The sequence below is a fragment of the Klebsiella sp. V115_8 genome, from assembly GCF_029967715.1.
In the GTDB taxonomy this organism is placed as follows: domain Bacteria; phylum Pseudomonadota; class Gammaproteobacteria; order Enterobacterales; family Enterobacteriaceae; genus Klebsiella; species Klebsiella quasipneumoniae.
In genome coordinates this window covers 1-348,474 of the sequence record NZ_JASCAR010000022.1, presented here as the reverse complement: position 1 = coordinate 348,474, position 348,474 = coordinate 1, and the positions used below count along the sequence as shown (strand labels likewise).

297 protein-coding genes, 1 tRNA gene, 5 pseudogenes, 1 riboswitch and 1 other annotated feature are annotated in these 348,474 nt (G+C 57.1%); of the genes and pseudogenes, 166 read left to right on the top strand and 137 right to left on the bottom strand.

Annotation, left to right across the window (positions count from 1 at the left end):
* Positions 1-307 precede the first annotated feature (307 nt).
* The gene (locus QLG03_RS07605) at positions 308-1,891 is read right to left on the bottom strand and encodes a TerC family protein (RefSeq protein WP_085551316.1); all 1,584 of its coding nucleotides are present in this window, start codon (positions 1,889-1,891) and stop codon (positions 308-310) included.
* A gap of 758 nt (positions 1,892-2,649) precedes the next feature.
* Between QLG03_RS07605 and galF the strand changes: the two are divergent.
* The 20 genes and pseudogenes from galF to ugd all read left to right on the top strand — a co-directional run bounded on the left by galF (position 2,650) and on the right by ugd (position 29,293).
* Positions 2,650-3,578, top strand: a pseudogene (galF, locus tag QLG03_RS07600) (GalU regulator GalF).
* 360 nt (positions 3,579-3,938) lie between these two features.
* Positions 3,939-4,568, top strand: coding sequence for a phosphatase PAP2 family protein (locus tag QLG03_RS07595; RefSeq protein WP_110243202.1), 630 nt, complete (start codon positions 3,939-3,941; stop codon positions 4,566-4,568).
* 946 nt (positions 4,569-5,514) lie between these two features.
* On the top strand, positions 5,515-6,948 hold the full coding sequence (locus QLG03_RS07590; RefSeq protein WP_044524149.1) for a capsule assembly Wzi family protein: 1,434 nt from the start codon (positions 5,515-5,517) through the stop codon (positions 6,946-6,948).
* Positions 6,949-7,093: 145 nt separating this feature from the next.
* A complete protein-coding gene (locus QLG03_RS07585; protein WP_044524148.1) occupies positions 7,094-8,227 on the top strand; it encodes a polysaccharide export protein in 1,134 nt (377 codons plus the stop codon).
* Between the two features lie 5 nt (positions 8,228-8,232).
* The gene (locus QLG03_RS07580) at positions 8,233-8,667 is read left to right on the top strand and encodes a protein tyrosine phosphatase (protein WP_072013427.1); all 435 of its coding nucleotides are present in this window, start codon (positions 8,233-8,235) and stop codon (positions 8,665-8,667) included.
* 14 nt (positions 8,668-8,681) lie between these two features.
* Positions 8,682-10,841 carry a polysaccharide biosynthesis tyrosine autokinase gene (locus tag QLG03_RS07575; RefSeq protein ID WP_044524147.1) on the top strand — a complete coding sequence of 720 codons (2,160 nt, stop codon included), beginning with the start codon at positions 8,682-8,684 and terminating at the stop codon, positions 10,839-10,841.
* Between the two features lie 45 nt (positions 10,842-10,886).
* Positions 10,887-12,098, top strand: a complete 1,212-nt coding sequence (locus QLG03_RS07570; RefSeq protein WP_044524146.1) for a hypothetical protein — start codon at positions 10,887-10,889, stop codon at positions 12,096-12,098.
* 17 nt (positions 12,099-12,115) lie between these two features.
* On the top strand, positions 12,116-13,378 hold the full coding sequence (locus QLG03_RS07565; protein WP_115660914.1) for a family 1 glycosylhydrolase: 1,263 nt from the start codon (positions 12,116-12,118) through the stop codon (positions 13,376-13,378).
* 12 nt (positions 13,379-13,390) lie between these two features.
* Positions 13,391-14,554, top strand: coding sequence for a glycosyltransferase family 4 protein (locus tag QLG03_RS07560; protein ID WP_077255381.1), 1,164 nt, complete (start codon positions 13,391-13,393; stop codon positions 14,552-14,554).
* Positions 14,551-15,672, top strand: coding sequence for a glycosyltransferase (locus QLG03_RS07555; RefSeq protein WP_255989121.1), 1,122 nt, complete (start codon positions 14,551-14,553; stop codon positions 15,670-15,672). Before QLG03_RS07560 ends, QLG03_RS07555 begins: the two co-directional genes overlap by 4 nt.
* A gap of 29 nt (positions 15,673-15,701) precedes the next feature.
* A complete protein-coding gene (locus tag QLG03_RS07550; protein ID WP_072013426.1) occupies positions 15,702-16,886 on the top strand; it encodes a glycosyltransferase in 1,185 nt (394 codons plus the stop codon).
* A 68-nt stretch (positions 16,887-16,954) separates the two neighbouring features.
* Positions 16,955-18,424, top strand: a complete 1,470-nt coding sequence (locus QLG03_RS07545) for a hypothetical protein (RefSeq protein ID WP_130952852.1) — start codon at positions 16,955-16,957, stop codon at positions 18,422-18,424.
* A gap of 16 nt (positions 18,425-18,440) precedes the next feature.
* A complete protein-coding gene (locus tag QLG03_RS07540; protein ID WP_102004031.1) occupies positions 18,441-19,421 on the top strand; it encodes a polysaccharide pyruvyl transferase family protein in 981 nt (326 codons plus the stop codon).
* A gap of 172 nt (positions 19,422-19,593) precedes the next feature.
* The gene (locus tag QLG03_RS07535; RefSeq protein WP_044524139.1) at positions 19,594-20,748 is read left to right on the top strand and encodes a glycosyltransferase family 4 protein; all 1,155 of its coding nucleotides are present in this window, start codon (positions 19,594-19,596) and stop codon (positions 20,746-20,748) included.
* A gap of 77 nt (positions 20,749-20,825) precedes the next feature.
* Positions 20,826-22,223, top strand: a complete 1,398-nt coding sequence (wcaJ, locus tag QLG03_RS07530; RefSeq protein WP_044524137.1) for an undecaprenyl-phosphate glucose phosphotransferase — start codon at positions 20,826-20,828, stop codon at positions 22,221-22,223.
* Between the two features lie 73 nt (positions 22,224-22,296).
* On the top strand, positions 22,297-23,379 hold the full coding sequence (locus QLG03_RS07525; protein WP_255989131.1) for an acyltransferase: 1,083 nt from the start codon (positions 22,297-22,299) through the stop codon (positions 23,377-23,379).
* Between the two features lie 142 nt (positions 23,380-23,521).
* On the top strand, positions 23,522-24,928 hold the full coding sequence (gene gndA / locus QLG03_RS07520) for an NADP-dependent phosphogluconate dehydrogenase (protein ID WP_255989134.1): 1,407 nt from the start codon (positions 23,522-23,524) through the stop codon (positions 24,926-24,928).
* 225 nt (positions 24,929-25,153) lie between these two features.
* Positions 25,154-26,569, top strand: a complete 1,416-nt coding sequence (locus tag QLG03_RS07515; protein WP_064154354.1) for a mannose-1-phosphate guanylyltransferase/mannose-6-phosphate isomerase — start codon at positions 25,154-25,156, stop codon at positions 26,567-26,569.
* Between the two features lie 23 nt (positions 26,570-26,592).
* Positions 26,593-27,963 carry an O9 family phosphomannomutase RfbK gene (gene rfbK / locus QLG03_RS07510; RefSeq protein WP_080820820.1) on the top strand — a complete coding sequence of 457 codons (1,371 nt, stop codon included), beginning with the start codon at positions 26,593-26,595 and terminating at the stop codon, positions 27,961-27,963.
* 163 nt (positions 27,964-28,126) lie between these two features.
* Positions 28,127-29,293: a UDP-glucose 6-dehydrogenase gene (gene ugd / locus QLG03_RS07505; RefSeq protein WP_255989142.1), complete on the top strand. Its 1,167-nt coding sequence runs from the start codon at positions 28,127-28,129 to the stop codon at positions 29,291-29,293.
* Between the two features lie 422 nt (positions 29,294-29,715).
* Here ugd and QLG03_RS07500 read toward each other — a convergent pair whose 3' ends face one another.
* Together QLG03_RS07500 and QLG03_RS07495 are read right to left on the bottom strand one after the other, a co-directional pair.
* Positions 29,716-29,838: a small membrane protein gene (locus QLG03_RS07500; protein WP_000429184.1), complete on the bottom strand. Its 123-nt coding sequence runs from the start codon at positions 29,836-29,838 to the stop codon at positions 29,716-29,718.
* 399 nt (positions 29,839-30,237) lie between these two features.
* Entirely contained in the window at positions 30,238-31,242 is a 1,005-nt protein-coding gene (locus QLG03_RS07495; RefSeq protein WP_023290365.1) for an NAD-dependent epimerase, read from the bottom strand.
* A 1,076-nt stretch (positions 31,243-32,318) separates the two neighbouring features.
* Here QLG03_RS07495 and QLG03_RS07490 point away from each other — a divergent pair.
* From QLG03_RS07490 to wbdC, 8 genes are read left to right on the top strand one after another with little or no spacing between them, the layout of a single operon-like run.
* Positions 32,319-33,734 (top strand): mannose-1-phosphate guanylyltransferase/mannose-6-phosphate isomerase, encoded by a 1,416-nt coding sequence (locus QLG03_RS07490; RefSeq protein WP_064154354.1) that lies wholly within the window; start codon positions 32,319-32,321, stop codon positions 33,732-33,734.
* Between the two features lie 23 nt (positions 33,735-33,757).
* On the top strand, positions 33,758-35,140 hold the full coding sequence (gene rfbK / locus QLG03_RS07485; protein WP_049014738.1) for an O9 family phosphomannomutase RfbK: 1,383 nt from the start codon (positions 33,758-33,760) through the stop codon (positions 35,138-35,140).
* A gap of 5 nt (positions 35,141-35,145) precedes the next feature.
* Complete coding sequence (wzm, locus tag QLG03_RS07480; RefSeq protein WP_032453448.1) at positions 35,146-35,931, top strand: O9 family O-antigen export ABC transporter permease subunit; 786 nt, start codon at positions 35,146-35,148, stop codon at positions 35,929-35,931.
* Between the two features lie 2 nt (positions 35,932-35,933).
* The gene (wzt, locus tag QLG03_RS07475; RefSeq protein ID WP_004203600.1) at positions 35,934-37,229 is read left to right on the top strand and encodes an O9 family O-antigen export ABC transporter ATP-binding subunit; all 1,296 of its coding nucleotides are present in this window, start codon (positions 35,934-35,936) and stop codon (positions 37,227-37,229) included.
* 19 nt (positions 37,230-37,248) lie between these two features.
* The gene (locus tag QLG03_RS07470; protein ID WP_255989148.1) at positions 37,249-39,375 is read left to right on the top strand and encodes a methyltransferase domain-containing protein; all 2,127 of its coding nucleotides are present in this window, start codon (positions 37,249-37,251) and stop codon (positions 39,373-39,375) included.
* 10 nt (positions 39,376-39,385) lie between these two features.
* Positions 39,386-41,908: a polymannosyl GlcNAc-diphospho-ditrans,octacis-undecaprenol 2,3-alpha-mannosylpolymerase WbdA gene (gene wbdA / locus QLG03_RS07465; protein WP_049014735.1), complete on the top strand. Its 2,523-nt coding sequence runs from the start codon at positions 39,386-39,388 to the stop codon at positions 41,906-41,908.
* Positions 41,909-41,954: 46 nt separating this feature from the next.
* Positions 41,955-43,100, top strand: coding sequence for a glycosyltransferase family 1 protein (locus QLG03_RS07460; RefSeq protein WP_147733340.1), 1,146 nt, complete (start codon positions 41,955-41,957; stop codon positions 43,098-43,100).
* Between the two features lie 9 nt (positions 43,101-43,109).
* Entirely contained in the window at positions 43,110-44,225 is a 1,116-nt protein-coding gene (wbdC, locus tag QLG03_RS07455; RefSeq protein WP_147733339.1) for an N-acetyl-alpha-D-glucosaminyl-diphospho-ditrans,octacis-undecaprenol 3-alpha-mannosyltransferase WbdC, read from the top strand.
* Between the two features lie 38 nt (positions 44,226-44,263).
* Here the strand turns inward: wbdC and hisIE are convergent, their stop codons facing one another.
* The 9 genes from hisIE to hisL all read right to left on the bottom strand — a co-directional run bounded on the left by hisIE (position 44,264) and on the right by hisL (position 51,500).
* Complete coding sequence (hisIE, locus tag QLG03_RS07450) at positions 44,264-44,860, bottom strand: bifunctional phosphoribosyl-AMP cyclohydrolase/phosphoribosyl-ATP diphosphatase HisIE (RefSeq protein ID WP_023290360.1); 597 nt, start codon at positions 44,858-44,860, stop codon at positions 44,264-44,266.
* Complete coding sequence (gene hisF / locus QLG03_RS07445) at positions 44,854-45,630, bottom strand: imidazole glycerol phosphate synthase subunit HisF (RefSeq protein ID WP_110237420.1); 777 nt, start codon at positions 45,628-45,630, stop codon at positions 44,854-44,856. Before hisF ends, hisIE begins: the two co-directional genes overlap by 7 nt.
* Positions 45,612-46,349 carry a 1-(5-phosphoribosyl)-5-[(5-phosphoribosylamino)methylideneamino]imidazole-4-carboxamide isomerase gene (hisA, locus tag QLG03_RS07440; protein WP_032453443.1) on the bottom strand — a complete coding sequence of 246 codons (738 nt, stop codon included), beginning with the start codon at positions 46,347-46,349 and terminating at the stop codon, positions 45,612-45,614. The genes hisF and hisA overlap by 19 nt, the downstream gene beginning before the upstream one ends.
* Positions 46,349-46,939 (bottom strand): imidazole glycerol phosphate synthase subunit HisH, encoded by a 591-nt coding sequence (hisH, locus tag QLG03_RS07435; protein ID WP_002912227.1) that lies wholly within the window; start codon positions 46,937-46,939, stop codon positions 46,349-46,351. The genes hisA and hisH overlap by 1 nt, the downstream gene beginning before the upstream one ends.
* Positions 46,939-48,006: a bifunctional histidinol-phosphatase/imidazoleglycerol-phosphate dehydratase HisB gene (hisB, locus tag QLG03_RS07430; RefSeq protein ID WP_017899706.1), complete on the bottom strand. Its 1,068-nt coding sequence runs from the start codon at positions 48,004-48,006 to the stop codon at positions 46,939-46,941. Before hisB ends, hisH begins: the two co-directional genes overlap by 1 nt.
* Positions 48,003-49,064, bottom strand: a complete 1,062-nt coding sequence (hisC, locus tag QLG03_RS07425) for a histidinol-phosphate transaminase (RefSeq protein WP_102006444.1) — start codon at positions 49,062-49,064, stop codon at positions 48,003-48,005. Before hisC ends, hisB begins: the two co-directional genes overlap by 4 nt.
* Positions 49,061-50,365, bottom strand: a complete 1,305-nt coding sequence (gene hisD / locus QLG03_RS07420) for a histidinol dehydrogenase (protein ID WP_255989156.1) — start codon at positions 50,363-50,365, stop codon at positions 49,061-49,063. The genes hisC and hisD overlap by 4 nt, the downstream gene beginning before the upstream one ends.
* 39 nt (positions 50,366-50,404) lie before the next feature.
* On the bottom strand, positions 50,405-51,304 hold the full coding sequence (gene hisG, locus QLG03_RS07415; protein WP_023290356.1) for an ATP phosphoribosyltransferase: 900 nt from the start codon (positions 51,302-51,304) through the stop codon (positions 50,405-50,407).
* A gap of 47 nt (positions 51,305-51,351) precedes the next feature.
* Positions 51,352-51,474, bottom strand: a sequence feature (His leader region).
* A complete protein-coding gene (gene hisL / locus QLG03_RS07410) occupies positions 51,450-51,500 on the bottom strand; it encodes a his operon leader peptide (RefSeq protein ID WP_004899375.1) in 51 nt (16 codons plus the stop codon). It overlaps the preceding feature by 25 nt.
* 176 nt (positions 51,501-51,676) lie before the next feature.
* On the opposite strand from hisL, the gene QLG03_RS07405 reads away from it, so the two are divergent.
* From QLG03_RS07405 to plaP, 3 genes are all read left to right on the top strand, one after another.
* Positions 51,677-52,501 carry an SDR family oxidoreductase gene (locus QLG03_RS07405; RefSeq protein WP_023290355.1) on the top strand — a complete coding sequence of 275 codons (825 nt, stop codon included), beginning with the start codon at positions 51,677-51,679 and terminating at the stop codon, positions 52,499-52,501.
* A gap of 38 nt (positions 52,502-52,539) precedes the next feature.
* Entirely contained in the window at positions 52,540-53,430 is an 891-nt protein-coding gene (locus QLG03_RS07400) for a LysR family transcriptional regulator (protein ID WP_255989159.1), read from the top strand.
* A gap of 288 nt (positions 53,431-53,718) precedes the next feature.
* Positions 53,719-55,077 (top strand): putrescine/proton symporter PlaP, encoded by a 1,359-nt coding sequence (plaP, locus tag QLG03_RS07395; RefSeq protein ID WP_004203583.1) that lies wholly within the window; start codon positions 53,719-53,721, stop codon positions 55,075-55,077.
* Between the two features lie 1,056 nt (positions 55,078-56,133).
* Here the strand turns inward: plaP and QLG03_RS07390 are convergent.
* Together QLG03_RS07390 and bioA are read right to left on the bottom strand one after the other, a co-directional pair.
* Positions 56,134-56,610 (bottom strand): kinase inhibitor, encoded by a 477-nt coding sequence (locus tag QLG03_RS07390; RefSeq protein ID WP_002895575.1) that lies wholly within the window; start codon positions 56,608-56,610, stop codon positions 56,134-56,136.
* A gap of 70 nt (positions 56,611-56,680) precedes the next feature.
* Positions 56,681-57,970 (bottom strand): adenosylmethionine--8-amino-7-oxononanoate transaminase, encoded by a 1,290-nt coding sequence (gene bioA, locus QLG03_RS07385; RefSeq protein WP_255988514.1) that lies wholly within the window; start codon positions 57,968-57,970, stop codon positions 56,681-56,683.
* 212 nt (positions 57,971-58,182) lie between these two features.
* Here bioA and bioB point away from each other — a divergent pair, with 212 nt between their 5' ends.
* From bioB to bioD, 4 genes are read left to right on the top strand one after another with little or no spacing between them, the layout of a single operon-like run.
* Complete coding sequence (gene bioB / locus QLG03_RS07380; protein ID WP_048297099.1) at positions 58,183-59,223, top strand: biotin synthase BioB; 1,041 nt, start codon at positions 58,183-58,185, stop codon at positions 59,221-59,223.
* Entirely contained in the window at positions 59,220-60,377 is a 1,158-nt protein-coding gene (bioF, locus tag QLG03_RS07375; RefSeq protein WP_241508920.1) for an 8-amino-7-oxononanoate synthase, read from the top strand. The genes bioB and bioF overlap by 4 nt, the downstream gene beginning before the upstream one ends.
* Entirely contained in the window at positions 60,361-61,116 is a 756-nt protein-coding gene (bioC, locus tag QLG03_RS07370) for a malonyl-ACP O-methyltransferase BioC (RefSeq protein ID WP_048297102.1), read from the top strand. Before bioF ends, bioC begins: the two co-directional genes overlap by 17 nt.
* The gene (gene bioD, locus QLG03_RS07365) at positions 61,109-61,831 is read left to right on the top strand and encodes a dethiobiotin synthase (RefSeq protein WP_023288916.1); all 723 of its coding nucleotides are present in this window, start codon (positions 61,109-61,111) and stop codon (positions 61,829-61,831) included. Before bioC ends, bioD begins: the two co-directional genes overlap by 8 nt.
* Here the strand turns inward: bioD and QLG03_RS07360 are convergent.
* Positions 61,773-62,495, bottom strand: coding sequence for an ATP-binding cassette domain-containing protein (locus QLG03_RS07360; RefSeq protein ID WP_152843062.1), 723 nt, complete (start codon positions 62,493-62,495; stop codon positions 61,773-61,775). The genes bioD and QLG03_RS07360 overlap by 59 nt on opposite strands.
* Before the next feature lie 86 nt (positions 62,496-62,581).
* A complete protein-coding gene (locus QLG03_RS07355; RefSeq protein WP_032428688.1) occupies positions 62,582-62,794 on the bottom strand; it encodes a hypothetical protein in 213 nt (70 codons plus the stop codon).
* A gap of 410 nt (positions 62,795-63,204) precedes the next feature.
* Between QLG03_RS07355 and uvrB the strand changes: the two genes are divergently transcribed.
* Positions 63,205-65,226 (top strand): excinuclease ABC subunit UvrB, encoded by a 2,022-nt coding sequence (gene uvrB / locus QLG03_RS07350; protein ID WP_004886127.1) that lies wholly within the window; start codon positions 63,205-63,207, stop codon positions 65,224-65,226.
* A 253-nt stretch (positions 65,227-65,479) separates the two neighbouring features.
* Here uvrB and pmrB read toward each other — a convergent pair whose 3' ends face one another.
* From pmrB to yvcK, 4 genes are all read right to left on the bottom strand, one after another.
* Positions 65,480-66,577, bottom strand: a complete 1,098-nt coding sequence (gene pmrB / locus QLG03_RS07345; RefSeq protein ID WP_023288917.1) for a two-component system sensor histidine kinase PmrB — start codon at positions 66,575-66,577, stop codon at positions 65,480-65,482.
* Positions 66,578-66,580: 3 nt separating this feature from the next.
* Positions 66,581-67,252, bottom strand: a complete 672-nt coding sequence (gene pmrA, locus QLG03_RS07340) for a two-component system response regulator PmrA (protein ID WP_023288918.1) — start codon at positions 67,250-67,252, stop codon at positions 66,581-66,583.
* A complete protein-coding gene (eptA, locus tag QLG03_RS07335) occupies positions 67,252-68,892 on the bottom strand; it encodes a phosphoethanolamine transferase EptA (protein WP_101977954.1) in 1,641 nt (546 codons plus the stop codon). Before eptA ends, pmrA begins: the two co-directional genes overlap by 1 nt.
* 103 nt (positions 68,893-68,995) lie before the next feature.
* Positions 68,996-69,901, bottom strand: a complete 906-nt coding sequence (yvcK, locus tag QLG03_RS07330) for a uridine diphosphate-N-acetylglucosamine-binding protein YvcK (RefSeq protein WP_023288920.1) — start codon at positions 69,899-69,901, stop codon at positions 68,996-68,998.
* Positions 69,902-70,109: 208 nt separating this feature from the next.
* Positions 70,110-70,248: riboswitch (molybdenum cofactor riboswitch) on the top strand.
* On the opposite strand from yvcK, the gene moaA reads away from it, so the two are divergent.
* The 6 genes from moaA to QLG03_RS07300 all read left to right on the top strand — a co-directional run bounded on the left by moaA (position 70,236) and on the right by QLG03_RS07300 (position 73,698).
* Entirely contained in the window at positions 70,236-71,225 is a 990-nt protein-coding gene (gene moaA, locus QLG03_RS07325; RefSeq protein WP_017900173.1) for a GTP 3',8-cyclase MoaA, read from the top strand. (Overlaps the previous riboswitch by 13 nt.)
* A gap of 23 nt (positions 71,226-71,248) precedes the next feature.
* A complete protein-coding gene (gene moaB, locus QLG03_RS07320) occupies positions 71,249-71,761 on the top strand; it encodes a molybdenum cofactor biosynthesis protein B (RefSeq protein ID WP_023288921.1) in 513 nt (170 codons plus the stop codon).
* Positions 71,762-71,764: 3 nt separating this feature from the next.
* Complete coding sequence (gene moaC / locus QLG03_RS07315) at positions 71,765-72,253, top strand: cyclic pyranopterin monophosphate synthase MoaC (protein WP_004886142.1); 489 nt, start codon at positions 71,765-71,767, stop codon at positions 72,251-72,253.
* Complete coding sequence (gene moaD, locus QLG03_RS07310) at positions 72,246-72,494, top strand: molybdopterin synthase sulfur carrier subunit (protein WP_023288922.1); 249 nt, start codon at positions 72,246-72,248, stop codon at positions 72,492-72,494. The genes moaC and moaD overlap by 8 nt, the downstream gene beginning before the upstream one ends.
* A gap of 1 nt (position 72,495) precedes the next feature.
* Positions 72,496-72,948, top strand: a complete 453-nt coding sequence (gene moaE, locus QLG03_RS07305) for a molybdopterin synthase catalytic subunit MoaE (RefSeq protein ID WP_023288923.1) — start codon at positions 72,496-72,498, stop codon at positions 72,946-72,948.
* Positions 72,949-72,993: 45 nt separating this feature from the next.
* Positions 72,994-73,698, top strand: coding sequence for a Bax inhibitor-1/YccA family protein (locus tag QLG03_RS07300; protein WP_032455204.1), 705 nt, complete (start codon positions 72,994-72,996; stop codon positions 73,696-73,698).
* A 791-nt stretch (positions 73,699-74,489) separates the two neighbouring features.
* Here the strand turns inward: QLG03_RS07300 and QLG03_RS07295 are convergent.
* From QLG03_RS07295 to QLG03_RS07285, 3 genes are read right to left on the bottom strand one after another with little or no spacing between them, the layout of a single operon-like run.
* Positions 74,490-75,455 carry a lysylphosphatidylglycerol synthase domain-containing protein gene (locus tag QLG03_RS07295; protein WP_023288925.1) on the bottom strand — a complete coding sequence of 322 codons (966 nt, stop codon included), beginning with the start codon at positions 75,453-75,455 and terminating at the stop codon, positions 74,490-74,492.
* Positions 75,452-76,696 carry a cardiolipin synthase ClsB gene (gene clsB, locus QLG03_RS07290; protein ID WP_282473614.1) on the bottom strand — a complete coding sequence of 415 codons (1,245 nt, stop codon included), beginning with the start codon at positions 76,694-76,696 and terminating at the stop codon, positions 75,452-75,454. The genes QLG03_RS07295 and clsB overlap by 4 nt, the downstream gene beginning before the upstream one ends.
* A complete protein-coding gene (locus QLG03_RS07285; RefSeq protein WP_023288927.1) occupies positions 76,693-77,454 on the bottom strand; it encodes an endonuclease/exonuclease/phosphatase family protein in 762 nt (253 codons plus the stop codon). Before QLG03_RS07285 ends, clsB begins: the two co-directional genes overlap by 4 nt.
* Positions 77,455-77,585: 131 nt before the next feature.
* Here QLG03_RS07285 and QLG03_RS07280 point away from each other — a divergent pair, with 131 nt between their 5' ends.
* The gene (locus QLG03_RS07280) at positions 77,586-77,996 is read left to right on the top strand and encodes a YbhQ family protein (RefSeq protein ID WP_012542390.1); all 411 of its coding nucleotides are present in this window, start codon (positions 77,586-77,588) and stop codon (positions 77,994-77,996) included.
* Here QLG03_RS07280 and QLG03_RS07275 read toward each other — a convergent pair.
* The 6 genes from QLG03_RS07275 to QLG03_RS07250 form a co-directional block, all read right to left on the bottom strand.
* Positions 77,958-79,064 (bottom strand): ABC transporter permease, encoded by a 1,107-nt coding sequence (locus QLG03_RS07275; RefSeq protein WP_023288928.1) that lies wholly within the window; start codon positions 79,062-79,064, stop codon positions 77,958-77,960. The genes QLG03_RS07280 and QLG03_RS07275 overlap by 39 nt on opposite strands.
* A gap of 129 nt (positions 79,065-79,193) precedes the next feature.
* The gene (locus QLG03_RS07270) at positions 79,194-80,327 is read right to left on the bottom strand and encodes an ABC transporter permease (RefSeq protein ID WP_023288929.1); all 1,134 of its coding nucleotides are present in this window, start codon (positions 80,325-80,327) and stop codon (positions 79,194-79,196) included.
* Positions 80,317-82,056, bottom strand: coding sequence for an ATP-binding cassette domain-containing protein (locus QLG03_RS07265; RefSeq protein ID WP_023288930.1), 1,740 nt, complete (start codon positions 82,054-82,056; stop codon positions 80,317-80,319). Before QLG03_RS07265 ends, QLG03_RS07270 begins: the two co-directional genes overlap by 11 nt.
* Entirely contained in the window at positions 82,049-83,044 is a 996-nt protein-coding gene (hlyD, locus tag QLG03_RS07260) for a secretion protein HlyD (protein WP_023288931.1), read from the bottom strand. Before hlyD ends, QLG03_RS07265 begins: the two co-directional genes overlap by 8 nt.
* Positions 83,044-83,703, bottom strand: a complete 660-nt coding sequence (gene cecR / locus QLG03_RS07255; RefSeq protein ID WP_255988179.1) for a transcriptional regulator CecR — start codon at positions 83,701-83,703, stop codon at positions 83,044-83,046. The genes hlyD and cecR overlap by 1 nt, the downstream gene beginning before the upstream one ends.
* Before the next feature lie 73 nt (positions 83,704-83,776).
* Positions 83,777-84,700: a LysR substrate-binding domain-containing protein gene (locus QLG03_RS07250; protein WP_044521808.1), complete on the bottom strand. Its 924-nt coding sequence runs from the start codon at positions 84,698-84,700 to the stop codon at positions 83,777-83,779.
* On the opposite strand from QLG03_RS07250, the gene QLG03_RS07245 reads away from it, so the two are divergent.
* The 8 genes from QLG03_RS07245 (at position 84,692) to ybiB (ending at position 94,015) form a co-directional block, all read left to right on the top strand.
* A complete protein-coding gene (locus QLG03_RS07245) occupies positions 84,692-84,829 on the top strand; it encodes a hypothetical protein (protein ID WP_032428692.1) in 138 nt (45 codons plus the stop codon). The genes QLG03_RS07250 and QLG03_RS07245 overlap by 9 nt on opposite strands.
* Before the next feature lie 288 nt (positions 84,830-85,117).
* Entirely contained in the window at positions 85,118-86,452 is a 1,335-nt protein-coding gene (locus QLG03_RS07240) for an MFS transporter (protein ID WP_048297113.1), read from the top strand.
* Between the two features lie 50 nt (positions 86,453-86,502).
* Positions 86,503-87,252, top strand: a complete 750-nt coding sequence (locus QLG03_RS07235) for a glucose 1-dehydrogenase (protein ID WP_072421942.1) — start codon at positions 86,503-86,505, stop codon at positions 87,250-87,252.
* Positions 87,253-87,265: 13 nt separating this feature from the next.
* Positions 87,266-88,111 (top strand): transketolase, encoded by an 846-nt coding sequence (locus QLG03_RS07230; RefSeq protein WP_048334488.1) that lies wholly within the window; start codon positions 87,266-87,268, stop codon positions 88,109-88,111.
* Positions 88,111-89,103: a transketolase family protein gene (locus QLG03_RS07225; RefSeq protein ID WP_032455214.1), complete on the top strand. Its 993-nt coding sequence runs from the start codon at positions 88,111-88,113 to the stop codon at positions 89,101-89,103. Before QLG03_RS07230 ends, QLG03_RS07225 begins: the two co-directional genes overlap by 1 nt.
* Positions 89,104-89,318: 215 nt before the next feature.
* Positions 89,319-90,668 (top strand): ATP-dependent RNA helicase RhlE, encoded by a 1,350-nt coding sequence (rhlE, locus tag QLG03_RS07220; RefSeq protein WP_023288938.1) that lies wholly within the window; start codon positions 89,319-89,321, stop codon positions 90,666-90,668.
* 192 nt (positions 90,669-90,860) lie between these two features.
* On the top strand, positions 90,861-93,017 hold the full coding sequence (gene dinG / locus QLG03_RS07215; RefSeq protein ID WP_255988175.1) for an ATP-dependent DNA helicase DinG: 2,157 nt from the start codon (positions 90,861-90,863) through the stop codon (positions 93,015-93,017).
* A gap of 29 nt (positions 93,018-93,046) precedes the next feature.
* A complete protein-coding gene (gene ybiB / locus QLG03_RS07210) occupies positions 93,047-94,015 on the top strand; it encodes a DNA-binding protein YbiB (RefSeq protein WP_032455217.1) in 969 nt (322 codons plus the stop codon).
* Positions 94,016-94,124: 109 nt separating this feature from the next.
* Here the strand turns inward: ybiB and ybiJ are convergent, their stop codons facing one another.
* The 4 genes from ybiJ to QLG03_RS07190 form a co-directional block, all read right to left on the bottom strand.
* On the bottom strand, positions 94,125-94,385 hold the full coding sequence (gene ybiJ, locus QLG03_RS07205; RefSeq protein ID WP_004176772.1) for a DUF1471 family protein YbiJ: 261 nt from the start codon (positions 94,383-94,385) through the stop codon (positions 94,125-94,127).
* A gap of 285 nt (positions 94,386-94,670) precedes the next feature.
* Positions 94,671-94,937, bottom strand: a complete 267-nt coding sequence (locus QLG03_RS07200) for a DksA/TraR family C4-type zinc finger protein (protein ID WP_023288941.1) — start codon at positions 94,935-94,937, stop codon at positions 94,671-94,673.
* A 21-nt stretch (positions 94,938-94,958) separates the two neighbouring features.
* A complete protein-coding gene (locus QLG03_RS07195) occupies positions 94,959-95,219 on the bottom strand; it encodes a DUF1471 domain-containing protein (RefSeq protein ID WP_255988172.1) in 261 nt (86 codons plus the stop codon).
* 141 nt (positions 95,220-95,360) lie between these two features.
* Positions 95,361-95,975, bottom strand: a complete 615-nt coding sequence (locus tag QLG03_RS07190; protein ID WP_023288943.1) for a flavin reductase family protein — start codon at positions 95,973-95,975, stop codon at positions 95,361-95,363.
* A 96-nt stretch (positions 95,976-96,071) separates the two neighbouring features.
* Here QLG03_RS07190 and rlmF point away from each other — a divergent pair, with 96 nt between their 5' ends.
* On the top strand, positions 96,072-96,986 hold the full coding sequence (rlmF, locus tag QLG03_RS07185; RefSeq protein ID WP_044521825.1) for a 23S rRNA (adenine(1618)-N(6))-methyltransferase RlmF: 915 nt from the start codon (positions 96,072-96,074) through the stop codon (positions 96,984-96,986).
* Here the strand turns inward: rlmF and ybiO are convergent, their stop codons facing one another.
* The 6 genes from ybiO to rhtA all read right to left on the bottom strand — a co-directional run bounded on the left by ybiO (position 96,987) and on the right by rhtA (position 103,588).
* Positions 96,987-99,182, bottom strand: a complete 2,196-nt coding sequence (ybiO, locus tag QLG03_RS07180) for a mechanosensitive channel protein (protein ID WP_255988169.1) — start codon at positions 99,180-99,182, stop codon at positions 96,987-96,989.
* A 110-nt stretch (positions 99,183-99,292) separates the two neighbouring features.
* Positions 99,293-100,015, bottom strand: a complete 723-nt coding sequence (glnQ, locus tag QLG03_RS07175; protein ID WP_004212183.1) for a glutamine ABC transporter ATP-binding protein GlnQ — start codon at positions 100,013-100,015, stop codon at positions 99,293-99,295.
* Positions 100,012-100,671, bottom strand: coding sequence for a glutamine ABC transporter permease GlnP (glnP, locus tag QLG03_RS07170; RefSeq protein WP_002895837.1), 660 nt, complete (start codon positions 100,669-100,671; stop codon positions 100,012-100,014). The genes glnQ and glnP overlap by 4 nt, the downstream gene beginning before the upstream one ends.
* A 125-nt stretch (positions 100,672-100,796) precedes the next feature.
* Complete coding sequence (gene glnH / locus QLG03_RS07165) at positions 100,797-101,543, bottom strand: glutamine ABC transporter substrate-binding protein GlnH (RefSeq protein ID WP_004886198.1); 747 nt, start codon at positions 101,541-101,543, stop codon at positions 100,797-100,799.
* Positions 101,544-101,959: 416 nt separating this feature from the next.
* Positions 101,960-102,463 carry a DNA starvation/stationary phase protection protein Dps gene (gene dps, locus QLG03_RS07160; protein WP_004886200.1) on the bottom strand — a complete coding sequence of 168 codons (504 nt, stop codon included), beginning with the start codon at positions 102,461-102,463 and terminating at the stop codon, positions 101,960-101,962.
* Between the two features lie 237 nt (positions 102,464-102,700).
* Entirely contained in the window at positions 102,701-103,588 is an 888-nt protein-coding gene (gene rhtA / locus QLG03_RS07155) for a threonine/homoserine exporter RhtA (protein ID WP_023288946.1), read from the bottom strand.
* Positions 103,589-103,939: 351 nt separating this feature from the next.
* On the opposite strand from rhtA, the gene ompX reads away from it, so the two are divergent.
* Entirely contained in the window at positions 103,940-104,452 is a 513-nt protein-coding gene (gene ompX, locus QLG03_RS07150; RefSeq protein ID WP_004886207.1) for an outer membrane protein OmpX, read from the top strand.
* A 96-nt stretch (positions 104,453-104,548) separates the two neighbouring features.
* Here the strand turns inward: ompX and QLG03_RS07145 are convergent, their stop codons facing one another.
* Positions 104,549-106,129 carry a phosphoethanolamine transferase gene (locus QLG03_RS07145; protein ID WP_048334498.1) on the bottom strand — a complete coding sequence of 527 codons (1,581 nt, stop codon included), beginning with the start codon at positions 106,127-106,129 and terminating at the stop codon, positions 104,549-104,551.
* A gap of 268 nt (positions 106,130-106,397) precedes the next feature.
* A complete protein-coding gene (gene mntS / locus QLG03_RS07140; RefSeq protein ID WP_023288948.1) occupies positions 106,398-106,523 on the bottom strand; it encodes a manganase accumulation protein MntS in 126 nt (41 codons plus the stop codon).
* Between the two features lie 185 nt (positions 106,524-106,708).
* Here mntS and mntR point away from each other — a divergent pair, with 185 nt between their 5' ends.
* From mntR to QLG03_RS07120, 4 genes are all read left to right on the top strand, one after another.
* Positions 106,709-107,182 carry a manganese-binding transcriptional regulator MntR gene (mntR, locus tag QLG03_RS07135; RefSeq protein WP_004886216.1) on the top strand — a complete coding sequence of 158 codons (474 nt, stop codon included), beginning with the start codon at positions 106,709-106,711 and terminating at the stop codon, positions 107,180-107,182.
* The gene (locus QLG03_RS07130) at positions 107,179-108,291 is read left to right on the top strand and encodes an anion transporter (protein WP_048297121.1); all 1,113 of its coding nucleotides are present in this window, start codon (positions 107,179-107,181) and stop codon (positions 108,289-108,291) included. The genes mntR and QLG03_RS07130 overlap by 4 nt, the downstream gene beginning before the upstream one ends.
* 170 nt (positions 108,292-108,461) lie before the next feature.
* Positions 108,462-109,838: a glycoside hydrolase family 1 protein gene (locus QLG03_RS07125; RefSeq protein WP_255988165.1), complete on the top strand. Its 1,377-nt coding sequence runs from the start codon at positions 108,462-108,464 to the stop codon at positions 109,836-109,838.
* Between the two features lie 68 nt (positions 109,839-109,906).
* Positions 109,907-110,623, top strand: coding sequence for a GntR family transcriptional regulator (locus tag QLG03_RS07120; RefSeq protein WP_044521840.1), 717 nt, complete (start codon positions 109,907-109,909; stop codon positions 110,621-110,623).
* Between the two features lie 147 nt (positions 110,624-110,770).
* On the opposite strand, the gene ldtB is transcribed toward QLG03_RS07120, so the two are convergent.
* Both ldtB and QLG03_RS07110 read right to left on the bottom strand, forming a co-directional pair.
* A complete protein-coding gene (gene ldtB / locus QLG03_RS07115) occupies positions 110,771-111,685 on the bottom strand; it encodes a L,D-transpeptidase (protein ID WP_032428696.1) in 915 nt (304 codons plus the stop codon).
* A gap of 177 nt (positions 111,686-111,862) precedes the next feature.
* Positions 111,863-112,778 (bottom strand): annotated as a pseudogene (locus QLG03_RS07110) (tyrosine-protein phosphatase).
* Between the two features lie 48 nt (positions 112,779-112,826).
* Here QLG03_RS07110 and QLG03_RS07105 point away from each other — a divergent pair.
* Positions 112,827-114,419 (top strand): ABC-F family ATPase, encoded by a 1,593-nt coding sequence (locus tag QLG03_RS07105; protein WP_023288955.1) that lies wholly within the window; start codon positions 112,827-112,829, stop codon positions 114,417-114,419.
* A gap of 375 nt (positions 114,420-114,794) precedes the next feature.
* Here the strand turns inward: QLG03_RS07105 and QLG03_RS07100 are convergent, their stop codons facing one another.
* Both QLG03_RS07100 and QLG03_RS07095 read right to left on the bottom strand, forming a co-directional pair.
* Positions 114,795-117,158, bottom strand: a complete 2,364-nt coding sequence (locus QLG03_RS07100) for a glycoside hydrolase family 31 protein (RefSeq protein ID WP_255988162.1) — start codon at positions 117,156-117,158, stop codon at positions 114,795-114,797.
* A 15-nt stretch (positions 117,159-117,173) separates the two neighbouring features.
* Positions 117,174-118,475, bottom strand: a complete 1,302-nt coding sequence (locus QLG03_RS07095) for an MFS transporter (RefSeq protein WP_255988160.1) — start codon at positions 118,473-118,475, stop codon at positions 117,174-117,176.
* A gap of 300 nt (positions 118,476-118,775) precedes the next feature.
* Here QLG03_RS07095 and QLG03_RS07090 point away from each other — a divergent pair, with 300 nt between their 5' ends.
* Positions 118,776-119,849 (top strand): LacI family DNA-binding transcriptional regulator, encoded by a 1,074-nt coding sequence (locus tag QLG03_RS07090; protein ID WP_255988159.1) that lies wholly within the window; start codon positions 118,776-118,778, stop codon positions 119,847-119,849.
* On the opposite strand, the gene QLG03_RS07085 is transcribed toward QLG03_RS07090, so the two are convergent.
* From QLG03_RS07085 to moeA, 6 genes are all read right to left on the bottom strand, one after another.
* Positions 119,846-121,111 (bottom strand): DUF1479 domain-containing protein, encoded by a 1,266-nt coding sequence (locus QLG03_RS07085; RefSeq protein ID WP_017900150.1) that lies wholly within the window; start codon positions 121,109-121,111, stop codon positions 119,846-119,848. The genes QLG03_RS07090 and QLG03_RS07085 overlap by 4 nt on opposite strands.
* A 140-nt stretch (positions 121,112-121,251) precedes the next feature.
* On the bottom strand, positions 121,252-122,067 hold the full coding sequence (locus QLG03_RS07080) for a Cof-type HAD-IIB family hydrolase (RefSeq protein WP_023288961.1): 816 nt from the start codon (positions 122,065-122,067) through the stop codon (positions 121,252-121,254).
* Between the two features lie 179 nt (positions 122,068-122,246).
* Positions 122,247-124,679, bottom strand: a complete 2,433-nt coding sequence (locus QLG03_RS07075; RefSeq protein ID WP_048334507.1) for a formate C-acetyltransferase/glycerol dehydratase family glycyl radical enzyme — start codon at positions 124,677-124,679, stop codon at positions 122,247-122,249.
* Between the two features lie 5 nt (positions 124,680-124,684).
* Positions 124,685-125,584 carry a glycyl-radical enzyme activating protein gene (locus tag QLG03_RS07070; RefSeq protein ID WP_023288963.1) on the bottom strand — a complete coding sequence of 300 codons (900 nt, stop codon included), beginning with the start codon at positions 125,582-125,584 and terminating at the stop codon, positions 124,685-124,687.
* A 156-nt stretch (positions 125,585-125,740) separates the two neighbouring features.
* Positions 125,741-126,496 carry a molybdopterin-synthase adenylyltransferase MoeB gene (gene moeB / locus QLG03_RS07065; RefSeq protein ID WP_023288964.1) on the bottom strand — a complete coding sequence of 252 codons (756 nt, stop codon included), beginning with the start codon at positions 126,494-126,496 and terminating at the stop codon, positions 125,741-125,743.
* Positions 126,496-127,731 carry a molybdopterin molybdotransferase MoeA gene (moeA, locus tag QLG03_RS07060; protein ID WP_044521861.1) on the bottom strand — a complete coding sequence of 412 codons (1,236 nt, stop codon included), beginning with the start codon at positions 127,729-127,731 and terminating at the stop codon, positions 126,496-126,498. The genes moeB and moeA overlap by 1 nt, the downstream gene beginning before the upstream one ends.
* Positions 127,732-127,966: 235 nt before the next feature.
* Between moeA and iaaA the strand changes: the two genes are divergently transcribed.
* From iaaA to gsiD, 5 genes are all read left to right on the top strand, one after another.
* On the top strand, positions 127,967-128,908 hold the full coding sequence (gene iaaA, locus QLG03_RS07055; protein WP_023288966.1) for a beta-aspartyl-peptidase: 942 nt from the start codon (positions 127,967-127,969) through the stop codon (positions 128,906-128,908).
* A gap of 16 nt (positions 128,909-128,924) precedes the next feature.
* Entirely contained in the window at positions 128,925-130,784 is a 1,860-nt protein-coding gene (gene gsiA / locus QLG03_RS07050) for a glutathione ABC transporter ATP-binding protein GsiA (RefSeq protein WP_023288967.1), read from the top strand.
* A 32-nt stretch (positions 130,785-130,816) separates the two neighbouring features.
* Complete coding sequence (gene gsiB / locus QLG03_RS07045) at positions 130,817-132,358, top strand: glutathione ABC transporter substrate-binding protein GsiB (RefSeq protein WP_023288968.1); 1,542 nt, start codon at positions 130,817-130,819, stop codon at positions 132,356-132,358.
* A gap of 72 nt (positions 132,359-132,430) precedes the next feature.
* Positions 132,431-133,351 (top strand): glutathione ABC transporter permease GsiC, encoded by a 921-nt coding sequence (gene gsiC, locus QLG03_RS07040; protein WP_132134493.1) that lies wholly within the window; start codon positions 132,431-132,433, stop codon positions 133,349-133,351.
* Between the two features lies 1 nt (position 133,352).
* Positions 133,353-134,264 (top strand): glutathione ABC transporter permease GsiD, encoded by a 912-nt coding sequence (gene gsiD / locus QLG03_RS07035; protein ID WP_023288969.1) that lies wholly within the window; start codon positions 133,353-133,355, stop codon positions 134,262-134,264.
* Between the two features lie 521 nt (positions 134,265-134,785).
* Here the strand turns inward: gsiD and rimO are convergent.
* The gene (gene rimO, locus QLG03_RS07030; RefSeq protein ID WP_023288970.1) at positions 134,786-136,111 is read right to left on the bottom strand and encodes a 30S ribosomal protein S12 methylthiotransferase RimO; all 1,326 of its coding nucleotides are present in this window, start codon (positions 136,109-136,111) and stop codon (positions 134,786-134,788) included.
* Between the two features lie 235 nt (positions 136,112-136,346).
* Positions 136,347-137,588 carry an oligosaccharide MFS transporter gene (locus QLG03_RS07025; RefSeq protein WP_110238042.1) on the bottom strand — a complete coding sequence of 414 codons (1,242 nt, stop codon included), beginning with the start codon at positions 137,586-137,588 and terminating at the stop codon, positions 136,347-136,349.
* A 371-nt stretch (positions 137,589-137,959) separates the two neighbouring features.
* On the opposite strand from QLG03_RS07025, the gene bssR reads away from it, so the two are divergent.
* Positions 137,960-138,343 carry a biofilm formation regulator BssR gene (bssR, locus tag QLG03_RS07020; protein ID WP_065881878.1) on the top strand — a complete coding sequence of 128 codons (384 nt, stop codon included), beginning with the start codon at positions 137,960-137,962 and terminating at the stop codon, positions 138,341-138,343.
* A 115-nt stretch (positions 138,344-138,458) separates the two neighbouring features.
* The gene (locus QLG03_RS07015) at positions 138,459-139,568 is read left to right on the top strand and encodes a PQQ-dependent sugar dehydrogenase (RefSeq protein WP_255988150.1); all 1,110 of its coding nucleotides are present in this window, start codon (positions 138,459-138,461) and stop codon (positions 139,566-139,568) included.
* 2 nt (positions 139,569-139,570) lie between these two features.
* Here QLG03_RS07015 and QLG03_RS07010 read toward each other — a convergent pair whose 3' ends face one another.
* Positions 139,571-140,197: a glutathione S-transferase family protein gene (locus QLG03_RS07010; RefSeq protein WP_032455238.1), complete on the bottom strand. Its 627-nt coding sequence runs from the start codon at positions 140,195-140,197 to the stop codon at positions 139,571-139,573.
* A gap of 255 nt (positions 140,198-140,452) precedes the next feature.
* On the opposite strand from QLG03_RS07010, the gene dacC reads away from it, so the two are divergent.
* The gene (gene dacC, locus QLG03_RS07005) at positions 140,453-141,655 is read left to right on the top strand and encodes a serine-type D-Ala-D-Ala carboxypeptidase (protein ID WP_004201290.1); all 1,203 of its coding nucleotides are present in this window, start codon (positions 140,453-140,455) and stop codon (positions 141,653-141,655) included.
* A 53-nt stretch (positions 141,656-141,708) separates the two neighbouring features.
* Here the strand turns inward: dacC and deoR are convergent, their stop codons facing one another.
* On the bottom strand, positions 141,709-142,467 hold the full coding sequence (gene deoR, locus QLG03_RS07000; RefSeq protein ID WP_023288975.1) for a DNA-binding transcriptional repressor DeoR: 759 nt from the start codon (positions 142,465-142,467) through the stop codon (positions 141,709-141,711).
* A gap of 102 nt (positions 142,468-142,569) precedes the next feature.
* Positions 142,570-143,163, bottom strand: a complete 594-nt coding sequence (gene ybjG / locus QLG03_RS06995; protein ID WP_023288976.1) for an undecaprenyl-diphosphate phosphatase — start codon at positions 143,161-143,163, stop codon at positions 142,570-142,572.
* 326 nt (positions 143,164-143,489) lie between these two features.
* Between ybjG and kdeA the strand changes: the two genes are divergently transcribed.
* Complete coding sequence (gene kdeA, locus QLG03_RS06990) at positions 143,490-144,722, top strand: multidrug efflux MFS transporter KdeA (RefSeq protein ID WP_004201293.1); 1,233 nt, start codon at positions 143,490-143,492, stop codon at positions 144,720-144,722.
* Between the two features lie 38 nt (positions 144,723-144,760).
* Here the strand turns inward: kdeA and QLG03_RS06985 are convergent, their stop codons facing one another.
* Both QLG03_RS06985 and QLG03_RS06980 read right to left on the bottom strand, forming a co-directional pair.
* On the bottom strand, positions 144,761-145,573 hold the full coding sequence (locus QLG03_RS06985; RefSeq protein ID WP_023288977.1) for a Cof-type HAD-IIB family hydrolase: 813 nt from the start codon (positions 145,571-145,573) through the stop codon (positions 144,761-144,763).
* Positions 145,573-146,775 carry an MFS transporter gene (locus QLG03_RS06980; RefSeq protein ID WP_044521889.1) on the bottom strand — a complete coding sequence of 401 codons (1,203 nt, stop codon included), beginning with the start codon at positions 146,773-146,775 and terminating at the stop codon, positions 145,573-145,575. The genes QLG03_RS06985 and QLG03_RS06980 overlap by 1 nt, the downstream gene beginning before the upstream one ends.
* Before the next feature lie 82 nt (positions 146,776-146,857).
* Here QLG03_RS06980 and QLG03_RS06975 point away from each other — a divergent pair, with 82 nt between their 5' ends.
* A complete protein-coding gene (locus tag QLG03_RS06975) occupies positions 146,858-147,421 on the top strand; it encodes a TetR family transcriptional regulator (protein ID WP_023288979.1) in 564 nt (187 codons plus the stop codon).
* A 178-nt stretch (positions 147,422-147,599) separates the two neighbouring features.
* On the opposite strand, the gene QLG03_RS06970 is transcribed toward QLG03_RS06975, so the two are convergent.
* Positions 147,600-149,285 carry an aspartate:alanine antiporter gene (locus tag QLG03_RS06970; RefSeq protein ID WP_004179131.1) on the bottom strand — a complete coding sequence of 562 codons (1,686 nt, stop codon included), beginning with the start codon at positions 149,283-149,285 and terminating at the stop codon, positions 147,600-147,602.
* Between the two features lie 267 nt (positions 149,286-149,552).
* Between QLG03_RS06970 and ybjM the strand changes: the two genes are divergently transcribed.
* Positions 149,553-149,936, top strand: a complete 384-nt coding sequence (ybjM, locus tag QLG03_RS06965; protein WP_002896351.1) for an inner membrane protein YbjM — start codon at positions 149,553-149,555, stop codon at positions 149,934-149,936.
* A 6-nt stretch (positions 149,937-149,942) separates the two neighbouring features.
* On the opposite strand, the gene QLG03_RS06960 is transcribed toward ybjM, so the two are convergent.
* Positions 149,943-150,206, bottom strand: a complete 264-nt coding sequence (locus QLG03_RS06960) for a GrxA family glutaredoxin (protein ID WP_002896352.1) — start codon at positions 150,204-150,206, stop codon at positions 149,943-149,945.
* Positions 150,207-150,408: 202 nt separating this feature from the next.
* Here QLG03_RS06960 and QLG03_RS06955 point away from each other — a divergent pair, with 202 nt between their 5' ends.
* The 12 genes from QLG03_RS06955 to QLG03_RS06900 all read left to right on the top strand — a co-directional run bounded on the left by QLG03_RS06955 (position 150,409) and on the right by QLG03_RS06900 (position 161,528).
* The gene (locus tag QLG03_RS06955) at positions 150,409-150,696 is read left to right on the top strand and encodes a YbjC family protein (RefSeq protein ID WP_004201326.1); all 288 of its coding nucleotides are present in this window, start codon (positions 150,409-150,411) and stop codon (positions 150,694-150,696) included.
* Entirely contained in the window at positions 150,680-151,402 is a 723-nt protein-coding gene (nfsA, locus tag QLG03_RS06950) for an oxygen-insensitive NADPH nitroreductase (protein ID WP_218798692.1), read from the top strand. Before QLG03_RS06955 ends, nfsA begins: the two co-directional genes overlap by 17 nt.
* 114 nt (positions 151,403-151,516) lie before the next feature.
* Positions 151,517-152,419, top strand: coding sequence for a 30S ribosomal protein S6--L-glutamate ligase (gene rimK, locus QLG03_RS06945; protein ID WP_023288981.1), 903 nt, complete (start codon positions 151,517-151,519; stop codon positions 152,417-152,419).
* Positions 152,420-152,507: 88 nt separating this feature from the next.
* Entirely contained in the window at positions 152,508-152,987 is a 480-nt protein-coding gene (locus QLG03_RS06940; protein WP_002896365.1) for a YbjN domain-containing protein, read from the top strand.
* A 348-nt stretch (positions 152,988-153,335) separates the two neighbouring features.
* Positions 153,336-154,448 carry a spermidine/putrescine ABC transporter substrate-binding protein PotF gene (gene potF, locus QLG03_RS06935; RefSeq protein WP_023288982.1) on the top strand — a complete coding sequence of 371 codons (1,113 nt, stop codon included), beginning with the start codon at positions 153,336-153,338 and terminating at the stop codon, positions 154,446-154,448.
* A 161-nt stretch (positions 154,449-154,609) separates the two neighbouring features.
* Entirely contained in the window at positions 154,610-155,743 is a 1,134-nt protein-coding gene (gene potG, locus QLG03_RS06930; RefSeq protein WP_044521950.1) for a putrescine ABC transporter ATP-binding subunit PotG, read from the top strand.
* Positions 155,744-155,753: 10 nt separating this feature from the next.
* Positions 155,754-156,707, top strand: a complete 954-nt coding sequence (gene potH, locus QLG03_RS06925; RefSeq protein ID WP_004201331.1) for a putrescine ABC transporter permease PotH — start codon at positions 155,754-155,756, stop codon at positions 156,705-156,707.
* The gene (gene potI, locus QLG03_RS06920) at positions 156,704-157,549 is read left to right on the top strand and encodes a putrescine ABC transporter permease PotI (protein WP_023288984.1); all 846 of its coding nucleotides are present in this window, start codon (positions 156,704-156,706) and stop codon (positions 157,547-157,549) included. Before potH ends, potI begins: the two co-directional genes overlap by 4 nt.
* Positions 157,550-157,606: 57 nt before the next feature.
* Entirely contained in the window at positions 157,607-158,095 is a 489-nt protein-coding gene (locus QLG03_RS06915) for a YbjO family protein (RefSeq protein ID WP_110238038.1), read from the top strand.
* Positions 158,096-158,136: 41 nt separating this feature from the next.
* On the top strand, positions 158,137-159,264 hold the full coding sequence (gene rlmC / locus QLG03_RS06910; protein WP_032455246.1) for a 23S rRNA (uracil(747)-C(5))-methyltransferase RlmC: 1,128 nt from the start codon (positions 158,137-158,139) through the stop codon (positions 159,262-159,264).
* 78 nt (positions 159,265-159,342) lie between these two features.
* Positions 159,343-160,059, top strand: coding sequence for a response regulator transcription factor (locus QLG03_RS06905; protein WP_023288987.1), 717 nt, complete (start codon positions 159,343-159,345; stop codon positions 160,057-160,059).
* The gene (locus tag QLG03_RS06900) at positions 160,056-161,528 is read left to right on the top strand and encodes an ATP-binding protein (RefSeq protein WP_023288988.1); all 1,473 of its coding nucleotides are present in this window, start codon (positions 160,056-160,058) and stop codon (positions 161,526-161,528) included. The genes QLG03_RS06905 and QLG03_RS06900 overlap by 4 nt, the downstream gene beginning before the upstream one ends.
* 77 nt (positions 161,529-161,605) lie before the next feature.
* Here QLG03_RS06900 and artJ read toward each other — a convergent pair whose 3' ends face one another.
* The 7 genes from artJ to yahO all read right to left on the bottom strand — a co-directional run bounded on the left by artJ (position 161,606) and on the right by yahO (position 166,661).
* A complete protein-coding gene (gene artJ / locus QLG03_RS06895) occupies positions 161,606-162,337 on the bottom strand; it encodes an arginine ABC transporter substrate-binding protein ArtJ (protein ID WP_004201336.1) in 732 nt (243 codons plus the stop codon).
* 183 nt (positions 162,338-162,520) lie between these two features.
* Positions 162,521-163,189 carry an arginine ABC transporter permease ArtM gene (artM, locus tag QLG03_RS06890; RefSeq protein WP_004201338.1) on the bottom strand — a complete coding sequence of 223 codons (669 nt, stop codon included), beginning with the start codon at positions 163,187-163,189 and terminating at the stop codon, positions 162,521-162,523.
* Positions 163,189-163,905: an arginine ABC transporter permease ArtQ gene (artQ, locus tag QLG03_RS06885; RefSeq protein ID WP_023288989.1), complete on the bottom strand. Its 717-nt coding sequence runs from the start codon at positions 163,903-163,905 to the stop codon at positions 163,189-163,191. The genes artM and artQ overlap by 1 nt, the downstream gene beginning before the upstream one ends.
* A gap of 6 nt (positions 163,906-163,911) precedes the next feature.
* Complete coding sequence (gene artI, locus QLG03_RS06880) at positions 163,912-164,643, bottom strand: arginine ABC transporter substrate-binding protein ArtI (protein ID WP_002896390.1); 732 nt, start codon at positions 164,641-164,643, stop codon at positions 163,912-163,914.
* A gap of 20 nt (positions 164,644-164,663) precedes the next feature.
* The gene (gene artP / locus QLG03_RS06875; protein WP_032428704.1) at positions 164,664-165,392 is read right to left on the bottom strand and encodes an arginine ABC transporter ATP-binding protein ArtP; all 729 of its coding nucleotides are present in this window, start codon (positions 165,390-165,392) and stop codon (positions 164,664-164,666) included.
* Positions 165,393-165,618: 226 nt separating this feature from the next.
* Positions 165,619-166,134 carry a lipoprotein gene (locus QLG03_RS06870; RefSeq protein ID WP_023288991.1) on the bottom strand — a complete coding sequence of 172 codons (516 nt, stop codon included), beginning with the start codon at positions 166,132-166,134 and terminating at the stop codon, positions 165,619-165,621.
* Between the two features lie 254 nt (positions 166,135-166,388).
* Complete coding sequence (yahO, locus tag QLG03_RS06865) at positions 166,389-166,661, bottom strand: DUF1471 family periplasmic protein YahO (protein WP_023288992.1); 273 nt, start codon at positions 166,659-166,661, stop codon at positions 166,389-166,391.
* Between the two features lie 361 nt (positions 166,662-167,022).
* Here yahO and QLG03_RS06860 point away from each other — a divergent pair, with 361 nt between their 5' ends.
* Both QLG03_RS06860 and QLG03_RS06855 read left to right on the top strand, forming a co-directional pair.
* Entirely contained in the window at positions 167,023-168,162 is a 1,140-nt protein-coding gene (locus QLG03_RS06860) for a GGDEF domain-containing protein (RefSeq protein ID WP_023288993.1), read from the top strand.
* Between the two features lie 31 nt (positions 168,163-168,193).
* Complete coding sequence (locus tag QLG03_RS06855) at positions 168,194-169,024, top strand: N-acetylmuramoyl-L-alanine amidase (RefSeq protein ID WP_064158123.1); 831 nt, start codon at positions 168,194-168,196, stop codon at positions 169,022-169,024.
* On the opposite strand, the gene QLG03_RS06850 is transcribed toward QLG03_RS06855, so the two are convergent.
* The 4 genes from QLG03_RS06850 to poxB all read right to left on the bottom strand — a co-directional run bounded on the left by QLG03_RS06850 (position 169,021) and on the right by poxB (position 174,333).
* Positions 169,021-170,034, bottom strand: a complete 1,014-nt coding sequence (locus QLG03_RS06850) for an NAD(P)-dependent oxidoreductase (protein WP_065881864.1) — start codon at positions 170,032-170,034, stop codon at positions 169,021-169,023. The genes QLG03_RS06855 and QLG03_RS06850 overlap by 4 nt on opposite strands.
* Before the next feature lie 87 nt (positions 170,035-170,121).
* Positions 170,122-171,564, bottom strand: coding sequence for an SDR family oxidoreductase (locus QLG03_RS06845; protein WP_243816967.1), 1,443 nt, complete (start codon positions 171,562-171,564; stop codon positions 170,122-170,124).
* Positions 171,565-171,574: 10 nt separating this feature from the next.
* Positions 171,575-172,576 (bottom strand): low-specificity L-threonine aldolase, encoded by a 1,002-nt coding sequence (gene ltaE / locus QLG03_RS06840; protein WP_101989826.1) that lies wholly within the window; start codon positions 172,574-172,576, stop codon positions 171,575-171,577.
* Positions 172,577-172,614: 38 nt separating this feature from the next.
* Positions 172,615-174,333: a ubiquinone-dependent pyruvate dehydrogenase gene (poxB, locus tag QLG03_RS06835; RefSeq protein WP_023288997.1), complete on the bottom strand. Its 1,719-nt coding sequence runs from the start codon at positions 174,331-174,333 to the stop codon at positions 172,615-172,617.
* 151 nt (positions 174,334-174,484) lie between these two features.
* On the opposite strand from poxB, the gene QLG03_RS06830 reads away from it, so the two are divergent.
* Positions 174,485-174,919, top strand: a complete 435-nt coding sequence (locus QLG03_RS06830) for a DoxX family protein (protein WP_032455253.1) — start codon at positions 174,485-174,487, stop codon at positions 174,917-174,919.
* Positions 174,920-175,005: 86 nt separating this feature from the next.
* On the opposite strand, the gene hcr is transcribed toward QLG03_RS06830, so the two are convergent.
* The 4 genes from hcr to aqpZ all read right to left on the bottom strand — a co-directional run bounded on the left by hcr (position 175,006) and on the right by aqpZ (position 179,491).
* Entirely contained in the window at positions 175,006-175,974 is a 969-nt protein-coding gene (gene hcr / locus QLG03_RS06825) for an NADH oxidoreductase (RefSeq protein ID WP_255988127.1), read from the bottom strand.
* Between the two features lie 10 nt (positions 175,975-175,984).
* On the bottom strand, positions 175,985-177,637 hold the full coding sequence (gene hcp, locus QLG03_RS06820) for a hydroxylamine reductase (RefSeq protein ID WP_255988125.1): 1,653 nt from the start codon (positions 177,635-177,637) through the stop codon (positions 175,985-175,987).
* Between the two features lie 143 nt (positions 177,638-177,780).
* Positions 177,781-178,680, bottom strand: a complete 900-nt coding sequence (locus tag QLG03_RS06815) for a lysine exporter LysO family protein (protein ID WP_048334579.1) — start codon at positions 178,678-178,680, stop codon at positions 177,781-177,783.
* Positions 178,681-178,795: 115 nt separating this feature from the next.
* The gene (aqpZ, locus tag QLG03_RS06810; RefSeq protein WP_004201355.1) at positions 178,796-179,491 is read right to left on the bottom strand and encodes an aquaporin Z; all 696 of its coding nucleotides are present in this window, start codon (positions 179,489-179,491) and stop codon (positions 178,796-178,798) included.
* Positions 179,492-179,909: 418 nt separating this feature from the next.
* Between aqpZ and QLG03_RS06805 the strand changes: the two genes are divergently transcribed.
* From QLG03_RS06805 to macB, 3 genes are all read left to right on the top strand, one after another.
* Positions 179,910-181,568 (top strand): ATP-dependent endonuclease, encoded by a 1,659-nt coding sequence (locus QLG03_RS06805; protein WP_023289003.1) that lies wholly within the window; start codon positions 179,910-179,912, stop codon positions 181,566-181,568.
* A gap of 146 nt (positions 181,569-181,714) precedes the next feature.
* Positions 181,715-182,830, top strand: a complete 1,116-nt coding sequence (macA, locus tag QLG03_RS06800; protein ID WP_255988123.1) for a macrolide transporter subunit MacA — start codon at positions 181,715-181,717, stop codon at positions 182,828-182,830.
* The gene (gene macB, locus QLG03_RS06795) at positions 182,827-184,767 is read left to right on the top strand and encodes a macrolide ABC transporter ATP-binding protein/permease MacB (protein ID WP_044521907.1); all 1,941 of its coding nucleotides are present in this window, start codon (positions 182,827-182,829) and stop codon (positions 184,765-184,767) included. Before macA ends, macB begins: the two co-directional genes overlap by 4 nt.
* Before the next feature lie 76 nt (positions 184,768-184,843).
* Here the strand turns inward: macB and cspD are convergent, their stop codons facing one another.
* Complete coding sequence (gene cspD, locus QLG03_RS06790) at positions 184,844-185,065, bottom strand: cold shock-like protein CspD (protein WP_002896516.1); 222 nt, start codon at positions 185,063-185,065, stop codon at positions 184,844-184,846.
* A gap of 325 nt (positions 185,066-185,390) precedes the next feature.
* Between cspD and clpS the strand changes: the two genes are divergently transcribed.
* Both clpS and clpA read left to right on the top strand, forming a co-directional pair.
* Complete coding sequence (clpS, locus tag QLG03_RS06785; protein WP_002896520.1) at positions 185,391-185,708, top strand: ATP-dependent Clp protease adapter ClpS; 318 nt, start codon at positions 185,391-185,393, stop codon at positions 185,706-185,708.
* A gap of 30 nt (positions 185,709-185,738) precedes the next feature.
* Complete coding sequence (clpA, locus tag QLG03_RS06780; RefSeq protein WP_032455257.1) at positions 185,739-188,018, top strand: ATP-dependent Clp protease ATP-binding subunit ClpA; 2,280 nt, start codon at positions 185,739-185,741, stop codon at positions 188,016-188,018.
* Between the two features lie 122 nt (positions 188,019-188,140).
* Here clpA and infA read toward each other — a convergent pair whose 3' ends face one another.
* The 5 genes from infA to trxB all read right to left on the bottom strand — a co-directional run bounded on the left by infA (position 188,141) and on the right by trxB (position 194,025).
* Complete coding sequence (gene infA, locus QLG03_RS06775) at positions 188,141-188,359, bottom strand: translation initiation factor IF-1 (protein ID WP_001040187.1); 219 nt, start codon at positions 188,357-188,359, stop codon at positions 188,141-188,143.
* 353 nt (positions 188,360-188,712) lie between these two features.
* Entirely contained in the window at positions 188,713-189,414 is a 702-nt protein-coding gene (aat, locus tag QLG03_RS06770; protein WP_023289006.1) for a leucyl/phenylalanyl-tRNA--protein transferase, read from the bottom strand.
* 39 nt (positions 189,415-189,453) lie between these two features.
* A complete protein-coding gene (gene cydC / locus QLG03_RS06765) occupies positions 189,454-191,175 on the bottom strand; it encodes a cysteine/glutathione ABC transporter ATP-binding protein/permease CydC (RefSeq protein WP_023289007.1) in 1,722 nt (573 codons plus the stop codon).
* A complete protein-coding gene (gene cydD, locus QLG03_RS06760; RefSeq protein WP_044521908.1) occupies positions 191,176-192,942 on the bottom strand; it encodes a cysteine/glutathione ABC transporter permease/ATP-binding protein CydD in 1,767 nt (588 codons plus the stop codon).
* Between the two features lie 114 nt (positions 192,943-193,056).
* Positions 193,057-194,025 (bottom strand): thioredoxin-disulfide reductase, encoded by a 969-nt coding sequence (gene trxB, locus QLG03_RS06755; RefSeq protein ID WP_002898019.1) that lies wholly within the window; start codon positions 194,023-194,025, stop codon positions 193,057-193,059.
* 532 nt (positions 194,026-194,557) lie between these two features.
* Between trxB and lrp the strand changes: the two genes are divergently transcribed.
* From lrp to QLG03_RS06710, 9 genes are all read left to right on the top strand, one after another.
* Complete coding sequence (gene lrp / locus QLG03_RS06750; RefSeq protein ID WP_000228469.1) at positions 194,558-195,052, top strand: leucine-responsive transcriptional regulator Lrp; 495 nt, start codon at positions 194,558-194,560, stop codon at positions 195,050-195,052.
* Positions 195,053-195,187: 135 nt separating this feature from the next.
* Positions 195,188-199,468, top strand: a complete 4,281-nt coding sequence (gene ftsK / locus QLG03_RS06745) for a DNA translocase FtsK (RefSeq protein ID WP_255988115.1) — start codon at positions 195,188-195,190, stop codon at positions 199,466-199,468.
* A gap of 122 nt (positions 199,469-199,590) precedes the next feature.
* Complete coding sequence (gene lolA / locus QLG03_RS06740; protein ID WP_004201368.1) at positions 199,591-200,202, top strand: outer membrane lipoprotein chaperone LolA; 612 nt, start codon at positions 199,591-199,593, stop codon at positions 200,200-200,202.
* An 8-nt stretch (positions 200,203-200,210) separates the two neighbouring features.
* The gene (rarA, locus tag QLG03_RS06735; protein WP_032455263.1) at positions 200,211-201,554 is read left to right on the top strand and encodes a replication-associated recombination protein RarA; all 1,344 of its coding nucleotides are present in this window, start codon (positions 200,211-200,213) and stop codon (positions 201,552-201,554) included.
* 91 nt (positions 201,555-201,645) lie between these two features.
* Positions 201,646-202,938, top strand: coding sequence for a serine--tRNA ligase (gene serS, locus QLG03_RS06730; protein WP_004201371.1), 1,293 nt, complete (start codon positions 201,646-201,648; stop codon positions 202,936-202,938).
* A gap of 198 nt (positions 202,939-203,136) precedes the next feature.
* Positions 203,137-205,575, top strand: coding sequence for a dimethylsulfoxide reductase subunit A (gene dmsA / locus QLG03_RS06725; protein WP_044521912.1), 2,439 nt, complete (start codon positions 203,137-203,139; stop codon positions 205,573-205,575).
* Positions 205,576-205,585: 10 nt separating this feature from the next.
* Positions 205,586-206,203 carry a DMSO/selenate family reductase complex B subunit gene (locus QLG03_RS06720; protein ID WP_180265787.1) on the top strand — a complete coding sequence of 206 codons (618 nt, stop codon included), beginning with the start codon at positions 205,586-205,588 and terminating at the stop codon, positions 206,201-206,203.
* Between the two features lies 1 nt (position 206,204).
* A complete protein-coding gene (locus tag QLG03_RS06715) occupies positions 206,205-207,068 on the top strand; it encodes a dimethyl sulfoxide reductase anchor subunit family protein (protein ID WP_048297152.1) in 864 nt (287 codons plus the stop codon).
* A gap of 274 nt (positions 207,069-207,342) precedes the next feature.
* On the top strand, positions 207,343-208,491 hold the full coding sequence (locus QLG03_RS06710) for an MFS transporter (RefSeq protein WP_008805851.1): 1,149 nt from the start codon (positions 207,343-207,345) through the stop codon (positions 208,489-208,491).
* 153 nt (positions 208,492-208,644) lie between these two features.
* Here the strand turns inward: QLG03_RS06710 and pflA are convergent, their stop codons facing one another.
* The 4 genes from pflA to ycaO all read right to left on the bottom strand — a co-directional run bounded on the left by pflA (position 208,645) and on the right by ycaO (position 214,914).
* Positions 208,645-209,385 (bottom strand): pyruvate formate lyase 1-activating protein, encoded by a 741-nt coding sequence (gene pflA, locus QLG03_RS06705; RefSeq protein ID WP_002898145.1) that lies wholly within the window; start codon positions 209,383-209,385, stop codon positions 208,645-208,647.
* Between the two features lie 191 nt (positions 209,386-209,576).
* A complete protein-coding gene (gene pflB, locus QLG03_RS06700) occupies positions 209,577-211,859 on the bottom strand; it encodes a formate C-acetyltransferase (RefSeq protein ID WP_023289014.1) in 2,283 nt (760 codons plus the stop codon).
* Between the two features lie 51 nt (positions 211,860-211,910).
* On the bottom strand, positions 211,911-212,768 hold the full coding sequence (focA, locus tag QLG03_RS06695) for a formate transporter FocA (protein WP_023289015.1): 858 nt from the start codon (positions 212,766-212,768) through the stop codon (positions 211,911-211,913).
* A gap of 385 nt (positions 212,769-213,153) precedes the next feature.
* Entirely contained in the window at positions 213,154-214,914 is a 1,761-nt protein-coding gene (gene ycaO / locus QLG03_RS06690; RefSeq protein WP_044521954.1) for a 30S ribosomal protein S12 methylthiotransferase accessory factor YcaO, read from the bottom strand.
* A 115-nt stretch (positions 214,915-215,029) separates the two neighbouring features.
* On the opposite strand from ycaO, the gene QLG03_RS06685 reads away from it, so the two are divergent.
* The 14 genes from QLG03_RS06685 to QLG03_RS06620 all read left to right on the top strand — a co-directional run bounded on the left by QLG03_RS06685 (position 215,030) and on the right by QLG03_RS06620 (position 230,905).
* Positions 215,030-215,722 carry a DUF421 domain-containing protein gene (locus tag QLG03_RS06685; protein ID WP_023289017.1) on the top strand — a complete coding sequence of 231 codons (693 nt, stop codon included), beginning with the start codon at positions 215,030-215,032 and terminating at the stop codon, positions 215,720-215,722.
* A 188-nt stretch (positions 215,723-215,910) separates the two neighbouring features.
* Positions 215,911-216,999, top strand: coding sequence for a 3-phosphoserine/phosphohydroxythreonine transaminase (gene serC / locus QLG03_RS06680; protein WP_048334596.1), 1,089 nt, complete (start codon positions 215,911-215,913; stop codon positions 216,997-216,999).
* A gap of 73 nt (positions 217,000-217,072) precedes the next feature.
* Positions 217,073-218,356 (top strand): 3-phosphoshikimate 1-carboxyvinyltransferase, encoded by a 1,284-nt coding sequence (aroA, locus tag QLG03_RS06675; protein WP_044521915.1) that lies wholly within the window; start codon positions 217,073-217,075, stop codon positions 218,354-218,356.
* Between the two features lie 147 nt (positions 218,357-218,503).
* Positions 218,504-219,271 (top strand): M48 family metallopeptidase, encoded by a 768-nt coding sequence (locus tag QLG03_RS06670; protein ID WP_233673175.1) that lies wholly within the window; start codon positions 218,504-218,506, stop codon positions 219,269-219,271.
* Positions 219,272-219,442: 171 nt separating this feature from the next.
* A complete protein-coding gene (gene cmk / locus QLG03_RS06665) occupies positions 219,443-220,126 on the top strand; it encodes a (d)CMP kinase (RefSeq protein WP_023289021.1) in 684 nt (227 codons plus the stop codon).
* Between the two features lie 133 nt (positions 220,127-220,259).
* Complete coding sequence (rpsA, locus tag QLG03_RS06660; protein ID WP_002898162.1) at positions 220,260-221,933, top strand: 30S ribosomal protein S1; 1,674 nt, start codon at positions 220,260-220,262, stop codon at positions 221,931-221,933.
* Positions 221,934-222,084: 151 nt separating this feature from the next.
* Positions 222,085-222,372 carry an integration host factor subunit beta gene (gene ihfB / locus QLG03_RS06655; RefSeq protein ID WP_002898165.1) on the top strand — a complete coding sequence of 96 codons (288 nt, stop codon included), beginning with the start codon at positions 222,085-222,087 and terminating at the stop codon, positions 222,370-222,372.
* A gap of 202 nt (positions 222,373-222,574) precedes the next feature.
* Positions 222,575-224,839, top strand: coding sequence for a ComEC family protein (locus QLG03_RS06650; protein WP_255988112.1), 2,265 nt, complete (start codon positions 222,575-222,577; stop codon positions 224,837-224,839).
* Positions 224,840-224,875: 36 nt separating this feature from the next.
* Positions 224,876-226,624, top strand: a complete 1,749-nt coding sequence (gene msbA, locus QLG03_RS06645; protein WP_004201387.1) for a lipid A ABC transporter ATP-binding protein/permease MsbA — start codon at positions 224,876-224,878, stop codon at positions 226,622-226,624.
* Positions 226,621-227,601 (top strand): tetraacyldisaccharide 4'-kinase, encoded by a 981-nt coding sequence (gene lpxK, locus QLG03_RS06640; protein WP_110238030.1) that lies wholly within the window; start codon positions 226,621-226,623, stop codon positions 227,599-227,601. Before msbA ends, lpxK begins: the two co-directional genes overlap by 4 nt.
* A 54-nt stretch (positions 227,602-227,655) precedes the next feature.
* Positions 227,656-228,885: a winged helix-turn-helix domain-containing protein gene (locus QLG03_RS06635; RefSeq protein ID WP_086076268.1), complete on the top strand. Its 1,230-nt coding sequence runs from the start codon at positions 227,656-227,658 to the stop codon at positions 228,883-228,885.
* A gap of 63 nt (positions 228,886-228,948) precedes the next feature.
* Entirely contained in the window at positions 228,949-229,131 is a 183-nt protein-coding gene (gene ycaR, locus QLG03_RS06630; RefSeq protein WP_004201390.1) for a protein YcaR, read from the top strand.
* A complete protein-coding gene (gene kdsB, locus QLG03_RS06625) occupies positions 229,128-229,874 on the top strand; it encodes a 3-deoxy-manno-octulosonate cytidylyltransferase (RefSeq protein WP_023289025.1) in 747 nt (248 codons plus the stop codon). Before ycaR ends, kdsB begins: the two co-directional genes overlap by 4 nt.
* 137 nt (positions 229,875-230,011) lie before the next feature.
* Positions 230,012-230,905 (top strand): YcbJ family phosphotransferase, encoded by an 894-nt coding sequence (locus QLG03_RS06620; protein ID WP_255988111.1) that lies wholly within the window; start codon positions 230,012-230,014, stop codon positions 230,903-230,905.
* Here the strand turns inward: QLG03_RS06620 and elyC are convergent.
* Entirely contained in the window at positions 230,882-231,661 is a 780-nt protein-coding gene (gene elyC / locus QLG03_RS06615) for an envelope biogenesis factor ElyC (RefSeq protein WP_023289026.1), read from the bottom strand. The genes QLG03_RS06620 and elyC overlap by 24 nt on opposite strands.
* Before the next feature lie 121 nt (positions 231,662-231,782).
* Here elyC and cmoM point away from each other — a divergent pair, with 121 nt between their 5' ends.
* From cmoM to QLG03_RS06580, 7 genes are all read left to right on the top strand, one after another.
* On the top strand, positions 231,783-232,583 hold the full coding sequence (gene cmoM, locus QLG03_RS06610) for a tRNA uridine 5-oxyacetic acid(34) methyltransferase CmoM (RefSeq protein ID WP_017899447.1): 801 nt from the start codon (positions 231,783-231,785) through the stop codon (positions 232,581-232,583).
* On the top strand, positions 232,580-233,902 hold the full coding sequence (gene mukF, locus QLG03_RS06605) for a chromosome partition protein MukF (RefSeq protein WP_002898189.1): 1,323 nt from the start codon (positions 232,580-232,582) through the stop codon (positions 233,900-233,902). The genes cmoM and mukF overlap by 4 nt, the downstream gene beginning before the upstream one ends.
* The gene (mukE, locus tag QLG03_RS06600) at positions 233,883-234,587 is read left to right on the top strand and encodes a chromosome partition protein MukE (RefSeq protein ID WP_004150840.1); all 705 of its coding nucleotides are present in this window, start codon (positions 233,883-233,885) and stop codon (positions 234,585-234,587) included. Before mukF ends, mukE begins: the two co-directional genes overlap by 20 nt.
* On the top strand, positions 234,587-239,035 hold the full coding sequence (gene mukB / locus QLG03_RS06595) for a chromosome partition protein MukB (RefSeq protein ID WP_023289028.1): 4,449 nt from the start codon (positions 234,587-234,589) through the stop codon (positions 239,033-239,035). Before mukE ends, mukB begins: the two co-directional genes overlap by 1 nt.
* Positions 239,036-239,236: 201 nt before the next feature.
* Positions 239,237-241,027: a L,D-transpeptidase gene (gene ldtD, locus QLG03_RS06590; RefSeq protein ID WP_044521923.1), complete on the top strand. Its 1,791-nt coding sequence runs from the start codon at positions 239,237-239,239 to the stop codon at positions 241,025-241,027.
* Between the two features lie 303 nt (positions 241,028-241,330).
* Entirely contained in the window at positions 241,331-241,882 is a 552-nt protein-coding gene (locus tag QLG03_RS06585; RefSeq protein ID WP_004201403.1) for a YcbK family protein, read from the top strand.
* Positions 241,883-241,895: 13 nt separating this feature from the next.
* Positions 241,896-242,543: an MBL fold metallo-hydrolase gene (locus QLG03_RS06580; RefSeq protein ID WP_023289031.1), complete on the top strand. Its 648-nt coding sequence runs from the start codon at positions 241,896-241,898 to the stop codon at positions 242,541-242,543.
* 66 nt (positions 242,544-242,609) lie between these two features.
* On the opposite strand, the gene QLG03_RS06575 is transcribed toward QLG03_RS06580, so the two are convergent.
* The 4 genes from QLG03_RS06575 to QLG03_RS06560 all read right to left on the bottom strand — a co-directional run bounded on the left by QLG03_RS06575 (position 242,610) and on the right by QLG03_RS06560 (position 247,700).
* Positions 242,610-243,800 (bottom strand): amino acid aminotransferase, encoded by a 1,191-nt coding sequence (locus QLG03_RS06575; protein WP_255988108.1) that lies wholly within the window; start codon positions 243,798-243,800, stop codon positions 242,610-242,612.
* A gap of 187 nt (positions 243,801-243,987) precedes the next feature.
* Positions 243,988-245,070 carry a porin OmpK35 gene (gene ompK35, locus QLG03_RS06570; RefSeq protein ID WP_004201406.1) on the bottom strand — a complete coding sequence of 361 codons (1,083 nt, stop codon included), beginning with the start codon at positions 245,068-245,070 and terminating at the stop codon, positions 243,988-243,990.
* Between the two features lie 591 nt (positions 245,071-245,661).
* On the bottom strand, positions 245,662-247,062 hold the full coding sequence (asnS, locus tag QLG03_RS06565; RefSeq protein ID WP_282473613.1) for an asparagine--tRNA ligase: 1,401 nt from the start codon (positions 247,060-247,062) through the stop codon (positions 245,662-245,664).
* A 176-nt stretch (positions 247,063-247,238) separates the two neighbouring features.
* Positions 247,239-247,700, bottom strand: a complete 462-nt coding sequence (locus QLG03_RS06560) for an Lrp/AsnC family transcriptional regulator (RefSeq protein WP_002898209.1) — start codon at positions 247,698-247,700, stop codon at positions 247,239-247,241.
* Between the two features lie 311 nt (positions 247,701-248,011).
* Here QLG03_RS06560 and dpaL point away from each other — a divergent pair, with 311 nt between their 5' ends.
* The 4 genes from dpaL (at position 248,012) to QLG03_RS06540 (ending at position 253,083) form a co-directional block, all read left to right on the top strand.
* Positions 248,012-249,223 carry a diaminopropionate ammonia-lyase gene (dpaL, locus tag QLG03_RS06555; RefSeq protein ID WP_182962127.1) on the top strand — a complete coding sequence of 404 codons (1,212 nt, stop codon included), beginning with the start codon at positions 248,012-248,014 and terminating at the stop codon, positions 249,221-249,223.
* A 122-nt stretch (positions 249,224-249,345) separates the two neighbouring features.
* Entirely contained in the window at positions 249,346-250,635 is a 1,290-nt protein-coding gene (locus QLG03_RS06550) for an aromatic amino acid transport family protein (RefSeq protein WP_023289034.1), read from the top strand.
* Positions 250,636-250,659: 24 nt separating this feature from the next.
* Positions 250,660-251,898, top strand: coding sequence for a Zn-dependent hydrolase (locus QLG03_RS06545; protein ID WP_044521929.1), 1,239 nt, complete (start codon positions 250,660-250,662; stop codon positions 251,896-251,898).
* Positions 251,899-251,916: 18 nt separating this feature from the next.
* Positions 251,917-253,083 (top strand): M20 aminoacylase family protein, encoded by a 1,167-nt coding sequence (locus tag QLG03_RS06540; protein WP_282473612.1) that lies wholly within the window; start codon positions 251,917-251,919, stop codon positions 253,081-253,083.
* Positions 253,084-253,125: 42 nt separating this feature from the next.
* On the opposite strand, the gene pncB is transcribed toward QLG03_RS06540, so the two are convergent.
* Positions 253,126-254,328 carry a nicotinate phosphoribosyltransferase gene (pncB, locus tag QLG03_RS06535; protein WP_032428717.1) on the bottom strand — a complete coding sequence of 401 codons (1,203 nt, stop codon included), beginning with the start codon at positions 254,326-254,328 and terminating at the stop codon, positions 253,126-253,128.
* A gap of 326 nt (positions 254,329-254,654) precedes the next feature.
* Between pncB and pepN the strand changes: the two genes are divergently transcribed.
* Positions 254,655-257,270, top strand: coding sequence for an aminopeptidase N (gene pepN / locus QLG03_RS06530; protein ID WP_023289038.1), 2,616 nt, complete (start codon positions 254,655-254,657; stop codon positions 257,268-257,270).
* 97 nt (positions 257,271-257,367) lie between these two features.
* Here pepN and ssuB read toward each other — a convergent pair whose 3' ends face one another.
* From ssuB to ssuE, 5 genes and pseudogenes are all read right to left on the bottom strand, one after another.
* Positions 257,368-258,141 carry an aliphatic sulfonates ABC transporter ATP-binding protein gene (ssuB, locus tag QLG03_RS06525; RefSeq protein ID WP_255988102.1) on the bottom strand — a complete coding sequence of 258 codons (774 nt, stop codon included), beginning with the start codon at positions 258,139-258,141 and terminating at the stop codon, positions 257,368-257,370.
* Complete coding sequence (gene ssuC, locus QLG03_RS06520) at positions 258,138-258,929, bottom strand: aliphatic sulfonate ABC transporter permease SsuC (protein ID WP_004201413.1); 792 nt, start codon at positions 258,927-258,929, stop codon at positions 258,138-258,140. The genes ssuB and ssuC overlap by 4 nt, the downstream gene beginning before the upstream one ends.
* 10 nt (positions 258,930-258,939) lie before the next feature.
* Positions 258,940-260,085, bottom strand: a complete 1,146-nt coding sequence (gene ssuD, locus QLG03_RS06515) for an FMNH2-dependent alkanesulfonate monooxygenase (protein ID WP_023289041.1) — start codon at positions 260,083-260,085, stop codon at positions 258,940-258,942.
* Positions 260,045-261,044, bottom strand: a pseudogene (locus QLG03_RS06510) (sulfonate ABC transporter substrate-binding protein). The gene ssuD and the pseudogene QLG03_RS06510 overlap by 41 nt, the downstream one beginning before the upstream one ends.
* On the bottom strand, positions 261,037-261,612 hold the full coding sequence (ssuE, locus tag QLG03_RS06505) for an NADPH-dependent FMN reductase (protein WP_004201416.1): 576 nt from the start codon (positions 261,610-261,612) through the stop codon (positions 261,037-261,039). The pseudogene QLG03_RS06510 and the gene ssuE overlap by 8 nt, the downstream one beginning before the upstream one ends.
* Positions 261,613-261,860: 248 nt before the next feature.
* Here ssuE and pyrD point away from each other — a divergent pair, with 248 nt between their 5' ends.
* Positions 261,861-262,871: a quinone-dependent dihydroorotate dehydrogenase gene (gene pyrD, locus QLG03_RS06500; RefSeq protein ID WP_004201417.1), complete on the top strand. Its 1,011-nt coding sequence runs from the start codon at positions 261,861-261,863 to the stop codon at positions 262,869-262,871.
* 169 nt (positions 262,872-263,040) lie between these two features.
* On the top strand, positions 263,041-263,583 hold the full coding sequence (gene zapC / locus QLG03_RS06495) for a cell division protein ZapC (protein WP_023289043.1): 543 nt from the start codon (positions 263,041-263,043) through the stop codon (positions 263,581-263,583).
* Here zapC and QLG03_RS06490 read toward each other — a convergent pair.
* Positions 263,580-264,689, bottom strand: a complete 1,110-nt coding sequence (locus QLG03_RS06490) for a YcbX family protein (protein WP_274578564.1) — start codon at positions 264,687-264,689, stop codon at positions 263,580-263,582. The genes zapC and QLG03_RS06490 overlap by 4 nt on opposite strands.
* A 99-nt stretch (positions 264,690-264,788) precedes the next feature.
* Here QLG03_RS06490 and rlmKL point away from each other — a divergent pair, with 99 nt between their 5' ends.
* From rlmKL to rmf, 6 genes are all read left to right on the top strand, one after another.
* A complete protein-coding gene (rlmKL, locus tag QLG03_RS06485; RefSeq protein ID WP_255988097.1) occupies positions 264,789-266,894 on the top strand; it encodes a bifunctional 23S rRNA (guanine(2069)-N(7))-methyltransferase RlmK/23S rRNA (guanine(2445)-N(2))-methyltransferase RlmL in 2,106 nt (701 codons plus the stop codon).
* Between the two features lie 12 nt (positions 266,895-266,906).
* Positions 266,907-268,814, top strand: a complete 1,908-nt coding sequence (locus tag QLG03_RS06480) for an ABC transporter ATP-binding protein (RefSeq protein WP_023289046.1) — start codon at positions 266,907-266,909, stop codon at positions 268,812-268,814.
* A 14-nt stretch (positions 268,815-268,828) separates the two neighbouring features.
* Positions 268,829-270,097: a membrane integrity-associated transporter subunit PqiA gene (gene pqiA, locus QLG03_RS06475; RefSeq protein ID WP_101990755.1), complete on the top strand. Its 1,269-nt coding sequence runs from the start codon at positions 268,829-268,831 to the stop codon at positions 270,095-270,097.
* Positions 270,087-271,724 (top strand): intermembrane transport protein PqiB, encoded by a 1,638-nt coding sequence (pqiB, locus tag QLG03_RS06470; RefSeq protein ID WP_032455284.1) that lies wholly within the window; start codon positions 270,087-270,089, stop codon positions 271,722-271,724. Before pqiA ends, pqiB begins: the two co-directional genes overlap by 11 nt.
* On the top strand, positions 271,724-272,287 hold the full coding sequence (gene pqiC, locus QLG03_RS06465; protein WP_032455285.1) for a membrane integrity-associated transporter subunit PqiC: 564 nt from the start codon (positions 271,724-271,726) through the stop codon (positions 272,285-272,287). Before pqiB ends, pqiC begins: the two co-directional genes overlap by 1 nt.
* A 252-nt stretch (positions 272,288-272,539) precedes the next feature.
* Entirely contained in the window at positions 272,540-272,707 is a 168-nt protein-coding gene (rmf, locus tag QLG03_RS06460; protein ID WP_002898396.1) for a ribosome modulation factor, read from the top strand.
* A gap of 68 nt (positions 272,708-272,775) precedes the next feature.
* Here the strand turns inward: rmf and fabA are convergent, their stop codons facing one another.
* Both fabA and QLG03_RS06450 read right to left on the bottom strand, forming a co-directional pair.
* Complete coding sequence (gene fabA, locus QLG03_RS06455; protein WP_004201428.1) at positions 272,776-273,294, bottom strand: bifunctional 3-hydroxydecanoyl-ACP dehydratase/trans-2-decenoyl-ACP isomerase; 519 nt, start codon at positions 273,292-273,294, stop codon at positions 272,776-272,778.
* Between the two features lie 69 nt (positions 273,295-273,363).
* A complete protein-coding gene (locus QLG03_RS06450) occupies positions 273,364-275,121 on the bottom strand; it encodes a Lon protease family protein (RefSeq protein WP_110238023.1) in 1,758 nt (585 codons plus the stop codon).
* 185 nt (positions 275,122-275,306) lie between these two features.
* On the opposite strand from QLG03_RS06450, the gene matP reads away from it, so the two are divergent.
* Positions 275,307-275,759, top strand: coding sequence for a macrodomain Ter protein MatP (gene matP, locus QLG03_RS06445; RefSeq protein WP_002898404.1), 453 nt, complete (start codon positions 275,307-275,309; stop codon positions 275,757-275,759).
* Between the two features lie 146 nt (positions 275,760-275,905).
* On the opposite strand, the gene ompA is transcribed toward matP, so the two are convergent.
* A complete protein-coding gene (gene ompA / locus QLG03_RS06440) occupies positions 275,906-276,976 on the bottom strand; it encodes a porin OmpA (RefSeq protein WP_023289051.1) in 1,071 nt (356 codons plus the stop codon).
* Between the two features lie 352 nt (positions 276,977-277,328).
* A complete protein-coding gene (sulA, locus tag QLG03_RS06435) occupies positions 277,329-277,838 on the bottom strand; it encodes an SOS-induced cell division inhibitor SulA (protein ID WP_023289052.1) in 510 nt (169 codons plus the stop codon).
* 25 nt (positions 277,839-277,863) lie between these two features.
* Between sulA and QLG03_RS06430 the strand changes: the two genes are divergently transcribed.
* Complete coding sequence (locus QLG03_RS06430; protein ID WP_158238131.1) at positions 277,864-278,169, top strand: hypothetical protein; 306 nt, start codon at positions 277,864-277,866, stop codon at positions 278,167-278,169.
* A gap of 17 nt (positions 278,170-278,186) precedes the next feature.
* On the top strand, positions 278,187-278,783 hold the full coding sequence (locus QLG03_RS06425) for a TfoX/Sxy family DNA transformation protein (RefSeq protein WP_023289053.1): 597 nt from the start codon (positions 278,187-278,189) through the stop codon (positions 278,781-278,783).
* Between the two features lie 10 nt (positions 278,784-278,793).
* Here the strand turns inward: QLG03_RS06425 and yccS are convergent, their stop codons facing one another.
* Positions 278,794-280,929, bottom strand: a complete 2,136-nt coding sequence (yccS, locus tag QLG03_RS06420; RefSeq protein WP_072413620.1) for a YccS family putative transporter — start codon at positions 280,927-280,929, stop codon at positions 278,794-278,796.
* Positions 280,930-280,946: 17 nt separating this feature from the next.
* The gene (locus QLG03_RS06415) at positions 280,947-281,393 is read right to left on the bottom strand and encodes a YccF domain-containing protein (RefSeq protein ID WP_004201437.1); all 447 of its coding nucleotides are present in this window, start codon (positions 281,391-281,393) and stop codon (positions 280,947-280,949) included.
* Positions 281,394-281,517: 124 nt separating this feature from the next.
* Here QLG03_RS06415 and helD point away from each other — a divergent pair, with 124 nt between their 5' ends.
* Positions 281,518-283,572, top strand: coding sequence for a DNA helicase IV (helD, locus tag QLG03_RS06410; protein ID WP_117135764.1), 2,055 nt, complete (start codon positions 281,518-281,520; stop codon positions 283,570-283,572).
* Between the two features lie 11 nt (positions 283,573-283,583).
* Here helD and mgsA read toward each other — a convergent pair whose 3' ends face one another.
* On the bottom strand, positions 283,584-284,042 hold the full coding sequence (gene mgsA, locus QLG03_RS06405) for a methylglyoxal synthase (RefSeq protein ID WP_023289056.1): 459 nt from the start codon (positions 284,040-284,042) through the stop codon (positions 283,584-283,586).
* A 154-nt stretch (positions 284,043-284,196) separates the two neighbouring features.
* Between mgsA and QLG03_RS06400 the strand changes: the two genes are divergently transcribed.
* Positions 284,197-284,610, top strand: coding sequence for a CoA-binding protein (locus QLG03_RS06400; RefSeq protein ID WP_023289057.1), 414 nt, complete (start codon positions 284,197-284,199; stop codon positions 284,608-284,610).
* Between the two features lie 28 nt (positions 284,611-284,638).
* Here the strand turns inward: QLG03_RS06400 and hspQ are convergent, their stop codons facing one another.
* Positions 284,639-284,956 (bottom strand): heat shock protein HspQ, encoded by a 318-nt coding sequence (hspQ, locus tag QLG03_RS06395; RefSeq protein ID WP_023289058.1) that lies wholly within the window; start codon positions 284,954-284,956, stop codon positions 284,639-284,641.
* A 59-nt stretch (positions 284,957-285,015) separates the two neighbouring features.
* Positions 285,016-286,218 (bottom strand): 23S rRNA (cytosine(1962)-C(5))-methyltransferase RlmI, encoded by a 1,203-nt coding sequence (rlmI, locus tag QLG03_RS06390; RefSeq protein WP_023289059.1) that lies wholly within the window; start codon positions 286,216-286,218, stop codon positions 285,016-285,018.
* 190 nt (positions 286,219-286,408) lie between these two features.
* Here rlmI and QLG03_RS06385 point away from each other — a divergent pair, with 190 nt between their 5' ends.
* From QLG03_RS06385 to yccX, 3 genes are read left to right on the top strand one after another with little or no spacing between them, the layout of a single operon-like run.
* Complete coding sequence (locus QLG03_RS06385) at positions 286,409-286,963, top strand: YbhB/YbcL family Raf kinase inhibitor-like protein (RefSeq protein WP_086075744.1); 555 nt, start codon at positions 286,409-286,411, stop codon at positions 286,961-286,963.
* A gap of 17 nt (positions 286,964-286,980) precedes the next feature.
* Positions 286,981-287,769: an AraC family transcriptional regulator gene (locus QLG03_RS06380; protein WP_023289061.1), complete on the top strand. Its 789-nt coding sequence runs from the start codon at positions 286,981-286,983 to the stop codon at positions 287,767-287,769.
* Positions 287,770-287,817: 48 nt separating this feature from the next.
* The gene (yccX, locus tag QLG03_RS06375) at positions 287,818-288,099 is read left to right on the top strand and encodes an acylphosphatase (RefSeq protein ID WP_004201446.1); all 282 of its coding nucleotides are present in this window, start codon (positions 287,818-287,820) and stop codon (positions 288,097-288,099) included.
* On the opposite strand, the gene tusE is transcribed toward yccX, so the two are convergent.
* Together tusE and yccA are read right to left on the bottom strand one after the other, a co-directional pair.
* On the bottom strand, positions 288,096-288,425 hold the full coding sequence (tusE, locus tag QLG03_RS06370) for a sulfurtransferase TusE (RefSeq protein ID WP_050532900.1): 330 nt from the start codon (positions 288,423-288,425) through the stop codon (positions 288,096-288,098). The two genes, yccX and tusE, sit on opposite strands and share 4 nt — an antisense overlap.
* 87 nt (positions 288,426-288,512) lie before the next feature.
* A complete protein-coding gene (gene yccA, locus QLG03_RS06365; protein WP_002898458.1) occupies positions 288,513-289,172 on the bottom strand; it encodes an FtsH protease modulator YccA in 660 nt (219 codons plus the stop codon).
* A gap of 268 nt (positions 289,173-289,440) precedes the next feature.
* On the opposite strand from yccA, the gene QLG03_RS06360 reads away from it, so the two are divergent.
* From QLG03_RS06360 to QLG03_RS06345, 4 genes are all read left to right on the top strand, one after another.
* On the top strand, positions 289,441-291,093 hold the full coding sequence (locus tag QLG03_RS06360) for an ABC transporter substrate-binding protein (protein ID WP_255988091.1): 1,653 nt from the start codon (positions 289,441-289,443) through the stop codon (positions 291,091-291,093).
* Between the two features lie 119 nt (positions 291,094-291,212).
* Positions 291,213-291,300 (top strand) — tRNA-Ser (locus tag QLG03_RS06355).
* Between the two features lie 322 nt (positions 291,301-291,622).
* Positions 291,623-294,049 carry a glycogen/starch/alpha-glucan phosphorylase gene (locus QLG03_RS06350; protein ID WP_255988089.1) on the top strand — a complete coding sequence of 809 codons (2,427 nt, stop codon included), beginning with the start codon at positions 291,623-291,625 and terminating at the stop codon, positions 294,047-294,049.
* A gap of 63 nt (positions 294,050-294,112) precedes the next feature.
* A complete protein-coding gene (locus QLG03_RS06345; protein ID WP_237902127.1) occupies positions 294,113-294,454 on the top strand; it encodes an STAS domain-containing protein in 342 nt (113 codons plus the stop codon).
* Positions 294,455-294,497: 43 nt separating this feature from the next.
* On the opposite strand, the pseudogene QLG03_RS06340 reads toward QLG03_RS06345, so the two are convergent.
* Both QLG03_RS06340 and QLG03_RS06335 read right to left on the bottom strand, forming a co-directional pair.
* Positions 294,498-295,259, bottom strand: a pseudogene (locus QLG03_RS06340) (EAL domain-containing protein); the annotation flags it as partial.
* Between the two features lie 159 nt (positions 295,260-295,418).
* Positions 295,419-296,033, bottom strand: a pseudogene (locus QLG03_RS06335) (CSS-motif domain-containing protein); the annotation flags it as partial.
* A 402-nt stretch (positions 296,034-296,435) separates the two neighbouring features.
* Here QLG03_RS06335 and QLG03_RS06330 point away from each other — a divergent pair.
* The 4 genes from QLG03_RS06330 to QLG03_RS06315 all read left to right on the top strand — a co-directional run bounded on the left by QLG03_RS06330 (position 296,436) and on the right by QLG03_RS06315 (position 301,222).
* A complete protein-coding gene (locus tag QLG03_RS06330; protein WP_032455292.1) occupies positions 296,436-297,452 on the top strand; it encodes an iron ABC transporter substrate-binding protein in 1,017 nt (338 codons plus the stop codon).
* Positions 297,453-297,473: 21 nt separating this feature from the next.
* Positions 297,474-299,048: an iron ABC transporter permease gene (locus QLG03_RS06325; protein WP_048297191.1), complete on the top strand. Its 1,575-nt coding sequence runs from the start codon at positions 297,474-297,476 to the stop codon at positions 299,046-299,048.
* A gap of 1 nt (position 299,049) precedes the next feature.
* Entirely contained in the window at positions 299,050-300,078 is a 1,029-nt protein-coding gene (locus tag QLG03_RS06320; protein WP_023289069.1) for an ABC transporter ATP-binding protein, read from the top strand.
* Between the two features lie 244 nt (positions 300,079-300,322).
* Positions 300,323-301,222 (top strand): GGDEF domain-containing protein, encoded by a 900-nt coding sequence (locus QLG03_RS06315; RefSeq protein WP_255988083.1) that lies wholly within the window; start codon positions 300,323-300,325, stop codon positions 301,220-301,222.
* A gap of 17 nt (positions 301,223-301,239) precedes the next feature.
* On the opposite strand, the gene QLG03_RS06310 is transcribed toward QLG03_RS06315, so the two are convergent.
* Positions 301,240-302,073, bottom strand: a complete 834-nt coding sequence (locus QLG03_RS06310) for an AraC family transcriptional regulator (protein ID WP_255988081.1) — start codon at positions 302,071-302,073, stop codon at positions 301,240-301,242.
* Positions 302,074-302,334: 261 nt separating this feature from the next.
* Between QLG03_RS06310 and QLG03_RS06305 the strand changes: the two genes are divergently transcribed.
* Positions 302,335-303,102, top strand: coding sequence for a phytanoyl-CoA dioxygenase family protein (locus QLG03_RS06305; RefSeq protein ID WP_049014883.1), 768 nt, complete (start codon positions 302,335-302,337; stop codon positions 303,100-303,102).
* Between the two features lie 13 nt (positions 303,103-303,115).
* On the opposite strand, the gene QLG03_RS06300 is transcribed toward QLG03_RS06305, so the two are convergent.
* The 5 genes from QLG03_RS06300 to QLG03_RS06280 are packed head-to-tail and all read right to left on the bottom strand — an operon-like array spanning position 303,116 to position 308,079.
* Positions 303,116-303,457, bottom strand: coding sequence for a PTS fructose-like transporter subunit IIB (locus QLG03_RS06300; RefSeq protein ID WP_023289073.1), 342 nt, complete (start codon positions 303,455-303,457; stop codon positions 303,116-303,118).
* 15 nt (positions 303,458-303,472) lie between these two features.
* Positions 303,473-304,348, bottom strand: coding sequence for a [formate-C-acetyltransferase]-activating enzyme (locus QLG03_RS06295; RefSeq protein ID WP_064158250.1), 876 nt, complete (start codon positions 304,346-304,348; stop codon positions 303,473-303,475).
* On the bottom strand, positions 304,314-306,611 hold the full coding sequence (locus tag QLG03_RS06290) for a formate C-acetyltransferase (RefSeq protein WP_044521987.1): 2,298 nt from the start codon (positions 306,609-306,611) through the stop codon (positions 304,314-304,316). Before QLG03_RS06290 ends, QLG03_RS06295 begins: the two co-directional genes overlap by 35 nt.
* Before the next feature lie 50 nt (positions 306,612-306,661).
* The gene (locus tag QLG03_RS06285; RefSeq protein ID WP_023289076.1) at positions 306,662-306,982 is read right to left on the bottom strand and encodes a PTS fructose-like transporter subunit IIB; all 321 of its coding nucleotides are present in this window, start codon (positions 306,980-306,982) and stop codon (positions 306,662-306,664) included.
* Positions 306,983-307,002: 20 nt separating this feature from the next.
* Positions 307,003-308,079 (bottom strand): PTS fructose transporter subunit EIIC, encoded by a 1,077-nt coding sequence (locus QLG03_RS06280; RefSeq protein WP_023289077.1) that lies wholly within the window; start codon positions 308,077-308,079, stop codon positions 307,003-307,005.
* A 309-nt stretch (positions 308,080-308,388) separates the two neighbouring features.
* On the opposite strand from QLG03_RS06280, the gene ptsP reads away from it, so the two are divergent.
* Positions 308,389-310,890, top strand: a complete 2,502-nt coding sequence (ptsP, locus tag QLG03_RS06275; protein WP_255988077.1) for a phosphoenolpyruvate--protein phosphotransferase — start codon at positions 308,389-308,391, stop codon at positions 310,888-310,890.
* Between the two features lie 374 nt (positions 310,891-311,264).
* Here ptsP and QLG03_RS06270 read toward each other — a convergent pair whose 3' ends face one another.
* On the bottom strand, positions 311,265-312,350 hold the full coding sequence (locus tag QLG03_RS06270) for a tartrate dehydrogenase (RefSeq protein ID WP_048334639.1): 1,086 nt from the start codon (positions 312,348-312,350) through the stop codon (positions 311,265-311,267).
* 82 nt (positions 312,351-312,432) lie between these two features.
* Between QLG03_RS06270 and QLG03_RS06265 the strand changes: the two genes are divergently transcribed.
* Positions 312,433-313,395 (top strand): LysR substrate-binding domain-containing protein, encoded by a 963-nt coding sequence (locus QLG03_RS06265; protein WP_072096457.1) that lies wholly within the window; start codon positions 312,433-312,435, stop codon positions 313,393-313,395.
* Here the strand turns inward: QLG03_RS06265 and QLG03_RS06260 are convergent.
* The 4 genes from QLG03_RS06260 to puuD form a co-directional block, all read right to left on the bottom strand.
* Positions 313,392-314,672, bottom strand: a complete 1,281-nt coding sequence (locus QLG03_RS06260; protein WP_049014899.1) for an FAD-binding oxidoreductase — start codon at positions 314,670-314,672, stop codon at positions 313,392-313,394. The two genes, QLG03_RS06265 and QLG03_RS06260, sit on opposite strands and share 4 nt — an antisense overlap.
* 2 nt (positions 314,673-314,674) lie before the next feature.
* Complete coding sequence (gene puuC / locus QLG03_RS06255) at positions 314,675-316,162, bottom strand: aldehyde dehydrogenase PuuC (protein WP_032455303.1); 1,488 nt, start codon at positions 316,160-316,162, stop codon at positions 314,675-314,677.
* Between the two features lie 320 nt (positions 316,163-316,482).
* On the bottom strand, positions 316,483-317,040 hold the full coding sequence (gene puuR, locus QLG03_RS06250) for an HTH-type transcriptional regulator PuuR (RefSeq protein ID WP_002898590.1): 558 nt from the start codon (positions 317,038-317,040) through the stop codon (positions 316,483-316,485).
* 25 nt (positions 317,041-317,065) lie between these two features.
* Positions 317,066-317,818 (bottom strand): gamma-glutamyl-gamma-aminobutyrate hydrolase, encoded by a 753-nt coding sequence (puuD, locus tag QLG03_RS06245; RefSeq protein ID WP_072199196.1) that lies wholly within the window; start codon positions 317,816-317,818, stop codon positions 317,066-317,068.
* A gap of 225 nt (positions 317,819-318,043) precedes the next feature.
* Here puuD and QLG03_RS06240 point away from each other — a divergent pair, with 225 nt between their 5' ends.
* Both QLG03_RS06240 and QLG03_RS06235 read left to right on the top strand, forming a co-directional pair.
* The gene (locus QLG03_RS06240) at positions 318,044-319,465 is read left to right on the top strand and encodes a glutamine synthetase family protein (RefSeq protein ID WP_002898595.1); all 1,422 of its coding nucleotides are present in this window, start codon (positions 318,044-318,046) and stop codon (positions 319,463-319,465) included.
* Between the two features lie 353 nt (positions 319,466-319,818).
* The gene (locus QLG03_RS06235; RefSeq protein ID WP_023289089.1) at positions 319,819-321,210 is read left to right on the top strand and encodes an APC family permease; all 1,392 of its coding nucleotides are present in this window, start codon (positions 319,819-319,821) and stop codon (positions 321,208-321,210) included.
* 118 nt (positions 321,211-321,328) lie between these two features.
* Here QLG03_RS06235 and QLG03_RS06230 read toward each other — a convergent pair whose 3' ends face one another.
* A complete protein-coding gene (locus tag QLG03_RS06230; protein WP_002898600.1) occupies positions 321,329-321,451 on the bottom strand; it encodes a small membrane protein in 123 nt (40 codons plus the stop codon).
* Between the two features lie 255 nt (positions 321,452-321,706).
* Between QLG03_RS06230 and QLG03_RS06225 the strand changes: the two genes are divergently transcribed.
* Positions 321,707-321,928 carry a hypothetical protein gene (locus tag QLG03_RS06225; RefSeq protein ID WP_023289090.1) on the top strand — a complete coding sequence of 74 codons (222 nt, stop codon included), beginning with the start codon at positions 321,707-321,709 and terminating at the stop codon, positions 321,926-321,928.
* Position 321,929: 1 nt separating this feature from the next.
* Here the strand turns inward: QLG03_RS06225 and QLG03_RS06220 are convergent, their stop codons facing one another.
* Together QLG03_RS06220 and QLG03_RS06215 are read right to left on the bottom strand one after the other, a co-directional pair.
* Complete coding sequence (locus QLG03_RS06220; RefSeq protein WP_255988072.1) at positions 321,930-322,718, bottom strand: SDR family oxidoreductase; 789 nt, start codon at positions 322,716-322,718, stop codon at positions 321,930-321,932.
* 115 nt (positions 322,719-322,833) lie between these two features.
* A complete protein-coding gene (locus tag QLG03_RS06215; RefSeq protein ID WP_023289093.1) occupies positions 322,834-323,283 on the bottom strand; it encodes a helix-turn-helix domain-containing protein in 450 nt (149 codons plus the stop codon).
* 152 nt (positions 323,284-323,435) lie between these two features.
* Between QLG03_RS06215 and agp the strand changes: the two genes are divergently transcribed.
* Positions 323,436-324,683, top strand: a complete 1,248-nt coding sequence (agp, locus tag QLG03_RS06210; RefSeq protein WP_048334649.1) for a bifunctional glucose-1-phosphatase/inositol phosphatase — start codon at positions 323,436-323,438, stop codon at positions 324,681-324,683.
* 67 nt (positions 324,684-324,750) lie between these two features.
* Here the strand turns inward: agp and QLG03_RS06205 are convergent, their stop codons facing one another.
* The 3 genes from QLG03_RS06205 to QLG03_RS25305 all read right to left on the bottom strand — a co-directional run bounded on the left by QLG03_RS06205 (position 324,751) and on the right by QLG03_RS25305 (position 325,943).
* Positions 324,751-324,978 (bottom strand): YccJ family protein, encoded by a 228-nt coding sequence (locus QLG03_RS06205; RefSeq protein ID WP_008805934.1) that lies wholly within the window; start codon positions 324,976-324,978, stop codon positions 324,751-324,753.
* A gap of 20 nt (positions 324,979-324,998) precedes the next feature.
* The gene (wrbA, locus tag QLG03_RS06200; protein WP_002898704.1) at positions 324,999-325,595 is read right to left on the bottom strand and encodes an NAD(P)H:quinone oxidoreductase; all 597 of its coding nucleotides are present in this window, start codon (positions 325,593-325,595) and stop codon (positions 324,999-325,001) included.
* A gap of 216 nt (positions 325,596-325,811) precedes the next feature.
* Positions 325,812-325,943: a hypothetical protein gene (locus QLG03_RS25305; RefSeq protein ID WP_048334651.1), complete on the bottom strand. Its 132-nt coding sequence runs from the start codon at positions 325,941-325,943 to the stop codon at positions 325,812-325,814.
* An 87-nt stretch (positions 325,944-326,030) separates the two neighbouring features.
* Here QLG03_RS25305 and QLG03_RS06195 point away from each other — a divergent pair, with 87 nt between their 5' ends.
* Both QLG03_RS06195 and QLG03_RS06190 read left to right on the top strand, forming a co-directional pair.
* Complete coding sequence (locus tag QLG03_RS06195; RefSeq protein WP_002898708.1) at positions 326,031-326,204, top strand: general stress protein; 174 nt, start codon at positions 326,031-326,033, stop codon at positions 326,202-326,204.
* A 163-nt stretch (positions 326,205-326,367) separates the two neighbouring features.
* Positions 326,368-327,306, top strand: coding sequence for a DMT family transporter (locus QLG03_RS06190; RefSeq protein ID WP_044522006.1), 939 nt, complete (start codon positions 326,368-326,370; stop codon positions 327,304-327,306).
* Positions 327,307-327,986: 680 nt separating this feature from the next.
* Here the strand turns inward: QLG03_RS06190 and rutG are convergent.
* From rutG to rutA, 7 genes are read right to left on the bottom strand one after another with little or no spacing between them, the layout of a single operon-like run.
* Positions 327,987-329,309 (bottom strand): pyrimidine utilization transport protein G, encoded by a 1,323-nt coding sequence (rutG, locus tag QLG03_RS06185; protein WP_008805937.1) that lies wholly within the window; start codon positions 329,307-329,309, stop codon positions 327,987-327,989.
* A 21-nt stretch (positions 329,310-329,330) separates the two neighbouring features.
* Complete coding sequence (rutF, locus tag QLG03_RS06180) at positions 329,331-329,825, bottom strand: NADH-dependent FMN reductase RutF (RefSeq protein WP_255988068.1); 495 nt, start codon at positions 329,823-329,825, stop codon at positions 329,331-329,333.
* Between the two features lie 10 nt (positions 329,826-329,835).
* Positions 329,836-330,426 carry a malonic semialdehyde reductase gene (locus QLG03_RS06175; protein WP_017901103.1) on the bottom strand — a complete coding sequence of 197 codons (591 nt, stop codon included), beginning with the start codon at positions 330,424-330,426 and terminating at the stop codon, positions 329,836-329,838.
* Positions 330,423-331,226, bottom strand: coding sequence for a pyrimidine utilization protein D (gene rutD, locus QLG03_RS06170; RefSeq protein WP_044522016.1), 804 nt, complete (start codon positions 331,224-331,226; stop codon positions 330,423-330,425). Before rutD ends, QLG03_RS06175 begins: the two co-directional genes overlap by 4 nt.
* Complete coding sequence (gene rutC / locus QLG03_RS06165) at positions 331,223-331,615, bottom strand: pyrimidine utilization protein C (RefSeq protein ID WP_032455320.1); 393 nt, start codon at positions 331,613-331,615, stop codon at positions 331,223-331,225. The genes rutD and rutC overlap by 4 nt, the downstream gene beginning before the upstream one ends.
* Positions 331,608-332,318: a pyrimidine utilization protein B gene (gene rutB / locus QLG03_RS06160; protein ID WP_023289100.1), complete on the bottom strand. Its 711-nt coding sequence runs from the start codon at positions 332,316-332,318 to the stop codon at positions 331,608-331,610. The genes rutC and rutB overlap by 8 nt, the downstream gene beginning before the upstream one ends.
* On the bottom strand, positions 332,318-333,409 hold the full coding sequence (gene rutA / locus QLG03_RS06155) for a pyrimidine utilization protein A (protein WP_004204507.1): 1,092 nt from the start codon (positions 333,407-333,409) through the stop codon (positions 332,318-332,320). Before rutA ends, rutB begins: the two co-directional genes overlap by 1 nt.
* A gap of 284 nt (positions 333,410-333,693) precedes the next feature.
* Here rutA and rutR point away from each other — a divergent pair, with 284 nt between their 5' ends.
* Positions 333,694-334,332 (top strand): HTH-type transcriptional regulator RutR, encoded by a 639-nt coding sequence (gene rutR, locus QLG03_RS06150; RefSeq protein WP_004204508.1) that lies wholly within the window; start codon positions 333,694-333,696, stop codon positions 334,330-334,332.
* Here rutR and QLG03_RS06145 read toward each other — a convergent pair.
* Positions 334,329-334,724, bottom strand: a complete 396-nt coding sequence (locus QLG03_RS06145; protein ID WP_023289101.1) for a lysozyme inhibitor LprI family protein — start codon at positions 334,722-334,724, stop codon at positions 334,329-334,331. The two genes, rutR and QLG03_RS06145, sit on opposite strands and share 4 nt — an antisense overlap.
* A 129-nt stretch (positions 334,725-334,853) precedes the next feature.
* Complete coding sequence (gene putA, locus QLG03_RS06140; protein ID WP_023289102.1) at positions 334,854-338,816, bottom strand: trifunctional transcriptional regulator/proline dehydrogenase/L-glutamate gamma-semialdehyde dehydrogenase; 3,963 nt, start codon at positions 338,814-338,816, stop codon at positions 334,854-334,856.
* A gap of 421 nt (positions 338,817-339,237) precedes the next feature.
* Here putA and putP point away from each other — a divergent pair, with 421 nt between their 5' ends.
* Both putP and QLG03_RS06130 read left to right on the top strand, forming a co-directional pair.
* Positions 339,238-340,746 (top strand): sodium/proline symporter PutP, encoded by a 1,509-nt coding sequence (putP, locus tag QLG03_RS06135; protein WP_023289103.1) that lies wholly within the window; start codon positions 339,238-339,240, stop codon positions 340,744-340,746.
* 134 nt (positions 340,747-340,880) lie between these two features.
* Positions 340,881-341,315: a DUF3574 domain-containing protein gene (locus QLG03_RS06130; RefSeq protein WP_032452416.1), complete on the top strand. Its 435-nt coding sequence runs from the start codon at positions 340,881-340,883 to the stop codon at positions 341,313-341,315.
* 31 nt (positions 341,316-341,346) lie between these two features.
* Here QLG03_RS06130 and QLG03_RS06125 read toward each other — a convergent pair whose 3' ends face one another.
* Complete coding sequence (locus tag QLG03_RS06125) at positions 341,347-342,531, bottom strand: nucleoside transporter C-terminal domain-containing protein (protein WP_002898911.1); 1,185 nt, start codon at positions 342,529-342,531, stop codon at positions 341,347-341,349.
* A gap of 270 nt (positions 342,532-342,801) precedes the next feature.
* Between QLG03_RS06125 and efeU the strand changes: the two genes are divergently transcribed.
* The 5 genes from efeU to QLG03_RS06100 all read left to right on the top strand — a co-directional run bounded on the left by efeU (position 342,802) and on the right by QLG03_RS06100 (position 348,274).
* Positions 342,802-343,632 carry an iron uptake transporter permease EfeU gene (gene efeU, locus QLG03_RS06120; RefSeq protein ID WP_032452417.1) on the top strand — a complete coding sequence of 277 codons (831 nt, stop codon included), beginning with the start codon at positions 342,802-342,804 and terminating at the stop codon, positions 343,630-343,632.
* Positions 343,633-343,683: 51 nt separating this feature from the next.
* A complete protein-coding gene (gene efeO, locus QLG03_RS06115) occupies positions 343,684-344,811 on the top strand; it encodes an iron uptake system protein EfeO (RefSeq protein ID WP_255988063.1) in 1,128 nt (375 codons plus the stop codon).
* A 4-nt stretch (positions 344,812-344,815) separates the two neighbouring features.
* Positions 344,816-346,099: an iron uptake transporter deferrochelatase/peroxidase subunit gene (gene efeB / locus QLG03_RS06110; RefSeq protein WP_023289108.1), complete on the top strand. Its 1,284-nt coding sequence runs from the start codon at positions 344,816-344,818 to the stop codon at positions 346,097-346,099.
* Between the two features lie 504 nt (positions 346,100-346,603).
* A complete protein-coding gene (gene phoH, locus QLG03_RS06105; RefSeq protein ID WP_002898923.1) occupies positions 346,604-347,392 on the top strand; it encodes a phosphate starvation-inducible protein PhoH in 789 nt (262 codons plus the stop codon).
* 237 nt (positions 347,393-347,629) lie between these two features.
* The gene (locus QLG03_RS06100; RefSeq protein ID WP_023289109.1) at positions 347,630-348,274 is read left to right on the top strand and encodes a DsbA family protein; all 645 of its coding nucleotides are present in this window, start codon (positions 347,630-347,632) and stop codon (positions 348,272-348,274) included.
* Positions 348,275-348,474: the final 200 nt, after the last annotated feature.

The window sequence follows — 348,474 nt, the reverse complement described above, 5'->3', positions numbered from 1 at the left end:
GGGTTGTGCGGCAGGGGTAATCCCCCGGTTTGCGTCGCCATCCCGTAGGCCTGATAAGCGAAGCGCCATCAGGCAGTATGGCGGCGGTAGAGCATCAATTCCCTGTGATGTGAGCATGTCGTCAAAGTATGATGTCACGTGGATGCCGGGCGGCGGCTACGCCTGACCCGGCCTGGGTTGTGCGGCAGGGGTAATTCCCCGGTTTGCGTCGCTATCCTGTAGGCCTGATAAGCGAAGCGCCATCAGGCATGGGTTTGATTAGCCGTCCCACCGCCCGGGATACCCCGGGCCGTTTTATGCCTGACGATTACACCTCATAATCCAGCTCATCCTGCTTTGCCGGCGGAACGATCTGCACCTTTTGCACCCGATGGCTGTCGACCTGCAGCGTACGCAGGGTATAACCGTCAATCTCAAGGGTTTCTCCCACCTGCGGCACATGCTGCAGATACTCCATCAGCAGACCGGCAACAGTGTGGTACTCACGTTTATCATCCAGCGGCAGGGGAACATACTGCACCAGATCTTCCAGCGGCATATGGCCGTTAACCGTCCACGAACCGTCCGGATGGTGCTGAATATCGTGCCGGGCGTCGATCTCCTCCACCTCGTTGGGCAGATTACCGGCAATGGTCTCCATCACGTCGCTGAGGGTCACAATCCCCTCGACGGAGCCAAACTCATCCACCACAAAGGCAAAATGGGTGCGGGCCTGACGAAACTGCTCAAGGGCTGAGAGGAGCGGTAACCCCTCCGGAAAGACCAGCGGCTGGCGCACCAGCGCCTGCAGATCCAGCGGCTCCTGGCGCAGGGACTGCTGGAGCAGGTCGATAACATGCACCACCCCCAGCAGGTCTTCATTATCCTTTCCGCCGGTGACCACCAGGCGGGTGTGCTGATTTTTTTCCACCAGGCTGCGGATCTCTTCCTCCGGCGCGCTGAGGTCGATGCGCTCGATATCATGGCGGGAGGTCATAATACTGCTGACGCTGCGCTGATTCAGGTTCAGCACCCGCTCAATCATCAGCCGTTCCTGCGGATTAAACAACGGATGATGGTCCTGATCGGCGACCAGCGACGCCGTGTCAGCATCCAGTTCAGCTTTTTCTTTCTGCCCGCTCAAAAGATTCATTACCGCCTCGGTAGTGCGCTGACGCAGCGTCATATTGGCGGAGAGAAAGCGACGGCGGTTAAACAGCGCCAGCTGGTTAAGGGCTTCAATCATCACCGAGAAGCCAATTGCCGCATATAAATAGCCTTTCGGAATAATAAAGCTGAAGCCTTCAGCAATCAGGCTGAAGCCGATCATCAGCAGGAAGCTCAGACAGAGGATCACGATGGTCGGGTGGCTGTTAACGAAGCGCGTCAGCGCCTTGCTGGCCATCAGCATCAGGCTGATAGCGATGATCACGGCGGCCATCATCACCGCCAGGTGGTCGACCATCCCGACCGCGGTGATCACCGAGTCGAGCGAGAAGATGGCGTCGAGCACCACGATCTGCGCCACCACGGCCCAGAATTTGGCCCCTCTGCGCTGGGTGGGATTATCGCTGTCTTTTCCCTCCAGCCGCTCATTAAGCTCGACGGTTGCTTTAAACAGCAGGAACAAGCCGCCGAACAGCATAATTAAATCGCGGGCGCTGAAGCTGAAGTCGTGAAAAACAATCAGCGGTTTGGTCAGGGTGACGAGCCAGGAGATAGAGGCCAGCAGCAGGAGACGCATCACCATCGCCAGCATCAGGCCAGTGATCCGCGCGCGGTCGCGCTGGGCGGGCGGGAGCTTCTCAGCGAGGATAGCGATAAAGACCAGGTTATCGATACCTAACACCAGTTCGATAACGACCAGCGTGACGAGACCTGCCCAGATTGACGGATCGGCAATCCATTCCATATGTATTAAAACCTGTACGACTGCGGTATGTGTTACCCCGATCATGGATAAGATGGGTATAAAATGCAATAACGACTCGGATAGCGCCCTGCCATGGGTGGATATATTTCCAGCAGATTAAGCGAACCGATAAGAATTATGTTCCGGTAAAGAACAGTGAAAAAATAACACCATGGCGGTTGCCCTGGAATAAGCGGGCCAATATCAGAACGTCTGCCGCTGCGCTTCCGCCAGGGCGCAAAAGCGGCGCTGTGCCACCGCTCGTCGCAGCGAGAGGTGATGCCCACGCCATGGGGGAAGAGCGAAATTCCTCGCAAATTCGGCATAATTCAGCTCATAAAGGGGGCGCAGTATAGGGCGGCTCCGGGTTTTATTCCGCCGATTATGTCTTGTATAGCGAACTGTCCAGCGGTAAGTTCTGAAATATATTGCCTGGATAAATTTATTATCTATACCTATTCTTTGCGGGCATAAGTGCGGCGCGGCAGCGCTGGCGCCTTGCCGCGCCCGGGGGACGGGGTTCGCGGCCACTTTGCACGGCGCAGAGAAACACACCGCTGAATAACCTGATCGAGGATAAGATTATTCTCACTTCTAACTGTTGGTAAAAGGGAGTTATGTGTATTCTTTTACGTGACAGTGAATTTAAGAATTTGGCGGGCAGATGCCCGGGCAGTATCCGTGTATTATCAGTTTCAATAGATTTGTGACATGTACAATTTTGCAAAACCGCGTGTTTTGCAACCAAACAGGTGAAGATGAATATGGCGAATTTGAAAGCGGTTATTCCGGTCGCAGGACTAGGCATGCATATGCTGCCGGCCACTAAGGCAATTCCAAAGGAGATGCTGCCGATCGTTGATAAGCCAATGATTCAGTACATTGTTGACGAAATCGTCGCCGCCGGGATCAAAGAGATTGTTCTGGTGACGCACTCCTCGAAGAACGCGGTGGAAAACCACTTTGATACCTCCTACGAGCTGGAAGCCCTGCTTGAGCAACGCGTGAAGCGCCAGCTGTTGGCGGAAGTCCAGGCCATTTGTCCGCCGGGCGTAACCATCATGAACGTGCGCCAGGCGCAGCCGCTGGGTCTGGGCCACTCCATTCTCTGCGCCCGCCCGGTCGTCGGGGATAACCCGTTTGTTGTGGTGCTGCCGGATATCATTCTCGATGGCGGTACTGCGGACCCGCTGCGCTATAACCTCGCCGCCATGGTCGCCCGCTTTAACGAGACCGGCCGCAGCCAGGTGCTGGCGAAACGCATGCCAGGGGATCTCTCCGAATACTCCGTGATCCAGACCAAAGAGCCGATGGTGGCGGAAGGGCAGGTCGCACGTATCGTCGAGTTTATTGAAAAACCGGACGAACCGCAGACACTGGACTCCGACCTGATGGCGGTGGGCCGCTACGTACTGTCGGCAGATATCTGGGCCGAACTGGAGCGCACCGAGCCGGGCGCCTGGGGGCGTATCCAGCTGACCGACGCCATTGCCGAGCTGGCGAAGAAGCAGTCCGTCGACGCGATGCTGATGACTGGCGAAAGCTATGACTGCGGTAAGAAAATGGGCTATATGCAGGCCTTCGTCACCTACGGAATGCGTAACCTGAAAGAGGGCGCCAAATTCCGCGAAAGCATCAAAAAACTGCTGGCCTGAACGCCAGCCTGAGACTGAGCGGCAGGCTCTGAACATCGGTCCTGCCGCTCATAACGTTATGCAGAATTTATTCATAACGTGAATGTTATAACGATTGTAAAGAAACGTATGGCTTCGGAGACTTCTGGTAGTTTGTCTCTGGCCTCTGTGGTGCAATGGTCGGAGTAGCGGCAATAATGCTTTATGAATAGTCACTTAGTGCGACAATTCCTAAAATGCAGGGAAAGCGGTCAACGTCAGCCAAAAATAAAACTTGACTGCGATCATGTTTCCGCTTTAAACATCTCACTTGCATGCATAAAAATGTGAAATGAATTGGCATGCGAGCTGGTACAGACATTATGGATAATCCCTGAGCACGGCAGTGGACATCATCGAAGGATCACAGGTATATGAACTGGCAACTCATCTCATTTTTTGGCGATAGCACCGTTTTGCTGCCCAGCGCAGCGGCGCTGTTTATTGTCCTGATGCTGCGTAAAACGTCGCGGTTGCTGGCGTGGCAGTGGAGTTTGCTGTTCGGCATCACCGGCGCCATCGTCTGCGCCTCCAAACTGGCCTTTATGGGCTGGGGACTGGGTATTCGCGAGCTGGATTATACCGGCTTCAGCGGCCACTCAGCGCTCTCCGCGGCCTTCTGGCCTATCTTCTTGTGGCTGCTCAGCGCTCGTTTTACGGCGGGTGTGCAAAAAGCAGCGGTCGCCACAGGCTATGTTTTAGCCGCAGTGGTGGGGTATTCACGGCTGGTCATCCATGCACATTCCGTCTCGGAAGTGATCGCCGGCCTGCTGCTGGGTGCTACCGGCAGCGCACTATTCTTACTACTACAAAAGCGCACTACTCATTCCGAATATATGTATATTCCCTGGGGAGGACTTGCATGTTTGGTGATGGTTCCGCTTATCCTGTTACATAGCGGCAGTAAAGCGCCGACTCAGTCGCTGCTGGGGCAGATCGCCACTACAATTGGTCCGTTGGACAAGCCCTTTACCCGCAACGATCTGCACAAGCAGGCTTGGTAATTGCCATTTGTTTTACAGGGGAAATTAAGTTTTCGCTGGTTAATTAGTCAAATAAGAAAATAATCTACTATATGCCGGGCAATTGATAATTCATATTTATGAAATAATGAAGTGCTACTACATTGATATTGCATATTTGTCTGGATATAGCCGTGATCAGACGTTTCTTAAATGCGCTGAGCCAGGAGCTGGAGCATGTCTACTGAATATTCCGTTACCAGGAAACTATTAGAAATTGTAGTTGACTTAGACGCCATCATCTGATTTTTGAATGACGCAACCTTAACATAAAAGATCTTGTTTTACAGATGGTTAGCTTCAATCTTGATAGGTTTGCAACAACGGGGCACTGTCTGGCCGTTTAACTTAGTGAATAATCTTAAGTGTTGATCTCTTATTTTTGCCAATAAAAGGGCAGGCGGTATTAATTGGCAGATATTCGGTAACAAGACTCCCAATTGTGACCGAAATCCCGTAAACTTAACGCCGCAAAAAATAAAGGCCTGACCAATTATTCATCCACAGGTCGATAAAATAAGTCGTTCAGGTAGTCAGTGCGCTGGTAGCTGTTAAGCCAGGGGCGGTAGCGTAGCTGAATCCACCAACTGCAACACAAAACACCTTTCTTGAACAACTATAAAAATCGACGCACGCTGGGTGATTAACACCATAGGATATCCCAGATATCCGCATAAATGGGTCAGGAGCGGCTGCTAAAATCGCCTGTATACCAACTTTCCCGTCTCATCGATAGCCTGTACGGTAAAATTCGCCTACATTGTGAGCTGGGTGGATGTGATAATGGTTACGAGCAGCTTAGGGTAACTGTACTTGCCTCGCCGGTGTTGCACAGTGAAGTCAGCTGGTGCCGCGAGCGCTTTCTATCTTGCTATTCCCCTCATTCTCATTGAGATACGACAGCGGGGCTGAAAATGGATCTTGTACAATGATAAAAATTGCGCGCATTGCCGTGACGCTGGGTTTACTTTCCTCACTGGGAGCCCAGGCTTTCGCGGCCGGGTTAGTGGTAAATGATAACGATCTGCGTAACGACCTTGCCTGGCTTTCCGATCGCGGGGTCATCCATCTGAGCCTGTCGACCTGGCCGCTGAGTCAGGAAGAGATCGCCCGGGCGCTAAAAAAGGCCAAACCGTCCTATTCTTCTGAGCAAGTGGTTCTGGCTCGTATCAACCAGAGACTGTCTGCTTTAAAAGCCGATTTCCGGGTCACCGGCTACACTTCGACCGACCAGCCGGGTACCCCGCAGGGGTTTGGTCAGACGCAGCCGGCAGATAACTCGTTAGGTTTGGCGTTCAATAACAGCGGCGAGTGGTGGGATGTCCACCTCCAGGGCAACGTTGAAGGGGGAGAGCGGATCAGTAACGGATCACGCTTCAACGCCAACGGCGCCTATGGCGCGGTGAAGTTCTGGAACCAGTGGCTCTCCTTTGGCCAGGTACCGCAGTGGTGGGGGCCGGGCTATGAAGGCAGCCTAATTCGTGGGGATGCCATGCGGCCGATGACCGGCTTCCTGATGCAGCGAGCAGAGCAGGCGGCGCCAGAGACCTGGTGGTTACGCTGGATAGGCCCATGGCAGTACCAGATCTCTGCCAGCCAAATGAATCAGTACACTGCTGTCCCACACACTAAAATTATCGGCGGTCGTTTCACCTTTACGCCGTTCCAGTCATTGGAATTAGGTGCATCGCGGATAATGCAGTGGGGAGGGGAAGGGCGACCGCAATCCCTTAGCAGCTTCTGGGATGGTTTTACTGGGCAGGATAATACCGGTACCGATAATGAGCCGGGGAACCAGCTGGCCGGATTTGATTTTAAATTTAAACTCGAACCAACTCTCGGCTGGCCGGTCAGTTTCTACGGGCAAATGATCGGTGAAGATGAGGCTGGTTACCTGCCATCGGCAAATATGTTCCTCGGCGGGATTGAAGGGCACCACGGCTGGGGAAAAGATGCCGTAAACTGGTACCTGGAAGCGCATGATACGCGTACAAATATGAGCCGGACCAATTACAGCTATACCCACCACATCTATAAAGACGGTTACTACCAACAAGGGTATCCGCTGGGTGATGCGATGGGGGGGGATGGTCAATTGTTCGCTGGCAAGGTTGAACTGATTACTGAGGATAACCAACGCTGGAGCACACGTCTGGTTTATGCCAAAGTCAATCCTAAAGAGCAAACAATTAACAAAGCATTTCCTCATTCTGACACGCTTAAAGGTGTTCAGCTTGGTTGGAGTGGAGACGTTTATCAGTCGGTACGTCTGAATACCTCCCTGTGGTACACCAACGCTAACAACAGTGACAGCGACGACGTTGGGGCCAGTGCAGGGATAGAGATACCGTTTAGTTTATAAGGCTGAATGCTGAAAACAGGGGAGAGGGAGTGGTAGCGCTGCAGGATGCAGTCAGCTTTTTTCTCTCCATAAGCCGGCACGGAAGCAACGGCGATGACAGCTGCTCAGGAATTGGCAAATCTTGTTTTACTGATGATGTGACATTATGAAGAAAAAACTTGTTAGATTTTCGGCATTAGCGTTGGCAATTGGGTTTTTATCGGGTTGTACCATTATTCCAGGACAAGGATTAAATAGCCTGCGTAAGAATGTGGTTGAGCTTCCGGACAGTGACTACGATCTGGATAAACTGGTCAATGTGTATCCTATGACTCCGGGGCTGATCGATCAGCTTCGTCCAGAGACCGTTCTTGCTCGTCCAAACCCACAATTGGATAATTTACTGCGCAGTTATGAATATCGCATTGGTGTTGGCGATGTATTGATGGTTACTGTTTGGGATCACCCGGAGCTGACAACGCCTGCAGGGCAATACCGTAGCGCCAGCGACACTGGTAACTGGGTCAACTCCGATGGCACCATTTTCTACCCATATATCGGTAAGGTGCAGGTGGCGGGGAAAACACTGAGCCAGGTACGCCAGGATATCGCAAGCCGGTTGACCACCTATATTGAAAGTCCGCAGGTGGATGTAAGCGTTGCCGCGTTTCGGTCCCAGAAAGTATACGTTACAGGAGAGGTTGCAAAATCAGGACAGCAGCCTATTACCAACATCCCATTAACTGTGATGGATGCGATTAATGCTGCAGGTGGTCTCGCTCCTGATGCCGACTGGAGAAATGTTGTATTAACGCATAACGGAAAAGACACTAAAGTCTCATTGTATGCATTAATGCAAAAAGGGGATTTAAGCGAGAATCATTTACTTTACCCTGGGGATATACTTTTCGTACCACGTAATGATGATCTTAAAGTATTTGTTATGGGCGAGGTTGGTAAACAAAGTACATTGAAAATGGATCGCAGCGGAATGACTGTTGCTGAAGCTTTGGGAAATGCTGAAGGTATTTCTCAAGAAATGAGTGATGCAACTGGTATATTTGTGATTCGACAATTGAAAGATGATAAACAAGGTAAAATTGCTAATATCTATCAATTAAATGCACAAGATGCATCTGCCATGGTTCTAGGAACAGAGTTCCAATTACAACCATATGATATTGTATATGTAACAACTGCACCTATCGTTAGGTGGAATCGCGTGATTTCGCAATTGGTTCCAACAATTACCGGAGTTCATGATATTACTGAAACTGGAAAATTTATTAGGACTTGGTGATATATATGTTTGAATCTATATTGGTGGTTTGTACAGGAAATATTTGTCGTTCGCCGATAGCAGAAAGACTTTTAAGAAATCATTTGCCATTAAAAAAAGTTGACTCTGCTGGTACTGGCGCTCTTGTCGGGCACGAAGCAGATGAAACAGCAGCTTTGATCTGCGAAAAAAATGGCTTTACATTAGATGGGCATAAAGGACAGCAATTTACATCGTCTCTTGCTAGGAAATATGATCTTATTCTCGTAATGGAAAAAGAACATATCGAGAAAATTTCTGAAATTGCACCCGAAGCAAGAGGTAAGACAATGTTACTAGGATATTGGATTGGGCAGAAGGAGATCCCTGATCCATATCGTAAAAGTTATGAAGCATTTGAATCTGTCTTTGGAACTATCAATCACGCTTGTAAAAGCTGGATTGATAAACTGAATAAATGATCAGGATATAAAGTATGGGATCCGAGGTAAAGAAGAATAATCTATTCTCTGACACAGATGAACTCAATATTGGGCGTCTGATTGGAGAACTAATCGATCATACGAAAATCATTATAGCTATAGTATCTTTTACAACGCTTCTGGCTGTGATGTACGTATTTTTTTCCACTCCTATATACCAAGCTAGTTCGTTGATCCAAGTGGAACAAAAGCAGGGAAATAGTATATTAAATAGTCTAAGTCAAGTGCTACCCGATACAGCACCTCAATCAGCTCCAGAAATTTCATTATTACAGTCAAGAATGATACTTGGTAAAACTGTTGATGATTTGAATCTGCAGTTAATTGTAAAAAGGAAATATTTTCCACTTTTTGGAAAGGGATGGGCGCGGCTAACAGGCGGAAATGAAGGGAAAATTTCTGTCAGTAATTTGAATTTTTTGAACCAAAGCGATGATCCAAATATAATTTCAGTTACAGTATTGTCTGAAAGTGCTTTTAGAGTCGAAGGTGAGGGGTTTGAATATGAAGGTCACGTCGGCAAGCCTTTAAATAACAACAATATTCAGTTATTGATTTCTGGAATTGAAGCAGAACCTGGTTCTGTATTTGACGTCCAAAAGGTATCAAAACTAGAAGCGATAAATAATTTGTCAAAAGCTTTTGCTGTGAATGAGCAAGGCAAAGATACAGGTATGTTAAGTCTAACTTTGATTGGTGAAAACCCTAAGTTAATCACTGATATACTTGATAAAATTAGTGATAATTATCTACGCCAAAATATTGATAGGCAGGCTGCTCAAGATGCAAAAAGCTTAGATTTTCTTAATCGCCAATTACCGATTGTAAGAGAAGACCTTGATTCTGCTGAAGATAAGTTAAATGCTTATAGAAGGCAAAAAGATTCAGTGGATTTGTCTTTGGAAGCTAAGTCTGTATTAGATCAAATAGTCAATGTTGATAATCAGCTTAATGAATTGACTTTCAAAGAAGCAGAGATCTCACAACTTTATAAGAAAGAGCATCCAACTTATAAAGCGCTACTTGAGAAACGAAATACCTTAGAAAAAGAAAAAGGGCGTCTGAACAAACAGGTTTCAGCAATGCCATCTACTCAACAAGAGATATTAAAGCTCAGTAGGGATGTGGAATCTGGTCGTGCTGTCTATATGCAGTTATTAAATAGGCAACAAGAATTAAGCATTGCCAAGTCGAGTGCAATCGGTAACGTAAGAATTATTGACCAAGCTGTAACAGAACCAAAACCGGTACAACCTAGAAAATTATTAGGGATTTTAATTGGTATATTGTCCGGTGCGTTCTTATCAGTTGCATTAATAATTCTTAAAATCTCATTGCGCAGAGGCATAGAATCTCCAGAAGATTTAGAGAACATCGGTATTAATGTTTATGCTAATGTGCCTGTTTCTGAATGGTTGAATAAAAAATCTTTCAAAAATACAACATCTATTGATGGAAATTCGAAAAATACACTTTTATCATTAACTAATCCCGCTGATATATCTATTGAAGCTATACGCGGATTAAGAACAAGTTTACATTTTGCAATGATGGAAGCACAAAATAAAGTGCTAATGATTACTGGTGCAAGTCCGAACGCAGGTAAAACATTTATAAGTTCTAACCTTTCAGCGATTATTGCTAATTCAGGAAAGAAAGTTTTATATATTGATGCCGACATGCGTAAAGGGTACGTGCATAAGGTATTCGGTATTTCAATTAATAATGGTCTTTCTGATTATTTATCTGGGAAAAGTACAAAAGAAGATGTTGTAAAGAAAATTGATGAAGCTGGTTTTGACTTTATATCTAGAGGCCAGATCCCACCTAATCCTGCAGAATTATTGATGCATCCACGGATGCAAGAATTGTTGACATGGGCCGATCGCTTTTATGATCTAATAATCATTGACACACCACCGGTGTTAGCAGTAACGGACCCGGTAATTGTCGGTTCATATGCGGGTACTACATTATTAGTCGCACGATTTGAAGAGAATACCGCTAAAGAAATTGAAGTAAGTATACGCCGGCTTGAACAAAGTAATGTAAAAGTTAAAGGATGTGTACTAAATGGAGTGGTAAGAAGAGCAAGTAGCCAATATGGGTATGGTTATAACCACTATGGTTATTCATATACTGAAAAAAATTAATTGTTTTAATTATAAGGCCGGCTTTTTAGCCGGCTAAGAAATCATATGATAAAATTCAAAATTAAAATAGATGAGTTAGTCTGGTTTACCTTTCATTTATTTATATTTGTTAAAGCTTTTACGGGGCCATTGACACTTTATCTTGCATATATCCGATTCGCACCTATAGCTTTGATGATATTATTAGTAGGCTATAAATTATGTATAATAATTCCTAAGAAATTAAGTTATATATTACTAATGGTCTTTCTATCAATCTATGTTCTAATTGGTATAAATAACAATTCATTAGTTAGTTCTGTTTTCGGTATTTATATTTTTATTCCATTTTTATTCGCGTTTTTGTATTCAACAGAATTGTATCAAAGGATATTTGTAAATAATTTTAAGTTCAATTTGTTTTATTTCCTTAGTTGTGCAATAGGTATTTTTTATGTAAATCAATTTGGGGCAGAATGGATAGGTGCGGAACAGGAGATAGCTGGGGTTACGAAAGTTGTTTCGCGTGATTGGATCTCCGATGGAATGATGCGAAACCCTGGATTTACGGGGACATCGGTTAGTTCCGCTACGTTAGTAATTATCACTTGTACATTTTTGGGATATACGCTTCTTGAAAAAAGAAGGTTTATCAGTCTGTTAGTGATTTTTGCAGTTTCTGCATATTTGATATACCTAACAACAACTAAGACAACGATGGTAACGTTAGGTTTTGTGTTTATTTTGATATTTTGTTCATCGTTTATAACAAAATATATTGTGAAAACAATCTTTTTATTCCTGACGTTGTTCTCATATTATTGCATGTTCAATATTAGTAACGTATCAACGGGGATGTTGACAAATACAATGCTAATAAGAATGTATCAAACATGGCCAAATGCAATGTTGTTACTTGAAACACCTCTGCAATATTTTTTCGGGAAAGGCTTTGGTTCAATAGGCGTTCCAACATATTACTTCACGCCAGCATTGGCAAATTCAGCCGATAATATGTATGTATATTTGTATGTCATATTTGGTGTATTTAGTATTTTGTTCTCATTCTTTTTTATAATGAAGTTTTTAAGCTTTGGATTAACCCTGTCAAAATCGACAAAACAATTCTTAATAATATCGTTAGTTATTTTAACAGGTGGTATAACTTCTAATCTCTTTGAAGCATCTTTTTATTCAGTATATGGTGGTGTTATTATAGGCATGATAGTTTCTGAAAAAAAAGAACGAGATATTAAGTTAAATCCTAACTATCAATAATATACTTAGGAGGTGTTATGAAAAAAAGAAAAACATTAATCTCATTAATTTATTGTTTCGCTTTTTTTTATACAAATGCTTTTGCAAGTGAACAAACAATTGGTATTGGAATCCATGCAAATAAGTATGACTTAGAAAATGACAATCTTCTTCAGCTTATAAAAAAAAGTGGTTTTGACTCATTTAGACAGGATTTAACGTGGGATTCTGTAGAAAGAACTAAAGGTGTATATGCCATACCGCCAAAGCTCAAACTAGTTGATGAAATAATTCGTGAAGCGAAAAAATATAATATATCCCCTCTGGTTATTCTTGACTATGGAAATAAAAATTACAATAACGGTGGGTATCCTACTAATGAACAAGACATTGCAGCTTTTGCCAAATATGCAAAATGGGTCGCCTCAAATTATAAGGGGCAGGTCAAGTATTATGAGATTTGGAATGAATGGACGGTTGGAACTGGAATGAAAGGGAAGGGGGAGATACCTCCACCGCAAATATATTTAGAGTTGGTAAAGAAAACAAGTCAGGCGATTAAATCTGTAGATCCTTCTGCAATCATACTCGCTGGGTCATTTAATCCTCTAAGTCCGACAGGAAGACGCTTAAATATATCTGATAGTGATTGGTTCATGATTCTTATAAACGAGGGCATATTAAATTATATCGATGGTATTTCAATACATCCATATTCATTTCTAAATGCAAATAAGAAATTAAGAAATCCTGAATATAATATTAATAAAATTGATCAATTTTATAACAAAATTAAAGACCAAAATATTAAAAAGGTTCCTCTTTATATTACAGAGATCGGAATTCCAACACACGCTGGTCTAGGTGGAGTAGATCCAGTTGAAGCCGCTGATTACGTTGTTAAATATTCCTTATTGGCTAAAAGTAAAAGCTATATAAAAGGTATATGGTGGTATGATTTAAGCAACGATGGTGGGGATATGAAAAACCAAGAGCATAACTTTGGTTTCTATGATTCTAATTTCAATCCAAAACCAGCAGCGAAGGCATTTATAAATTTACAAAAATTTTTAAACAATAAAAGAATTGACAAAATATCGACAACTAACACTAACAACGCACAGCAATTTAACATAGAAGTAAAAGATTCACTAACACAAAAAGATTATACAATTCATTGGAATGAAAAACAGCTTGAGCAAAATGGACGAATACCATATTTAGCAATAAAAAAACTTAGTACACAGAATTCAGAAAATTTTGATCAAAATAATTTAAGTCGAGACGTTTCTGTAAAATAAAATGGTATATTTATGAAAAATCTCTATATAGTGGTGCGTTCTATATCCTTCGGAAAAGGTGTTGGGGGTATGGAAAAAGCTGCTGAACAGCATATTTATGAAATGCACAGTAAAGGATACTGTATTCATCTAGTAGCACCTAAGACAAGAGTTGTGGGTAATATACCATCATTTATAAAGCATATTGATGTTCCATGGCCAATTTGGGATAAATATAAAGTACTCATGACTATGGGGGCTGCATACTATATCTGGTGTAAGAAGGTAGCTAAAAAATTAGTTGTATATAGTAATAATATTGATATTATACACTTTCATGGGGCATCGGCTGGCGTTTTAGCTTCGCTAAACACAGAGCTTATTAAAAATAAGGCTACGATTGTTAATCCACATGGTATGGAAGAATTTGGCACAGGTTCCATTCTACGTATAATTAATCGTGGATTCACTAAACATTTACTGCGCAAGGCCTATTTAGCAGATACCGTTATAGCCACGGATAAAAAGTTGGTTGAAATAGTTAGAAAAAATTTAAACACAGAAAAAATAACTGTAATTCCAAACACTATTGACATAAATACTTTAAGACGGTTAGTAAAGGAAAAAAAACAAGCGACGGATTATAAAATAGTGAGTGTTGGGAGAATTGAATATAACAAAGGCTATGATATTCTTGCTGAAGCACTTGCTAATTTAACGAAAAAAGAGTGGTCTAAAATTAAATTTTCTTGGGATCACTATGGGCGTGGAAAAAATAAAATTGATATTGAAAATTTTTGTAGAAAAAACAACGTCAAACTTAATATCATTTCCGCAGCATCTGATGAAGAAGTACAAACTGCAATAGCATGTTCCAGTTTGTTTGTTCAACCCTCCCGCTATGAGGGCAGCAGTTTAACGACATTAGAAGCGATGACGCATGGTGCTCTTATAGTTGCAATGCCTGTTGGTGGTATACCTGATAAAATTTTCGATAAATATACAGGTTTTTTATGTAAAGAAGTTAGTAGCCTTGCTTTAGAGAAGAGTTTGATAGAAGCAATGGAATCAGAAGAACCAGAAGTGATCCGGAAAAACGCTAGGCACTATGTAGAAGAGAATTTTGACATCCATATTTCAACTGAAAAATATGATTGTATATATAAAAAATTTTTAGCTGAAAAGGAAATCAAATGATTTTTTACTGTGAGGCAAGAATCTTTAGTGGGCAAGAACGCATGTATTTAATTGCTGCATGTGCAATGTCTTATGCCGAAAAGTCCATTATCATTATTAATGAATCAAACTTTATTGCAATAGATTATTGTAAAGAAAATGGAAACTTCTCAGAAATTATTACCATCAAAGATTTCGATCCAAAATTTTCATCATTATATGTTTGGTTTCGATGGAAAAGAATATATTCATTTATTAAACTGCTTAAAGCCAAACACCCTGTTTATAAGACTCTATGCGTATCTCAAGGTAGAATTGAATCTGGGAACATAGCTATAATAGCTGCAAGGTTATTAAGAAAAAAAATTATCTCTTACATTCCTATGGTCCATTACCATTTTCAAATGGAGCAAAGGAGCATATCCACGATAATCAAAGATATGTTATGTGTTCCTCTTTATAAATTACCTAATTCTTTTATTACTATAAGCAATGCCGTTGCTAAAGATCTTAAGAAGAAGACTTCTGCAAATGTGCTAGTAGTTGAAAATTTCATTGATAAGAAGAATTATCAAAAAATTGACAACCCGCCCCCTTCATTTAATGAAAAAAATGTTATTAAAATAGTATTGCCAGGCAGGTTATTAAACAAACAAAAAGGTCAATTAGATTTCGTTGAAGCTATTAATTATCTTAAAAACGAAAATTTCAAAGATATTGTTTGTTATATTGTTGGTGAAGGTCCGGACAAGAAAATCATTAATGAACACATTAAACAATATAAACTTAGTGAGACAATTCACCTATTAGGCAACCGTAACGACCTAGTAAGTATTATGGATGGATGTGATTTAGTAGTACTACCTTCAAGATTTGAAGGTGTTCCTCTCGTATTGCTAGAAGCAGCTCTACTACAAAAACATATTATTGCATCTGACATAGTTGGCTTTAATGATTATTTGCATTCTGGATGTTTATTTAAACCATCGAACCCTATAAGTTTAGCAAATAAAATCAAAGAATATATTAAATCTGATGGTAAATCCACATGCTATAAAGCAACTTTGGGTAATGTGTTAATGCGTGATGAAAATCAGTTTAAAAATGATTTTATCACCGCTTTGAAAAAATTATCTTAATAAAACTTACAAGCTAAAAAGGGTTACTAATGGAAAACAAAGATATCGTATTATTATCTACTGCCGACTGGGATAATCCTTTCTGGACAAACAAACAACATGTTGCGGTAGAATTATCCAGACTTGGCTATAAAGTATTTTATATTGATTCCCTTGGTCTTAGAGCTCCTTCGCTTAATAAAAAAGATTTAACTCGAGCAATAAAACGAATATTCAAGATGTTTAAAGCTCCACGCCATGTACGAGAAAATCTATGGGTTTGGTCGCCAGTAACTCTCCCATGGAATAAGTATAAACTAATCAGGGGTTTTAATAGACTATATTTGAAAGGGATGATAGGTTTTTGGACAAAGTATCTTAAATTCAGAGATAAGGTTTTATGGACGTATAATCCACTTACTAAAAGACTACTTAATTTAAAAGATTATAGTTATGTTGTTTATCATTGCGTTGATGAGATTAAGGCTCAACCAGGAATGCCGGTTTCAATTTTAGAAGAATCAGAAAATGAGTTAATAGTTAATTCTGATATAGTATTTGTCACTGCCCCGAAGTTATATGAATCTCGTAAGTTATTAAACGACAACACCTATTATCACTCAAACGTAGCTGATTTTAATCATTTCAATACGAGCATTACTGAAGGTTACGAGAGACCAAAAGATTTGAAAAATATTGAAGGACCGATTCTTGGATTTATCGGTGCAATTAGTAGTTATAAAGTTAATTTCGAATTACTATCTTCGCTGGCAAAAAACAGACCACAATATCATATTGTACTAATAGGTTTGGTTGGAGAGGGTGATCCTAATACAAGTGTTTCAATTTTAGAAAATCATAAGAATATTCACCTCTTAGGACCAAAGGAATATGATGAGTTGCCATCATATCTGAAGTATTTTGATGTTGCACTTTTACCTAATATGATTAATTCTTACACAGATAACATGTTTCCAATGAAGTTTTTTGAGTATCTTGCAGCAGGTAGAAAAGTTGTATCAGTTAATTTAAAGGCTATTCAAGAATTTAAGGACTATGTTTATATTAGTACCACGAATGAAGAATTTATAGAAAGTGTTGATAAAGCTTTAGACGGTGATGCTATTCCATTAGAGAAAAGATTAGAACTAGCTCGACAATATACATATCAATCGAGAACAAAAAAAATGCTAGATTTAATTGAGAATAACGATAATTCTATTTATAAAGGATAAATAAATTGTCGACAGATAAAAATAAACGTATAGCAAAAAACACTATAATGCTATACTCGCGGATGATCATGATTATGATCGTTTCGCTATATACATCAAGAATTTTACTACAAGCTTTAGGTGTTAAAGATCTAGGTATATATAGTATTATCGCAGGAGTAATTGTACTTTTTGGGTTTATTCAAAATGTTACTACTCTCGCAACTCAAAGATTTCTATCAATGGGATTGGGGCGAAACGATTATGTTTGGACAAACAGAGCATTTAATACAAGTGTCGTAGTGCATTTTGGTATAGCAATTATTATTTTATTTTTAGGTGAAACAATTGGCCTTTGGTTTGTAAATTCACATTTAAGTATTCCTTCTGATCGGGTAAAAGATGTAGCATGGATTTTCCATTTCTCACTTTTAGCTCTATCTGTACAAATATTACAAACACCTTTTATTGCGTCAATAATAGCCTGTGAAAGGATGGAGGTTTATGCAAAGATTGGTGTATTGGATGCTTTTCAACGATGGTTCATTGTTTTTCTTTTAGGAGCATTTAGTTTTAATGACAATTTAAAGGCATATGCTGTTCTAGTATTATGTGGGTATTTGTTTATTTTTCTTTGTTATTTTTTATTTTGCATTATTAAGTTCGAAATATGCAAAATGGATTTGAAAGTTGATAAAAAAATACTTATTGAGATGTTTTCGTTTTCCGGTTGGACACTTCTCGGTTCAATTAGTGTTGTTGCATTGTCTCAAGGAATTGCGATATTAGTAAATATATTCTTTGGTGTTGTTGCTAATGCATCTCTTGGTTTATCAGATCAAGTATTGGCTGCTATTAATAGAGTTACTGGAAATTTTCAAACTGCATTTAATCCTCAGATAATTAAATCTTATGCTGCGGGTGATTTATCTTATCTTAATAAATTACTCACACAAGCAAGCAAATTATCGTTTGGACTTGTTTTACTTGCAGTAGTTCCATTATTCACGGACACCCATTTTATTTTATCAATTTGGTTGAATACTGTACCCGAGTATTTAGTTTCACTTGTAAAAATTGTAGTGTTATATGTCTTGATTGATTGTCTTTCTGGACCTTTTGTAACAGTAATCTACGCTGTTGGAAAACTAAAACGTTATCAAATAACAATTAGTTGTATCATTCTTCTCAATTTACTTTTTGCAGTTGTTTTGGTATATAGCCGATTGCCATTATATGTTGTCGTATTTGCTCGTGTAAGCTCTACTTTATTATTATTATTCTATCGGATGAAAATTGTAAGTGGTGTAATAGATTATGACATAAGAGGGTATATATTAAATGTTTTGATAAAGTTATTCATCGTTGCAACCGTTTCTTTTATAAGTGCTTATTGGATTGATATATTCCTTCCCGAAACATATATTGGACTATTGGCTTTAACTTTACTATCAAGTTTGTTTGTTTTGATTCTTTTTTACTTTTTTGTATTATCAAAAGATGAGAAAAACTTTTGCAATCAGAAAGGTAAGAAAATTTACAGTAAGATATTTAATTGATTTTTAAGGTGAGAACATGAGTAAGTATGGTGTTATCGTTTATGAGGGTGGGAAATTTGAAGAGCAAAATCTCCTTAACCTGGGTGACTATGTTCAAAGTACAGCGGCTAAACAATTTCTACCTTCAGTAGATCATTACATCACGCGTGAAGGAATGCATCAATACAACGATGAAACTGTAAAGATGATAATGAATGCGTGGTATATGGCCAATCCAGAGAACTTTCCCCCATCAACAAAAATAGAACCATTATATGTATCAGTGCATCTGAATTCTTCAATAGTAGACAGAATTTTTAGACCAGAAGTTATTGAACATTTTAAAAAGCATGAACCAATTGGTTGTAGAGATAATCATACTAGAGATCTACTATTAGCTAAAGGAATTGATGCCTACTATTCAGGATGTATGACTTTAACACTTGGCCATTCATATAAACGTACAAAAATTACCGATGAAGTAATTTTTGTCGATATCATGCATGACTCATTATCAATGAAGCAGTTAATCAAACAACCACTTCGTTTAGGAAAAAGAATCCTTAATGGAAGGATTAAAGAGCTTGCGATCAAAAGAGATATTCTCCAAAAATATTTTGAAGAGGATGTTTTAGACAATGCTGTCTATATTGATCAAATGGTTCCTTATATTTCTGCTGAAGTTGGATTCCAAAAAGCTGACGCTTATTTGAAACGATTATCTGCTGCACGCTTTGTTGTAACATCGAGAATCCATACTGCCCTGCCTTGTTTGGCAATGGGCACACCAGTTATTTTTGTTAATGGTGGATTCAAAACTAAAGTTGATAATTGTAGATTTGATGGACTATTTGATTTCTTTAACCGTATCGATGTTGAAGCATCTGGTAAATCTCATTGTAACTTCAATTTCGATGGAAATAAAATTGGTATGAATACTACTCTTACCAATAAAGATTTACATGTCCCATATGCTAATGATCTAATTGAGAAGTGTCTCTCCTTTGTTAAGGATTGAATATAACCTTATATAATGCTGCCGGCTACTAGCCGGCAAAATAAATTATTAAGCATATCGATGAAATTAATTTTTAAAAAAGAACATTTTATTAAACAAACAATAGCAATGGTTTACCAAAAGTAATTTTAACTTTGACGATTGTACTAAGTAAAATTTTAAGGGATAAATTATGTCGCAGGATATTAATGTTGGTATTGTAGCTGATTGGCTAGTAACATATGCTGGCGCAGAGCGAGTTATTAAAGAATTCATTGAACTCTTTCCAAGTTCTGAATTATACGCTCTTGTCGAATATCTTTCAGATGAAGATAGAATTTTTTTTCAAGGAAAAAAAGCTACCACTAGCTTCGTCCAAAATTTACCCTTTGCAAAAAAGAAATATCAAAAATATTTACCATTCATGCCTTTTGCGGTAGAGCAATTAGATGTGACCAAGCATAATGTTGTTATTTCTAGTAGTCATGCCGTTGCAAAAGGTGTATTGACGGGACCAGATCAGTTGCATATTAGTTACGTACACTCGCCAATTAGATATGCTTGGGATATGCAATTTCAGTATCTTAAAGAGTCTGGTCTTGATAAAGGTATCAAAGGATTGTTAGCTAAATGGATTCTTCATAATATCCGCATGTGGGATTATCGAACTTCTAATGGTGTAGATCATTTTATTGCTAACTCTCATTTTATTGCCCGTCGTATCATGAAGGTATATGGAAGGCAAGCTGATGTAATTTATCCTCCTGTTGATGTTCATCGTTTTGAGTTAGTAGAGCAGAAAGAAGATTTTTATCTCACAGCATCGCGATTAGTTCCTTACAAAAGAATCGACTTGATTGTTGAGGCATTTAGCAAAATGCCCAATAAGAAATTAGTTGTTATTGGTGATGGTAGTGAAATGATAAAAATAAAAAATAAAGCTAAAGGTAACGTGGAGATATTAGGATATCAGCCGAATAGTGTCATGGAGGATTATATGAAAAAAGCGAAAGCTTTTGTTTTTGCTGCAGAAGAGGATTTTGGAATTACTCCAGTTGAAGCTCAAGCATGTGGTACTCCTGTAATTGCTTTTGGTAAAGGCGGTTCACTGGAAACGGTCAGGCCATATGGTGTAGCTCAAGCAACCGGTTTCTTTTTTGAACAACAAACAATAAGTTCTTTGATCAATGCCGTAAATAGTTTCGAAGAAAATTCTCATAATATTAACCCTAGTGATTGTCGAAACAACGCCTTAAAATTTTCTGCAGAAAGATTTCGCGAAGAATTTAATTCTTATGTATCAACAAAATGGTTGGATTTTAATATCTCAAAAAGTATTGAGTATTAATTATGTTGTTTTTATCAACTGTAACATACGTTTGTATTTATTGTTGTTAGTCAGTTGTGAATATGAGTAAAATACATATGATAACATTTTCCCATCGTGTTCGTGCGAATGCTAATGCATCAATAATCTCTTTAGTGCAAAGGTTTTCTGATATTGCTATTATTTTTTTAGGTTTGTATACAACTTGCTTGTTTTATAATTTCAATATTTCTTATAAAGCAAATTTAATCGGTCTAACGGCTCTTGTTGTATTTCAAATGATCGGCGGAATTACTGATTTCTATCGCTCATGGAGAGGTGTGAAGATCTCTGCCGAACTTATTATGATAATCAAAAACTGGACACTAAGTATAATACTTACATCTGGATTAATTTCACTTTTCCCAGATTTCGATATTAGTGTGAAAGTGTTTATATTTTGGTATTTCTTTGTTGTGTTGGGTTTCATTTTTTGCCGTACTTTTATACGTCTTGGTGCTGGAGTGTTACGCAAGTTAGGTTACAATACACGGCGAGTTGCTGTCGTCGGCTCTTCCCCTGCTGCTATTAGTTTACTTCAGAGTTTTTTAGAGGAACCGTGGTTAGGGTTCGTTGTTAAAGGTATTTATGATGATAAGCCACAGATCGAATATGGTAATGTACCTTATGGTGGTTCGTTGTCTACATTAATAGCCCAAGCTAGGGCAGGTGAAATTGATCGTATATATATTGCACTGAGTATGAAAGATGAGCAAATTATAAAAGATCTTGTGTCAAAACTTACAGATACTACCTGTTCAGTGTTACTTATACCGGATGTGTTTACGTTTAATATTTTGCAATCTCGAACTGAAGAAATCAATGGCGTACCTGTAGTACCTCTTTTTGATACGCCATTGAGCGGTATTAATATGTTGTTTAAGAGGTTAGAAGACATTGTTGTCTCTAGTATTATTTTAGTACTAATTTCTCCTGTGCTTATTGGTATTGCTTTAGCAGTAAAATTTTCTTCACCTGGTCCAATTATTTTTCGCCAAATACGATATGGTATGGATGGTAAACCTATTAAGGTTTGGAAATTCCGTTCGATGACTGTTATGGAAAATGACGATAAAGTAATACAAGCTACAAAAAATGATGTACGAGTGACAAAGGTTGGACGTTTCCTTAGAAGTACCTCACTAGATGAGTTACCTCAGTTTTTTAATGTATTATTTGGTCAGATGTCTGTTGTTGGCCCACGCCCGCATGCTGTTTCTCATAATGAACAATATAGATCTCTTATTCAAGGTTATATGCTTCGACATAAGGTTAAACCGGGTATTACTGGTTTAGCTCAAATCAACGGTTGGCGTGGAGAGACAGATACATTAGAGAAAATGGAGAAGCGAATTGAATACGATTTGCTATACATTCGTGGTTGGAGTATATGGCTAGATTTGAAAATTATTTTCCTTACTATCTTCAAAGGCTTTATCAATAAGTCAGCTTATTAAGTAATATCTACCTTAACCTGCTATGTATTCTAAGTCTTACATGATGTTTTATAATATTTAAATTGAGGTCTAAATGGCTAATGATATTGGCTTTAACAAAAACTCTAGAATCCAAACACTGCGCGGTATAGCTGCGCTTTCAGTTGTTGTGGATCATACATTAACTCAATTTAATATATATTACCATCTTGAAGGAATAACCGGGGGAATATTACGTAATTTGCAGGGGGTTGGCACTATAGGTGTTTATGTGTTCTTTATTGTTAGTGGATATATAATGTCCTTAACGACTTTTAATAAAACATGGGATAAAAAAGCTTCTTCTGTTTTTTTAAAGAAAAGAATTATTCGTATCTATCCTATTTATTGGTTCTGGCTGACATTACTTCTCGTTGCTTGGTTTGCAGGCTTTGCTTTGAAACAACATCATTATTCCTTTGAGAAAATAGTTTCATCTTATTTGCTTTTACCATATTCCGATGAAGAACCCAGCAAAATAAACCCAGTCCTTGGCCAAGGGTGGACTCTTATATATGAAATGTTTTTTTATATTTTCTTTTCTATTTTGATTTTAATGAATATACCTAAGCGCAAGGTGTTAATTGTTTCCTTTTTGTTTTTTTCTTTAATAATAGTACTAGGCAAAGGTTCGATAACAGGAATTCCATATATCGATTTTTTTATATCATCAAAGTTATTTTATTTTTTTGTTTTCGGTATTTTTATTTATAATTATTGCGATAAGATTATTAATCTATTCTCTTCTGTTATTTCTGTGTGTTTAAGTTTATTAACTTGCTTTGTATTGTTTTTTGTTATCGCTTTGGGTGCTGTGCCCGAAGAGTTTAGTAAAGTGGCAATGGTCTTTTTTGCAATTATTTTCTTTCTTGTATGGTTTTCCAAAGGCTCATGCAATAAGTACTTAGTTATTTTAGGTGACTCCTCTTACTCTCTATATCTATGCCATACTTTTATTGTTATGGGATTTGGTGTTGTTTGTAAGAAATTTGACCTTTCAATGCTAATGCTTTCTATAATAGGAACGTTAACTATCATTTTATCGGTCATTGTAGGGTTATTTAGTTACTTCTTACTTGAAAAGAAATTACATGCATTATTTATTCAAAAAAAAACTACAGCTAACAATGCCTTCTAAAGGCTTGTTTTAATAAAGGCTATTTTGCTTGTCTTTGTTACGCACCATTTTACCCTATGCACATAAGCACCATTGCGCTAATATGAACATCAAAATTAAGCTGCGAGTATGTCGCAGTGACCACACCTGACAGGAGTATGTAATGTCCAAGCAACAGATCGGGGTTGTCGGTATGGCTGTGATGGGGCGTAACCTTGCGCTGAACATCGAAAGCCGTGGTTATACCGTCTCCGTTTTCAACCGCTCCCGTGAAAAGACCGAAGAAGTGATTGCCGAAAATCCAGGCAAGAAACTTGTTCCTTACTACACAGTACAAGAGTTTGTTGAATCCCTTGAAACACCACGTCGTATCCTGTTGATGGTGAAGGCCGGGGCTGGCACCGACAGCGCCATCGATTCCCTGAAGCCTTACCTCGATAAAGGCGACATCATCATTGATGGCGGCAACACCTTCTTCCAGGACACCATCCGTCGTAACCGTGAGTTGTCTGCCGACGGTTTTAACTTTATCGGTACCGGTGTTTCCGGTGGTGAAGAGGGGGCTCTGAAAGGGCCTTCCATCATGCCTGGTGGGCAGAAAGAAGCCTATGAGCTGGTTGCTCCGATTCTGAAGCAGATTGCTGCGGTTGCTGAAGACGGTGAGCCGTGTGTGACCTATATCGGTGCTGACGGTGCTGGTCATTATGTGAAGATGGTTCATAACGGCATCGAGTATGGTGACATGCAGTTGATTGCTGAAGCTTATGCGCTGTTGAAAGGCGGTCTGGCACTTTCCAACGAAGAGCTGGCGCAAACCTTCACCGAATGGAACGAAGGTGAGCTAAGCAGCTACCTGATCGACATTACCAAAGATATCTTCACCAAGAAGGATGAAGAGGGTAAATACCTCGTCGATGTCATTCTTGATGAAGCAGCAAACAAAGGTACCGGTAAGTGGACCAGCCAGAGTTCACTTGATCTCGGCGAACCTCTGTCTCTGATCACCGAGTCCGTATTTGCTCGTTACATCTCTTCACTTAAAGACCAGCGTGTAGCCGCTTCGAAAGTGCTGAGTGGACCCCAGGCTCAGCCAGCTGGTGATAAAGCGGAATTTATCGAAAAAGTGCGTCGTGCGTTATATCTCGGTAAAATCGTTTCCTATGCCCAGGGCTTCTCACAGCTGCGTGCTGCTTCTGATGAATACAACTGGGATCTGAACTACGGTGAGATCGCTAAGATTTTCCGCGCTGGCTGCATCATTCGTGCGCAGTTCCTGCAGAAGATCACTGATGCTTATGCGCAAAACGCTGGCATTGCTAACCTGTTGCTGGCCCCGTACTTCAAACAGATCGCTGATGACTATCAGCAGGCGCTGCGTGATGTCGTTGCTTATGCCGTGCAGAATGGTATTCCGGTACCGACGTTCTCTGCAGCAATTGCCTACTACGACAGCTACCGTTCCGCAGTTTTGCCAGCTAACCTGATTCAGGCTCAGCGTGATTACTTTGGTGCGCACACCTATAAGCGTACAGATAAAGACGGTGTGTTCCACACAGAGTGGTTGGAATAATTTTCTTCACACAGTCAGGCCATTTGGCCTGACTGTTTTAATTTTATATTTAATGTTGCAACCTGACCTTAAGCATTTCCTTTCTAAAAATATTTCTAATATCTAATTTTTAACCTTTTTAAGAATTTGCCATATTTATTATCTTGTACGCCTATATTAGTCTGCTTCTGGCCTCAGTGATTTACTGGGTGTTAAATAACAGGGTTTTAATTAAAGGATATTAATATGTTACTTCCTGTGATAATGGCTGGCGGTACCGGCAGTCGTCTCTGGCCGATGTCTCGCGAGCTTTACCCGAAACAGTTCCTCCGGCTGTACGGGCAGAACTCCATGCTGCAGGAAACCATCACCCGACTCTCGGGCCTTGAAATCCATGAACCGATGGTCATCTGTAACGAAGAGCACCGCTTCCTGGTGGCCGAACAGCTGCGCCAGCTCAACAGGCTGTCCAACAACATTATTCTTGAGCCGGTCGGGCGCAACACCGCCCCGGCCATTGCTCTGGCGGCCCTTCAGGCCACCCGTCACGGTGACGACCCGCTGATGCTGGTTCTCGCCGCCGACCATATCATCAATAACCAGCCGGTCTTCCACGACGCTATCCGCGTCGCCGAGCAGTATGCCGATGAAGGCCACCTGGTCACCTTCGGTATCGTGCCGAACGCCCCGGAAACCGGCTACGGCTACATCCAGCGCGGCGTGGCCCTCACCGACAGCGCCCACACCCCGTACCAGGTGGCCCGCTTCGTGGAGAAGCCGGACCGCGAGCGCGCTGAGGCCTACCTCGCCTCCGGGGAGTACTACTGGAACAGCGGCATGTTTATGTTCCGCGCCAAAAAATACCTCTCCGAGCTGGCCAAATTCCGCCCGGATATCCTCGAAGCCTGCCAGGCCGCGGTCAATGCCGCCGACAACGGCAGCGACTTCATCAGCATCCCGCATGACATTTTCTGCGAGTGCCCGGACGAGTCCGTGGACTACGCGGTGATGGAGAAAACCGCCGACGCCGTGGTGGTCGGTCTCGATGCCGACTGGAGCGACGTCGGCTCCTGGTCCGCCCTGTGGGAGGTCAGCCCGAAAGATGAGCAGGGCAACGTCCTCAGCGGCGACGCGTGGGTGCACAACAGCGAAAACTGCTACATCAACAGCGACGAGAAGCTGGTGGCGGCCATCGGCGTGGAGAATCTGGTGATTGTCAGCACCAAGGACGCCGTGCTGGTGATGAACCGCGAACGTTCCCAGGACGTGAAGAAGGCGGTCGAGTTCCTCAAGCAGAACCAGCGCAGCGAGTACAAGCGCCACCGCGAGATTTACCGTCCCTGGGGCCGCTGCGACGTGGTGGTCCAGACCCCGCGCTTCAACGTCAACCGTATCACCGTGAAACCGGGAGGCGCCTTCTCGATGCAGATGCACCACCACCGCGCCGAGCACTGGGTCATTCTCGCCGGCACCGGCCAGGTGACGGTCAACGGCAAGCAGTTCCTGCTGACCGAGAACCAGTCCACCTTTATTCCGATTGGCGCCGAGCACAGCCTGGAAAACCCGGGCCGCATTCCGCTGGAAGTGCTGGAGATCCAGTCGGGGTCGTACCTCGGCGAGGACGACATTATTCGTATTAAAGACCAGTATGGTCGTTGCTAATTTTTTTCGGGACAAAACGCAGAATGACACAGTTAACATGCTTTAAGGCTTATGACATCCGTGGTGAACTGGGCGAGGAGCTGAACGAGGACATCGCCTACCGTATCGGCCGCGCCTACGGCGAATTTCTGAAACCCGGGAAGATAGTGGTGGGGGGCGATGTGCGCCTCACCAGCGAGTCGCTGAAGCTGGCGCTGGCCCGCGGGCTGATGGACGCCGGCACCGACGTGCTGGATATCGGCCTGAGCGGCACCGAAGAGATTTACTTCGCCACTTTCCACCTCGGGGTGGACGGCGGTATCGAGGTGACGGCGAGCCACAACCCGATGAACTACAACGGCATGAAGCTGGTGCGCGAGAACGCGAAGCCCATCAGCGGCGATACCGGCCTGCGTGACATCCAGCGCCTGGCGGAGGAAAACCAGTTCCCGCCGGTGGACCCGGCGCGTCGCGGGACCCTGCGCCAGATTTCGGTGCTGAAGGAGTACGTCGACCACCTGATGGGCTACGTGGACCTGGCGAACTTCACCCGTCCGCTGAAGCTGGTGGTGAACTCCGGCAACGGGGCGGCGGGGCACGTGATTGATGAGGTGGAGAAACGCTTCGCGGCGGCCGGGGCGCCGGTGACCTTTATCAAGGTGCATCATCAGCCGGACGGCCATTTCCCGAACGGTATCCCGAACCCGCTGCTGCCGGAGTGCCGCCAGGACACCGCCGACGCGGTGCGTGCGCATCAGGCGGACATGGGTATCGCCTTTGACGGCGACTTCGACCGCTGCTTCCTGTTCGATGACGAGGCGTCGTTTATCGAGGGGTACTACATTGTCGGCCTGCTGGCGGAAGCGTTCCTGCAGAAGCAGCCGGGGGCGAAAATCATTCACGACCCGCGCCTGACGTGGAACACGGTGGACATCGTGACCCGCAGCGGCGGGCAGCCGGTGATGTCGAAGACCGGGCATGCGTTCATCAAGGAGCGGATGCGCCAGGAAGACGCCATCTACGGCGGGGAGATGAGCGCGCACCATTACTTCCGTGACTTCGCCTACTGCGACAGCGGGATGATCCCGTGGCTGCTGGTGGCGGAGCTGCTGTGCCTGAAGAACAGCTCGCTGAAATCGCTGGTGGAGGACCGCCAGGCGGCGTTCCCGGCGTCGGGGGAGATCAACCGCAAGCTGGGTAATGCGGCGGAGGCGATCGCCCGTATCCGGGCGCAGTATGAGCCGGCGGCCGCACACATCGACACAACGGACGGTATCAGTATTGAATACCCTGAGTGGCGCTTTAACCTGCGCACATCCAACACGGAGCCGGTGGTGCGCCTGAACGTGGAGTCCAGAGCGGATACGGCGTTGATGAATGCAAAAACCGAAGAGATTTTAGCTCTTCTCAAGTAATGCATTATCCATAATGGAAGCCATAGGGTCAGATTTTAATCGTATTATTGACCTTATGGCTTATTCTTGACATCCCACTGGTCAAAGCGTAAAACCGCCCACAGCATTATTTAATTTCGTGGCTATCCGCCATTACCCAGTTAACTGATTAAAGTGTAATCGAATGAAAATTACTATTTCCGGTACAGGTTATGTTGGTTTATCGAACGGTATCCTGATTGCGCAAAACCACGAAGTGGTGGCCCTGGATATCGTACAGGCCAAAGTGGATATGCTTAACCAGAAGATCTCTCCGATTGTCGATAAAGAGATCCAGGAATATCTGGCAGAAAAACCGTTAAACTTCCGTGCTACCACGGATAAGCAAGACGCATACCGTAATGCCGACTACGTGATCATTGCGACGCCGACCGATTACGATCCCAAAACTAACTACTTCAACACCTCTACGGTGGAAGCGGTTATTCGCGATGTCACCGAGATCAACCCGAATGCGGTGATGATCATTAAATCGACCATCCCGGTGGGTTTCACCCGCGACATCAAAGAACGTTTAGGGATTGATAATGTCATTTTCTCTCCTGAGTTCCTGCGTGAAGGCCGTGCGCTGTACGACAACCTGCACCCGTCGCGTATTGTCATCGGTGAGCGCTCTGCGCGTGCCGAACGTTTCGCAGACCTGCTGAAAGAAGGTGCGATCAAGCAGGATATCCCGACCCTGTTTACCGACTCCACCGAAGCGGAAGCGATCAAACTGTTCGCTAACACCTATCTGGCGCTGCGCGTTGCCTATTTCAACGAGCTCGACAGCTATGCTGAAAGCCAGGGGCTGAACAGCAAGCAGATTATCGAAGGGGTATGCCTGGATCCGCGTATCGGCAACCACTACAACAACCCGTCCTTTGGCTACGGCGGCTACTGTCTGCCGAAAGACACCAAGCAGCTGCTGGCGAACTACGAATCGGTCCCGAACAACATCATCGCGGCTATCGTCGATGCCAACCGTACCCGTAAAGACTTTATCGCGGATTCTATTCTCGCCCGCAAGCCGAAAGTGGTGGGTGTGTATCGCCTGATCATGAAGAGCGGGTCAGACAACTTCCGTGCCTCTTCTATTCAGGGCATCATGAAGCGCATCAAGGCGAAAGGTATCCCGGTTATTATCTATGAACCGGTGATGCAGGAAGATGAGTTCTTCAACTCCCGCGTCGTGCGCAACCTGGATGCCTTCAAACAAGAGGCGGATGTGATCATTTCTAACCGTATGGCGGAAGAGTTGGCGGATGTCGCGGATAAGGTTTATACCCGCGATCTGTTTGGTAACGATTAATTCTGCCTGTCTGACACTGGCGGCTCCCCGCCGCCAGTATGCTTCTTTATCTCCCCGCTATATCCCTCACTGCGCGTATTTCTCGCACATTCAGATTAACCTCAATAAATTGTGATGGACATTACGATCCTGCTCAAAACCCGTTGCGGGTTGAAAACAGGTCCGATAAGTTAAACTTACCTTGTGAAGAGCTACCGTCACTGTGATGTAGATGCCGGAGATAAGCGCCGGGAGGTAAAACGAAGCCTGCAACGCAGGCTTTTGTTATTTATGCCCTGGGGAAATATGAGGAACAGGGCGCGAGTAACGTTATTTTTTCTTGCCTTAAGGCCACGCCAAAACGCAGAATGAACGGTCATTCTGTCATATCATTTTTTTATCTCTTAATATTATCTTAATCTAAATGCAATATGGAGCGAGTCTTACCACTTGCGTTTATTAAACGTCAGTTTTGTTTTCTTTCTGTCTTTCAGATATGAAATTAAAAAGAAAACAGACACAGCAAGTAGTATGGCAGCGACCACTAAGAAAAATAGGTTTTCCATAATATCTACCACAGCTTTTTGTTGGTTGAATCATTAGCATGTTAAGCAACACGTCAGCCAGGAAGCGCTGAATTGCGATCTCTAACATATCCTGTTCTTAAGAAAATTCCTACAGAAAGTAATGTCTTTTATTTATCAGGAGAAAATGCTGAAGGAGCCATTAAAAATAGTATTGAAAAGAGTGACAGCAGGGGACCAGGCTTAAAGTTGTTGGCTTTTTCGCTGGCGGGCAGATGAAACTGGTTTCAGCACCGTCGTTAAAACCAGTAAAAATTATTCTTTAGCACAAAAAAGTATAGCCTGTGCCAGGCTCGGGTAAAGAAATGAATGATAAAGGAAGACAATACGGGATGCTTATCCGTTGCCGCAATCAGCGGATTGCGGCAGGGCAGAGACAGGTTAGATCTGATAGTAATCCTTATACCACTCCACGAAGTTCTTCACGCCTTCCTTCACTGACGTCTGTGGCTTAAAGCCCACCAGGTCATACAGCGGCTGGGTGTCTGCGCTGGTGTCCAGCACATCGCCCGGCTGAATCGGCATCATATTCTTCTTCGCTTCCATCCCCAGGGCTTCTTCCAGGGCGGTGATATAATCCATCAGTTCCACCGGCGAGCTGTTGCCAATGTTATAGACCCGGTACGGCGCCGAGCTGGTGGCCGGGGAACCATTCTCAACGGTCCAGTCGGCATTGGCCTGCGGGATCACATCCTGAACGCGCACCACCGCCTCGACGATATCGTCGATATAGGTGAAATCGCGCTTCATCTTGCCGTAGTTGTAAACGTCGATACTTTTCCCTGCCAGCATCGCTTTCGTGAACTTGAACAGCGCCATATCCGGGCGGCCCCACGGACCATAGACCGTAAAGAAGCGCAGCCCGGTGGTCGGGATGCCGTACAGATGGGAATAGGTATGCGCCATCAGCTCATTGGCTTTCTTGGTGGCGGCGTACAGGGAAACCGGATGATCGACGGAATCCTCCGTGGAGAACGGCATTTTGCGGTTAAGGCCGTAAACCGAACTGGAGGAGGCGTATACCAGGTGTTTCACTTTGGTATGGCGGCAGCCTTCCAGAATATTCAGGTACCCCATCAGGTTTGCGTCGGCGTAGGCATACGGGTTTTCCAGCGAATAGCGCACGCCGGCCTGGGCCGCCAGGTGGATCACGCGGTCAAACTGTTCTGCGGCGAACAGCGTCGCCATACCCTCACGGTCGGCAAGATCCAGCTGCTGGAAATGGAATGCCGGAGAGGACAGGCGATCCAGACGGGCCTGCTTCAGGCTGACGTCATAGTAGTCGTTCATGTTGTCGATCCCGACAACGTCATGCCCTTCATTCAGCAGGCGCTGCGCGATATGAAAGCCGATAAAACCTGCGGCACCAGTGACCAAAAACTTCATATTTTTCCTCCGGGGTGTGGATATCCCGTTCTACATAACGGCCGATTTTACACTGGCTTGCGGCTGGGATCACTTGCTTTGCCGCGTCTTATCCGCCAGGCGTGAAGTGAAGGGCGCTTTTTTCTGGCAAAATCGTGGTGGCAAAGGCTGATAAATAACAACGTTTCTCATTTGACTGTTAGCTGTCGAATAATAACCTTATGACCTGTCAGCGGTTTAGCGATTCATGGTGCAATCATAAAGGTCGCCAATCCCCCCGGTATGGCGTAATTTTGTTTAAAGTTATATTTTCGTCAGCGGATGATTTAGCAAATGGGCAAAATCTTTGTAGTGTTTCCCCTGGTTTTTTGATGAATATCAATGGATTAGATTGGTTTTGTTTGTTTAGTGAATGTTTATAATGTGTATTATTTGAGTAATCCATTAATCAGTAGGCTTTTTTATTTTTATTCCCCGCGACCAGCGCTATAATCTGCGGACGATTTTCTTTGTGGAATGTGCAGTGTAGAGCATGAGTCGTTTATCCCTCCTGTCGGAACAAAGCGCCGTCGCCATGTGCAAAGGGCCATCAAGCCTGGCCGCGCGTTGTCTCCCTGGTGGCGAAAGCGATGTCTCTTCTTATCTTTCCCCGCATCGTGGACGCTCCTTTCTGGCGCTTGCTGACACCGGCAGGCCGCCCGTTTCCCTTTCGTCGGTGGCGGAAAGCGCACGCGTGATACCCTGCGTAAATGAGAAAGTCCTGATGGTTAACCCGGCGGCAAATGCGGAAAGTGTGGGGCATTTCGCGGCCAGGTGAGGACAGATGCATATTAAAAGCAGAGATATGTCCCAGGACATATCTCTGCTTTTAGGTTTTCAGGACACCCGTTCCGTCAGGCTGGTTTTTCAGGCTGCTGAGTGAACGTTCTGCCGACAGCCTGAAGCGAAAGAGGGTGGCGTTTAGCCTGAAGCACGGGAGCAGTACGCATTTTGGTTGCGACAGCCAATGGCGGTAGCGTGCCTGAAAAAGGCCATTCCACCCGACGGTCGATTGATTGATAGTAAAATAAAGCAATTATTTATTTAAGGATTTCATTATGTTACTTCCTGTAATTATGGCTGGTGGTACCGGCAGTCGTCTCTGGCCGATGTCTCGCGAGCTTTACCCGAAACAGTTCCTCCGGCTGTACGGGCAGAACTCCATGCTGCAGGAAACCATCACCCGACTCTCGGGCCTTGAAATCCATGAACCGATGGTCATCTGTAACGAAGAGCACCGCTTCCTGGTGGCCGAACAGCTGCGCCAGCTCAACAGGCTGTCCAACAACATTATTCTTGAGCCGGTCGGGCGCAACACCGCCCCGGCCATTGCTCTGGCGGCCCTTCAGGCCACCCGTCACGGTGACGACCCGCTGATGCTGGTTCTCGCCGCCGACCATATCATCAATAACCAGCCGGTCTTCCACGACGCTATCCGCGTCGCCGAGCAGTATGCCGATGAAGGCCACCTGGTCACCTTCGGTATCGTGCCGAACGCCCCGGAAACCGGCTACGGCTACATCCAGCGCGGCGTGGCCCTCACCGACAGCGCCCACACCCCGTACCAGGTGGCCCGCTTCGTGGAGAAGCCGGACCGCGAGCGCGCTGAGGCCTACCTCGCCTCCGGGGAGTACTACTGGAACAGCGGCATGTTTATGTTCCGCGCCAAAAAATACCTCTCCGAGCTGGCCAAATTCCGCCCGGATATCCTCGAAGCCTGCCAGGCCGCGGTCAATGCCGCCGACAACGGCAGCGACTTCATCAGCATCCCGCATGACATTTTCTGCGAGTGCCCGGACGAGTCCGTGGACTACGCGGTGATGGAGAAAACCGCCGACGCCGTGGTGGTCGGTCTCGATGCCGACTGGAGCGACGTCGGCTCCTGGTCCGCCCTGTGGGAGGTCAGCCCGAAAGATGAGCAGGGCAACGTCCTCAGCGGCGACGCGTGGGTGCACAACAGCGAAAACTGCTACATCAACAGCGACGAGAAGCTGGTGGCGGCCATCGGCGTGGAGAATCTGGTGATTGTCAGCACCAAGGACGCCGTGCTGGTGATGAACCGCGAACGTTCCCAGGACGTGAAGAAGGCGGTCGAGTTCCTCAAGCAGAACCAGCGCAGCGAGTACAAGCGCCACCGCGAGATTTACCGTCCCTGGGGCCGCTGCGACGTGGTGGTCCAGACCCCGCGCTTCAACGTCAACCGTATCACCGTGAAACCGGGAGGCGCCTTCTCGATGCAGATGCACCACCACCGCGCCGAGCACTGGGTCATTCTCGCCGGCACCGGCCAGGTGACGGTCAACGGCAAGCAGTTCCTGCTGACCGAGAACCAGTCCACCTTTATTCCGATTGGCGCCGAGCACAGCCTGGAAAACCCGGGCCGCATTCCGCTGGAAGTGCTGGAGATCCAGTCGGGGTCGTACCTCGGCGAGGACGACATTATTCGTATTAAAGACCAGTATGGTCGTTGCTAATTTTTTTCGGGACAAAACGCAGAATGACACAGTTAACATGCTTTAAGGCTTATGACATCCGTGGTGAACTGGGCGAGGAGCTGAACGAGGACATCGCCTACCGTATCGGCCGCGCCTACGGCGAATTTCTGAAACCCGGGAAGATAGTGGTGGGGGGCGATGTGCGCCTCACCAGCGAGTCGCTGAAGCTGGCGCTGGCCCGCGGGCTGATGGACGCCGGCACCGACGTGCTGGATATCGGCCTGAGCGGCACCGAAGAGATTTACTTCGCCACTTTCCACCTCGGGGTGGACGGCGGTATCGAGGTGACGGCGAGCCACAACCCGATGAACTACAACGGCATGAAGCTGGTGCGCGAGAACGCGAAGCCCATCAGCGGCGATACCGGCCTGCGTGACATCCAGCGCCTGGCGGAGGAAAACCAGTTCCCGCCGGTGGACCCGGCGCGTCGCGGGACCCTGCGCCAGATTTCGGTGCTGAAGGAGTACGTCGACCACCTGATGGGCTACGTGGACCTGGCGAACTTCACCCGTCCGCTGAAGCTGGTGGTGAACTCCGGCAACGGGGCGGCGGGGCACGTGATTGATGAGGTGGAGAAACGCTTCGCGGCGGCCGGGGCGCCGGTGACCTTTATCAAGGTGCATCATCAGCCGGACGGCCATTTCCCGAACGGTATCCCGAACCCGCTGCTGCCGGAGTGCCGCCAGGACACCGCCGACGCGGTGCGTGCGCATCAGGCGGACATGGGTATCGCCTTTGACGGCGACTTCGACCGCTGCTTCCTGTTCGATGACGAGGCGTCGTTTATCGAGGGGTACTACATTGTCGGCCTGCTGGCGGAAGCGTTCCTGCAGAAGCAGCCGGGGGCGAAAATCATTCACGACCCGCGCCTGACGTGGAACACGGTGGACATCGTGACCCGCAGCGGCGGGCAGCCGGTGATGTCGAAGACCGGGCATGCGTTCATCAAGGAGCGGATGCGCCAGGAAGACGCCATCTACGGCGGGGAGATGAGCGCGCACCATTACTTCCGTGACTTCGCCTACTGCGACAGCGGGATGATCCCGTGGCTGCTGGTGGCGGAGCTGCTGTGCCTGAAGAACAGCTCGCTGAAATCGCTGGTGGAGGACCGCCAGGCGGCGTTCCCGGCGTCGGGGGAGATCAACCGCAAGCTGGGTAATGCGGCGGAGGCGATCGCCCGTATCCGGGCGCAGTATGAGCCGGCGGCCGCACACATCGACACAACGGACGGTATCAGTATTGAATACCCTGAGTGGCGCTTTAACCTGCGCACATCCAACACGGAGCCGGTGGTGCGCCTGAACGTTGAGTCCAGAGCGGATACGGCGTTGATGAACGAGAAAACCGCCGAGCTGCTCAACCTGTTAAAAGAGGAATCGCTTTGAGTCCTATGTTTTCAGCGATCTATCGCTACCGTGGCTTTATTATTGACAGCGTTAAACGGGACTTTCAGTCCCGTTACCAGACCAGCTTTTTAGGCGCGGCATGGCTGATCTTGCAGCCGATCGCCATGATTTCCGTCTATACATTAATCTTTTCTGAATTAATGCGTGCCCGCCTGGCGGGCATGGACGGCCCTTTTGCCTATAGCATCTACCTCTGTTCCGGGGTGTTAACCTGGGGGCTGTTCACGGAAACGCTCAACAATCTGGTCAACGTTTTTTTGACCAACGCCAACATTCTTAAAAAGCTCAGCTTTCCGCGGATCTGTTTACCGATCATCGTCACCGCTTCGGCGTTCATTAACTTTCTGATCATTTTCGGTCTGTTTGTGCTGTTTCTGATCGTCACGGGGAATTTCCCGGGCATGATTTTCTTTGAAATCATTCCGGTGCTGATCGTCCAGATGCTGTTCACCCTGGGCCTGGGGATTATCCTCGGCGTGCTGAACGTTTTTGTCCGCGACATCGGCCAGTTCGTCAATATTCTGCTGCAGTTTTGGTTCTGGTTTACGCCTATTGTTTACGTGTCCAAAACGCTGCCGGAATGGGTTTCAGGCCTGCTGGCCTATAACCCGATGGCGACTATTATCGGTTCCTACCAGAATGTGATGCTCTATCACCAGAGCCCTGACTGGATGGCGCTGCTTCCGGTCACTGTGGTGTCGGTCATTCTGTTTTTATTTGCCTGGCGTTTATTTAAAAAACATGCCGCTGATATTGTGGACGAGATTTAATCATGAGTATCAAAGTTCAGCACGTCGGCAAGGCGTATAAATATTACCCATCCAAATGGAACCGGGTCATCGAGAAACTGCTGCCGGGCGATAAGCCGCGGCACAGCAAAAAATGGGTGTTAAAAGACATCAATTTCAGCATTGAACCCGGTGAAGCAGTTGGTATTGTCGGGGTGAACGGCGCAGGTAAAAGTACGTTGCTGAAGCTGCTGACCGGCACCACCCAGCCCACCAAAGGCAGCATTGAGATCCAGGGGCGCGTCGCCGCGCTGCTGGAGCTGGGCATGGGGTTCCATCCCGACTTTACCGGCCGGCAGAACGTGTATATGTCCGGGCTGATGATGGGCCTGAGCCGGGAAGAGATCGAGCGCTTAATGCCGGAGATCGAAGCCTTTGCGGATATCGGCGACTACATTGAAGAGCCGGTGCGCATCTATTCCAGCGGCATGCAAATGCGCCTGGCGTTCGCCGTGGCCACCGCTTCTCGCCCGGATATTCTGATCGTCGATGAAGCGCTCTCCGTTGGCGACTCCCGCTTTCAGGCGAAGTGCTACGCCCGCATTGCGGACTTCAAAAAGCAGGGCACCACGCTGCTGCTGGTTTCCCACAGCGCCGGGGATATCGTCAAACACTGCGACCGCGCCATCTTCCTCAAAAATGGTGACATTTGCATGGACGGCACCGCCCGTGATGTGACCAACCGTTACCTGGATGAGCTGTTTGGCAAACCTGATAAAGACAGCGCCAAGAAAAGCGAAACTGCTACCTCGTCAGCCAGTGGCGAAAGCCAGATGTCGCTCGATGAGATTGAAGATGTGTACCACACGCGACCAGGCTACCGTCCGGAAGAGTACCGCTGGGGGCAGGGTGGCGCGAAAATCATCGATTACCATATTCAGAGCGCCGGGGTTGATTTTCCGCCCTCGCTGACGGGCAATCAGCAGACCGATTTTCTGATGAAGGTCGTGTTTGAATACGATTTTGATTGCGTGGTGCCAGGCATCCTGATTAAGACCCTCGATGGCTTATTCCTCTACGGAACCAACTCTTTCCTCGCCTCAGAAGGGCGCGAGAATATTTCGGTTTCCCGCGGCGATGTTCGGGTGTTTAAATTTAGCCTTCCGGTGGATTTAAACAGTGGCGATTACCTGCTGTCATTTGGTATCTCTGCCGGCAACCCGCAGACGGATATGACGCCGCTGGACAGACGTTACGACTCCATTATTTTACATGTGACCAAGAGCATGGATTTTTGGGGTGTCATCGATCTTAAGTCGTCCTTTACTAGCTACCAATGACGTTGAGAAAAACGATTCCATGACTAAAAACTTAAACACGCTGGTTAGCGAATTACCTGAGATTTATCAAACTATTTTTGGCCATCCCGAGTGGGATGGCGACGCCGCTCGCGATTGTAATCAACGTCTCGATTTGATTACCGAACAGTACGATAACTTATCCCGCGCGCTGGGCCGCCCGCTTAAAGTTCTCGATCTGGGCTGCGCTCAGGGCTTTTTCAGCCTGAGCCTGGCAAGCAAAGGCGCGACTATCGTTGGTATCGATTTCCAGCAGGAAAATATTAACGTGTGCCGCGCGCTGGCCGAAGAAAACCCCGACTTTGCCGCCGAATTCCGGGTAGGCAGAATTGAAGAGGTGATCGCCGCGCTGGAAGAGGGCGAGTTTGATCTGGCCATTGGCTTAAGCGTGTTTCACCATATTGTTCATCTTCATGGTATCGATGAAGTTAAACGTCTGCTCTCGCGCCTGGCGGATGTCACCCAGGCGGTGATCCTTGAGCTGGCGGTGAAAGAAGAACCGCTCTACTGGGGCGTTTCTCAGCCGGACGATCCGCGCGAACTGATTGAGCAGTGCGCGTTTTATCGCCTGATTGGCGAGTTTGATACCCATTTATCCCCCGTTCCGCGCCCGATGTACCTGGTCAGTAACCACCGGGTGCTGCTCAACGATTTTAATCAGCCGTTCCAGCACTGGCAAAATCAGCCCTATGCCGGGGCCGGCCTGGCGCATAAGCGCAGCCGTCGCTACTTCTTTGGCGAAGATTATGTGTGCAAGTTTTTCTATTACGACATGCCCCACGGCATCCTGACGGCGGAAGAGAGCCAGCGTAATAAACATGAACTGCATAATGAAATAAAGTTCCTGGCGCAACCGCCAGCGGGCTTTGACGCGCCGGCATTACTGGCCCACGGCGAAAACGCCCAGTCTGGCTGGCTGGTGATGGAAAAGCTCCCGGGTAGCTTGCTGAGCGATATGCTGGCGGCCGGGGAAGAGATCGATCGTGAAAAAATCCTTGGCACCTTGCTCCGTTCCTTAGCGGCGCTGGAGAAGCAAGGGTTCTGGCATGACGATGTGCGCCCATGGAACGTGATGGTCGATGCCCGGCAGCATGCCCGTTTAATCGACTTCGGCTCTATCGTCACCACCCCACAGGACTGCAGCTGGCCGACAAACCTTGTCCAGTCGTTTTTCGTGTTTGTGAACGAGCTGTTTGCCGAAAACAAAAACATAAACGGTTTCTGGCGCTCGGCGCCCGTGCATCCGTTCAACCTGCCGCAGCCGTGGTCAAACTGGCTGTATGCGGTCTGGCAGGAGCCGGTTGACAGCTGGAACTTTGCCCTGCTGTTAGCGCTGTTCGACAAAAAAGCGAAACTGCCTTCAGCTGAACAGCAGCGTGGGGCGACGGAGCAGTGGATCATCGCTCAGGAGACGGTGCTGCTGGAGCTCCAGTCCCGGGTGCGCAATGAAAGCGCCGGCTCGGAGGCGATGCGTGGGGAAATCCATGCCCTGGAGCAACAGATCGTTCAGCTGCAGGCGGCACAGGATGCGTTAGTCGAGAAAGCGCAACAGCCAGTGGAAGTCAGCCATGAGCTGAGCTGGCTGACTGAGAATATGGCGCAGTTGACCGCGCTGCTGGAGTCGGCACAAGCGCACGCCCAGGCTGACACTCAGCCCGAGCTGCCGCCGGAAACCGCTGAGCTCCTCCAGCGACTGGAAGCCGCTAACCGGGAGATTCACCATTTACATAACGAAAACCAGCAGCTTCGCCAGGAAATTGAAAAAATCCATCGCAGCCGTTCCTGGAGAATGACCAAGGGTTATCGTTATCTGGGACTGCAGATCCATTTGCTGAGGCAGTATGGTTTCGTGCAGCGTTGTAAACATTTTATTAAACGCGTCCTGCGGTTTGTTTTCTCGTTTATGAGAAAACATCCGAAGGTAAAACATACCGCGGTAAATGGGTTACATAAGCTGGGCCTTTATCAGCCGGCCTACCGTTTGTATCGTCGTATGAATCCGCTACCGCACAGCCAGTATCAGGCTGATGCGCAAATTTTATCGCAGACTGAGCTGCAAGTGATGCATCCGGAGCTTTTACCTCCGGAGGTTTATGAAATTTATCTCAAACTAACGAAAAATAAATAAGGAGATTAACTTGCATATTTTGATTGATGTCCAGGGTTACCAGTCGGAAAGTAAATTCCGCGGTATCGGTCGCAGTACCCTGGCCATGAGCCGCGCCATTATTGAAAATGCCGGCGAGCATCGCGTCAGTATTCTGATCAATGGTATGTATCCCATTGACAATATTAATGATGTAAAAATGGCCTATCGGGACCTGCTGGCGGACGAGGATATGTTCATCTTCTCCGCCGTTGCGCCAACGGCCTATTGCAATATTGATAACCACGGCCGTAGCAAAGCCGCCCAGGCGGCCCGCGATATCGCTATCGCCAATATCGCGCCTGATATTGTCTATGTTATTAGCTTCTTCGAAGGCCATGGGGATAGTTATACCGTGTCCATTCCGGCGGACAATGTGCCGTGGAAGACAGTGTGCGTATGCCACGATCTGATCCCGCTGTTAAATAAAGAGCGTTATCTCGGCGATCCGAATTTCCGCGAGTTTTATATGAACAAGCTGGCGGAGTTTGAGCGGGCGGACGCGATCTTCGCTATTTCGCAGTCGGCGGCCCAGGAAGTGATCGAATATACCGACATCGCCAGCGATCGAGTGCTGAACATCTCCTCGGCGGTGGGGGAAGAGTTTGCGGTTATCGACTATTCCGCCGAGCGTATTCAGTCTTTAAAAGACAAATACAGCCTGCCCGATGAGTTTATTCTGACGCTGGCGATGATCGAGCCGCGGAAAAACATCGAAGCGCTTATTCACGCCTACAGCATGCTGCCTGCCGAATTGCAGCAGCGCTATCCGATGGTGCTGGCGTATAAGGTGCACCCGGAGGATCTGGAGCGGATTCTGCGTCTGGCGGAAAGCTATGGCCTGTCACGCAGCCAGCTTATCTTTACCGGCTTCCTGACCGACGACGATCTGATTGCTCTGTACAACCTGTGCAAACTGTTTGTGTTCCCGTCGCTGCATGAAGGTTTCGGCCTGCCGCCGCTGGAAGCGATGCGCTGCGGGGCGGCGACCTTAGGTTCAAACATTACCAGCCTGCCGGAAGTCATTGGCTGGGAAGATGCCATGTTCAATCCGCATGACGTGCAGGATATTCGCCGGGTGATGGAGAAGGCGCTGACCGATGAGGCGTTTTACCGTGAGCTGAAGGCGCATGCTCTGACGCAGTCGGCCAAATTCTCCTGGGCCAACACCGCCCATCTGGCGATCGATGGTTTCACTCGCCTGCTGCAGTCGTCCAAAGAGGCGCATGCCGGGCAGGTGGAAGGCGTGACCGCCTCGCGCATTCAGACGATGCAGAAAATTGATGCGCTGAGCGAAGTCGACCGTCTGGGTCTGGCGTGGGCGGTTGCGCGCAACGGCTTTAAGCGCCATACCCGCAAGCTGCTGGTGGATATTTCGGTTCTGGCGAAGCATGACGCGAAGACCGGGATCCAGCGCGTCTCGCGCAGTATTCTTAGCGAATTACTGAAATCCGGCGTGCCGGGTTATGAGGTTTCCGCCGTCTACTACACCCCAGGCGAGTGTTATCGCTACGCCAACCAATATCTGTCCAGTAACTTCCCGGGCGAATATGGTGCCGACGAGCCGGTGCTGTTCAGCAAAGATGATATTCTGATCGCCACCGATCTGACCGCGCATCTCTTCCCGGAGGTGGTGACGCAAATTGACAGCATGCGCGCCGCCGGGGCGTTCGCCTGCTTCGTGGTGCATGATATTTTGCCATTACGTCGCCCGGAGTGGAGTATCGAAGGCATTCAGCGTGAATTCCCGATCTGGCTGTCCTGCCTCGCAGAGCATGCCGACCGGCTGATCTGCGTCTCTGCCAGCGTCGCCGAGGATGTGAAAGCGTGGATTGCGGAAAATAGCCATTGGGTGAAACCGAATCCGCTGCTGACCGTCAGCAACTTCCATCTGGGCGCCGACCTCGATGCCAGTGTACCGTCCACTGGTATGCCGGACAATGCACAGGCGCTGTTAGCCACGATGGCCGCAGCCCCGTCATTTATCATGGTTGGCACCATGGAGCCGCGCAAAGGCCACGCCCAGACGCTGGCCGCCTTCGAGGAGCTGTGGCGCGAGGGCAAAGAGTACAACTTGTTTATCGTCGGCAAACAGGGCTGGAACGTTGACAGCTTGTGCGAAAAATTACGCCATCATCCGCAGCTGAACAAAAAGCTGTTCTGGCTGCAGAATATCAGCGACGAGTTTTTGGCCGAGCTATATGCTCGTTCACGCGCGCTGATCTTTGCCTCGCAGGGGGAGGGCTTTGGCCTGCCGTTGATTGAAGCGGCGCAGAAAAAGCTGCCGGTGATTATCCGCGATATCCCGGTGTTTAAAGAGATTGCTCAGGAACATGCCTGGTATTTCTCCGGGGAAGCGCCGGCCGACATCGCGAAGGCCGTCGAAGACTGGTTAGCCCTGTATGAGCAAAACGCGCATCCTCGCTCCGAAAATATCAACTGGTTAACCTGGAAGCAGAGCGCGGAATTTCTCCTGAAAAACCTGCCGATTATCGCGCCAGCCGCGAAGCAATAATCGCTATCAACAGGGCCGCCCCGGTGGCCCTTGTGATGAGTTCGTTATGAAAATTATTTTTGCTACTGAGCCAATTAAATACCCATTAACGGGCATCGGTCGGTATTCCCTGGAGCTGGTTAAGCGGCTGGCGGTCGCTCGCGAAATCGAAGAGCTGAAGCTGTTTCACGGCGCGTCGTTTATCGATCAGATCCCCCAGGTTGAGAATAAAAGCGATACCAAAGCCAGCAATCATGGTCGTCTGTCGGCGTTTCTGCGCCGCCAGCCGCTGCTGATTGAGGCGTATCGTCTGCTGCATCCGCGGCGCCAGGCATGGGCATTGCGCGACTATAAAGATTACATCTTCCATGGTCCCAATTTTTATCTGCCGCATCGACTGGAACGCGCCGTGACCACGTTTCATGACATCTCTATATTTACCTGCCCGGAATATCATCCAAAAGATCGGGTTCGCTATATGGAGAAGTCCCTGCACGAGAGCCTCGATTCGGCGAAGTTGATCCTGACCGTCTCTGACTTCTCGCGCAGTGAAATCATCCGCCTGTTCAACTATCCGGCGGATCGGATCGTCACCACCAAGCTGGCCTGCAGCAGCGACTATATTCCGCGCAGCCCGGCGGAGTGCCTGCCGGTCCTGCAGAAATATCAGCTGGCGTGGCAGGGCTACGCGTTGTATATCGGCACCATGGAGCCGCGTAAGAATATCCGCGGTCTGCTGCAGGCCTATCAGCTGCTGCCGATGGAGACCCGCATGCGCTACCCGCTGATCCTCAGCGGTTATCGCGGCTGGGAAGACGATGTGCTGTGGCAGTTAGTCGAGCGCGGTACGCGGGAAGGGTGGATCCGTTACCTGGGTTATGTCCCGGATGAAGACCTGCCTTATCTGTACGCCGCGGCCAGAACCTTTGTTTATCCCTCCTTCTATGAGGGATTCGGTTTACCTATTCTTGAAGCGATGTCTTGCGGTGTGCCGGTAGTATGTTCCAATGTCACTTCTTTGCCTGAGGTGGTTGGCGATGCCGGCCTCGTTGCCGATCCTAATGATGTAGACGCGATTAGCGCGCATATTTTGCAGAGCCTGCAGGATGATAGCTGGCGGGAAATCGCCACCGCGCGCGGTCTTGCCCAGGCGAAACAGTTTTCGTGGGAGAACTGTACGACCCAGACCATTAACGCCTATAAATTACTCTAAGGGTGTCAGTTGAGAGTTCTACACGTCTATAAGACCTACTATCCCGATACCTACGGCGGTATTGAGCAGGTCATTTATCAGCTCAGTCAGGGCTGCGCCCGCCGGGGAATCGCAGCCGATGTATTTACTTTTAGCCCGGACAAAGAGACAGGACCTGTCGCCTACGAAGACCATCGGGTCATTTATAATAAGCAGCTTTTTGAAATTGCCTCCACGCCGTTTTCGCTGAGAGCGTTAAAGCGTTTTAAGCAGATTAAAGATGATTACGACATCATCAACTACCATTTTCCGTTTCCATTCATGGATATGTTGCATCTCTCGGCGCGGCCTGACGCCAGAACTGTGGTGACCTATCACTCTGATATTGTGAAACAAAAACGGTTGATGAAGCTGTACCAGCCGCTGCAGGAGCGATTCCTCGCCAGCGTAGACTGCATTGTCGCCTCGTCGCCCAACTACGTGGCCTCCAGCCAGACCCTGAAAAAATATCAGGATAAAACCGTGGTGATCCCGTTTGGTCTGGAACAGCACGACGTGCAGCACGATCCGCAGCGGGTGGCGCACTGGCTGGAAACCGTCGGCGATAACTTCTTCCTTTTCGTCGGCGCTTTCCGCTACTACAAAGGGCTGCACATTCTGCTGGATGCCGCCGAGCGTAGCCGGCTGCCGGTGGTGATTGTCGGGGGCGGGCCGCTGGAGGCGGAAGTGCGTCGTGAAGCGCAGCAGCGCGGGCTGAGCAATGTGGTATTTACCGGCATGCTCAACGACGAAGATAAATACATTCTCTTCCAGCTCTGCCGTGGCGTGGTCTTCCCCTCGCATCTGCGCTCCGAGGCGTTTGGCATTACGTTACTGGAAGGCGCGCGCTTCGCCAGGCCGCTGATCTCCTGCGAGATCGGCACCGGGACCTCGTTCATTAACCAGGACAAAGTGAATGGCTGCGTGATCCCGCCGAATGACAGCCAGGCGCTGGTGGAGGCGATGAATGAGCTCTGGCATAACGATGAAACCGCCAGCCGCTATGGCGAAAACTCGCGTCGTCGTTTTGAAGAGATGTTTACTGCCGACCATATGATTGACGCTTACGTCAATCTCTACACTACGCTGCTGGAAAGCAAATCCTGAGGCCAGCTACCCCCGCCGTTGCGGCGGGGGTCAACGCGTTAGTGCCGACTTTTCAGATTATCAATCACTTCCCCGAGATCCAGCCCCTGGTCCTGCAGCAGCACCAGCAGGTGATACATCAGGTCCGACGCCTCATTCTTCAGCTCGAAGCGGTCGTTCACCGTGGCGGCCAGCGCGGTCTCCACGCCTTCTTCCCCCACTTTCTGCGCAATACGTTTGGTGCCGCTGGCGTACAGCTTCGCCGTGTAGGAGCTCTCCGGGTCGGCGTGCTTACGCTCGGCCAGCAGCTGCTCCAGCTGATAGAGGAACAGCCACTGGTGGCCGGCGTCGCCGAAACAGCTGGTGGTGCCTTTGTGGCAGGTCGGCCCGATCGGATTCACCAGCACCAGCAGCGTATCGTTGTCGCAGTCCGGCGTGATGCTCACTACGTTGAGGACATGGCCCGAGGTTTCACCCTTGGTCCACAGCCGCTGTTTGGTGCGTGAGTAAAAGGTGACCTTGCCGGTGGCTTCGGTTTTCTCCAGCGCCTCCTTGTTCATGTAGCCCAGCATCAGCACTTCGCCGGATACGGCGTGCTGTACGATGGCCGGCATCATGCCGTCCGTTTTTTCCCAGTCCAGCTGTTCAGTCAACATACCCTTATCTCCACGCCCTGTGCCGCCAGGTACGCTTTCAGTTCGCCAATATTAATAATCTGTTTGTGGAATACCGAGGCCGCCAGCGCGCCGTCAACGTTGGCGTCGCGGAAGGCTTCAAGGAAGTGTTCCATGGTGCCCGCGCCGCCGGAGGCGATCAGCGGCACATGGCACACTGCGCGAACCTTCGCCAGCTGCTGCAGATCGTAGCCGTTGCGCACCCCGTCCTGGTTCATCATATTGAGGACGATCTCGCCCGCGCCGCGCTTCTGCACTTCCTCCACCCAGTCGAGGGTTTCCCACTGCGTCACCCGGGTGCGGCTCTCGTCGCCGGTGTACTGATTGACGTGATACTTGCCGGTCTCTGCATCAAACCAGGTATCAATCCCCACCACAATGCACTGCACGCCAAAGCGGTCGGCAAGGCGGCTGATCAGCGTCGGGTCGGCGAGGGCAGGGGAGTTAATCGAGATCTTATCGGCGCCGAAGGAGAGGATCTGCGCCGCGTCTTCCAGCGACTTGATCCCGCCCGCCACGCAGAAAGGAATATCGATCACTTCCGCCACCCGCGACACCCAGCTCTTGTCGACCACCCGGCCGTCGCTGGAGGCGGTGATATCATAGAACACCAGCTCGTCGGCGCCTTCGTCGGCATAGCGCTTGGCCAGCGGGACGATGTCGCCGATGATCTCGTGATTACGGAACTGCACGCCTTTCACTACCTGGCCGTCGCGGACGTCGAGGCAGGGGATTATCCGTTTTGCCAGCATTGAATGGCCTCCGTTACGTTGAATTTACCTTCCAGCAGCGCGCGACCGACAATCACGCCGCGCACTCCGGTGCCGCGCAGGGCGGCAATATCATTGAGATCGCCGATGCCGCCGGATGACTGAAACGCCACCTGCGGGTAGCGGGCGCAGACTTCCTCATACAGCGAGACGTTGGAGCCCGCCAGCGTGCCGTCACGGGAGATATCGGTGCACAGCACATGCTGCAGGCCGACCGGCAGATAGCTCTCCACCAGCTCCTCCAGGGTCACGCCGGAGTTTTCCTGCCAGCCGCTGACCGCCACCTGCTTATTGCCGTCGGCGTCGATACGCACGTCGAGCGCCAGCACCAGTCGTTCAGGGCCAAAGCGTTTAAACCAGCCTTTCACTTCCTCCGGGGATTTCACCGCGGTGGAGCCGACCACCACGCGGGCGACGCCGGCGTCAAGCAGGGCCGCGACATCCGCCTCGGTCCGCACGCCGCCGCCGACCTGCACCGGGACGTCAACGCCGGCGACCAGCGATTTCAGCAGCGGGATCTGGCGCTTCGCCGGATCCTTCGCCCCGGTCAGGTCGACCAGGTGCAGGACTTCCGCCCCCTGAGCGGCATAGGACTGCAGACGCGGCAGCGGATCGCTGCCATAGTCGCGCTGCTGGCCGTAATCGCCCTGGTGGAGACGAACGACGGTGCCGTCGATTAAATCTAACGCAGGAATAATCATCACATCTCCAGGAAGTTTTTCAGCAGCTGCGCCCCGGCGCTCCCGGAGCGCTCCGGGTGGAACTGCACGCCAAAGAAGTTATCTTTCTGCACCGCGGCGGTAAACGCCTCGCCGTAATTGCACTGGGCGATGGTGTAAGGATTGACCGGCATGGCGTAGCTGTGGACGAAGTAGAAATACGCGCCTTCTTCAATGCCGCGGAACAGACGATCGCCCGCTTTGGCATACACCCGGTTCCAGCCCATGTGCGGCAGCGGCAGGCCGTGGTCGGTCATCTTCGGCACCTCTTCCTCGATAATGCCCAGCAGATCGACGCCGTTGTTCTCTTCGCTGCGCTTGCCGAGCAGCTGCATGCCCAGGCAGATACCCAGCACCGGCTGGGTACAGGCTTTGATCAGGTCGATCAGCTCGCGGTCGCGCAGCTGATCCATCGCCGCCTGGGCGGTGCCGACGCCGGGAAGAAACAGTTTATCGGCACGCAATACCACCTCCGGATCGCGGCTGACCACCGGCTCATAGCCGTGGCGGCCAATCGCCGATTTCACCGAATTGAGGTTGGCGCACCCGGTATCAAGGATCACCACATTCATTACAGCACCCCTTTGGAAGACGGCAGGGCATCGCCCTGGACGCGGATCGCCTGGCGCAGCGTACGGCCAAAGGCTTTGAACAGGCTCTCCACGCGGTGGTGATCGTTCTTGCCCTTGGTTTTCAGGTGCAGCGTCACCGCCATGGTGTAAGAGAGCGAGCGGAAGAAGTGTTCCACCATCTCGGTGCTCAGATCGCCGACGCGCTGATAGGTGAAGTCCGCCTTATACTCCAGGTGCGGACGGCCGGAGATATCCAGCGCGCAGCGGGCGAGACACTCGTCCATCGGCAGCACGAAGCCGAAGCGGTTGATGCCGCGCTTGTCGCCGAGCGCCAGCTTCAGGGCTTCGCCGAGGGCCAGGCCGGTATCTTCCACCGTGTGGTGATCGTCGATGTACAGATCGCCGCCGACGTTGACCTCCATGCGGAAGCCGCCATGGGTGGCGATTTGGTCGAGCATATGGTCAAAAAAGCCGACGCCGGTGTGGATCTTGCTGCCGCCTTCGCGGTCCAGCCACACTTTCACATCCACCTGGGTCTCTTTGGTGATGCGCTCGACGTGGGCATAGCGGTCGCGGCGGGTCAGCTGCTCGCAGATGGTCGGCCAGTTCAGGGTCTCGCGGTCATAGCGCAGACCGATAATCCCCATGTTATCCGCCAGCTCAAGGTCGGTGGCCCGGTCGCCAATCACGTAGCTGTGGGCTTTATCCAGCACGCCTTCTTCCAGCCACGGCAGTACCAGCTGGGTTTTCGGCTTGCGGCAGGCGCAGTTGTCGCCCGGGAAGTGCGGACAAATCAGCACTTCCTCAAAGTTAACGCCCTGCGAGGCGAAGATCTGCATCATCAGGTTGTGTGGGCCATCAAACGCCTCCTGCGGCAGGCTGTCGGTACCCAGACCGTCCTGGTTGGTGATCATCACCAGCTTATAGCCTTCCTGCTGCAGCTTCAGCAGCGCCGGGATCACCTGCGGCTCGAACGCCAGCTTGTCGAAACGGTCCACCTGGAAATCCACCGGCGGTTCGGAAATCAGGGTGCCGTCACGGTCAATAAAGAGATACTTCTGGGTCATACTTTCTCCGCAGTCAAGGCGTCAATCACGCGCTGGCTCTCGGCACGGGTACCGATAGTGATACGCAAACAGCCGCTCAATGAAGGTTGTTTATTCTGGTCACGTAAGATAATGCCCTGATCCCACAAAGATTTAAACACTGCGCTGGAGGCGGTTATCCGCGCCAGGACGTAGTTGGTCTCGGAATCGAAGACCTGCTCCACGCAGGCGATGCCGCGCAGCTGTTCCACCAGGTAGCGGCGCTCGTCGAGGATCTGCGCCACGCGCTGACGCATCGCGGCGATCCCTTCCGCGCTCAGCGCCTGGGCGGCGATATCGGCCACCGGCGTGGAGAGCGGGTACGGCGCGATCACTTTCAGCAGCACGTTAATCACCTCGGCGTTGGCGAGGGTGAAGCCGCAGCGCAGGCCGGCGAGGGCAAAGGCTTTGGACAGCGTGCGCAGCACCACCAGGTGCGGGTAGTCGCTGAGCCAGCCGGCGAGCGTCGCCTGCGGACAGAATTCAATATAGGCTTCGTCGGCCACCACGATGGCTTTGCCGCGGGTCATCTCCAGCAGGTCGCGCATCGACTGCGGGTCGATAATCTGCCCGGTCGGGTTGTTCGGGCTGCAGACAAACACCACTTTCACGCCGTCCAGCTGCGCCTCGATACCCGGCAGGTCGAGCTGCCAGTCGGCCAGCGTCGGCACGGTGCGGCATTCGACGCCGATGGTCTCGGCGCTGACGCTGTACATGCCGTAGGTGGGCGGGCAGTAGAGCACCGCGTCTTCGCCTGGCTCGCAGAAGGCGCGGATCAGCAGCTCAATGCCTTCGTCGGCGCCGCGGCTGACCAGCACCTGCTCCGGTTTAACCCCGGCGTAGCGGGCGTAGTTCTCAATCACCGCCTTCGGCTGCGGCTCCGGGTAGCGGTTCAGCGTCTGCTCGGTCAGCTGGAAGGCCACGGCGGTGGGGAATTCGTTAGCGTTCAGCCAGACGTCGCCTTTCCCGCCCAGGCGGCGAGCGGATTGATACGGGGTCAGCGCGCGGACGTTGGCGCGGGCTAAATCTTCAATGCTCATGCTTGCTCCTTCAGGGCGGCAACGCGCAGCGTTACGGCGTTTTTGTGGGCGTCAAGGCGCTCGGCGGCGGCCAGAATCTCAATCGTCGAAGCGAGGGCGGCAAAGCCGTCGCGCGACAGCTCCTGCACGGTCATCCGCTTCTGGAAGTCGGCCAGGCCGAGGCTCGAACAGGTGGCGGTATAGCCATAGGTCGGCAGGACGTGGTTGGTGCCCGAGGCGTAGTCGCCCGCGGATTCCGGCGACCAGTCGCCAAGGAAAACTGAACCGGCGCTGGTGATGCTGTCCACCATCTCGCGGGCCTGACGGGTCTGAATGATCAGGTGTTCCGGACCATACTGGTTGGAGATAGCCACGCACTGCGCCAGGTCGCGGGCCACGATGATCCGGCTGGCGGAGAGCGCTGCGCGGGCGGTTTCGGCGCGCGGCAGGGCGGCCAGCTGGCGCTCCACGGCCTCGGCGACGCGGCTGCCCACCCCGGCGTCCGGGGTCAGGAGGATCACCTGCGAGTCCGGGCCGTGTTCCGCCTGGGACAGCAGGTCAGAGGCGACAAAGTCCGGGTTGGCGCCGCTGTCGGCGATCACCAGCACTTCCGACGGGCCGGCCGGCATGTCGATGGCCGCGCCGTCCAGACGCTGGCTGACCTGGCGTTTGGCTTCCGTGACGTAAGCGTTACCCGGGCCAAAGATTTTATCCACCTTCGGCACCGACTCGGTACCGAGGGCGAGGGCGGCGATGGCCTGCGCGCCGCCGACGTTAAAGATGGTTTTCACGCCGCACAGCTGCGCGGCGTAGAGGATCTCATCGGCGATCGGCGGCGGCGAGCAGAGCACCACCTGCTGACAGCCGGCGATGCGCGCCGGCGTCGCCAGCATCAGTACGGTGGAGAACAGCGGCGCCGAGCCGCCCGGAATATACAGCCCGACGGAGGCGATAGGGCGGGTCACCTGCTGGCAGCGCACCCCCGGCAGCGTTTCGACATCCACCGCCTGCAGCTGTTGCGCGTTGTGGAAGGTCTCGATGTTTTGCACCGCCACCGCCATCGCCTGCTTCAGCTCGTCGCTGAGGCGCTCGCCGGCGGCGGCGATCTCCGCCTCGCTCACCTGCAGCGCGGCGACGGTGGTTTTATCAAACTTCGCGCTGTATTCGCGCAGCGCCGCGTCGCCGTTGGCTTTGACGTTATCGAGGATCTCCGCCACCGTTTTACTGATGCTGTCGGAGGCGGAAATCGCCGGGCGCGTTAAGAGTTGTTGCTGTTGGTCTGCGCTACAGCCGTTCCAGTCGATGATTGTGTTGAAGCTCATGATTGTTTTCCCCTGTGTGTCCCGTGACCGGCTGGCCGATTACTCCATCATCTTCTCAATCGGCAGCACCAGAATGGAGCTGGCGCCCAGCGCCTTCAGTTTTTCCATGGTCTCCCAGAACAGGGTTTCGCTGCTGACCATGTGCATCGCCACGCGCTGCTTGTCGCCCGCCAGCGGCAGAATGGTCGGCCGTTCGGCGCCCGGCAGCAGGGCAACCACTTCTTCCAGACGTTCGGTCGGGGCGTGCATCATGATGTATTTCGACTCGCGGGCCTGGATCACGCCCTGAATACGGGTCAGCAGGCGGTCAATCAGCTGCTGTTTGGCGTCGTCCATTTCGCCGTCGCGCTGGATCAGACAGGCTTTGGAGCGGTAGATCACTTCCACTTCGCGCAGGCCGTTGGCTTCCAGGGTGGCGCCGGTGGAGACGAGGTCGCAGATGGCGTCGGCGAGGCCGGCGCGCGGCGCCACTTCCACGGAGCCGTTCAGCAGACAGGATTTAAAGGAGATACCTTTTTGATCGAGGTAACGCTTCAGCAGGTGCGGGTAAGAGGTGGCGATACGTTTGCCGTCCAGCGCCGCCGGGCCGTTCCAGGCTTCATCCACCGGGGTCGCCAGCGACAGGCGGCAGCCGCCGAAGTCCAGACGACGCAGAGTGAAATAGCGCGGGTCTTCGCCCTGGGCGCGGCGGCTGAGCAGCTCTTCTTCCAGCACGTTTTCGCCGATAATGCCGAGGTCGACAACACCGTCCATCACCAGGCCCGGGATATCGTCATCACGCACGCGCAGAATGTCGATTGGCATATTTTCCGCCAGCGCAATCAGACGCTGGGTGTGCAAATTGACTTTAATGCCGCAGCGGCTGAGTAATTCGCGTGAATCTTCGCTTAAACGGCCTGATTTCTGAATAGCTATGCGTAAACGGGTGTTGTCTAACATTGTTCTTTTCCTCTGAATACCTGTCTGAATCTGTCCGAATTTGGTCCAAAAAAAAGCCCCCGGAAGTGAATCTTCCGGGGGCTCTCTGCGCGTTCATGCACCACTGGAAGATCCAAATGTCTTCCAGCACACATCGCCTGAAAGACTAGTCAGGATGATGGTGATGATGGTGGTGTTTAAATTGAACGCGGTTCATAAAAATTCTCTGTGAATGACTATGCATTTGATGTCCTTTAACCTAAACCACTTTCGCCGCAGAAAGCAAGGGCTTTTTTCTATCATTAATTCATTTCACATTGAGCGAAGAAATTGTCAGTTGCCGCTGGCTGGCGTAGCCTGTAATCAGCACAGCGAAAGAGTCAGGAGCCTGGGATGAAAAAGGTCGCGATAGTCGGTTTGGGATGGCTGGGGATGCCGCTGGCGCTGTCGTTGACGGCGCGAGGCTGGCAGGTCACCGGCAGTAAAACCACGCAGGATGGCGTGGAGGCGGCGCGGATGTGCGGGATCGACAGCTATCCGCTGCGCCTGGAGCCGCAGCTGGTCTGTGATACCGAGGACCTCGACGCGCTGATGAACGTCGATGCGCTGGTGATCACGCTGCCGGCCCGGCGGACCGGGGCGGGGGAAGGGTTTTATCTGCAGGCGGTGCAGGAGATCGTCGATACCGCGCTGGCGTACCATATTCCGCGGATCGTCTTCACCAGCTCCACCTCGGTGTATGGCAACGCCAACGGTACGGTGAAAGAGAACTCCCCGCGCCTGCCGCAAACCGCCAGCGGGCAGGTGCTCAAGGAGCTGGAGGACTGGCTGCACAATCTGCCGGGGACCTCGGTGGATATTCTGCGCCTGGCCGGGCTGGTGGGGCCGTCCCGCCATCCGGGGCGTTTTTTCGCCGGCAAGTCGGCGCCGGATGGCCAGCACGTGGTCAACCTGGTGCATTTGCAGGATGTGGTGGCCGCCATCGAACTGCTGCTGCAGGCTCCGAAGGGCGGGCACATCTATAATCTATGTGCGCCCCGCCATCCGGCGCGCGGCCTCTTTTATCCGCAGATGGCCCGCGAGCTGGGGCTGCCGCCGCCGGTCTTCAGCGACAGCCCGGACGGCGGCCAGGGCAAGATTGTGGATGGCAATCGTATCTGCAATGAGCTGGGGTTTGAGTACCAGTACCCCGATCCGCTGGTGATGCCGATGGAGTGATCCGCCAGCGGTGATTCGCATACCGTAAGGGGGTAGCGATGAAACCACTGCTGGATGTCCTCGTGATCCTCGACGCGCTGGAAAAAGAGGGGAGCTTTGCCGCGGCGTCGGCAAAGCTCTTTAAAACGCCCTCGGCGCTGAGCTACACCATTCACCGGCTGGAAAGCGATCTCAATATTCAGCTGCTCGACCGCAGCGGCCACCGCGCGCGCTTTACCCCTACCGGACAGATGCTGCTGGAGAAAGGGCGGGAAGTGTTGCACATCGCCCGCGAACTGGAGATCCGGGCGGTTAAGCTGCAGCAGGGGTGGGAACATACCCTCCGCCTGGCGGTGGACAGCACCTTTCCCATGGCGCAACTCTCGCCGCTGATCGCCGCCTTTTATCAACAGCAGCCGCTCACCCGGCTGCGCTTCACACTGACCCCCTCGCTGCTGGACTGGCGGCCCTTGACGGAAGGGCAGGCCGATCTCCTGCTGGGGGCGCTCGGCGAGCCGCCGCCGCTGAGCGGCTATGATTATCTTCCCCTTGGCGAGCTGGAGCTGCTGCTGGTGGTCTCCCCGCAGCATCCTCTGGCGGCGCGCCGCGCCCCGTTGAGCTGGCGAACCCTGCGGCGTTACCGCGCGGTGGCCACCGGCGAGGGCGGGGCGCTGCTCGCCGATCAGGAGACCCTGACGGTGTGTGACGCCGCGGGGCAGCTGGCGCTGCTGCGCATGGGGCTGGGGTGGGGCTGCCTGCCGCGTTATCAGGTGCAGGGGCTGCTGGAGAGCCGCGAGCTGGTCAGCCTGGCCGTGCGCGGGCTGTCGCCTCGTCAGCGCGCGTGGATCGCCTGGAATGACGCCGCCTGCGGTTTGGCCGGGAAATGGTGGCGCGAATCGCTATTAGCAAATAGTGCTATTTTTACAATTTATCATACGGAAATCGTATAGATATTAGCATCTTAAAAATTATGCTCACGCAATGAACTTCATAACATCTTGTCAACGCCGTTGATATTGTTGCAAAATATGCGGCCTGAAAACCAGAGACTAGCCGACGCTTTTTTTAAAGTGTCGGTTATTTTTTTGGTCGAAAGACACATCATTCAATACCAAGAGGCCGGGCTTCGTACCGGATAGATATTTACTAAAAACCGACAGTCGTTGTCGCTGAGGAATAGAAAGAAATGGGGCAATTTTTTGCTTACGCGCTGGCGTTCACCGTAAAAGGGGATAACTATGTCGCATAACGCTACTCCAAATACCTCTCGCGTGGAATTACGTAAAACACTTACGCTAGTTCCGGTTGTAATGATGGGCCTGGCCTATATGCAGCCGATGACGCTGTTCGATACGTTTGGTATCGTCTCTGGTATGACCGACGGTCACGTGCCGACGGCCTACGCCTTTGCGTTAATCGCTATCCTGTTTACTGCCCTGAGCTATGGCAAGCTGGTACGTCGTTACCCGTCCGCCGGCTCGGCGTATACCTATGCGCAGAAATCCATCAGCCCGACCGTTGGCTTTATGGTGGGTTGGTCCTCGCTGCTCGACTACCTGTTCGCGCCGATGATCAACATTCTGCTGGCGAAAATCTATTTTGAAGCGCTGGTGCCTTCGATTCCGTCGTGGGTGTTTGTTATCGCGCTGGTCGCCTTTATGACCGCCTTTAACCTGCGCAGCATTAAATCCGTGGCCAACTTCAACACCGTGATCGTGGTGCTGCAGGTGGTGCTGATTGCCGTTATCCTCGGCATGGTGATTTATGGCGTGTTTGGCGGCGAAGGCGCCGGTACGCTGGCCAGCAGCCGTCCGTTCTGGTCCGGTGACGCGCACGTGATCCCGATGATTACCGGGGCGACGATCCTGTGCTTCTCGTTTACCGGCTTCGACGGCATCAGCAACCTGTCTGAAGAGACCAAAGATGCAGAGCGCGTCATTCCGCGCGCGATCTTCCTGACCGCGCTGATCGGCGGCCTGATCTTCATCTTTGCCACCTACTTCCTGCAGCTGTACTTCCCGGATATCTCGCGCTTTAAAGATCCGGATGCGTCACAGCCGGAAATTATGCTCTACGTGGCAGGTAAAGCCTTCCAGGTTGGCGCGCTGATCTTCTCCACCATTACCGTACTGGCGTCCGGTATGGCGGCGCACGCTGGCGTGGCGCGTCTGATGTACGTGATGGGCCGTGACGGCGTGTTCCCGAAAAGCTTCTTCGGCTATGTGCACCCGACCTGGCGCACCCCGGCGATGAACATCATCCTGGTCGGCGCTATCGCCCTGCTGGCGATTAACTTCGACCTGGTGATGGCGACGGCGCTGATTAACTTTGGTGCGCTGGTGGCGTTTACCTTCGTTAACCTGTCGGTGATTTCGCAGTTCTGGATCCGTGAGAAACGCAACAAGACGCTGAAAGACCACTTCCAGTATCTGTTCCTGCCGATGTGCGGCGCCCTGACCGTCGGCGCGCTGTGGGTCAACCTGGAAGAGAGCTCGATGATTCTGGGCCTGATCTGGGCCGGTATCGGTCTGGTCTATCTGGCCTGCGTGACCAAAAGCTTCCGCAACCCGGTGCCGCAGTACGAAGACGTGGCGTAAGGCGTAGCGTGATGTGAATGAGAAAAGCCGGAGGGAAACCTCCGGTTTTTTTTCGTCTGCTGTCTGCGTCTGGGGCTGCTTTTTTGCCCGGCGGCGCTGCGCTTGCGCGGGCCTACGGTGATGGTTAACCTTCTGAAATTTAATGGTTATGTAGGTCGGATAAGCGAAGCGCCACCCGGCAACATATTGGGCACGGAGCCTGATGTATTGCCCGGCGGCGGTGGAGACTGTTATCGGTTTACCACGTTTTCAGACTCCGTAGGCCGGGTCAGGCGCAGCCGCCACCCGGCAATATGGTGGCCACGGAAACGATGGCCGGACAGTTCCGTCTCCCTTGGGGAGAGGGCCAGGGTGAGGGGAAGCAACGCCGATTGGTTCTTTATGTTATCTGTGGCTTCAGCGCACATTGCGCTCCCGGTTAATTTTCTGCGTTATGTCTCTTACGGTGCAGGGAGCGCACAGGGGGCGGCCAGTCGCCGCCGCCCCCTGTACCCCCGGGCTCCGGCCAGCAAAATCGCCACTGCGTGGTCCCTTCGACTTATCCCTGCAGGCTTCGGGTCGGGCCGAGGCAGCGTCCGTGCAAAACACGGCCCTCAGCCCGCATCCATGCGGGCTGCCCCGGCCTTCCGGGAACGTCTCAGCGATTTTGAGGCCGTCAGCACCGGCAGTTTCAGCAACAATGGTGAATAAATTAACGACAGGTCGTAAGAACGTAGGCCGGGTAAGGCGCAGCCGCCGCCCGGCAAACTAACCGTGCAACAGGGATGTGTGGGAGGTAATCAATACTTCCCCGGCGGCGCTGTGCTTGCCGGGTCTGCGAGGTGTTGGCCTGGGAGAGGACCCTGTAGGCCGGGTCAGGCGCAGCCGCCACCCGGCACAAAATCGGCTCTGTGCCCGCAGTCCTTGCCCGGTGGCGCTGCGCTTGCCAGGCCTACAGCTATGTGTATCTATTTGATATGTAATAGTTATGTGGTAAAGATGAGTGAAGCGCCACCTGAAAAACACGTGGCGCCGCAGGTAGCCCGGATAAGGCGCAAACCGCTATCCGGGGGAAGATTAACTGAACAGGGCGGTGATGGAGGCGCTGGCGAGGGAATGGAAATGGACGTTAAAGCCGACCATTGCGCCGCTGGCCTCGGCATCCACCTCAATTTTCTCAACGTCCAGGGCGTGGACGGTAAAGATATAGCGGTGGGTCTCGCCCTTCGGCGGCGCCGCGCCGCCGTATCCCGCCTTGCCAAAATCGGTGCGGGTCTGAACGGCCTCTTCCGGGAGCTCCGCCTGACCGGAACCGGCCCCCTGCGGCAGGACACGCGTATCCGCAGGCAGGTTAGCCACCACCCAGTGCCACCAGCCGGAGCCGGTCGGCGCATCCGGATCGTAGCAGGTCACCACAAAGCTTTTGGTTCCTGCGGGCACATCATCCCACATCAGATGCGGCGAAATATTGTCGCCATCGTAGCCCATGCCGTTGAAGACATGACGATTAGGCAGCTTACCGCCGTCCTGGAGATCGTGACTGATCAGTTTCATGCTTCATCCTCATTGATAATGCGCTGATTAACCAGGAAGTGTAGCCTGCACCACGACGCAATTCCGCTATTTATTCGCTAAAAAATGTTTCGTCCTGCACCGCCAGGTTAACGGCGCGGGTCAGGCGGGACAGCTGTTCAGGCGTGATGATATACGGCGGCATCAGGTAGATCAGGTGGCCAAACGGTCGGATCCACACCCCCTGCTCGACGAAAAAGCGCTGCAGGGCAGCCATATTGACCGGGCGACAGGTTTCAACCACGCCAATAGCGCCCAGCACGCGGACGTCGGCGACCAGGGCGGATCCCCGCGCCGGAGCCAGCTCGGTCTGCAGCTGGGCTTCAATCGCCGCCACCTGCCGCTGCCATTCGCCGCTCTCCAGCAGGCGCAGGCTTTCGCTGGCCACCGCGCAGGCCAGCGGGTTGCCCATAAAGGTTGGGCCGTGCATAAAGCAGCCGGCTTCACCGTTGCTGATGGTTTCCGCCACCTCGCGGGTGGTCAGCGCGGCAGAGAGGGTCATGGTGCCGCCGGTCAGCGCCTTGCCCAGACACAGAATATCGGCGGCGATACCGGCGTGCTCGCAGGCGAACAGCTTGCCGGTGCGGCCAAAGCCGGTGGCAATCTCATCGGCGATCAGCAGTATCCCTTCCCGGTCGCACATTTTACGCACCCGCTTCAGCCACTCCGGATGGTACATCCGCATCCCGCCCGCGCCCTGAACGATCGGTTCGAGGATCACCGCGGCGATGTCGTGACGGTGCGCGGCCATCAGGCGGGCAAAGGGCACCATATCCCTTTCATCCCATTCGCCGTCAAAGCGGCTCTGCGGCGCGGGGGCGAACAGGTTATCCGGCAGATAGCCCTGCCACAGGCTGTGCATCGAGTTCTGCGGATCGCAGACCGACATCGCGCCGAAGGTATCGCCGTGATAGCCGTTGCGGAAGGTCAGGAAACGACGACGCGGTTGGCCTTTCGCCTGCCAGTACTGCAGGGCCATTTTCATCGCCACCTCAACCGCTACCGAACCGGAGTCGGCGAGGAAAACGCACTCCAGCGATTCCGGGGTCATTGCCACCAGCTGACGACACAGCGCCACCGCCGAGGGGTGAGTGATCCCGCCGAACATCACGTGCGACATCTGGTCGATTTGCGCTTTCATCGCCGCATTAAGACGCGGGTGATTGTAGCCGTGGATCGCCGCCCACCAGGAGGACATACCGTCAATCAGCTGTTCGCCGCCGGCGAGGGACAGCTCGCAACCGTGGGCGGAAACCACCGGGTAGACCGGCAGGGGGGAAGTCATAGAGGTGTAGGGGTGCCAGATGTGGCGCCGATCGAAGGCGAGATCGTCCAGGGTCATAAGCGACTTGTAAACCATTTTGAAAACATTTAGGTTTACAAGTCTACACTGAACTGACTTACAATGAAACGTACACAAAATATTTCGCGCAGCATCGAGGCGGCAAGCGAGAACATCCCCAGCAGCATAGTTCACTATCTGACTGGGGTGTGCGAGTGCAGCCAACAAAGAGGCTGTGTGAAATAAGAAGTGTACGACCTTTGGAGAGGAAAATGGCTCACCAACCCCGCTGGACAATGTCGCAAGTTACGGAATTATTTAATAAACCGCTGATCGACCTGCTATTCGAAGCGCAGCAAATCCACCGTCAACACTTTGATCCGCGCCAGGTGCAGGTCAGCACCCTGCTGTCGATCAAGACCGGCGCCTGCCCGGAAGATTGTAAATATTGTCCGCAGAGCGCGCGTTATAAAACGGGCCTCGAAACCGAGCGCCTGATGGAGGTCGAGCAGGTTCTGGAGTCCGCCCGTCAGGCAAAAAACGCCGGCTCCACGCGTTTTTGCATGGGAGCGGCGTGGAAAAACCCCAACGATCGCGATATGCCCTATCTGGAGCAGATGGTGAAAGGGGTGAAGGCTCTGGGGCTGGAGTCGTGCATGACGCTCGGCACTCTGACCGACAGCCAGGCGCAGCGCCTGGCCGAGGCGGGCCTCGATTACTACAACCACAACCTTGATACCTCGCCGGAATTTTACGGCAACATCATCACCACCCGCACCTACAAGGAGCGCCTGGATACCCTGGACAAAGTGCGTGACGCCGGGATCAAAGTCTGCTCCGGCGGTATCGTCGGGCTGGGGGAGACCGTGAAAGACCGCGCTGGCCTGCTGCTGCAGTTGGCCAACCTGCCCACGCCGCCGGAAAGCGTGCCCATCAACATGCTGGTAAAAGTCAAAGGTACGCCGCTGGCGGATAACGACGACGTCGACGCTTTCGATTTTATTCGCACTATCGCCATCGCGCGCATCATGATGCCCACCTCTTACGTGCGTCTCTCCGCCGGCCGCGAGCAGATGAACGAGCAGACCCAGGCGATGTGCTTTATGGCCGGGGCGAACTCCATTTTCTACGGCTGCAAGCTGTTGACCACGCCGAACCCGGAAGAGGACAACGATCTGCAGCTGTTCCGCAAGCTGGGGATCAACCCGCAGCAGACGGCGGTGCTGGAAGGCGACAATGAGCAGCAGCAGCGTCTGGAGCAGGCCTTACTCACCCCGGACACTGAGGAATATTACAACGCGGCGGCGCTATGACCTGGCAGCAGCGAATCGATCGGGCGCTGGACGAGCGACGGGCGGCGGATGCCCTTCGCCGCCGCCTGCCGGTGACGCACGGCGCCGGGCGCTGGCTGGAGCGGGAAGGGGAGCGCTGGCTTAACTTCTCCAGTAATGACTATCTCGGCCTGAGCCAGCATCCGGCGATTATCGCCGCCTGGCAGCAGGGGGCGGAACGTTATGGCGTCGGTTCCGGCGGCTCGGGACACGTAAGCGGTTATAGCGAGGCCCACCGCGCGCTGGAAGAGGAACTTGCCGACTGGCTGGGCTACCCGCGCGCATTGCTGTTTATCTCCGGCTTTGCCGCCAATCAGGCGCTGATCGCCGCCCTGGCGGATAAAGAGGATCGGATTGTGGCCGACCGCCTGAGCCACGCCTCCCTGCTCGAGGCGGCCAGTCTGAGCCCGGCGCAGCTACGCCGTTTCGGCCACAACGATCCGCAACAGCTCGCTCAACTGCTGGCTAAGCCGCTGGCGGGCGAACAGTTGGCGGTCACCGAAGGCATTTTCAGCATGGACGGCGACAGCGCGCCGCTGACGGCCATTCACGCCGCGGCGCAGGCCGCCGGGGCGCTATTGCTGGTGGATGACGCCCACGGCGTCGGCGTGGTCGGCGACGAAGGACGCGGGAGCTGCGCCGCGCAGGCGGTGCGCCCTGAGCTGCTGGTGGTTACCTTCGGCAAGGCGTTCGGCGTCAGCGGCGCGGCGGTGCTGTGCGATGACGCGCTGGCCGATTATCTGCTGCAGTTTGCCCGTCATCTGATCTACAGCACCGCGATGCCGCCCGCCCAGGCGGTGGCGCTGAGCGCCGCGCTGCAGGTGATACGCAGCGATGAAGGCCAGCGCCGCCGCGACACCCTGGCCGCCCGTATCCGTCAGTTCCGCGCGGGGATGGGCGAGACGTCGCTGGGTTTGACCGACTCCGTCAGCGCGATCCAGCCGCTGATCGTCGGCGATAACGGGCGGGCGCTGAGCCTGGCCAGCCGTCTGCGCGACGCGGGCTGCTGGGCAACGGCGATCCGTCCACCGACGGTGCCGGTCGGCAGCGCTCGTCTGCGCCTGACCCTGACCGCCGCCCATCAGGCTGAGGACATTAACCGTTTACTGGAGGTGCTGCATGGCCACGGTGAATAAGCAGGCGGTCGCCGCGGCGTTTGGCCGGGCGGCCAGCGGCTATTCGCAACATGATGAACTGCAGCGGCGCAGCGCGGAACTGCTGCTGCGCCAGCTGGCGCGTCGCGATTTTCCCCGGGTGCTGGATGCCGGCTGCGGCCCAGGCAGCATGAGCCGCCGCTGGCGTGAGGCGGGCAGCGTGGTGACCGCGCTGGATCTCTCCCCCGGGATGCTGGCCCAGGCGCAGCGTAACGACGCCGCCCAGCATTACCTGCTGGGCGACATTGAGGCGCTGCCGTTGCCCGATGCCTGCGTCGATCTGGCGTGGAGCAATCTGGCGGTGCAGTGGTGCGACGATCTGCGCGCAGCCCTTGGCGAGCTGTACCGGGTGGTGCGTCCCGGCGGCAGCGTGGCGTTTAGCACGCTGCTGGCCGACTCGCTGCCGGAGCTCAATCAGGCGTGGCAGGCCATCGACGACCGGCCGCATGCCAACCGTTTTCTCAGCGAAGCGGCGGTGCGCGAGGCGCTGAGCGGCCTGCGGGCGTCCGGTGAGGTGCATCAGATTAGCCTGCCGTTCGTCGATGCGCTGAGCGCCATGCGATCGCTGAAGGGCATCGGCGCCACCCATTTGCACCAGGGGCGGGCATCGGCCCCGCTTAGCCGCGGCAAACTGCGCGAGCTACAGCTGGCCTGGCCGCAGCGGCAGGGCGTCTGCCCGCTGACGTATTCTCTTTTTACAGGAGTCATTGAGCGTGACTAAACGTTTTTTTGTCACCGGGACCGACACTGAAGTCGGGAAAACCATCGCCAGCAGCGCCCTGCTGCAGGCGGCGAATCAGCTGGGTTTTCACACCGCCGGCTACAAGCCGGTGGCTTCCGGCAGCGAGCTTACCGCCGCCGGGCTGCGTAATGAAGACGCGCTGGCGCTGCAGCGTCACAGCCGGGTCGCGCTGCGCTATGAGCAGGTTAACCCGTATACCTTCGCCGAGCCGACCTCACCGCATATCATCAGCGCCGACGAAGGACGGCCGATCGCCGCGGCGAGGCTCTCCAGCGGGCTGCGCGAGTTAGAACGCCTCGCCGACTGGGTGCTGGTGGAAGGGGCCGGCGGCTGGTTTACGCCGCTTTCGGAAACCCTGACCTTCGCCGACTGGGCGCAGGCGGAGCAGCTGCCGGTGATTCTGGTGGTGGGCGTCAAGCTCGGCTGCATCAACCACGCGATGCTTACCGCCCAGGCGGTACGCCAGGCGGGGCTGCCGCTCGCGGGGTGGATCGCCAATGACGTGCTGCCGCCGGGCAAGCGCCACGCCGAGTATCTGGCGACGCTGAAAAACCGGCTGGCCGCGCCGTTCCTCGGTGAAATACCGTGGCTTGCCGATATCGCGCAGCGCGACGATCTCGGCCAGTATCTGGACCTCAGGGCGCTGGATCCGGCGTCATCCACTGCGCCAGCAGCGGTTCATCCAGCGCCATAATATCGCCTTCGGCGACGTTACGGCCCCGGTGCAAAACACAGAAACGATCCGCCACCCGGCGGATAAAGGGCAGGTGCTGCTCAGCGAGCAGCACCGTCAGGCCGATATCGCGATTCAACCGCAGCAGCAGATCCGCCAGCTTTTGCAGACAGCGCGGCCCTCTGCCGCGCGAGGGTTCATCAAGGATCAGCAGCCGCGGCTGGACAATCAGCGCCCTGGCCAGCGCCAGCTGGTACTGATCGTCGTCGCTCAGCGAGGCGCCTTTGCGCTGCCGTAGGGCATAGAGTTCGGGAAAATGTGCATAGATTTCGCCGCCGCTGGCGTTAGCCCCGGGTTTCCCGGCCGCGAGGGCAATATGTAGATTCTCTTCCACGCTGAGCTGGGAGAAGATGCGTTTATCCTGCGGCACATAGCCGATACCGATGGCACTGCGCGACTGGGCCGACAGGGGGGTGAGATCCTGCGGCGGGGCGCCAATGTCATGCCAGGTCATCCGGCCGCTGGCCACCGGCAGGTGCCCGGCAATGCAGTTAACCAGGGTGGTTTTTCCCATGCCCTCGCGTCCCAGTACGCCAATGCACTCCCCCGGGCGTAGTTCAAGATCGACATTCCACAGCGAATGCTGGTTGCCGTAAAAGTGATTTACTGCCTGTAAATTCAACATGGACGTTTTCTCCTTATCCTGGCGTCAGGGCGACAGAAAGATGCTGCAAAACTCTTGCCAGGAAAAAGAACGCTCGGAAAAAAACGCTAAACGCCGATACCATCAGGCACAGCCAGCGCCGGGGCTGCACTTTTCCGGTGCCCGACGCTAAAGGGTGGTGCAAAAAGCAGCAAAAATCGAGCGGCTTTAAGCGGATAGTTATCAAAAATAGTTCGATAAAAATTTTTCGCCGCGCGGTTTAGGCCGCCAGACGATTTGCGCCGGGCGGCGGCGGTCTTGGGCTGCAGACAGTTATCCACTATTCCTGTGGATAACCTTGTGTATTAGAGTTAGAAAACCTGCGGTAAGCTAGAGCGTACGCGGCTTGCGGCTGAATTGGCGCGAAAGGCGTCTTTTCTTTAAAGGCATTAAATATCAGCTTGTTAGATAAAATCAATGGGTGTAAGAAAAGCGTCATCTGCTGCCATAAAACTTTCACCCGTCCGCTTGACAAATGTTAAAAGGTAAAAATTTCTGGGGATAACCCTGACGGCCGGAGGATTATTCCGCCCGGCGCGCGTTTTATCCCCCGGTTGCCGGCAAAAAAGGCCATATTGTGGCGCTATCATAATCACGCACTGTTTAAATATCCAGTATATTTTATTGGCAAAAAACGGCCCGAGGGGTAGAATTAAACACCGGCCGCTAAATCTTTTTCAGGTTCTGATTGATGAGTAAATCGTTTGTTCTGCATTCCGCCTTTCGCCCCTCCGGAGACCAACCGGAAGCCATCCGCCGCCTGGAAGAGGGGCTGGAGGATGGGCTCGCGCATCAAACGCTGCTGGGGGTCACCGGCTCCGGTAAAACCTTTACCATCGCCAACGTGATTGCCGATCTGCAGCGGCCGACGATGGTGCTGGCGCCAAACAAAACCCTGGCGGCCCAGCTCTACGGCGAGATGAAAGAATTTTTCCCCGAGAATGCCGTCGAGTATTTCGTCTCCTACTACGATTACTACCAGCCGGAAGCCTACGTCCCCAGCTCAGATACCTTCATTGAGAAGGACGCCTCGGTAAACGAACATATCGAGCAGATGCGCCTGTCGGCCACTAAAGCGCTGCTCGAGCGGCGCGATGTGGTGGTGGTGGCCTCGGTCTCGGCTATCTACGGCCTCGGCGACCCGGACCTGTATCTGAAAATGATGTTGCATCTGACGGTGGGGATGCTGATTGACCAGCGGGCGATCCTGCGCCGCCTGGCCGAGCTGCAGTATACCCGCAACGATCAGGCCTTCCAGCGCGGCACCTTCCGCGTGCGCGGCGAGGTGATCGACGTCTTCCCGGCGGAATCCGACGATATCGCCCTGCGCATTGAGCTGTTTGACGAAGAGGTTGAGCGCCTGTCGCTGTTCGACCCGCTTACCGGCCATGTGGAATCGACGGTGCCGCGCTACACCATTTATCCCAAGACGCACTACGTGACGCCGCGGGAACGCATCGTCCAGGCGATGGAAGAGATTAAGCTGGAGCTGGCGGAGCGGCGCAAGGTGCTGCTGGCCAACAACAAGCTGCTGGAAGAGCAGCGCTTAACCCAGCGCACCCAGTTCGACCTCGAAATGATGAACGAGCTGGGCTACTGCTCGGGCATTGAAAACTACTCGCGCTTCCTCTCCGGGCGCGGGCCCGGCGAGCCGCCGCCCACCCTGTTCGACTACCTGCCGGCAGACGGCCTGCTGGTGATCGACGAATCCCACGTCACGGTGCCGCAGATCGGCGGCATGTACCGCGGCGACCGGGCGCGCAAAGAGACGCTGGTGGAGTACGGCTTCCGCCTGCCGTCGGCGCTGGATAACCGGCCGATGAAGTTTGAAGAATTCGAAGCGCTGGCGCCGCAAACCATCTACGTGTCGGCGACCCCCGGCGCCTACGAGCTGGATAAATCCGGCGGCGAGGTGGTGGATCAGGTGGTGCGTCCGACCGGTCTGCTGGACCCGATCATCGAAGTGCGGCCGGTGGCCACCCAGGTCGACGACCTGCTGTCGGAGATCCGCCTGCGCACGGCCATCAACGAGCGCGTGCTGGTCACCACCCTCACCAAGCGGATGGCGGAAGACTTAACCGAGTACCTTGAGGAGCACGGCGAGCGGGTGCGCTATCTGCACTCGGATATCGACACCGTCGAACGTATGGAGATTATCCGCGACCTGCGTCTTGGCGAGTTTGACGTGCTGGTGGGGATCAACCTGCTGCGTGAGGGGCTGGATATGCCGGAGGTGTCGCTGGTGGCGATCCTCGATGCGGACAAAGAGGGCTTCCTGCGCTCCGAACGCTCGCTGATCCAGACCATCGGCCGCGCGGCGCGCAACGTCAACGGCAAGGCTATTCTGTACGGCGATAAGATCACTCCCTCGATGGCGAAAGCCATCGGCGAGACGGAGCGGCGACGGGAGAAACAGCAGCGCTACAACGAAGAGCATGGCATCGTGCCGCAGGGGCTCAACAAGAAAGTGGTGGATATCCTGCAGCTGGGCCAGAGCCTGGCGAAAACCAAAGCCAAAGGACGCGGTAAAGCGAAGGCCGTCGAGCCTGCCGGGCTCAGCGGCGTGGATATGACGCCAAAAGCGCTGCAGCAGAAAATCCACGAGCTGGAAGGGCAGATGATGCAGCACGCGCAGAACCTCGAGTTCGAAGAGGCGGCGCAAATTCGCGACCAGCTGCATCAGCTGCGTGAACTGTTTATTGCTGCCTCCTGAGTGTTGGCGCATACCGCCGGACGGGGATAGGCGAGGGCGCAGTGAAGGTACGGCGCTGCGCTGACCGTTCCGCAGCCAGATAACCCACGGCGGAGAAGAAAAAAAGGCCGCAAAGCGGCCTTCTTAATGTTTGCTTAATCTCGCCAGGCGACACTATCCTCAACCTGATGAGGATAGTGCCCATGCAAAAAATCAACTTCCGTGAATATCTGGCGGTCGCCACCGCCCTGGTCATTATTGTTGCCTTCTTCCATCAGTGGGTGCTGACGTTCTGACCCGCACGCCGCGGGAATAACACCCACGCGCGGACCCCTGGCCCCGGCTGGCGGTTATGCAAAAAGAACTGGGCGTCATGCAGCTGAGCGATGCGCGTGACGATGCTCAGTCCGAGCCCTATGCCGCCGTAGCGACTGTCCATGCGTACAAAGGCCTTACTGAGTTCGCCGCTTTTCGCCTCATCAATCCCCGGTCCTTCATCTTCCACTGCCATCACCGGCATCAGACCCGCTTTCACCGACACGCGGATCGTCGACCCTTGCGGGCTGTAGCGATGGGCATTCTCCACCAGATTGCGCAGAATGACGCGGATGAGCGTCGCGTCGCCAGAGACGACGGCCTCGCTTTCGACATCCGTCAGCAGCAGCCGTTGCTGGCGCTCGGCCAGCATGGTCTCCAGCTCATCCTGCAGCGGTTTGACCACGTCATCCAGCAACAGCACCTGCTGATAGCTGCCGGCGGAAAAGGACTGACCGACGCGCGCCAGCTGCAGCAGCTGCGAAATGCTGGTGGTCATCTGGTCGAGGCGCTGGATCAGCGGGTCGACGCCCATGCCATGCACTTTCGCCAGCAGCTCAAGGTGCAGCCGCAGCCCGGCCAGCGGGGTGCGCAGCTCGTGCGCCACGTCGGCGGTAAACAGCCGTTCGCGGTCAAGGGTCAGATTGAGGCGGGAAACCAGCTGATTCAGGGCGGTGGTCACCGCCGTCACCTCAGGTACCGATTCGCTGAGCACGATAGGGGTGAGGTTGTCCGGCGTGCGACTCTCCAGCTCGCTTTGCAGACGTGAAAGCGGGCGGGTGATTTTGCGTACCGCCAGCATGCTGATATACAGCGCCAGACCCACGATCAACAGGCTCGGCACCAGCAGGCTGGCGACCGCTTCCCTTACCTCATGCTCCACATGCTTCTGATTGTTGTGCCCTTCGATGGCGCTGGCCACCAGCAACTGGATCTGCTCTTTGCTCTCATGCCATAGCCAGAAGACGCTGATCAGCTGACAGACCACCAGAATGGCGCCGATGGTCAACAGCAGCCGGTGGCGCATGGTCCAGTTTTCGGTTGCAAACAGAGCCATGGTCTATTCCGTCTCGTTGTGGTTAGCCAGCATATAGCCGAAGCCCCTGACGGTGCGGATCCGCGATTTGCCAATCTTATCGCGCAGGTTGTGGATGTGCACTTCCAGGGTATTGGTCGCTGGCTCATTGTCCCAGCTGTAGATATCGTTGTAGAGGATCTCGCGATGTACCGGGCTGCCGGCTTTCATCATCAGTCGCGATAGCAGGGCATACTCCTTCGGCGTCAGATCCAGCGCCGTCTCACCGAGCCACACCTGGCGACGGGTGACGTTGAGGCGCAGGTCGCCGACGCTGATTTCGTTATCGCCCTGATTATTATGCCGACGGAGCAGGGCGCGAATGCGCGCGTTCAGCTCTTCCAGGGCAAAGGGTTTCACCAGATAGTCATCCGCGCCGGTGTCGAGACCGCTAATGCGATCCTCAAGGGTATCGCGGGCGGTGAGGATCAGCACCGGCTGGGTCATTTTCTCCCGTCGCATGCGGGCGAGAAAATGCAGGCCGTCTTCGTCCGGCAGGCCAAGATCGAGCACGATCAGGCTATAGTGATTGCTGGCCAGCGACAGCGCCGCTTCGTGCGCTGTGGAGACGCCGTCGCACACGTATCCTTCACTTTGCATCGCCAGGATTAACCCCTGCAACAGCAGCGCATCGTCTTCAATGACTAAGATTTTCATCAACCAGCCTCTCTACATGGCGTTAAAATATCATCTGCCGCCTGGTACTCGTGGGTGCTGACGCCGAGCAGGCCGAGCAGGGTGGAGAACAGATTATCCTGCGAGTAATTCTCTTTTTTCGCTCGCTGCTGCAGACACTGCGCGGAAATGCCGTAGCGTTGCTGGTAGTCGGCAGAGAGCCACATCACCATCGGCACGTGTTTCTGCGTATCCGGCGCGATAGAGTACGGCAGACCATGCAAATAGACCCCATCTTCCCCTAACGACTCGCCGTGGTCGGAAAGATACACCAGGCTGGTAGTGAATTTGTCCTGTTTCGCCTGCAGGAGTTTTATCGCTTTATCCACCACGTGGTCGACGTACAGGATGGTGTTGTCATACGTATTGGTCAACTGCTCCCGGGTACAGCCCTGGATCTCATTGGTGTCGCAGGTTGGGGTGAATTTTTTGAATTCAGCCGGATAGCGATTGTAGTACGTCGGCCCATGGCTGCCGATGGTATGCAGCACAATAATGCCATCCTGTTGCAGGTTATCGATATAGCTGTCGAGATGATGGAACAGCACGTCATCGTAGCACTCGCCGTCGATGCACTGCCCGGTTAGCTTCAGATCGGTCACGTTCTGGTGCGGTACCCGATCGCAGGCCCCCTTGCAGCCGCCATCGTTGTCGTTCCACAGCACCTGAATGCCGGCGCGCTGCAGAATATCCAGCACCCCTTCCTGATGATGGGCCAGCTCTTCGTCATAGTGCGCGCGCGGCATATTGGAGAACATGCACGGCACCGAGACCGCCGTGGCGGTTCCGCAGGAGGTGGTGTGCGGGAAGTAGATCACCCCGTCCTGTTGCATCAGCGGGTTGGTGTCGCGCGGATATCCGCCCAGCGAGAAGTTGTCCGCCCGGGAAGTTTCGCCCAGCACCACAATCGTCAGGTTCTTACGGGGACCGTTATGCATCACCGGGTTCTGTTTGGCATCTTCGCCAATCTTCACCAGCGGCAGGTTGTCCATGCGATGGTGCGCATACCAGGAGTTCACCGCCACAATGCTGTTGGAGGGGCTCAGGGATTTCACCAGCTCCTTGTTGTTGCGAAACAGCGAGGCATAGTCTTTATAAAAGAGGACGGCAATCAGGACGATCAGCAGCGCGGAGGCCACCATATTCACCAGGCGCCAGGCCACGCCGCGCCATAGCGTGGCCGGTTTACGAATTTTAACCCACCAGGCGACCAGCACCGCCAGCACCCCGGAGAGGCCAAGGACAACGATCATTTCGCCGGAGAGCAGGGCAAAGCTCTCCGCTGGGGTGGTGTCGAGGATGTTGGTGATCATGCTGCGGTCGATCACCACGCCGAAGCTCCAGATGAAGTACTGCGCCGATGCGCTGAGCAGAATAAAAAGGCTAATCACCAGCCGGTCAAGCTTGAGAAACGAGGCGAGGGTGGTGAGGATATTCATCACGCTGAATGCCACCAGCGGCATACTCAGAAACACCAGCGCGGTGTGCAGGTTGTTCACCGGCAGCAGCGTATACGCCTGGCGGTAGAAGGCGAGGTTAAGAAAAAGCCCGATATAGACCGCGAAAATAATCAGATAAGTCGTGCGGCTGACGATCGGCCGACGCAGAGGCAATAACGACATAGTACATACCCACAGGAAGAGATAAGGGTATAGTGCCAGCTCTGTTTTAAGACAACCTTAAGATTTTAAGGTGCGCCGAAAGCCGAGCCTTCGGCGCGCAGGATCAGCCCGGCAGCTGGAGCGCTTTCTCCAGCGCCCCGCGAAGCAGCGCCCGGTCATGGCGATAGGGAACGTCGCTGGCTTCCAGCGGCGTCTGGATCACCAGCCGGTCGTCGATGCCGCTGATATCGGCTTTTGGGCCGGCGATGACTGCATCCACCACCCGCTTGCCCACGTAGCGCTCCATAATCGCGATGCGCTCCGCCAGCGACAGCCTCGCGGCCGGGCTGTGCTCTTTGCCGAGGTTATCAATAAACACCATCGGCGCCGGAGTGCGGCGCAGCGCCTGGGCCATCTCGTCAAGCAGCAGGATCGGCAGCAGGCTGGTATAGAAACTGCCCGGGCCGATGAGGATCAGATCGGCTTCGGCGATGGCCTCTACCGCCTCGCGGGTGGCCGGTACCGGCGGGGTGAGCATCAGCTCCTGCGGCACGCTATCCAGCTGATCGATATTCACTTCACCGTATACTTCATGGCCTTCATGATCGAGCGCCATCAAATCCACCGGTTGTTCCGACATCGGAATAAGAAAAGCGTCCACTTTGAGCAGGTTTCTGATCAAATTGATCGCTTCTAACGGCCGCACGCTGAGGTGATCCAGCGCCTTTAACATCAGATTTCCCAGGTTATGGCCGGAAAGCTCGCCATTGCCGCTAAAACGGTACTCAAACATCGCCGACGCCACGCTCGGCTCGGCGATTAACTGATTGATGCAGTTGCGCATATCGCCCCAGGCAATGCCGCCTTCCGAGCGGCGGATCCGCCCGGTGGATCCCCCGTTGTCGGTGGTGGTCACAATGCCGGTCAGCCGTGAGCCCAGCGAGGAGAGGGAGGACATCACCCGACCCAGACCATGCCCGCCGCCGAGCGCCACCACCCGATCCAGGTCAGCGAATGTACGATTGCGCATAGAAATTCCTTATTTCACATAAACGGCCACACACTACCCGATCTACCCCTAAAAGACGATGGGAGGAGCCCGACAAACTGACCGATATCAAGGCAAAAAGATGATTTATGGCTATTCTGTAACGAAAATGCACGAAGGTAGCGATATATACAAGAATATATAGCGAAATCGCAAATGGCGAAACCGCCTGGAACGCGCTACTATCGGCATAACCTGTTAACACTCTAGCCTCTTCGCCTGTGTCAAAAGATATGGCGGTTTGGCCGCGACGCCCCCGGTTGTCGCCAGGGCGTGGGAAGAAATGACCGCGTCTCCCGTATTTGGAAAGGTGTATATGGCCTCACAGCTTACCGATGCATTCGCGCGTAAGTTTTATTACCTGCGTCTGTCGATTACCGATGTGTGCAATTTCCGTTGCACCTACTGCCTGCCGGATGGCTACAAGCCCGGCGCCGTCAATAACAACGGCTTTCTCAGCGTAGACGAAGTGCGCCGGGTTACGCGCGCTTTCTCCGCGCTGGGCACTGAAAAAGTTCGCCTCACCGGTGGGGAACCCTCCCTGCGCCGTGACTTCACCGAGATCATCGCCGCCGTGCGTGAAAACCCGGCGATCCGTCAGATTGCCGTCACCACCAACGGTTACCGCCTGGCGCGCGATGTCGAACGCTGGCGCGATGCCGGGCTGACGGCGATCAACGTCAGCGTCGATAGCCTCGACGCCCGCCAGTTCCATGCCATCACGGGCCAGGACAAATTCCACCAGGTGATGGACGGGATTGACGCCGCTTTCGCCGCGGGCTTTGACAAGGTGAAGGTGAATACCGTGCTGATGCGCGATGTTAACCATCACCAGCTTGATACCTTCCTCGCGTGGATCCAGCCGCGTCGAATTCAGCTGCGGTTTATTGAGCTGATGGAAACCGGCGAGGGCAGCGACCTGTTCCGTCGTCACCATCTCTCCGGCATGGTGCTGCGCGACGAGCTGCTGCGCCGCGGCTGGATCCACCAGATCCGCCAGCGCAGCGATGGTCCGGCGCAGGTCTTTTGTCATCCGGACTACGCCGGCGAGATCGGCCTCATCATGCCGTACGAAAAAGACTTCTGCGCCACCTGCAACCGTCTGCGCGTCTCCTCCGTCGGCAAACTGCACCTGTGCCTGTTTGGCGAAGGCGGCGTCGACCTGCGCGACCTGATGGCCGATGATCGGCAGCAGGCGGCGCTGGAAGCGCGGATCGCCGAAGCCTTAACCCACAAAAAGCAGACCCATTTCCTGCATCAGGGCAACACCGGCATTACGCAGAACCTGTCCTATATTGGCGGATAATCGTTTTCGAAAGGAGCATTCAGATGAGCCAGGCTAGCGCTGAGTTTATTCCGACCCGTATTGCTATTCTTACCGTTTCCAGTCGTCGCGGCGAAGAGGACGACACTTCCGGCCACTGGCTGCGTGAGGCGGCGCAGGAGGCGGGGCACCATGTCGTCGATAAGGCGATAGTCAAAGAGAACCGCTACGCCATCCGCGCCCAGGTATCGGCGTGGATCGCCAGCGATGAGGTGCAGGTGGTGCTGATCACCGGCGGGACCGGGTTCACCGAAGGGGACCAGGCGCCGGAAGCGCTGCTGCCGCTGTTTGACCGTGAGGTGGAAGGTTTTGGCGAAGTGTTCCGCATGCTGTCGTTCGAAGAGATCGGTACCTCGACGCTGCAGTCCCGGGCGGTGGCCGGCGTCGCCAACCACACGCTGATCTTCGCCATGCCGGGCTCGACGAAAGCCTGTCGCACCGCGTGGGACAACATTATTGCCCCGCAGCTGGATGCCCGCACCCGTCCTTGTAATTTTATTCCTCACCTGAAGAAATAATTTATGTCACAACTGACCCATATTAACGCCGCGGGCGAAGCCCATATGGTGGATGTCTCCGGCAAAGCGGAAACGGTGCGCGAAGCGCGCGCCGAGGCTTATGTCGAGATGCAGGCGACGACCCTGGCGATGATTATCGACGGCAGCCACCATAAAGGCGACGTTTTCGCCACTGCGCGTATCGCCGGGATCCAGGCGGCCAAGCGCACCTGGGAGCTGATCCCGCTGTGCCATCCGCTGATGCTCAGCAAAGTGGAAGTCAATCTGCAGGCGCAGCCGGAACATAACCGGGTGCGCATCGAATCGCTCTGCCGCCTGACCGGCAAAACCGGCGTCGAGATGGAAGCCCTTACCGCCGCCTCGGTTGCCGCGCTGACCATTTACGATATGTGCAAAGCGGTGCAGAAGGATATGGTGATTGGCCCGGTGCGTCTGCTGGCGAAAAGCGGCGGCAAGTCCGGCGATTTTAAGGTGGACGAACGCCATGATTAAGGTTCTGTTTTTTGCCCAGGTGCGCGAGCTGGTGGGTACTGATTCGCTGACTCTCGACGCCAGCGACCTGGCCACCGTTGAGGCTGTGCGTCAGCAGCTTGCCGCTCGCGGCGATCGCTGGGCGCTGGCCCTGGAGGAGGGCAAACTGCTGGCGGCGGTTAACCAGACGCTGACCGCCTTTGACCATCCTGTCGCCAGCGGGGATGAAGTGGCGTTCTTCCCGCCGGTCACCGGAGGCTGACATGACGCAAACTCGTATCGTCGTTAGCCCGGCGCGCTTTAGCGTCGGCGAGGAGTATCCCTGGCTGGCCGAACGCGATGAAGACGGCGCGGTGGTCACCTTCACCGGCAAAGTGCGCAATCACAACCTCGGCGACAGCGTGAAAGCGCTGACCCTCGAGCACTATCCGGGGATGACCGAGAAATCGCTGGCGGAGATCGTCGACCAGGCGCGCGAGCGCTGGCCGCTGGGCCGGGTAACCATTATCCATCGCATCGGCGAAATGTGGCCGGGGGAAGAGATTGTGTTTGTCGGCGTCACCAGCGCCCACCGCGGCAGCGCCTTCGCCGCCGGCGAGTTTATGATGGACTACCTGAAAACCCGCGCGCCGTTCTGGAAACGCGAGGCGACGCCGGAGGGCGAGCGCTGGGTCGACGCTCGCGACAGCGATCGCCAGGCGGCAGAGCGCTGGTAGTGTGATACGCTTACAGAGTGAAACTTTGTTAATCAGGAGAGAGTCATGGACAGATATCCGCGTTCCGATTCAATAGTGCAGGGCCGCAGCGGCCTGCAGACTTATATGGCGCAGGTGTACGGCTGGATGACGGTTGGCTTGCTGCTGACGGCGTTTATCGCGTGGTTTGCGGCTAACACCCCGGCGGTGATGATGTTCGTCTTTTCGAGCAAAATCACCTTCTTCGGGCTGATCATCGCCCAGCTGGCGCTGGTGTTTGTGCTGTCGGGGATGGTACAGCGGCTGAGCGCCGGGATGGCGACCACCCTGTTTATGCTCTATTCGGCGCTCACTGGGCTGACGCTGTCGAGCATTTTTATCGCTTATACCTACTCCTCCATCGCCAGCACCTTTGTGGTCACTGGCGGGATGTTCGGGGCGATGAGCCTTTACGGCTACACCACTAAACGCGACCTGAGCGGCTTCGGCAGCATGCTGTTTATGGGGCTGATTGGCATCGTGCTGGCGTCGCTGGTAAACCTGTGGCTGAAGAGCGAGGCGCTGATGTGGGCCGTGACCTACATTGGGGTGGTGCTGTTTGTCGGCTTGACCGCCTACGACACCCAGAAGCTGAAAAATATCGGCGAGCAGATTGATACCCGCGACAGCGCCACGCTGCGTAAATACTCGATCCTCGGCGCCTTAACGCTGTATCTGGATTTCATCAACCTGTTCCTGATGCTGCTGCGTATTATGGGCAATCGCCGCTAACCTCTTTATATCAAGGGGTTGCATCTCAGAACGCCCGGCAAGCGCAGCGCCGCCGGGCAAGCATTGATTACCTTCCAGGCAACCCTGTTGCGCCGTTTTTTTGCCGGGTGGCGGCTGCGCCTGACCCGGCCTACAGGGTTCGTGCGACCTGTCGTTGATTTACCCACTTGTGCGACTGAAACTGCCGGTGCTGACGGCCTCAAAATCGCTGAGACGTTCCCGGAAGGCCGGGGCAGCCCGCATGGATGCGGGCTGAGGGCCGTGTTTTGCATGGACGCTGCCTCGGCCCGACCCGAAGCCTGCAGGGATAAGTCGAAGGTACCGCGTAGCGGCGATTTTGCTGGCCGGAGCCCGGGGGTACAGGGGGCGGCGGCGCTGGCCGCCCCCTGTGCGCTCCCTGCGCCGTAAGAGACATAGCGCAGAAGACTAGCCGGGAGCGCAAACTACGGTGAAGCCACAGATAACATAAACAACCACACGGCAGTGCTTCCCCTCTCCCGGAAACAGTCCGGCTGGCGTTCAGGCCCATGCAAGCGCAGCGCCGCCGGGCGAGACGCCAGGCGCGGTACCCGTGATGTTTCCGGGTGACGGCTGCGCCTTACCCGGCCTGGAGGACCCTCTCACAGGCTCACACCCCGTAGGCCCGCGCAAGCGCAGCGCCGCCGGGCGAGACGCCAGGCGCGGTACCCGGGATGTTGCCGGGTGACGGCTGCGCCTTACCCGGCCTGGAGGCCCCCCCTCACAGGCTCACACCCCGTAGGCCCGTGCAAGCGCAGCGCCGCCGGGCGATTTCACTCGCGGGCCAGCTTGCGCTGGTTCTTTTGCCGCAGCTTTTTCGCCCGACTCTCCAGCAGCAGATAGGCCACCGTCGCCAGCAGCAGCGGCAGGAAATAATAGAGCGCGCGCCAGGCGAGGAGGGCGGCGATGATCGCCCCCTTCGAAATCTCTTCCCCGGAGAGCATGGCGATAAACACCGCCTCCAGCACGCCAATCCCGGCCGGGATGTGGATAATCACCCCGGCGATACTGCTCACCAGCAGCACTCCCAATACCAGGAAATAGTTAATCTCGCTGCCCAACAGCAGCCAGATGATCGCCCCCATCGCCATCCAGTTCGCCGCCGAGACCCCCATCTGCAGCAGCGCGAATCGCCAGGAGGGCAGCACCAGCCGCTGGCCTTTGATCGTCAGGTGACGGCGTTTGGCGAACGCGCAGCCGAAGAGATAGCACAGCGTGAGAAATAGCATCGCTCCGCCGATAATCCGCAGGGTGGTCTGGCTGATGTACCAGTGCGACGGCAGCTTCACCAGATCCGCCGTAAAGATCACCCCACCGAGCAGGATATAGCCCAGCCAGTTGGTGGTGATGCTTAAGGAAAAAATACGGGTGATGGTGCTATTGTTCAGCCCCAGCCGGGAGTACAGCCGGTAGCGCATGCCGATGCCGCCGACCCAGGTGCTGAGGGTCAGGTTGAAGGCATAGCAGATAAACGACACCAGCATTACCTGGCGTTTCGCCAGCTTGTGTCCGCACCAGGCGCGGCCAAGCAGATCGTAGCAGCCGTAGATCAGATAGCTGACGATGACCAGCGCAATGGCGCTGAACAAGGCCAGCCGATCGTAGCCGCGGATCACCTTCCACACTTCCTGCCAGTCGACCTTCTGCGCGTAAATCACCAGCAGGACGATCACGGCGATAAAAAAGAGCACGGTCAGCACTCTTTTTGCCATCCGCCAGCGCGGGTGCGATTTGCTCATAGTGGATTATCCCTGGTAGGTGACTCGACGCGATCCTGCGTTTCAATCTCCGGCTGCACCGGCGGGCTGACCCTGGCCAGCCGCGGAGTATGGGCCGGCAGCCAGCCGACCCACGCCGGAAAGTGGCGCAGAAAGTGGAAGGCCATCACGCTCACCCCCAGCCGCCACCAGTTGCGTTTCGGCAGCATTGCTTTATCGATCCGCTGGCAATCCCGGGCGATAAGCCCGTTAAGGTTATCGCGCAGCGTCTGGTTAAACACCCGGTCGTGGATGATCAGATTGGCTTCCAGATTCAGCGACAGGCTGAGCGGATCCAGGTTGCTCGACCCGACGGTGGCCCAGTGGTCGTCCACCAGGGCGACTTTGCCATGCAGCGGACGGCGGCGATATTCGTAGATCTGCACGCCGCCTTTGACGAGGTAGTGATAGAGCAGGTGGGCGCCAAATTTCACAATTGGAATATCCGGTTCGCCCTGGACGATCAGCTTCACCCGCACCCCGCGCCGCGCGGCATTGCGCATCGCATGCAGCAGACGATAGCCGGGGAAAAAATAGGCGTTCGCGATTATCACCTCCCGGCGGGCGCTGGTCAGCATCTTCAGGTAGTGGCGTTCGATATCGTCGCGGTGATCCTGATTATCGCGCCAGACGAACAGCGCCTGCGCCTCGCCGGGGGTCTGGTTGATCTCCGGCTGATGGCGACGACGGCGCCACCAGCGGCGGGCGGTTTCGCTGTTGGGCAGATTCTCCAGTTCGAACTGCAGAATATCCAGCACCACCGGCCCCTCGACCTGCACCGCGTAATCCTGCTTCGCCTCCGGGCCATAGTCGCTCATATGTTCAGCGGAGTAGTTGATACCGCCGACAAAGGCGGTGGTGTCGTCGATCACCACGATTTTACGGTGCATGCGACGGAACAGGTTAGTGCGCATTCCCATCAGCTTAGGGCGCGGGTCGTAATAGCGGAAAATCACCCCGGCGGCGGTCAGTTCGCCGACAAACTCATCGCTAAGATCCGGCGAGCCGTAGCCGTCAAGCAGCACTTCCACCTGGATGCCGCGGCGGGCGGCCTTCAGCAGAACCGCGTGCAGCTGTCGGCCGACCTCATCTTCAAACCAGATAAAGGATTCGAGGATCACCCGCCGGCTGGCGCGACCGATGGCCGCAAACAGCGCCGGATAGTACTGGTCGCCGTTCTCCAGTAGCGTAATGCGGTTGCCTTCCTGCCAACGACATTTCACAAATGAATCTCCACGCTAAGGGGTGCATGATCGGACAGATGCCGCCACTGTTTGAGGGCCAGCGCCTTCGGGCGGCTGGCGTGGGCGTTCTTGACGTAAATGCGATCGAGGCGCAGCAGCGGAAAACTGACCGGAAAGGTGCGCGCCGGGCGTCCGCGGGCGCGGGTAAAGATCTCTTCCAGCCCCGCCTGGGCTTTTAACGGCTGGTTAGCCTGCTGACGCCAGTCGTTAAAATCCCCGGCCACCACCACCGGCTCGCCGGCGGGCAGGGTGTTGACCCATTCCGTCAGCATCCCCAGCTGCGCCTGCCGCTGGTCGGCACGCAGTCCGAGATGGACGCAAATGACGTGAATCGTGACGCCGCTCTGAGGCGGCACGATGCGGCAGTACAGCAGGCCGCGTTTCTCCCCGTTGCCGACCGAGATATCGCGATTCTCATAGTATTCAATCGGGAAGCGCGACAGCACGGCATTGCCATGGTGACCTTCCGGATAGACCGCGTTGCGCCCATAGGCGTAGTCGCTCCACATGGTGTCGGCGAGAAATTCGTAATGGGTCGTATCTGGCCAGTTTTCGATATGCAACGGGTGAACTTCGTGAGCGCCCATCACTTCCTGCAGGCAAACTATGTCAGCACTGACGCTGCGAACGGCTTCGCGCAGCTCGGGCAAAATAAAACGCCGATTAAACGCCGTAAAGCCTTTATGGGTGTTAATTGTCAGCACGTTCAACGAAAATCCCGACGTTGGCTCAGCCATAATTCTCCAGTAAATGTCACTTTCCTGAATAAAATAGTGTAGTAGACGTCACAAAAAGATGCGGTGTTACGGAATTTTCCGTAAAGTGCGGTACTCTGAGTAGCAGAGAAAAATCCTTCAGGAGAGAAGCCATGAAGTGGCAACAACGTGTACGCGTCGCAACAGGTCTTAGTTGCTGGCAGATTATGTTGCATCTACTGGTCGTGGCAGTGCTGGTGATGGGATGGATGAGCGGCGCGCTGGTGCGCGTCGGATTAGGGCTGTGCGTCCTCTACAGCGTCACGCTGCTGGCGATGCTGTTTCTGCAGCGTCATCACGAGGCGCGCTGGCGCGATGTGGGAGACTTCCTTGAGGAGCTCACCACCACCTGGTACTTCGGCGCCGCCATGATAGCGCTGTGGCTGCTGTCGCGCGTGCTGCACAACAACCTGCTGCTGGCCCTCGCCGGGCTGGTGATACTGGCAGGCCCGGCGGTGGTCTCGCTGCTGGCGAAAGATAAAAAATTACGCAATCTTTCTTCGGAACATCGCATACGCCGCTGAGCCGGTGGTGGCCGCTATGACCAGTAGCGGCCACAAACTTCCCCACACAATCTCCAGACTCGCATCCTTCAGATAAATTTGCTTGGTGATATCGGTAAAGTGGCGGATCGGGTTTATCCACGTCAGATCCTGCAGCCACTGCGGCATGTTTTCCACCGGTGAAACGTAGCCGGAGAGAAGAATCGCCGGCATCATAAAGACGAATACGCCGATAAACGCCTGCTGCTGCGTGGCGCACAGCGATGAGATCAATAAGCCAAAGCCCACCAGCGATAGACCGTAAATCACCATGGTGAAATAGAACAGCAGCAGCGAGCCGGCAAACGGGATCTGATAGGCCCAGATACCAATCGCCAGCACGATAGTCGCCTGCAGGGTGGCGACGATCAGCGCCGGCACCGCTTTACCAACAAAGATTTGCCAGGTGGCGAGAGGCGAGACCAGCAGCTGATCGAGGGTGCCCTGCTCGCGCTCGCGGGCCACCGACAGCGAGGTGACGATCATCACCCCGATGGTGGTGATCATGGCGATGAGCGACGGCACCACGAACCACTTGTAGTCGAGATTCGGGTTATACCAGTTGCGCACCACCAGTTCGCTATTGTTCGGCTTCGCTTTGTCCTCCAGCAGTTCCTGCTGGTAATTTTTCACGACCTGCTGCAGATAGTTGGCGGCGATTTGCGCGCTGTTGGAGTTGCGCCCGTCGAGCAGGAGCTGCAGCGGGGCGGTTTGATAGTTGTCGAGGTTGCGTGAGAAATCCGCCGGGAAGCGCACCACCAGCAGGGCTTTTTGTTCATCGATGGTCGGCTGGATCGCCTGCGGGCTTTTCAGCAGCAGGACGTGGGTAAAGGCTTTGGCGCGGGCAAAGCGCTGAGTGAGTTCCACCGCGTGGCGACCGCTGTCCTCGTTATAGATGGCGATGGTGGCGTTGGTCACCTCCAGCGTCGCGGCAAAGGGAAACAGCAGCACCTGAATCAGCACGGGCATGATTAAAATCGCCCGCGTCTGCGGTTCGCGCAGCAGCGACTGCAGCTCTTTGCGGATCAATGTCCATAAACGGTGAAACATATTAGCTCCTTTGGCCCATTCAACAACGCCGGGCGGTACTGCGTTCGCCCGGCGTACGGGTTCGGCGAACCGTATAATCGATGTTGGTTAAACCGTAGGCCCGGTCAGCGCAGCGCCACCGGGCAAAACCTAATCCAGACGCCGTTTGGTTTTCAGCCACGTCAGGCCGATAAACATCACCGCCGAAGCAATCAAAAACAGCACATTCACCAGCAGCACCACCGGAATATTGCCCGCCAGAAACAGGCTTTGCAGGGTGTTGACGAAATAGCGCGCCGGGATCACATAGGTCACCGCGCGGATCACCGCCGGCATGCTGTCTATCTGGAAAATAAACCCGGACAGCATTATCGACGGTAAAAAGGCGGCGTTCAGCGCCACCTGCGCGGCGTTAAACTGGTTGCGGGTGATCGTCGAGATCAGCAGTCCCATCCCCAGGGTACTGAGCAAAAACAGACTGGTGATGACAAACAGGATCGGCAGCGAACCGCGATAGGGCACGCCGAGAATAAACACCGACACCAGCATACACAGCAGCATCGCCAGCATGCCGAGGAAGTAATAGGGGATGAGCTTGCACAGCAGCAGTTCAGCGCGGGTGATCTCTGTCGACAGCAGCGCCTCCATGGTGCCGCGCTCCCATTCGCGGGCCACCACCAGCGAGGTCAGTATCGCGCCGACCACGGTCATGATAATGGTGATCGCTCCGGGGATAATAAAGTGCTGGCTGATGGCCGCCGGGTTAAACCAGTAGCGCATCTGCACGTCGATCAGCGGTTCAAAGGTCTCGCCGCGGTCTTCCGCCCGCTGCTGCTGCCAGATCTGCCAGATACCCTCCACGTAGCCCTGGGCGAAGTTAGCGGTATTGGGCTCGCTGCCGTCGGTGATGAGCTGGAGCGGCGCAGTGGCGCCGGGGCGGGCCATCTGGCGGTCGAAGTCCACCGGAATGACCACCATCGCGCGGATGCGACCGGCCTGCATCAGCTCAATTAGCCGCTGGCGATTGTCACTGACGGTGGCGTCGATATAGGGCGAGCCGGTCATGGTATGCACGAAGTCCAGCGCCTCTTCGCTCTGCTGCTCCAGCAGAACCCCCACCCGCAGCTTGCTGGAGTCGAGGTTAATGCCGTAGCCGAAGATAAACAGCAGCAGCAGAGGGATCACCACCGCAATCAGCCAGCTGCTGGGATCGCGGACGATCTGCCGGGTCTCTTTGACGCACAGGGCGCGGACCCGCCGCCAGGAGAGGAGATTACTGCTCATGGCCATTCTCCTTATCCCAACGGTTAATCAGGGTAATAAACGCCTGCTCCATGGTCGGGTCCGTCTGGTTGTCATCCGCCGCCTGGGCCTTCAGCGCGTCCGGGGTGCCGCTGGCGATAAGCTTACCGTGATAGACCAGCCCAATGCGGTCGCAATACTCCGCTTCATCCATAAAGTGAGTGGTGACCATCACCGTCACCCCTTTATCCACCATGCTGTTGATATGCAGCCAAAACTCGCGACGCGTGAGGGGATCGACCCCGGAGGTGGGTTCGTCGAGAAAAAGAATGTCGGGTTCATGCATCAAGGAACAGGCCAGCGCCAGCCGCTGCTTATAGCCGAGCGGCAGCTCGTCGGCGGCGTGGCGGGCGATGCTGTTCAGACCGAAGGCATCGCTCATGCGGGCAATTTTGTCATTTTGCGCCCGACCGCGCAGGCCGTAGACCCCGGAGAAAAAGCGCAGGTTCTGTTCGACGCTGAGGTTGCCGTACAGCGAAAATTTTTGCGCCATATAGCCCAGATGCTGACGCGCCTTGCCGGAGCTGACCTTGAGATCCATCCCCAGCACCAGCGCTTTGCCGGAGGTGGGCACCAGCAGGCCGCACATCATTTTGAAAGTGGTGGATTTCCCTGCGCCGTTGGGGCCGAGCAGGCCGAAGATCTCGCCGCGCTTGACCTGGAAATCGACGTGGTCGGTGGCGGCGAAATCGCCAAATTTTTTAGTCAGCGACTGCGCCTCAATCACCGTTTCGTCTTTGCTGCCGTCAACGCGATGGATAATTGCCCCCAGCGGCGATTCGGCGGTCCCGGCGCCGCCGAGCAGGTCGATAAAGGCGTCTTCAAAGCGCGGCGCGGTGTCGGTCACCTGCAGCGACGGCATATCGTCATGTTGCTGAACCTCATCGATGCGCGCCTCCTTTTTCAGGATCAGACGCACCGATTTGCCCTGAATCACGCCGTCGCTAACCTGCGGCAGCTTCAGCGCCCGCTGCAGCAGGCGGCGGTTGTTCTCCTGCGGGCTGGAGACCAGAAAGCTGCGCCCGGCCATGGTTTGCGTCAGGGCCGTCGGCTCCCCTTGATAGAGCAGTTTACCTTCGTTCATCAGCAGCACATCGCGACACTGCTCGGCTTCATCGAGATAAGAGGTGCTCCACAGGATCAGCATGCCGTCGCCGGCCAGCTCGTGCACCATCTGCCATAGCTCGCGGCGGGAGATCGGGTCGACGCCGACGCCGGGCTCATCCAGCAGCAGCACCTTCGGGTCACCCACCAGGGTACAGGCGAGCCCCAGCTTTTGCTTCATGCCGCCGGAGAGCTTGCCCGCCAGCCGCCCGGTGAACGGGCCAAGGGCGGTGAATTCCAGCAGGCGGTCGAAAATTTTCTTCCGCGCCTCGCCGGTGACGCTGCGTAGATCGGCATACAGGGTGAGGTTTTCCATCACCGTCAGATCTTCATACAGGCCGAACTTCTGCGGCATATAGCCGAGCACCGCGTGCAGAGCGCTGTCGTCTTTTAGCGGATCAAAGCCAATCACCCTGGCGCTGCCCTCATCAGGCTTAAGCAACCCGGCGAGCATCCGCATGAGGGTGGTTTTCCCTGCGCCGTCGGGGCCTACCAGCCCCGTGACGTAGCCGGCGCGGATCGTACAGGTCAGCGGGGCCACCGCTGGCCTGTCCATCCCGGGGAAACGGCGGCTCAGGCCGTTTAAGGCGATGACGGCCTCACTCATGTCCGTTCCCGTTGTCAAAGGAGACGGTCACCGGCATCCCCTGGCGCAGCGCGCCGTCGGCGTCGGTTACCACGATGCGCAGACGGTAGACCAGATCGGTGCGCAGGTCCGGCGTCTCGACAGTCTTCGGCGTGAACTCAGCGCTCGGCGAGACAAAGCCGATTTTGCCGTGATAGGGCTTATCCGGCCGGCTGTCGGTATAGAGCAGCACTGCTTGTCCCGGCTGCGCCTGGCCGAGGTTTTTCTCGTCAACGTAGGCGCGGACCCATACTGGATGGGTCAGGGAGAGGGTTAGCACGGTGCCGCCGGCGTTGAGCATAGTGCCGGGCTCGACGGCGCGGGTCATCAGCGTGCCGTCGGAAGGGGCGGTCAGCACGGTGTCGTGCAGGTCCAGTTTAGCCTGGGCCAGCGCCGCCTGCGCCTGTTCGAGGCTGGCTTTGGCCTGGGCTATCTCCTGCGGACGATTGCCGGCGCGGTATTGACGCAGTTTATCCTGCGCTGACTTCAGCGTTGCCTGCGCCTGGTCGCGCGAGGAGCGGGCATTCTCCAGATCGTTGGCGGAAATGGCGCTGCTGGCGCGTAAACCCAGCTGGCGCTGATAAAAGTTTTGCGCGTAGTCGTAAGCGGCCTGCGCCTGATTCACTGCCGCCGCGGCCTGGGCAATCTCTTCCGAGCGGTAGCCGGCCATCATCAGGTCATACTGCGCCTGGGCGGTGGAGACGTTGGCCTGCGCCTGCAGCAGGGCGTTTTCATAGGGGGCACGGTCAAGCTCGCCGAGGGTTTGCCCCGCGCGGATGCTGTCGCCTTCGTCGACGGTCAGCGAGGCCAGTCTGCCGCCGACGCGAAAGCTCATATTGACGGTGCGGATATCGACATTGCCATACAGAGTCAGCGGCTGCTGCCGGCTGCTCTGGTACCACCACCAGCCGCCGCCCAGCGCGGCGAGAAGAATCACGATCAGCAGAATGACGACGACGGGTTTTTTCATCAGCCCAAACTCCTTTGCGATAACCCATGCAGAATGAAATCGATATGACAGGTAATGACCTCAAAAATCTGTTCGGTTTTTTGCGCGTCAAACTGCGTCCAGCCGGTGCGCAGCAGGATGGTTTCACGCCCGAGACGGAAAGCGAGCACCTCGCCCAGCAGGGCGTGGGTATGGAGGATCATTTGCGTATCACCGGCATCGCGACCCGTCCAGGCGGCGATCAGCCGGGTGAGATAGTGGTGCAGGGGGGCGATCACCTGCTGGTGGATCAGATGGTACGCGGCGGTGGGCGCCAGCTGTTCCCGGGAAATAAATTTGCTCAAGTTGACCGTATCATCCTGGGTCAGCAGCAGGATCATGTTATGGCAGGCGCTGAGGATGAGGGCGCGGATCGCCTGGCGATCCGGCAACTCTCCGGCGAGCAGGGCCTCCGCCGCTTCGGCGTGCGGGCGAAAATTGTCTCCGATAAAATCGGCGATCCACTGGCCGCAGGCGAGATACAGGTCGTCTTTCGAGCCAAAATAGTAGGTGATAGCGGCGATATTCTGCCCGGCCTGGGCGGCGATATCGCGGGTGGTGGCATGCTGGCCGTACTCGCCAAACTGGGCGATAGCGGCCGCGATAAGCTGGCTTTTTGCCTGTTCGCCTTTACTGGTCATCGCGCTCTGAAAAAATTAATCAATCGATTGATTAACTTTAGGCGCCGACTGGCGGTTTGTCCACCAGCCAGGACTAAATATGAAAACCGTCTTCCTGTAGCTCCCCGGCGACCCAGGCGAAGAAGCGCTGGACCTTTTCCTTCTGTTCATTGGCATGGGGAAGGACGAAGTGGTGCGCGCCGACCGGCATACTCCGCTCGTCGGCAAACACCGGCGTCAGCTGCCCCTGACGCACGTGGCCGCCGGCCAGCAGATTGCTTTCCAGGATCACCCCCATCCCCATCCGGGCCGCCTCGATGCTCATGTACGACCGGTCGAAATTAAAGATAAAGTTTTTGTGCCAGCCGCGGACCTTGTGCCACGACAGCCAGTTGCTCCAGTTAATTAAGGTGCTGTCGGAATGGATCAGATCGCAGGCCAGCAGATCTTCCGGGGCGCGAACCGCATGGCGGGCTAAATAAGAGGAGGCGCTGTAGGGCAGGACGCACTCATTTTTAATGGTCCTGACCAGCAGCGTCGGCCACTGCGACAGCCCGTGGCGAATATCGATATCAATATTATCCCGGGAGAACTGAATGCTTTCGTAAGAGCAGGTCAGGCTAATTTTTAGCTCCGGCCATGCCTGACGGAATTTATCCAGCCGCGGCATCAGCCACAGCAGGCCGAAGCTCGGCGCTGAGTGAATGCGTAAATAATCCTGATGAATATCGTTGATCACCTGGCTGGTGGCCTGGCCAATCATATTCAGCGCTCCGGAGACCTCTTTGAGATATTTTTCTCCCACTGCAGTTAACATCACGCCTTTGCTGCTGCGGGAGAACAGTTTTTTTCCCAGCAAGTGCTCCAGACTGGCTATCTGGTGGCTGACCGCCGAGGCGGTAATGTTGAGGTTCTCTGCGGCCAGGTTGAGGCTGCCGGTTGCGGCGACTTCAATAAAAGCCTGGATATTGCGTAAAGAGGGCATCGGCAGATTTTTATTGGGCAGCGGTTGACTCATGGCGGCATCCTGCGCGGGGCGCGAATAAAAGAAAATGGCGAACAGCGTGGCGCAGCCGTGATGAACAGCATAGGGAAAAGCGAAAATAACCTTTTAATTTGTGATGGGCTTAACAATTTATCTCGTTAAAATCGCCCCTCTCAGTAAACGCTAAAATTTGCGGGGAGTCACTAACTCAATTTTTCTCAATCATAATTGAGCTTTTTTGAATACCTTTTCATTTTTGGGTTGTTATATTCCCCTCACAGGCCTGATCACAAACTGCGATGCGCTTGGGTCGCAATAATAAAACACCTAACCACCTGTTTCGCTGTGCGAAAAGACATGTCTCTCTTGTTGCGCCAGGGCGCGTGAAACGCGGCGAACCCAGGCGGCAACCTACGGCGAAGTGGATGAGGTATAAGATGAGGAAACCCTATGTCACGTATAGATACGCTGGTCTGTACTGACGCCAGGAAAACAAAATATCGTTTTGTAGTTTTGACGATGATTTTCCTGGTGTATGCCATCAATTACGCCGACAGAACGAATATCGGCGCGGTACTGCCGTTTATCATTGATGAATTCCATATCAATAATTTTGAGGCCGGAGCGATTGCCAGTATGTTTTTCCTCGGCTATGCGGTCAGCCAGATCCCGGCCGGCTTTTTCATCGCCAGACGCGGCACTCGAGGGCTGGTTTCGCTATCTATTTTCGGCTTCTCCGCTTTTACCTGGCTGATGGGCACGGTGAGCTCCGTATTTGGCCTGAAGCTGGTGCGGCTGGGCTTGGGACTAAGCGAAGGTCCCTGCCCGGTGGGGCTGGCGTCGACGATAAACAACTGGTTTCCGCCGAAAGAGAAAGCCACGGCAACCGGCGTTTACATCGCGGCGACCATGTTTGCCCCGATTATCGTGCCGCCGCTGGCGGTGTGGATTGCGGTGACCTGGGGCTGGCGGTGGGTCTTTTTCTCCTTTGCTATTCCCGGGATCGTAGCAGCGATAGCGTGGTACCTGTTGGTGAAGTCAAAGCCCGCGGAAAGCGGATTCGTATCTCCAAGCGAACTGGCAGAGATTAATGCCGGGCGGGACAGCCATCATAATGACGGTGTACGTGAAAATATATTAATCGCCGATCGCTTCACCTGGCTGGATAAAATTATCCGGGTGAAAAAAATGCCGCCTGTGGATACGGCGAAGGGATTATTTACCTCAAAAAATATTCTCGGAGACTGCCTCGCATATTTTATGATGGTCAGCGTGTTATATGGATTATTAACCTGGATCCCGCTGTATTTAGTGAAAGAGCGCGGTTTCGATGTGATGAGTATGGGGTTCGTGGCCAGTATGCCGTGCATCGGCGGCTTTATTGGCGCGATTGGCGGCGGATGGATTTCGGATAAATTATTAGGCCGTCGGCGTAAACCAACCATGATATTCACAGCGGTATCAACCGTAGTCATGATGTTAATTATGCTGAATATACCGGCAAGCACCCTGGCGGTCTGTATTGGTTTATTCTTTGTCGGTTTCTGTTTGAATATCGGCTGGCCGGCTTTTACCGCCTACGGTATGGCCGTTTCGGACAGCAAAACCTATCCGATCGCCTCTTCCATTATTAATAGCGGCGGCAACCTCGGCGGATTTGTGGCGCCGATGGTGGCCGGTTTCTTACTGGATAAAACGGGGAGCTTTAATTCTGTCTTTACCTATTTTGGTATCTGCGCCGCAATCGGTTTGGTGGTGATTCTTTTCCTCGATGAGCCACAATAACGAAAATAGATCCTGTTAATTAATATGACGTAATGTCATGGAGTGAAACTATGTTATTAAAAGATAAAGTCGCCATTATTACTGGCGCGGCCTCCGCACGCGGTTTGGGTTTTGCGACCGCGAAATTATTCGCCGAAAACGGCGCGAAAGTGGTCATTATCGACCTCAATGGCGAAGCCAGTAAAACCGCCGCGGCGGCGCTGGGCGAAGGCCATCTCGGCCTGGCGGCGAACGTCGCCGACGAAGTGCAGGTGCAGGCGGCCATCGAACAGATTCTGGCGAAATACGGCCGGGTCGATGTGCTGGTCAATAACGCCGGCATCACCCAGCCGCTGAAGCTAATGGACATCAAGCGCGCCAACTATGACGCGGTGCTCGATGTCAGCCTGCGCGGCACGCTGCTGATGTCACAGGCGGTGATCCCCACGATGCGGTCGCAAAAATCCGGCAGCATCGTCTGCATCTCGTCCGTTTCCGCCCAGCGCGGCGGCGGTATCTTCGGCGGTCCGCACTACAGCGCGGCAAAAGCCGGCGTGCTCGGCCTGGCGCGGGCGATGGCGCGCGAGCTTGGCCCGGACAACGTCCGCGTTAACTGCATCACCCCGGGGCTAATTCAGACCGACATTACCGCCGGCAAGCTGACGGACGACATGACGGCCAATATTCTTGCCGGCATTCCGATGAACCGCCTCGGCGACGCGGTGGACATCGCCCGCGCCGCGCTGTTCCTCGGCAGCGACCTCTCTTCCTACTCCACCGGGATCACCCTGGACGTTAACGGCGGCATGTTAATTCACTAAGCGAGGCACAGAGATGAACATCACCGAATCACAAAAAGTCGCCGCGGCGGCGTGGCGTATCCGCCGCTATGCCCTGCAAATGGGGGAAGTTCAGGGGCAGGGCTATATTGGCCAGGCGCTGGGGTATGCCGATGTGCTGGCTACCGCCTTCAGTTACGCCATGACCTATCGCCCGGAAGATCCTGAGTGGGAGGGGCGCGATCGCTTCCTGCTTTCTCATGGCCATTACGCTATCGCTTATTATGCCGCGTTGCTGGAGGCGGGCATTATTCCGGAAGCGGAACTGGAAACCTACGGCTCCGACGACAGCCGCCTGCCGATGTCCGGCATGGCGACCTACACCCCGGGGATGGAGATGTCCGGCGGCTCGCTGGGGCAGGGGCTGTCTATCGCCGTCGGCATGGCGCTCGGCCTGCGGCAGAAACAGAGCAAGGCCTGGGTCTATAACTCGATGTCCGATGGGGAGCTGGATGAAGGTTCGACCTGGGAAGCGGCGATGTCGGCGGCTCACTATGGCCTGACCAACCTGATTAACCTTGTCGACGTCAACAAACAGCAGGCCGACGGCGATTCACGCAAAATCCTCGGCTTTGAGCCGCTGCAGGATAAATGGGCCGCCTTCGGCTGGTACGTGCAGCGCGTAGACGGTAACGATCTGCCGGCGGTGATGGCCGCCTTTGACAACGCGAAAAGTTTTTCCGGCAACCAGCCGCGGGTCATTTTGTGCGACACGCTGATGGGCAAAGGGGTGCCGTTCCTCGAAACCCGCGATAAGAATCATTTTATTCGCGTCGATGCCGACGAATGGCAAAAAGCGATTGCGGTGCTGGACGCTAACAAACCGGAAGGAGTGCTGTAATGAGCCAGAGTAAACCTCGTTTAAAAACGTCGGCGATGATCGCCTCGATTGCCGATGAAGGCCAGGCCACCGTCTCTGCGCCCTTCGGCGTCGCGCTGTCGAAACTCGCGGCGCAGCGCCCGGCGATCGTCGGTATGACAGCGGACCTGTCAAAATATACTGACCTGCATATTTTCGCCCAGGCCTTCCCGGATCGCTTTTTCCAGATGGGAATGGCGGAGCAACTGCTGATGGCGGCGGCGGGAGGCATGGCGAAGGAGGGATTTATTCCCTTCGCCACCACCTATGCCGCCTTTGCGACCCGTCGCGCCTATGATTTTATTCATCAGGTGATCGCTGAAGAGCATCTGAACGTCAAGATTTGCGCGGCGCTACCGGGCCTGACGACCGGCTATGGCCCCAGTCATCAGGCCACCGAAGATCTGGCGATCATGCGTGGTATCCCCGGAATGGTCATCGTCGATCCCTGCGATGCGCTGGAGATTGAGCAGGCGGTACCGGCCATTGCCGATCACCATGGCCCGGTTTATATGCGCCTGCTGCGCGGGAAAGTGCCGCTGGTGCTGGATAAATACGACTATCAGTTCGAACTGGGCAAAGCGAAGCTGCTGGAGGACGGCAACGACGTGTTGATTATCTCCTCCGGGCTAATGACCATGCGCGCGCTGGAGGCGGTTGAAAAGCTGCGGGACGATAATATCAGCGTGGCGGTCCTGCACGTGCCGACCATCAAACCGCTGGATGAACAAGCGATTATTGAACAGGCGTCGAAGCCGGGTCGCCTGGTGGTCACCGCCGAAAACCACACCGCGGTCGGCGGGTTAGGAGAGGCGGTGGCCGCCCTGCTGATGCGCAAAGGGGTTCGCTGCGAGCTGGATACCGTAGGGCTGCCTGACGCGTTCCTGTTAGCCGGCGCGCTGCCGACCCTCCACGATCGCTACGGCATCTCCACCGCGAAGATCGTTGAAAAAATTAAGTATCGTCTGCGTTAACCGCGCTGTGGCGACCCGCCTGGCCGCTGAGCGCCCTCAGCGGCCTTCTTCCCCCCGCCAGCCAGGCGCGGCATTCTTTTGCAGATTTTATGCGGCCTGTCACAAAATCTGCTAGACTGCGCCCCTTCATGGCATTGTGGTTTTTGCCATCTCTTATCGCAATAATCTCCCTGAAAACTACGCCCTTCACCGGGCCGGGGCGGTTCGGAGTTGTTATGTCTTTTGATTCCCTTGGCCTGAATCCCGATATCCTGCGCGCTGTCGCTGAGCAGGGCTACGTTGAGCCGACCCCTATCCAGCAGCAGGCGATCCCGGCGGTACTGCAGGGCCGCGACCTGATGGCCAGCGCCCAGACCGGCACCGGTAAAACGGCGGGCTTTACTCTGCCGCTGCTGCAGCGCCTGATCCAGAACGAGCCGCACGCGAAGGGTCGTCGCCCGGTGCGCGCGCTGATCCTGACCCCGACCCGCGAGCTGGCGGCGCAGGTGGGCGAGAACGTGCGGGATTACAGCAAATATCTGAATGTTCGCTCTCTGGTGGTGTTCGGCGGCGTGAGCATCAACCCGCAGATGATGAAGCTGCGCGGCGGCGTCGATATCCTCGTCGCCACCCCGGGCCGTCTGCTGGACCTGGAACACCAGAACGCCGTCAGCCTCGATAAAGTGGAAATCCTCGTACTGGATGAAGCGGACCGCATGCTGGATATGGGCTTTATCCATGACATCCGCCGCGTACTGGCTAAACTGCCGCCGCGTCGGCAGAACCTGCTGTTCTCGGCGACCTTCTCCGACGAGATCAAAGGCCTGGCTGAGAAACTGCTGCACAACCCGCTGGAAGTGGAAGTGGCGCGTCGCAACACGGCCTCCGAGCAGATCACCCAGCACGTCCATTTTGTTGACAAAAACCGTAAGCGCGAGCTGCTGTCGCAGCTTATCGGCGAAGGCAACTGGCAGCAGGTGCTGGTCTTTACCCGCACCAAGCATGGCGCCAACCACCTCGCGGAGCAGCTCAACAAAGACGGCATCCGCAGCGCGGCGATCCATGGCAACAAGAGCCAGGGGGCGCGTACCCGCGCGCTGGCCGACTTTAAATCCGGCGGCATTCGCGTGCTGGTGGCGACCGATATCGCCGCCCGCGGTCTGGATATCGAAGAGCTGCCGCACGTGGTGAACTACGAGCTGCCGAACGTGCCGGAAGATTATGTCCACCGTATCGGCCGTACCGGTCGCGCGGCGGCCACCGGCGAAGCCTTATCGCTGGTGTGCGTGGATGAGCACAAGCTGCTGCGCGATATCGAGCGCCTGCTGAAGAAAGAGATCCCGCGCATCGCGATTGCCGGCTATGAGCCGGATCCGTCCATTAAAGCCGAACCTATCCAGAACGGTCGCCAGCAGCGCGGCGGCGGTCGTGGTCAGGGACGCGGCGGCCAGGGCCAGGGGCGCAGCGGACAGCCGCGCAGCCAGAGCAGCGCCCCGCGTCGTCAGGACGGCGAGGCGCCGAAAGCGCGCACTCAGGACGGCAAACCGCCGCGCCGCCGTCGCCCGCGTAAACCGGCTGGCGAATAACAGGCTGATGCCCGGACCGCGAGAATGCGGTTAAGCACGGCTCAGGCCCGTCTGTCCGCTACGCGGCGGCGGGCCTTTTTCTTTCCATTACACTATTTGTCGAGCACGCTTCCACACTGAGCAGAAAGCAATACCTCCGGGCGGGCAAAAATGGCACAATAGTGGCTGTTTATACAGTATTCAGGTTTTCTCATGGCTTTGACCGCTGCGCTGAAAGCGCAAATCGCCGCCTGGTATAAGGCGCTTCAGGAACAGATCCCGGACTTTATTCCCCGCCCCCCGCAGCGGCAGATGATCGCTGATGTGGCGAAAACCCTCGCCGGGGATGAGGGCCGGCATCTGGCTATCGAAGCGCCGACCGGCGTGGGTAAAACGCTGTCATATCTGATCCCCGGCATTGCCATCGCCCGTGAGGAACAAAAAACGCTGGTGGTCAGCACCGCCAACGTCGCCCTGCAGGATCAAATCTACAGTAAAGACCTGCCGCTGCTGCGCAAGATTATCCCCGACCTGCGCTTCACCGCCGCCTTTGGTCGCGGACGCTACGTCTGCCCGCGCAATCTGACGGCGCTGGCCAGCACCGAGCCGACGCAGCAGGATCTGCTGGCCTTCCTCGACGACGATCTCACCCCGAACAACCAGGCCGAGCAGAAGCTGTGCGCGACGCTGAAGCAGGATCTCGACAGCTACCGCTGGGACGGGCTGCGCGACCATACCGACAAAGCCATCGACGATGGGCTGTGGAGCCGGCTGAGCACCGATAAGGCCAGCTGCCTGAACCGCAACTGCCACTACTATCGGGAGTGTCCGTTCTTTGTGGCGCGGCGGGAAATTCAGGAGGCGGAAGTGGTGGTGGCCAACCATGCGCTGGTGATGGCGGCGATGGAGAGCGAGGCGGTGCTGCCGGAGCCGAAAAACCTGCTGCTGGTCCTCGATGAAGGTCATCATCTGCCGGACGTCGCCCGCGACGCGCTGGAGATGAGCGCCGAGATCACCGCCCCCTGGTTTCGCCTGCAGCTGGATCTGTTCTGCAAGCTGGTGGCTACCTGCATGGAGCAGTTCCGCCCGAAAACCACGCCACCGCTGGCCAATGCGGAGCGGCTCGCCGGCCATTGCGAAGAGCTGTTCGAGCTGATTGCGTCGTTGAATAATATTCTCAATCTCTATATGCCCACCGGTCAGGAAGCGGAGCATCGCTTCCCGATGGGCGAACTGCCGCAGGAGGTGATGGAGATCTGCCAGCGGCTGGCGAAGCTCACCGAGACGCTGCGCGGGCTGGCGGAGCTGTTCCTTAACGATCTCAGCGAAAAGACCGGCAGCCATGACGTGGTGCGCCTGCATCGGGTGCTGCTGCAGATGAACCGCGCCCTCGGCATGTTTGAAAGCCAAAGCAAGCTGTGGCGTCTGGCGTCGCTGGCGCAGTCCTCTGGCGCGCCGGTGACCAAATGGGCGACGCGGGTGGTGCGCGACGGCCAGATCCACGTCTGGTTCCACTGCGTCGGCATCCGCGTCAGCGATCAGCTTGAACGACTGCTGTGGCGCAGCGTGCCGCATATCGTGGTGACGTCAGCGACGCTGCGCTCTCTAAACAGCTTCTCGCGCCTGCAGGAGATGAGCGGCCTGAAGGAGAAAGCGGGCGACCGCTTCGTGGCGCTGGATTCGCCGTTCAACCACGTAGAGCAGGGGAAAATTATTATTCCTCAAATGCGCTATGAACCGCTGATGGATAACGAAGAGCAGCACATCGCCGAGATGGCGGCCTATTTTCGCCAGCAGGTGGAGAGCAAGAAACATCTCGGGATGCTGGTGCTGTTCGCCAGCGGGCGAGCGATGAATCGCTTCCTGGAGCATGTGACCGATCTGCGCCTGATGCTGCTGGTGCAGGGCGACCAGCCGCGCTACCGGCTGGTGGAGCTGCATCGCAAACGGGTGGAAAGCGGCGAGCGCAGCGTGCTGGTGGGCCTGCAGTCCTTTGCCGAAGGTCTCGATTTAAAAGGCGATCTGTTAAGCCAGGTGCATATCCATAAAATCGCCTTTCCGCCCATCGACAGCCCGGTAGTGATCACCGAAGGCGAATGGCTGAAAAGCCTCAATCGTTATCCCTTCGAGGTACAGAGTTTGCCCAGCGCCTCCTTTAATCTTATTCAGCAGGTGGGGCGTCTGATCCGTAGCCATCACTGCTGGGGAGAGGTGGTGATTTACGATAAGCGTCTGTTGACCAAAAACTACGGCGCGCGTCTACTGAACGCGTTACCTGTTTTTCCCATAGAGCAGCCGGGCGTCCCGGAGGTTATAGTAAAACGTAAAGCAAAACAGACAGCAAAACAGACAGGCCGCAAACGTCGTTGACGCCGGCGCGTGACGCAACAGGGGGAGCCATGGAGTACAGCAAAATTATAAAAGAGGTGGGCCGCGGTAAGAATCATGCCCGCGACCTGGATGAAGAGACCGCCCGTGCGCTCTACGCGCGGATGCTGAACGGCGAGGTGCCGGAGCTGGAGCTGGGGGGAATATTAATCGCCCTGCGCATCAAAGGCGAAGGCGAAGCGGAGATGAAAGGCTTTTACGCCGCGATGCAGCAGCATACTCTGCGCCTGACCCCGCCGGCTGGCAAGCCGATGCCGATCGTTATCCCCAGCTACAACGGCGCGCGCAAGCAGGCGAACCTGACGCCTCTGCTGGCGATGCTCCTGCACAAGCTGGGGTTTCCGGTCGTGGTTCACGGCGTCAGTCACGATCCGACCCGGGTGCTGACCGAGACCATTTTTACCCTGCTGGACATTCCGGCTACCCGGCATGCCGGCCAGGCTCAGGCGCAGCTGGAGGGGCATGAACCGGTATATATCCCGGTGGGCGCCTTCTGCCCGCCGCTGGAGAAACAGCTGGCGATGCGCTGGCGGATGGGCGTGCGCAACAGCGCCCATACGTTGGCCAAACTGGCCACGCCGTTTGGCGAAGGGGAGGCGTTACGTCTCTCCAGCGTATCGCATCCGGAATATGTTCCCAGGGTGGCGAGCTTCTTTCGCGAGACCGGTGGCCGCGCGCTGCTGATGCACGGTACCGAAGGCGAAGTGTACGCCAACCCGCAGCGCTGCCCGCAGATCAGCCTGATCGATGACCAGGGCGTGCGGGCGCTGTGCGACCGTCAGACCGAGGCAGCGGCGGAGGAAGTCATTCTGCCGGCCTCAAAAGATCCCGAAGTGACCGCGCGCTGGATCGAGCGCTGCGTCGCTGGCGTCGAACCGGTACCCCACTCGCTGAAGATCCAGCTTGCCTGCTGTCTGCTGGCCTGCGGGGAGGTCTCAACCCTGGAGCAGGGGCTCAGCCGCGTCAACGACTGCTGGTGATTGGCTCGGCAGAATAAAAAAAAGCCCGTCCGGTGGCTCGGACGGGCAAGGCAAGGGTATTAAAGGTCTTTTCAGGGTTAATTCAGTGGCTTACAGGGTTGAGCTGCGATTATTTATAGATAACCGCGGTACCGCTCAGTTTGTTGTTGGTGTTAGCGGAAGTGATGCTATAGCCGGTTGCGCCAGCGGCTTCGGCTTTAGCAGCCAGTTTCGCTTCCAGACCATCTAACGTGGTTGCGCCTTGCGCAGACACCACGCCGATCTTATTCATGCTTTCAGCCTGAGCGGGGGTAACCGGCTCGGCGGCAAAGGCGCCGAAGGAAAGGGCGGTCAGAGCGATGGCAGCGGCAGCATATTTGATGTTTTTCATAGTTAATCTCTCGCAGGTTGTTCTGTTCAGGGGACGATGTTCCGTCGATGTGATAAGTATCACGCTTTTTTGCGGGAGATAAAATCGAAGGAAATTCACAGTCTTCATCTAATTTTTTGAATGATTAATAATTTACTGATTATTAATAAATTATTTCTCATTCTTTTTGTCTGATGGCGGAGCGAGGGAGACCGGCACGCTTAAGGGCACATATTGCGACATTTATCGCCAAAAAGTGTGCGCGAAAAGATAATGCGAAAGGCTGTCATGAACGGTAAAGGAAAGTCAGCGTAGCTGGCTATCCTTGGAACCACGGCGATTATATCCTGAAAATGTATTGTTATGTAAATCTTTCTCCTGCTGGCACTTCACGCAGTATCTCACCCCGGGTATCGCCTGTCGGCGCGCCTCCGGAATCGGCTCTCCGCATTCATCACAAAATTTGTTGCTTTCGCCGTGCGGAAGCTCGCGGCGGGCGCGAGCCACCGCATCGTCAATGGTGCTGTCGATCTGATCCTGTACGGCGCCGTCGCCTGCCCAACCTGATGCCATTGTCTGCCTCCTTTAAAAGGGTTATTGATAAATTATAGCTGAACCGTACAGCCGGTTACCGCTGCTGGCGGCATTGACCCGCCAGGCTATCGCCCCACGACGGTGGGCCTTATCCGCGAGGGCGGCCACCAGGTCGTCAAGGGTGCGGGCGCCGGAGGCGGAGACGGTGCCGACAGGACGCAGCGGCCCGTCATAGGGCAGTGCGGGGGGCGGCGGCAGGGAAGAGGCCGCGTCGGCATGAGCGGCAAGCGCAGCGGCAAACAGCAGCGAGGTGATTTTCATCAGCATATCCTCATAAACAGCATGGGACATAGCTTAAGTGTAGGCCTTTCCAGCCCGCGCGGTAGGGAATTTTTTATGCAAAAACAAGGCGTTTCGCCCGCAACCGGCGCAGGGTAGCGGTCCCCGCGCCAGGGATATTATTTAGCGGGCATCCGGGCGGATCATGTCAAAACGCAGGCTGTCATCAATACTGTAATAGGCGCTTGGCCCCCCGGCACGCAGGATCGGCTGAGCGCGGGCGGTTTGATAGATGCCGTTCTCCAGCAGTGATTCATCGATATGCACGGCGACCACTTCGCCGAGCACCAGCCATGTATCGACAAGGTTGCCGTCGGCGGTGGTGAGCTGAATACATTGCGACAGGCGGCACTCAAAGTTCACCGGGCTCTCCGCCACCCGGGGGGCCTTGACCAGGCGGCTGGCGGCGGCGGTGAGTCCGGCGCGCACGAATTCATCCTCATGGTGCGGGATCGAGGCGGAGGTTTCGTTCATCGCGGCGGCCAGCGGGCGCGTCGCCAGGTTCCAGACGAACTCCTTCGTTTCGACGATATTTCGCACGCTGTCTTTCCAGCCGCTGCTGGCGAAACCAATGATCGGCGGGCGATAGTTAAAGCAGTTAAAAAAGCTGTATGGCGCCAGATTACGCTGGCCCTCGGCGTCCTGCGAGGCGATCCAGCCTATCGGGCGAGGCCCGATTATTGCGTTGAGCGGGTCATGCGGCAGGCCGTGGCCCTGCGAAGGTTGATAAAAGTACATGCTGCACCTGTCACGGATAAAGGAGATATCCAGACTCCCTTATTTACCGAGCGGCCGTCAACGGGTATCTTACGCGGCTGTTCAAAGGAGATTGTCATGAAAGCCCAGAAACCGGGGTTACACCCGCGTAACCGCCACCATCAACGCTACGACCTGCCCGCGCTCTGCCAGGCGCATCCTGACCTGCAGGGATACATTACGCTCAATCCGCTGGGTGAGCAGACTATTGATTTTGCCAATCCGCAGGCGGTAAAGGCGTTGAATAAAGCGCTGCTGGCGCATTTCTACGCGGTCAAACACTGGGACATTCCTGATGGTTTTCTCTGTCCGCCGGTGCCCGGGCGGGCCGATTATATTCATCATCTGGCGGATTTGCTGGCCGGGGACAGCGGCGAAGTGCCGAAGCAAGCCACGATCCTTGATATTGGCACCGGCGCCAACCTCATTTATCCCCTGATCGGCGTTCACGAGTACGGCTGGCGCTTTACCGGCAGCGAAATCAGCCCGGAAGCCTTCGCCAGCGCGCAGGCGATTGTCAATGGCAACCCGGGGTTGACCCGGCAGATCCGTCTGCGTCGGCAAAAAGAGAGCCAGGCTATCTTCCACGGCGTGATCCACAAAAACGAGACCTATGACGCCACGCTGTGTAATCCGCCGTTCCATGACTCCGCAGAGAGCGCCCGGGCGGGCGGTGAGCGCAAGCGCCGCAATCTCGGACTCGGCGCCGACAGCGGGCTTAACTTTGGCGGTCAGCAGCAGGAGCTGTGGTGCGAAGGGGGCGAAGTGGCCTTTATCTCGCAGATGATCCGCGAAAGTCAGGCCTTCGCCCGCCAGGTGAAATGGTTTACCTCGCTGGTGTCGCGCGGCGACAATCTGCCGCCGCTCTACCGCCTGCTGACCGAGGTCGGGGCAGTGAAAGTGGTGAAAAAAGAGATGGCCCAGGGGCAAAAGCAGAGCCGCTTTATCGCCTGGAGCTTTATGGACGACGCCAAACGCCGCCGTCCGTTCTAACTACTCCGCGGCCGGGCTGTCGGCGCCCGGCATCGGCAGCTGCTGCCAGGTTTGTACCGGGGCGCGAACCCCGGCGCGGTCGAAGTGCTTTTTCACCTGGGTGTCGAGGGCAAAACGCACCGTCCACTGCTTCAGCGGCAGGGTGGTGAAGCTGACGCGCAGCGTAAAGGCGGTATTGCTCAGCCCCACCAGCCCGGCGAACGACGGTTCGCCAATGATCAGGCCGCGGATCTCCTCCTGGTCCAGCAGATCGTCCACCGCCGCCTTCAGCGCCTGACTGGCTTTATCCAGATCCTCATGGCGGTCGACGTCATAGTTGGCCACCACCGAGCCAATGCCGCGCACGAAGTTGGCAAAGGTGGTGATCGAGGACCAGGGGATAATGTGATAAGCGCCGGTATCCTGGCGCACCCCCACTGAGCGAATCGACATCCGTTCCACCGTGCCGGTCAAAGGACCGATGGTGACCAGATCGCCGGTATTCATCCCGTTCTCAAACTGGATAAAAATGCCGGTGATAATGTCTTTAACCAGGGTTTGCGCGCCAAACGAGATGGCCAGCCCCAACGCCCCGGCGCCCGCCAGCAGCGGCGCGATATTGACCCCAATCTCCGAGAGCAAAATCATCACCGTGATGGTGCTGATCACCACCGCCAGCGCGTTGCGAAACAGCGTCAGCAGCGTCCTGGCCCGCGCGCTGGGCAGCGGGCGGCCATGGATATCCGAAGCCAGCCGGTTTTCGATCAGGCTGGCCAGCACCGTCCAGCCGATAGCGGAGAAGAAGAGGATAAGGGCGATACGGATCAGCACATCCACCGTTTTTTGCCCGGCATCGTTGTGCAGCCATTCGCGGAAGTCAAACAGCCCCCAGGCGCTCAGGAGCAGCATGATGGCGACGCAGACGGTGAGAATACGCGCTGCCTTCAGCGACGCGGAGATCCAGCCGTTCAACCGCTTTTGCAGCTCAGGATAGTTGCGCTGAGTGGCAGGGGAGAGGGTGATGGTTTTGGCTATCCAGCGCGACAGAATGCCGGACACCAGCGCCGCGCCGCCGATAATCGCCAGGCTGCGCAGGGTGGCGCCCATCATAAATTTCAGGCTGTTGCCTGGGTCGAACAGGGAAAAGAAAAAGAGCACCACAAAGTAGGCGCAGGCCAGCCAGTGCCAGACCAGGGCGAAGGCGCGGATAAACAGGCTAAAGAAGGAGAGCGAGCGGTCAGCCAGATGGATCAGCCCCTGCGTAATCACCGCTTTGTTATGGAAAATCAGATACAGCGCCCACAGCGTAATGCACAGCATGATGACGACGTTAGCCAGCGCGCCGACCTGAACATTCACCTGGTTGGAGATAATCGGCACCGCGACGATCAGGCCGTAGCCGATCAGGCTGCTGAGGGCGCTCAGGCGCAGGCTCCAGTAGGAGGCGGCCTCGTCGCTGAGGTTAAAGGGCCTGAGCGCCGGGATGCGCGGGCAGAAAATGAGCCGCAGGATGGCTTTAAAGAATTCGATCAGCGCGAAGGCGTTGAGGAAAAGGCTCTGCTGGAAGGCGATAGTAGGGTTGTCGCCATTCAGGCGATCGCTCAACAGCTGACCGATAAACAGGGTCAGCGCCAGCAGCAGCAGATCGATGATAAACGCCCCGGCGATGGTCAACGGCAGCTGGAGCCAGTTTCCGCGATCGCGGTTTTTATGCCGTCCCCATTCGCCCATTTTACGATACAGCGGCAGCGCCGCGAGGCGTACCAGCCACCAGAAGGTAAACACCAGCCCGGCCAGCAGTAAAAAATGCCAGGCGGCGCTGGTAAAGGTTTGCGGATTAAAGGGCTTATGCGGCGAGCCGGTAATATTGCGCCACAGCTGGGAGAAGCGCGATGAGAACTCATCGCCATATTCCCGGCTGATCTGCGTGACGTTCTCCAGCACCGTGGTCTCTTCTTTCACCGCCGGCGGCGTCAGCGTCGGGGTGCTGTCGGGCGGCGGCGTGGCGGCCGCTTTACGCAGCTGGTCAATGAGCTCCTGGCGGGCGGAGTCGTTGGCCAGCACGTCGGCCAGCGCGGCATAGGCCGCTCTTTTCTGTTCTACATCGGGTTCGCTGGCGCTGGTTTTATCGGCATTAGCGGTCGGCACGCCGGGCAGGGCGGCGGCGGAAAGCGGGGGAGTAAACAGCGCAGCGAGCAAAAGCAGGATCCACGGCATGGGCACCTCCGTTGCAACGTAAACGGGTAAGTATAGAAGCCGATGGCGGAAGGGGAGGGAAGAGGAATCTGGAAAGCGGCTCTCTCCGCGACGGAGAGAGCCGTTGTGGGTCAGGCGACGTGCTGCAGGAATTCCCGCAGACGCGGGCTTGGCGGGTTGTTCACCAGCTCCTGTGGGTTGCCGTCTTCGGCAATTCGTCCCTTGTCGATAAAGATCAGTCGCGAGGCCACTTTTTCGGCAAAGCCGATTTCGTGGGTCACAATCACCATCGTCATGCCCTCTTCCGCCAGATCCTGCATCACCTTGAGCACTTCATGACGCAGTTCCGGGTCGAGCGCGGAGGTGGGCTCATCAAACAGCATCATCTTCGGCTTCACCGCCAGCGCGCGGGCGATGGCCACACGCTGCTGCTGGCCGCCGGAGAGTTCAGACGGATAGTGATGCGCGCGCTCTGCCAGACCGACTTTCGCCAGCAGATCTTTCGCCAGCTTCTCCGCCGCCTGCTTGCTGGCGCCGCGTACCCGCAGCGGGCCAAACATCACGTTTTCCAGCGCCGTGAGGTGCGGGAACAGGTAAAACTGCTGGAACACCATCCCGGCTTCCTGACGAATCAGACGTTCGTCCACCTTCGGATCGTTGACCTTCAGGCCATCGACAATCAGATCGCCGCTGGTGATCTCTTCCAGTTTATTGATGCAGCGCAGCATCGTCGATTTACCGGAGCCGGACGGGCCGATAATGACCACCACTTCACCCTGATTGATTTTCAGAGAGATATCGTGCAGCACCTGGGTCGGGCCAAAGTGCTTGGAGACGTTTTTAAATTCAATCACAGGATTTTCATCCTTCTTTCAAGACGACGCAGAATAAAGCTCAGGACCAGGGTGATGATCAGGTAGATCACGGCAACGGCGCTCCAGATTTCCAGCGCGCGGAAGTTGCCGGCGATGATCTCCTGTCCCTGACGGGTCAGTTCGGCGACGCCGATGACGATGAACAGCGAGGTGTCCTTGATGCTGATGATCCACTGGTTGCCCAGCGGCGGCAGCATGCGGCGCAGCGCCAGCGGCAGGATCACGTGGCGAATGGTTTCGCGACGCGACAGGCCCAGCGCCAGGCCCGCTTCGCGGAAGCCTTTATGAATGGAGAGCACCGCGCCGCGGGTAATTTCCGCGATATAGGCGCCCGAGTTAATCATGATGGTCACTACCGCCGCGGAGAAGGGGTCAATGCGCAGATCGCTAAAGGCCATCGGCAGCGCAAAGTAGATGAACATAACCTGCACCACAATCGGGGTGCCGCGAATGATTTCAATAAACACCAGCGCGATGTGGTTGGCGATCCAGCCGCCGAAGCAGCGGGCGAAACCGGCTACCAGACCGATGATCAGGCCGCCGGCCAGGCCGAGGACGGAAATCCACAGCGTCATTTTGGCGCCTTCCAACAAAATCGGAATGGCAGGCCAGATGGCACTCCAGTCAAACTGCATAATACGTTCCTGTTACCGTGTCGAGAGCAGAGGAAAGCCTCCGCCAAAATACTGTCTCCCGCAACGTCTGTGCCGGAAGACCGTTGTGAAGTCGCCGGGACTGCGCCCGGCGATGTACGTTTTTATTATTTTGGTTCAGTGCCGAACCATTTTTTATAAATTTCGTTGTAGGTGCCGTTCTCGCGCAGCGTTTTCAGCGCACCGTTCACTTTCTCACGCAGCTCGTCGCTGCCTTTCGGGAAGGCGATACCGTAGTTTTGCGCTTCCAGTGATTCACCTACCGCTTTGAATTTGCCGTTGCCCGCGGTTTTGATGAAGTAGAGGATGTTCGGTGTATCGTGCAGGACCGCATCCGCGCGGCCGGTACCCAGCTCCATATAGGCGTTATCGATGTTCGGGAACTGACGCAGATCTTTGGTTTTGATATTGGCTTTCGCGTAGTCAACGGAGCCGGTGCCGCTCTTCACCGCGACCACTTTGCCGTTCAGATCTTTCACATCTTTGATGTCGTTATTATTAGCGTTGACCATCACCAGCAGGCCGCTCTTGTAGTAGCCGTCAGAGAAGTCGATGGCTTTTTTACGCTCGTCGGTAATGGTGATCCCCGCCAGCGCCAGATCGATATTTTTGGTTTGCAGCGCCGGGATAATGCCGCTGAAGTCCATTGGCTTCAGGGTGTAGTCGAGCTTCAGCTCTTTGGCGATGGCCGCCCACAGGTCAACGTCAAAACCCACATACTTATCGCCTTGCTTAAATTCGAACGGGACGAACGCCGTATCGGTGGCGACAACCAGGGTCTTATTGGCGGCATGGGAAGAAACCGCAAAAGCCAGGGTCAGTGCAGCCAGTGAAACTTTAAATACAGACTTCATAGCATTTCCTTTTATATCCACGGGACGATCCCCTGCGAGAACGACTAGCCTAATGAAAAAATCGTGCCACTTTTACAAGCTGTTGTTTTTCAACAAACGAAGCGGTAGCCGTTGCACAATATCGATCGTTTCAGGCAAAGAGTGCACCATAACGGGGCGTTATTTTGGTGCATCCTGAGGTCGCTGAATAACGAGCCCATTTTTAGCGCAAACCCTGATGGGAAAACAATCTCGCCGTAACGATTGTGTGAGGTGATTATTACAATTGTTTTACTTTTGTGCGCATTTTCATCAATTTGACGCCCTGAAATGGTGCAAGGCCAGCGGGTGAGGGAAAACCGAGGAGAGAAAAACAACAAGGGCTGGGTGGGAAAAGCAAAGGCGCCGTCGACCGCGCTGCGGCCGACGGCAAAGCCTTACTCGATATTCGCTTCAATAAACCACAGGAATTTATCCAGGTCGCGGGAAGCGGCGGTGAAGATATCTGCGGTATCTTCGTCTTTAGCTTCGCCGATCGCTTTGCGCACATCGTTAGCCACTACCGCGTAGCGGTCAGCCAGCGCTTTCAGGTGATCCTGAACATGATGGATATCCAGTGGGTAGCTCTGCAGCGGGGTTTTGCTGTTGATCACCTGAGTGGTGCCCAGGGCGACGCCGCCCAGCTGCACGGCGCGCTCCGCCATGGTATCCAGATGCTCAGTGAGCGCAGTACGGAAACCGTCCAGCATTTCGTGCACGGCGATAAAGTTCGCACCGCGCATATTCCAGTGTGCCTGCTTGGTGATAAGGGACAGGTCAATGAACTGGATCACCTGGCGATTCAACAGCTCAATGGTCGCTTTCTTTTCGCTGTCAGCGACATCGTTGCGGGTATAGACCAGATTAGATGCTTTTGATTTAACCAGTTTAGCGGTACTCATCGTTTCATATCCTCTTGATATTGATGCTCGTCACACTTCAAAACTGAATGATGTGGAGCGTTGTCCCAGGTAACTTCGGTACTAAGTATAGCAAGGGTTTTAAAGTATGAGGCATCGGCAGGCCATATCACTTCGATAGCGCAAAGTGGTTGGCTATTTGAAAAAACAAGTCCAATCAGAAGGTTAGCGAAGGCAGGCAGGCCCGCAACTGGCGCGGGCCGCCACCGTAACAGAATGTTAATTGATATCGACTTGCTTGATTTTGCTCTGCCGCTGCATGGTCAGCGTGGCGCCCATTGAGGCGATGATAATGGCGCCCAGCGCCAGGGTCTGGGAGAGGTTTAGGGTTTCGCCAAGGAAGATCATACCGGACAGGGCGGCTAGCGCCGGCTCGAGGCTCATCAGCGTACCGAAGGTGCGCGTCGGCAGGCGCGTCAGGGCCATCATCTCCAGGGAGTAGGGGAGTGCGGTGGAGAGAATGGCAATCCCCAGCCCCAGGGGCAGCAGCGACCATTGCCACAGCGTATCGGTGGCTTGCGCCATACCTAACGGGACAAAGACCAGCGAGGCGATAAGCGACCCCATCGCCACCGTGGCTGGACCATGCTCCTCGCCCGCGCGCTGGCCGGTCAGAATATAGACCGCCCAACAGGCCCCGGCGCCGAGAGCGAACAGCGCGCCGGTTAAATCCACCTGCGCCACGTTCTGCCCCAGCGGCAGGAGATACCACAGCCCGAGGATTGCCAGCGCCACCCAGACAAAATCCAGCGGGCGGCGCGAGCCGAAAAGCGCCACCGCCAGCGGGCCGGTAAACTCGAGGGCCACCGCCACGCCGAGCGGAATACGCTGCAGGGATAAATAAAACAGATAGTTCATCGCCCCGAGCGCCAGGCCGTACAGCAGCAGCGGCACGCGCTGCGCCGGAGAGAAACGTAGCCGCCAGGGCTTGAACACCACCACCAGGATCAGCGTCCCGAGCGCCAGGCGCAGGGCGGTAACTCCCGGGGCGCCGACCACCGGGAACAGCGATTTGGCGAGCGATGCGCCGCTCTGTATCGAGGTCATAGCGATTAAAATCACCACTATCGGCAACCATGCCGCCGCTTTTCGGGATGGACCGGGCATCCTTTCTCCTGTCAATTTTTGTCAAAAGGGGTAAAAGTTCCAGTGTACTGGAATTAGCTGCTGGCGGTTGAGCTAATGTTGAAAAAAACAGGGGCAAAAACAGTACAATGGCGAAAGTTGCTGAGAAATTCACCAGGTGATTAGGATTAATCTGGATGCTTGCGAATTTCTTAATGAGCGTTAAACTGTAAGTTAACGCCAAAAACTGTTGTTTTCCATATTGTTATAGAAATATGGAAACTTTTGGTTACATGAAAAAGTATGTTAGACAATGTAAACTCCAAAGAGTTTCCCAAAAGTTTTTGATATATTTAAGGCTTAGGACTTATTAGAAACACATTTGAGGTGGTTATGAATAAAATTGCACGTCTTTCAGCACTGGCCGTTGTTCTGGCTGCATCCGTAGGTACTACTGCATTTGCTGCAACTTCTACCGTAACCGGCGGTTACGCGCAGAGCGACATGCAGGGTAAAGCGAACAAAGCTGGCGGTTTCAACCTGAAATACCGTTACGAGCAAGATAACAACCCGCTGGGCGTTATCGGTTCCTTCACCTACACCGAAAAGGATAATAACAGCAACGGTACTTACAACAAAGGTCAGTACTACGGCATCACCGCTGGTCCGGCTTACCGTCTGAACGACTGGGCAAGCATCTACGGCGTAGTGGGTGTTGGTTACGGTAAATTCCAGAACAACAACTTCCCTAATAAATCCGATATGAGCGACTACGGTTTCTCCTACGGTGCTGGTCTGCAGTTCAACCCGATCGAAAACGTTGCCCTGGACTTCTCCTACGAGCAGTCTCGTATTCGTAACGTTGACGTCGGCACCTGGATCGCTGGCGTGGGTTACCGCTTCTAATCACTCCGGTGATATAAAAAATCCGCCTCCTGGGGCGGATTTTTTTTGCCTGCTGACCGCCAGCCCGGCCGGTTGGCCGGCGCTGACCGCGTCGTTTTAGTTGATGGTGAACTCATCGCTGCCGAGGTGTGAATAGTCCACCTTCTGCAGCTGGAAGTTGGTGATATACACCGGGCCGGCCTTCTGCTCAGAGATAAACCGATAGCGTGGGGCGATTTCCGCCGCCTTGATGCCGGTCCATTGCGAGAAGAAGCTGAGGAAATCATTCGCCGAGCGCTGCGCCTTAATGACTTTATGCGCTTTGTCATCGCTGGAGAGCACCATAAACGGCACCTGGAAGTTCTGCTGGAACTTATCGTCGTGCGCCAGATACTGCACCTCTTTGCCTCGCTCCTTGAATGCCAGACCATGATCGGAAAAGTAGGTCAGGGAAAAGGTGTCGCCGGAATTTTGCAACTGGCTGTAGAGCTTAGCCAGCAGGGTATCGGTTTGCGTCATGCTGTAGAGATAGCAGGAGGTCTCTTTCGACTGGACGAAAACCGTATATTTGCCTTTGGTCCGGTCGCAGGCCTGCGGGTGCGAGCCCATCAGATGCAGAACAATCAGCTGCGGCTGGGTACGCTGGGTGGAGAGCACCTGCTCGGTCAGCTTCAGTAACTGCTCGTCCTGGGTGTTTTTATTGGCTTCGAAATCGCCGTTTTTCAGGAACTGCACTTCATCCGCCCGTTTGGCGATACTGGCGATAGCGGTGTCGTACTCGCCGATCTGCCCCTGGTTGGAGAACCACCAGGTCTGGAAACCGGCGCGGTTGGCGAGGGTGACAAAGTTATCCTGAAACTGCGGTTTGCCATCGACCACCCGGTTAAGGGTCAGGCCGAGGGATTTTTGCGTCGAGCCGCTGGCGGCGACGTAGTTGTTAAACAGATACCCGTTCACCGAGCTGGCAAACGGCGTGTTGTCCCAGTGGCCACCGAAGGCGCCGAGGGCGTCGCGGCGGGCGCTTTCACCGATCACCACCACATAGAGATGGTACTTCGGCTTCACCGCCAGCACGTGCCAGCTATCTTTCATGCCGGCCAGCTGCGCCATCCGCGCCTGCTCGTCCAGCACCTCGTTATTATTCACCACCACGTCTTTGACAAAACGGAAGGCCGGGTAACCAGTATCGATCACCTTGAATACACCGCCCCAGGCGAGATTTTGCACCGGCTGAAGAAAGAAGATCCCGATGCTGAACAGCAGGCCCAGGGTCTCCATTTTTCCCCAGCGGGTCTGCTCGACGATCCTGCGGCGGACCGCGATGATCCCCAGCGCGAAGATAAATACCGCCAGCAGATAGTTGTACCACGGGAAGATGGTGAGGATTTCCGTGGACTCTTCCACGTTGGTGGCGTGCAGCGCCAGCAAGGTATTGAAGTTGGGCGCGCCGTAAGCCTGGCCAAACGGGTAGTAGAGGGCCGCCAGCAGAGAATAAGCGCCGACCACTGCTTTCTGCACGCGCGGAAAGGCACGCCACAGAAGATGTAACACGCAGGTAAATGCCACGGTATAGAGCAGGCTAAATTCATAGCCCAGCGCCAGGTTAATCAACAGCGATTGTAAAAAGTAGAATCCTGTCCATGGGTTCAGTGCCAGTCGGCGGGCGACCAGCGTATCTTTCAGGGTGGTGACATTCATAGTAAACAATCAAAAAGAGGCCATGCGCATCCCCTGGCTTCAAGGGGTAAAACCTGCTGGACAGTGCGTGAAGAGGGTCTCTGCGAGCCGCGAATGTGGCAGGGCTGTGCAAAGATAGGGCTTGTAAATGGTAAGGTCAACCAGACATAACAGATTGTTTTGCGAGGACGCTTACAAAACTTGAAAAAAGGTGGGGAAAACGGGATAAACCGGTCAGTTTAGCGGCAGATGATGACGGAAAAATGAAGCGGCGTACCGCGACGCCGCCTTAGCGATGGGGTTTGTCCTGCTGCGGTTTACCGTTGATCATCTCGCACAGCATACCGAGCAGCATTAAGCGTACTTTAAAGGGTGAATGGCTGAACACGTTTAAGCACCTCTTGAATTCGTTCATCTGCTCTCCTCCTGCCTGTTCGCTCCATCACTCCCTGATGGATGTTTGCATTATATACAGATATAGCACAGGCTATATTTTATAGCTATGGCTAAAACGTTAAATTTTTGTGCTCTTGGCGCAATCCATTACAATGTGGATCTTTTTATATGATGCTTGACGCGTCACACGAATGAGGAAGCACAATGAACCGTCGCGCAGGTAAGCCAATAACAAAAAAAGTGACGCAGTTAGTAAATGTTGAAGAGCACGTTGAAGGGTTCCGCCAGGTGCGGGAAGCGCATCGGCGCGAGCTGATTGACGACTATGTTGAACTGATTTCCGACCTCATCCGCGAGGTGGGCGAGGCGCGTCAGGTGGATATGGCCGCCCGGCTGGGGGTCTCGCAGCCCACCGTCGCCAAGATGCTCAAACGGCTGGCCAGCGTCGGCCTTATCGAACAGATCCCGTGGCGCGGCATATTCTTAACCGCGGAGGGTGAGAAGCTGGCCCAGGAGAGCCGTGAGCGCCATCAAATCGTGGAGAACTTCCTGCTGGCGATCGGCGTCAGTCCGGAGATCGCCCGTCGTGATGCCGAAGGGATGGAGCATCACGTGAGCGAAGAGACGCTGGCGATGTTCCTGAAATTTACCCAAACACAGGGATCTCAGGAAGCATGACTCTTCCCTTCGTCCAGTCGCTGCTGCGCGATCGTTTTCTCCATCTGCTGCTGATTATCGCCTGCGTGCTCAGCGTGATGGTGCCGTTTGTCCCGGCAAGCTGGCCGGCGGCCATTGACTGGCATACCATCATCACCCTCAGCGGCCTGATGCTGTTGACCAAGGGGATTGAACTGAGCGGCTATTTTGACGTGCTGGGGCGTAAAATGGCCCGCCGCTTTGTCACCGAGCGTCAGCTGGCTATGTTTATGGTGCTGGCGGCGGCGCTGCTGTCCACCTTCCTCACCAACGACGTCGCGCTGTTTATTGTGGTGCCCCTGACCCTGACCCTGAAGAAGTGGTGCGCCATCCCGGTAAACCGGCTGATTATTTTCGAAGCGCTGGCGGTGAACGCCGGGTCGCTGCTGACGCCGATCGGCAACCCGCAGAACATCTTGCTGTGGGGACGCTCCGGTCTCTCTTTCCCTGGGTTTATCGGCCAGATGCTGCCCCTGGCGGCGGCAATGATGCTGACCCTGCTGGCGCTGTGCTGGCTCTGTTTCCCGGCAAAGCGGCTTACCTACCAGAGCAGCGATATGGCGCCATCGTGGCAGCCTAAGCTCGTCTGGAGCTGTCTGGGGCTCTATCTGGTGTTCCTGACGGCGCTGGAGATGGATCAGGCGCTGTGGGGACTGGCGCTGGTGCTGCTGGGCTTTCTGGCGCTGGCCCGGGCGGTGATCGTCCATGTTGACTGGTCGCTGCTGCTGGTGTTTATGGTGATGTTTATCGACGTCCATCTGCTGACCCAGCTTCCGGCGCTGCACCAGGTGCTGAGCGGGGTCGGGACGCTCTCCGGCGGTGGACTGTGGCTGACCGCCATCGGCCTGTCGCAGGTGATCAGCAATGTGCCCTCGACCATTCTGCTGCTCAACTATGTCCCACCGTCGATCCTGCTCGCCTGGGCGGTTAACGTGGGGGGCTTTGGTCTGCTGCCGGGCTCGCTGGCCAATATCATCGCCCTGCGCATGGCTGGCGATCGGCGGATCTGGTGGCGTTTCCATCTCTACTCCATTCCCATGCTGCTGTGGGCGGCCCTCACCGGCTATTGGCTCTTCAAACTCTGCGCCTGATTTCCGCAGCAGTCCGCCGCCCTCCACGTCGTTCGACAGGATCGCTCTCCGGGGCGATCTTTTTTTTGCCCGGCTCACAGAAAACGATCCCTGGCTTTGCGCATCCGTTCGCTTTTCGATATATGACTAGTCATGAAGTTTAAATGACTAGTCATATATCGAGGCGCAGGATGAACAACAGACTACCGGCAAATTTCTTATGGGGTAATTCCGTCTCCAGCATGCAGACGGAGGGGGCGTGGAACGAGGGCGGCAAGGGGATGTCGGTGTACGATATCCGGCAACCGGCAGAATTCGCTTCCGACTGGAAGGTGGCGACCGACTCCTATCATCGCTTTAGGGAAGATTTCGATCTGATGCAGGATCTGGGCATGAACTGCTACCGTTTTCAGATCGCCTGGAGCCGGGTGTGCCCTGAGGGAGACGGCGAGTTCAATGAAGAGGGCATCGCCTTCTACCATCAGTTTATTGATGAACTGATCGCCCGCGGCATCGAGCCGATGATCTGTCTGTACCACTTCGATATGCCGCTCTCGCTGGCGGAGCGCTACAACGGATTTACCGACCGCCGGGTGATGGACGCCTTTATTCGCTATGGCCAGAAGATGATCGCCTGCTATGGCGACAAGGTGAAATACTGGCTCACCTTTAATGAACAGAATCTGTACCATTCGCCGGAAGCGTTTCTGATTTCCGGCTACCTGGAGGGGGAGAAGACCCTGCGCGAGCTGTACCTGATCCAGCATCATGTGATGATGGCGCACGTCCATCTGACCGATCACCTGCATCAGACGAAGCCGCAGTGTCTGATGGGCGGGATGCTGGCCCACGCCCTGGTTTATCCGGCGACCTGCAAACCACGCGATATCCTGTGCGCCCAGCAGCTGGACGAGTTTTTAAACCAGAACCTGCTGCGGGCTTACGCCGGGGAGGGCTACAGTCCGGAAGTGATGCATTTTGTCGCCACCGAAGGGTTCGATGATATCTATCGTCCGGAGGATCTCGCGCTGATGGCGACGGTGAAGGTCGATTATCTGGCGTTCAGCTATTACGCCAGCCGGACGCTGAACAGCGACGCGATCCCGCCGGGAACGGCGGTCAACAACTATATGCTGTTTGGCAATCAGGATAACCCGTTCCTGAACGCGACAGAATGGAACTGGCAGATCGATCCGCTGGGCTTCCGGACCATCATTACCCGCTATTATAACGACTGGCGCCTGCCGGTGTTCCCGATTGAAAACGGCATCGGGGTGATTGAGTCGTGGGACGGTGAACATCCGGTTGCCGACGATTACCGCATCGCCTACCATCGCGACCATATCAACGCCATGAAAGCGGCCATGTTTGAGGATGGGGCGCAGGTGATCGGCTATCTCGGCTGGGGATTAATCGACATCCTCAGCTCGCAGGGCGATATGCGTAAGCGCTACGGCGTGGTCTACGTCAATCGCGAGAACCATGACCTCAAGGATCTGCGGCGGGTGCCGAAGAAGAGCTATGCGTGGCTGAAGCAGGTGATCCACAGCAATGGCGACGTGATGTAATGGTGTTCTGGCGGTCAGGCCGTGGATCCTGTCCGCCAGCCACTCACTGAATGTATAAGGACCGGGGAATGACGGCGAAGTATCTGCAAATCGCGCGGGAAATAAAAAAACGGATCATCAGCCAGCAGTATCCTGCCAGCGCGCCGTTACCTGACCAGTTTGCGCTGGCGGCAGAGTTCAGCACCAGCCGGATGACCATCCAGCAGGCGATGCGCCAGTTAATCGTCGAAGGGCTGATCTATACCCGCAAAGGGCAGGGCACCTTTGTGCGGAAAAATTTCCTTCAGCTGTCGCAGTGGGAGCTGCCCGGCAGCGACTATTTCGGCGCCACCAAAACCTGGGAGCATCTTGGCGAGGTACAAAGCGAAGTGGTGCGCTTTGAGGTGCGTTTTCCCACTGACAAGGAGCAGAGTTCGCTGCTGATCGACGCTGATGCCCCGGTGTATGACTTTGTTCGCCTGCGGTTGCTCAACGGGGAACCGGTGTCGCTGGATCTGACGGTCATGCCGGTGGGGCTGGTGCCGGGGCTCAATAAAAGCCATCTGGAAAGCTCGGTGTTTCGCTATATCCAGGAGACGCTGGGGCTGAAGCTGATGGGATCTTACCGCGTGGTGCGGGCGATGAAGCCGGATGAACTGGATAAACAGCATCTTCACTGCGAGCCCACCGATCCGGTGCTGGAGGTGGAGCAGGTTATCTATCTGGAAGACGGCACGCCGCTGGAGTACGCCCACTGCCACTATCGCTACGACCACGGCGGGATTATTCTGGTGAATAACGGCTAGACCGGGGGCCCCGGTTGGCGCAGCGCTTAGCAGGGCCAGGGTGTTGTCAGGTTCAGTCGCCAGGCAAGGCGTCAGCCGCCGCCCGGCACAACACCGATAAAAAAAACGGCGGGCATCAGGCCCGCCGTTTTTCTTGTCATGCAGAACTTAGTTCAGACGCACCGGCATACCGGAGCGGTTCTGGATAGCCTGCTCGACCACGTTCTGATCGACATCAGACTGGCTGGTGATCGCCTGTACCGGCTGAGTCAGGGTGATCGGCACGATCTCGCCGCCCTGGAACTGCGCTTCGGTGGTCGACAGCGGGTTGTGAACCTCGATGTAACGGCTGCCGTCCGGCTCGGTGGTGGCTTTTACCGGCTCATCGATAAACTGCACGCGGGTGCCGACCGGCACGTTCTCAAACAGGAATTTGATGTCATCGTTGCGCAGACGTACGCAGCCATGGCTCACGCGCAGGCCGATGCCGAAGTTAGCGTTGGTACCGTGGATGGCGTACAGACGGCCGATATATAGCGCGTACAGGCCCATCGGGTTATCCGGACCGGCCGGTACGACGGCTGGCAGCGGGTTGCCGGCGGCAGCGTATTCCGCATGCATCTTGGCGGTCGGCGTCCAGGTTGGGCCAGCCTTCTTACGTTCGACTTTGGTGGTCCAGTTGATTGGCGTGTCTTTGCCTAACTGGCCGATACCGATCGGCAGAACAATCACGGTGTTAGTGCCTTTCGGGTAGTAGTACAGACGCATTTCGGCGCTGTTGATGATGATCCCTTCATGGACGGTATCCGGCAGGATCAGCTGCTGAGGGATGTTCAGGACGCTACCGCCCTTCGGCAGATAGGTATCCACCCCCGGGTTGGCTTCCAGCATGTTGGAAAGCCCCATCTGATATTTCGCCGCGAAGTATTCCAGCGGCTGCTTGTTATCATCCGGAATGGTGATGACCTGGTTCTGACCAACCAAACGGCTGCCATCGGTTGGCAAAGGATAGGTGACAGCAGACGCTGTATTGCAAAAGCCTACGATGGCGAAGGCTGCCGCTAAGAGTGTAGATAATTTCATAGTTTTTAATGTCGTGTGCGAAATCAACGCCACACAGGCCTTTGTTAATGATTGAGACAGTAGATGGGAGCGCATTATATGTGCATTCCGCTGAACAGGTAAATCAGATGTGTACGAAATCACATTTTTTTCCCTGTCGCCTCGGCTGCCGCGCCCTGGCGTTCGGGGCGACGAGGGTTAGTCTTCCAGCAGCCGGGCCTGCAGCGCCGCGCGGACCGGGGCGGTCAGCTGGTACTCTTCCGCCAGCCAGGCGTCGACATTGCCATAGCGCTGCTGAATAGCCGACAGCGCGGCGGCGAGATAGGACTCTTTCACCGTCAGGATGTCCGCCAGGCTCTGGCGCCCCTGGGCCGTCAGGTCGTTGCCGAGCATCTCCAGCATCCAGGCCTCCACCTGCGTCAGCATGCCATGGGTAAGGAGATACTCCTCCATCACCGTCTCGCTGTCGCATCCGACGGCGAACAGGGTTAACGCGCAGCCGACGCCGGTGCGATCTTTACCGACCGCGCAGTGTTGCAGCAAGGCGCCGTCGAAAGGGGTCGTCAGCCATGCGGCGAGCTGGCGATAGGCCGGATTGTTAAACGGCAGCTGGCGATAGAGTTGCAGCATAAACTGCTCGCCGTTCAGCGCATTAAGGGTGGCGGCATTCAGCTCGGTGACCTTCGCGTTGACCTCGCCGATCGGCGGATTGGCCGGCGCGTTGAGATAGTGGGTGAGCGGGCTCAGTTTGTCCGGCGTGCGCTGTACTTCACCGGGGTCGCGGTAGTCGAGCACCCGGCTGAGCGGCAGGGTATCCAGGTGGTCGAGATCCTCTGCCGTTAGCCGGTTTAGCGCACCGGAGCGTAGCAGCTTGCCGCTGCGTACCCGGCGTCCGTCGGCGGCGCGCTGGCCGCCCAGGTCGCGAAAATTAATGCCGCCCTGCAGGGATAAAAAGGCCGGATGTCGCGGTTGGCTGGTGGTCATGGGACTCCTCATCATCACGTACAGAATAACGGTTTGCGCGCAGGTCTCTGGCGCATCTGACAAAGACCTTAGCACAAGCGCCGCGGCGGAATTTACCGCAGACCGTGAAAAGTGCGTCATTTACTGGCATAATGTCTGCTGTATCACACCCCTCATACTCTTTTTTCAGGATATCCCCGTGCTAGTATCCAGCAACGTTACCATGCAGTTTGGCAGTAAGCCGCTGTTCGAAAATATCTCCGTTAAATTTGGCGGCGGCAACCGTTATGGTCTGATCGGCGCCAACGGCAGCGGTAAATCGACCTTTATGAAGATCCTCGGCGGCGATCTCGAACCGACGCTGGGCAACGTTTCTCTCGACCCGAACGAGCGCATCGGTAAGCTGCGTCAGGATCAGTTCGCCTTTGAAGCGTTCACCGTGCTGGATACGGTCATCATGGGCCACGGCGAGCTGTGGGAAGTGAAGCAGGAGCGCGACCGCATCTACTCGCTCGCCGAGATGAGCGAAGAAGATGGCTATAAAGTGGCCGACCTGGAAGTGAAATATGGCGAAATGGATGGCTACTCTGCTGAAGCGCGCGCGGGCGAACTGCTGCTGGGCGTGGGCATTCCGGTTGAACAGCATTACGGCCCGATGAGCGAAGTCGCCCCAGGCTGGAAGCTGCGCGTCCTGCTGGCGCAGGCGCTGTTCTCTAACCCGGACATTCTGCTGCTCGATGAACCGACCAACAACCTGGACATCGACACCATTCGCTGGCTGGAGCAGACGCTGAACGACCGCGACAGCACCATGATTATCATCTCGCACGACCGTCACTTCCTGAACATGGTTTGCACCCACATGGCGGATCTGGACTACGGCGAGCTGCGCGTCTATCCGGGCAACTACGATGAATACATGACGGCGGCCACCCAGGCGCGTGAACGTCTGCTGGCGGACAACGCCAAGAAAAAAGCGCAGATTGCCGACCTGCAGTCCTTCGTTAGCCGCTTCAGCGCCAACGCCTCTAAATCGCGTCAGGCCACCTCGCGCGCGCGTCAGATTGACAAAATCAAGCTGGAAGAGGTTAAAGCCTCCAGCCGTCAGAACCCGTTTATCCGCTTCGAGCAGGACAAGAAACTGTTCCGTAACGCGCTGGAAGTGGAAGCCCTCACCAAAGGCTTTGAAGACGGTCCGCTGTTCAAAAACGTCAACCTGCTGCTGGAAGTGGGCGAGAAGATTGCCATTCTGGGCGCCAACGGCGTGGGTAAATCCACGATGCTGAAAACCCTGGTGGGTGAACTGCAGCCGGACAACGGCACCGTGAAATGGTCTGAAAACGCGCAACTCGGCTACTACGCGCAGGATCATGAGTACGAGTTCGAAAACGACCTGACGGTCTTCGAGTGGATGAGCCAGTGGAAACAGGAAGGCGACGACGAGCAGGCGGTGCGCAGTATCCTTGGTCGACTGCTGTTTAGCCAGGATGACATCAAGAAGCCGGCGAAAGTATTGTCCGGTGGTGAGAAGGGCCGCATGCTGTTTGGTAAGCTGATGATGCAGAAGCCAAACATCCTGATAATGGATGAACCGACCAACCACCTGGATATGGAATCCATCGAATCGCTGAACATGGCGCTGGAGATGTATCAGGGCACCCTGATCTTCGTCTCCCACGACCGTGAGTTCGTCAGCTCGCTGGCCACCCGCGTGCTGGAGATTACCCCGGAACGGGTGATCGACTTCAGCGGCAACTACGAAGATTACCTGCGCAGCAAAGGTATCGAGTAATCCCGCTTCGTTACCCGGGGTGCGGCTACGCCTTACCCGGGCTACGCCTGGCATGTGATCTGTAGGCCCGCGCAAGCGTAGCGCCGCCGGGCAATAACCGCGTGTAAAGAGCCACTTTCGCGCCGGATGGCGGCTGCGCCTTATCCGGCCTACGGTCCGTGCCATTGTGAGCTTAAGAGCTCTGTCTTGTACCCATGGTTACTGAAACTGTCCGTTACCCGGGCTACCAAACCGCACAGTGCTGTAGCCCCGGTAAGCGGTAGCGCCACCGGGGATTTTGAGGCCACCAGTTTGTAGCCCGGATTAGCGTAGCGCCATCCGGGAACATTATTAAATCCAGGCCGGGCGAGGCGTAAGCCGCCGCCCGGCATATGCTCAGAGCCTCCACTCCGTTCCTTCGACGCCATTCACCAGCAGTTTGCGTTTTTCTCCCGCCGGTAATGACAGCTTCAGCGCTTTCCACGCCGGGCGATAATTGCCGCGGGCGTTGACCTTCAGGTTGATGGTGCTGCTGTCGCACGCCATTTCCCACTCCAGCCACAGCGCATCGCCCTGTTTATAGCCCCAGCTTTCGCCGTCATCCTCAAACAGCAGACCCGAAGAGGTTCCGACGCCTTTCAGCGGGAACAGCTGCAGTTCGCGGCGATCGTCCTGTTGCGCAGCAACATGGCGGATGCGCTCGCTGAGCGGCAGTCCGGCCCCGGCGCGTACCAGCAGCGGCAGCGTTTCCAGCGGCGCGTCGAGGGTGACCCACTGGCCGCCGGCGAACCACTGGTGGCTGTAGAAATCGTACCATCCGGCCTGATTATCCGGCAGCCACACCTCACGCTGGCGGGCGTCAGGCTCGACCACGCTGGCCACCAGCAGATCGCGGCCCAGCAGGAAGTCATCGCATTCGGCGAAGGTCTGCGCGTCGTGCTGATGATCGAGGAAGGTCGGGCGCAGCATCGGCTCGTCGTCAGCATGCGCCTGCCACAGCAGGGTGTACAGATAGGGCAGCAGGCGGTAGCGCAGCTCAATAGCGGAACGAATGGCCGGGGTGACGGCCGGATACATCCAGGCTTCGTTGACCGTCTGGTCGTCATTCCACGAATGAATAGTAAAGCGCGGGTGCATCACGCCGTTTTGTACCCAGCGCACGAACAGCTCCGGCTCAGGTTTATCGCCGGAGAAACCGCCGACGTCGTGGCCGACGTTAAACAGCCCGGAAAGGCTCATGCCCAGCCCCATGCGGATGTTATAGCGCAGCGTATCCCAGTTGGTGCGGTTATCGCCGCTCCAGGTCTGGACGTAGCGCTGCATCCCGGCGCAGCCGGAGCGGGAGATGAGATACGGGCGCTTTTGCGGCGCAAAGCGCTGCTGGGCCTCCATCGAGGCGCGCATCATCAGCAGCGGCATCACCGGGCGAATATGCTTGATGGCGATTTCGCGGCCAAAGCCGTAGCAGCGCGCTTCGCCGTCCCACACCTCATACTCGTTATTATCGTTCCAGGTCGAATCAATGCCCATCTCCAGCAGCTGGCTGGTGACCCCTTCCTGCCACCAGGCCACGGTTTGCGGATTGGTAAAGTCGAGATGCGATCCTTCATCGTCCCAGAAGCTGGAACGCTCCGGAGCATCGGTTTGCGAATCGCGCACGAAGAGACCGCGCTCCGCCACCTCGCCATAGCGCGGATGGTCCTGCAGCAGGCAGGGTTTGATATTGGCGGCCAGCTTCAACCCGGCGTCGTGGAACGACTGACTCATTACTTTCGGCTGCGGCACCTTGTCGTGGTTCCAGTTAAAGACGTAGCGCTTGCCGTTAATCGAGGTATAGCCGGAAGAGAGCTGGAACGAATCGCACGGAATAGCGTGCTCATCGCACAGGCGGATGAAGTTCATCAGCTGATTTTGCGCATCCGGCGCGTCGGTATAGTGCATGGTCGAGCCGCTGTAGCCGAGGCTCCATTTGGGCCCGAACAGGGTTTTACCGGTCAGACGGACGAAGGCTTTGGTCACATCCAGCACCTGTTTACCGGTGAACAGGTAGTAATCGATATCGCCGGCTTCCGCCTGCCAGCGGCGATAGGCGGTATGATAGTTGTCGATTTCGTTACCCAAATCCAGCCAGCAGCTGCTCAGGTTGTCGTAAAACAGGCCATAGCTAACGTCGCTGCGTTGCGTGATGGTGAACGGAATATGTTTATACAGCGGGTCGGTGCTGGCGGCGTTGTAGCCCATGGCATCAAGGTTGCGCATTTCATAACGCTTACCGGTGCGCTGCAGGTCGCCGGCCTTTTCGCCCAGGCCATAGAAACGCTCGTCTTTGCGGCGGCTCAGATAGTGGGCGACGCCGTCGCCGTGGGCATTGGCCAGATAGGCGCTGGTGGGGCGGTCGTTGGCAAGCTGCTGCCATTCCCCGGCATCGTCGCGATAGCTCCACTCCAGCCACAGCGGCTGATGGACGGTGACGCGCAGCTGGCGGGTGGCGATGGTCAGCGTATCGCCCTCCTGGGTCAGCTGCCAGGCCGGGAGACTAAAACCGCTGAGGTCATCCCGGGCGCGGCCTTCCCACGGTACATCCTGCTGCGGAGCGATGCTCCAGGTGCGATCCAGCGCCAGCTGGCCCTGGCGTTTCAGCAGCACGCGGAATAGATTCTCTTCCAGTACGTACAGGCACAGGGTGTGCTGGCCATCGACCGTCAGTTCAACGTGATGCTCCAGCTGTTGATGCAAACTCCAGTGTTTCAACGTCTTCATATCTTACATCCACTCTCAGGCGCGCTTTGCGCCACTTTCAGCAATAAATGCCACCAGGAAAACGGCGCCAATCAGGTCAAAGAAACCCATGGCGATGAACAGCGGGTTGAAGCCAATTTTGTCGGCGGTCACCCCGATTAATAACGAGAACAGGAAGCTGGCGATCCACGCCGCGGATCCGCGCATACCGTTCACCGTCGCCATTTGTCCCTTGTCGAACGACTCCACCACCAGCGCGCTGAGCATGCAGGAGATGATCTGATGCCCGAAGCCGCCAATGGAGATCAGGACGATGGTGATATAGGGATCGCGGGTGATAGCGACGAGGGCCAGGGAGATCATCAAAAACGCGCCGGTCACCGAGCTGGCGATCACCGAGTTGACTCGCGTACAGCCGAACCAGCGAACGTACAGGCGGGTGAGGTAGCCGCTGACCACGCTGCCGAGGTCGGCGGCGAGGAACGGTAGCCAGGCGAACATGGCAATCTGCTTGAGATCCATGCCGTGCTCTTTGGCCAGGTACAGCGGTACCCAGAAGCTCAGCACCGCCCAGGCGGGCTCGGCCATAAACGCGGGAATGGCGATCCCGTAGAAACGTTTATTCTTCGAGACGGTTTTGAGTGCGGTAAAGAAGGGCTGTTTCACCGGCGGCGCTTCGTTATCCTGCTTGATGTACTCGAGCTCGCTTTTGCTGAGGTTGGGGTGCTTTTCCGGGTTCTGATAGAAGGCCCACCACAGCACCACCCACAGCAGGGCCAGCGCGCCGGTAAACATAAACGCCCCCTGCCAGCCGAAGGAGGCATGGGCGAAGTAGATGATCGGCGGGGCGAGCATGGCGCCGATGGAGAACCCGACGCCAGCCCAGCCGGCGGCGATTGGCCGTTCAGACTTCGGGAACCACTCGCCGATGGTCTTGGCGTTGGCCGGGGTGGCGGCCGCCTCGGCCCCGCCCATAAAGAAGCGCAATATAGCCAGGTGCAGCCAGCTGCCGGCCCCGGCGTGGGCGATGCAGGCCAGCGCCCACAGGGTGGCGCAGATCATAAACCCGAGCTTCAGGCCGATGACGTCGATAAGCCAGCCACAGAGCGGTTGGAAAATCGTGTAAGCCAACTGAAACGCGCCGACGATCCAGGAATATTGTTCGGTGGTGATACCGAGCGTCGCTTTCAGTTCCGGGGCGATAATCCCCAGCGAGTTGCGTGTGATGTAGTTGACGGTGACGCCAAGTAAAAACAGGACCAGCATCCACCAGCGCAGGTTTTTTACCACCCGGCGCGTTTTGCTGACCGCGATATCATTGTTGAGGCCTTGACTCATAGCACACTCCACATGACGTTAGTAGGGGGAAAGTGACGTTCTCAATCCGTGAGCGGTCACGTAGTGTTGTTAACTATTTGAATAGTCTATTTTTTTATCTCAACACCATTGGTATAACTAGTATGGGAGATGTTGGACCAATTCAGGCTAAGGGAGAAAAAACGTCGGGCAAAGCGCTATTTATGCAAGTTTTTTCATGAAATGACCGGGATCTCAAATTTTGCGCTGTCATTTGCTTACAGGGAGCGCTTTGGCGATTATGAAAATTCTTTCATTTTCCAATCGGAGCTGGATCACAAAATGGATAAAAAGCTGCGCGTCGTCGAAATCGCCGCCCGCACCGGGCTGTCGGCCAGTACCGTTTCGCGCGTCCTGGCCGGGAAGGCGAATACCAGCGACAAGGCGCGCCGGGCGGTGCTGGAGTGCGCCCGCGAGCTGGGGGTCATGCAGGGACTGGCCGCCGGACGTCTGTTGCTCAATAATCTACTGGTGTTTGCCCCACAGCGCGCCTTCGATGAGCGGTCGGATATCTTCTACTACCGGGTGATCCAGAGCATCAATAACGCGCTGGCGGCGCATGAAGTGCGCCTGCGCTATTGCGCGCTGGACGAGAACGACAGCGACGCCAATCTGTTTCTTGCCCGCATGAATGAAGCGGAGACCCAGGCCGCGGTGCTGCTGGGGATCGACGATCCGCATATTCATGGCCTGGCGGCGGACCTGGGCAAACCCTGCGTATTGATCAACTGTCGGGATGAAGGGATGCGGCTGCCGTCCATTGCCCCCGATCATCGTCTGATTGGCCTGTGCGCCGCCCGCTATCTGTTTGATATGGGGCATCGCGTGGTGATGAACGTCATGTGCCTGCGCCGCTATACCATGGAGCTGCGGCTGGGGGGGATCCAGGAGGCGTGGCGCGCGCGCAATTTGCGCTTTACCGCCAGCCGGGATCTCATCAGCGTCGCCAACTTTAGCGCCAGAGAGACCGAAGAGCAGGTGGGGGCCTGGCTTGATGGCTTACAGGGCAGGCCGTTGCCCACCGCTTTCCTGGTGGGCGGCGATTTTATGGCCGCCGGCACGGTCAGCGCATTGCAAAAGCGCGGCCTGCGGGTGCCGCAGGATGTCTCGGTGATGAGCATCGACGGGTTTAATCTGGCGGCGATCCAGGAGGTGCCGCTGACCGCGGTGCATGTGCCGCGGGATGAGCTGGGCAGCGAGGCGGTGCACCTCCTGCAGCAGCGCCTGCTGCGCCCGGAGGCGCCGCACGGTTCGCTGCTGCTGCACGGCACGCTGGTGGTGCGCGATTCGGTACGGCGGATCCGGCCGGGCAAAGGCCATACCGCCGTGGAGCCGCAGGGGCTGTATGACGATTAAACCGGGATACCCAGCGCCCGTTTGCCGTGGATGTTCAGATCCTCCAGGGTGAAGCGCCCCTGCCAGCTGGCCTCATAGTCCTCGCGCGGGAAATCACCCGGCGAGGCCCCTTTTTCCAGAGCGATTTTCACTTTCTGCGCGTAGGCGAGGTTCTTCTCGCACATCGGCGCCGCCGGAATGTACATCACATTGCCCCAGCCCTGCTGATTTTCCACCGGCGCCACCGAGTGAATGACGTCGCAGTGCCACCAGACGGAATCGCCAGCGTTCAGCGCCGGGATCGAACTGAGGGCTTTGATCAGCAGCGGGTGCCACTGCTCAGAGATCGGCAGCACTCTGCCCGGCGCGACGCCGCACAGCTCATCCTCCGGCACATCGTCAAGCAGCGGGCGCAGCAGCACATAGGCCATCGCCTCGGGGATCGGCACCACGTGCAGCAGTCCCTGACCCGGGATCATATCCGACAGCGCGGTCCAGCCCTGGAAAGTGCGGAACACCGAGCACTTGGTGGTGTTGTCGACAGTGTACTCTTCCACTTCAGTACGGTGCGCGGCGTCCCACGGATCGTAAGCGTCGACATGACCGTTAAAGACGTTGGCGAAGACCTGCTGGTAGGCGGGGAGTAGCCAGCGCTCCAGCGCACCGGAATCGGTATGCGCGCCCAGCCCTTTCGAGGTGGTTCCCGGCGGACGGCGGCGAATGCGGTCGGGGTAAATGACGCTGACGTCCGGATCGAACCAGCGCTTGCCGTCCTGCTCAAAGCGCCACAGGCGGTTAAGGAAGGACTGCGCCGCCGCCATTTCATCGCTCTGGCGGGCCTGCATTTGCGAGGGCGACCAGTAGATGGGATAGATTTCCGGCCGCGAAGCCTCAAGCGTACCGAAGAAGCTGTCGCCTGGCCCTTTGTAGACCTCGTCGAAATGGTTCAGATCCAGATATTCCAGCATCGCGGTATCCCAGGCCAGCGCCTGTTCGCGCGGAAAGTGGCCTTTGATCACCGCGCAGCCCCGGCGCTTAATGGCCGCGCGCTGGGCATCGCTCACGGTTCCCTCGGCGATATCGCGGAACGGAATGGTTGGCCAGACCTCCTGGCCTGCGGCTTTCAGCGTCTCAATCTCCTGCAGGCGCTCGCTGATGCGCGCTGAGAGCTTATCGAACACCGCCTGGACGTCGCCGATTTGCGCCCGCAGCGCCTGCTTCATCTGGCGAATCGCCGCTTTGTGGTCGGCGGGGAGTGTTTCGTGGGTCGGGAGAGCAGCCATAATAACCTCGCTGTATCTTTCATTCGAAAGTATTAAATCTTACAAACGTTAATTTAAGTTAAAATGGAGTTAATGCAAGTTTAAAATCTTGCTGCAGCGCACAAAATGGACAAGCCGGGGCGCGCAGCCCCGGAGAGCGGTCAGGCGTTGAAGGGAGCGCGGTTATCGAGGACGGCCTGAATGACGTTCAGCGCGCCGTCATGATTATTATCGTCGGTCGCGTATCCGGCGATAGCTTTGATGCTGTCGGCGGCGTTACCCATGGCGAAAGCGTATTTCACCAGCTTCAGCATTTCGGCGTCGTTGCCGCTGTCGCCGATGGCCACGCACTGCTGCGGCGACAGGTTCCAGCGCTTGAGCAGGCGGCTGATGCCGTTGGCTTTATGCAGACCGGGAATAATCAAATCGACAAAGCCAAAGCCGCTGGTGACCGGCTTCATAATGCCGTCGAGCGAGACGTGCAGTTTATCGATCAGCTGCGGGATCTCGCTGTCCGGCAGGTTCAGAGAAAATTTGAACAGCGTATCGTCGATGGCGTGATAGTCGCTTACCCGCTGCAGACGGTGGTAGTGCTTTGACATCAGGTCGACGAAGGCGTCCGGGGCGTTATCGCTCACGTAGGCGCTGTGCAGGCCGCAGGCGACGAAGTTCAGCTGCGGATCTTTGAGTAATTCGCCAATCACCACCTGCGATTCGTGGCGGGTCAGTTCGCCGTGGAACAGCTGCTTACCATGCTCAAAGACCAGCGCGCCGTTTTCGGCGACGAACGAGATCTGCTCGCGGATCTCCGGAAAGAAGGAGATCAGCTGATAGTACTGGTTGCCGCTGGCGACAACGAATTCAATGCCACGCTGCTGCAGCTGGGCGAATTGCGCCAGAAACCGTGAGCGGTCGTAGGTTTTGGCGTCATTGAGAAAAGTTCCGTCCATATCGGTGACGATAACTTTAACGGTCATAAGGGGATGCTCCTGGCTTAACTTCGACCAGTAACATTCTAATTACAATGTGATGGGGAGCACAAATTTATTTCGAATGAAAGTTCACGCATTCAGAAAATGCCGGGAGGCGGCATTGCCTTTCCCGGCCAGCAGGACAGGGGAGGCCCGCTAAGCGTCGCGCCAGCGGGCCTGAAGGGCTACAGCGTATGCTCGGTACGGGCGATGATATCGTCCTGGGTATCCGGCGACAGAGCGGTAAAGAACGCCGAGTACCCGGCGACGCGCACCACCAAATCGCGGTACTGATCAGGATGTTTCTTCGCCTCCAGCAGCGTGTCGCGCGAGACAATGTTGTACTGGATATGCCAGCCTTTATGCACCTCGAAGAAGGTGCGCAGCAGCACCATCAGCTTCTGCTTGTCGGACGCGTTTTCCAGGGTGGACGGATTCAGCTTCTGGTTTAGCAGCACGCCGCCGAGGATCGCCCCGGTGGGCAGTTTACCCACCGAACTGATGACCGCCGTCGGCCCCAGATGGTCGGTTCCGGAGGCCGGGCTGGCCCCTTCCGCCAGCGGGGTGTGCGCTTTACGGCCATCCGGCGTCGCCATGGTCTGCGCGCCGAACGGAACGTTGGCGGAGATAGAGGACGTGCCGGCGTAATAGTTGCCGCCGATCGGGCCGCGGCCATAGCGCGGGTTGTGATACTGCTTCAGCTCGTCGATATAGGTCTGGTAGGCCCGCGCCAGCAACGCATCCACGCTGTCATCATCGTTACCGTACTTCGGCGCGCCGTTGATCAACCGCTGGCGCAGCTGCTCGTGGGTCAGGCCGTCAAAATCTTCCGCCAGCGCCTTCGCCAGTTCCTGCTGGCCGATAACGCCCTGATCGAAGACCAGCTTTTTCACCGCCGCCAGGCTGTTGCCGAGGTTGGCGATGCCCACCTGCAGGCCGGACACCCAGTCATACTTTGCGCCGCCCTGCTTAATGCTTTTCGCCCGTTCGATGCAGTCGTCCACCAGCGCCGAACAGAGAATATCGTGGACGTTCTCTTCCAGCATAGTATCGACCACATACTCAATCTCAATCGACTTACGGGTGTAGTAGCGGATCTGGCGGTCCCAGTCGGCCAGCACCTCGTCGAAGTTAGCGAAGTTGCCTTTCGACAGGGCGTGCTCCTGTGGCAGGAACACCTGGCCGCTGGTGGCATCGCGGCCGCCTTCCAGCGTCGCCAGCATCACCCGCGCGAAGTTGATAAAGCTCATGCCGGTGCAGCGATAACCCCACTTGCCGCCGACCGCGGTTTCGATGCAGCCGATGGCCGCATAATCGTAGGCATCCTGCGGCTCGATTCCCAGCTTGATAAATTCCGGGATCACGATCTCGTCGTTATTAAACGCCGGCATGCCGAAGCCGCAGCGGATCACCTGGACGCAGGCGTCGAGGAAGTCGTTGCTCATTCCGGCGTGGTAGCGCACGCTGAGGTTCGGCTGGGTCGAGCGCAGACGACCGCAGGATTCCAGAATGGCGTACGACAGCGGGTTGACCGCGTCCTGCGGCTGGCCGTCCACCAGGTTCTGGCCGCCGATGGTGACGTTCTGGTACAGCGGGCTGCCGGCCGAGGCCTTGGAGTGCGAGCCAGAGCGGATCTTGTTGACCTCCAGCAGCTTCAGCCAGCAGCTGTGCAGCAGCTCAATGGCCTGTTCGCGATCCAACGATTGCTGCAGCTCAACGTCGCGGCGGTAGTACGGATAGAGGTACTGGTCCATGCGGCCAAAGGAGACCGAGTGGCCATTGGATTCAATCTGCAGGATCAGCTGAATGAAGTAGCACAGCTGCAGCGCCTGCCAGAAGGTCTTCGGCGGCTCATGGGCGATGATGTCGCAGTTTTCGGCAATCGCCAGCAGCTCATCGCGGCGTGCGTCACGGGATTCTGCCGTCGCCATCTCGCGCGCCAGCGCGGCAAAGCGTTTGCTGTGGTCGCTGACCGCCGCCAGCACAATATCAATCGCTTTCAGGAACTGTTCGCCGTGCAGGTCTTCCAGCACCGTCAGGTTGATGCGCGACCGGCGTTCGGCGACTTTCGCGCGCATGCCGTCCAGTCCTTTCTCCAGCAGCAGCGGGTAGTTGACCGCCAGGTGGGCGTCGCCGGAGGTCATGTTGCCCTCGGCCTTAATAATGCCGGTGGCGAGGAGCGCTTTCTGCTCATCGGTAAACATGCCGTAGCAGCGGTCCTGCACGGTCTGGCCGCGCCACCACGGGCACACTTCGTGCAGTACGCGCTTGTTCTCTTCGCTGACCGCGAAGCCGGCGCCGGGGCGGTCGGCGAGATCGTCGATCTCTTTCTCGATCCAGCTGACGGTGTATTCCGGGAAGATCGGCGCGGCGCGCACTTCGCTGGCCTGGTTGCCGACGATCAGCTCATCGTGCTTGATCCAGATGGTGCGCTCGGCCAGGTGGTGAGCCAGGGCCAGGGCGCGGCGCACCGGGATCGGCTTATCAAGATGCTGCTGATACATCTCGGTATAGTGGCGGGCGCGTTCGGTACAGACCGGCGGCTTGACGATATGCACCAGCGCCATTTTATGGGCCTGGATACGGGCGCTGAGGGTGTTGAGTTTCAGGGTAGTCATAGGGGTTATCCTCGTAAGATCGCCGTTAGCCCCTTGCTCCGCGCATAATCCTGCGCAAAGGCGAGCAGCTCAGGAGCATCCAGCGGTTTATCCGGTGCGGTGTAGGGCTGACTGAGTAACTGGTATTTATTCATTCCCAGCGTGTGGTAGGGCAGGAAATGGATTTCGCTGACCCGCAGGCGGTCGGCGGCAAAATCAGTGATGGCGGTAATGTCGGCTTCGCTGGCGTTGAATCCCTGGATTAACGGCACGCGAATAATGATGTTTTTCCCCGCCTGCGCCAGGCGCTGCAGGTTGTCCAGCACCCGGCGGGCGCTGCCGTCGGTCCACTGCCGGAAAACGGCCTCGTCGACGTGCTTCAGGTCGGCGAGAAACAGGTCGATGAAGGGTAAAGCCGGCTCAATGTATTTCCACGGTACGTGCAGGCAGGTTTCCACCGCGGTATGGATACCCGCCTGATGGCTGGCCTCCAACAGCGCCTGCGCCAGGGTCGGGTTCATAAAGGGTTCGCCGCCGGAAAGGGTGATGCCGCCGCCGCTGCGATCGTAAAAGGGTTTATCGCGCAGCACCGTCGCCATGATCTCCTCGACGCTCTTCTCCTCGCCGCACACCGTGAGCGCGGTGGTGGGGCAGCAGTCGCGCAGCGCGGCGATATGGCTGTCGTTAACGTGTTGCCGGTGAATGATCAGACCCTCGAGGGTGCGGGTGATAACCGCCGGCGCCGCCTGCTGGCACAGCTCGCAGCCAGCCAGGCACAGGCGCGGGTCATACAGCAGGTCTTCGCTGCGGGCGCGGCTCTCCGGGTTCTGGCACCAGCGGCAGCCCAGCGAGCAGCCTTTCAGGAAGACGACGGTGCGGATCCCTGGGCCGTCATGGGTGGAATAGCGCTGGATATTGAAGATCATGGCTTACCCTCTTGTTTGCGTATGAATATAAAAACACTTTCGAATGAAAGTTATATTGACGCAAATCAACAAGCGGGATGGCGATAATCGCCAGGGGATAGAACAACGGCAGAGGTCACAACTTCACCGGCGACGACCCTCGCCGGCGGCTGAACGTTAGCGCGTACCGCATACCTCGCACTGCGGGTGGCGCATCAGCTTCATTTCACGAAACTGGCAGGTCATGGCGTCGTACATCACGATTTTCCCGCTGGCGGGCGTGCCGTAGCCGGTCAACAGCTTAATGGCCTCCATCGCCTGCAGGGAACCGATAGTGCCCACCAGCGGGGCCATCACGCCGGCTTCGACGCAGGTGAGGGCGTTTTCGCCAAACAGGCGGCTCAGGCAGCGGTAGCAGGGTTCGCCCTCCTGATACGTGAAGACGCTGATCTGCCCCTCCATACGGATCGCCGCCCCGGAAACCAGCGGGGTTTGGTGGCGGAAGCAGCCGGCGTTGAGCTGGTTACGAATGGCGACGTTGTCGGTGCAGTCGAGCACCAGATCGTGCCCGGCAATCTGCCCCGCCAGCGCCGCTTCGTCCAGTAAGGCATTGAGCGGCACCAGATGAACGTGCGGATTAATGCGCGCCAGCGCCTCGCGGGCGGAGTCCACCTTCGGCTGGCCGATGGCGGCGTCGCTGTGCAGCGTCTGGCGCTGCAGATTAGAGAGCGAGACGGTGTCGAAATCGAGCAGGGTGAGCTGTCCCACCCCGGCGGCGGCCAGATACTGCGCGGCGGCGCAGCCAAGTCCGCCGAGGCCGACCACCAGCACGCGAGCGGCCTTTAGCCGCTCCTGGCCGTCAAAATCAAAACCGCGCAAAACAATCTGCCGGTTATAGCGCAGCATCTCTTCATCGCTCAGCTCCACGGCCATTACAGCCCCCCAAACAGATGGCTGAACGGTTCGACGTCGACCCATTCGCCCGCTTCAACGTGGCCGCGCTCGCGCTCCAGCACGATAAAGCAGTTGCCGAGGCTGAAAGAGCTGAAAATGTGCGAGCCCTGATGACCGGTGGTGGTCACCACCAGCTCGCCGTCCGGGTTGCGCTGCAGAATACCGCGCTGAAAATCGAGGCGGCCCGGGGACTTTTTCAGCCGCGCGGCGGCCCGCACCCGCAGGCGGGTCGCCTGAAGCGGACCGTGCTTACCGGAGAGCTTCGCCAGCAGCGGCTGTACCAGCTGACAGAAGGTGACGGTGGCGGAAACCGGGTTGCCCGGCAGGCCGCAGAACCAGCTGCTGCTGAGCTTGCCGAAGGCGAAGGGTTTGCCCGGCTTGATCGCCAGCTTCCAGAAGCCGATCTCCCCCAGCTCTTCAAGAATGGTTTTGGTGTAGTCGGCTTCGCCCACCGAGACGCCACCGGAGCTGATGACCACGTCGGCCTGCTGGTCGGCGGCGATAAAGGCCTCACGCAGTTGCGTCGGATCGTCAGGAATAATGCCGAGGTTAATGACCTCGCAGCCCAGCTGTTCGAGCATCAGATGCACCGCCAGGCGGTTGGTATCGTAAATCTGGCCGTCGCCAAGCGGTTGACCCGGCAGCTGCAGCTCATCGCCGGTCGAGAAGACCGCGACGCGAACCTTGCGCACCACCTCGACGTCGGCAATGCCCAGCGAGGCCAGCACCGGCAGCTCGGCTACCGTCAGCGGCGTTCCCGCCGGGAAGACCACCGCGCCGTGGGCGATATCTTCCCCGCGGCGGCGAATATGCTGCCCGGCTTTCACCGGCGCGGCAAAGCGCACGCCGGCGTCGGTCTGTTCGGTCTCTTCCTGCATGACCACCGCGTCGCAGCCCGCAGGCACCGGCGCGCCGGTCATGATGCGGATACAGGTGCCGGTGGGCCAGGCGTCGTGAAACGGTTGGCCGGCAAAGGCCTTCCCGGCGACCGGCAGGGCCGCGCCGTCGTTGAGGTCGCTCAACCGGACGGCATAGCCATCCATCGCCGCGTTATCAAAGCCGGGGACATCCAGCGGGGAGATAATGTCATGGGCGGTGACGCGCGCGAAGGCCTGCAACAGCGGTACAGTTTCCGTCGCGCTCAGCGGCGTAATACGATCGAGCATCTGGGTGAGGGCTGTGTCGAGCGGCATCAGTCCGGCGGTAAAATCCATGGGTCACTCCTGCGGGCAAAACGGCGAAAACGCCTATTATGGCAGAAAAGCGGCGCGGGCTGTATGCCACCTGGGTACGAGGCTTTACATCGACCGCCGCTCTTTCTATATTCAAAAATTGTATAAGGCATTCAGCAATATAATGATATCAATACCCTTATTCCTGACGTGACCGGCGCCGCGACGCGGTACGACAGGGCGGGGGCTATCCACTTCATCGTTAAGGACTGGCGAAATGGGCAAGGCGGTTATAGCAATTCACGGCGGCGCAGGGGCGATTTCTCGCGCGCAGATGACGCCGGAGCGGGAGCGGGAGTACGTGGCGGCGCTGTCGGCTATCGTCGAAAGCGGGCAGAAAATGTTGGCTGCGGGCGCCAGTGCGCTGGATGCCGTGACCGAGGCCGTCCGTCTGCTGGAGGAGTGTCCGCTGTTTAACGCCGGGATGGGCTCGGTATTTACCCACGATCAAACCCACGAGCTGGACGCCTGCGTGATGGACGGCTACAGCCTGCAGGCGGGGGCGGTGGCCGGGGTCAAACATCTACGTAATCCGGTGCTGGCGGCGCGTCTGGTGCTGGAGGAGAGCCCGCACGTGCTGCTGATCGGCGAGGGGGCGGAAAATTTCGCCTTCTCCCACGGAATGGCGCGCGTCGATAACGATCTCTTTTCCACCCCCGAGCGTCTGCTGCAGCTGCAGGAGGCGAAAGCGGGCGGGGAGATCATCCTTGACCATCACGCCGCTCCGCTCGACGAACGGCAGAAAATGGGCACCGTCGGGGCGGTGGCGCTCGATCTGGCCGGCAATCTGGCGGCGGCGACCTCCACCGGCGGCATGACCAACAAACTGCCCGGACGCGTCGGCGACAGCCCGCTGCCGGGCGCGGGGTGCTACGCCAACAACGCCAGCGTGGCGGTCTCCTGCACCGGCACCGGCGAAGTCTTTATGCGTACCCTGGCGGCCTACGATATCGCCGCCCTGATGGAGTACGGTCAGCTCAGTCTCTATTCCGCCTGCGAGCGGGTGGTGATGGAGAAGCTGCCGGCCCTCGGCGGCAGCGGCGGGCTGATTGCCGTCGATCGCGAAGGCAACGTCGTTTTACCGTTTAACAGCGAAGGCATGTACCGCGCCTGGTGCTATGCCGGCGATACGCCGACCATTGGCATTTATCGCGAATAGAACAAGGGAGAGGAGAGTGCCGCAAACTCACGAAACGGATACCTGCGAAGTACTGGTGGTGCGCAACCTGAACGTGGCGTTCCGCCAGCAGGATGCGCCAGAGGTGCAGGCCGTGCGTCAGCTTTCCTTCAGCCTGCGCCGCGGCGAGACGCTGGCGATTGTCGGGGAGTCCGGTTCGGGAAAATCGGTCACCGCGCTGGCGCTGATGCGTCTGCTTGACGCCGCCAGCAGCGAGGTGAGCAGCGAGGGGCTGTGGCTGCGACGGCGCAACCGGCAGGTGATCGCGCTCAATGAGCAATCGGAGGCCGAAATGCGCCGGGTACGCGGCGCGGATCTGGCGATGATTTTTCAGGAGCCGATGACCTCGCTGAACCCGGTATTCACCATCGGCGAGCAGATCGCCGAATCCCTGCGCCTGCACCAGGGGCTGGGGCGCGAAGAGGCGCTGCGCGCGGCGAAAAAGATGCTCGACCAGGTGCGTATTCCCCAGGCGGAAGAGATGCTCTCACGCTATCCGCACCAGCTCTCCGGCGGTATGCGCCAGCGGGTGATGATCGCCATGGCGCTCTCCTGTCGGCCGGCGGTGCTGATTGCCGACGAGCCGACCACGGCGCTGGATGTCACCATTCAGGCGCAAATTTTGCAACTTATCGCCGTCCTGCAAAAGGAGATGGCGATGGGGGTGATCTTTATCACCCACGACATGGGGGTGGTGGCCGATATCGCCGATCGGGTGCTGGTCATGTATCGCGGCGAGGCGGTGGAGACCGGCAGCGTCGAGGAGATTTTCCGTTCCCCGCAGCACCCTTATACGCAGTCGCTGTTGGCGGCGGTCCCCCGGCTGGGGGAGATGCGCGGTCAGGATCTGCCTCGCCGCTTTCCGCTACCGGGGCAGCCGCTGGCGGAGACAGACACGCCAGACACGGTGGTGGCGGGGGAGCCTATTCTGCAGGTGCGCGATCTGGTGGCCCGTTTCCCGGTGCGCGGCGGACTGCTCAATCGCGTGACGCGCGAAGTGCATGCGGTGGAGAAGGTGAGTTTTGATCTCTGGCCGGGAGAGACCCTGTCGCTGGTGGGCGAGTCCGGCTGCGGCAAGTCGACCACCGGCCGGGCGCTGCTGAGGCTGGTTGAGACCCAGGGGGGCACCATTACCTTCGATGGTCAGCGGATCGATACCCTCTCCGGCAGCAAGCTGCAGTCCCTGCGGCGCAATATTCAGTTTATTTTTCAGGACCCTTACGCCTCGCTCGATCCGCGCCAGACGGTCGGCGATTCGATTATGGAGCCGCTGCGGGTGCATGGCCTGCTGGACAGGGAGGCGGCGCGCGAGCGGGTCGCCTGGCTGCTTAAGCGCGTGGGGCTGCAGCCGGAGCATGCCTGGCGCTACCCCCACGCCTTTTCCGGCGGCCAGCGGCAGCGGATCTGCATTGCCCGCGCGCTGGCGCTTAATCCGAAGGTGGTGATTGCCGATGAGTCGGTGTCGGCCCTGGATGTCTCCATTCGGGCGCAGATTATCAATCTGATGCTCGACCTGCAGCGCGAAATGGGCATCGCGTTTCTGTTTATTTCCCATGATATGGCGGTGGTGGAGCGCATCAGCCACCGCGTGGCGGTGATGTATCGCGGCCGGATTGTCGAAATCGGCCCGCGCCGCGCGGTGTTTGAAAACCCGCAGCACCCCTATACCCGTAAGCTCATGGCCGCCGTACCGGTGGCCGACCCGGCCTACCGTCATCCGCAACGGGTCCTGCTGTCAGATGACGTTCCGGGCAATATTTATAAGCGGGGCGAAGAGATCGCCAGCCCGCCATTGCAGCAGGTTGGGCCGGGCCACTTCGTCGCCCGCGACGCCGCCGATGTGCTGGGCAGAGCATAACAACACATAACGCACCTTTTCAGGAGAACACGATGACACAACCTGTTTCACGCAAATGGTGGCTGGCGCTGAGTATCGCGGCGGCCCTGGCGAGCGCCCCCGCTTTTGCCGCCAAAGATGTGGTGGTGGCGGTCGGGTCTAACTTCACGACGCTCGACCCCTATGATGCCAACGATACCCTGTCGCAGGCGGTGGCGAAGTCCTTTTATCAAGGCCTGTTCGGCCTTGATAAAGAGATGAAGCTGCAAAATGTCCTTGCCGAGAGCTACACCGTATCGCCGGATGGCCTGGTGTACACCATCAAGCTGCACAGCGGGGTGAAATTCCAGGATGGCACCGACTTTAACGCCGAGGCGGTCAAGGCTAACCTCGACCGCGCCAGCAACCCGGAAAACCATCTTAAGCGCTATAACCTGTATAAAAATATCGCCAGCACCGAGGCGGTCGATCCGACCACGGTGAAAATTACCCTCAAGCAGCCGTTCTCGGCGTTTATTAATATTCTCGCCCATCCGGCGACGGCGATGATTTCGCCGGCGGCGCTGAAAAAATATGGCAAAGATATCGGCTTCCACCCGGTGGGCACCGGGCCGTATAAGCTCGATACCTGGAACCAGACCGACTTCGTGAAGGTCAGCAAGTTCGATGGCTACTGGCAGCCGGGGCTGCCGAAGCTGGATTCCATTACCTGGCGACCGGTGGTCGATAACAATACCCGGGCGGCGATGTTGCAGACCGGCGAGGCGCAGTTCGCCTTCCCGATCCCCTATGAGCAGGCGCCGCTGCTGGCGAAAAACAGCAAACTGGAGCTGGTGGCCAGTCCGTCGATCATGCAGCGTTACATCAGCATGAACGTGACGCAGAAGCCGTTCGATAATCCGAAGGTGCGCGAAGCGATCAACTACGCCATCAACCGCCAGGCGCTGGTCAAGGTGGCGTTTGCCGGCTATGCCACCCCGGCGACCGGCGTGGTGCCGCCGTCGATTGCCTACGCCCAGAGCTACCCCGCGTGGCCTTACGATCCGGCGAAAGCGCGCCAGCTGCTGAAAGAGGCCGGCTACCCCAACGGGTTTAGCACGACGCTGTGGTCGTCACATAACCACAGCACCGCGCAGAAAGTGCTGCAGTTTACCCAGCAGCAGCTGGCGCAGGTGGGCATTAAGGCGCAGGTGACGGCGATGGACGCCGGTCAGCGGGCGGCGGAAGTGGAAGGTAAAGGGCAGAAAGAGAGCGGGGTACGGATGTTCTATACCGGCTGGTCCGCCTCCACTGGCGAAGCCGACTGGGCGCTGTCGCCGCTGTTTGCTTCCCAAAACTGGCCGCCGACCCTGTTCAACACCGCCTTTTACAGCAACCCGCAGGTGGATAGCGCGCTGAGCGAGGCGCTGAAAACCACCGATCCGCAAGAGAAAACCAAACTCTATAAAGCGGCGCAGGATATTATCTGGAAAGAGTCGCCGTGGGTGCCGCTGGTGGTGGAGAAACTGGTCTCTGCCCACAGCAAGAATCTCACCGGCTTCTATATCCAGCCGGACACCGGCTTTAGCTTCGAACAGGCAGATTTAACACCGTGAAGGTCGAGATGATGCCCTCCGGCACGGGTGGGAGGAGGGCGGTTTTTCCGCGGGGAGGGTGGTGGAGGTACGATGCTCAACTATGTGATTAAGCGCCTGCTGGGGCTGATCCCCACCCTGCTAATCGTCGCGGTGCTGGTGTTTCTCTTCGTCCATATGCTGCCCGGCGATCCGGCGCGGCTGATTGCCGGACCGGAAGCCGACGCCCAGGTGGTGGCGATGGTGCGCCAGCAGCTGGGGCTTGACCAGCCGCTGCATGTCCAGTTTTGGCACTACATCACCAACGTACTGCGCGGCGATTTTGGCATGTCCATGGCCTCGCGGCGTCCCGTTGGCAGTGAGATAGCCAGCCGCTTTATGCCCACCCTGTGGCTGACGCTGGCCAGCATGAGCTGGGCGGTGCTGTTTGGCATGGCGGCGGGGATCGCGGCGGCGGTGTGGCGCAATCGCTGGCCTGACCGTCTGGGAATGGCGCTGGCGGTGAGCGGCATTTCGTTTCCGGCCTTTGCCCTCGGTATGCTGCTGATGCAGGTGTTTTCGGTTGAGCTGGGCTGGCTGCCGACGGTGGGGGCCGACAGCTGGCGGCACTATATTTTGCCTTCGCTGACCCTCGGCGCGGCGGTGGCGGCTGTGATGGCGCGCTTTACCCGCGCGTCGTTCGTCGATGTGCTGCATGAAGACTATATGCGTACCGCCCGGGCGAAAGGGGTGAGCGAAACGCGGGTGGTGCTCAAGCATGGTCTGCGCAATGCGATGATCCCGGTCGTCACCATGATGGGGCTGCAGTTCGGCTTTCTGCTCGGCGGCTCGATCGTCGTGGAGAAGGTCTTCAACTGGCCGGGGCTGGGGCGACTGCTGGTCGATTCGGTAGAAATGCGCGATTACCCGGTGATTCAGGCGGAAGTGCTGCTCTTTTCGCTGGAGTTTATTCTTATCAATTTAGTGGTGGATGTGCTGTACGCGGCCATAAACCCGGCTATCAGGTATAAGTAAGGTGCGATTGCTTAACTGGAGAAGGCAGGCGGCGCTGAACGCCATGCCGGGCATCAGGCCCGGCGAGATCCATACCCCCTGGCATGAGTTCTGGCGGCGCTTTCGGCGTCAGCCGGTGGCCATGGGCGCCGGTATTTTTGTGCTGTTGCTGATTGCGGTGGCCATCGTCGCCCCATGGATAGCGCCGTACGATGCGGAAAATTATTTTGACTATGACCGGCTTAACGAGGGGCCTTCGCTGGTGCACTGGTTCGGCGTCGACTCGCTGGGGCGCGATATTTTCAGCCGGGTGCTGGTGGGCGCGCAGATCTCGCTGGCCGCCGGGGTGCTGGCGGTGCTGATTGGCGCAGCCATCGGCACGGTGCTTGGGCTGCTGGCCGGCTACTATGAGGGCTGGTGGGACCGGCTGATTATGCGTCTGTGCGACGTGCTGTTCGCCTTTCCGGGGATCCTGCTGGCGATCGCGGTGGTCGCCGTCATGGGCAGCGGGATGGCCAACGTGATTATCGCCGTGGCGATCTTCTCGATCCCGGCGTTCGCCCGGCTGGTGCGCGGCAACACCCTGGTATTAAAGCAGCAGACCTTTATTGAATCGGCGCGCAGCATTGGCGCCAGCGATGCCACCATCCTCTTCCACCACATCCTGCCGGGGACGGTGTCGTCAATCGTGGTTTATTTCACCATGCGCATTGGGGTATCGATTATTTCGGCGGCCAGTCTGTCGTTTCTCGGCCTCGGCGCGCAGCCGCCCACGCCGGAGTGGGGTGCCATGCTCAACGAGGCGCGGGCGGATATGGTGATGTCTCCGCACGTGGCGCTGTTTCCGGCGGTGGCGATTTTCTTGACCGTGCTGGCGTTTAATCTGCTGGGAGATGGCCTGCGCGATGCGCTGGATCCGAAGTTAAAGGGGTAGGGTGAGGGAAAGCACCGCCGTGCGGTGCTTTATATTATTTGTGGCGTCAGCGCATATTGCGCTCCCGGTTAATTTTCTGCGTTATGTCTCTTACGGTGCAGGGAGCGCACAGGGGGCGGCCAGTCGCCGCCGCCCCCTGTACCCCCGGGCTCCGGCCAGCAAAATCGCCACTGCGTGGTCCCTTCGACTTATCCCTGCAGGCTTCGGGTCGGGCCGAGGCAGCGTCCGTGCAAAACACGGCCCTCAGCCCGCATCCATGCGGGCTGCCCCGGCCTTCCGGGAACGTCTCAGCGATTTTGAGGCCGCCAGCACCGGCAGTTTCAGCAAGGCTGGTGAATAAATTAACGACAGGTCGTAAGAACGTAGGCCGGGTCAGGCGTAGCCGCCACCCGGCACAAAAGCGGCTCCGTGCCCGCTGTCATCGCCCGGTGGCGCTGCGCTTACCGGGCCTACGAGGTATGAGCCTGTGAGAGGGCCCCCCAGGCTGGGGAATGCGATAAGCCGCTATCCGGGAAGCTGGACTAGATCCGGGTTCCCCACAGATCGTATTCGTCGGCGTGCTCGACTTTCACCCGCACCACGTCGCCCGGCTTAACGCGGGTTTCGCCGTTCAGGTAGACCGCGCCGTCGATTTCCGGGGCGTCGGCCATGCTGCGGCCAATGGCGCCTTCTTCATCCACTTCATCCACCAGCACCAGGATTTCGCGGCCCACTTTTTCCTGCAGACGCTCGGCAGAGATCTGCTGCTGCAGCTGCATAAAGCGGTTCCAGCGCTCCTCTTTCACCTCTTCCGGCACCTGGTCCGCCAGCTCATTGGCGGTGGCGCCTTCAACTGGGCTGTACTTGAAGCAGCCGACGCGGTCGAGACGCGCCTCTTTCAGGAAGTCGAGCAGCATCTGGAAATCTTCTTCCGTTTCGCCCGGGAAGCCCACAATAAAGGTGGAGCGCAGGGTCAGATCCGGGCAGATTTCACGCCACTGCTTGATGCGCGCCAGCTGACGGTCCGCGGATCCTGGACGCTTCATCAGCTTCAGGATACGCGGGCTGGCGTGCTGCAGCGGAATATCGAGGTACGGCAGAATTTTGCCTTCCGCCATCAGCGGGATCACATCGTCGACGTGCGGGTACGGGTAGACATAGTGCAGGCGCACCCAGATGCCGAGCTTCGCCAGCTCTTCGCACAGGCTGACCATGCTGGTCTTCACCGGCATACCGTTGTGGAAACCGGTGCGGTGCTTGACGTCGACGCCGTAGGCGGAGGTGTCCTGCGAAATCACCAGCAGCTCTTTCACGCCAGCGTCAGCGAGGCGTTTGGCTTCCGCCAGCACTTCGCCAATCGGACGGCTCACCAGATCGCCGCGCATGGACGGAATAATGCAGAAGGTGCAGCGATGGTTGCAGCCTTCGGAAATTTTTAAGTAGGCGTAGTGGCGCGGCGTCAGCTTCACGCCCTGTTCCGGCACCAGGCTCAGGAACGGGTTGTGCTTCGGCTTTGGCGTATAGTGGTGGACGTGCTCCAGCACCTGCTCATAGCTGTGCGGACCGGTGATCTCCAGCACCTTCGGGTGCACTTCGCGGATCTGATCCTCTTTTGCGCCGAGACAGCCGGTGACGATCACCTTACCGTTCTCTTTCAACGCTTCGCCGATCGCTTCCAGCGATTCCTGCACAGCGCTGTCGATAAAGCCGCAGGTGTTAACGATCACCATATCGGCGTTGTCGTAGGTAGGTACGACGTCATAACCTTCGGTGCGCAGTTCGGTCAGGATACGCTCTGAGTCCACGAGGTTTTTCGGGCAGCCCAGGGAGACGAAGCCGATTTTCGGCTGGTGCGTGACATTGCTCATAGCTTAAAAAGTGTTCAATTATTGGAATGGTCAGGGCAGGAATTCTACAGATCTTTGCGAAAAAGAGTATAGCTCCGTCACGGTTAATGGTGAAAAAGCGCACCCAACCCTGCCTTTCACGACCCTGCCGCTACAGCGGATCCCGCACGCCCCGGGGCAGAGGGGCGGGAAACGCTTCCGGCACGCCGTGCGCGCGGGCGGCGATTCATGCCCGGCGTTGCTGCCGGGCAGAGACTTATTGCGCCGGGGTGACGGCTCCGGAGGGGGCGACGCCGGGATTTTTCGGCTCGCGCTTATCCTGCAGCGTGAAGACAGAGATCAGAGTAAAGAGCCCGGCGATGCCGCCGAGGATCAGATAGGTGTCGGCGAAGCCAATGGTATCGTACAGATAGCCTGCCAGCGGCGAGTAGATGGCGGTGGCGATCGAGGCGACAAACAGCACCAGTAAATAGACTGTTGAAGAGAGCTTGTGGTCGAAGTTGGCGGCGATGAATTTAAAGACCGACACCAGAATTAACGGTTTCTCCAGGGCATGCATCATTTTTACTGCGCCAATCCACACCGGGCCGAGAGGCACCGCCGAGCCAGCAATACGTACCGACATGATCAGCCCGGCAATGATCAGCGCCCATTTGGCGCCGGTCCGGTTAACAAACCACGGCATCAGGCATAAGAACAGCGTTTCGCCGCACACCTGAATGGAGGCGAGGATCCCATACCAGCGGTTGCCTTCCTCCGGCGTCGGGAACTGCAGCGAGAAGTACTGGGCAAATTGCTGATCGTAGGTGTCATAAATCTGCGTGACGAACAGGGTAAAGATCAGCAGCATCCAGAACTGGCTGTTCTTCGCCAGCTCAAGGGCATGGGAGACCTTCAGCGATTCGCTTCGCGCCACATCGGCGTCAGTTAATTCGATTTTGGTCAGCATAAAGCAGACGGCGGCGATGACGATGGCGAGGCTGGCGAGCCAGAAGGCCAGATTGGGATTGCTGTCGATATATTTACCGACGATCCAGGCCGCGGCCGCCCAGCCTAACGAGCCCCACATCCGCACCCGACCGTATTCGAACTGGTAGCGGCGGGAAATCTTATCGATATAAGAGTCGATCACCCCGCAGCCGGAGTTAAAGATGATCCCCAGATAGATGCCCCCCAGCAGCGCGCCAATCCAGAAGCTGTGCATCAGCAGCGGCGCGTAAACGTAGATAAAGAAGGGGCCTACCGGCAGGAGCAGCGCCACCAGCAGCCAGATAAGGCGTTTTTTCAGGCCGAACTTGTCGGAGATAAAGCCGAAGAAAGGCTGCATCAGCAGGGCGATAAAGGCGTTGACCGAATAGAGCAGGCCGGTTTTCGTGGCGCTGATGCCAAGATGCTGGGTGGTCCAGATGACAAAGAAAGCCATGGTCGACGACCAGGCGAACAGGTAGAGGAAATCGAAAAGACTCAACAGAAGGTAGTTTCTTTTACCGGGCGTCATGGTTCAGTTCCTTGCAAATGGGCAGAGAGATTATCAGCGAACCGCGGTCGCTGTTTTTATTAAATGTTATACGTATTACATTAATGATTTGTTATGGCATCCTGACTGGCGATCGCGCAATAGCGCCAGCAATATAATGTGATCATTGCAGCACTATTTTGGCCTTTTTATAGCGGCGAATGCGAATTGATTTCTTTATGAAATCAAATGTGATCGTATAACATTATCTTTGTTATATACCTGACAAAGCGGCAAGGTTGTTACATTGTAAAGGGTGTTAAAGGCTTGGGAATAATTGACCTGGCGCATCATTTTGTACAAAAAATAACCGTATTATGGATGAGGTAAAGGACGACAGAGGAGGAACCGTGATGAGCGTTGACAGACTATACCGCCACCTTTTGCAGAAGCTCATTAACGCCAATATCGATATTGACGCCTATCTGCAGCTGCGAAAGGCCAAAGGCTACATGTCAGTCAGCGAAAATGACCATCTGCGTGAAAACTTGTTTGAGCTTTGCCGTGAAATGCGTGCCCAGGCGCCGCGCCTGCAGAATGTCATTTCACCGGAGGAGAGGGATGCCCTTCGTTTGGCCGGCGAGTCCGTCGCCGCCGCTGCAGTATGCCTGATGAGCGGACATCATGATTGTCCGCTGTACATCGCTGTTAACGTAGAGAAGCTAGAACGCTGTCTGACAGGATTGACTTCAAATATTCATAAATTGAATAAATTGTCGCCAATCCCTCATGCCTGATCGGCTGAAATCCAGGGGAAGTGGACGCTTCCCCTGTTAAAGGTTATGTAAAAATCCCCGCGCAAATTTCCCCGCTGGCTACCCTTTAGCGCAGAGCTGACGAAAGGAGAATGCCATGCGTCCGATCCCGCTGCTGTTGCTATTGAGCGCCCTGTCGCTGCCGGCCCTGAGCCAGGCCGCGGTGCGGGTGGAAGTATTGCAGAACCGGCTGGCCCATCCGTGGAGCCTGGCGTTTCTCCCCGGCGACCAGGGCATGTTGATTACTCTGCGCGGCGGCGAGCTCAAGCGCTGGCAGCCGGGTAAAGGCTTGTCGGCGCCGATAGCCGGCGTGCCGCAGGTGTGGGCCAACGGCCAGGGAGGCTTACTGGACGTGGCGCTGGCCCCGGATTTCGCGCAGTCGCGGCGGGTGTGGCTAAGCTATGCGGAGAGCGACGCCAGCGGCAAAGCGGGCACCGCGGTGGGCTACGGGCAGTTGAGCCAGGATGCCACGCAGCTGACGAACTTCACCGTGGTGTTTCGCCAGCAGCCGAAACTCTCCGTCGGCAATCATTTTGGCGGCCGGCTGGTGTTCGACGGCAAAGGGCATCTGTTTATTGGCCTCGGGGAGAACAATCAGCGTCCCACCGCTCAGGATCTCGGCAAGCTACAGGGAAAAGTGGTCCGTTTGACGGAGACCGGGGGCGTTCCGCCGGATAACCCCTTTGTTGGCCGGGCCGACGTGAGGCCGGAGATCTGGGCCTACGGCATCCGCAATCCGCAGGGTATGGCGATGAATCCGTGGAGCGGGGCGCTGTGGCTGAACGAGCATGGCCCGCGCGGCGGGGATGAAATTAATATCCCGCAGGCGGGAAAAAACTACGGCTGGCCGCTGGCGACGCACGGCATTAACTACAGCGGCCTGCCCATTCCGGAGGCCAGGGGCAAGACGGTGCCGGGGACCGAGCCTCCCCTGTATGTCTGGCCGGTCTCACCGGGAGTGAGCGGGATGGCCTTTTACGCGGCGCAGACCTTTCCCCAGTGGCAACATAAGCTGTTTATCGGCGCGCTGAAGGAGACATCGCTGATTGTTCTGGCGGTGGACGGCAATCAGGTCCGCGAGGCGGGGCGCCTGCTGGAGGCGCGCGGTAAACGGATCCGCGACGTCCGCGTGGGACCCGACGGCTATCTGTATGTGTTAACCGACGAGTCTAACGGCGAGCTATTGCGGCTGAGTCCGGAGAGTTAATTTCAGGTGACCGGGATCTGCACCACTTCGCGCCAGGCCGGACGCTGGCTAATCTGCTGATACCAGCGCTGCAGATGGGGACGCGGTTGCCAGCTGTCGAGGATCGACAGCAGGTTGTAGACGAAGGGGGCGACGGCAATATCGCCAAGGCCGAACTGCTCGCCGGAGAGCCACGGCGTTTTCGCCAGCTCGTCATCCAGCATGGCGAACAGCGCTTCGCAGGCGCTGATCCCCGCGGCGATGGCCGCCGGGTCGCGTTGCTCCGGCGGCGTCCTCACCAGACCCATTAATACCGGGCGATGGGCGGGAGAGAGCGTGCCGTTGGACCAGTCCATCCACTTATCGCCTTGCGCGCGCTGCGCCGGCGCGGCCAGCCACAGACGGTCAGCGCCATACTGGGCGGCAAGGTAGCGAATAATCGTATTTGATTCCCACAACACCACCCCGGTGGCATCGTCCTTTAACAGCGGCACCAGCCCGTTGGGGTTCATCGCCAGATATTCCGGGTCATGATTGAGACCAAACTCCAGCCCGGCGAGGATCTGCTCATACGGCAGATCCAGCTCCTCCAGCACCCAGCGCACTTTCTTCACGTTGGTCGAGTTATTACGTCCCCACAGTGTAATCATTTTCGCTCCTGAGTTTGTTTCACTGCCGTTGCAGCGCGATCGGCGATCATGTTGGGATAAAGTTAATATTTAGGCAATCACGATCAAAAAAATTGTTCTGATTAAAGCACAGCGGCATGTTATTGCGTAAACTTTAAAAACTTTACCAACTCGCTGTTTCTTTAAGGTCATTTGTACGCTTTACTCACCGGTTGCTGCGGCGCGGTCAGAGTGGCGCGGCATATTTTGTTTGGAAAGGATACTTGGGTGGCTCTTATGATGCATGACGCTTTTTCCCTTCGCGGCCTCGCGGCAGGTTGCGCGCTGTTATTTCTTGTCGCACCTGCGGTGCAGGCTGCAGAACAACTCCCCGACGCCCCTTCGATTGACGCTCGCGCCTGGATCCTGATGGACTACGCCAGCGGGAAGGTGCTGAGCGAAGGCAATGCCGATGAAAAACTCGACCCGGCCAGTCTGACGAAGATCATGACCAGCTACGTGGTGGGGCAGGCGATAAAAGCGGGAAAAATTAAACTGACCGATATGGTGACCGTCGGGCGCGATGCCTGGGCGACCGGCAACCCGGCGCTGCGCGGCTCATCGGTGATGTTCCTCAAGCCCGGCATGCAGGTTTCAGTAGAAGATCTGAACAAAGGGGTCATCATTCAGTCCGGTAACGACGCCAGCATTGCCATTGCGGACTACGTGGCGGGCAGCCAGGACGCTTTCGTCAGCCTGATGAACGGCTACGCCAAAAAAATGGGGCTGACCAACACCACCTTTATGACCGTCCACGGCCTCGATGCGCCGGGGCAGTTCAGTACCGCCCGCGATATGGCGTTACTGACCAAAGCGATGATCCACGACGTACCGGAAGAGTACGCGGTACATAAAGAGAAAGAGTTTACCTTTAATAAAATTCGCCAGCCAAACCGTAACCGCCTGCTGTGGAGCACCAACCTCAACGCCGATGGCGTGAAAACCGGGACCACCGCCGGGGCCGGCTATAACCTGGTTTCTTCGGCCACTCAGGGCGATATGCGTCTGATTGCCGTGGTGCTGGGGACCAAAACCGACCGCATTCGCTTTAACGAGTCGGAAAAACTGCTGACCTGGGGCTTCCGCTTCTATGAAACCGTGACGCCGATTAAACCGGATGCCACCTTCGTCACCCAGCGCGTGTGGTTTGGCGACAGCAGCGAAGCGAAACTGGGGGCCGGCGAAGCGGGCTCTATCACCCTGCCGAAGGGCCAGCTGAAAAACCTGAAAGCCAGCTACACCTTAAACCAGCCGCAGCTTACCGCGCCGCTGGAGAAGGGGCAGGTGGTCGGGACTATCGACTTTAAGCTGAATGATAAAACCATCGAGCAGCGCCCGCTGATCGTCATGGAGCCGGTGAAAGAGGGCGGCTTCTTCAGCCGGATGATCGACTTCGTACTGATGAAACTGCACGGCTGGTTCGGCAGCTGGTTCTCCTGATGCCATGACCGCGTCCGGCGGGGCGCGGTCAGTTACGCTTCAATAGTGACGCTTCAATACAGCAGGGAGATCTGCTGTGCCTTCGCCAGCGCCACCAGCTCATCATCCGGGCAGATATCGCTGGCGATCACGTCAAACTTCGCTAACGCCCCCATGCGCGCCGGACGCACTTTGCCAAACTTGCTGTGGTCGACCACCAGCACGTGGTAGCGCGCGTGTCGCATCGCCCAGTGTTTGACCGGCAGCTCCTCCAGGTTATAGCAGGTCGCCCCCTGTTCGCAGTCAATGCCCGCCGCCGAGTAAAAGGCGATGTCAGGGCTCAGATGGCTGAGGGTATCCTCAAGGCTCAGCGGCATAAAAATCGCGTTGCTGGCATGAAATTCTCCACCACACAGGACCGCGCGGCACTGGGGCTTTTCCTGCAGGGCCAGAAAGGTGTTCAGGGAGTAGCAGACGCCGGTGAAGGGCAGGGCATCGTCAATGGCGTCGATGATCCACGGGGTGGTGGTCCCGCAGTCGAAGAAGGCCATCTGATGGGGCTCCAGCAGCGCAGCCGCATGGCGGGCGGCGCGGCGTTTCTCCTCGACCAGCCGGGTCTTTTGGTCGCTGAGCAGGTAATGGGTGGCGCTGCGCGGCTCCAGCACAATGTATCCGCCGAGCAGCACGACCGGACCGCTGTGGCCGTTGAGGTCGCGACGAATGGTCATTTCCGACACCCCAAGCAGGGAGGCCGCTTCTTTCAGATGCAGCTTATCGCTGCGCTTGAGTGCCTGAATGAGCTGACTGATGCGTTCGTCACGGCGAGTTTCCATATTCCCTCTGCGCTAAAATCGCCCTGCGGAGGCAGGGCGTTAGCGGGATTTTACCTGTCGCTTGCGGGTTAGTCACGCGGTGGCCGCCGCGACGGTCGGCGTTTAGCCGCGCACCCAGCCTTTGCGGATCGGCAGGGAGAAGCAGAGGCGATAGAGGCGCTGCAGCTGACGGTACAGCGCCGGGCCGACAGTATGCCAGATTAGCGCCGCGCCAAGGCAGCCGCACATCCCGGCCAGCAGGCCGCCAACCATGTCCAGCGGCCAGTGGACGCCGAGATAGACGCGGGACCAGGCGATGGCGGCGGCAAGGGCCATCAGCAGGGCGCCGGACCACAGGCGATGCCAGAACAGGAAGGCCAGGGCAAAGGTAAAGCTGACGGTGCCATGGTCGCTGGGGAAGGAGTCGTCCGCCGCATGGTGCAGGAAGTTATAGCCCACGCCGGCGACAAATGGCCGATCGTGCGGATAGAGGTGGCCGATCGCCCATGAGACGGTCAGGCTGATCGTCAGCGCCAGCATCAGCTTAAAAACCATCTGCCGCTGGGCAGGCCCCCACAGCCACAAGGTCACCACCAGCAGGGGCACGATCAGAATCAAATCTTTAGCGATGAAAATCGCCACCTCAATGGCCCACTGCGGCGAGGCCGGGGTCGCGTTGAGCAGGGCGAACAGCGCGTAGTTAATATTTTCCAGCATAGACTTCCAGGCTCGTTGGTCCGATAGCAAATAAGCCGCCTACCCTAAATAAAAGCGGTGCGGAGATAAAGCAGCATTGTCTTAAAGATCAGGTTGTTATGAAATGTCGCCTCCTGAGGCGCGACGCTAACCCCCTGAAAAGCGTCAGTATATCCTTTGTCACATTGCTGAAACATAAACGGAATATATACGCAGAGTGAATTGCAAAGAAGAAGCCTGACGGTGGCGCGCAACTCGCAATATTGTGCGGTGTCACCCACAATTCACTATCTCCGCGCCGGGAGTTTCATTACACTTTGCGCGATTTTTGATAGATAAGAGATTTCATGCAAAATTATTCGCTTTCAGGCCGCCGCCTCGGAAGGCAGGCGCTGCTGTTCCCGCTATGTCTGGTGCTGTACGAGTTTTCCACCTATATCGGCAACGATATGATCCAGCCGGGTATGCTGGCCGTGGTTCAGGAATTCCAGGTGGGCAACGAGTGGGTTCCCACCTCGATGACCGCCTATCTGGCCGGCGGCATGTTTTTACAGTGGCTGCTGGGGCCGCTGTCGGACCGTATTGGCCGCCGTCCGGTGATGTTGACCGGGGTGGTGTGGTTTATCGTCACCTGCCTGGCGACGCTGCTGGCGCAGACCATTGAGCAGTTCACCCTGCTGCGCTTCCTGCAGGGGATCAGCCTCTGCTTTATCGGCGCGGTCGGCTACGCGGCGATCCAGGAGTCCTTTGAGGAGGCGGTGTGTATTAAAATCACTGCCCTGATGGCCAACGTGGCGCTGATTGCTCCGCTGCTGGGGCCGCTGGTGGGCGCCGCCTGGGTGCATATCCTGCCGTGGGAGATGATGTTCGTGCTGTTCGCCGTGCTTGCTGCCATCTCGTTTGTCGGCCTGCAGCGAGCGATGCCGGAGACCGCGACGCGGCTGGGTGAAAAGCTGTCGGTCAAAGAGCTGGGCCGCGACTATCGGCTGGTGCTGAAGAACCTGCGCTTCGTCGCCGGCGCGCTGGCCACCGGCTTTGTCAGCCTACCGCTGCTGGCGTGGATTGCCCAGTCGCCGGTCATTATTATCAGCGGCGAACAAGCCACCAGCTATGAGTATGGCATGCTGCAGGTGCCGATTTTCGGCGCGCTGATTGCCGGCAACCTGGTGCTGGCGCGCCTGACTTCGCGCCGTACCGTGCGCTCGCTGATTATCATGGGCGGCTGGCCGATCGTGTTTGGCCTGCTCCTCTCCGCGGCGGCGACGGTGGTCTCTTCCCACGCCTATCTGTGGATGACCGCCGGCCTGAGCTTCTACGCCTTCGGGATTGGCCTGGCGAACGCCGGCCTGGTGCGCTTAACCCTGTTCGCCAGCGAGATGAGCAAAGGCACGGTTTCGGCGGCGATGGGAATGCTGCAGATGCTGATCTTCACCGTCGGCATCGAGCTCAGCAAACATGCTTACGAGCTGGGCGGCAATGGGCTGTTCAGCCTGTTTAACCTGCTGGGCGGGGTGCTGTGGCTGGGGCTGATGATCTACTTCCTGAAAGATAAAAGCGTCGGCAATTCGCAGCAGGGGTAACCGGTTTTCAACCCGGATGCGCTTGCATCCGGGTCTTATCAGGCGAACGGCGCTTCGCGATCCAACACCTTATCGATAATCTGCAGAACCCCCTCTTCGTTGTTGTGCGGCGCATGATAGCGGGCGACGGCTTTGACGTCTTCCCGGGCGTTGGCCATGGCGAAGCCAAACCCGGCGTGCTGCAGCATTTCGATATCGTTGCCGCTGTCGCCGAACGCCACCACCTCATGATCCTCGATGCCCCAGCGCTGCTGCAAAATACGCAGGCCGTTGGCTTTGTGCACCCCCGGGATAATTAAGTCGATGCTGCCGTAGCCGGTGGCCACTGCGGTCACCATGTCCCCCAGCGCCGCGTGCAGCCTCGGCTGAATTTCCGGGATCAGGCGGTCCGGCACGTTGAGACCAAATTTGAGGATGGTGTCATCGAGATGGTTAAAATCATCCACCAGTTCAAGGCGGTGATAATACTTCGCCGCCACCGTCTTCAGCGCGTCGTTGTAGCGGTTGAGGGTGTAGGCGCTGCGCTTCCCGCAGGCGATGATTTCGATATTCGGCAGCGTCTGCAGATGATCGACCACGGCGTTGAAATGGTGAACCGGCAGCTGGCAGTTGAAGACATCTTCATTGCCGCTCACTACCCAGCCGCCGTTTTCCGCCACGAAGGCGATCTGGTGGGCGATCTCCGGAAAGAAGGAGATCAGCTGGTAGTACTGGTTGCCGCTGGCGACCACGAAGCGAATGTTCTGCTCGCGCATTCGTTGATACTGGGCGAGGAAGCGCGGCCGGTTGTAGGTTTTGGCATCGCTTAAAAAGGTGCCGTCCATATCCACCGCAATCAGTTTGATGCTCATTAGCTGTTCTCCATAACGGGTTCAGACTGTGGCTTAGCCACCGCGCGGGCGACCAGCGCCGCCACCATCACCAGGCCCAGCACCACCAGCATCGCGCTGCGCAGGCCGAAGTGCTCGCCGAGGAAGCCCAACAGCGGCGGCCCGACGAGGAAAGCAAGATACCCGGTAATCGCCACCACGCTGACGCGCTTAGGGGCATCCGGACCGGTATCGCTGGCGGCGGAAATAGTCAGCGGGAAGCCGAGCGAGGCGCCGATGCCCCACAGCAGCACCGAGATGCCCGCCACCCAGGGGTTATCGACGAAGATAATCAGGCCGATACCCAGAGCGCCCATCACCGCGCTGCCGCGAACCACCGTCACCCGGCTGTAGCGATCGATAAACCAGCCGCCGGTAAAGCGGCCCAGCGTCATGCCGAGGGTGAAGCCGGCATAGATCAGCGAGCCGGAGGTGGGGCTAAAGCCGTGGCCGTCCACCATCAGCAGCGGCAGCCAGTCATTGGCCGAGCCTTCGGCAAAGGCCATCGCCAGGACGATGACCCCGATAAGCAGCAACTGCGCGTCGCGCCATACCGGCAGACCTTTCGCCTCGCCGTGGGCGGCTTCGGCGGCATTTTTACCGGTACCCTCCGGAATGGCGCGGATGGCAATGGCGATGGGCAGAATGGCCACCAGCGCGGCCGCCAGAATATGCGGAGCGGCGGGCAGGCCGAACCCGGTCACCGCCATGCCCACCCCGGCGCCGAACAGGGTGCCAAAGCTGTAGAAGCCGTGCATCATCGGCAGCACCGTTTTATTCATCTCCCGCTCAACCGCCGCCCCCTCGACGTTAATGGCGACCTCTGCCGAGCCAAAGCTGGCGCCAAAGATGGCCAGACCGAAGGCGAACAGCGGGGCGGAGGTGACCCACAGCGCCAGGCTGAGCACCAGCATGCCGAGTACGGCGAAGGACATGGTGGTGCGGATGACCTTGCGGGTGCCAAAGCGCTTCACCAGCCACGCCGAGCAGAGAATACCGCTCATCGATCCCACCGACAGGCCAAACAGCACGACGCCCATCTCTGCGGTAGAAAGCGCCAGCAGATCGCGGATCGCCGGCGTGCGGGTGGCCCAGGAAGCCATTAATAAGCCGGGGATGAAAAAGAACATAAACAGCGCCCACAGTCGAAGCTGGAGCGCTCTGCGCGAAGATTGCGTCGTCATCCGTAAACGCCTTAAAGGAGAAGAGTGAAGACAACAGTAGCAAGCATGTGTACATTTGTACATAAACCGGAAGAGGAAAATCATGGCCCGTAGACCGAACGATCCGCAGCGCCGCGAGCGCATCCTGCAGGCGACGCTGGACACCATCGCGGCGCACGGCGTCCATGCGGTGACGCACCGTAAAATCGCCACCTGCGCGAATGTGCCGCTGGGGTCGCTGACCTACTATTTCAGCGGCATCGAGGCGCTGATCGCGGAGGCGTTCAACCTGTTTACCGCCGAGATGTCGGCGCAGTATCAGCAAAGCTTCGCCGGGGTAACGAACCGGCAACAAGCCTGCGATGCCATCGCGGAGCTGATCTTCAGCGCCCAGGTGACCACGGCGCGCAATATGGAGCTGATGTACCAGCTGTACGCATTCTGCAGCAGCCAGCCAGCGCTGAAGGCGGTGATGCAGAACTGGATGCGGCGCAGCCAGCAGACGCTGGAGCAGTGGTTTACCCCCGACACCGCCCGCGGCCTCGACGCCTTTATCGAAGGGATGACCCTGCACTTTGTCACCGACCGCGCGCCGCTGTCGAAGGCGGCGATCCGCATGATGGTCGGGCAGCTGGCAGGGGAGAGGGCGCAGGAAGAGGGGCGCTGAGGCGGCGTTTCAGCCGGAATGGCTAAACGCAGGCAACAAAAAACCCATCAACCTTGAACCGAAGTGGCGGGGTTGATGGGCTCCACAAAATGGGGACATCAAAGAAAAGCAGTGGCATTACTTATGACTGATGCCCTGAGAAAAAGTTCTGCCTGTGGCGGCTTTTTTCGCAAAAAATTTATTGTAGCCCTGGCCAGATGATCACGATGAGCGTCCCGGCGAGGGTGAGCAGCACGTTGGCGATGGCGTAGGTGCCCGCATAGCCGAGCGCCGGGATGTTGCTGCGCGCGGTATCGCTGATGATCTCCATCGCCGGGGCGCAGGTGCGGGCCCCCATCATGGCGCCGAACAGCATCGCCCGGTTCATGCGCAGCACGTAGGCGCCGAACAGGAAGCAGATCACCACCGGCACCAGGCTGACGATAAGCCCGGCCGCCAGCATCTGGCCGCCGACGGCGCCCAGCCCGTTATTGATCCCGGCCCCGGCGCTGAGCCCGACCCCGGCCATAAACACCATCAGGCCAAACTCTTTCACCATGTTCAGCGCCCCCTGCGGGATATAGCCGAAGGTTGGGTGGTTGGCGCGCAGGAAGCCAAGCATGATGCCGGCGAACAGCAGGCCGGCGGCGTTGCCGATGCCGAAGCTGAAGGAGCTGAACTGGAAGGTGATCATGCCGATCATCAGGCCGACGATAAAGAAGGCGCAGAAGGCGAGGAGGTCGGTCACCTGGCTGTGAATGGAGATAAAGCCGATGCGGTCGGCTACGGTCTTCACGCGGCGGGCGTCGCCGCTGACCTGCAGCACGTCGCCTTTGTTCAGCACAACGTTGTCGTCGATAGGCATCTCGATCTGGCTGCGAATGACCCGGTTCAGGAAGCAGCCGTGATCGGTAAGCTTGAGCTGCGCCAGGCGGCGGCCGACGGCGTTGTGGTTTTTGACCACAATCTCTTCGGTGACGATGCGCATGTCGAGCAGGTCGCGGTCGAAAACCTCTTTACCGTTGCGGAAGCTCGGGTCGAGGCGGGCGTGCGCGTCCGGGTAGCCCACCAGCGCAATATCGTCGCCCATCTGCAGCACCGCGTCGCCATCCGGGTTGGCCAGAATGCCGTTGCGGCGGATGCGTTCGATATAGCAGCCGGTCTGGCGATAAATGCCCAGCTCGCGCAGATTTTTGCCATCCGCCCATGCCACCAGCTCCGGGCCGACGCGATAGGCGCGGATCACCGGCAGGTAGACTTTACGTTTGGAATCGGTATCGAGGCCGCGCTCGCGGGCGATTTGCTGGGCGCTGGTCTGCAGATCCTGATGCTGCAGCTTGGGCATATAGCGGGCGCCGACGATCAGGCTCACCAGACCAACCAGGTAGGTCAGGGCATAGCCGAGGCTCAGGTGGTCAAGCGACTGCGCCAGCTGATCGCTGGGCAGGCCGAAATGGCGCAGGGTGTCCCCCGCGCCCACCAGCACCGGGGTGGAGGTCATCGCCCCCGCCAGCATACCGGCGGTGAGCCCGATATCCCAGCCGAACACTTTACCCAGCACCATGGCGATCAGCATCGCGCTACCGACCATCACCAGGGCCAGCATCAGATAGTTTTTCCCGTCGCGGAAAAAAATCGAAAAAAAGTTAGGACCGGCTTCCACGCCGACGCAAAAAATAAACAACATAAAGCCGAGATTAAGGGCATCGGTGTTAATCGCGAAATGCTGCTGACCTAATAATAGAGAAACGACTAAAACGCCAATGGAATTACCAAGTTGTACTGAGCCGAGACGCAGTTTTCCCAGGCATAGTCCTAATGCAAGTACAACGAATAATAACAGGATGTAATTCCCGTTTAACAAATCTGCGACGTTTATATTCACGAAAGCCAACTTCTCGTTTACTAGTAAGTTGTTGAAGGAAATGGTTATTTGGTCTAAGGTTGCTCAGGCGTTCGCGTTGTCGCGAACCTATTCTGGCACCCTGTTATAACCAGCAAAAATATACCCGCTAGTTTAATCCTTCCTGGATGCGGCGGCTAGTGACAATCGTTTTTAGGCTGGTAGGGGAGTTATTGGCATGGATTGCCGAAATGCTTTATCTGACTGGGCGACGTGGACGTGAGTTAGAGGCAACATCAGGAGGATACGGTGAAATCTGAGCGTAGTTGGGCCGGCATTATCTGTGGCTTCGTTCTGTTCATTGTGGTGTGCTTATCGTTGTTGTTACATATGAAAGGGGCCTTTCGCGCCAGCGGCAACCCGGAGCTGGGCCTGCTCTTCTTTTTGCTGCCAGGGGCGGCGGCGAGCTGTCTCTCTCCCGGACGGCGGGTGCTGCGTCCTTTGCTCGGCGCGATACTGGCGGCGCCGGTCTGTATGGTGACGATGCGGCTGTTTTTCGTCACGCACCGGACGTTCTGGCAGGAGATGGCGTGGGTACTGAGCGCGGTGTTCTGGTGTGCGCTCGGGGCGTTGTGCTTTTTGTTTATCTGCGCCTGGCTTGATACCTGGCGCAGTCATTCATCGAGTAAATAAATTTACTCAGGCAAACAGGCCAAGGTTCTCTTTCGCCCAGGCTTCGAAATCGGTGCAACCGCCGATGTGTTTCTGGTCGACGAAAATCTGCGGTACGGTTTCAACCGGTTTGCCGACGGTTTTTTCCAGATCAGCTTTGCTGATGCCTTCGGCGTGAATATCCACGTAACGGTAGTTAAAGTCATCACGCTCGTTGGTCAGTTTTTCTGCCAGCTCTTTGGCGCGAACGCAGTAAGGGCAGCCTGGACGACCAAAAATAACGGTAAACATTGCTTCTCTCCTTAAACCTCAGCCGGATGGCGAATGGCGCTTATGATGCCTGCATTGGCCGGTGAGGGAAAGAAGGTTCTGCCTTTTGCTTCGATGGTTTACGGCTATGTTTGATAAATGTCGTACTATCAAAACCCGTATACTGACCCGGCGGCGCGGTGGCATTGGCTGGCGCGCCGCGTTTATCAACCGGAGAGGCGTGATGCGAAAATTTGCCCCGTTGCCAAAAAGCATACTGCTGGTTGAGATCCTCGGGATGGGGCTGTTAACCCTCGCCTGGCTCTCGCTTAACCAGTATGTCCAGCTGCCTGCGCCCATTGCCAGCCCGACCGCGGCGCTGGTGATGCTCTTTGCCGGGATCGTGCTGATGATCCCCGCCGCCATCGTCGTGATGTGGCGGATGGCGCAGATCGTGGCCCCGCAGTTAACCCACTCTCCTGAGCCTGAATCCTTGTCTGACAGAGAAAAACGAAATGACGCCGACCATTGAGCTGCTGCGCAGCCACCGTTCTATCCGCCACTTCACCGATGCGCCCGTGAGCGACGAACAGCGCGCGGCGATTATCGCCAGCGCGCAAGCGGCATCTACCTCGAGTTTTTTACAGTGCACCTCCATCATCCGTATTACCGACCCGGCCCTGCGTGAACGTCTGGTCCCGCTGACCGGCGGCCAGCAGCACGTCGCCCAGGCGGCGGAGTTTTGGGTCTTCTGCGCCGACTTTAACCGCCACCTGCAGATCTGCCCGCAGGCGGAGCTGGGGCTGGCGGAACAGCTGCTGATCGGCGTTGTCGATACGGCGCTGCTGGCGCAAAACGCGCTGACCGCCGCCGAGTCCCTCGGGCTGGGTGGCGTCTATATCGGCGGGTTGCGCAACAGCATCGAGGCGGTGACCGAGCTGCTGGAGCTGCCGCAGCACGTTCTGCCGCTGTTCGGTCTTTGCCTTGGCTGGCCGGCGGATAATCCGGACATCAAGCCGCGGATGCCGGCCGACATGCTGGTGCATGAGAACCGCTATCAGCCGCTGGATAACGCGCTGCTGGCGGAGTATGACGAACAGCTGGCGCACTATTATCTGTCGCGCGGCAGCAACGCCCGCCGCGATACCTGGAGCGATCATATCCGTCGCACTATCGTGAAAGAGAGTCGTCCGTTTATTCTCGACTATCTGCATAAGCAGGGGTGGGCAACGCGCTGATTACGTGTACACTGCTGCTCCGGCCAGGCGGTATCCGACGCTGGCGGCAGGAAAGGTGGAAGTGTGTTCGATAGCTGAGGCCCGCCAGTGCGGGTCTTTTTGCAGAGGTGCAGGATGAAAATTGCCATATTATCCCGGGATGGAACGCTTTATTCATGTCGACGCCTGCGCGAAGCGGCGCAACAGCGCGGGCATCAGGTCGAGATCCTCGATCCGCTTTCCTGTTATATGAACGTCAGCCCGGTGGCCTCTTCGATCCACTATAAAGGGCGCCAGCTGCCGCACTTTGATGCGGTGATCCCGCGCATTGGCTCGGCGATTACCTACTATGGCACCGCGGCCCTGCGTCAGTTTGAGCTCCTGGGAAGCTATCCGCTGAACGAATCGGTCGCCATCACCCGCGCTCGCGATAAGCTGCGCTCGCTGCAGCTGCTGGCGCGCCAGGGCATCGATCTGCCGCTGACCGGCATCGCTCACTCCCCCGATGACACCAGCGATCTGATCGCCATGGTCGGCGGCGCGCCGCTGGTGGTGAAGCTGGTGGAGGGCACCCAGGGGATCGGCGTGGTGCTGGCGGAGACCCGCCAGGCGGCGGAGAGCGTGATCGACGCCTTTCGCGGGCTGAACGCCCACATCCTGGTGCAGGAGTACATTGCCGAGGCGAAAGGCTGCGATATTCGCTGCCTGGTGGTCGGCAATGAGGTGGTGGCGGCGATCGAACGGCGGGCGAAAGAGGGCGATTTTCGCTCTAACCTGCACCGTGGCGGCATGGCTACGGTGGCGCAGATTAGCGATGAGGAGCGCGCCATTGCCATCAAGGCGACGCAAACCCTGGGCCTGGACGTCGCCGGTGTCGATATTTTACGCGCCACCCGCGGGCCGCTGGTGATGGAGGTGAATGCCTCGCCCGGACTGGAAGGCGTGGAAACCACCTCCGGCGTGGACATCGCCAGCAGGATGATCGCCTGGATCGAGCGCCAGGCGACACCGGAATTCTGTTTGAAAATAGGCGGCTAACCGCCGGATGCAAGACTGTCATGGTATGCGGCGCTTTTTTTGCGTAAGCTATGGCGTCGTTTTTCCACTGTAAGAGGTCACAGGCACTATGGATTCACTGGTCGTTCCAGGTCTGGATACGCTACGTCGCTGGCTGGATGAGATCGGCATCAGCTTTTTTGAGTGCGATTCCTGTCAGGCATTGCACCTGCCGCATATGCAGAATTTCGACGGTATTTTTGATGCCAAAATTGACCTGGTGGATAACGTGGTGCTCTTTTCCGCCCTGGCGGAGGTGAAGCCGTCTGCTTTACTGGCGCTGTCGGCGGATCTCTCGGCCATCAACGCCAGTTCGTTAACCGTGAAGGCGTTTATCGACATTCAGGACGATAATTTGCCCAAGCTGGTGGTCTGCCAGTCGCTGTCTATCGGCCCCGGGGTGACGATGGAGCAGTTCGCCTGGTTCTTCCGCCAAAGCGAGGAGCAGATCTCGATGGTGATCCTCGAAGCCGGCGCCAATCAGCTGCTGTATAAAGGCGAAGAAGAAGAGCCGGCCGCAGAAAACGTGCAATACCATTTTCTTCACTAAACCTGCCTAAAATTAGCGCAGCCACTACCGCAGCGGCTGCGTATTACCCGCTTTTATTCTGCATTTAACCTTTCTTTAAAGCATTATTCACCGCCATTCAGGCCGTTTTGGCTTATCACGTAGACCGTTATTGCATAAAAATTTGATAAAAGGCGTTTTTTTACCTGGGCTATAGCCTCTTATTCTGGCTACAGTTATTCTGGCGATGCTTCCAGTTGCGAGCAACCACTCCGGGAGAGATCCGCTCTCCTTTTCTCAGGCAATGAAAAAATATGCATGATTTTTGCATGCGTAGAAATGCGTATATTTGAGCCCGTAAGTTAACGGGCGTTGAGAAGGAAAAGAGATATGACCGCCTTTGGTAAAAAATGGTTAACAGGTCTGGTTACGGGTGCGCTGATGGCCGTCTCTGCCGGTTCGCTCGCCGCCGAACAAAAAACCCTGCATGTCTATAACTGGTCTGATTATATTGCGCCGGACACCGTGGCCAATTTCGAAAAAGAGACCGGGATTAAAGTCGTGTATGACGTTTTTGATTCCAATGAAGTGCTGGAAGGTAAATTAATGGCCGGCAGCACCGGTTTCGATCTGGTGGTGCCATCGGCCAGCTTCCTTGAGCGCCAGCTGGCGGCGGGCGTGTTCCAGCCGTTGGATAAGAGCAAGCTGCCTAACTGGAAGAATCTCGACCCCGAAGTGCTGAAGCTGGTCGCCAAGCATGACCCGGAGAATAAATACGCCATGCCTTACCTGTGGGCGACGACGGGCATTGGCTACAACGTTGATAAAGTGAAAGCCGTCCTCGGCAAAGATGCGCCGGTGGACAGCTGGGATCTGGTGCTGAAGCCGGAGAACCTTGAAAAACTGAAAAGCTGCGGCGTCTCCTTCCTCGACGCGCCGGAAGAGATTTTCGCCACCGTGCTGAACTACCTTGGCAAGGATCCGAACAGCAGCAAAGCGAATGATTACACCGGTCCGGCCACCGATCTGCTGCTGAAGCTGCGGCCGAACATCCGCTACTTCCACTCTTCGCAATATATTAACGACCTCGCCAATGGCGACATCTGCGTGGCGATCGGCTGGGCAGGGGACGTCTGGCAGGCGGCGAACCGCGCGAAAGAGGCGAAGAACGGCGTCAACGTCTCCTACTTTATTCCGAAGGAAGGCGCCCTGGCGTTCTTTGACGTCTTTGCGATGCCGGCCGACGCTAAGAATAAAGATGAGGCCTATCAGTTCCTTAACTATCTGATGCGCCCGGATGTGATCGCCAAAATCAGCGACCAGGTGTTCTACGCCAACGGCAACAAGGCCTCCACGCCGCTGGTCAGCGAGACTATCCGTAACAACCCGGCGATTTATCCGCCAGCGGATGTGTTCGCCAAACTGTTCACGCTGAAGGTGCAGGATCCGAAGATCGACCGCGTGCGCACCCGCGCGTGGACCAAAGTGAAGAGCGGTAAATAAACTCTGACGGCCCGGTAAGCGGGCCGTATCAGAACGGCACTCGCCGGGAAATGGCAGCGCGCCCGGCGAGCAGAAGCACCAGGATGGTGCACCTGCACTGTTAAGCACGAAGTATGGCACCGGACCATATGGTGATCGTTTTTTTGCCGGAGAGCACCCGATTGAACGACGTAATGCCCCGCCCACAGGCGAAAGCCCCCAAAGCGCTGACCCCGCTGCTGGAAATCCGTAACTTAACCAAGTCGTTTGATGGCCAGCACGCTGTCGACGATGTCAGTCTCACTATTTATAAAGGCGAAATTTTTGCTCTGCTGGGCGCATCAGGCTGCGGGAAATCGACCCTGCTGCGCATGCTGGCGGGCTTTGAGCAACCGACCGCCGGACAGATTATGCTCGACGGCGTGGATCTGGCGCGCGTACCGCCCTATCAGCGGCCTATCAATATGATGTTCCAGTCCTACGCCCTATTTCCCCATATGACCGTTGAGCAGAATATCGCTTTCGGTCTGAAGCAGGATCGTCTGCCTAAGGCGGAAATCACCGCCCGGGTGCAGGAGATGCTGGCTCTGGTGCACATGCAGGAGTTCGCTAAACGTAAGCCGCACCAGCTCTCTGGCGGTCAACGCCAGCGCGTCGCGTTGGCGCGCAGCCTGGCGAAACGACCAAAGCTGCTGCTGCTCGACGAGCCGATGGGGGCGCTGGATAAAAAGCTGCGCGATCGCATGCAGCTGGAGGTGGTGGATATTCTTGAGCGCGTTGGCGTGACCTGCGTGATGGTGACTCACGATCAGGAAGAGGCCATGACCATGGCGGGCCGTATCGCCATCATGAACCGCGGCAAGTTTGTGCAGATTGGCGAACCGGAAGAGATTTACGAGCACCCGACCACCCGCTACAGCGCCGAGTTCATCGGCTCGGTGAACGTCTTTGAAGGGCTGGTGAAAGAGCGTCTGGAAGATGGCCTGGTGCTGCGCTCGCCGGGACTGGTGCATCCGCTGAAGGTCGACCCCGACGCCTCGGTGGTGGACAACGTGCCGGTGTGGGTGGCGCTGCGTCCGGAGAAAATCATGCTGTGCGATGAACCGCCGGCGGATGGCTACAATTTTGCCGTCGGCGAGGTGATTCATATCGCCTATCTGGGGGACCTCTCCATCTACCATGTGCGCCTACAAAGCGGGCAGATGATCAGCGCCCAGCTGCAGAATGAGCACCGCCATCGGAAAGGGACGCCCACCTGGGGCGACGAGGTGCGTTTATGCTGGGATGCGGACAGCTGCGTTGTACTGACGGTGTAAGGAGAGGGCGATGAGTACCGTTGAATCCCCGTCAGGGGCGAAAAAACCGGGCGGCTTCGCGCTGTGGGCGGCGCGCCTGCAGATGGCGCATGGCCGCAAGCTGGTGATCGCGCTGCCCTATCTGTGGCTGATCCTGTTGTTTATGCTGCCGTTCCTGATCGTGTTCAAGATAAGTCTTGCCGAGATGGCGCGGGCGATCCCTCCCTACACCGATCTGATGGAGTGGGCGGATGGTCAGCTGACGCTGACCCTTAACTTTGCCAACTTCCTGCAGCTGACCGACGATCCGCTCTATTTTGAGGCTTATCTGCAGTCGCTGCAGGTGGCGGGCATCTCGACGCTCTGCTGCCTGCTGCTGGGCTATCCGCTGGCCTGGGCGGTGGCGCACAGCAAGCCGTCGACGCGCAATATTCTGCTGTTGCTGGTGATCCTCCCGTCGTGGACGTCGTTTTTGATCCGCGTCTATGCCTGGATGGGACTGCTGAAAAGCAACGGGGTGTTGAATAACTTCCTGCTGTGGCTAGGGGTTATCGATCAGCCGCTGGAGATCCTGCACACCAACCTGGCGGTATATATCGGTATCGTCTATGCCTATCTGCCGTTTATGGTGCTGCCTATCTACACCGCGCTGACCCGCATCGACTATTCGCTGGTGGAGGCCTCGCTGGATCTCGGCGCCCGGCCGCTGAAGACCTTCTTTCAGGTGATCGTTCCGCTCACCAAAGGGGGGATTATCGCTGGCTCCATGCTGGTGTTTATCCCGGCGGTGGGGGAGTTCGTGATCCCGGAGCTGCTGGGCGGGCCGGACAGCATTATGATTGGCCGCGTGCTGTGGCAGGAGTTCTTTAACAACCGTGACTGGCCGGTGGCTTCGGCGGTGGCGATTGTCATGCTGCTGCTGCTGATCGTGCCGATCATGTGGTTCCATAAGCACCAGCAAAAACAGATGGGAGAGCAGGGATGAACGACTTGCCGGTAGTACGCTCGCCGTGGCGCATTCTGATCCTCGTGCTCGGGTTCACCTTCCTCTATGCCCCGATGCTGATGCTGGTGATCTACTCCTTCAATAGCTCAAAGCTGGTGACGGTCTGGGCCGGGTGGTCAACGCGCTGGTATAGCGAGCTGTTCCACGATGACGCGATGATGAGCGCGGTGGGGCTCAGCCTGACTATCGCCGCCTGCGCGGCGACGGCGGCGGCGATCCTTGGCACCATCGCCGCGGTGGTGATGGTGCGCTTTGGACGTTTTCGCGGCTCCAACGGCTTCGCGTTTATGATCACCGCGCCGCTGGTCATGCCGGACGTGATCACCGGGCTCTCGCTGCTGCTGCTGTTCGTGGCGCTGGGACATGCCATCGGCTGGCCGTCGGATCGCGGGATGCTGACCATCTGGCTGGCGCACGTCACCTTCTGTACCGCCTACGTGGCGGTGGTGATCTCCTCGCGCCTGCGTGAGCTGGACCACTCGATCGAAGAGGCGGCGATGGATCTGGGCGCCGCGCCGCTGAAGGTCTTCTTCGTCATCACGCTGCCGATGATTATGCCAGCGGTGATCTCCGGCTGGCTGCTGGCCTTCACGCTGTCGCTGGATGACCTGGTGATCGCCAGCTTTGTCTCTGGTCCCGGGGCCACGACCTTGCCGATGCTGGTCTTCTCCAGCGTGCGCATGGGGGTCAACCCGGAGATTAACGCACTGGCGACGCTCATCCTCGGCGTGGTCGGCGTTGTTGGTTTTATCGCCTGGTATTTGATGGCCCGCGCAGAAAAGCAGCGAGTGCGCGATATCCAGCGTGCAAGACAAGGCTGAACCACCTAAAATCGGTACAGCAGCCTCCGGTCGGCGCCACTCTGTGGCGCCGTTTTCATGGAAGACATTACGTTGGGATTGTTTACGAAAACTCGCTCATCGCATGCCCGCCTTAACGTCCCTGCGCTGGTGCAGGTGGCGGCCTTTGCGATTATTTTGATTCGCGGTCTGGATCTGCTGATGATCCTCAATTTGTTGGGCCTGCAGGGGCTGAACGAATTCATACACCGTAGCGTCCAGACCTGGAACCTGACGCTGATCTTCCTCGGCAGCCTGGCGCTGGTGTTTATCGAAATCTGGTGCGCCTTCTCGCTGGTGAAAGGGCGCAACTGGGCGCGCTGGGTCTATCTGCTGACGCAGATAATAGCCGCCGGCTACCTGTGGGCGGCGTCGCTGGGCTACGGGTATCCGGAGCTGTTCAGTATTCCCGGCGAATCCAAACGGGAGATCTTCCACTCGCTGGTGATGCAAAAACTGCCGGATCTGCTGGTCCTGACGCTGCTGTTTGTGCCAGCGACCTGCCGTCGGTTTTTCCGCCTGCAATAACGGTGATACAATCCCCGCCCCTGGAATTTTGAAGGTCAATTATGCATTGCGCACTCTACGACGCCGGCCGCTGCCGTTCCTGTCAATGGCTGGAACGGTCGGTTCCGCAACAGCTCGCCGATAAAATGGCCGACCTGCGCACGCTGCTGGCGGCAATCCCCGTCGCCGACTGGGGCGAGCCGGTCAGCGGGCCGGAGGCGGCTTTCCGTAACAAGGCCAAAATGGTGGTCAGCGGCAGCGTTGAGCGTCCGCTGCTGGGGATGCTGCACCGCGATGGCACCCCGGTGGACCTCACCGACTGCCCGCTCTATCCCGCCGAGTTTGCGCCGGTGTTTGCCGGCCTGAAGCCCTTTATCGCCCGCGCCGGGTTAACTCCCTACAACGTCGCGCGCAAGCGCGGGGAGCTGAAATATCTGCTGCTGACCGCCAGCCAGCAGGGGGAGATGATGCTGCGCTTTGTGCTGCGCTCAGAGGCCAAGGTGGCCCAGCTGCGCGCCGCGCTGCCCTGGCTGCAGGCACAGCTCCCGCAGCTCAAGGTGATCACGGCGAATATCCAGCCGGTGCATATGGCAATCATGGAAGGCGAGCAGGAGATCTTCTTCACCGAACAGCAGGCGCTGGGCGAGGTCTTTAATGAGGTGCCGCTGTGGATCCGTCCGCAAAGCTTCTTTCAGACTAACCCGACGGTAGCCAGCCGGCTGTACGCCACCGCCCGCGACTGGGTGCGCGCGCTGCCGGTCCAGCATATGTGGGATCTGTTTTGCGGCGTCGGCGGTTTTGGCCTGCACTGCGCGACGCCGGCGATGCGCCTGACCGGGATAGAGATAGCCCCGGAAGCGATCGCCTGCGCCAGGCAGTCTGCCGCGCAGCTGGGGCTCGGCAATCTGCATTTTCAGGCGCTGGACTCCACGCGGTTCGCCACGCATGAAGCGGATATCCCGCAGCTGGTACTGGTCAACCCGCCGCGACGCGGCATTGGCCCTGAACTGTGCGACTATTTAAGCCGCATGGCGCCGCCCTACATTATCTATTCCAGCTGTAACGCCCGCACCATGGCGACCGACATTGCCCGTCTTAGCGGCTATCGCGTCGAGCGGGTCCAGCTGTTTGATATGTTCCCTCATACCGCCCACTACGAAGTGCTGACCCTGCTGGTCCGCGAAGTTTAAACAAAATGTGAAGGCTTTGCGCCGCCGAAATCGGGTAAGCTTGACGCAGCATGTTTTGTTATTGGTGGGGGGAATCTAATGGCCAAAACCATTCTGCTGGTGGAAGATGATGAGGATATAGCCACGCTGCTGCGGCTCAATCTGCAGGATGAGGGCTATCAGATTGTGCATGAGGCCGATGGCGGCCAGGCCCTCGCCCGACTGGAAACGCGGGTCTGGGATGCGGTGATCCTCGATTTGATGCTGCCCGGCGTCGATGGCCTGGAGATCTGCCGGCGCATCCGCCAGATGACCCGCTATCTGCCGGTGATCATCATCAGCGCTCGCACCAGCGAAATGCACCGTGTGCTGGGCCTGGAGATGGGCGCCGACGACTATCTGGCGAAACCCTTTTCGTTACTGGAACTTATCGCCCGCGTTAAAGCGCTGTTTCGTCGCCAGGAGGCGATGGGGCAGAACCTGCTGATGGACGCCGGGCGCCTGTCCTGCCATGGTCTGAGCATCGATCCGCTGTCCCGCGAAGTGAGGCTGCGCGGCGAGATGGTGGACCTCACGCCGCGCGAATTCGAGCTTCTGTATTACTTTGCCCGCCATCCCGGGGAGGTGTTTTCCCGGCTGGCGCTGCTGGAGCAGGTCTGGGGATATCAGCATGAGGGCTATGAGCACACGGTCAATACCCATATCAACCGCCTGCGCAGTAAAATCGAACGTGACCCGGCCGAGCCGGACATCATTCTGACCGTCTGGGGAAAAGGCTATAAGTTCGCCCCGGTGACCCAGGAGGCCGCCCCGTGATCCGCCGCCTGAGCCTCAGCCAGCGGCTGGCGCTGGTGGTGGTCTCCCTGCTGATGCTGTGCGCGGCGGCGGTGTGCGCCGTTCAGTTACACAGCAGCGCGCAGTATGGCAACGCCATGGTGCAGCGCCTCTCCGCCGGGCTGGCTCAGCAAATAGTGGCCCGCGAACCGCTGCTGGACGCCCACGGCGAGGTCAACCGGCAAACCCTGAAGTCGCTGTTTGACCGCCTGATGACCTTTAATCCCAGCGTGGAGCTCTATCTGCTGTCGCCTGATGGCGACCTGCTGGCCGATGCGGCGCCGCCGGGCCATATCCAGCGCCAGCGGATCGACATGGCGCCGGTACAGGTTTTTCTCACCGGCAGTACGTCGCCGGTGTATGGCGACGATCCCCGCAGCCTTGACGGGCGAAAAGTCTTCAGCGCCGCCCCGCTGCGCGTCGACGGCCAGCTGCGCGGCTACCTGTATATCATTTTGCAGGGGGAGACCTTTAATCAGCTGGCGGCCGACGCCTGGCAAAAAACGCTGTGGAGCATTGTTCTGTGGACCCTGCTGCTGGTGGCCCTGTTTGGTCTGCTGGCGGGAGGCCTGGCATGGTTCTGGGTTACCCGGCCTGTCCGCCAGCTCACCGCCCAGGTGGCGGCGAACGATCGGGACAGCATCAGCGCCATCAAAACCCTGGCGGCCCGCACGCCGGAGCCACAGCCCGGTAACGAGGTAGCGGTCCTTGAGAACCGCTTTATTGACCTTGCCCGGCAGATAGCCGGTCAGTGGGATCGGCTGGCCGACAGCGACCGCCAGCGCCGCGAATTTGTGGCCAATATTTCCCACGATTTGCGCACACCGCTGACTTCGCTGCTGGGGTATCTGGAAACGCTGACCCTGAAGGACGAAAGGCTGACCGCCGAGGAGCGCAGGCAGTATCTCACCATCGCCCTGCGCCAGGGCAACAAGGTGCGCCATCTTTCACAGCAGCTGTTTGAGCTGGCGCGACTGGAGCACGGGAGCATTAAGCCGCAGCGCGAGCGTTTCGCGATGGGGGAGCTGATTTCCGACGTGGCGCAGAAGTTTGAACTCACCGCCCGCACGCGCGAGGTGAACCTGCAAATTGATGTGCCGGGGCCGTTGCCGCTGATCAACGCCGATGTGTCGATGATTGAGAGGGTGGTGACCAACCTGCTCGATAACGCGATGCGGCATACTCCCGTCGGCGGGGAGATCCGTCTGGCGGTCTGGCAGGAGAATCAACAGCTCCAGGTTGAAGTGGCAGACAACGGAACGGGCGTCGATGCCGCGCTGCGCGATGATCTGTTCCAGCGGCCGTCGGCGTTGTCTACCCAGGCGTCGCGGGAGGATCGCGGTGGGTTAGGGCTGCTGATTGTGAAACGGATGCTGGAGCTGCACGGGGGCGGGATCCGGCTGGTGGAGTCGGTAAGCGGGGCGCGGTTCAGGTTCTTCGTGCCACTTTGAGAAATTGCCGGGTGGCGGCTACGCCTTACCCGGCTACGGGGACGGCCGGGTAAGCGCAGCGCCACCCGGCAAAAAAGTTACTCCGGGAACCACTGGTTGCTGATTTTCTGGTAGGTACCGTCGGCTTTAATCGCCTTCAGCGCGGCGTTCAGTTTCTCCAGCAGCGCCTTGTTATCCGGGCGCACGGCAATCCCAAGGCCGGTGCCGAAGTATTGCGGATCGGTTACTTTCGGCGTGGCTGCCCCCAGCTGCGGGTTGGTTTTCAGCCACTCGTTGACCACCGCCGTGTCGCCGAACACGCCGTCGATACGGCCATTTTTCAGGTCGATAATCGCGTTCTGGTAGCTGTCATAGGCGACGGTCTTCACCTCAGGATGTTTATCCTGCAGATATTTCTGGTGGGTGGTGCCGTTTTCCATGCCGATCCGTTTGCCTTTCAAATCATCGAACGAGTGGAACGCGTCTTTTTTGGCGATCACCAGCGCGGAGTTGGCGTAGTACGGGTCGGTGAAGGCCACCTGCTTGCTGCGTTCCGGCGTAATATCCATTCCGGAAATCACCGCGTCATACTTCTTAAACTTCAGCGCCGGGATCAGGCTGTCAAACGCGTGGTTGGTAAAGGTGCATTCTGCCTGCATTTGTTTGCACAGCGCATGGGCCAGATCGATATCAAAGCCGACAATCTGGTTATTCGCGTCCATCGATTCAAACGGCGGATAGGTCGCGGACACGCCGAAGCTGATTTTCTCCGCGGCGGCGGCGCCGAAGGTGAACGTGGTGAGCAGTGCAGCCAGAACTAACTTTTTCATCGTGGAACTCCCGTCTGTCAATCTTATGATTATTCGCCGTGTCTGCGGCATAGGGTGACAATGCCATTAAATGAATTTGTATTCAATAAAAATGATTAAATATTTTATTTTATATAAAAAAAGACGGACAGGTATTAGACTTGTCCGTCTTGTTGTTCGCTTATTATGCAAATACGCCAGGCGCTAGTTACGCCGTTCGAAAGCTAGCGCTTTGCGCTCCACCAGGCGCATCAACAGGGTCAGCAACCCGTTGACGATGAGATAAATAATCCCGGCGGCGCCGAACACCATCACGTCGTAGGTCCGTCCGTACAGCAGCTGGCCGTGACCCATCACTTCCATCAGGGTGATGGTGTAGGCCAGAGAGGTACTTTTGAACACCAGCACCACTTCGTTGGAGTAGGACGACAGCGCGCGTTTAAAGGCGTACGGCAGCAGGATCGCCAGGGTATCCTTTTTACTCATCCCCAGCGCGCTGCACGACTGCCATTGCCCGTCGGGGATCGCCCGGATGGCGCCGTAAAACAGCTGGGTGGTATAGGCGGCGCTGTTAAGCGACAGGGCGATCAGGGCGCACAGCCACGGCTCGGAGATAAGATGCCACAGCCATGGATATTCCTGCAGCGAAGGAAACTGCCCGGGGCCATAGTAGATCAGGAAGATCTGCACCAGCAGCGGCGTACCGGTAAACAGGGTGATGTAGCCGCGCACTATCCACACCAGCCCCGGCGTCTTCAGCGTCAGGATAATGGTAAAGATCAGCGACAGGATCAGCGCCACGATAATCGACGCCACGGTCAGCGTCAGGCTGGTATGCAGGCCTTTCAGCAGTTCGGGTAAGTAGTCGAGCATCAGCCTGGTCTCCGTTCGAAGCGCGTCGCACGCTGGTCAATCCGCTTAAGGATGTATTGACTCAACAGGGTGATGACGAGATAGATTGCTGCGGCAATGATATACCAGTTAAAGGGCTCCTGAGTGCGGGTGGCGATGCTTTTGGTCTGCAGCATCAGATCGTTGACGCTGATCAGGCTCACCAGCGCGGTGTCCTTCAGCAGCACCAGCCACTGGTTGCCGAGACCGGGCAGGGCATGGCGCCACATCTGCGGCATCACCAGGCGGAAGAAAATGGCCGCTTTCGACAGCCCCAGCGCCTGGCCGGACTCCCACTGACCCTGCGGAACGGCTTTCAGCGCGCCGCGCAGCGTTTGCGAGGCGTAGGCGGCATACAGCAGCGACAGGGCGATCGCCCCGCAGAGGAACGGACTGACGTCAAAGTTCTCAATCTGCATCTGCACCGGGATCTGCGTGAACCCGAGCGGGATGGTGAAACCGTCAGAGAGCGTCAGCAGCAGCTGGGACGAGCCGAAATAGATAAACAGCACCACCAGAATTTCCGGTAGGCCGCGCAGAATGGTCACAATGCCGGTTGCAAGCCAGGCTACCGGGCGCCATTTCACTGACTCCAGTACCGCGAAGAGCATCGCCAGGACGAGGCCGATGGCGAGCGCGCAAACGGCAAGGCCGACGGTCATCCCGGCGGCGCTTGCTAATGGAAAAATTTCGTTCATTCAGTCTTACTTCTGGAACCATTTGTTATAGATGGTCTGGTAAGTGCCGTCTTTCTTCACTTTTTCCAGCGCAGCGTTAAATTTCTGCTGCAGGTCGGTGTTGCCCTGACGCACGGCAATGCCCAGCCCGGTGCCGAAATAGGCTTTGTCGGTCACTTTATCGCCCACGGCCGCCAGCTTCGGATTGCTCTTCAGCCATTCGGTGACCACGGCGGTATCACCGAAGACTGCGTCAATACGACCGTTCTGCAGATCCAGCTTCGCATTCTGGTAGCTGTCGTAAGGCACGGTGGTGATTTCCGGATGTTTATCCGTGATAAATTTCTGGTGGGTGGTGCCGTTCTGTACGCCCACTTTTTTGCCCTTCAGCTGGTCAATGCTGGTGAACTTGCCCTGCTGACCGACGAACAGCGCCGAGTTGTCATAATACGGGGTGGAGAACAGGACCTGCTTTTCACGCTCAGGCGTGATGTCCATCCCGGCCATGACCGCGTCGAAACGGCGGAATTTCAGGCCCGGGATCAGGCTGTCAAAGGCCTGGTTGGTAAAGGTACAGGTGGCGTCGATCTCTTTACACAGCGCGTTAGCCAGATCCACATCGAAACCGACGATCTGGTTGTTGGCATCCACCAGCTCAAACGGAGGGTAGGAGGCCTCGGTGGCGAAACGAATGGTTTGCGCGGCGGAAGCGGAGAGGCTCATGCCTGCGAGCAGGGCGGCAATCAGTACTTTTTTCATCGTCATTTCCCCGAAAAACATCAGTGTGAAAGATAGTTTTTAAACGCGTCAGTTTGCGGATGCGTGAAGCAGGAGGCATCCCCTTGCTCGACGATATGGCCATTTTCCATATACACCACCCGGCTGGCCGTCTTGCGCGCCACTTCAACTTCATGGGTGACGATAACCTGGGTGATGCCGGTTTCAGCCAGCTCGCGGATGATGCTAACGATCTGGGCGGTGATTTCCGGGTCGAGCGCCGCGGTAGGCTCATCGAACAACAGAACCTGCGGCTCCATCATCAGCGCGCGGGCGATCGCCACACGCTGCTGCTGACCGCCGGATAAATGCAGCGGGTAACGATCGCTGTAGGGCTTCAGACGCAGGCGCTCCAGCAGCTTCTCAGCGCGAGCCAGCGCCTGATCCTTGCTTAACCCCAGTACGCGACAGGGGGCCTCGATCAGGTTCTGCTGTACCGTCAGGTGCGGCCACAGGTTGTACTGCTGAAAGACCATGCCGACGTTCTGCCGCAGTTCGCGAATCGCTTTATCGGACGGCGCTCTGGTGAAGTCGAAATGGTTACCGGCGATGGTTAATGAACCGGAACGCGGCATCTCCAGCAGGTTGAGTACGCGCAGCAGCGAGCTCTTCCCGGCACCGCTGGGGCCGAGCAGCACCAGCGTTTCCCCCTGCGGGCAATCCAGCGTGATGTCGAACAGCGCCTGGTGCGCGCCGTAGAAGCAATTAATGCCGTTTAGTTTAATACTCATCTGGGCAGTCTGATACGAATAGCTATTGAGGCCGCAAATACTACCTTTGGCAGAATAGTTATGCAATATTTATGCGTTAAAAGTTAAATCTAAACCACGTTTAGCTTTAAAGTTAGCACAAAATATTGCCTGGTGGGTGAGGGGGGAGTAAATGTCGGCATTCTCGGGGCGAATACCGACATTTTACCGGGGTTATCGTTTCAGCGACGTTGCTTCAACTCCGGAACTAACGTTTCTCCAGACTCTGTCGCAACGTCCCGGCCGGCGCGTGGCTGTTGTTGCCGAGATAGCGAACGTCATCGACGGCCCAGCACTGGCCTTCCTGGATCATCAGCACTTCGTCTTTCCAGCTCTGGGTTCCCTGCTTCAGCTCCACGCGCAGCGGAATGTTGCGCGCATCGCGATTAGGGATGGTTGAGGCGCTGGCGACGACGGCGCTGTCCGCCGGGGTGCTGCTGCTGGAGAACAGGTTAGCCTGCAGCAGTTTGCTGTTGGCCGGATCCTGACGGGCGTCATTGAGTAACTTCGCCAGGCCGTCGCTGAGATAGGGGCGCAGCGCCGCCGGATCCTGCGTACGGTTCTGGAGCTGGGTGTCGTAGAATTTTTGCGCTACGTCGTCAGGGCCGCCTTCGACACAGGGGCCGCTGCGGGTGCCATTATCTTTATAGGCCGGGGTGACGGTCGTACAGGCGCTGAGCGCCAGCGCGCAAGGGAGAAGTGCTGCAAGAAGTTTGTAGCGCATGATGATTTCCTTATAAGCGAACTACGTTTTCAGTTTCCGTTAAAGCATAGCGTATAGCGTACGGATTGTACTTGACGCAAAGAGCTAAGACCTTGATGTGACTACGGCCTTAGGGCAGGACATCGACAGGGGAGATCGCTGTATGATATTAAGGCAGGAAAATCTGGGGGCCGTTTAAAAATAAACAGACTTTTTGGGCAAACAAGAAACATTACCCGGGCAATATGATAATGTTTCTTGAAATATAAGATTAATTACTTCTTCTTATAGATGTTAGCGGAGATGTGCAGTTTTTTATCGGTATTACCGGAAGAGAGCACGATAACGTCTGCGCCTTTCTCATCGGCCTTTTTAATCAGTTCTTCACGGGCATCGCTGGGTGCAGTCTGACCGGTAGAAGAAATGGTACCGATTTTAGTATATTGCGTATGGACCTTATCGAAGGCTTCTTTCGTTAAAATTTCTGCAGAGAAGGCGTTCGCCGTTAAAAACAATGCTGCACCTGCCACTAAAGCTGCATATTTCATATTTTTAGACTCCATTGTTTATCTTGCTATCATCATGCTCTTGTTTTATCTCACCAATGAGCGGTTTCAGATTGTACTAACACCGTTTTTTTTTCAAGTGGAATACTGCAATTTTATGACGGTTAGTTAACTCTTTTTTAAAGAAAAGATGACGTATTTCGCATTGATAATGCTTGCTTTTTTTTGCCGGATACACATAGGGAGAGGACCAGACCCTTTTCATCTGACGTTAGCAGAAAATCAGCTTAAGGCGCCGGGGCAGAAAGGGGGGCAGCGTTGACAGACATTCCCGGAAACATGGTTTATCATAAAGCAAAGCAGGGTCTGCGCCCATGGTCATGCAGGTCACCAGGGAGATAAGATGTTAACAAATAAGCAAGAGGGCGTCCGCCAGCTGCGAACCGAGCTGTGGGCCACCAGAGATAATGTCCAGCGCCATGCGCTATCCATGAGTATGCCCTGGCTGGCCTTTGTCAATATCGCTTTTGCGTTAATGGTTTTCTTCCGCAATTTTATCTTTACTCATTTTGATAAGAAGCTGTTAACGCACCAGGCGGTTATTCCTTATGTCGAAGTCGCGCTGATCGCGGTTATTATTATTTCGGTAATTTTAGCCATTATTGCCGTCACGCCGCGCCTGGCGCAGGGGCGCTATACGTTGAGCATTATCACCGGCCTGCAGCTGGCACTCAGCCTGTGCTGGTCCCTGAGTAATTACTGTTTCATCTTTTTCTGGACACTGCCCTTCGCCTGGCCGCTGCTGGTGATATTAATGACCACCGGCCTCGCCGCGCTGTATCACCATTGGCCCGGCATTATCGCTTTTTTGCTTCCGCTATGGGGAACCGCCTTGCTGGCGGGACTACAGATCCACCCTCACACTGAGGTCCGCTTTTTGATCCTGTGGGGCATTTTTACGGCGATTTTACTCTATGGCAGGCGTATTCTTAAGCGCTGGTATGATGAGGCCTGGAATACGCATCAGGAAAATATGCGGCTTATTCAGCGGCTGGAAAGTATTGCCAACCAGGATGCATTAACCGGGACCGCGAATCGCCGGGCGCTGAATGCCTATCTGGCGGAGATTTGGCAGCAAAAAACGCCGTTGGCGCTGATGATGATCGACGTCGATTACTTTAAGCGTTACAACGACCACTATGGCCATCAGGCTGGCGACGATTGCTTATCGACTGTCGCCCAGGTGCTTAAAATGGCGGTACGGGCCGAGGGCGATCTGGTCGCCCGCTACGGCGGCGAAGAGTTTGTCATCGCCCTGCCGGGGGTTTCCTTAGCGCGAGCCACCTCCATTGCCGAGCGCATTCAGCAGAAAATTAGCGAGGCGGCGATCCCCCATGAGGCTTCGGCGGTGGCCTCGGTGGTGACCGTCAGTATGGGGGTCGTCGCCTCCGACGGCACGGTTCCGATGGAGACGCTGATCGCCCGGGCGGACAGCGCGCTGTACCAGGCGAAAAATAAAGGACGAAATCGATGGTCTTATTAACCCGGAGACGCTGCCGGGCAAGGATGAAAGAATGACACGGATTGCGCTGATCGCGCTGCTGGCGTTACTGCTAAGCGGCTGTGCCGGCGAAAAAGGGATTATCGATCGCGATGGATACCAGCTGGACACCCGCCATCCGGCGCAGGCGGCCTATCCGCGAATAAAAGTGCTGGTGATCCACTATACGGCAGACAACTTTGATACTTCTCTGGCGACCCTGACCGATAAAGAGGTCAGCTCCCACTATTTAATTCCTGAACAGCCGCCGCGCCACCATAATAAACCGCGGATCTGGCAGCTGGTGCCGGAAGAGGATCTGGCTTGGCACGCCGGTGTAAGCTACTGGCGCGGCAGCACGCGCATCAACGATACTTCCATCGGTATTGAACTGGAAAACCGCGGCTGGCAGAAGACCGCGGGAGGTAAAAGCTTTACCCCCTTTCACCCGGAACAGATCGCGGCCCTGATCCCGCTGGCGCGCGATATTATCACCCGCTACCACATCGCGCCGCAGAACGTGGTGGCCCATGCCGATATCGCCCCGCAGCGCAAAGACGATCCGGGGCCGTTGTTCCCCTGGCAACAGCTGGCGCAGCAGGGGATTGGCGCCTGGCCGGACGAGCAGCGGGTGGCTTTTTATCTGAACGGGCGGCCGCCCAGTGAGCCAGTGGACCCTGAGGAGGTGCTGGATTTGCTGGCGCGCTATGGCTATCAGGTCACGCCGGAGATGACTCCCGCGCAGAAGAAACGGGTAATTATCGCCTTCCAGATGCACTTCCGCCCCCAGCGCTGGGATGGCGTAGCGGATGCGCAAACCGAAGCGATAGCCGAGGCGCTGTTAGAGAAATATGGCCAGGGTTAGCGGTGAAGTTTACCGTGGTCGCGTAACCAGGCGGCGGTACGCACAATCCCGTCGTCCAGCGTCACCACCGGCTGATAGCCCAGCTCATCCTGCGCGCGCGTGATATCGAGCGTAAAATCAAAATTAAGTTTAGAGACGCCGTAGTGGGTAAAGGCCGGCTCTTTGGCCGTTTTATCGCCAAAACGCTCCATGCTGCGGGCGATAATATCCAGCATCGGGTAGGGAACTGAACGGATCCGGCATTTGATGCCCAGCTCATCGATCAGTTTCTGCACGATGCTGCGCAGGGTGCGCGGTTCGCCATTGCTGATATTCCACGCGCGGGCGGAGGGAAGGTGATCGCAGGTCGGCTGGCTCGCCAGCCACATCGCGTGGACGGCATTTTCATAATAGGTCATATCGACCAGCGCGCTGCCGCCCCGCGGCAACAGGACGCTGCCGTAGTGCTGCATCATTTGCGCCAGCCGGGGAATAAAGACTTTATCGTGCGGCCCGAACAGGCTCTGCGGGCGCAAAATGGTAAAACGGGTGTGCGGGTTGGCCTGCGCCAGCAGGTTGATCACCTCTTCGCTGGCCGCCTTGCTGCGGGCAAACTCATTGGCGAAGCGGTGCGGGCGGAAATCTTCCTGAATATCGCGATGGTGGTGATAATCAAAATAGAGCGAGGGCGAAGAGATATGGACGAAATTGCGTACGCCCCATGCTACCGACCATTCGCCGAGGCGGCGGGTGGCGCGGACGTTAGCGAGATCGAAAGCCTGCTGCGTGCCCCAGGGCGAGGTGAAACTTGAGCAGTGCCACAGGGTATCGATACCGGCGAGCATCACTTTAGCCTGCGAAGAGACCAGCTCGGTTAAATCTGCCGGGATGAATTCCGCCCCCATTTTGCTCAGAAGCTTACCCATCGCTTCGTTGCGCCCGGTCGCTCGCACGCTGATGCCCTTGTTGCGCAGATATTCCACTGCGTTGCGGCCTAATCCGCTGGTCGCACCGGTAACCAGTACCTTCATATTACTCTACTGTCCCAGAAAAGAATTTCGTGCGCATTTTTCCGTGATTCTCCCGACTATGCAATGAGAATCATGAAAGAATAATGCTTATCCTTCGACTCTGCCTGAGATTTGTTCGGCCAACCGGGCGATGCGTTGCGCCATACCGCGGAAAATAAACAGGTGCGCCGGGATCATCAGCAGCCAGTAGACCAGGCCCGGCATACCGTGCGGGTGCCACCAGGCGCGAACGTCCAGTTCACGACGATCGCCTTTATCGGTAATGGTAAAGCTTAACCGGCCCAGTCCCGGCGCTTTCATGCCGAACAGCAAAGTGAGCTGTTTTTCTTCCTCCACGATAATCACCTTCCAGCTGTCGACCGTATCGCCGGTCTGCAGATAGTCGCGCTGCGGTCGCCCTTTGGCCAGCCGGTGGCCGACCAGCAGATCCATCGCGCCGCGGGTTTTCCACAGCAGATTGCCGAAAAAATATCCCTCTTTACCGCCGATTTGGTTAACGACCTGCCACAGGGCTTTGCGGCTCGCCTGAGTGGTGATGGTGCAGCCTGCCTGTTTCGGATAATAGCCATACTCCGGTCGCCAGCGGGCGAAAGCCTGGGCGTCGTAGCCCCAGTCGCTGGAGTTTACCAGCTGCTCTTCTTCTTTCAGGGTGCGGCGAACCGCCTGATCGAAGGGGATCAGCGTTTGCGGGATCAGCGCCCGCAGCGTCCGGTCATCGGCGATCAGATCGTGCTTCAACCCCTGAATTAGCGCTTTGGCGATGGTCGGCGGCACCGAGGTGATGACATTGAGGAACCACACCGAGATCCAGCGCGTCGGCAGGGGAATCGGAATGAGCGGGCGGTGTTTGCCGCTGACGGCCATAAAGCGAATGAACTGCTGCTGATAGCTTAACACCTCCGGACCGGCGGCTTCGAAGACGCAGTGCGCGTCGGAAGGGTGATTCAGTAGCTCAACGAGGTCAACGAGCAGGTTTTCCAGCGCGACAGGGGTGGTACGCGAACGCACCCAGCGCGGGGGGGTCAGCACCGGCAGGTTATAGACCATGTCGCGCATCACCTCGAAGGCGGCGGAGCCGGCGCCGACGATAATTCCGGCCCGCAGCTCGGTTACCGGCACGCCCGACTCGCGCAGGAGATCGCCGGTGACCTGACGAGCGCGCAGATGGTCGGACTGCTCCTGCGCTGGAGCCTGCAGCGAGCTGAGAAAGATAATCTGACGCACCGGCGTCTGGCGCAGGGCATCGCGAACATGCGTCGCCACCCGACGCTCATGGGCGATAAAATCGCCGCCTTCGCCCATGCCGTGTACCAGATAGTAAAGGGTATCGATACCTGTGAGCAGCGCAGGCAGAGCCTGCGGCTGATTGAGATCGACTGACCGGCAGGTGACGCCGGGCAAAGCGAGTTTTTGCAGTCGGTCGGTATGGCGCGCCGCCGCCAGCACCGGATAACCCCGTGCGCTTAATTCGCGGACTAAATGCTGACCAATATAGCCGCTGGCGCCGAGCACCAAAACCGATTGCGACACGCCTGACTCCTTAGCGTTGTAAAAAAGCCTGCCAGTGGGCGACCACTTCGCTCAACTGCTGACGATTGACATCCAGGTGAGTGACCAGACGGACGATGGGCGAGGCGTTGATCAGCACGCCGCGCGCCTGCATAAACTCGCCGAGCGCCCGGGCCTGTTCATCACCGACGCGAACGAACAGCATGTTGGTATCGTGACGGGTGACGTCGGCGCCGATGGCGCGCAGCTGATCCGCCATCCACGCGGCGTTATCATGATCCTCCTGCAGGCGCTGCACGTTATTTTTCAGCGCGTACAGCCCGGCGGCGGCCAGAATGCCCGCCTGGCGCATCCCGCCGCCGACCATTTTCCGCCAGCGAACGGCGCGGCGAATGTACGCCTCACTGCCGACCAGCAGCGAGCCAACCGGGGTGCCAAGCCCCTTTGACAGGCAGATGGTGAAGGAGTCGCAGTACTGGGCGATATCGCGCAGCTCACAGCCGTAGGCGACCACGGCGTTAAAGATGCGCGCGCCGTCGACGTGCAGCGCCAGATCGCGCTGGCGGGTAAACGCCCAGGCTTCCTGGAGATAGTCGCGCGGCAGCACCTTACCGTTATGGGTGTTTTCCAGGCTCAGCAGGCGGGTCGGGGCAAAATGGATATCGTCAGGTTTGATTTTCGCTGCGACTTTATCCAGCGGCAGCGAGCCGTCCGCCGCGGCGTCAATCGGCTGCGGCTGAATACTGCCGAGAACCGCCGCCCCGCCGGCTTCGTACAGATAGTTATGCGCCCCCTGGCCGACGATATACTCTTCGCCGCGCTGGCAGTGGCTGAGCAGGCCGACGAGGTTGGCCTGGGTGCCGGTGGGCAGAAACAGCGCCGCCTCTTTGCCGGCCAGGTCGGCGGCGTAGCGCTGAAGTTCATTGACGGTAGGGTCGTCGCCATACACATCGTCCCCGACCGGGGCGGCCATCATGGCTTCCAACATGGCGCGCCCGGGACGGGTAACGGTATCACTGCGCAGATCGATCACGGCTTTTCCTTGTTCTGGTTCAGAGTATTGCTTCTGTTTTACCTGAGCCAGTTGGTTTTCGCCAGTTCGATGACTTCATCGCCGCGCCCGCTGATGATCGCCCGCAGCATATACAGGCTAAAGCCTTTCGCCTGCTCCAGCTTGATCTGCGGCGGGATCGCCAGCTCCTCTTTGGCGACCACGACGTCGACCAGCACCGGACCGTCGGTGCGGAAGGCGGTCTGCAGCGCTTCATCCACCTCGGCGGCTTTCTCAACGCGAATACCTTTAATACCGCAGGCTTCGGCGATGCGGGCGAAGTTGGTGTCGTGCAGCTCTGTGCCGTCGGTGAGATAGCCCCCGGCCTTCATCTCCATCGCCACGAAACCCAGCACGCTGTTGTTAAAGATGATAATTTTCACCGGCAGCTTCATCTGCGCCAGCGACAGAAAATCCCCCATCAGCATGCTAAACCCGCCGTCGCCGCACATGGCCACCACCTGACGCTCCGGCGCGGTGGCTTTGGCGCCAATGGCCTGCGGCATGGCGTTGGCCATGGAGCCGTGGTTGAATGAACCCAGCAGGCGGCGTTTGCCGTTCATCTTGAGATAGCGTGCCGCCCAGACGGTCGGGGTGCCGACATCGCAGGTGAAAATGGCGTCTTCATCGGCAAAATGGCTGATCTGCTGCGCCAGATATTGCGGGTGGATCGCCTTCTCGCTGGGCTTCGCCAGATCGTCGAGTCCTTTTCGCGCGTCGCGATAGTGCTCCAGCGCCTTATCGAGGAAGCGGCGATCGGTTTTCTCTTCCAGCAGCGGCAGCAGCGCCTTTAACGTTGATTTGATGTCGCCCACCAGCGCCATATCAACCTTACTGTGCGCGCCGATGCTGCCGGGGTTAATGTCGATCTGAATAATTTTGGCGTCGGTCGGATAGAAGGCGCGATAGGGGAACTGGGTGCCGAGCAGGATCAGGGTGTCGGCATTCATCATGGTGTGGAAGCCAGAAGAGAAGCCAATCAGCCCGGTCATGCCCACATCATACGGGTTGTCATACTCCACATGCTCTTTACCGCGCAGCGCATGGACGATGGGGGCTTTAATTTTTGCTGCGAACTCCACCAGCTCCTGGTGGGCGCCGGCGCAGCCGCTACCGCACATGAGCGCGATATTGCTGGAGTAGCGGATAAGCTGCGCCAGCTTGCGCAGCTCCTCGTCGGCCGGGGAGACCGTCGGCAACGGCGCATGGTACCAGTGGCTGCTGGCGCTCTCCGGGGCGGCTTTCAGCGCCACGTCGCCGGGCAGAACCACCACCGATACGCCGCGGTTAATCACCGCCTTACGCATCGCCACCGCCAGCACCTGCGGGATCTGCTCCGGGGTGGAGACCAGCTCGCAGTAGTGGCTGCATTCGCGGAACAGCTCCTGGGGATGGGTCTCCTGGAAATAGCCGCTGCCAATCTCGCTGGAAGGGATGTGGGCGGCAATCGCCAGCACCGGGACATGGTTGCGGTGACAGTCAAACAGACCGTTGATCAGGTGCAGGTTACCCGGACCGCAGGAACCGGCGCAGACCGCCAGTTCGCCGGTCAGTTGCGCCTCCGCGCCGGCGGCGAAAGCGGCGACCTCTTCGTGCCGGGTGGCCATCCAGTCGATGGTGCCCATGCGGTTCAGGCTATCGCTCAATCCATTGAGGGAATCGCCGGTGACGCCCCAGATACGTTTCACGCCGGCCTGTTCCAGCGTTTTGGCAATGTATGCGGCCACGGTTTGTTTCATGATCTCCATCTCCTTTTTTTGATAACGCCTTCAAGCTTAGATGAAACTGCAGCGTACGTTGCCGATTTCCCTCAATTTTTCGCTGGTTTTATTGCTGAAGTATTGGGCATACTCTGGGGTCTCACAGGGTGTAAAACAGGAAGCACATCAAATGGTTAAGGGATTGTTAAACACAGTAAACAGAACGCTGTCGCATGAAGATGCCGGTAAACTCTTGTTACGACTCGCCGTCGGCGGGTTAATGCTGTTTCACGGTTTGCACAAGCTGCTGGATGGCGTGGACGGCATTAGCGGGATGCTGGTGGCGAAGGGGTTGCCGGGGTTTATCGCCTACGGTGTGCTGGTGGGGGAAGTGGTTGCCCCCTGTTTGTTGATTGTCGGCATCCTGACGCGCCCAGCGGCGCTGGTGTTGGCTTTCACCATGGTAGTGGCGTGGCTGATGGTCGGTCTCGGCAAGACGTTTGCGCTTGATGCGGTGGGCGCGTGGGCGATTGAGAATCTGGTCTATTTCTTTGTTGGCGCGCTGGCGATTGCGCTTTTGGGCGCCGGGCGTTACTCGCTGGCCGGTCAGTCGGTCTGGCGATAGCCATGCGCCGAAAGGCGGAACAACTGCGTACGACGTAAAGCAGATACAGAGGCCGGATAAGCATAGCGTCATCCGGCCTTTTAAGGTCAGGCCAGAACCAGATCGCCCAGCGGGTGACAGGAGCAGGCCAGCACATAGCCGTCGGCGATTTCGCCGTCGGTCAGCGTCATGGTGCTGGTGACGCTATACTCCCCGGAAACGACTCTGGTTTTGCAGCAGCCGCAGACGCCGGCGCGGCAGGCGACGGTCACCGGCACCTGATTGCTCTCCAGCGCATCGAGCAGGGTGGTGCCCACCGGCGCGTAAAATTCTCGCGCCGGCTGCAGTTTGGTGAATTTCAGCCCGCTGGTGGCGGCCTCCGCCACCGGGGTGAAGAACTTCTCCTTAAAGAAGCGGGTAACACCCAGGGCGGCAACGTCCTGTTCAACTTTCTCCATATACGGCGCTGGCCCGCAGGTCATCACGGTGCGGCTGGCGATATCCGGTACGCTCTGCAGTAGTTCCGGGGTCAGACGGCCGGCGACAAAACCGTGCGTCGCGTGGTGCTCCGCCACCAGGGTAACCGGATAGTTGCGCAACTCTTCGGCAAAGATCACATCCTCCGGCGAACGAACGCTATAGATCACCTGCACGTCGGCCTGCGGACGGTACTTCGCCAGCCAGCGGCGCATCGACATGATCGGCGTGACGCCGCAGCCAGCGGCCAGCAGCAGGAACTTATCATCCGCTTTATCCTCGCAGGTGAAATCCCCCATCGCGTCGGACAGCCAGATATAGTCGCCGCGCTTTACGTCGCGGGTGAGCCACTGTGAGCCCGCGCCATCGTCAATACGGCGAACGGTCAACGTAATATATTCGCTGACGCCCGGCGTGGACGAAATAGTGTAAGCGCGCAGGGTCTCTGCCGAATGACGCACGCTGACCAGGGCGTACTGCCCGGCACGGTACGGATAATAGTCATGGCAGAGCAATGAAACGGTCCACACATCCGGCGTTTCCTGATGGATGTGATGCACCTGCATTCGCCACGGGCATTGTGAGGTTGGCATGGTCATCAGGGACTCCTTACGCGCTCAGCAGCAGCTGCATATCTTGTTCCACGGTGGTCACGGAACGCAGACCAAACTTCTCATTGAGGATAGCCAGCAGATCCGGAGTGAAGAAGCCAGGCGCCGTCGGGCCGGTGACAATGTTTTTCACGCCGAGAGACAGCAGCGTCAGCAGGATGACGATCGCTTTCTGCTCGAACCAGGAAAGCACCAGCGACAGCGGCAGATCGTTGACGCCGCAGCCCAGTTTTTCCGCCAGCGTGACCGCCAGAATAATCGCCGAGTAGGCATCGTTGCACTGCCCGGCATCCACCAGACGCGGCAGGCCTTCGATATCGCCGAAGTCCAGCTTGTTGAAGCGGTATTTACCGCAGGCCAGGGTCAGGATCAGGCAGTCGTCCGGCACGCTGGTGGCGAAATCGGTGAAATAGTTACGTTCCCCGCGGGCGCCATCGCAGCCGCCGACGAGGAAAATGTGACGCAGTTTTTCCCGGCTGACCAGATCGATCAGTGTGTCCGCCGCGCCGAGCAGGGTCTGACGGCCAAAGCCGACGGTGATCAGATGCGGGATCTCGCTGTACGGGAAGCCCGCCATCTGCTGCGCCTGGGCGATAACCGGCGCGAAGTCTTCACCTTCCAGGTGGTTCACGCCCGGCCAGCCGACGATGCTGCGGGTCCAGATACGATCGTCGTAGGCGCCGACTGTGGGGTCGATGATGCAGTTAGAGGTCATGACGATGGGGCCCGGGAAGCGGGCGAACTCCACCTGCTGGTTCTGCCAGCCGCTGCCGTAGTTCCCAATCAGGTGTTTGAATTTACGCAGCTCCGGATAGCCGTGCGCCGGCAGCATTTCCCCGTGGGTATAGACGTTAACGCCGGTGCCTTCGGTCTGCTCCAGCAGGTTATAGAGATCTTTCAGGTCATGGCCGGAGATCAGGATGCACTTGCCCTCGGTCGCTTTAACGTTGACCTGGGTTGGGGTCGGATGACCGTATTTGCTGGTCTCACCGGCGTCCAGAATGCTCATGACTTTGAAGTTCATCTGGCCGATCTCCATTGAGCACTCCAGCAGCGCGTTCATATCGGCAGGCCAGGTACCCAGCCATGCCATGATTTTATGGTACTGGGCGTAGATGTCGTTGTCGTACTGGCCGAGAACGTGCGCGTGCTCCATATAAGCCGCAGCGCCTTTCAGGCCGTACAGGCACAGCAGGCGCAGGCCGAGAATGTTCTCGCCGATGGCCGCTTTGTCTTTGTTCGGGGTAAATTCCGCCGCCTGACGCTGCAGGTCGCCCAGATCGTCGCTAGCCAGTTGCAGAGCGGCCATCGGATTGTTAACCGTCGCGTGGGCATCAATGTTCAGGCACTGCGCTTTAAGCGCTTCACGCATGGCGATAGCCTGGCGCGCATAGCCAACGATACGCGGGGAGTCGAAGTTAACGTTAGTCAGCGTAGAGAAAAAAGCGCGCGGCGCAAAGCTATCGACGTCGTGGTCGATAATGCCATATTCGCGGGCCTTGAGCGCCCAGGCGGAGAGGCCTTGCAGTGACGCAATCAGCAGATCCTGCAGATCGGAGGTTTCCGCTGTTTTACCGCACATCCCTTGCGCGTAAGAGCAGCCGTTGCCGGCCGGGGTACGAATGGTTTGTTCACATTGCACACAAAACATGGTCACACCTTTAAAGTTATATTTGATATACATGTTTAAGGTTATGCCCGAGCGCGTGAGGAGAAAAGGTATTTCTGATACAACTTAAAGGGAGATTGATTTAGCGCAAAATTGGCGGCAGGAAGTCTGCCGCCAGCGCCTGCTCAGGCGGCAAAAAAGGCGATCAGGATCGGGACCAGCAGGCTCAGCAGAAAACCGTGCACGATGGCGGCAGGGACGATCTCCACGCCGCCGGAACGCTGCAGCACCGGTAAGGTGAAGTCCATGGAGGTGGCGCCGCACAGCCCCAGCGCCGTGGAGCGGCTACGGCGAATCAGGCCCGGAATTAACATGATGGCCAGCAGCTCGCGGCACAGGTCGTTAAAGAACGCCGCGCTGCCGATCACCGGGCCAAAGGATTCGGTCAGTAAAATACCGGAGAGTGAATACCAGCCGAAGCCGCTGGCCATCGCCAGACCGGTCTTTAGCGGCAAATCCAGAATAAAGGCGTTGAGGATGCCGCCGAGTAATGAACTGGCCGTGACCACCACGGCGACGATCATTCCCCGCCGGTTGAGGACTATTTGTCGCAGACTCATTCCATTATTGCGTAATTGAATACCGACGAGGAACAGGAGAAAGATCAGCGTATATTCGCTGGCTTCGGTGGCGTGTTGTAAAAAAGACAGGCCGGTCAGGCCAAGCAAGAAACCGAGCACCACCACACCGCACAGCTGGAGTGATTCCAGGGCCATGGCCAGGCGCGAGGGTAATTTCTCCTGACGATGCAGACTGCGCCAGGGCATTTTTCTTTCCAGCCACAGCAGAGCGGTAATATTACACAGTAAAATGATGACCACGCTCACCGAGGCGTAATGCAATATCGCCAGCAGATTGCTGGCCAGATTGTCGAGAAACGCCAGGCTGATACCCATAAAAAAGAGGATCACATAGACAATCCAGCTCAGCATCCGGTTAATCAGTTTTAACGCGGAGGAGTGACGAAGAGGCAGTAAATAGCCGACGACCAGCGGCAACAGAATGATGAACAGTCCCGAGAACATGAACGATGCAACCCTTGCATGATGAGAATAGCGCTCATGACACTATCCAAATAGCCGGGCCGAGTAAAGCTGTCGCCAGAAAGAAAAAGCCCGGGGACCCGGGCTTTAGAAAAGATTAATCGCGTTTTTCCAGCAGAGTGCGGTACAGCACGCCGCCGAGGATCCCGCCGACGATCGGCATGACCCAGAACAGCCACAGCTGCTGCAGCGCCCAACCACCCTGGAAAATCGCCACCGCGGTGCTGCGCGCCGGGTTGACCGAGGTGTTGGTGACCGGAATGCTGATCAAATGGATGAGGGTCAGCGCCAGGCCGATAGCGATCGGCGCGAAGCCCGCAGGCGCGTGTTTGTCGGTAGCGCCATGGATAACCAGCAGGAAGCCGCAGGTCAGTACGATTTCAATAACGATAGCCGACAGCATAGAGAAGCCGCCCGGGGAGTGTTCGCCATAGCCGTTGGAGGCAAAACCGCTGGCGGCGGCATCAAAGCCGGCTTTACCGCTGGCCACTACGTACAGCACCGCGGCGGCAATAATTCCGCCGACCACCTGGGCGATAATATAGCCAATGACCTCTTTCGCCGGGAAACGACCGCCGGCCCACAGGCCTAAGGTCACCGCCGGGTTGAAATGACCGCCGGAAATATGGCCAACCGCATACGCCATGGTTAATACGGTTAAACCAAATGCCAGCGCCACGCCGGCAAAACCGATACCCAGCTCGGGAAATGCTGCGGCAAGGACGGCGCTACCGCAGCCGCCAAATACAAGCCAGAAGGTGCCGAAGCATTCGGCTGCTAATTTTCTGAACATAACCACCTCAATTTAAATGTTTACGCGCACGAGCGGACCGTGCCGTTCTTTATTTATCGTGATAAGGGACGACGATAAAAATAAAGCGGCGTTATTCTAGAGATAATCGCCATCCCAGAGCCAGTTAAATATATTGCTATTATTTGATTTAGGGCAAGGTGAAGGGATTGCGTTTGCCAGTTTAACTATTCCTATATCCATCCAAGATTATCAATAGTGTAGAACATAACGTCTGAAATAAAACTATTTTGTTTGATGAATAATCAACAGTGGTTAATAGGCGGTAAGTGTGTAATTTTATGAATATATTTAACCTCCTGAATAGGATGCGCGAGGTGACTAAGCGGAGTGTCATCTTGCCGCCGCCCTCGCTATACTGTTGATTACTGAAGGAGAGTGGTGGTGTAGCGGAGGGGATATGCTTCTTGAGCGCGTAGAAATCGTCGGTTTTCGTGGTATCAATCGTCTGTCGTTGATGCTCGAGCAAAATAACGTCCTGATCGGGGAGAACGCGTGGGGGAAGTCCAGTCTGCTTGATGCGCTGACCCTGCTTTTGTCGCCAGAGTTCGATCTTTATCACTTTGTTCGCGATGACTTTTGGTTCCCCGCGGGCGACATCCAGGGGCGCGAGCACCATTTGCATATTATTCTGACCTTCCGCGAAACGGAGCCGGGACGCCATCGGGTGCGGCGTTTCCGTCCGCTTCAGCGCTGTTGGGTGCCCTGTGATGACGGGTATCACCGGGTGTTCTACCGCCTGGAAGGCGAACTCGCCGATGACGACAGCGTGATGACCCTGCGCAGTTTTATCGATGGCGAAGGCGAAGCGCTGGCGCTGGAGGATATCGATGAGCTGGCCAGACACCTGGTGCGTTTGATGCCGGTGCTGCGTCTGCGCGACGCGCGCTTTATGCGGCGCATTCATAACGGAACGGTACCGCACTCGCCGCAGATAGAGATCACCGCCCGCCAGCTGGATTTTCTGTCCCGCGAACTGGTCAGCCACCCGCAAAATTTATCCGACGGTCAGATCCGCGAGGGGTTGTCGGCCATGGTGCAGCTGCTGGAGCATTATTTTGCCGAGCAAAGCAGCGCCCAGACGCGACATCGCCTGATGCGGCGGCGTTCCCATGATGAACAGCGTAGCTGGCGTTATCTGGATATTATCAACCGGATGATCGACAAGCCCGGCGGGCGCAGCCATCGGGTGATCCTGCTGGGGCTGTTCGCCACCCTGCTGCAGGCGAAAGGGACGGTGCGCCTCGATCGCGACGCGCGGCCGCTGCTGTTGATTGAAGATCCCGAGACCCGCCTGCATCCGATCATGCTCTCCGTCGCCTGGCATCTGCTGAATTTGCTGCCGTTGCAGCGGGTGACCACCACCAACTCCGGAGAGCTGCTGTCCCTGACGCCGGTGGAGCAGGTGTGTCGGCTGGTGCGTGAATCGGCGCGGGTGTCGGCATGGCGGCTGGGGCCCGGCGGAATGAATGCCGAAGAGAGTCGGCGCATTGCCTTTCATATCCGCTTCAATCGCGCCTCATCGCTCTTCGCCCGCTGTTGGCTGCTGGTAGAGGGTGAGACGGAAACCTGGGTTATCAACGAACTGGCCCGCCAGTGCGGCCATCATTTTGATGCTGAAGGGGTGAAAGTCATTGAATTCGCCCAGTCGGGCCTGAAGCCGTTGATCAAATTCGCCCGCCGGATGGGGATCCAGTGGCACGTGCTGGTGGACGGCGATGAGGCAGGGAAAAAATATGCCGCGACCGTACGCGGCCTGCTGAATAACGATCGCGAGCTGGAGCGCGACCATCTGACCACTCTGCCGGCGCTGGATATGGAACACTTTATGTATCGTCAGGGATTTGATGACGTTTACCACCGGGTGGCGCAGATCCCGGATAATGTGCCCATGAATATGCGGCGGGTGATCACCAAGGCCATTCATCGTTCATCCAAGCCGGACCTGGCGATTGAGGTGGCAATGGAAGCCGGCCGCCGTGGGGTGGACGCAGTGCCGACGCTGCTGAAAAAAATGTTCTCGCGGGTACTGTGGCTGGCCCGCGGTCGCGCCGATTAATCTCTTCGCCGTCGGGGGGCTCGGCGGCGCAAAGCTCTCCGGCAGCTAAACAAAACGTCATTGGCGCGAAAAATGGATGTTCTGTTGCCAACGGGTTTCGATAGAATCACCGCCTGGATCGGCAGGGAAACAGCAGGAATCGGAATATGAAATTGAAGGGAAAACGCAGGACCGTCTGGTGGCTGTTGGCGATCGTGGTGCTGGGTCTGGCTGTCTGGGGATGGCGGATCCTCAACGCGCCGCTGCCGCACTACCAGACACTGGTGGTGCGCAAAGGCGACCTCCAGCAGAGCGTGCTGGCTACCGGCAAGCTGGATGCCCTGCGAAAAGTTGACGTCGGCGCCCAGGTCAGCGGACAGCTGAAGACGCTGCACGTGAATATCGGCGATAAGGTCAAAAAGGACCAACTGCTGGGGGTTATCGATCCTGAGCAGGCGCAAAACCAGATCAAAGAGGTGGAAGCGACGTTGATGGAGCTGCGCGCCCAGCTCAATCAGGCGCGCGCGGAGAGTAAGCTGGCGCAGGTGACCCTGGCCCGTCAGCAGCAGCTGGCGCAGCGCCAACTGGTCTCGCGACAGGACCTCGATACCGCGACCACCGACCTGGCGGTGAAACAGGCGCAAATCGGCACCATTGAAGCGCAAATTAAGCGCAACCAGGCGACGCTCGACACGGCGAAGACCAACCTCGACTACACGCGGATCCTGGCGCCGATGGCTGGCGAAGTGACGCAAATTACCACCCTGCAGGGACAGACGGTGATCGCTGCCCAGCAGGCGCCGAACATTCTGACCCTGGCGGACCTCAGCACCATGCTGGTTAAAGCGCAGGTCTCCGAAGCGGATGTCATCCATCTCAGACCGGGGCAAAAGGCGTGGTTTACCGTGCTGGGCGACCCGTTAACCCGCTATGAAGGCAAGCTGAAGGACATTCTGCCGACGCCGGAAAAAGTCAACGACGCCATCTTCTATTATGCCCGCTTCGAGGTCCCGAACCCGCAGGGGATCCTGCGCCTCGACATGACCGCGCAGGTGCATATTCAACTGGCCGAGGTAAAGAACGTGATCACCATCCCGCTGAGCGCCCTGGGCGATGCGGTCGGTGATAACCGCTACCACGTCCGGCTGTTGCGTACCGGCGAGGTCAAAGAGCGTGAGATTGTCATTGGCGCGCGCAATGATACCGACGTCTCGGTGGTGCAGGGACTTGAAGAGGGGGATGAGGTGATCGTCGGCGAGAGCGCGAGCGGGGCGGCAAAATGACGGCCTTGCTCGAGCTGCGTGATATTCGTCGCAGCTATCCTTCCGGCGACGGCAGCGTTGAGGTCCTCAAGGGGATCACCCTCAGTATCCATGCCGGGGAGATGGTGGCGATCGTGGGCGCCTCCGGCTCGGGTAAATCAACACTGATGAACATCCTTGGCTGCCTTGATAAACCCACCAGCGGCACCTATCGGGTGGCGGGAACCGATATTGCGCAGCTGGATGGCGATGCGCTGGCCCGTCTGCGGCGGGAACACTTTGGTTTTATCTTTCAACGCTATCACCTGCTGTCGCATTTGACCGCCGCGCAGAACGTCGAAGTGCCGGCGGTGTATGCCGGCAGTGAACGGCGGGCGCGCCTGGCGCGCGCTCATGAGCTGCTGGCGCGCCTGGGGCTTGGCGATCGCGCCGACTATCAGCCGTCGCAGCTGTCCGGCGGACAACAGCAGCGGGTCAGTATCGCCCGCGCCCTGATGAACGGTGGGGAAGTGATCCTCGCCGATGAGCCGACCGGCGCGCTGGATAGCCATTCCGGCGAAGAGGTGATGGCGATCCTGCACCAGCTGAAAGCGCAGGGGCACACGGTCATCATTGTCACTCACGATCCGCAGGTCGCCGCTCAGGCGGAGCGGATCGTCGAGATCCGCGATGGCGAAATCGTCCGCAACCCCTCCGCCAGCCGCCAGGGCGGTGGGCTGCGCGCCCGTCAGCAGGAGGAGCCCTCGGCGTGGCGTCAGTTCACCAGCGGCTTTCGCGAGGCGCTGGTCATGGCCTGGCGGGCGATGGCGGCGAATAAAATGCGCACCCTGCTGACCATGCTCGGCATTATTATTGGGATTGCCTCGGTGGTGTCGATCGTCGTGGTGGGCGATGCCGCCAAACAAATGGTGCTGGCAGATATTCGCGCGATAGGCACCAATACCATTGACGTCTACCCTGGCAAGGATTTTGGCGATGACGACCCGCGCTATCAGCAGGCGCTGAAGTATGACGACTTGCTGGCGATCCAGAAACAGCCGTGGGTGCGTTCAGCTACGCCGGCGGTGTCAAAAAGCCTGCGTCTGCGCGCCAACAATATTGACGTAGCCGCCAGCGCGGAAGGGGTGGGGCCGCAATACTTTAATGTTTACGGCATGACCTTTAGCGAGGGCAATACCTTTAATGAGCTGCAGCTCAACAGCCGGGCGCAGGTGGTGGTGCTCGACAGCAATACCCGTCGCCAGCTGTTTCCCAACAAAGCGAAAGTGGTGGGCGAGGTGATTCTGGTGGGCAATATGCCGGCCACGGTGATTGGCGTTGCGGATGAAAAGCAGTCGATGTTCGGCAGCAGTAAAATTCTCCGCGTCTGGTTGCCCTACACCACCATGGCGGGAAGGGTGATGGGCCAGTCGTGGCTGAACTCGATCACCGTTCGCGTTCATGAAGGCTATGACAGCGACACCGCTGAAAAACAGCTGCTGCGTTTGCTGGAGCTGCGGCATGGTAAAAAAGATGTATTCACATGGAATATGGACAGCATCTTGAAAACCGCCGAAAGGACCACACATACCTTACAGCTGTTCCTCACATTGGTGGCGGTGATCGCCCTGGTGGTCGGCGGGATTGGCGTGATGAATATTATGCTGGTGTCGGTGACTGAACGAACGCGTGAGATAGGCATCCGCATGGCGGTTGGCGCCCGGGCCAGCGATGTGCTGCAGCAGTTTCTCATCGAAGCGGTGCTGGTTTGCCTGGTCGGCGGCGCGCTGGGGGTGACATTGTCGCTGATGATTGCGTTTATTCTGCAGCTGTTTCTCCCCGGCTGGGAGATCGGTTTTTCGCCGCTGGCGCTGGTGACAGCGTTTCTCTGTTCGACGTTAACCGGGGTGCTGTTTGGGTGGCTGCCGGCGCGCAATGCGGCGCGGCTCGATCCGGTGGATGCCCTGGCGCGGGAGTAGTCGGGATGAGAAATAAAAATGCCAGTCAGAAGGACTGGCATTTTATTAGCAGGATGTACACAATGAAGCAAAAGAGTTATGCAGCCGTTTCCGCTTCCACAGGGACGATCACGCTGGCGTGGTTGCCTTTTGGCCCCTGGTGAACATCAAACCGAACGGCTTGTCCGGCTTTTAGCGTTCTGTAACCATCCATCTGGATGGTGGAGTAATGGGCGAAAATGTCTTCGCCGCCGCCCTCAGGGCAGATAAAACCGAACCCTTTGGCATTGTTGAACCACTTAACAGTACCCATTTCCATACTTCGACATCCTTCGTAAATCTTTATTAGTAAGATGGAATGAACCGGTGGTGGAGTGACGAGTTGTTCAATTGCTCGCCAACTCTCGCCACTACAATTTAGAGAAATACGAAAACGCGTCAAGCGATTGAGGAGGGGGAGCGGCGAAAAATGCGTCAAAATTTGAAGCAGTTAACGCTATTGCCGGGGAATGTGACAGCCGTCGCGGATAGAAGCGATAGATGATAGTTATCTATGATCTGTTGTAGATTTGTGATGAGCATAACCTCTGGTCATCGACAGGCTTCCGCCTGTTGGCAACAGCAACCGATGATGAACACTGACGATGAGTAAGAGAGATTGGCTGGACTTCGAGCACCTGGTTGACGACGAAGTTCGTGATGCGATTAAACCGCCATCTATGTATAAAGTGATATTGGTCAATGATGACTACACTCCAATGGAGTTTGTTATTGACGTGTTACAAAAATTCTTTTCTTATGATGTTGAACGTGCAACGCAACTGATGCTCACGGTTCACTATGAAGGTAAGGCGATTTGTGGCGTGTTTACCGCGGAAGTGGCGGAGACCAAAGTCGCTATGGTGAATCAGTACGCGAGGGAGAACGAGCATCCATTGCTGTGTACGCTGGAAAAAGCCTGAATACAGGCATGAAAATTGGGGGAGGTGCCTATGCTCAATCAAGAACTGGAACTCAGTTTAAATATGGCTTTCGCCAGAGCGCGCGAGCACCGTCATGAGTTTATGACCGTCGAGCACTTGCTGCTGGCTCTGCTAAGCAACCCCTCGGCCCGTGAGGCCCTGGAAGCGTGTTCAGTGGACCTGGTGGCATTGCGTCAGGAACTTGAAGCCTTCATCGAACAAACCACACCCGTCCTGCCAGCCACGGAAGAAGAGCGCGACACTCAGCCGACGCTGAGCTTCCAGCGTGTGCTGCAGCGCGCCGTCTTCCACGTGCAATCTTCTGGCCGCAGCGAAGTGACCGGCGCCAACGTGCTGGTGGCGATTTTCAGCGAGCAGGAGTCGCAGGCCGCCTACCTGCTGCGTAAACATGAAGTGAGCCGACTCGATGTGGTGAACTTCATTTCTCATGGTACACGCAAAGACGAGCCGAGCCAGTCTTCCGATAACAGCGGAAGCCAGCCTGGCAATGAAGAGCAAGCCGGCGGGGAGGAACGTATGGAAAACTTCACCACCAACCTCAATCAGCTTGCTCGCGTCGGCGGCATTGATCCCCTGATCGGTCGTGAAAAAGAGCTGGAGCGCGCCATTCAGGTTCTGTGCCGTCGGCGTAAAAATAACCCGCTGCTGGTGGGGGAATCCGGCGTCGGTAAAACCGCCATCGCCGAAGGCCTTGCCTGGCGTATTGTGCAGGGCGATGTGCCGGAAGTCATGGCTGACTGCACCATCTACTCGCTCGATATTGGTTCTCTGCTGGCCGGGACGAAATACCGTGGCGATTTTGAAAAACGCTTTAAAGCGTTGCTCAAACAGCTGGAGCAGGATACCAACAGCATCCTGTTCATTGATGAGATCCACACCATCATCGGTGCGGGGGCGGCGTCTGGCGGTCAGGTCGATGCGGCTAACCTGATCAAACCGCTGCTTTCCAGCGGCAAGATCCGGGTGATTGGCTCCACCACTTACCAGGAGTTCAGCAACATCTTTGAGAAAGATCGTGCGCTGGCCCGCCGTTTCCAGAAAATTGATATTACCGAACCGTCGGTGGAAGAGACCGTCCAGATTATCAACGGCCTGAAGCCGAAGTACGAAGCGCACCACGATGTGCGTTATACCGCCAAGGCGGTGCGTGCGGCGGTTGAGCTGGCGGTGAAATACATTAACGATCGTCATCTGCCGGATAAGGCGATTGACGTGATTGACGAGGCAGGGGCGCGGGCGCGCTTAATGCCGGTCAGCAAGCGTAAGAAAACGGTTAATGTGGCGGATATCGAGTCAGTGGTGGCGCGCATTGCGCGGATCCCTGAGAAGAGCGTCTCCCGCAGCGATCGCGATACGCTGAAAAACCTTGGCGATCGACTGAAAATGCTGGTCTTTGGTCAGGATAAGGCCATCGAGGCGCTGACGGAAGCCATCAAAATGGCGCGCGCCGGGCTGGGCCATGAGCACAAGCCGGTGGGTTCATTCCTGTTCGCCGGGCCGACCGGGGTGGGGAAAACCGAAGTGACCGTGCAGCTGGCGAAGGCGCTGGGTATTGAGCTGCTGCGTTTTGATATGTCCGAATATATGGAACGTCATACCGTCAGCCGTTTAATCGGGGCGCCTCCGGGCTACGTCGGCTTCGATCAGGGCGGGCTGCTGACCGATGCGGTGATTAAACATCCGCACGCGGTGCTGCTGCTCGATGAGATCGAAAAAGCGCATCCGGACGTGTTCAACCTGCTTCTGCAGGTGATGGATAACGGAACGCTGACCGATAACAACGGACGTAAAGCGGACTTCCGCAACGTGGTGCTGGTGATGACCACCAACGCCGGGGTGCGGGAAACCGAGCGTAAATCGATTGGCCTTATCCAGCAGGACAACAGTCCGGATGCAATGGATGAGATCAAGAAGATCTTTACGCCGGAGTTCCGTAACCGTCTCGACAACATTATCTGGTTCGATCACCTCTCCACCACGGTGATCCATCAGGTTGTCGACAAGTTTATCGTCGAGCTGCAGGTTCAGCTGGATCAGAAAGGCGTCTCCCTGGAAGTCAGCCAGGAAGCGCGCGACTGGCTGGCGGAAAAAGGTTACGACCGGGCGATGGGGGCACGTCCGATGGGACGCGTCATTCAGGACAACCTGAAAAAACCGCTGGCGAACGAGCTGCTGTTTGGCTCGCTGGTCGACGGGGGGCAGGTGACGGTCTCTCTGGACAGCGTGAAAAATACGCTGACTTACGACTTCCAGAGCGCGCCGAAGCACAAACCGGAAGCCGCCCACTAAGGCGATATCTTGCATGTAAAAACCGGCCACTGGCCGGTTTTTTTTTGCTGGCTGGCGGTAGAAATGAAAAGACCGGGAATTATCCCGGCCTTCAGCATCTGACGCCTTAGTGGCGAAAACAATCAGCGACTACGGAAGACAATGCGGCCTTTGCTCAGGTCGTACGGGGTCAGCTCAACAGTCACTTTGTCGCCCGTCAGAATGCGGATGTAGTTTTTACGCATTTTACCGGAGATATGCGCGGTTACCACGTGACCGTTTTCCAGTTCTACGCGGAACATAGTGTTAGGCAACGTTTCAAGTACGGTGCCCTGCATTTCAATATTGTCTTCTTTGGCCATCTAGTCCTCTGGGGTATCACTACCGTAGTTTTGAACCGGCAAGATAATGCCGAAGTTCATCATGTAAGTAAAGTTTTACGTGTCTACCCTGAATCATTCACCTTACCGCAAGGCGCGCAGTCAGCACGCCGGCAATGGAAATATGACGGGTATGAATCGCCGAAGTAGTTTTGGCGCATTGCCCGGGACACACACGGCCATGCCGCGTGACAGGCGCAAACGTAAAGGGGAGTGACAGAACGATGGGCGTTATCTGACTCTTATTATTCCCAAACGGCGGCGGGGCAACAGGCAGAAGCTACTCTACCGCGCAATTATACCATCCTGACGCAAAATGTGCTGAAAACATTTTATTATCCGCCCGGAAATAGCACCCGTGGTACCCAAAATCGCTCGGGTAGACGGTAGCCGCGTAATACCGAGAGATAGTCCAGATAATCGCGGCGGGGAATATCCACTGCGCCTAATGACGCGGTGTGGTTGTTCAGCACCTGACAGTCAATTAATTTACCGCCGCTCTGCGCAAAGTCCTGGCAAAATACCAGCAGCGCGGTTTTAGAGGCATTTTCCGCCCGGCTGAACATCGACTCGCCGCAAAACAATGCCCCCTGCGCCACGCCGTACATTCCCCCCACCAGGGTATTCTCCTGCCAGACTTCAATGGAGTGGGCATGGCCCAGCTCATGCAGCTGGTGATAGGCGCGAACGATGCTGCTGGTTATCCAGGTGCCTTCGTCACGATCGCTGGCGCAGCCCTCAATCACCTCGCCAAAGGCATGATTGAGCGTGACGCGGTAGGGGGAGCGCTGATGAAAGCGCTTCATGCTGCGGCTGAGATGGAACTGTTCCGGCCAAAGCACTGCCCGGGGATCGGGCGACCACCAGAGGATCGGGTCGCCGGGGGAAAACCAGGGAAAAATACCACGCTGATAGGCCATCAGCAGACGCGCGGGGCTTAGATCGCCGCCGAGCGCCAGCAGGCCGTTAGGTTCACGCAGGGCGCCTTCCGGAGAAGGGAAGGCGATAGAATGCCGGGAGAGCTGAACCAGACGCATTTTAACCTCAATACGCATCAGCAAAAATTAGATAATAGCCTACAGACGCTGTTTAAACTGGAAGTACCGGCCCTGTTTAGCGAGCAGCTCCGCGTGACTACCTTGCTCAATTATCTGGCCGTTGTCCATGACTATTATCTGATTAAAACGCGCCAGGCCTCGCAGGCGGTGGGTGACCATCAGCACGGTCTTCTCGCGCATGACTTCCGCCAGCAGATGCAGGATCTGGCTTTCGGTGGCGGCATCCAGACCTTCTGTCGGTTCATCCAGCAGCATCAGCGGCGCATCGTGGAGCAGCGCGCGGGCGATGGCCAGCCGGCGCAGTTCGCCGCCGGAAAGCTGGCGTCCGCCTTCGCCCAGCCAGCCGTTGAGTCCGCCATCTTCCAGCAGTTTTTCCAGGCCTACCTTCTCAAGGGTGGCGCAGAGCAGAGTGTCATCAGCCTCAGGCGCCGCCAGCCGCAGGTTGTCACGCAGGGTGGCGCTGAACAGATGCACGCGCTGCGGCACCACGCTCATTGACTGCCGCAGGGTGGCTTCGCTCAGCCCGGACAGCGGCTGGTCGTTGAGCAATATCTCTCCCTGCGCCGGATCCCATGCGCGGGTGAGCAACTGCAACAGCGTCGACTTTCCGCAGCCGGTTCGGCCAAGAATAGCGATATGTTCCCCGGCGGCAATCTGCAGGGAGATGTTCTCCAGGGCGGGGGAGGGCTGCTGCGGGTAGCGGAAGGTGACCTGCCTGAAGGTTAAGGCCACCTGCGCAGGCCTGCTGGCTTCGCCCTCAACGAAGGAGACTTCCGGCTGCTGGTCAGTGATCTGCGAGATCCGCAGCGCGGAGGCGATCACCTGACCTAAATGCTGGAAAGCGCCGGTGACGGGCGCCAGGGCTTCGAAAGCCGCCAGGGCGCAGAAGACGAACAGGGCGATCAGCGCCCCGGGCTGACTGTTGCCGCCGACGCCGTCTGAGGCCAGCCAGAGCATGGCCACCACGGCGATTCCGCCGATTAACAGCATTAGCGCCTGTGAAAGCGCGGTCAGCTCGGCCTGGCGACGCTGCGCGTCCTGCCAGCTGAGCTCGGTTTTTTCCATTTGCGCGCGATAGCGGTCGCTGGCGTTAAACACCATCAGCTCCGCCTGGCCCTGCAGCCAGGCGGTAAGCTGTTGCCGATACTGACCGCGCAGCTGGGTCATACTCTCTCCGGCCGGTTTACCGGCGCGATAGAACAGCGGCGGCATAACCAGCAGGGTCACCAGCATGATGCCGCCGAGCGTCAGCGCGAGGGTAACGTCGAGCAGGCTTAATCCGCAGGTCACCACCACAATCACCACCAGCGCGCCGACCAGCGGCGAAATGACCCGCAGGTAGAGATGATCCAGAGTGTCGACGTCGGCGACTACGCGGTTGAGCAGTTCACCCTGGCGAAAGCGCGCCAGCCCCGCCGGAGAGAGGGGGAGCAGTTTGCTGAAGGTGAAGACGCGCAGGTGCTGCAGCACGCGGAAGGTGGCATCGTGGCTGACCAGACGCTCGAAATAGCGTCCGGCGGTACGGATAATCGCTGCGCCGCGGACGCCCGCGGCGGGCAGCATATAGTTAAAACTGTAGATCCCGGCGACGCCCACCACCGCAGAGGCGGAGAGAAACCAGCCGGAGAGCGTCAGCAGGCCGATACTGGCCAGCAGGGTCACAATAGCCAGTACGATGCCGAGCAGCAGCATCCATTTGTGGCGTTTATACAGTGCCAGATAGGGTAAGAGCGCGCGCATTTAAATCTCCTCCTGACGATGGGCCAACAGCGCCGAGAAGACCCCGCCGGCGCGGGCCAGCGTGGCGTAGTCGCCTTGTTCGATAATCTGTCCGTCCTGCATCACCCAGACGGCATCCCAGTCCGCCAGTCCCTCAAGCTGATGGGTAACCAGCAGCGTGGTTTGCTGGGTGGAGGCGTGGGTCAACGCCTGCATAACCCGTTGTTCGCTATGGGCGTCGAGGCTGGCGGCGGGTTCATCCAGCAGCAGCAGGCGGCACGGCACCAACAGCGCGCGGGCGACCGCGATACGCTGCGCCTGGCCGACCGACAGACGGCCCGCCTGATCGCCCACGGCGGTATGGATCCCATCCGGCAGCAGAGCGATAAACTCGCTCACCCAGGCCTTGTCCAGCGCCAGCCGAAGCTGGGCATCGCTGGCTTCCGGCCACGCCAGCAGCACATTTTCCCGCAGCGTGGCGGCAGGAAGCTGGGGATTCTGCCCCACCCAGCTTAACAGGCGACGCCAGCGATCGGCGTCCAGCTCGCGCAGCTCCACGCCGTTGACCTTCAGCGAACCTTCATAGGGCAAAAAGCCGAGCAGGGTGTTCAGCAGGGAACTTTTCCCTGAGCCGCTCTGCCCCACCAGCACCACCCGCGCGCCTGCAGGCAGTGAAAAATTCAGCGGCCCGGCGAGGACTTTTCCGTCGGGAGATTTAATCAGCAGATCGCGCGCTTCCACGCCAATCAGATCGTTATCATTTAAGGTTTTTTCGCCACGCTCCACCTGGGTCAGCGGGGTTTCCATAAACGTTTTCAGACTGTCCGCAGCGCCGACGGCCTGGGCTTTGGCATGGTAGAAGGTGCCCAGGTCGCGTAATGGCTGGAAAAACTCCGGGGCGAGGATCAGCGTCAGGAAGCCCGCCATCAGCGTGACGCCCGCGCCATAGTGGCCGAAGTTAAGCTCGCCCAGGTATGAGAAGCCGAAATAAACCGCTACCAGCGCAATGGAGAGCGAGGTGAAAAACTCCAGTACTCCGGAGGAGAGGAACGCCAGGCGCAGGACTTCCATGGTGCGTTGGCGAAAGTCCTGCGAGGCGTCGCGAATATTATCCGTTTCGGCCTGACCACGGTGAAAAATACGCAAGGTTTCCATGCCGCGCAGACGGTCGAGGAAGTGGCCGCTGAGGCGGGCCAGCGCCTGGAAGTTACGCCGGTTGGCATCGGCGGCGCCCATCCCAACCAGGGCCATAAACAGGGGGATCAGCGGCGCGGTGCCGAGGAGGATCAGCGCGGCGGCCCAGTTGATCGGGAAAATAGTGATAACGATCAGCAGCGGCACGCAGGCCGCCAGCGTCATCTGCGGCAGGTAGCGGGCATAATAGTCATGCATATCGTCGATCTGCTCGAGGATAAGCGTCGCCCAGCTGCCGGCCGGTTTACCCTGGATCCACGCCGGGCCCGCCTGCTGGAGACGGTCGAGCACCTGGCGGCGAATTTCATAGCGAATATGCTGTCCGGCCTGAAAGCCGACCCGTTCACGCAGCCAGACCACCCAGGCGCGCAGCACAAAGGTCAGCACCAGCAGGGTCAGCGGCAGCAGCAGGGCGGTCGCAGGAATATTCTCCATCACCATCCGGTGCAGGATCCGCGCCAGGAACCAGGCCTGCGCCACGATCAGCAGACCGCTCGCCACGCCGAGGAGGCGGGAAATCATCAACCAGCGACGGGAGATAATGCTTTGCTGTTTTAACCAGCGGGTTAACTCTTGTTGACGGGTTTTATTCATTGCGCGCTTAGCAGGTGTCGTTATGGGAATATTGGGCACGGCAATGTTACATCGCGGCAAAAATAAAGGCGACTTTTCGTCGCCTTCTTTACCTTTGTTACTGACTTGTAAAGATTATTTGCACGCGTCAGCCAAACCGTCGAGGTAACGTTCAGCGTCCAGCGCCGCCATGCAGCCGGTGCCGGCGGAGGTGATAGCCTGACGATAAATATGGTCCATGACATCGCCGGCGGCAAACACGCCCGGGATGCTGGTCTGGGTCGCATTGCCGTGGATACCGGACTGCACTTTGATGTAGCCGTTCTCCAGCTCCAACTGACCTTCAAAGATGGCGGTGTTCGGGCTGTGGCCGATGGCGACAAACAGACCGGCTACTTCCAGGGACTCGACGTTGTCGCTGTTTTTGGTATCGCGCAGACGCAGGCCGCTAACGCCCATCTGGTCGCCGGTCACCTCTTCGAGGGTGCGATCGGTATGCAGCACGATGTTGCCGCTTGCCACTTTGTCCATCAGGCGTTTGATGAGGATTTTTTCCGCACGGAAGGAATCGCGACGGTGGATCAGATGTACCTCAGAGGCGATGTTCGACAGATACAGGGCCTCTTCAACCGCGGTGTTGCCGCCGCCGATCACCGCCACTTTCTGGTTGCGATAGAAGAATCCGTCACAGGTGGCGCACGCGGAAACGCCGCGGCCCTTGAAGGCTTCTTCGGAAGGCAGACCCAGGTAACGGGCTGAAGCGCCGGTGGCGATAATCAGCGCGTCACAGGTGTATTCGCCGCTGTCGCCGGTCAGACGGAACGGCCGGTTTTGCAGGTCGACGCGGCTGATATGGTCGAAAATAATCTCGGTTTCAAATTTCGCGGCATGCTCGTGCATGCGCTCCATCAGCAGCGGACCGGTCAAATCGTTCGGATCGCCTGGCCAGTTTTCCACTTCCGTCGTAGTGGTCAGCTGACCGCCTTTTTCCATCCCGGTGATCAGCACCGGCTGCAGGTTGGCGCGCGCGGCATAGACCGCCGCGGTGTATCCCGCAGGTCCAGAACCAAGAATAAGCAGTTTACTGTGTTTGGCTGTGCCCATGAGATCCCCATAATAATTGGCATACATTGGGCTGGGATTGTAGGGAATTTGTTGTCGTAAAAAAAGAGCGCAGCGATTTTGTTAACGATATGTGCAATAGAAGCGGCCGATGAATTGGCGATTTTCCCGGCAAGGAATATAACTATTTCTACTGTTGGCGGGGCAATTATAAGACGAAAAAATGAGAATCAACCAGGGTGGATGATGAATATCTGGCATCTTGTACTAAAAATCGATGTTTTGCTTTGACAATCCCCTGTGCTTTTGCGAAAACATTCAAGGAAGAAGAAAAGCAGTATTTGGCGTGCGGCGAATTTTCATGCACGCAAATGCCATTTTTATCCGGGTTAACGAAATCTACGCATGGTGTGGACAGACGCCATGCGTGATATCGGTGACTGCCGTCAGGCAACGGGCTTCTCACGTACCCCTGGGTTACCTAATGTCGTACGGGTAATAACAGGATGGGCTCTGGCAGTGAAGGCACAGAGCCGGAACAGGAGTAGGGAAGGAATACAGAGAGACAATAATAATGGTAGATAGCAAGAAGCGCCCTGGCAAAGATCTCGACCGCATTGATCGTAACATCCTGAATGAATTGCAAAAAGATGGGCGAATTTCTAACGTCGAGCTTTCTAAACGGGTGGGACTTTCTCCGACGCCTTGCCTTGAGCGTGTGCGTCGTCTTGAAAGACAGGGTTTTATTCAGGGCTATACGGCGCTGCTCAACCCGCATTATCTGGATGCATCACTTCTGGTATTTGTTGAGATTACTCTGAATCGTGGCGCACCGGATGTGTTTGAGCAATTTAACGCCGCAGTGCAAAAACTTGAAGAAATTCAAGAGTGTCATCTGGTTTCCGGTGATTTCGACTATCTGTTGAAAACCCGCGTACCGGATATGTCAGCGTATCGTAAATTACTGGGCGAGACCTTGCTGCGCCTGCCGGGCGTTAACGACACCCGTACCTATGTGGTAATGGAAGAAGTCAAGCAAAGTAATCGTCTGGTTATTAAGACGCGCTAACACGGAACAGGTGCAAACTCGACGTAGTTTGATTACACTCCTGTTAATCCATACAGCAACAGTGCCGGGGAGACCCGGCGCTGTTGTCCGTTTTAGCAGCAGGCAGGAAACAGCCTGATACCTGGAGAGCCTTTCTTGAGCCAGGAATACACCGAAGACAAAGAAGTCAAACTTACCAAACTCAGCAGCGGGCGCCGACTCCTTGAGGCGATGCTCATCCTTTGCTCCCTCTTCGCCATCTGGCTGATGGCGGCATTACTGAGCTTTAACCCCTCGGACCCAAGCTGGTCGCAAACGGCATGGCATGAGCCTATTCATAATTTAGGCGGCGCCCCCGGCGCGTGGCTTGCCGATACCCTGTTTTTCATTTTTGGCGTCATGGCCTATACCATCCCGGTGATCATCATCGGCGGATGCTGGTTTGCCTGGCGGCATCAGGAAAACGACGAATACATTGATTATTTCGCCGTTTCTCTGCGTCTCATCGGTGCGTTAGCCCTGATCCTGACCTCCTGCGGTCTGGCGGCGATTAACGCTGATGATATCTGGTACTTCGCCTCTGGCGGGGTGATTGGCAGCCTGCTGAGCACCACCCTGCAACCGCTGCTGCACAGCAGCGGCGGCACCATCGCTCTGTTGTGCATCTGGGCGGCCGGCCTGACGCTGTTTACCGGCTGGTCGTGGGTCAGCATTGCGGAAAAACTGGGCGGCGGCATCCTGTCCGTACTCACCTTTGCCAGCAACCGCACCCGTCGGGATGATACCTGGGTCGATGAAGGCGAATACGAAGACGACGATGAAGAGTACGACGACGAAGAGGCGGCAACCCCCCAGGAGTCGCGTCGGGCCCGTATCTTGCGCAGCGCGCTGGCGCGGCGTAAACGTCTGGCCGAGAAGTTTACCAACCCTATGGGGCGTAAAACCGACGCGGCGCTTTTCTCCGGCAAACGGATGGACGACGGGGAAGAGGCCGTGCAGTACAGCGCCAGCGGTGCGCCAGTCGCCGCCGACGATGTACTGTTTTCCGGTGCCAGCGCCGCGCGTCCCGCAGAGAATGATGTGCTATTTTCCGGCGCCAGCGCCGCGCGCCCGGGCGATTTCGACCCTTACGATCCGTTGCTGAACGGCCACAGTATCGCTGAGCCGGTGGGCGCAGCGGCGGCGGCCACTGCCGCGCCGCAGGCGTGGGGCGAGTCGACGGCGGGCCATCAGGGCGCTGCGCCGGCTTATCAGCCAGAAGCCAGCTATCCGCCGCAGCAGGCCTACCAGCCTGAACCCGCCCCGTTCCAGCAGGCTGCTTATCAGCCGCCAGCGGGGCAACCCGCGCCGCAGGCGTTTCAACCAGAGCCGGCGCAGTATCAACAGCCGGTTTACGATCCGCATGCCGGACAACAGCCTGCGCCGCAGGGGTATCAACCCGAGCATGCGCCGCACCAGCAGCCGGTTTACGATCCATATGCCGGACAACAGCCTGCGCCGCAGGGGTATCAACCAGAGCCTGTACAGTATCAGCAGCCGGTTTACGATCCATATGCCGGACAACAGCCTGCGCCGCAGGGGTATCAACCAGAGCCTGCACAGTATCAGCAGCCGGTTTACGATCCATATGCCGGGCAACAGCCTGCGCCGCAGGGGTATCAACCCGAGCCTGCGCCGCACCAGCAGCCGGTTTACGATCCGCATGCCGGTCAGCCCGCGCCGCAGGGGTATCAACCCGAACCTGCACAGTATCAGCAGCCGGTTTACGATCCGTATGCCGGCCAGCCCGCGCCGCAGGGGTATCAACCCGAGACTGCGCCTTATCAGCAGCCGAGTTACGATCCGCATGCCGGCCAGCCCGCGCCGCAGGCGTATCAGCCTGAGCCCGCGCCGGTACCTGCCGCGCAGCCAGAGCCTGAGGTCGTGCAGGAAGAAGTGAAACGTCCGCCGCTCTATTACTTCGAGGAAGTGGAAGAGAAGCGGGCGCGCGAACGCGAGCTGCTGGCTTCCTGGTATCAGCCTATTCCGGAGCCGGAAAGCCCGATCGCCACCAAACCGCTGACGCCGCCAGCCGCCCCGGCCAAACCGCCCGTGGAGTCAACCGTGGTTTCTGCGGTGGCGGCCGGGGTGCATCAGGCAACGGCTGCCAGCGGCGGCTCAGCGGCCGCGACGACGGCGACCGCCGCGTCCGCAGCGACGGCGCCATTGTTCAGCCCGGCCTCCAGCGGACCGCGGGTACAGGTGAAAGAGGGCATTGGTCCAAAACTACCGCGGCCTAATCGTGTTCGCGTCCCGACGCGTCGGGAACTGGCCTCCTACGGCATCAAGCTACCGTCGCAGCGTGAAGCAGAACAGCGCGCGCGGCAGGCAGAGCGAGACCCCCATTATGATGATGGGCTGATCTCTGATGAGGAAGCGGATGCTATGGAGCAGGATGAACTGGCTCGCCAGTTCGCCGCCACTCAACAGCAGCGCTATGGCCATCGCTGGGAAGACGATAACGCGACTGATGACGATGATGCCGACGCCGCGGCGGAAGCGGAGCTGGCGCGCCAGTTTGCCGCCACCCAGCAGCAGCGCTACGCCTCCGAGCAGCCGCCGGGCGCCAATCCGTTCTCGCCGGCGGATTACGAATTCTCGCCGATGAAAACTCTGGTCAATGAGGGGCCGAGCGAGCCGCTGTTTACGCCGACACCTGAAGTACAGCCGCAGCAGCCAGCCCAGCACTATCAACAACCGGCCGCCGCTCCGCAGCAGGGTTATCAACCTGCGCAGCACCAGCCGGTACATCATCAGCCAGTGCCGCCGCAGCCTTACCAGACTGCGCCGCAGTCCGTGCCGCAGCACCAACCGGTTACCCCGCAGGGGCATCAGCCTGCCGCGCCTGCGCCGCAGGAGAGCCTGATCCACCCGCTGCTGATGCGCAATGGCGATAGTCGACCGCTGCAAAAGCCGACGACGCCGCTGCCGTCGCTGGATCTGCTTACGCCGCCGCCCAGTGAAGTCGAGCCGGTGGATACCTTTGCTCTCGAGCAGATGGCACGACTGGTGGAAGCGCGACTCGCCGATTTCCGCATTAAAGCGGATGTGGTGAACTACTCGCCGGGGCCGGTGATCACCCGCTTCGAACTGAATCTGGCGCCTGGCGTCAAAGCGGCGCGAATCTCTAACCTGTCACGGGATCTGGCGCGTTCGCTGTCCACGGTCGCCGTGCGCGTGGTGGAGGTGATCCCGGGTAAACCGTATGTCGGGCTTGAGCTGCCGAATAAAAAGCGCCAGACCGTCTACCTGCGTGAAGTGCTCGACAACAGCAAGTTCCGTGATAACCCGTCGCCGCTGACCGTGGTGCTGGGTAAAGACATCGCCGGCGATCCGGTGGTGGCCGATCTGGCGAAAATGCCGCACCTGCTGGTGGCCGGTACCACCGGTTCCGGTAAGTCGGTCGGCGTCAACGCCATGATCCTCAGCATGCTCTACAAGGCGCAGCCGGAAGATGTGCGTTTCATCATGATCGACCCGAAAATGCTGGAGTTGTCGGTCTACGAAGGTATTCCGCACCTGCTGACGGAAGTGGTTACCGACATGAAAGACGCCGCCAATGCGCTGCGCTGGAGCGTCAACGAGATGGAGCGTCGCTACAAGCTGATGTCGGCGCTGGGCGTGCGTAACCTGGCGGGCTATAACGAGAAGATTGCAGAAGCGGCGCGCATGGGTCGTCCGATCCCGGATCCGTACTGGAAGCCTGGCGACAGTATGGACGCCGTGCACCCGGTACTGGAAAAGCTGCCGTACATTGTGGTGCTGGTGGACGAATTCGCCGACCTGATGATGACCGTCGGTAAGAAGGTGGAAGAGCTGATCGCTCGCCTGGCGCAGAAAGCGCGTGCGGCGGGGATCCACCTGGTGCTGGCGACGCAGCGTCCGTCGGTGGATGTCATTACCGGTCTGATTAAGGCCAACATTCCGACGCGCATCGCTTTTACCGTGTCGAGCAAAATTGACTCGCGTACCATTCTGGATCAGGGCGGTGCGGAATCGCTGCTCGGGATGGGGGACATGCTCTACTCCGGGCCGAACTCCACCACGCCGGTGCGCGTCCATGGGGCGTTTGTTCGCGACCAGGAAGTCCACGCCGTGGTTCAGGACTGGAAAGCCCGCGGTCGTCCGCAGTATGTAGACGGCATTACCTCCGACAGCGAAAGCGAAGGCGGCGGCGGTGGCTTCGACGGTGGTGAAGAGCTGGATCCGCTGTTCGATCAGGCGGTCAGCTTTGTGACCGAGAAGCGTAAAGCGTCGATTTCCGGGGTGCAGCGCCAGTTCCGCATCGGCTATAACCGTGCCGCGCGTATTATCGAACAGATGGAAGCGCAGGGCATTGTCAGCGAGCAGGGCCATAACGGTAACCGCGAAGTACTGGCGCCGCCGCCCTTTGAATGAGTGCAAAGTTGGGTAAATAAGCGCAAAATCAGCCAATTCTTCTGTCCCGCCGCCGTCGGCGGTCCTACATTAGGGGCAGAAGAGGCTCCCGCGTCGGGAGTGACGCACATTAAGGAAGAACAATGAAAAAACTCGCAATCACCTGTGCATTACTGTCTGGTATGGTCGTCAGCCAGGTCTGGGCAGATGCGGCCAGTGACTTAAAAAGCCGTCTTGATAAAGTGAGCAGCTTCCATGCCAGCTTCACGCAAAAAGTCACCGACGGCAGCGGCAACGCCGTGCAGGACGGACAGGGCGACCTGTGGGTAAAACGCCCGAATCTGTTTAACTGGCATATGACCCAGCCGGATGAGAGCGTCCTCGTTTCGGATGGTAAAACCCTGTGGTTCTATAACCCGTTCGTCGAGCAGGCCACGGCGACCTGGCTGAAAGACGCCACCAGCAACACGCCGTTTATGCTGATTGCCCGCAACCAGTCCAGCGACTGGCAGCAGTACAATATCAAACAAAACGGCGATGATTTTGTGCTGACGCCGAAAAGCGGCAGCGGCAACCTGAAGCAGTTCACGATCAACGTCGGTCGGGACGGCACCATCCATCAGTTCAGCGCCGTCGAGCAGGATGATCAGCGCAGCAGCTATCAGCTGAAATCGCAGCAGAACGGCGCCGTCGACGCATCTAAGTTCACCTTTACGCCGCCGAAAGGGGTGACGGTGGACGATCAACGTAAGTAGAGGCGAAAGTGAGCAATCTGTCGCTCGATTTTTCCGACAACGCGTTTCAACCTCTGGCCGCTCGCATGCGGCCAGAAAATTTAGCGCAGTATATTGGCCAGCAGCACCTGCTGGCGCCGGGCAAACCCCTGCCGCGGGCGATCGAAGCCGGGCACCTGCATTCGATGATCCTCTGGGGGCCGCCGGGCACCGGCAAGACTACCCTGGCGGAAGTGATCGCCCGCTATGCCAGCGCCGATGTCGAACGGATCTCGGCGGTGACCTCCGGGGTGAAAGAGATCCGCGAGGCCATTGAGCGCGCGCGGCAGAATCGCAACGCCGGCCGACGAACGATTCTGTTTGTTGACGAAGTGCATCGCTTCAATAAAAGCCAGCAGGATGCCTTTCTGCCGCATATTGAAGATGGCACCATCACCTTTATTGGCGCGACCACCGAAAATCCCTCCTTTGAGCTTAATTCAGCGCTGCTCTCCCGCGCCCGCGTCTACTTACTGAAATCGCTCACCACCGACGATATCGAGCAGGTGCTTGACCAGGCGATGCACGATAAAACCCGCGGCTACGGCGGCCAGGATATCGTATTGCCGGATGAGACCCGCAGGGCCATCGCCGAACTGGTGAACGGCGATGCGCGGCGGGCGCTGAATACCCTGGAAATGATGGCCGATATGGCCGAGAGCGATGATGCGGGCAAGCGGGTGCTGAAGGCGGAACTGCTGACCGAGATCGCCGGCGAGCGCAGCGCGCGCTTTGATAATAAAGGCGACCGTTTCTACGATTTGATTTCCGCCCTGCATAAGTCAGTGCGCGGGAGCGCGCCGGACGCGGCGCTCTACTGGTACGCGCGGATCATCACCGCCGGGGGCGATCCGCTGTACGTTGCCCGCCGTTGTCTGGCGATTGCCTCGGAAGACGTCGGCAACGCCGACCCGCGGGCGATGCAGGTGGCCATTTCGGCGTGGGACTGCTTTACCCGCGTCGGGCCGGCGGAAGGCGAACGGGCGATTGCCCAGGCCATTGTCTATCTGGCCTGCGCGCCGAAGAGCAATGCGGTCTACACTGCCTTTAAAGCGGCGCTGGCCGACGCGCGAGACCGTCCGGACTATGACGTTCCGGTGCATCTGCGCAATGCCCCGACGAAGCTGATGAAAGAGATGGGCTACGGGCAGGAGTATCGTTACGCTCATGACGAACCTAACGCCTACGCCGCCGGTGAGCAGTACTTCCCGCAGGAAATGGCGCAAACGCGCTATTATCGCCCGACAAACCGGGGGCTTGAGGGCAAAATTGGCGAAAAGCTCGCCTGGCTCGCTGAACAGGATCAAAATAGCCCGATAAAACGCTACCGCTAATTGAGGCGTTGCGGTAAGGTTATTACACTATTTCCGTGGTCGTAGTCTGCGGCCACTATTCTTTTTTTAATTCGATAAGCACAGGATAAGCATGCTCGATCCCAATCTGCTGCGTACCGAGCCAGACGCAGTCGCAGAAAAACTGGCACGCCGGGGCTTTAAGCTGGATGTAGATAAACTTCGCGCGCTTGAAGAGCGTCGTAAAGTTCTGCAGGTGCAAACGGAAAACCTGCAGGCGGAGCGCAACTCCCGATCGAAATCCATTGGCCAGGCGAAAGCGCGCGGGGAAGACATCGAGCCATTACGCCTGGAAGTGAACAAACTCGGCGAACAGCTGGATGCCGCAAAATCCGAGCTGGAAGCGCTGCTGGCGGAAATCCGCGATATCGCGCTGGCGATCCCGAATATTCCTCACGATGACGTGCCGGTTGGCCGTGACGAAAACGACAACGTTGAAGTCAGCCGCTGGGGCACGCCGCGCCAGTTCGATTTCGACGTGCGCGATCACGTGACGCTGGGTGAAATGCACGGGGGGCTGGATTTTGCCGCCGCCGTTAAGCTCACCGGTTCGCGCTTCGTGGTGATGAAAGGCCAGCTGGCACGTCTGCACCGCGCCCTGGCGCAGTTCATGCTGGATCTGCACACTGAACAGCATGGCTATAGCGAAAACTATGTCCCGTACCTGGTTAACCAGGACACCCTGTATGGCACCGGTCAGCTGCCGAAATTCGCCGGCGACCTGTTCCATACCCGTCCGCTGGAAGAAGAGGCTGACAGCAGCAACTACGCGCTGATCCCGACGGCGGAAGTGCCGCTGACCAACCTGGTGCGTGATGAAATTATCGATGAAGACGATCTGCCGATAAAAATGACCGCCCATACGCCGTGCTTCCGTTCCGAAGCAGGTTCTTATGGTCGCGACACCCGCGGTCTGATCCGTATGCACCAGTTCGATAAAGTTGAAATGGTGCAGATTGTCCGTCCGGAAGACTCGATGGCGGCGCTGGAAGAGATGACCGGCCACGCCGAGAAAGTGCTGCAGCTGCTGGGCCTGCCTTACCGTAAGGTCGCGCTGTGCACCGGCGATATGGGCTTCAGCGCCTGCAAAACCTATGACCTCGAAGTGTGGGTCCCGGCGCAGAACACCTACCGTGAGATCTCTTCCTGCTCCAACGTCTGGGATTTCCAGGCGCGTCGTATGCAGGCTCGCTGCCGCAGCAAGTCCGACAAGAAGACCCGTCTCGTTCATACCCTGAATGGTTCTGGCCTGGCGGTCGGTCGTACCCTGGTGGCGCTGATGGAAAACTATCAGCAGGCCGATGGCCGTATCGAGATCCCGGAAATCCTGCGCCCGTATATGCGCGGCCTCGAATATATCGGTTAATTTTTACCTTCTCCCTTAAAAGCGCCTGCGGGCGCTTTTTTTACATCCTTATTGATACCGGGCAATAATCCCATCCGCGAATGCAGTGATACTCCCTTTGGATTAAACCAGCATAAAAAACCAATAATATTTCAAAGCCTTATATATATGACTATATAGCGCTTGTCAGTTTATTGTGAGCAACCAAAGCGAGTATCCATGAAAATTAAAGCCCCCGATGCTTTACTGGCTGCTGAGGTAAGCCGCCGTGGTCTGATGAAAACCACGGCAATAGGCGGCCTGGCGCTGGCCAGCAACGCACTAACGTTACCCTTTTCCCGTATGGCCCACGCCGCCGACACGCCTGCCCCGGCCAGTGAGAAGGTGGTCTGGAGCGCCTGCACCGTCAACTGCGGTAGCCGCTGCCCGCTGCGCATGCACGTGGTGGATGGCGCGATTCAATACGTCGAAACCGATAATACCGGTGACGATAACTATGACGGCCTGCATCAGGTGCGCGCCTGCCTGCGCGGGCGGTCTATGCGCCGCCGGGTTTATAACCCCGATCGGCTGAAATATCCGATGAAGCGCGTAGGCAAACGCGGTGAGGGTAAATTCGAGCAAATCAGCTGGGAAGAGGCGTTCGATATCATCGCCAGCACGACGCAGCGCCTGATTAAAGACTACGGCAACGAGTCCATCTATCTGAACTACGGCACCGGCACGCTGGGAGGCACGCTGACCCGCTCCTGGCCGCCGGGGAAAACCCTGATTGCCCGTCTGATGAACTGCTGCGGTGGGTATCTCAATCATTACGGCGATTATTCATCCGCGCAGATTGCCGCAGGGTTGAATTACACCTACGGCGGCTGGGCGGATGGCAACAGCCCGTCGGATATTGAAAACAGCCAGTTAGTGGTGCTGTTCGGCAACAACCCCGGCGAAACGCGGATGAGCGGCGGCGGGGTGACCTACTATCTTGAGCAGGCGCGCCAGAAATCCAATGCCCGGATGATCATTATCGATCCGCGCTATACCGACACCGGCGCCGGACGCGAAGATGAATGGATCCCGATTCGCCCCGGTACCGATGCGGCGCTGGTATCGGGTCTGGCGTGGGTGATGATCACCGAGAATCTGGTCGATCAGCCGTTCCTCGATAAATACTGTGTGGGATACGACGAGAAAACTCTGCCTGCCGATGCCCCGGCCAATGGCCACTATAAAGCCTGGATCCTTGGCCAGGGCGCCGACGGTATCGCCAAAACGCCGGAGTGGGCCTCGACCATAACCGGTATTCCGCGCGAACGCATTGTTAAACTGGCGCGCGAAATTGCCAGCGCCAAACCGGCCTATATCAGCCAGGGCTGGGGGCCGCAGCGTCACGCCAACGGCGAAATCGCCACCCGGGCTATCGCGATGCTCGCCATTCTGACCGGTAACGTCGGGATCAACGGCGGCAACAGCGGCGCGCGCGAGGGCTCCTACAGCCTGCCGTTTGAGCGCATGCCGACGCTGGAGAATCCGGTTCAGACCAGCATCTCGATGTTTATGTGGACCGATGCGATTGAGCGCGGCCCGGAAATGACCGCCCTGCGCGATGGGGTGCGTGGCAAAGATAAGCTCGATGTGCCGATCAAAATGATCTGGAACTATGCGGGCAACTGCCTGATCAACCAGCACTCAGAGATTAACCGCACCCACGAGATCCTGCAGGACGACAAGAAGTGCGAGATGATTGTGGTCATCGACTGCCATATGACCTCGTCAGCGAAATACGCCGATATTCTGCTGCCGGACTGCACCGCCTCTGAGCAGATGGATTTCGCGCTGGATGCTTCCTGCGGCAACATGTCCTACGTCATCTTTGCCGACCAGGCCATCAAGCCGCGTTTCGAATGCAAAACTATCTATGAGATGACCAGCGAGCTGGCGAAGCGCCTCGGCGTCGAGGAAAAATTTACCGAAGGCCGTACCCAGGAAGGCTGGATGCGCTATCTGTATGAGCAGTCGCGTACAGCGATTCCCGACCTGCCGGATTTCGACACCTTCCGTCAGCAGGGCATCTATAAGCAGCGCGATCCGCAAGGGCACCATGTGGCTTATAAAGCCTTCCGTGAGGATCCGCAGGCTAATCCGCTGACCACGCCTTCGGGCAAGATTGAAATCTATTCGCAGGCGCTGGCGAAAATCGCCGCCACCTGGGAGCTGCCGGAAGGCGATGTCATCGATCCGCTGCCGATCTACACCCCGGGCTTCGAAAACTACAACGATCCGCTGACGGCGAAATACCCGCTACAGCTGACCGGCTTCCACTATAAATCGCGCGTCCATTCAACCTACGGCAACGTCGATGTACTGAAGGCTGCCTGTCGGCAGGAGATGTGGATTAACCCGATCGATGCCCGCCAGCGCGGCATTGCCAACGGCGATCGCATTCGCATCTTCAACGACCGTGGGGAAGTGCATATCGAAGCGAAGGTGACCCCGCGCATGATGCCGGGCGTGGTCGCGCTGGGGGAAGGGGCCTGGTATAACCCGGACGCCTCGCGCGTGGATCAGGCGGGCAGCATTAACGTGCTGACCACCCAGCGCCCCTCGCCGCTGGCGAAGGGGAACCCGTCGCATACCAACCTCGTCCAGGTTGAGAAGCTGTAAGGAGTAGCCGATGACAACTCAGTATGGATTTTTTATTGATTCCGCCCGTTGCACCGGTTGCAAGACCTGCGAACTGGCCTGTAAGGACTACAAAAATCTGACCCCGGAGGTCAGCTTCCGCCGCATTTATGAATATGCCGGCGGCGACTGGCAGGAGGATAACGGCGTCTGGAATCAGAACGTGTTCGCCTATTACCTCTCCATCGCCTGTAACCATTGCGAAGATCCGGCCTGCACCAAGGTCTGTCCGAGCGGAGCGATGCACAAGCGCGAAGACGGTTTTGTGGTGGTCAACGAAGAGGTGTGCATTGGCTGCCGTTACTGCCATATGGCTTGTCCTTACGGCGCGCCGCAATATAACGCCGACAAAGGCCATATGACCAAGTGTGACGGCTGCCACGAGCGCGTCGCCGACGGGAAAAAGCCGATCTGCGTCGAGTCCTGTCCGCTGCGGGCGCTGGATTTCGGGCCGATTGCCGAACTGCGCGCTAAGCACGGCCAGCTGGCGGCGGTGGCGCCGTTGCCTTCGGCGCACTTTACCCGGCCGAGCATCGTGATCAAACCTAACGCCAATGCCCGGCCGTGTGGCGATACCACCGGTTACATGGCAAACCCGAAGGAGGTGTAAGATGGGAAACGGATGGCATGAATGGCCGCTGATGATCTTTACGGTCTTCGGCCAGTGCGTCGCGGGCGGCTTCATCGTCCTGGCGCTGGCGCTCATGACGGGCAAGCTTTCCCGTGAGCAGGAGCAGCGCGTGGTGGGTAGCATGTTCGGCCTGTGGGTATTGATGGGGATCGGGTTTATCGCCTCGACAATGCACCTCGGTTCGCCGCTGCGGGCCTTTAACTCGCTCAATCGCGTAGGGGCCTCATCGCTGAGTAATGAGATAGCCAGCGGGGCGATCTTCTTCGCCGTCGGCGGGATTGGCTGGCTGCTGGCCGTGTGTAAAAAGCTGCCTGCCGGACTGCGTAGCCTGTGGCTGGTAGCGACCATGGCGCTTGGGGTGATCTTCGTCTGGATGATGGTGCGGGTCTATAACACCATCGACACGGTGCCGACCTGGTATACCGTCTGGACGCCGCTGAGCTTCTTCCTGACGCTGTTTATCGGCGGCCCGCTGCTGGGCTACCTGCTGCTGCGCGTCGCAGGCGTCGACGGTTGGGCGCTGCGCCTGCTGCCGGTGGTCACTTTACTGGCGCTGCTGGTGAGTATCGTGGTGGTCCTGATGCAGGGGAGTGAACTCGCCACTATCCGCAGCTCAGTTCAGCAGGCCTCCGCCCTGGTGCCGGATTATGGGCTGCTTATGGCCTGGCGCGTGGTGCTGCTGGCGCTGGCCCTGGCCTGCTGGTGCGTGCCGCAGATCCGCGGTCGCAAGCCGGCGGTCTCGCTGCTCGGCCTGGCGTTTGTTCTGGTGCTGGCGGGAGAGATGATCGGCCGCGGCGTATTCTATGGTCTGCATATGACCGTCGGGATGGCTATCGCCAGTTAATCAGCGTCATCATGCCGGCGCAGGCGTGCCGGCATGATGAAAACGTGCTGTCGATAGATGAAATTTTTCGACTGAAATTAACAGCAAGATTTATTAATAAATTAAGAAAAACAACAGCGTATTATCTGTTGCCTCATCTTTATCCGTTCTGTGGATAAAAAACTTCTATCGTGCCCGGCAAAACCGCGTCAGGCCTGATTTCAGGTGGATTGACAATGTTTTTAGCGGTGGCATGATTCGCTCGCGATCTGAACATTCCTCACGGTTTTTACCCATGACCATCTACACCCGGCCAGTGCAAATGCTGCTCTGTGGCCTGCTTTTACTGACCCTGGCGATAGCGGTGCTGAATACGCTCGTCCCGCTCTGGCTCGCCCATGAAAATATGCCAACCTGGCAGGTCGGCATGGTAGGGTCATCCTATTTTACCGGCAATCTGGCCGGTACGTTGCTTGCCGGCTGGGTGATCAAGCGCCTGGGGTTTAACCGCAGCTATTATCTCGCGTCGTTAATATTCGCCGTCGGCTGCGTAGGGCTGGGGATCACCGTGGGCTTCTGGACGTGGCTGAGCTGGCGTTTTATCGCCGGCGTAGGCTGCGCGATGATTTGGGTGGTGGTGGAAAGCGCGCTGGTCTGCAGCGGCACTTCACGCAGCCGCGGTCGTCTGCTGGCGGCGTACATGATGGTCTATTACGTCGGTACCGTACTGGGCCAGCTGATGGTCAGTAAACTCCCCACCGATTTAATGAGCGTCCTGCCGTGGGTGACGGGTCTGGCGCTGGCGGCGATCCTGCCGCTGCTGTTTACCCGCATCATGGGGCAGGCCGAAGAGCCGCATGAAACGGTACGTATCTGGCCGATGCTGAAGCTGCGCCAGGCGCGCCATGGGGTCAATGGCTGCATTATCTCAGGGATTGTCCTCGGCTCGCTGTATGGTCTGATGCCGCTGTGGCTGAACCATCAGGGCGTCAGCGACGCCGGCATTGGCTTCTGGATGGCGGTGATGGTTAGCGCCGGGATCCTCGGCCAGTGGCCGGTAGGGCGCCTGGCAGACCGCTACGGTCGCCTGCTGGTGCTGCGGGTGCAGGTGTTTGTGGTGATTCTGGGATGTATGGCGATGCTCAGCCAGGCGGCGATGGCGCCGGCGCTGTTTGTGTTGGGCGCTTCGGGCTTTACCCTCTATCCGGTGGCGATGGCCTGGGCCTGTGAAAAAGTGGAGCACCATCAGCTGGTGGCAATGAACCAGGCGCTGTTGATGAGCTATACCATCGGCAGCCTGCTGGGCCCGACGCTGACGGCGATGCTGATGCAGAACTTCTCGGATAACCTGCTGTTTATTATGATCGCCAGCGTGTCGTTTATCTATCTGCTGACCCTGCTGCGCAAAGCCGGGCATCATCCAACGCCGGTGGCGCACGCCTGACCCTGTAGCGCGCAGCGCATGCTGCGCGTCATCCGTTTTAATAGCCTGTGCTTACTGCAGTAGAGCCGTCTTGCATAAGAATGCAACGGCTGGACGGTAACAGCTTCCCACGCCGTTGCAGGCCGGCATAAGCGCATCACCGGCCCGGTGGGATTAGTACATCACTTTGTGCCCATATTGCTCAAGGATGCCTTTGACTCGCTCCATGGTCTCTTTCTTCGGCGGATGGACGCCGTCCAGCTTGTACTCTTCGCCCATCGCTACCCATTTGTGTTTGCCCAGCTCATGGTAGGGCAGCAGTTCGATTTTTTCGACATTACCCATATCGCGGGTAAATTCGCCCAGGCGGTGCGCGGAATCATCATCGTCTGACCAGCCCGGAACTACCACGTAGCGGATCCAGACATTGATATTCTTCTTCGCCAGATACTGGGCGAATTCCAGCGTACGATGGTTAGAGACACCGACCAGGTTCTGGTGAATCTCATCGTTCATCTGCTTGAGATCCAGCATCACCAGGTCTGTTACCTCCAGCAGTTCGTCGATAACGGGATCGTAGCGACGAACAAAGCCATTGGTATCGAGACAGGTATGAATACCTTCCTTCTTACAGGCGCGGAACCAGTCGCGAACAAACTCCGCCTGCAGGATCGCTTCGCCGCCCGATGCGGTGACGCCGCCGCCGGAAGCATTCATAAAGTGACGATAGGTCACTACCTCTTTCATTAACTCTTCAACGGTGATTTCTTTGCCGCCGTGGGTATCCCAGGTATCACGGTTATGGCAGTACAGGCAGCGCATCAGGCAGCCCTGGAAAAAGGTAATAAAGCGGATGCCCGGGCCATCAACGGTGCCACAGGATTCAAAGGAGTGAATGCGACCAATAACTGACATTGCGGTGTTTTCTCCAGATGTGGCCCATCCGGGGCCGTGTTGGTGCACAGCTCAGCGGCTGTGTCGAGTCTGTTTTGACAGATACCCAAAGTATAGATAACTGGCAAAGCAGGCTAGGGCGGGGATTGCTTGTTAAAAAGGCCCCACTGATGTGGGGCCTTTATTGTACGCTTTTTCAGTCAGACAGGGAATTACATGGTCTGAGTGAAGGTACGGGTAATAACGTCCTGCTGCTGTTCTTTAGTCAGGGAGTTAAAACGTACAGCGTAGCCAGATACGCGGATGGTCAGCTGCGGATATTTTTCCGGGTTTTCCATCGCGTCGAGCAGCATTTCGCGGTTCATCACGTTCACGTTCAGGTGCTGACCACCTTCGATGGACGCTTCGTGGTGGAAGTAACCATCCATCAGACCCGCCAGGTTGGTCTTACGAACTTCGTCATCTTTACCCAGCGCGTTCGGTACGATAGAGAAGGTGTAAGAGATACCATCTTTCGCGTAAGCAAACGGCAGTTTCGCTACGGAGGTCAGAGAGGCAACAGCACCTTTCTGGTCACGGCCGTGCATCGGGTTAGCACCTGGTCCGAACGGCGCGCCAGCGCGACGACCGTCTGGGGTGTTACCGGTTTTCTTACCATATACCACGTTAGAGGTGATGGTCAGAACAGACTGAGTCGGGATCGCGTTGCGGTAGGTGTGCAGTTTCTGAATTTTCTTCATGAAACGTTCAACCAGGTCAACGGCCATGTCATCGACGCGAGCATCGTTGTTACCAAACTGCGGGTATTCGCCTTCGATTTCGAAGTCGACAGCCAGACCGTCTTCGTCACGAATCGGTTTAACTTTCGCATATTTGATTGCAGACAGGGAGTCAGCAGCAACGGACAGACCCGCGATACCACACGCCATGGTGCGGATAACGTCACGGTCGTGCAGCGCCATCAGAGAGGCTTCGTAGCTGTACTTGTCGTGCATGTAGTGGATGATGTTCAGCGCAGTGACGTACTGTTTAGCCAGCCAGTCCATGAAGTGATCCATGCGTTCCATCACTTCGTCGAAGTTCAGAACGTCGCCTTTGATCGGTTCAGATTTCGGACCCACCTGCATTTTCAGTTTTTCATCCACGCCGCCGTTGATAGCGTACAGCATGGTTTTTGCGAGGTTGGCGCGAGCACCGAAGAACTGCATTTGCTTACCAACAACCATCGGGCTTACGCAGCATGCGATAGCGTAGTCGTCGTTGTTGAAGTCCGGACGCATCAGGTCATCGTTCTCATACTGCAGAGAAGAGGTATCGATGGACACTTTAGCAGCGAATTTCTTGAAGCTCAGCGGCAGTTTTTCAGACCACAGGATAGTGATGTTCGGCTCCGGAGACGGCCCCATGGTGTACAGGGTGTTCAGGAAGCGGAAGCTGTTTTTGGTCACCAGAGTACGGCCGTCAACGCCCATACCGCCGATGGATTCTGTTGCCCAAATCGGGTCACCGGAGAACAGTTCATCGTATTCCGGGGTACGCAGGAAGCGAACCATACGCAGTTTCATGACCAGGTGGTCAACCATTTCCTGCGCGTCTTGCTCGGTGATTTTACCCGCCTGCAGGTCACGTTCGATGTAGATATCCAGGAAGCTGGAGGTACGACCGAAGGACATTGCCGCGCCGTTCTGAGATTTAACGGCAGCCAGGTAGCCGAAGTAGGTCCACTGGATAGCTTCCTGAGCGGTGGTCGCCGGACCGGAGATGTCGTAGCCATATTTAGCCGCCATCTCTTTGATCTGGCCCAGCGCGCGGTGCTGTTCAGCGATTTCTTCACGCAGACGGATGGTCGCTTCCAGATCTTCGCCGCTTTCCAGTTTCGCTTGCAGAGAGTTGAACTGGGCGAATTTGTCTTTCATCAGGAAGTCGATACCGTACAGCGCAACGCGACGGTAGTCACCGATGATACGACCACGGCCGTAAGCATCCGGCAGACCAGTCAGCACGCCGGATTTACGGCAGCGCAGGATGTCCGGAGTATAGACGTCGAAAACGCCCTGGTTGTGAGTTTTACGGTACTCAGTGAAGATTTTTTTCAGCATCGGGTCCAGCTCGCGATTGTACGCTTTGCAGGAACCTTCAACCATTTTAATACCACCGAACGGGATGATCGCACGTTTCAGCGGCGCTTCGGTCTGCAGACCAACGATTTTTTCCAGACCTTTCTCGATATAGCCTGCGTCGTGAGAGGTGATGGTGGAAGCCAGGGCAGTGTCAAAATCAACAGGCGCGTGAGTGCGGTTTTCCTGTTTTACACCTTCCATTACGCTGTCCCACAGCTTGGTGGTCGCTTCAGTCGCGCCAGCCAGGAAGGATTCGTCGCCTTCATATGGGGTGTAGTTTTTCTGAATAAAGTCACGGACGTTGACTTCATTCTGCCAGTCACCTTTCGCAAAACCTTCCCAGGCTGTGGCTAACTTTTCATTAAGCTCGGACATGTAACACCTACCTTCTTAAGTGGATTTTTTATTTACTGCCTGAAACAACCCTTAGTGATGGTCGTTGCCACGCAGGTAAATGACCCAGTATGTCAACCCGACCAGCAGACCCCCGCCGATAATGTTCCCGATAGTCACCGGAATCAGGTTATCAGTGATGAAGTTCATAACGGTCAAGTGAGAGAAACTTTCCGGAGTCGAACCGATTGCGGTCCAGAATTCCGGGCTTGCAAAGTTGCGGATTACGATACCCATCGGGATCATAAACATGTTGGCGATGCTGTGCTCAAAGCCGCTGGCAACGAACATCGCTACCGGCAGGACCATGATCATCGCTTTATCCATCAGGCTACGACCGGAATAGCTCATCCATACGGCGAGACAAACCATCAGGTTAGCGAGGATACCCAGGCTCACGGCCTCCACAAAAGTATGGTGCATTTTGTGGTCAGCGGTCTGCAGGACATTGAGCCCCCAACCGCCGTTGGCAGTCATATATTCGCCTGATAACCACATCAGCAGCACAAACAGCAGTGCGCCCACCAGGTTACCAAAATAGACGTTGAGCCAGTTTTTTGCCAGTTGCCCCCAGGTAATTCGACCGCTGGCTTTCGCCACCACGATCAATACCGTAGAGGTAAAGAGGTCAGCGCCGCAGATAATGCACAGAATCAGACCCAGGGAAAAACAGACCCCACCGATAAGCTTGGCAATCCCATAAGGCATCGCGGCAGTGCCGGTGGTCGCGGTGATATAGAATACGAAAGCGATGGAGATGAAAACGCCAGCGGTGATCGCCAGATAAAAGGTCTTCATCGGATGCTTCGTTGCTTTATAGACACCTGCTTCTTCGGCGACTTTCGCCATCGCGGCAGGGAGCAAAAGATCAAAAGGGTTGTCAGCTTTCACACTAACTCTCTCTTTATATAAGTTGGCGGTGAGATACTAACAAAGCATTATAGAAGGGAAATTGATATAGATCATATCTCACCGGAACTATATGCCTTTTTAGTGTGTGGTTTTTGTGTTTTTAGTGGTTAACTGATTGAATATTATGAAGAAAATAAATTTTAAAATTTATAAGTTATGTTGAATTTTTTCGTTTTCACGCCATTTTTTGAGTTAATTAATATGGAGTATTTTATTTAAAATTAACGAATGGTAAATCTTATAAGCGCATTATTTACTATTAATTAACTTTGCAACTACAAACTATAGTGGCCGCCTCGTCAGGTGAAATCAACGGAGCCGCATTGGGCTCCGTTGCTGGTCACCACGATGGCGCGCTTAGGGCTTATTTTGCCCAGAACGCCGCCTTCGCTCGCTGCAGTTTTTCATAAGCCTTCAGCAGCGACTGATGGGCCGGGAAAGCCTGCAGATCGCTGTCGACAGCCTGAAGGCCATAGAACGGCGCTTCCCCGCTCAGCGCCGCGCTGGCGGCTTCGACCGCTTCGGCGCCGTACATACGGATAAAGGCGTTCAGGTATTGCAGCGGCTGACGCTCCTCTTCCTGGCTCAGCAGCAGCAGGGTCTGCAGGCAGCGATAGTAGTTAGCGCGTTCCGCGCTGAAGACCGAAGCGTTGAACTCCATGGTCCACTCGGTCCAGATCAGCGCCTGCTCCAGATCGCCGCCGGCCAGGGCCAGCATGGCTTTCAGCTCGCCGACGCGCAGGGTATACCAGCCGTTGTCTTTGCCGGTGGCGAGGCCCAGCAGTTCGCGAACGCGGGTGAAATCATCCAGGCCTTCATCGTCCATCTGCTCGATCAGCGCCAGGTAATCTTCTTTTTCCCACTCGCTGCCCGGCAGGGACAGAATGGTGTCGCGCAGATGAGCGCCCATGCTGTTGTTCGCCAGCCACAGATCTTCCGCCGGGTAAATATCCGACATCCCCGGGACGATGATACGGCAGGCGTAAACGCCCAGGTGCTCGTAGTCGGCGATATACACTTCTTTATCTTCGGCCTTGAAGATGGCCATCAGGGTGGCGAACTCTTCTTCTGTGGTGCCGGAGAAGCTCCAGTCAACGAACGGATAGTCGGCATCCTGCTTGAACATATCCCAGGAAATCAGGCCGCTGGAGTCGATAAAGTGGGTTTCGAGGTTAGCATGCTCGGCGACTTCTTCGTCGTCGAAGGTCGGCGGCGTGAAGACGTCGAGATCTTTCAGGCTGCGGCCCTGCAGCAGTTCGGTGACCGTACGCTCCAGCGCCACGCCGAAGTCCGGATGGGCGCCGAAAGAGGCGAAGCAGGTGCCGTTTGCCGGGTTAAACAGCACGACGCAGATAACCGGATACTTGCCGCCCAGCGAGCCATCATAGGCAAAGATCGGGAAACCTTCGGCTTCCAGTTTGGCGATCGACTCCACAACGCCCGGATAGCGCGCCATGACCTCCGCCGGGATCTCCGGCAGGCTGATGCTTTCGGCGATGATGCGGTTTTTGATATGGCGCTCAAAGACTTCGGACAGGCCCTGCACGCGAGCTTCATTACGGGTGTTGCCGGCGGACATGCCGTTGGAGACATACAGGTTGCCGACGATATTCATAGGAATATAGACCGTTTCGCCGTCGGACTGGCGGGTAAAGGGCAGGCCGCACACGCCGCGCTCATCGTTACCGGATTGCAGATCCACCAGCATGCTGGCCGTCAGCTGATCGTCCGGATCGTAGAACGCGAGCAGGCGGGCATCCAGCAGACCTTCCGGGACGTCGTCGTTTTCGGTCAGCGGGAACCACTTTTCGTTCGGGTAGTGAACGAACGGGCCGTTAGCGATAGTGTCGCCTAACCAGAAGTCAGCGAAAAAATAGTTGGTGGACAGGCGCTCGAAATATTCGCCCAGCGCGGAGGCGAGGGCTGCCTTTTTGGTGGCGCCTTTACCATTGGTAAAGCACAGCGCGCATTCCTTATCGCGAATGTGAACGGACCACACGTGCGGCACCGGGTTCAGCCACGAGGCCTCTTCGATATCAAATCCGAGGTCGAGCAATTTTTGCTGGAAGCGAGCGATGGAATCTTCCAGGGCGGCATCTTTGCCGGGAATAAACGTTTGGGTCATGGCGATCACTTTTGTCGTACGGAAAGCGCGCAATGATACGGCTTTTATCTGACAGGTGCTATCTCCATCATCTGGCTATGCTTAGAGACATCTTTTAATGCTCAGGGAGATGATAATGAAAGCCTTTGACTGGCAGAGGATGGCGCTCGATAAAGTGCCGGTGGAATTTCTCGGCGAGGTGGCGTTGCGCAGCCTCTACACCTTCGTTCTGGTCTTTATTTTCCTCAAAATTACCGGACGGCGCGGCGTGCGGCAGATGTCGCTGTTTGAAGTGCTGATTATTCTGACCCTCGGCTCGGCGGCGGGGGACGTGGCGTTTTATGACGATGTTCCGCTGTTGCCGGTGCTGGTGGTCTTCGTCACGCTGGCGCTGCTTTATCGCGGCATCATGTGGCTGATGGGGCATAGTGAAAAGCTGGAGGATCTGCTGGAGGGCAAGCCTATCGTGGTGGTGGAGGAGGGGCAACTGGCATGGGAGAAACTGCATGCGGAAAATATGACCGAATTCGAATTTTTTATGGAGCTACGGGTCAACAGCGTCGAGCAGCTCGGCCAGGTGCGGCTGGCGATCCTTGAAACCAATGGCCAGATCAGCGTGTTTTATTATCCCGATGACGAGGTGAGGGCCGGGTTGTCGATTCTCCCGACGCACTGCACCACGCGCTATACCACTATTCCTCAGGAGGGGATCTACGCCTGCGTACGCTGCAGCATCGTGATGGCGATGCAGGCGGGAGAAAAGCGAATATGTTCCCGCTGCGCAAATGCAGAATGGTCGAAGGCCAGCCGGGCGAAACGACTCACCTGACAGCAAATATGTCGGTTTTATTACGTCAAGCCGATAGATTCTGTTGTGTGACGGCTGCCGCGTTTTGCCGTCGGCGAGTTTTAGCCATTGCGGACCGTGTCACTGAATGATAAAACCGATAGCCACAGGAATAACTTATGCCCGCGGCGGTTCGCGGGCAAAACAACATAGCAACGTGGTGAGGGGAAATGGCTCAGGTCTATAACTTCAGTTCGGGCCCGGCAATGCTGCCGGCGGAAGTACTCAAACTGGCTCAGCAGGAACTGTGCGACTGGCACGGTCTGGGTACGTCGGTCATGGAAATCAGTCACCGTGGTAAGGAGTTCATCCAGGTGGCAGAAGAGGCAGAACAGGACTTCCGTTCTCTGCTGAATATCCCTTCCAACTATAAAGTGTTGTTCTGTCATGGCGGCGGCCGCGGCCAGTTCGCCGGGATCCCGCTGAACATCCTCGGCGATAAAAACGTCGCTGACTATGTGGACGCTGGCTACTGGGCCGCCAGCGCGGTCAAAGAGGCGAAGAAATACTGCACGCCTAACGTCATCGACGCGAAAATCACCGTCGACGGCAAGCGCGCGGTCAAGCCAATGAGCGAGTGGCAGCTGACGCCGGGCGCGGCGTATCTGCACTACTGCCCGAACGAAACCATTGACGGTATCGCGATTGACGATACGCCGAACTTCGGCGACGACGTCATCGTGACCGCCGATTTCTCCTCCACCATTTTGTCCCGCGAAATTGACGTCAACCGCTTCGGCGTGATCTATGCCGGCGCGCAGAAAAATATCGGCCCGGCAGGGTTGACGCTGGTCATCGTGCGTGAAGATCTGCTGGGTAAAGCCAGCGTGGCCTGCCCGTCAATCCTCGACTACACCGTGTTAAGCGAGAATGACTCGATGTTTAACACGCCGCCGACGTTCGCCTGGTATCTGGCCGGTCTGGTGTTTAAGTGGCTGAAACAGCAGGGCGGCGTTACCGCGATGGACAAGATCAACCAGCAGAAAGCCGAACTGCTGTATGGCGTGATCGATAACAGCGGCTTCTATCGTAACGATGTGGCGCAAGCCAACCGCTCCCGTATGAACGTGCCGTTCCAGCTGGCGGACAGCGCGCTGGATAAACTGTTCCTTGAAGAGTCGTTTGCCGCCGGGCTGCACGCGCTTAAGGGCCACCGGGTGGTGGGCGGCATGCGTGCCTCCATCTACAACGCGATGCCGTTAGACGGCGTGAAGGCGTTAACCGATTTTATGCTGGACTTCGAACGCCGCCACGGTTAATCGCCCGTTTCTTTCTTCCTCCCCGCGGCCTGTCTGCGGGGTTTTTATTCTGTTTGTTTGAGAGTGAAGTTTGATGGATTCCCTGACGTTACAACCCATCGCACGCGTAGAGGGCACCGTGAACCTGCCAGGTTCGAAAAGCGTCTCCAACCGCGCGCTGCTGCTGGCCGCCCTGGCCCGCGGCACGACGGTGCTGACCAACCTGCTGGACAGCGACGATGTGCGCCATATGCTGAATGCCCTGAGTGCGCTGGGGGTTCAATACACCCTGTCTGCTGACCGTACCCGCTGTGAGGTGACCGGCAACGGCGGCCCGCTGCATGCCGCAGCGGCGCTGGAGCTGTTCCTCGGCAACGCCGGTACCGCGATGCGCCCGCTGGCGGCAGCCCTGTGCCTTGGCAGCAACGATATCGTGCTGACCGGCGAGCCGCGAATGAAAGAGCGCCCGATCGGCCATCTGGTGGATGCCCTGCGTCAGGGCGGCGCTCAGATCGACTATCTGGAGCAGGAAAATTATCCGCCGCTGCGCCTGCGCGGGGGGTTCCAGGGGGGCAATGTTGAAGTTGACGGCAGCGTCTCCAGCCAGTTCCTGACCGCGCTGCTGATGACCGCGCCGCTGGCGCCGCAGGATACTGTGATCGCCATTAAGGGCGATCTGGTGTCAAAACCCTATATCGACATTACGCTGCACCTGATGAAAACCTTCGGGGTTGAGGTGGACAACCAGTCTTATCAGCGCTTTGTGGTGCGCGGCAAGCAACAGTATCAGTCGCCGGGGGATTACCTGGTGGAAGGGGATGCTTCATCGGCCTCGTATTTCCTTGCCGCTGGCGCCATTAAGGGCGGCACGGTGAAAGTCACCGGTATCGGCCGCGGCAGCGTACAGGGCGATATTCGTTTCGCCGACGTACTGGAAAAAATGGGCGCCACCGTCACCTGGGGCGACGATTTCATCGCCTGTACCCGTGGCGAGCTCAAGGCTATCGATATGGATATGAACCATATCCCGGACGCCGCGATGACCATCGCCACCGCCGCGCTGTTCGCGCAAGGGACCACCACGCTGCGCAATATCTACAACTGGCGGGTCAAGGAGACGGACCGTCTGTTCGCCATGGCGACCGAGTTGCGTAAAGTGGGCGCCGAGGTGGAAGAGGGTGAAGATTATATTCGCATCACCCCGCCGGCGACGCTGAAGTATGCTGAAATCGGCACCTATAACGACCACCGGATGGCGATGTGCTTCTCGCTGGTGGCGCTGTCTGATACGCCGGTGACCATCCTTGATCCGAAGTGTACGGCGAAAACCTTCCCCGACTATTTTGAGCAACTGGCGCGGATCAGTACGCCGGCCTGAATGACGCGAATTTAAGGTAACAACGCCGACCCTCAGGTCGGCGTTTTTTTATCTCTGCTTGTCGGACAGGAAACTAAATGCTAGCCTTGCTTGCTTGTAAATATAGGATTTATAAGCATTTATTATGCTAATCAATGGATGATTGATATGAGAAATACAAAAGTAATGCTGGCTTTGGCCGTTTCCGCCACGTTGTTGGCAGGTTGTAAAAATATGCAGGGGATGGACACCAACGCCCTCGTCAATTCAGGAATGACGGCTTACAAAGCGGCGACGCTTTCTGACTCTGAAGTCAAAACGCTTTCCGACGATGCCTGTAAGCAAATGGATAGTGAAAATAAACTGGCTAGTGCATCAAGTAAGTACACCAAACGTCTGAACAAAATTGCCAAAGCGTTAGGAAATAATATCAACGGCACGCCGGTAACCTATAAGGTTTATATGACATCCGACGTCAACGCCTGGGCAATGGCCAACGGCTGCGTCCGCGTCTATAGCGGCCTGATGGACATGATGACCGATAATGAAGTTGAAGCGGTTCTGGGCCATGAGCTGGGTCACGTAGCGCTCGGACACTCGCGCAAAGCGATGCAAACCGCGTATGCGACTATTGCCGCACGCGATGCAATTTCAGCGACCAGCGAAGCGGCTGCAAGCTTGTCTAAATCTCAGTTGGGCGATATCGCTGAGGGAATGATCAACTCTGCGTTCTCCCGCTCGCAGGAGTCGGATGCTGATGATTTCTCTTACGATCTGCTGAAAAAACGCAACATCAGCACTCAGGGGCTGGTGGGCAGCTTCGACAAACTGGCCAGCCTTGACGCCGGCCACAGTAAATCTCTGTTCGATTCACACCCGCCTTCAACTGAACGCGCGCAGCATATCCGCGACCGTATCGCTGCAGATAAAAAGTAAAACTGCCTCATCTTCCGGGCTGATGCTCTATCAGCCCGCTATAATTGCACAATTCTTCCGCATGAGATTTCCAGTTATCTGTAATTTAAAAGCAAGACTCACTTTCCGCCGAAGAGATGCGTATAATGCGCGGCGTTTAGATATTTATGCGCCTTGCTGAAGGAGAAAAAGATGACGGCAACAGTTCCGGTAATCACCATTGATGGGCCTGGCGGTGCGGGTAAAGGTACGTTGTGCAAGGCAATGGCGGAAGCGCTGGGCTGGCATCTGTTAGATTCAGGCGCGATCTACCGCGTTCTGGCGCTGGCGGCGCTGCATCATCATGTTGACGTGGAGTCCGAAGAGGCGCTGGTGCCCCTGGCTGCCCATCTTGACGTGCGCTTTATTTCTACTGACGGCAACCTCGAAGTGGTGCTGGAAGGGGAAGATGTCAGCGGCGAAATTCGCACCCAGGAGGTCGCGAACGCCGCCTCGAAAGTGGCGGCTTTCCCTCGCGTTCGCGAAGCGCTGCTGCGTCGCCAGCGCGCCTTTCGTGAACTGCCGGGGCTGATTGCCGACGGGCGCGATATGGGCACGGTGGTTTTCCCGGACGCGCCGGTGAAAATTTTCCTCGATGCCTCGGCCGATGAACGGGCGCATCGCCGCATGCGGCAGTTGCAGGAAAAGGGCTTTGATGTTAACTTTGAACGTCTTTTGTCCGAGATAAAAGAGCGTGACGATCGCGATAGAAATCGCGCCGTGGCGCCGCTTGTCCCGGCTGCCGATGCATTAGTTCTCGATTCAACCGAACTAAACATTGAGCAAGTGATTGAAAAAGCGCTACAATATGCGCGCGAAAAATTGGCCGTTGCGTAAGCCTTAACCGGTCACGCGCCGAAGCCTCCGAATTATAGCAGTACCCCGCGGCAATGGATGGTCAGCGGGTATGTGAAACAACCCCATCCGGCACGGAGCCAGGTGGACGTTAATATTAACCTGAAGATTAAACATGACTGAATCTTTTGCTCAACTGTTTGAAGAATCCTTAAAAGAAATCGAAACCCGCCCGGGTTCCATCGTTCGTGGTGTTGTTGTTGCTATCGACAAAGACGTAGTACTGGTTGACGCCGGTCTGAAATCTGAGTCCGCCATCCCGGCTGAGCAGTTCAAAAACGCCCAGGGCGAGCTGGAAATCCAGGTTGGTGACGAAGTTGACGTTGCTCTGGATGCAGTAGAAGACGGCTTCGGTGAAACTCTGCTGTCCCGTGAGAAAGCTAAACGTCACGAAGCTTGGATCACGCTGGAAAAAGCTTACGAAGACGCTGAAACTGTTACCGGTGTTATCAACGGCAAAGTTAAAGGTGGCTTCACTGTTGAGCTGAACGGTATTCGTGCGTTCCTGCCGGGTTCCCTGGTAGACGTTCGTCCGGTGCGCGACACGCTGCACTTGGAAGGCAAAGAGCTTGAGTTCAAAGTCATCAAGCTGGACCAGAAGCGTAACAACGTTGTTGTTTCTCGTCGTGCCGTTATTGAATCCGAAAACAGCGCAGAGCGCGATCAGCTGCTGGAAAACCTGCAGGAAGGCATGGAAGTCAAAGGTATCGTTAAGAACCTCACTGACTACGGTGCATTCGTTGATCTGGGCGGCGTTGACGGCCTGCTGCACATCACCGATATGGCCTGGAAACGCGTTAAGCATCCGAGCGAAATCGTAAACGTTGGCGACGAAATCACTGTTAAAGTGCTGAAGTTCGACCGCGAGCGTACCCGTGTATCCCTGGGCCTGAAACAGCTGGGCGAAGATCCGTGGGTAGCTATCGCTAAACGTTATCCGGAAGGTACCAAACTGACCGGTCGCGTGACCAACCTGACCGACTACGGCTGCTTCGTTGAAATCGAAGAAGGCGTTGAAGGCCTGGTTCACGTTTCCGAAATGGATTGGACCAACAAAAACATCCACCCGTCCAAAGTTGTTAACGTTGGCGACGTAGTGGAAGTAATGGTTCTGGATATCGACGAAGAACGTCGTCGTATCTCCCTGGGTCTGAAGCAGTGCAAATCTAACCCATGGCAGCAGTTCGCGGAAACCCACAACAAGGGCGACCGTGTTGAAGGTAAAATCAAGTCTATCACTGACTTCGGTATCTTCATCGGCCTGGACGGCGGCATCGACGGCCTGGTTCACCTGTCTGACATCTCCTGGAACGTTGCAGGCGAAGAAGCAGTTCGTGAATACAAAAAAGGCGACGAAATCGCAGCAGTTGTTCTGCAGGTTGACGCAGAGCGTGAGCGTATCTCCCTGGGCGTTAAACAGCTGGCGGAAGATCCGTTCAACAACTACGTTGCTCTGAACAAGAAAGGCGCTATCGTTGTTGGTAAAGTGACTGCAGTTGACGCTAAAGGCGCAACCGTAGAACTGGCTGACGGCGTAGAAGGTTACCTGCGTGCTTCTGAAGCATCCCGTGACCGCGTTGAAGACGCAACTCTGGTTCTGAGCGTTGGCGACGAAGTTGAAGCGAAATTCACTGGCGTGGATCGTAAGAACCGCGTAGTGAGCCTGTCTGTACGTGCGAAAGACGAAGCGGAAGAAAAAGACGCTATCGCTACCGTGAACAAGCAGGAAGACGCGAACTTCTCCAACAACGCCATGGCTGAAGCGTTCAAAGCAGCGAAAGGCGAGTAATCTTTGTCATTCAGGTAATAACAACCTGAATAGTGACGAGTTTACTTGACAGATTGCAGGATTCGTCCTGTAATCAAGCACAAAGGGCGGCTACGGCCGCCCTTGTTTAAGCTGTTAGCTAATTTTTGCCTTGAAGGAAACCGGAGGAATAATGACCAAGTCAGAATTGATTGAAAGACTTGCCAGCCAGCAATCTCACATTCCGGCGAAAGCGGTGGAAGATGCTGTTAAAGAAATGCTGGAACATATGGCCTCAACGCTTGCTCAAGGTGAGCGCATTGAAATCCGCGGTTTCGGCAGCTTCTCTCTGCACTATCGAGCACCTCGCACCGGACGTAACCCGAAAACTGGTGATAAAGTCGAACTGGAAGGTAAGTACGTTCCGCACTTTAAGCCCGGGAAAGAATTACGTGACCGCGCCAATATTTATGAAGGGTGAGTTGCACGACGTGCAACCTGCCTGACGATAAAAGCACCTTTGGGTGCTTTTTTTGTACCCGCCATTTGCGTTCCGCCTCGCAAAACAAAAGTGCCTGACTGCAAGCGTGACGATTGTCTGGAACGCTGCGCGCGCGCCTGAATACTGCCCCAGGACGCCAGCCTCGCTTTGCGTAACACTGCCCGCTCACAGGGAGGTGTTTATGCGTCTACCATGGCTTGCCGGATGCGCCATCATCGCAATACTGCCGCTACTCTGGCTACCCGCGTTGCCGGGGCCGGGCACTCTGGCGGTCGCCGGCGTACTGGCGATATTTCTGACCCGTCTGCGCGGTACGGTCGTCGCCGTTGTGGCGGTGACGCTTCTGCTGATGGTCTGGGGAGTTTTAAGCGCGTATCAGGCGCTGTGGCCAACGCAGCACCTCACCGGCGCCGTCCGTCAGGCGGAAGTGATCCTTCACGAGACGGATGGTCAGACCCTGCACCGCGGGCAGATTGTGCGCCTGGCTGGTCGCTTCCTGTTCCCTCCGGTTGGCGTGACTTTATACGGGGAACTTGCACCTGCGCCCGTCTGCGAGGGGCAGCGCTGGATGATGACGCTGCGCCTGCGGCCGGTGCATGGGCAGCTCAATGACGGGGGCTTCGACAGCCAGCGCTATGCGCTGGCTCAGCATCGGCCGCTGAGCGGGGGGATCGTCGCCGCTTCCGCGATGGATACCCGCTGCAGTCTGCGCGCCCGCTACCTGGCGTCGCTGACCCGGCGATTGCAGACTTATCCCTGGCATCCGGTGATGCTGGGGCTGGGAATGGGGGAGCGGCTGGCGCTGCCGGCGGAGATAAAAGTCCTGATGCAGAACACAGGCACCTCCCACCTGATGGCTATCTCCGGTTTGCATATTGCCCTCGCGGCTTCCCTGATCGTGCTCCTGCTGCGCGGATTACAGTCACTTTTACCGGGGCGCTGGATCGGCTGGCGGCTACCGCTGCTGGCAGGGCTGGCGGGCGCCGTCGGCTATGCCTGGCTGACCGGTATGCAGCCGCCGGCCCTGCGCACTTGCGTAGGGCTTGCGGTCTGCTGTGCTTTACGTTTGTCGGGTCAACGCTGGACGGCGTGGCAGGTGTGGCTCTGCTGTCTGGGGGCGATACTGGTTGCCGATCCGTTAGCGGTGTTGTCGCAAAGCCTGTGGCTATCCGCCTTCGCCGTGGCGGGGCTGATCTTCTGGTACCAGTGGTTACCGCTGCCTGACAGCCGCTGGCGCTGGCCGTGGAAAGCCCTGTTCGCCCTCGCGCATTTGCAGGCTGGCGTGACGCTGCTGCTGATGCCGCTGCAACTGCTGCTCTTCCACGGCATAAGCCTGACGTCGATGGCCGCCAATTTGCTGGCGGTACCGTTAGTGACCCTGCTGGCGGTGCCGCTCATTCTCGCCGGAATGCTGCTGCATCTCACTGGACCGGAGATGGTGGCGTCGCTGATCTGGCTGGCAGCCGATCGCGTGCTGGCGGTATTGTTCTGGGGGTTACGACGTTTACCGGACGGCTGGCTGACGTTGGATGCCCGCTGGCTCTGGATCAGTAGCCTGCCGTGGCTGCTGGTGATGGGCTGGCGTTTTCAGAGCTGGCGACATTCGCCGGCGCTGTGTCTGAGCGTGCTGTTTTTGCTGACGCGGCCATTCAGCCGGCAACCGCCCGCGGACCAATGGCAGGTGACGATGCTGGATGTCGGGCAGGGGCTGGCGATGGTGATCGAGCGTTACGGCAAGGCGTTATTGTACGATACCGGGCCGGCATGGCCGCAGGGCGACAGCGGTCGACAGGTGATTATCCCGTGGCTGCGCTGGCACCATCTGCAGCTGCAGGGGATTATGCTGAGCCACGAGCATCTTGACCATCGCGGCGGCCTCGAATCGGTGCTGCAGGCATGGCCGCAGGCGTGGGTGCGCAGCCCGCCAGGCTGGTCGGGTCATCTGCCGTGCCATCGCGGCGAGCGCTGGCAGTGGCAGGGACTCACTTTCCAGGCGCTGTGGCCGCTGCCGGGCAGCACGGCAAAGGGAAATAATCACTCCTGCGTGGTGCGGATCGATGACGGTCGCTCCAGCATCCTGCTGACCGGCGATATAGAACGTCAGGCGGAGCAGGCGATGATCAGCCGCTACTGGCAGCATCTGGCGTCTACACTTATTCAGGTTCCCCATCACGGCAGCAACACCTCCTCCAGCGAGCTGCTGATCCGGCGGGTGGATGGCGCGGCCGCGCTGGTTTCCGCTTCGCGCTACAATGCGTGGCGGATGCCCTCGCAGAAGGTCGTTCAGCGTTATCGCCAGCGGGGGTATCGCTGGTTCGCCACGCCGCAGCAGGGGCAGATATCGGTGGTTTTTTCTGCAGAAGGGTGGCAAATCCATAGCTTACGGGATCAAGTTTTACCACGTTGGTATCATCAGTGGTTTGGCGCGCCCGCCGATAACGGGTAGAATATGCGGCTATTTCAACACAAGCTGGTTTATTGAATGCAGAACGATAAAGATCTCTCCACGTGGCAGACCTTCCGCCGACTTTGGCCGATTATTGCACCGTTTAAAGCCGGGCTAATCGTAGCGGCGGTGGCGTTAGTGCTTAACGCGGGCAGTGACACCTTCATGTTATCGCTTCTTAAACCGTTATTGGATGATGGTTTTGGTAAAACGGATCGCTCAGTGCTGCTATGGATGCCGCTGGTGGTTATCGGGCTGATGGTGCTGCGTGGGATCACCAGCTACATCTCGAGCTATTGTATCTCCTGGGTTTCCGGCAAAGTGGTGATGACCATGCGTCGTCGCCTGTTCGGTCACATGATGGGTATGCCGGTGGCATTCTTTGACAAGCAGTCTACCGGGACGCTGCTGTCACGTATCACCTATGATTCCGAGCAGGTCGCTTCCTCTTCTTCCAGCGCGCTGATCACCGTGGTCCGCGAAGGGGCATCGATTATCGGCCTGTTCGTGATGATGTTCTATTACAGCTGGCAGCTGTCGCTGATCCTGATCGTACTGGCGCCTATCGTGTCGGTAGCAATCCGCGTGGTCTCCAAGCGTTTTCGCAATATCAGTAAGAATATGCAGAACACGATGGGGCAGGTCACCACCAGCGCCGAGCAGATGCTGAAAGGGCACAAAGAGGTGCTGATGTTTGGCGGCCAGGAAGTGGAAACTAAACGTTTTGATAAGGTCAGCAATAAAATGCGCCTGCAGGGGATGAAGATGGTTTCCGCCTCGTCTATCTCCGACCCGATCATTCAGCTTATCGCTTCCCTGGCGCTGGCCTTTGTCCTGTATGCCGCCAGCTTCCCGAGCGTGATGGACACCCTGACCGCCGGGACCATTACCGTGGTCTTCTCCTCCATGATTGCGCTGATGCGTCCGCTGAAGTCGCTGACCAACGTCAATGCCCAGTTCCAGCGCGGGATGGCGGCATGCCAGACGCTGTTTGCGATCCTCGATTCCGAGCAGGAAAAAGATGAAGGTACGCGCGTCATTGAGCGGGCGAAAGGCAATCTCAAGTTCGAGAACGTCACCTTTACCTATCCGGGTCGCGAAGTGGCCGCGCTGCGCAATATCAATCTCGATATCCCGGAAGGGAAAACCGTGGCGCTGGTGGGACGCTCCGGGTCGGGTAAATCGACCATCGCCAGCCTGATCACACGCTTCTACGATGTCGACGACGGGCAGATCCTGCTGGATGGCCACGACCTGCGCGAGTACAAGCTGAGCTCGCTGCGCGACCAGGTCGCGCTGGTTTCACAGAACGTGCACCTGTTCAATGATACCGTCGCTAATAACATCGCTTATGCCCGTACCGAAGAGTACAGCCGCGAGCAAATTGAAGAGGCTGCGCGGATGGCCTACGCCATGGACTTCATCAACAAGATGGACAATGGCCTGGATACCATCATCGGCGAAAATGGCGTGATGCTGTCCGGCGGCCAGCGCCAGCGTATTGCTATCGCCCGTGCGCTACTGCGTAACAGCCCGATCCTGATCCTCGATGAAGCCACCTCGGCGCTGGATACCGAGTCCGAACGTGCGATTCAGGCGGCGCTGGATGAGCTGCAGAAAAACCGCACCTCGCTGGTTATCGCCCACCGTCTGTCAACCATTGAGCAGGCTGATGAGATCGTGGTGGTTGAAGACGGGCGGATTGTGGAGCGCGGAACGCACCACGACCTGCTGGAGCATAAAGGCGTATACGCCCAGCTGCATAAGATGCAATTCGGCGAATGATCGCGCGCATCTGGTCCGGTGAATCGCCGCTGTGGCGCCTGCTGCTGCCGCTCTCCTGGCTGTATGGCCTGGTGAGTGTGGTGATTCGCCTAAGTTATCAGCTGGGGTGGAAAAAAGCCTGGCGCGCGCCTGTGCCGGTGGTGGTGGTCGGTAATCTGACCGCCGGCGGCAATGGTAAAACGCCGGTGGTGATCTGGCTGGTGGAGCAGCTGCAACAGCGGGGCATTCGCGTTGGGGTGGTCTCCCGCGGCTACGGCGGTAAAGCCGAACGCTACCCGCTGGTGTTAACTGACCGGACCAGTACGGCGCAGGCAGGTGATGAACCGGTGCTCATCCATCAGCGCACCGGCGCGCCGGTGGCTGTCTCTCCACTGCGCAGCGACGCGGTGAAATCGCTGCTCAGCGCGCACGATCTGCAGATTATCGTGACCGACGATGGTTTGCAGCACTATAAGCTGGCGCGGGACCGGGAAATTGTCGTCATCGACGGCGTGCGCCGCTTTGGCAACGGCTGGTGGCTGCCTGCCGGGCCGATGCGTGAGCGGGCGTCGCGCTTGCAAAGCGTTGATGCGGTTATCGTCAACGGCGGCGTGGCGCGTCCGGGAGAGATCCCGATGCAGCTGCGTCCCGGGATGGCGGTCAACCTGCTCACCGGTGAACGTCGCGATGTCTCTACCTTCACTAACGTGGTGGCAATGGCCGGCATCGGCCATCCGCCGCGCTTTTTCGCCACCCTCGAAAGCAGTGGCGTCCAACCGGTCAAAACCGTGGCTCTGGCGGACCATCAGGCGCTGAGCCAGGCCGATGTCGCCGCCCTGGTAACCGCCGGGCAGACGCTGCTGATGACCGAAAAAGACGCCGTGAAATGTCGCGATTTCGCCGCTGCGAACTGGTGGTATTTACCGGTCGACGCCATAATGGCCGATGAACGCGCACAGCGGTTGCTTGCGGACTTAGCGACGTTGGCGCAACGTTAACCGACGCGCCAGCTTTGCTCGCCGCTGTGCTGGAAATCCTGACGGAGAACCTGCATGTCGGTATTGCAACTATCGCTTAATGAGGCGCGCCACCTCCATCTCGCGGCGCAGGGGTTATTAAAAAAGCCCCGGCGTCGCGCTCGCCCAAATGACATCCTTTCTACCATCCAGCAGATGTCGCTGCTGCAAATCGATACCATCAACGTGGTGGCCCGCAGCCCCTACCTGGTGCTGTTCAGCCGTCTCGGCAGCTATCCGCAGCACTGGCTGGATGAGTCGCTGCGCAACGGCGAGCTGATGGAATACTGGGCGCATGAAGCCTGTTTTCTGCCGCGCAGCGATTTCGCCCTTGTGCGCCACCGGATGTTGAACCCCGACAAGATGGGCTGGAAATATCATCGCGCGTGGATGGAGGAGCATGCCGGCAGTATTGCAGAGCTGGTGGCGCATATCGGCCAAAACGGGCCGGTTCGCTCGGCGGATTTTGCCCACCCTCGCAAAGGCGCCAGCGGCTGGTGGGAGTGGAAACCGCATAAGCGCCACCTGGAAGGGCTGTTTACCGCCGGGGAAGTGATGGTGGTGGAGCGGCGCAACTTTCACCGCGTGTATGATTTAACCCGGCGGGTGATGCCGCACTGGGACGACGAGCGCGATGCGCTGTCCCGCGACGCCGCAGAGGCCATCATGCTGCGCAACAGCGCCCGCAGCCTCGGCATCTTTCGTCCCCAGTGGCTGGCGGATTACTATCGTTTACGTCAGCCGGCGCTACCGGGTCTGCTGGCGGCCTGGCAGGAAGAGGGTCTGGTGACCCAGGCCAACGTGGAAGCGCTTGGCGAGATGTGGCTGCATCGCGATGCGCTGGCGCAGCTGGAGTCCGCGCCCGGCGGTAAACTTACCGCCAGCCATAGCGCCGTGCTCTCGCCCTTCGACCCGGTGGTCTGGGATCGGAAACGCGCTGAGCAGCTGTTCAACTTCAGCTATCGCCTGGAGTGCTATACCCCTGCGCCGAAGCGTCAGTATGGCTACTTCGTACTGCCTCTGCTGCACCAGGGAAAACTGGTCGGGCGGATGGACAGTAAAATACATCGCAAAAGCCGGGAACTGGAGATCTTCGCCCTGTGGCTGGAGGATGGGGTGAAGATCACCCGTGGTCTGGAGCAGGGGCTGCGCCGGGCGATCAACGATTTCGCACGCTGGCAATCGGCAGAGCGGATCCTGTGCCGACGCCTGCCGGAAGGGCTGTTTGTCGGCCAGACGCAGGGGTGGGAAATCGATGCCGATTGATCCCGGCGCCGACCTTCCTGTGTTATGCTGCTGAGAAATCTATCCGGTCCATCAGGAGGAAACATGGATCACCGTTTACTTGAAATCATCGCCTGCCCGGTCTGTAACGGTAAGCTGTATTACAGTCAGGATAAGCAAGAACTTATTTGCAAACTTGATAGTCTGGCGTTTCCGCTCCGCGACGGCATCCCTGTGCTGCTGGAGACAGAAGCGCGTCCGCTGGCGGTAGAAGAGAGTCACTCATGAGTTTCGTGGTCATTATTCCTGCGCGTTTCGCCTCCACGCGCCTGCCGGGAAAACCACTGCAGGACATTAACGGCAAGCCGATGATTGTCCATGTGCTGGAGCGCGCCCGCGAATCCGGCGCGGAACGCATTATTGTCGCCACCGATCACGAAGATGTCGCCCGGGCGGTTGAAGCCGCCGGCGGCGAGGTCTGCATGACCCGCGCCGACCATCAGTCCGGCACCGAACGGCTGGCGGAGGTGGTGGAGAAGTGCGCGTTCAGCGATGACACCATCATCGTCAATATCCAGGGCGATGAGCCGATGATCCCCCCGGCTATCGTCCGCCAGGTGGCGGAGAATCTGGCTGCCAGCACCAGCGGAATGGCGACGCTGGCGGTACCGATCCACGATGCGGAAGAGGCGTTTAATCCAAATGCGGTCAAAGTAGTGATGGATGCGCAGGGCTATGCGCTCTATTTCTCCCGCGCCACCATTCCCTGGGATCGCGATCGCTTTGCCCACTCCCGCGACGCCATTGGTGATTCTCTGCTGCGCCACATCGGCATCTATGGCTATCGCGCCGGCTTTATTCGCCGCTACGTCAGCTGGGCGCCAAGCCCGCTGGAGCAGATTGAAATGCTCGAGCAGCTGCGGGTGCTGTGGTATGGCGAGAAGATCCACGTCGCCGTGGCGGCCGAAGTGCCCGGTACCGGCGTCGATACCCCTGAAGATCTGGCGCGCGTCCGCGCTGAACTGCGCTAGTCCTCTGTCCCCTCCTTGCAGGAGGGGATATCCCCACCAGTTTTATGCTTTTTTTGCCCATTTTTGATCTTATCCGATGACAACCCAGGTGCGGGCGCTCATTATGAAATCAGTAGTGTTCATAGGGGTAATCGACAATGGAACAGTTGCGAACCGAACTCAGTCACCTGCTTGGCGAAAAGCTGAGCCGGGTGGAGTGTGTCAGTGAAAAAGCCGCTACGGCGCTGTGGTCCCTGTATGACGCGCAGGGAAATCCGATGCCGCTGCTGGCGCGAAGTTTCACCACGCCCGGGGTGGCGCGGCAGCTGGCCTGGAAGATCTCCACTCTGGCGCGCAGCGGTACGGTGCGCATGCCGGTGGTCTACGGCGTGATGACGCACGAAGAGCATCCCGGGCCGGACGTGCTGCTGCTTGAGCGCCTGCGCGGCGTCCCGGTGGAGGCGCCCACCCGCACCCCGGCGCGCTGGGAGCAGCTGCAGGAGCAGATCGTCGAGGCGATGCTGGCCTGGCATCGTCAGGACAGCGGCGGCTGCGTGGGGATGGTCGATAATACCCAGGACAATCTGTGGCCGAACTGGTACCGGCAACGGGTGGCGATGTTGTGGAGCACCCTGAACCTGTATCAGGACACCGGCCTGACCATGCAGGATAAGCGGGTTTTGTTCCGCTCTCGCGAGTGTCTGCCGGAGCTGTTCCGCGATTTCAATGATAATGCCGTGCTGGTGCACGGCAATTTCACCCTGCGCAGCATGCTGAAAGATCCGCGCAGCGACCAGCTGCTGGCGATGGTCGGCCCGGGGATGATGCTGTGGGCGCCGCGGGAGTACGAACTGTTCCGTCTCGCGGAGGGGGGCCAGGCCGAGCAGCTGCTATGGCGCTACCTGCAGCAGGCGCCGGTTTCCGAGGCCTTTGTCTGGCGGCGCTGGCTTTATCTGCTGTGGGATGAGGTGGATAGTCTGGTCAATACCGGGCGCTTTGACCGCGCCCGTTTCGACCTCGCCGCAAAATCACTCCTGCCCTGGCTTGCCTGAGCTGCCTTTCAGCCATTGCCAAACGCGACCGAGCGTTTCATAGCCGACCCGGTCGCTGTGCATCAGCCACACCGGAGAAGGAATGACCCGCTCCCACGGATTGAGCGGTGACGTGATCGCCATCTGATTAGCCGGTGCGGGCAGCGGATCCAGACCGGCATGGCGAAAGAAGATCATCGCCCGCGGAAGGTGTGACGCCGAGGTGACCAGCAGGAAGGGGGCGTCGCCGATGGCGCCCTTCACCGCCAGCGCTTCCTCTTCCGTATCTTTCGGCTTATCGAGCACGATGATATCGCTGCGCGGTACGCCGAGGCTCTCCGCCACTCTCGCCCCGGCCTCCGCCGTGCTGACGGGGTTGGTTTTTGCCGCCGCGCCGGTAAAGATCATTTTCGATCCCGGATTCTCCTGCCACAGGCGAATGCCCTCCGTCAGGCGCGGCAGGCTGTTGCTGATAAGGTTAGAGCTTGGCGCCCACTCCGGGTTCCAGGTATAGCCGCCGCCCAGCACCACCACGTAGCTCACCGGCTGCTCGCCGCGCCAGGTGGGATAGCGATCTTCTATCGGTTTAAGCAGGCTGTCTGCCACGGGCTGCAGGCTCAGCAGCGCCAGCAGCAGCCAGCCGAGGCTCACGCACAGCTTCCCGGTACGTTGAAAGCGGCTGAACCATAACAGGGCGATCCCGATACCGATCAGCAACAGCAGGGCAGGAAGCGGCAGCAGCAGACCGCCGACGATCTTTTTTAGCGTGAAAAGCATGCCAGATGGTTCCTTTTTTAACCATATAACCAAAGTTATGTTCGGATCTTATAACAGATCGCTTCATTCTCGGCGCGGGTATGACAAAATAGCGGTTTTGTGTTGGCTTGTGGAGTCGCCCGTGCAGGATCGCAATTTCGATGACATTGCTGAAAAGTTTTCGCGCAATATTTACGGCACCACAAAAGGCCAGCTGCGCCAGGCGATCCTCTGGCAGGATCTGGAGCCGCTGCTGGCGCAGCTGGGGCCGGGACCGCTGAGGGTACTGGATGCCGGCGGCGGCGAAGGGCAAACGGCCATTAAAGTGGCGCAACTGGGCCATCACGTGACGCTGTGCGATCTCTCTGCTGAAATGGTGGCCCGCGCCCGGCAGGCTGCTGTCGATAAAGGTGTGATCGACAACATGCATTTTGTACAATGCGCGGCTCAGGATATTGCGCAGCACTTGGAAAGCCCGGTCGATCTGGTACTGTTTCATGCGGTGCTGGAGTGGGTGGCGGAGCCCCAGGCGGTGCTGCGTACCCTGTGGTCGACGCTGCGTCCTGGCGGCGGCTTGTCGTTGATGTTCTACAATGCTAACGGCCTGCTGATGCACAATATGGTTGCCGGTAATTTCGATTACGTACAACTGGGCATGCCAAAAAAGAAAAAACGCACGCTGTCGCCGGATTATCCGCGTGAGCCGCAGCAGGTTTATCACTGGCTGGAAGAGATTGGCTGGCAAATTGTCAGCAAAACCGGCGTGCGGGTGTTTCATGATTATCTGCGTGAAAAACGCCAACAGCATGACAGCTATGCGGCGCTGCTGGAGCTGGAGACGCGCTACTGTCGTCAGGAGCCGTACCTCAGCCTGGGCCGTTATATTCATGTCACCGCGCTTAAGAGCCAGGCTCATAGCCGCAGATGCAAGGATAAAGTATGAGTGAATTTTCCCAGACAGTCCCCGAACTGGTTGCCTGGGCCAGGAAAAATGATTTTTCTATCTCGCTGCCGGTCGACAGGCTCTCTTTCCTGCTGGCGATCGCCACCCTGAATGGCGAACGGCTGGAAGGAGAAATGAGCGAGGGAGAACTGGTGGATGCGTTCCGCCACGTGAGTGATGCGTTTGAGCAGACCAGCGAAACCATCAGCCAGCGCGCCAATAACGCCATCAACGATTTGGTGCGCCAGCGTCTGCTGAACCGCTTTACCAGCGAAATTACCGAAGGCAATGCAATCTATCGTCTGACGCCGTTGGGGATCGGGATCACCGATTATTATATCCGGCAGCGCGAATTTTCGACGCTGCGTCTCTCGATGCAGTTGTCGATCGTCGCCGGCGAGCTGAAGCGCGCGGCGGACGCGGCAGAAGAGGGCGGCGATGAGTTTCACTGGCATCGCAACGTTTTTGCCCCGCTGAAGTATTCGGTAGCGGAAATTTTCGACAGCATCGACCTGACGCAGCGCATCATGGATGAGCAGCAGCAGCTGGTGAAAGACGATATCGCGCAGCTGTTGAACAAAGACTGGCGCGCGGCGATTTCCAGCTGTGAACTGTTGCTGTCGGAAACTTCCGGTACCCTGCGTGAACTGCAGGATACGCTGGATGCGGCGGGAGATAAGCTGCAGGCGAATCTGCTGCGCATTCAGGATTCGACCATGGCGCGCGACGATCTCCATTTTGTCGACCGGCTGGTGTTCGATCTGCAAAGCAAGCTCGACCGCATCGTCAGCTGGGGCCAGCAGGCGATTGACCTGTGGATCGGCTATGACCGCCACGTGCACAAGTTTATCCGTACCGCTATCGATATGGATAAGAACCGCGTCTTCGCTCAGCGTCTGCGCCAGTCGGTACAGACCTATTTTGATGAGCCGTGGGCGCTGACTTACGCCAACGCCGACCGTCTGCTGGATATGCGCGACGAGGAGATGGCCCTGCGCGATGAAGAGGTCACCGGCGAGCTGCCTGCGGACCTTGAATTTGAAGAGTTTAATGAAATTCGCGAGCAGCTGGCGGCGCTGATCGAAGCGCAGCTGGCGGTCTATAAAGAGAAAGGAATACCGCTGGATCTCGGCCTGGTGGCGCGGGAGTTCCTGGCGCAATATCCGCGCGGGCGTCACTTTGACGTGGCGCGGATCGTCGTGGATCAGGCGGTACAGCTGGGCGTCGCCCAGGCAGATTTCACCGGACTGCCAGCCAAATGGCAGCCGATTAATGATTACGGAGCCAAGGTACAGGCGCATGTCATTGACAAATATTGAACAAGTGATGCCGGTTAAGCTGGCGCAGGCGTTGGCCAATCCGTTATTTCCGGCGCTGGACAGCGCCCTGCGCGCGGGCCGACATATCGGCCTCGACGAGCTGGATAATCACGCATTTTTGATGGATTTCCAGGATTATCTGGAAGAGTTTTATGCTCGCTATAACGTCGAGCTGATCCGCGCGCCGGAGGGCTTCTTCTACCTGCGCCCGCGTTCCACAACCCTGATTTCACGCTCGGTGCTGTCCGAACTGGATATGATGGTGGGCAAAATTCTTTGCTATCTCTATCTCAGCCCGGAGCGCCTGGCAAATGAAGGGATTTTCACCCAGCAGGAGCTGTATGACGAGCTGCTGACCCTGGCGGATGAATCCAGGCTGCTGAAGCTGGTCAACAACCGTTCCACCGGTTCGGATCTGGACCGCCAGAAGCTGCAGGAAAAAATGCGCGCGTCGCTTAACCGCCTGCGCCGTCTGGGGATGGTGTGGTTTATGGGCCATGACAGCAGCAAGTTCCGTATTACCGAATCGGTATTCCGCTTTGGCGCCGATGTGCGCGCCGGCGACGACCCACGCGAGGCGCAGCGCCGCCTGATCCGCGACGGGGAAGCGATGGCCCTGGAAAATCACCTGCAGCTCAATGATGAGAATGAAGAGAACCAGCCGGATAGCGGGGAGGAAGAGTAATGATTGAACGCGGTAAGTTTCGCTCGCTGACGCTGGTTAACTGGAACGGTTTCTTTGCCCGGACCTTTGATCTTGATGAACTGGTCACCACCCTCTCCGGGGGGAACGGCGCCGGTAAGTCGACGACCATGGCGGCCTTCGTCACGGCGCTGATCCCCGATTTAACCCTGCTGCACTTCCGTAACACCACCGAAGCGGGGGCCACCAGCGGCTCACGCGATAAAGGCCTGCACGGGAAGCTGCGCGCCGGGGTCTGTTACTCCGTGCTCGACGTCATCAACTCGCGCCATCAGCGCGTGGTGGTCGGCGTGCGTCTGCAGCAGGTTGCCGGGCGCGATCGCAAAGTCGATATCAAGCCTTTCGCCATTCAGGGGCTGCCCACCGCTATCCTGCCGACCCAGCTGTTAACCGAAACGCTGAACGATCGCCAGGCGCGCGTGGTCAGTCTCAATGAGCTGAAAGACAAGCTCGAGGCGATGGAAGGGGTCCAGTTTAAGCAGTTCAACTCGATCACCGAGTATCACTCGCTGATGTTCGACCTGGGCGTGGTGGCGCGTCGTCTGCGTTCCGCCTCCGATCGAAGTAAATACTATCGCCTGATCGAGGCCTCGCTGTACGGCGGGATCTCCAGCACCATTACCCGCTCGCTGCGCGACTACCTGTTGCCGGAAAACAGCGGCGTGCGTAAGGCATTCCAGGATATGGAAGCGGCGCTGCGGGAAAACCGCATGACCCTCGAGGCGATCCGCGTCACCCAGTCCGATCGCGATCTGTTCAAACACCTGATCAGCGAAGCTACCAACTACGTGGCGGCGGACTATATGCGTCACGCCAACGAGCGGCGCATTCATCTTGATAAGGCGCTGGAGTATCGTCGCGATCTCTTTACCTCCCGTTCACAGCTGGCGGCAGAGCAGTATAAGCACGTCGACATGGCCCGCGAGCTGCAGGAGCATAACGGCGCAGAAGGCGATCTGGAAGCGGATTACCAGGCCGCCAGCGACCACCTGAACCTGGTGCAGACCGCACTGCGTCAGCAGGAAAAAATCGAGCGCTACGAAGCGGATCTCGACGAGCTGCAGATCCGTCTGGAAGAGCAGAACGAAGTGGTGGCGGAAGCCATCGATCGCCAGGAAGAGAACGAAGCCCGCGCCGAGGCCGCCGAGCTGGAAGTGGATGAGCTGAAAAACCAGCTCGCCGACTATCAGCAGGCGCTCGACGTGCAGCAGACCCGCGCCATTCAGTATAACCAGGCGCTGCAGGCGCTGGAGCGCGCGAAAGCGCTGTGCCATCTGCCGGATCTGACGCCGGAGAGCGCCGACGAGTGGCTGGAAACCTTCCAGGCGAAAGAGCAGGAAGCGACGGAGAAAATGCTGTCGCTGGAACAGAAAATGAGCGTGGCGCAAACCGCGCACAGCCAGTTTGAACAGGCCTACCAGCTGGTGGCGGCGATTAACGGCCCGCTGGCGCGCAATGAAGCCTGGGACGTGGCGCGCGAATTGCTGCGCGACGGCGTGAACCAGCGTCACCAGGCCGAGCAGGCGCAGGGGCTGCGTAGCCGCCTCAACGAGCTGGAGCAGCGCCTGCGCGAGCAGCAGGACGCCGAGCGCCAGCTGGCTGAGTTCTGCAAACGCCAGGGCAAACGCTACGATATCGACGATCTGGAAACGCTGCATCAGGAGCTGGAAGCGCGCATCGCTTCGCTGGCCGACAGCGTTTCTAACGCGCAGGAACAGCGCATGACCCTGCGCCAGGAACTGGAGCAGCTGCAGTCACGCACTCAGACGCTGATGCGCCGGGCGCCGGTCTGGCTGGCGGCGCAGAACAGCCTTAACCAGCTGTGCGAGCAGAGCGGCGAGCAGTTTGAGTCCGGCCAGGAGGTTACCGAATACCTGCAGCAGCTGCTGGAGCGCGAGCGCGAAGCTATCGTTGAACGTGACGAGGTCGGCGCCCGCAAGCGCGCCATCGACGAAGAAATTGAGCGTCTCAGCCAGCCGGGCGGTTCGGAAGATCCGCGCCTCAACGCGCTGGCGGAACGGTTCGGCGGCGTTCTGCTGTCCGAGATCTACGATGATGTCAGCCTTGACGATGCGCCGTACTTCTCCGCGCTGTACGGTCCGTCGCGCCATGCCATCGTGGTGCCGGATCTGTCGCAGGTTGCCGAGCAGCTTGAAGGACTGGAAGATTGTCCGGAAGATCTCTATCTGATCGAAGGCGATCCGCAGTCCTTTGACGATAGCGTATTCAGCGTGGATGAGCTGGAAAAAGCGGTGGTGGTGAAGATCGCCGACCGCCAGTGGCGTTATTCGCGCTTCCCGTCGCTGCCGCTGTTTGGCCGCGCCGCGCGTGAAAACCGCATTGAAACCCTGCATGCCGAGCGTGAATCGCTGTCCGAGCGTTTTGCGACCCTGTCGTTTGACGTGCAGAAAACTCAGCGTCTGCATCAGGCCTTTAGCCGCTTCATTGGCAGCCATCTGGCGGTGGCCTTCGAGGACGATCCGGAAGAAGAGATCCGCAAACTCAACAGCCGCCGCGGCGAGCTGGAGCGCGCGCTGAGCGCCCATGAAAGCGATAACCAACAGAACCGCGTGCAGTATGAGCAGGCGAAAGAGGGCGTGTCGGCGCTCAACCGCCTGCTGCCGCGCCTGAATCTGCTGGCGGATGATACGCTGGCCGACCGCGTGGACGAGATCCAGGAACGTCTGGACGAAGCGCAGGAGGCCGCGCGCTTTATTCAGCAGCACGGCAACCAGCTGGCGAAGCTGGAGCCGATTGTTTCGGTGCTGCAGAGCGATCCGGAGCAGTTTGAGCAGCTGAAAGAAGATTACGCCTATGCGCAGCAGACCCAGCGCGATGCGCGCCAGCAGGCTTTTGCCCTGGCGGAAGTCGTCCAGCGCCGGGCCCACTTCAGCTACTCCGATTCGGCGGAAATGCTCAGCGGCAACAGCGATCTCAACGAGAAACTGCGCCAGCGCCTGGAGCAGGCGGAAACCGAACGCAGCCGCGCGCGCGACGCGATGCGTGCCCATGCGGCGCAGCTTAGCCAGTACAATCAGGTGCTGGCCTCGCTGAAGAGCTCGTATGACACCAAAAAAGAGCTGCTCAACGATCTGTATAAAGAGCTGCAGGACATTGGCGTGCGCGCCGATGCCGGCGCGGAAGAGCGTGCCCGTGCGCGTCGCGATGAGCTGCACATGCAGCTGAGCAATAACCGCTCCCGTCGCAATCAGCTGGAGAAAGCGCTGACCTTCTGCGAAGCGGAAATGGACAACCTGACCCGCAAACTGCGCAAGCTGGAGCGCGATTACTGCGAAATGCGCGAGCAGGTAGTGACCGCCAAGGCGGGCTGGTGCGCGGTGATGCGCCTGGTGAAAGACAACGGCGTCGAGCGTCGTCTGCACCGCCGCGAGCTGGCCTATCTCTCCGCCGACGAGCTGCGCTCCATGTCGGATAAGGCGCTCGGTGCGCTGCGTCTGGCGGTCGCCGATAACGAACATCTGCGCGACGTGCTGCGTATCTCGGAAGATCCGAAGCGCCCGGAGCGCAAAATTCAGTTCTTCGTTGCCGTCTACCAGCATCTGCGCGAGCGTATCCGCCAGGATATTATCCGCACCGATGACCCGGTGGAAGCGATCGAGCAGATGGAGATTGAGCTCAGCCGCCTGACCGAAGAGCTGACAAACCGCGAACAGAAGCTGGCTATCAGCTCCCGCAGCGTGGCCAACATTATTCGCAAAACCATTCAGCGCGAGCAGAACCGTATCCGAATGCTCAACCAGGGATTGCAGAGCGTCTCCTTCGGCCAGGTCAACAGCGTGCGTCTGAACGTCAACGTGCGCGAGACCCACTCGACGCTGCTTGATGTGCTCTCCGAGCAGCATGAACAGCATCAGGATCTGTTCAACAGCAACCGCCTGACCTTCTCGGAAGCGCTGGCCAAGCTCTATCAGCGCCTGAATCCGCAGATCGACATGGGGCAGCGCACGCCGCAAACCATCGGCGAAGAGCTGCTCGACTACCGCAACTATCTGGAGATGGAAGTGGAAGTTAACCGCGGCTCCGACGGCTGGCTGCGCGCGGAGTCCGGCGCGCTGTCCACCGGGGAAGCGATCGGTACCGGGATGTCGATTCTGGTGATGGTCGTCCAGAGCTGGGAAGATGAATCCCGCCGCCTGCGCGGCAAGGATATCTCGCCTTGCCGTCTGCTGTTCCTCGATGAAGCGGCGCGTCTCGACGCCCGCTCCATCGCCACGCTGTTCGAGCTGTGCGAACGTCTGGAGATGCAGCTGATTATCGCGGCGCCGGAGAACATCAGTCCGGAGAAAGGCACCACCTATAAACTGGTGCGTAAGGTGTTCAATAATCACGAACACGTCCACGTGGTGGGGCTGCGCGGGTTTGCCGCGCCGCTGCCGGAAGCGCTGCCGGGAACAGCCGACGCCTCCTGAGGCTGCGGCTACATTCTGGCGGCTAAGCGGTGAAGAGGGCAACGTTACGTTGCCCTTTTTTTCTATCCAGCCCGGTATGCGAGGGTGGTATAATCTTTAAACTTCTTTACATTAGGTAAGGCAAAAGCCTTTTCGTCTTTATATACTGAAAAAAGAGCCCCAATTTTGTGGGCAGCAATGTGTGACAACAGGGGGCAAGGGATGTTGCTAAAGAAACGGTATGGTCGTCCATTGTCAGCGCTCAGCCTGAGCCTGGCACTGGCATTTGCTCCGCTGTTCAATGTCCAGGCCGAAGAGCCTGAAGTCGTACCCGGCGACAGTTCTGCGGCGCCCGCCGAGGTTTCCGCCGCGCTGGCGCAAAGCGATGGGCAATCGCCGGCGGTCGCGAAGCTGGCCGGTGAGCAGCCGCTGTCGATGGAGGCGGCGGCAAACAGCCGCGCCCAGATCGAGGCGCTGTTGCCGGCAGGGTACAAACCCGTCTTTATGAATCCGCTGGTGTCGCTGTACGCCGCCAGGGATATGAAACCGATGTGGGAAAACCGCGAGGCAGTGCAGGCGTTCCAGCAGCAGCTGGCGGAGATCGCTATCGCCGGTTTTCAGCCGCAGTTTACCACCTGGGTCAGCCTGCTGACCGATCCCGCCGTCAGCGGCATGGCGCGCGATGTGGTGCTGTCGGACGCCATGATGGGCTATCTGCACTTTATCAGCGGCATCCCCACCCAGGGGACCCGCTGGTTGTACAGTTCAACGCCGTACAAGATGGCGACCCCGCCGCTGTCGGTGATTAACCAGTGGCAGCTGGCGCTGGACAATGGCTCCCTGCCGGCGTTTATCGCCGGCCTGGCGCCGCATCATCCGCAGTATGAAGCCATGCATCAGTCGCTGCTGGCGCTGGTGGCTGATTCTCGCCCATGGCCGCAGATGACCGGCAGCGGCTCGCTGCGCCCCGGCGAATGGAGCAATGATATCGGCGCCCTGCGCGAGATCCTCCAGCGTACCGGAATGCTGGACGATACCGCCAATATCGTTCTGCCCGGCGATGTGGTGAGCCCATCGGCGAAGAAAAAGAGCAAACCTGCGGCGCGCGGCGTGTACGATCGCCAGCTGGTGGAGGGGGTTAAGCGCTTCCAGGCGATGCAGGGGCTGGGGGCGGATGGCGTCATCGGCCAGTCGACTCGCGACTGGCTCAACGTCTCTTCCGCGCAGCGCGCAGGGGTGCTGGCCCTGAACATTCAGCGTTTACGCTTACTGCCGGGCAAACTGTCCACCGGCATTATGGTCAATATTCCGGCGTTCTCGCTGGTCTATTACCAGGACGGCAGCCAGGTGCTGGCCTCGCGGGTAATTGTGGGGCGTCCGGACCGCAAAACGCCAATGATGAGCAGCGCGCTGAATAACGTGGTGGTCAATCCGCCATGGAACGTGCCGCCAACCCTGGCGCGCAAAGATATCCTGCCGAAGGTGCGTAACAATCCAGGCTATCTTGAGCAGCATGGCTACACCGTCATGCGCGGCTGGAACAGTAAAGAGACCATCGATCCTTATCGGGTCGACTGGTCGACCATCACCGAGAACAACTTACCGTTCCGTTTTCAGCAGGCGCCCGGGGCGCGTAACTCGCTCGGACGCTACAAGTTCAATATGCCGAGCTCCGATGCCATCTACCTGCACGATACGCCGAACCATAACCTGTTCCAGAAGGATGTTCGTGCGCTCAGCTCCGGCTGTGTGAGGGTTAATAAGGCTTCGGAGCTGGCCAATATGCTGCTGCAGGATGCGGGCTGGAATGACACGCGTATTTCCGATGCCCTGAAGCAAGGGGACACGCGCTATGTCAATATTCGGCAAAATATACCGGTGAATTTATATTACTTAACGGCGTTTGTGGACGCTGATGGACGTACACAATATCGAACAGATATTTACAATTACGATATCACCGCGCGATCCAGCGCACAAATTCTGACGAAAGCTGAGCAATTAATCAGGTAAATGAAGTAGTTCAATGGATTTTGTTGTCCTAGCACTGGGTAAAAAAGGGCGCTGCTCCTCTGCAGCGCCCGATTTTCCTGGGGTGAGGCTGCCTTGACGTTGGCAATAATGCCCGGTAAGGTGCCTTTCGTGCGCCAGAAGTGCATATACATATCATTCCGCTCAATGCGTGACGCAGTCAGCGCGAACGCTCTCTTTTGCCGGGCAGCATCACGGCTGTGGCGAGCGATGGCGTGCTGAGGTTCAGCATCGCGCAAAGCGGAAAAAGTATATAACGATTCATTGACTGTAGACCTGATTATCATGGACAAATTTGACGCTAATCGCCGCAGATTGCTGGCGTTGGGTGGTGCTGCGCTGGGTGCTGCCGCCATTCTCCCTGCGCCGGCATTTGCCACCCTCTCGACCCCCCGTCCGCGTATTTTGACGCTGAATAACCTGCATACTGGTGAATCACTCAAGGCGGAGTTTTTCGATGGCAGAGGCTATATTCAGGATGAATTAGCAAGACTTAACCATTTCTTCCGTGATTACCGCGCGAATAAAATTAAGTCCATCGATCCAAATCTGTTCGATCATCTTTATCGGTTGCAGGGACTACTTGGCACCAACAAACCTGTCCAGCTTATCTCTGGCTATCGTTCCCTCGATACCAATGATGAGCTTCGCGCACGAAGCCGTGGTGTAGCAAAACACAGCTATCACACCAAGGGGCAGGCAATGGATTTCCATATTGAAGGTATTTCGTTAAGCAATATTCGCAAAGCAGCGTTATCTATGCGCGCAGGTGGTGTAGGATATTACCCACGTAGTAACTTTGTGCATATTGATACCGGTCCCGTAAGGCACTGGTAACGAAAGGAGCGTCATGAACTATCGTATTATTCCGGTTACCGCGTTCGCGCAGAACTGTTCTCTTATCTGGTGCGAACAAACCCGGCTGGCGGCGCTGGTCGACCCTGGCGGCGATGCTGAACGTATCAAAGCGGTGGTGGCGGAGGCTGGCGTCACGCTGATGCAGATCCTGCTGACGCATGGTCATCTCGATCACGTCGGCGCCGCTGCGGAACTGGCGCAGCATTATGGCGTACCGGTTATTGGTCCGGAAAAAGAAGATGAGTTCTGGCTGGAAGGATTACCGGCGCAAAGCCGGATGTTCGGCCTGGAGGATTGCCAGCCGCTGCGTCCGGATCGCTGGCTCAATGAAGGCGATGTGGTTAATGTGGGGAATGTGGCGCTGCGGGTACTGCACTGCCCGGGCCATACGCCGGGTCACGTGGTCTTCTTTGATGACGCTTCCCGACTGCTCATTTCCGGAGATGTGATTTTCAAAGGCGGGGTGGGGCGCAGTGATTTTCCACGCGGCGACCATGGACAGCTGATCGCGGCCATTAAGGATAAGCTGTTGCCGCTGGGCGATGACGTGACCTTTATTCCCGGCCATGGTCCGCTGTCGACGCTGGGTGAGGAACGCCGCAACAACCCGTTCCTGCAGGATGAGATGCCGGTCTGGTAACCGACCTGACGCGAACGTAAAAAAGGCCGCATTCGCGGCCTTTTTCTTTATAGCGAATAATTTCGCTTACAGCACGGCGACGATGGCTTCACACAGCGGCGCCATGTTGTCAGGCGTCATGCCGGCCACGTTGATACGGCCGGACGCGACCGCATAGATGGCGAACTCTTCACGCAGACGCAGCACTTGCTCTTTAGTCAGGCCGCTGAACGAGAACATACCGTTCTGCTTGCTGATAAAGCTGAAGTCGCGGCTCGCGCCTTTCTCCTGCAGGGTGTTGACGAACAGCAGGCGCATACGCTGGATGCGCTGGCGCATATCGGTCAGCTCCTGCTCCCAGATTGCCCGCAGCGCATCGTTGCTCAGGATGGTCGCGACCACGGACGCGCCGTGCGCTGGCGGGTTGGAGTAGTTAGCGCGGATCACCGACTTCATCTGGCTGAACGCGCGGTCTACGGTCTCCTGATCGGCGGCGACCAGGGTGCAGGCGCCGACGCGCTCGTTGTACAGGCCAAAGTTTTTCGAGTAGGAGCTGGCGACCAGCAGCTCTTTATGCAGAGCAGCAAAGGCGCGCAACCCTTCAGCATCTTCTTCCAGATCGCGGGCGAAGCCCTGGTAGGCGAAATCGAACAGCGGCAGCCAGCCTTTCTCGACCGACAGCTGCGCCAGCGTCTGCCACTGTTCGAGCGTCGGATCGATACCGGTCGGGTTGTGGCAGCAGCCGTGGAACAGTACCACGTCGCCCGCCTGGGCTTCGTTCAGGCTGGCCAGCAGACCATCAAAGTCCAGCGCGTGGTTAGCCGCATCGTAGTAGGCATATTCACGTACTTCCAGCCCGGCGGAGGTAAACACACTCTTATGGTTTGGCCAGCTTGGATTGCTTACCCACACGCGTTTCACGTCGGTGTTTTTGGCGAGGAAGTCTGCGGCGACGCGCAGCGCACCGGTACCGCCCGGGGTCTGCGCGGTGCGGGCGCGTTTATCGGCGATAATCGCATTGCCTTTACCGAACAGCAGCTCCTGGGTGCAGCGACCAAATTCAGGAATACCATCGATGCCCAGATAGTTTTTAGTCGTTTCATTTTCCAGCAGGTACTGCTCTGCTTTTTTGACGCTGGTCAGAACGGGTGTTTTACCGGTTTCATCCTTGTAAACACCAATTCCGAGGTTAATCTTTTCAGGGCGGTCATCGGCACGAAACAGATCGGCCAGACCTAAAATCGGGTCGGCTGGGGCGGCGGTAATGTTCTCAAACATGACGAGGTTCCATTGTGATTACTGAAGGGAAATCCGCTATCAGGTTAACGGGAGAACAACGAATTGCCAACCGTTTGCGATAAAAAGCGCGAAGGTTTTCGAAAGATACGATCTTTGCCTCAGGAATAGAGAAAAGCAGGACCGAAGTCCTGCTCTGAAGGCATATCACGAAGGGGTGTACTGCAGATTAGAACTGGTAAACGATACCCACGGCCGCCTGGTCGTCGGTCGCTACGCCAGCTTCACGCGTATAAGCGTTGTCGTCCAGTTGGTTGAACTTGTACGCCGCATAAACGTTCATGTTCTTGTTGAAGTAGTACCAGGTACCCACTTCGACGTATTTAACCAGATCCGCATCGCCGCCGGAGAAGCCGCCGCGCGCCTGCAGGTCTTTGCCTTTGGTCTGTACGTAGCCGATGGACGGACGCAGGCCGAAGTCGAACTGATACTGTACAACGGCTTCGAAGTTCTGGGTTTTGCCAGCGAAGTAGTTACCCTGGTTTTCCGGGGTCATGTTGTAAGTCTGGGAGTACATGACGGCCGCGTAGACATTGTTGGCGTCATATTTTGCAGAGGTTGCCCAGGCTTCGGCTTTGTCGCCATTGCCGTCAGCTTTCTGGTCTACGCTGCGGTTGGAGCCGGAGTAGCCAGCAGACAGCGCGATACCGTTGTCGAACGCGTAGGTCGCCGCGGTGCTGAAGCCGTCGCCATTCTGCTTGTGAATCGAACGGTCGTGGTCGTTTTTACCCTGGTACTGCAGCGCGAAGCTCAGGCCGTCAACCAGACCGAAGAAGTCAGAGTTACGGTAGGTTGCCACGCCGTTGGTACGGCCGGTCATGTAGTTGTCGGTGTAGTTCCAACCGTCGCCACCCCATTCAACCAGCATATCGGTTGCTGCTTCGACGTCGTAGATCGCGCCGTAGTTACGGCCGTAGTCGAATGAACCATACTCGCCCGCTTTCAGACCTGCGAACGCCAGACGGGTTTTCGTCGGCTGGGAACCTTCAACATTGGAGGCGTCCATGTTGTATTCCCACTGACCGTAGCCGGTCAGCTGATCGTTGATCTGGGTTTCGCCTTTCAGGCCGATACGGGCGTAGGTGGTATCGTCGCTGCTGGTGTCGCCATTGGTGGTCCAGACGTGCTCGCCGACCATTTTTCCGTAGAAGTCCAGTTTGTTGCCGTTTTTGTTATAGATTTCTGCAGCGTTAGCTGCACCGGCTACCAGCAGGGCAGGGATCACCACTGCCAGAATATTGCGCTTCATCATTATTTATTACCCTCATTAATATTTTTTATATGAACACGTGCCACTGCCGTCAATAAGTTCTGTCAATAAAAACTTACAGAACCATTGATGAGAGTTTGGTGTCTGAAGGCATCTTTCCATCCGCGACAACGTTTCGCTAGCCGGAAAATGCTACTAATATCTCATATGAGTAACAAAACGAAAAAACATGTAACTAAATGTGTATTTCTGGGAACTTTGTGAACTTAATCAAAATTCCGTTCCACATGGTGAGGTAAATCGCCTTTCCATATCTATCTATATGAATTATTTATGATTAATTTGGATAAGCGTAAATTTGCTCATTTTGTGTGTTGAATTCGCCTTCTTTTTATTCAGCCTTTGTCTTGGCAAGACGTGCGGCGCGTGGTTAAAAAATGAGCAAATTTATCAGGGGTTTTGCTCTGTTATGAACATAAAGTGCGATCTGCATCACCCGGATGCACCGAAACAGTGCGTAACATAAATGTGAATCCGAGGCCTTGATGTTTAAGTTTGTTGAATTTTGATAACAGTAATTGACATAAAAAAAGGCCAGCGCAAGCTGGCCTTTCAGGTTTGTGTCAGAAAAATTTAGAATGTCGCGTTGCGCGGGGTCCGCGGGAACGGGATGACATCGCGGACGTTCTGCACGCCGGTCACGTAGGCGATCAGACGCTCGAAGCCCAGGCCAAAGCCGGAGTGTGGAACGGTGCCGTAGCGGCGCAGGTCGCGATACCACCAGTAGTCTTCTTTATTCAGACCCATCTCGGCCATACGCGCGTCGAGCACGTCGAGGCGCTCTTCACGTTGGGAACCGCCGATGATCTCGCCAATACCCGGCGCCAGGACGTCCATTGCCGCGACGGTTTTACCGTCTTCGTTAAGGCGCATGTAAAAGGCTTTAATATCTTTCGGATAGTTTTTCACTACCACCGGCGCTTTGAAGTGTTCTTCAGCCAGGTAACGTTCGTGCTCGGAGGAGAGATCCACGCCCCAGTACACCGGGTTCTCGAACTGCTTGCCGCAGTTTTCCAGAATAGTGACGGCGTCGTTATAATCCACCTGCGCAAAATCAGCGGTGATAAAGCGCTGCAGACGGTCGATAGCGTCTTTATCAACGCGCTCGGCGAAGAACTGCATGTCGTCCGCGCGCTCTTCCAGTACCGCTTTAAAGACGTACTTGAGCATCGCTTCCGCCAGGCCGGCAACATCGTTCAGGTTAGCGAAGGCCACTTCCGGCTCCAGCATCCAGAACTCCGCCAGGTGGCGGCTGGTGTTGGAGTTTTCCGCACGGAAGGTCGGGCCGAAGGTGTAAATCTTCGACAGCGCGCAGGCATAGGTCTCGCCGTTCAGCTGGCCGGAAACGGTCAGGAACGACTCTTTACCGAAGAAGTCTTTGTCGAAATCGACTTTGCCCTGATCGTTACGCGGCAGGTTTTCCAGATCCAGCGTCGACACGCGGAACATTTCGCCGGCGCCTTCGGTATCGGAGGCGGTGATCAGCGGGGTGGAGACCCAGAAGAAGCCCTGCTCATCAAAGAAGCGATGCAGCGCCTGCGCCAGGGTGTGACGCACGCGGGCAACCGCGCCGATCAGGTTGGTGCGCGGACGCAGGTGGGCCACTTCACGCAGATACTCGATGCTGTGACGCTTGGCCGCCATCGGGTAGGTGTCCGGGTCTTCCACCCAGCCGGTCACTTCCACGCTGGTCGCCTGGATCTCAAAGCTTTGACCCTGGCCCTGGGAAGCCACGACTTTACCGGTGACAATCACCGAGCAACCGGTGGTCAGACGCAGCACTTCCTGATTGTAATTGGGCAGAGAATTATTAATAACGGCCTGTACAGGATCAAAGCAGGAACCGTCATAGACGGCGAGGAATGAAAAGCCAGCTTTTGAATCTCGGCGGGTACGCACCCATCCGCGGACCGTGACTTCGCTGTCAACGGCAACGCGGCCCTGGAGTACGTCGGCTACAGGCACAACGCTCATAATAATCTCTCTATATAGTCCAATAAAAAAGTCTCTTCCCCCCTACAGCGGGGGGATATCTATGTTACCTGTCATCTTCCATCAGACAAGTAGATTTCGCACAGGGAAGGGTGGATTTCGGAAATAAATACACCTCCGGGGCGTTCTTTGGCTCCCCATTTCGACTTTTACACGACTTACTCGATAATGACCGTCATTTCCTGCTTCGCATTTTGCATCGACACGATGGTCCGGAAAGACTTGATATTTCCCGAGGCAAAAAAGAGTTCACGGGTTAGCGCTTCGTATTCCGCCATATCACGGACGTTGATCACGAGCAGAAAATCGAAGTCGCCAGTGACATAGTAGACCTGCTGCACTTGCGGACAGGTTACGAAACGCTGTTTATCCTCCTCAAGCAGATCGAGACGTTCATTCTCAATGGTCACCTGCACCATAATGGTGATGGGTCTTCCCACTTTACTGGCGTCCACTAAGCTAACACTGCCTTTAATCACCCCTGCATCCTCAAGTGCAGCGATACGCCGATTGACTGCCGAAGGAGACAGGCTGATCCGATCGGCGATCTCCCGTTGCGACAAGCGATTATTACGCTGCAAGAGCGTAAGAATTTTTTTATCCCATGCGTCAAGTTTCATCATATATCTCGTCCTGCAAGCCTGTGATCAATCTCACTCATGCAACGTTGTTGCGTGAGAATGATAAAACAGAGTGAAAATTGCGGCGCGATGGGCAACTTTGCGCCAATTAACCGCCGGGCGCAGTGTACCATCACAGGCAGTGGGAAAGCGGCATATCGCGACAAAAAGCCTCTCACACTCTGACTTAACCAATTTAAAGCGACCGTCCTGTCTCAGGCCGCACGGATCCGTGCACCCGTCGTTTAGGCGGTATGGTCGCAAATAACGTTATCGTCCCAGGACGATATGAAAATAGAGGTGCCTGAATAGTGGACACAATTAAATTTCAACTCAACGCCCGGCGGCAGCCCTATGGCCAGGGAGCAGACTTGAGTCTGCTCAATGAAAGCGTGGGGAACGAAGTGCTGGCATTCCATCAAAAATTTCCTGATTACCGGGTCACGCCGCTGCGTAAGCTGGAATTTTTAAGCCAGCGGCTGGGGCTGGGATCGATCCATATAAAAGATGAAGCCCAGCGATTCGGTTTGAATGCGTTTAAAGGATTAGGCGGATCTTATGCGATGGGGAAATATCTCGCCGCTCTGCTTGAGCGAGATATTACTACGTTGAGCTTTGCCGAGCTTAATTCACCAGCGATTAAGGCGCGTATCAAGGACATCGTATTTGTGACTGCTACCGACGGTAACCATGGACGTGGCGTGGCGTGGGCGGCTGAGCAGCTTGGGCTGCGTGCGGTGGTGTATATGCCAAAGGGCTCCTCACCGGTACGCGCGCAGAATATTCGCCGGCATGGCGCCGAATGCACGATTACTGAACTGAACTACGACGACACAGTTCGGATGGCGGCCAAAACCGCGCGCGAGCAGGGATGGGTATTACTCCAGGATACCGCCTGGCAGGGCTACGAGCAGATCCCCACATGGATCATGCAAGGCTATATGACCCTCGCTGTTGAAATCTGGCAGCAATTGGTAGAAAGCGGGGCGCCGATGCCGACGCATCTGTTTTTACAAGCCGGTGTCGGGTCGTTTGCCGGCAGCATCATGGGATATTTCATCGAAAAGATGCAGCAGCAGGCTCCCACCATCATCATCGTTGAGCCGCACAAGGCGAACTGCCTGTATCGCTCGGCAACCATTAATGACGGGCTGCCGCACAGCGTCGGCGGTGATATGTCAACCCTGATGGCCGGGCTTGCCTGTGGTGAACCTAATATCACCAGCTGGCCAATGCTCCGCGACCATGCCACCTGTTTTATTTCCGCCGACGATTGTCTGGCCGCCAATGGCATGCGCCTGCTGGCCGCTCCGCGACCAGGTACTGACGAACCTTTTGTCTCCGGGGAATCCGGCGCTATCGGCACTGGCGTGCTTTACGCGCTGATGACTCAGCCGGAGTATCGCGAGCTTGCCGAATCTCTGCGCCTGACTGCCGATGCACAGGTTCTGTTAATCAGCACGGAAGGAGATACATCACCCGATGTCTATGAAGACATCGTCTGGTTTGGCCGTAATGGTTGAGCGCTATCGACAATAACAAGGGGGCCATCTTACCTACCCTACGAGCCCTCGGTGTGACAAACGTTCTGACTCATAACGAAAACATACGCGCTTTCGCGTCATGCACAGAGAGAACCTGACCGATGAATACTGAAAATATAATTATCAATAAAGGATGTTCCGATCCCGCAAAGTGGCATAGCGAAGATACCGTTTGGGTCCTTGGCCTTTTCGGTACCGCAATTGGCGCCGGGGTGCTGTTTCTGCCGATTAATGCCGGAATTGGCGGCTTCTGGCCGCTGCTGATTGTTTTTGTCCTCGCTTTTCCTATTACTTATCTGGCTCATCGCGGTCTGGCGAGATTCATTTACTCTTCCAATACGCCGGAAAGCAGTATTACCGATGTTATTGGCGAGCATTTTGGCGCGCTGGCGGGAAAAGTGTTTACCGTCATCTATTTCTTCGCCGTCTATACCATTCTGATTATGTATGCGGTGGCAATCACCAACACCGCGCAGAGCTTTATCACCCACCAGTTGGCAATGGCCGAGCCGCCCCGGTCGCTGGTGGCCATCGTTCTGATCCTCGGGCTGATGTTTATCGTCCGTTTTGGACAGCGTTTGATAATGCGGGTGATGAGCACCCTGGTTTATCCCTTTATTATCTCGCTTATTTTTATGGCACTTTTTCTGATTCCGCACTGGAACGGCGCAATTTTGCAAACCGTAAGCTTCAGCGCCACAGGCGATGGGCAGGGGATCATGTTATCCCTCTGGATGACCTTCCCGGTACTGGTGATGTCGTTTAACCACTATCCCATCATTTCGCCGATGGTGGTGCGCCAGAAGCAGCGTTACGGTCTGGCGCTCGCTGAGAGGAAATGCGCGCAGATCCAGCGCTACGGTATCCTGCTCATGACGGTGGTGGTGCTGTTTTTTGTTCTCAGCTGCGTGTTAAGCCTGTCGCCGCAGCAACTGGCGGAAGCCAAAGCCCAGAATCTGTCGATTTTGTCCTATCTGGCCAATCAGTACGATACACCGATTATTGCCTGGCTATCGCCGATTATCGCCTTTGTCGCTATTACTAAATCATTTCTTGGCCACTACATCGGCGCCTATGAATCGCTGCGCGACCTGATTCTGGAGGCCGCCGCCGCACGCGGGAAAAAACCTGGCATTCGCCTCGTCGACGCGGTCATCCTGGTGTTTATGGTGTTTACCTGCTGGTTCGCCGCGTACAAGAACCCCAGTATCCTCGGTATTATCGAATGCATCAGCGGTCCCACCGGGGCGGCAATTCTTCTGCTGTTGCCTATGTACGCCATTCATAAATTACCGGTGCTTGCCCCCTGGCGCGGTAAAGCGAGCAACGTTTTCGTCACCCTGATCGGGCTTATCACCGTCTCTGCCATTTTTTACGGCATGTTCCAATAACCACCATCACTAGCGAGATGTTTTATGAGTCATTTTCTGCAGATTAACGGCCAACGGCTTATCGATTCCCTGTATGCGCTTGGCGAATATGGTGCGCTGGAAGGCGGCGGCGTATGCCGCCTGGCAGCGACGGCCGAAGATAAAGCCGGCAGGGACTTTGTTGTAGCCCGCATGAAGGCCCTGGGCCTGAGTGTGTCTATTGATGCTATCGGTAATGTCACTGGTGTTTATCACGGCGAGGAGACGTTGCCGATGGTGATGATGGGGTCACATATCGATACCGTCGCTACCGGTGGGTTATACGATGGCAACTACGGCGTTATGGCCGGCCTTGAGGTGATTGCCACCCTCCAGGATGCCGGGATCCGCCCCCGACGACCGTTGGCGGTAACCTTCTTTACTAACGAGGAGGGGGTGCGATTTCAGCCCGATATGATGGGCAGCGTGGTGTTTGCCGGCGAGTATCCGTTGGCGCAGGCGCTCGCGGCAAAAGATCTCGACGGTATCACGCTCGATGAAGCGCTGCGTAACATTGGTTATAAGGGCGAACGTCAGCCGGGAGATATGGCGGTAGATAGCTACGTTGAGCTGCATATCGAACAGGGACCGATTCTTGATAAAGAGCAAATTGATATTGGCGTTGTTACCGGCGTACAGGGTATTTCGTGGCAGGAATTTACCCTGAGAGGCGTATCGAATCATGCGGGTACTACTCCAATGTCCATGAGACGCGATGCCGGGCTGGCGGCTGCGAAAATCGCTGTTTTTGCCCGTGAGCTGGCGTTAAGCCTTGGTGGTGATCAGGTAGCTACCGTTGGGCATTTCAGCGTGAAGCCTAATCTGATCAACGTCATTCCCAACCATGTCGTTATGTCAGTGGATCTTCGCAATACCGATAATGCGATCTTATGTCTGGCGGAGCAGCAACTGGCAGAATTTGTCGCAAAAACGTCGCAGGAAGAGGGCGTGGAGATAACCAGCCGCTCACTGGTGCGCTTTGAACCGGTCATTTTTGCCGATGAGATCGTCAATGCGGTGGAAGCCGAGGCGGAGCGTCAGGCGCTCAGTTACCGACGTTTGCCAAGCGGCGCTGGACACGATGCACAATTTATGGCGTCGGTATGTCCCGCCGGGATGATTTTTGTCCCCTGCGTTGATGGCATCAGTCACAACGTCAAAGAACACAGTGCGGCCAAAGACCTGATTGCTGGCGCCAATGTGCTGCTGCAGGTGGTTTTACAGCGCGCCCAGCGTATGGACTAATGTTTACAGGAGCAGAGAATGAATCAGCAACAGTTAAAGCAGCAGCTTATCGCCTGGCGTCACTATTTGCATACCCATCCGGAAAGCGCCTTCGAAGAGCAGAATACTTCACGGTTTATTGCCGAAAAGCTCGAGGCCATGGGCATTGAGGTACACCGCGATATTGGCAAAACCGGGGTAGTGGGGAGATTGAAATGCGGCGACGGCAAGGGCGGTATCGCTATTCGTGCCGATATTGACGCCATTCAATTGACCGAACAGGGAGACCGGTCTTACCGCTCCATGACCGCCGATCGGATGCACGGCTGCGGGCATGATGGTCATACCTGCATTGCATTGGGCGCGGCGCAGTTGCTATTGCAGCGGCAGAATTTTAACGGCACGGTCATCTTTGTTTTTCAGCCTGCTGAGGAGCCTGGCTATGGCGCCAGAGCGATGATGGACGATGGCGTTATTGAACGCTTTGGCATTGAGGAAATCTACGGTCTGCATAATATGCCGGGTATGAAAGCCGGGACTATCGCCACGCGAGTCGGTGGCATTATGGCCAGTGAAGATAACTTTATTATTCGTATTCAAGGGCAGGGAGCGCATGCGGCGCGGCCGCATATGGCGAAAGATCCGCTGGTAATTGCGGCGGAAATCATCCTGGCTTTGCAGACAATTGTTTCGCGAAATGTTGATCCGAACGTGCCAGCGGTCATTTCCTGTACTGAATTGCACACCGATGGCATCCGCAATGCGATTCCGACGCATGTTGAAATCAAAGGGGATACGCGCAGCTTTGTACCGGAGGTGCAGATGCTGCTCGAAGAACGAATGCGTACCATTAGCGAAGCAATTTGCGCGATGCACGGTGCGAGGTGCCAGTTCAGCTATACCCATGAATTTGCGCCAACGGTGAACTGGCAGAAATGCGTTGATGTGGCGGTCACCGCTGCGATTAACGTGGTAGGGGCTGAGAAGGTGGACGGCAACGTCGCACAGATGATGATTTCGGAGGATTTTGGCGCTTTTCTGCAAAAAATCCCCGGCTGTTTCATCTTTTTAGGCAACGGCGATGGTTCAGATGCTCAGGGCAATACACCGTTGCATAATGCCTGCTACGACTTTAATGATGAGATATTGCTAACTGGCGCGGAGTATTTTGCCGAGGTCGTCAGAACCCGTCTGCCGCAGGAGTGATATTGATTGGCCCGATAGCAGAATGCCGTCGGGCCATGTTTTTTAGCTTGCCTTTTTAATCGGCGGCAGGTCGAACGCCTCGCGCAGGGCGCGGACGAAGGCCTTATCGTGGCAGATGGTTTTCCCCGGGCTGTCGGAGAGCTTCGCCACCGGCTTGCCGTTACATTCCACCAGCTTAATCACGATATTGAGCGGTTTAACCTGCGGCAGATCGCAGGTTAAACGAGTGCCAATACCAAAGCTCAGCTTCACCCGCGAGGCGAAGTGGCGATACAGGTCGACGGCTTTCGCCAGGTCGAGATTATCGGAGAAGACCAGCACTTTGCTCAGCGGATCGATGCCCAGCTTCTGGTAATGGGCGATGGCTTTTTCACCCCATTCCACCGGGTCGCCGGAGTCGTGGCGCAAACCCTGATAGCGGGTGGCGAACTCCGGACCGAAATCGCGCAGGAACGCATCCATGGTGATGCAGTCGGTCAGCGCGATGCCCAGCTGGTCAGGATACTCTTCCAGCCAGGCGGCGAGGGCCGCCCGCTGGCTGCTGGCCAGGTTCGGGCTGATCTGCTGGTGGGCCTGGAACCACTCATGGGCCTGGGTGCCCATCGGGGTTAAGTTCAGACGGCGCGCCAGATCGTAGTTGCTGGTGCCGACAAACCAGGGCTCCTGCTGCAGGCGTTGCACAATGGCTTCCTGTACATCGCGTGAAAAACGACGGCGGGTGCCGAAATCCATCAGGCGGAAGGCGCTCATATCGAGGTCAGCGGTCATGGTGGCGAAGTCGCCTAGCTTATGCTCCAGCGCGTTTAGCGCTTGTTCAACGCCCATCTCGGGTGAACGGTAGCGATGGACCAGCTCGCTTATCACCGCCAGCAGGGGGACTTCCCACATGATGGCTTCCCGCCACGGGCCGGTGAGGCGAATGTTCAGCTTGCCGTTGTCATTGGCGACCGTGACCTGGCGCGGGTCATAGCGAAAATCGCGCAGCCAGTCGAGGTAATCCTGGCGAAAAAAGGGGAGGGTGGACAGCCAGCGATATTCATCATCCCGCAGCCTCAGATCGCGCATGGACTCCACCTGCTCGCGGATCGCGTCGGCATAAATGCCGAGCAGGTCGTCTCCACGGCAGCGAAACTCCGCCGCCACATGTACATCGCCGTAGCGGTGGAAGACAGCCTGCTGCATGTGCAGCTTGTAGGCATCCGTATCAAGCAGCGAATGCAGTACAGGAGAAGTGAATTGTGTCATGGTGCGCAGTAGCATCCTCTCACTGGAGCGTTCCATCGAAACCAACGCGGAAAAAGGAGGCGGAGTATACCTTTATTACCCGGCTCTGTCCCGCGATGGCGAGCGATGGCGACGCTGACGGTCATTTGCGAGGCCTAGTTTAATATATTGAACATGGATCACACCACAAGCTTTGCGTCGGGTCGAGGGCAATTCGTGCCGCGAGTGTTAACAAAATGTAGCGATTTTCGTGTTTCACGTTGAAAAGATGAAGATTCTGCATAGCGCGATTGACACAACAGGAATAGACTGGGACGACACTTTACCGAAGATGCTAAAGGTTTTTTATGACACAACAGCCCCAAGCCAAATACCGCCACGACTATCGTGCGCCGGAGTATCTGATTAGCGATATCGATTTGACCTTTGACCTGGATGCCGCAAAAACCGTTGTTACGGCCGAGAGCAAGGTCTCCCGCCATGCGGCTGCGTCTGATGTGCCATTGCGCCTGGACGGCGAAGATCTGACCCTGATTGCTCTGCAGGTGAATGGCCAGCCGTGGAGCGACTATAAAGAAGAAAACAATCAGCTGGTGATCGGCGGCCTGCCGGAGCATTTCACCCTGACCATCGTCAATGAGATCAGCCCGGCGGCGAACACCGCGCTGGAAGGCCTGTATCAGTCAGGCGAAGCGCTGTGCACCCAGTGTGAAGCGGAAGGTTTCCGCCATATCACCTGGTACCTGGACCGTCCGGATGTGCTGGCGCGCTTTACCACCAAAATTATCGCCGATAAAGCCAAATATCCGTTCCTGCTCTCCAACGGCAACCGGATGGCGGAAGGGGAACTGGAGAACGGTCGTCACTGGGTACAGTGGCAGGATCCCTTCCCGAAGCCGTGCTACCTGTTTGCGCTGGTGGCCGGTGATTTCGACGTCCTGCGCGACACTTTTACCACCCGCTCCGGCCGTGAAGTGGCGCTGGAATTGTACGTCGACCGCGGTAACCTCGACCGCGCGCCGTGGGCGATGACCTCGCTGAAAAACTCCATGAAATGGGATGAGGAGCGCTTTGGCCTCGAGTACGACCTCGACATCTATATGATTGTCGCCGTCGACTTCTTCAATATGGGAGCGATGGAAAACAAAGGGCTGAACGTCTTTAACTCCAAATATGTCCTGGCCCGCACCGACACTGCCACCGATAAAGACTACCTCGATATCGAGCGGGTGATTGGCCATGAGTATTTCCATAACTGGACCGGCAACCGCGTCACCTGTCGCGACTGGTTCCAGCTCAGCCTGAAAGAGGGACTGACCGTGTTCCGCGATCAGGAGTTCAGTTCCGACCTCGGCTCGCGGGCGGTGAACCGCATTAACAACGTGCGCACCATGCGCGGGCTGCAGTTTGCCGAAGACGCCAGCCCGATGGCGCACCCGATCCGCCCGGATAGGGTTATCGAGATGAATAACTTCTATACCCTGACGGTCTATGAAAAGGGTGCCGAAGTGATCCGCATGCTGCACACGCTGCTGGGTGAAGAAAACTTCCAGAAAGGGATGCAGCTATATTTCGAACGTCATGACGGCAGCGCCGCCACCTGCGACGATTTCGTCCAGGCGATGGAAGATGCTTCTAACGTCGACCTGTCGCACTTCCGCCGCTGGTACAGCCAGTCCGGCACGCCGATTGTCACCGTCCACGATGACTATAACCCGGAAACCGAGCAGTATACGCTGACCATCAGCCAGCGCACGCCGCCGACCGCCGAGCAGGCTGAGAAACAGCCGCTGCATATTCCGTTTGCCATCGAGCTGTACGATAACGAAGGTAAGGTGATCCCCCTGCAGAAGGGCGGTCATCCGCTGCACCCGGTGCTAAATGTGACCCAGGCTGAGCAGACTTTCGTCTTTGATAATGTCTATTTCCAGCCGGTCCCGGCCCTGCTGTGCGAGTTTTCAGCACCGGTGAAACTGGAATACAAGTGGAGCGATCAGCAACTAACCTTCCTGATGCGCCATGCGCGGAATGATTTCTCGCGCTGGGATGCGGCGCAGAGTCTGCTGGCGACCTACATCAAGCTGAACGTCAACCGTCATCAGCAGGGACAGCCGCTGTCGCTGCCGGTGCACGTGGCGGACGCCTTCCGCGCGATTCTGCTCGACGAGAAGATTGACCCGGCGCTGGCCGCCGAGATCTTAACCCTGCCGTCGGCCAACGAAATCGCCGAGATGTTCGCCATTATCGATCCTATCGCCATCGCCACCGTGCGCGAGGCGCTCACCCGCACCCTGGCGAACGAGCTGGCGGACGAATTCCTCGCGGTATATAACGCCAATAAGCTCGACAGCTACCGGGTGGAGCACGCCGATATCGGTAAGCGAGCCCTGCGCAATACCTGCCTGCGCTATCTGGCGTTCGCAGAGCCGACGCTGGGCGATAAGCTGGTGGCGGCGCAGTATCACCAGGCGGATAACATGACCGACGCGCTGGCCGCGCTGTCGGCGGCGGTTGCCGCTGAGCTGCCGTGCCGCGATGCGCTGATGCAGGAGTATGACGACAAATGGCATCAGGACGGCCTGGTGATGGACAAGTGGTTTATCCTGCAGTCCACCAGTCCGGCGGCCAATGTGGTCGAAACGGTACGCGGTCTGCTGAACCATCGTTCGTTCAGCATGAGCAACCCGAACCGCGTGCGGTCGCTCATCGGCGCTTTCGCCAGCAGCAACCCGGCGGCGTTCCATGCTGAAGATGGCAGCGGCTACCAGTTCCTGGTGGAGATGCTGACCGAGCTTAACCAGCGCAACCCGCAGGTCGCCTCGCGACTGATTGAGCCGTTGATTCGTCTGAAGCGTTATGATGAGAAACGCCAGGCGCTGATGCGCGCCGCGCTGGAGCAACTGAAGGGGCTGAAGGATCTCTCCGGCGATCTGTACGAGAAAATCAGTAAGGCGCTGGCGTAACGGTGGCAAAATCCCCGGTTGCGCTCTCGCTTACCGGGGCTACAGCGCTGTGCGATTTGGTAGCCCGGCCGAGCGAAGCGCGGGCCGGGGACGTTAGTTAGCCATGACTAAACAAACGCGGTGCGCTCTCGCTCTTGCCGCGTTTCATCACCCGCTCCAGCACCTCCGCCTCCAGCTCGGCCAGCTTCGCCGAACCGGTGCGCCGCGGTCGCGGAATATCCACGTTCAAATCGAGACCGATCTTCTTCTCTTCAATCAACAGCACCCGGTCGGCCATCGCCACGGCTTCGCTGACGTCGTGGGTCACCAGCAGGACCGTAAAGCCATGCTCCTGCCACAGAGAGACGATCAGCTCCTGCATCTCCAGACGGGTGAGGGCGTCCAGCGCCCCCAGCGGCTCGTCCAGCAGCAGCAGGCGCGGGCGATGGATCAGCGCGCGGGCCAGCGCAACGCGCTGCTTCTGCCCGCCCGACAGCGCCGCCGGCCACTCCTGCGCGCGGCTCTCGAGTCCGACGCTGGCCAACGCCTGCAGGGCGGCGTCGCGCCAGGCGCCTTTTAACCCCAGCCCCACGTTATCAATCACCGTTTTCCACGGCAGCAGGCGCGCATCCTGAAACATCATCCGGGTGTCGTCCTGGATCGCCGCCAGCGGCGTCGCGCCTGCCAGCAGCTCGCCGGCATTCGGCTTTTCCAGGCCCGCCAGCAGGCGCAGCAGGGTGCTTTTTCCGCCGCCGCTGCGGCCCACCACCGCCACAAACTGGCCGCTGGGGATATGCAGATCCAGCTCGTTAAGAATGGTGTTGTCGCCATAGCGTTTAGTCACCCCGTTCAGCAGCAGCGGGATACCTGGGTTCAGACGGGCAGTGTTCATGCGTTAGCCTCCTGAAGATGATACGCCGGGTTCCAGCGCAGCCAGAGCCGCTCCAGCAGCTGGGCGCTGACGTCGGCCAGTTTGCCAAGAATGGCGTAAAGAATGATGGCGACCACCACCACGTCGGTTTGCAGAAATTCACGCGCATTCATCGCCAGGTAGCCGATACCGGCGTTCGCCGAGATGGTTTCGGCGACAATAAGCGTCAGCCACATCAGACCGAGGGCAAAACGCACGCCGACCATAATCGAGGGCAGGGCGCCGGGTAAAATCACGTGACGGAAAAGAGCAAAGCCGGATAAACCATAGCTGCGCGCCATCTCCACCAGCCCACGGTCGATATTGCGGATCCCGTGCCAGGTATTGATATAGATCGGGAACAGGGTGCCCAGCGATACGAGAAAGATCTTGGCGGTCTCATCGATGCCGAACCACAAGATCACCAGTGGGATCAGCGCCAGGTGCGGCACATTGCGCAGCATCTGGATCGACGTGTCCAGCAGGCGCTCGCCCCAGCGTGACAGACCGCTGATCAGGCCGAGCACCAGTCCAATGGAGCCGCCGATGGCGAAGCCGACCAGCGCCCGCCACGAGCTAATGGCCAGATGCTGCCACAGCTCACCGCTGGCCGAGAGCGTCCAGAACGCTTTCAATACGCCCTCCGGCGAGGGCAGCACCCGCGTCGACAGCCAGCCGACGGACGACGCCAACTGCCAGACAATGACCGTTCCCACCGGCAGCAGCCAGGGGGCGAGGCGTAACAACAGGGGATGGGTTGATTTTGCCATCAGTGCCTCCTCAGCTCTGCGCCACTTTACGCGGGATAAACTCGTTAGCGACGGCTTCCCCCTGCAGACGCAGGTTGTGCGGCTGCGGAACAGACGGCACCGCGACGTCGAGCAGCGGGAACAGCAGCTCGCCGACCCGATACGCCTCTTCCAGATGCGGATAGCCGGAGAAGATAAAGCTATCGATACCCAGCGCGGCGTATTCATTGATCCGTTCGGCAACGGTAGCGGCATCGCCCACCAGCGCGGTCCCGGCGCCGCCGCGCGCTAAACCGACGCCAGCCCACAGGTTGGGGCTGATTTCCAGCTTATCGCGTCGACCATTGTGCAGCGCCGCCATCCGCTGTTGGCCGACGGAGTCGGTTCTGGCGAAGGCCGCCTGGGCGCGGGCGATAGTCTCATCATCCAGATGGGAGATAAGGCTGTCCGCCGCCTGCCAGGCTTCCTCATTGGTTTCCCGCACGATCACGTGCAGGCGGATGCCAAACCGCACCCGGCGACCGTGCCGGGCGGCTTTCTCCCGCACCTGAGCTATCTTCTCTGCCACCTGGGCCGGCGGTTCGCCCCAGGTAAGATAGAGATCGACCTGCTCAGCGGCCAGATCCTGCGCCACCTCAGACGATCCGCCGAAATAGAGCGGCGGACGCGGCTGCTGGAGCGGCGGGAACAGCAGTTTGGCGTCGCGAACGCGCTGGTGCTTGCCGTTAAAGGTGACAGTCTCCCCCTCCATCAGCTTGCGCCAGATATGGGTGAATTCAGCCGAGGCCTCATAGCGCTCGGTGTGGTCGAGGAAGACACCGTCGCCTGCCAGCTCGGCGGGATCGCTGCCGGTGACCAGATTGAACAGCGCCCGGCCGTTCGACAGTCGGTCCAGGGTCGCCGCCTGGCGCGCGGCCACCGTCGGCGACACCACGCTTGGCCTCAGGGCGACAAGGAATTTCAGCCGCTGCGTTACCGGGATCATCGAGGCCGCAACCAGCCAGGCATCTTCACATGAGCGCCCGGTCGGGATTAGTACGCCGGTGAATCCCAGCCGATCCGCCGTCTGCGCGATTTGCTGCAGATAGCCGTAATCGACCGGACGGGCTCCCTCTTCGGTACCCAGATAACGACCATCACCATGGGTCGGTAAAAACCAGAACATATTCAGACTCATGATTTCGCTCCTTGTGCGGCGGCGGGCTGCCAGATGCGGGCCCGGATATCAACTTTTTTCGGCACCAGCTTGTTCTCATAGAACAGGTCGGCCGTCTGCTGCTGGCGAGCGGCGGTTTCAGCGCTCACCGGGGTAACCGAGGTGGGGGGACGATGGTCCAGGTAGCTGGCGATCACCGCTTCCGGTAATCCCATCGTTTTTGCCAGCAGCGTAATGCTTTGCGCACGCTGGCTATGGGTCAGGGCATCGGCCTGGGTAAAGGTATCGAGTACGCCCTCAATAAAGGCGCCATTGCGTTCAGCGTAAGGGCGGGAAGCGAGATAGAAGGATCCCGTCTGTTTCAGGTCGGTTCCGTCGGTCAGCACCCGGGCGCCGCCCTGCAGCAGCGCGGCGGAGTAATACGGATCCCAGATCGCCCAGGCGTCGACATTGCCCTGCTGGAAGGCGGCGCGCGCATCGGCGGGGGCGAGATAGACCGGCTGAATGTCGCTAAACTTCAAACCTGCGAGCTGCAGGGCGCGCAGCAGCAGATTGTGGGAGCTGGAGCCTTTCTGAAAAGCGACCTTTTTCCCTTTTAGCTCAGCCACGTTATGAATCGGGCTGCCCTGCGCCACCAGAATCACTTCCGCTTTGGGCTTTGGCGGTTCCGAACCGATATACACCAGATCGGCGCCGGCCGCCTGCGCAAAGATAGGCGGAATGTCGCCAGTGCTGCCAATATCGATGCTGCCGACGTTCAGCGCCTCCAGCATCTGCGGACCGGCCGGAAATTCAATCCACGAAATATGGGTTTGCGGGTAGCGCTGCTCCAGCAGCTGATGGCTTTTCGCCAGCACCATGCTGACGCTGCCTTTCTGATAGCCGATGCGCAGGGCGTCAGGCGCCGCCGGGGCGGCATGGCCCAGGGCGGAGAACAGCAGCAGCCCGCCGAGGGTCAGAGCGCGGAGAGGATTAAGCATGTTCCACCCCACGCAGAGACGTTAACGACGGGGCGCGGCTGCTGGGGCGATGCAGCGCCTGCCAGAAGGTCTCCAGGGCTTCATCGAGGCGCCGCTGCAGGTTCGGGGTAAACTGCGGCTTGTGCTGGTAATCGGTCACCTGGCTGTCGTCAGCGAAGACGCCATGGAGGATCTCCTGAGCCTTGAGGGCATTCAGCACCGGCTTCAGGGCGTAGTCCACCGCCAGCATGTGGGCGATGGTGCCGCCGGTGGCCAGCGGCAGCACGATTTTGCCCTCCAGCGCCCGCTCTGGAAGCAGGTCGAGCAGCGTTTTCAGGGCGCCGGAAAACGAGGCTTTATACACCGGCGTGGCGATGATCAGTCCGTCAGCCCCGGCCAGCTGCTCATTGAGCGTCTGCAGCGCCGGGTTGTCAAAGCGAGCGTACAGGAGGTCTTCCGGGGCAAAGTTCTGCAGATGCCAGTGGCAGACTTCGATATCGGCGGCGGTGAGCGTCTCTCTGGCGTATTCCAGCAGGGCGCTGGAACGGGAAGGGTAACGCGGGCTGCCCGCAAGCGTAATGACGCGCATCTCTCTCTCCTTATAACTAAATGTTTGCATTTATCTATAATTGATAACATTTGTAGTGAGTGTGACAGAGGGCCATTCTTTCCCTAAATGATTTATCCACCGTTAGATAGCCGAAAAGCGCATAACGGCGCGCGGGGAGGTAATCGTTTGCGCTGATGGGGGATTTTTTGTCGCAGGTCAATTCCCTTTCCGCAACAGATCGCACATAATACGCCCCCGGTTTGCACACCGGGAATCCAGGAGAGTTCATGTACTACCCCTTCGTTCGTAAAGCCCTTTTTCAGCTCGATCCTGAGCGCGCTCATGAAGTTACCTTTCAACAATTACGCCGTGTCACCGGGACGCCGCTGGAAATACTGGTTCGCCAGAAGGTGCCGGCCAGGCCTGTCACCTGCATGGGGCTGACCTTTAAAAACCCGCTGGGTCTGGCGGCCGGGCTGGATAAAAACGGGGAATGCATTGACGCGCTGGGCGCGATGGGTTTTGGATCCATTGAGATCGGCACCGTGACGCCGCGTCCGCAGCCGGGTAACGATAAGCCAAGGATCTTCCGTCTGGTGGATGCCGAGGGGTTGATCAACCGCATGGGCTTTAATAACCATGGCGTCGATAACCTGGTTGAGAACGTGAAGAAGGCGCATTTTGACGGCGTGCTGGGCATCAATATCGGCAAAAATAAAGACACGCCGGTTGAGCACGGGAAAGATGATTACCTGATTTGTATGGAAAAAGTCTATCCCTACGCCGGCTATATCGCCATTAATATCTCCTCGCCGAATACCCCGGGGCTGCGCACGCTGCAATACGGCGAAGCGCTCGATGATTTACTCTCCGGTATTAAAAATAAGCAGCTTGAGCTGCAGCAGAAGCATCAAAAATATGTTCCGGTCGCCGTGAAGATCGCGCCGGATCTTTTGCCTGAGGAATTGATCCAGGTTGCCGATAGCCTCGTGCGTCATAATATTGATGGCGTGATTGCCACCAATACCACCCTCGATCGTTCTCTGGTTCAGGGAATGAAACATTGCGATGAGACCGGCGGACTTAGCGGTCGTCCATTACAATTAAAAAGTACCGAAATTATCCGTATGCTCTCCGCTGAGCTCAATGGCCGCTTGCCTATCATTGGCGTGGGCGGTATTGATTCCGTGATTGCCGCGCGGGAAAAAATGGCCGCCGGAGCATCGCTGGTGCAGATCTATTCCGGATTTATTTTTAAAGGTCCGCCGCTGATTAAAGAAATTGTTACCCACATCTAATCTTTTCCTCCTCTGAATCCCACCCAGGGCTTTATTTCCGGCCCTGGTTGTTTTATATTCCCTCACTGTTGCTTATTTAAACATTTTAGACTTTTCTTAATTTTAGAAAATATTCTGCGGCAAGTCGCAACAACTTTGCAGAGGCGTATGAAAGGGGACAGGGGGAAAAATGCGGATTAAACCTGACGATAACTGGCGTTGGTATTACGATGAAGAGCACGACCGCATGATGCTCGATCTGGCCAATGGCATGTTATTTCGCTCGCGCTTCGCCCGGCGCATGCTGACCCCGGACGCTTTTGCCCCATCGGGATTCTGCGTCGATGACGCCGCGCTCTATTTCTCCTTTGAAGAAAAATGCCGCGATTTCGAGTTGTCGAAAGAGCAGCGGGCGGAATTAGTCCTCAACGCATTAACCGCGATCCGTTTTCTCAAACCGCAGATGCCGAAAAGCTGGCACTTCGTCGCCCATCCCCATCACTGGCAGCCGAGCGGCGGCGACGCGGCCTGCGTCTGGCTGAGCGATACCGGCGAGCAGGTCAATTTACTGGTGGTGGAGCCGGGCGATAACGCCGCGCTTTGTCTGCTGGCCCAGCCGGGTCTCACGCTTGCCGGCCGCGTTATGCAGCTGGGCGATGTGATTAAAATCATGAACGACAGGCTGCAGCCGGCGCAAAGCGCGGTCAGCTACAGCCTGGGGCAGGCGGTTTAAGGCGCCAGGCGCAGGGCCGTTTTCGGCACGCAGCTGCAGGCGAGAATGGTACCATCTCCGGCGACCGCATTTTTCTTTAACGGACTCACTTCCCCTTCTTCAAGACGGATGCGGCAGCTGCCGCAGATCCCCGCCCGACACGAGTAGGGTACGCGAATGCCCTGTTGCTCCAGTTGTTCCAGCAGCACCTGCTGGTTATTGCCGGTAAATTGTTGACCCTGCCATTCAATGGCAACCGTGGCCTGCTGCTGCGCCTCGGGAGCCGGGGTATCGTCGCTTTCGCCGGCGCCGTAGGCTTTCGCCGGGCCGCGGGCGAGGATTTCCACTTCATCCCCCACCCGGATCACGCCGCTGTTACGGGCAATCAGGTTCTGACCAAAGTCGACATCGCCATTATCCTGCGCGGTGCGGAAGCGCTTTAAGGTTTCCAGCGGCTCTCCGCTGGGATGCTTCTGCCCCCGCTCCGGACTGACGGTGGTAAAAATGCAGCGGCTGCACGGCTTGGCGACGTCAAATACCACCTCGCCGACGCGGATCACTTTCCAGCTGTCTTCATCCCAGGCCGCCGCGCCGGTGACCACGAGATTAGGGCGAAACTGTTCTATGCTTACGCTTGCCGGGCAGCGCTGCTGCAGGTCGCGCAGCGAGGCCTCGTTAGCCAGCAGGTAAGGGTAGCCGTCGGCGAAGGAGAGCGGTACCGCATCGTGGCGCTTCACCCGGCGGGTTAACTGTGGCCCCAGCCAGCGCAGCTGGACATCGCGATTGAAAAAGCCGCTGAGCCACTGATTAACGGCGGCGGGCGCGATAAGGGCGGTAAAATGGTTGCCCCAGACTTCTGTCGGCTCGGCCTGAGGGGCGAAATCGTTAAAACGCACCACGGCGCTGCTGCCGTCCGGTGCGGTCAGGTTAAGGCCATCATGCAGCGGCGCCGGAATAAATTTCACCATTTGCGGAAACTGACGGGCGGTAATAAAGGTGCCGTCGGTTTCGGTGACCATAAACAGGCGATCGAAGGCCAGGCCGCTGATATCGGCAAAGGCGTGGGTCAAGCCCATGCCGCGCATGGATTTAACGGGATGAATAAAAAGACGCGAGAGCGTTACCATACGCTGCCTCCGGGTTCCAAAAATAAGCCTATAACTTTATGACATAGGGCACATATTGGCTATAATGCGCACCAATTTTCTTTAAGTAAAAGTGACGATATGAATTCTCTGTTTGCCAGTACGGCTCGTGGGCTGGAAGAGCTGTTAAAAACTGAACTGGAAGGGCTTGGCGCGACGGACTGCCAGGTAGTCCAGGGCGGGGTCCATTTTCAGGGGGATACGCGCCTGCTGTATCAAAGCCTGATGTGGAGCCGGCTGGCTTCGCGCATCATGCTGCCGCTGGGCGAGTGTCGCGTATACAGCGATCTGGATCTGTACCTCGGCGTACAGGCCATTCCGTGGACGGAGATGTTCAACCCTGGCGCCACCTTCGCGGTGCATTTTAGCGGCCTCAATGAGGAGATCCGCAACAGCCAGTACGGTGCGCTGAAGGTCAAAGACGCCATTGTCGACAGCTTCACCCGTAAGAACCTGCCGCGCCCGAACGTCGATCGTGAGTCGCCCGATCTGCGGATCAACGTCTGGCTGAACAAAGAGACGGCGCACATCTCGCTGGATCTGAGCGGCGAAGGCCTGCACCTGCGCGGCTACCGCGATGGCACCGGTATGGCGCCGATCAAAGAAAACCTCGCGGCGGCGATCGTGATGCGTTCCGGCTGGGTGCCGGGCACCCCGCTGCTCGATCCGATGTGCGGCTCCGGTACCCTGCTGATTGAGGCGGCGATGCTGGCGACCGACCGCGCGCCGGGCCTGCACCGCGGCCACTGGGGCTTTGGCGGCTGGGCGCAGCACGACGACGCCATCTGGAAAGAAGTGAAAGCGGAAGCGCAAACGCGCGCCCGTCAGGGGCTGGCGGCATATGGGTCACGCTTCTGTGGCTCCGATGTCGACGAACGCGTCATTGACCGCGCCCGTCGCAACGCCCGTCGGGCCGGCATCGGCGAGCTGATCGATTTTGAAGTCAAAGACGTCGCCCAGCTGAATAATCCGCTACCGAAAGGCCCGTACGGCACCGTGATCAGCAACCCGCCGTACGGCGAGCGTCTGGAAAGCGAGCCGGCGCTGATTGCCCTGCACAGCCTGCTGGGCCGGATCATGAAAAGTCAGTTTGGCGGCTGGAACCTGTCGGTGTTCAGCGCCTCGCCGGAGCTGTTAAGCTGCCTGCAGCTGCGTGCCGACAAACAGTTTAAAGCCAAGAACGGCCCGCTGGACTGCGTACAGAAGAATTATCACCTGGCGGAGAGCGAAGGCGGCAAGCCGGCGATGCTGGCGGAAGATTTTGCTAACCGTCTGCGTAAGAACCTGAAGAAGTTTGAAAAATGGGCCCGTCAGGAAGGCATTGAATGCTATCGCCTGTACGATGCTGACCTGCCGGAATACAACGTGGCCATCGACCGCTACGCCGACTGGGTGGTGGTCCAGGAATATGCCCCGCCGAAAACCGTCGATGCGCACAAAGCGCGCCAGCGCCTGTTCGATATTATCGCCGCGACCATCGCCGTACTGGACATGGCGCCTAACAAGCTGGTGCTGAAGACCCGCGAGCGGCAGAAGGGGAAAAACCAGTACCAGAAGATGGCGGAGAAGGGCGACTTTATCGAGGTGCAGGAGTACAACGCGCGCCTGTGGGTCAACCTCACCGACTACCTGGATACCGGTCTGTTCCTCGACCACCGTATCGCCCGCCGTATGCTCGGCCAGATGAGCAAAGGCAAGGACTTCCTGAACCTGTTCTCCTATACCGGCAGCGCCAGCGTCCACGCCGGCCTCGGCGGCGCGCGCTCCACCACCACAGTCGATATGTCGCGCACCTATCTGGAGTGGGCGGAACGCAACCTGCGTCTCAATGGCCTGACCGGCCGCGCGCATCGCCTGATGCAGGCGGACGTGTTGGGCTGGCTGCGGGAGAGCACCGAGCAGTTCGATCTGATCTTTATCGATCCGCCGACCTTCTCCAACTCCAAACGAATGGAAGATGCTTTCGACGTCCAGCGCGATCACATTCGCCTGATGACCGATCTGAAACGTCTGCTGCGTAAAGGCGGCACCATTATGTTCTCGAATAACAAACGCGGTTTCCGTATGGATCATGACGGGCTGGCGGCGCTTGGCCTGAAGGCGCAAGAAATTTCGCAAAAAACGCTGTCGCAGGATTTTGCCCGCAACCGTCAGATCCACAACTGCTGGCTGATTACCGCAGCCTGAAAGGAATAAAGAATGTCACTGATTAGTATGCACGGCGCCTGGCTTTCCTTCAGCGATGCGCCGCTGCTGGATAATGCCGAGCTGCATATCGAAGATAACGAACGCGTCTGCCTCGTCGGACGCAACGGCGCCGGTAAATCGACCCTGATGAAGATCCTCAACCGCGAGCAGGGGCTGGATGACGGGCGCATTATTTATGAACAGGATCTGATTGTGGCGCGTCTGCAGCAGGATCCGCCGCGCAATGTCGCCGGTACGGTGTACGATTTTGTCGCGGAAGGCATCGCCGAGCAGGCGGCCTACCTGAAGGCCTATCATGACGTGTCGCATCAGGTCATGACCGATCCGAGTGACAAAAATTTAAATGAACTGGCGCGCCTGCAGGAGCAGCTCGATAACCTGGGGCTGTGGCAGCTGGACAGCCGCATTAACGAAGTGATTGAGCAGCTTGGTCTCGACGCCAACGCGCAGCTGGCATCCCTGTCCGGTGGCTGGCTGCGTAAAGCGGCGCTGGGCCGCGCGCTGGTCAGCGGGCCTCGCGTGCTGCTGCTCGATGAACCCACCAACCACCTGGATATCGAAACCATCGACTGGCTGGAAGGGTTCCTCAAAACCTTTAAAGGCACCATTATCTTTATTTCGCACGACCGCTCCTTTATCCGCAATATGGCGACGCGCATCGTCGACCTCGATCGCGGCAAGCTGGTGACCTACCCGGGCGATTACGATCAGTATCTGCTGGATAAAGAGGAAGCCCTGCGGGTTGAAGAGCTGCAGAATGCGGAATTCGACCGCAAGCTGGCCCAGGAAGAGGTATGGATCCGCCAGGGGATCAAAGCGCGCCGCACGCGTAACGAAGGCCGCGTTCGCGCCCTGAAGGCGATGCGTCGCGAGCGCGGGGAGCGCCGGGAAGTGATGGGCAGCGCCAGAATGCAGGTTGAAGAGGCTTCGCGCTCCGGCAAAATCGTGTTCGAAATGGAGAACGTCAACTACCAGGTTGATGGCAAAGTGCTGGTGAAAGATTTCTCCGCGCAGATCCAGCGCGGCGACAAGATTGCCCTGATTGGCCCCAACGGATGCGGGAAAACCACGCTGCTGAAGCTGATGCTTGGCCAGCTGCAGGCCGACAGCGGGCGGATCCACGTCGGCACTAAACTGGAAGTCGCCTACTTCGATCAGCACCGCGCAGAGCTCGATCCGGATCGGACGGTGATGGATAACCTCGCGGAAGGTAAGCAAGAGGTGATGGTTAACGGTAAGCCGCGCCATGTGCTGGGCTACCTGCAGGACTTCCTGTTCCATCCCAAACGGGCGATGACCCCGGTGCGCGCGCTCTCCGGCGGGGAACGTAACCGCCTGCTGCTGGCGCGTCTGTTCCTGAAACCCAGCAACTTATTGATTCTCGATGAACCGACAAACGACCTGGATGTCGAAACGCTGGAGCTGCTGGAAGAGCTGATCGATGGCTATCAGGGCACCGTGATGCTGGTAAGCCACGATCGTCAGTTCGTGGATAACACCGTAACCGAATGCTGGATCTTCGAAGGCGGCGGTCGCATCGGCCAGTACATCGGCGGCTATCACGATGCCCGCGGCCAGCAGGCCCAGTCGTTGGCGCAGAAGCAGCCGGCAGCGAAAAAAACGATGGAAGTCGCTCAGCCAAAAGCAGAAACTGTCAAACGCGGTGGGAACAAACTAAGCTATAACCTGCAGCGCGAGCTGGAACAGCTGCCGCAGAAGCTGGAAGCTCTCGAGGCCGAACTGCAGACGCTGCAGGAACAGGTTGCCGATCCCGACTTCTTTGGACAACCGCACGATCGCACGCAGCAGGTGCTGGCAAAGCTGGCCGAAGCGGAACAGGCGCTGGAAGCAGCCTTTGAACGCTGGGAATATCTCGAAGGATTAAAGAACGGCGCCTGAGCCGAGGAGTTGTCATGTGCGATCATCATCATGCTGCGCGACATATTTTATGTCCCCAATGTGATTTGCTGGTGGCTTTGCCGCAGCTGGAGCATCGCCAGAAAGCCGCTTGCCCGCGCTGCGGTACAACGTTAACCACCACGTGGGACGCGCCTCGCCAGCGTCCCACGGCTTACGCGTTGGTCGCGCTGTTTATGCTGCTGTTGGCCAACCTGTTTCCATTTATCTACATGAAAGTGGGCGGGATCAGCAGCGAAATAGAGCTGTTGGAAATTCCCAATGTGTTATTTACCGAGGATTACGCCAGCCTCGGCACCTTCTTTTTACTCTTTGTGCAACTGGTACCGGCCTTTTGCCTGGCCACCATTCTGCTGTTGGTCAATCGGGTCAGGATGCCCGCTGGCCTGAAAGCGTTTCTGGCGCGAATTCTGTTTCACCTGAAGACGTGGGGCATGGCGGAGATCTTTCTTGCCGGCGTGCTGGTGAGCTTCGTTAAGCTGATGGCCTATGGCGATATCGGTATCGGTCTGAGCTTTGTTCCGTGGTGCATGTTTTGTCTGCTGCAGTTACGCACTTTCCAGTGCGTCGACCGCCGCTGGCTGTGGGATGATATTGCCCCCATGCCAGCCATTAGCCAACCGCTGAAGGTCGGAGTGGCCGGCATCCGCCAGGGGCTGCGCTCCTGCGCCTGCTGCACGGCGGTGTTACCGGTCGACCAGACGGTCTGCCCGCGCTGTCATAGTAAAGGAACGGCGCGGCGTAAAAACAGCCTGCAGTGGACGCTGGCCCTGCTGGTGACCTCATTTATCCTCTATCTCCCCGCCAATATTATGCCGATCATGATCACCGATCTGCTGGGCGATAAAATGCCGTCAACCATCATGGCCGGGGTAATTTTACTGTGGAGCGAGGGGTCTTATCCGGTGGCGCTGGTGATTTTTATCGCCAGTATTATGGTGCCGACGCTAAAGATGATCGCTATCGCCTGGCTGTGCTGGAATGCCAATGGCAACGGTGCGCGTGATTCGGAACGCATGCATCTGATCTATGAAGTGGTGGAATTTGTTGGCCGCTGGTCAATGATTGATGTTTTTGTCATCGCCGTACTCTCTGCGCTGGTGCGCATGGGAGGGTTGATGAATATCTATCCCGCCATCGGCGCGGTTATGTTTGCGCTGGTGGTGGTGATGACCATGTTTTCAGCCATGACGTTTGATCCCCGTTTACTGTGGGATCGTGAGCCAGATTCAAGCCATGAGGAAAGACAACAACATGGAAAATAAGAGCGGAGAAGCGAAAGTGCAGAAGGTGAAGAACTGGTCACCGGTGTGGATCTTCCCTATCGTCACTGCGCTGATTGGGGCGTGGATCCTGTTTTATCATTACAGCCATCAGGGACCTGAGGTCACGCTGATCACCACGAATGCGGAGGGGATTGAAGGGGGAAAAACCCGTATCAAGAGCCGTAGCGTGGACGTTGGGGTGGTGGAGAGCGCCACGCTGACCGACGATTTAACCCACGTGGAAATCAAAGCCCGCCTCAATTCCGGGATGCAGAAATTACTGCACAACGATTCCGTCTTCTGGGTGGTGAAACCGCAGGTAGGGCGCGAGGGGATCAGTGGCCTGGGAACATTATTGTCCGGGGCCTATATTGAACTGCAGCCGGGGTCGAAAGGTACGGTGCCGGAGCAGTATCCGCTGCTTGATTCTCCGCCGCTGGCCTCGCCGGACGCCAAGGGGATCCGTATTCTGCTGGAGAGCAGCAAGGCGGGCCAGCTGTCGCCCGGCGATCCGGTGCTGTTCCGCGGCTATCGCGTGGGGTCGGTGGAAACCAGCACCTTCGACACCCAGAAACGTCGTATCACTTATCAGTTGTTCATCAATGCGCCCAATGACCGCCTGGTGACCACCAATGTCCGCTTCTGGAAGGACAGTGGGATCGCTGTCGATTTGACCTCGGCGGGGATGCGCGTCGAGATGGGCTCGCTGTCGACGCTGTTTGGCGGCGGCGTGAGCTTCGATATTCCGGAAGGACTGGATCTCGGCGAGCCGGTGGCGAATAAAACGGAATACCATCTGTTTGACGATCAGAAGAGCATCCAGGATTCGGTCTTTACCGAACATATTGACTATGTGATGTTCTTCAAAGACTCAGTTCGCGGCCTGCAGCCCGGCGCGCCGGTGGAGTTCCGCGGCATCCGTCTGGGAACCGTCGGCAAAGTGCCATTCTTCATCCCCGGTCTGAAGCAGCGTTTGAACGACGACTATCGCATTCCGGTGGAAGTGCGGGTTGAACCGCAACGTCTGATTAACCAGCTGGGCGGCGATCCGAATATTCGCGCCCACATTGACGATCTGATCAACCGCGGACTGCGCGGCTCGCTGAAAACCGGCAATCTGGTGACCGGCGCGCTGTATATCGATCTCGACTTCTATCCGAAGGCGCCGCCGCGCGGGAAAATGCAGGAGTTTAACGGCTATCCGATTATCCCGACCATCAGCGGTGGTCTGGCGCAGATCCAGCAGCGTCTGATGGATGCGCTGGATAAGATTAATAACCTGCCGCTCAATCCGTTGCTGGAGCAGGCGACGAGCACCCTGGCGCAGAGCGAGAAGACCATGCAGCACGTGCAGACCACGCTGGATAGTCTGAATAAGATCACCTCCAGCCAGTCGATGCAGCAGTTGCCTGCCGATATGCAGACGACGCTGCGCGAGCTGAACCGCAGCATGCAGGGCTTCCAGCCGGGCTCCGCGGCCTACAATAAGATGGTGGCCGATATGCAGCGTCTGGATCAGGTGCTGCGCGAGCTGCAGCCGGTCCTGAAAACGCTCAATGATAAGAGCAATGCGCTGGTATTTGAGGCGAAGGATAAAAAAGACCCACAGCCGAAGGGAGCGAAATAATGAAAAAATGGTTACTCGCGGCAACCGTATGCGTGCTGACGGCATGCAGTAGCGGCGGCGAAAGCAAAACGTATTACCAGCTGCCGGTGGCGCAGGGCGGCGCACAGCGCGCCGCCAGCCAGGGGGCACGTCTGCTGTGGGTTGAGCAGGTCAGCATCCCGGATTATCTGGCGGGTAACGGGGTGGTCTACCAGACCACCGACGTACAGTATGTGATCGCCAATAATAATCTGTGGGCCAGCCCGCTGGACCAGCAGCTGCGCACTACGCTGGTGGCGAACCTGAGCCAACAGCTGCCGGGCTGGGTAGTGTCATCCCAGCCGCTGGGTAGCGAACAGGATACGCTCAACGTCGCGGTCAACGGCTTTCACGGACGCTACGACGGGCGGGTTATCGTCAGCGGTGAGTGGCTGCTGAAGCATCAGGGGCAGCTGATCAAGCGCCCGTTTAACATCGTGCTTAAGCAGGATCAGGATGGATATGATGCGATGGTCAAGACCCTGGCGCAGGCGTGGAGCCAGGAGGCGGCAGCCATTGCCAGCGAGCTTAACCGTCTGCCATAAGTAAAATTCATCACGCTGATCTGCCGCGCGGTTCATCTGAGCCGCGCGGCTTTTTTTTGTCAGGTCAGTTCGTTACCGGCCGGTGTGCCAGGTGAACAAAAAATGAACTCTTATATAGGTCACAAATATGACAATGGCGTGAATTTTGCGCATTGACGTCGCCTTCATTTCGCGGTATTCGTAACCCGTGGCTGCACAATTTGCGACCACTGTTTTCTTTTCCACCAGATCAAAGAATGAGGGAAACGAGGCATGAAGAGACAAAAACGAGATCGCCTGGAACGGGCACATCAACGCGGATATCAGGCGGGTATCGCAGGAAGATCGAAAGAAATGTGTCCATACCAGAGCTTGAATCAACGCTCATGGTGGCTGGGAGGCTGGCGAGAAGCCATGGAGGACAGGGTACTAACGGCCTGACACTGTCTCTTTAAAAAAGAAGCCTCCGCATAGCGGGGGCTTCGCCTTTTAATCGCTGCTGAACGTTATCAGAAAGCGGAAGTATCCTGGAACAGACCCACTTTCAGATCGCTTGCGGTGTAGATCAGACGATCGTCAACCAGCACTTCTCCATCCGCAAGGCCCATAATCAGACGACGGTTAACGATGCGCTTGAAGTGGATGCGGTAGGTCACTTTTTTCGCGGTCGGCAGAACCTGGCCCGTGAATTTCACTTCGCCAACGCCCAGCGCACGGCCTTTGCCTTCGCCGCCGAGCCAGCCGAGATAGAAACCTACCAGCTGCCACATGGCATCCAGGCCCAGGCAGCCCGGCATCACCGGATCGCCGATAAAGTGGCAACCGAAGAACCACAGGTCCGGGTTGATGTCGAGTTCGGCCTCAACATAACCTTTGTCGTAGTTACCACCGGTTTCGGTCATTTTGATGACGCGGTCCATCATCAGCATGTTTGGCGCCGGCAACTGCGGGCCTTTCGCGCCGAACAGTTCACCACGACCAGAGGCAAGAAGATCTTCTTTTGTATAGGATTCGCGTTTATCTACCATGTTTTCAGTAAGCCTTATTTTAAGTTCGGGACGCAGGATAGCTAACACGTGTAAGCTGAACAAGTCCGATCAGTTAGAACTTGTCCCACCTAACCAGCGTAGCGGCCACGGAAAACGATGGCGAGTCTCCTGCTGGGTCGCCTGCGCTATCCGCTCCTGAATGGTTTGTCGCAGCGTCTGTCCTTCACCGTCCCACATCAGCTGGGTCAACATCGGCAGCGCTTCGGTAATATCGTCTATTGCCCAGATAGCAAACTGATTGTCGGCAACGGCCTGACGCAGCTCGTGGGTCAGACTAAGGTGGCGAACGTTGGCGGCAGGGATAATCACGCCCTGTTTTCCGGTGAGGCCGCGCTGCTGACAGATTGTGAAGAAACCTTCAATTTTTTCATTCAGTCCGCCGACCGGCTGCACACGACCAAACTGGTCGACGGAGCCGGTGATCGCGATGCTCTGATTAATCGGCACGTTGGCCAGCGCGCTGATTAAGGCGCAGAGTTCCGCCATGGAGGCGCTGTCGCCATCCACTTCACTGTAGGACTGTTCAAAGGTCAGCGAAGCGGAGAAGGGGAGTTGTTGCTCCAGCTCCAGCTCGGACATCAGAAAAGCCTGCATGATCATCATGCCTTTCGCATGGATGTTGCCGCCCAGCTCGGCTTTGCGTTCGACGTCGATAAACTCGCCGTCGCCAATGTGCACGACGCAGCTGATGCGCGAAGGTTCGCCGAAGGCGCGTGGATGACCGGGGAATTCAATGACTGAGAGGGCGTTGATCTGCCCGACGCATTCGCCTTCGGTTTCAATCAGGATCTGTTCCTGCAGGATTTCATCCTGCATACGCTCCGCCAGGTAGCCTTCACGCCACTCCCGGCGCGCCAGCATCGTCTGCATCGCTTCGCCGGTAATCTCTTCGCCTTCGCAGAAGGCGGCAGACTCACGCAGCTGGCGGGCTATCCATAACGGGCTGAGTGGCAGGGTCTCCTGGTCGCCGGTGTAGCGCGTCCCTTCATCGATCAGCAGTGGCCAGGCATCGCTCGCCGGGCCCGGTAGATCCAGCTGCTGCGCATTCTGCCATACCCACTGGCACCAGGCCTTCAGTGTATCGGCGTCCGCAAACTGCAGGGTGTCTTCATACTCGCTATAGATAGCCTGGGCAGAGAGCTCTGGCTCCATTTCCTGGAAATCGGCCAGCGATTCGCGTTCGCCCACCAGCATGACTTTCAGGCTCAGCGGCATGGAAGGGATGCTGACCGGCAGCGGCCGTGATTCATCAATGGAGAGCCAGTCAAAGCGCTGACGGGTCACCATATTTTTCAGGCGCATCCACAGCAACGGTTGCGCCAGTAATGCGCGTAGTGAGAGCACCAGCACGCCGCCGTTGGCCTGATGGACCAGGCCAGGCTGGAGTGTGATTTCACCATTAAACTGGCGTACGCAGCCAAACAGCTGTTCCGCCTCCAGCCAATCGGCCGCCACGACCGGAGCGGTACTGGCAAAATTATCTTCAGCGCGTTGCGCCGGCGTGAGCGTCACGTGAGCGCCGTTAACCTCATAGCGAACTCCGTGAAGCGGTGCGGCAGGCTCGTGCAGCGTGCGAGTTTCAGCCGCCAGCCATTGCAGATATTCCGGCTCCTCAGGGGCTTTCACCAACATGAAGGAGGAGACTGCCGGGGTGTACAGCAGTTGCTCAAGCGCATAGAACAACCGCGGCTGCAGATCGCCCGAGAGGGAGGGGGCCGGATGAGAGAGTTCAGCTTGAGCAAACAGCGCCTGGTAAGGTTCCAGATCAGGCGCAAGGTCGGTTCGGGTCAGTTTCGTAATGGTCAAAGTCGCTGTTTTTTAGTTAGATGTAAAGCGCGCAATTATACCTGATGCCGCGTCTGAGCACACGGAGGATTATGGCTACCCCGATGATTACCCGGCCATCCACATCACGAATAATGATTTATATTCAGCACATCAGGAAAAAACTGATATCCTGAAATGAGTTACACGGTCACATTGAGATCGCAATGAAATATCAACAACTGGAAAATCTTGAAAGCGGCTGGAAATGGAAATATCTGGTAAAGAAGCACCGGGAAGGTGAGCTGATTACCCGCTACATTGAGGCCAGCGCTGCGCAAGCTGCGGTAGATGACTTGCTGACGCTCGAGAATGAACCTGTGCTGGTGCATGCCTGGATTGAGCAGCATATGAATCCGGCGCTGATGAACCGCATGAAACAGACCATCCGTGCGCGACGGAAACGCCATTTTAACGCCGAGCATCAGCATACGCGTAAGAAGTCGATCGACCTTGAGTTTGTCGTCTGGCAGCGCCTTGCCGGTCTGGCGCAGAGGCGAGGGAAAACCTTGTCCGAAACCATCGTCCAGCTGATTGAGGATGCTGAGCATAAAGAGAAGTATGCCAGCAAAATGTCGAGCCTGAAGCACGATCTGCAGGTACTGTTAGGTAAGGAGTAGCGGGCTGCCCGTTCAGTGGTGACTAAGGCGCAGGTCGCGCCACACAGGCTGCCATCCGCCTCTAACGGCCATAAGTCTTTAGCCGCTAAAGCGAGCGAGAAGACATAAAAAAACCCGCCGAAGCGGGTTTTTTCATCAGTTATAACTTAAGCCGCAGGCTGAGTTACAACTTCTTTGTAGCCTTTAACTTCGATCTCTACACGACGATCCGGAGCCAGGCAGTCGATCAGGGCAGCGCGAGCTTTCACGTTGTCACAGGTGTTGCCAGTAACCGGGTTGGATTCACCCATGCCGCGAGCGGAGATTTTGCCAGCCGGGATGCCTTTAGCAACCAGGTAGTCAACAACGGACTGAGCACGTTTCTCAGACAGCTGCTGGTTGTAAGCTTCGGAACCGATGCGGTCGGTGTAGCCCAGAACAACAGCGGAACCGTCTTTCGGATCCATGTTGCTCAGCTGGGTGTACAGCTGATCCAGAGCCTGCTGACCTTCCGGTTTCAGGGTTGCTTTGTTGAAGTTGAACAGTACGTCAGACTTCAGGGTGAAGTGCTTGGTCGCCACTTCCGGAGCCGGAGCCGGAGCCGGAGCTACAACCGGTGCAGCATCTTCCTGACCGAAACGGTAGGAAACGCCCAGGCTCAGCATGCCGTTATCAGGACGGGTACCCACAGTGCCCGCGTCGCCGATGTTGTTAACCCACTGGTATTCCAGACGGGTAGCGATGTCACGAGTAACAGCCCACTCTACGCCGCCAGCAAATACTGGGGAAACGCCAGTGTCGTGTTCGCTACGGGAAACGCCGTTAGAAGCGTAGTTGCCTTTGGAGTCAGCGCGCCAAACCATGCCGCCCAGACGGGTGTAGATGTCCAGATCGTCAGTGATCGGGTAACCCAGTTTAGCGGTCAGCTGAACGCCCTGAGCTTTGAAAGCACCGTTGTCAACGCTGCCTTTATATGCCATACGGCCCAGCCAGTCGTAACCCATTTCGAAACCGAGGTACGGGTTAACCTGGTAACCACCGAACGCACCAGCACCGAGCTGATCGTTACGGGTCGGACCATTGTTGCCCTGGAAACCGTTACCGTAGAAACCGGTGTCGTGATACTGGGACCAACCCAGTTTACCACCTGCATACCAGGTGTTATCTTTCGGAGCGGCCTGCGCTACGGTAGCGAAGCCAGCCAGTGCCACTGCAATCGCGATAGCTGTCTTTTTCATTTTTTGCGCCTCATTATCATCCAAAATTCGCCATGAAGTTACAAAAGACCTCACGGTTAAATCCTTCACCGGGGGCGTGACTTGTTGTTAACTATGCTGATACATGCAGCGTAAGCCGATCACCCCTGGCGATGTAAAGTCTACAACTTAGTTCGAAACTTACAAGTGTGAACTCTGTCAGGCATATGAAAAAAAAGGGTTGTGTACACAATATTTAACAAATATGGTTGATTTTCGTACACGAAAAAAAGGCACAAATGCCCGTGTGGCAGGCATTCCGCGAAAAAGACCTTAAAAAACGCTGTGCCGTTACTACCGGTAAAAAAAATTCCAGGAATAATCCTAATTTCACTCAATGATACAAATTTGAGTGAATTTTTAGCCCGCTGAGTTGTCTGCCGAGCGTGCCCTGATTTCGGACCGGGCGCATGATGAATCCCATCGCGCAGCCTTCCTGGGCTGCATGCACCAGACGCTCATGTTCGTCAGCGGTTAACTCCTCCGCCAGCCAGCAGATAACCACACTATAGTTACCGGTACGCAGGGCGCGGATCATCGAGTCTAAAGTGTGACTGGGGGAGAGCTGGCTAATTTGCATGACCTTAGACAGCGGCAGACCGGCGGACTGAACCCACTCGCGGCTAAGCTTTTGCTGCGGCGTAAGCCACAGCTGCCAGCGAGACTGTTGACCCAACTGCTGTAATAAAGGTAGCAACAACAACTGTGTCATCATGGGTTGATCTTCACGATAGACAATTTCACTGATCAGCCCATTGGCGGCCTGTTCGCCAGAACGATGAGCGTAGTGGGCTGCCGGAGCAGAGGCCTGTGCTGAACGGTTTGCATGAGCTGAAGTAAACATAGTCTATCCCGCCTGTAGTTACTGTATGCATATACAGTATATCCGCCAGGGGAAAAGATCAACCGCAATTTGTCATTTTGCTGGTGGAAATTTAATCGCTTTCAGCCATCCTGACGGTACAGGTTTGCGGCTACTCGCAACACCATCCTTAACACCGGCTAATCCTTTTTCTCCTGTCTGCCAGTTGCAGCAACAGCTGCAATTTTCTGAAAGCGTCTCGCAAAACCGCATTCTGGTGGAAAAGCAGGCAAAAATCATCTTGCTGCTGTCAGGGAAGTCCCTTATGTTTTCCCTTAGCGGATCCGTTAACAACTTAAGTTTAATTACATGATTCACAAAGGAATGATCATGAGAAAACTCGTATGTCCGCGGCTCCCGCAATTTCAGGCCTGCGTCAGTCCGCTGGGTCAACTTCACTCTCGCCCCCTGTTTGGCGGCTACAGCCTGGCTATCGAAGATACCGTGTTTGCGATGGTGGCAGAGGGGAATATTTATCTAAAGGCCTGCGAGCAGAGCGCTGCCTATCGGGTAGAACACCATAATCCTTTATTGATGCTGCGCCGACACGGGCGCATCGTGCCGCTAAAGTATTATCAAATCGACGATGCCTTGTGGCGCGATGAGAAACAGCTTTTCCGCTTGTCGCTGATGTCGTGGCAGAGCGCCCAGCGTGAAAAATATCGCCGCCGGTCGTCGGGACGCCTGAAGGATTTACCCAATATCAGTTTTCATATGGAATTGCAGCTGATTCACTCGGGCATACCAGACGTGTTAGCACTACGGGAGGTGGGCGCCCGCCAGGCCTGGCTAAAGCTGCGCGAGAATAATGCTTCCCTATCGCACAACGTCTTGCTGGCGCTGGAGGGGGCTATCGTTGGCGTTCATGCCGCCGCGCTCCCGACGCCACGGCGTCAGGAGCTTCTGGAATGGGCGTCTGCGCGCTAATGGACAACGGTTATTCCGTTTGAGCGTGTACCCGCTGCTGCAGGCGGCAGATTTCAGGCAACAGCGCCAGCAGCAGGCCAATCTGCTGTAACACCAGGGGCTCTTTACTGTCCGCGCGAGGCTCCAGATGGTGGATCCGGCTTTGCAGGCTGGTCAACGCCTTCTGCACCCGCTGTTCATCCGCTGGGGTATGATGCAGGGCATCATCGACATAGCAGACCGCATCATCGAGCAGGGCGAGGATGTCCGGCGTGGACAGTTTTTCCCGATGCGCGCCGAGAGCGGAAATGTAGCTGGTGAAGGTATGATTGAGACACAGCAGGCGAAAGGCGGTCTCACGCTGGGCGGCATCCGCCCGTGGTTCCGTCGACAAGTTCGAGACGACGGAAGCCAGCTCAGCATCGCGGTTGTAGGCGTCACGGCGTGCGACACGGTAGGCCAGCCGGTTGTCGCGGCCCTGGTGGTACTGCTCCAGGATGGCATCCAGATAACGGCAGTTCGCGTTTAGCGCCCGGTCCAGCGCCCGCGGCAGGTTGCGGAATTTCCAGTCCGGCCAGATGAAGCTGACCGCCGCCCAGGCGATGGCGCAGCCGATCAGCGTATCAATGATGCGCGGCAGCGCGACTTCAAAACCTTCGCCAAGCAGGTTAAAGCACAGCAGCACCAGCAGCGTAATAAACATGGTGGCATGGGCGTACTGCACGTTACGAAAGGCGAAGAACAGCACGCCGGTGAGGACGATCAGCAGCAGCTGCCCTTCAACCGACGGTACCAGCAGGAGGACCGGCAGGCCGATCGCCACTCCGACCAGCGTGCCGATGATCCGCAACGCCAGGCGATGGCGGGTGGCGTTATAGTTCGGCTGACAGACGAACAAACTGGTCAGCAGGATCCAGTAGCCGTGCTGAAGACCGGTAAACTGGATGAAGGCATAGCCGGCGCAGAGCACCAGCGACATACGCACCGCGTGGCGAAAGAGGGCTGACTCTGGCGACATATTGCGCTGCAGGCGCAGCCAGATATCGTTCAGTCCGCCGAGCCTGTCGTCGGCCAGCAGCGTCTCTGTATTACTCCCGGTGGGCGCGGTGGTTTGCACCGATTCAATCGTGGCCAGCTGAGCATCAATGGCGCGCAGGTTATTGAGTAAATAGCCAAGGGCGTTGAGCTGCTCATCGGATGCGCCGCTGGCGCGTACGCGCTCAAGTGCCGCATCGAGATGCATAAACGCCCGTTCGAAATGGGCATCATGCTGATAGGGTTCGCGCAGTAGAATCGCCCGCGAGAGTTTCTGGCAGGCCTGCGCCTGCATCGAAAGCATGCGCTGGAAACGGAACATCACATCGCTGTAGCGGAACTGGTCGCGCAGGGTCTGGTACTGAATATGCGATGAGCTGGCGCGTTCATGAATATCCTGGGCCACAAAGTAATACTGCAGCGTACGACGAGTACCACGCTGTCCCCGGTCGCCTCGTAGTCGGGTCAACAGTGAGACCTTGGTTTGGTTAAGGGTCGCCACCAGTTGGCCGTTGGCGAGGGCCAGATCGTACAGCGGCGCCTGGCTCTCATCCTCAAGGTCTGGATCAAACAGCCGGGATTTGAGCTCCAGATAGCGGGCCAGTTGCTCATAGCTACGCGCCAGGTTGTCCTGCAGTGGACGAATTGGAAAAATCAGATGGCCGGACAACGTCAGCAGGTTGTACCACACGGCTCCCGCCAGCAGGAACAACGGCTGTAGATACCAGTGATCGTACAGCGTGACGCCGAGCATGGTGTAGATGGCGATAAGCAGGGCGCCGAAGGCAATGGTCGCATAGCGCTGTCCGAGGCCGCCAAGCAAAATAAAGCCGATGGTAGACACGGTCAGACCAAGGGCAAACAGCGGCGGCCACGGAAACAGCAGCTCCACGGAGGCGGAGGCGATAAAAAAGCAAACCAGAGTAATGGCGAGGTTGCGCAGACGGCCCGCCAGACGGTCATCAAGGTCGGTCAGCGCCGCGGCCACGACGCCGAGGGTGAGGGGGATGGTCAGTTTGACTTCGCCGATCCACCAGGGAAACAACGTCGTGCCGCAGAGCGCAATAAAAATGCGTACGTTATAAAGCCAGGCGCTGTTCCAGGTGTAGCGGCGTAGCAGGGGGCTAATCATGTCCGTGTTCCGTTCGGTTACTGAAAGCGACGACGCGCATTGGCTTCGCGCGCGGCGCGCGCGGTTTCCACAGAGACGACCCGGCGACCCACCGGCCAGAGGGCGATGGCGGCGATTTTAAAATTAGCGATCCCCACCGGGATGCCAATGATAGTCAGGCATTGGGCGATGCCGCTGAAAATATGCATCAGGCACAACCACCAGCCGAAAAAAATGAACCACAGAATGTTCAGGATGGTGCCGCCGGCGTTCAGCAGGCTGTTTTGGCGACCTGGCTCGAGCTCATCAACATGAATCGCCTCGTTACCATAGGGAAATAACGAAAGGCGAGTGATTTCCCAGCAGGAACGAGTCAGCGGCAGCGTGACGATCAGCATAATGCTGACCAGGGTGGCGAGCAGCCAGCCTAAAGTGGTGGCGAAACCGCCAAGGATAAAGTTCAAAATATTCAGAATGGTACGCATAAAGCCTCGGTTTTGCCCTGTGGATAATAAGACCTGACAATTGTAACGTTTTTTTGCGCTGGAGCACCTGGTCCGGGGCGGTTAAACTGAAAAACAATCCACCCTGATTGAAAATCGACATTATATGGAACTTAAAGCGACAACATTGGGCAAACGCATGGCTCAGCATCCTTATGACAGGGTGCAGTTACTGAATGCCGGGGTAAAGGTTTCCGGCGATCGTCATGAGTATCTTATCCCTTTCAATCAGTTATTGTCAGTGCATTGTAAGCGCGGTCTGGTCTGGGGCGAACTGGAGTTTGTGCTGCCGGACGATAAAGTCGTGCGTTTGCACGGTACCGAATGGAGCGAAACGCAGCGCTTTTATCACCATTTACACACGCTCTGGCAGCAGTGGAGCACGGAAATGAGCGATATCGCCGCCGGGGTGCTGAAGCAGCAGCTGACAGCTATCGAACGCACCCGGGCAGAAGGTAAGTGGCTGACGCGTCAGCAGGTGGCGGATGTTCAGGATAATATTCGCCATGCGTTAACCGGGCTGCCGATGCCCACCAGCCGGCTTGACGCCTTTGATAACTGCCGGGAGCTGTGGCGGGAATGTCAGCGCTGGTTAGGGGATATTGAAGCGGCGCGTCAGGCCCATAACCAGGCCTTTACCGAGGCGATGCTGGAACAGTATCGCGGCTTTTTTGACGGCGTAGAATCCTCCCCGCTCAATCCGTCGCAGGCGCGAGCGGTGGTGAACGGCGAGCACTCCCTGCTGGTGCTGGCGGGAGCGGGCAGTGGTAAAACCTCGGTGCTGGTGGCTCGAGCGGGCTGGCTGCTGGCGCGGGGAGAAGCGGCGGCAGAGCAAATTCTGCTGCTGGCATTTGGCCGCCAGGCGGCGCAGGAGATGGATGAGCGGATCCGCGAGCGTCTGGCATCAGACGATATTACCGCCCGCACCTTCCACTCGCTGGCGCTGCATATTATCCAGCAGGGCAGCAAAAAAGTGCCCACCATCAGTAAGCTGGAAAGCGATACTGCGGCCCGCCACGCATTGCTGCTGAAAAGCTGGCAAAAGCAGTGCCAGGAGAAAAAAGCACAGGCGAAAGGCTGGCGCCTGTGGCTGGAAGAGGAGATGGGCTGGCAACTGCCGGAGGGGGACTTCTGGCAGGATAAAAAGGTGCAGCGGCGGATGGCCAGCCGGCTTGACCGTTGGGTCAGCCTGATGCGCATGCACGGCGGCTCCCAGGCAGAGATGATCGCCGGCGCGCCGGATGCGGTACGCGATCTGTTCAGTAAACGGGTGAAGCTGATGTCGCCCCTGCTGAAAGAGTGGAAGGCGGCGCTGAAGGTGGAGAATGCAGTCGATTTTTCCGGCCTGATCCATCAGGCGGTCAATATTCTCGATAAAGGCCGCTTCGTTAGCCCGTGGAAACACATTCTGGTGGATGAATTTCAGGATATTTCGCCGCAGCGAGCCTCGCTGCTGGCCGCGTTACGCCGGCAAAATAGCCAAACCACGCTCTTTGCCGTTGGCGATGACTGGCAGGCGATTTACCGGTTCAGCGGGGCGCAGCTCTCCCTGACCACCGCGTTCAACCACTACTTTGGCGAAGGGGACTGCTGTGCGCTGGATACCACCTATCGCTTTAACGGGCGTATCGGCGAAATAGCCAATGGTTTTATCCAGCAGAATCCGCATCAGTTAAGCAAACCGCTGAACAGCCTGACCGCGGGAGATAAAAAGGCCGTCACTCTGTTAGCCGACGATAAGCTGGACGATCTTCTGGATAAATTGAGCGGTTACGTTAAGCCCGAGCAGCGGATCCTTCTGCTTGCCCGCTACCATCATCTGAAGCCCGAGGCGCTTGATAAAGCGGCGACGCGCTGGCCGCACCTCCAGCTTGATTTTATGACTATTCACGCCAGCAAAGGTCAACAGGCCGACTATGTCATTGTGCTGGGACTGCAGGAGGGAGTGGATGCGTTTCCGGCTCCAGCGCGCGAGTCGATCATAGAGGAGGCGCTCCTGCCGCAACCGGAAGATTTTCCGGATGCGGAGGAACGTCGACTGCTGTACGTGGCCATAACCCGTGCCCGTCACCGGGTGTGGCTGTTATTTAACAAGGCGCAACCGTCGCCGTTTGTCGAGATCCTGCAGGCGCTGGATGTGCCTGTGGCCAGAAAGCCGTGATCGCGGTTCGATTATTTCAGGCGCTCGGCAAGATATCGCGGATAATCCGGGATCAGAATATCGAGCGGTTCAGCGAAGTGCGGCGACTGGATAATAAAGTCAGCGGTGGAGACGTTAGTGGCGACCGGAATGTTCCAGACCGTGGCCAGACGCAGCAAGGCTTTGACATCCGGGTCGTGGGGAACGGCGTTCAGCGGATCCCAGAAGAAGATCAGCACGTCGATTTTCCCTTCTGAAATGAGGGCACCCACCTGCTGGTCGCCGCCCATCGGGCCGCTCAGCATGGCATTGACCTCCAGCCCGGTAGCCCGGGAGACCAGGTTGCCGGTAGTGCCGGTGGCGTACAAAACATGTTGCGCCAGCAGCGCCTGATGGCGAGCAACCCATTTCATCAGCATATCTTTACAGTGATCGTGAGCCACCAGCGCGATATGTTTTTGCGCAGGCAGGGTACGTGTTGTCAGTTCCATATTTTCATTCCGCATTTTGACCTGCTGACAGATTACTGAATGTGGCTGTCGCTGCAAGCATCAGGGATGAAAATTTTGCTGAATCTGCGGGTTAGCCTGGATGGCCCCCTGCTGCGGATTAGCATACACTTAGGTGAAATAGCAGGAGGAAACCATGAAAGAGAACGATATTGCCGAAATCCTGACCTCGACACGGACGATTGCGCTGGTCGGTGCCAGCGACAAACCTGACCGTCCTAGCTACCGGGTCATGAAGTATCTGCTGGATCAGGGGTATCACGTTATCCCGGTTTCGCCGAAGGTGGCAGGCAAGACGCTGTTGGGGCAGCAGGGCTATGGAACGCTTGCCGATGTTCCGGAAAAGGTCGACATGGTTGATGTCTTCCGTAATTCAGAAGCGGCATGGGGCGTGGCGCAGGAGGCGATTGCTATCGGCGCGAAAACGCTGTGGCTGCAGCTGGGGGTGATCAATGAACAGGCCGCGGTGCTGGCCCGAGAAGCCGGGTTAAACGTGGTGATGGATCGTTGTCCGGCCATTGAGCTACCGCGACTGGGATTAGCAAAATAACAAAAAACCCCGCCTGGCGGGGTTTTGTTTAATTGCGAAGGCGCGGCGCCTGCAACTGCTGACGAATTGTTTTGGCCAGCTCGTCGAGGGACGGCTGCTCCGGATGTTCGTCGCGGGGTTCGCTGCTCAGCTGCGCTTCTGCCAGATAGGTGTGGATGGGTTGGCCATCATCATCTTCCATCACTACATGGTACCAGGGGGCCGCGCGCAGTTCGTCATTGGCGGCAATTTCATCCTCTTCCGGTTCCGCGAGCGAGTACTCGGGATCGACATCGACGATGACGCCCAGGTAGCCCAAGAGCGTATGGCGGACCTGTTGGCCGATACCGAATTTGCTGGCTATCATAGGCACCTCCTGGGAAACATGAATACTCCCTATATGAGGCTCATGTTTCGTTTTTCAAGTTACATGACGCGACAGGCAAACCCCTTCAGATACAGCCCTTCCGGATAGGTTGCGATCACCGGATGGTCGGCAGCCTGACGGAACTGTTCTATAAATTGTACATCACGTCCGGCATCAATTGCGGAATCCGCGATGATTTTCTGAAATAAATCGGTGGTCATCAGGCCGGAGCAGGAGAAGGTCAGCAGCACGCCGCCGGGGTTCAGCAGCTGGATCGCCAGCATATTGATATCTTTATAGCCACGGCAGGCGCCCATCAACTGGCTTTTATTTTCTACGAATTTCGGCGGATCCATCACGATGACGTCGAATTTCTCCCCTTGATCGCGGTATTTACGCAACAGTTTGAACACGTCGTCGCGCACAAACTCCGCTTTGGACAGATCCAGTCCGTTGAGCTCCACGTTCTGGCGCGCAACGTCGAGCGCTTCCTGCGAGGTATCCACGCTGGTGACCTGGCGGCAGCCGCCCATCAGCGCTGACACCGCAAAGCCGCCGGTATAAGAGAAGCAGTTCAGCACCCGTTTGTCCGCCACGTAGCGACGGGTCGCCAGGCGACTGTCGCGCTGGTCGAGGTAATAGCCGGTTTTGTGCCCGCCCTGGATATCGACCAACAGCTTCATGCCGTGCTCAGCGATCGGCAGCAGCGCTGGCGGCAGTTCGCCCACTACCGGCCCCTGGGCCAGCTCCAGCCCCTCTTTTTTACGCACCGCGACATCGCTGCGATCGTAAATGGCGCAGTCCGGGAACAGGCTCTGCAGGGCGCTGATGATGGCGGCGCGCTGGTATTCGGCGCCTGCGCTGAGGAGCTGCAGTACGAAAAAGTTGCCAAAGCGGTCGATTGTCACGCCCGGCAGCCCATCGGACTCGCCGGCGATCAGACGGTAGCTGTCGAGACCATCGCGCTCGGCCAGCCAGGCACGCCAGGTTTGCGCCTGCTGCAGGCGGCGTTCAAAGAAGGCGTTATCAATGGCTTCGTTGCGATCGAAGGTCCACACGCGGGCGCGGATCTGCGACGACGGCGAATAAGCGCCGCGGGCCAGCCATTTTCCCTGATGGTCAACGATATCGATGGTTTCACCGCTGCGGGCTTTACCTTCCATGCGGGCGACGCCGCCGGAGAAAATCCACGGATGGCGACGCAGCAGGGATTTCTCGCGTCCTTTGGCTAACACTAAGCGGGGGAATAGGGAATCTGTCATGGAGCTACCTTTAAGCAACGGGAATGTCGGCACCGAAAAATGGCGCGTAGATTAGCACACCTGGCGCATACAAGCATCTTTCCCCCGCCAGGCGCGGTTGAGCGTTTCGGCACAAAATGCAGGCGCTTCAGCACATTCACCTTGCGTGGCGTTTCATACTCTGTCTTCTCACCCCCAGGAGGAGAAGACGATGAAAACAGGTATGCGGATAGTTGTGGCGATGGTTGCGGCAGTGAGCAGTGGCGCGATGGCCGCGCCGTTTAGCGTGAGCAGCAATGATATGCGTGACGGGCAGCCGCTGGCCCAGAAGCACTGGTTTACCGGTTTCGGCTGCACAGGAGGCAATGTCTCTCCACAGCTGGCATGGAAAAACGCCCCGGCAGGCACGCGCAGCTTCGCGGTCACCGTCCGGGATCCTGATGCGCCTACCGGCAGCGGCTGGTGGCACTGGACGTTAGTCAATATTGCCAGCAGCGTCTCTTCTCTGCCCGCTGGCGCGGGAGATAAAAACAGCGCTACACTGCCGAACGGAGCGGTACAGGGCCGCAACGATTTTGGCTATGCCGGCTTCGGCGGCGCCTGCCCGCCGGCGGGAGATAAACCACATCGCTACCGTTTTACGGTGTGGGCGCTGGATATCCCCACGCTGCCGGTGAACGCCGATGCCAGCGGGGCGCTGGTCGGGTATCTGTTACACAGCCATGCTCTCGCCAGCGCCCAGTTGACGGCGACGGCCGGGCGCTAAAATAAAAGGGTGGTCGGATGGAGAGTATTCATTTTCAGCATAACGCCCTGACCGCCGCGGAGATCACCACCCGACGGCTATGCAGGCTGCATCGGGTGCGTCTGTTCGCCCCGGCGCTCTGTCGGGTAAAGCGCGGCAGCAAGGTGATTGTGCAAGGGGAGAGCCGGGTGCTGGCGACCCCGCAACAGCTGATTGTTTTGCCGGCTGACGTTGAGCTGGAGGTGATTAACCAGCCGGAGAATGGCCTCTTTTGCTCCGATCTGTTGTCGCTGACGCCCGAGCTGTTGACGGCGTTCAAGACCCGCTATGTCAGTGAACCACCGCCCGGGCGTCTGACCTCGCTCTGCGCCCCGGTGACGACTGAGCTGGCGTTTATGTGGCAAAGCGTTCTGCAGGCGGTGCGGGAAGGCTTGTCCCCCTCTCTGCAGCAGCATCAGACCATGGGCCTGCTGCTGGCCTTGCACGAGGCGGGTTATGCCGGCCCGCTGCTCGTCGAGCGGCAGCAGGATCTGTCGGCGCAGGTTCGACAACTGGTCATGCTGTCGCCAGCGCAAGCGTGGAGCGTGTCGCGGGTGGCGAAAATGCTCTTTCTCGGCGAGTCCACGCTGCGCCGTCGGCTGCAGCAGGAATCGCAGAGTTTTCGTCAGATTGTCGAGGAAGTGCGGATGGCCCATGCCCTGGGGCAGCTGCAGACCACTTCGCGGCCCATCGGGGAAATTGCGCAGAACAGCGGATATCAGTCGGGATCGCGCTTTACCGCGCGCTTCCGTCAGCACTATGGTTTACTGCCAAAGCACGTACGCTGAATGAATTTGCTATCCTCAGCGTAAAGGGTGAGCGAAAAGGAGACGATGATGGCCAGTATCTGCACGATGGCATGGGTTTACGGTTCAGTTCAGGGCGTAGGGTTTCGCTATTCGACACAGCGGGAAGCGCTGCAGCTGGGATTGACCGGCTATGCCCGTAATCTGGACGACGGCGGGGTGGAAGTGCTTGCCTGCGGCGAGGCGGAGCAGGTGGAGAAACTCATCGCCTGGCTGAAAGCCGGTGGGCCGCGCAGCGCGCGGGTTGACCGAGTGTTAACTGAACCCCATCAACCCACCCGCAGCTGGGACAAGTTCGCGATCCTCTATTAGATGCACTTCACCGGCTTCGGCAGACCGGCGATTTTGGTCGCTTGTTTGGCGGGGCCTTTCGGAAACAGGCGATAGAGATAGCGGCTGTTGCCTTTCTCTTCGCCAAACTTGTTGGCCATCGCCTTTACCAGCATGCGGATCGCTGGTGAGGTGTTGAATTCAAGGTAAAACTCGCGCACAAAGCGCACCACTTCCCAGTGCTCAACGGTGAGCGTTATCCCTTCCTGCGCGGCGATGACGTCGGCCATCGCCTCGCTCCACTGGGTGGTATCTTTCAGATAGCCTTCGCTATCCGTCTCAATTTCGTTGCCTTCAAAAATAAACATAATTTTTCACATACCGCCTGAAACTGGCCGCAGTGTAGCAAAAAAAAAGGCCCCGCATAAGCGAGGCCTCTGTTAGCAGGGGAACGGTTAGTCCCGGCTGGCGAAGCCCAGGATGCTCAGCAGGCTGACAAAGATGTTGTACAGCGAGACATACAGGCTGACCGTGGCGCGAATGTAGTTGGTTTCACCACCGCGGATGATGTTGCTGGTCTCGAACAGGATGGCGCCCGAAGAGATCAGGATGAACACCGCGCTAATCGCCAGGTGCAGCGCCGGCAGCTGCAGGAACAGGTTAGCGACCATACCAATCAGCACCACGACCACGCCGGCCATCAGCATCCCGCCGAGGAAAGACATATCTTTGCGCGTCGTCAGCACGTAGGCCGAGCAGCAGAAGAAGACCAGCGCCGTACCGCCCAGCGCCAGGCCGATCAAATCGCCCATGCCGGCAGAAAGGTACGCGTTCAGCATCGGTCCAAGGATATAGCCGAGGAACCCGGTGAAGGCGAAGGCGGAAATAATCCCGGTGGGCTTATTCGCCGTTTTATAGGTCAGGAACATCAGACCGTACATCCCCACGAGGGTTAAAATCAGCCCCGGGGAAGGAAGCATCAGCACCGTGCTGGCGGTAGCGGTGATGGCGGAAAACGCCAGCGTCAGGCTGAGCAGGAAGTAGGTGTTACGCAGAACCTTGTGCGTGCTGAGCAGCGAGGAACGGTCACGCGATGATGTAATTATGCGATCCATGAGTCACTCTCTTATGACAGATGTAATTAGGTATAAAGAATAAGAAAAACAAGCGTGAAGCCCTAATGCTTTTACCCATCTTTACTTAGCTTTTGCCGCTTTTGACTAGCATAAAATTCTACATGGATCGGGAAAAGCGATATGTTTTCGCGTTTCGCTTCGGTGAGCCGATCGAAATCTTATAGGTTACTGAAAAATATTGCTTTATTGAAATTCTGCGACTAAGTGTGGAAGGGGGAATAACTCCGTACGTTAAAGGCAAAGGGAAATGACATTACATCAAAACAATCACATCACGCGAACGCTGCTGGCAGTCAGTATGATAGCAATGATCGGCGGGGCCCAGGCGGCGCAGGTGCCGCCGGGCACCCAGCTGGCGGAAAAGCAGGAGCTGGTCAGAAATAACGGCAGTGAACCAGCCTCGCTCGATCCGCACAAAGTCGAGAGCGACGTTGAAAATAATATTATTAGCGATCTCTTCGAAGGTCTGGTCAGCGTATCGCCTGCGGGGGCGGTCGAGCCCCGGCTGGCGGAACGCTGGGAAAACAAGGACAACCAGCTGTGGACCTTCCATTTACGTCCCGGTCTGACCTGGTCCGACGGCACGGCCATCACGGCGCAGGATATCGTCTGGAGCTGGCAACGGCTGGTCTCGCCGGCCACCGCCTCCCCCTATGCAAGCTACCCCGGCAATATGCATATCACCAACGCCCGAGAGATTGCCCTGGGGCAAAAGGGCCCCGAGACGCTGGGGGTGAAAGCCCTAAACGACACCACGCTGCAGGTCACCCTGACTCAGCCGAATGCTGCCTTCCTGGCGATGCTGGCGCACCCCGCGCTGGTGCCGATCGACAAAGTGCTGGTGGAGCGTTTTGCCGATAAATGGACCCGGCCAGAGCATATCGTCACCAGCGGGCCCTATAAGCTGACCCAATGGGTGGTGAATGAACGGCTGGTGGCTGAACGTAATGTGAAGTACTGGGACAATGCGCACACGGTTATCAATAAAGTCACTTACCTGCCAGTCTCTTCCGAGGCCGCCGATGTCAATCGCTACAAAGCGGGGGAGATCGATATTGTTTACACGGTGCCGATCAATCAGTTTGCGCAGTTGCAGAAAACCATGGGCGACCAGCTGGACGTTTCGCCACAGTTGGCGACCTATTACTACGAGTTCAATACCACCCGGCCGCCGTTTAACGACGCGCGCGTGCGTCGGGCGCTGAATATGGCGCTTGATAAAGATATCATTGCCGGAAAAGTACTCGGCCAGGGCCAGCGCCCGGCCTGGGTGATCAGTCAGCCGGATATTGGCGGCGTGACGCTACACAGCCCGGACTATGCCAGCTGGCCGCGCGAGAAGCGGATTGCCGAGGCGAAAAAACTGCTGGCGCAGGCAGGGTACGATGAGCGGCACCCACTGGTCTTTACCCTGCTATATAACACCTACGAGTCACATCAGCGCATCGCCATCGCCGCCAGCTCTATGTGGAAGAAAAACCTCGGCGTCGAGGTGAAGCTGCAGAACCAGGAGTGGAAGACGATGCTGGATACGATGCATACGCATAATTTTGACGCCGTCCGCTACGCGTGGATTGCCGACTACGACGATGCCGCCTCCTTCCTCAATACCTTCCGCACCGGGGATAGCGAGAACACCAGTCAGTACAGCAACCCGGCTTACGATGAGGCGCTGCACAACGCGGCGAAAGCCACCGACGTGGCGACCCGCGGCAAATACTATCAGCAGGCGGAAGATCTGCTGGCGCAGGATGTTCCCGCCATTCCGGTCTATCACTATGTGCGTACCCATTTAGTGAAGCCCTGGGTGGGCGGCTTCACGCCGGACAAACTGGGGTACTACTACACCAAAGATATGTACATAAAGAAACTGCCGTCCGCGAGCGGCGATGGGCGCTGATTTTCTGTGCGAACTGCCTGAAATTCAGACGAATAACACAGATTTGTTTGTTTTTAAGGCAGTTGAACAAAATGGTGCTTTACAGCATCCGCCGAGGTGTTTATAGTGCGCCTCACACCGGAAGTGTGGCCGAGCGGTTGAAGGCACCGGTCTTGAAAACCGGCGACCCGAAAGGGTTCCAGAGTTCGAATCTCTGCGCTTCCGCCATATAAAAGAAGGGGTTACCGAAAGGTAACCCCTTTTTGCTTTTCCCTTTGACCATCTCATTCGCGCTTCATCCTGACCTCCCGACCTCGCAAGCCCGCCATGCGAAATCTCGTTGACTCTGTCAGCGCCGCAGCGTTATCAGCTGGCGAAAATGAAACCACCAATCCGTTTAAAAGGAGGAATGTTAATTGTTCCGAAGCACGATATAAGCGAATTGATGCTCAGGAATAAAAACTTTCCGCAAAAAAACTTCGTCTATACTTGGAAAAATGATGATTTACCTGCCACGGTTTAACGCAGAAAAGAGACCAGTGAGGTCAGCATGCCTGTCATTAATCCGCAAGATATCAAAGAATTACGGGCGTTGGTTGAAGAGCAATTAAAATACACGCTGTGTGTCAGCTTAAATAAAGCCACGCAAGGCGATATTTTTAACGCGGTGGCGCTGGCCATTCGTCATTTTCAGCAGGACCATTTTCTGTCGAGCCAGGCGCGGCAGCGCGAAGCGCGAAAAAAGCGAGTTTACTACCTGTCGATGGAGTTTTTACTCGGCCAGTCGCTGCGTAATAACCTGGTGAATATGAATTTACTGTCGGAGATGCGCCAGGTGGTCAATGACCTGGGGTTTGATCTTGAACGCCTCCTTGACGAGGAGCCTGACGCCGCGCTGGGTAACGGCGGATTAGGGCGCTTAGCCGCTTGCTTTATCGACTCGATGGCCACCCTTGACATTGCAGCGTCCGGGCATGGCATCAAATACGAATATGGCCTTTTTCGCCAGTCCTTTCAAAACGATCAGCAGATCGAACATCCTGATGACTGGCACTCCATGCATTCCCCATGGCTGGTGGAGCATCACGCCCAGCACATTCTGATCCCGCTGGGGGGGTATATCGAGCATAGCGAAGATATTGATGGTAATTACAACCCGATGTGGCTCGGCTGGAAAACTATCGTTGGTATTCCCCATGACTATTTTGTTTCCGGCTACCGGGATACGACCACCAACAAGCTGCGTCTCTACAGCGCGGTAGCCTCTGACTCCTTTAATATCCATATTTTTAATCGCGGCGATTATATCAAGGCGGTGAGTGAAAAAATCGCCTCGGAGAATATTTCAAAAATACTCTATCCTTCCGATGAGGTGCTGACCGGAAAAGAGCTGCGGCTGACCCAAGAATATTTTCTGGTGGCCTGTACGCTGCGGGATATATTTCGTGACTACGCTGAGGTTAATGACGACATTACTTTGCTGGCGCAGCATGTGGCTATTCAGCTTAATGACACCCATCCGGCATTGGCGGTGGTGGAGCTGATGCGGATCCTCGTGGACGAATACCGACTGCCCTGGGAGCAGGCGTGGGAGATAACGCAAAATACCTGCGCCTACACCAATCATACGCTGATGCCGGAAGCGCTGGAGACCTGGCCGGTGTCGTTGTTTGAGAAACTTCTGCCGCGTCACTTGCAGATTATATTTGAGATTAACCACCGTTTTCTCGAAGCGGTGGCCCGGCGCTGGCCGGATAAAAATCATCTGTTATCTTCGCTGTCTTTAATTGACGAACATCATGATAAGCAAATCCGCATGGCTAATCTGGCCATTGTCGGTAGCCATCGCGTGAATGGGGTGGCGTGGCTGCACTCAGAATTGGTCAAAAAACAGCTGGTGCCTGATTTCTATTTTATCACCCCGGAGAAATTCATTAATCAGACCAACGGCGTCACACCGCGTCGTTGGGTGCAGCAGGCTAACCCTGGGCTGGCAGAGTTTTTGCGCCAACAATTGGGGGAGGGGTGGCCAACCGATTTACCCCAGCTCTCCCGTCTGGAAAACCTCGTCGACGATCCGGCCGTTATTGACAATATCCGGGCCATAAAATTTGCCAACAAAACCGCGCTCAGCCAGCTGGTGGCGCAACGCTACGGCATCCCGCTGGATCCGCTGGCCATGTTTGACTGTCAGGTCAAACGTATTCACGAATACAAACGACAGTTACTCAATATTCTTCACGTGATCGCGCTGTACCTGGATATCAAAGAGGCAGGGAGAACGATTGCGCCTAAGGTCCATTTGTTTGCGGGTAAAGCGGCGCCGGGCTACCGGATGGCGAAGCTGATTATTCAGTTGATTAATACCGTTGCCCGAAAAATTAACAGTGACCCGCAGGTCGCCGGGCAGCTTAAAGTGGTTTTCCTCGAAGATTATAAAGTCTCGCTGGCGGAAAAAATTATTCCCGCCACGGATCTCTCTGAGCAAATTTCCACCGCCGGGACCGAGGCGTCCGGCACCAGCAATATGAAGTTTGCCATGAACGGCGCGTTAACTATCGGCACCTATGATGGGGCGAATATCGAAATCCGCGAGGCAGTGGGGATCGATAATTTTTATCTGTTTGGCGCGGTGGCGGAAGAGATTGAAGAGAGCCGACGCCTCGGGCGTCACCATGCGTTCTATCATCAGAATCCGGCTATCGCGCGAGTGGTCGATAGCCTGGTGTCCGGGCAGTTTACCGCCGATCGCGAACGGTTTGCGCCGCTGCATCAGATGCTGACGGGGGCCGATCATTACTGCCATCTGCTGGATTTCGACAGTTATTGTCAGGTGCAACAGCAGGCGATGGCTGATTTTGAACAACCGGATCGCTGGCACCGCCGGGCCTTGCTCAACATTTGCCGGATGGGGGAGTTTTCCAGCGACAGAACTATCCGCGGCTACGCCAGGGATATCTGGGGCATCACCCGCTAAAAAAGCACACGCCGAACAGAACTGAGTCGCGTTGACAGGTGTCAGCCAACATTGAGGATAAAGATGAACGTTGAATTACATACTGAGCAGGGCGTCAAAATTATCGTGCCCCTGGTGCGTCGACTGGATGCTTCCGTTGTCTCGGCGTTTAAGCAGCAGGTTCTCGAGGCCATCGACGGGGAGACGAAAAACGTACTGCTGGATCTGAGCCATGTCGAGTTTATCGACAGCAGTTGCCTGGGCGCCCTGGTATCCATACTCAAGAGCGTCAGTGGGCAGGGAGAGCTGGTGCTGTGTTCGCTCAACGGGACGATCCAGAACCTGTTCAAGCTTACCCGTATGGATCGTATCTTTTCTATTAAAGTGAACCGTCAGGAGGCGCTGAACCTGTTTGCTCAGGGATGAGATTGTGCAGGGCAGGATTGCCGCCGGGTTACTGACCGCCCGTTTATTCTTCGATAATCCGTGCCTTCGGTTTACTCAGCAGGAGCATCACCAGCGCGACGTAGGGCATCGGCTTCCAGAAGAAGTAGCCCTGCAGCAGAGAAATATTCTGGCGATTGAGGTAATCCAGCTGGGCCTGGGTTTCAACGCCCTCGGCAATGATGCGCAGTGAAAGCGTTCGGGCCATCTCTATCACGCAGTCCAGCAGCTTGCTTGACGGTGTCTCTCCGGTCACGCGACCGACAAAGCTCTGATCGATTTTAATGTAATCAAACACCAGTTCGTGCAGATAGGAAAGCCCGGAATAGCCGGTACCAAAGTCGTCCAGCGCGATGGAAAACCCGCAGTTGTGTAACCTGTTGAGCTTGTCGACCACCGCCCCATTGAGTAACAGCGGTTCCTGCTCGGTGATCTCCAGCATCAGCTTTACTGCTTTACCCTCAAAGCCGCGCTGAAAGTGCAGACAATCATCGATAAACGTCGGCGAGTTAATATGCGACGCGCTGATGTTGAGGCCGATATGAAACCCATCCGGTAGTTTATTAAAGAGCGGTCTCATCTGGGCGGTTACCTGCGCCATCAGGCTGCGGGTCAGCGGAATAATTAAGCCGGTACGCTCGGCCAGCGGTATAAATTCAGCAGGTGAACGCGAGGGCGTGGTGGTGTTTTGCCAGCGTGCCAGTATTTCCACACCGTATATCTCACCGGTTTTCCCGTTCACCAAAGGCTGGTAGTAGGGAACGATATAGCCCTGGGCGATGGCATAGCGCAACTTTTCCTCTTCAGAGGTGTAAACATTGAGAAATTTACGCATCAGAAAATAAAACAGCAGCGAAACAGAGAAAATAAAAATCAGCAAACCGGCGCCATTATTCACCAGGCGGCCGGGGCTTAAAAAAGATGACTCGGGATAGGCAATGCGAAACGGATAGGCCGGCGAGGTAAAAACGCTCCGGCTTGGATCAGCAGCCTGTGGCTGGACATCGCCATGCCTGGCAATCATTTGATCCTGAACCCATAGGGCCAGCCCATTGCTATCCGAATTGCTATATAGCGCATCGCGCAGATGGACGTCGCTGATAGTGACAATCACCCGGATCTGCGCTGAGTGCGTCTGATAGATCAGCACCGGACGCTTATTGACCATCATTCTGGCCGGGAGCAGCATCAGAGGTTCGTCAGATAAAGACACAGGGCTGAGCGTCAGGACCCGGTTGCCGGGCAGGGACGAACACCACACCTGGCCCTCTTTTATCAGCATAATGGTGCGCAGATGCGGCTGCAGGGCGGCCTCCGTTCCGAGCTGAAACTGACCCTGTTCCGAGCACCCGCTGCGGCTAACGTTCATCGCCGTCACCGTTGCTGTGCGGGCCTCATCCAGAATAACGGCGATTTTCGTCGCCGCCTGGCGGGCGGCGGCGACATGGGCGGCCTGGTCGGAATGCCACAGTTGCCAGTTAATGACGAACACGCCAGCCAGAAATACCACCAGCGCGAGGGAAAAGGCAATCCATGCGTTTCGCCGCTTTATCTCTTTCATTTATCGTGCGTGCCAGGGTGAGTGTGCATAAAGTTAACCATCCCTCTGACGGTAAAGGCTTTTTAATGATCGTAGAAGGGGGATATCTTTCGCGATGACGGCGCATATTAAAAACATGATCAGTATCACAATACCCGCCGGCAAAGACCGCAGATAACGTGCAGAGGCGGCTGCTCTGTCACGAAGGCAATAAAATAATCGCAGCTTAATGTTTTCTTAATCTAAATTTCGGGAACGGATGGTTTTAAGCATTTTCTAATCCCTAATAACAGACCGGCGCTATTTTTTGCTTTTTTAAGTTTATGATAATTGTTTTCATTATCATTCTTTTTTTGCTGTGATTTAATCCTCTCCGCTCAGGCTATTTACCATTAATTGCCCTATTTCATTAAGGATGCGTTCATGAAATCTCGCTTATCGCCCCTCCGCACGGCAGCGCTGGTTGCCGCTTCTCTGTTTCTGGCGCCGCAAGGGATGGCGGCTGACGGTCAGGACGGGATTGTGGTCTACAACGCCCAACACGAAAATCTGGTGAAGTCGTGGGTGGATGGATTTACGAAAGAGACCGGTATTAAAGTCACGCTGCGCAATGGTGATGACAGCGAGCTGGGTAATCAGCTGGTTCAGGAAGGCGCCGCGTCGCCAGCCGATGTGTTTCTGACCGAGAACTCGCCGTCGATGGTGCTGGTTGATAATGCCAAACTTTTCGCCCCGCTGGATGCGGCGACCCTGCAGCAGGTTCCGGCGCAGTACCGCCCTCAGCACGGTCGCTGGATCGGCATCGCCGCGCGCAGCACCGTCTTCGTCTATAACCCGGCGAAAATCAGCGAGGCGCAGCTGCCGCACTCGCTGATGGATCTGGCAAAACCGGAGTGGAAGGGCCGCTGGGCGGCTTCGCCATCGGGGGCGGATTTCCAGGCTATCGTCAGCGCGATGCTGGCGCTGAAGGGTGAGCAGGCGACCCTCGACTGGCTGAAGGCGATGAAAACCAACTTTGTCGCCTATAAAGGCAACAGCACGGTGATGAAAGCGGTCAACGCCGGGCAGATCGACGGCGGGGTGATCTACCATTACTATCGCTTCGTTGACCAGTCAAAAACCGGCGAGAACAGCAAAAACACCCAACTGTATTACTTCAAACACCAGGATCCAGGGGCCTTCGTCAGCATTTCCGGCGGCGGCGTGCTGGCCTCCAGCAAACATAAAGCGCAGGCTCAGGCCTTTATTAAATGGATCACCGGTAAGCAGGGACAGGATGCGCTGCGCACCAATAACGCCTTCGAATATGCGGTGGGGGTAGACGCGGCCTCTAACCCGAAACTGACCCCGCTGAAAGATCTGGATGCCCCGAAGGTAGAACCTTCCTCGCTGAACAGTAAAAAGGTCATTGAACTGATGACGCAGGCTGGCCTGCTCTGATCCTGAGGAAGTGATGTTGCTATGTCTGTTCTGAGTCTGTCGCTCGGAAAGAAAACAGGACGCCTGCCCGAGCGCAGGCGTCCTGCATTTCCGATGGTTGCCTTAGCGCTCCTGTTTTCATTGCTGGCGCTGTTGCCGTTAGGGTTTGTGGTGGCGGTCGGATTCGATACCGGCTGGCCGACAATCAAAGCGCTGGTCTTTCGCCCGCGGGTAGGCGAGCTGCTCAGCAATACCCTGTGGCTGACGGTGCTGGCGGTCCCCATCAGCATTGTGCTTGGCGTGACGCTGGCCTGGCTGACGGAACGTACCGCGCTGGCCGGGCGGCAGCTGTGGTCGGCGCTGGCGGTGGCCCCGCTGGCCATTCCAGCCTTTGTTCAGAGCTACGCGTGGGTCAGCGCTGCGCCCTCGCTGCATGGCCTGGGCGCCGGGGTGTTTCTTTCCGTGCTGGCCTACTATCCGTTTATCTATATGCCGGTGGCGGCCGTGCTGCGCCGACTCGATCCCACGCTTGAAGATGTCGCCGCATCGCTGGGCACTCCGCCGTGGAAAGTGTTCTTTCGGGTGGTCCTCCCGCAGCTGCGGCTGGCTATCTGCGGCGGTGCGCTGCTGGTGGCTCTGCATCTGCTGGCGGAATATGGTCTGTATGTGATGATCCGCTTCGATACTTTCACTACCGCCATTTACGATCAGTTCCAGTCGACCTTCAGCGGTCCGGCCGCCAATATGCTGGCGGGCGTGCTGGCTCTGTGCTGTCTGGCGATCCTGCTGCTGGAGAGCGTTTCGCGCGGTAAAGCGCGCTATGCGCGTATCGGCGCCGGGGCGGCGCGCGAGCAGAAGCGCCTGGTGCTGGGTAAAGGGGCCGCTTTCGGCGCGCAGCTGCTGCTTCTGTTGCTGGTGTTGCTGGCGATGGGGGTGCCGTTGCTGGTCCTGGGACGCTGGCTGTGGCTGGGCGGTATCGACAACTGGCTGCATGCCGATCTGTGGCATTCCCTGCGTCAAACGCTGCTGCTGGGTGCGGGCGGGGCGCTGCTGACGACGGTCTGCGCGATCCCCATCGCCTGGCTCGGCGTGCGCTATCCGCGTCCGCTGTTCCGCCTGCTGGAGGGGTGTAATTACATCACCAGCTCGCTGCCCGGCATCGTGACCGCGCTGGCGCTGGTCACCGTCACCATCCACTATGCCCGTCCGGTGTACCAGACCGAAGTGACGCTGTTTCTGGCCTATTTGCTGATGTTTATGCCGCGGGCGCTGATTAACCTGCGCGCCGGTATCGCCCAGGCGCCGGTGGAGCTGGAAAACGTCGCCCGCAGTCTCGGACGCAGCCCGGCCCGCGCCCTGTGGAGTATCACCATGCGGCTTGCCGCCCCGGGGGCGGCCGCCGGCGCCGCGCTGGTGTTCCTCGGCGTCAGCAATGAGCTGACCGCCACGCTGCTGCTCTCGCCGTTAGGCACCCGCACGTTGTCGACCGGATTCTGGGCGTTAACCAGCGAGATCGACTACGTGGCGGCGGCGCCCTACGCGCTGTTGATGATCGTCATTTCGCTGCCGCTGACGGCGGTTCTCTATATGCAGTCGAAAAAAATGGCAGGGTTGTAACATGCTGGAATTGTCTTCTGTTTCGAAATCCTTCGCCGACGCGCAGGTCCTCGATAATATTCATCTTCAGGTGGCGCCGGGTAGCCGGACGGCTATAGTGGGTCCGTCGGGTTCGGGAAAAACCACGCTGCTGCGCATTCTTGCCGGTTTCGAAACGCCCGACAGCGGGCGGATCGTGATGCACGGCGCGCCGCTGTTTGCCGAGGGCGTGTTTGTTCCTGCCCACCAGCGACGGATCGGCTATGTTCCGCAGGAGGGGGCGCTGTTTCCTCACCTCAATGTGGCGGACAATATCGCCTGGGGACTGGACGCCAGCCGCGAGGAAAAACGTCGCCGGGTGGGCGCGCTGATGGAGATGGTCGCCCTCGACCACAGCCTGGCGCGCCACTGGCCGCATGAGATCTCCGGTGGCCAGCAGCAGCGTGTGGCTCTGGCTCGCGCCCTGGCCCAGCAGCCGGCGCTGATGCTGCTCGATGAACCCTTTTCTGCCCTGGACACCGGCCTGCGCGCCAGCACGCGCAAAGCGACCGCCGATCTGCTGGCGGAGACCGGCATCGCCTCGATTCTGGTGACCCATGACCAGACCGAAGCGCTGTCGTTCGCCACACAGGTGGCGGTGATGCGCCAGGGGCGTTTCGCCCAGGTGGGGACCCCGCTGGCGGTTTACGCGCAGCCGGTGGATGAAGAGACGGCGCTGTTTCTCGGCGATGCCCTGATCCTCCCCGCACGGCTGAGCCCCGGGCGGGCCAGCTGCGCGCTGGGCGACCTGGCGACAGACGCAGGGCATCCTGCTGGTGAAGGTAAGGTGATGTTGCGTCCGGAACAGCTGAGCGTCAGCGTGAGCGGGCCGCAGGAAAGTACCGCCACCATCCGCGATGTTGATTTCTCCGGCCAGCTCTCCACGCTGACGCTGTCGATGTCCGGGCACGATCGGCCGATTGTCCTGCGAACCGTAAGCCAGCCGGCGTGGCAGCCCGGCGCGACGGTGCGACTGACGGTCAGCGGCAAGGCGCGAGTGTTCAGCGGCTAATCTCTGAGCAGGCGCCGCCGGTTATCGGTGGCGCCGCACGGAAAGCTAATCAGCTGATGGATTTAGCCGATAGTATCCGCGCCACTGACCTCGTCGCCATGGAGTGGTAGTACGTTGGAACAATTCCGCGGGGTCAGTCTACCTCACCGCCGTTTTGTCGGCGCGTCGCTTTTTCATTCGTCCCGCTGCGCTTAACTGCTATCCTGTCCCGCGATCGGCCCTGTGGTTACCATGAGACATCGCTATGCCTGAATGCCTTATTCCTGCGAAACGCCCCATTCCGTCCGCTTTGGCGCGGGGTACGCTACTGCCTGCGCTGCTGGTTATCTTCGCCGTCGCTGTCGGCTGTGCGCTGGTGTCGCCGCCCATCGGCACGTGGCGAGAAATCCTGGCCAACCCCGGACTCTATATCGATTTGCTGGCGCTGCTGTTTCTGGTGTTTATGCTGTGGAGCTCAGCGAAGGTGCGGATGAGCCATATTGCCGTCAACTGGGTGCGCTATGGGCTGCTGCTGTGGATTGCCGGCGGCACGTTCGATGTGATGGATGAGATGGTGGTTCAGCCGCGCTGGATGGGCTACTACTGCGAAGATCTGCTGCGCCTCTCCGGGATGCTGCTGACCGTGGTGGGCGTCTACAAAATTATTGAGCGCATCAACCTGCTGTACGTTGACGCGCGCTCGCAATCCCTAAAAGATGAGCTCACTCAGTTGCCCAACCGCCGCTTTTTTATCGATACCATTCGCGAAAAGTCCGGACATGCCTTGGGACTCATGATCCTGGATATCGATTTTTTTAAGAAAATCAACGATACCTGGGGCCACCTGGTGGGGGATGAAGTGTTATTTTCCCTGGGGAAACAGCTGGCGAAACTGACCAGCGAGCAGGTCCTGCCGGCGCGTATCGGTGGGGAAGAGTTTGCCATTATCGTCGATGGCCTGTCGGAGCCTGAGCTGCACGATCTGGCGCAGGCGATCCTCGACAATGCCCGCACCATCCTGATCAATCATCAAACACCGCTGTCGATCAGCATTGGCGTCGGAACCTGGCGGTCGGGCGAAGCGCAGGAGACGTTTATCCGCAAAGTCGACGAGGCGTTGTACAAGGCCAAGCACAACGGGCGCGGGCGCGTGGAGTGGGCGTAATATTCCGACACGGCAGGTTAGGCCTGCTGTGCGCTGCGGCAGTGTCGCCGATACTCTGACGGCGAACGCTCGGTGTAGCGTTTGAAGACCCGGCAAAAATAGTTGCTGTCGACAAAGCCGCAGTTATGGGCGATCTCTTTCATCTTCAGGTCATAGCCGCGCAGCAGCTGTTTTGCCTTTTCAAGACGCACCCGGGTCAGATATTCGTTAAATCCCACCGAGCCTGATTTCTGAAAAATATGCGAAAGATAGTTGGGCGTGATGTGAAAACGTCTGGCCACTGATTCCCGCGTCAGCGGCAGGCTCAGATTTTCCTCGAGATAGTCCTGAACGGCAAGAAACAGATCCCGGCTGCGACTGACGCGCATTTCCAGCCCAACCAGCTGTTCGCGACAGTGGCTCAGTAGCGCGGCGACCACCAGCCGGGCGGTCAGCGGATCGGGCTGCAGGCTGACTTCATTCAGGCTCAGCAGCAGGTAAGAGCCCACGCGCGGCCCGAGGCGGGCAACGCTTTGCTTCTCCGTGTGCAGGCTTTTCCCGTCCCAGCGCTGAATACTGAATCCCAGTTTCTGCCGGCCAAACAGGATACTCAGGGTAGTGGCCGGGCCGGTCCACTGCGGCAGCGTCCACTTTCCCGCCTGCACGTAGAGTACCTGCAGCGCGGTTAACGTCGAAGCGGCTAGCGGCAGCCCCTGTTCATTAAGCTGACCCTCCAGCACAATTTCCAGACGTGGAAACGGTACGTTGAAGGCAAGGGCAGGCACGGAGATATCCGGCTCAGGAAATCTCACCTGTAAGCGATCTTTTTGACCGATTAACCGATGCAGTATATCCGGCAGATCTTCAATCATTCTTTGCCCTCAGCATGCGCATTATCCTGTTGATGATAATCTATTTTTTCCTCCCCGGCAGCGTTTGTTAAGCCATTTTGCGCGGTGGATTCCCGGTCAGCTACAGCACAGGCATCGCCGAAAACGTGATTGTTGACGCCCATCACACTTTGTTGGCTCGCGTACGTATGTCCAGTTTTTCGTAGCGCTCGCCTCCTGTCATGCCGCGGATGGACCAGTAGAGTTTGTTTGTGTTATCGGAACGTTAAAAAGGAACGCAACATGAACTCATCATCAGCTAGCTTTCTCGATGCGTTAGGCGCCAGCCTGGCGCTCAGCGCGCAAATGAAACACGAGCTCGACACCCTCGGCTACACCGTTGTGCATAATGTCGTTGACGCCCAGTGGCTGAGCGAAATGCGACGGCTAATTGATACCCTGGTTGAGCGCGAAGGCGACAATCTGGCGATGGAACATCATCAGGAAGCGACCGCGACGCGGATCGCCAACCTGGTGAATAAGGGGGTTATCTGGGAGAAAGTCTGGGCTCATCCGCTGATCCTCTCCGCCTGCCGCTATATCTTCGACGGCGATTTTAAAGTCTCCAGCCTCAACGCGCGCGAGGCGTTATATAACGGCGGCCACCAGCCGCTGCACGCCGACTGGAAAAAGCCGCGCCCGGATTTTCCCAAAGTCCACCTGGTGAATACCATCTGGGCGATAGACGATTTGAGCGCCGCCAACGGCGCGCCGCGGATTATCCCCGGTACCCACCTGCGTCCTGAGCTCCCGGAAGAGGTACTGGCCGACCCGGAGCAGGCCCACCCTGATGAAATCGTGTTTGCTGCGCCGGCCGGGAGCGTGATGATTTACAACGCTCACGCCTGGCACGGCGGCACGCGTAATCGTGAGGGCAGCAGACGACGTGTGCTGCATGGGTTATACATCGATCGCGCGGATACGCCGCAGCAGGACCAGCGGCGCTGGCTGACGCCCGAGACGGCCAGCCGCCTGACGCCAGCGCAAAAGTGGTTGCTGGATGTAGAGTAAGGCCCGTCGCCGGTCAGGGAAGTTCAACATAGACGACCGGCTTTTTCATGATGCTTTTCACGGCCTCGACGATCTGCTGCGGCTGCAGCAGGAAGCTCTTGATGCTGGTTTTAATCGTCCGCAGGCCGCGAAAGCGCTGGGCGTCGTCAATTTCGATATCCGTCACCAGCAGCACCACTTCGGCGCGGGCGATATCTTCTGCGGTAATGCGATTTTCAACGCCGAGCGCGCCCTGAGTTTCCACCTTCAGATGCCATTTTTCATGATGACCGACCTTTTCCAGCCGTTCGGCAGCCATATAGGTGTGCGCCACTCCGCTGACGCAGGCGGTGACGGCGATAATATTGAAGTCCATAACATCCTCCTGGCGTTAACCGCCGATAGTGACGTGGAATCCGGCCGCTTCGGCCATTACCCGATAAGGTTGAATGTCCGCTTCGTCAGGCGCTTTCACCCTGGCCAGCGCCCAGGGTTTGCCCAGCAGACGGTATTTGGGCTCGCCGTATTGATGAAATGGCAGCAGGTGCAATTCTGTAAGATTAAAAGGTGCGAGAAAGTTCAGAATCTGGCGAAAATTATCGACGCTCATGGTATAGCCCGGGATCAGCGGCACGCGTGGGATGAGGTTGATCTCTCTAGCCGCCAGCTGGCGAAAATTATCCAGTACCCGCGGCTGATTGATTCGCAGTAGCGACAATGCCCGCTCAGGTTCCATGATTTTAAAATCAAATAACACTTCGTCGCAGGCTTCAGCCACCGGTAAAAAACGGTTGAAGGGCCCGTCGCCAGCGGTTTCGATGGCGGTGCGGATCCCCCACTGGCGCAGGCGCTGGAGAAAGCGGGCGGCAAATTCGGCCTGCATGAGCACTTCACCGCCGGAGAGGGTGACACCGCCGCCGGAGGCGCGGAAGAAGACTTCATCCTTCAGCACCTCCTGAAGGAGGTTATCCAGCGTCATGTCGCGACCGATCTGCTCCCATGCCCCGGAGGGACACTCGGCGACATCCTGCTGGCAGCGGGCGCAACCCAGGCATTTACTCTGCCGGCGCAGGGTCTGGATCCTGGGTGACATTGACTCCGGGTTGGCGCACCACGGGCAGGTGTGGGGGCAGCCTTTGAAAAAGACCACCGTGCGGATCCCCTGGCCATCGTTGAGCGAGTAGCGCTGCAGATTAAAAATGCGCGCCCGGTCGGCGCGCGTCTCCATCACCTCACAGCTGATGCGCGGTGCGGCGGATAATGTCATCCTGAATCTCCTTCGACAGCTCAACAAAGAAGGCGCTGTAGCCCGCGACGCGCACCACCAGGCCGGCAAAGTCCTGCGGCCGTTGCTGCGCTTCACGCAGGGTGTCGGCATTGACCACGTTAAACTGAATATGCTGCAGCTTGAGCTTGCAGAAAGCCTGTAAAAAGTCTGCCAGCTTGTTTAGCCCGCCGTCGCCGGCCAGCGTCGCCGGGGTGAATTTAACGTTGAGCAGCGTACCGTTCGACAGCAGATAGTTATCCAGCTTGCTGACTGATTTCAGCACTGCCGTCGGCCCCTGGGCATCCTGGCCGACCATTGGCGACAGGCCGCCGTCCGCTAACTGTTCGCCAGCCAGCCGCCCGTCCGGGGTAGCCCCCACCACCGAGCCCAGCGGCACGTGCGCCGAGACGGTATAGGAGCCGGGCGTAAAACGCCCGCCGCGCGGATTCAGATATTGTTCCACCTCTTTGCAGTAAAAGCGCAGCAGATCGGCGCTGATATTATCGACGTCGTCGATATCGTTGCCGTATTTTTCAAAACGGTTGATCAACCGGGCGCGGATTTTCTCTCCCTCTGGCGTCTGGAAGTTGGCTTTCAGTACCGCCATCAGTTGGTCAAAGCTAAGGCGCTGCTGGTCAAAGACCATCCCCTTCAGGGCATAAAGCGAATCGCTCAGGTTGGCAATCCCGATGCCCTGGACGCCGGAGAAGTTATAGCGCGCTCCGCCGGCGGTGATGTCTTTACCGTGCTGCACGCAATCTTTAATGAACGAGGAGAGGAGAGGCACCGGCGCCCAGTCGCGATGGCCGATATCGCAGATATTGCTGCCCTCGACCATCAGCTTGATGTAATAGCGAATTTTGTCGCGCATCTGGCGGATAAGCCCTTCCCAGCTGACCTCCGGTTGTCCTTCATTTTCCTGCAGGACAAGTTCCATGACCTTCAGCAGGTTGAACATGGCGATATCATGCAGGCCGTAGGTGCGGCCGGGGATCGACAACTCGACGCAGCCGACCACCGCGTAGTCGCGGGCGTCTTCCAGCGACACGCCGCGATTGAGGAAGGCGGGGACCACCACCTCGTCGTTGAAAATCTGTGGAATGCCGGTGCCCAGGCGGATGGTTTCGGCGGTTTTACGCAGGAACGGGCGGTCAATCAGCTCGTTCACCCGCACGCCAAGATTCGGCTGCGGCAATTGCACGTTTTGATAGGCATCGAGGCATAAAAATGACAGCACATTGACCGCGCTGCGCCCGGTTTCCGTTAGCCCACCGAGCAGGGCGGTATACCCGGTGGGAAAACCGGCGAAATAGCGTGCGCTACTGGAGGAGCGCAGCAGGACGATGTCGTTGCATTTTACCCAAAGCGACTCCAGCAGCTCCTTGAGCGACGCCGGATCCTGTCCTTGATTCAGCGACGCCTGATAAAACGGCAGCATGTACTGGTCAAAACGGCCGAGCGAAATGGAGCTGGCATTGGATTCGTACTGCAGAATGATGTTCATATACCAGAACAGCTGGCAGGCCTGGGGGAAGTCCGTTGGCCGGTGCTGCGCATTGTGGCGCGAAATCGCGGCGATGGTTAACAGCTCCCGCTGACGCTGCGGATCCTGACAGTGTCCAGCCATCTCCTCGGCCAGCGCGGCGTAGCGCAGAATATGGCGCTGAGAGGCCTCCAGCAGGATCAATACCGCCTGATAAAAAGGGTTATCAGGCTGCCGGGCACAGTGTGATTGCATCTCCGCAACCAGCGCGTCCAGGCCATTATTCAACAGGTGCGGATAGTCGATAATGATATGGCCCTGGCCTTTATCGGTCTGGTTCACGCTGAATATTTGGGTGCTGACGGCGGCTTTGACCTCGTCTGTCATCTGGCCGTTGATGAAATCTTTCATTGAGCGCTTTTCCCAGTAGGGGAACAGCGTTTCCCGATAGACGCGCTTATCTTCTTCGCTTATCGCGAAGCGGTCCTGCGGTCGGGTCGGGAAGGTGTCGAGCTCGTTAAGCAGCCAGTAGGGATCCATCTCCGGCGACATAATGCCGGCCCGCGGTTTGATGGTACGGTTGCCGGCAATCAGTTCATCATCACGAATCGAAATGTCTACCTTATCGAGGATCCAGGCGGTGGCCTTCGCCCGGCGAATAATCACCGGCTCGCCCTCCGTTTGCCGATGGCTGGCGGTATAGAGCAGGGCGCGTTCAAGTGATATTTCGCGCGGTTGGGCGAACAGGCTGGCTTTCAGGCGTTGAGTACGATTCGTCATGACAAACTCCATGTTGTGGCGAAGGGCGCGCGGGCGCCCCTTTTAAGGCTTCAGGCTCGTTGGGAAAGGTGGCTGTCTATCTTGTTCATGATGGCGTCGGCGCGTTTGACCGCATCGCTGATATTGACGCGTACGATAGTTTTCCCGGCAAAACGCTCTTCGAATTTGATACCGATATCTTTGGTCAGAATGACCATATCGGCGGCGGCGATCTCTTCCGCGGTCAGCTCGTTTTCAATGCCGATAGAACCCTGGGTTTCAACTTTGACCTGCCAGCCTTTGGCCTTAGCGGCGCTTTCTAACGATTCGGCGGCCATATAGGTGTGAGCCACACCCGACGGGCAGGCGGTGACAGCGATAATGTGGGTCATAATCTGTTCCTTCCAGTCTGTTAGTTAATTTCAAAATCAAGGTCTAATTCGTCGTCGGCTTTGGCGTCAGACGATTTCTTTTTAGCCAGCGCTTTCAGCACAATGACGCAGGCGGCGCTGACGCAGGCGCCGACCAGCAGCGCGGCGATAAAGCCGAGTTTGCCCTGGACCACCGGCAGCACGATGAGCCCGCCCCAGCCGGCGTAACACTGGGCGCCCAACAGCGCCGCGGTGACGCAGCCGCTGGCCGCGCCAATCATATTGGCCGGAATAACGCGCAGCGGGTCGGCAGCGGCAAAGGGAATCGCCCCTTCGGTGACCCCGACGCAGCCCATCACCAGCGCCGCTTTGCCGGTTTCCCTCTCTTCGGCGGTGAAATATTTGCGGCCGATCAGCGTCGCCAGTCCCATCCCCAGCGGCGGTACGGCGATGCCGACGGCGGCGATAGCCACTACGCTGTAGACCCCCTGTGAAACGCAGATCAGCATGAAGGCGTAGGCCACTTTGTTCACCGGGCCGCCCATATCAAACGCCAGCATCAGGCCCATAATGATGGCCAGCACCACGATGCTGCCTTCGCGCATGCCCTGCAGCCAGTTGGTCAGGTTTGCCGTGAGCGCGCCTACCGGTTCGCCGAGCCCCCACATCATGATCCCGGCAGTAATAAAGGTGCCGATGATGGGAATAATGAATATCGGCATCACCGAGCGCAGCACCTTGTGGACCGGTATTTTTTTCAGGTAATAGACCACCAGACCGCCGATCATCCCAGCGATCAGCGCGCCAAAGAAGCCGGCGCCGAAGCTGTTACCTACCCAGGCGCCGATGGCGCAGGGGGCCAGCGCGGCGCGGTCGGCGATGGAGTAGCCAATGTAGGCGGCGAGAAAAGGGACCATCAGCGTCAGGCCGGCGACGCCAATATCAAACAGTTTCTTCAGGTTGGGATCGGTGGCGGCATCCGGAACCGCACCTTTGCCATACAACATGACGGACACCGCCAGCAGGATCCCGCCGGAGACCACGAAGGGGATCATATGTGACACGCCGGTCATCAGATGCTGGCGAGTATTTTTTAGTATTTGCACCAGTTCGTTCATTGCTTGCTCCTGAGCGCTGTAGGGCCCGTGACAGTATTGATGGCTCAACATTAGAAAAAGGGCGCCGCATAAAACAGTAGAGAAAAAGTGCATTTACTGGATATTTGTAAGGTTAGAAAAGAATTGCGATCCACCTCAAATCTTAGTGATGACAGGAGGAGTGAGCGCTAAAAGGGTGGAATTGTGATGGCGGGCATAAAAAAGTATCGTGTGTACAATAGTCCAGTAATTGCCAGTTTTGTCACCTAGTCCACTTGACCATCTTTCATTACCTTTTGGGGAATTAATGGATTACTCAGGAGGAAGGCGATGGCTCTGGTCATTGAATTTACATGTGATTTGCCCAACGGCGTGCATGCGCGTCCGGCCAGTCTGGTCGAAACGCTGTGTAACCGTTTTTCATCGGCAATTGAGTGGCGGAACCTGCGCTGCGATACCGGTGGCAATGCCAAAAGCGCGTTGGCGGTCATCGGCACGAACACCCTGAAGGGCGACACCTGCCAGCTGCTTATCAGCGGCGAAGATGAAGCCGAGGCTTACGCCGCGTTAACGGCCTTTCTGCGTGATGAATTTCCTCACTGCGACGCGCCGCTGCCTACGGCACAAGCGCTGGACGTCCAGCCGGTGCCGGAGTCACTCTCACGCCTGAACCCGACGCTGTTCCATGCCAGTCCGGTCTGCGCCGGCAGCGCGGGGGGCAGACTCATCCATCTAAAATCCCGCGATTTGCACGAGCTTGGCGCACTGCCCGTCGCCAGCAGTCCTGAACAGGAGCAGGCGGCACTGGATAACGGCCTGCGCCTGCTGGTGAAAGATATCGAACTGCGGCTGCTGGACAATGACGGTACCGCCAGCGCGATACTGGAAGCTCACCGTTCGCTGGCGACGGATGCCTCGCTGCGCCAGCATCTGCTCGGCGGGATCCTCACCGGTCTCAGCTGCGCCCAGGCGATCGTCGCCACCAGCGACCACTTCTGCGCCCAGTTCCGCGATTCCGGCAGCAGCTATCTGCAGGAGCGAGTGCTGGATGTGCGCGATGTCTGCTTCCAGCTGTTGCAGCATATCTACGGCGAAGCCCGTTTCCCGGCGCCGGGTCAACTGCGGGAAGCCGCCATTTGCCTTGCCGACGAACTCACCCCCAGCCAGTTCCTCGAACTGGATAAAACGCATCTCAAAGGGCTGCTGCTGCGCAGCGGCGGCACTACGTCGCACACCGTGATCCTTGCCCGCTCATTCAATATCCCGACCCTGGTGGGGGTTGACCTCGACGCACTGTTGCCCTGGGAGGATACCCAGGTGCAGATCGACGGCAACGCGGGGCTGCTGGTGGTCGACCTGAGTCCGGCGGTGGCGCGCTACTATCAGCAGGAGTCGTGGGTTCAGGCGCAGATCCAGCAACAGCAGCAGGTATGGCTGGATAAGGCGGGGCAGACGGAAGACGGTATCCGCGTCGAGATCGCGGCGAACATCGCCCATTCGGTAGAGGCGGTGGCGGCCTTCAACAACGGCGCGCAGTCGGTTGGCCTGTTCCGCACGGAGATGCTCTATATGGACCGGCCCGGCGCGCCATCGGAAGACGAACTCTACAACATTTTCTGCCAGGCGCTGGAGCCTGCCGCCGGGGGCAGCATTATCGTGCGGACTATGGATATCGGCGGTGATAAGCCGGTGGCCTACCTCAACATTCCGGCGGAAAATAACCCTTTCCTCGGCTACCGCGCGGTGCGCATCTATGAAGAGTACCAGGCGCTGTTTCATACTCAGCTGCGGGCGATTCTACGCGCTTCGGCGCACGGCTCGCTGAAGATCATGATCCCGATGATTTCCTCAATGGAAGAGATCCTGTGGGTGAAAGAGCGGTTGGCGGAGGCCAAACAGTCGCTGCGCGTCGAACAGATCCCGTTTGATGAAAAAATCCCGCTGGGCATCATGCTGGAGGTGCCGTCGGTGATGTTCATCATCGATCAGTGCTGCGAAGAGGTGGACTTCTTTAGCATCGGCAGCAATGACTTAACGCAGTATCTGCTGGCGGTCGATCGCGATAATGCGAAAGTGACGCGCCATTACAACAGTCTCAACCCGGCCTTCCTGCGTGCGCTGGACTATGCCGTGCAGGCGGCGCACCGGCAGGGGAAATGGATCGGCCTGTGCGGCGAGCTGGGGGCCAAAGGTTCGGTGCTGCCGCTGCTGGTCGGCCTCGGCCTGGATGAACTGAGCATGAGCGCGCCGGCGATCCCGGCGACCAAAGCGCGTCTGGCGCAGCTGGACAGCCGCGCCTGCCGTCAGCTGCTGAATCAGGCGATGCAGTGCCGTACTTCGCTGGAAGTGGAGCATCTGTTGGCCCAGTTCCGCATGCGCCAGCAGGATGTGCCGTTGATTAGCCGCCAGTGCATCACCCTCAACAGCGACTGGCGCAGCAAGGAGGAGGTGCTGAAGGGGATGACGGATAACCTGCTGCTGGCCGGGCGCTGCCGCTATCCGCGCAAGCTGGAGGCCGATCTCTGGGCCCGCGAGGCGGTGTTCTCCACCGGGCTGGGCTTCAGTTTTGCCATTCCGCACAGTAAATCCGAGCATATTGAGCAGTCGACCATTAGCGTCGCCCGCCTGGCGCAGCCGGTGAAGTGGGGTGATGAAGAAGCGCAGTTTGTGATTATGCTGACGCTAAACAAGCATTCGGCGGGCGACCAGCATATGCGCATCTTCTCGCGCCTGGCGCGGCGCATTATGCACGCCGAGTTCCGCCAGGCGCTGGTATCCGCAGAGAGCAGCGAGGCTATCGCGCAACTGCTGCGCCGCGAGTTGGAGTTGTGATCGGTTATCCGGCCCGCGCCGCTGGCCGGAGCCCGTGGATGCTGGTGGAGGTGGCGACGGGCCTCTCCCTATGTGCTCCCGGTGCCAGGAGAGACTTAACGCAGAAGACATATCGGGAGCGCCATCTGCCCGGACATAACACAGAACAACCGTTTTTCCGGGGCGAAACCGTTGCAAACTGATAACTATATCGATTAATCCGGCTCTGACCGTCAGTCGGCCCGCGCAAGCGCCGCACCGCCGGGCGATGGCATCAGGCGCGGAGACGATTTTGTGCCGGGTGGCGGCTGCGCCTAACCCGGCCTACTTACTCCATTATCGTGCCTTTTGTAGCCCAGGTCAGCCGTAGCGCGACCTGGGAGCGGCCGGGATAATTATGCCAAAATTGCTTTGCAGACGGCGTCGCTGACCTGCTGCGTTGACGCGCTGCCCTGCATATCCGGCGTCTTCGGCCCGCTGGCGATCGTCTGCTCAATTGCCGCCAGGATGCCGTTGTGCGCAGCGTGATAGCGCGCATCGCCGTTCCCGAGAAAATCAAGCATCATCGCCCCGGCCCATATGGTGGCGATCGGATTGGCGATATTTTTCCCGTAGATATCCGGCGCTGAACCGTGAACCGGCTCGAACAGCGACGGGAAGGTGCGCTCCGGGTTGAGATTGGCCGATGGCGCAATACCGATGGTACCGGTGCAGGCCGGGCCAAGATCGGAGAGAATATCACCGAACAGATTGGAGCCGACGACCACGTCAAACCGCTCCGGCTGCAGCACGAAGCGGGCGCAGAGAATATCGATATGCTGCTTGTCCCAGCGGATCTCGGGATAGTTTTTGGCCATCTCCTCCACCCGCTCATCCCAGTAGGGCATGCTGATGGCCAGCCCGTTGGATTTCGTCGCCGAGGTCAGCGTTTTGCGTGGGCGGCTTTGCGCCAGCTCGAAGGCGTAGCGCAGGATACGGTCAACGCCCCGGCGGGTAAAGATCGACTCCTGAATCACCACTTCATGCTCGGTGCCTTCATTTGCGCGCCCGCCCAGAGCGGAATATTCGCCTTCGGTGTTCTCGCGCACCACGTAGAAATCGATATCGCCAGCCTTTTTCCCCGCCAGCGGGCAGGGGACGCCGGGGAACAGGCGCACCGGGCGCAGGTTGACGTACTGATCGAACTCGCGGCGGAACTTCAGCAGCGACCCCCACAGCGAGATATGATCCGGGACGGTATCCGGCCAGCCGACGGCGCCAAAGTAGATGGCGTCGAACCCCTGTAACTGCTCGCGCCAGTCGTCCGGCATCATCTTACCGTGATGAGCATAATATTCGCAGCTTGCCCACTCCATCTGCTCGAAGCTCAGCGCCAGATCCCACCGTTGCGCGGCGGCTTTCAGTACGCGGATCCCTTCAGGCAGGACTTCTTTGCCAATTCCGTCACCCGGGATGGCGGCAATACGACAGGTTTTTTTCATTCCGGTTCTCACTTTTTAGCGATGATGTTTGACCACCTGCTTATCCTATAATTGACTGATTCATAATTAATCACGCTAACTGGTGAAACATAAAACACAGATCATGAATAATCTGCCGCTGCTGAATGATTTACGCGTTTTTATGCTGGTCGCCCGCCGGGCCGGGTTTGCCGCCGCCGCTGAGGAGCTGGGCGTATCGCCGGCTTTTGTCAGCAAGCGGGTTTCGCTGCTGGAGCAAACCCTGAATGTGATGTTGCTTCACCGGACCACCCGCCGGGTCACCATTACCGAAGAGGGAGAGCGGATCTACGAGTGGGCGCAGCGCATTCTGCAGGATGTCGATGAGATGATGGACGAGCTCTCCGACGTGCGTCAGGTGCCGCAGGGAACGCTGCGGATTATCAGCAGCTTCGGCTTTGGCCGCCGGGTGGTGGCCCCCGCGCTGTCGGCGCTGGCGCTTCAGTACCCGCAGCTGGAGCTGCGTTTTGATGTTCAGGACCGGCTGGTGGATTTAGTCAATGAAGGGGTGGATCTCGATATTCGCCTCGGCGACGATATCGCGCCGAATCTGATTGCCCGCCAGCTGGCGCGCAATCACCGCGTGCTCTGCGCGTCGCCGCAGTTCCTCGCCCGCCATGCGCCGCCGAAACAGCTGAGCGATCTGGCGGCTCTGCCGTGCCTGGTGATTAAAGAGCGGGATCATCCGTTCGGCGTCTGGCAGCTGCATAGCAAAGAGGGCCAGCACGCCATCAAAGTGACCGGGCCGCTGTCGTCCAACCATGGCGAAATTGTTCATCAGTGGTGTCTGGACGGGCAGGGGATTGCGCTCCGTTCGTGGTGGGACGTCAGGGAGAATATCGCCAGCGGGCATCTGGTGCAGGTGCTGCCGGACTACTGGCAACCGGCCAACGTCTGGGCGGTTTACGTCTCCCGCCTGGCGACGTCGGCTAAAATTCGCACCACCGTGGAGTTTCTGCGCCACTATTTCCAGCAACACTATCCGCAGCATGAGCCGACGGCCAGGGCCGTCGGCAAAGACGATTAAACCCCAAGGCGGTCGCGCAGGCTGTAGTAGGCGGCGCCCATCGCGGTAAAGGGGATACGCAGGCTGCGGCCGCCCGGGAACGGGTAGTGCGGCAGTTTGGCAAAGGCGTCGAAACGCTCGGCGTCGCCGCGCAGCAGTTCCGAAATCAATCGTCCGGCGAGGTGGGTACAGGTGACCCCATGCCCGCTGTAGCCCTGCATGTAGTAGATGTTGCTATCCAGGCGACCAAACTGCGGCATCCGCGACAAGGTCAGCAGGAAGTTGCCCGTCCAGCGGTAGTCAATCTTCACCCCCTGCAGCTGTGGGAAGGTTTTCAGCAGCTTTGGCATAATTAGCCGCTCCACATCGTCCGGGTCGCGGGCGCCGTAGACCACGCCGCCGCCGTACAGCAGGCGGTTGTCGCCGGTCAGACGGTAGTAGTCCAGCAGGTAGTTACAGTCTTCCACACAGTAGTTTTTCGGGATCAGCGAGCGGGCGACCTCCTCCGACAGCGGCGCGGTGGTGACCACCTGGGTGCCGCACGGCATGCTGCGCTTCGCCAGCTCCGGCTCCAGTTTGTCACCGAGATAGGCGTTGCCGGCGATGATCACATAGCGGGCAGTGACCTGGCCGCGGGCGGTGCTGACCACTGCCGGGCTGGTGTGCTGGATGCGGGTGACCGGCGACTGCTCATACACCCGGCCGCCGTTCAGACGAATAGCGTCCGCTTCGCCGATGGCGAGGTTGAGCGGGTGAATATGGCCGCCGCTGTGGTCGAGCAGGGCGCCGACGTAGCGGTCGCTGTCCACTTCGCGACGAATCGCCTCTCTGTCCAGCAGCTCCAGCTGCGTGTTGCCGTAGCGCTCCCAGTTGGCTTTCTGTTCTTCCAGCGTCTCCAGCTGTTTATGGTTCATCGCCACGAACAGGCCGCCCGGTCGGTAATCGCACTGGATCTGATAGCGCTGGATGCGTTCGCGGATAATATCGCCGCCTTCGAACATCATGCTGCCGAGCATTTTCGCCGCATCCGGGCCGTAGTTTTTTTCAATCACGTCGATATCGCGGCTGTAGGAGTTAACCAGCTGACCGCCGTTGCGGCCGCTGGCGCCGAAGCCGATGCGCGCCCCTTCCAGCACCACCACGTCGTAGCCCATTTCGGCAAGATGCAGGGCAGAGGAGAGGCCGGTGTAGCCGCCGCCGACGACGCAGACGTCGCAGCTTATCGATTCGTCCAGCGTCGGAAAGGGTTCATATTTGTTGGCGCTGGCGGCGTAATAGCTGGTGGTATGTTCGGTCATGATTAAGACTCCAGGGCAATCCAGATGGTTTTCAGTTCGGTGAATTTTTCCAGGGCGTGCAGCGACTTATCGCGCCCGTTGCCGCTCTGTTTGTAACCGCCGAAGGGGACGGTCATATCACCATCGTTATAGTTGTTGACGAAGACCGAACCGGCCTTCAGGCGGCGGCTCATGCGGTGGGCGCGTGAGAGATCGCGAGTCCATACCGCGGCGCCGAGGCCGTAGTCGCTGTCGTTGGCAAGCCGCAGGGCTTCGTCTTCGCTTTTGAATCGCGTCACCACCAGCACCGGGCCGAAGATCTCTTCCCGGCTGAGGGTGGAGGCCGGGTCGACGTCAATGAAAATGGTCGGGCCGACGGCGGCAGGCCATGGATTTTTCCGCCCGTCGAGGAACAGGGTGCTTTTACTTTCGCCGCCGCGAATAAAACTGTGCACGCTGTCGGCATGGGTGTTGTCAATCAGCATGCCCATGGTGGTGTTTGGGTCGAGCGGGTTGCCCGGCTGCCAGTGTTGCGCTTCGGTTTTCAGTCGCGCCAGGAACTCGTCGGCGATGCTCTCCTCCAGCAGCAGGCGGGTGCCGGCGATGCACACCTGGCCCTGGTTGTAGAAGATGCCGCCGGCGGTGGCGCTGACCGCTTTTTGCAGATCCGGGCAGTCGGCGAAGACGATGTTGGCGCTCTTGCCGCCCGCTTCCAGCCACACGCGCTTCATATTGCTGTCGCCGGCGTCTTTCAGCAGTTGCTTGCCGGTGCGGGTGGAGCCGGTAAAAGTAATGACCTCCACGTCAGGATGCAGGGCGAGCGCCTGTCCGGCCTCGTGACCAAAGCCGCTGACCACGTTCAGCACGCCGTCCGGCAGGCCAGCCTCTTTCGCCAGCCCGGCGAGGCGCAGGGCGGTGAGCGGCGATTTTTCCGACGGCTTAAGGATCACGCTGTTGCCTGCCGCCAGCGCCGGACCGAGCTTCCAGCAGGCCAGCAGCAGCGGGAAGTTCCATGGCACCACCGCGGCGATGACGCCAATCGGTTCGCGGACGATCATCGCCAGCTCGTTGCTGCCGGTGGGGGCCACTTCGCCATAGACTTTATCCAGCGCTTCGGCATACCAGCGGATGGCGCGGGCGGCGCCGGGAATATCGTCGCGCAGGCTGTGGCGAATCGGTTTGCCGGTATCCAGCGTTTCCAGCAGCGCCAGCTCTTCGCGGTGGGCCTCCATCAGGTCGGCGAAGCGTGTGAGAACCGCTTTACGCTGCGCGGGGGCGGCCTGTGACCAGTCGCCGTTATCAAAGACCCGGCGCGCGGCCTTCACCGCCAGCTCGACGTCGGCTTTTTTGCCGCGGGCGACATGGGCTAACGTTTGCTGCGCGGCAGGGTCAATGGTTTCAAAGGTGGTATTATCGACCGCGGCGCAATATTCGCCGTTAATAAATAATCGTGTTTCAATGGCCAGGCTTTTCGCTTTTTCCTGCCAGTAAGCCAGGTGCTGAAAATTCATCATGACTCCTTAAAAACATTATCGGCAAATTAATCATTTCGGCGTTTTCAGGCTGCACGGGGGCGCTGCGCCAGGCGCAGGGCATCGTGAATCCCCGGAGTTGAATACCGTTTTATTGCCCTAAATTTCGGCAGGTTGTCTGCATGCCGAATAATTCAGGGACGAGTCGCCATTCACGGCGTTAATTATTTCAGGGCCAGCAGGAAATAGGATTCCCTTCCGGCACAAACGTTATGACGGCGAGTTTTTCGCGGCGACGAAAATAAAATTTCCGCCGTCGCAGGTCTGAAGAAAGCCTGAACCTCGTTCAGGCTAACTATTCAGAATGTGGTGGGGGTGTGGGCACTGATGATGCGGCAGATGCCTGCCGAGGTGTTGCTGAAGCTGTGCGGGATGCCGGTGTTAATGGCATAGCTCTGTCCAGCCACCAGGTGGTACGACTGACCGTTAATGGTCAGCACGATCTCCCCCTCCAGTATGGTGCCTATCTCCTCACCCTGATGCTTAATCCTCTCCCCGGTCGTGGTTCCAGGCTGGTAAGTTTCAAAAATCATCGCCAGCGTACGGTTCGGATTTCCGTTATGAACCAGCTTCATGGAAACGCCCTGACTGCCCATTTCGATAAGGTCATCCTGATTAATGACCACCTGGGGTTCGTCCGGCTTTTCGGGTTCAGAAAAGAATTCCGAGAGCGACAGCCCATAGACTTTCAGCAGCTTTTGCAGCGTACTGATGGCGGGACTGACTTTGTCCTGCTCTATGGTGCTGATGGCACTATGTGTTAACCCAGACAGTTCGGCGGCACGACGCTGCGAGAGACCCAGCTGTTGGCGGATCTCTGACAGACGTTTCCCTGGCGCCAGTCCGTCATCGCTCATATTTGCATTTCCTTAACGGTAGTGGTCAGCGCCGCCGCTTTTCAGCATGATGGCCCTGACAGGCGGTGATAAAACCATCAAACAACATACGCGACAGGGCGTATTCGCTACTGTTCCATTCAGGATGCCACTGTACGCCCAGCGCGAAAGGGTGATCGTTCACGCTGACCGCTTCCACCAGTCCATCCGGCGCTCGCGCCTCCACGCGCAGCTGCGGACTCAGGGTTTTTGCCCCTTGTCCGTGTAGCGAGTTTACCCAAAACGTGTTGCAGCCCGGTATCAATTGCGACAGCAATCCTCCTTCCTGAACCTCAACCTGATGGGACGGGGCATACTGCTGCTCGACGGGCAGTTCAGGATCTTCGCGATGCTCCAGCAGCTCAGGCTGCTCGAACAGACGACGATACAGAGTCCCACCGGTGGCGACAACCAGTTCCTGCAGTCCACGACAGATGGCGAAAATGGGGATGCGCCTTTCGAGTGCGGCGTTAATCAGCGCCATGCTCAGAAGATCACGCCCGGGGTCGGCGTCAGGCTCATCGCCGTTTTCACCATAAAGGTGCGGCTGCACGTTACTGGGGCTGCCTGGCAGGTATATCCCGTCCAGTTTATCGACTAACGCGTTCAGCAGCTCCGGCTCCGCCAGCGCATGCGGCAGGGCGATCGGCAGTCCGCCGGCGTTAACAATTGCATTCAGGTACTTTTCTTGCAAGGTCTGGGTCTGGTGACCCTTAAGCCTGTTTCTACACATCACGACGCCAATAACTGGCTTGTACATTATATTTTCCATGATCGCCCTCACAAAGTGGACTAAATTATGACCGCTATAGCGGGTTTAACGGCCATATCGTTCAATATTTTCTCAATCTAGCAGTGGAAATAGCCCTTTGCAAACTTAATTTAACATTTGACAAACAATTTATTTGCATACACAGTCGATGGGGTGGACATTATATTTAACGGTCTGAGTGCAGGACCGAAACCAAACCAACGGCGGTGAATCATGGAAACCAATATCGTAGAAGTTGAGAATTTTGTTCAGCAAACGGAAGAGAGACGGGTCAGCGCGTTCGCGAAAGAAGTGAAGCGCTACCTCGAAACCTACCCTGATACCCAATATGTCGATGTCCTCCTCACTGACCTGAACGGCTGCTTCCGCGGCAAGCGCATCCCCGTTGCCGGCCTGAGCAAGCTGGAGAAAGGCTGTTATTTTCCGGCCTCGGTGTTTGCGATGGATATTCTCGGCAACGTCGTGGAAGAGGCCGGTCTGGGCCAGGAGATGGGCGAGCCGGATCGCAGTTGCATCCCGGTGCCCGGTACCTTAACGCCTTCAGCGGCCGATCCGCAGTCGATAGCCCAGGTACAGCTGACCATGGTTGATGAAGATGGCGCTCCCTTTGACGTTGAGCCGCGGAACGTACTCAACCGCCTCTGGCAGCAGTTGCGCCAGCGCGGGCTGTTCCCCGTGGTAGCGGTAGAGCTGGAGTTCTATTTACTGGACCGCAAACGCGATGCCGAAGGCTACCTGCAGCCGCCGTGCGCGCCGGGCACCGACGATCGCAACACCCAAAGCCAGGTCTACTCGGTCGATAACCTGAACCACTTTGCCGACGTGCTCAACGACATCGACGAGCTGGCGAAACTGCAGCTGATCCCCGCCGACGGCGCGGTGGCCGAAGCCTCGCCGGGCCAGTTTGAAATCAATCTCCACCATACCGATAACGTGCTGGACGCCTGCGATGATGCGCTGGCGTTAAAACGTCTCGTGCGTTTAATGGCGGAGAAGCATAAGATGCACGCCACTTTTATGGCCAAGCCTTATGAAGAGCATGCGGGCAGCGGGATGCATATCCACATCAGCATGCTGAACAATAAAGGGGAAAACGTGCTGGTGGACGGCGACGGGGAAGACTCCGCGCTGCTCAAACGCGCGCTGGCCGGGATGATCGATCTGATGCCGGCCTCGATGGCGCTGCTGGCGCCGAACGTGAACTCGTATCGCCGCTTCCAGCCGGGGATGTATGTCCCGACGCAGGCTTCCTGGGGCCATAACAACCGTACCGTGGCGCTGCGGATCCCGTGCGGCGAGCGGCAGAACCACCGTGTGGAGTATCGCGTGGCGGGAGCGGACGCCAACCCGTATCTGGTGATGGCGGCGATTTTCGCCGGTATCCTGCACGGGCTGGATAACCCTCAGCTGCCTTTGCAGGAAGAGGTGGAAGGTAACGGCCTGGAACAAGAAGGGCTGCCGTTCCCGATCCGTCAGAGCGACGCGCTGTGGGAGTTTATGCAGAACGATCACCTGCGTGAGCGTCTCGGCGAGCGTTTCTGCCACGTTTTCCATGCCTGCAAGCATGATGAATTATTGCAGTTTGAGCGTCTTATCACAGAAACTGAAATTGAGTGGATGTTGAAAAACGCCTGATGGTCGCCCCGCGAGGGGCGCATGAGTTGAGTCATGAGTAGCATCATACGGCCTGAGCGGAGCCTGGTCGTCCTTTTTGCTGGGAGCCCAGCCATTTCCCGGATGTCGCGTTAAGGAGCGCAGGCGGCAACGGGGCTTCAGTTAACGACACAGTGTGTGACGAGGAAATGAGATGATGCAGATGTTCAAATATCCGCAGGGAGAGGGAGGCCGCTCAGGCCGCATTGGATGCCAGCCAGCAACCGCTCACCGGTCCGTCTTACCCTTTTATTTATGCCTTACCCCCTTGCTAAGCAGGTTTGTCACGCGAACGTTGTGCCCGCAAACTGTTATCCGCAAGGGGGGAATGGTCGATGGCAATTAATCTTCCTGCGCATAACGCCGCTCAGGCGGGCAGACCGCGTCTGCGTAAATCCCTCAAACTCTGGCAAGTGGTGATGATGGGGCTCGCCTATCTGACGCCGATGACGGTGTTTGATACCTTCGGCATTGTCTCCGGCATCAGCAACGGCCACGTCCCGGCGTCGTATTTGCTGGCGCTGGCTGGCGTGCTGTTCACCGCCATCAGCTACGGCAAACTGGTGCGCCAGTTCCCTGAAGCCGGCTCCGCCTACACCTACGCGCAAAAATCCATCAGCCCGCACGTCGGCTTTATGGTCGGCTGGTCGTCGCTGCTGGATTATCTGTTCCTGCCGATGATCAACGTCCTGCTGGCGAAGATCTATCTCTCGGCGCTGTTCCCGGAAGTGCCGCCATGGGTGTGGGTGGTGACCTTTGTCGCCATTCTGACCGCCGCGAACCTGAAAAGCGTTAACCTGGTGGCCAACTTCAACACCCTGTTCGTGCTGGTGCAGATCTCGATTATGGTGGTGTTTGTCATTCTGGTGGTCCAGGGGCTGCACAAAGGCGAGGGGGTAGGGACCGTCTGGTCGCTGCAGCCGTTTATCAGCCAGAATGCGCATCTGATCCCGATTATTACCGGGGCGACCATCGTCTGCTTTTCGTTTCTCGGCTTCGACGCGGTGACCACGCTGTCGGAAGAGACGCCTGACGCCGCGCGGGTGATCCCGAAGGCGATTTTTCTCACCGCGATGTACGGCGGCATTATTTTCATCGTCGCGTCGTTCTTTATGCAGCTGTTTTTCCCGGATATTCATCGCTTTAAAGACCCGGACGCCGCGCTGCCGGAGATTGCGCTGTACGTGGGCGGCAAGCTGTTCCAGTCAATTTTCCTCTGCACCACCTTTGTTAACACCCTGGCGTCCGGCCTGGCGTCCCATGCCAGCGTCTCCCGTCTGCTGTACGTGATGGGCCGCGATAACGTCTTCCCGGAGCGCATTTTCGGCTATGTGCATCCGAAATGGCGCACCCCGGCGTTGAACGTGATTATGGTGGGTATTGTCGCGCTGTCGGCGCTGTTCTTCGACCTGGTGACCGCCACCGCGTTGATTAACTTCGGCGCGCTGGTGGCCTTCACCTTCGTTAACCTGTCGGTGTTCAACCACTTCTGGCGGCGCAAAGGGTACAACAAAACCTGGAAGGATCGACTGCACTATCTGCTGCTGCCGATGGTCGGGGCGTTGACGGTAGGGGTGCTGTGGATCAACCTCGAGGCCACTTCCCTGACGCTCGGTCTGGTGTGGGCGGCGCTTGGTCTGCTGTATCTGGCTTATCTGACCCGACGCTTCCGTAAACCGCCGCCGCAGTTCGATGCCGCCAAGGCGGAGCAGGCCTGGGAGTCCTAGAGCCTGACGCAGAAACCGAACAAAGGCAGGCCCGCAGGCCTGCCTTTGTTATGGCATCGGTAAGGGACAGTACAGGATGGTAAAGAAATCAGCAGAAAACGGCGGAGAACGGAAGGTATTATTTCTTCTTTTTATGGACAGGTAACTGACTGGCGCGCCGCTCTTTGAGGTACGACACCAGACTGTAGATGGCGACGCCCAGCAGCGCCACCGCGACGATAAAGAGAATAAGACCCGACATAGACCAACCTAAAATTCTGTTTAGAAAGGGAAAAAGATACAGGGCTCAGTTGAAGATAACATCGGGATATGTCTGAAAGATGACGCCTCATCGCGGGAATATCCGCCGCAGGGGTTGTGATAAAATATTTCCCGCAGGAATGTGACAGCCTGGGTTTCAGCTGAAAGGGCGTAACACTCCGTTAAGTGATTTTACAGAAGTGCGGCCAGCAGCGGGTTACGCTGACCGCGAATTAGAATGATCTGAGAGCAAGACATGTATAAGAAAACCCTCAGCCTGCTGGGCGTGGCGCTGGCGCTGACGGCCTTCGCCAGTCAGGCTGAAAATGAACGTCAGGCGATCCGCGAGCGGATCGTGGAGCAGGTCCTGAAACCGTGTGAAGGTAAAAAAGCGGGCGATAAGGTGGTGATCACCGATCGCCGCGGCGGTGAGCACGAGGCGATCTGTACCCTGGCGGCGGTTCCACTGCCGGAGTGAGTTAGCGATATCGCGGCGCCGGTTGCCCGGTTCGCGCGCTGGTAAACAGCGCCAGTCGCGTCTGCTCGAAAGCCTCCCACAATCCCAGGTCATGCACGGGCGGTAAGGTGACCTTTTCCCCCATCTCCAGTCCTCTGAGGGCGGCGTCAACCAGATCCTCGGTGGTCATGACCGTACCGGTGGGCAGGGCGTCCAGCGCCACGCCGGAGGTCGGCCACAGATCGGTGGCGGTCGCCGCCGGCAATACCGCCTGAATACGCACGCCGCTGTCGGCAAACTCATCCTGCAGGCCACGGGTAAAGCTCAACACCCACGCTTTGCTGGCGCTGTAGACCGCGCTGCCCGGCAGCGTATGCAGCGCGAGAATAGAGGCAATATTGATCAGCGTTCCGCGGCCCCGGGGAGCGAAAGCGGCCAGCGCGGCATAGCTCAGGCGCAGGAGCGCGGTGGTGTTGAGCGTATGAATCGCCTGGTGCTCGCGCGGCGTACTGGCGAGAAAGCCCGCCATTTTTGCCGTGCCGGCGTTGTTGATGAACAGGTCAATGGAGGGATCGTGCTGCAGACGCTGCTCCACGGCTTCAATGCCTTGCTCCTCGCTCAGGTCGGCCTTGACGATGCTGGCCCGGATGGCGTAGCGCGCCTGCAGCTGCCCGGCGAGCGCCTGCAGCCGATCTTCACGGCGGGCGGCGAGGATCAGATCGTAGCCGCGAGCGGCGAGTCGTTCGGCATAGATCGCGCCGATACCTGAGGAAGCGCCGGTGATAAAAGCAGTGTGCGATGACTGGGACATGAGTATTGCCTCTTAAAAGGTTGCATTATTAAACCAAATTCAGCATGAGACACTTGGTTTAATAATGCAACCATTTTGCCGGGCTTTTTTTATTTTTGCCTGCCGCGGGCAGCGATTAGTCGTTCAGCGGAACGGCGATGGTGATATCCGCCGGGGCCAGCTCACGGCCATCCGCCGCCTGCAGGACCAGTTTACGCAGGGGCTGGCGCTGCTGGCGGTCAATAAGCCGGGTTGCCGGTTCGTCAGGATCGAACAGATAGTCATCCGCCCACTGGGAAAGGGCGACCAGCACGGTCTGCAGGGCGCGGCCCTTATCCGTCAGGACGTACTCCTGCCAGGCGCTGCCGTCGGAGGCCGGCTGCAGACGCAGGATGCCTTCATCCACCAGCATTTTCAGGCGTCCGGCGAGCATATTTTTGGCAATGCCGAGGTTTTTCTGGAATTCACTAAAACGGCACGCCCCGCGCAGGGCATCGCGGACGATAAGCAGCGACCACCAGTCACCGATAACGTCGAGGGAGCGGGCGACAGGACAGCAGCTGTTTTCAAGACGGGTACGTTTCACGAAAGCCTCCGGGTTAGTTGTTTCATTATAAAACTATTTGGTCGGCAGAGGAAATTTTCGGCGGCGGTCTAAGTTTGCGAGCGAATGCCAGGAAAAATGGCATAAATCCGTCACAATTAACCCGATGATAATAAATGACTAAGGATGAAGGGATGAAAAAACGTCTACTCGCCGCCGCCGTAGCCGGCGCGGTCATGTTATCCGCCGGCGCTCTGGCGCAGGACACGGCCGCCCCGGAGGGGTATCAGCTGCAGCAGGTGCTGATCATGAGTCGTCACAACCTGCGCGCGCCGCTGGCCAATAACGGTAGCGTGCTGGAGCAGTCCACCGCCAAAGCCTGGCCGCAATGGGATGTGCCGGGCGGCCAGCTGACCACCAAGGGTGGCGTGCTGGAGGTGTATATGGGCCACTATATGCGCGAATGGCTGGCGCAGCAGAAGCTGGTGACCAGCGGCGAGTGCCCGCCGGAAAACGCCGTTTACGCCTACGCTAACAGCCTGCAGCGCACCGTCGCCACCGCGCAGTTCTTTATCACCGGCGCGTTCCCGGGCTGCGGCATTGCGGTGCATCATCAGCCGCAGATGGGCACCATGGACCCGACCTTCAACCCGGTTATCACCGACGACTCCCCGGCGTTTCGTGAGAAAGCGCTGCAGGCGATGGAAAAAGAGCGCCAGGGGTTGCAGTTGACCGAGAGTTACAAGCTGCTGGAGACGATGATCGATTACCGCAACTCGCCCTCCTGCAAAGAGAAGCAGGTCTGTTCCCTGAGCGAGGGTAAAGATACTTTTAGCGCCGGTTATCAGCAGGAGCCGGGGGTGTCCGGGCCGCTGAAGGTGGGCAACTCGCTGGTGGACGCCTTCACCCTGCAATATTATGAAGGCTTCCCCAAAGACCAGGTGGCGTGGGGGGAGATCGCCAGCGATAAGCAGTGGCAGGTGCTGTCGAAGCTGAAAAACGGCTATCAGGATAGTCTGTTTACTTCGGTGGCGGTGGCGCAAAACGTGGCCAAGCCGCTGGTCAACTATATCGATAACGCGCTGGTGGGCGAGGGGGCCAGCAAGGCGAAAGTCACGCTGCTGGTGGGACACGACTCGAATATTGCCTCGCTGCTGACGGCGCTGGACTTTAAGCCCTATCAACTGCCCGGCCAGTATGAGCGCACGCCTATCGGCGGCAAACTGCTGTTTCAACGCTGGCACGACAGCGGCAGCAACCGCGATCTGATGAAGATTGAGTATGTCTACCAGAGCACCGAGCAGCTGCGTAACGCCGACCCATTGACGTTGCAGACCCCGCCGCAGCGGGTCACGCTGGCGCTTAACGGCTGCCCGGTCGATGACCAGGGTTTCTGCCCGCTGGAGACCTTTAAAAAGGTGATCAACGAGGCGGCGAAATAACGAAAAAAACCCGGAGCAATCCGGGTTTTTTAGCAGGTTAGGGTGAGACTCGGCAGGGATAAACGTCCTAAACGTTTTTACGCTCAATCGTCTGTTCACCCCAGAACAGCGCATCTTTATCGGTTTTGGCAAAGGCCAGCGCCAGCACTTCGTCGCTGCCTTCCTCCCAGATTTGCTCCGCCAGTTTTTCATCATAGTGGGCGACTTCGAAAATCGCCTCGGCGATCTCCGGCGAGGTGTTACGTAAACTTGCCCATTCGCCGACGCGATGTGCTTTTGCTTCTTGAGTTGGCATAGTGCTCCTCCTGCGGAAGATTAGCCGTGCAGTTTAACGGCCAGTTTGGCGACATGTTCACCCTGATAGCGGGCGATGGCTAACTCTTCCTCGCTTGGCTGACGCGAGCCGTCGCCGCCGGCAATAGTGGTTGCGCCATAAGGCGTCCCGCCGCGGACCTGGGAGATATCGAACAGCTCCTGGGCGCCGTAGCCGATCGGCACGATGATCATGCCGTGGTGGGCCAGCGTCGTCCAGGTGGAGGTAATGGTTTGTTCCTGGCCGCCGCCGGTGCCGGTTGAGCTGAATACGCTGGCGATCTTGCCATACAGCGCGCCGGATGCCCACAGGCCGCCGGTCTGATCGAGGAAGGTGCGCATTTGTCCGGACATATTGCCGAAACGAGTCGGGGTACCAAAGATGATGGCGTCATACTCAGCCAGTTCCTGCGGCGTAGCGACAGGCGCGTTTTGCGTTTTACCGCCTGCTTTGGCAAACGCTTCTGCCTGCATGGTTTCCGGCACGCGCTTCACAACCACCTCAACGCCGTCCACCCGGTTCGCCCCATCGGCGACGGCGTGAGCCATGGTTTCAATGTGTCCATACATGGAATAATAAAGCACCAGAATTTTAGCCATTTCCATCACTCCTCGGTTGCATTATAAGCCAGCCAAATAGCTGGTACCTTTAAAGATAAAGCCTCTGCCGAAGAGTGCAAATCCAACGGGCATTTATTTGATTTATAACAAAATGACAAAGCATTATTTACTTTTCCTTGCGCAGCGCGGCCTGAGCGGCGGAGAAGCGGGAAGCGATGCCTCCGCCATTCTGGCCGGTGCGGCGAGGATGTAGCATCAGGATACATTTTCGCTAACTATTTTTTCTTCGTCAGCAGAGGAGGTTAGCGCCATCCCGCGGCGCGAGGGGATTTTTTTCGCCAGGCTTTGTTTCTGAATGTGACATTTGCCATCGTCAGCGGCAGTCATTCACTAACCTTATAGATACGCGGCAGGACAGCGGCGTCGCCGCTCCCGCGTAATGCACTATGATGTCTAACCTAATGGAGGTCAGTAATGGCAAACCATCGTGGCGGTTCTGGCAACTTTGCTGAAGACCGTGAAAGAGCATCAGAAGCAGGACGTAAAGGTGGCCAGCATAGCGGGGGGAATTTTAAAAATGACCCTCAGCGCGCCTCAGAGGCTGGTAAAAAAGGGGGTAAAAACAGTCACGGTAGTCGTGAGAGTTAACGCGCGACTCGCACTGTTCTCTTTGATGCGGTGTTAATCTCCCCGACCCAACCGCATCGCCCTCGCCGCCGGCATCAGCCGGCGGTTTTTTTTAGCAGTCGGAGGTTGCGCTCCCGCCGGGCCGATTGCACACTGGTCGCCCGTTAATCGTCATGGCTGTTTTATGTCTTCGTTAAAATTCTCCGTTAGCCGCCAGGAAGCGCTCCTTATCATGATCACCATGTTCTGGGGAGGGACCTTCCTTGCCGTGCAGTATGCGGTCAGCCTCAGCGGGCCGCTGTTTTTTGTCGGCCTGCGTTTCGCGACCGCCGCGCTGGCGGTGGGTCTGCTCTCGCTGCGCACCCTGCGCGGTATGACATGGCTGGAGGTGAAGGCGGGGGTGGCGATTGGCGTGGCGATTGCGCTGGGGTATGGGCTGCAGACCTGGGGACTGCAGTCGATCTCCAGCAGTAAGTCTGCCTTTATCACGGCGATGTATGTGCCGCTGGTGCCGCTGCTGCAGTGGCTGTGCCTGGGTCGTATGCCGGGGGTGATGTCCTGCGTGGGGATTGTGCTGGCCTTTATCGGTTTGATCCTGCTGGCCGGGCCGGAAAACAATCTGCTGGCGCTTGGCGTGGGGGAGATGATCACGCTGGCGAGCGCGCTGGCGATTGCCGCGGAGATTATCCTTATCAGCGCCTGGGCCGGGAAAGTGGATGTTCGGCGGGTGACGGTGGTGCAGCTGGCGACCGCGTCGCTGGTGGCTTTCGCCGCCATGAAGCCGGCCGGTGAGTCAGTGCCGCCGTTGACGCCGGCGCTGCTCGGCGTGGCGCTGGGGCTGGGCATTTTCAGCGCGATCATTCAGGTGACCATGAACTGGGCGCAGCGCAGCGTCTCGCCGACGCGGGCCACGCTGATCTATACCGGCGAACCGGTGTGGGCCGGTATTTTTGGCCGGTTGGCCGGTGAGCGTCTGCCGCTGCTGGCCCTCCTCGGCTGCGTCTTTATCCTCGCGGGGGTGCTGGTGAGCGAGCTGAAGTGGAAGCGCAAACCGCCGCCGCAGATGTCAACGAATAACGATGCGCAGCCGCTCCCGGACCTAGCCGATCGTCGCGAGCCGTAATCTTTCCTTCTGTCCCGGCAGCGGCGCTTATTCTGCCAGGCAAATGGCGAGGTTCCATCAGGCCATATCCCTCAGCCGTTGTACCCGTCCTGGTGCCGGATGGCGGCATAACTGCCTTCTCCGGCCTACATAACCATCTCTATATCAGTTGGTTAACTCTCATCGTAGGCCCGCGCAAGCGCAGCGCCGCCGGGCGATGGCATCAGGCACGGCGGCGCTTTTATGCCGGGTGGCGGTTGCGCCTTACCCGGCCTACGTTCGTACGACCTGCCGTTAATTTATTCACCATTGTTGCTGAAACTGCCGGTGCTGACGGCCTCAAAATCGCTGAGACGTTCCCGGAAGGCCGGGGCAGCCCGCATGGATGCGGGCTGAGGGCCGTGTTTTGCATGGACGCTGCCTCGGCCCGACCCGAAGCCTGCAGGGATAAGTCGAAGGGACCACGCAGTGGCGATTTTGCTGGCCGGAGCCCGGGGGTACAGGGGGCGGCGGCGACTGGCCGCCCCCTGTGCGCTCCCGGCGCCATGAGAGACATAACGCAGAAGACATATCGGGAGCGCCATCTGCCTGGATATAACCCAGAACAGCCGTTTTTCCGGGGCGAAACCGTTGCAAACCGATAACTGTATCGACTTATCCGGCCCCCACCGCTCCCTGCGCCAACGCCGCGCTAATGTGGCTTAAACCGGCGTTACCCTGGCCTCCTTCGCCTCACGCGTCCCGCGATGAAGCAGCGCGTGCAGCAGGATCGCCCCGAAGGTGGCGGTACCAATCCCGCCCAGCGTAAAGCCGCCCAGCGACAGCGCGAAATCGCCGGCGCCCAGCACCAGGGTCACAGACACCATGATCAGATTGCTGTTCTGGCTGAGGTCGACGCGGTTTTGCACCCAGATCCGCGCCCCGGCGACGGCGATCAGGCCAAAGACCACGATCGAGGCGCCGCCGATCACCGGCCCGGGAATGGTGTGGATTAATGCGCCGAATTTCGGCGAGAAGCCCAGCAGCATGGCAATCAGCGCTGCGGCGACAAACACCAGCGTCGAGTAGACCTTGGTCACCGCCATGACGCCGATGTTCTCCGCATAGGTCGTGACCCCGCTGCCGCCGACCGAGCCGGAGAGCATGGTCGCCAGACCATCGCCGACGAAGGCGCGCCCCATGTACGGATCCATATTGCGCCCGGTCATCCCGGCGACGGCCTTCAGGTGGCCGAGGTTCTCGGCCACCAGGATCACCGCGACCGGGGCAATCAACATCATCGCCTGGCCGTTAAAGGATGGGGTGGTAAAGTGCGGCAGCCCGAACCACGCCGCCTGGGCGAGGGGAGAGAAGTCCAGCGGTTTGCCGAGGCCAAAGCCGTTAGCCAGCAGGGCGTACAGCGCGCAGGCGACGATCAGGCCGACCAGGATCAGCAGACGCTGCAGCATCCCGCGGGTAAATACCGCGACTATGCCGATACAGAGCACGGTTAACACCGCCATCCAGCTGTCGAAGGCGCTGGCGGAGACGCTGCGCACGGCAATCGGCGCCAGGTTCAGGCCGATAGCCATCACCACCGCCCCGGTCACCACCGGCGGCATCAGGCGCTCGATCCAGCGGGTGCCGATCTTCATCACCACCAGACCGATCAGGGTATAGACCAGCCCGCAGGCGATGATCCCGCCAAGGGCGACGCTGAGGTGAGGGTTGAGTCCCTGGCCGTTAAAGCCGGTAATGGCGATCACCACCCCGACAAAGGCGGCGCTGGAGCCGAGATAGCTCGGCACCCGTCCGCCGGTGACGACAAAGAACAGCAGGGTGCCGACCCCCGACATCAGTATGGACAGGTTTGGGTCGAGCCCCATCAACAACGGCATCAGCACCGTCGCGCCGAACATCGCAACGGCGTGCTGCACGCCCATCACCAGCGTTTGCCCGGCCGATAAGCGTTCATCGGGCGCGACAACGCCGGATTCGGCGGCGGGGGAGGTCAGCTTCCAGCGAGGAAAATCGAAGAGTGCCATGATGATATCCCGGGTTAAAGGTTAACAAGCGGGTCGCATAAGCGTGTGATAGCCGCGGTCAAACCACATCAGACCCCGGGGTTCCGGGTGACGGGAAATGGCCACGACGTGACAAAACAGAATGTCGTGCGTGCCGACGCTGACGCGCTGGTCGATGCGGCAGTCAAAGTTGACCAGCGCCGCCTCCAGCCGCGGGCAGCCGGTGGCGCCGGTCTGCCAGTCGGCGGCGGCAAAGCGCTCGTCCATCGCCGTTTTACCGCCAAACAGCGTTGACAGCGCCTCCTGTCCCGCCGCCAGGGTATTGACGCACAGCGTGTGGTGTTCGCTGAACACCGGCCACACGGAGGCTGAGCGGTTCAGACAGACCAACAGGGTCGGCGGGGTGTCGGTCACGCTGCAGACCGCGCTGGCGGTAAAGCCCGCCCGGCCCGCCGGGCCATCGGTGGTAATAATGTTAACCGCGGCGCCGACGCGGGCCATGGCGTCACGAAAACTCTCTTTGTCCGCTAACTTCATCGCCAACTCCTTATGCCAGCAGGCAGGCTTCATCAAAGGACAGACGCGGCAGGCGGCCATACAGTTTGCCGGGGTCGCCATAGCCGATGTTCACCAGCAGGTTGCTTTTCCAGCCGTTGTCGGCGAAAAACGCTGCATCGACTTTTTCCCGATCGAAACCGGACATCGGCCCGGTGTCGAGTCCCAGCGCCCGGCAGGCGAAAATCAGATACGCCGCCTGCAGGGAGCTATTGCGAAACGCGGTCTCTTCCGCCAGCTGCGGGCTGGAGGTGAACCAGCTGCGGGCATCGCCGTGGGGAAACAGGGTCGGTAGCCGGTCGTAAAAGGCGCTGTCCCACGCCACGATGGCGGTCACCGGCGCCTGCATGGTTTTCTGCAGATTGCCGCTGGAGAGCGTCGGGCGGAGCTTCTCTTTGCCTTCCGCGCTGCGCACGAACACGATGCGCGCCGGCGAACAGTTGGCGGAAGTCGGCCCCATTTTCATCAGGTCCCAGACTGCCTGCAGCTGCGCATCGCTCACTGGCTTATCCAGCCAGCCGTTGTGGGTCCGGGCCTGGGTAAACAGCGTCTCGCAGGCCGTCTGGTTTATCGCGTCGTTCATCGGGTCTCCCTGGCGACCGGCAGCATAGCGGCCAGCCCGTCGCGTAAAATGGTATTAAAGGTATCGGCGTCGGTGACGTTGCAGGCATGCCCGCCCCACGGCATTTCCACGCGCTGGCTGCCGGGGATCGCCGTCTGCAGCACGCGGGAGCAGGAGGCCGGGACCAGCAGGTCGTCAGCGGCGCTAACCATCAGCGTCGGGCAGGCGATGGCCGCCGCGCGACGGGAAAAATCAGCCTGCTTCAGGGCCTGCAGCCGCTTCAGCAGGTTCTCCTTGCCCTGAAAATGGCTGATGGCAAGCGCATCTTCGGCTTCGAGGCGCGGCAGGCGCGCGGCCATCCATTCCGCCGGGTAGAGAAACAGCGGCTGCGCTTCGACCCACGCCTGCGCGCCGCCGGCATGCAGCAGACGCTCGCGCACCAGGAAGCAGCGGCGGGTGTGCGGCGACAGCGACAGCCAGCCGTTGACCAGCACCAGGGCGCTCACCGCCTCGGGGCGATCGAGCGCCAGCTGCAGGCCAATCAGCGCCCCCAGCGCGTGGCCCACCAGCGCGAAGCGGGCGATCCCCGCCGCCTGCAGAGCGCTGAACAGCTCCCCGGCCATCGTCGCCATGCTGTAGTCGGCGGGCAGCGGACCGGCGTTCTCCCCGGTCCCGTTATGGTCATAACTTACCAGCTGATACTGTTCCTCCAGCGCCGCGCGCTGCGCCAGCCAGTAGCCGCCGCCGCCGCCCAGACCTGCGCTGAGGACCACCACCGGCGCGCCGGGCCATGGGGCCGGAGCAATATTGAGCCTCATCATGTCGGAGTGCCGATATGGGCGACGCTGGCGATTTCCACCAGCGCATCGGGCTTCACCAGCCCGCACTGAATGCAGAAGCGCGCGGGTTTATCGCCGGGGAAGAACTCGGCGTAAACCTCGTTAATCGCGGCGTAATTTGTCCAGTCGGTGATAAAGATGCTGTTGAAAGTCACATCCGCCATACTCCCGCCCGCCGTTTCGATAACGCACTTGATGGTCTCCAGCACGTGGCGGGTTTGCGCCTTTGGGTCGCCGATGTGCACCACATTGTTTTGCTTATCAAACGGCAGAGTGCCGGAGACGTAGATCACGCCATCGGCGAGCGTCCCCGGAACAAAGGGGGCAATCGGCGTGGTGGTGCCTGGCGGAATAATCACCTGTTTAGGCATAACGTTTCTCCTTGGCTAAAGACAACGGGGTGGCAGGGGACAGCGCGCGGCAGAAGCTCTCGACGTCGCTGACCCAGCCGAAAAAGGTTTCTATATTGAACAGCGCCGCCTGCTGGGCGAAGGCCGGTCCGGCCTGATGGGTAGCATCCTCCAGCACCACGCCGAAGTATTCGAGGAAGAAACCATCGCGCAGCGTCGATTCGACGCAGACGTTGGTGGCGATCCCGGTGAACACCAGATGACGGATGCCGCGGCTGCGCAAAATGCTGTCGAGCGGAGTGTTAAAGAAGCCGCTATAGCGCGGTTTCGGCAACACGATGTCGCCTTCCTGCGGCGTCAGCTCGTCCACCAGCTGATAATCCCAGCCGCCTTTCGCCAGCAGCTTGCCCTGCAGTTCCGGGCGCTGACGCATCGTTTTCAGCGCGTTGGACTTATGGTAGTTCGGCGAGCCCGGGCCGCCGGCTTCAACATACTGGTCATCCCAGCCGTTCTGGAACCAGATAATCAGCATGCCCGCGGCGCGGGCGGCGGCGACGGCGGTATTAATATTGTCGATAACCGGCCGGGTGGCGGAGACGTCAAATCCGGCGAGATCCAGATAACCGCCGAGGCTGGCGTAGGCGTTCTGCATATCGACAACAATCAGCGCGCTCTGCTGCGGCGCGAAAGTCAGGGATTCCGGGCGAGCGGGAAGGGTAATCATCAGGCCACCTCACGGGTAACAGGAGCAATATGGTCCCGGCAGCGCATCAGCGGCTGAATGCGTTCGCCAAAGGCGTCGATGCCGGCAAGAAAATCATCAAAGGTCAGCAGCACGCCGTCGGTGCCGGGAACGCTCGCGACTTCATCAAGCATACGGGCGACGCTGGCATAGGATCCGACAAGGGTGCCCATGTTGATATTGACCGCCGAGGTGGGGTCGGCCATCTGGCGCACGTTGGTATCGCTGCCGGAGCGGGTGTCTTTCTGACTCTGCTCGGTGAGCCACGCCAGCGCTTCTTCATCGGCGCCCGCTTTGTAGTGCTCCCATTTGGCGCGCGCCGCTTCGTCGGTTTCGTCAGCGATCACCATGAACAGCACATAGGAGCCTACGTCACGGCCGGTTTTTTCCGCCGCCTGCATCATGCGCGCCGCGGTCGGCGCGAAGGCCGTTGGCGTGTTGACCCCTTTGCCAAAGCAGAAGTTATAGTCGGCGTGCTGGGCGGAGAAGGCCATGCCGGCGTCGCTCTGCCCGGCGCAGATCACCTTCATCGGCTGCGAAGGGCGCGGGCTGACCCGGCAGTCGTTCATGGTGAAGTAGTCGCCTTTGAAATCGCTGCGCCCGGTGCCCCACAGGTCGCGGAGCACCTGAACGTATTCGGTGAGATAGTCATAGCGGCTGGCGAAATAGTCATCCCCCGGCCACATGCCCATCTGGTCATATTCCGGTTTTTGCCAGCCGGTCACCAGATTGACGCCAAACCGGCCGCCGGAGATGGAGTCGATGGTGGAGGCCATCCGGGCGACGATCGCCGGCGGCAGCGTGAGGGTGGCGGCGGTGGCGTAGATCTGGATCTTCGAGGTCACCGCGGCCAGGCCGGCCATCAGGGTGAAGGACTCCAGGTTGTGATCCCAGAATTCGGTTTTCCCGCCGAAGCCGCGCAGCTTGATCATGGAGAGCGCGAAGTCGAAATGGTAGTGCTCGGCTTTCTGTACGATAGCCTTATTCAGTTCGAAGGTCGGCATATACTGCGGGGCATGGGTGGAGATCAGCCAGCCGTTGTTGCCAATGGGAACGAAAACACCAATTTTCATACCTACCTCTCTACAGTCATGGAAGATGGGTTGCGGTGGCGCGGCATCCTGCCTCTCCCTGGACCACCTCGCAGAAGAGGTAAAGCAAACGCAATGCCAGTTTTATAAATGCTAATGTTATTAATGTGTTGCTATTGGGTTGCTAAAAAGGACGATAAAAAAGTGGACTGGATGGTCAAAATCAGTGCACGAAAAAACGGCAGTCATGCGCAATCAGGGTGCATGGGGTCGTGTCGGCGAAGGGCTTTTGCTATGCTGGTGGCGTCAACTGAAGGAGAGGATGTATGGCACAGGGCGCGGTGAAGAAAAACGGCAAACGTTCACAAGCGGTCAGCGCCAAAAAGGAGGCCATCCTGGCCGCCGCGCTGGAGGCATTTTCGCAATTTGGTATTCACGGTACGCGGCTGGAGCAGGTGGCTGAGCGCGCCGGGGTGTCGAAAACCAATCTGCTCTATTACTACCCTTCGAAAGAGGCGCTGTACGTGGCCGTTCTGCAGCAGATCCTCGCCATCTGGCTGGCGCCGCTGAAGGCCTTTCGCGAGGATATCAGCCCGCTGGTGGCGATCCGCGAGTATATTCGTCTGAAGCTTGAGGTGTCCCGCGATCACCCCCAGGCCTCGAAGCTCTTCTGCCTTGAGATGTTGCAGGGCGCGCCGCTGCTGATGGGCGAACTGACCGGGGATCTGAAAGCGCTGGTCGATGAGAAATCGGCGATTGTTTCCGGCTGGATCGACCGCGGCAAGCTGGCGCCGGTCGATCCGCAGCATTTAATCTTTATGATCTGGGCCACTACCCAGCATTACGCCGACTTCGCCACCCAGGTGGAGGCGGTCACCGGCGCCACGCTGCAGGACGCGGCCTTTTTTGAGCAAACGGTCGATAATGTCCAGCGGATGATTATCGAAGGCATTCGCGTCCGTTAATTGGCCGGCGGCAGCGGGCAGCTTTGATCGCCGTCCTCGCACTGCAGCAGCGAGGCGAGGAAAGATTCCCGCTCCACGCTCTTATCGGTCATGCACTGGCTCACCAGCATCGGCTGCATGCTGCCGCCTTCGGCTCCGGACGCGAGGAAAGCGCAGTCGGCGTCGCGCAGGGCGATCCATGCCTGCTGGGCCTGCTTCAGTAATGTCTGCTGTTTACCCACCGCACGCTGCAGAGCCTGCTGCCAGGTGTCATTCAGCTTTTTGTCGGCTGCCTGATACTGCGCGGCCGCGCACTGATTCATTTCGGTTTGGGTGTTGGCGTTGCTGCACTCGTCCGCCAGCGCCGCGCCGCTGGCCAGCAAGACCGCCGCGGCAAATAACATGCGTTTCATTGTTCTGCTCCCATAAAAAAGGCTCCCGTCCGGGAGCCTTAATTAAGCACAGCTGACGTCGGCTGTCATTAGCTGATCGCATCGCCGATTTCCCGGATGGCGGCGCACAGCGCCACCGGGGAGCCCGTCTTAGCCGATGGTCATCAGGCTGGCGTTACCGCCTGCCGCCGCGGTGTTGACGCTCAGCGAACGCTCGATGTACAACCGCTCCAGCAGCAGATTGGTTTCGCCGCGGGCGAAGCCCTGCACGGAGACAATCGCCCCGTCGCGCGCCGCCACCTGCTCGCACAGCTCGCGCAGCTGGTCGGAGTCGCCGTGATAGATAACCGCGTCGAAGGCCTGGCCAGGCAACTGATCCGCTTTGGCGAAACGGATCCGCTCGCTGACGTCCCGCGGGAGTTTCTTCGCCAGATCGCGCTGCAGGGCGCTGTCCGGCCACAGCACTTCACAACCGACCGCCAGCACGGCCGCCAGCTGGATCAGCGCATCCTGCTCATTATCCGCCACGCACAGCACGCGCTCGCGAGGCATCAGCGTCAGGGTGTTGCGCTCGCCGGTGGGTCCCGGAAGCAGGCGTTGGGTGCCGCTTTGCGCCTGCTCGCTGTACTGCTGGCACAGCGCCTGCAGCTCAGGACGGCCCGCCGCCCACTGCTGCAGCGCCTGCAGCGGTTTTTCCAGCAGCGTTTTCAGCTGGGCGTCCAGCGGACGCTCTGCATCCTGGCGGGCGAAGGTCACGCCAACCGCGCCCTGCGGACGGCTGGAGAGCAGGCGGTAAAGGTACAGCGGACCGCCGGCTTTTGGACCGGTACCGGACAACCCTTCGCCGCCGAACGGCTGCACGCCGACCACCGCGCCAACCATATTGCGGTTGACGTACAGGTTGCCCACCTTCGCGCTGCCGGTGACCTGGGCGATGGTCTCGTCGATACGGGTATGTACGCCGAGGGTCAGGCCGTAGCCGGAAGCGTTAATCTGCTCCACCAGTTTGTCCAGCTCGTTACGGTTATAGCGCACCACGTGCAGCACCGGGCCGAAGACCTCTTTTTTCAGCTCGTCGAAGCTGTCGAGTTCGATAAGCGTCGGCGGCACAAAGGTCCCGTGGTTCCATTCGCGGGCGTCTTCGCTATTCTCGCGCACCGCCTGATAGACGGTGCGTCCTTTGGCGCGCATCGTCTGAATATGGCGTTCGATATTCTCTTTCGCTTCCGCATCGATAACCGGGCCGATATCGGTGGTCAGGCGGCCGGGATTGCCCATCCGGCACTCGCTCATCGCGCCGCGCAGCATGGTTAAGGTGTGGTCGGCTACCTCTTCCTGCAGGCAGAGGACGCGCAGGGCGGAGCAGCGCTGACCGGCGCTGTCGAACGCGGAAGCCAGGACGTCGATCACCACCTGCTCGGTAAGCGCCGACGAGTCGACGATCATCGCGTTCATCCCGCCGGTTTCGGCGATCAGCGGCGTTGGGCGTCCCTGAGCGTCGAGGCGGCTGGCGATATTGCGTTGCAGCAGGGTGGCCACTTCGGTGGAGCCGGTGAACATCACGCCGCGCACGCGCTCATCGGATGTCAGCGCGGCGCCGACGGTTTCCCCGCGGCCCGGCAGCAGCTGGATCACCCCTGGCGGCACGCCGGCTTCCAGCAGGATCGCCACGCCCTGAGCGGCGATAAGCGGCGTCTGCTCCGCCGGTTTCGCCAGCACGCTGTTGCCGGCCGCCAGCGCGGCGGCAATCTGCCCGGTGAAGATCGCCAGCGGGAAGTTCCACGGGCTGATACAGACCACCGGACCCAGCGGACGGTGGGTTTCATTATCGAAATCGTCGCGCACCTGACCGGCGTAGTAGTGGAGGAAGTCAACGGCTTCGCGCACTTCGGCGATGGCGTTGCTGAAGGTTTTACCCGCTTCGCGCACCAGGATCCCCATCAGGGTCGGCATCTGGCTTTCCATCAGCACCGCGGCGCGCTCAAGAATGGCGGCGCGCTCCTGCGGCGGGGTGGCGAACCAGATGGGCGCGTTGTTGATAGCGCTGGTCAGCGCCTGCTGCACTTCGTCATCGCTGGCTTCGCGGACGTAACCGACGATATCCTTCGGCTCCGCCGGGTTGACCACCGGCTGCATCTCGCCTTCGGCCACCGGCTGCTCCAGCATCGGCAATGCCTGCCATTTATGCAGGGCGCTGTTGAGCAGGGAAGAGGAGAGGGAGGCCAGACGATGCTCGTTAGCCAGATCCAGACCGGCGGAGTTGCTCCGGCCGCTGCCGTAGAGATCGCGCGGCAGCGGAATTTTCGGGTGCGGCAGACCGGCCTGGCCTTCCTGCTGCGCCAGTTTTTCCACCGCGCTGACCGGGTCGGCCACCAGCTCGTCCAGCGGCAGGGTATTGTCCGCGATACGGTTGACGAAGGAGGTATTGGCGCCATTCTCCAGCAGACGACGCACCAGATACGCCAGCAGCGTCTCGTGGGTGCCCACCGGGGCGTAGATCCGGCACGGCCGGTTCAGTTTGCCATCGGCGACTTTGCCCACCACCTGCTCGTACAGCGGTTCGCCCATGCCGTGCAGGCACTGGAACTCATACTGGCCAGGGTAGTAGTTCTGGCCCGCCAGCTGGTAGATAGCCGCCAGAGTATGGGCGTTGTGAGTGGCGAACTGCGGATAAATCAGGTTCGGTACCGCCAGCAGCTTTTTCGCGCAGGCGAGATAGGAGACGTCGGTGTAAACCTTGCGGGTGTAGACCGGGTAGCCTTCGAGACCTTCCATCTGCGCGCGTTTGATTTCGCTGTCCCAGTAAGCGCCTTTCACCAGACGGATCATCAGGCGACGACGGCTGCGGGTGGCGAGATCGATCAGCGCGTCGATGACGAACGGGCAGCGCTTCTGGTAGGCCTGAATAACAAAACCGATGCCGTTCCAGCCCGCCAGCTCCGGCTCGAAGCACAGTTTTTCCAGCAGGTCGAGGGAGATCTCGAGACGGTCGGCCTCTTCAGCATCGATGTTAATGCCGATGTCATACTGGCGCGCCAGCAGGGTCAGCGATTTCAGACGCGGATAGAGCTCTTCCATCACCCGGTCATACTGGGCGCGGCTGTAGCGCGGGTGCAGAGCCGAGAGCTTAATGGAGATGCCCGGGCCTTCATAAATGCCGCGGCCGTTGGAAGCTTTGCCGATGGCATGGATCGCCTGCTGATAAGAGACCATATAGGCCTGGGCGTCGGCGGCGGTCAAGGCCGCTTCGCCGAGCATATCGTAGGAGTAGCGGAAACCTTTATCTTCCAGCTTGCGGGCGTTAGCCAGCGCTTCGGCGATGGTTTCCCCGGTGACGAACTGCTCGCCCATCAGGCGCATCGCCATATCCACGCCCTTACGGATCAGCGGTTCGCCGCTCTTGCCGATGATGCGGTTCAGCGAGCGTGAGAGGCTGGTTTCGTTGTGGGTGGAGACCAGTTTGCCGGTGAACAGCAGCCCCCAGGTGGCGGCATTGACGAACAGCGACGGGCTGCGGCCGATGTGCGACTGCCAGTTGCCGTTGCTGATTTTGTCGCGGATCAGCGCATCGCGGGTGGCTTTATCCGGAATACGCAGCAGGGCTTCCGCCAGGCACATCAGCGCCACCCCTTCCTGTGAGGAGAGGGAGAACTCCTGCAGCAGACTCTGCACCATGCCGGCGCGGCCGCTGGCGGTCTTCTGGTTGCGCAGTTTTTCCGCCAGCTGATACGCCAGCTTATGCGCCTGCTCGCCCAGCGGCTGCGGCAGTCGGGCCTGCTCCAGCAGCATCGGCACCGCGTCGGTTTCCGGGCGACGCCAGGCGGCGGTGATCGCCGCGCGGCTTACCGACTGCGGCAGGATCTGCTCGGCGAATTCGAGGAACGGCTGATACGGCTCTTCCGCCGGGGAACCCGCTTCATCGCTTTCATTGGCGGCCCCGGAGAGCAGCGCCGGCAGTTCGGGCAGCGTTTCGTCGTTCTCCAGCTTTTCCAGATAGTTGAAGATGGCCTGCTTAATCAGCCAGTGCGGCGTGCGGTCAATGCGGCTCGCGGCGGATTTAATGCGCTCGCGGGTTGCGTCGTCAAGCTTAACACCCATGGTGGTGGTGCCCATGCTCAAAACTCCTGTCATTTATCGTTAGGCTTATGCGGTTGCCTGGAAATATCCACTATGTTGCAACTTTGTGCAACCTTGTTAATTGAGGCGTGTGACGAAAGCCGTGAAATGGCGGATTTGTTAAAAATAGTGCCTAAAATAGCAGAATTTTAACCCCGGGCTCATAGGGTATTTGTATGCGTGAGTTAACACTTTTGTTTGGTGCAACCTTTAAAAACGTGAGAGAGTGCAACCTCTCGCAAATTGACGTTTTGCGCCGTCGGTTTTTCGTGTAAATGCTGTGTTAAATCGTTTGTGAAAAACCGAAGCTTCCGTCAGGATACGGTCGCCCAATTAAACAATGCGCCATTACCCCGTTCCGGTAGTGGAAAAAAACGACGAAGTTGGACGCTGTCGATAAAAATTCTGGAGACTTTGCATGGCTATTAGCACACCGATGCTGGTGACATTTATTATTTATATTCTTGGTATGGTATTGATAGGGTTTATTGCCTGGCGTTCGACCAAAAACTTTGATGATTATATTCTCGGGGGACGCAGTCTGGGGCCATTTGTAACCGCGCTTTCCGCCGGCGCCTCGGACATGAGCGGCTGGCTGCTGATGGGCCTGCCGGGCGCCATTTTCCTCTCCGGGATCTCCGAAAGCTGGATCGCCATCGGCTTAACGCTGGGGGCGTGGGTTAACTGGAAGCTGGTAGCCGGGCGCCTGCGCGTGCATACCGAGGTGAATAATAACGCCCTGACGCTGCCCGATTATTTTACCGGCCGTTTTGAAGATAAAAGCCGGGTGCTGAGAATTATTTCAGCGCTGGTTATTCTGCTGTTCTTTACCATCTATTGCGCCTCGGGAATTGTGGCGGGGGCGCGTCTGTTTGAAAGCACCTTCGGCATGAGTTATGAAACCGCGCTGTGGGCCGGCGCGGCGGCGACGATTATCTATACCTTTGTCGGCGGCTTCCTCGCCGTCAGCTGGACGGATACCGTGCAGGCCAGCCTGATGATTTTCGCGCTGATCCTCACCCCGGTGATCGTGATTATTTCCGTCGGCGGCTTTGGCGATTCGCTGGAAGTCATTAAGCAAAAGAGCATCGAAAATATCGACATGCTGAAAGGGCTGAATTTCGTGGCGATTATTTCGCTGATGGGCTGGGGACTGGGTTATTTCGGTCAGCCGCATATTCTGGCGCGCTTTATGGCGGCGGATTCGCACCACAGCATCGTCCACGCGCGTCGCATTAGTATGACCTGGATGATCCTCTGCCTCGCCGGGGCGGTGGCCGTCGGCTTCTTTGGTATCGCCTACTTCAATAGCAACCCGAGCCTGGCGGGCGCGGTTAACCAGAACGCCGAGCGCGTGTTTATCGAACTGGCGCAAATCCTGTTTAACCCATGGATTGCCGGGATCCTGCTGTCGGCGATTCTGGCGGCGGTGATGTCCACTCTGAGCTGTCAGCTGCTGGTCTGCTCCAGCGCGATTACCGAAGACCTGTATAAAGCCTTCCTGCGTAAAAACGCCGGTCAGAAAGAGCTGGTGTGGGTGGGCCGGATGATGGTGCTGGTGGTTGCCCTGGTGGCGATTGCCCTGGCGGCCAATCCGGAAAACCGCGTGCTGGGTCTGGTGAGCTATGCCTGGGCCGGCTTCGGCGCCGCCTTTGGTCCGGTGGTGCTGTTCTCGGTGATGTGGTCGCGCATGACCCGTAACGGCGCGCTGGCCGGGATGGTGATTGGCGCCCTGACCGTGATCGTCTGGAAGCAGTTTGGCTGGCTGGGCCTGTATGAAATTATTCCGGGCTTTGTCTTCGGCAGCATCGGGATCGTGGTCTTTAGCCTGCTGGATAAAGCGCCGTCGGCCAGCATGCAGCAGCGCTTCGCCGAAGCGGATGCCCACTACCATACGCCGCCGCCGGTACGCGCCACGGCTGAGTAAGATCAACTGATGTTCACGAGCCCGCCGCTGGCGGGCTTTTTTTTGCGTGTTGCCGGACCGGAATATTATAACCCTTGCTAATTATTTGAAAATCCGCTGATATTTCCTGACTAATAACAATGAGGATAGCAAAGATGACGTTCAGACAGGGTGCAATGGCGCTGGTGCTGGCAGGGTTACTCAGCGGCTGCGCGGCGGGTGGAAGTTCGTCGACCAGCGCGCCGAAGCCCGGCGCCTGCCCGGCGGATCAGTCCATGGTGCAAACCACGCTTTACTTCGGCCTGAGCCGCCCGGCGGGGAAAGACATCACCCCTGATGAGTGGCAACAGTTTGTCGACCGCGACGTCACGCCGCGTTTTCGCGACGGGCTGACGGTGTTTGACGCTCGCGGCCAGTGGCTGGGCCAGAATGGACAGGTGGTGCGGGAGCAGAGTAAGGCGCTGATGGTGATCCATGGCAACGACGCGCAGAGCGAGGCCGGTATTGAGGCGCTGCGCCAGGGCTATAAATTACGGTTCGCGCAGGAGTCGGTGATGCGTGTCGACCAGCCGGTCTGCGTACAGTTCTGAGTTAACGGCGGGGGCAGCCCCGCCGTTTGTCTTACAGCACCAGCCCGGCGAAGCTGGCCGAAAGCAGGCTCACCAGCGTGGCGCTATACACCAGCCGCAGGCCGAAGCGGGAGACGATATTGCCTTGCGGTTCATTCAGGCCTTTGATCGCTCCGGCGATAATGCCGATCGAGGCAAAGTTGGCAAACGACACCAGAAAGACCGAGAGAATGCCGAGCCCGCGCGGCGTCATGCTGGCGGCAATCTTTTGCAACTCAATCATCGCCACAAATTCGTTCGCGACCAGCTTGGTGGCCATGATGCTGCCGGCGTTTAGCGCATCGCTCAGCGGAATGCCGATAAGCCAGGCCAGCGGATAGAAGACGTAGCCGAGGATCTGCTGGAAGCTGAGGCCAAACAGGGTAGCGAACAGCGCGTTAATGGCGCTGATCAGCGCGATAAAGCCGATCAGCATCGCCAGGATAATCATCGCCACCTTAAAGCCGGCCAGAATATATTCCCCGAGCATTTCAAAGAAACTCTGCGATTCATGCAGCTTCTCCAGCTTTATTTCCTGCTCGCTGCCCGGCCGCGTTGGGTTAATCACCGACAGCACGATAAAGGTGCTGAACATATTCAGGATCAGCGCCGCGACGACGTATTTGGCGTCCAGCATGGTCATATAGGCGCCGACGATCGACAGCGATACGGTCGACATGGCCGTCGCCGCCATGGTGAACAGACGCCGCGAGGAGAGGTCGCCCAGCACGCCTTTGTAGGCGATGAAGTTTTCCGACTGGCCGAGGATCAGTGAGCTGACGGCGTTAAAAGATTCCAGCTTACCCATGCCGTTGACCTTCGACAGCAGGGTGCCAATGACGCGAATAAAAATCGGCAGGATCCGCCAGTGCTGGAGAATACCAATCAGCGCGGAAATAAACACAATCGGACACAGGACGCCAAGGAAAATAAAGGCTAAGCCTTTTTCGCTCATGCCGCCAAAGACGAAATTGGTCCCTTCGGCGGCAAAGCCTAATAGCGAAGCAAAAAAGCCGGAGATATTTTTCACCAGCCACAGGCCGCTTTCGGCGTGCAGGAAAAAGAAAGCGAGCGCTATTTCGATAATAATCAACTGGAGAATATAACGAATACGAATTTTTTGTCTGTCATAGCTGACAAGCCAGGCCAGGGCGAGGATCACCGCCAGCGCCAGCAGGAAATGAAAAAATGCAGTCATGTTGTTCTTTTCGCAGGTCAATAAGGCCGCCATTTAGCCATAGCCGGTGCGACGGGTAAATATCTGACGTAAAAAATCCTTTGCTTATTCTTTTCCCTCATAACAGGCGAATATTTTCATAAGTCATTATTTGCCAGCGATTTATTTACAACTGATCATCATTCTCTGCACATTTTGCTTGTGTTTCTGAGTATTGTAATGATAATCACTATCATAAATATTACCTGTTTTTGCATTCGTTGACGGTGCTTTACATTTAAGGGTATTGGCATGTTTGTCCCATTTCTCATTATGTTACGCGAAGGCCTGGAGGCGGCGCTGATTGTCAGCCTGATCGCCAGCTATCTGAAACGCACCCAGCGCGGCAACTGGATTGGCGTGATGTGGATTGGCGTGATCCTCGCGGCGGCGCTGTGTCTTGGCTTAGGCATTTTTATCAACGAAACCACCGGTGAATTTCCTCAGCGTGAACAGGAGCTGTTCGAAGGGATCGTCGCGGTCATCGCGGTGGTGATCCTGACGTGGATGGTCTTCTGGATGCGCAATGTCTCACGCAACGTCAAGCAGCAGCTGGAGCAGGCCGTGGACAAGGCGCTACAGCGCGGCAATCACCATGGCTGGGCGCTGGTGATGATGGTCTTTTTCGCGGTCGCCCGTGAGGGGCTGGAGTCGGTCTTCTTTCTGCTGGCGGCATTCCAGCAGGATGTCGGCATCTGGCCGCCGCTGGGGGCGCTGTTGGGGCTGGCCACGGCTATCGTGCTGGGCTTCCTGCTCTACTGGGGCGGTATCCGTCTCAACCTCGGCGTGTTCTTCAAATGGACCAGCCTGTTTATCCTGCTGGTGGCCGCTGGCCTGGCCGCGGGGGCGATCCGCGCCTTCCACGAGGCGGGCCTGTGGAACCTGTTCCAGGAGACCGCCTTCGATCTGAGCGCTGTGCTGTCGACGCATACGCTGTTCGGCACGCTGCTGGAAGGGATCTTCGGCTACCAGGAGACGCCAAGCGTCAGCGAAGTGGCTGTCTATCTGCTTTATCTGATCCCGGCGCTGGTGCTGTTTGCGCTGCCGCCGCGAAATAATACGACTGCCTCGCGGGCTGCCTGACCGGGCGCTGCGAGCTTATAAGCGACACTCTACTTACCGAAAGGGATGATCATGATGATTCATTTTCGCCGTAATGCGCTGCGGGTGACCGTGGCCGCGCTGCTCAGCTCTGCATTCGGTGCTCAGGCTGCGGATATCCCGCAGGTCAAAGTCACCGTCAACGATAAACAGTGCGAGCCGATGCAGGTGACCGTTAACGCGGGTAAAACCCAGTTTATTATTCAGAACCACAGCCAGAAAGCGCTGGAGTGGGAGATTCTGAAAGGGGTCATGGTGGTGGAAGAGCGTGAGAACATCGCGCCGGGCTTTACCCAGAAGCTCACCGCGAACCTGCAGCCGGGCGAATATGACATGACCTGCGGCCTGCTCACCAACCCGAAAGGCAAACTGATCGTCACCGGCGCCGCCACCAAAGACGCGGCGAAAGCCGATGCGGTGCTGAGCCTCGGCGAAGCGATCACCGCTTACAAAGCCTATGTGACGGCGGAAACCGCGCGGCTGGTCAGCGGCACCAAAGCCTTTACCGACGCGGTGAAAGCGGGCGATATCGAGAAAGCGAAAGCGCTGTACGCCCCGACGCGCCAGCATTACGAGCGCATCGAGCCGATCGCCGAGCTGTTCTCTGACCTTGACGGCAGCATCGACGCCCGCGAAGACGACTTCGAGAAAAAAGCGGAAGATCCGAAATTCACCGGTTTCCACCGTCTGGAAAAGGCGCTGTTTGGCGATAACAGCGTCAAGGGCATGGAAAAATATGCCGATCAGCTGAACAGCGATGTGCTGGAGCTGCAAAAACGCATCAGCGAGCTGGCGTTCCCGCCGTCAAAAGTCGTGGGCGGTGCGGCAGGATTAATTGAAGAAGTCGCGGCCAGCAAGATCAGCGGTGAAGAAGATCGCTACAGCCATACCGACCTGTGGGACTTCCAGGCCAATATTGACGGCGCGCAGAAAATTGTCGACCTGCTGCGCCCGCAGCTGCAAAAAGAGAACAGCGCGCTGCTGGCGAAAGTGGACGCCAACTTTAAGAAAGTGGACAGTATCCTCAGCAAATACCGCACCAAAGACGGTTTCGAAACTTACGATAAGCTGACCACCGCTGACCGTAATGCGCTGAAAGGGCCGATCACCACCCTGGCGGAAGATCTGGCTCAGCTGCGCGGGATCCTGGGTCTGGACTAAGTCGATGGCACAACAGAAACCACACGACGTGAACGAGCCGTCACGTCGTCGCTTACTGAAAGGGATCGGCGCGCTTGGCGGCGCGCTGGCCATCACCGGCGGCTGCCCGGTGGCGCATGCGGCAAAAGCGGAAAGCTCCCCCGGGACGCTCGCACCCGACGCGCGTCAGGAAAAACAGCCATTCTACGGCCGGCATCAGGCGGGCATTCTGACGCCGCAGCAGGCCTCGATGATGCTGGTGGCGTTCGACGTGCTGGCGTCAGATAAAGCCGACCTCGAGCGTCTGTTCCGGCTGCTGACCCAGCGTATCGCCTTTTTAACCCACGGCGGCCCGGCGCCCGATACGCCTAATCCCCGACTGCCGCCGATGGATTCCGGCATCTTAGGGCCGTGGATTGCCCCGGATAACCTGACCATCACCGTCTCGGTCGGCCATTCGCTGTTTGATGAGCGCTTTGGTCTCGCGGATAAAGTGCCGAGAAAACTGCAGCCGATGACTCGCTTCCCCAATGATTCGCTGGATGCCGCCCTGTGCCATGGCGACCTGCTGCTGCAGATCTGCGCCAATACTCAGGATACGGTGATCCACGCCCTGCGCGATGTCATCAAACATACGCCGGATTTGCTCAGCGTGCGCTGGAAGCGGGAAGGGTTTATCTCCGATAGCGCGGCGCGCAGCAAAGGCAAAGAGACCCCCATCAACCTGCTGGGTTTCAAAGACGGCACCGCTAATCCGGCGAGCCATGACAGCGCGCTGATGGATCAGGTCGTGTGGGTAACGGCGGATCAGGACGAGCCGGCCTGGGCCGTGGGCGGCAGCTATCAGGCGGCGCGCATCATCCAGTTTCACGTCGAGTTCTGGGACCGGACGCCGCTGAAAGAGCAGCAGACGATCTTTGGCCGCGACAAACACACCGGAGCGCCGCTGGGGATGAAAAACGAGCACGATACCCCGGATTACAGCAACGATCCTGGCGGCGAGACGATCGCGCTGGATAGCCATATTCGTCTGGCCAATCCTCGCACGCCGGAAACCCAGTCCAGCCTGATGATGCGCCGCGGCTACAGCTATTCGCTGGGCGTCACTAACGCCGGGCAACTGGATATGGGGCTGTTGTTCGTTTGCTATCAGCACGATCTGGAAAAGGGTTTTCTGACGGTGCAGAAACGGCTTAACGGCGAGGCGCTGGAGGAGTACGTCAAACCCATTGGCGGGGGCTACTTCTTTGTTTTACCCGGCGTAGTGGATGACAAGCACTACCTGGGACAGACGCTGCTGCAGGCCTGATACCGACCCTGTCCGCAAGGGCAGGGCGTTTTCTGCTGTTTTTCTCATTTTTCTTATATTTCCTGCCATGTGTTATATTTCTGTAATACAAATGACCGATAGTCTCCTACACTTGCTTAAGAACTATTTGTTGCGTCATTGTGAAAAATAAGTTGCATTAAGAATCTTTTTTGATGTACTTATTACATACGCGGTAGTTCCCGGCAGTGTGACGTTTCACTATGGAGATCGCGAATGGTAAGGTCCCGTACCGGACAACGTAAAACCACAGACCGTACTCTTCAGCACGGAAGCCCCGCTTCCGGCAGCGATTTTCTCACTCTTTCTCCCTCCGCTTCGAATTATTATCACCTTGGCAGGGTACGCGGTGCGCGTAGCCGCGACTCGTTGTCAGTTCTACCGGCAAGCAATGGCTTACAAGGAAGCCAAACCTCAATCGTTCGTGCGCATAGTCGCGTCGATGTTGACGCGTGTGATGTAAACCTACAACGCAAGGTGCTATCCATGGGAAGACAAAAAGCAGTGATCAAAGCTCGTCGTGAAGCAAAACGTGTGCTGAGACGGGATTCACGCAGTCATAAGCAGCGTGAAGAAGAATCGGTCACATCGCTTGTGCAAATGAGTGGCGTAGAAGCAATTGGCATGGCGCGGGACAGCCGTGATACTTCCCCAATTGAGGCGCGCAATGAGGCTCAGGCGCATTATCTGAATGCCATCGACAATAAACAGCTGATTTTCGCCACCGGCGAAGCCGGATGCGGCAAGACCTGGATTAGTGCGGCGAAGGCAGCGGAAGCGCTGATCCATAAGGATGTGGACAGAATTATTGTTACCCGTCCCGTTCTGCAGGCCGACGAAGATCTCGGCTTCTTACCGGGAGATATCGCCGAGAAGTTCGCGCCCTATTTCCGACCGGTTTATGACGTGCTGGTGAAAAGGTTGGGGGCTTCCTTTATGCAGTACTGCCTGCGTCCGGAAATCGGCAAGGTGGAAATCGCGCCGTTCGCCTATATGCGCGGACGTACCTTTGAAAATGCGGTGGTGATTCTGGACGAGGCCCAGAATGTGACCGCAGCGCAAATGAAGATGTTTTTAACCCGCCTCGGGGAGAACGTGACGGTCATCGTCAATGGCGATATCACCCAGTGCGACTTGCCCTCTGGTGTGAGATCTGGCCTAAGTGATGCGCTGGCGCGTTTTGAGGAAGATGAGATGATCGGCATCGTGCGTTTCACCACCGATGACTGCGTTCGCTCGGCCCTCTGCCAGCGGACGCTGAAAGCCTATTATTGATCGTCATACTGTGAGCAAAGCCCGGGCTAGCCCGGGCTTTGTTGTTTTGATCTTTGCGACAGTCTGAAGTGCGGATAAAATTTCTGTTTTGAGGGATCCATCGCTGTAGGTGATAGAATTTCTTCTCTGTAATACAAGAATATCTGCTTTGCTATACATAAGCGCCTTTCTAATAATTTCTTTCGTCTTACCCCGTTTTACTCATTTAATTGTATGGATACTTGTAAGGGAAGCACTATGGTCGTACATGGGAAAGTTATCAAGTTATTAATTACTATTTTGATGGTGGGGTTGTCATCTGCTGCTTATAGTAAAGATTATCAGGCAGGGAAAAACTTCACTGTCATTAATTCTACTGTTAAGCAACCGCCGCAACTGGTTGAGTTTTTTTCCTTCTACTGCGGACCTTGTTATGCGTTTGCAGAGCGCATCAATGTTGATACAGCTATCAGAAAGCGCCTGCCCGCCGATATGAAACTGGAAAAATACCATGTCAGCCAGATGGGACCTTTAGGACCAGCATTAACAGAAGCATGGGCCGTAGCACAATATGCTGGGGTAGATGGCAAGGTGGAAAAGTTATTGTTTGAAGGCTTACAGGTTAAGCGTGATATTAAAACGACAGCTGATATTGTTAAGGTATTTAATCAACTTGGCATTACGTCCGAGAAATATGCCGAAATGCAAAGTAATTTTATGGTAAAAGCTTTAATTGCCAGACAGGACAATCTGGTCGAAAAAATGAAAGTAAGTGGTACGCCTTCTTTTTATGTTTCAGGGAAATATCATATTAACAATGCATCACTCGCGCAAGATGACTATGATACCTATGCAGAGGATATGGCGAATCTGGTTTTATTTTTGCTTAACAAATCCCAGTGACGTGAAGTGAGATAGTTTCATTCGGATTGTCTTTTTCGTTCTGTCCAGGTGGTTGCGCCAGTTGTCGAACCCCGGTCGGGGGTTCTCATCCCCCCCGGCGGAGAATATAAAAGAAAAGAGCCCGTACTTGCGTACAGGCTCTCATCTCGAATATGGCGGTGAGGGGGGGATTGACTCGCTTCGCTCGCCCCTGCGGGGCA

Excerpts from the sequence above, each read along its gene's own strand:
- QLG03_RS07590 (WP_044524149.1), top strand. The coding sequence starts at position 5,515 with ATGATAAAAATTGCGCGCATTGCCGTGACGCTGGGTTTACTTTCCTCA.
- QLG03_RS06380 (WP_023289061.1), top strand. The coding sequence starts at position 286,981 with ATGGAGAGTATTCATTTTCAGCATAACGCCCTGACCGCCGCGGAGATC.
- hcr (WP_255988127.1), bottom strand. The coding sequence starts at position 175,974 with ATGACCATGCCAACCTCACAATGCCCGTGGCGAATGCAGGTGCATCAC.
- hisH (WP_002912227.1), bottom strand. The coding sequence starts at position 46,939 with ATGAATGTGGTGATCCTTGATACCGGGTGCGCCAACCTCAATTCGGTG.
- QLG03_RS06855 (WP_064158123.1), top strand. The coding sequence starts at position 168,194 with ATGACACGGATTGCGCTGATCGCGCTGCTGGCGTTACTGCTAAGCGGC.
- puuD (WP_072199196.1), bottom strand. The coding sequence starts at position 317,818 with ATGTACAAGCCAGTTATTGGCGTCGTGATGTGTAGAAACAGGCTTAAG.
- hlyD (WP_023288931.1), bottom strand. The coding sequence starts at position 83,044 with ATGAAAAAACCCGTCGTCGTCATTCTGCTGATCGTGATTCTTCTCGCC.
- QLG03_RS06685 (WP_023289017.1), top strand. The coding sequence starts at position 215,030 with ATGAAAGCCTTTGACTGGCAGAGGATGGCGCTCGATAAAGTGCCGGTG.
- ssuB (WP_255988102.1), bottom strand. The coding sequence starts at position 258,141 with ATGAACACTGCCCGTCTGAACCCAGGTATCCCGCTGCTGCTGAACGGG.
- rutF (WP_255988068.1), bottom strand. The coding sequence starts at position 329,825 with ATGAAGTTAGCGGACAAAGAGAGTTTTCGTGACGCCATGGCCCGCGTC.
- eptA (WP_101977954.1), bottom strand. The coding sequence starts at position 68,892 with ATGTCGTTATTGCCTCTGCGTCGGCCGATCGTCAGCCGCACGACTTAT.
- QLG03_RS06190 (WP_044522006.1), top strand. The coding sequence starts at position 326,368 with ATGTCTTCGTTAAAATTCTCCGTTAGCCGCCAGGAAGCGCTCCTTATC.
- QLG03_RS07225 (WP_032455214.1), top strand. The coding sequence starts at position 88,111 with ATGAGCCAGAGTAAACCTCGTTTAAAAACGTCGGCGATGATCGCCTCG.
- puuC (WP_032455303.1), bottom strand. The coding sequence starts at position 316,162 with ATGAATTTTCAGCACCTGGCTTACTGGCAGGAAAAAGCGAAAAGCCTG.
- QLG03_RS06205 (WP_008805934.1), bottom strand. The coding sequence starts at position 324,978 with ATGCCAACTCAAGAAGCAAAAGCACATCGCGTCGGCGAATGGGCAAGT.
- cecR (WP_255988179.1), bottom strand. The coding sequence starts at position 83,703 with ATGACCAGTAAAGGCGAACAGGCAAAAAGCCAGCTTATCGCGGCCGCT.
- QLG03_RS06220 (WP_255988072.1), bottom strand. The coding sequence starts at position 322,718 with ATGTCCCAGTCATCGCACACTGCTTTTATCACCGGCGCTTCCTCAGGT.
- ybiO (WP_255988169.1), bottom strand. The coding sequence starts at position 99,182 with ATGCCGTGGATCCTGCTTTTGCTCGCTGCGCTGTTTACTCCCCCGCTT.
- QLG03_RS07460 (WP_147733340.1), top strand. The coding sequence starts at position 41,955 with ATGAAAATTATTTTTGCTACTGAGCCAATTAAATACCCATTAACGGGC.
- artQ (WP_023288989.1), bottom strand. The coding sequence starts at position 163,905 with ATGAACGAAATTTTTCCATTAGCAAGCGCCGCCGGGATGACCGTCGGC.
- gsiB (WP_023288968.1), top strand. The coding sequence starts at position 130,817 with ATGACACAACCTGTTTCACGCAAATGGTGGCTGGCGCTGAGTATCGCG.
- QLG03_RS07010 (WP_032455238.1), bottom strand. The coding sequence starts at position 140,197 with ATGATTACACTGTGGGGACGTAATAACTCGACCAACGTGAAGAAAGTG.
- dinG (WP_255988175.1), top strand. The coding sequence starts at position 90,861 with ATGGCTTTGACCGCTGCGCTGAAAGCGCAAATCGCCGCCTGGTATAAG.
- hcp (WP_255988125.1), bottom strand. The coding sequence starts at position 177,637 with ATGTTTTGTGTGCAATGTGAACAAACCATTCGTACCCCGGCCGGCAAC.
- QLG03_RS06295 (WP_064158250.1), bottom strand. The coding sequence starts at position 304,348 with ATGACATTATCCGCCGCACCGCGCATCAGCTGTGAGGTGATGGAGACG.
- QLG03_RS06715 (WP_048297152.1), top strand. The coding sequence starts at position 206,205 with ATGGGAAACGGATGGCATGAATGGCCGCTGATGATCTTTACGGTCTTC.
- pqiA (WP_101990755.1), top strand. The coding sequence starts at position 268,829 with ATGTGCGATCATCATCATGCTGCGCGACATATTTTATGTCCCCAATGT.
- QLG03_RS06330 (WP_032455292.1), top strand. The coding sequence starts at position 296,436 with ATGAAATCTCGCTTATCGCCCCTCCGCACGGCAGCGCTGGTTGCCGCT.
- QLG03_RS06315 (WP_255988083.1), top strand. The coding sequence starts at position 300,323 with ATGCCTGAATGCCTTATTCCTGCGAAACGCCCCATTCCGTCCGCTTTG.
- pncB (WP_032428717.1), bottom strand. The coding sequence starts at position 254,328 with ATGACACAATTCACTTCTCCTGTACTGCATTCGCTGCTTGATACGGAT.
- elyC (WP_023289026.1), bottom strand. The coding sequence starts at position 231,661 with ATGCTTTTCACGCTAAAAAAGATCGTCGGCGGTCTGCTGCTGCCGCTT.
- QLG03_RS07405 (WP_023290355.1), top strand. The coding sequence starts at position 51,677 with ATGAAAAAGGTCGCGATAGTCGGTTTGGGATGGCTGGGGATGCCGCTG.
- efeB (WP_023289108.1), top strand. The coding sequence starts at position 344,816 with ATGGCACAACAGAAACCACACGACGTGAACGAGCCGTCACGTCGTCGC.
- QLG03_RS07250 (WP_044521808.1), bottom strand. The coding sequence starts at position 84,700 with ATGAGTCAACCGCTGCCCAATAAAAATCTGCCGATGCCCTCTTTACGC.
- QLG03_RS07240 (WP_048297113.1), top strand. The coding sequence starts at position 85,118 with ATGTCACGTATAGATACGCTGGTCTGTACTGACGCCAGGAAAACAAAA.
- ihfB (WP_002898165.1), top strand. The coding sequence starts at position 222,085 with ATGACCAAGTCAGAATTGATTGAAAGACTTGCCAGCCAGCAATCTCAC.
- rutG (WP_008805937.1), bottom strand. The coding sequence starts at position 329,309 with ATGGCACTCTTCGATTTTCCTCGCTGGAAGCTGACCTCCCCCGCCGCC.
- QLG03_RS06400 (WP_023289057.1), top strand. The coding sequence starts at position 284,197 with ATGAAAGAGAACGATATTGCCGAAATCCTGACCTCGACACGGACGATT.
- hisIE (WP_023290360.1), bottom strand. The coding sequence starts at position 44,860 with ATGTTGACTGAACAGCTGGACTGGGAAAAAACGGACGGCATGATGCCG.
- QLG03_RS07265 (WP_023288930.1), bottom strand. The coding sequence starts at position 82,056 with ATGAGTGAGGCCGTCATCGCCTTAAACGGCCTGAGCCGCCGTTTCCCC.
- helD (WP_117135764.1), top strand. The coding sequence starts at position 281,518 with ATGGAACTTAAAGCGACAACATTGGGCAAACGCATGGCTCAGCATCCT.
- ompK35 (WP_004201406.1), bottom strand. The coding sequence starts at position 245,070 with ATGATGAAGCGCAATATTCTGGCAGTGGTGATCCCTGCCCTGCTGGTA.
- macA (WP_255988123.1), top strand. The coding sequence starts at position 181,715 with ATGAAATTGAAGGGAAAACGCAGGACCGTCTGGTGGCTGTTGGCGATC.
- QLG03_RS07270 (WP_023288929.1), bottom strand. The coding sequence starts at position 80,327 with ATGAGCAGTAATCTCCTCTCCTGGCGGCGGGTCCGCGCCCTGTGCGTC.
- dacC (WP_004201290.1), top strand. The coding sequence starts at position 140,453 with ATGATGCATGACGCTTTTTCCCTTCGCGGCCTCGCGGCAGGTTGCGCG.
- QLG03_RS07125 (WP_255988165.1), top strand. The coding sequence starts at position 108,462 with ATGAACAACAGACTACCGGCAAATTTCTTATGGGGTAATTCCGTCTCC.
- QLG03_RS06550 (WP_023289034.1), top strand. The coding sequence starts at position 249,346 with ATGAATACTGAAAATATAATTATCAATAAAGGATGTTCCGATCCCGCA.
- QLG03_RS07085 (WP_017900150.1), bottom strand. The coding sequence starts at position 121,111 with ATGGCTGCTCTCCCGACCCACGAAACACTCCCCGCCGACCACAAAGCG.
- rhtA (WP_023288946.1), bottom strand. The coding sequence starts at position 103,588 with ATGCCCGGTCCATCCCGAAAAGCGGCGGCATGGTTGCCGATAGTGGTG.
- QLG03_RS06575 (WP_255988108.1), bottom strand. The coding sequence starts at position 243,800 with ATGTTTGAGAACATTACCGCCGCCCCAGCCGACCCGATTTTAGGTCTG.
- yccA (WP_002898458.1), bottom strand. The coding sequence starts at position 289,172 with ATGGATCGCATAATTACATCATCGCGTGACCGTTCCTCGCTGCTCAGC.
- potH (WP_004201331.1), top strand. The coding sequence starts at position 155,754 with ATGAGTACCGTTGAATCCCCGTCAGGGGCGAAAAAACCGGGCGGCTTC.
- QLG03_RS07095 (WP_255988160.1), bottom strand. The coding sequence starts at position 118,475 with ATGAGTCAAGGCCTCAACAATGATATCGCGGTCAGCAAAACGCGCCGG.
- QLG03_RS06490 (WP_274578564.1), bottom strand. The coding sequence starts at position 264,689 with ATGGTAACGCTCTCGCGTCTTTTTATTCATCCCGTTAAATCCATGCGC.
- pqiB (WP_032455284.1), top strand. The coding sequence starts at position 270,087 with ATGGAAAATAAGAGCGGAGAAGCGAAAGTGCAGAAGGTGAAGAACTGG.
- serC (WP_048334596.1), top strand. The coding sequence starts at position 215,911 with ATGGCTCAGGTCTATAACTTCAGTTCGGGCCCGGCAATGCTGCCGGCG.
- clpA (WP_032455257.1), top strand. The coding sequence starts at position 185,739 with ATGCTCAATCAAGAACTGGAACTCAGTTTAAATATGGCTTTCGCCAGA.
- QLG03_RS06860 (WP_023288993.1), top strand. The coding sequence starts at position 167,023 with ATGTTAACAAATAAGCAAGAGGGCGTCCGCCAGCTGCGAACCGAGCTG.
- putA (WP_023289102.1), bottom strand. The coding sequence starts at position 338,816 with ATGGGCACCACCACCATGGGTGTTAAGCTTGACGACGCAACCCGCGAG.
- yahO (WP_023288992.1), bottom strand. The coding sequence starts at position 166,661 with ATGAAATATGCAGCTTTAGTGGCAGGTGCAGCATTGTTTTTAACGGCG.
- QLG03_RS07390 (WP_002895575.1), bottom strand. The coding sequence starts at position 56,610 with ATGAAACTGATCAGTCACGATCTCCAGGACGGCGGTAAGCTGCCTAAT.
- rfbK (WP_049014738.1), top strand. The coding sequence starts at position 33,758 with ATGACACAGTTAACATGCTTTAAGGCTTATGACATCCGTGGTGAACTG.
- moeB (WP_023288964.1), bottom strand. The coding sequence starts at position 126,496 with ATGGCCGTGGAGCTGAGCGATGAAGAGATGCTGCGCTATAACCGGCAG.
- bioA (WP_255988514.1), bottom strand. The coding sequence starts at position 57,970 with ATGACCCTGGACGATCTCGCCTTCGATCGGCGCCACATCTGGCACCCC.
- rhlE (WP_023288938.1), top strand. The coding sequence starts at position 89,319 with ATGTCTTTTGATTCCCTTGGCCTGAATCCCGATATCCTGCGCGCTGTC.
- QLG03_RS06280 (WP_023289077.1), bottom strand. The coding sequence starts at position 308,079 with ATGAACGAACTGGTGCAAATACTAAAAAATACTCGCCAGCATCTGATG.
- agp (WP_048334649.1), top strand. The coding sequence starts at position 323,436 with ATGAAAAAACGTCTACTCGCCGCCGCCGTAGCCGGCGCGGTCATGTTA.
- QLG03_RS07280 (WP_012542390.1), top strand. The coding sequence starts at position 77,586 with ATGAAGTGGCAACAACGTGTACGCGTCGCAACAGGTCTTAGTTGCTGG.
- QLG03_RS07585 (WP_044524148.1), top strand. The coding sequence starts at position 7,094 with ATGAAGAAAAAACTTGTTAGATTTTCGGCATTAGCGTTGGCAATTGGG.
- QLG03_RS07470 (WP_255989148.1), top strand. The coding sequence starts at position 37,249 with ATGACTAAAAACTTAAACACGCTGGTTAGCGAATTACCTGAGATTTAT.
- ssuE (WP_004201416.1), bottom strand. The coding sequence starts at position 261,612 with ATGCGCGTCATTACGCTTGCGGGCAGCCCGCGTTACCCTTCCCGTTCC.
- QLG03_RS06240 (WP_002898595.1), top strand. The coding sequence starts at position 318,044 with ATGGAAACCAATATCGTAGAAGTTGAGAATTTTGTTCAGCAAACGGAA.
- QLG03_RS06235 (WP_023289089.1), top strand. The coding sequence starts at position 319,819 with ATGGCAATTAATCTTCCTGCGCATAACGCCGCTCAGGCGGGCAGACCG.
- QLG03_RS07120 (WP_044521840.1), top strand. The coding sequence starts at position 109,907 with ATGACGGCGAAGTATCTGCAAATCGCGCGGGAAATAAAAAAACGGATC.
- tusE (WP_050532900.1), bottom strand. The coding sequence starts at position 288,425 with ATGTTTATTTTTGAAGGCAACGAAATTGAGACGGATAGCGAAGGCTAT.
- bioB (WP_048297099.1), top strand. The coding sequence starts at position 58,183 with ATGGCTCACCAACCCCGCTGGACAATGTCGCAAGTTACGGAATTATTT.
- QLG03_RS07515 (WP_064154354.1), top strand. The coding sequence starts at position 25,154 with ATGTTACTTCCTGTGATAATGGCTGGCGGTACCGGCAGTCGTCTCTGG.
- efeO (WP_255988063.1), top strand. The coding sequence starts at position 343,684 with ATGATGATTCATTTTCGCCGTAATGCGCTGCGGGTGACCGTGGCCGCG.
- putP (WP_023289103.1), top strand. The coding sequence starts at position 339,238 with ATGGCTATTAGCACACCGATGCTGGTGACATTTATTATTTATATTCTT.
- msbA (WP_004201387.1), top strand. The coding sequence starts at position 224,876 with ATGCAGAACGATAAAGATCTCTCCACGTGGCAGACCTTCCGCCGACTT.
- matP (WP_002898404.1), top strand. The coding sequence starts at position 275,307 with ATGAAATATCAACAACTGGAAAATCTTGAAAGCGGCTGGAAATGGAAA.
- mukE (WP_004150840.1), top strand. The coding sequence starts at position 233,883 with ATGTCATTGACAAATATTGAACAAGTGATGCCGGTTAAGCTGGCGCAG.
- hisC (WP_102006444.1), bottom strand. The coding sequence starts at position 49,064 with ATGAGCATTGAAGATTTAGCCCGCGCCAACGTCCGCGCGCTGACCCCG.
- QLG03_RS06290 (WP_044521987.1), bottom strand. The coding sequence starts at position 306,611 with ATGACGAATCGTACTCAACGCCTGAAAGCCAGCCTGTTCGCCCAACCG.
- QLG03_RS06480 (WP_023289046.1), top strand. The coding sequence starts at position 266,907 with ATGTCACTGATTAGTATGCACGGCGCCTGGCTTTCCTTCAGCGATGCG.
- bssR (WP_065881878.1), top strand. The coding sequence starts at position 137,960 with ATGAGCGTTGACAGACTATACCGCCACCTTTTGCAGAAGCTCATTAAC.
- aat (WP_023289006.1), bottom strand. The coding sequence starts at position 189,414 with ATGCGTCTGGTTCAGCTCTCCCGGCATTCTATCGCCTTCCCTTCTCCG.
- rutB (WP_023289100.1), bottom strand. The coding sequence starts at position 332,318 with ATGATTACCCTTCCCGCTCGCCCGGAATCCCTGACTTTCGCGCCGCAG.
- ybiJ (WP_004176772.1), bottom strand. The coding sequence starts at position 94,385 with ATGAAAAACATCAAATATGCTGCCGCTGCCATCGCTCTGACCGCCCTT.
- rlmC (WP_032455246.1), top strand. The coding sequence starts at position 158,137 with ATGCATTGCGCACTCTACGACGCCGGCCGCTGCCGTTCCTGTCAATGG.
- pqiC (WP_032455285.1), top strand. The coding sequence starts at position 271,724 with ATGAAAAAATGGTTACTCGCGGCAACCGTATGCGTGCTGACGGCATGC.
- QLG03_RS06830 (WP_032455253.1), top strand. The coding sequence starts at position 174,485 with ATGGTTAAGGGATTGTTAAACACAGTAAACAGAACGCTGTCGCATGAA.
- QLG03_RS06635 (WP_086076268.1), top strand. The coding sequence starts at position 227,656 with ATGTCGGTATTGCAACTATCGCTTAATGAGGCGCGCCACCTCCATCTC.
- wzt (WP_004203600.1), top strand. The coding sequence starts at position 35,934 with ATGAGTATCAAAGTTCAGCACGTCGGCAAGGCGTATAAATATTACCCA.
- yvcK (WP_023288920.1), bottom strand. The coding sequence starts at position 69,901 with ATGCGCAATCGTACATTCGCTGACCTGGATCGGGTGGTGGCGCTCGGC.
- QLG03_RS07100 (WP_255988162.1), bottom strand. The coding sequence starts at position 117,158 with ATGAAGACGTTGAAACACTGGAGTTTGCATCAACAGCTGGAGCATCAC.
- QLG03_RS06580 (WP_023289031.1), top strand. The coding sequence starts at position 241,896 with ATGAACTATCGTATTATTCCGGTTACCGCGTTCGCGCAGAACTGTTCT.
- QLG03_RS07580 (WP_072013427.1), top strand. The coding sequence starts at position 8,233 with ATGTTTGAATCTATATTGGTGGTTTGTACAGGAAATATTTGTCGTTCG.
- wrbA (WP_002898704.1), bottom strand. The coding sequence starts at position 325,595 with ATGGCTAAAATTCTGGTGCTTTATTATTCCATGTATGGACACATTGAA.
- QLG03_RS06345 (WP_237902127.1), top strand. The coding sequence starts at position 294,113 with ATGAACGTTGAATTACATACTGAGCAGGGCGTCAAAATTATCGTGCCC.
- ssuC (WP_004201413.1), bottom strand. The coding sequence starts at position 258,929 with ATGGCAAAATCAACCCATCCCCTGTTGTTACGCCTCGCCCCCTGGCTG.
- QLG03_RS06325 (WP_048297191.1), top strand. The coding sequence starts at position 297,474 with ATGTCTGTTCTGAGTCTGTCGCTCGGAAAGAAAACAGGACGCCTGCCC.
- hisB (WP_017899706.1), bottom strand. The coding sequence starts at position 48,006 with ATGACCCAGAAGTATCTCTTTATTGACCGTGACGGCACCCTGATTTCC.
- QLG03_RS07145 (WP_048334498.1), bottom strand. The coding sequence starts at position 106,129 with ATGAATGTCACCACCCTGAAAGATACGCTGGTCGCCCGCCGACTGGCA.
- QLG03_RS07130 (WP_048297121.1), top strand. The coding sequence starts at position 107,179 with ATGACTCTTCCCTTCGTCCAGTCGCTGCTGCGCGATCGTTTTCTCCAT.
- QLG03_RS07595 (WP_110243202.1), top strand. The coding sequence starts at position 3,939 with ATGAACTGGCAACTCATCTCATTTTTTGGCGATAGCACCGTTTTGCTG.
- QLG03_RS07525 (WP_255989131.1), top strand. The coding sequence starts at position 22,297 with ATGGCTAATGATATTGGCTTTAACAAAAACTCTAGAATCCAAACACTG.
- QLG03_RS07540 (WP_102004031.1), top strand. The coding sequence starts at position 18,441 with ATGAGTAAGTATGGTGTTATCGTTTATGAGGGTGGGAAATTTGAAGAG.
- QLG03_RS07570 (WP_044524146.1), top strand. The coding sequence starts at position 10,887 with ATGATAAAATTCAAAATTAAAATAGATGAGTTAGTCTGGTTTACCTTT.
- QLG03_RS07295 (WP_023288925.1), bottom strand. The coding sequence starts at position 75,455 with ATGAGCAAATCGCACCCGCGCTGGCGGATGGCAAAAAGAGTGCTGACC.
- artI (WP_002896390.1), bottom strand. The coding sequence starts at position 164,643 with ATGAAAAAAGTACTGATTGCCGCCCTGCTCGCAGGCATGAGCCTCTCC.
- fabA (WP_004201428.1), bottom strand. The coding sequence starts at position 273,294 with ATGGTAGATAAACGCGAATCCTATACAAAAGAAGATCTTCTTGCCTCT.
- infA (WP_001040187.1), bottom strand. The coding sequence starts at position 188,359 with ATGGCCAAAGAAGACAATATTGAAATGCAGGGCACCGTACTTGAAACG.
- rmf (WP_002898396.1), top strand. The coding sequence starts at position 272,540 with ATGAAGAGACAAAAACGAGATCGCCTGGAACGGGCACATCAACGCGGA.
- QLG03_RS06980 (WP_044521889.1), bottom strand. The coding sequence starts at position 146,775 with ATGACGACGCAATCTTCGCGCAGAGCGCTCCAGCTTCGACTGTGGGCG.
- lrp (WP_000228469.1), top strand. The coding sequence starts at position 194,558 with ATGGTAGATAGCAAGAAGCGCCCTGGCAAAGATCTCGACCGCATTGAT.
- asnS (WP_282473613.1), bottom strand. The coding sequence starts at position 247,062 with ATGAGCGTTGTGCCTGTAGCCGACGTACTCCAGGGCCGCGTTGCCGTT.
- iaaA (WP_023288966.1), top strand. The coding sequence starts at position 127,967 with ATGGGCAAGGCGGTTATAGCAATTCACGGCGGCGCAGGGGCGATTTCT.
- ptsP (WP_255988077.1), top strand. The coding sequence starts at position 308,389 with ATGGCTCTGGTCATTGAATTTACATGTGATTTGCCCAACGGCGTGCAT.
- puuR (WP_002898590.1), bottom strand. The coding sequence starts at position 317,040 with ATGAGCGATGACGGACTGGCGCCAGGGAAACGTCTGTCAGAGATCCGC.
- QLG03_RS07195 (WP_255988172.1), bottom strand. The coding sequence starts at position 95,219 with ATGAAAATCACCTCGCTGCTGTTTGCCGCTGCGCTTGCCGCTCATGCC.
- lolA (WP_004201368.1), top strand. The coding sequence starts at position 199,591 with ATGAAAAAACTCGCAATCACCTGTGCATTACTGTCTGGTATGGTCGTC.
- QLG03_RS07400 (WP_255989159.1), top strand. The coding sequence starts at position 52,540 with ATGAAACCACTGCTGGATGTCCTCGTGATCCTCGACGCGCTGGAAAAA.
- QLG03_RS06905 (WP_023288987.1), top strand. The coding sequence starts at position 159,343 with ATGGCCAAAACCATTCTGCTGGTGGAAGATGATGAGGATATAGCCACG.
- potF (WP_023288982.1), top strand. The coding sequence starts at position 153,336 with ATGACCGCCTTTGGTAAAAAATGGTTAACAGGTCTGGTTACGGGTGCG.
- glnH (WP_004886198.1), bottom strand. The coding sequence starts at position 101,543 with ATGAAGTCTGTATTTAAAGTTTCACTGGCTGCACTGACCCTGGCTTTT.
- QLG03_RS06415 (WP_004201437.1), bottom strand. The coding sequence starts at position 281,393 with ATGCGTACCATTCTGAATATTTTGAACTTTATCCTTGGCGGTTTCGCC.
- QLG03_RS06225 (WP_023289090.1), top strand. The coding sequence starts at position 321,707 with ATGTATAAGAAAACCCTCAGCCTGCTGGGCGTGGCGCTGGCGCTGACG.
- QLG03_RS06310 (WP_255988081.1), bottom strand. The coding sequence starts at position 302,073 with ATGATTGAAGATCTGCCGGATATACTGCATCGGTTAATCGGTCAAAAA.
- macB (WP_044521907.1), top strand. The coding sequence starts at position 182,827 with ATGACGGCCTTGCTCGAGCTGCGTGATATTCGTCGCAGCTATCCTTCC.
- mntR (WP_004886216.1), top strand. The coding sequence starts at position 106,709 with ATGAACCGTCGCGCAGGTAAGCCAATAACAAAAAAAGTGACGCAGTTA.
- QLG03_RS06985 (WP_023288977.1), bottom strand. The coding sequence starts at position 145,573 with ATGAGCATCAAACTGATTGCGGTGGATATGGACGGCACCTTTTTAAGC.
- gndA (WP_255989134.1), top strand. The coding sequence starts at position 23,522 with ATGTCCAAGCAACAGATCGGGGTTGTCGGTATGGCTGTGATGGGGCGT.
- pmrB (WP_023288917.1), bottom strand. The coding sequence starts at position 66,577 with ATGGCTCTGTTTGCAACCGAAAACTGGACCATGCGCCACCGGCTGCTG.
- QLG03_RS07560 (WP_077255381.1), top strand. The coding sequence starts at position 13,391 with ATGAAAAATCTCTATATAGTGGTGCGTTCTATATCCTTCGGAAAAGGT.
- rutD (WP_044522016.1), bottom strand. The coding sequence starts at position 331,226 with ATGATGAGGCTCAATATTGCTCCGGCCCCATGGCCCGGCGCGCCGGTG.
- serS (WP_004201371.1), top strand. The coding sequence starts at position 201,646 with ATGCTCGATCCCAATCTGCTGCGTACCGAGCCAGACGCAGTCGCAGAA.
- QLG03_RS06260 (WP_049014899.1), bottom strand. The coding sequence starts at position 314,672 with ATGACCGAACATACCACCAGCTATTACGCCGCCAGCGCCAACAAATAT.
- bioF (WP_241508920.1), top strand. The coding sequence starts at position 59,220 with ATGACCTGGCAGCAGCGAATCGATCGGGCGCTGGACGAGCGACGGGCG.
- cspD (WP_002896516.1), bottom strand. The coding sequence starts at position 185,065 with ATGGAAATGGGTACTGTTAAGTGGTTCAACAATGCCAAAGGGTTCGGT.
- mukB (WP_023289028.1), top strand. The coding sequence starts at position 234,587 with ATGATTGAACGCGGTAAGTTTCGCTCGCTGACGCTGGTTAACTGGAAC.
- rlmKL (WP_255988097.1), top strand. The coding sequence starts at position 264,789 with ATGAATTCTCTGTTTGCCAGTACGGCTCGTGGGCTGGAAGAGCTGTTA.
- mgsA (WP_023289056.1), bottom strand. The coding sequence starts at position 284,042 with ATGGAACTGACAACACGTACCCTGCCTGCGCAAAAACATATCGCGCTG.
- moaA (WP_017900173.1), top strand. The coding sequence starts at position 70,236 with ATGGCCTCACAGCTTACCGATGCATTCGCGCGTAAGTTTTATTACCTG.
- QLG03_RS07200 (WP_023288941.1), bottom strand. The coding sequence starts at position 94,937 with ATGGCATCAGGTTGGGCAGGCGACGGCGCCGTACAGGATCAGATCGAC.
- wcaJ (WP_044524137.1), top strand. The coding sequence starts at position 20,826 with ATGATAACATTTTCCCATCGTGTTCGTGCGAATGCTAATGCATCAATA.
- QLG03_RS06975 (WP_023288979.1), top strand. The coding sequence starts at position 146,858 with ATGGCCCGTAGACCGAACGATCCGCAGCGCCGCGAGCGCATCCTGCAG.
- phoH (WP_002898923.1), top strand. The coding sequence starts at position 346,604 with ATGGGAAGACAAAAAGCAGTGATCAAAGCTCGTCGTGAAGCAAAACGT.
- ugd (WP_255989142.1), top strand. The coding sequence starts at position 28,127 with ATGAAAATTACTATTTCCGGTACAGGTTATGTTGGTTTATCGAACGGT.
- efeU (WP_032452417.1), top strand. The coding sequence starts at position 342,802 with ATGTTTGTCCCATTTCTCATTATGTTACGCGAAGGCCTGGAGGCGGCG.
- ycaO (WP_044521954.1), bottom strand. The coding sequence starts at position 214,914 with ATGACCCAAACGTTTATTCCCGGCAAAGATGCCGCCCTGGAAGATTCC.
- QLG03_RS06175 (WP_017901103.1), bottom strand. The coding sequence starts at position 330,426 with ATGAACGACGCGATAAACCAGACGGCCTGCGAGACGCTGTTTACCCAG.
- rimK (WP_023288981.1), top strand. The coding sequence starts at position 151,517 with ATGAAAATTGCCATATTATCCCGGGATGGAACGCTTTATTCATGTCGA.
- QLG03_RS07555 (WP_255989121.1), top strand. The coding sequence starts at position 14,551 with ATGATTTTTTACTGTGAGGCAAGAATCTTTAGTGGGCAAGAACGCATG.
- rfbK (WP_080820820.1), top strand. The coding sequence starts at position 26,593 with ATGACACAGTTAACATGCTTTAAGGCTTATGACATCCGTGGTGAACTG.
- mntS (WP_023288948.1), bottom strand. The coding sequence starts at position 106,523 with ATGAACGAATTCAAGAGGTGCTTAAACGTGTTCAGCCATTCACCCTTT.
- QLG03_RS07575 (WP_044524147.1), top strand. The coding sequence starts at position 8,682 with ATGGGATCCGAGGTAAAGAAGAATAATCTATTCTCTGACACAGATGAA.
- QLG03_RS06650 (WP_255988112.1), top strand. The coding sequence starts at position 222,575 with ATGCGTCTACCATGGCTTGCCGGATGCGCCATCATCGCAATACTGCCG.
- QLG03_RS06270 (WP_048334639.1), bottom strand. The coding sequence starts at position 312,350 with ATGAAAAAAACCTGTCGTATTGCCGCCATCCCGGGTGACGGAATTGGC.
- QLG03_RS06195 (WP_002898708.1), top strand. The coding sequence starts at position 326,031 with ATGGCAAACCATCGTGGCGGTTCTGGCAACTTTGCTGAAGACCGTGAA.
- cydC (WP_023289007.1), bottom strand. The coding sequence starts at position 191,175 with ATGCGCGCGCTCTTACCCTATCTGGCACTGTATAAACGCCACAAATGG.
- QLG03_RS06360 (WP_255988091.1), top strand. The coding sequence starts at position 289,441 with ATGACATTACATCAAAACAATCACATCACGCGAACGCTGCTGGCAGTC.
- rutR (WP_004204508.1), top strand. The coding sequence starts at position 333,694 with ATGGCACAGGGCGCGGTGAAGAAAAACGGCAAACGTTCACAAGCGGTC.
- deoR (WP_023288975.1), bottom strand. The coding sequence starts at position 142,467 with ATGGAAACTCGCCGTGACGAACGCATCAGTCAGCTCATTCAGGCACTC.
- ybjG (WP_023288976.1), bottom strand. The coding sequence starts at position 143,163 with ATGCTGGAAAATATTAACTACGCGCTGTTCGCCCTGCTCAACGCGACC.
- QLG03_RS06385 (WP_086075744.1), top strand. The coding sequence starts at position 286,409 with ATGAAAACAGGTATGCGGATAGTTGTGGCGATGGTTGCGGCAGTGAGC.
- sulA (WP_023289052.1), bottom strand. The coding sequence starts at position 277,838 with ATGTTTACTTCAGCTCATGCAAACCGTTCAGCACAGGCCTCTGCTCCG.
- QLG03_RS06585 (WP_004201403.1), top strand. The coding sequence starts at position 241,331 with ATGGACAAATTTGACGCTAATCGCCGCAGATTGCTGGCGTTGGGTGGT.
- trxB (WP_002898019.1), bottom strand. The coding sequence starts at position 194,025 with ATGGGCACAGCCAAACACAGTAAACTGCTTATTCTTGGTTCTGGACCT.
- QLG03_RS06960 (WP_002896352.1), bottom strand. The coding sequence starts at position 150,206 with ATGTTTACCGTTATTTTTGGTCGTCCAGGCTGCCCTTACTGCGTTCGC.
- artP (WP_032428704.1), bottom strand. The coding sequence starts at position 165,392 with ATGAGTATTAAACTAAACGGCATTAATTGCTTCTACGGCGCGCACCAG.
- ycaR (WP_004201390.1), top strand. The coding sequence starts at position 228,949 with ATGGATCACCGTTTACTTGAAATCATCGCCTGCCCGGTCTGTAACGGT.
- rutA (WP_004204507.1), bottom strand. The coding sequence starts at position 333,409 with ATGAAAATTGGTGTTTTCGTTCCCATTGGCAACAACGGCTGGCTGATC.
- artJ (WP_004201336.1), bottom strand. The coding sequence starts at position 162,337 with ATGAAAAAGTTAGTTCTGGCTGCACTGCTCACCACGTTCACCTTCGGC.
- QLG03_RS07275 (WP_023288928.1), bottom strand. The coding sequence starts at position 79,064 with ATGTTTCACCGTTTATGGACATTGATCCGCAAAGAGCTGCAGTCGCTG.
- QLG03_RS07230 (WP_048334488.1), top strand. The coding sequence starts at position 87,266 with ATGAACATCACCGAATCACAAAAAGTCGCCGCGGCGGCGTGGCGTATC.
- rutC (WP_032455320.1), bottom strand. The coding sequence starts at position 331,615 with ATGCCTAAACAGGTGATTATTCCGCCAGGCACCACCACGCCGATTGCC.
- zapC (WP_023289043.1), top strand. The coding sequence starts at position 263,041 with ATGCGGATTAAACCTGACGATAACTGGCGTTGGTATTACGATGAAGAG.
- moaD (WP_023288922.1), top strand. The coding sequence starts at position 72,246 with ATGATTAAGGTTCTGTTTTTTGCCCAGGTGCGCGAGCTGGTGGGTACT.
- QLG03_RS07285 (WP_023288927.1), bottom strand. The coding sequence starts at position 77,454 with ATGGCTGAGCCAACGTCGGGATTTTCGTTGAACGTGCTGACAATTAAC.
- gsiC (WP_132134493.1), top strand. The coding sequence starts at position 132,431 with ATGCTCAACTATGTGATTAAGCGCCTGCTGGGGCTGATCCCCACCCTG.
- ssuD (WP_023289041.1), bottom strand. The coding sequence starts at position 260,085 with ATGAGTCTGAATATGTTCTGGTTTTTACCGACCCATGGTGATGGTCGT.
- pepN (WP_023289038.1), top strand. The coding sequence starts at position 254,655 with ATGACACAACAGCCCCAAGCCAAATACCGCCACGACTATCGTGCGCCG.
- QLG03_RS06125 (WP_002898911.1), bottom strand. The coding sequence starts at position 342,531 with ATGACTGCATTTTTTCATTTCCTGCTGGCGCTGGCGGTGATCCTCGCC.
- artM (WP_004201338.1), bottom strand. The coding sequence starts at position 163,189 with ATGCTCGACTACTTACCCGAACTGCTGAAAGGCCTGCATACCAGCCTG.
- QLG03_RS07300 (WP_032455204.1), top strand. The coding sequence starts at position 72,994 with ATGGACAGATATCCGCGTTCCGATTCAATAGTGCAGGGCCGCAGCGGC.
- QLG03_RS07495 (WP_023290365.1), bottom strand. The coding sequence starts at position 31,242 with ATGAAGTTTTTGGTCACTGGTGCCGCAGGTTTTATCGGCTTTCATATC.
- ybiB (WP_032455217.1), top strand. The coding sequence starts at position 93,047 with ATGGAGTACAGCAAAATTATAAAAGAGGTGGGCCGCGGTAAGAATCAT.
- QLG03_RS07090 (WP_255988159.1), top strand. The coding sequence starts at position 118,776 with ATGGATAAAAAGCTGCGCGTCGTCGAAATCGCCGCCCGCACCGGGCTG.
- QLG03_RS06805 (WP_023289003.1), top strand. The coding sequence starts at position 179,910 with ATGCTTCTTGAGCGCGTAGAAATCGTCGGTTTTCGTGGTATCAATCGT.
- QLG03_RS07080 (WP_023288961.1), bottom strand. The coding sequence starts at position 122,067 with ATGACCGTTAAAGTTATCGTCACCGATATGGACGGAACTTTTCTCAAT.
- pmrA (WP_023288918.1), bottom strand. The coding sequence starts at position 67,252 with ATGAAAATCTTAGTCATTGAAGACGATGCGCTGCTGTTGCAGGGGTTA.
- QLG03_RS06545 (WP_044521929.1), top strand. The coding sequence starts at position 250,660 with ATGAGTCATTTTCTGCAGATTAACGGCCAACGGCTTATCGATTCCCTG.
- QLG03_RS07360 (WP_152843062.1), bottom strand. The coding sequence starts at position 62,495 with ATGTTGAATTTACAGGCAGTAAATCACTTTTACGGCAACCAGCATTCG.
- QLG03_RS06870 (WP_023288991.1), bottom strand. The coding sequence starts at position 166,134 with ATGCGCTACAAACTTCTTGCAGCACTTCTCCCTTGCGCGCTGGCGCTC.
- QLG03_RS07235 (WP_072421942.1), top strand. The coding sequence starts at position 86,503 with ATGTTATTAAAAGATAAAGTCGCCATTATTACTGGCGCGGCCTCCGCA.
- clpS (WP_002896520.1), top strand. The coding sequence starts at position 185,391 with ATGAGTAAGAGAGATTGGCTGGACTTCGAGCACCTGGTTGACGACGAA.
- QLG03_RS06710 (WP_008805851.1), top strand. The coding sequence starts at position 207,343 with ATGACCATCTACACCCGGCCAGTGCAAATGCTGCTCTGTGGCCTGCTT.
- moaB (WP_023288921.1), top strand. The coding sequence starts at position 71,249 with ATGAGCCAGGCTAGCGCTGAGTTTATTCCGACCCGTATTGCTATTCTT.
- QLG03_RS06300 (WP_023289073.1), bottom strand. The coding sequence starts at position 303,457 with ATGGACTTCAATATTATCGCCGTCACCGCCTGCGTCAGCGGAGTGGCG.
- QLG03_RS07075 (WP_048334507.1), bottom strand. The coding sequence starts at position 124,679 with ATGACTACCCTGAAACTCAACACCCTCAGCGCCCGTATCCAGGCCCAT.
- QLG03_RS07545 (WP_130952852.1), top strand. The coding sequence starts at position 16,955 with ATGATTATGATCGTTTCGCTATATACATCAAGAATTTTACTACAAGCT.
- glnP (WP_002895837.1), bottom strand. The coding sequence starts at position 100,671 with ATGCAGTTTGACTGGAGTGCCATCTGGCCTGCCATTCCGATTTTGTTG.
- QLG03_RS07565 (WP_115660914.1), top strand. The coding sequence starts at position 12,116 with ATGAAAAAAAGAAAAACATTAATCTCATTAATTTATTGTTTCGCTTTT.
- QLG03_RS07015 (WP_255988150.1), top strand. The coding sequence starts at position 138,459 with ATGCGTCCGATCCCGCTGCTGTTGCTATTGAGCGCCCTGTCGCTGCCG.
- QLG03_RS06130 (WP_032452416.1), top strand. The coding sequence starts at position 340,881 with ATGACGTTCAGACAGGGTGCAATGGCGCTGGTGCTGGCAGGGTTACTC.
- pflA (WP_002898145.1), bottom strand. The coding sequence starts at position 209,385 with ATGTCAGTTATTGGTCGCATTCACTCCTTTGAATCCTGTGGCACCGTT.
- nfsA (WP_218798692.1), top strand. The coding sequence starts at position 150,680 with ATGACGCCGACCATTGAGCTGCTGCGCAGCCACCGTTCTATCCGCCAC.
- aqpZ (WP_004201355.1), bottom strand. The coding sequence starts at position 179,491 with ATGTTCAGAAAATTAGCAGCCGAATGCTTCGGCACCTTCTGGCTTGTA.
- hisG (WP_023290356.1), bottom strand. The coding sequence starts at position 51,304 with ATGTTAGACAACACCCGTTTACGCATAGCTATTCAGAAATCAGGCCGT.
- uvrB (WP_004886127.1), top strand. The coding sequence starts at position 63,205 with ATGAGTAAATCGTTTGTTCTGCATTCCGCCTTTCGCCCCTCCGGAGAC.
- moaE (WP_023288923.1), top strand. The coding sequence starts at position 72,496 with ATGACGCAAACTCGTATCGTCGTTAGCCCGGCGCGCTTTAGCGTCGGC.
- moeA (WP_044521861.1), bottom strand. The coding sequence starts at position 127,731 with ATGGATTTTACCGCCGGACTGATGCCGCTCGACACAGCCCTCACCCAG.
- ldtB (WP_032428696.1), bottom strand. The coding sequence starts at position 111,685 with ATGAAATTATCTACACTCTTAGCGGCAGCCTTCGCCATCGTAGGCTTT.
- aroA (WP_044521915.1), top strand. The coding sequence starts at position 217,073 with ATGGATTCCCTGACGTTACAACCCATCGCACGCGTAGAGGGCACCGTG.
- QLG03_RS07190 (WP_023288943.1), bottom strand. The coding sequence starts at position 95,975 with ATGTACTTTTATCAACCTTCGCAGGGCCACGGCCTGCCGCATGACCCG.
- QLG03_RS06320 (WP_023289069.1), top strand. The coding sequence starts at position 299,050 with ATGCTGGAATTGTCTTCTGTTTCGAAATCCTTCGCCGACGCGCAGGTC.
- QLG03_RS07500 (WP_000429184.1), bottom strand. The coding sequence starts at position 29,838 with ATGGAAAACCTATTTTTCTTAGTGGTCGCTGCCATACTACTTGCTGTG.
- QLG03_RS06540 (WP_282473612.1), top strand. The coding sequence starts at position 251,917 with ATGAATCAGCAACAGTTAAAGCAGCAGCTTATCGCCTGGCGTCACTAT.
- QLG03_RS07025 (WP_110238042.1), bottom strand. The coding sequence starts at position 137,588 with ATGACGCCCGGTAAAAGAAACTACCTTCTGTTGAGTCTTTTCGATTTC.
- pyrD (WP_004201417.1), top strand. The coding sequence starts at position 261,861 with ATGTACTACCCCTTCGTTCGTAAAGCCCTTTTTCAGCTCGATCCTGAG.
- hisD (WP_255989156.1), bottom strand. The coding sequence starts at position 50,365 with ATGAGCTTCAACACAATCATCGACTGGAACGGCTGTAGCGCAGACCAA.
- QLG03_RS07535 (WP_044524139.1), top strand. The coding sequence starts at position 19,594 with ATGTCGCAGGATATTAATGTTGGTATTGTAGCTGATTGGCTAGTAACA.
- QLG03_RS06720 (WP_180265787.1), top strand. The coding sequence starts at position 205,586 with ATGACAACTCAGTATGGATTTTTTATTGATTCCGCCCGTTGCACCGGT.
- QLG03_RS06100 (WP_023289109.1), top strand. The coding sequence starts at position 347,630 with ATGGTCGTACATGGGAAAGTTATCAAGTTATTAATTACTATTTTGATG.
- QLG03_RS06305 (WP_049014883.1), top strand. The coding sequence starts at position 302,335 with ATGAACTCATCATCAGCTAGCTTTCTCGATGCGTTAGGCGCCAGCCTG.
- bioC (WP_048297102.1), top strand. The coding sequence starts at position 60,361 with ATGGCCACGGTGAATAAGCAGGCGGTCGCCGCGGCGTTTGGCCGGGCG.
- QLG03_RS06145 (WP_023289101.1), bottom strand. The coding sequence starts at position 334,724 with ATGAAACGCATGTTATTTGCCGCGGCGGTCTTGCTGGCCAGCGGCGCG.
- moaC (WP_004886142.1), top strand. The coding sequence starts at position 71,765 with ATGTCACAACTGACCCATATTAACGCCGCGGGCGAAGCCCATATGGTG.
- plaP (WP_004203583.1), top strand. The coding sequence starts at position 53,719 with ATGTCGCATAACGCTACTCCAAATACCTCTCGCGTGGAATTACGTAAA.
- ompX (WP_004886207.1), top strand. The coding sequence starts at position 103,940 with ATGAATAAAATTGCACGTCTTTCAGCACTGGCCGTTGTTCTGGCTGCA.
- hisF (WP_110237420.1), bottom strand. The coding sequence starts at position 45,630 with ATGCTGGCAAAACGGATAATCCCCTGCCTCGACGTCCGCGACGGCCAG.
- QLG03_RS06850 (WP_065881864.1), bottom strand. The coding sequence starts at position 170,034 with ATGAAGGTACTGGTTACCGGTGCGACCAGCGGATTAGGCCGCAACGCA.
- yccX (WP_004201446.1), top strand. The coding sequence starts at position 287,818 with ATGGCCAGTATCTGCACGATGGCATGGGTTTACGGTTCAGTTCAGGGC.
- QLG03_RS06285 (WP_023289076.1), bottom strand. The coding sequence starts at position 306,982 with ATGACCCACATTATCGCTGTCACCGCCTGCCCGTCGGGTGTGGCTCAC.
- dmsA (WP_044521912.1), top strand. The coding sequence starts at position 203,137 with ATGAAAATTAAAGCCCCCGATGCTTTACTGGCTGCTGAGGTAAGCCGC.
- ldtD (WP_044521923.1), top strand. The coding sequence starts at position 239,237 with ATGTTGCTAAAGAAACGGTATGGTCGTCCATTGTCAGCGCTCAGCCTG.
- poxB (WP_023288997.1), bottom strand. The coding sequence starts at position 174,333 with ATGAAACAAACCGTGGCCGCATACATTGCCAAAACGCTGGAACAGGCC.
- QLG03_RS06815 (WP_048334579.1), bottom strand. The coding sequence starts at position 178,680 with ATGTTCTCGGGACTGTTCATCATTCTGTTGCCGCTGGTCGTCGGCTAT.
- cydD (WP_044521908.1), bottom strand. The coding sequence starts at position 192,942 with ATGAATAAAACCCGTCAACAAGAGTTAACCCGCTGGTTAAAACAGCAA.
- QLG03_RS06425 (WP_023289053.1), top strand. The coding sequence starts at position 278,187 with ATGAGAAAACTCGTATGTCCGCGGCTCCCGCAATTTCAGGCCTGCGTC.
- QLG03_RS07490 (WP_064154354.1), top strand. The coding sequence starts at position 32,319 with ATGTTACTTCCTGTAATTATGGCTGGTGGTACCGGCAGTCGTCTCTGG.
- pflB (WP_023289014.1), bottom strand. The coding sequence starts at position 211,859 with ATGTCCGAGCTTAATGAAAAGTTAGCCACAGCCTGGGAAGGTTTTGCG.
- rimO (WP_023288970.1), bottom strand. The coding sequence starts at position 136,111 with ATGAGCAATGTCACGCACCAGCCGAAAATCGGCTTCGTCTCCCTGGGC.
- kdsB (WP_023289025.1), top strand. The coding sequence starts at position 229,128 with ATGAGTTTCGTGGTCATTATTCCTGCGCGTTTCGCCTCCACGCGCCTG.
- QLG03_RS07070 (WP_023288963.1), bottom strand. The coding sequence starts at position 125,584 with ATGATCTTCAATATCCAGCGCTATTCCACCCATGACGGCCCAGGGATC.
- cmk (WP_023289021.1), top strand. The coding sequence starts at position 219,443 with ATGACGGCAACAGTTCCGGTAATCACCATTGATGGGCCTGGCGGTGCG.
- rlmF (WP_044521825.1), top strand. The coding sequence starts at position 96,072 with ATGAAAGCCCAGAAACCGGGGTTACACCCGCGTAACCGCCACCATCAA.
- QLG03_RS06560 (WP_002898209.1), bottom strand. The coding sequence starts at position 247,700 with ATGAAACTTGACGCATGGGATAAAAAAATTCTTACGCTCTTGCAGCGT.
- hspQ (WP_023289058.1), bottom strand. The coding sequence starts at position 284,956 with ATGATAGCCAGCAAATTCGGTATCGGCCAACAGGTCCGCCATACGCTC.
- QLG03_RS07550 (WP_072013426.1), top strand. The coding sequence starts at position 15,702 with ATGGAAAACAAAGATATCGTATTATTATCTACTGCCGACTGGGATAAT.
- QLG03_RS06230 (WP_002898600.1), bottom strand. The coding sequence starts at position 321,451 with ATGTCGGGTCTTATTCTCTTTATCGTCGCGGTGGCGCTGCTGGGCGTC.
- kdeA (WP_004201293.1), top strand. The coding sequence starts at position 143,490 with ATGCAAAATTATTCGCTTTCAGGCCGCCGCCTCGGAAGGCAGGCGCTG.
- rpsA (WP_002898162.1), top strand. The coding sequence starts at position 220,260 with ATGACTGAATCTTTTGCTCAACTGTTTGAAGAATCCTTAAAAGAAATC.
- ompA (WP_023289051.1), bottom strand. The coding sequence starts at position 276,976 with ATGAAAAAGACAGCTATCGCGATTGCAGTGGCACTGGCTGGCTTCGCT.
- QLG03_RS06955 (WP_004201326.1), top strand. The coding sequence starts at position 150,409 with ATGCGAAAATTTGCCCCGTTGCCAAAAAGCATACTGCTGGTTGAGATC.
- QLG03_RS06670 (WP_233673175.1), top strand. The coding sequence starts at position 218,504 with ATGAGAAATACAAAAGTAATGCTGGCTTTGGCCGTTTCCGCCACGTTG.
- QLG03_RS06350 (WP_255988089.1), top strand. The coding sequence starts at position 291,623 with ATGCCTGTCATTAATCCGCAAGATATCAAAGAATTACGGGCGTTGGTT.
- QLG03_RS06620 (WP_255988111.1), top strand. The coding sequence starts at position 230,012 with ATGGAACAGTTGCGAACCGAACTCAGTCACCTGCTTGGCGAAAAGCTG.
- QLG03_RS06940 (WP_002896365.1), top strand. The coding sequence starts at position 152,508 with ATGGATTCACTGGTCGTTCCAGGTCTGGATACGCTACGTCGCTGGCTG.
- QLG03_RS07605 (WP_085551316.1), bottom strand. The coding sequence starts at position 1,891 with ATGGAATGGATTGCCGATCCGTCAATCTGGGCAGGTCTCGTCACGCTG.
- mukF (WP_002898189.1), top strand. The coding sequence starts at position 232,580 with ATGAGTGAATTTTCCCAGACAGTCCCCGAACTGGTTGCCTGGGCCAGG.
- QLG03_RS06915 (WP_110238038.1), top strand. The coding sequence starts at position 157,607 with ATGGAAGACATTACGTTGGGATTGTTTACGAAAACTCGCTCATCGCAT.
- lpxK (WP_110238030.1), top strand. The coding sequence starts at position 226,621 with ATGATCGCGCGCATCTGGTCCGGTGAATCGCCGCTGTGGCGCCTGCTG.
- rlmI (WP_023289059.1), bottom strand. The coding sequence starts at position 286,218 with ATGACAGATTCCCTATTCCCCCGCTTAGTGTTAGCCAAAGGACGCGAG.
- yccS (WP_072413620.1), bottom strand. The coding sequence starts at position 280,929 with ATGATTAGCCCCCTGCTACGCCGCTACACCTGGAACAGCGCCTGGCTT.
- dps (WP_004886200.1), bottom strand. The coding sequence starts at position 102,463 with ATGAGTACCGCTAAACTGGTTAAATCAAAAGCATCTAATCTGGTCTAT.
- QLG03_RS06430 (WP_158238131.1), top strand. The coding sequence starts at position 277,864 with ATGCATATACAGTATATCCGCCAGGGGAAAAGATCAACCGCAATTTGT.
- hisA (WP_032453443.1), bottom strand. The coding sequence starts at position 46,349 with ATGATTATTCCTGCGTTAGATTTAATCGACGGCACCGTCGTTCGTCTC.
- potI (WP_023288984.1), top strand. The coding sequence starts at position 156,704 with ATGAACGACTTGCCGGTAGTACGCTCGCCGTGGCGCATTCTGATCCTC.
- wzm (WP_032453448.1), top strand. The coding sequence starts at position 35,146 with ATGTTTTCAGCGATCTATCGCTACCGTGGCTTTATTATTGACAGCGTT.
- QLG03_RS25305 (WP_048334651.1), bottom strand. The coding sequence starts at position 325,943 with ATGACTGCCGCTGACGATGGCAAATGTCACATTCAGAAACAAAGCCTG.